This window comes from Streptomyces sp. NPDC127595 (assembly GCF_042671685.1).
Lineage (GTDB): Bacteria > Actinomycetota > Actinomycetes > Streptomycetales > Streptomycetaceae > Streptomyces.
The window spans coordinates 1-387997 of sequence record NZ_JBHXWK010000009.1 but is presented as its reverse complement, the minus strand read 5'-3'; the positions used below and the strand labels follow the sequence as shown (position 1 = coordinate 387997).

The 387997-nt window shown below is 70.2% G+C and carries 346 protein-coding genes, 8 tRNA genes, 1 rRNA gene and 3 pseudogenes; 227 read left to right on the top strand and 131 right to left on the bottom strand.

Going from position 1 to position 387997, the window contains the following annotated elements; translation table 11 throughout:
- Nucleotides 1-210: 210 nt before the first annotated feature.
- From rrf to ACFVKT_RS28490, 3 genes are all read left to right on the top strand, one after another.
- Nucleotides 211-327: ribosomal RNA gene (gene rrf / locus ACFVKT_RS28500) — 5S ribosomal RNA — on the top strand.
- A 346-nt stretch (nucleotides 328-673) separates the two neighbouring features.
- On the top strand, nucleotides 674-1978 hold the full coding sequence (locus ACFVKT_RS28495; protein WP_385736565.1) for a hypothetical protein: 1305 nt from the start codon (nucleotides 674-676) through the stop codon (nucleotides 1976-1978).
- Nucleotides 1978-2808: a hypothetical protein gene (locus ACFVKT_RS28490; RefSeq protein WP_385736562.1), complete on the top strand. Its 831-nt coding sequence runs from the start codon at nucleotides 1978-1980 to the stop codon at nucleotides 2806-2808. Before ACFVKT_RS28495 ends, ACFVKT_RS28490 begins: the two co-directional genes overlap by 1 nt.
- An 82-nt stretch (nucleotides 2809-2890) precedes the next feature.
- Here ACFVKT_RS28490 and ACFVKT_RS28485 read toward each other — a convergent pair whose 3' ends face one another.
- Nucleotides 2891-4198, bottom strand: coding sequence for a DUF1015 domain-containing protein (locus tag ACFVKT_RS28485; RefSeq protein WP_385736559.1), 1308 nt, complete (start codon nucleotides 4196-4198; stop codon nucleotides 2891-2893).
- Nucleotides 4199-4270: 72 nt separating this feature from the next.
- On the opposite strand from ACFVKT_RS28485, the gene ACFVKT_RS28480 reads away from it, so the two are divergent.
- The 4 genes from ACFVKT_RS28480 (at nucleotide 4271) to ACFVKT_RS28465 (ending at nucleotide 8822) form a co-directional block, all read left to right on the top strand.
- A complete protein-coding gene (locus ACFVKT_RS28480; RefSeq protein WP_385736556.1) occupies nucleotides 4271-5299 on the top strand; it encodes an HAD hydrolase-like protein in 1029 nt (342 codons plus the stop codon).
- A gap of 228 nt (nucleotides 5300-5527) precedes the next feature.
- Nucleotides 5528-6571, top strand: coding sequence for a FecCD family ABC transporter permease (locus ACFVKT_RS28475; protein WP_385736553.1), 1044 nt, complete (start codon nucleotides 5528-5530; stop codon nucleotides 6569-6571).
- A gap of 98 nt (nucleotides 6572-6669) precedes the next feature.
- Nucleotides 6670-7671 (top strand): FecCD family ABC transporter permease, encoded by a 1002-nt coding sequence (locus ACFVKT_RS28470; RefSeq protein ID WP_385736629.1) that lies wholly within the window; start codon nucleotides 6670-6672, stop codon nucleotides 7669-7671.
- A gap of 230 nt (nucleotides 7672-7901) precedes the next feature.
- A complete protein-coding gene (locus ACFVKT_RS28465; RefSeq protein WP_385736626.1) occupies nucleotides 7902-8822 on the top strand; it encodes an ABC transporter ATP-binding protein in 921 nt (306 codons plus the stop codon).
- Here the strand turns inward: ACFVKT_RS28465 and ACFVKT_RS28460 are convergent.
- Complete coding sequence (locus tag ACFVKT_RS28460) at nucleotides 8806-9153, bottom strand: SCP2 sterol-binding domain-containing protein (protein ID WP_385736551.1); 348 nt, start codon at nucleotides 9151-9153, stop codon at nucleotides 8806-8808. The two genes, ACFVKT_RS28465 and ACFVKT_RS28460, sit on opposite strands and share 17 nt — an antisense overlap.
- 42 nt (nucleotides 9154-9195) lie before the next feature.
- Between ACFVKT_RS28460 and ACFVKT_RS28455 the strand changes: the two genes are divergently transcribed.
- From ACFVKT_RS28455 to ACFVKT_RS28435, 5 genes are all read left to right on the top strand, one after another.
- The gene (locus ACFVKT_RS28455) at nucleotides 9196-9501 is read left to right on the top strand and encodes a hypothetical protein (protein ID WP_385736548.1); all 306 of its coding nucleotides are present in this window, start codon (nucleotides 9196-9198) and stop codon (nucleotides 9499-9501) included.
- 7 nt (nucleotides 9502-9508) lie between these two features.
- Complete coding sequence (locus ACFVKT_RS28450; protein ID WP_385736545.1) at nucleotides 9509-10324, top strand: TlyA family RNA methyltransferase; 816 nt, start codon at nucleotides 9509-9511, stop codon at nucleotides 10322-10324.
- Nucleotides 10321-11226 (top strand): NAD kinase, encoded by a 906-nt coding sequence (locus tag ACFVKT_RS28445; RefSeq protein ID WP_385736543.1) that lies wholly within the window; start codon nucleotides 10321-10323, stop codon nucleotides 11224-11226. The genes ACFVKT_RS28450 and ACFVKT_RS28445 overlap by 4 nt, the downstream gene beginning before the upstream one ends.
- A gap of 175 nt (nucleotides 11227-11401) precedes the next feature.
- Nucleotides 11402-13132 (top strand): DNA repair protein RecN, encoded by a 1731-nt coding sequence (gene recN, locus ACFVKT_RS28440; RefSeq protein ID WP_385736540.1) that lies wholly within the window; start codon nucleotides 11402-11404, stop codon nucleotides 13130-13132.
- 395 nt (nucleotides 13133-13527) lie between these two features.
- Entirely contained in the window at nucleotides 13528-14664 is a 1137-nt protein-coding gene (locus ACFVKT_RS28435) for a glycosyltransferase family 4 protein (protein ID WP_385736537.1), read from the top strand.
- Nucleotides 14665-14677: 13 nt separating this feature from the next.
- On the opposite strand, the gene ACFVKT_RS28430 is transcribed toward ACFVKT_RS28435, so the two are convergent.
- The 3 genes from ACFVKT_RS28430 to ACFVKT_RS28420 form a co-directional block, all read right to left on the bottom strand.
- Nucleotides 14678-16306 (bottom strand): PucR family transcriptional regulator, encoded by a 1629-nt coding sequence (locus tag ACFVKT_RS28430; protein WP_385736534.1) that lies wholly within the window; start codon nucleotides 16304-16306, stop codon nucleotides 14678-14680.
- A 73-nt stretch (nucleotides 16307-16379) separates the two neighbouring features.
- Nucleotides 16380-17768, bottom strand: coding sequence for an FAD-binding oxidoreductase (locus tag ACFVKT_RS28425; RefSeq protein WP_385736531.1), 1389 nt, complete (start codon nucleotides 17766-17768; stop codon nucleotides 16380-16382).
- A gap of 89 nt (nucleotides 17769-17857) precedes the next feature.
- On the bottom strand, nucleotides 17858-19660 hold the full coding sequence (locus ACFVKT_RS28420) for a glycoside hydrolase family 15 protein (RefSeq protein ID WP_385736623.1): 1803 nt from the start codon (nucleotides 19658-19660) through the stop codon (nucleotides 17858-17860).
- Between the two features lie 463 nt (nucleotides 19661-20123).
- On the opposite strand from ACFVKT_RS28420, the gene ACFVKT_RS28415 reads away from it, so the two are divergent.
- The 13 genes from ACFVKT_RS28415 to ACFVKT_RS28355 all read left to right on the top strand — a co-directional run bounded on the left by ACFVKT_RS28415 (nucleotide 20124) and on the right by ACFVKT_RS28355 (nucleotide 34865).
- Nucleotides 20124-21800, top strand: coding sequence for a CTP synthase (locus ACFVKT_RS28415; protein ID WP_385736528.1), 1677 nt, complete (start codon nucleotides 20124-20126; stop codon nucleotides 21798-21800).
- 125 nt (nucleotides 21801-21925) lie between these two features.
- A complete protein-coding gene (locus ACFVKT_RS28410; RefSeq protein ID WP_385736525.1) occupies nucleotides 21926-22552 on the top strand; it encodes an NUDIX domain-containing protein in 627 nt (208 codons plus the stop codon).
- Between the two features lie 217 nt (nucleotides 22553-22769).
- On the top strand, nucleotides 22770-24851 hold the full coding sequence (locus ACFVKT_RS28405; RefSeq protein ID WP_385736522.1) for a tetratricopeptide repeat protein: 2082 nt from the start codon (nucleotides 22770-22772) through the stop codon (nucleotides 24849-24851).
- 172 nt (nucleotides 24852-25023) lie between these two features.
- Nucleotides 25024-26139, top strand: a complete 1116-nt coding sequence (gene ald, locus ACFVKT_RS28400) for an alanine dehydrogenase (RefSeq protein ID WP_385736620.1) — start codon at nucleotides 25024-25026, stop codon at nucleotides 26137-26139.
- Between the two features lie 389 nt (nucleotides 26140-26528).
- Nucleotides 26529-27656 carry a ParA family protein gene (locus tag ACFVKT_RS28395; protein ID WP_383682862.1) on the top strand — a complete coding sequence of 376 codons (1128 nt, stop codon included), beginning with the start codon at nucleotides 26529-26531 and terminating at the stop codon, nucleotides 27654-27656.
- A complete protein-coding gene (locus ACFVKT_RS28390; protein WP_385736519.1) occupies nucleotides 27641-28201 on the top strand; it encodes a hypothetical protein in 561 nt (186 codons plus the stop codon). The genes ACFVKT_RS28395 and ACFVKT_RS28390 overlap by 16 nt, the downstream gene beginning before the upstream one ends.
- 19 nt (nucleotides 28202-28220) lie before the next feature.
- The gene (locus ACFVKT_RS28385; RefSeq protein ID WP_385736516.1) at nucleotides 28221-29288 is read left to right on the top strand and encodes a segregation/condensation protein A; all 1068 of its coding nucleotides are present in this window, start codon (nucleotides 28221-28223) and stop codon (nucleotides 29286-29288) included.
- Nucleotides 29285-29941, top strand: a complete 657-nt coding sequence (gene scpB, locus ACFVKT_RS28380) for an SMC-Scp complex subunit ScpB (protein ID WP_329548462.1) — start codon at nucleotides 29285-29287, stop codon at nucleotides 29939-29941. Before ACFVKT_RS28385 ends, scpB begins: the two co-directional genes overlap by 4 nt.
- Nucleotides 29941-31218, top strand: coding sequence for a pseudouridine synthase (locus ACFVKT_RS28375; RefSeq protein ID WP_385736512.1), 1278 nt, complete (start codon nucleotides 29941-29943; stop codon nucleotides 31216-31218). Before scpB ends, ACFVKT_RS28375 begins: the two co-directional genes overlap by 1 nt.
- A 300-nt stretch (nucleotides 31219-31518) precedes the next feature.
- The gene (locus ACFVKT_RS28370; RefSeq protein ID WP_385736509.1) at nucleotides 31519-32127 is read left to right on the top strand and encodes a TIGR03086 family metal-binding protein; all 609 of its coding nucleotides are present in this window, start codon (nucleotides 31519-31521) and stop codon (nucleotides 32125-32127) included.
- 186 nt (nucleotides 32128-32313) lie between these two features.
- Nucleotides 32314-33072, top strand: coding sequence for an NUDIX domain-containing protein (locus ACFVKT_RS28365; protein ID WP_385736506.1), 759 nt, complete (start codon nucleotides 32314-32316; stop codon nucleotides 33070-33072).
- Nucleotides 33069-34091: an ADP-ribosylglycohydrolase family protein gene (locus ACFVKT_RS28360; protein ID WP_385736504.1), complete on the top strand. Its 1023-nt coding sequence runs from the start codon at nucleotides 33069-33071 to the stop codon at nucleotides 34089-34091. The genes ACFVKT_RS28365 and ACFVKT_RS28360 overlap by 4 nt, the downstream gene beginning before the upstream one ends.
- Nucleotides 34092-34094: 3 nt before the next feature.
- Nucleotides 34095-34865, top strand: coding sequence for a DNA polymerase beta superfamily protein (locus tag ACFVKT_RS28355; protein WP_385736501.1), 771 nt, complete (start codon nucleotides 34095-34097; stop codon nucleotides 34863-34865).
- Here ACFVKT_RS28355 and ACFVKT_RS28350 read toward each other — a convergent pair.
- From ACFVKT_RS28350 to ACFVKT_RS28335, 4 genes are read right to left on the bottom strand one after another with little or no spacing between them, the layout of a single operon-like run.
- A complete protein-coding gene (locus tag ACFVKT_RS28350) occupies nucleotides 34770-35534 on the bottom strand; it encodes a DNA polymerase beta superfamily protein (protein ID WP_385736498.1) in 765 nt (254 codons plus the stop codon). The genes ACFVKT_RS28355 and ACFVKT_RS28350 overlap by 96 nt on opposite strands.
- 22 nt (nucleotides 35535-35556) lie before the next feature.
- Nucleotides 35557-35970: a Rieske (2Fe-2S) protein gene (locus ACFVKT_RS28345; protein WP_385736495.1), complete on the bottom strand. Its 414-nt coding sequence runs from the start codon at nucleotides 35968-35970 to the stop codon at nucleotides 35557-35559.
- Nucleotides 35967-36551: a DUF6529 family protein gene (locus ACFVKT_RS28340; RefSeq protein WP_385736492.1), complete on the bottom strand. Its 585-nt coding sequence runs from the start codon at nucleotides 36549-36551 to the stop codon at nucleotides 35967-35969. Before ACFVKT_RS28340 ends, ACFVKT_RS28345 begins: the two co-directional genes overlap by 4 nt.
- Before the next feature lie 45 nt (nucleotides 36552-36596).
- Complete coding sequence (locus ACFVKT_RS28335) at nucleotides 36597-37268, bottom strand: hypothetical protein (RefSeq protein WP_385736617.1); 672 nt, start codon at nucleotides 37266-37268, stop codon at nucleotides 36597-36599.
- Nucleotides 37269-37421: 153 nt separating this feature from the next.
- On the opposite strand from ACFVKT_RS28335, the gene ACFVKT_RS28330 reads away from it, so the two are divergent.
- The 6 genes from ACFVKT_RS28330 to der all read left to right on the top strand — a co-directional run bounded on the left by ACFVKT_RS28330 (nucleotide 37422) and on the right by der (nucleotide 42661).
- The gene (locus tag ACFVKT_RS28330) at nucleotides 37422-37886 is read left to right on the top strand and encodes a YidB family protein (protein WP_385736615.1); all 465 of its coding nucleotides are present in this window, start codon (nucleotides 37422-37424) and stop codon (nucleotides 37884-37886) included.
- Between the two features lie 118 nt (nucleotides 37887-38004).
- Nucleotides 38005-38367 carry a chorismate mutase gene (gene aroH / locus ACFVKT_RS28325; RefSeq protein WP_266825391.1) on the top strand — a complete coding sequence of 121 codons (363 nt, stop codon included), beginning with the start codon at nucleotides 38005-38007 and terminating at the stop codon, nucleotides 38365-38367.
- On the top strand, nucleotides 38364-39449 hold the full coding sequence (locus tag ACFVKT_RS28320; protein WP_385736489.1) for a prephenate dehydrogenase: 1086 nt from the start codon (nucleotides 38364-38366) through the stop codon (nucleotides 39447-39449). Before aroH ends, ACFVKT_RS28320 begins: the two co-directional genes overlap by 4 nt.
- A gap of 281 nt (nucleotides 39450-39730) precedes the next feature.
- Nucleotides 39731-40426 carry a (d)CMP kinase gene (gene cmk, locus ACFVKT_RS28315; protein WP_385736486.1) on the top strand — a complete coding sequence of 232 codons (696 nt, stop codon included), beginning with the start codon at nucleotides 39731-39733 and terminating at the stop codon, nucleotides 40424-40426.
- Nucleotides 40423-41100, top strand: coding sequence for a lysophospholipid acyltransferase family protein (locus tag ACFVKT_RS28310; protein ID WP_385736483.1), 678 nt, complete (start codon nucleotides 40423-40425; stop codon nucleotides 41098-41100). The genes cmk and ACFVKT_RS28310 overlap by 4 nt, the downstream gene beginning before the upstream one ends.
- Before the next feature lie 76 nt (nucleotides 41101-41176).
- Nucleotides 41177-42661 carry a ribosome biogenesis GTPase Der gene (gene der / locus ACFVKT_RS28305; protein ID WP_385736480.1) on the top strand — a complete coding sequence of 495 codons (1485 nt, stop codon included), beginning with the start codon at nucleotides 41177-41179 and terminating at the stop codon, nucleotides 42659-42661.
- 55 nt (nucleotides 42662-42716) lie between these two features.
- Here the strand turns inward: der and ACFVKT_RS28300 are convergent, their stop codons facing one another.
- Nucleotides 42717-43103, bottom strand: coding sequence for a hypothetical protein (locus ACFVKT_RS28300; protein WP_385736612.1), 387 nt, complete (start codon nucleotides 43101-43103; stop codon nucleotides 42717-42719).
- A gap of 170 nt (nucleotides 43104-43273) precedes the next feature.
- On the bottom strand, nucleotides 43274-44047 hold the full coding sequence (locus ACFVKT_RS28295; protein ID WP_385736477.1) for a hypothetical protein: 774 nt from the start codon (nucleotides 44045-44047) through the stop codon (nucleotides 43274-43276).
- Nucleotides 44048-44582: 535 nt separating this feature from the next.
- Between ACFVKT_RS28295 and ACFVKT_RS28290 the strand changes: the two genes are divergently transcribed.
- Nucleotides 44583-45248 (top strand): transglycosylase family protein, encoded by a 666-nt coding sequence (locus tag ACFVKT_RS28290; protein ID WP_385736474.1) that lies wholly within the window; start codon nucleotides 44583-44585, stop codon nucleotides 45246-45248.
- A 115-nt stretch (nucleotides 45249-45363) separates the two neighbouring features.
- Nucleotides 45364-45870, top strand: a pseudogene (locus ACFVKT_RS28285) (transglycosylase family protein); the annotation flags it as partial.
- 52 nt (nucleotides 45871-45922) lie between these two features.
- On the opposite strand, the gene ACFVKT_RS28280 reads toward ACFVKT_RS28285, so the two are convergent.
- From ACFVKT_RS28280 to ACFVKT_RS28270, 3 genes are read right to left on the bottom strand one after another with little or no spacing between them, the layout of a single operon-like run.
- Nucleotides 45923-46669 carry an ABC transporter ATP-binding protein gene (locus ACFVKT_RS28280; RefSeq protein ID WP_385736471.1) on the bottom strand — a complete coding sequence of 249 codons (747 nt, stop codon included), beginning with the start codon at nucleotides 46667-46669 and terminating at the stop codon, nucleotides 45923-45925.
- Nucleotides 46666-49713: an ATP-binding cassette domain-containing protein gene (locus ACFVKT_RS28275; protein ID WP_385736469.1), complete on the bottom strand. Its 3048-nt coding sequence runs from the start codon at nucleotides 49711-49713 to the stop codon at nucleotides 46666-46668. The genes ACFVKT_RS28280 and ACFVKT_RS28275 overlap by 4 nt, the downstream gene beginning before the upstream one ends.
- Nucleotides 49713-50195 (bottom strand): hypothetical protein, encoded by a 483-nt coding sequence (locus ACFVKT_RS28270; protein ID WP_385736466.1) that lies wholly within the window; start codon nucleotides 50193-50195, stop codon nucleotides 49713-49715. Before ACFVKT_RS28270 ends, ACFVKT_RS28275 begins: the two co-directional genes overlap by 1 nt.
- Nucleotides 50196-50331: 136 nt before the next feature.
- Between ACFVKT_RS28270 and ACFVKT_RS28265 the strand changes: the two genes are divergently transcribed.
- From ACFVKT_RS28265 to ACFVKT_RS28255, 3 genes are all read left to right on the top strand, one after another.
- Nucleotides 50332-50868 carry a hypothetical protein gene (locus tag ACFVKT_RS28265; protein WP_385736463.1) on the top strand — a complete coding sequence of 179 codons (537 nt, stop codon included), beginning with the start codon at nucleotides 50332-50334 and terminating at the stop codon, nucleotides 50866-50868.
- Complete coding sequence (locus ACFVKT_RS28260) at nucleotides 50843-52129, top strand: ABC transporter substrate-binding protein (protein WP_385736460.1); 1287 nt, start codon at nucleotides 50843-50845, stop codon at nucleotides 52127-52129. The genes ACFVKT_RS28265 and ACFVKT_RS28260 overlap by 26 nt, the downstream gene beginning before the upstream one ends.
- Before the next feature lie 238 nt (nucleotides 52130-52367).
- Nucleotides 52368-53420 carry a helix-turn-helix transcriptional regulator gene (locus tag ACFVKT_RS28255; RefSeq protein WP_385736457.1) on the top strand — a complete coding sequence of 351 codons (1053 nt, stop codon included), beginning with the start codon at nucleotides 52368-52370 and terminating at the stop codon, nucleotides 53418-53420.
- 43 nt (nucleotides 53421-53463) lie between these two features.
- Here ACFVKT_RS28255 and ctaD read toward each other — a convergent pair.
- Nucleotides 53464-54990, bottom strand: a pseudogene (ctaD, locus tag ACFVKT_RS28250) (cytochrome c oxidase subunit I); the annotation flags it as partial.
- A gap of 401 nt (nucleotides 54991-55391) precedes the next feature.
- On the opposite strand from ctaD, the gene ACFVKT_RS28245 reads away from it, so the two are divergent.
- Nucleotides 55392-55607, top strand: a complete 216-nt coding sequence (locus ACFVKT_RS28245; protein ID WP_365435138.1) for an I78 family peptidase inhibitor — start codon at nucleotides 55392-55394, stop codon at nucleotides 55605-55607.
- A 109-nt stretch (nucleotides 55608-55716) separates the two neighbouring features.
- On the opposite strand, the gene ACFVKT_RS28240 is transcribed toward ACFVKT_RS28245, so the two are convergent.
- Both ACFVKT_RS28240 and ACFVKT_RS28235 read right to left on the bottom strand, forming a co-directional pair.
- Nucleotides 55717-56754 (bottom strand): phosphatase PAP2 family protein, encoded by a 1038-nt coding sequence (locus ACFVKT_RS28240; RefSeq protein ID WP_385736454.1) that lies wholly within the window; start codon nucleotides 56752-56754, stop codon nucleotides 55717-55719.
- 80 nt (nucleotides 56755-56834) lie between these two features.
- Nucleotides 56835-57011 carry a hypothetical protein gene (locus ACFVKT_RS28235; RefSeq protein ID WP_385736451.1) on the bottom strand — a complete coding sequence of 59 codons (177 nt, stop codon included), beginning with the start codon at nucleotides 57009-57011 and terminating at the stop codon, nucleotides 56835-56837.
- Nucleotides 57012-57272: 261 nt separating this feature from the next.
- Here ACFVKT_RS28235 and ACFVKT_RS28230 point away from each other — a divergent pair, with 261 nt between their 5' ends.
- Both ACFVKT_RS28230 and ACFVKT_RS28225 read left to right on the top strand, forming a co-directional pair.
- Entirely contained in the window at nucleotides 57273-58871 is a 1599-nt protein-coding gene (locus ACFVKT_RS28230) for an MFS transporter (RefSeq protein ID WP_385736448.1), read from the top strand.
- A gap of 238 nt (nucleotides 58872-59109) precedes the next feature.
- Nucleotides 59110-60300 carry an acyl-CoA dehydrogenase family protein gene (locus ACFVKT_RS28225; protein ID WP_385736445.1) on the top strand — a complete coding sequence of 397 codons (1191 nt, stop codon included), beginning with the start codon at nucleotides 59110-59112 and terminating at the stop codon, nucleotides 60298-60300.
- A gap of 65 nt (nucleotides 60301-60365) precedes the next feature.
- Here ACFVKT_RS28225 and ACFVKT_RS28220 read toward each other — a convergent pair whose 3' ends face one another.
- Nucleotides 60366-60806: a cell division protein SepF gene (locus ACFVKT_RS28220; RefSeq protein WP_385736443.1), complete on the bottom strand. Its 441-nt coding sequence runs from the start codon at nucleotides 60804-60806 to the stop codon at nucleotides 60366-60368.
- A gap of 290 nt (nucleotides 60807-61096) precedes the next feature.
- On the opposite strand from ACFVKT_RS28220, the gene ACFVKT_RS28215 reads away from it, so the two are divergent.
- From ACFVKT_RS28215 to ACFVKT_RS28165, 11 genes are all read left to right on the top strand, one after another.
- On the top strand, nucleotides 61097-62278 hold the full coding sequence (locus ACFVKT_RS28215) for a DUF5685 family protein (protein WP_385736440.1): 1182 nt from the start codon (nucleotides 61097-61099) through the stop codon (nucleotides 62276-62278).
- Nucleotides 62279-63019: 741 nt separating this feature from the next.
- A complete protein-coding gene (locus tag ACFVKT_RS28210) occupies nucleotides 63020-64828 on the top strand; it encodes an FAD/NAD(P)-binding protein (protein WP_385736437.1) in 1809 nt (602 codons plus the stop codon).
- 87 nt (nucleotides 64829-64915) lie between these two features.
- Nucleotides 64916-65797, top strand: a complete 882-nt coding sequence (locus ACFVKT_RS28205) for an amino acid ABC transporter permease (RefSeq protein ID WP_385736434.1) — start codon at nucleotides 64916-64918, stop codon at nucleotides 65795-65797.
- Between the two features lie 65 nt (nucleotides 65798-65862).
- Nucleotides 65863-66615: an amino acid ABC transporter ATP-binding protein gene (locus ACFVKT_RS28200; protein ID WP_385736609.1), complete on the top strand. Its 753-nt coding sequence runs from the start codon at nucleotides 65863-65865 to the stop codon at nucleotides 66613-66615.
- Nucleotides 66616-66697: 82 nt separating this feature from the next.
- Complete coding sequence (locus ACFVKT_RS28195; RefSeq protein WP_385736431.1) at nucleotides 66698-67675, top strand: ABC transporter substrate-binding protein; 978 nt, start codon at nucleotides 66698-66700, stop codon at nucleotides 67673-67675.
- A 70-nt stretch (nucleotides 67676-67745) separates the two neighbouring features.
- On the top strand, nucleotides 67746-68825 hold the full coding sequence (locus ACFVKT_RS28190; protein WP_385736428.1) for an LLM class flavin-dependent oxidoreductase: 1080 nt from the start codon (nucleotides 67746-67748) through the stop codon (nucleotides 68823-68825).
- Nucleotides 68822-70120: an NtaA/DmoA family FMN-dependent monooxygenase gene (locus ACFVKT_RS28185; protein WP_385736425.1), complete on the top strand. Its 1299-nt coding sequence runs from the start codon at nucleotides 68822-68824 to the stop codon at nucleotides 70118-70120. The genes ACFVKT_RS28190 and ACFVKT_RS28185 overlap by 4 nt, the downstream gene beginning before the upstream one ends.
- A gap of 4 nt (nucleotides 70121-70124) precedes the next feature.
- Nucleotides 70125-70907, top strand: coding sequence for a DUF1684 domain-containing protein (locus ACFVKT_RS28180; protein WP_385736422.1), 783 nt, complete (start codon nucleotides 70125-70127; stop codon nucleotides 70905-70907).
- A gap of 438 nt (nucleotides 70908-71345) precedes the next feature.
- A complete protein-coding gene (locus ACFVKT_RS28175) occupies nucleotides 71346-72248 on the top strand; it encodes a S1 family peptidase (protein WP_385736420.1) in 903 nt (300 codons plus the stop codon).
- A gap of 163 nt (nucleotides 72249-72411) precedes the next feature.
- Nucleotides 72412-73290 carry a slipin family protein gene (locus ACFVKT_RS28170; protein ID WP_385736417.1) on the top strand — a complete coding sequence of 293 codons (879 nt, stop codon included), beginning with the start codon at nucleotides 72412-72414 and terminating at the stop codon, nucleotides 73288-73290.
- A 286-nt stretch (nucleotides 73291-73576) separates the two neighbouring features.
- The gene (locus tag ACFVKT_RS28165) at nucleotides 73577-74650 is read left to right on the top strand and encodes a S1 family peptidase (protein WP_385736414.1); all 1074 of its coding nucleotides are present in this window, start codon (nucleotides 73577-73579) and stop codon (nucleotides 74648-74650) included.
- Between the two features lie 224 nt (nucleotides 74651-74874).
- Here the strand turns inward: ACFVKT_RS28165 and ACFVKT_RS28160 are convergent, their stop codons facing one another.
- Nucleotides 74875-75045 carry a hypothetical protein gene (locus tag ACFVKT_RS28160; RefSeq protein ID WP_385736411.1) on the bottom strand — a complete coding sequence of 57 codons (171 nt, stop codon included), beginning with the start codon at nucleotides 75043-75045 and terminating at the stop codon, nucleotides 74875-74877.
- 426 nt (nucleotides 75046-75471) lie between these two features.
- Between ACFVKT_RS28160 and ACFVKT_RS28155 the strand changes: the two genes are divergently transcribed.
- On the top strand, nucleotides 75472-78939 hold the full coding sequence (locus ACFVKT_RS28155) for a DNA polymerase III subunit alpha (RefSeq protein ID WP_385736408.1): 3468 nt from the start codon (nucleotides 75472-75474) through the stop codon (nucleotides 78937-78939).
- Complete coding sequence (locus tag ACFVKT_RS28150) at nucleotides 78936-79925, top strand: ImpB/MucB/SamB family protein (RefSeq protein ID WP_385736405.1); 990 nt, start codon at nucleotides 78936-78938, stop codon at nucleotides 79923-79925. Before ACFVKT_RS28155 ends, ACFVKT_RS28150 begins: the two co-directional genes overlap by 4 nt.
- A 43-nt stretch (nucleotides 79926-79968) precedes the next feature.
- On the opposite strand, the gene ACFVKT_RS28145 is transcribed toward ACFVKT_RS28150, so the two are convergent.
- Together ACFVKT_RS28145 and ACFVKT_RS28140 are read right to left on the bottom strand one after the other, a co-directional pair.
- Entirely contained in the window at nucleotides 79969-80502 is a 534-nt protein-coding gene (locus ACFVKT_RS28145; protein ID WP_385736607.1) for a putative immunity protein, read from the bottom strand.
- 26 nt (nucleotides 80503-80528) lie between these two features.
- Nucleotides 80529-80903, bottom strand: a complete 375-nt coding sequence (locus tag ACFVKT_RS28140) for a cupin domain-containing protein (RefSeq protein ID WP_385736402.1) — start codon at nucleotides 80901-80903, stop codon at nucleotides 80529-80531.
- Between the two features lie 85 nt (nucleotides 80904-80988).
- Here ACFVKT_RS28140 and ACFVKT_RS28135 point away from each other — a divergent pair, with 85 nt between their 5' ends.
- Entirely contained in the window at nucleotides 80989-81435 is a 447-nt protein-coding gene (locus ACFVKT_RS28135) for a MarR family winged helix-turn-helix transcriptional regulator (RefSeq protein WP_385736400.1), read from the top strand.
- Between the two features lie 173 nt (nucleotides 81436-81608).
- Nucleotides 81609-82466, top strand: coding sequence for an esterase/lipase family protein (locus ACFVKT_RS28130; protein ID WP_385736397.1), 858 nt, complete (start codon nucleotides 81609-81611; stop codon nucleotides 82464-82466).
- 84 nt (nucleotides 82467-82550) lie between these two features.
- On the opposite strand, the gene ACFVKT_RS28125 is transcribed toward ACFVKT_RS28130, so the two are convergent.
- Together ACFVKT_RS28125 and ACFVKT_RS28120 are read right to left on the bottom strand one after the other, a co-directional pair.
- On the bottom strand, nucleotides 82551-83591 hold the full coding sequence (locus ACFVKT_RS28125; protein WP_385736604.1) for a lytic polysaccharide monooxygenase: 1041 nt from the start codon (nucleotides 83589-83591) through the stop codon (nucleotides 82551-82553).
- A gap of 259 nt (nucleotides 83592-83850) precedes the next feature.
- Complete coding sequence (locus ACFVKT_RS28120) at nucleotides 83851-83985, bottom strand: hypothetical protein (protein WP_385736394.1); 135 nt, start codon at nucleotides 83983-83985, stop codon at nucleotides 83851-83853.
- A gap of 137 nt (nucleotides 83986-84122) precedes the next feature.
- Here ACFVKT_RS28120 and ACFVKT_RS28115 point away from each other — a divergent pair, with 137 nt between their 5' ends.
- Nucleotides 84123-84746: a class I SAM-dependent methyltransferase gene (locus ACFVKT_RS28115; RefSeq protein WP_385736390.1), complete on the top strand. Its 624-nt coding sequence runs from the start codon at nucleotides 84123-84125 to the stop codon at nucleotides 84744-84746.
- On the opposite strand, the gene ACFVKT_RS28110 is transcribed toward ACFVKT_RS28115, so the two are convergent.
- Both ACFVKT_RS28110 and ACFVKT_RS28105 read right to left on the bottom strand, forming a co-directional pair.
- Nucleotides 84743-85243: a DUF402 domain-containing protein gene (locus tag ACFVKT_RS28110; protein WP_385736388.1), complete on the bottom strand. Its 501-nt coding sequence runs from the start codon at nucleotides 85241-85243 to the stop codon at nucleotides 84743-84745. The genes ACFVKT_RS28115 and ACFVKT_RS28110 overlap by 4 nt on opposite strands.
- Nucleotides 85224-86153: a GNAT family N-acetyltransferase gene (locus ACFVKT_RS28105; RefSeq protein WP_385736385.1), complete on the bottom strand. Its 930-nt coding sequence runs from the start codon at nucleotides 86151-86153 to the stop codon at nucleotides 85224-85226. Before ACFVKT_RS28105 ends, ACFVKT_RS28110 begins: the two co-directional genes overlap by 20 nt.
- A gap of 72 nt (nucleotides 86154-86225) precedes the next feature.
- Here ACFVKT_RS28105 and ACFVKT_RS28100 point away from each other — a divergent pair, with 72 nt between their 5' ends.
- Nucleotides 86226-86594 carry a GntR family transcriptional regulator gene (locus ACFVKT_RS28100; RefSeq protein ID WP_385736382.1) on the top strand — a complete coding sequence of 123 codons (369 nt, stop codon included), beginning with the start codon at nucleotides 86226-86228 and terminating at the stop codon, nucleotides 86592-86594.
- 365 nt (nucleotides 86595-86959) lie between these two features.
- Here ACFVKT_RS28100 and ACFVKT_RS28095 read toward each other — a convergent pair whose 3' ends face one another.
- Nucleotides 86960-88054, bottom strand: coding sequence for a DUF5925 domain-containing protein (locus tag ACFVKT_RS28095; protein ID WP_385736379.1), 1095 nt, complete (start codon nucleotides 88052-88054; stop codon nucleotides 86960-86962).
- Nucleotides 88055-88293: 239 nt separating this feature from the next.
- On the opposite strand from ACFVKT_RS28095, the gene ACFVKT_RS28090 reads away from it, so the two are divergent.
- Nucleotides 88294-89709, top strand: a complete 1416-nt coding sequence (locus ACFVKT_RS28090) for a xylan 1,4-beta-xylosidase (RefSeq protein WP_385736376.1) — start codon at nucleotides 88294-88296, stop codon at nucleotides 89707-89709.
- Nucleotides 89710-89775: 66 nt separating this feature from the next.
- Here the strand turns inward: ACFVKT_RS28090 and ACFVKT_RS28085 are convergent, their stop codons facing one another.
- The 7 genes from ACFVKT_RS28085 to ACFVKT_RS28055 all read right to left on the bottom strand — a co-directional run bounded on the left by ACFVKT_RS28085 (nucleotide 89776) and on the right by ACFVKT_RS28055 (nucleotide 99682).
- On the bottom strand, nucleotides 89776-93732 hold the full coding sequence (locus ACFVKT_RS28085; protein WP_385736373.1) for a lipopolysaccharide biosynthesis protein: 3957 nt from the start codon (nucleotides 93730-93732) through the stop codon (nucleotides 89776-89778).
- Nucleotides 93725-94522 carry a polysaccharide deacetylase family protein gene (locus ACFVKT_RS28080; protein WP_385736370.1) on the bottom strand — a complete coding sequence of 266 codons (798 nt, stop codon included), beginning with the start codon at nucleotides 94520-94522 and terminating at the stop codon, nucleotides 93725-93727. The genes ACFVKT_RS28085 and ACFVKT_RS28080 overlap by 8 nt, the downstream gene beginning before the upstream one ends.
- Complete coding sequence (locus ACFVKT_RS28075) at nucleotides 94519-95541, bottom strand: glycosyltransferase family 2 protein (protein ID WP_385736367.1); 1023 nt, start codon at nucleotides 95539-95541, stop codon at nucleotides 94519-94521. Before ACFVKT_RS28075 ends, ACFVKT_RS28080 begins: the two co-directional genes overlap by 4 nt.
- Nucleotides 95538-96356, bottom strand: a complete 819-nt coding sequence (locus ACFVKT_RS28070; protein WP_385736364.1) for a glycosyltransferase family 2 protein — start codon at nucleotides 96354-96356, stop codon at nucleotides 95538-95540. The genes ACFVKT_RS28075 and ACFVKT_RS28070 overlap by 4 nt, the downstream gene beginning before the upstream one ends.
- A gap of 371 nt (nucleotides 96357-96727) precedes the next feature.
- Nucleotides 96728-97822, bottom strand: a complete 1095-nt coding sequence (locus ACFVKT_RS28065) for a GNAT family N-acetyltransferase (RefSeq protein ID WP_385736361.1) — start codon at nucleotides 97820-97822, stop codon at nucleotides 96728-96730.
- A 1-nt stretch (nucleotide 97823) separates the two neighbouring features.
- The gene (locus tag ACFVKT_RS28060; protein ID WP_385736359.1) at nucleotides 97824-98252 is read right to left on the bottom strand and encodes a hypothetical protein; all 429 of its coding nucleotides are present in this window, start codon (nucleotides 98250-98252) and stop codon (nucleotides 97824-97826) included.
- Between the two features lie 221 nt (nucleotides 98253-98473).
- Nucleotides 98474-99682 carry a S8 family peptidase gene (locus ACFVKT_RS28055; RefSeq protein ID WP_385736356.1) on the bottom strand — a complete coding sequence of 403 codons (1209 nt, stop codon included), beginning with the start codon at nucleotides 99680-99682 and terminating at the stop codon, nucleotides 98474-98476.
- A gap of 310 nt (nucleotides 99683-99992) precedes the next feature.
- Here ACFVKT_RS28055 and ACFVKT_RS28050 point away from each other — a divergent pair, with 310 nt between their 5' ends.
- On the top strand, nucleotides 99993-100802 hold the full coding sequence (locus tag ACFVKT_RS28050; protein ID WP_385736353.1) for an SGNH/GDSL hydrolase family protein: 810 nt from the start codon (nucleotides 99993-99995) through the stop codon (nucleotides 100800-100802).
- A 41-nt stretch (nucleotides 100803-100843) separates the two neighbouring features.
- On the opposite strand, the gene ACFVKT_RS28045 is transcribed toward ACFVKT_RS28050, so the two are convergent.
- The 4 genes from ACFVKT_RS28045 to ACFVKT_RS28030 form a co-directional block, all read right to left on the bottom strand.
- On the bottom strand, nucleotides 100844-102460 hold the full coding sequence (locus ACFVKT_RS28045) for a protein kinase (RefSeq protein ID WP_385736345.1): 1617 nt from the start codon (nucleotides 102458-102460) through the stop codon (nucleotides 100844-100846).
- 57 nt (nucleotides 102461-102517) lie between these two features.
- Nucleotides 102518-104287, bottom strand: coding sequence for a nickel transporter (locus tag ACFVKT_RS28040; protein WP_385736342.1), 1770 nt, complete (start codon nucleotides 104285-104287; stop codon nucleotides 102518-102520).
- Nucleotides 104284-105828, bottom strand: a complete 1545-nt coding sequence (locus ACFVKT_RS28035; protein ID WP_385736339.1) for a tetratricopeptide repeat protein — start codon at nucleotides 105826-105828, stop codon at nucleotides 104284-104286. Before ACFVKT_RS28035 ends, ACFVKT_RS28040 begins: the two co-directional genes overlap by 4 nt.
- Nucleotides 105829-106018: 190 nt before the next feature.
- Complete coding sequence (locus tag ACFVKT_RS28030; RefSeq protein WP_385736336.1) at nucleotides 106019-107554, bottom strand: DUF4331 domain-containing protein; 1536 nt, start codon at nucleotides 107552-107554, stop codon at nucleotides 106019-106021.
- A 340-nt stretch (nucleotides 107555-107894) separates the two neighbouring features.
- On the opposite strand from ACFVKT_RS28030, the gene ACFVKT_RS28025 reads away from it, so the two are divergent.
- The 3 genes from ACFVKT_RS28025 (at nucleotide 107895) to ACFVKT_RS28015 (ending at nucleotide 109714) form a co-directional block, all read left to right on the top strand.
- The gene (locus ACFVKT_RS28025; RefSeq protein WP_385736602.1) at nucleotides 107895-108437 is read left to right on the top strand and encodes a sigma-70 family RNA polymerase sigma factor; all 543 of its coding nucleotides are present in this window, start codon (nucleotides 107895-107897) and stop codon (nucleotides 108435-108437) included.
- A gap of 91 nt (nucleotides 108438-108528) precedes the next feature.
- The gene (locus tag ACFVKT_RS28020; RefSeq protein WP_385736333.1) at nucleotides 108529-109329 is read left to right on the top strand and encodes an anti-sigma factor domain-containing protein; all 801 of its coding nucleotides are present in this window, start codon (nucleotides 108529-108531) and stop codon (nucleotides 109327-109329) included.
- 115 nt (nucleotides 109330-109444) lie between these two features.
- A complete protein-coding gene (locus ACFVKT_RS28015) occupies nucleotides 109445-109714 on the top strand; it encodes a hypothetical protein (RefSeq protein ID WP_384387264.1) in 270 nt (89 codons plus the stop codon).
- A 268-nt stretch (nucleotides 109715-109982) separates the two neighbouring features.
- On the opposite strand, the gene ACFVKT_RS28010 is transcribed toward ACFVKT_RS28015, so the two are convergent.
- Nucleotides 109983-111173 (bottom strand): CaiB/BaiF CoA transferase family protein, encoded by a 1191-nt coding sequence (locus ACFVKT_RS28010; RefSeq protein WP_385736330.1) that lies wholly within the window; start codon nucleotides 111171-111173, stop codon nucleotides 109983-109985.
- Between the two features lie 170 nt (nucleotides 111174-111343).
- Here ACFVKT_RS28010 and ACFVKT_RS28005 point away from each other — a divergent pair, with 170 nt between their 5' ends.
- On the top strand, nucleotides 111344-113077 hold the full coding sequence (locus ACFVKT_RS28005) for an amidohydrolase (protein WP_385736327.1): 1734 nt from the start codon (nucleotides 111344-111346) through the stop codon (nucleotides 113075-113077).
- Between the two features lie 22 nt (nucleotides 113078-113099).
- Here ACFVKT_RS28005 and ACFVKT_RS28000 read toward each other — a convergent pair whose 3' ends face one another.
- Together ACFVKT_RS28000 and ACFVKT_RS27995 are read right to left on the bottom strand one after the other, a co-directional pair.
- Nucleotides 113100-113882 carry an ABC transporter permease gene (locus tag ACFVKT_RS28000; RefSeq protein ID WP_385736324.1) on the bottom strand — a complete coding sequence of 261 codons (783 nt, stop codon included), beginning with the start codon at nucleotides 113880-113882 and terminating at the stop codon, nucleotides 113100-113102.
- Nucleotides 113879-114874 (bottom strand): ATP-binding cassette domain-containing protein, encoded by a 996-nt coding sequence (locus ACFVKT_RS27995; protein ID WP_385736321.1) that lies wholly within the window; start codon nucleotides 114872-114874, stop codon nucleotides 113879-113881. Before ACFVKT_RS27995 ends, ACFVKT_RS28000 begins: the two co-directional genes overlap by 4 nt.
- Nucleotides 114875-114937: 63 nt before the next feature.
- Here ACFVKT_RS27995 and ACFVKT_RS27990 point away from each other — a divergent pair, with 63 nt between their 5' ends.
- Nucleotides 114938-115654: a TetR/AcrR family transcriptional regulator C-terminal domain-containing protein gene (locus ACFVKT_RS27990; RefSeq protein WP_385736318.1), complete on the top strand. Its 717-nt coding sequence runs from the start codon at nucleotides 114938-114940 to the stop codon at nucleotides 115652-115654.
- Between the two features lie 7 nt (nucleotides 115655-115661).
- On the opposite strand, the gene ACFVKT_RS27985 is transcribed toward ACFVKT_RS27990, so the two are convergent.
- From ACFVKT_RS27985 to hmgA, 3 genes are all read right to left on the bottom strand, one after another.
- Nucleotides 115662-116846 carry a type ISP restriction/modification enzyme gene (locus ACFVKT_RS27985; RefSeq protein ID WP_385736316.1) on the bottom strand — a complete coding sequence of 395 codons (1185 nt, stop codon included), beginning with the start codon at nucleotides 116844-116846 and terminating at the stop codon, nucleotides 115662-115664.
- A gap of 65 nt (nucleotides 116847-116911) precedes the next feature.
- Complete coding sequence (locus ACFVKT_RS27980; RefSeq protein WP_385736314.1) at nucleotides 116912-117661, bottom strand: GntR family transcriptional regulator; 750 nt, start codon at nucleotides 117659-117661, stop codon at nucleotides 116912-116914.
- Nucleotides 117662-117798: 137 nt separating this feature from the next.
- Nucleotides 117799-119136, bottom strand: coding sequence for a homogentisate 1,2-dioxygenase (gene hmgA / locus ACFVKT_RS27975; RefSeq protein ID WP_385736311.1), 1338 nt, complete (start codon nucleotides 119134-119136; stop codon nucleotides 117799-117801).
- Between the two features lie 259 nt (nucleotides 119137-119395).
- On the opposite strand from hmgA, the gene ACFVKT_RS27970 reads away from it, so the two are divergent.
- The 5 genes from ACFVKT_RS27970 to ACFVKT_RS27950 all read left to right on the top strand — a co-directional run bounded on the left by ACFVKT_RS27970 (nucleotide 119396) and on the right by ACFVKT_RS27950 (nucleotide 126103).
- Complete coding sequence (locus ACFVKT_RS27970) at nucleotides 119396-120001, top strand: hypothetical protein (RefSeq protein ID WP_385736308.1); 606 nt, start codon at nucleotides 119396-119398, stop codon at nucleotides 119999-120001.
- Complete coding sequence (locus ACFVKT_RS27965; protein ID WP_385736305.1) at nucleotides 119998-120627, top strand: TetR family transcriptional regulator; 630 nt, start codon at nucleotides 119998-120000, stop codon at nucleotides 120625-120627. Before ACFVKT_RS27970 ends, ACFVKT_RS27965 begins: the two co-directional genes overlap by 4 nt.
- 328 nt (nucleotides 120628-120955) lie before the next feature.
- Complete coding sequence (locus ACFVKT_RS27960) at nucleotides 120956-123214, top strand: molybdopterin oxidoreductase family protein (RefSeq protein WP_385736302.1); 2259 nt, start codon at nucleotides 120956-120958, stop codon at nucleotides 123212-123214.
- Nucleotides 123215-123348: 134 nt separating this feature from the next.
- Nucleotides 123349-124782, top strand: coding sequence for a CitMHS family transporter (locus ACFVKT_RS27955; RefSeq protein WP_385736300.1), 1434 nt, complete (start codon nucleotides 123349-123351; stop codon nucleotides 124780-124782).
- Nucleotides 124783-124870: 88 nt separating this feature from the next.
- Nucleotides 124871-126103 (top strand): MFS transporter, encoded by a 1233-nt coding sequence (locus tag ACFVKT_RS27950; RefSeq protein WP_385736297.1) that lies wholly within the window; start codon nucleotides 124871-124873, stop codon nucleotides 126101-126103.
- 146 nt (nucleotides 126104-126249) lie between these two features.
- On the opposite strand, the gene ACFVKT_RS27945 is transcribed toward ACFVKT_RS27950, so the two are convergent.
- The 3 genes from ACFVKT_RS27945 to ACFVKT_RS27935 all read right to left on the bottom strand — a co-directional run bounded on the left by ACFVKT_RS27945 (nucleotide 126250) and on the right by ACFVKT_RS27935 (nucleotide 128911).
- Nucleotides 126250-127200, bottom strand: coding sequence for a DMT family transporter (locus tag ACFVKT_RS27945; RefSeq protein ID WP_385736294.1), 951 nt, complete (start codon nucleotides 127198-127200; stop codon nucleotides 126250-126252).
- A 98-nt stretch (nucleotides 127201-127298) separates the two neighbouring features.
- Nucleotides 127299-128024 carry an ArsR/SmtB family transcription factor gene (locus tag ACFVKT_RS27940; protein WP_385736291.1) on the bottom strand — a complete coding sequence of 242 codons (726 nt, stop codon included), beginning with the start codon at nucleotides 128022-128024 and terminating at the stop codon, nucleotides 127299-127301.
- Nucleotides 128025-128269: 245 nt separating this feature from the next.
- Entirely contained in the window at nucleotides 128270-128911 is a 642-nt protein-coding gene (locus ACFVKT_RS27935; RefSeq protein WP_385736288.1) for a TetR/AcrR family transcriptional regulator, read from the bottom strand.
- A 187-nt stretch (nucleotides 128912-129098) separates the two neighbouring features.
- Between ACFVKT_RS27935 and ACFVKT_RS27930 the strand changes: the two genes are divergently transcribed.
- Together ACFVKT_RS27930 and ACFVKT_RS27925 are read left to right on the top strand one after the other, a co-directional pair.
- Nucleotides 129099-129386 carry a YiaA/YiaB family inner membrane protein gene (locus ACFVKT_RS27930; RefSeq protein ID WP_385736285.1) on the top strand — a complete coding sequence of 96 codons (288 nt, stop codon included), beginning with the start codon at nucleotides 129099-129101 and terminating at the stop codon, nucleotides 129384-129386.
- A gap of 82 nt (nucleotides 129387-129468) precedes the next feature.
- Entirely contained in the window at nucleotides 129469-130095 is a 627-nt protein-coding gene (locus ACFVKT_RS27925) for a TetR/AcrR family transcriptional regulator (protein ID WP_385736282.1), read from the top strand.
- Nucleotides 130096-130127: 32 nt separating this feature from the next.
- Here the strand turns inward: ACFVKT_RS27925 and ACFVKT_RS27920 are convergent, their stop codons facing one another.
- Nucleotides 130128-130589 carry a MaoC family dehydratase gene (locus ACFVKT_RS27920; RefSeq protein WP_385736279.1) on the bottom strand — a complete coding sequence of 154 codons (462 nt, stop codon included), beginning with the start codon at nucleotides 130587-130589 and terminating at the stop codon, nucleotides 130128-130130.
- A 107-nt stretch (nucleotides 130590-130696) separates the two neighbouring features.
- Here ACFVKT_RS27920 and soxR point away from each other — a divergent pair, with 107 nt between their 5' ends.
- A complete protein-coding gene (gene soxR, locus ACFVKT_RS27915) occupies nucleotides 130697-131218 on the top strand; it encodes a redox-sensitive transcriptional activator SoxR (RefSeq protein ID WP_385736276.1) in 522 nt (173 codons plus the stop codon).
- A 43-nt stretch (nucleotides 131219-131261) separates the two neighbouring features.
- On the opposite strand, the gene ACFVKT_RS27910 is transcribed toward soxR, so the two are convergent.
- Together ACFVKT_RS27910 and ACFVKT_RS27905 are read right to left on the bottom strand one after the other, a co-directional pair.
- A complete protein-coding gene (locus ACFVKT_RS27910) occupies nucleotides 131262-131996 on the bottom strand; it encodes a 3-keto-5-aminohexanoate cleavage protein (RefSeq protein WP_385736274.1) in 735 nt (244 codons plus the stop codon).
- A 215-nt stretch (nucleotides 131997-132211) separates the two neighbouring features.
- Nucleotides 132212-132817 carry a hypothetical protein gene (locus ACFVKT_RS27905; RefSeq protein ID WP_385736271.1) on the bottom strand — a complete coding sequence of 202 codons (606 nt, stop codon included), beginning with the start codon at nucleotides 132815-132817 and terminating at the stop codon, nucleotides 132212-132214.
- Nucleotides 132818-133144: 327 nt separating this feature from the next.
- Here ACFVKT_RS27905 and ACFVKT_RS27900 point away from each other — a divergent pair, with 327 nt between their 5' ends.
- Nucleotides 133145-135940 carry a penicillin acylase family protein gene (locus tag ACFVKT_RS27900; protein WP_385736268.1) on the top strand — a complete coding sequence of 932 codons (2796 nt, stop codon included), beginning with the start codon at nucleotides 133145-133147 and terminating at the stop codon, nucleotides 135938-135940.
- A gap of 217 nt (nucleotides 135941-136157) precedes the next feature.
- Here the strand turns inward: ACFVKT_RS27900 and ACFVKT_RS27895 are convergent, their stop codons facing one another.
- Entirely contained in the window at nucleotides 136158-137390 is a 1233-nt protein-coding gene (locus ACFVKT_RS27895) for an exo-beta-N-acetylmuramidase NamZ domain-containing protein (protein ID WP_385736264.1), read from the bottom strand.
- Nucleotides 137391-137709: 319 nt separating this feature from the next.
- On the opposite strand from ACFVKT_RS27895, the gene ACFVKT_RS27890 reads away from it, so the two are divergent.
- Nucleotides 137710-138474: an SDR family oxidoreductase gene (locus tag ACFVKT_RS27890; protein WP_385736261.1), complete on the top strand. Its 765-nt coding sequence runs from the start codon at nucleotides 137710-137712 to the stop codon at nucleotides 138472-138474.
- Between the two features lie 182 nt (nucleotides 138475-138656).
- Nucleotides 138657-139250 (top strand): TetR/AcrR family transcriptional regulator, encoded by a 594-nt coding sequence (locus ACFVKT_RS27885; RefSeq protein ID WP_385736258.1) that lies wholly within the window; start codon nucleotides 138657-138659, stop codon nucleotides 139248-139250.
- A 157-nt stretch (nucleotides 139251-139407) separates the two neighbouring features.
- On the opposite strand, the gene ACFVKT_RS27880 is transcribed toward ACFVKT_RS27885, so the two are convergent.
- The 3 genes from ACFVKT_RS27880 to ACFVKT_RS27870 form a co-directional block, all read right to left on the bottom strand.
- Nucleotides 139408-140631 carry an acyl-CoA dehydrogenase family protein gene (locus ACFVKT_RS27880; protein ID WP_385736255.1) on the bottom strand — a complete coding sequence of 408 codons (1224 nt, stop codon included), beginning with the start codon at nucleotides 140629-140631 and terminating at the stop codon, nucleotides 139408-139410.
- A 6-nt stretch (nucleotides 140632-140637) separates the two neighbouring features.
- The gene (locus ACFVKT_RS27875; protein ID WP_385736252.1) at nucleotides 140638-141660 is read right to left on the bottom strand and encodes a phosphotransferase family protein; all 1023 of its coding nucleotides are present in this window, start codon (nucleotides 141658-141660) and stop codon (nucleotides 140638-140640) included.
- A gap of 191 nt (nucleotides 141661-141851) precedes the next feature.
- Nucleotides 141852-142148 (bottom strand): hypothetical protein, encoded by a 297-nt coding sequence (locus ACFVKT_RS27870; RefSeq protein ID WP_385736249.1) that lies wholly within the window; start codon nucleotides 142146-142148, stop codon nucleotides 141852-141854.
- Nucleotides 142149-142268: 120 nt separating this feature from the next.
- On the opposite strand from ACFVKT_RS27870, the gene ACFVKT_RS27865 reads away from it, so the two are divergent.
- Nucleotides 142269-143204 (top strand): NADP-dependent oxidoreductase, encoded by a 936-nt coding sequence (locus ACFVKT_RS27865; protein WP_385736246.1) that lies wholly within the window; start codon nucleotides 142269-142271, stop codon nucleotides 143202-143204.
- A gap of 171 nt (nucleotides 143205-143375) precedes the next feature.
- Here the strand turns inward: ACFVKT_RS27865 and ACFVKT_RS27860 are convergent, their stop codons facing one another.
- Both ACFVKT_RS27860 and ACFVKT_RS27855 read right to left on the bottom strand, forming a co-directional pair.
- A complete protein-coding gene (locus ACFVKT_RS27860) occupies nucleotides 143376-143717 on the bottom strand; it encodes a DUF202 domain-containing protein (protein ID WP_385736243.1) in 342 nt (113 codons plus the stop codon).
- Nucleotides 143714-144106 carry a YidH family protein gene (locus ACFVKT_RS27855; RefSeq protein ID WP_385736241.1) on the bottom strand — a complete coding sequence of 131 codons (393 nt, stop codon included), beginning with the start codon at nucleotides 144104-144106 and terminating at the stop codon, nucleotides 143714-143716. The genes ACFVKT_RS27860 and ACFVKT_RS27855 overlap by 4 nt, the downstream gene beginning before the upstream one ends.
- A 52-nt stretch (nucleotides 144107-144158) precedes the next feature.
- Between ACFVKT_RS27855 and ACFVKT_RS27850 the strand changes: the two genes are divergently transcribed.
- On the top strand, nucleotides 144159-144968 hold the full coding sequence (locus ACFVKT_RS27850; protein WP_385736238.1) for a hypothetical protein: 810 nt from the start codon (nucleotides 144159-144161) through the stop codon (nucleotides 144966-144968).
- On the opposite strand, the gene ACFVKT_RS27845 is transcribed toward ACFVKT_RS27850, so the two are convergent.
- Nucleotides 144947-145465 (bottom strand): NUDIX hydrolase, encoded by a 519-nt coding sequence (locus ACFVKT_RS27845; RefSeq protein ID WP_385736235.1) that lies wholly within the window; start codon nucleotides 145463-145465, stop codon nucleotides 144947-144949. The two genes, ACFVKT_RS27850 and ACFVKT_RS27845, sit on opposite strands and share 22 nt — an antisense overlap.
- A 113-nt stretch (nucleotides 145466-145578) precedes the next feature.
- Nucleotides 145579-146472 carry a DMT family transporter gene (locus ACFVKT_RS27840; protein ID WP_385736232.1) on the bottom strand — a complete coding sequence of 298 codons (894 nt, stop codon included), beginning with the start codon at nucleotides 146470-146472 and terminating at the stop codon, nucleotides 145579-145581.
- 316 nt (nucleotides 146473-146788) lie between these two features.
- Between ACFVKT_RS27840 and ACFVKT_RS27835 the strand changes: the two genes are divergently transcribed.
- The 3 genes from ACFVKT_RS27835 (at nucleotide 146789) to ACFVKT_RS27825 (ending at nucleotide 149984) form a co-directional block, all read left to right on the top strand.
- Nucleotides 146789-148444, top strand: coding sequence for an FAD-binding dehydrogenase (locus ACFVKT_RS27835; RefSeq protein WP_385736229.1), 1656 nt, complete (start codon nucleotides 146789-146791; stop codon nucleotides 148442-148444).
- Nucleotides 148445-148552: 108 nt separating this feature from the next.
- The gene (locus tag ACFVKT_RS27830; protein WP_385736226.1) at nucleotides 148553-149374 is read left to right on the top strand and encodes a molybdopterin-dependent oxidoreductase; all 822 of its coding nucleotides are present in this window, start codon (nucleotides 148553-148555) and stop codon (nucleotides 149372-149374) included.
- Nucleotides 149358-149984 (top strand): cytochrome b/b6 domain-containing protein, encoded by a 627-nt coding sequence (locus ACFVKT_RS27825; protein ID WP_385736223.1) that lies wholly within the window; start codon nucleotides 149358-149360, stop codon nucleotides 149982-149984. Before ACFVKT_RS27830 ends, ACFVKT_RS27825 begins: the two co-directional genes overlap by 17 nt.
- A 210-nt stretch (nucleotides 149985-150194) precedes the next feature.
- Here ACFVKT_RS27825 and ACFVKT_RS27820 read toward each other — a convergent pair whose 3' ends face one another.
- On the bottom strand, nucleotides 150195-151592 hold the full coding sequence (locus tag ACFVKT_RS27820; RefSeq protein ID WP_385736220.1) for a gluconate:H+ symporter: 1398 nt from the start codon (nucleotides 151590-151592) through the stop codon (nucleotides 150195-150197).
- Nucleotides 151593-151639: 47 nt separating this feature from the next.
- Nucleotides 151640-152167: a gluconokinase gene (locus ACFVKT_RS27815; protein WP_385736217.1), complete on the bottom strand. Its 528-nt coding sequence runs from the start codon at nucleotides 152165-152167 to the stop codon at nucleotides 151640-151642.
- A 148-nt stretch (nucleotides 152168-152315) separates the two neighbouring features.
- On the opposite strand from ACFVKT_RS27815, the gene ACFVKT_RS27810 reads away from it, so the two are divergent.
- Nucleotides 152316-153017, top strand: a complete 702-nt coding sequence (locus ACFVKT_RS27810) for a FadR/GntR family transcriptional regulator (RefSeq protein ID WP_385736214.1) — start codon at nucleotides 152316-152318, stop codon at nucleotides 153015-153017.
- A gap of 3 nt (nucleotides 153018-153020) precedes the next feature.
- Here the strand turns inward: ACFVKT_RS27810 and ACFVKT_RS27805 are convergent, their stop codons facing one another.
- From ACFVKT_RS27805 to ACFVKT_RS27795, 3 genes are all read right to left on the bottom strand, one after another.
- Entirely contained in the window at nucleotides 153021-153413 is a 393-nt protein-coding gene (locus ACFVKT_RS27805) for a YchJ family protein (RefSeq protein ID WP_385736211.1), read from the bottom strand.
- Between the two features lie 20 nt (nucleotides 153414-153433).
- Nucleotides 153434-154813, bottom strand: a complete 1380-nt coding sequence (locus ACFVKT_RS27800) for a M1 family metallopeptidase (protein WP_385736208.1) — start codon at nucleotides 154811-154813, stop codon at nucleotides 153434-153436.
- A 77-nt stretch (nucleotides 154814-154890) separates the two neighbouring features.
- The gene (locus tag ACFVKT_RS27795; protein WP_385736205.1) at nucleotides 154891-158820 is read right to left on the bottom strand and encodes a Pls/PosA family non-ribosomal peptide synthetase; all 3930 of its coding nucleotides are present in this window, start codon (nucleotides 158818-158820) and stop codon (nucleotides 154891-154893) included.
- Between the two features lie 576 nt (nucleotides 158821-159396).
- On the opposite strand from ACFVKT_RS27795, the gene ACFVKT_RS27790 reads away from it, so the two are divergent.
- Complete coding sequence (locus tag ACFVKT_RS27790) at nucleotides 159397-160602, top strand: N(5)-(carboxyethyl)ornithine synthase (RefSeq protein WP_385736202.1); 1206 nt, start codon at nucleotides 159397-159399, stop codon at nucleotides 160600-160602.
- Between the two features lie 84 nt (nucleotides 160603-160686).
- Here ACFVKT_RS27790 and ACFVKT_RS27785 read toward each other — a convergent pair.
- Nucleotides 160687-160771 (bottom strand) — tRNA-Leu (locus tag ACFVKT_RS27785).
- A 187-nt stretch (nucleotides 160772-160958) separates the two neighbouring features.
- Here ACFVKT_RS27785 and ACFVKT_RS27780 point away from each other — a divergent pair.
- The 3 genes from ACFVKT_RS27780 (at nucleotide 160959) to ACFVKT_RS27770 (ending at nucleotide 163697) form a co-directional block, all read left to right on the top strand.
- On the top strand, nucleotides 160959-162284 hold the full coding sequence (locus ACFVKT_RS27780; protein ID WP_385736199.1) for a M20/M25/M40 family metallo-hydrolase: 1326 nt from the start codon (nucleotides 160959-160961) through the stop codon (nucleotides 162282-162284).
- A 177-nt stretch (nucleotides 162285-162461) separates the two neighbouring features.
- The gene (gene chpH / locus ACFVKT_RS27775) at nucleotides 162462-162695 is read left to right on the top strand and encodes a chaplin ChpH (RefSeq protein ID WP_189699468.1); all 234 of its coding nucleotides are present in this window, start codon (nucleotides 162462-162464) and stop codon (nucleotides 162693-162695) included.
- A gap of 198 nt (nucleotides 162696-162893) precedes the next feature.
- The gene (locus ACFVKT_RS27770; protein WP_385736196.1) at nucleotides 162894-163697 is read left to right on the top strand and encodes a chaplin; all 804 of its coding nucleotides are present in this window, start codon (nucleotides 162894-162896) and stop codon (nucleotides 163695-163697) included.
- Between the two features lie 99 nt (nucleotides 163698-163796).
- Here the strand turns inward: ACFVKT_RS27770 and ACFVKT_RS27765 are convergent, their stop codons facing one another.
- Nucleotides 163797-163985: a DUF5703 family protein gene (locus ACFVKT_RS27765; RefSeq protein ID WP_005485166.1), complete on the bottom strand. Its 189-nt coding sequence runs from the start codon at nucleotides 163983-163985 to the stop codon at nucleotides 163797-163799.
- Between the two features lie 47 nt (nucleotides 163986-164032).
- On the opposite strand from ACFVKT_RS27765, the gene ACFVKT_RS27760 reads away from it, so the two are divergent.
- Nucleotides 164033-164722, top strand: coding sequence for a hypothetical protein (locus ACFVKT_RS27760; RefSeq protein WP_385736191.1), 690 nt, complete (start codon nucleotides 164033-164035; stop codon nucleotides 164720-164722).
- A 117-nt stretch (nucleotides 164723-164839) separates the two neighbouring features.
- On the opposite strand, the gene ACFVKT_RS27755 is transcribed toward ACFVKT_RS27760, so the two are convergent.
- Together ACFVKT_RS27755 and ACFVKT_RS27750 are read right to left on the bottom strand one after the other, a co-directional pair.
- The gene (locus ACFVKT_RS27755; protein ID WP_385736188.1) at nucleotides 164840-167056 is read right to left on the bottom strand and encodes a helix-hairpin-helix domain-containing protein; all 2217 of its coding nucleotides are present in this window, start codon (nucleotides 167054-167056) and stop codon (nucleotides 164840-164842) included.
- Entirely contained in the window at nucleotides 167053-168036 is a 984-nt protein-coding gene (locus ACFVKT_RS27750; protein WP_385736185.1) for an aldo/keto reductase, read from the bottom strand. The genes ACFVKT_RS27755 and ACFVKT_RS27750 overlap by 4 nt, the downstream gene beginning before the upstream one ends.
- Nucleotides 168037-168188: 152 nt before the next feature.
- Here ACFVKT_RS27750 and ACFVKT_RS27745 point away from each other — a divergent pair, with 152 nt between their 5' ends.
- Together ACFVKT_RS27745 and ACFVKT_RS27740 are read left to right on the top strand one after the other, a co-directional pair.
- Nucleotides 168189-169244 (top strand): LLM class F420-dependent oxidoreductase, encoded by a 1056-nt coding sequence (locus ACFVKT_RS27745; RefSeq protein WP_385736182.1) that lies wholly within the window; start codon nucleotides 168189-168191, stop codon nucleotides 169242-169244.
- 225 nt (nucleotides 169245-169469) lie between these two features.
- Complete coding sequence (locus tag ACFVKT_RS27740; RefSeq protein ID WP_385736179.1) at nucleotides 169470-170258, top strand: ferritin-like domain-containing protein; 789 nt, start codon at nucleotides 169470-169472, stop codon at nucleotides 170256-170258.
- Nucleotides 170259-170349: 91 nt separating this feature from the next.
- Here ACFVKT_RS27740 and corA read toward each other — a convergent pair whose 3' ends face one another.
- Nucleotides 170350-171348 (bottom strand): magnesium/cobalt transporter CorA, encoded by a 999-nt coding sequence (corA, locus tag ACFVKT_RS27735; protein ID WP_385736176.1) that lies wholly within the window; start codon nucleotides 171346-171348, stop codon nucleotides 170350-170352.
- A gap of 98 nt (nucleotides 171349-171446) precedes the next feature.
- Here corA and ACFVKT_RS27730 point away from each other — a divergent pair, with 98 nt between their 5' ends.
- The 4 genes from ACFVKT_RS27730 to mshC all read left to right on the top strand — a co-directional run bounded on the left by ACFVKT_RS27730 (nucleotide 171447) and on the right by mshC (nucleotide 175015).
- Nucleotides 171447-172133, top strand: a complete 687-nt coding sequence (locus tag ACFVKT_RS27730) for a histidine phosphatase family protein (RefSeq protein ID WP_385736173.1) — start codon at nucleotides 171447-171449, stop codon at nucleotides 172131-172133.
- Nucleotides 172134-172279: 146 nt separating this feature from the next.
- A complete protein-coding gene (locus ACFVKT_RS27725; RefSeq protein WP_385736171.1) occupies nucleotides 172280-172870 on the top strand; it encodes a DUF3090 domain-containing protein in 591 nt (196 codons plus the stop codon).
- Complete coding sequence (locus ACFVKT_RS27720) at nucleotides 172834-173652, top strand: SCO1664 family protein (protein WP_385736168.1); 819 nt, start codon at nucleotides 172834-172836, stop codon at nucleotides 173650-173652. Before ACFVKT_RS27725 ends, ACFVKT_RS27720 begins: the two co-directional genes overlap by 37 nt.
- A gap of 133 nt (nucleotides 173653-173785) precedes the next feature.
- A complete protein-coding gene (gene mshC, locus ACFVKT_RS27715) occupies nucleotides 173786-175015 on the top strand; it encodes a cysteine--1-D-myo-inosityl 2-amino-2-deoxy-alpha-D-glucopyranoside ligase (RefSeq protein WP_385736165.1) in 1230 nt (409 codons plus the stop codon).
- 72 nt (nucleotides 175016-175087) lie between these two features.
- Here the strand turns inward: mshC and ACFVKT_RS27710 are convergent, their stop codons facing one another.
- The 8 genes from ACFVKT_RS27710 to ACFVKT_RS27675 all read right to left on the bottom strand — a co-directional run bounded on the left by ACFVKT_RS27710 (nucleotide 175088) and on the right by ACFVKT_RS27675 (nucleotide 185311).
- Entirely contained in the window at nucleotides 175088-175738 is a 651-nt protein-coding gene (locus ACFVKT_RS27710; protein WP_385736162.1) for a hypothetical protein, read from the bottom strand.
- A 44-nt stretch (nucleotides 175739-175782) separates the two neighbouring features.
- Entirely contained in the window at nucleotides 175783-177531 is a 1749-nt protein-coding gene (locus ACFVKT_RS27705) for a S8 family peptidase (RefSeq protein ID WP_385736159.1), read from the bottom strand.
- Between the two features lie 370 nt (nucleotides 177532-177901).
- Nucleotides 177902-179035, bottom strand: coding sequence for a PAC2 family protein (locus ACFVKT_RS27700; protein WP_385736156.1), 1134 nt, complete (start codon nucleotides 179033-179035; stop codon nucleotides 177902-177904).
- Nucleotides 179036-179219: 184 nt separating this feature from the next.
- Nucleotides 179220-179891 (bottom strand): FadR/GntR family transcriptional regulator, encoded by a 672-nt coding sequence (locus tag ACFVKT_RS27695; protein ID WP_385736153.1) that lies wholly within the window; start codon nucleotides 179889-179891, stop codon nucleotides 179220-179222.
- Between the two features lie 208 nt (nucleotides 179892-180099).
- Nucleotides 180100-181734 (bottom strand): FAD-dependent oxidoreductase, encoded by a 1635-nt coding sequence (locus tag ACFVKT_RS27690; protein ID WP_385736150.1) that lies wholly within the window; start codon nucleotides 181732-181734, stop codon nucleotides 180100-180102.
- 8 nt (nucleotides 181735-181742) lie between these two features.
- The gene (gene glpK, locus ACFVKT_RS27685; protein WP_385736147.1) at nucleotides 181743-183311 is read right to left on the bottom strand and encodes a glycerol kinase GlpK; all 1569 of its coding nucleotides are present in this window, start codon (nucleotides 183309-183311) and stop codon (nucleotides 181743-181745) included.
- A gap of 125 nt (nucleotides 183312-183436) precedes the next feature.
- Complete coding sequence (locus ACFVKT_RS27680) at nucleotides 183437-184231, bottom strand: MIP/aquaporin family protein (protein WP_385736144.1); 795 nt, start codon at nucleotides 184229-184231, stop codon at nucleotides 183437-183439.
- A 315-nt stretch (nucleotides 184232-184546) separates the two neighbouring features.
- Nucleotides 184547-185311: an IclR family transcriptional regulator gene (locus ACFVKT_RS27675; protein WP_385736141.1), complete on the bottom strand. Its 765-nt coding sequence runs from the start codon at nucleotides 185309-185311 to the stop codon at nucleotides 184547-184549.
- 268 nt (nucleotides 185312-185579) lie between these two features.
- On the opposite strand from ACFVKT_RS27675, the gene metH reads away from it, so the two are divergent.
- The 4 genes from metH (at nucleotide 185580) to ACFVKT_RS27655 (ending at nucleotide 193628) form a co-directional block, all read left to right on the top strand.
- Complete coding sequence (gene metH, locus ACFVKT_RS27670) at nucleotides 185580-189110, top strand: methionine synthase (RefSeq protein ID WP_385736138.1); 3531 nt, start codon at nucleotides 185580-185582, stop codon at nucleotides 189108-189110.
- A gap of 98 nt (nucleotides 189111-189208) precedes the next feature.
- Nucleotides 189209-189910, top strand: a complete 702-nt coding sequence (locus ACFVKT_RS27665; protein ID WP_385736135.1) for an HAD family hydrolase — start codon at nucleotides 189209-189211, stop codon at nucleotides 189908-189910.
- 445 nt (nucleotides 189911-190355) lie between these two features.
- Nucleotides 190356-191960 (top strand): ABC transporter substrate-binding protein, encoded by a 1605-nt coding sequence (locus tag ACFVKT_RS27660; protein ID WP_385736132.1) that lies wholly within the window; start codon nucleotides 190356-190358, stop codon nucleotides 191958-191960.
- Between the two features lie 84 nt (nucleotides 191961-192044).
- Entirely contained in the window at nucleotides 192045-193628 is a 1584-nt protein-coding gene (locus ACFVKT_RS27655; protein ID WP_385736130.1) for an ABC transporter substrate-binding protein, read from the top strand.
- Nucleotides 193629-193708: 80 nt separating this feature from the next.
- Here the strand turns inward: ACFVKT_RS27655 and ACFVKT_RS27650 are convergent, their stop codons facing one another.
- Both ACFVKT_RS27650 and ACFVKT_RS27645 read right to left on the bottom strand, forming a co-directional pair.
- A complete protein-coding gene (locus ACFVKT_RS27650; RefSeq protein WP_266825069.1) occupies nucleotides 193709-194380 on the bottom strand; it encodes a response regulator transcription factor in 672 nt (223 codons plus the stop codon).
- Nucleotides 194381-194394: 14 nt separating this feature from the next.
- Nucleotides 194395-195321, bottom strand: a complete 927-nt coding sequence (locus tag ACFVKT_RS27645) for a RecB family exonuclease (protein WP_385736127.1) — start codon at nucleotides 195319-195321, stop codon at nucleotides 194395-194397.
- 360 nt (nucleotides 195322-195681) lie between these two features.
- On the opposite strand from ACFVKT_RS27645, the gene ACFVKT_RS27640 reads away from it, so the two are divergent.
- From ACFVKT_RS27640 to ACFVKT_RS27630, 3 genes are all read left to right on the top strand, one after another.
- Entirely contained in the window at nucleotides 195682-197565 is a 1884-nt protein-coding gene (locus tag ACFVKT_RS27640) for a site-2 protease family protein (RefSeq protein ID WP_385736601.1), read from the top strand.
- Between the two features lie 41 nt (nucleotides 197566-197606).
- Nucleotides 197607-198509: a tRNA (adenine-N1)-methyltransferase gene (locus tag ACFVKT_RS27635; RefSeq protein WP_266467034.1), complete on the top strand. Its 903-nt coding sequence runs from the start codon at nucleotides 197607-197609 to the stop codon at nucleotides 198507-198509.
- Between the two features lie 206 nt (nucleotides 198510-198715).
- Entirely contained in the window at nucleotides 198716-199291 is a 576-nt protein-coding gene (locus ACFVKT_RS27630) for a hypothetical protein (protein WP_385736124.1), read from the top strand.
- A gap of 92 nt (nucleotides 199292-199383) precedes the next feature.
- On the opposite strand, the gene ACFVKT_RS27625 is transcribed toward ACFVKT_RS27630, so the two are convergent.
- Nucleotides 199384-199683, bottom strand: coding sequence for a ferredoxin (locus tag ACFVKT_RS27625; protein WP_385736121.1), 300 nt, complete (start codon nucleotides 199681-199683; stop codon nucleotides 199384-199386).
- 259 nt (nucleotides 199684-199942) lie between these two features.
- Here ACFVKT_RS27625 and arc point away from each other — a divergent pair, with 259 nt between their 5' ends.
- From arc to prcA, 5 genes are all read left to right on the top strand, one after another.
- Complete coding sequence (gene arc, locus ACFVKT_RS27620; protein WP_385736118.1) at nucleotides 199943-201709, top strand: proteasome ATPase; 1767 nt, start codon at nucleotides 199943-199945, stop codon at nucleotides 201707-201709.
- A 234-nt stretch (nucleotides 201710-201943) separates the two neighbouring features.
- Nucleotides 201944-203455, top strand: coding sequence for a depupylase/deamidase Dop (gene dop / locus ACFVKT_RS27615; protein WP_385736115.1), 1512 nt, complete (start codon nucleotides 201944-201946; stop codon nucleotides 203453-203455).
- A gap of 177 nt (nucleotides 203456-203632) precedes the next feature.
- Nucleotides 203633-203851, top strand: a complete 219-nt coding sequence (locus ACFVKT_RS27610; RefSeq protein WP_385736112.1) for a ubiquitin-like protein Pup — start codon at nucleotides 203633-203635, stop codon at nucleotides 203849-203851.
- A 147-nt stretch (nucleotides 203852-203998) separates the two neighbouring features.
- Entirely contained in the window at nucleotides 203999-204844 is an 846-nt protein-coding gene (gene prcB, locus ACFVKT_RS27605; RefSeq protein ID WP_385736109.1) for a proteasome subunit beta, read from the top strand.
- Nucleotides 204845-204965: 121 nt separating this feature from the next.
- Nucleotides 204966-205712 (top strand): proteasome subunit alpha, encoded by a 747-nt coding sequence (prcA, locus tag ACFVKT_RS27600; protein WP_385736106.1) that lies wholly within the window; start codon nucleotides 204966-204968, stop codon nucleotides 205710-205712.
- A gap of 367 nt (nucleotides 205713-206079) precedes the next feature.
- On the opposite strand, the gene ACFVKT_RS27595 is transcribed toward prcA, so the two are convergent.
- Nucleotides 206080-207102, bottom strand: a complete 1023-nt coding sequence (locus ACFVKT_RS27595; RefSeq protein ID WP_385736103.1) for a LacI family DNA-binding transcriptional regulator — start codon at nucleotides 207100-207102, stop codon at nucleotides 206080-206082.
- 109 nt (nucleotides 207103-207211) lie between these two features.
- Here ACFVKT_RS27595 and ACFVKT_RS27590 point away from each other — a divergent pair, with 109 nt between their 5' ends.
- The 12 genes from ACFVKT_RS27590 (at nucleotide 207212) to ACFVKT_RS27535 (ending at nucleotide 219686) form a co-directional block, all read left to right on the top strand.
- Complete coding sequence (locus ACFVKT_RS27590; protein WP_385736101.1) at nucleotides 207212-208471, top strand: MFS transporter; 1260 nt, start codon at nucleotides 207212-207214, stop codon at nucleotides 208469-208471.
- Between the two features lie 9 nt (nucleotides 208472-208480).
- On the top strand, nucleotides 208481-209842 hold the full coding sequence (pafA, locus tag ACFVKT_RS27585) for a Pup--protein ligase (RefSeq protein WP_385736098.1): 1362 nt from the start codon (nucleotides 208481-208483) through the stop codon (nucleotides 209840-209842).
- Between the two features lie 213 nt (nucleotides 209843-210055).
- Nucleotides 210056-211060: an FKBP-type peptidyl-prolyl cis-trans isomerase gene (locus ACFVKT_RS27580; RefSeq protein WP_385736095.1), complete on the top strand. Its 1005-nt coding sequence runs from the start codon at nucleotides 210056-210058 to the stop codon at nucleotides 211058-211060.
- 69 nt (nucleotides 211061-211129) lie between these two features.
- Entirely contained in the window at nucleotides 211130-211501 is a 372-nt protein-coding gene (locus ACFVKT_RS27575) for an FKBP-type peptidyl-prolyl cis-trans isomerase (protein WP_385736092.1), read from the top strand.
- A 204-nt stretch (nucleotides 211502-211705) separates the two neighbouring features.
- Nucleotides 211706-212659 (top strand): helix-turn-helix transcriptional regulator, encoded by a 954-nt coding sequence (locus ACFVKT_RS27570; protein WP_385736089.1) that lies wholly within the window; start codon nucleotides 211706-211708, stop codon nucleotides 212657-212659.
- A gap of 16 nt (nucleotides 212660-212675) precedes the next feature.
- Nucleotides 212676-213704 carry a helix-turn-helix transcriptional regulator gene (locus ACFVKT_RS27565; RefSeq protein WP_385736086.1) on the top strand — a complete coding sequence of 343 codons (1029 nt, stop codon included), beginning with the start codon at nucleotides 212676-212678 and terminating at the stop codon, nucleotides 213702-213704.
- Between the two features lie 20 nt (nucleotides 213705-213724).
- The gene (locus ACFVKT_RS27560) at nucleotides 213725-214123 is read left to right on the top strand and encodes a hypothetical protein (protein ID WP_385736080.1); all 399 of its coding nucleotides are present in this window, start codon (nucleotides 213725-213727) and stop codon (nucleotides 214121-214123) included.
- 10 nt (nucleotides 214124-214133) lie between these two features.
- On the top strand, nucleotides 214134-214328 hold the full coding sequence (locus ACFVKT_RS27555; RefSeq protein WP_365434703.1) for a hypothetical protein: 195 nt from the start codon (nucleotides 214134-214136) through the stop codon (nucleotides 214326-214328).
- Between the two features lie 239 nt (nucleotides 214329-214567).
- Complete coding sequence (tatA, locus tag ACFVKT_RS27550) at nucleotides 214568-214861, top strand: Sec-independent protein translocase subunit TatA (protein WP_266467080.1); 294 nt, start codon at nucleotides 214568-214570, stop codon at nucleotides 214859-214861.
- Between the two features lie 47 nt (nucleotides 214862-214908).
- Nucleotides 214909-215859 carry a twin-arginine translocase subunit TatC gene (tatC, locus tag ACFVKT_RS27545; protein ID WP_385736076.1) on the top strand — a complete coding sequence of 317 codons (951 nt, stop codon included), beginning with the start codon at nucleotides 214909-214911 and terminating at the stop codon, nucleotides 215857-215859.
- Nucleotides 215860-215890: 31 nt separating this feature from the next.
- Nucleotides 215891-216781, top strand: a complete 891-nt coding sequence (locus ACFVKT_RS27540; RefSeq protein ID WP_385736074.1) for a diacylglycerol kinase — start codon at nucleotides 215891-215893, stop codon at nucleotides 216779-216781.
- A gap of 40 nt (nucleotides 216782-216821) precedes the next feature.
- A complete protein-coding gene (locus tag ACFVKT_RS27535) occupies nucleotides 216822-219686 on the top strand; it encodes a DEAD/DEAH box helicase (protein ID WP_385736598.1) in 2865 nt (954 codons plus the stop codon).
- A gap of 400 nt (nucleotides 219687-220086) precedes the next feature.
- Here the strand turns inward: ACFVKT_RS27535 and atzF are convergent, their stop codons facing one another.
- From atzF to ACFVKT_RS27515, 4 genes are all read right to left on the bottom strand, one after another.
- Nucleotides 220087-221748, bottom strand: a complete 1662-nt coding sequence (gene atzF, locus ACFVKT_RS27530) for an allophanate hydrolase (RefSeq protein ID WP_385736071.1) — start codon at nucleotides 221746-221748, stop codon at nucleotides 220087-220089.
- A gap of 139 nt (nucleotides 221749-221887) precedes the next feature.
- Nucleotides 221888-225400 (bottom strand): 5-oxoprolinase/urea amidolyase family protein, encoded by a 3513-nt coding sequence (locus ACFVKT_RS27525; RefSeq protein ID WP_385736068.1) that lies wholly within the window; start codon nucleotides 225398-225400, stop codon nucleotides 221888-221890.
- Nucleotides 225397-225996, bottom strand: coding sequence for an urea amidolyase associated protein UAAP2 (locus tag ACFVKT_RS27520; RefSeq protein ID WP_385736065.1), 600 nt, complete (start codon nucleotides 225994-225996; stop codon nucleotides 225397-225399). The genes ACFVKT_RS27525 and ACFVKT_RS27520 overlap by 4 nt, the downstream gene beginning before the upstream one ends.
- Nucleotides 225993-226817, bottom strand: a complete 825-nt coding sequence (locus ACFVKT_RS27515) for an urea amidolyase associated protein UAAP1 (protein ID WP_385736062.1) — start codon at nucleotides 226815-226817, stop codon at nucleotides 225993-225995. Before ACFVKT_RS27515 ends, ACFVKT_RS27520 begins: the two co-directional genes overlap by 4 nt.
- Before the next feature lie 179 nt (nucleotides 226818-226996).
- Here ACFVKT_RS27515 and ACFVKT_RS27510 point away from each other — a divergent pair, with 179 nt between their 5' ends.
- The 6 genes from ACFVKT_RS27510 to ACFVKT_RS27485 all read left to right on the top strand — a co-directional run bounded on the left by ACFVKT_RS27510 (nucleotide 226997) and on the right by ACFVKT_RS27485 (nucleotide 232553).
- Entirely contained in the window at nucleotides 226997-227623 is a 627-nt protein-coding gene (locus ACFVKT_RS27510; RefSeq protein WP_385736059.1) for a TetR/AcrR family transcriptional regulator, read from the top strand.
- A gap of 294 nt (nucleotides 227624-227917) precedes the next feature.
- Nucleotides 227918-229507, top strand: a complete 1590-nt coding sequence (locus ACFVKT_RS27505; protein WP_385736056.1) for a sensor histidine kinase — start codon at nucleotides 227918-227920, stop codon at nucleotides 229505-229507.
- A complete protein-coding gene (locus ACFVKT_RS27500) occupies nucleotides 229504-229911 on the top strand; it encodes a roadblock/LC7 domain-containing protein (protein WP_365434670.1) in 408 nt (135 codons plus the stop codon). Before ACFVKT_RS27505 ends, ACFVKT_RS27500 begins: the two co-directional genes overlap by 4 nt.
- Nucleotides 229908-230372: a DUF742 domain-containing protein gene (locus tag ACFVKT_RS27495; protein WP_385736053.1), complete on the top strand. Its 465-nt coding sequence runs from the start codon at nucleotides 229908-229910 to the stop codon at nucleotides 230370-230372. The genes ACFVKT_RS27500 and ACFVKT_RS27495 overlap by 4 nt, the downstream gene beginning before the upstream one ends.
- Nucleotides 230353-230973, top strand: a complete 621-nt coding sequence (locus ACFVKT_RS27490) for an ATP/GTP-binding protein (RefSeq protein ID WP_385736050.1) — start codon at nucleotides 230353-230355, stop codon at nucleotides 230971-230973. The genes ACFVKT_RS27495 and ACFVKT_RS27490 overlap by 20 nt, the downstream gene beginning before the upstream one ends.
- A 95-nt stretch (nucleotides 230974-231068) precedes the next feature.
- Nucleotides 231069-232553, top strand: a complete 1485-nt coding sequence (locus ACFVKT_RS27485; protein WP_385736047.1) for a cytochrome P450 — start codon at nucleotides 231069-231071, stop codon at nucleotides 232551-232553.
- Here the strand turns inward: ACFVKT_RS27485 and ACFVKT_RS27480 are convergent.
- Nucleotides 232547-233515 carry an RluA family pseudouridine synthase gene (locus ACFVKT_RS27480; RefSeq protein ID WP_385736044.1) on the bottom strand — a complete coding sequence of 323 codons (969 nt, stop codon included), beginning with the start codon at nucleotides 233513-233515 and terminating at the stop codon, nucleotides 232547-232549. The two genes, ACFVKT_RS27485 and ACFVKT_RS27480, sit on opposite strands and share 7 nt — an antisense overlap.
- A gap of 333 nt (nucleotides 233516-233848) precedes the next feature.
- Between ACFVKT_RS27480 and ACFVKT_RS27475 the strand changes: the two genes are divergently transcribed.
- Nucleotides 233849-234154, top strand: a complete 306-nt coding sequence (locus tag ACFVKT_RS27475) for a hypothetical protein (protein ID WP_385736042.1) — start codon at nucleotides 233849-233851, stop codon at nucleotides 234152-234154.
- A gap of 77 nt (nucleotides 234155-234231) precedes the next feature.
- On the opposite strand, the gene ACFVKT_RS27470 is transcribed toward ACFVKT_RS27475, so the two are convergent.
- From ACFVKT_RS27470 to ACFVKT_RS27460, 3 genes are all read right to left on the bottom strand, one after another.
- The gene (locus tag ACFVKT_RS27470; protein ID WP_385736039.1) at nucleotides 234232-235797 is read right to left on the bottom strand and encodes an amino acid permease; all 1566 of its coding nucleotides are present in this window, start codon (nucleotides 235795-235797) and stop codon (nucleotides 234232-234234) included.
- Nucleotides 235798-236269: 472 nt separating this feature from the next.
- Nucleotides 236270-237106, bottom strand: coding sequence for a siderophore-interacting protein (locus ACFVKT_RS27465; protein WP_385736036.1), 837 nt, complete (start codon nucleotides 237104-237106; stop codon nucleotides 236270-236272).
- A gap of 62 nt (nucleotides 237107-237168) precedes the next feature.
- The gene (locus ACFVKT_RS27460) at nucleotides 237169-238098 is read right to left on the bottom strand and encodes a 5'-3' exonuclease H3TH domain-containing protein (protein ID WP_385736595.1); all 930 of its coding nucleotides are present in this window, start codon (nucleotides 238096-238098) and stop codon (nucleotides 237169-237171) included.
- 199 nt (nucleotides 238099-238297) lie between these two features.
- On the opposite strand from ACFVKT_RS27460, the gene ACFVKT_RS27455 reads away from it, so the two are divergent.
- The 6 genes from ACFVKT_RS27455 (at nucleotide 238298) to ACFVKT_RS27430 (ending at nucleotide 245511) form a co-directional block, all read left to right on the top strand.
- Nucleotides 238298-239377, top strand: coding sequence for a glycine betaine/L-proline ABC transporter ATP-binding protein (locus ACFVKT_RS27455; RefSeq protein ID WP_385736033.1), 1080 nt, complete (start codon nucleotides 238298-238300; stop codon nucleotides 239375-239377).
- Nucleotides 239370-241979 (top strand): ABC transporter permease/substrate binding protein, encoded by a 2610-nt coding sequence (locus tag ACFVKT_RS27450; protein WP_385736030.1) that lies wholly within the window; start codon nucleotides 239370-239372, stop codon nucleotides 241977-241979. The genes ACFVKT_RS27455 and ACFVKT_RS27450 overlap by 8 nt, the downstream gene beginning before the upstream one ends.
- Before the next feature lie 153 nt (nucleotides 241980-242132).
- Nucleotides 242133-243104 carry a hypothetical protein gene (locus tag ACFVKT_RS27445; protein WP_385736028.1) on the top strand — a complete coding sequence of 324 codons (972 nt, stop codon included), beginning with the start codon at nucleotides 242133-242135 and terminating at the stop codon, nucleotides 243102-243104.
- 149 nt (nucleotides 243105-243253) lie between these two features.
- The gene (locus ACFVKT_RS27440; protein ID WP_385736025.1) at nucleotides 243254-243832 is read left to right on the top strand and encodes a helix-turn-helix domain-containing protein; all 579 of its coding nucleotides are present in this window, start codon (nucleotides 243254-243256) and stop codon (nucleotides 243830-243832) included.
- Between the two features lie 162 nt (nucleotides 243833-243994).
- A complete protein-coding gene (locus tag ACFVKT_RS27435) occupies nucleotides 243995-244792 on the top strand; it encodes a class I SAM-dependent methyltransferase (protein WP_385736022.1) in 798 nt (265 codons plus the stop codon).
- Nucleotides 244792-245511, top strand: coding sequence for a helical backbone metal receptor (locus ACFVKT_RS27430; RefSeq protein ID WP_385736019.1), 720 nt, complete (start codon nucleotides 244792-244794; stop codon nucleotides 245509-245511). The genes ACFVKT_RS27435 and ACFVKT_RS27430 overlap by 1 nt, the downstream gene beginning before the upstream one ends.
- Here the strand turns inward: ACFVKT_RS27430 and ACFVKT_RS27425 are convergent.
- A complete protein-coding gene (locus ACFVKT_RS27425; protein WP_385736016.1) occupies nucleotides 245480-246613 on the bottom strand; it encodes a TDT family transporter in 1134 nt (377 codons plus the stop codon). The genes ACFVKT_RS27430 and ACFVKT_RS27425 overlap by 32 nt on opposite strands.
- 238 nt (nucleotides 246614-246851) lie before the next feature.
- On the opposite strand from ACFVKT_RS27425, the gene ACFVKT_RS27420 reads away from it, so the two are divergent.
- Nucleotides 246852-247739, top strand: a complete 888-nt coding sequence (locus ACFVKT_RS27420) for a LysR family transcriptional regulator (RefSeq protein WP_385736592.1) — start codon at nucleotides 246852-246854, stop codon at nucleotides 247737-247739.
- A 243-nt stretch (nucleotides 247740-247982) separates the two neighbouring features.
- Nucleotides 247983-248945, top strand: a complete 963-nt coding sequence (locus ACFVKT_RS27415) for an aminoglycoside phosphotransferase family protein (protein WP_385736013.1) — start codon at nucleotides 247983-247985, stop codon at nucleotides 248943-248945.
- Here ACFVKT_RS27415 and ACFVKT_RS27410 read toward each other — a convergent pair.
- Both ACFVKT_RS27410 and ACFVKT_RS27405 read right to left on the bottom strand, forming a co-directional pair.
- The gene (locus ACFVKT_RS27410; protein WP_385736010.1) at nucleotides 248914-249597 is read right to left on the bottom strand and encodes a gamma-glutamyl-gamma-aminobutyrate hydrolase family protein; all 684 of its coding nucleotides are present in this window, start codon (nucleotides 249595-249597) and stop codon (nucleotides 248914-248916) included. The genes ACFVKT_RS27415 and ACFVKT_RS27410 overlap by 32 nt on opposite strands.
- Before the next feature lie 76 nt (nucleotides 249598-249673).
- Nucleotides 249674-250411, bottom strand: coding sequence for a FadR/GntR family transcriptional regulator (locus tag ACFVKT_RS27405; protein WP_385736006.1), 738 nt, complete (start codon nucleotides 250409-250411; stop codon nucleotides 249674-249676).
- A gap of 77 nt (nucleotides 250412-250488) precedes the next feature.
- Between ACFVKT_RS27405 and ACFVKT_RS27400 the strand changes: the two genes are divergently transcribed.
- From ACFVKT_RS27400 to ACFVKT_RS27385, 4 genes are all read left to right on the top strand, one after another.
- Nucleotides 250489-251859, top strand: coding sequence for a glutamine synthetase family protein (locus ACFVKT_RS27400; protein ID WP_385736003.1), 1371 nt, complete (start codon nucleotides 250489-250491; stop codon nucleotides 251857-251859).
- A gap of 8 nt (nucleotides 251860-251867) precedes the next feature.
- A complete protein-coding gene (locus tag ACFVKT_RS27395) occupies nucleotides 251868-253247 on the top strand; it encodes an aldehyde dehydrogenase family protein (protein ID WP_385736000.1) in 1380 nt (459 codons plus the stop codon).
- On the top strand, nucleotides 253244-254035 hold the full coding sequence (locus ACFVKT_RS27390) for a 3-oxoacyl-ACP reductase (protein ID WP_385735997.1): 792 nt from the start codon (nucleotides 253244-253246) through the stop codon (nucleotides 254033-254035). The genes ACFVKT_RS27395 and ACFVKT_RS27390 overlap by 4 nt, the downstream gene beginning before the upstream one ends.
- A 65-nt stretch (nucleotides 254036-254100) precedes the next feature.
- The gene (locus ACFVKT_RS27385; RefSeq protein WP_385736589.1) at nucleotides 254101-255018 is read left to right on the top strand and encodes a DUF2510 domain-containing protein; all 918 of its coding nucleotides are present in this window, start codon (nucleotides 254101-254103) and stop codon (nucleotides 255016-255018) included.
- Between the two features lie 19 nt (nucleotides 255019-255037).
- On the opposite strand, the gene ACFVKT_RS27380 is transcribed toward ACFVKT_RS27385, so the two are convergent.
- A complete protein-coding gene (locus ACFVKT_RS27380) occupies nucleotides 255038-256240 on the bottom strand; it encodes an amino acid deaminase/aldolase (protein WP_385735994.1) in 1203 nt (400 codons plus the stop codon).
- Nucleotides 256241-257973: 1733 nt separating this feature from the next.
- Between ACFVKT_RS27380 and ACFVKT_RS27375 the strand changes: the two genes are divergently transcribed.
- The gene (locus tag ACFVKT_RS27375) at nucleotides 257974-259449 is read left to right on the top strand and encodes a hypothetical protein (protein ID WP_385735991.1); all 1476 of its coding nucleotides are present in this window, start codon (nucleotides 257974-257976) and stop codon (nucleotides 259447-259449) included.
- On the top strand, nucleotides 259446-260687 hold the full coding sequence (gene mycP / locus ACFVKT_RS27370) for a type VII secretion-associated serine protease mycosin (protein WP_385735988.1): 1242 nt from the start codon (nucleotides 259446-259448) through the stop codon (nucleotides 260685-260687). The genes ACFVKT_RS27375 and mycP overlap by 4 nt, the downstream gene beginning before the upstream one ends.
- A gap of 63 nt (nucleotides 260688-260750) precedes the next feature.
- Here the strand turns inward: mycP and ACFVKT_RS27365 are convergent, their stop codons facing one another.
- Nucleotides 260751-261734, bottom strand: a complete 984-nt coding sequence (locus ACFVKT_RS27365; protein WP_385735984.1) for a serine hydrolase — start codon at nucleotides 261732-261734, stop codon at nucleotides 260751-260753.
- 149 nt (nucleotides 261735-261883) lie between these two features.
- On the opposite strand from ACFVKT_RS27365, the gene ACFVKT_RS27360 reads away from it, so the two are divergent.
- Nucleotides 261884-262618, top strand: coding sequence for an SseB family protein (locus tag ACFVKT_RS27360; protein WP_385735981.1), 735 nt, complete (start codon nucleotides 261884-261886; stop codon nucleotides 262616-262618).
- Nucleotides 262619-262647: 29 nt separating this feature from the next.
- Here ACFVKT_RS27360 and ACFVKT_RS27355 read toward each other — a convergent pair whose 3' ends face one another.
- On the bottom strand, nucleotides 262648-263004 hold the full coding sequence (locus tag ACFVKT_RS27355; protein ID WP_385735978.1) for a DUF1844 domain-containing protein: 357 nt from the start codon (nucleotides 263002-263004) through the stop codon (nucleotides 262648-262650).
- A gap of 370 nt (nucleotides 263005-263374) precedes the next feature.
- On the opposite strand from ACFVKT_RS27355, the gene infC reads away from it, so the two are divergent.
- The 10 genes from infC to ACFVKT_RS27305 all read left to right on the top strand — a co-directional run bounded on the left by infC (nucleotide 263375) and on the right by ACFVKT_RS27305 (nucleotide 274918).
- On the top strand, nucleotides 263375-264094 hold the full coding sequence (infC, locus tag ACFVKT_RS27350) for a translation initiation factor IF-3 (RefSeq protein ID WP_385736588.1): 720 nt from the start codon (nucleotides 263375-263377) through the stop codon (nucleotides 264092-264094).
- 153 nt (nucleotides 264095-264247) lie between these two features.
- A complete protein-coding gene (gene rpmI / locus ACFVKT_RS27345; RefSeq protein ID WP_385735975.1) occupies nucleotides 264248-264442 on the top strand; it encodes a 50S ribosomal protein L35 in 195 nt (64 codons plus the stop codon).
- 109 nt (nucleotides 264443-264551) lie between these two features.
- Nucleotides 264552-264935 carry a 50S ribosomal protein L20 gene (gene rplT / locus ACFVKT_RS27340; protein WP_019066261.1) on the top strand — a complete coding sequence of 128 codons (384 nt, stop codon included), beginning with the start codon at nucleotides 264552-264554 and terminating at the stop codon, nucleotides 264933-264935.
- Nucleotides 264936-265130: 195 nt separating this feature from the next.
- The gene (locus tag ACFVKT_RS27335; RefSeq protein ID WP_385735971.1) at nucleotides 265131-265988 is read left to right on the top strand and encodes a TrmH family RNA methyltransferase; all 858 of its coding nucleotides are present in this window, start codon (nucleotides 265131-265133) and stop codon (nucleotides 265986-265988) included.
- Nucleotides 265989-266038: 50 nt separating this feature from the next.
- Nucleotides 266039-267253 (top strand): ATP-binding protein, encoded by a 1215-nt coding sequence (locus ACFVKT_RS27330; protein WP_385735968.1) that lies wholly within the window; start codon nucleotides 266039-266041, stop codon nucleotides 267251-267253.
- A gap of 158 nt (nucleotides 267254-267411) precedes the next feature.
- A complete protein-coding gene (gene pheS / locus ACFVKT_RS27325; RefSeq protein ID WP_385735965.1) occupies nucleotides 267412-268539 on the top strand; it encodes a phenylalanine--tRNA ligase subunit alpha in 1128 nt (375 codons plus the stop codon).
- On the top strand, nucleotides 268539-271043 hold the full coding sequence (pheT, locus tag ACFVKT_RS27320; protein WP_385735962.1) for a phenylalanine--tRNA ligase subunit beta: 2505 nt from the start codon (nucleotides 268539-268541) through the stop codon (nucleotides 271041-271043). The genes pheS and pheT overlap by 1 nt, the downstream gene beginning before the upstream one ends.
- A 498-nt stretch (nucleotides 271044-271541) precedes the next feature.
- On the top strand, nucleotides 271542-272609 hold the full coding sequence (locus tag ACFVKT_RS27315) for a PP2C family protein-serine/threonine phosphatase (RefSeq protein ID WP_385736586.1): 1068 nt from the start codon (nucleotides 271542-271544) through the stop codon (nucleotides 272607-272609).
- A gap of 302 nt (nucleotides 272610-272911) precedes the next feature.
- Nucleotides 272912-274252 carry a transcriptional regulator gene (locus ACFVKT_RS27310; protein WP_385735959.1) on the top strand — a complete coding sequence of 447 codons (1341 nt, stop codon included), beginning with the start codon at nucleotides 272912-272914 and terminating at the stop codon, nucleotides 274250-274252.
- Nucleotides 274253-274372: 120 nt separating this feature from the next.
- Nucleotides 274373-274918, top strand: coding sequence for an NUDIX hydrolase (locus tag ACFVKT_RS27305; RefSeq protein WP_385735956.1), 546 nt, complete (start codon nucleotides 274373-274375; stop codon nucleotides 274916-274918).
- A gap of 54 nt (nucleotides 274919-274972) precedes the next feature.
- Here the strand turns inward: ACFVKT_RS27305 and ACFVKT_RS27300 are convergent, their stop codons facing one another.
- Both ACFVKT_RS27300 and ACFVKT_RS27295 read right to left on the bottom strand, forming a co-directional pair.
- The gene (locus ACFVKT_RS27300; RefSeq protein WP_385735953.1) at nucleotides 274973-275230 is read right to left on the bottom strand and encodes a hypothetical protein; all 258 of its coding nucleotides are present in this window, start codon (nucleotides 275228-275230) and stop codon (nucleotides 274973-274975) included.
- A gap of 189 nt (nucleotides 275231-275419) precedes the next feature.
- Entirely contained in the window at nucleotides 275420-276280 is an 861-nt protein-coding gene (locus ACFVKT_RS27295; protein WP_385735950.1) for a 3-hydroxybutyryl-CoA dehydrogenase, read from the bottom strand.
- 168 nt (nucleotides 276281-276448) lie between these two features.
- On the opposite strand from ACFVKT_RS27295, the gene ACFVKT_RS27290 reads away from it, so the two are divergent.
- Nucleotides 276449-277681 carry a glycoside hydrolase family 10 protein gene (locus ACFVKT_RS27290; protein WP_385735947.1) on the top strand — a complete coding sequence of 411 codons (1233 nt, stop codon included), beginning with the start codon at nucleotides 276449-276451 and terminating at the stop codon, nucleotides 277679-277681.
- Nucleotides 277682-277721: 40 nt separating this feature from the next.
- On the opposite strand, the gene ACFVKT_RS27285 is transcribed toward ACFVKT_RS27290, so the two are convergent.
- Nucleotides 277722-277922 (bottom strand): DUF1918 domain-containing protein, encoded by a 201-nt coding sequence (locus ACFVKT_RS27285; RefSeq protein ID WP_385735944.1) that lies wholly within the window; start codon nucleotides 277920-277922, stop codon nucleotides 277722-277724.
- A gap of 174 nt (nucleotides 277923-278096) precedes the next feature.
- On the opposite strand from ACFVKT_RS27285, the gene ACFVKT_RS27280 reads away from it, so the two are divergent.
- Both ACFVKT_RS27280 and ACFVKT_RS27275 read left to right on the top strand, forming a co-directional pair.
- A complete protein-coding gene (locus ACFVKT_RS27280) occupies nucleotides 278097-278534 on the top strand; it encodes a GNAT family N-acetyltransferase (RefSeq protein WP_385735941.1) in 438 nt (145 codons plus the stop codon).
- Nucleotides 278535-278596: 62 nt separating this feature from the next.
- Nucleotides 278597-279190: a histidine phosphatase family protein gene (locus ACFVKT_RS27275; protein WP_385735938.1), complete on the top strand. Its 594-nt coding sequence runs from the start codon at nucleotides 278597-278599 to the stop codon at nucleotides 279188-279190.
- Here the strand turns inward: ACFVKT_RS27275 and ACFVKT_RS27270 are convergent.
- Together ACFVKT_RS27270 and ACFVKT_RS27265 are read right to left on the bottom strand one after the other, a co-directional pair.
- Nucleotides 279172-279681 (bottom strand): DUF6314 family protein, encoded by a 510-nt coding sequence (locus ACFVKT_RS27270; RefSeq protein WP_385735936.1) that lies wholly within the window; start codon nucleotides 279679-279681, stop codon nucleotides 279172-279174. The two genes, ACFVKT_RS27275 and ACFVKT_RS27270, sit on opposite strands and share 19 nt — an antisense overlap.
- A 30-nt stretch (nucleotides 279682-279711) precedes the next feature.
- On the bottom strand, nucleotides 279712-280485 hold the full coding sequence (locus ACFVKT_RS27265; RefSeq protein ID WP_385735933.1) for a LysR substrate-binding domain-containing protein: 774 nt from the start codon (nucleotides 280483-280485) through the stop codon (nucleotides 279712-279714).
- Nucleotides 280486-280618: 133 nt separating this feature from the next.
- On the opposite strand from ACFVKT_RS27265, the gene ACFVKT_RS27260 reads away from it, so the two are divergent.
- The gene (locus ACFVKT_RS27260) at nucleotides 280619-281023 is read left to right on the top strand and encodes a DUF5997 family protein (RefSeq protein ID WP_385735930.1); all 405 of its coding nucleotides are present in this window, start codon (nucleotides 280619-280621) and stop codon (nucleotides 281021-281023) included.
- Nucleotides 281024-281045: 22 nt separating this feature from the next.
- Here the strand turns inward: ACFVKT_RS27260 and ACFVKT_RS27255 are convergent, their stop codons facing one another.
- From ACFVKT_RS27255 to ACFVKT_RS27245, 3 genes are all read right to left on the bottom strand, one after another.
- The gene (locus tag ACFVKT_RS27255; RefSeq protein WP_385735927.1) at nucleotides 281046-281849 is read right to left on the bottom strand and encodes an SAM-dependent methyltransferase; all 804 of its coding nucleotides are present in this window, start codon (nucleotides 281847-281849) and stop codon (nucleotides 281046-281048) included.
- Nucleotides 281850-281940: 91 nt separating this feature from the next.
- Entirely contained in the window at nucleotides 281941-282564 is a 624-nt protein-coding gene (locus ACFVKT_RS27250) for a TMEM175 family protein (protein WP_385735924.1), read from the bottom strand.
- Nucleotides 282565-282679: 115 nt separating this feature from the next.
- The gene (locus ACFVKT_RS27245; protein WP_385735921.1) at nucleotides 282680-283423 is read right to left on the bottom strand and encodes a VOC family protein; all 744 of its coding nucleotides are present in this window, start codon (nucleotides 283421-283423) and stop codon (nucleotides 282680-282682) included.
- Nucleotides 283424-283489: 66 nt separating this feature from the next.
- On the opposite strand from ACFVKT_RS27245, the gene ACFVKT_RS27240 reads away from it, so the two are divergent.
- The 6 genes from ACFVKT_RS27240 (at nucleotide 283490) to ACFVKT_RS27215 (ending at nucleotide 289332) form a co-directional block, all read left to right on the top strand.
- Nucleotides 283490-284230 carry a DUF6193 family natural product biosynthesis protein gene (locus tag ACFVKT_RS27240; protein WP_385735919.1) on the top strand — a complete coding sequence of 247 codons (741 nt, stop codon included), beginning with the start codon at nucleotides 283490-283492 and terminating at the stop codon, nucleotides 284228-284230.
- A gap of 176 nt (nucleotides 284231-284406) precedes the next feature.
- Entirely contained in the window at nucleotides 284407-285435 is a 1029-nt protein-coding gene (gene argC / locus ACFVKT_RS27235; RefSeq protein WP_385735916.1) for an N-acetyl-gamma-glutamyl-phosphate reductase, read from the top strand.
- Between the two features lie 88 nt (nucleotides 285436-285523).
- Nucleotides 285524-286675: a bifunctional glutamate N-acetyltransferase/amino-acid acetyltransferase ArgJ gene (gene argJ, locus ACFVKT_RS27230; RefSeq protein ID WP_385735913.1), complete on the top strand. Its 1152-nt coding sequence runs from the start codon at nucleotides 285524-285526 to the stop codon at nucleotides 286673-286675.
- The gene (argB, locus tag ACFVKT_RS27225) at nucleotides 286672-287583 is read left to right on the top strand and encodes an acetylglutamate kinase (protein ID WP_385735910.1); all 912 of its coding nucleotides are present in this window, start codon (nucleotides 286672-286674) and stop codon (nucleotides 287581-287583) included. The genes argJ and argB overlap by 4 nt, the downstream gene beginning before the upstream one ends.
- On the top strand, nucleotides 287580-288788 hold the full coding sequence (locus tag ACFVKT_RS27220; protein ID WP_385735907.1) for an acetylornithine transaminase: 1209 nt from the start codon (nucleotides 287580-287582) through the stop codon (nucleotides 288786-288788). The genes argB and ACFVKT_RS27220 overlap by 4 nt, the downstream gene beginning before the upstream one ends.
- A gap of 7 nt (nucleotides 288789-288795) precedes the next feature.
- The gene (locus ACFVKT_RS27215) at nucleotides 288796-289332 is read left to right on the top strand and encodes an arginine repressor (RefSeq protein ID WP_385735904.1); all 537 of its coding nucleotides are present in this window, start codon (nucleotides 288796-288798) and stop codon (nucleotides 289330-289332) included.
- Between the two features lie 74 nt (nucleotides 289333-289406).
- Here ACFVKT_RS27215 and ACFVKT_RS27210 read toward each other — a convergent pair whose 3' ends face one another.
- From ACFVKT_RS27210 to ACFVKT_RS27190, 5 genes are all read right to left on the bottom strand, one after another.
- Nucleotides 289407-290144: an FAD:protein FMN transferase gene (locus ACFVKT_RS27210; RefSeq protein WP_385736583.1), complete on the bottom strand. Its 738-nt coding sequence runs from the start codon at nucleotides 290142-290144 to the stop codon at nucleotides 289407-289409.
- A gap of 43 nt (nucleotides 290145-290187) precedes the next feature.
- Nucleotides 290188-291003 (bottom strand): FMN-binding protein, encoded by an 816-nt coding sequence (locus tag ACFVKT_RS27205; RefSeq protein ID WP_385735901.1) that lies wholly within the window; start codon nucleotides 291001-291003, stop codon nucleotides 290188-290190.
- Between the two features lie 19 nt (nucleotides 291004-291022).
- On the bottom strand, nucleotides 291023-292360 hold the full coding sequence (locus ACFVKT_RS27200; RefSeq protein ID WP_385736580.1) for a ferric reductase-like transmembrane domain-containing protein: 1338 nt from the start codon (nucleotides 292358-292360) through the stop codon (nucleotides 291023-291025).
- Between the two features lie 125 nt (nucleotides 292361-292485).
- On the bottom strand, nucleotides 292486-292944 hold the full coding sequence (locus ACFVKT_RS27195; protein WP_385735898.1) for an FMN-binding protein: 459 nt from the start codon (nucleotides 292942-292944) through the stop codon (nucleotides 292486-292488).
- Between the two features lie 79 nt (nucleotides 292945-293023).
- Nucleotides 293024-294376: a ferric reductase-like transmembrane domain-containing protein gene (locus ACFVKT_RS27190; RefSeq protein WP_385735895.1), complete on the bottom strand. Its 1353-nt coding sequence runs from the start codon at nucleotides 294374-294376 to the stop codon at nucleotides 293024-293026.
- Between the two features lie 212 nt (nucleotides 294377-294588).
- On the opposite strand from ACFVKT_RS27190, the gene ACFVKT_RS27185 reads away from it, so the two are divergent.
- Nucleotides 294589-295332, top strand: coding sequence for a response regulator transcription factor (locus tag ACFVKT_RS27185; RefSeq protein WP_385735893.1), 744 nt, complete (start codon nucleotides 294589-294591; stop codon nucleotides 295330-295332).
- A 92-nt stretch (nucleotides 295333-295424) separates the two neighbouring features.
- A complete protein-coding gene (locus ACFVKT_RS27180; protein WP_385736577.1) occupies nucleotides 295425-296900 on the top strand; it encodes an ATP-binding protein in 1476 nt (491 codons plus the stop codon).
- Between the two features lie 73 nt (nucleotides 296901-296973).
- Here ACFVKT_RS27180 and ACFVKT_RS27175 read toward each other — a convergent pair whose 3' ends face one another.
- From ACFVKT_RS27175 to ACFVKT_RS27160, 4 genes are all read right to left on the bottom strand, one after another.
- Complete coding sequence (locus ACFVKT_RS27175; RefSeq protein WP_385735890.1) at nucleotides 296974-297675, bottom strand: L,D-transpeptidase; 702 nt, start codon at nucleotides 297673-297675, stop codon at nucleotides 296974-296976.
- Nucleotides 297676-297809: 134 nt separating this feature from the next.
- A complete protein-coding gene (locus tag ACFVKT_RS27170) occupies nucleotides 297810-298202 on the bottom strand; it encodes a hypothetical protein (protein ID WP_385735887.1) in 393 nt (130 codons plus the stop codon).
- 81 nt (nucleotides 298203-298283) lie between these two features.
- Complete coding sequence (locus ACFVKT_RS27165; protein WP_385735884.1) at nucleotides 298284-298871, bottom strand: pyridoxamine 5'-phosphate oxidase family protein; 588 nt, start codon at nucleotides 298869-298871, stop codon at nucleotides 298284-298286.
- Between the two features lie 127 nt (nucleotides 298872-298998).
- Nucleotides 298999-299847 (bottom strand): hypothetical protein, encoded by an 849-nt coding sequence (locus tag ACFVKT_RS27160; protein ID WP_385735882.1) that lies wholly within the window; start codon nucleotides 299845-299847, stop codon nucleotides 298999-299001.
- A 267-nt stretch (nucleotides 299848-300114) separates the two neighbouring features.
- Here ACFVKT_RS27160 and ACFVKT_RS27155 point away from each other — a divergent pair, with 267 nt between their 5' ends.
- From ACFVKT_RS27155 to ACFVKT_RS27135, 5 genes are all read left to right on the top strand, one after another.
- Nucleotides 300115-301308: an argininosuccinate synthase gene (locus ACFVKT_RS27155; RefSeq protein WP_385735879.1), complete on the top strand. Its 1194-nt coding sequence runs from the start codon at nucleotides 300115-300117 to the stop codon at nucleotides 301306-301308.
- Nucleotides 301309-301405: 97 nt separating this feature from the next.
- Nucleotides 301406-302833 carry an argininosuccinate lyase gene (argH, locus tag ACFVKT_RS27150; protein ID WP_385735876.1) on the top strand — a complete coding sequence of 476 codons (1428 nt, stop codon included), beginning with the start codon at nucleotides 301406-301408 and terminating at the stop codon, nucleotides 302831-302833.
- A gap of 141 nt (nucleotides 302834-302974) precedes the next feature.
- Complete coding sequence (locus ACFVKT_RS27145) at nucleotides 302975-303946, top strand: aldo/keto reductase (RefSeq protein ID WP_385735873.1); 972 nt, start codon at nucleotides 302975-302977, stop codon at nucleotides 303944-303946.
- 80 nt (nucleotides 303947-304026) lie between these two features.
- Nucleotides 304027-304578, top strand: a complete 552-nt coding sequence (locus ACFVKT_RS27140) for a TetR/AcrR family transcriptional regulator (RefSeq protein ID WP_385735870.1) — start codon at nucleotides 304027-304029, stop codon at nucleotides 304576-304578.
- Nucleotides 304575-306107: an MFS transporter gene (locus ACFVKT_RS27135; RefSeq protein WP_385735867.1), complete on the top strand. Its 1533-nt coding sequence runs from the start codon at nucleotides 304575-304577 to the stop codon at nucleotides 306105-306107. The genes ACFVKT_RS27140 and ACFVKT_RS27135 overlap by 4 nt, the downstream gene beginning before the upstream one ends.
- A 300-nt stretch (nucleotides 306108-306407) precedes the next feature.
- Here ACFVKT_RS27135 and ACFVKT_RS27130 read toward each other — a convergent pair whose 3' ends face one another.
- Nucleotides 306408-307079 (bottom strand): lysophospholipid acyltransferase family protein, encoded by a 672-nt coding sequence (locus ACFVKT_RS27130; RefSeq protein ID WP_385735864.1) that lies wholly within the window; start codon nucleotides 307077-307079, stop codon nucleotides 306408-306410.
- A 454-nt stretch (nucleotides 307080-307533) separates the two neighbouring features.
- Here ACFVKT_RS27130 and ACFVKT_RS27125 point away from each other — a divergent pair, with 454 nt between their 5' ends.
- The 3 genes from ACFVKT_RS27125 to ACFVKT_RS27115 all read left to right on the top strand — a co-directional run bounded on the left by ACFVKT_RS27125 (nucleotide 307534) and on the right by ACFVKT_RS27115 (nucleotide 309846).
- Entirely contained in the window at nucleotides 307534-308697 is a 1164-nt protein-coding gene (locus ACFVKT_RS27125; protein ID WP_385735862.1) for a glycerophosphodiester phosphodiesterase, read from the top strand.
- Nucleotides 308698-308789: 92 nt separating this feature from the next.
- Nucleotides 308790-309296 carry an RNA polymerase sigma factor gene (locus ACFVKT_RS27120; RefSeq protein ID WP_385735860.1) on the top strand — a complete coding sequence of 169 codons (507 nt, stop codon included), beginning with the start codon at nucleotides 308790-308792 and terminating at the stop codon, nucleotides 309294-309296.
- Between the two features lie 46 nt (nucleotides 309297-309342).
- On the top strand, nucleotides 309343-309846 hold the full coding sequence (locus ACFVKT_RS27115) for a GNAT family N-acetyltransferase (RefSeq protein ID WP_385735857.1): 504 nt from the start codon (nucleotides 309343-309345) through the stop codon (nucleotides 309844-309846).
- Nucleotides 309847-309867: 21 nt separating this feature from the next.
- On the opposite strand, the gene ACFVKT_RS27110 is transcribed toward ACFVKT_RS27115, so the two are convergent.
- Nucleotides 309868-310311 carry a hypothetical protein gene (locus ACFVKT_RS27110; protein WP_385735853.1) on the bottom strand — a complete coding sequence of 148 codons (444 nt, stop codon included), beginning with the start codon at nucleotides 310309-310311 and terminating at the stop codon, nucleotides 309868-309870.
- A 1-nt stretch (nucleotide 310312) separates the two neighbouring features.
- Entirely contained in the window at nucleotides 310313-310672 is a 360-nt protein-coding gene (locus ACFVKT_RS27105; RefSeq protein ID WP_385735851.1) for a hypothetical protein, read from the bottom strand.
- Nucleotides 310673-310828: 156 nt separating this feature from the next.
- Here ACFVKT_RS27105 and ACFVKT_RS27100 point away from each other — a divergent pair.
- From ACFVKT_RS27100 to ACFVKT_RS27055, 10 genes and pseudogenes are all read left to right on the top strand, one after another.
- Nucleotides 310829-310972, top strand: a pseudogene (locus ACFVKT_RS27100) (HAD family hydrolase); the annotation flags it as partial.
- 314 nt (nucleotides 310973-311286) lie between these two features.
- Nucleotides 311287-312378, top strand: a complete 1092-nt coding sequence (locus ACFVKT_RS27095) for a methionine ABC transporter ATP-binding protein (protein ID WP_385735848.1) — start codon at nucleotides 311287-311289, stop codon at nucleotides 312376-312378.
- Nucleotides 312375-313112: a methionine ABC transporter permease gene (locus ACFVKT_RS27090; RefSeq protein ID WP_385735845.1), complete on the top strand. Its 738-nt coding sequence runs from the start codon at nucleotides 312375-312377 to the stop codon at nucleotides 313110-313112. The genes ACFVKT_RS27095 and ACFVKT_RS27090 overlap by 4 nt, the downstream gene beginning before the upstream one ends.
- Nucleotides 313113-313191: 79 nt before the next feature.
- Nucleotides 313192-314019 (top strand): MetQ/NlpA family ABC transporter substrate-binding protein, encoded by an 828-nt coding sequence (locus ACFVKT_RS27085; protein ID WP_385735842.1) that lies wholly within the window; start codon nucleotides 313192-313194, stop codon nucleotides 314017-314019.
- A gap of 31 nt (nucleotides 314020-314050) precedes the next feature.
- Nucleotides 314051-314878 (top strand): MetQ/NlpA family ABC transporter substrate-binding protein, encoded by an 828-nt coding sequence (locus ACFVKT_RS27080; RefSeq protein ID WP_385735839.1) that lies wholly within the window; start codon nucleotides 314051-314053, stop codon nucleotides 314876-314878.
- A gap of 146 nt (nucleotides 314879-315024) precedes the next feature.
- On the top strand, nucleotides 315025-315660 hold the full coding sequence (locus tag ACFVKT_RS27075) for a GNAT family N-acetyltransferase (protein WP_385735835.1): 636 nt from the start codon (nucleotides 315025-315027) through the stop codon (nucleotides 315658-315660).
- A gap of 200 nt (nucleotides 315661-315860) precedes the next feature.
- Nucleotides 315861-317081 (top strand): precorrin-6y C5,15-methyltransferase (decarboxylating) subunit CbiE, encoded by a 1221-nt coding sequence (gene cbiE, locus ACFVKT_RS27070; protein WP_385735832.1) that lies wholly within the window; start codon nucleotides 315861-315863, stop codon nucleotides 317079-317081.
- A 345-nt stretch (nucleotides 317082-317426) separates the two neighbouring features.
- Nucleotides 317427-321257 (top strand): nicotinate-nucleotide--dimethylbenzimidazole phosphoribosyltransferase, encoded by a 3831-nt coding sequence (gene cobT / locus ACFVKT_RS27065; protein ID WP_385735830.1) that lies wholly within the window; start codon nucleotides 317427-317429, stop codon nucleotides 321255-321257.
- Nucleotides 321258-321412: 155 nt separating this feature from the next.
- Nucleotides 321413-322657, top strand: a complete 1245-nt coding sequence (gene cobA, locus ACFVKT_RS27060) for a uroporphyrinogen-III C-methyltransferase (protein ID WP_385735828.1) — start codon at nucleotides 321413-321415, stop codon at nucleotides 322655-322657.
- 64 nt (nucleotides 322658-322721) lie between these two features.
- A complete protein-coding gene (locus tag ACFVKT_RS27055) occupies nucleotides 322722-323540 on the top strand; it encodes a TrmH family RNA methyltransferase (protein ID WP_385735826.1) in 819 nt (272 codons plus the stop codon).
- A 3-nt stretch (nucleotides 323541-323543) separates the two neighbouring features.
- On the opposite strand, the gene ACFVKT_RS27050 is transcribed toward ACFVKT_RS27055, so the two are convergent.
- Nucleotides 323544-324890 carry a serine/threonine-protein kinase gene (locus ACFVKT_RS27050; protein WP_385736574.1) on the bottom strand — a complete coding sequence of 449 codons (1347 nt, stop codon included), beginning with the start codon at nucleotides 324888-324890 and terminating at the stop codon, nucleotides 323544-323546.
- Nucleotides 324891-325086: 196 nt separating this feature from the next.
- On the opposite strand from ACFVKT_RS27050, the gene ACFVKT_RS27045 reads away from it, so the two are divergent.
- The 4 genes from ACFVKT_RS27045 (at nucleotide 325087) to ACFVKT_RS27030 (ending at nucleotide 327347) form a co-directional block, all read left to right on the top strand.
- On the top strand, nucleotides 325087-325326 hold the full coding sequence (locus ACFVKT_RS27045; protein ID WP_266824867.1) for a hypothetical protein: 240 nt from the start codon (nucleotides 325087-325089) through the stop codon (nucleotides 325324-325326).
- Nucleotides 325327-325570: 244 nt separating this feature from the next.
- Nucleotides 325571-325780: a hypothetical protein gene (locus tag ACFVKT_RS27040; RefSeq protein ID WP_384380227.1), complete on the top strand. Its 210-nt coding sequence runs from the start codon at nucleotides 325571-325573 to the stop codon at nucleotides 325778-325780.
- Nucleotides 325781-326044: 264 nt separating this feature from the next.
- Nucleotides 326045-326980 (top strand): phosphotransferase family protein, encoded by a 936-nt coding sequence (locus ACFVKT_RS27035; protein ID WP_385735823.1) that lies wholly within the window; start codon nucleotides 326045-326047, stop codon nucleotides 326978-326980.
- A 73-nt stretch (nucleotides 326981-327053) separates the two neighbouring features.
- Complete coding sequence (locus ACFVKT_RS27030) at nucleotides 327054-327347, top strand: zf-TFIIB domain-containing protein (RefSeq protein ID WP_385735821.1); 294 nt, start codon at nucleotides 327054-327056, stop codon at nucleotides 327345-327347.
- Nucleotides 327348-327422: 75 nt separating this feature from the next.
- Here the strand turns inward: ACFVKT_RS27030 and ACFVKT_RS27025 are convergent.
- The 5 genes from ACFVKT_RS27025 to ACFVKT_RS27005 all read right to left on the bottom strand — a co-directional run bounded on the left by ACFVKT_RS27025 (nucleotide 327423) and on the right by ACFVKT_RS27005 (nucleotide 327899).
- Nucleotides 327423-327494 (bottom strand) — tRNA-Val (locus tag ACFVKT_RS27025).
- 40 nt (nucleotides 327495-327534) lie between these two features.
- A tRNA-Val gene (locus tag ACFVKT_RS27020) sits at nucleotides 327535-327606 on the bottom strand.
- A 34-nt stretch (nucleotides 327607-327640) separates the two neighbouring features.
- Nucleotides 327641-327712: transfer RNA gene (locus ACFVKT_RS27015), tRNA-Val, on the bottom strand.
- Nucleotide 327713: 1 nt separating this feature from the next.
- A tRNA-Cys gene (locus ACFVKT_RS27010) sits at nucleotides 327714-327787 on the bottom strand.
- A 39-nt stretch (nucleotides 327788-327826) separates the two neighbouring features.
- Nucleotides 327827-327899 (bottom strand) — tRNA-Gly (locus ACFVKT_RS27005).
- A 157-nt stretch (nucleotides 327900-328056) separates the two neighbouring features.
- Here ACFVKT_RS27005 and ACFVKT_RS27000 point away from each other — a divergent pair.
- The 3 genes from ACFVKT_RS27000 (at nucleotide 328057) to ACFVKT_RS26990 (ending at nucleotide 330930) form a co-directional block, all read left to right on the top strand.
- Nucleotides 328057-329094 carry a chorismate-binding protein gene (locus ACFVKT_RS27000; RefSeq protein WP_385735819.1) on the top strand — a complete coding sequence of 346 codons (1038 nt, stop codon included), beginning with the start codon at nucleotides 328057-328059 and terminating at the stop codon, nucleotides 329092-329094.
- A gap of 115 nt (nucleotides 329095-329209) precedes the next feature.
- Nucleotides 329210-330031, top strand: coding sequence for an aminotransferase class IV (locus ACFVKT_RS26995; RefSeq protein WP_385735817.1), 822 nt, complete (start codon nucleotides 329210-329212; stop codon nucleotides 330029-330031).
- A gap of 71 nt (nucleotides 330032-330102) precedes the next feature.
- Nucleotides 330103-330930 carry a GNAT family N-acetyltransferase gene (locus tag ACFVKT_RS26990; protein WP_385735815.1) on the top strand — a complete coding sequence of 276 codons (828 nt, stop codon included), beginning with the start codon at nucleotides 330103-330105 and terminating at the stop codon, nucleotides 330928-330930.
- Nucleotides 330931-330960: 30 nt separating this feature from the next.
- Here the strand turns inward: ACFVKT_RS26990 and ACFVKT_RS26985 are convergent, their stop codons facing one another.
- Nucleotides 330961-331482, bottom strand: coding sequence for a DsbA family protein (locus ACFVKT_RS26985; protein WP_385735813.1), 522 nt, complete (start codon nucleotides 331480-331482; stop codon nucleotides 330961-330963).
- A 209-nt stretch (nucleotides 331483-331691) separates the two neighbouring features.
- On the opposite strand from ACFVKT_RS26985, the gene ACFVKT_RS26980 reads away from it, so the two are divergent.
- Nucleotides 331692-332135 (top strand): hypothetical protein, encoded by a 444-nt coding sequence (locus ACFVKT_RS26980; RefSeq protein WP_385735811.1) that lies wholly within the window; start codon nucleotides 331692-331694, stop codon nucleotides 332133-332135.
- A 155-nt stretch (nucleotides 332136-332290) separates the two neighbouring features.
- On the top strand, nucleotides 332291-332443 hold the full coding sequence (locus tag ACFVKT_RS26975; RefSeq protein WP_010988207.1) for a hypothetical protein: 153 nt from the start codon (nucleotides 332291-332293) through the stop codon (nucleotides 332441-332443).
- An 85-nt stretch (nucleotides 332444-332528) separates the two neighbouring features.
- On the opposite strand, the gene ACFVKT_RS26970 is transcribed toward ACFVKT_RS26975, so the two are convergent.
- Together ACFVKT_RS26970 and ACFVKT_RS26965 are read right to left on the bottom strand one after the other, a co-directional pair.
- Nucleotides 332529-333089, bottom strand: coding sequence for a CGNR zinc finger domain-containing protein (locus ACFVKT_RS26970; protein WP_385735809.1), 561 nt, complete (start codon nucleotides 333087-333089; stop codon nucleotides 332529-332531).
- A gap of 267 nt (nucleotides 333090-333356) precedes the next feature.
- Complete coding sequence (locus tag ACFVKT_RS26965) at nucleotides 333357-333770, bottom strand: SsgA family sporulation/cell division regulator (RefSeq protein WP_003959770.1); 414 nt, start codon at nucleotides 333768-333770, stop codon at nucleotides 333357-333359.
- A gap of 191 nt (nucleotides 333771-333961) precedes the next feature.
- Between ACFVKT_RS26965 and ACFVKT_RS26960 the strand changes: the two genes are divergently transcribed.
- Together ACFVKT_RS26960 and ACFVKT_RS26955 are read left to right on the top strand one after the other, a co-directional pair.
- Complete coding sequence (locus ACFVKT_RS26960; protein WP_385735807.1) at nucleotides 333962-334396, top strand: TIGR02611 family protein; 435 nt, start codon at nucleotides 333962-333964, stop codon at nucleotides 334394-334396.
- Nucleotides 334397-334477: 81 nt separating this feature from the next.
- Nucleotides 334478-334552 (top strand) — tRNA-Val (locus ACFVKT_RS26955).
- Nucleotides 334553-334973: 421 nt separating this feature from the next.
- On the opposite strand, the gene ACFVKT_RS26950 is transcribed toward ACFVKT_RS26955, so the two are convergent.
- The gene (locus ACFVKT_RS26950) at nucleotides 334974-337391 is read right to left on the bottom strand and encodes an SCO7613 C-terminal domain-containing membrane protein (RefSeq protein WP_385735805.1); all 2418 of its coding nucleotides are present in this window, start codon (nucleotides 337389-337391) and stop codon (nucleotides 334974-334976) included.
- 87 nt (nucleotides 337392-337478) lie between these two features.
- Between ACFVKT_RS26950 and ACFVKT_RS26945 the strand changes: the two genes are divergently transcribed.
- Together ACFVKT_RS26945 and ACFVKT_RS26940 are read left to right on the top strand one after the other, a co-directional pair.
- A complete protein-coding gene (locus ACFVKT_RS26945) occupies nucleotides 337479-337958 on the top strand; it encodes an SRPBCC family protein (RefSeq protein ID WP_385735803.1) in 480 nt (159 codons plus the stop codon).
- A 39-nt stretch (nucleotides 337959-337997) separates the two neighbouring features.
- Nucleotides 337998-338069 (top strand) — tRNA-Val (locus ACFVKT_RS26940).
- A 52-nt stretch (nucleotides 338070-338121) separates the two neighbouring features.
- On the opposite strand, the gene ACFVKT_RS26935 is transcribed toward ACFVKT_RS26940, so the two are convergent.
- On the bottom strand, nucleotides 338122-338847 hold the full coding sequence (locus ACFVKT_RS26935) for a 3'-5' exonuclease (RefSeq protein WP_385735802.1): 726 nt from the start codon (nucleotides 338845-338847) through the stop codon (nucleotides 338122-338124).
- Nucleotides 338848-339017: 170 nt separating this feature from the next.
- On the opposite strand from ACFVKT_RS26935, the gene ACFVKT_RS26930 reads away from it, so the two are divergent.
- From ACFVKT_RS26930 to thrS, 3 genes are all read left to right on the top strand, one after another.
- Nucleotides 339018-339584 carry a DUF4365 domain-containing protein gene (locus ACFVKT_RS26930; protein WP_385735800.1) on the top strand — a complete coding sequence of 189 codons (567 nt, stop codon included), beginning with the start codon at nucleotides 339018-339020 and terminating at the stop codon, nucleotides 339582-339584.
- A complete protein-coding gene (locus tag ACFVKT_RS26925) occupies nucleotides 339581-340807 on the top strand; it encodes a hypothetical protein (RefSeq protein WP_385735798.1) in 1227 nt (408 codons plus the stop codon). Before ACFVKT_RS26930 ends, ACFVKT_RS26925 begins: the two co-directional genes overlap by 4 nt.
- A 111-nt stretch (nucleotides 340808-340918) precedes the next feature.
- Nucleotides 340919-342895: a threonine--tRNA ligase gene (gene thrS / locus ACFVKT_RS26920; RefSeq protein WP_385735796.1), complete on the top strand. Its 1977-nt coding sequence runs from the start codon at nucleotides 340919-340921 to the stop codon at nucleotides 342893-342895.
- 32 nt (nucleotides 342896-342927) lie between these two features.
- Here thrS and ACFVKT_RS26915 read toward each other — a convergent pair whose 3' ends face one another.
- Nucleotides 342928-343584 (bottom strand): potassium channel family protein, encoded by a 657-nt coding sequence (locus ACFVKT_RS26915; RefSeq protein WP_385735794.1) that lies wholly within the window; start codon nucleotides 343582-343584, stop codon nucleotides 342928-342930.
- A gap of 67 nt (nucleotides 343585-343651) precedes the next feature.
- Here ACFVKT_RS26915 and ACFVKT_RS26910 point away from each other — a divergent pair, with 67 nt between their 5' ends.
- Entirely contained in the window at nucleotides 343652-344215 is a 564-nt protein-coding gene (locus ACFVKT_RS26910; protein WP_385735793.1) for an HIT family protein, read from the top strand.
- A 590-nt stretch (nucleotides 344216-344805) separates the two neighbouring features.
- Here the strand turns inward: ACFVKT_RS26910 and ACFVKT_RS26905 are convergent.
- Both ACFVKT_RS26905 and ACFVKT_RS26900 read right to left on the bottom strand, forming a co-directional pair.
- Complete coding sequence (locus tag ACFVKT_RS26905; protein WP_385735791.1) at nucleotides 344806-346461, bottom strand: hypothetical protein; 1656 nt, start codon at nucleotides 346459-346461, stop codon at nucleotides 344806-344808.
- A 190-nt stretch (nucleotides 346462-346651) separates the two neighbouring features.
- A complete protein-coding gene (locus ACFVKT_RS26900) occupies nucleotides 346652-348850 on the bottom strand; it encodes an elongation factor G-like protein EF-G2 (RefSeq protein ID WP_385735789.1) in 2199 nt (732 codons plus the stop codon).
- A 219-nt stretch (nucleotides 348851-349069) separates the two neighbouring features.
- On the opposite strand from ACFVKT_RS26900, the gene pgsA reads away from it, so the two are divergent.
- From pgsA to ACFVKT_RS26825, 15 genes are all read left to right on the top strand, one after another.
- On the top strand, nucleotides 349070-349798 hold the full coding sequence (pgsA, locus tag ACFVKT_RS26895; RefSeq protein ID WP_385736571.1) for a phosphatidylinositol phosphate synthase: 729 nt from the start codon (nucleotides 349070-349072) through the stop codon (nucleotides 349796-349798).
- Nucleotides 349795-350754, top strand: coding sequence for a phosphatidylinositol mannoside acyltransferase (locus ACFVKT_RS26890; RefSeq protein WP_385735787.1), 960 nt, complete (start codon nucleotides 349795-349797; stop codon nucleotides 350752-350754). Before pgsA ends, ACFVKT_RS26890 begins: the two co-directional genes overlap by 4 nt.
- Nucleotides 350751-351911: a glycosyltransferase family 4 protein gene (locus ACFVKT_RS26885; RefSeq protein ID WP_385735786.1), complete on the top strand. Its 1161-nt coding sequence runs from the start codon at nucleotides 350751-350753 to the stop codon at nucleotides 351909-351911. Before ACFVKT_RS26890 ends, ACFVKT_RS26885 begins: the two co-directional genes overlap by 4 nt.
- A gap of 122 nt (nucleotides 351912-352033) precedes the next feature.
- Nucleotides 352034-352579: a hypothetical protein gene (locus tag ACFVKT_RS26880; protein WP_385735784.1), complete on the top strand. Its 546-nt coding sequence runs from the start codon at nucleotides 352034-352036 to the stop codon at nucleotides 352577-352579.
- A 132-nt stretch (nucleotides 352580-352711) separates the two neighbouring features.
- Nucleotides 352712-353635: a pyridoxal 5'-phosphate synthase lyase subunit PdxS gene (gene pdxS / locus ACFVKT_RS26875; RefSeq protein ID WP_385735782.1), complete on the top strand. Its 924-nt coding sequence runs from the start codon at nucleotides 352712-352714 to the stop codon at nucleotides 353633-353635.
- A gap of 6 nt (nucleotides 353636-353641) precedes the next feature.
- Nucleotides 353642-354244, top strand: a complete 603-nt coding sequence (pdxT, locus tag ACFVKT_RS26870) for a pyridoxal 5'-phosphate synthase glutaminase subunit PdxT (RefSeq protein ID WP_385735780.1) — start codon at nucleotides 353642-353644, stop codon at nucleotides 354242-354244.
- Between the two features lie 51 nt (nucleotides 354245-354295).
- Nucleotides 354296-355048: a YebC/PmpR family DNA-binding transcriptional regulator gene (locus ACFVKT_RS26865; RefSeq protein WP_385735778.1), complete on the top strand. Its 753-nt coding sequence runs from the start codon at nucleotides 354296-354298 to the stop codon at nucleotides 355046-355048.
- A 107-nt stretch (nucleotides 355049-355155) separates the two neighbouring features.
- Nucleotides 355156-355761: a crossover junction endodeoxyribonuclease RuvC gene (gene ruvC, locus ACFVKT_RS26860; RefSeq protein WP_385735776.1), complete on the top strand. Its 606-nt coding sequence runs from the start codon at nucleotides 355156-355158 to the stop codon at nucleotides 355759-355761.
- Entirely contained in the window at nucleotides 355758-356366 is a 609-nt protein-coding gene (ruvA, locus tag ACFVKT_RS26855) for a Holliday junction branch migration protein RuvA (protein WP_385735774.1), read from the top strand. Before ruvC ends, ruvA begins: the two co-directional genes overlap by 4 nt.
- Before the next feature lie 85 nt (nucleotides 356367-356451).
- On the top strand, nucleotides 356452-357522 hold the full coding sequence (gene ruvB, locus ACFVKT_RS26850; protein WP_385735772.1) for a Holliday junction branch migration DNA helicase RuvB: 1071 nt from the start codon (nucleotides 356452-356454) through the stop codon (nucleotides 357520-357522).
- A gap of 164 nt (nucleotides 357523-357686) precedes the next feature.
- Entirely contained in the window at nucleotides 357687-358238 is a 552-nt protein-coding gene (gene yajC / locus ACFVKT_RS26845) for a preprotein translocase subunit YajC (protein ID WP_385735770.1), read from the top strand.
- A 141-nt stretch (nucleotides 358239-358379) separates the two neighbouring features.
- A complete protein-coding gene (gene secD / locus ACFVKT_RS26840; protein ID WP_385735768.1) occupies nucleotides 358380-360146 on the top strand; it encodes a protein translocase subunit SecD in 1767 nt (588 codons plus the stop codon).
- A 1-nt stretch (nucleotide 360147) separates the two neighbouring features.
- Nucleotides 360148-361263: a protein translocase subunit SecF gene (gene secF / locus ACFVKT_RS26835; protein ID WP_385735766.1), complete on the top strand. Its 1116-nt coding sequence runs from the start codon at nucleotides 360148-360150 to the stop codon at nucleotides 361261-361263.
- Nucleotides 361260-361799, top strand: a complete 540-nt coding sequence (locus ACFVKT_RS26830; RefSeq protein ID WP_385735765.1) for an adenine phosphoribosyltransferase — start codon at nucleotides 361260-361262, stop codon at nucleotides 361797-361799. The genes secF and ACFVKT_RS26830 overlap by 4 nt, the downstream gene beginning before the upstream one ends.
- Nucleotides 361800-362003: 204 nt before the next feature.
- On the top strand, nucleotides 362004-364547 hold the full coding sequence (locus ACFVKT_RS26825; RefSeq protein ID WP_385735764.1) for a RelA/SpoT family protein: 2544 nt from the start codon (nucleotides 362004-362006) through the stop codon (nucleotides 364545-364547).
- A gap of 76 nt (nucleotides 364548-364623) precedes the next feature.
- Here ACFVKT_RS26825 and ACFVKT_RS26820 read toward each other — a convergent pair whose 3' ends face one another.
- Nucleotides 364624-365853 carry a DUF349 domain-containing protein gene (locus ACFVKT_RS26820; protein WP_385735762.1) on the bottom strand — a complete coding sequence of 410 codons (1230 nt, stop codon included), beginning with the start codon at nucleotides 365851-365853 and terminating at the stop codon, nucleotides 364624-364626.
- Nucleotides 365854-365986: 133 nt separating this feature from the next.
- Entirely contained in the window at nucleotides 365987-366808 is an 822-nt protein-coding gene (locus ACFVKT_RS26815; protein WP_385735760.1) for a peptidylprolyl isomerase, read from the bottom strand.
- Between the two features lie 187 nt (nucleotides 366809-366995).
- Between ACFVKT_RS26815 and ACFVKT_RS26810 the strand changes: the two genes are divergently transcribed.
- The 5 genes from ACFVKT_RS26810 (at nucleotide 366996) to rpsD (ending at nucleotide 372253) form a co-directional block, all read left to right on the top strand.
- A complete protein-coding gene (locus ACFVKT_RS26810) occupies nucleotides 366996-367703 on the top strand; it encodes an MBL fold metallo-hydrolase (RefSeq protein ID WP_385735758.1) in 708 nt (235 codons plus the stop codon).
- 11 nt (nucleotides 367704-367714) lie between these two features.
- Nucleotides 367715-368977: a histidine--tRNA ligase gene (gene hisS / locus ACFVKT_RS26805; protein ID WP_385735756.1), complete on the top strand. Its 1263-nt coding sequence runs from the start codon at nucleotides 367715-367717 to the stop codon at nucleotides 368975-368977.
- A 296-nt stretch (nucleotides 368978-369273) separates the two neighbouring features.
- On the top strand, nucleotides 369274-369915 hold the full coding sequence (locus tag ACFVKT_RS26800) for a vitamin K epoxide reductase family protein (protein WP_385735754.1): 642 nt from the start codon (nucleotides 369274-369276) through the stop codon (nucleotides 369913-369915).
- A 56-nt stretch (nucleotides 369916-369971) separates the two neighbouring features.
- Nucleotides 369972-371327, top strand: coding sequence for a replication-associated recombination protein A (locus ACFVKT_RS26795; RefSeq protein WP_385735752.1), 1356 nt, complete (start codon nucleotides 369972-369974; stop codon nucleotides 371325-371327).
- 311 nt (nucleotides 371328-371638) lie between these two features.
- Nucleotides 371639-372253, top strand: a complete 615-nt coding sequence (gene rpsD, locus ACFVKT_RS26790) for a 30S ribosomal protein S4 (protein WP_043683972.1) — start codon at nucleotides 371639-371641, stop codon at nucleotides 372251-372253.
- A 33-nt stretch (nucleotides 372254-372286) separates the two neighbouring features.
- Here rpsD and ACFVKT_RS26785 read toward each other — a convergent pair whose 3' ends face one another.
- Nucleotides 372287-374446, bottom strand: a complete 2160-nt coding sequence (locus tag ACFVKT_RS26785) for an ATP-binding protein (RefSeq protein ID WP_385735749.1) — start codon at nucleotides 374444-374446, stop codon at nucleotides 372287-372289.
- A 151-nt stretch (nucleotides 374447-374597) separates the two neighbouring features.
- Here ACFVKT_RS26785 and ACFVKT_RS26780 point away from each other — a divergent pair, with 151 nt between their 5' ends.
- Genes ACFVKT_RS26780 through ruvX form a run of 4 tightly spaced genes read left to right on the top strand, consistent with a single transcriptional unit; the run spans nucleotide 374598 to nucleotide 378554 of the window.
- The gene (locus ACFVKT_RS26780) at nucleotides 374598-375041 is read left to right on the top strand and encodes a DUF948 domain-containing protein (RefSeq protein ID WP_385735747.1); all 444 of its coding nucleotides are present in this window, start codon (nucleotides 374598-374600) and stop codon (nucleotides 375039-375041) included.
- A gap of 7 nt (nucleotides 375042-375048) precedes the next feature.
- Nucleotides 375049-375405, top strand: a complete 357-nt coding sequence (locus ACFVKT_RS26775; RefSeq protein WP_385735745.1) for a DUF6167 family protein — start codon at nucleotides 375049-375051, stop codon at nucleotides 375403-375405.
- Nucleotides 375405-378077, top strand: coding sequence for an alanine--tRNA ligase (gene alaS / locus ACFVKT_RS26770; protein WP_385735743.1), 2673 nt, complete (start codon nucleotides 375405-375407; stop codon nucleotides 378075-378077). Before ACFVKT_RS26775 ends, alaS begins: the two co-directional genes overlap by 1 nt.
- Nucleotides 378078-378089: 12 nt before the next feature.
- Nucleotides 378090-378554, top strand: a complete 465-nt coding sequence (gene ruvX, locus ACFVKT_RS26765; protein ID WP_385735741.1) for a Holliday junction resolvase RuvX — start codon at nucleotides 378090-378092, stop codon at nucleotides 378552-378554.
- Nucleotides 378555-378676: 122 nt separating this feature from the next.
- On the opposite strand, the gene ACFVKT_RS26760 is transcribed toward ruvX, so the two are convergent.
- On the bottom strand, nucleotides 378677-378997 hold the full coding sequence (locus ACFVKT_RS26760; protein WP_385735739.1) for a hypothetical protein: 321 nt from the start codon (nucleotides 378995-378997) through the stop codon (nucleotides 378677-378679).
- Here ACFVKT_RS26760 and mltG point away from each other — a divergent pair.
- From mltG to nusB, 9 genes are all read left to right on the top strand, one after another.
- Nucleotides 378941-380491: an endolytic transglycosylase MltG gene (gene mltG, locus ACFVKT_RS26755; protein ID WP_385735737.1), complete on the top strand. Its 1551-nt coding sequence runs from the start codon at nucleotides 378941-378943 to the stop codon at nucleotides 380489-380491. The two genes, ACFVKT_RS26760 and mltG, sit on opposite strands and share 57 nt — an antisense overlap.
- On the top strand, nucleotides 380472-381311 hold the full coding sequence (locus ACFVKT_RS26750) for a shikimate dehydrogenase (RefSeq protein ID WP_385735735.1): 840 nt from the start codon (nucleotides 380472-380474) through the stop codon (nucleotides 381309-381311). The genes mltG and ACFVKT_RS26750 overlap by 20 nt, the downstream gene beginning before the upstream one ends.
- A 164-nt stretch (nucleotides 381312-381475) precedes the next feature.
- Nucleotides 381476-382660 (top strand): chorismate synthase, encoded by a 1185-nt coding sequence (gene aroC, locus ACFVKT_RS26745; RefSeq protein WP_385735733.1) that lies wholly within the window; start codon nucleotides 381476-381478, stop codon nucleotides 382658-382660.
- 29 nt (nucleotides 382661-382689) lie between these two features.
- Entirely contained in the window at nucleotides 382690-383172 is a 483-nt protein-coding gene (locus tag ACFVKT_RS26740) for a shikimate kinase (RefSeq protein ID WP_385736568.1), read from the top strand.
- Nucleotides 383169-384260, top strand: a complete 1092-nt coding sequence (gene aroB / locus ACFVKT_RS26735; protein WP_385735731.1) for a 3-dehydroquinate synthase — start codon at nucleotides 383169-383171, stop codon at nucleotides 384258-384260. Before ACFVKT_RS26740 ends, aroB begins: the two co-directional genes overlap by 4 nt.
- A gap of 357 nt (nucleotides 384261-384617) precedes the next feature.
- Entirely contained in the window at nucleotides 384618-385469 is an 852-nt protein-coding gene (locus ACFVKT_RS26730; protein ID WP_385735729.1) for a Pro-rich N-terminal domain-containing protein, read from the top strand.
- A gap of 204 nt (nucleotides 385470-385673) precedes the next feature.
- Complete coding sequence (locus ACFVKT_RS26725) at nucleotides 385674-386780, top strand: M24 family metallopeptidase (RefSeq protein WP_385735727.1); 1107 nt, start codon at nucleotides 385674-385676, stop codon at nucleotides 386778-386780.
- A gap of 59 nt (nucleotides 386781-386839) precedes the next feature.
- The gene (efp, locus tag ACFVKT_RS26720; RefSeq protein WP_385735725.1) at nucleotides 386840-387406 is read left to right on the top strand and encodes an elongation factor P; all 567 of its coding nucleotides are present in this window, start codon (nucleotides 386840-386842) and stop codon (nucleotides 387404-387406) included.
- A 2-nt stretch (nucleotides 387407-387408) separates the two neighbouring features.
- Nucleotides 387409-387843, top strand: a complete 435-nt coding sequence (gene nusB, locus ACFVKT_RS26715) for a transcription antitermination factor NusB (protein ID WP_384389259.1) — start codon at nucleotides 387409-387411, stop codon at nucleotides 387841-387843.
- The last annotated feature ends 154 nt before the right edge of the window (nucleotides 387844-387997 follow it).

Sequence of the window (387997 nt, the reverse complement as noted above, 5' to 3'; positions counted from 1 at the left end):
GGTTGATAGGCCGGATCTGGAAGGCGGGTAACCGCTGGAGGTGACCGGTACTAATAGGCCGAGGGCTTGTCCTCAGTTGCTCGCGTCCACTGTGTAGTTCCCAGACAACGAACGGTTGTGCTGGCTGAACAGTTTCACTAATCAATTGAATAGTGTGCTTGTTCGCTGCCCGTTCAAGACTCCGCTTTATTGTGGGGTGTCTGAAAGGGTTTCGGTGGTCATAGCATAAGGGAAACGCCCGGTTACATTCCGAACCCGGAAGCTAAGCCTTATAGCGCCGATGGTACTGCAGGGGGGACCCTGTGGGAGAGTAGGACGCCGCCGAACAAATCTTGAGGACCTCTGGTCCCAGCGACTCGCTGGGACCAGAGGTCCTTTTTTGTTTTTCCGAAGCGCGCCGGGTACCTGGCTGCGCGAGAATGACTTGCGGTACCGAAGACAGGAGTCACCATGTCCACCAACTCTCCCGATGAGCGACCGGAGCGCGACCAGCGAAGCCGGGACAGTGGTGACCGCGGCGGCTACCGCGGGGGCCCGCGCCGCGACAACGATCGACGTGACAGCGGCCCCAGCGCGGGTCAGGGCCGGCGCGACGACAGGGGCGGCGGTGACCGTGGCGGTTTCCGTCGGGACGACCGCCCCAACGCTCCGCGCAGTGATGACAATCGTCGTGATGACAACCGCGGCGGCGGCTTCCGCGGCCGTGACGACCGACGCGAAGGTGACCGCGGTGGTCGCCCGGCGTTCCGGCGTGACGAGCGTCCCAGCGGTGGCCCGCGTCGTGATGACCGTGGAGGTGGCAGCGCCGGCGGTGGTGGTCGTGACGGGGATCGTCCGGCGTTCCGGCGCGATGAGCGTCCTAGCGGTGGCCCGCGTCGCGATGACAACCGTGGTGGCAGCTTCCGCCGCGACGACAATCGTCGTGATGACAACCGTGGTGGCGGTTTCCGCCGTGATGACCGTCCGGCCAATGGGCCTCGGCGTGATGACCGTCCTGCCAGCGGTCCGCGTCGCGATGACGACCGTGGCGGCAGCGGTTTCCGTCGGGACGACCGGCGTGACAGCGGTGACCGTGGCGGCAGCAGCTTCCGCCGCGACGACCGGGGCGGCGATGCTCGTCGTGACGATCGCAGGGACGACCGTCCGGCCTTCCGGCGTGACGACAAGCGTGACGACAACCGAGGCGGGGGATTCCGGCGTGACGGGGATCGTCCGGCGTTCCGGCGCGATGAGCGTCCCAGCAGTGCACCGCGTCGCGATGACGACCGTGGTGGTGCCCGTCGTGACGACCGCAGGGACGACCGTCCGGCGTTCCGCCGTGACGAGCGCCCCAGCAGTGGTCCGCGCCGTGATGACAACCGTGGTGGCAGCAGCTTCCGTCGTGATGACAATCGTCGTGATGACAACCGTGGTGGCGGTTTCCGCCGTGATGACCGTCCGGCCAGTGGGCCCCGGCGTGATGACCGTCCTGCCAGCGGTCCGCGTCGCGATGACGACCGTGGCGGCAGCGGTTTCCGTCGGGACGACCGGCGCGACAGCGGTGACCGTGGCGGTAGCAGCTTCCGCCGCGACGACAATCGTCGCGATGACAACCGCGGTGGCGGCTTCCGCCGTGACGAGCGTCCCAGCAGTGCACCGCGTCGCGATGACGACCGTGGTGGTGCCCGTCGTGACGACCGCAGGGACGACCGTCCGGCGTTCCGCCGCGACGAGCGCCCCAGCAGTGGTCCGCGCCGTGATGACAACCGTGGTGGTGGATTCCGTGGGCGCGACGACCGGGGAGCCGGCCCGCGCCGTGACGACAGGGGCGGTCGCCCCGGTGGCTTCGCAGGTCGTGACGACCGGCGTGGCGACGACCGCCGCGGTGGTGGAAGCTTCCGTGACGACCGTGACCGGGACCGTGAGCCGATCAAGCGGCTGCCGATCCCCGAGGACGTCACTGGAGACGAGATCGACAAGGACGTACGGCAGGAACTGATGAGCCTCCCGAAGGGGCTTGCCGACGATGTCGCCAAGAACCTCGTGATGGTCGCCCGGCTCATCGACGAGGACCCCGAGGGGGCGTACGGCTACTCGAAGGTTGCCCTGCGTCTTGCGTCGCGTGTCGCCGCCGTACGCGAGGCGGCCGGTTTCGCCGCGTACGCGAGCCAGAAGTACAGCGAGGCGCTGGCCGAATTCCGGGCCGCTCGGCGTATGACCGGCGGCGTGGACCTCTGGCCTGTCATGGCGGACTGCGAGCGCGGCCTTGGCCGCCCCGAGAAGGCGCTGGACATGGCCGGTGCTCCTGAGGTTCAGAAGCTGGACAAGGCCGGCCAGGTCGAGATGCGCCTCGTGGCCGCCGGTGCGCGGCGGGACATCGGGCAGATCGATGCCGCCATCGTGACCCTCCAGGGCCCCGAGCTCGCCTCGAACTCCGTGCAGCCCTGGACCGCGCGACTGCGGTACGCCTATGCCGACGCGCTGCTTGCCGCCGGCCGGGAGGGTGAGGCGCGCGAGTGGTTCGCGAAGGCCATCGAGTCCGACAAGGACGGCAGCACGGACGCCTCCGACCGGCTCGCCGAGCTGGACGGCGTCGAGTTCCTCGACGCGCTCGTCGAGGACGAGGACGAGGACGAGACGGTAGCGGACACGGACACCGGCACGGCCACGGACACGGACACGGACACGGAGACCGACGCGGACGCGGAGGTCCCGGCGCCGGTTGCGGCCGAGATCGACACAGCGCCTCAGCTCGACGACGAAGTCGAGGTTCCGGAGGGCCGGCAGACGCCTGACGACGACGACTCCAAGGACGCGCCCCAAGGCTGACGTCATGCAGGAGACGTAGAACAGGCGACGTAGAAGCGGACGGGCGGGACTCCGGAAGGGGTTCCGCCCGTTCGTCTGTGCGCTAGCCCGCGAGTGCTCGTAGGACGAGGCCCGAAGCCGGTTTCGGGCCGAACGACGTCGACTTGCGGGGCATTGTGACGCCCTGGCGGGCCAGGTCGCGTACGACCTCCTCGCGGACCGGATGCATCAGGACGGCCGTGCCGCCGTCACGCTCCGCCTTGGCGACCGTGGCCGCCGTGTCGTGGATGTACGCGATGTGCTCGGGCGAGTCCTCCGGGATGCCCCACACGTGTTCGAGGAGTGTGGCGTGCAGGACGGTCGCGTCCAGGGTGCGCCAGGCCTCGGGGTGGTTGCTCGGGATCGTACGGGCGAGGAGGTTCAGGGACGGACGGTCGACCAGGTGGAAGGCGCCGTCGCCGGCCAGGAGGAATGCGTTTCCGCGCGCGGCCGCTGTGGCCAGGGCTTCCATGGCCTCGGGGAGGGCGACGTCGAGATGGCGTACGCGGAAGGAGCCCGAGAGGGCGGTCAGCGCTTCGGCTACCGGCAGGCGGTGCAGGAGGCGGTGGATCGCCCGGACGCGGAGTGGGTAGCGCGTGGTGTCGACCAGCAGGACCAGGCCGTAGTCCCAGGGGCTGGGGGAGGGGTGCTCCGCGCGTAGACGCAGATACGTCGCCCAGCGGTGGTGGCCGTCGGCGATGAGGGCCTGGTGGTTGCCGAGGTCTGTCTGGATCTCGGCCAGATCGGCGTGGTCGGTGACCGCCCACAGGCGGTGGCTGAAGCCGTCCTCCGTGGTGGTGGACAGGAGCGGCGAGTGCTGGGTGGTGCGTTCGATGACGGCGGCGGTGCCCACCCGGGAACCATTGCCGCGGTAGGTCAGCAGCAGGGGTTCGAGGTTGGCGGAGGTGGCACGCATCAGAGCCGCGCGGTCCGCGACGACGTGCGGCATCACGTCCTCGTGGGGGAGGACGACACCGTCCGCCGGCTCCGACAGGCGCAGGGCGCCGATGATGCCGCGTTGCAGCATGCCGCCGTCGTGCTGTTCGTGGCCGTCGCGCTGTTCATAGACGTACAGGCCCGGCTCGGTGTCGGTGGTGAGGACGCCCTCGGACAGCCAGCGGTGCAGGGTTTCGGCTGCCTGCTCGTTTCGCGCGGTGGGGGTGGTGTCCTGCGGGAGGATCAGCCGGACGATGTTGTGAGGGTCGGCTGATTCCAGGTGGAGCAGACCGTCCGGCCGTACGACGACGTCGTACGGCGGCGATGTCACGGCGGCCAGACTGCCGACCCGGTCGGGGTCGTAGCGCAGGCCCCGGAAGGGGTTCAGATCAAGGCCCATGCGTGCGGGTACGTGCGTGGGACCTGCATAGTTCATTCAGGCATCGTAAGTGTGTCAGTGGCATGCGCGATGATCGGGGCAAAGGGATCGAATGAGGAGCGATGCGGAATGAGCCAGACCGTCAGGACGCGGCCCGAGGGCAGTGCGCAGGCCCTGAGCGAGGCGTACGACACGGCTCTGCTCGACTTGGACGGAGTGGTGTACGCGGGCGGGAACGCGATCGCTTACGCCGTCGAGTCCCTCGGTACCGCCCACTCGGGCGGGATGCGTCTCGCGTACGTCACGAACAACGCGTTGCGTACGCCGGACGCGGTGGCCGAGCACCTCACTGAGCTGGGGATACCGACCGGAGCCTCCGACGTCATCACCTCGGCGCAGGCCGCGGCCCGGCTCATCAGCGAGCAGGTGCCCGCCGGCTCGCGCGTGCTGGTCATCGGCGGGGAGGGGCTGCGGGTCGCGCTGCGTGAGCGCGGGCTGGAACCGGTGGAGTCGGCGGACGACGATCCCGCGGCGGTCGTACAGGGCTTCGGCGGTCCGGATCTGCCCTGGGGGCGCTTCGCGGAGGCGTCCTACGCCATCGCGCGTGGGGTGCCGTGGTTCGCGTCCAACACCGATCTGACGATCCCCAGCGCGCGCGGGATCGCCCCGGGGAACGGCGCGGCGGTGGAGGTCGTACGGATCGCCACGGGCGCCGAGCCGCAGGTGGCGGGTAAGCCGTTGCCCCCGATGCACCGGGAGACGATTCTGCGGACCGGGGCGAAGAGGCCGCTGGTCGTCGGTGACCGGCTGGACACGGACATTGAGGGCGCGTTCAACGGGGAAGTGGACTCGCTGCTCGTGCTGACCGGTGTCACGGACGGCGCGCAGCTCCTCGCCGCCCCGCCGCAGCATCGGCCGACGTATGTCGACGCCGATCTGCGCGGGCTGCTCACCGGCCAGCCGGAGGTCAGCGAGGCGGACGGCGGCTTCCGCTGCGGCGGCTGGACGGCCACGGCTGGGAACGAGCGGCTGGAGCTGGAAGGTGACGGCGAGGCCCTCGACGGGCTGCGGGCGCTGTGCGCGGCGGCGTGGACGGCGGCCGGGGACGGGTCCTGCGAGCTGGACGGGGGGAAGGCGCTGGCGCGGCTGGGGCTCTGAGCGCAGCCAAGCGCACGGGGAGGGGCCATAGGGTGCGGCGCAGGACACCGGACAGGGCGCGGGGTACGAGGGGCGCACGCGCGGGGCGCGGGGCACGAGGGGCCAGGGCCCACATGCGGCGCGCGGGGCACAAGGGGCGCAGGGCGCACACGCAGGGCGCGGGGCGCAGGGCTCATCTGCCGTGACACGGGATCGAGCCAAGTTGAGAGGGTAGGCTAACCTAACCGGGTGTTGGTTGACAGTCCTCCTGAAGAGCGCGCGGAGTCCGCCCCCGCGCCCCCAACCCGCCGGGCGATACGTACCTTTGGGCTCCTCGCGTCCGTGGCGCTGCTGGCGCTCGTCGCGCTGGCAAGTATCGCGATCGGCGCGAAAGCGTTGCCGCTGGATCAGGTCTGGCACGGCCTGTTCCACGACTCGGGGACCTACGCGGATGTCGTGGTCAGTGACCGGCTCTCGCGTACGGTCCTCGGGCTGCTGGTCGGCGCCGCGCTGGGGCTGGCGGGCGCCGTTCTCCAGGCGCTCACCCGCAATCCGCTGGCCGACCCCGGACTGCTCGGCATCAACGCGGGCGCCTCCGCCGCGGTCGTCACCGCCATCACGTTCTTCGGCGTCACGAGTCTGAACGGCTACGTCTGGTTCGCCTTCTTCGGGGCGGCCGCGGTGGGTGCCCTGGTCTGGTTCCTCGGCGGTAGCCGGGGGGCGACCCCGGTGCGACTCGCGCTCGCGGGCACGGCGATCAGCGCCGCGCTCTACGGCTATCTGCAAGCCGTGATGATCATGGACGACGCCGCGCTCGGCAAGATGCGGTTCTGGACGGTCGGATCGCTGGCCTCGGCCACTGACACCACCATCAAGCAGGTGCTGCCGTTCCTGGCGGTCGGCACGATCCTGGCGCTGGCCCTCGCCCGCCCGCTGAACGCCGTGACCATGGGCGACGACACCGCCCGCGCGCTCGGCGCCAACCTGAACCGCACCCGCGCGCTGTCCATGGCCGCCGCGACGGTGCTGTGCGGCGCCGCGACCGCCGCCTGCGGGCCGATCGTGTTCGTCGGTCTGATGGTCCCGCACGTCGTCCGCTCCTTCACCGGGCCCGACCTGCGCTGGATCCTGCCGTACGCGACGGTGCTGTCGCCCGTGCTGCTGCTCGGCGCCGATGTCATCGGCCGGATGATCGTGCGGCCCGCTGAATTGCAGGTCGGCATCGTCACCGCGGTCCTCGGTGGCCCGGTCTTCATCTATCTCGTACGACGGCGGAGGACGGCGCAGCTGTGACGACCACCCGGAAGCCGGCCACGTTTGAACCGGCAGCACCTCCTCCAGCTCCGGCCCGCAGGGTCAGGGGCACCCGAGCCGTTCGGACGGGCCGTGGGCTGTCGGTCCGGTTCGACGTCAGGGCGTTCACCGTCGTCGTCCTGCTGCTGGCCGCCGCGCTCACCGCGAGCGTCGTGCTGATCGGCACCGGCGACTTCCCGATCTCCGCCCCGGACGTCCTCAAGACGCTGTTCGGCGACGGGACCACGATTCAGGAGTACATCGTCAGCGACCTGCGGCTGCCGCGGGTCATCGTCGGTCTGCTAGTGGGGGCCTCGCTCGGGCTCAGCGGGGCGATCTTCCAGTCCATCTCCCGCAATCCGCTGGGCAGTCCGGACGTACTCGGCCTCGGGCAGGGCGCCACGGCCGGCGCGCTCATCATGATCGTGCTGTTCTCCGGGAGCGCGAACGAGGTCGCCCTCGGGGCGCTCGTCGGCGGCCTCGTGACCGGGCTCGCCATCTATCTGCTCGCATGGAAACGAGGCGTGCACGGTTATCGACTGGTTCTGGTCGGTATCGGTGTCTCCGCGATCGTCACGGCGGTCAACGGCTATCTGCTGACCAAGGCCGACATCGTCGACGCGGCCCGCGCCGTGGTCTGGATGACCGGCTCGCTCAACGGCCGGGACTGGACCCAGGTGTGGCCGCTGCTGATCATGTGCGCCGTCCTCATTCCCCTGGCTCTCGGCAACGCGCGCGGGCTGCGCATGATGGAGATGGGCGACGACGTCTCGTACGCGCTCGGGGTGCGGGTCGAGCGGACGCGGCTGCTGCTGATGCTGGCCGCCGTACTGCTCACCGCCGGCGCCACCGCCGCCGCCGGCCCGGTCGGTTTCGTGGCGCTCACCTCGCCGCAGCTCGCGCGGCGGCTGACCCGTTCGCCGGGCCCGAACCTGGTGCCCTCCATGTGTATGGGCGCGACCCTGCTGATCGTCGCGGACTGGGCCTCGCAGCGGGCCTTCGGCGCCGATCAGCTGCCCGTGGGCGTGGTGACCGGAGTCCTCGGCGGCGTCTATCTGCTGTGGCTCCTGGTCACCGAGCGCAAGGCGGGCCGGATATGAGCGCCGCACGGAAGCCGGATATGAACGCCGAACGGAATACGGGGCGCCCGCGAAGGGACCCTGAGCGGAAGGCCGGTCGGCAGGAGATGGACGCCGACGGGCGGAAGGCCGGTCAGTCGGGAATGGACGCCGACGGGCGGAAGGCCGGTCAGTCGGGAATGGACGCCGACGGGCGGAAGGTCGGTCAGTCGGAAATGGACGCCGCCGAGCGGAAGGCCGGCCAGTCGGAAATGGGCGCCGCAGCGAACGAGAAGACCAAGAGGAGCACCAGCACCGTGAACCGCCTCTCCGCCGAGAACGTCACCCTCGCCTACGACCAGCGCGTCATCACCGAGAAGCTGTCGGTGGAGATACCCGACAACTCCTTCACCGTGATCGTCGGCCCGAACGCCTGCGGCAAGTCGACACTGCTGCGCGCCCTTTCGCGGATGCTCAAGCCCTCCGAGGGACGGGTACTGCTCGACGGACAGGTCATCCAGTCCATGCCCGCGAAGAAGGTGGCCAGGACGCTCGGGCTGCTGCCGCAGTCCTCGATCGCGCCGGACGGGATCACGGTCGGCGACCTGGTCGGCCGGGGCCGCTACCCGCACCAGGGGCTGCTGCGCCAATGGTCCACGGAGGACGAGCGGGTCGTTCAGGAGTCGATGGCCTCGACCGGCGTCGCCGAACTCGCCGATCGCTATGTCGACGAACTGTCGGGCGGCCAGCGACAGCGCGTGTGGATCGCGATGGCGCTCGCTCAGCAGACACCGCTGCTGCTCCTCGACGAGCCCACCACCTACCTCGACATCCAGCACCAGATCGACGTCCTCGACCTCTGCGCCGAACTGCACGAGGAACAGGGCCGCACCCTGGTCGCCGTACTCCACGACCTCAACCACGCGGCCCGGTACGCCACCCACCTCATCGCGCTGCGCGAGGGTTCGGTCATCGCCCAGGGGGCGCCCGGCGACATCGTCACCGCCGACCTGGTCGAGGAGGTCTTCGGGCTGCGCTGCCAGGTCATCGAGGACCCGGAGACGGGGACACCGCTGGTGGTGCCGGCGGCGCGCAAGGCCCGTACGGCCGCGTCGGACTCGGCCAAGGCGAAGGCGAAGGGGAAGGCGACGGTGTCGGCGTCGGCGTCGGCGTCGGTTACAGAAGGGTCCTGAGCCGGAACAGGTCCCGCAGGCCCGCCTCCAGTTTCACCCGGCCCGAGCCCCAGGCCTTCGCGAAGTTCAGCTCGCCGTTCACCATCGCGACCAGGTCGTCGCCGTTCATCGTGAGCCGGATCTGGGCCTTCTCGGCGGGCGGGCCCTGAAGTGTGTCGAGCACCTCGATCCGGCCGTCCTTGAGGCGGCCGACGAAGGTGATGCCCAGGTCGGTGATACGGCAGCTCAGCGAGCGGTCCAGGGCCGCAGCGGTGCGTACGTCCCCTTCGGCGCTCGCCATGTTGTCCGAGAGCTTTTCGAGTGCGGTGCGGCACTCCTCAATGGTCGCCATCGTGATCGACGGTACCGCAGCGCTTCGGGGTAGCGTCGGGGCATGAGCGACTCAGTGCCCCAGACCCCGTCGCCGCAGGACGAGGTCCCGGAGACAGAGGTTCCGGTCGATGCCGGGCCCGCGTTCGACCCTGCCGCCCCGGCCCCGCTGAACGTGCCCCGCACGCCCACCGGCAACGCGGACATCGACGCCCAGCTCGACCGGCTGGCCGACGCCGACCACCTCGCCACCGACGGACACATCGAGGTGTACGAGGATGTACACCGGGGGCTGCGCGACGCGCTCACCGCGCTCGACGCCCGCCCGGGACCTCCGGCGCCCCCGACGCCGTACGACCGCAGGAGCTGAACCGAACGTGGCAGGAGTGGCACGCCGCCGCCTCGACGCCGAACTGGTCCGCCGCAAGCTCGCCCGCTCGCGTGAGCACGCCGGACAGCTGATCGCCGCCGGCCGGGTCACCGTCGGCAAGACCCTCGCGGTCAAGCCCGCCACCCAGGTGGAGACCGCGGCCGCGATCGTGGTGACCCAGGACGACAGCGACCCCGACTACGTCTCACGCGGCGGACACAAGCTCGCCGGCGCGCTGGAAGCCTTCGTCCCGCAGGGGCTCAGGATCGAGGGCCGGCGGGCGCTGGACGCCGGAGCGTCCACCGGCGGCTTCACCGACGTACTGCTGCGCGCGGGAGCCGCCCATGTGGTCGCCGTCGACGTCGGCTACGGTCAACTTGCTTGGTCTCTGCAGAGCGATGAACGCGTCACCGTCAAGGACCGTACGAACGTACGCGAGTTGACGTTGGACGCGATCGATGGGGAGCCCGTGGATCTTGTTGTCGGGGATCTGTCCTTCATCCCGCTCGGCCTGGTGCTGCCCGCCCTCGCGCGGTGCACGGCGCCCGACGCCGATCTGGTGATGATGGTCAAACCACAGTTCGAAGTGGGGAAGGAACGGCTGGGCAGCGGCGGTGTCGTGCGCAGCCCGGAACTGAGGGCCGAGACAGTGCGCGGGGTGGCCGCGCGCGCCTGGGGGCTGGGGCTCGGAGTGCAGGGGGTCACGGCCAGCCCGTTGCCCGGACCTTCGGGCAATGTCGAGTACTTTCTGTGGCTGCGGGCCGGGGCACCCGAACTCGACCCGGCCGACGTTGACCGTGCAGTGGCGGAGGGGCCGCGTTGACACAGACCCGAGCTCGTACTGTTTTCCTGCTTGCCCACACCGGGCGGCCCGCTGCGATCCGCAGCGCCGAACTCGTCGTCCAGGGGCTGTTGCGTTCTGGGATCGGCGTACGTGTCCTTGAGGCGGAGGCCGCCGACCTGCCGCTGCCGGCGAGTGTGGAGCTGGTGAAGGAGGCCACACCGCAGTGCCTCGACGGGTGCGAGCTGCTGATCGTGCTCGGCGGTGACGGGACGCTGCTGCGCGGCGCCGAGTTCGCCAGGGCGTCCGGAGTACCGATGCTCGGCGTCAACCTCGGCCGCGTCGGCTTCCTCGCGGAGGCCGAGCGGGACGACCTCGACAAGGTCGTCGACCGGGTGGTGACCAAGGCGTACGAGGTCGAGGAGCGGATGACCGTCGATGTCGTCGTGCACCAGAACGGCGACATCGTGCACACCGACTGGGCGCTGAACGAGGCCGCCGTGCAGAAGGTGTCCGCCGAGAAGCTCCTTGAGGTCGTCCTCGAGATCGACGGGCGGCCCGTCACCGGCTTCGGCTGCGACGGCATCGTCTGCGCCACGCCGACCGGCTCCACGGCGTACGCGTTCTCCGCGGGCGGGCCCGTGGTGTGGCCGGAGGTCGAGGCGCTGCTGATGGTGCCGATCAGCGCGCACGCGCTGTTCGCGAAGCCGCTGGTGACCTCGCCGGACTCGGTGCTCGCGATCGAGGTGCTGCCACACATTCCGCCGGGGGTGCTGTGGTGTGACGGGCGCCGGTCGGTGGACCTGCCGCCGGGCGCGCGGGTGGAGGTCCGGCGGGGGGCCGTGCCGGTACGGCTGGCCCGGCTGCACCACGCCTCGTTCACGGACCGGCTGGTCGCGAAGTTCGCGCTGCCGGTCTCCGGGTGGCGCGGGGCGCCGCACTAGTCGTACGACTGTTTGTACGGACTGACGTGTACGGACTGACGTGTACGGCGTTTGTACGGTGGCCCACTCCGGCGGGTGACAACGGGCCCTTTGTGGGTCCTTGTCACCTGCGCCTTCGCACCAGGGGGGTGGGGGCCGTCGCACATCCGGTCCCTGACCTCGTAAGGTCGGGGGCGTGTTGGAGGAGATGCGGATACGGTCGCTCGGAGTCATCGACGACGCGGTGGTCGAGCTGTCGCCAGGCTTCACCGCCGTGACCGGTGAGACCGGTGCGGGCAAGACGATGGTGGTCACCAGCCTCGGGCTGCTGCTGGGTGGGCGTGCCGACCCGGCCCTCGTACGGATCGGCGCCAAGAACGCGGTCGTGGAGGGGCGGATCACCGTGCCCCCGGGCGGGACCGCGGTCCTGCGGGCCGAGGAGGCCGGGGCCGAACTCGACGACGGGGCGCTGCTGATCAGCCGTACCGTTTCCGCCGAGGGGCGCTCGCGGGCTCACCTGGGCGGGCGTTCCGTGCCCGTGGGGGTGCTCGCCGAACTCGCCGACGAGCTCGTCGCCGTGCACGGGCAGACCGACCAGCAGGGGCTGCTCAAGCTGTCCCGGCAGCGGCAGGCGCTCGACCGGTACGCGGGGGACGCGGTCGCCGTGCCCCTCGCCAAATACGCCGGTGCCTACCGGCGGCTCCGCGCGATCTCGGCCGAGCTGGACGAGATCACGACACGTGCGCGTGAGCGGGCCCAGGAAGCCGACCTGCTGCGCTTCGGACTCGACGAGATCGCCGGGGTCGAGCCGCGGGAGGGCGAGGACGTGGAGCTGGCTGCAGAGGCCGAGCGGCTCGGCCACGCGGAGGCGCTGGCATCGGCCGCCACGGTCGCGCACGCGGCGCTCGCGGGCAATCCCGAGGACCCGGAGGGCATCGACGCGGCGACACTCGTCGCGGGGGCGCACCGGGCGCTCGAAGCCGTACGTTCGCACGACTCCTCGCTCGGTGCGCTGTCCGGGCGGATCGGGGAGATCAACATCCTGCTGCGGGATGTGGCCGGGGAACTGGCCGGGTACGCCGACGATCTCGACGCCGATCCGCTGCGGCTCGCGGCGGTCGAGGAGCGCCGGGCCGCACTGACCCAGCTCACCCGGAAGTACGGCGAGGACATCAACTCCGTACTCGCCTGGGCCGAGCAGGGCGCCGCGCGGCTCCTCGAACTCGACGGCGACGACGAGCGGATCGACGGGCTGACCGCCGAGCGGGACGCGTTGCGTGCCGAACTGGGCGGACTTGCCCAGGGGTTGACGGAGGCCCGTACGGAGGCCGCCGCACGGTTCGCCGCCGCCGTGACCGCCGAGCTGGCCTCGCTCGCCATGCCGCACGCGCGCGTGTCGTTCGAGATCCGGCAGACCGACGACCCGGAGGGCGTCGAACTCGGCGGCCGTACGGTCGCGTACGGGCCCGCGGGCGTCGACGAGGTCGAGCTGCTGCTCGCCCCGCACCCGGGTGCGCCGCCCCGGCCCATCGCCAAGGGCGCCTCCGGCGGTGAGCTCTCGCGCGTGATGCTCGCCGTGGAGGTCGTCTTCGCGGGTACGGATCCGGTGCCGACGTATCTGTTCGACGAGGTCGACGCCGGTGTCGGCGGCAAGGCCGCGGTCGAGATCGGACGGCGGCTCGCCCGGCTCGCGAAGACCGCGCAGGTCGTGGTCGTCACGCACCTCCCGCAGGTCGCCGCGTTCGCCGACCGGCAGCTGCTGGTCGAGAAGACCAACGACGGGTCCGTGACCCGGTCCGGGGTCAAGATCCTGGAGGGCGAGGACCGAATCCGCGAGCTGTCCCGCATGCTGGCCGGACAGGAACACTCGGAGACGGCCCGAGCGCATGCGGAGGAGCTGTTGGCTACCGCCCGAGCGGACGGGTAGCCGCCGGCGGGCGGGGGCTCTCTCCGCCGCTCCGCGACGGTGCCTTTGCCCGCTCCGCGGTGTTGCCTTGTCCCGCTCCGCGGTGTTGCCTTGTCCCGCTCCGCGGCCTTGCCTTGAACCGCTCCGCGGTCCGAACTCCGCCGCTCCGCGGCGGTTTCCCCGCCCGCCCGACCTTTCGGCCGCTCCGCGGTCCCTGTATCCCGGCCGCTCCGCGGCCTCACTCGTGTGAGTGACTCAGGTGCTCGCGTTGGCCGGGGTGTCGTGATCCGGTTCCGGCCGTGGTGCCGGAACGGTCGGGCGGCCTGGCATCCTTGGCGTTGTGTGACGTTTCCGCGCACGCTTCTTCTGTACGTTTCTTCGTGACCGTTCGATGCCGAACCAGGAGCCCCGGCCACGTGAGCCACGTGAGCAGCCACTCACCGCACGGCCAGTCGCCGCTGCGCACCGTGCAGGTGCTCGGCGGTGGGAGCGCGCGCAGCAGTGCGCATGTGCGGTCGCTGGCCTCGGGTCTCGTCGCCCGGGGCGTGCGGGTCACCGTGTGCGCCCCTGCCGACGCCGATCACGCCTACGGGTTCACCGGTGTGGGCGCGCGGCACGTTCCCGTGCCGCGCAGCAACGACGCCGCCTCCTTGGCGGCGCTGCGGACCGCCTGCGCGGATGCCGACCTGGTGCACGCGCACGGGCTGCACGCCGCGCTGAGGGCGGCGTTGGCACTGAGTGGGCGGCGTGTCCCGCTCGTCGTCACCTGGCACACGCGCCCACAAGCCGAGGGTGCGCGGGCGCATCTGCTGCGCATGCTGGAGCGGCGGGTCGCCAGGGCGGCCGCCGTCGTTCTCGGCACGTCCTCCGATCTGGTGGATCGCGCCCGCAGCAGGGGCGCTCGGGACGCACGGCTGGCCGCTGTGGCGTCTCCGGCGCCGCGCAGCACCGTCGAGAACGGCGACTCCGACCGGCTGCGGCAGAAGGCGCGGGCCGAACTCGGCGCCACCGACCGCCCGTTGCTCATGGCGGTCGGCTCCCTCGACCGGCACCGGGGGTACGACATCCTGCTGGATGCCGCCCGCGCTTGGCGCGACCTCGATCCGCTGCCGCTGCTGGTGATCGCGGGGGAGGGGCCGCTCCGGACGGTGCTGCAGCGCCGTATCGAGGACGAAGGGCTGCCCGTCCGCCTGGTCGGGCGGCGCGACGACATCACCGAACTCCTCGCGGCGGCCGATCTCGCCCTGCTGCCGAGCAGTTGGGAATCCCGGTCCGTGCTCGCGCAGGAGGCCCTCCACGCGCGCGTCCCGCTCGTCGCGACCGCCGTCGGCGGCATCCCCGATCTGGTCGGCGACGCGGCCGAACTCGTCCCGTACGGGGACGCGGAGGCGTTGGCCGAGGCCGTCGTAAGCCTTCTTCGGGATCCCGGTCGTCGGGAGTTGCTGAAGGAGAGGGGCGTCCGGCAGGCGGCGACCTGGCCGACCGAGGACGAGACGGTCGCCCAGGTGCTCAGTGTCTACGACGAGTTGACCCAGCCAAGGCCGCTTGGCTGAGGCGCGTGCCCGGTCAGGACACGTGCCTGCGTGCCCGCAGCGCCAGGCTCAACGCCAGTACCGTCTGCGGGTCGTCCAGGTCGGTGCCCAGCAACTCCCCGATCCGGGCCAGGCGGTTGTAGAGCGTCTGGCGGTTGAGGTGCAGCTCGCGGGCCGTCTCCGCCTTGCGGCCCGCGTGGGCCAGATACGTCTCCAGGGTGGGGAGAAGCGGCGGTTTGGAGCGGTTGTCGTGGTCGCGGAGGGGGCCGATGGCGCGGTCCACGAAGGCCGCGAGGTCCGGGTGGTCGCGCAGGCGCCACAGGAGCAGGTCGATGTCCAGGCGGCGGGCGTCGTACCAGGGGCGGTCGGTCAGGCCCTGTGCGGCCGTCGCCGTCTCCGCCGCGTGCCGCAGACCCGCTGAGGCCGCCGCCCAGCCCCCGGCGACGCCGACGACCACCACCGGCGGCTGCGCGCCGGGCCGCTGCATGCCCGCGCGTTCCACGCCCGCCCGGAGCGCCGCCGCGACCCGGTCCGCGACTGCCGGGCGTTCGGACTCCGAGCGCAGGCCCAGCAGAAGCGGGACACGGCCCTCGACAGGTCGTACGCCGAGCAGGACGGGCACCCCGACCGAGGCGAGCTCCTCCGCGACCGCGCGGGCCAGGACCGCCCAGCCGCCGCCGGGGGAGAGGCCGTCGGTGAGCCGCATCACGACCGGCAGGAGCGGGCTGTTGCCGGGCTTGAAGCCGAGCACCCGGGCCTGCGCCGGGGCGTCCTCCGCCTCGATACGGCCCTCGGCGAGGTCGGTGAGGAAGTCGCCGCGTCCGCGCGCCGCGAGTTCCTCCTCCTGGCGGGCCTGCATCAGCACGACGGCCAGGATCCCGGCGGCCCGCTCCGCCGCGAGCCGGTGCACCGGGGCGACCGGGGCGCTGACGGGCAGCATGACCAGGCGGGCCCGTACCGAGCTCGTGCCGGGGCCGCCGCCGGGCACGTCCACGAGTGTCGTTCCGGCGGGCGGTTCCTCCTTGTGCTGGCCGCGCATGCCCTCCCATACCTGGAGCGGGTCGGCCCCCGCGCTGCCGGACCCGGCGGCGTACAGGAGCTGTCCCTCGGGCGTCTCCAGGAACACCGGATTGCCGCTGAAGTCGGCGAGGATCCGGAGCACCTGGGGCACGCCGCCCCCGCCGAGGAGTGCCTCCGTGCATCGTCGGTGCACCTCCTCGGCCTGCTGGAGGAGGGCGTAGTGGCCGTTGACGATCTCGGTGTGGATTTCCTCGGTGACGGCCACGAAGGCCACCTCGCGGTGCAGCTGGACGAGTGGGAGACCGGTGGACCGGGCGGTCTCCACGAGGGCCGCGGGCAGCCGTGTGAAGCGCGGGCCGAGCTCCACCACGAGGGCCGCGATTCCGCGTTCGGCCAGCGTGCGGACGAAGGCGCGCTGTTCGGCGGGGCGGGTGCCGAGGCCGTACCCGGTGGTCAGGAGCAGTTCGCCGCCCTTGAGGAGCGAGGCGATGTTCGGGACCTCGCCCGCGTGCACCCAGCGCACGGTGCGCTGCAGCCGGTCGGCTCCCGCGAGGATCTCCGGGAGCCCGCCGCGCAGCCCGGGCAGCTCCAGCGCCCGCTGCACGGTGATTCCGGCGCCCTGGGTGTCGTAACGGCTGTCCATGGTCCCGGACGCTACCCGCGGAGGCGGTCCGGAACATCTCCGGCCCCTGACGCGCGTCGCCTTCGAGGAGCGCTCAGCCGGGCACCGGCGCGATGTTGTGGTTGAAGCGGAAGACGTTGTCGGGGTCGTACTCCGCCTTCACCGCGGCCAGCCGGCGGGTGTTCTCGGCGCCGAGGCCGGCCACCACCCGGTCCCCGCCCTCGTCGCCGATGAAGTTGAGATAGACCGCTCCGGTGCTCCATGGCTGGACCGCGGCGCGGACGCTCTTGACCCAGCGGACGCAGTTCTCGTCGTCGGCCGGGTCCTCCCACATGCCGAAGGGGTGCACGGCCCACGGGGCGTCCCGGTAGGGCACCGGGAACTCGGAAGGGCCTGTGGCGATCGCGCCGCCCTGGGGGAACAGGACGTGCTGGGTGCCCGTGGGCACCGGCATGGTGTTCCCGAGGGCGCAGAAGACGTCCACGAGTTCGTCGGGCAGGCCCGTCAGGTACTCGGCGGACCAGTGGTTCCGCATGCCGGGCGGGTCGTCGAGCATGCACTGGAAGTCGGCGTAGGGGACGGCGGTGACGATCTCGGCCTCGTGCGGCAGGGCGAGGAGCGGCTGGGCGAGTTTGCGCAGGCCCTCCTCGCCGCCCGCGTACGTCAGGAGCGCGCCGCACAGTCGCTTGCCGACCAGATGCTCGGGGAGGAACTCCTCGGGCGGGCCGGTCATGTAGATGACGCCGCCGCTCGCCTCCGGCGGTCCCGTCGTGATGATCTCGCGATAGAGGCGGACCACCTCGGGGCCGTTCTCCGGCAGGTAGAACAGCATGGCGACGGAGAACTCGGGCAGCTCGTGCAGTCTCAGGGTCAGCGCGGTGGCGACACCGAAGTTCCCGCCGCCGCCGTGCAGGGCCCAGAACAGCTCAGGGTTCTCCTCGGCGGTGGCCCGGACCGTACTGCCGTCCGCGGTCACCAGCTCGGCGCCGAGCAGATTGTCGATGGCCAGGCCGAACCGCCGGTCCAGCCAGCCGCTGCCGCCGCCCAGCACGAAGCCGCCGACGCCGGTCGTCGAGACCCGGCCGCCGGTGGTCGCAAGGCCGTAGGGCTGGGTGGCGCGGTCGAGATGGCTCATGAGGGCGCCGCCCTGGATCCGTACCGACTGCGAACCGGGATGGACCGTCACGTCGTGCATCGGGCGCAGGTCGACGACCAGACCACCGTCGTTCAGAGCCATGCCGGACACGCTGTGACCACCGCCGCGCACCGCGATCGGCAGGTCCAGTTCGCGGCCGAACCGCACGGAACGGACGACATCGGCTTCGTTCGCGCACTGCGCGATCACCGCCGGACGCCGGTCGATCATCCCGTTATGCACCGACCGGGCCTCGTCGTAACCCGGGTCGTCCGGCGCGAGCACCTCACCGGCCAGATCCGCGCGGAGCGCGGCCAGAGCCGCGCCCGCCTTGGAGAGGGGAGCCATGGCAGCCGCCCCTTTCAACAGGGGAAACAGGACTGCTTCTCAGCCTAGGCGGGCACGACGGATCCAGCGCGTTCAGGAGAGTTGGCCGGTCAGCCGCCGTACGCGCCCGAAGCGGTCAGCCGTAGGGCCGTGTCGATGAGCGGAACGTGACTGAACGCCTGCGGGAAGTTGCCGACCTGGCGCTTGAGCCTCGGGTCCCACTCCTCGGCGAGGAGGCCCAGGTCGTTGCGGAGGGCGAGGAGCCGCTCGAAGAGCTTGCGGGCCTCGTCGACCCGCCCGATCATCGCGAGGTCGTCCGCCATCCAGAACGAGCAGGCGAGGAAGGCACCTTCGTCGCCCTCCAGACCGTCCACGCCCGCGTCCTCGCCGCTGGTCGGGTAGCGCAGGATGAAACCGTCCGAGGTCGACAGCTCGCGCTGGATGGCCTCGATGGTGCCGATCACACGCTTGTCGTCCGGCGGCAGGAAGCCCATCTGCGGGATGAGGAGCAGCGAGGCGTCCAGTTCCTTGGAGCCGTACGACTGCGTGAACGTGTTGCGCTCCTTGTCGTAGCCCTTCTCGCACACGTCCCGGTGGATGTCGTCGCGCAGTTCGCGCCACTTCTCCAGCGGGCCGTCCGCGTCACCGGACTCGATGAGCTTGATCGTGCGGTCGACCGCGACCCAGGCCATCACCTTGGAGTGCACGAAGTGGCGGCGCGGGCCGCGGACTTCCCAGATGCCCTCGTCCGGCTGGTCCCAGTGGTCCTCCAGGTAGCGGATCAGCTTGAGCTGGAGGAGCGAGGCATAGTCGTTGCGGGACAGGCCCGTCATGTGGGCGAGGTGCAGGGCTTCGGTGACCTCGCCGTAGACGTCGAGCTGGAGCTGGTGGGCGGCGCCGTTCCCGACGCGTACGGGGGTCGAACCCTCGTATCCGGGCAGCCAGTCGAGCTCCGCCTCGCCCAACTCCCGTTCGCCCGCGATGCCGTACATGATCTGCAGGTTCTCGGGGTCGCCGGCGACCGCGCGCAGCAGCCATTCGCGCCAGGCGCGGGCCTCTTCGCGGTAGCCGGTGCGCAGCAGTGAGGACAGCGTGATGGCCGCATCACGCAGCCAGGTATAGCGGTAGTCCCAGTTGCGTACGCCGCCGATCTCCTCCGGGAGCGAGGTCGTGGGCGCGGCGACGATGCCGCCCGTGGGCGCGTACGTCAGGGCCTTGAGCGTGATCAGGGAACGGACGACGGCCTCGCGGTAGGGGCCGTGGTACGTGCACTGGTCGACCCAGTCGCGCCAGAACTCCTCGGTGGCCTCCAGCGACTGCTCCGGCTCGGGCAGCGCCGGCGGCGCCTTGTGCGAGGGCTCCCACGAGATGGTGAACGCGATCCGGTCACCGGGCGCCACCGTGAAGTCGGCGTACGTCGTCAGCGCCTTGCCGTAGGTCTCGCAGGCGGTGTCGAACCACACCGAGTCGGGACCGGCGACGGCGACCGTCCGTCCCTCGTGCTTGTGCACCCAGGGCACGACACGGCCGTAGCTGAAACGCATCCGCAGCGCGGAGCGCATCGGGACCCGGCCCGTGACGCCCTCCACGATCCGGATCAGCTGCGGCGCGCCGTCGCGAGGGGGCATGAAATCGGTCACTCGGACCGTGCCGCGTGGGGTGTCCCACTCGGATTCCAGGATCAGCGAGTCGCCGCGGTAGGTGCGCCGCGCCGCTGTCGGCGGCGGGGCGTCGGCCGCGTGCGCCGGGCCGAGCCGCCAGAATCCGTGTTCCTCCGTGCCGAGCAGTCCTGCGAAGACGGCGTGGGAGTCGAAGCGGGGCAGGCACAGCCAGTCGACTGTGCCGTCCCTGCAGACCAGCGCGGCTGTCTGCATGTCTCCGATGAGTGCGTAGTCCTCGATGCGCCCGGCCACGTGCAACTCCAGTCGAACGGCTACCTCGCCCCCTGCGGGGCGGTCGCTCTTTGCGGTCAAGGGAACGTTGGTAATGCGTCGCTACGAAACGTCAATTAGTCGGTGCGATTGTCGTTGCGAAACGAACTGACGAGCTCACGTGTTCCGGGATACGGACGGGGATGGCGCCGTGTGTCGGCCGGGCTCGGCAGCGAGTGTCCGAGCAGGATACGACGCACCTGGAAGATCCGCGTGCCGCTCCAGGTAACCCGGCTCGGCCGATCGAGTGAGTGACGTGTGGGGCGCGTGGCGACGTGTGTGCGGAGCGTGGCCGGAAGCGGCCTCTCCGCGTCGCTGATACCCTGGTAGCCCGTGGACCGGTGGGAGAAAAACCCCCGAACCGCAGCGACGGCACCTCCGGAGATCTTCGGACACCACGCCGGTACGCACCCCAGACCGCGACCACGGGAGCCCCGTTTTGGCCATGACGCCCGCTGCTTTTCGAAACAACGCAGCCACGACGACAAAGCACATCTTCGTCACCGGGGGTGTCGCCTCCTCCCTCGGCAAGGGCCTCACGGCCTCCAGTCTGGGTATGTTGCTCAAGGCGCGGGGACTGCGGGTCACGATGCAGAAGCTCGACCCGTACCTGAACGTCGACCCGGGCACCATGAACCCGTTCCAGCACGGTGAGGTGTTCGTCACCAACGACGGCGCCGAGACCGACCTGGACATCGGCCACTACGAGCGCTTCCTCGACGTGGACCTGGACGGCTCGGCCAACGTCACCACCGGCCAGGTGTACTCGACCGTCATCGCCAAGGAGCGGCGCGGCGAGTACCTGGGCGACACCGTGCAGGTCATCCCGCACATCACCAACGAGATCAAGCACCGCATCCGCCGCATGGCCACCGACGACGTCGACGTGGTCATCACGGAGGTCGGCGGCACGGTCGGCGACATCGAGTCGCTGCCCTTCCTGGAGACGGTCCGTCAGGTCCGTCACGAGGTCGGCCGCGACAATGTGTTCGTCGTCCACATCTCGCTCCTCCCGTACATCGGCCCCTCCGGGGAGCTGAAGACGAAGCCGACCCAGCACTCGGTTGCGGCGCTGCGCAACATCGGTATCCAGCCGGACGCGATCGTGCTCCGCGCGGACCGCGAGGTGCCCACCGCCATCAAGCGCAAGATCTCGCTGATGTGCGATGTCGACGAGGCGGCCGTGGTCGCGTGCATCGACGCCAAGTCGATCTACGACATCCCGAAGGTCCTGCACACCGAGGGCCTGGACGCGTACGTCGTCCGCAAGCTGGACCTGGCCTTCCGTGACGTGGACTGGACGGCCTGGGACGACCTGCTGGACCGTGTCCACAGCCCGCTCCACGAGATCAAGCTGGCGCTGGTCGGCAAGTACATCGACCTGCCCGACGCCTACCTCTCGGTCACCGAGGCGCTGCGCGCCGGCGGTTTCGCGAACAAGGCCCGTGTGTCGATCAAGTGGGTCACCTCGGACGACTGCAAGACCCCGGCGGGCGCGGCCAAGCAGCTCGGCGACGTCGACGCGATCTGTATCCCCGGCGGCTTCGGCGACCGCGGTGTGTCCGGCAAGGTCGGCGCCATCCAGTACGCCCGTGAGAACAAGATCCCGCTGCTCGGCCTCTGTCTCGGCCTGCAGTGCATCGTGATCGAGGCCGCGCGCAACCTGGCCGACATCGCCGACGCCAACTCCACCGAGTTCGACTCAGGCACCGCCCACCCGGTCATCTCCACGATGGCCGAGCAGCTCGACATCGTGGCGGGCGACGGCGACATGGGCGGCACCATGCGGCTGGGCATGTACCCGGCCAAGCTCGCCGAGGGCTCCATCGCGCGCGAGGTGTACGACGGCAAGGAGTACGTCGAGGAGCGCCACCGGCACCGCTACGAGGTGAACAACGCCTACCGCGCCGAGCTGGAGAAGAAGGCCGGTCTGCAGTTCTCCGGAACCTCGCCGGACGGCAAGCTCGTCGAGTACGTCGAGTACCCGCGCGACATCCACCCGTACCTGGTCGCGACCCAGGCGCACCCCGAGCTGCGCTCCCGCCCGACCCGCCCGCACCCGCTCTTCGCGGGCCTGATCAAGGCCGCGGTGGGACGCAAGACAGGCAAGACAGCCAAGTAACACAAGGGTTGTACGGTGGCCGGGGTGTGTGCCTTTCGAGGGGTGCACCCCGTTTTCCGTTGCGGGTACCGGTAACGGTTCCTGTGCGGGGCCGGTCTCTTTTTGCACGTGTGGGAGGACAGGGCATGACCATCAAGGACACCGCCGAGGAGTGGGAGATCAGGGCGAGCGAGATCCCCTTCGTCGGCAACAAGACCTCGGTCCGTACGGACGACGTGGTCATGCCCGACGGATCGGTCGCCCGCCGCGACTACCAGGTCCATCCCGGCTCCGTGGCGATCCTCGCCCTCGACGACCAGGGCCGGGTCCTGGTGCTGCGCCAGTACCGCCACCCCGTTCGCCACAAGCTCTGGGAGATCCCGGCCGGACTGCTCGACATCCCCGGCGAGAACCCCCTGCACGCCGCCCAGCGCGAGCTCTACGAAGAAGCGCACATCAAGGCCGAGAACTGGCGCGTCCTCACCGACCTCTACCCCACGCCCGGCGGCTGCGACGAGGCCGTCCGCATCTTCCTGGCCCGGGACCTCTCCGAGGCCGAGGGAGACCGCTTCGAGGTCGAGGACGAGGAGGCCGACATGGAGCTGGCCCGGATCCCCGTCCAGGAGCTCGTACGAGGCGTGCTCGCCGGAGAACTGCACAACAACTGCCTCGCCACCGGCGTGCTTTCGCTGGTCGCCGCGCAGCACGGCGACGGCCTCGACGCACTGCGCCCGGCGGAGGCGCCGTGGCCGGCGCGCCCCTTCGAGGTCTGAGGTCATCTTCTCCGGGGTCCCTACGCCCGCCCGTCCGGCGTCATGACGTCCGCCTGACACCCGTCTGACGCAGACAGTCCTACGATCGCCTGATCCGATCGGGGGATGTACCCGCCGCGCTCCGCACGGATCGTCGCAGAGCGTGAACTAGGCTCTGAAAACGCCCCGTCCGGAGTCCCGGCGGGTTTGCGCGCGCAGTGGGACGGGAGCGTGGCCCGTGACGGATCAGGCGGTGGACAACGACGGCGCGAAGGTGTCGGCAGAGGGGCAGTGCCCGGCTGCCGAGTCCGCTCCCACGGAGAGTCAGTTCCTCGGTCGTACAAGAGAGTTGAAGGAACTCCGGGCCGACATCGAGCGTGCGGGACTCGACACCCTCTCGGGCCGCAAGGCGCCACGCGCGCGCGTGCTGCTCATCGCGGGCAAGCCCGGCTCGGGCCGCACCGCGCTCGCCGAGGAACTCGCGGAGCAGGTCGCCGAGAGTTACCCCGACGGCGTGCTGCGCGCCAGGCTCACCGAACCCGACGGCACTCCGGTGCCCACCGAGCGCACCGCACGGGAGCTGCTCACCGCCCTGGAGCGGCCCACGCCGCCAGGCGCGGACGCCGACGACCTCGCCGAGGCGCTGCGCGAGGCACTCGCCGTCCGCCGCGTCCTGCTCGTGCTCGACGACGCGGCCGACGCCGCACAGGTCGACGCGCTGCTGCCGGACACGCCGGACTGCCTGGTCGTCGCCGTGTCCGGCGGGCCGCTGACCGGCATCGCGGACGTCCGCCCCTGCACCCTGGGCGGCCTGGACACCACGTCCGCACTCGAACTGCTCGGCCGCTTCACCGGCGCCGTGCGCATCACCGTCGACCCGTTCTCCGCCGAGAACCTGGTCGAGCTGTGCGCCGGCCAGCCCGCCGCCCTGGTGCTCGCCGGCGGCTGGCTCGCGGCCCGCCCCCAGTCGGCCGTCGCCGACCTCGCCAAGCACCTGCGCGCCGAGGGCGAGGAGGGCTCGCCGCTGTCCCGCATGTTCCGGCTCACCTACGCCTCGCTGCCCAGCGCCGCCGCGCGGATACTGCGACTGCTCTCGCTCGCCCCTGCCGGTCTGGTCGACCCGCACACCGCGTCCGCGCTCGCCGGCTGCTCGGTGAACGCCGCCCGCACCACCCTGGACGACTTCACCCGCCTCGGCCTCCTGCGGTCCGTACGGTCGCCGCTGCCGCAGTACGAGGTGCCCGGCTGCCTGCAGCCCCTCCTGAGCGCCCTCACCGAGGCCCATGACCGCCCCGCCGAGCTCCAGCTGGCCCGCGCCCGGATGCTGGAGCGGACCGTACGGCTGCTCGTGTCCTGCCGCGCCATCACCGAGACCGACAGCTCGCCCGCCCGCGAGAAGCTCGCCGGGATGCCCCGCGCCCTGCGCTTCCCGAACCCCCGGGCCGCCGCCGACTGGCTGCGCATCCGGCAGCCCGCGCTGCTCGCCTCGGCCCGGCTGGCGGTCGCCGACGGCGAGCTGGACACGCTGGCCCGCCGCCTCATGGCCGCGCTGGTACGGGCGATGGTCGCGCACATCGGTACGCAGGCCGCCGCGCCCGAGCTGTACGGCATCCACCGGCTCGTCCTGGATGTCGCCGAGCGCCGGAAACTGCCCCGCGAGATGGCCGCGGCCCTGCTGAACCTCGCGGATCTGGACGCCCAGACCGGCCGTACGCCCGAGGCGCTGGCCCGCTACCGGGCCGCGCTCGACGCCGGACGCGAGGCGAACGACCTGTATGCGACCGGCCGCGCGATGGAATCCGTAGGCGGCGCCCACCAGGAGCTCGGGGACTACGACCGGGCCGCCGACTGGTACGGGCGGGCGCTCGCCGAGCGGCTCGCGCGCGACGAGCGCGTGGACGCCGCCCGGCTGTACGGCCGTATCGCCACCGCGCACACCTACGCGGGCCGTTACGGCGAGGCGCTGCGCAACTGGCGGGCAGCGGTCACCGGACACCGCAAGAACGGCGATGTGGCCGCCCAGGCAAGGGCGTTGAGCGAGCTGGCACGGGTCCAGGAGTACGCCGGGCGGCCCGAGGAGTCGCTGCGCACCTGCCAGGAGGCGTCCGAGTGGGCGCGCCGCGCGGACGACGTACGGCTGCAGGCCGCGCTGCAGCTCCGGCTGGCCGACACCCTGGACCGGCTCGGCGACCCGGCGGCGGCTCGGCTGCACCGGGGTGCGGCCGAGCGAATGCTGGGTGATGAGCTCCCGGAGAGCGCATCAACGAAGGAACAAGACGCTAACGCCTGCGAAATCCGTAGTACATCCGAAGAAGATTGATGTATTGAAAGGCTAGACAGAGGGAATCCCTTCATTAGACTGGCTCCGCCGCGTTCTTTCGTGGTGTCTCCCGGTGTGCTCCCATGCGTCGGGTATGACATGCAATGCCCGGGCTCGTATCGCCTCGGCATGCACAGCCCAAGAACCCTCTGAGCCAAGGACCGTGATCGACGTGTTGGTCGGCATCCCCCGCGAGGTCAAGAACAACGAGTTCCGGGTGGCCATCACCCCCGCCGGCGTGCACGAGCTGGTGCGCCACGGCCACCAGGTCGTCATCGAGCAGAACGCCGGTCTCGGCTCCTCGATCACGGACGACGAGTTCGTCGCCGCCGGTGCGCGGATCCTCGCCACCGCCGACGAGGTCTGGGCCACCGCCGACCTGCTGCTCAAGGTCAAGGAGCCCATCGCGGAGGAGTACCACCGCCTCCGCAAGGACCAGACGCTCTTCACGTACCTGCACCTGGCCGCTTCCAAGGCGTGCACGGACGCGCTCGTCGAGTCCGGTACCACGGCGATCGCCTACGAGACCGTCGAGCTGCCCGGTCGCGCCCTGCCGCTGCTCGCCCCGATGTCGGAGGTCGCGGGCCGGCTGGCCCCGCAGGTCGGCGCCTACCACCTGATGCGCTCGGTCGGCGGTCGCGGTGTGCTCCCCGGTGGCGTCCCCGGTACGCAGCCCGCGCGGGCCGTCGTCATCGGCGGCGGTGTCTCCGGCTGGAACGCCACACAGATCGCCGTCGGCATGGGCTTCCACGTCACGCTGCTCGACCGCGACATCAACAAGCTGCGCGAGGCGGACAAGGTCTTCGGCACCAAGGTCCGGGCGATCATGTCCAACTCGTTCGAGCTGGAGAAGGCCGTCCTGGACGCCGACCTCGTCATCGGTGCCGTGCTCATCCCGGGTGCCAAGGCGCCCAAGCTCGTCACCAACGAACTTGTTTCGCGGATGAAGCCGGGAAGTGTTCTTGTCGACATTGCGATCGACCAGGGTGGCTGCTTCGAGGACTCGCGTCCGACCACCCACGCCGAGCCGACCTTCCCGGTCCACAACTCGGTCTTCTACTGCGTGGCCAACATGCCCGGCGCCGTGCCGAACACGTCGACCTACGCGCTCACCAACGCCACGCTTCCGTACATCGTGGAGCTCGCGAACCGCGGCTGGGTCGAGGCGCTGCGCCGTGACGCGGCACTCGCCAAGGGGCTCAACACCCATGACGGCAAGGTGGTTTACCGCGAGGTCGCCGAGGCGCACGGCCTCGAGCACATCGAGCTGGAGTCCTTGCTCGGCTAAGTCATCAACGGGTAAAAAGGCGATACGTCAACATGGGTCGTCAACACCGCACAACCGGCCGGACCTTGCCCGAGAAGGTCCGGCCGGGTGTGTGTCGAGTCACTTTGTGACACTCGTTCAACTCGCCACGAAGGTAACTCTTTAGCCGATTCGTACACCGGTGAAACCTGCCGTGCGACGGCCTTACGCCCTTGACAGAGGGGTGTTCGGTTGCCGACACATCAGGTCGGGTCCGGCGGATTGTGTTGCTGCGGACCGGTGACACGCCATAGAGTCGCCAACCGTCGGCATGGTGCCACGCTGACCTATCGAGAAGTTTCCTGGTCACCAAGGAGGTAAGACGACTTGTGAATGAGTCGACATTTACTCCCGGGGGTGGTCAACCAGGAATGCCGACGCGGGGCCAGGGCCCCACGGGGCTCGAGGCTGTCGGCTCCGTCGCTGTCCGCACCTTCGCAGCCCAGAAGAGTCCCCGGATGACTCAGACAGCACACCCGAGCATGGATGGCCATCACGTGAACGCCATGGCCGGCAACGGAAGTGGCGAGAACCGCACCCACTTCGCCGACTACGACGAACTGCCCGAGGGGCACTTCTACGACCCCGACGCCGAGTACGAGCCGGATCCCGAGTACGCGGCCACGCTCGCGCCCGACGCGGCCCGTCAGCGCCGTGAGCGCGTGGGTCCGACCGGACGTCCGCTGCCGTACTTCCCGATCCCGGGCCCGCTGACCGACCACGGACCCGCGACGATCATCGCGATGTGCAACCAGAAGGGCGGCGTGGGCAAGACCACGTCGACCATCAACCTGGGTGCCGCACTCGCGGAGTACGGACGCCGGGTCCTGCTCGTCGACTTCGACCCGCAGGGCGCTCTCTCGGTCGGCCTCGGTGTCAACCCGATGGAGCTCGACCTCACGGTCTACAACCTGCTCATGGAGCGGGGCATGGCGGCCGACGAGGTGCTCCTGAAGACCGCGGTCCCGAACATGGACCTGCTGCCCAGCAACATCGACCTGTCCGCCGCCGAGGTGCAGCTGGTGAGCGAGGTCGCGCGGGAGTCCACGCTCCAGCGCGCCCTGAAGCCGCTGATGGCCGACTACGACTACATCGTGATCGACTGCCAGCCCTCGCTCGGACTGCTCACGGTCAACGCCCTGACGGCGGCCCACAAGGTGATCGTGCCCCTGGAGTGCGAGTTCTTCGCACTGCGCGGTGTCGCGCTGCTCACTGAGACCATCGAGAAGGTCCAGGAGCGGCTCAACCCCGAGCTGGAGCTCGACGGCATCCTCGCCACGATGTACGACTCCCGCACGGTGCACAGCCGTGAGGTGCTCGCGCGCGTGGTCGAGGCGTTCGACGATCACGTCTACCACACGGTCATCGGGCGCACGGTGCGCTTCCCGGAGACCACCGTCGCCGGCGAGCCGATCACCACGTACGCCTCCAACTCCGTCGGTGCCGCCGCTTATCGTCAGCTCGCCAGGGAGGTGCTCGCCCGGTGTCACGCCGAGTGAGTCTGCCGGGGGCCGACGAACTGTTCCGTACCACCGGGGGAATGGCGCTCCAGTCCTCCACGCCCTCACGCCGGACCAACGGCGAGGCCCGGGTACCGGGTCCCGCGGGTGAGAGCGACTCGGCGGCTGCCGGGGAGGACGCGCCACAGTCGGTGCCCGTCCAGGGCGGCGACGGCGAGGGCGACGAACACGTCGCCGCCGACTCCGGCGCGGGGGGCTCCCGCAGCCGGGGTGCCGCTCAGGAGCGCTCCGGAGCAGGTCAGGCGGCGCAGGAAGGTTCTGCCGCCGGGCAGTCCCGCAAGCGCCGGGGCCAGGGGCAGGGGCGCCGGCCCAGCGGGCGTGAGCGGCACGACGAAAAGATCACCGTGTACGTGTCGGCCGAGGAGCTCATCGACCTCGAGCACGCCCGCCTTGTGCTCCGCGGTGAGCACGGTCTCGCCGTCGACCGCGGGCGGATCGTCCGCGAGGCGGTCGCCGTCGTGCTCGCCGATCTCGAATCCCGTGGGGACGCGAGCATTCTCGTACGACGGCTTCGTGGGCGCTAGGAGGTAGCCTGCGAGCGCTATGCCCTCGTATGACGCTTCCGTTCCCGCCTCCGGCCTCGGCGCCGGTCGTCGGCGTGTTCTGGGGCGGGGGCCCGGGGCGGTTCCACCACCGGGCGAGGAGCCGGTGGAGTCTGCGGCGGAGGTCGAGCCCGAGGCTCCCGTAGAGGCCGCGGTACCCGAGGATCCCGCAGCTCCCGTAGTGCCCGCCGAGCCTGAGGCTCCCGTCGAACTTGCTGTCCCCGTCGAATCCGAGCCCGAGGCCGACGCCGAGCCCGACGACGGTGTTTTCAAGGTGCGGCTCGCGAACTTCGAGGGCCCCTTCGATCTGCTGCTTCAGCTGATCTCGAAGCACAAGATGGACGTCACCGAAGTGGCGCTGTCGCGGGTCACCGACGAGTTCATGGCGCACATCAGGGCGATGGGGCCGGACTGGGATCTCGACCAGACGACCGAGTTCCTCGTCGTCGCGGCCACCCTGCTCGATCTCAAGGCGGCGCGGCTGCTGCCGTCGGCCGAGGTCGAGGACGAGGCGGACCTGGCGCTCCTGGAAGCCCGGGACCTGCTCTTCGCCCGGCTCCTGCAGTACCGCGCGTACAAGCACATCGCGGACATCTTCCAGGCCCGCCTGGACGAAGAGGCGTGCCGCTACCCCCGTACCGTCGGGCTGGAGGACCATCACGCCGAGCTGTTGCCCGAGGTGGTCATCAGCATCGGGGCGGAGGGGTTCGCGAAGCTCGCCGTGAAGGCGATGCAGGCCAGGCCCAAGCCGCAGGTGTACGTCGACCACATCCACGCGCCGCTCGTCAGCGTGCAGGAGCAGGCGGGGATCATAGTGGCGCGGCTGAAGGAGCTGGGGGCGGCCAGTTTCCGTGACCTCGTCGACGACACCGACGACACCCTGACCGTCGTGGCCCGCTTCCTCGCCCTGCTGGAGCTGTACCGCGAGAAGGCCGTGTCGCTGGACCAGGACGAGGCCCTCGGGGAGCTGGTCGTGCACTGGACCGGCGGGGACAGTGACGAGCAGCCGAGGGTGACGGACGAGTTCGACCGGCCGCCCGAGGTGCCCAAGGAGGAGAAGAAGGCGTGAGCGAGGACACCACCGAGATCCCGGCGGGGCCGCGCACCGTCGCCGACCTCGATCTCAAGCCCGCCCTGGAGGCCGTACTCATGGTCGTGGACGAACCCGCGACCGTGGAGCACCTCTCGAAGATCCTGGAGCGGCCGAAGCGGCGGATCGCGGCCGCGCTGCGTGAGCTGGCAGACGAGTACACCATCCAGGGGCGAGGCTTTGAGCTGCGGCTCATCGCCGGGGGCTGGCGGTTCTACTCCCGGCCCGAGTACGCGATGGCCGTCGAACGCTTCGTCCTGGACGGGCAGCAGGCCCGGCTCACCCAGGCGGCGCTGGAGACCCTGGCGGTCGTCGCGTACCGCCAGCCGGTCAGCCGATCCAGGGTCTCCGCGGTCCGTGGAGTGAACTGCGACGGCGTGATGCGCACCCTCCTGCAGCGGGGTCTGGTCGAGGAGGCGGGCACGGAACCCGAAACAGGTGCGATCCTGTACAGGACGACGAACTACTTCCTGGAGCGAATGGGCCTGCGTGGCCTGGACGAGCTCCCGGAGCTCGCGCCCTTCCTCCCAGAGGCGGACGCGATCGAAGCAGAGACGCTGGAAGGGGTCCCGTCGTTCGATCCGGACGCACCGGATGCAGATGCAGACGACACGACGACGACGGAACTTTGATGCGAAGCAGTGGCAGCGGTAGTGGCAGGAACAGCGGGCGCGGCAACCCCCGCGGGACCGGTGGGAGCAGTAACTCCCGCGGGACCGGCGGAGGCGGCAGCTCTCGCGGGACCGGTGGGGGTGGCAGCTCTCGCGGAGCCAGCGGGGGTGGCAGCTCCCGCGGGGCGAGCGGAGGCGGCAGCTCTCGCGGGTCCGGCGCGGGTAACTCCCGCGGGACCGGTGGGAGCGGCAGCCCCCGCGGGACCGGTGGGAGCAGCTCCCAGCCGAGGAGCGCGGGAGGGCGCGACGAGCAGCCGAAGCGCCCCGGCAAGCCCCGTCCCGAGGAGCGCCGCTACGACGTGGGCCCCGCCGCGTCCCACGAGGGACCGAAGTCAGGGCGCGGCAACGCGGCCCGCGGCGGCGCCAAGGGCGGCCCCAGGCAGGGCCAGCAGCGCGGCGGCCGTACGGAGCCCGCGCGTTCCCGCGAGTTCGAGACGCGGGCCGAGGAGCGCAACCGCGACCGGTACGCGGGCAAGCCGGAGATCAAGACGCCCAAGACCCACCCCGGGGCCGAGGAGGAGGGCGAGCGCCTGCAGAAGGTGCTCGCGCGCGCCGGCTACGGCTCGCGGCGTGCCTGCGAGGAGCTGGTCGAGCAGTCCCGGGTCGAGGTCAACGGCGAGATCGTCCTGGAGCAGGGCATGCGCGTTGACCCGGAGAAGGACGAGATCAAGGTCGACGGGCTGACCGTGGCCACGCAGTCGTACCAGTTCTTCTCGCTGAACAAGCCCGCCGGTGTCGTCTCGACCATGGAGGACACCGAGGGCCGTCAGTGCCTCGGCGACTACGTGACGAACCGCGAGACGCGGCTCTTCCACGTCGGGCGGCTGGACACCGAGACCGAGGGCGTCATCCTGCTCACCAACCACGGTGAACTGGCGCACCGCCTGACCCACCCCAAGTACGGCGTGAAGAAGGTCTACCTCGCGCACATCGTGGGTCCGATCCCGCGCGACCTGGGCAAGCAGCTCAAGAACGGCATCCAGCTGGAGGACGGGTACGCGAAGGCGGACCACTTCCGTGTCGTCGAGCAGACCGGCAAGAACTACCTGGTCGAGGTGACCCTGCACGAGGGGCGCAAGCACATCGTGCGCCGCATGCTCGCGGAGGCCGGCTTCCCGGTCGACAAGCTGGTGCGCGTCTCCTTCGGCCCGATCACCCTCGGCGACCAGAAGTCCGGCTGGCTGCGCCGCCTCTCGAACACCGAGGTCGGCATGCTCATGCAGGAGGTCGACCTCTAGGAGTCCCCGCAGGGGCGCTCGTCGTTTCGGCCGGTTCCGGGATTGCCCCGGGACCGGCCGATGCGTTTTCCGCTCGCCGGCGGTCTGTACCGGTGAGGGAAGGGGGCGCGCGATGGGCGCCACGAGGGAGACATGGCCGTACGAGGGGTACGCCGGGTGGGGCTGCCTGCAGCCGAGCGCCACGCGTACGTGCCCGGCGGCCCTGGAGGGCCGTGTGCGCCGTCCGCCGCCCTTCGGGCCCGGCGGGCCGGGAAACGCGCCCGGGGAGCCTCTGAGGGCCTCTGGGGCGGGTGGGTCGACATGAACTCCGGGGAGTTGCTGGAACGTTCGCTCGCGTACGCGCTGGGCAGTGTCGCCGTCGTGGCGCCGGGGAGTCTGGGGCGGCCCACGCCGTGTGCCCGGTGGGACCTGGGGGAGTTGCTCGGGCACCTCGACGACTCGGTGGACGCGCTCTACGAAGGGGTCGCCGCGGGGCGGGTCGGCCTGAGTCCCTCGCCGTGGGCCGCCGATCCCGTGTGTGCCTTCCGGCGGCGGGCGTGCGCTCTGCTCGGCGCCTGGGCTGTGATGTCCGGCGAGGTGCGGTCGGCCGAGCCTTCGGCGGGCGTGGGGGACCGGTCGCTGGATCTCGGGCTCCTGGCGGCCGTCGGCGCCGTCGAGATCGCCGTACACGGATGGGACGTGGCCCAGGCGTGCGGGCGGTCGCGGCCGATTCCGCCGGCGCTCGCCACCGAACTGCTCCCCGTGGCGCGGTGCTTCGTCGCGGAAGAGGACCGGGGTGGGCGCTTCGCCGAGCCGGTGGGCGTGCCGGCGTCCTGGTCCCGGCCCGAGGACCGGCTGCTCGCCTTCCTGGGGCGGCGCCCGAGCCCGCCGCGATTCCTCTCCGGACCGGGGCTCGTCTGCCTCCCGTGACCTCGGGAAGCCCGTGATGTGGGGTGTCGCCAGGGGCCGTTGCGGCCGGAGCGGCGTTCTTGCCTTCCGGACGTGTCAACAAACGCGCGAATCAGCCCACTTGAAGGGTTGTGTGAGCCCGCTCACCTCACTTATAGTCGTGATGACTATTAGTCGTCCTGACTATAAAGCAGGGGGTGGACGGACGTGCTCGCACGGGAAGGCCGGGCGCCTGGTGGCAACGCACCCGAGGGCTACGACAAGTACGCGTTCGAGCCCTTCGCCGTCACCGTCGACCTGGCCGTGCTGACGGTCCGCGCGGGCGTGCTCCAGGTGCTGCTCGTCGAGCGCGGGCAGGAGCCCTATCTGGGCCGCTGGGCGCTGCCCGGCGGTTTCGTGCTGCCGCACGAGTCCGCGGAGACGGCGGCCCGGCGTGAACTCGCCGAGGAGACCGGCCTGTCGGACATCTCCGGGCTCCACCTCGAACAGCTTCGGACGTACAGCGAACCCCGCCGCGACCCCAGGATGCGCGTCGTCTCCGTCGCCTTCGCCGCGCTGCTCGCGGACCCTCCCGAGCCGCACGGCGGCGGTGACGCGGCGCAGGCCCAGTGGCTGCGGTACAACGCGCTCGATCCGCTCGCCTTCGACCACGACCGGATCCTCGCCGACGCCCACGAACGCGTCGGCGCCAAGCTCGAGTACAGCTGTCTCGCCACGTCCTTCTGCCCGCCCGAGTTCACCCTCGGAGAGCTGCAGCAGGTGTACGAGACCGTGTGGGGAACCGTGCTCGACCGGCCCAACTTCCGGCGCAAGGTGCTTGCCACCCCGGGCTTCGTCGACCAGGTCCCGGGTGCCGCGCGCCTCACCGGGGGCCGCGGCAAACCCGCCGCGCTCTACCGCGCGGGCGGCGCCACCACCCTGCACCCGCCCCTGCTGCGTCCCACCCAGGAAGGACGACCCACATGACCACCACGACGCTCGCGAAACGTGCCGCCACCGGATCCCTGCTCGGACTCGCCCTCGGCGACGCGATGGGGTTCCCGACCGAGTTCAACTCCGTGCCGGCGATTCTCGCCAAGTGCGGCCCCTGGCGCGAGATGGACCTGCCCAGGCCCGCGATCGTCACCGACGACACCCAGATGACGCTGGCCCTGGCGCGCGGCCTGCGGACGGCCATGGACCGCGGTCTGCTCGGCCCGCTGCGGATGGAGCGGCCGGTGCGCGAGGAGTTCGTGGACTGGTACCAGTCGCCCGAAAACAACCGCGCCCCCGGCCGCACCTGCCTCGTCGCCTGCAACCTTCTGAAGAACGAGAAGCGCCCCTGGCAGGAGGCCAGCCAGATCGGCTCCAAGGGGTGCGGCGCCAACATGCGGGTGGCGCCCGTCGGGCTGGTGCGCGGGCTGAGCGAGGAACAGCGGGCGGGCGCGGCGCAGTTGCAGGCCGCCCTCACCCACGGGCACCCCACGGCGCTCGCGGCCGCCGACCTCACCGCGCACGCGATCTGGCTCCTCGCCAACGGAACCGAGCCGATGGGCCTGGTCGGCCGGCTGCGCTCGTACGCGTACGAGAACCGCCACAACTACCACTCCCGCTGGCTCGGCGACCTGTGGACCCGTGGCCAGGACCCCACCGCGGAGCACTACATCGGGCGCGGCTGGGACGAGTGCCTGGAGATCCTGGACCACCTCCGGCACGCCCTGCGCACGGTCTCGCCGGAGGCCGATCCCTGCCTCGCCACGGGTGGCGGCTGGGTCGCCGAAGAGGCGCTCGCCACCGGCCTGTTGTGCTTCCTGATGTTCGTCGACGAACCAGTCACCGCTCTGCGCCGGGCCGCCTGCACATCCGGCGACTCCGACTCCATCGCCTGCCTGACCGGTGCCTTCGCGGGGGCGTACCACGGCTCGGACGCCTGGCCGACGTCGTGGGCCGACCGCATCGAGTACCAGGGCGACCTCATGTCTCTGGGAGCGCTCTGGGACGCTTGAGGGATGACCGATCTTCTCGACATCGACCTCAAGGCAGTGGTGTCCGAACAGCCCGACCCGCTGCTGTTCGCCACCGTCTCCGGAGCGCACCTCTACGGCTTCCCGTCGCGTGACTCGGACGTCGATCTGCGGGGCGTCCACCTCCTGCCGACGGCCGAACTGGTCGGGCTCCGCGAGCCGGAGGAGACCCGGTCCCGGATGTGGGATCAGGACGGGACCGAGATGGACCTCGTCACCCACGACCTCCGCAAGTTCGTACGGCTGATGCTGCGCCGCAACGGCTATGTGCTGGAGCAGCTCCTCTCGCCGCTTGTCGTGCACACCACCGACGCTCACCGGGAACTGGCCGCCCTCGCCCCCGGCGTCCTCACCAGCCACCACGCCCACCACTACCGGGGGTTCGCGACCACGCAGTGGCGGCTCTTCGAGAGGACCGGCGAACTCAAGCCGCTGCTCTACACGTTCCGAGTGCTGCTCACCGGTATCCATCTGATGCGCAGTGGTGAGGTGCAGGCCGATCTGCGCACGCTCGTCGGGGAGACCGAGGCCCCCGCCTATCTGCCGGACCTGATCGCCGCGAAGGCGGAGCGCGAGCACGGGACGGCGGACGTACGGCACGCGCGCGTGGAGGCCGATGTCGAGCGGCTGCAGGGACTGCTGGACGAGGCGCAGGGCGTGTCAGCGCTGCCGGACGCCCCGTCCGTGTACGACGCCCTGGACGCCTTCGTCGTCCGGGTCCGGCTGGAGGGCTCTCGGGGGCGTACGGAGGGCTGAGGCACCGCGGGTTCGGACCAGGAAGTCCTCGACGCGCGCCTGGTCCGGCTCGGCGGGGAGCGGGCTGCGGCCGGCCGCCTCGTCCGCCTCCGTCGCCAGCCGGGTCATCCAGGTCTCGATCCGGGGCCAGGTGACCTCGCCCCGCTTCACCGCGAGCAGCGGCTCGCGCTGATCGCCGACGTCGATCGTCAGCTCGCCGGTGCGCAGCAGGTCACGCGAGCTCATCAGCAGGCGGAGGAGGTGCATGGCGTGCTTCCAGCGCGGGGCGCCGTGCTGACGTACGTCGGCCTCCAGCTTCTTGCGCTGGCCGAGGGCATAGCGGGCGAACGTGTCGTGGGCCCGCCGGGACAGGAACGCCTCGCGCAGGGCGAGGAGTTCGCGGCCCGTGTCGTCGACGTACTCCACGACAGGGGAGTGCAGGCACTCCAGGATGTTCGGGTTCGCGCGCAGGGCCAGCTCGCAGAAGCGCTCCAGCTCCCAGCTGAACTGCTCCTCCGCAGGGCCCTCGACATGGGTCGGCGGCTTCTCGAAGCGCCAGAAGAGCGGGGTCGGGGCGAGGAAGACACCCCGACGGTCGGTGTCGCTCGTGTCCGTGGCCAGGCCGAAGGCGCGCGACCCCATCACGCAGGAGTAGATCGTGTGGTCGCGCACCAGGGCCTCGGAATCCATGTCCGGAGCGTACGTGCCGGCCTCACGCCAGGGTGATCGAATTTCCCTCGACCTTGATCTGCTTCTCCGGCAGCGGCTGTGTCGCCGGGGGATGGGCCACCGAGCCGTCCTTGATGCTGAACTTGCTGCCGTGGCAGGTGCAGTTGATGGTGCCGTCCGAGACGCTCGCCACCGGGCACTGCTGGTGGGTGCAGATGTTGGTGAAGGCCTTGAACTGGTCCTTCTCCGGCTGGGTCACCACGACCTGCGCGTCCTTGAAGATCTTGCCGCCGCCGACCGGGATGTCGGTCGTCTTGGCCAGCTCCTGTCCGGCGGAGGCGCCGGCGGACGACGAGTCGCCGCTGTCGTTGCTGCCGCCGTACTCGCTGCAGCCCGCGACGAGAGCCGCCGCGCCGCTCGCGAGGAGAATCGTGCGCCGCGTCGGGCGTTGGGTCATGTCGTCACTCCGAAGGTGCGGAAGAACCAGAGGGCGGACGTCAGCCAGATGACGGTGAGGACGGTGAACACGAGTCCGCCGACGATCGGCAGCAGCCAGCCGGGCAGTCGCTCCGAGCGGAGCAGCAGCATCTTGGCACTGAAGGCACCGAAGAAGAAGCAACCCAGGAGAGAGTGCCACAAAACGCGCGATTCGTACGTCTGGTAGCCGAGCGCGTACAGGCAGTGCACCGCGACCGGCACCGCCACCAGGAACGCGATCCGTCCCGACCAGCGGTGCAGTGCCGCGGACCAACTCGGCCCCGGCAGCTTCCCGTACACCATGAACGCCGAGACGACCTGGACGAGTGCGAAGCCGAACGCCACCGTCGCCAGCCAGGACTTCACGGCGCCCGTGCTGCTGAAGCCGGCGAGGTTGAAGGCGGTCCCCGCGGGGTCGTGGACCTTGCCGTACACCCCGAGGCCGACCGCCACAGCGGCGGCGACCAGGGCCGGGACGAGGTAGCGGGCCGGGTGCGGACGGCTGTGGGCGGGCGGGGGAGTCGGAAAGCCTCGGGTGGCGGCGTTCGGATCCACGGTCATGAACGGCTCCCTGCGCGAGAGGGCGTCGGATGAGGGAACGAGAGGTCAGGGGGTGACGGGCTCGGCGGTGAGCTGCTCGCCGTCGATCGTCACGGCGCCCGTCTCCGGGTCGATCTTGGGCGCGGGTGCGGGCTTGCCGTCGCGGTTGACGATCCCGACCTGATCGTCACCGTCTCCGGGCAGGACGACCCAGCCGCCGTCGACCAGGGCGCCGCGCACGGTGGCCGTCGCCCGGTAGAGCCCGGACGGCTTGACCGCCTTGTCGGCGGTGAAGCCGTAGCGCTGCCCGTCGAGGTCGACCGTGCCGCGGATCCGCTTGCCCTCCTGGAGCGTGCCTTTCAGCTCGGCGCCGTTCTTGCCGGTGAGCTTCATCGAGCCGTCGTCCTTGACGTCGCCCTTCAGCCAGGACTCCTTGTCGTGGCCGTCGCAGAAGTACGCGATCGCCCTGCCGTCGCGCAGGGAGACCGCGATCGCCGAGGAGTCGTCGTCGGTACGGCCCGCGTAGTCGGCGTCGGGCTGCGCGGTCTTCGACGGAGTCGGCGACGGAGACGGCTTGCCTTCGCCGGGTGTCGCGCTCTGCTTCGGGCTCGGCGAGGCGGGCGCCTCCTCCTGGTAGGACGACGCGCTCTTCGTCCCCGTCGTCGCGTTGAGCGACAGCAGGAACAGGCCGAGCACCAGTCCCGCGAGAAGGGTGACAACGGGTCCTGGACGCTTCATACGGGCCATACGGGCCTCCCCCGAGGCGAGTCTCCCGGCCATGAGAGCGGATCCGCGCCCCGGCGTCCAGAGGCGCACAGGCGTGTTCTCACCACAAGTGGCGGAACAGGGCAATTCGAGTGACATTGGCAGAGTCCGAGGCCGGGCGGTGACCTGCCGCCGGCCGCGCTCACGAAAGGCGTGACCATGGCGGGTAACGATCTCGGCAGCCTGCTCGGCGGTCTCCTCGGCGGCGGCAAGGGCGGGACGTCCGGTGGTGCCGGCGCGGGCATTCTGGGGGCGCTGCTCCAGTCCCTGGCGGGCGGTTCGGGCAGTGGCTCGGGTGGCGGCAGCAATCCGCTGGGCGGACTTCTGGAGATGCTCGCCAAATCCGGGCTCACCGCGCAGAAGGACTCCTGGGTCGGCACCGGCGCGAACCAGCCCGTGACCGGCGCGCAGATCCAGCAGGCGCTGCCCGACGAGACGCTCAGGCAGGTCGCCGACCAGGCCGGGGTCACCTCGGACCAGGCCGCGGACCAGATCGCCCAGACCCTGCCCCAGGCGGTCGACAAGCTGACCCCGAACGGCGTGCTGCCGGCCGCCTCCCTGGAGGACCTCATCAAGGCGCAGCAGGTCTGACACCTCGCGGTGCGTGCGCGGCCCCCGTCTCGTCAGCCGGGCGCCGCGCACCCGCGCGTTGCGGGCTGACTACGCTGGTGTGACAAGACGTGTAAGTACACCAGCGAGGAGCATCACCGTGGCGGTACGAGCGGTCCGGGGCGCCGTCCAACTGGAGCGGGACGAGGCCGGCCACATGGACGAGCAGGTCAGCGAGCTGCTCACCGCCGTCCTGGAGCGGAACGGCCTCACCACCGACGACCTGATCAGCATCTGGTTCACCGCGACGCCCGATCTGCACAGCGACTTCCCGGCGGCCGCCGCACGCAAGCTCGGCATCGTCGACGTGCCGCTGATCTGCGCGCAGGAACTGGAGATCGAGGGCGCGATGCCCCGAGTCGTACGACTCCTCGCGCACATCGAGTCCGACAAGCCCCGCGCCGACATCGCGCACGTCTACCTCGGCGCCGCGGGCGCACTCCGCAAGGACATCGCCCAGTGAGAACCGCCCTTGTCATCGGCACCGGCCTGATCGGTACGTCGGCCGCCCTGGCCCTCGCCGGTCGCGGCGTCGTGGTCCACCTCGCCGACCACGACCCGGAGCAGGCCCGTACGGCAGCCGCGCTCGGCGCCGGTACCGACGAGACGCCGGACGGCCGCGTCGACCTCGCGATCGTCGCCGCGCCGCCCGCACACGTGGCCGCGACCCTCGCGGACGCCATGCGGCGCGGGGTGGCCCGCGCCTACCTCGACGTGGCGAGCGTCAAGGGCGGCCCCCGCCGGGAGCTGGAGGCGCTCGGCCTCGACCTGTCGTCTTACATCGGCTCGCACCCCATGTCCGGCCGTGAGAAGTCCGGGCCGCTCGCCGCCACCGGAGACCTCTTCGAAGGGCGCCCGTGGGTTCTGACGCCCACCCGGGACACGGACACCGAGGTGCTCAACCTCGCCCTGGAACTCGTCTCGTACTGCCGCGCCGTACCCGTCGTCATGGACGCCGACGCACACGACCGTGCCGTCGCGCTCGTCTCGCACATGCCGCATCTGGTGTCCAGCATGGTCGCCGCGCGTCTGGAGCACGCCGAGGAGACAGCCGTACGCCTCTGTGGCCAGGGCATCCGTGACGTGACGCGGATCGCCGCCTCCGACCCGGCGATGTGGATCGACATCCTGTCCGCGAACCCGGGCCCGGTCGCCGACCTCCTCGCGGACGTCTCCGCCGACCTCGACGAGACGGTCCAGGCCCTGCGCGCCCTCCAGTCCTCCGACGAGGAAAAGCGGCGGGAGGGCGCCGACGGGATCGAGGACGTCCTGCGGCGCGGGAACGCCGGCCAGGTCCGCGTGCCCGGCAAGCACGGCTCCGCGCCGCGTGCCTACGAGGTCGTGGCCGTCCTCATCGACGACCAGCCCGGCCAGCTCGCCCGCATCTTCGCCGATGCCGGGATGGCGGGGGTCAACGTCGAGGACGTACGCATCGAGCACGCGACCGGGCAGCAGGCCGGTCTGGTGCAGCTCATGGTGGAACCCAAGGCGGCGCCGGTGCTGAGCGCCGCGCTGCGGGAGCGGGGCTGGGCGCTGCGGCAGTAGTCCCTCCTGGGAGGGCCCGCTCACTACGGCCCCCCAGTGCGGCCCTGCTCGCGGGACGGCTTTCTCGCGATGGTCCTCCCAGGCGGCCGGCCCGGAACGGCCTTCACCATGCGGGCCTGGCGGCCCTGTGGCGACAGCCCGCTCCGGGCAGCCCCCGGGTCCGGTAGGACGAGGCCTCCGCAAGGGCCAGTAATACGGGCTCCGCGGAGCCAGTAACCTTGTGCGGGGCGCGATCGCGTCCCGCACAAGCCTCCTCTCCGCACCAGGAAGGTGTTCCCACCGTGGAAAACGGCGCCGCCCGGACCGTACCGGCTGTGATTGTCGCGATTGACGGCCCCTCCGGCACGGGCAAGTCGAGCACCTCGAAGGCGGTGGCCTCGCAGCTCGGACTGAGCTACCTGGACACGGGTGCCCAGTACCGGGCGATCACCTGGTGGATGGTGAGCAACGGGATCGACATCACGGACCCGAGCGCGATCGCAGCCGCCGCGGGCAAGCCGGAGATCGTCTCGGGCACCGACCCGGCCGCACCGGCCATCACCGTCGACGGGACCGATGTCGCGGGCCCGATCCGTACGGACGAGGTCACCTCCAAGGTGAGCGCGGTCAGTGCGGTACCCGAGGTGCGCGCGCGGATCACCGAGCTGCAGCGTTCGATCGCCGCGGGCGCGGAGAACGGGATCGTCGTCGAGGGGCGTGACATCGGGACGACCGTGCTGCCCGACGCAGACCTGAAGGTCTTCCTCACCGCGTCCGCCGAGGCGCGTGCCGCCCGGCGCAACGGTGAGCTGAAGGGTGCCGACATCAACGCCACCAAGGAGGCCCTGGTCAAGCGGGACGCGGCCGACTCCAGCCGTAAGACGTCCCCGCTCGCCAAGGCCGGCGACGCGGTCGAGGTGGACACCTCCGAGCTCACGCTCGAGCAGGTCATCGAGTGCGTCGTCACCCTCGTCGAGGAGAAGCGGGCCGCGAAGTGACCGAAGCACCATCGGTACGGGGTGCCGAGGTCGGGCGCCGTATCGGCGTCGGACTGATGTACGGCCTGTGGAAGCCGCGCGTTCTCGGGGCCTGGAAGGTTCCCGCGAGCGGCCCGGCGATCCTGGCCGTGAACCACGCGCACAACATCGACGGACCGATGGTCATGGGCGTGGCGCCCCGGCCCACGCACTTCCTGATCAAGAAGGAAGCGTTCATCGGGCCGCTCGATCCCTTCCTGCTCTCCATCGGCCAGCTGAAGGTGGACCGCTCGGTCGCCGACCGCACGGCGATCACCAAGGCACTCGGCGTTCTGGACAACGGCGGGGTCCTCGGCATCTTCCCGGAGGGCAGCAGGGGCGAGGGAGACTTCGCCTCGCTGCGGGCCGGGCTCGCGTACTTCGCCGTACGCAGCGGGGCGCCCATCGTCCCGGTGGCGGTGCTGGGAAGTTCCGAGAAGAGCAGCCGCCTGACCAAGGGGCTGCCTCCGCTGCGCAGCAGGGTCGACGTCGTCTTCGGCGACCCCTTCGAAGCGGGCGACGGCAGCGGACGGCGTACGCGCAAGGCGCTCGACGAGGCGACCGTGCGCATCCAGAAGCAGCTCACCGCGCATCTGGAAAACGCCAGGCGCCTCACCGGGCGCCGGGAAAACGCCGGGCGCCCCATCGGGCACTAGGCGACACTTGAGTAGTGGATCTCCCGATATACGGGGGACCACCGATCACCACGATGAACTACGAGGTACGGACTTCATGAACGACCACATCCAGCCCGACGGCCCGGCAGGTTCTGCCGAGCACGAGCACGGGGCGCTTGGCGATGCCGAGTACGCGGAGTTCATGGAGCTCGCCGCGGAAGAGGGCTTCGACGTCGAGGACGTCGAGGGCGCGCTCGGGGAGGCGGGCCACGGTCCGCTGCCCGTGCTCGCCGTCGTCGGCCGCCCCAATGTCGGCAAGTCGACTCTGGTGAACCGGATCATCGGCCGTCGCGAGGCGGTCGTCGAGGACAAGCCCGGCGTCACCCGCGACCGTGTCACCTACGAGGCCGAGTGGGCGGGCCGCCGCTTCAAGCTCGTCGACACCGGCGGCTGGGAGCAGGACGTCCTCGGCATCGACGCCTCCGTGGCCGCGCAGGCCGAGTACGCGATCGACGCGGCCGACGCGGTCGTCTTCGTCGTCGACGCCAAGGTCGGCGCCACGGACACCGACGAGGCGGTCGTACGACTGCTGCGCAAGGCCGGCAAGCCCGTGGTCCTGTGCGCCAACAAGGTCGACGGACTGAGCGGCGAGGCCGACGCCTCGTACCTCTGGGCCCTGGGTCTCGGCGAGCCGCACCCCGTCTCCGCCCTGCACGGCCGTGGCACCGGCGACATGCTGGACGCCGTCCTGGAGGCGCTGCCGGAGGCTCCGGCACAGACCTTCGGCGTCGCGGTCGGCGGCCCCCGCCGGATCGCCCTCATCGGCCGCCCGAACGTCGGCAAGTCCTCGCTGCTGAACAAGGTTGCCAACGAGGACCGCGTGGTCGTCAACGAGGTCGCGGGCACCACCCGTGACCCGGTCGACGAGCTCATCGAACTCGGCGGCATCACCTGGAAGTTCATCGACACGGCGGGCATCCGCAAGCGTGTCCACCTCCAGCAGGGCGCGGACTACTACGCCTCGCTGCGCACGGCCGCCGCGGTGGAGAAGGCCGAAGTCGCCGTCATCCTGATCGACGCCTCCGAGACCATTTCCGTCCAGGACCAGCGCATCGTCACGATGGCCGTCGAGGCCGGGCGTGCGATCGTCCTCGCCTTCAACAAGTGGGACACCCTCGACGAGGAGCGCCGCTACTACCTGGAGCGCGAGATCGAGACCGAGCTCCTCCAGGTCGCGTGGGCGCCGCGGGTGAACGTCTCCGCGCGTACCGGGCGGCATATGGAGAAGCTCGTCCCGGCGATCGAAACGGCTCTGGAGGGCTGGGAGACCCGCGTTCCGACCGGTCGTCTGAACGCCTTCCTCGGCGAGCTGGTCGCCGCCCACCCGCACCCGGTCCGCGGCGGCAAGCAGCCCCGCATCCTCTTCGGCACGCAGGCGGGCACCAAGCCCCCGCGGTTCGTGCTCTTCGCCTCCGGCTTCATCGAGCACGGCTACCGGCGCTTCATCGAGCGCCGGCTGCGCGAGGAGTTCAGCTTCGAGGGGACGCCGATCCACATCTCGGTGCGGGTGCGCGAGAAGCGCGGTGCCAAGAAGAAGTAGTCATGGGAAAGGGGCGGCTCCTCACATGTGAGGAGCCGCCCCTTTCGCTGTGCCCTCAGATCCCCCTGCGCGGCGCGGGCGGCAGTGCGGCCGGGACGTGGTGCATTCCGGTGCTGTGCTGTTGCTGCCGTCCGCTCGTCTGCTGCCGCGCGGAGTACGCCCCCGCGCTGTACGAGCTGTAGGAGTTGTGCGGGCTGTAGGACCCGTACGAACTGAGCGAGCTGAAGGAGTTCGTGCTCTGCGGGAGGTTCCCGAAGGCCGCGAAGCCCAGCTCCTCCTCGCCGTGGCGGTCGCCGGGCAGGGCCCTGAAGGATCTGACCCACTCGGCGTAGAGCGCGTCGTAGATCGGCGTGGCCGATGGGCCGCCCGGGGGGTCCTGGGCCGGTCGCGCGACGGGGACCGGCTGGAAGGGCTGGCGGCGGGGGACGTCGTAGGTGTGCACGTACGTGCCAACGACCCCGGCCCCGCTACGGATGCGGCCAACGCGCTGCTTTCGCAGGCCGCCGAGAGCGCGCGTGCGCCCCGCCAGGGGCGCGGGGAACTGCGCGACCAGCCGCATACGGCCCGCGTCCGACAACGCACCGCAGTTCCCCGGCGAACCCGGCGGAGCGATCAGGTCCCGGCGAGCGGCAGCGCGCTGGCGACGAGCTTGCCGTTGGCGGCGGCCTTGTCCAGTGCGTCGCGCAGCAGGTCCTCGCGGGGCTGGCGGCCGATCGAGCCGACCGGGGCCGCGAACAGCAGCACCTGCTGGTGCTTGTTGGCGGCCGCGCGCCAGCTGTCGGCTACCTGGAGCGCCTGGTGCGCCTGCCACCAGGCGACGGGCGAGCCCCCGCCGGTGCCCGGCTGGAGCACGGCGTGCAACTGCCCGGCGGCGAGCAGCACGGACCAGCCGTGCAGCACGGGCGGCACCGAGTTGAGCGTGGTCACCGGCATGAAGCCCTGCTCGATGAGGAGAGGCAGGAAGTCGTCGCCGATGTCGGTCGAGCCGGGGCGGACGATGGGCCCGGTCGGTTCGACGACCAGCGCCGGGTGCAAGTCGCCGTTGATCAGGACGAGTCCGCTGGTGACACCGAGCACGGCCTGCTCGGGCCCGGCGCCCACCGGCCCGCCCTCGGCGCTGATCGAGCGGACGGCGCCCTGGAGTTGTTCCTCGGTGACCTGGACGACCTGCGAGGGCAGGCAGGTCGCGTGGGCGAAGGCAAGGACGGCGGTCTCGTCGCCGATGAACAGGACGGTGCTGGTGCGCTCCTGTTCCGAATCGCCCTGGGTGCGGCAGGAGGTGCAGTCGTAACTGCCCGGGGCGTTCTCTCCGGCGAGCAGCCGGTCGGCTTCTTCGTCGCCGATCTCGGCGCGTACGTCGTCGCTGACGTCGAGCATGCGCGGCACGCTGGCTCCTCGGGATGCGGTGCGTGGCGATGCCGGGTGGCCCCCGGCACCTGAATCCGGGGGTCCCCGGCTCATGAAGATGACAACGGGCGATCTGTGGCCGGAGTCACGCCCGGGAGCGAACGGAATCGAACCATCCGAAGCGCAGCGTGAGGTCACCCGCGGAATCCGTCACTCCGAGCCAACTTCTCGGGGTACTAGGGAAGTTGAGCCGGTGAGCTGGGTCACAGATCACCGGACCGACAGGTCGACATATCAGGAAATCACCCTATGAAGTGGGTGGCCGAATATAGCTGATACCCACGGTAACGGTGAACTGGCCTCGAATGACAAGGAGTTGGTTGATATCGCTCGGCAGGCTCCATAGATTCCACCGCCGTGTGCAACGAGCACCGCTCGGGTACGTCCGTCGGCCGAACCAGCCAGCTCTCAGCACAGCCTCCGGCGGACGGGGCGGAGCGCGGCAACCGGCGTCATACGCGCGGGGAATCGCGCCCTGTCCTGGGGGACCCCGGGTCCGTGGAGAGGGATATGTATGTCCGCATGTGCCGAGAACAACAGCACTCATAAGGGTCGTACGACACGTACGACGGCGGTCCTCGCCGGGGCGGCCCTGCTCGCCCCGCTCGGCCTGCTCGCCACGAGCGGCAATGCCGCGGCGGCCGACAGCGGAGTGTGGGACCGCATCGCCCAGTGCGAGAGCGGCGGAAACTGGCACATCAACACCGGCAACGGCTACTACGGAGGACTGCAGTTCTCCGCCGGTACCTGGCAGGCGTACGGCGGCGGTGCCTACGCGTCGACCGCCGACAAGGCGTCCAAGAGCGCCCAGATAGCCGTCGCGACCAAGGTCCAGCGTGCGCAGGGGTGGGGCGCGTGGCCCACCTGTTCGGCGCGGGCCGGAGCGTCCGGCAGCGCGCCCGCGGCCTCGGGTGCCGGGTCCTCCGGAGGATCGGCGACGACGAAGTCGGCTCCCAGGTCCGCACCCAAGGCGGCCCCGTCGAAGACGCCCGAGCGTCCGTCGGGCGACCACACGAACCGGAGTTCGTCCCGCGGCGACTACACCGTCCGCAGCGGTGACACATTGAGCGCCATCGCGGCGTCGCACGGGACCACCTGGCGGAAGATCTACGCCGCCAACAAGGCCGTCATCGGCGGCGATCCCGACCTGATCGTGCCCGGGCAGCGGCTCGACCTCTGAGCCCTGACCCGCCAGTGCGGGGTCCCGTCCGGCCGGTCCTCCGACCGGGTGGGGCCCCGACCCGGCCGGGCGCGGCTGGACGGGCGCCCCGGCCGGGCTGCCTAGCGTGGGCCGGATGCACCCCCAGTGGCTCTCATCGACCATGCCGGGCAAGTCCGTTCGCTACGCGGTCCTGGTCGCCGCCGCGCTGGCAGTCCTGGCACCCTCCAGGGCCGTCGCCGCCCCGCCGCCCCTGCTTCCCGGTCCCCAGGCGGCACGAGTGCCCTACGACTGCGCCAAGGACCAGTGGCCCTGGGGCTGTCTCGCCGAGTGCGAGAGCAGTGGCCGCTGGGACGCGAACACCGGGAACGGCTTCTACGGAGGGCTGCAGTTCTGGCCGTCGACCTGGGAGGAGTTCGGCGGTCTGAAGTACGCCTCGCGCGCCGACCTGGCCACGCGCGCGGAGCAGATCGCGGTCGCCGAGGGGGTGTTGGCCGCCCAGGGATGGGAGGCCTGGCCCGTCTGTTCCAAGAGGTACGCACTCCAGGGCCGTATGCATACGGTGAAGCGCGGCGACACGCTCTCGTCGATCGCCCGCAGGTATCAGGTCAAGGGCGGCTGGCAGGCGCTCTACAAGGCCAACAAGCAGATGATCGGGCTCTATCCGGACCGGCTGAACGTGGGCACCCTGCTCGTCATCCCGAAGGGTTCGGGCGACGGCGCCCGGACCTCGGACCGCGCCCTGTTCGGCCCGCCGTTGGCGGCCCCGTCTCCCTTTGCCTCTCTGGTTCCCGTCTCGCCTCAGCCGCCTCTCCGCTGAACGCGACCGCGCCGCGGCGCAGTTCATGGACGTACGTCGTCCGGCCCGGCCTCTCGCGCAGGCCGGGCGGCAGCCGCTGTTCCGCGACCACCACGCACGCGTCGAGGCCGCCCAGGAGTTCGTACGTGCGTGCCGCGACCGTCGGTGACATGCCCTGCGCGGGCTCGTCGACGAGCACCACGCGCACGCGTGTCAGCAGGGCGCGGGAGAGGGCGAGCATGCGCTGTTCGCCGCCGGAGAGGGTGCCGGCGCGGCGGGGGAGGAGCGGGAGAAGCTGGGGGTAGGCGTCGAGGGCGGGGGCGAAACCGGTCTTGGGGGCGGCCAGTTCGAGGTTCTCGCGGACCGTGAGCGAGCCGAAGACGGCCCGGCGCTCGGGGACGAAGCACAGCCCGCGGCGGGCGCGTTCGTAGGCGGGCAGCCGGGTGACGTCCGCGCCGTCCCAGACGACGGTCCCGCCGGACAGGGGTACGGCCCCCGCGAGGGCGCGCAGCACGGTCGTACGGCCGGAGCCGTTGCGGCCCAGCAGCACGGTGAGGCCGGGGCCGGGGGCGATGAGGGTCACGCCGTGCAGGGCCTCCAGGGGGCCGTAGCGCACGCGCGCGTGGCGCAGGGCGATACTCATCCGCCGGACCCCGTTTCGAGTACGCGGTCGGCCGGCCCGGTGGTGACGATCCGCCCCGCCGCCATGACATGGACCGTATGGGCCAGATCGGCGACCAGGTCGAGGTCGTGCTCCACGACGAGCAGGGCGATGCCGTCCGCGGCGAGGGCCCGCAGCACGCGCGCGAGGGCGGCCACTTCACCGCTGTCGAGTCCTGCGGCCGGCTCGTCGAGCAGCAGCACCCGCGGGCTGCCCGCGAGCGCCCGCGCCAGTTCGACGCGTCTGAGGGTGCCGGTCGGCAGCCCCGCCGCGGGCAGCGCCCGCACCGGCCCGTCGAGTCCGAACAGCCGCAACGCCCGCTCCACGGAACCCGGATCGGCGGTCCGTCCCTGCTCGGCGCCCACCCGAACGTTTTCGGCCACGGTCAAAGAGGGGAAAACTGCCAACTGTTGAAAGGTCCGCGCGATCCCGAGCCGGGTGCGGGCGTGCGCGGCCAGCCGGGTGATGTCACGCTCCCCGAGCAGTACCTGGCCGCCCGCGGGACGCAGCGTCCCGGCCAGACAATGGAACAGGGTGCTCTTCCCCGCGCCGTTGGGCCCCACGACCGCGGTGACCCGGCCGGGCCGGACATCGAGGTCGACTCCGTCGAGGGCGGTGAAACCCCCGTACGTGACGTGCAGTCGGCGGGCTCGGAGCGCCGGGTGGGCGCCGGACTCCAGCGGCAGGCGAGAACGTCGGGGAACGGCCGCGCCCGGCGAGGCCGATGCGGCGCCCCGCGGGTGCGCGGTGCTTCCCGGCCGCTCGGCGTCCGAGGTCGCCGCGCCGACGCGGGGCGGTCCGGCGGGAATGGCCGGCGCCGTACCGGCGGGCGCCGGCGTTGTGTCGGCCGGGCCATGTTGTGGTGGTTGGGCCGGGTCTCCCGTGTGTTCGGTGTCCGGTGCCTTCTCGTCGGCGCCGTGCCGTCCGGTGGTGTCGGGTGGCGTTGTCTCGGCGGGCGGCACGGCGCCAGGCCGTGGTGCGTGTTGTCCGGGGGGTTCCGGGAGTTGCCGGCCTGTGTGTCCCGGTCCGGTGGCAAGGGTGCGGCCGCTGCGGTGTTCGCCCACCGCGGGTACTGCCGGGCGCCGTCGGCCGGGCCGGGCCGGTGCAGTGCGCCCCGCGGACGTCCTCGCGGTGGCTCCTGCCGGTACCGGGGCCCTGGTCATCCTCGGCCGCACCGGCCGCAGTTGGCGTCGTACGTGGGTGCCCAAGGGCGTGAGGGTCGCCCGGCGGCGCAGGCGCAGCCGGGAGGCGGCGGTGCGCAGGGCCTCGTACGGGCCGCCGGGGAAGCGGCCGACGAGGACGGCCAGTACGCCGATCAGGGCCGCCGCCACGCCGCCGCGCGCCCCGGCGTCGAGTCCCACGAGCAGGGCCGCGGCGAGGAGGGCGCCGATCACGCTGTCGGCGCCGAGGACGACGACCGCCGCGAACCAGAGCAGGCCGCGGACGGGGTCGTACGCCGTGGCGTCGAAGGCGCGCAGCCCCATGCCGAGCATGCCGCCACCGAGGGCGGCCAGGGCGGCGCCCGCCACGAAGGCGGTCAGTTTCAGGGCCGGGACGCGGACTCCCGCCGCCGACGCGCCCGACTCGTGGTCGCGCATCGCGGCCAGGGCCCGGCCAGTGCGGCCACGGCGCAGCATGCCGGCCGCCAGCAACGCGCAGCCCAGCAGGGCCAGTTCGAGCAGGTAGTACGCGCGGTCGCCGTCGAAGCCCGCCGGGCGGCCGAGGGACAGGCCGGAGATGGCGTAGGGCTGGCTGAAGACGAAGCGGCTGACGCCGACGCCCACCGCGAAGGTGGCCAGGGCGAGGGCCAGGCCGTGGCGGCTGATGGCGGGCCAGCCCGTCAGGAGGCCGAGCGGGGCGACCAGGATCACGGCAACGGCCAGCGCGGCCAGTTCCGGCAGCCGGGGCAGGCCGGGGAAGCGGCCCGCAGCGAGCAGGGCGGTGAAGAGGGCGCCGAGACCGGCGTACGCCGCCTGTCCGAGCGAGATCTGGCCGCCGCGGCCGGTGACGACGACCAAGGACAGCAGCACCACGCCCAGCGCCGGCACCTGCACCGACGTATGCAGGTCCGAGCCCGCGAAGCCCAGGGGCAGGAGGAAGAGGACGACCGCGACTATCCAGGCCCCCGGCGGTGTCGCGACGCGGGCCGTCGCCGTGCGCGGGAGCGCGGCGCGGGTGTCGATGCCCGGGAGGACGAGGGCCGCGATCAGCAGCGCGACCACGAACAGGTTCGCGCCGACCGCCTGGAGCAGGGGTTCCCCCCGGCCGGACGGGTGCAGGCGGGTCAGCTGGCTCTGCGCGACGCCGATGCCCAGCGCCACCACGACCGCCACCGGAAGGCTGCGCATCCGGGCGACCACGGCGACCGCGAGCACCTCCATGACGAGCAGGGGCATGCCGTACGGGTCGAGGCGCACGTACGGGGCGAGGAGTACGCCGGTCAGGCCGGCCGTGAACGAGCCGAACGCCCAGCCCGCCGCGGCCACTCGGTCCGCGTCGATGCCGCCGAACTCGGCGAGGGAACGGTCGTCGACCACGGCGCGCAGCTCCGTGCCGATGCGCGTCCAGCGCGTGACGGCTCCGACGCCCACGGCCAGCGCGACCGCCACCGCCAGCTGCCCCCACGGATCCGCCGACACCAGCGTCGGCGCGTCCGCGCGCGCCCCCGTGCCCCACACCAGGGCCGCCCCGCCGACGAGCAGCACGAAGACGCCGATGGACGCGACGAGCGTCTGCGCCGGGTCGCCGCCGAGGACGGACAGCGGGCGGAAGACGAAGCGTTCCAGGGCCACGCCGATCGCCGGGGCCACCAGGAGCAGCGTCACCGTGGCGCCGAACCACAGCGGCCAGCCCCACTCGACCGTCAACTGGCGCAGCAGATACGCGCACACCATCGCGATCGCGCCGTGCGCGAAGTTGAGGACACCGGTCGCCCGGTGGGTGACGATCAGCCCGATTCCGGTGAGGGCGGCTGCGCTGCCGACCGAGAGACCGGCGAGGGTGAGGTCGTACGTCAGTGACGCCATCAGTCGTCCGGATCGGCGGCGGACGGCTCGCAGATCGGGCAGGGATCCAGTTCCCCGCTCGCCAGCAGCAGCGAGTCCACCGGCACGGCCTCCGTCTTCCCGGCGACCAGCGGGCAGTCGGCGCGGTGCCACAGTGTGCCGCCGGGCACCATCAGGAGCTCACCGCTGGTGGCGACGGGGGCGAGGGCCGGCTGCCCGGACTCGTCCACGTCTGCGGGCTCGGCGGCGACCAGGAGGCCGTACAGCTCCTCGACGCGGGCCGCCGCCAGCGCGTTCCTGCCGTGGGTGAGGAGCACCGCGCCCGCGATGATCAGCGCGGCGCCGGGCACCGTGCACGACGCCAGAAACGGCAGCTGCCGCTCCGCGTACCGCTCGCCCGAGATGCCGTACCAGCCGATCACGCACAACACCGCTCCCGCGGCGAGCGCGGCCCACCCCGCCCATAGCACGGGGTGCACAGTCCGCAGTCGAGCTGTCCGCATCCGGGGCTCCAACACGTCGTGTGTTTTGGTCCGTTGACTGTCCATGTCAGCCGATGGCTTGCACTATGCCTTCTGCAAGCTGACCCTGAAAGCACCGGGCGCACCTGGCCCGGTCCGACACCCGGTGGTGAGCCAGATGGTTCTCGGGAGCGACCTCAGGCGGGGGAACGGCCGGGGGGTGGCGGCAGCGGCGGTCCTGTTCCTCGCCGCGGCCCTCACGGCGTGCAGCGACGAAAGCGGCGGCGGTGACACCAACCCGCCCACCCCCTCCGTGGAACAGTCCACCAGCGCGGAGCCCAGCCCCACGGCTCCGGCCGATGCCGCGGCGGCCGAACAGGAGGTCAAGGAGAACTGGGTGAAGTTCTTCGACCCGGCCGTCGCCCAGAAGGACAAGACGGCCGTGCTGGAGAACGGCGACCAGATGACGCAGGTCCTGGAGGGCTTCAGCGGTGATCAGCGCGGCCAGCAGGTGGAGGCCGTCGTCGAGAAGGTCGAGTTCACCTCGCCGGCCGACGCGAACGTGACGTACTCCCTGCTCCTGGAAGGCGCGACCGCGCTGCCGGGCGCCTCCGGAACGGCGGTCGAGCAGGACGGCACCTGGAAGGTGTCCGTGAAGACGCTCTGCGCCCTGGTGCAACTGAGCGGCAATGCGTCGCCGGGCCCGGGCTGCTGAGGCACTCGCCGCGGGCCTGCTGCTCCTGCTGAGCGCGGCCTGCGGCAGCCGCCTCCCGGAGAGCGACTTCGAGGGCCGGTCCACGCCCGCCCCGCAAGGGGGCACCGCACCGATCCGCGTCGGCATCATCACCAGCGCCACCAGCCCCGTCGGCGGCTCCGCCTTCACCGGACCGCGCGACGGGGCGAAGGCCTACTTCGACCGGCTCAACGCGCGTGGCGGGATCGGCGGGCGGCAGGTGGAGGTGCGGCTGTGTGACGACGGCGGCAGCGGGGTCGGCAACAACGAGTGCGTGCACCGACTCGTCGACGAGGACAAGGTCGTCGCCCTCGTCGCCACCACCGCCCTCGACTACGCGGGTGCTCCTCGCGTGTCCCACGCGCGCGTGCCCGACATCGGCGGGCAGCCCATCGGGCCGGCCTACGACACCTATCCCTACCTCTACGGGATCTACGGCAGCCTCGCGCCCCGTGCCGGCACGCCCGGCTGGGGCGGTGAGCTGTACGGCGGGACCGAGGTCTACCGCTACTTCAAGCGGGAGCAGGGCGCCCGTACCGCCGCCGTCGTCTCCTACAACCAGTCCGCGTCGGCCTCCTACGCCGGGCTCGTCGCCGCGGGGCTGAAGGCCGAGGGCTACGAGGTCGTCACCGAACAGGTCGACTTCGCGCTCCCCAACTTCCGGGCCGCCGCGGCCGATCTGAAGGAACAGGGCGCCGATCTCGTCTTCGACGCCCTCGACACGCATGGCAACGCGCAGCTCTGCGAGGCGATGGACGCCGTCGGGGCCTCGGTCATCGCCAAGGTCACCAATGTGCAGAACTGGACGTCCGCCGTTGCCTCCGACTACGCGGACTCGCCGCGGTGCCGCAACGCCCTGTGGGCCACCGGGGCCAGCCGCAACTACGAGGACACCGGGAATGCCGCCGTGCGGGAATTTCGTGAGGCGACGAAGGGGCTGGAGACGCACTCCCAGTGGCAGTTGGAGGGGTGGGCGGCTGCGATGTGGTTCTCGGATGCGGCCGAGTCCTGTGTGTCTTCGGGGGTCACGCGGGCGTGCGTCGACCGGTTCATGAACCGGGGGGAGCCCTACAGCGCCGAGGGGTTGCTGGTTCCTGTCGTCTACGAGCGGCTGGCCGCGCCGCCCTCGACGCGGAGGACGTGTTTGTCGGTGGCCCGGTGGGAGGACGCGCGGGGGTGGGTCTCCCAGGGGGAGATGGACAGCAACTGTTTTGAGGTGCGGCAGCTGGCTTATCGGCCTTGAGGGGGGCGGGGCAGGGGGGGCGGGGTGGTCTTTTCGCCCCCTCCGCCCCTACCCGTCCCTTGTTCCGGGGGCTGTCGCCCCCAGACCCCCGCATCGCGCTGAACGCGCTCGTCCTCAAACGCCGGACGGGCTGAGAATCCTCAGCCCTCCGGCGTTTGAGGAGCGGGGTCTGGGGCGGAGGGGGCGAACAACCCCTTGCGGACCGAAGGTGTCCGCAACGGCTGCCAGACTCAACCCCATGTTGGAGACCTCCGCACGGCTGCTGCGTCTGCTCTCGCTGCTTCAGGCCCATCGGGAATGGTCCGGGGCGGACCTGGCGGACCGGCTCGGTGTCACGCCCAGGACCGTGCGCCGGGACGTGGACCGGCTGCGGGAGCTGGGCTATCCCGTCAACGCCAGCCCCGGCACGGGCGGCGGCTATCAGCTCGGCGCGGGGGCCGAGCTGCCGCCGCTGCTCCTTGATGACGAGGAGGCGGTGGCCGTGGCCGTCGGGCTGCGGACGGCCGCGGGGCAGGGCATCGAGGGCATCGGCGAGACCTCCGTACGCGCGCTCGCCAAGCTGGAACAGGTGCTGCCGCACAGGCTGCGCCGCCGGGTGAGCGCCCTGAACGCGTTCACCGTGCCGATGCTGCGCGGCTCGCAGCCGTCAGCCGTCGCCATCGATCCCGCCGTGCTCACGGAGCTGGCCAACCTTTGCCGGGACGCCGAGCGGCTGCGCTTCGAGTACCGCAGTCATGAGGGCGAGTCCAGTCGCCGTACGGTCGAACCGCACCGGCTGGTCTGCACCGAGCGCCGCTGGTATCTGGTCGCCTGGGACCTCGACCGCGACGACTGGCGTACCTTCCGGGTGGACCGCATCACGCCCACGCCACCGCACGGACCGCGCTTCACACCCCGCACGCCACCGGCCGAGGACCTGGCGGAGTACGTCTCCAGAGGCGTCTCCAGGCGGGTGTACGCCTCGCATGCCGTCGTCAGGCTGCTGGTGCCCATGGAGGAGGCCGTCGAGCGGATCTCGCCCACCGCCGGGATGCTGGAGGCCGAGGGGAAGGACAGCTGCATCCTGCGGACCGGGGCGGCGAGCCTCGATGTGATGGTGCTTCACGTGATGATGACCGGCTTCGAGTTCGAGGTGCTCGAACCCGCGGAGCTCACCGGGGCGATCAGGACGGCTCGGGACCGGCTGTCCCGGGCTCTGGAGCGGGCCGGGCAGCCGGCGACACCGCCGCGTAATCGGGATGGTGCAGGTCGAACGCCGGGGACTCGGAGCGGATCCGGGGCAGCGTCTTGAAGTTGTGCCTCGGGGGCGGACACGAGGTCGCCCACTCCAGGGAGCGGCCGAAGCCCCAGGGGTCGTCGACGTCGACCTTGGTGCCGTACTTGGCGGTCTTCCAGACGTTGTAGAGGAACGGCAGCGTGGAGATGCCCAGCAGGAAGGCGCCGATCGTCGAGAGGGTGTTCAGCGCCGTGAAGCCGTCGGCGGCGAGGTAGTCGGCGTACCGGCGTGGCATGCCCTCGGCGCCCAGCCAGTGCTGCACCAGGAACGTCGTGTGGAAGCCGACGAAGAGCGTCCAGAACTGGATCTTGCCGAGCCGTTCGTCGAGCATCTTGCCGGTGAACTTGGGCCACCAGAAGTAGAAGCCGCCGAAGGTCGCGAAGACGACGGTGCCGAACACGACGTAGTGGAAGTGGGCGACCACGAAGTACGAGTCGGTGACGTGGAAGTCGAGGGGCGGCGAGGCCAGGATCACCCCGGTCAGGCCGCCGAACAGGAACGACACCAGGAAGCCGACGGCCCACAGCATGGGGGTCTCGAAGGACAGTGACCCCTTGAGCATCGTGCCGGTCCAGTTGAAGAACTTCACTCCCGTGGGCACCGCGATCAGGAACGACATGAACGAGAAGAACGGCAGGAGCACCGCGCCGGTCGCGAACATGTGGTGCGCCCACACGACCACCGACAGACCGGTGATGGCCATCGTCGCGGCGACCAGGGTCAGATAGCCGAAGATCGGCTTCCTGCTGAAGACCGGCAGGATCTCCGTGATGATCCCGAAGAACGGCAACGCGATGATGTAGACCTCGGGATGCCCGAAGAACCAGAACAGGTGCTGCCACAGCAGCGCCCCGCCGTTCGCCGCGTCGAACACCTGCGAGCCGAACCGCCGGTCCGCCTCGAGGACCAGCAGCGCCGCCGCGAGCACCGGGAACGCGAAGAGGATGAGGATCGAGGTGAAGAGGGTGTTCCAGGTGAAGATCGGCAGCCGGAACATCGTCATGCCGGGCGCGCGCATCCCGATGATCGTCGTGATGAAGTTCACCGCGCCGAGGATCGTGCCGAAGCCGGCCAGCGCGAGCCCCATGATCCACATGTCGGCGCCGATGCCCGGCGAGCGCTCCAGGCTGTTCAGCGGCGCGTAGGCGAACCAGCCGAAGGCGGCGGGTCCGTCGGGCACCAGGAGTGAGCCGAGGACGATCAGGCCGCCGAAGAGGAACAGCCAGTACGACAGCATGTTCAGGCGGGGGAAGGCGACGTCCGGGGAGCCGATCTGCAACGGCATGATCTCGTTGGCGAACCCGGCGAAGGTCGGGGTCGCGAAGAGCAGCAGCATGATCGTGCCGTGCATGGTGAAGAGCTGGTTGAACTGGTTGTTGTCGATGAGCTGCAGGCCCGGCCGGGCGAGTTCGGCGCGCATCAGCAGCGCCATCAGGCCGCCGATGAGGAAGAACGTGAACGACGTGATCAGGTAGAGGTGCCCGATCTTCTTGTGGTCGGTGGTGGTCAGCCAGTCGACGATCACGCGCCCCGGCTGCTTGGTCCGTACGGGTCGCGCCGCCGCCTGCGCGGTGTCCGTCCCCATCGCTCGCCCCTTCGCGATCGCGTTCTGGGCCTGCTGAAGCTCACGCCATGATGCTCGCGCCGCCCCTCGGTCCGACAGAGGGCGCGCGGGGGTTGTGTGTTGGAACCGTGTATTTCCTATGCGGTGTCAGCTCCCGGAGCACGCCCCGGAATCGGAATGGAAAGGCGTAGACGGGTGGCCGGATCCATGCAATCCACCGGGCTATTCGGGGCACTGTCGGGGCAGTCCCGAATTACGTTCGAAGGTGTGCGAGACGCGTACCGAACCCTCGTAGGTGTGACGGAGTTCAGTCGAAACGCGTGTCGTGATCCTGTGACAGAAGTGTGACCGGAGAGGGATAAGCGGGGCATGGTGCGGGGTCGGGCTTCCCCGGTGACGGAGGGCCGCCTAACGTGGCGTTCATGGCACCCATTCCGACTCCTCCCGCAGAGCCCCAGGACAGCACGGAACCCTATGTCGGGCTGGAGGCGAGAAGCGCCGAGCGTCGTGCACGCGAGCACGGCTGGTCCACGGTGCGCTCGCTGCCGCCCGGCACGATCATCACCATGGAATACCGCGCGGGGCGGCTGAACTTCGAGGTCAGCGACGGCAGGGTGACCCGCTGCTGGAAGGGCTGACGGGCGACGCCGTCGACGGTGTGCGCGAAGGCCCCCGGCTCGTCAGGAGCCGGGGGCCTTCGCGTTGCGGGGAGAGGCTGTGCGTACCGGCCCCGCGGGTTCTGGGTGCTCAGGCCCCTGTCGCGGGGCGGGTCGAGGGATTCGTGGGTGTGCGGGGCACCCGGTCCGGCTGCGGCGGGCGGCGGCTGCCGACCGGGGTGACGGGGGTGCGCTCGGAGCGTGTCGTGGATGGTCCGGGAGCCAGGGTGACCGGCGTCCGCGGCGCGCGGGAAGCGGCCGTCTCGTGCGCCGGCATGTCCCCTTCCACGCCGGTGGGGTGCGTGACCATGACCGGCGCGCCCACCGGGGCGGGGGCGGGTGTACCTGCGGGAACGGGTGCGGTACGGGCGCGACGGGCACGCCAGCTGTCGCGCAGGGCGAAGATCCAGACCTCCGCGCGGGCGATCAGCGGCTCGAACCAGGGCAGCGCCAGCAGGATCAGCAGACCCGCCGCCCAGCCCAGGACCACGTCACTCAGCCAGTGCGTGCCCAGGTAGACGGTGGTCAGACCGACGCCCAGGGAGACCACGGCGGAGACCGCGGACAGCCATCTCCTGGCCCGTGGGGTCGAGGCCAGATAGGCCAGGATTCCCCAGGTCACGACGGCGTTCGCGGTATGACCCGACGGAAATATATCGCCGCCGAGACCCATCTCGTTCGAGCCGATCGTGGTCGCGTAGTGCGGACCGAGGCGGCCCATGCCGATCTTGGCGGCGCCGACCGTGATGTTCAGCAGCAGCAGTGAGGCCCCAAGCGTGAGCAGGGGGCGCAGGGTGTGCTGCCGCCAGGAGCGCCAGCCCAGCCAGGCGGTGACCATCACCGCGGTGGGGCCGCGCTGGCCGAGTACTACGTAGTAGTCGAGGAACGCATGGATCTCCGGCCATTGCTGATAAGGGCGGAAGAACATGACCTGCCAGTCGAGCCGGACCAGCCATGAGGTGATCACGACGGCCCACACGATGGCCACGTAGAAGGCCAGAGTCGCGGTGAAGAGCACGACCCTGTGCCGGTTCATGACCGGCACATCGATGTGGGCCGGTCGTTCCGGCTCACGGTCCAGCCGGGCGAACACCCGGTCAAGACGAGTCAGCAATCGTTTGGTACGCACTCAATCGACGTTACAGCGAGTGAGCTGTGTTCCAGGGCGAATCACTCGCTTTGTGATGACGATGTGATGTGGGATTCCTCTCAGGATGATGTCAATTTCCAATGAATCGCTAATCCGCCATGGCCAAACCCTTCAATTCCATTGATCAGGTGTGAGTTCGATTTACCGCACTTATAGTTCCGTTCACCTGAAGATTGGATGAAATTATCCGTCCGCTCACCCGGCGTCACCGGGTTGATCATGAAGATCGGCGCCACTGGGACCATCATTTGTCCTCTATGTGGAGCAATGTCACGAACGCGACGGCGTGCTTGGACGCGGGGCGGCGTGGCGTACGCCACACCCGGGTGGCAGAAACCTGAGAGGTCCGCCACGCGTCATCCGCGAGAACTCGCGTACGCTGACGGCTCACTCGCCTTTGTTGCGTGGGCCGGGATTCCGCTCTCCCAGGCCGCAACCGCAGGGAGTCCCCACCCCGCGGTCCCGCCGAACGCGAGGGAACATCTGGGAGGTAGTACATGTCCGGGACGACTACGGCCGCTGTGCGATGCCGTCGGGAGGCCGGGCCCGGTGCCAACCGCTGGGTCGTCCTGGTCGTCCTCTGCGTCAGCCTGCTCCTCGTCGCCCTCGACGCCACCGTGCTGCATGTCGCGGTGCCCGCCGTCACGGAGGACCTCAAGCCCGGCGGGATAGAGCTGCTCTGGATCGTCGACGTCTACCCGCTCGTCTGTGCCTCGCTCCTCATCCTCTTCGGCACGCTGGGTGACCGGGTCGGCCGCCGACGGATCCTCCTCCTCGGGTACGCGCTCTTCGGCGTCGCCTCCGGACTCGCGGCCCTCGCCGACAGTGCGCAGGTGCTCATCGGGGCGCGCGCCCTGCTCGGTGTCGGCGGCGCGATGATCATGCCCGCGACGCTGTCCATCCTGCGGCAGGTCTTTCCCGACCGGCGGGAGCGGGCGCTCGCGATCGGCATCTGGAGCGCCGTCGCCGCCGTCGGCGCCGCGGTCGGGCCGCTCCTCGGCGGATTTCTGCTGGAGCACTTCTGGTGGGGGTCCGTCTTCCTCGTCAACATTCCACTGATGCTGGTCAGCCTGCCCATCGGGCGACTGCTGCTGCCCGAGTCGAAGGGTGACGGCAAGGGACCCTGGGATGTCGTCGGCGCGCTCATGGGCGCCGCCGCGCTCTTCGGACTCGTCCTCGGTGTGAAGCGGCTCGGCGGAGGTGAGGCGCCGTTCAGCCCGTTCACCCTGGTACCGCTGCTGGCGGGTGGGGCGCTGATGGTCGCCTTCGTACGACGGCAGCGGCGGCGTGAGCATCCGCTGGTCGATCTGCGGATGTTCTCGCGGCCCGCGTTCACCACGTCCGTCTGCTGCATCGTGCTCGCCATGCTCGCCCTGGTCGGGCTCGAGCTGATCGCCGCCCAGTATCTGCAACTCGTGCTCGGCCTCTCGCCGCTGGAGACCGGGCTGCGGCTGCTGCCGCTCACCGTCGCCGCGATGGCGGCCGGGCTCGGCGGGGCGAAGATGCTACGGCGGTTCGGGCCGCGCACGATGGTCTGCTCCGGGTTCTGCGTCACCGCCGCCGCGGTCATCATGCTCACGCCGATGGGCGGGCACGACAATACGGGGCTGCTGCTCAGCGGCTTCATGCTGCTCGGCTTCGGGCTGGAGATGACGCTCTTCGGCGCGTACGAGTCGATGCTGAGCGAGGCTCCTCCGGCGCAGGCCGGCGGGGCCGCGGCGATCGGCGAGACCTCGTACCAACTGGGCGCGGGGATCGGGATCGCGCTCCTGGGGAGTGTGATGAACGCGGCGTACACGCCCCGGCTGTCCTCGGTTCCGGGGGTTCCGTCCGCCGATTCCAAGGCGGCGGGGCACTCTCTGGGAGAGGCGTACGAGGTTGCTGCGCGGCTTGGCGGGCATCCTGGTGCGGCCCTGCGCCATGCGGCTCGGGACTCCTTCGTGCACGGACTGCATGTGACCTTGCTGGTCAGCGCGGGGTTGCTGCTGCTCGGGGCCGCCATGGCGTTGCGGTTGCCGCGGGTCATGGAGTGCGAGACGCCTGCTGCGGAGATCCCCGCGCCCAGGCAGGTCGCGGAGTCCCGCGTCTCCGTGTAGCTCTCCCGCCCACGCACGGCCCGTGCGACTTGGTCGGGAGGTGCCCGTCTCCTGTGGGGGCGGACCGCCGTCGGCGGCCGGCCGTTCGCGGGTCACATGGACGCGGGTCACATGGAATCGGGTCACATGGACACGGGTCTCCGGACGTGGATCCCTGGACGTGCGGGACACTGCGTCGTAACGTCGGCGCCGTATTCGTGACTAGCGGCGCTAGTTTTAGAGTTCCGGAGGCTGTGCCATGTCCGCGTCCTCGAAGTTGCCCCCCTTCGACCCCGCCGATCCGCTGGGTGTCGACGACCTTCTGGACGCGGAGGACCTGGCGATCCGCGCCACCGTGCGGGCGTGGGCCGCGGACCGGGTGCTGCCATACGTCGCCGAGTGGTACGAGAAGGGTGAGCTGCCCGGGATCCGGGAACTGGCGCGGGAGTTGGGCGGGATCGGGGCGCTCGGGATGTCGCTCCAGGGGTACGGGTGCGCGGGGGCCAGCGCCGTGCAGTACGGGCTCGCCTGTCTGGAGCTGGAGGCCGCGGACTCCGGGATCCGGTCGCTCGTGTCGGTTCAGGGGTCGCTGGCGATGTACGCCATACATCGGTTCGGGTCCGAGGAGCAGAAGCAGCGGTGGCTGCCCTCCATGGCCTCCGGCGAGGTCATCGGCTGCTTCGGGCTCACCGAGCCCGACCACGGGTCGGACCCGGGCTCCATGCGGACGTACGCCAAGCGCGACGGCGGAGACTGGGTCCTCAATGGGCGCAAGATGTGGATCACCAACGGGTCCGTCGCCGGGGTCGCCGTGGTGTGGGCGCAGAGCGACGAAGGGATCCGCGGGTTCGTGGTGCCCACCGACGTGGCCGGGTTCTCCGCTCCCGAGATCAGGCACAAGTGGTCGTTGCGGGCCTCCGTCACCAGTGAGCTGATCCTGGACGACGTACGACTGCCCGCCGATGCCGTGCTGCCGGAGGTCACCGGGCTGAAGGGGCCGCTGGGCTGTCTGTCACACGCGCGGTACGGGATCGTGTGGGGGGCGATGGGCGCCGCGCGGGCCAGTTTCGAGGCGGCCGTCGAATACGCGAAGACGCGCGAGCAGTTCGGGCGGCCCATCGGCGGCTTCCAGCTCACCCAGGCCAAGCTCGCCGACATGGCGGTCGAACTGCACAAGGGGATTCTGCTCGCCCATCACCTGGGGCGGCGCATGGACGCGGGGCGACTGCGCCCGGAGCAGGTCAGCTTCGGCAAGCTCAACAACGTGCGGGAGGCGATCGAGATCTGCCGGACCGCCCGCACCATTCTCGGCGCCAACGGCATCTCGCTCGAATACCCCGTGATGCGGCATGCCACGAACCTGGAGTCGGTGCTCACCTATGAGGGCACCGTCGAAATGCATCAACTCGTGCTGGGCAAGGCGCTCACCGGACTCGATGCCTTCCGGTAAGAACTCGTAACCCCGGAAGAACCCGCAAGGACCCCGGCAAGGCAGGGCCGGTGAGCGGCCCTGCCTCAGCTCTGGTTGAAGAAACCGTCGGCAGGACGGCTCGCTGCCTCGCCGCTGACGATCTCCGTGTTGGCAGGGGTCAGCAGGAAGACACGGGTGGCGACCCGCTCGATGGTGCCGCGCAGGCCGAAGGTCAGGCCGGCCGCGAAGTCCACCACGCGCTTGGCGTCGGCGGGCTCCATGGACGTGAGGTTGATGATGACCGGGACGCCGTCCCGGAAGAGTTCGCCGATTCCGCGTGCGTCCCGGAAGCTGTCCGGGGTGACCGTGCCGATCCGGCGGCCCTTCTCCTCAGCCGTCTCGGACGCGACCTTCACGCGAGGGTCGGTGACCCAGGCATCGCCGGTCTCCTGGTTCTCGGCGTAGTTGTCATCGTCGTAGTAACGCTCGTCATCGTTGTCGTCGACGAGGCCAAGCCAGGCACTCGCCTTGCGCACCGATCCCATGGACGCCTCCTCTCACAGCGGTCTTTCTTGCTTTCCGCATCCCCATGGTCGTCCATGATGCGGATGTAGCGCCAAGGGGATAGACGCCGCGCGGGGGTTTCGTGACGGTACTGGTGCACAGCGAATACGTCGAGAGCCCGCGTATCCCAAGGGTCTTGCTGTGTACGGCTGCTGACTGAGAGTGAAATATGATTCTCGACGGCGTTTGGGTGACGGGTGGTGCGTACGGGTGAACGAGGTGGTCGATACGATGCCGCACCTCAACTTCGTACACATCACGGGGGAGTGTCGTGTTCGGGATAGTGAGGCCTTGCAGCCATCGCCTCGGTGAAGGACTCAAGGCCCAATGGATGGCGCATTTGTGCGGGCTGTGTCTCGCGCTGCGCAGGGATCACGGGCAGTTCGCGCGGGTGGTCACGAACTACGACGGGCTGCTGGTATCGGTTCTGACGGAGGCTCAGGCCGAGCGCGCCACGGGATGGCGGCGTACGGCGGGGCCCTGTCCCCTGCGCGGTATGCGGACGGCGTCCGTCGCGCAGGGCGAGGGCGCGCGGCTCGCGGCCGCCGTCTCGCTGGTGCTGGCGTCGGCCAAGGTGCGCGATCACGTGGCGGACGGGGACGGGCTGCTGGCGCGCAGGCCGGTGGCGCTCGCGGCGCGCCGGGTCGCCAGGAGCTGGGGGCGCGCGGGTGCGCGTACCGGCGCGGAGGTCGGGTTCGACACCGCTGTGCTGGTCGACGCCGTGGACCGGCAGTTCGGTGTCGAGGCGCTGGCCGGGCTCGGGACGCCGCTTCTGACGGTCACCGAGCCGACCGAGACCGCGACCGCCGCGGCCTTCGCGCACACCGCCGTCCTCGCCGGGCGCCCGGGCAACGCCGTGCCGCTCGCCGAGACCGGGCGGCTCTTCGGGCGGCTCGCACATCTCCTGGATGCCGTGGAGGACAGGGAAACTGACGCCGCGTCGGGCGCGTGGAACCCGCTGACGGCGACCGGTACCTCGCTCGCGGAGGCTCGACGGCTCGCCGATGACGCCCTGCACGGGATACGGCTGGCGCTGCGCGAGATCGAGTTCACGGACGGCAGGCTGGCGCACGTCCTGCTCGCGCACGAACTGCGGAACTCCGTGGACCGCGCCTTCGGCATGAGCTCCTGCGGACACCGGGTGGATGTATACGGCCCGCCGGCCGGACCGTACGCGCCGCCCGGCGGCCCGGGCGGCCCACCGCTTCCCCCGGAGCCGCCGCGCCGCGACCGGCGTGGGCTCATCGCGGGCTGTCTGGTGTGGGCGGGGCTGGCCTGTACGTGCCAGATGTGCTGCGGCGAGTACCAGGACCCGTGGAGCCGGGAACGCAAAGAAGGGTTCTGCAGTCAGTGCAACTGTGACTGCAGTGGGTGCGGCGACTGTTGCGAGTGCGGTGACTGCTGCGGCAACTGCTGTGACGGGTGCGACTGCGGGTGTGACTGCGGCTGCTGAGGGACGCCACCCCGCAGGCGTGTCGGGGCCGGTGGGCGACCTGCCACCGGCCCGCGCCGGTCGCGACGTTCTGGCCGCACAGCCTCGTCGACGACGCTGTCGGATCGACGGACGAGATGGCGGAAGCGGGCAGAGCTCTGGCCTGGGGCGGGCAGAAAGCAGGCGGATGGCGGTGACAAAAGAGAGCTGTGTGCGCGAGGGGGGCGCGGGATACGCGTGTGAAGGCGTGGGAAGCGGCGCTCGGACGGCGCCGGGAAAACGCAGAAAGCGCCGTCGGAAAGGGCGCAGCGGTCAGCTCAACAGGAAGAGGACCACACTCGACCGAAGTCGATGTGGGAGCGCGTGACCAGCCACTGCTGCGAATACATGGAGCAAGTGGAACAGGCATCCGTTTCCGCGTCAACTGACATGAGACGTATCGCTCACAGTGTGGACACCCTTGACAGTGGGGGGAAACGCCCCCGTACTCTCGACGGACGGCCATGCTGAGGGGCTCGGCCGTGGGGGCGTCCTCGTGACGCTCTGTGTGGTCTGTTCGGCCCCTGTGAGGCCGTGCGGCTCCGTGTGAAGGCACCACCGCGTTCGACTCGACGCATCACGGAGCCTTCGCATGCCGTCCGACACCCTTAGCAAGGCCGCCGCACCGGAAGATGCGGCGCCCTTCCGTATCCTTCCGCAGCGCCGCCTCGGCCGGTGGACCGCCGGCGGCGTTGTCCTGGCCCGCGGTTCGGAGCGCACCCGATGAGCGCGGGGCGGCCCGCCCTGGTGATCGTCGGCGCCGGGCCACGGGGGACCGGTGTCCTGGAGCGGATCGCCGCCAACCTGCCTGAGCTGTACGGGGATTCGGGCACGCAGAGTACCCAGGGCACGCAGGGTACGGCGGCCTCCGAGGGTTTCGACATCCATCTCGTCGATCCCTATCCGCCTGGCGGCGGACGCATCTGGCGCGAGGAACAGTCGCCGCTGCTGTGGATGAACTCGCAGGCTCAGGACGTCACGATGTTCACCGACGAGTCGGTGAACATGGACGGGCCGGTGTCCGAAGGCCCCACGCTGCACGAGTGGGCGGCCCTCGACGGGCGGGTCTTCGCGGACCGGCAGCGTCAGGGCACGTATCTGCGCTGGGTGTACGAACGGGCCGTCGCCGCTCTGCCGTCGGGCGTCAGGGTCCAGCACCACCCGCGCCGCGCCCTGCGTGTCGAGGGGCCTCGCGGGGGACGCCAGCAGGTATGGCTGGAGGGTCTGCCGCGGCCCCTCGACGCCGACCTGGTGGTCCTGGCGCTCGGTCACCTCGACGCCGAACTCGACGACGAACAGCGGGAATTGGCGGCGTACGCCGAGCGCCACGGGCTGGTGCACCTGCCGCCGGACTTCACCGCCGACAGCGACCTGTCCGCGCTGGAGGCGGGCGAAGCGGTGCTCGTGCGCGGCTTCGGGCTCGCCTTCGTCGACCTGATGGTGCTGCTGACGGAGGGACGTGGCGGACGCCACGAGGGAGAGACGTACATACCGTCGGGGCGCGAGCCGATCCTGTACGTCGGCTCCCGGCGCGGGGTTCCGTACCACTCCAAGATCGGTTACGACTGGGAGGGCGAACGGCCGCCGCTGCCACGCTTCTTGGGGCCCGGCGAGATCGACGGGCTGCTCGCGCGGCCGGACGGTTTTGACTTCCGGCGGGACGTTCAGCCGCTGATCGAGAAGGAACTGGGGTTCGCGCACTACCACCGGCTGTTCGCGGCCCACCCCGAGCGGACCCGGACGGCCTGGACGGACTTCGAGGAGAAGTACGCGGCTTCGGACGCCGCCGAGATCCAGGCGCTGGTGACATCCGCGGTGCCCGATCCGGCCGACCGGCTCGACCTCACCGCCCTCGACCATCCGCTCGACGGAGTGCGGCACGCGTCGTACGAGGAACTCCAGACGGGCCTGCGCGCCTACATCGAAGGGGACTTGACGCGGCGTCACGACCCGTCGAACAGCCCGGACCTGGCCGTCTTCCTCGGACTGCTCTCCGTGTACGGCCAGTTGGTCCGGCTCGGTGACATCGGTCCTTGGTGGCACGGCTTCTTCAGCTATCTCGCGTCGGGGCCGCCCGGACCCCGGCTGCGGCAGATGCTGGCGCTCTCGCGGGCCGGAATCCTGAAGTTCGTGGGCGCCGACATGACCGTCACCGCGGAGGACGGCGTCTTCCGGGCGGGCAGTGCCACCGTGCCCGGCGCGAGGGTCGAGGCCCGCGCGCTCGTCGAGGCACGGCTGCCGCACCCCACGGTCGAGCGCACCAGCGACCTGCTGCTGCGCGAGCTGTACGCCGACGGGGCCGCCGCGACCCCCGAGGGGCTGCTCGCCGTGCACCCCGCCGACGGCCGGGTCCTGGACCGCTCCGGCACCCCGCACCCCCGGCGTTTCGCGCTGGGCCCGCACACCGACGCGCGCGGTTCGGGGGCGTTCACCCGGCCGCGTACCGGAGGGCCTGCCTTCCGGCAGAACGACGCGGCGGCGCGCGCCGTGCTGGCGTTCCTGCGCGCGCTCTCCTGTAGGGCCGCGGCCTGAAGCTCCGGCCCTGACGCGTTTTTTGGACTCCGCCGCTCCACCCGCCCGGCGTTCCGCTCACCTACCATCACGCCCCGAGGAACCCTCATGTCCCTGACCAGTGATCCACCCCGCACGAAATCGGCCCCCGAGCCAGAGGATCTCGGCGCGCTCAAGGTCGTGCCCGTCCGCCACCCCTGGCGCTGGGCCGCCGTGGTCGCGACCGCTGTGCTGCTCGCGCAGTTCGCGCACGGACTCGCCACCAACGCCGGCTGGGAGTGGAATGTGTTCGCCGAGTACTTCGCGGCGGACGTGGTCCTCAAGGCGGTCTGGGTCACTCTCCAACTGACCTTCTACGGAACGGCGTTGGGCTTCGCGCTGGGTATCGTGCTCGCCTTCATGCGGCTGTCGGCCAGTCCGTTCCTGAAGGCCGTTGCGTTCGCCTACATCTGGGCGTTCCGCTCCATCCCGCTGATCGTGCAGCTGCTGTTCTGGTTCAACCTGGCCTATCTGTACCAGGAGTTGCAGTTCGGCATCCCGTTCGGGCCCGGCTTCTTCTCCTTCCCGACGATGGACCTGGTCGGGGCCATGAGCGCGGCCGTGCTCGGGCTCGCGCTGCACCAGGCGGCGTACGCGGCGGAGATCGTGCGCGGTGGCGTACTGGCCGTGGACAGCGGGCAGTTGGAGGCGGCCGCCGCCCTCGGTATCCCGAGGCTGCGGCAGATCCGGCGGATCGTGCTGCCGCAGGCGATGCGCTCGATCCTGCCGAACGCCGCCAACGAGGTGATCTCCCTCTTCAAGGGCACCTCGATCGTCTCCGTGATGGCGATCGGCGAGCTCTTCTACCAGGTCCAGGTGATCTACGGCCGCAACGGCCGGGTCGTCCCGCTCCTGATGGTCGCCACCGCCTGGTACATCCTCCTGACCACCGCGCTGTCGATCCTCCAGTACTACGTCGAACGACACTTCTCGAAGGGGGCCACGCGATGAGCGCCACGGTCACGAAGGACGAGGGCGGCGCGCAGGACGAGGGCACGCAGGACCGCACGGCTCCGATGGTGGACGTCAAGTCCGTCCACAAGAGCTTCGGTTCGCTGGAAGTGCTCAAGGGCGTCGACCTCGAAGTGCGGACCGGAGAGGTCACCGTCATCCTCGGCCCGTCCGGGTCCGGCAAGTCGACGCTGCTGCGCACCATCAACCACCTGGAGAAGGTCGACCAGGGCTGGATCAGCGTCGACGGCACCCTCGTCGGCTACCGGCGCTCCGGCGACAAGCTGTACGAGCTGCGCGAACGCGAGATCCTCAAGCAGCGCACCCAGATCGGCTTCGTCTTCCAGAACTTCAACCTCTTCCCGCACCTCACTGTGCTGGACAACATCGTCGAGGCGCCGGTGTCCGCGCTGAAGCGGCCCCGCAAGGACGCCGTGGAGACGGCGCGGAAACTGCTCGACCGGGTAGGGCTGGCCGACAAGGCCGACGCCTACCCGAAGCAGTTGTCCGGCGGTCAGCAGCAGCGGGTCGCCATCGCCCGCGCGCTGGCCCTGGAGCCGAAGCTGCTGCTCTTCGACGAGCCGACCTCCGCGCTCGACCCCGAGCTGGTCGGTGAGGTCCTCGACGTCATCAAGGACCTGGCCCACCAGGGCACGACGATGATCGTGGTCACGCACGAGATCGGCTTCGCCCGCGAGGTGGCCGACACCGTGGTCTTCATGGACGACGGCCGCGTCGTCGAGCAGGGCGCCCCCGGCGACGTACTCGACAAGCCACAGCACGAACGGACCCGGGCGTTTCTGTCCAAGGTCCTCTGAAGCCCCGTTTCTTACTGATCCCTTCTTTCTGATCCTTCTGAAACGGCTCGTCACATCCCTTAACCCTCATAGGAGTTCGCCCATGTTGTCCCGACGTACCTTCGCAGCCTCCATCGCCGCCCTTGTCGCCGCACCGTTGCTCAGCGCCTGCGGTGGTGACAGTGACGCGGCCACCGGGACGGGCGGCTCGGACACCAAGAAGGTCGGCAACATCAACATCGGCCCCGACCAGAACCGCATCCGCGGCAAGAAGGTCGACTCGATCGCCGCGCTCCTGCCGGCGGCCGTCCGCGAGCGCGGCACGCTCAAGCTCGGCCAGAGTGCCGACGCCTCGCCGCCACTCGGGTTCTACGCGACCGACGACAAGACCAGAATCGGCTCGGAGATCGACCTCGCGACGCTGGTCGCGGACACCCTCGGTCTCAAGCTCGACAACGAGGAGGTCTCCTGGGAGAACCTCTTCGTCGGGCTCGACAGCGCCAAGTTCGACGCCGTGTTCTCCAATGTCACCGTCACCGAGGAGCGCAAGGAGAAGTACGACTTCGCGACCTACCGCCTCGACAACATCTCCTTCGAGGCGAAGAAGGGCGTGGACTGGACGGTCAAGGAGCCCAAGGACGTCGCGGGCAAGACCATCGCCGTCTCCTCCGGCACCAACCAGGAGAAGATCCTCGTCGACTGGAGCAAGCAGAACGAGGCCGCCGGGCTCGAGCCCGTGGACATCAAGTACTTCCAGAAGGACACGGACTACTACCTGGCGCTCCAGTCGGGACGGATCGACGCGTATTTCGGCCCGAGTCCGTCCGCCGCCTACCACGTCGAGTCCGCCGGCCAGACCGTGATCGTCGGCACCCTCTCCGGCGCCGGTGACAAGCTCCAGGGCAAGATCGCCGCCACCACGAAGAAGGACAGCGGCCTGGTGGACGCCTACGCCGCCGCCATCAACCACGTGATCGAGAACGGCCAGTACGCCGAGGTGCTCAAGCGCTGGGGGCTGACGAGCGAGGCCGTCGAGAAGTCCGAGATCAACCCGCCGGGTCTGCCGAAGACCGAGTCGTAGTCCACCCCCGGGCGGCGGGATCCGCACAGATCCCGCCGCCCCCTTGCTCACCGCTGAAAGGTCCCACCCCATGACCGCACCGAACGGCCGGGGGCTTCTGCACCTGGCCGCCGCCCTCGACCAACAGGCGGCCTACGACGCCGCCTCCCATGTGGAGCTGGCGCAGCTCGCGGAGCGCGGTGCGCTCGACTTCGTGACGCTCGGCGACACCTTCGCCCGTCCAGGGCCCGACGCGCTCGCCGTCCTCGCGCGGGTGGCGCCCGTCACCCGCAGGGTCGGGCTGGTGCCGACGGTGACCACCACGCACACCGAGCCCTTCCACGTGCAGGCGGCCGTGGCGACCCTCGACTGGGTCAGCCGGGGCCGGGCCGGCTGGCGGATCGAGGTGTCGACGTCCGAGGGCGAGGCCCGGCTGTTCGGCCGGCGGCATACCGCGCCCGCCGACGCGCTGTGGCGGGAGGCCGGCGAAGTCGCCGACGTGGCCGCCCGGTTGTGGGACAGCTGGCAGGACGACGCCGAGATACGCGATGAGGCGACCGGCCGCTTCATCGACCGGGACAGACTGCACTACGTCGACTTCGAGGCCCCGACCTTCTCGGTGAAGGGACCCTCGATCGTGCCGCGCCCTCCGCAGGGACACCCCGTCCGCGTCGTCGACGCCACCGAGGGGCACGCCCGGCAGACCGCGGCCCGGTACGCCGACGTGGCGCTCGTACGGGTCGCGGGCCCGGCGCAGGCCCGTGCCTTACGGGCCGAACTGCGGGACGGGGCAGCGAGATTCGGGCGGAACCCGGACGACCTGCGGGTGCTCGCCGGGCTCACCGTCGACCTCGGTGACGGCGAGCGCGCGGCCGAGCCGGGCCACGGCGGCGGCGGACCCCGGCAGACCGCGCAGGGCCCGCTGTACCGGGGCGGTCCGGTCGACCTCGCCGACCTGATCACCTCCTGGCACGAGGCCGAGGCCGCCGACGGCTTCCACCTCACGCCCGTCGAACCCCTCCGTGACCTGGAGCGGCTCGTCAACGGCACGGTGGCGCTGCTCCAGCACCGCGGCCTGTTCCGCACCTTCTATCCGGGCAGCACGCTCCGGGAACACCTGGGGCTTGGGCGGCCCGCCAACCAGTACGCCGTGGCAGGGGGAACGTCATGACCGTACGCAAGCAGGTGCACCTCGCCGCGCACTTTCCCGGCGTCAACAGCACCACGGTCTGGGCCGATCCCCGGTCCCGGTCGCAGATCGACTTCTCCTCCTTCGAGCATCTCGCGCGCACCGCCGAGCGCGGTCTCTTCGACTTCTTCTTCCTCGCGGAGGGGCTGCGACTGCGCGAGCACCGGGGACGTATCCATGACCTGGACGTGGTGGGACGGCCCGAGTCGATCACCGTGCTCAACGCGCTCGCGGCCGTCACCGAGCGGCTCGGGCTCGCCGCCACGGTCAACGCGACCTTCAACGAGCCCTACGAACTCGCCCGCAGGTTCGCCACGTTGGACCACCTGAGCGGCGGCCGGGCCGCCTGGAACGTGGTGACCTCCTCGGACGCCTTCACTGGTGAGAACTTCCGGCGCGGCGGCTATCTCGACCGCGCGGACCGCTATACGCGAGCCGCCGAGTTCCTCGCCACCGCGCGGGAGTTGTGGGACTCCTGGACGCCGGACGGACTGCCCCGCCCCTTCGCACACCGGGGTGAACACTTCGACATCGCGGGCGAGTTCACGGTGCCGCGCTCTCCGCAGGGGCACCCGGTCGTCATCCAGGCCGGGGACTCGCCGGAGGGCCGCGAGTTCGCCGCGTCCGCCGCCGACGTGATCTTCACGCGGCACGGGACTCTGGAGGCGGGCCGGGAGTTCTACGCCGATGTGAAGGGGCGGCTCGCGAAGTACGGGCGGGCGCCCGAGGATCTGAAGATCATGCCCGGGGTCACCGTCGTACTCGGCGACACCGCCGCCGAGGCCCAGGAGCGGGCCGCCGAGATCCGCCGCCTTCAGGTCTCGCCGCAGAACGCGATCCTCGCGCTGGAGCAGATCTGGGGCGTCGACCTCTCCTCGTACGACCCCGACGGGCCACTCCCGGACATCGACCCGGAGCCCGGATCGACCCTGGTCCAGGGGCGGGTGAAAGTCGCCGACCCCTTCGCGATCGCCGAGAAATGGCGGGCCCTGTCAAGCGAGAAGGGGCTGTCCATCCGGCAGACCGTGATCGAGGCGAGCGGCCGGCAGTCCTTCATCGGCACTCCGGAGGCCGTCGCGGCCGAGCTCGACGAGTTCGTGACGAAGGACGCCGCCGACGGCTTCATTCTCGTACCGCATCTGACACCCGGCGGCCTGGACGGCTTCGTGGACCGGGTGGTGCCGCTGCTCCAGGAGCGCGGCGCGTTCCGCACGGAATACACGGGCACGACGCTGCGCTCACACCTCGGGTTGCCGGATCCGGTGTGGAAGGGTTGATCACATGACGACGGACGCATCCGAGGACTGGAAGCACTGGCACGAGCACCGCGGCGAGACGGTGTCCGCGCCCTACGGACCGCTCGCGCTGTCGGGCACCTACTGGATCGAGGACTACCCGGAGGGGGAGCTTCCGGGGATCCCGGGACGGTGGGCCGCCGCTGACGACGCGGTCGTACTGACGGCGACGGCCGAGGACGGTCTCACTCTCGGCGGGGAGCTCTTCACCGGCGAGGTCACGCTCGGCGCCGACCTCGGTCCGGCGGACGGGGCCCGCGTCGGGCACGGCGAGCGCCGGTTCGTCGTGCTCGTGCGGGAGGGGGTCTGGGGCGTACGCGACTTCGACCCCGGCTCACCCGCGCGGAGGGCCTTCAAGGGCATCGAGGCGACCGACTACGATCCGCGCTGGTCGGTGCCGGGGCAGTTCACGCCGTACGGCGAGAGTCGCACCGTACGCGTGGAGAACGCGGACGGGCGGGCGCGCGGTCTGGGGCTCGGCGGGGTGCTCGCCTTCACCCTCGACGGACAGGACCTCACGCTCCAGGTCTCGGTGGAGAGCGACGGCTCGCTGTGGGCCGTGTTCGCCGACTCCACGAGCGGGGAGAGCAGTTACCGCTTCCGGTTCCTGCGGCCCGCGGCGCCGGACGCCGAGGGGCGTACGACGGTGGACTTCAACCGGGCCGTGCTCCCGCCGTGCGCCTTCGCGGACCACTTCATCTGCCCGTTCCCGCCGCCCGGAAACACCCTCGGCACGGCGATCGCGGCGGGGGAGCGGAACCTGCTCTGAGTCGTCCGGTCCCGGTCCGCGCGCGCCGACGGTGGTCTTCGTCGGCGCGCGTTCGTGTGGCCGGACGTATCTCTCTGTGAGACGGCTGTGGGCGTGACAGGAACACGCCATTCTCGGCCAGGGTCCCGCTCGTCCGATGGCCGTGCCCGCCGAGGGCGGCGATCATCGGCGGCCACAGCGGTGACATGGTCAATGCCTGTCAACACGCGTAGTTCGGAGGCATGGCCGACGCAAGATCAACCCACTTGTGTCATTGGTCAGTTGAACGCTGCATGACCGAAAGGTGCCCTTGCGGACATTGGTCACGCGGTCGAATACTCCCCCACAGCGCTTCCCAGGAGCACGGCTTGTCCGGAATCCGGGCAGGGGTGTCCCTGGCTGCGCCTCACGGGCCCCGACCCCACGCGGGCCCCCGAAACCCCCCTCGGAGGGACGAACGTGAGGATCAAGCGCACCACCCCCCGCAGCGGCATAGCGAGACGGGTCCGGCTGATCGCCGTCACCACCGGACTCGTGGCCGCAGCTGCTGTCACCATCCCCACCTCCAGCGCGAGCGGCGCGGAGCCCTTCAGCGCGTCCGAGCTGAAGAGCGCCGGCGCCTCGGTGCTCAAGGCCGATGTTCCCGGCACCGCCTGGGCGGTCGACGCGAAGACCAACAAGGTCGTCGTCACCGTCGACAGCACCGTCTCCGCGGCGGAGATCTCGGAGATCAAGGCGACCGCGGGCGACAACGCCGGCGCCCTGCAGATCAAGCACGTCCCCGGCAAGTTCAACAAGCTGATCCAGGGCGGCGACGCCATCTACGCGACCAGCTGGCGCTGCTCCCTCGGCTTCAACGTCCGCAGCGGCACCACGTACTACTTCCTGACCGCCGGTCACTGCACCGACGGCGCGGGCACCTGGTGGTCCAACTCGACCCACACCACCACGCTCGGCACCACGGCGGGCTCCAGCTTCCCGACCAACGACTACGGCCTGGTGCGCTACACCAACACCACGGTCGCCAAGGCGGGCACCGCCGGCGGCGTCGACATCACCAGCGCGGGCACCCCGGCCGTCGGCGCCACGGTCTACCGCGACGGCTCGACCACCGGCACGCACAGCGGCCGGGTCACCGCCCTCAACGCGACCGTCAACTACGGCGGCGGCGATGTCGTCTACGGCATGATCCAGACCAACGTCTGCGCAGAGCCCGGTGACTCCGGCGGCTCGCTCTACTCCAGCTCCGGTGTCGCCTACGGTCTGACCTCGGGCGGCAGTGGCAACTGCACCTCCGGCGGCACGACGTTCTTCCAGCCGGTCACCGAGGCCCTGAGCGCCTACGGCGTCAGCGTCTTCTAGGCCGGCAGCCACCCCCCACCGGCTGTCGCACGACCTGACCTGCAGCCAGCAGAAGGCGAGCCCCCGCACGCAACTGACGTGCGGGGGCTCGCCCTTGCTCGGGTGACGGAGTTACCGTCGACGTACATGCCTGATGCGCCCACTTCGGACCCTGGGGGCCGTAATGGTGGAGGAGCTGGTGGCGGCGGGAGTCTCCGTCGCGTCCGTGGGGCTGGTCTATGTGATGGCCGGGGCCCGTGTCGTCAAACAGTACGAACGGGGCGTGGTGCTGCGGCTCGGCAGGCTGCGCTCGTCGGTGCGCGGCCCCGGGTTCACGATGATCGTGCCCTTCGTCGACAAGCTGCGTAAGGTCAACATGCAGATCGTGACGATGCCGGTGCCCGCGCAGGACGGCATCACGCGGGACAACGTCACGGTCAGGGTGGACGCCGTCATCTACTTCAAGGTGATCGACGCGGCCGATGCCGTCATCCAGGTGGAGGACTACCAGTTCGCGGTCTCGCAGATGGCGCAGACTTCGCTCCGTTCGATCATCGGCAAGAGTGATCTCGACGATCTGCTCTCCAACCGCGAAAAGCTCAACCAGGGCCTGGAGTTGATGATCGACAGCCCGGCGGTCGGCTGGGGTGTGCAGATCGACCGCGTCGAGATCAAGGACGTGTCCCTGCCGGAGACGATGAAGCGGTCGATGGCCCGGCAGGCGGAGGCCGACCGCGAGCGCCGCGCCCGGGTCATCAACGCCGACGCGGAACTTCAGGCGTCCAAGAAGCTGGCGGAGGCTGCCGGGGTGATGTCCGAGCAGCCCGCCGCGCTCCAACTGCGGCTGCTGCAGACGGTGGTGGCGGTCGCCGCCGAGAAGAACTCCACGCTCGTCCTGCCCTTCCCGGTGGAGCTGCTGCGGTTCCTGGAGCGGGCGCAGCAGGGTGCGCCGAGTGCGCCACCCGCGGCGGCAGTGCCGCAGCAATCGGTGCAGGAGCAACTCCCGCCCGGCGAGGACCCGATGGAATCGGACCCCGAGGGGTCGAAAACCGGACAGGACTAGACCTCACAGGCTGCGCAACGGGTACTCGCACGGAGTGTTTGCACAGCGAACCCAGGTGGAGTGACCACCCACAGTCAACACATAGAGGGCGTACGCCCCTTGGCGCACGCGAGTCCTGAAGTCGACCTTGTGTGCCCCCGGTGCGCCTCGGAATAGTGGGCATCGAACTAATCGAACTATTGGCATGGACGCGGCTTTTTGCTGTACCGCGGCTCCATGTCCGTACGCCTTCCGGCCGAAGAGGTCCCCACAACCTCCCGGCCGACCCCCCACAGGAGGACGTAAGTTGAAGCACCGACGCATATCCAGGCGGCGTGCCGCCATCGCGGGCGCCGGCATCACCGCGCTGATCGCCGCGGGAGTAACCTTCCAGACTGCGAACGCCAGCGAGACCCCGGCGCTGCGGACGTTCTCGGTCGAGGCGGCCGGAAAGCTCGCCTCGACCCTCGGCAAGGACCTCGGCGCGGACGCGGCGGGAACGTACTACGACGCGAAGACCAAGAGTCTCGTCGTCAACGTCCTCGACGAAAGCGCCGCGCAGACCGTCCAGGCGACCGGCGCCCAGGCGAGAGTCGTCGAGAACTCCCTCGCCGAGCTGACGAGCGCCCACACGACGCTCCAGAAGGACGCGACCATCCCCGGCACCTCATGGGCGACCGACCCGGAGACCAACAAGGTCGTCGTCACCGCGGACAGCACGGTCTCCAAGACCGAGCTGGCCAAGCTGACCGAGGTTGTCGACGGGCTCGGCTCCACGGCCGAACTCCAGCGTACGAAGGGGGAGTTCAAGCCCTTCATCGCGGGCGGCGACGCCATCACCGGCAGCGGCGGCCGCTGTTCGCTCGGCTTCAACGTGGTCAAGGGCGGCGCGCCGTACTTCATCACGGCCGGCCACTGCACCGAGGCGATCTCCACCTGGTCGGACTCGTCCGGCAACGTGATCGGCCAGAACGCGGGGTCCAGCTTCCCGGACAACGACTACGGTCTGGTCCAGTACACCTCCAGCGTCGCCCACCCGAGCGAGGTCGACCTGTACAACGGGTCCGCGCAGGCCATCACTCAGGCGGGCAACCCGACGGTCGGCCAGTCGGTGACCCGCAGCGGTTCGACGACCCAGGTGCACAGCGGCACGGTCACCGGCCTGAACGCCACCGTGAACTACGGCAACGGTGACATCGTCAACGGGCTCATCCAGACCAACGTCTGCGCCGAGCCCGGCGACAGCGGCGGCTCGCTCTTCTCGGGCTCCACCGCGATCGGACTCACCTCCGGCGGAAGCGGTGACTGCACCTCGGGCGGCACGACGTTCTTCCAGCCGGTCACCGAGGCGCTTTCGGCCTTCGGGGCGTCCATCGGCTGACGGCCGCGGCATGTGACGGAGCCCCGTTCCCGCTTCTGCGGGGGCGGGGCTTTCGCTTTCGCGGCCTACGAGAGGTGCGGCCCAGGGGAGTTGAGGGGCTGCGGCCCCGGCGTCCGCTTCCCTGCCGCCCGCTTTCCTGCCGTCTGCTTCGGTGTGGCGCTTCTTGCGGAACGAAGCCGCGAGGCGGTCACCGCGCTTCCCGCCACCGCCCACGCCGAGGGCACCTACAGCGGCCCGGTCACGACGTCATTGTCTTTGAAGTACGCGATCGCGCGGGCGACCCAGGTGTCCGCGCCCGGTTGCCCCTCGGTGACATGGCGTACGGCACCGACGGCCGCCCCGTCCGCAGGTTCCGCGTCGGTACACCCCACCTCGGCAAGCAGGGCACCCCGCACGTGTGGGAGTACGGCGTCAACCTCATCGGTTGCACCTGGCCGGTCGACGGGGCTCCACCGCGAGCCGTGTCTACGCCCTCGGTGAGCAGGGCGAGACCAGCCGGCTCGTCGCCGTGGCCGAGGACCGTGCGCGCCGACCTGGAACCCGTACTCGGCTCCGAAGCCGCATAGAGCCCGGATCCACCCTGACTTGTCACGCAAAGTAATTAGATTCCCGCGCTCCGTCACCCGTTCCCCAACTGCTCTGCCCTGCCAGGGAGATGGCGGGGCAGTCCTGTTTCGGTCGCCGCCCGCCTCGCCAATGAATCGCTGATGTGTTCGAATCGAGTCGCTGACCGGTACTGATGGGGTTAGAGTAATCGAACGAACGTACGACGAAGATATCGGGCGTATGGCTGAAAAGGGGCGGAGTGATGGAGGTGCGGCATGGCGGGCTTCGCCCATCTGCACGTCGCGTCCGGTTACTCCGCCCGCTACGGCGCCTCGCATCCCGAGCAGCTCGTCCGGCGGGCGGCCGATCACGGAATGGGGGCCCTCGCGCTCACCGACCGGGACACCGTCACCGGAGCCGTCCGGTTCGCTCAGGCGTGTGCGAAGGCCGGAGTCCGGCCCGTTTTCGGCATCGACCTCGCGGTCGATGCCCTGGCGCCCCCGCCGCCGGCCCAGCGCCGCCGCACCCCGGCACGCGGCGGCGCGCATGTCGTCGAGCCGCCGCTGCGGTTCGTTCTCCTCGCCCAGAACCGGGCGGGCTGGGCGCGGCTGTGCCGCATCAGCTCGGCCGCCCATGCCGGCGCCGTGTCCGGTACGGCGCCCGTGGTGCCGTGGGAGGCGCTGCGCGAGTACGGCGGCCCCGGTCTGACCGTCCTGCTCGGACCGCTCTCGGAGCCGGTGCGGGCGCTGTCGGTGGGCCGGGAGGACGTCGCGATGAAGCTGCTGGCGCCCTGGCGGGAGGTCTTCGGGGACGGGGTCCGGTTGGAGATCGCCGCGCAGAAACGTTCCAGCACGGGGCCGGGATCCCTTCGCCTGGCCGCCCGCACCCTGGCGCTGGCCGACCGCACCCGCACCACCGCGGTGCTCTCCAACGCCGTCCGCTACGCCGACCCCGACCAGCACAGGCTCGCCGATGTCCTGGACGCGGCCCGGCTGCTGCGGCCGATCGACCGGCGCCGCCTGGACAGCGGGCAGCGCTGGCTCAAGGACGAGCGAGGAATGGAGACCGTCGCGCGAATGATCGTCGAATGCGCCGGAGGGGACATCCGCCGGGCACGGCGTCTGATGGCGGACACCGCGAACACGGCGGCCGCCTGCGCCGTCGACCCTCGAACCGACCTCGGCCTCGGCACGCACCACCTCCCGGAACCGTCGCTCTTCGGCGTCGAGCCGGGAGCGGGCGGCGCGGCCCGGCTGCTGCGCCGGAGGTGTGAAGACGGCCTGGCCCGACGCGGCCTCGACCGCGACCGGGCGGCACTCGACCGGCTGGACGAGGAACTCGACGTGATCTCCCACTGGAACTACGACTCGTACTTCCTCACCGTCGGACAGGTCGTGGCCGACATCCGGGCCAAGGGCATCCGGGTCGCGGCCCGTGGTTCGGGCGCCGGCTCGCTGGTCTGTCACGCGCTGGACATCGCCACCGCCAACCCCCTCGACCACCACCTGTTGTTCGAACGCTTCCTGAGCAAGCGCCGCGAATCGCTGCCGGACATCGACATCGACGTGGAGTCCGCCCGCCGCCTGGAGTGCTACGACGTGATCTTCGACCGGTTCGGCAAGGAGCGGGTGGCGGTCACCGCGATGCCCGAGACCTACCGGGCCCGCCGGGCGCTGCGGGACACCGGACTCGCCCTCGGCATCGCACCCGCGGACGTGGACCGGATCGCCAAGAGCTTCCCGCACCTGCGGGCCTCCGACATCACCGGCGCCCTCGCCGAGTTGCCCGAGTTGCGCCAACTGGCGGCCGAGGCACACCGGTTCGGGCCGCTCTGGGAGCTCGCCGAAGGCCTCGACTCCCTGGTCCACGGCATGGCCATGCACCCCTGCGGCGTGGTCATCAGCGACGCGACACTCCTGGACCGGCTGCCGGTGCAGCCCACCCCGCAGGGCGACTACCCGATGGCGATGGCGGCGAAGGAGGAGATCGAGGCGCTGGGCAACATCAAACTCGACGTCCTGGGTGTACGGATGCAGTCCGCGATGGCTCACGCCGTCGCCGAGATCGAACGGACGACCGGCAACCGCATCGACCTGGACGATCCCGAACAGGTGCCGCTCGACGACGTCTTCGCGTTCAAGCTCATCCAGGAGAGCCAGACCCTGGGCCTGTTTCAGCTGGAGTCGCCCGGCCAGCAGGACCTTCTCTCCCGACTCCAGCCCCGCGATCCGCAGGACGTCATCGCCGACATCAGCCTCTTCCGCCCCGGGCCGGTCGCCGGCGGCATGCCCGAGCGGTACATCGCCGCCCGCCACGGCGGTACGCCGGACTACGCCCACCCGGACCTCGAACCCGTGCTCGCCGACACCTACGGCGTAACCATCTGGCACGAGCAGATCATCGATACGCTGCATGTGCTGACCGGCTGCGACCGGGCCTTCGCGGAGATCACCCGGCGGGCCCTCGGTGACAAGGACCAACTGCCCAGGATCAAGGACTGGTTCCACGAGCGGGCACGCGAGCGTGGCTACAGCGCGACCGTCCGGGACGAGGTCTGGAAGACCGTCGAAGCCTTCGGCGCGTACGGCTTCTGCCGGGCGCACGCGGTCGCCTTCGCCGTGCCGGCCCTGCAGAGCGCCTGGCTCAAGGCCCACCACCCGGCGTACCTGCTGGCGGGGTTGCTCGAACACGATCCCGGGATGTGGCCCAAGCGGGTCCTGGTCTCCGACGCCCGTCGGCGTGGCGTGCCGATCCTGCCCGTCGACATCAACCGCTCCAAGGTGAAGCACACGGTGGAGAGGACCGACGGGGAGCAGTGGGGCGCACGGCTGGCGCTGTCCGCGGTGCACGGCATCAGCGAGGAGGAGTGCGCGCGGATCGAGGAGGGCCAGCCATACGGATCGCTCTCCGACTTCTGGCAGCGGGCCCACCCCAGTCGGCCGGTCGCCGAGCGCCTCGCGGAGATAGGTGCGTTGAGCCCTCTCCATGACGGGCGTCTCACGCGGCGCGACCTGCTGCTTCAGATCGCCGAACTCCACCGGGCCTCCCGCGCAAGGTCCGCCGGCAAGGGTCAACTGCCCATCGACGCCGGCGCGGTGGGGGGAGCGGAGCCGAGCGGTCTGCCGGAGATGACCGGACGCGAGGCCCTGAGCGCCGAGTTGGGCACCCTCGGCATCGATGTCTCCAGGCATCTGATGGAGCATCACCACCGGTTGCTGCGCGAGATCGGCGCGACGGACGCGGCCCACCTGGCCGAACTACGCGCCGGTCAGCAGGTGTTGGTAGCCGGTGTACGGGCCTCGACCCAGACCCCGCCGATCGCCAGCGGCAAGCGGATCATCTTCGTCACCCTGGAGGACGGCTCAGGACTGGTCGACCTGGCGTTCTTCGAGGATTCCCACCCGGCCTGCGCGCACACGGTCTTCCACAGCGGGTTGTTGCTGGTCCGCGGCACGGTCCAGGTGCGGGGCACCCGCCGTACCGTCGTCGGCACCATGGCCTGGGACCTGGACGAGATCGCCACCGCCCGCCGCGACAACGGCCCCGAGGCCGCCCTCGCCCTGCTCGGCGCCGACCGCCCGCACCCGACCCCCGCCCAGCCGGCTCCGGGTCAGCCGCAGCGCACCCTGGCCAACGGCACCACCGGCGCCCGCCTGCACCCGTACGCCGACCTCCAGCCCGCCGGTACCCGCTCGGCCGATCTGAAGAAGTTCGGCCATCGCAGCCCCGGGAGCGCGGGATGACCACGCGGCAGCGGCATATCGCCCACCTTCATCTGCATACCGCGCCGACCGAGGCCCAGTACGCGGATATAATCGAACTGGTGTCCGGTATCACGCCTCATGTGCAGGCCGTCCCACCGGACGCCCTTCAGCTCGATCTGACGTCGGCACTCCGGTACTTCGATCTGTCTCCCTACGACGTCGTCCAGCTGGCGAAGATGAGGCTGAAGCTCTTCTACGACATCGACAGCAGCGCCGGGCTCGCGGGCAACCGCATGCTGGCCGCGATGGCGGCCGACGCGTCCGCGCCCGGCGGGACCACCTGGGTCCCTGCCGGCCGGGCCGCCGACTGGCTCCACCCCCGCCCGCTCACCGCACTGCCCGGGATCGGCCGTGCCACGGCGACCACCCTCACCCGGTACGGCCTGCACACCATCGGCCAGATCACCGACATACCCGCGGCGACCCTGCAACGCCTCCTCGGCGCCGGCCAGGCACGGCTCCTGGCCGAACGGGCCCGTGGCCACGACCTCCGCCCGGTCACCCGCACCGAACCGGCGACCCATCTGACCGCCGACCTCGTACTCGACCGGGACTGTCTCGACCCGGCGCAACACCACGGATCCGTCCTGGAACTCGCCGACGAGATCGGCCGACGCCTGCGCGGTGAACGCCAGGTCGCCGGCCGCCTCGCCCTCACCGTCCGATACGCCGACCGCAGCTCCACCGCACGCGTACGCACACTGCCGGAACCCACCAACCACACACCCGCCCTCGCCACCACCGCCCAGGGCCTGCTGGCCTCCCTAGGGCTGCAGCGGGCACGTGTCCGCGCCTACGTCCTCCGCGCCGACGACCTGAGGCCGGCCGAGGTCGCCCATCGCCAGCTCTCCATGGACCCTCGCGACGACCGGGCCCGCGCCGCCGAAGCCGCCGTCGACCGTGCCCGCAGGCGGTTCGGGCCGGAGGCCGTCGGCCGGCGCAAGCCGACCGTCCCGCAGCTCTGACCGGTCACCAAGCTGTCACGCCGGCCCACAGAAACAGGAAACGCTATCGGCGAAGGCCGGCGTCCAGCAGGCGGATCAACTCGCCAACGCGCCCGCCGCCACCCGGTGCCTCCGGAAAGCGGTTGAGTACGTCGGCAACGACTGGTGTCGCACGACGCACCACTTGCTCGACGTACTCGGCACCGACGGCCGGATCGTCACCGGCGACGAGTTCGGCCGCTCTGGCCGCGTAGGCGCCTGCTCCGAGGATGTGCTTGACCTGGGTGGCCTTGGCCAGCGGATGCAGATAGGCAGCGCCCGCCGCGGACATCGCTGCCGACGCTGCCTCGCGCGCAGACGCGGTGTCCGTGCTCTTGGCCGCCTTGAGCGCTGCCCAGGCCGTGTCGCGCAGAGATTTCCCGCGCTTTGCACCCCGGGCGAATTCCCACGCGGCACCAATCGCGTCCCGAGGCCGCGGGTCGTCCGGCTGATCGGCTTCAAAAAATTCGAGTGCCGCCTCCGCGCACGCCGCGGCAAACGCCGTGACCTCACGAAGATCCGTCTCACTCAGAACGATCTCGCTCGCTTCCCCTGCCATGGCTCCATCTTCGGCGAACGGCAGGGTCAGTTGGCCCACGGCGGAGTGAGGACCGAGCCGTCGGCCAGCTCTGCTGTGAGGCCGATGGATGTGGTGACCCAGGAGATCGCGGTCTCCCCGGTGGGGTTCTCGACGCCGAACCTCGCGCCCGGGTTGATGATCACCGTGTCGCCCGCGGTGATCCGCTCGGCGCGGCCGTCGAGTGTGATCAGCAGTTCGCCGGAGAGGAGATGGAAGATCTCCTCGCGGCTGACGGTGTGGACCGGGGCCTTCGTTCCCGCCGGGATCTCGCCCCGCCAGGCGCACAGCTCCTTGCTGCCGCTGAGGGGAGTGGCGTACGAGACGAAGCGGGCGCCGTGTATCTCGTGGACGACGGCCTGGGACGGGTGGATGACTGGCATGGTGCATCTCCCTCTAGATGGTCAAGCAGATTGACTATATGGTCAATCCGCTTGACCACTTCGTCAAGGGTGTTTCAATGCCTTCGTGCAGAACTCCGAGGCCATGGCCCTGTCCGCCGCGCTGCTCGCCGCCGCCGGTGAGCTGACGCAACGTATCAGCGAGGGTGTCGTCGCCCGGGGGTTCGAGGGGGTGCGGCCCGCGCACGGCTTCGCGTTCGCGCGGCTCGCGCCGGGCGGGGCGACGGTCACCGATCTCGCCGCGCACTTCGGGGTCACCAAGCAGGCCGCGAGTCAGCTCGTCGACGAGATGGTGCGCAAGGGGTACGTCGAGCGGCGGCCGCACCCCGATGACGCGCGCGCCCGGCTGCTCGTACTGACCGAACGCGGCTGGGCCTGCACGCGCGCCGCGGAAGAGGCGGCGGCGGAGGCAGTTCGACCGTGGGTCGAACTGCTCGGCGAGGGTGAAGTTCGCGCGTTGCGCGACCGTTTGGTGCGCATTGCGCCCTACGGTCCCATCAAGCCCGCCTGGTGACGGTTCGTCAGTCGCTCTATCACAGCTTCTGACTACCGCTGGAAGTTTTTACTGACGCGTAACTTCACACTTGGACTACTCACTCGTAACTTTACGAGTGAACAGCATCCTCGTGATCCGGATCACAGGGCGTACGTCGTCGCAACTCCCTTGAGCCGCAAGGAGATCACTCGATGCTGCCCTGGAAGCGCCTGCTCAGACCCCTGGTCGCAGTCCTGCTCACCGCCACGGTCGTCATCGTCCCCGCCGCCACCGCAGAGGCCGCCGCGCCGAGCAGTGGGTGGAACAACTACTCCTGCAAACCCTCCACCGCCCACCCCCGCCCCGTCGTCCTCGTCCACGGCACCTTCGGGAACTCCGTCGACAACTGGCTGGCACTCGCGCCCTACCTGGTGACCCGGGGCTACTGCGTCTACTCCCTCGACTACGGGCAACTGCCCGGCGTCCCGCTCTTCCACGGCCTCGGCCCGATCGACAAGTCGGCCGAGCAGCTCCAGGTCTTCGTCGACAAAGTGCTCGCCGCGACCGGCTCCGCCAAGGCCGACCTCGTCGGCCATTCGCAGGGCGGCATGATGCCCCGCTACTACCTCAAGTTCCTCGGCGGAGCCGCCAAGGTGAACGCCCTCGTCGGCATCGCGCCCGACAACCACGGCACCACCCTCAACGGCCTCGCCAACCTGCTGCCCTACTTCCCCGGTGCCCAGGACCTGCTGTCCAGCGCGACCCCGGGACTCGCCGACCAGGTCGCCGGATCCGCGTTCCTGGCCAAACTCAACGCCGGCGGCGACACCGTCGCGGGCGTCCACTACACGGTCATCGCCACCAGGTACGACGAGGTGGTCACGCCGTACCGCTCGCAGTTCCTCACCGGTTCCGACGTCAACAACGTCCTGGTGCAGAACCTCTGCGCCCTCGACCTCTCCGAGCATGTGGCGATCGGTCTGCTCGACCGCATCGCCTTCCACGAGGTGGCTAACGCGCTCGATCCGGCGCGCGCCACCCCGACCACCTGCGCGTCCGTGCTCGGCTGAGGCCGAGGCTGAAGCCGAGCACGCGCCCGGGGTCTGTCAGGCCTGAGCCGCCGGACAGACCCCGGAGTCCCCTCGGCCTATGTCCTAGCGGCCGTGGCGTCCGCCGCTCACCGCGCGGCGGCGGACCGAGGCGAACAGGGCCGCCGCGCCGAGCGCCAGGGTGGCGGCGCCACCGACCGCGAGGTACGGGGTGGTGCCGTCGCCGCCCGTCTCGGCGAGGTTCTCCGAGGTGCCGGCCGCCTGGACCTCGGCCTGGTTGGCCGCCGCGGTCGTCTCCGGGGCCTCGCTGCCCGGGCCGTCGGTTGTCGGGTCCGTGGTGGCCGTGGTCGGCTCCGCGGACGTACTGGCGTCGTTGTCGCCGTGGCCGTTGTGCTCGACGGTCGACTTGTCGGCACCGGCCTCGATCTGCTCCTCGGAGGGCGCGGAGGCGGTCGGGGCGGGAGCCGGGGAGGAGCTGGTGGCCGTACCGCTGCCGGTGGTGCCACTGGCGCCGCCGTACGTGATGTCCGAGCAGGAGTAGAAGGCCTCCGGGCTGTCCGAGCGCTGCCAGATCGCATACAGCACCTGCTTGCCCGAGCGCTGCGGGAGGGTGCCGGAGAAGGTGTAGAAGCCGCCCGACGCGGCCGGGTCGGTGGCCGAGGCGACCGGGTTCTGGAGGTCCAGATCGTCCCAGGCCAGCGGCTGTGAGGGGTCGTAACCGGCCTTGGTGACGTAGACCTTGAAGGTGCCCTTGTGCGGCGCGGTCACCCGGTACTTGAAGGTGTACGAACCGCTGCTCACGCTCGTGGCCGGCCAGTCCTCGCGGGCCAGGTCCAGGCCCTTGAACTCGTCGCTGTTCGCGCTGCACAGCTTGCCGTCCGGGATCAGCGTTTGGTGCTGCCCGTTCGCGTCACCGATGCGTATGCCGTTCCAGTCGTACAGCGCCTGGGTGCCGCCCGCCGCGACGACCGCCTTGCAGGCGGCCGACTTGGGACTCTCCGGACCCTCCGCATAGCACTGGGAGACCCGGCTGACCGGATCTCCCAGCGTGCCGTGCGCGGCAGCCGGTACGGCGGCGAGCGCGGTCAGGGCGAGCGGGGCGACACCGACGACGGCGATCGCGGCGGCCTTGCGGCGCGTGGGCAGGGCGGCGGTCATGGGGGAACTCCTCGAAACGGTCCCGGATGCTTGGCTGAACCCGTGGGGGCGATCAGCAAGCTAGCCCGAAGAAACCGCGAAATCGCCTGCTGGAGGCGGGAGAAGGAGATCCTTATGGCGCCGTTAAGGGAGCGCTGAGACTGCGATCAGGTAGGCAGCGCTTGCGTCGTGGCGGTGGCGTGCGAGGACCGGTTGTACGGCCGGATCCTCGCCCGGAAGTCCTCGTGCCGGGGCGGGCACGGGCCGCTCACCCGTCCGGCCACCACGTGCGGTGGATGTCCTTTCGGACCTCCGGACGCTCGGCCGGGCGCTCGTCGGCTTCGTCCCGCACACGGCGGGATTCCGACTTCCTCAGGGGCTTCTGCAGGGTTACGCGGCGCATGGCTGCCTCCTTGCGTCTACCTATGTCCATCGTGATACGGAGGTAGACCCTTTCGGGGAGAGTTCCTCATCGGTCGCGATCTGTCTGTGGTGCCAGTCACGATTCGACTGTCAGTGGTGACTGTCACCCTGGTGCGCATGGCAAGTAACAACGAGATGAATCCGGTGATTCCAGGGGCTGACGTCGACTGGGACGCCGAGTCCGTCACCTTCGACGAGGAGCCGGACCACGGGCTGCGAGATCCCGACGTACGGGAGGCCTGGGCCGCCCGGCTGCGGACATGGCTGCCGGAGCGGGCCGCGGACGTCCTCGACCTGGGCTGCGGCACCGGCAGCCTGTCACTCCTCGCGTCCGGGTGGGGGCACCGCGTCACCGGGGTTGATTCCTCGGCCCGTATGGTCGACCTCGCCCGCGCCAAGCTCGCCGGGCGTGACACGGTGTTCCTGGTCGGTGACGCGGCGACACCGCCCGTCGGTGAGCAGCTGTTCGACGCTCTGCTCTGTCGCCATGTGCTGTGGACGCTGCCCGACCCCGGGCGGGTCCTGCGGCACTGGTGCGGACTGCTCCGCCCCGGCGGGCGGCTCGTTCTCGTCGAGGGTGTGTGGGGGACCGTGAGCCCGGTCGGCATATCCGCCGACCGGCTCACCGCCCTCCTCGAACCCCTCGCGGCGGACGTCCGGGTGGAGCTGCTTTCCGACGACTCGCGGTTGTGGGGGAGGGAGGTCGAGGACGAGCGGTACGCCGTGGTGGCTCTCCTCTAGATGAGCAGATCCTCGAAGTCACCCGTCTGCGTGAGGAGTTCGAGTTCGTCCAGGGCGTTCTCGGCGGCGGCCGCGGCCACCGGATCCGTCGCCGCCAGGCCGCTCGCCGCGAACTCGTCCTCGTCCAGGCGGAGTACGGCCGTGCCGTCGGCGGAGCGCCACAGGTCCAGGTCGAGATCCTCGACGACCAGCTCGCTGCCGGCGACGACGACCGGGCGGGTGATGTCGCAGTACCAGCCCTTCAGGGTGCCCTCGGCGTCGCGGACCTCCTTCACCGCGTACCACCGGTCCCGCCAGTAGTACTCGGTGAAGACATCGCCCGGCTCGAAGCGTACGAAGCCGAAGTCGCGGACGCCGTCGCCCGCCCACGGTGCGCGGACGGTCACGCGGGTGCCGTCGTCGGCGAGCAGCTCGGCGGGGTAACGGATCTTCGTACGGCCCGCCTTGACGAGGACGATCTCCAACTGTTCCTTCGCGTCAGCCGAGTTCGCGGACATGGCGCACCTCCGTCGCGCAGATTTCGTAGCCGAACCACTTGTTGATCGCGATCATCGGTTCGTTGCCGGTGTCGTTTCCCGTGAAAGCCTCCGTGTATCCGGCGGCGCGGGCGCGGTGCAGGGAGTCGGTCTTGGCGAGCTTGGCGAGGCCGCGGCCGCGGTGGGCGCGGGCGGTGCCCGTCATCACGGTGCCGTAGCGGGTGCCGCCGTCCGTGCGGGCCGCGCTGAACGCGGCGGGGTGGCCGTCGACGACCGCGACCGAGGTCAGCTCCGCGCTGAAGAGGGGGTGGTTCCAGGTCTCCTGGAGCCAGGCCTCGTAGTCCGTGAACTCATAGTCGACGTCGCTGGGTTCGTCCGAACTCGCCTCCGCGTCCAGGTCGAACAGCGGGCGCGGATCGGCGGCGTAGTCGGAGCCTTTGCGGAGTTCGACGCCCGGGGGGAGGGCCTGCCGGGGTGGCAGGGTGCTGCCCGCCAGGTCCAGGCGGAGGAAGTGCGCGGAGCGGCTCGCGCGGTAGCCGTGCTTCTCGGCGAAGGCTCGGTTGGCGGGGGAGTCCAGGACCCAGGCGAAGAGCTTCCTGGCGCCCAGGGCCGTCAGGTGTTCCTCTGCGGCGCGCACCAGGAGCGAGCCCGCGCCCCGGCGGGTGCGGTCCGGGTCGACGTACACGTTGAGATAGCCCTGGCCCGGTTCCCGGCTGTCGTGCACCATGCCGACGTTGGCCGTACCGATCGGTTCGCCCTCCTGCTCGGCGAGCAAAGGCCGGTAGTGGGCGTCGGGGTGAGCGTGCGTGACGTCGTGGACGACGGAATCGGGGGAGTTCAGCACGAAGGGGAGGGCGCGGGTGCGGATCCGGGCGAAGCCCTCGGCGTCCCGCCGGTCGTCGGGGCGGACATCGCGAACGATCACTGTCATGGAGCCCGACGCTACGCGGGGGCTGTGTGCGGGTGCCTCTCATTTTTCCGCGGGGTACGGGACAATCGGCCCGTGATGCTGAAGATCCACATCGATGAGGGGGCCGCGCCCTACGAGCAGGTGCGCGCCCAGATCTCCGAACAGGCCCGGTCCGGGGCGCTGCCGGTCGGCTACCGGCTGCCCACCGTGCGGGGGCTGGCCGAGTCGCTCGGCCTCGCGCCCAACACGGTCGCCAAGGCGTACCGGGCCCTTGAGGCGGACGGGGTGATCGAGACGCGGGGCCGCAACGGAACGCTGGTGGCTGCCGCCGGTTCGGCCGCCGACCGCGAGGCCGCGGTCGCGGCGCAGGCCTACGCCGAGCGCGTACGCCGCCTCGGTCTCACAGAGTCCGCCGCGCTGGACGCGGCGCGCGATGCCCTGCGGGCGGCGTACGGGGAGTAGCGCGTCGGCCGCGCACGGAGGGAGTGCGCCCCTTCAGATACAACCCTGCGGGCGGCGTACGGGGAGTAGGGCGCATCGGAAGCGGGCCTGCGCCTGGTGTCTCTGTAGGTATAGCCCGGGGGGCGGGGTGTACCGGCGCATCGGAAGCGGGCCTGCGCCGGGTGCTTCTGTAGGTATAGCCCGGGGGTGCGGGGTGTACCGGCGTACCGGAAGCGGGCCTGCGCCGGGTGTCTCTGTAGGTACAGCCGGGGGTGTGGGGTGTACCGGCGTACCGGAAGCGGGCCTGCGCCGGGTGTCTCTGCAGGTACAGCCCGGGCGTACGGGGAGTACCGGCGTACCGCAAGCGAGCCCGCGCCCCGTGCCTCCTACAGGTACAGCCCCGCGTCCGCCCCCTCCCGCGGATCCGGTACCTGTGTCGGAGACGTCCCCCGGCGGAGCGCGTAGAGCTCTGCCAGGGTCGCGCCCTCGCGGGAGACGCCCTCCTCCGTGCCGAGCCAGTTCACGGCCTCGCGGCGGGTCAGGGGGCCGACCTCGATGCGGGCGAGGCAGCGGCCGGGGCGGACGACGGCGGGGTGCAGGCGCTCGAGGTCCTCGTTGGTGGTGACGCCGACCAGGACGTTGCGGCCCTGGCCGAGCAGGCCGTCGGTGAGGTTGAGCAGGCGCGAGAGGGCCTGACCCGCCGTGTGTTTGGCCTCGCCGCGGATCAGCTCGTCGCAGTCCTCCAGGAGGAGCAGCCGCCAGCGGCCCTTCCCCGTGCCGTCCTCCTCGCCGATCGCGATGTCCATCAGATATCCGACGTCGGAGAAGAGCCGCTCCGGGTCGAGGACGCAGTCCACCTGGCACCAGTCGCGCCAGGAACGGGCCAGGGTGCGCAGGGCCGAGGTCTTGCCCGTGCCCGGCGGGCCGTGCAGCAGGAGCAGCCGGCCGGCGATGTCCTCCGGCGTCGTCTTCATCAGGCTGTCCATCGCGTCCGCCACCGGAGTGGTGTAGTTCGGCCGCACCTCGTCCCAGGTGCCGGCCGAGATCTGGCGTGTGGTGCGGTACGGGCCGCGGCGCGGGGACACGTACCAGAACCCCATCGTCACGTTCTCCGGCTGGGGTTCGGGTTCGTCGGCCGCGCCGCTCGTCGCCTGGTCGAGGACCTTCTCGGCCAGCTCGGCGCTGGTCGCGGTGACCGTGACGTCGGCGCCGCGGTTCCAGCGGGAGACAAGGAGGGTCCAGCCCTCGCCCTCGGCGAGCGTCGCGCTGCGGTCGTCGTCGCGGGCGGAGCGCAGCACGCGGGCGCCCTTCGGGAGCAGCGTCGCCCCGGACCGTACGCGATCGATGTTGACCGCGTGCGAGTGAGGCTGCTCGCCCGTCGCGAAGCGGCCGAGGAACAGCGCGTCGATGACGTCCGACGGCGAGTCGCTGTCATCGACGTTGAGCCGGATCGGCAGAGCGTCGTGTGGGTTGGCAGACATGCCGCCATGATCCGTCACCGAGGAGACCTGTGCACGGGATTTCCGCTGCCCGGTCCGGGTGTCCTTCGTGCGGGGCCCCAGCTCAACAGGCTTTCGCCCGCGTGTCCGAGAGACCGCCGCGCGGTCGCCGGTGTCAGGGCCGCAGGCGGGACGAGCCGGGGCCGCAGGCGGGACGAGCCGGGCCCGCGGCCATCCGGAACCTGTTCCACCGGCTGTCTCCGCCGTTACTGTTGCCCTTGATGGGACGGCATGAGTGGAATTCGGTGACTCGGCGGTGGCGGCTCACCGCGGTGCTCGGCGTGGGAGCGGTCGCTCTGGCCCTGCTGGTGACCCTGCTCAACACCCTGCCCGGGGATGGCGCGGGCACCGAGGGCACGACCCCCGACGGGGACAAGGTGCACGGCACCCCCGCCGCCCCGGCGAAGGCGGCGGAGCCGGCGGTCGGCTGGGGCTTCACGCACACCCAGTTCAGCGCCGACGAGGGCAGTACGGCGGCCACCGAGCGCGTGGAGGGACTGCTCGCCAAGCAGCCCTTGCCGCAGATCCAGCACATCATGGGCTGGGGAGCCGGTAACCCCGAGCCGGTCAAGGGGCGTTACGACTTCGTCGAGATGGACCGCCGTATCGACTTCATGCGCGCCTCGGGCGGCACCCCGGTCGTCACCCTGTGCTGCTCCCCGGACTGGATGAAGGGCGGCGAGTCCGGCGACACCGACTGGAGCGAGGCCGCGCTGGAGACCGCCCCGGACCCCGCCCACTACGACGACTTCGCCGCGCTCGCCGCGACCGTCGCCAAGCGCTATCCGGACGTACGCCACTTCATCGTGTGGAACGAGTTCAAGGGCTTCTGGAACGACGAGAAGGCCCGCTGGGACTACGAGGGTTACACCGAGCTCTACAACCTGGTCTACCAGGCGTTGAAGAAGGTCAACCCGGACATCATGGTCGGCGGGCCCTATCTCGTCATGGACAGCCTCGACCCGCGCCAGACGCATGACGCCTCGCCGACGGTGAAGGGCACCTGGGGCACCATGGACCAGCGCGTCCTGGACGCCTTCGACTACTGGAACAAGAACAAGGCGGGCGCGGACTTCGTCGTCGTGGACGGCTCCAGCTACACCAAGGACGACGACCTGCTGCCGGACGAGTTCGCGGCCACCGACAAGTTCACGGCCGTCGGCGAATGGGTGCGGGAGCGGACGGGTGATCTGCCGCTGTGGTGGGCGGAGTACTACGTCGAACCGGCCGACGGCAACGACGAACGCAAGGGCTGGTCCGAGACCCGCCGCGTCGCCGTCCAGGCCGCCGGCCTGATCGCGATGGCCCGCGGCGGCGCCACCTCCGGCTTCTACTGGAACCCGGAGAAGGAGAAGGGGCCCGAGTGCGCGGGCTGCCTGTGGACGCCGACCGACAGGGGTGACGGGGGCGAGGCCATGGCGATGTACGGCCTTCTCTCCCGGTTCGGCGCGGAGTTCCCGCCGGGGACCGCGTACGAGACGGTGTCCGTCGCCGCCCCCGACGTGCCCCGGGTCCGCGTCCTCGCCAACGACACGGCGGTCCTCGTGGTCAACACACAGGACCGGTCGATCAGCGCGAGGATCGACGGGAAGCAGGTCGAGCTGGACGCGTACGAGGTGAAGTGGCTGGAACGCTGAGCCACTTCACCCTCGTACGCCTTACTAGGAACTACTTCACCCTCGTACCACCGTGTTGTCGTAGACCTACTTCATCGTCAGGAACCGCTGCACCAGCGAGGCCAGCAGTACTGCCAGCAGCGGCAGAGCGAACCAGAAGCTGCTCTGCAGCCACCGGAGTTGCCGCACGCTGGGCCGTACGGCGACCCGTACGACCTCCCGCGCGGTCAGCATCAGGATGAGCGCGACGGCCGCGAGACCGCCCACCACGGACCAAGGTGTCCACGTCACCTGAGGCCCGATCGGCCCCGGATCGGCCTTCGGGATCTCGCCCGCGGGCTGCTCGCGCAGTGCGTACACCGTCGCGTCGTCGTTGACGAAGACCTTCTTCAGTTCCGGCCGTTGGTCGAGGTTCTTGAGGAGCCGCGACTCCCAGGTCGGCGAGTAGCCGACGTCCAACTGGAGGTAGACCACCTGGCTGCGGTTGATCATCAGATACGAGTTGGGGCCCGCGTCCCTGAGCGCCTTGACCAGGCTCGACACCAGGACCGGGTCGACGGGCGCCAGCGTGGGCAGGTACTCCACCTTCTCCATGTCCCGCGAGCCCCACGGGATCGAGGGCGTCACGTTCTCGACCGTGTCGTTGCTCATCCACAGCAGGCGTGCGGTCGGATCGTCGTGCGCGTACACGTAGTTCATGGCGGCGACCTCGCCCGGCCTGACCCGCTCGAAGGACTCGTTGCCCCAACGGGCCACCAGGAAGCCGCCCATGAGGACCAGGCCCGCCATGAGAGCGGCGAGCGGTGCGAGGCTCACGCGGTCCCTGTCCCGTTCCTTCGCGGTGACGCCGGTGCGCGGGAACAGGGCGAGCGCGGCGAGCAGGGCCGCGCCGGGGAGCGCGAACATGAAGACGCGCAGCGCCATTTCGCCGCCGTACGACTGCATGCCGAAGCCCAGGAACGGCACGAAGGTGAGGACGAGCAGCGAGCGTTCGCGGTACTTGTTCTCTCGGCGGCGCCACCAGCCGTAGCAGGCGAAGGTCATCACGCCGCCGGCGAGCAGCACGCGCGCGTAGAGGACGAGTTTGTGGGTCGAACTGCCGCCCTCGATACGGCCGGAGACCGACGAGGACACATTGCCGCCGACTCCGCCGATCCCGCCGAACAGGTCCTCGAAGTGGCCCGACCAGTACGGCTCGGCCATGAACCCGACCCAGACGGCGACCAAAACGGCGAACAGGATGGGCAGGCCCCGTAGTTCGGAGCGGCCGACGAGGACGAGGACCGCGAGCACGCCCAGCATCACGAACGGGGTGAGCTGGTGCGCCGGGACGGTCACCGCGAACAGGGCGATCAACACCATCAGCAGGACGGCCTGTTGGCGGCGGTCCGTCGGCTCGACCTCCGCCTCGCCGGGCCGCCGCTTCGTCCAGAGCACCCGCGGTGCCCGGAACCAGACGAGGAGGATCGCCACGAAGACCAGGTACAGCAGATAGGTGAAGCCCTGCGGCGAGAAGTAGTCCTGGCCGACCCAGCCGCTGAGGACGAAGATCCAGATGCCGGTCCACTTGGCGCGCCAGCTCGCCCGCATCGAGCGGACGAGCAGGAACATCGGTGCCAGGTAGAGGAGTTGCATGGTGAGCGGCCACCAGCGGATCACCTCGGTGAGGTCGGTGACCCCGCAGGCCTTCGCGACGAACGCGGCCGCCGCGAAGAAGCCCGGCCAGCTCCAGCGGGCGTCCAGGTCGGGTACGGCGGATCCGGTGCGGTCGATGTAGTCCAGGAACCCGAGGTGCTGCCAGGCCGTCGCGAACCGTGGCTCGGTCTCGATCACCGCCGGAAGCGCGTGCAGGGAGACCACGGTGGCGAGCAGCGTGACGAGGAGCAGCCCCTTGTGCTCCCGGCCCATCCAGAGCAGCGAGGCGAACACGGTGACCAGGAGGGCGGCGCCGACGAGGGTCGGCAGGGGCAGCACGGAGATGAGCCCGAGCCCGCCCATCCGGTCCAGGGCGCCGTCGTTGAGAGTGAGTGCGGGGACCCAGTAGAGGAGCAGGGCGGAGATCAGCAGACAGCCGAGGACCACCCCCGGTCTGGTCGGGGGCGTCAACCGCTTGCGCGGGGACGGGGGTGGGGGATGAGCCGGCTCCTCCGCCGGGTCCGGGACCACCGTGGCCGGCCGCGCCCATCCGCCCAGGTCGTCGGGTGTCTGGCCCTGGGCCTCAGATGTGGCCGGCCGCGCCCATCCGCCCAGGTCGTCGGGTGTCTGGCCCTGGGCCTCAGATGTGGTCGGCCGCGCCCACCCGCCCGAGTCGCCGGGTGTCTCGCCCTGGGCATTCGAAGGGGTGCTCCGAGCCTCCTCCGCCGTCTCGAAGGGCGCGTCTGCCTCCGGAACCTCGGCCGGGCCCAGCGACGCCTCCGAACCCGGCTCCCGCGCCTCGACGGGCAGCCCGACCGACGGCCTGCCCAGCGCCCACGTCGGCCGGTGGTCCGGCCGTACCTTCGGTGTCCCCGTCGGAGGCGTTCCCGGCCCGGGCCGCACGTCCGGCCGGCGCTCCAGGTGGTCGAAGTCGACATGGAGGCCCAGGGCGAGGGTGTCCGGGTCCAGCGCCCACGCGGGCCCGCGCTTCGGCGTGGGCATCTCGCGCGCCCCCAGGTCGGCGAGGTCCCCGTCCGGTGCCGCGTCCGCGGGCACCTCGGCGGGTGCGGTCCGCAGGATCCTGTACAGCCGGGGTGCGGAGATCCCCACGATCACCGCGAGGCTGGCGACCTCCGCGACGCCCGCGCCGGTCAGGCCCATGCGGGGGAGGAGAACCACCGTCAGGCCGAGCACCAGGGCGCACAACAGGCCCTGGAGCCAGGCGAGTCCGGCGGTGCGGCTCTGCGCGCGCAGGACCGCGAAGTACGTCTCCATGACGACCCGCAGCAGTCCGCCGACGGCGAACCAGCGCAGCAGCGGTGTCGCCGCGTCCGCGTAGCCCTGGCCGAAGACGCTCAGGATGTACGGCGCGCCGAGGAACAGCAGCGCGCCCACCGGCAGCATGATCCGCGCCATGCGCCTGAGCGCGGCCCGGGTGTTCGCGGCGAGGCGTGCCGGGGCGTGCGAGCCCTCGACGGTGAGGGAGGCGCCCATGTTGATGGCGAGCAGGTTGACCGTGCCGCCTATGGTCGCGGTGATGTAGAAGTACGCGTTGTCGGCGGAGCTGACCTGCGAGGCCACGATGACGGGGACGAGGTAGACCACGGCGAGCGAGAACAGCGAGCCGGTGTAGTCGCCCGCGAGGAAGCGCCCGATCTCCTTCACCGAGGGCGGTTTCGTGTCCTCTTTGGTCGCCTTCACATGGCGGGGGACCAGACGCCGGAAGACCAGCCAGCCGAGCGGCACCGCGGACATGGCGATCGCCGCGACCCACGACACGAAGACCCCCGTCGCGGGGATCACGGAGGCCAGGACGACGAGCAGGACCAGCTTCACCGCGGAGAACACCGTGTTGCCCACCGGCACCCACAGCGCGCTGCGCAGGCCGGTCAGCACACCGTCCTGGAGCGTCAGCAGCGACCAGGCGACCACGGCGACGACGAAACCGAGGCCGGCCAGTGATCCGTGCAGGAAGCGGTACGAGGGTCCCCAGACGTTCAGGGTGAGCAGGAAGACACCGGCGGCCAGCGCGACGACCACCGAACTGCCCAGGTAGGTACGGAAGATGAGGCGTCCGGTGGCCCGGCCGGCGACCGGGATGAAGCGGGCCAGGGCGCCCGTCAGCGTCACCGCGGTGAGGCCCGCGAGGAGCTTCATCGCGGCGATCGCCGCGGAGCCCTGGCCGACCGCGGTGTCGGTGTAGTAGCGGGCGGCGATCAGCCAGTAGCCGAGCCCGAGCACCGCGGAGATACCGGTGTTGAGCATCAGGGCGTAGGCGTTGCGGAACAGCTGGTTTCCTCCGCTCCCGCCCCTGCCCCGGCCGGGCAGGCGGAGGCGGCGCCCCGTGCGCTGTGCGGGCGCCTCGGTCGTGGGCGATGAGGCCTGGGCGGCGGTGGTCGTGTCAGACACGGGAACTGATGGCCTTCCGGCGGACCTGATCTGCTCTTCGGACCATGGCGTACCCCTTGGTGAGGGCGCGGTCCCTGGCGAAGTTGCGGGCGATCGCGCGGCCTTCGACCAGCCGCTCGAACTCCTCGATACCGGTGCTCCGGCGCACGGTGACGCGCCGCAAGGCGTACGGCCCCTGGCGGCGGCGGGCGAGGGCGTTGCCGACGGCGAGCGACTGGGCGAAGCCCGCCTCGCGCACCGCCGCGCGCACCCGACGGCTGGAGTAGCCGTACGGGTACGCGAACGAGACGGGGAGGTTGCCCAGTTCCCCGGCGATGATCTCCCGGCAGCGCCGTACCTCGAACCGGAGCGCGTCCTCGGAGAGCTGGTCCATCTGCGGGTGGGTGTGACTGTGCCCGCCGATCTCCACCTGCTCCGCGGCGAGTTTGCGCACCTGGTCCCAGTCCAGCATCGTGTCGAGGCCGCCGCCGGTGTCGTACGCGCCCCTGATCCACCCCGTCGACACGAACAGCGTGGCCGCGAAGCCGTACTTGGCGAGCACGGGCAGGCCGTGCCGGTGCACGCCCTCGTAGCCGTCGTCGAAGGTGACCAGGACCGGCCGCTCGGGCAGTGGACCGCCGTCACGCCAACTCCCGCCCAAATGCGCCGTGTCGACCGGGGTGAACCCCTGTGCGTCGAGCAGCGCCATCTGCTGGGCGAAGTCGTCCGGGGTGACGGACAGTTCACGCGTCGCGTCGTTGGGCTCCTGTGCGATCGCGTGGTACATGAGGATCGGCACCGGCTCGTTCATGCCGCGGCCCCCTTGTCGTCGGCTGCCGGTGAGACCCCCTCGATCCCCACGACGGAGAAGGTCGCGCCGCCCCTGCGCGCCCGGATGCTCCCGAGTGCGTACCCGCCCGCCGCAGTCAGCACTCCAGTCACTATGGCGCCCGCGCGTCCGGCGCCGCCCGGGCGGGCCAGCACCGCGTCCCGCAGTCCGCGGACGACCCCGGCCGGCAGCACACGGGCGGCGTAGCGGCGCTCGGACTCAAGTCCCTTGTCCGCGCCGACACTTCGGGCGACGAGGGCTTTGGAGAGACCCTCGGCGTACGCGCGCGTGCGGAAGTACGCGAAGTGCTCGCGCACCTTCGGCACCCGGTGGTGGATGACCGCGCGGTCGTCGATCAGAAGGATCGCGTCCGGCCGGGCGCGGGTGAGACGGATGCACAGTTCCGTCTCCTCGCAGCCCAGCGGGCGTTTGTCGCCGTCGCGGCCGATGCCCGTCGCGAAGCCGCCCGCCGCGTCGAACGCCGTACGGCGGAACGAGGCGTTGCCGCCCAGGACGTTGCGGACCCGGACCCGGCCGGGGGGCAGCCCTTTGTATGTGCAGCCCACCACCCAGTCGAACTCCTCGGGGAACCACGCGGGCCTGCGGCCCGACGCCCAGATCGGCATCGTACGGCCGCCGACGGCCATCACTCGCGGATCCTCGTACCCCGACGCGAAGTGGAGCAGCCAGTCCCGCTCCGCCACGGCGTCGTCGTCGAGGAAGGCGATGATCTCGCCGCGCGCGACGGCGATCCCGGTGTTGCGGCCCGCGGACAGGCCGCGGGGGCCCGCGTTGGCGAGCACCCGCACCCCGTCGGTCTCCTTGAACTCCCTGGTCAGCCGGTCGAGGAGCGCGGCGTTGTGGTCCACGACAAGGAGTGTTTCCAGTGCGGGCAGGGACTGCGCCCGCACCGAGGAGACCGCCGCGAGGATGTCCTCCCAGCGGTCCTCGGTGTACACGCAGACGACCACCGAGATGCGCGCGATGTCCTGCTCGCTCAAGACACCTCTCCCCGGCCCGAGTTGAGCTGCGCGGCGTGCGGCCTGCGGCGCAGCGCACGCCGGTTGGAGCGCTCCTTGAGGATCACCTTGAGCACCCGGATCCCGTCCCGCACGGCGCGCAGATTGCTCGAACCGTGGATGCGGAGGTACTCGTGGCTCGGTATCTCCTGCACCTTGAGACCCGCCTTGACGACCCGGATGTTCATCAGGGTCTCCACCTCGAAGCCGGTGCAGTCGAGGTCGATCTTGTCGAGGCAGTGCCGCCAGAACGCGTTGTAGCCATAGCAGAGGTCGGTGTAGCGGGCCCCGAACTTGGCGTTGACGGCCGCGCACAGCACATGGTTGCCGAGCTTGCGGATCGGCGTCATGTCGGAGGTGCCGCCGCCGTTGGCGAACCGCGAGCCCTTGGCGAAGTCCGCCCCCGACACCAGCGCGGACACATACGACACGATCTCGTTGCCGTCGGCCGAACCGTCCGCGTCGACCATCACGATGATGTCGCCGCTGCACGCCTCGAAACCGGTGATCAGGGCATCCCCCTTGCCCTTTCCGTGCTGCTTCACGACCTTCACGTCCGGCCACAGGTCACGGGCCACTTCGACGGTGTTGTCGGTGGAATTGCCGTCGACGAGAACCACTTCGTGTATCCAGCTCGGAAGGGTCTTGAAGACGTACGGAAGATTCTCGGCCTCATTCATGGCCGGAATCACGACGCTCACCGGCGGCGCTATCGCCAGGTAAGAGGAGATCGGCCGGTACTTGCCGGCCGCGGTCTGATCTTCGCCCGAAACCGCTGGGCGCAGGACTGAACTCATGAGTCTGGTCCCTCTCGTCCGGTGGACCGCCCGCCCCTGGGCGGTCCGGCTCTTTGTCCGGTTCGAAAGGGGGGTTCTCACTTACGGCATGACGAAATAGATCTCCGTGCGTGCCGGGTGAGCTGGCAAAGCTGCCGGCTTTCGGGAAACGCGAAAGCCGGTCGCGCGGACGACTCGGCACAAGTGGTCACCGAGCACGGCACCCCCCTACCGCGCCCCGCCCCGGTCCATCGTCGCGATCTTGAGCCCTCCCCTAGATCACATATACGTTGATGAACCGATGCGGGTGAGATGTACGACGGTATTGATGAATGAGACCGTATGGCAAGACCTGGAACGAGGCCTCACGTTTTTGTTGGTTTGACCGTTACCTAACGCCTCGAACGGATCTTTCCCATCCGCTTGAGGATCCTGTCGGCCGACTCGAACAGCTCTGGCCTGGCCAACACCGCATTACGCAGCGCCCGGACCGGGGCGCGCCGCGCCCTGTGTCCGATGGCGACCGGATGACGTCGTGTCACCCACCCTTCGGAAACGGCGAGTTCCCGTGTCTTCAGGGAGTCCTTGTATTCCTTCTGGCCCCGACCGAGATCCAGATAGGCGATTCCGTCGGCGGCGGCCGCCTCGGCCATACGCAGATGCAGGATCAGCCCCGGCGAGTATTTCGAGAACGCCGGATCGTATGCAGGGAACCAGCAGGCCAGCACCCGCTCCGAGCGCAGTCCGAAGTGCGCGGCGACCGGTTTGCCGTCCGCGTACAGCACCGACAGGATCCCCGCGAACGGCTCGGAGCGGGTGTGGAAGAGCTGCTCCACCAGATGACTGATCCAGGGGTGCGCGAAGCGGTCGCTGCGCCCGGTCCTGCGGTACTGCGCGGACTTCCAGTCCATCAGCCTGCGCAGCGCCTCGGGGTCGCGCTCGTCGTGTACGTAGCGCATGCCGTCCGCGTCCCGGCCGAGCTTGCGCTCCTTGGCCAGCGTCGATTTGGTGAACTTCGGTGATCGCTCGCGCAGTTGGCGCAGATACGTCTCGTAGCCCTGGTCGATGTCGATGACCGGGGAGGGGAAGGTGCCGGAGGCCCCCGCCTCGAACGAGGCCTGCCCTTCCACCAGATGATCGAACTCCCACACGGAGAGCCCGCAGGCCCGCAGCAGCTCCTGGGCGTCCCAGGTGAAGCCCGGCCGGTGCACGGCGCCCTGGCAGTCGGAGACTCCGAGGCCGACGGCCCGGCCGATTCCGGTTCCGGTGCGCTGGAACGGGAAGTAGGCCGCGGGCTCGCCGTTCTCCCGTACGACCGCGATCCGCACGCCGCGTCGGCAGCGGCCCATCGCGAGCGTGAACTCGGGGGACAGGAAAGGGTTCGCAAGACCCGGTGAGCCGTTCAGATGGGCCTTCACCTGGAAAGCCGTCCACGCCGCCCGGTCGGCGGCGGTCAGCTCACCCGGGCGGTACACGCTGATGTCCACGTCAGGAGGCCCGCCTTCTCGCGGCACGGCCACGCAGGCGCCGTACCAGTACCAGCAGGAGCAGGAAGGTGCTGATCGCGGTCACGGCCACGACCCCACCGGGCACCGACCACTGGTGCAGGGCCAGCATGCCCTGGGCCACCAGCATGTTGACGGCGACTCCTCCGGCGACCGACACCAGCAGCCGGCCGAAGGGTTCCAGGCCGTGCAGTGCGGCCGCGACGGCGACCGACGGCGCGGCGAGCAGGAAGAACAGGGTGAACGGACCGCGCAGCGGCGAGTCCACGTCGGCGAGTGCGAGCACCGCGCCGACCAGTGCGACTACCGTCGCGGCACCGCCGAGCAGCGGCAGCAGGTCCCTCCCCGGATCCTGCCCCGTCCCCTCCGTGGTGCCTGATGAAGGTTCCTTGATGCGTCGTATGGTCTGCATTGGCGACTTTGCCCCCCGAAGCGCCGGATGCCGGGCTTCAATGTCGCGCAGCGTACGGCGGGTCGTCAAGATGCGGAAGCCGTTCGTGCGACCCGCCCTCGTTCGTGAATCGCCGTCCGTGCGGCCCACCCCGTTCGTGAACCGCCGCCCGCAAACGCCAGTTCCCCGGAGGCGCCGACTGCCTCCGGGGAACTGTGGCTCGGCTCAGCCGAGTTGACGCACTACGGGACGATCTTGAGGAGCTTGTTCGGCGAGCCGGTGCCCGGGCTGGTGACCACGTTGGACGTGGCACCGTTCACCAGGGCCGTGGAGACCTGCGCCGGGGTGGCGGAGGTGTGGCTCGCGAGGTAGATGGCGGCCGCGCCCGCGACGTGCGGCGTGGCCATCGACGTACCCGAGAGGGTGGCGGTGGCGGTGTCGCTGGTGTTGTAGCCGGCGACGATCGAGGAGCCGGGGGCGAAGATGTCCAGGACCGAGCCGTAGTTGGAGTAGCTGGCCCTGGCGTCCGTGCTGGTGGTGGCGCCGACCGTGATCGCCGTGGTGACCCGGGCGGGGGAGTACGAGGAGGCGTTGGCGTTGCTGTTGCCCGCCGCGATCGCGTAGGTCACGCCGCTCGCGATGGAGTTCGAGACGGCCGTGTCCAGCGTGGTGGAGGCGCCGCCGCCCAGCGAGAGGTTGGCGACCGAGGGGCCACTGTGGTTGTTGGTCACCCAGTCGATGCCGGCGACGACGCCCGCGGTGGTGCCGGAGCCGGCGTTGTCGAGGACGCGGACCGCCACGATCTTCGCCTTCTTGGCGACACCGTAGGTGGAGCCCGCGATGGTGGTGGCCACGTGGGTGCCGTGCCCGTTGCCGTCCTGGGCGACGCTGTCGTTCTCGACGGCGTCGTAGCCGTTCGTGGCGCGACCGGCGATCTGGGTGTGCGTGATGCGTACGCCGGTGTCGATGACGTACGCGGTCACGCCGGAGCCGGCCGTGTCCGGGTAGGTGTAGGTGGTGGAGAGCGGCAGCGACGTCTGGTCGATGCGGTCCAGGCCCCAGGGGGCGCTGCTCTGCGTGGTGTCGGTGATGTGGACCGTCTGGTTCTGCTCGACCGTGGCGACCGCCGGGTCGGCGGCGAGTCTCGCGGCCTCCTGGGCCGAGAGGGTGGCCGTGTAGCCGTTCAGCGCGGCGCCGAACGTCTTCTTCACCGTGCCGCCGTACTCGTTGATCAGACCCTTGCCCTCGCTCGAGGAGGCCTTGAAGCCGGCCGTCTTCTTGAGCGTGATGATGTAGCTGTCCTTGACGGCCGTGGGGGAGCCGGCGGCGAGCACCGTGCCCGTGGCCGGGGCGGCCTGGGCCGGGAGCGCGGTGAATCCGCCTACAAGGGCGGCGGTCGCCACGGAGGTTATCGCGGCGATCCTGATCTTCTTGCTACGGAGTTGTGCCATTACGAGGGAGTCCTCCTCGGGCGGCGGGCGCCTAGGTGGGGCGCGCGCGGTGTGGGGGTGCACGTGATCGGGCGCACGGCCCGGAGTGTCGCGTTCCACTCCGGGCTGAGGTAAAGACTCGGTGATCTCCCCGCGTGACTCAAGGGACTTGGCCCCTTGTCACGACGCTGTCATGAGCACGTAATCAAACTCATGGTGAACACACAGGATAGAGACCGGAAAGGGCCCTAAAGTCTTGGCATGGACACTTCCTGTCAACACGCGTAGCTGGTACGAAAGTTATGCAGAGATCCTGCTAAAGGGAGGTTCCATGAGACGTTCCCGAATTACGGCATACGTGACCTCACTCCTCCTCGCCCTCGGGGTCGCCCTCACCGGGGCAGCGACGGCTCAGGCGTCCCCCACCCTTGCGGCCACCGGCTACGTGGCCCTCGGCGACTCCTACTCCTCCGGTGTCGGCGCGGGCAGTTACCTCAGCTCCAGCGGCAACTGCAAGCGCAGCACGAAGGCGTACCCCTACCTCTGGGTAGCCGCCCATTCACCCTCGTCGTTCAACTTCACGGCTTGCTCCGGCGCTCGTACGGGTGATGTCGTCGCCAGCCAGTTGACCCCGCTCAACTCCTCCACCGGCCTCGTCTCGATCAGCGTCGGCGGCAACGACGCGGGCTTCGCCGACGTCATGACGACGTGTGTGCTCCAGTCGCAGAGTTCCTGCCTCGCACGGATCGCCACCGCGAAGGCGTACGTCGACTCGACACTCCCCGGCAAGCTCGACACCGTCTACTCGGCGATCAGCAGGAAGGCCCCGTCCGCCCAGGTGGTCGTCCTGGGCTACCCCCGTTTCTACAAGCTCAACGGAAGCTGCCTGACCGGCCTCACGGAGGCCGAGCGAGCCGCGATCAACGGCGCCGCCGACTACCTGGACACCGCGATCGCCAAGCGCGCCGCCAACCACGGCTTCACCTTCGGCGACGTCAGGGGCAGGTTCACCGGCCACGAGATCTGTTCCGGCAGCGCCTGGCTGCACAGCCTGAACCTGCTCAACATCGGTGAGTCGTACCACCCGACCGCGTCGGGACAGTCCGGCGGATACCTGCCGGTGCTCAACAGCGCGGCGTGACCTCCTGGGGCCTGTCCTGGGGAGACCACCTGGGACAGGCCCTAGGGAGACTCGGAAGCGGAGGCCTCGCCCGTCGGGGTCTCCGTCACGCAGGTCACCGAGAACGCCACCGAGTTGGACGTCGCGTTCACGGGACTGCGGATCTCCACGCCGATCGCGTTCTCGTAGGTCCCCGACTCGTCGTACGTCGTCACGATCACCGTCTTCTGCTGGGTCGTGCCACCGTTCGCCGGGAACGACAGGGTCTTCCAGCCCGGATCCGACACCTCGCCGGTCTCCGTCACCCAGCGGTACTCGACCTCGGCCGGGACCCGCCCGACCGTGAACGTCGCCGTGAACGTGGGTGCTTGGGCTTCGGGCGGCGGGCAGGCACCCGAGTACTCGGTGTGCGCACCCGCGACCGTCACCTGCACGGACTGGGCGGGCGGAGACGTGGTCGCCGGGCTCTCGGTCGCCGGCGCACTGGTGGAGGGGCTCCCGCCGCTCGCGCCCTGGTCGCTCCCGCTGTCATCGGTCTCCGGGGCCGAACTCGCGCCGCCCGTACCGCTGCTGACGGCGGCCCCGCCACCGTCCCCGTTGTCACGGTTCAGCAGGGCGTACGTCAGCCCGCCGAGCGCGAGGGCGAGTGCCACCATCCCCGCGATCAGGACGATCGCCGCCCGGCGATTGCGGTCGGGCTCCGCGGTGGAGCCGGGCGAGGCGACCGTGGCGTCGGCCGGCCTGTACGGCATCGGCGGTGTCGAACCGGGGGAGGTCTGGGGGGAACCCGCGAGCGTCGGCGCCTGCGGGACCGGGAGCGGCGGCCCGAAACCCGTGGTGGCGGCCAGGGTGCCGCCCGCCGCGACGATCCGCAGTTCGTGCTCGGCCTGCTCGGCGCCCAGCCGCTGGGCCGGGTCCTTGGCCAGCAGCCCCTGGATGACGGGGGTGAGCGGCCCCGCGCGCTGCGGCGGCGGCAGCGGCTCGTCGACGATCGCACGCAGGGTGCTCAGCGGGGTGTTCTGACGGAACGGCGAGTTGCCCTCGACCGCCGCGTACAGCAGCACCCCGAGCGACCACAGGTCCGACTCCGGCCCGGGGGTCTGGCCCAACGCCCGCTCCGGGGCGAGGAATTCGGGCGAGCCGATCACCTCGCCGGTCATGGTCAGCGCGGAGCTGCCCTCGACCATGGCGATGCCGAAGTCCGTCAGCACGATCCGTCCGTCGTTCGACATCAGGACGTTGCCCGGCTTCACATCGCGGTGCAGCACCCCGGCCTCGTGCGCGGCACGCAACGCGGTGAGCACCTCGGCGCCGATGTGCGCGGCGCGCGGCGGGTCGACCGGCCCCTCGGCGTCCAGGAGATCGGAAAGGGCGATGCCGCGGACCAGCTCCATCACGATCCAGGGACGGCCGTCGTCGGTGGCCACGTCGTACACCGTCACCACGTTGCGGTTCGAGATACGGGCCGCCGCCCACGCCTCGCGCTCCAGCCGCGCGTACATCCGCTCGGCGTCGTACGCCGGGATCCCGGCGGGCGCACGGACCTCCTTCACCGCGACCTCGCGCTGGAGCACCTCGTCACGGGCGCGCCACACCGTGCCCATACCGCCCTCGCCCAAGGGCGACAGCAGCCGGTAGCGCCCGGCGATCACACGTTCACTGCCCGGATCTTCGGACACGGGTGTCCCCCCATTGGTATCCGCTGCGCATCCGCGTGATTTCTCCCCAAAAGTAGCTCAGCCGAGGACGGATGCCGCCCCCCTGAACACCAAACCGGCCCCAAGCGCCACGACGACCAACGCCGATCCCAGCGGTGCGGTCCTGCGCAGCAGGGCCAGGGCCGGCCCGCCGGCCCACCGCGGGCGCCCGGCGAGTACCCGGTTCACCCCGTCGCCGAGCTTCACGACGGCGAACCCGGCCGCCGTGAGCGTCAACGCCAGCCCGACGCCGTACGCGAGGACGAGGAGCAACCCGAACCACGCCTGCCCCAGCGCCGCGGCGCCCACCAGGACGACCACGGCGGAAGGGCTGGGCACGAGCCCGCCGGCGAAACCGAGCAGGATCGTGCCGCGGACGGTGGGAGCGACGGGGTGGGTGTGGGTGAAGCCGCCGTGGGTGTGTTCGAGGGGGGCCCGCTTCTCATGGGGGGTGAGGGAGGGAGCGGGGGCGGATTGAGGGTGCGGGCGGGCTTCCGCGGACGCGTGGGCGTGGGCGTGCGCGAGGACCAGAGGGCGTTCGTGCTGCCTGGCGTGGGGGTGCTCGTGCGCACGCTCGTGGTCGTGGGCGTGGTCGTGTTCGGTGTGCGGGGGCTCCGAGTGCGCGTGGCTGTGGTCGTGATCGCCCTCGTGGTCGTGGTCGTCGCTGTGCGCGTGGCCGTGGTCGTGCGTGTCGCCGTCTCCATGCCCGTGCGTGTGCCCGCTCCCGTGCGTGTGCCCGCTCCCGTGGGAGTGTCCGTGCCCGTGTGCCCGGTTGCGCCAGGCCCGGCGTACGAGTGTCGCGCCGGCCAGCGTCACGAGGAGCCCGCTGGTGACGCCCAGCCAGGCGATCACGGAGGGCGCCGCGGCCGAACCGGCGGTGATCAGGAGGCCGAGGGCGACCACGCCCAGGGTGTGGGTGACCGTCACTGAGGCGGCGAGCGGCAGGACGTCGCGCAGGCCCGCCCGGCCGCCGCGGGCAGCCGCCGTCGCGGCCATCAGGGTCTTGCCGTGGCCGGGTGCGAGCGCGTGCAGGGCGCCGAGGCCCACCGCGATGAGCAGGGCGAGAGCGGCGAAACCGATCGTCAGTTCGTGGCTGGCTACCAGGGAGTCGAGCGCCTGGGTCCAGCGGTCGGCGCCGCGCGGGAGGACCGAGTCGGCGGGGGCTTCGCGGCCGTTCTCGACCAGCGCCGGGCCACCGGCCCGCACCCGCAGGGACGCGGACGCGGTGTCGGCCGGCGACGACAGCAGTTCCTGCGGGTACTCGGTGAGCTGTCGCGACACCGATTCCGTCGGTACGTCCGAGGAGGCGAGCGTCATCCGGTCGCCGCGCGCGGTGATCTCCCGCCAGCCCGGACCCTTGTCGGCGGCCCCCGCGCCTCGGAACTCGACGTCCACGGTGTCCTGTTCGGGGAGAGCGGCCGTCAACCGGCATTCCACGCGCAGGGTGTTGAGCCCCGCCTGCCCGGGCCGCACGCGCGCGACGCTCGTGCCGACCTTGAGCGGGACCTCGCTGCCGCCGACGGTGACAGCGCTGTCCCGCGCGGCCGTCTCGCACCGCTGACGGGCCCAGTCGGTCAGCCCGAGGTCTTCGATCCGCGGCTCGGCCTGCGTGGCCGGGATCTCCGCGAGGTCCTCGACGTGGTCGACCCGCAGTTGTCCGGGGGCGGCGACCAGGCCGTCGTACCGGTTGACGGTGAAGTTGCCGAGCGGGTGCGCGCTCGCCTGTCCGGAGGGGACGAGGACGAGCGCGCAGGCGGCCGCGAGGACGGTCGCCGCCGAGCTGAACGCGCGGCGGAGAGAAGGGGTCACTTGTCGGCCTCCAGCGCCTTGCGGGCCTCGGCGGCGCCCAGTGGTGAGAAGCCCGGGTTGAGGTCGAGGGCCGCCTTCAGCGAGGCGTCGGCCTCCTTCTCGTGGCCGGTGGCGCGCTCGATCATGCCGCGGTGGTAGAGGAAGGACGCGTTGCGATAGCCGGTGGCCGTCGCCTCGCGGGCGTACGGCAGGGCTTCCGTGTCACGGCCGTTGACGTGCAGCGCCCAGGCGAGGGCGTCCGCGGTGTGCACGGTGTGGCGGCGGTCCCACTCGGCCTGGGCCGCCTTGAGCGCGGCCTCTTTGTCGCCGTGGTCGGCGGCGGCGAGCGCGGTGTCGAGATCGGCGTTGACGCCGTTGGCGCGGGCCAGCGAGACCCATGCGTTCACCAGCGCGTACTGGTCACGGGCCTGCTGGGCGTCGCCCTCCTCGCCGCGCGCCTCGTACAACTCACCGAGTTCCACGAGCGGTTGGGGCAGCGGATACCGTTCCACGACCTGCTCCATGCCGCTGATCGCCGCCGCGCTGTCGCCCTGTGCGGCCTGTGTGCGGGCGCGGCCTTCGAGGGCGGGGAGATAGGTGTCGTCGGCGGCGAGCGCGCGGGCGTAGTAAGTGAGTGCCGTCTTGTACTCGCCTTGGTTCCAGGCGAGTTGGCCCAGCGCGGTGGCCACATACGTGACATCGCCGCGGGTCGTCGCCGAGTCGAGCGCCTGCTCCAGGACGCGGCGGGCGGTCCGCACATCGCCGCTCAGCTCGCTGACGTACGCGTACCGCGTGAAGACCGGGACGCCCGGGCGGCGCGAGTCGGCCGTGTCTGCGGCCTTCGACGCCTCCTCGTAGCGGCCGAGTTCGACCAGGGCGTCGATACGGGAGGCGAGGGCGCGCTCGCTGTACGGGTTCTGCTTGAGCGCCTGGTCCGCGTACTTGAGGGCGCCGGTGAAGTCGTGCCGCGCGGCGGCCAGGGCGGCGCGGCCCGCGAGCGCGGGGTCGTTGTCCGGGCGCAGATCGAGGGAACGGGCGAGCGCCTGCTGTGCCTGCGGGTACCGGGAGGGATCGCCCTTCGTGCGGGCCTGCTCGATGTAGGCGAGCCCGAGCGTCGACCAGCCGCCGAAGTCCTTGGGCTGGGCCCGGAGATGAGCCTGCAGCGAGGTGATGCTCGCGTCGAGATCCGCGCCGGCGAGCAACTGCGGCGAGACGCCGGCGGGCGCCGCCGCGACGGTGGCCGCTCCACCGTCGTCCTGGAGGGCCCCGGCCACTATGGCGCCGGCAGTGAGCGCGACGGCCAACGCCGATGCGCAGAAGGCGAGTTGAGCCGCACGCCAACGACGCCCGGACGCGGACAATCGCCGGACGGCGGCGACCCGCTCGTCGGGCACCTCATCGGTGACCTTGTCGGCCACGTCTCCGGCGGCCAGGCCCGGCGACTCGGCGTCGGCCGCCCCGGCACCCGCGGGACTCTCCTCGGGCATGGCCTCCGCGGCGCCGTCCGCGGGCTCGCTGCCGCGTTCGCTCGCCGGCGCGCTGTCGTTCGTACGCGGGGACATGCCCTCTCCTCGAAGTCCTTGGTGCCTTGGTTCCTTGGTGGAAACGCTCGTTGCGGGGGTTGGGCGGCGCGGCCCGCGCCGTGGGGGATGAGTACGAGCGGGCCGCGCCAGTCGGTGAGCCGGGCCGGCATGCCCGGGCGGCGGATCGTGCGGCCGGGTCAGTGGGCCGGCCGCGGATCCGTGAGCCGGGTCAGTAGGCCCGGTCGTGCATCCTTCGGCGCCACCACAGCAGGCCGCTGCCGATCAGCAGGAAGCCGGCCGCGCCCGCCGCCGCGGAGGCCGCGATCAGCATGGTGTCGGTCTCGCCGGAGGCACTCGTGGGCTGCAGCGCGTCACCGAGCTGGTTGCGCACGTCGGTCCCGCTGGTCGTGCCCTTGGCGAGCGTTCCGCGGGAACCCGCGGCCGGGTTGGCCAGGTAGGGGAAGGTGTGGCCGAACTTCTTGTCGTTCTTGTCGACCGCGTCGCCCAAGTCGTTCTTGGAGCCGACCAGTTCACCCTCGACGACCTGCAGCGCGATGTCGAGCACGTCATCGGTGAGCCGACGTCCGTTCGGGAAGCCCGCGGTGTCGCCGTCCAGCACACCGAGCCGCTTGGGCGAAGCCACCGGCTTGATCGAGGTGTTGAGCCGCAGCTCCTCCGCCGGGGTGACGTTGGGCGGCTGGTTCAGGCCCTCCACGCCCTTCAGGAACACATCGACGAGGTCGTTGCGCGGCTCCGTCGGCGCCGGGATCTTGTAGATCGCCTCGATGAGCTTGGGCAGCTCCGGGTTGGTCACGTTCTTCAGGAAGTCGCCGTCGTTCCAGGGCGAGGACGCGTTGAACTTGTCCTTGTCCTTGATGGGGTTGACCACCTCGTTCACCAGCGGCATGCCCAGCCGGGAGACCTGCGTCCAGTCACCGTGCGCGTCCTTGCGCTGGGTGGTGGACCAGATTCCGACGACGGGCTGCTCGGCCGACTCCTGGATCATGTGGCTCGGCACCTGGAGGGCTATCGAGTTGACGTTGTAGCCCCTGAGGGTGTCCCGCCCGACCTCGGTCAGGTTGCCGCCGTAGAGCAGGTCGAAGACCCGCAGATCCAGGAAGAACGGGTCGTCCGCCTGACCGGCGAACGTCGTGGAACCGCCCGCGAGTTCGTGGATCGCCTCGTTACGCAGCTTGCCGTAGTCCGGCATCGACGCCTTGCCGACGTTCGACGGCGCCACCGGAACGTCGTCCGCGACCTTCGTCTGCGACACCACCTTCTGGTCCTTCAGCTGCAGCAGATCGATGTCGTACGTCTGCGTGATGTTGAGGTCCGGGTCGTCGAGGCTGTCGACCGCACCCGTGTTGTAGAGGAAGGTGTCGCCGTTCTTGACGTGCGTCTTGAAGGTGTAGCGGTAGAGCAACTCGCCCTGCGCGTCACCGTTGTTGTCGATGTGGATGTCGTACTGGGCGTCCTCGGCGAACGTGAAGAAGTTCGGTCCGCCGGCCGGTTCCTCGAAGGGGATCCAGTTCGCCACGATGGTCGTCGTATCGGGCTTGTCCGGGCTCACGAACGCGTACACGTCCGTGTTGTCGTACTGCGGAGTCCCCGAGATCAACGGGGCCTCCCGGTGGCTGGAGGCGGAGGCCGCCCCCGGAACCAAAGCCGTCACGCCGGCGGCTGCGAGCCCCCCGGCGGCCAGCGCACCACAGACGAGGGTCGCGAGACTCCTGCGCCCCGCGCCACTCCTGAAGATAGGTGTCATGCCGTCCGTCCTCACGTCCCAATTGCCTGACGCACGCCATTCGGAGCGGTCGCCGGGGTGGATTGGTCAAATCCCAAACGTTCTTACGGCGGGTTTCACAGGTTGTCTCAGCGGCGGGCTCAGTTTCTGTGACCGGCCTGTACCGGAGGCGGGCCGGCCTCCGCGCCATCTCGCCTCCCCGGCAGGCCCGTTGGCCCCCGGCGGGCTGTCTCCGCGTCAGACGTGTTTCCCTGGCGGCGGACCCGCGTTTTCGGTTCGCTGATCCGTAACCCATCCGGGAGCGTGCTCGCTGCGAACACGTAAGTGACGGGACGGCCCTGTGGCCGGAGAGGGGGTACGGGTGGAGGCGGACGAACTCCTGGTGCTTGTGGCCGGAGGCAACCAGAAGGCATTCGAGGAGCTGTACGGACTGGTGTCCGGGCCGGTGTTCGGACTGGTGCGCCGCGTGGTGCGGGACCCCGCCCAGTCGGAGGAGGTGGCCCAGGAAGTGCTGCTCGAACTCTGGCGCTCCGCCGGGCGGTTCGACCCGCGGCGGGGCAGCGCCCTCTCCTGGGTACTCACCCTCGCCCACCGGCGGGCCGTCGACCGGGTCCGCAGCGCCCGCGCCGCCACCGAGCGCGAGCAGCGTGAGGGACAGCGCGCGCACCATCCCGCCTTCGACCAGGTCGCCGAGGAGGTCGAGGCCGGGCTGGAGCGCGAGTGGGTCCGCCGCTGCCTCGACCGGCTCACCGCCCTGCAACGCCAGTCCGTCACCCTCGCGTACTACGACGGCTACACCTACCGTGAAGTTGCCGAACGGCTCTCTCTGCCGCTCGGCACGGTCAAGACCCGTATGCGCGACGGACTCACGCGGCTGCGTGACTGCCTGGGAGGTGTCGCATGAGTGTTCCCGACCTCCGCCCTGCCGGGCTGCCCGGCCGTGATGCCCATGGACGACCGCACGGATGTCCGTGTGTACGAGAGGGAGGTGCCGGATGAGCCTCCTCGACCGGTTGCTGCGCCGCGATCTGCACTCCCTCGCCGCCCCCTACGCGCTGGACGCCCTCGAACCCGGCGAGCGCCGCCGCTTCGAACGCCATCTGCGCGACTGCCCGCTCTGCAACGACGAGGTCCGGGCGCTCACCGAGGACGCGGTGCGCCTCGCCTGGTCCACCGCGGCACCGGCGCCCGCCGCACTGCGCGACCGGGTGCTGACCGCCGTACGGACGACACCGCAGGAGCCGACGCCCCTGCACGTGCCGCGCGCGAGCGCCCCCCATCAGCCCGCGTATCAGACCGCACGCGGGCGTGCCCCCCGCTTCCGTCCGCTCCTCGCCCCGCTCGCCACCACCACGGCCGCCGCCGCCCTCGTCGTCGCCTCACTCTTCGCCGTGCAGGCGACGCGGGCCCAGGACCAACTGGACCAGGAGCGCGCCCAGGCACGTGAGATCGCCCACGTCCTCGCGGCCCCCGACGCCCGGGCGGCCGGCGACCGGGACGCCCAGGGGCGCGGTATCGGCGTGGTCGCCTCCGCGTCGGAGCGGAGCGCCGTCGTGACACTCAGCGGGTACGGCACCCCCACCGGAGGGCGCGTGCACCAGCTCTGGCTCATGCGCCCCGATGAGAATCCGCGCTCCCTGGGGCTCTTCGACGGCGACACGCCCCTGGTCGCCTACGGACTGAATACGACCGCGACGTCACTCGCTGTCACCGTCGAGCCCGAAGGTGGCTCAGCCCAGCCCACTTCTGCCCCAGTTGTCCAACTCGCCCTGGATTCGGTTGGATTCGGAGAGTAATCGTCAACACCCTTATGGGGAAGGTGAATCATGTGCCTGCGATACCCGAGTGCCACGAGGGGGCGATAGGGTTAGCCTGCCCGGGCCGGGTGGACTCGTACGGGTGGGGAGTGACATGGAACAGATAACAGTGCGCAGCAGGGCACGTGTCCCTGCGATCACGTGCGGGAGCAGCGCGACCAGTTCGCGCCTCGACCGCCATCTCGCGGTGCTGGGCGGCCCTCCGATCCCGCAGCGCGAGACAGCCGAGGCGACCTCGCTGATGCGGGAGCTCACCTCGCGTGACACCGCGCACGAGAGCAGCAGCAGGGTTGCGCGAGTGAGGCGGGTCTCGCTCTTCGCGCCGCTCAAGCGGCTGAGCCGTTCACTGTTCGGCGGTCGCTGAGCAGGGCCGCGGCACCGGCGTTCCCGACCCGCGCTCCGGCGGTCCCACCGACCCGGCGCAGCGCCGCTTTTCCGCGTCCGTCACCCCCACGGCAGGCGGCGACGCCCGGTGTATCACCGGGCGCGGGTCAGGTCATGCTCACACCGTTCGGCACCCGCCTGCCCGCCCGGCGGCCGGCAGGACGCGCACCCCCACCCGATGCGCTCTCCGGGCGCGGGTCCGGCCCAGCTCACCTGAGCCCGTCACCTCGCGGTAAGAGCCCACCCCCTTACCGAGCCACACCGTCCCGCAGCAGCTCCGCGACGTCCTCCTCCGTCAGCCCCAACCCCCGCAGCACCGCCCCGGTATGCTCCCCCAGCTCGGGCACCGCCCCCATACACGCCTCCGCCCCACCCGGCAGCGTGATCGGCGGCAGCAGTGCCCGCAACGGCCCCGCCGGTGAACCCACTTCCCGCCACCGGTCCCTGGCCGCAAGCTGCGGATGCTCCGCGAGCTCCCGTACGTCCCGAAGGCGGGCGCACGCGATACCCGCACCCTCCAGACGGGCCACCGCCTCATCGGCGCCGAGCGGGCCGAGCGCCTTCGCCACCAGCGCGTCCGTGCGCTCGCGGTTGGCGACCCGCGCCGCGTTCGTCGCGTACGCCGGATCGTCCGCCAACTCCGGCTGGCCAAGGACCTGTTGGGCGAGCCGCTGCCACTCGCGGTCGTTCTGCACCGACAGCAGTACCCGGCCGCCGTCCGTCGTCGGATACGCGTCGTACGGCGCGATGACGGCGTGCGCGAGACCCGTGCGCGCCGGGGGAGTTCCCCCGTGCATCACATGGTGCAGCGGATGCCCCATCCACTCCGCGAGCGCGTCCAGCATGGACACCTCGACCGGGCCCCCGCGCCCCGTCGTACCGCGCCGGACGAGCGCCGCGAGCACCCCGGAGAACGCGTACATGGCCGCCGCGATGTCGGCCGCCGGAATCCCCGCCTTGACGGGCTGCTCAGGCGTCCCCGTCACCGACACGAGCCCCGCCTCGCACTGCACGAGCATGTCGTACGCGCGTTTGGCGGCGTACGGCCCCGTCGCCCCGTACCCCGAGATGTCCACGGCGACCAGCCGTGGATGCGCGGCGCACAGCGTGGCCGCGTCCAGGCCGAGGCGGGCCGCCGCGCCCTGCGCGAGGTTCTGGACGAAGACGTCCGCGTCCGCGACGAGCCGGCGTACGACATCGAGGCCCCGCGGATCCTTGAGGTCGAGGGCGACGGACTCCTTGCCCCGGTTGCACCACACGAAGTGCGAGGCGAGGCCGGCCGCCGCGGTGTCGTAGTCGCGGGCGAAGTCCCCGCCGTCGACCCGCTCCACCTTGATCACGCGGGCGCCCAGGTCTGCCAGCTGACGGGTCGCGAAGGGCGCCGAGACGGCCTGCTCGACGGAGACGACGGTGATGCCCTCAAGGGGGAGTGGCTGCATGTGCTGGATCATGACTCCCGCGTAACACCTTTGTCATCCGTGGATGTTGACGGGGCAACGTCATGGGTCCAGGGTGGCTGATCGTTTACAGGATCCGTTTGGCCGATACACCCAGATTCGTTGGGCAGGCAGATCCGTTTGGCCGATACACCCGACCTCACCCCCGGAGGATGCGCGTGTGTGACCTGCACGATCAACACGAACACGAGTCGCTTACCGCGAACGGCCAGGTGCTGAGCCGCCGTCGCATCATGCAGCTGCTCGGCGCCGCCGGTGTCACCACGGCCGTGATGACGGCCGAGGCGGACCCCGCGATGGCCGCGTCGGCCGACTCGTCGGAAGCCGAGTACACGGCGCCGGAGGGCCTCGCCCAGGACAGCCCCGCCAAGACGGCGGCCCTGGACTGGATCACCTCCCACACCGACTCCATCACCGGTCTCAACTCCGAGATCTGGGACCACGCCGAACTCAGCCTGCGCGAGTGGAACTCCTCGCTCGCGGAGGCCGGCTTCCTCGAAAAGGCCGGATTCCAGGTGAAGTTCGGCACCGCCGGCTTCCCGACCGCGTTCACCGCCACGTACTCGTACGGCAGCGGCGGCCCGGTCCTCGGCTTCAGCGGCGAGTACGACGCCCTGCCCGGCCTCTCGCAGAACAAGGGCGTCGGCCATCACGACCCGCGCGAGTACATCCACGATCCGTTCGCCCCCAGCTACGGCCCGGGCCACGGCTGCGGACACAGCGCCTTGGGCACGGCGGCAGCGGCTGCCGCGGCGGCTGTCGCGCAGGCCGCCAAGAAGCACAAGCTGCCGGTCACCGTGAAGTTCTTCGGCTCCACCGCCGAGGAGACCCTGATCGGCAAGACGTACGCGGTCAGCCGGGGCGTGTACGACGGCCTCGACGCGTTCCTCGACTGGCACCCCTCGACCTCCAACGCCACCGGCTGGGGCTCCACCACCGCGATGACGGCCGTGACCTTCACCTTCCTCGGCGTCGCGGGCCACGGCGGCACCCCGCTCGGCAACAAGAGCGCGCTGGACGCCGCCGTGATGATGGCGACGATGTCGGAGTTCCTGCGCGAGGAGAACCTGGCGCCGAGCGGCCGGCTGCACTGGGTGATCAACAACGGCGGTGACATCCCGAACGTGACCCCGGAGATCGCCGAAATCAGCTACTACGTACGGGAAGGGAGTCCCGCCCGGGTCCAAATACTCCTCGACAAGGTGATCGCCGTCTCGGAGGCGGCGGCGAAGGCCTCGCAGACCTCGGTCCGGCACCGCATCACCTCAGCCTGCTGGAACCAGCTGCCCTCCAAGTCCTTCGCCGAACTGCTGCACGCGAACATGAAGCAGATCGGGCCGCCCGAGTTCGCCGACGAGGCCCATGTGCTGGCGAAGGAGCTGCAGGAGTCCCTCGGCCTGCCCCAGCAGGGCATGCACGCCGAGATCGCCGAACTCACCGCGCCCAACCCGGTGTTCCTGGGCGGCGGTTCCACGGATGTCGCCGACATCAGCTGGAACGTACCGACCGTGTCGATGGGCGCCGCGCTCGCCCCGATCGGCACCAAGATGCACACCTGGTCCACGGCGTCCTGCGCGGCAGCCGCCCCCGGCCAGGCCGCCGTCATCGCCGCCGCCCGGTACCTCGCGGCGACGGCCGTGGACCTGCTCACCCAGCCCGAGCGGCTCAAGGCCGTCAAGGACGAGTTCAAGGAGCGCACCAAGGACGTCGAGTGGAAGACGGCGCTCCCGGACGGCTATGAGCCGCCGATGTACGAGCCTCCGGCCTGGTTCCTGAAGAAGACCGGCCAGAAGTGGCCCCCGGAGAACATCACCTGGCCCCCGAAGCGCGTGGTGTCCCAGGAGAAGTTCTCTTCGCTGGGGCCCGAACTCGCGCCTCAGAAATAGGCGTTCGCCGGCCTGTGGCGGTTCACCGTCCGCCGTGCGTGTAGCGGCGGCCGGCGAGCGGCAGGAACACCGCGATGAGCAGGGCGCACCAGGCCAGCGACCCGGCGACGGGATGTGTCACAGGCCAGGCGCCGTCCGTCGGCACCGGCGCGTTCCCGAAGAGGTTCCGCATCGCCGTGGCCACCGCGCTGATCGGGTTCCATTCGGCGATCGTCCGCAGCCAGCCCGGCAGATTGTCCGTGGGAATGTAGGCGTTCGACAGCAGCGGCAGCATGAACGTCGCAGCGCCGAGCTGACCGGCGGCCTCCTCGCTCCGCGAGGCGAGCCCGAGCAGGATGCCGACCCAGGTCATCGCGAACCGGAACAGCAGCAACAGGCCTACGGCGCCGGTCGCTTCGAGCGCCGATCCGTCGATCCGCCAGCCCACCGCGAGCCCGACCAGCATCAGCGGAAGCATGCCGACGGTCGTGACGACCAGATCGGCGGCGGCCTGGCCCAGCGGCACCGCGGCCCGGCTCATCGGCAGCGTCCGGAAGCGGTCCATCACACCCCGGTGCGAGTCCTGGGCGGCCTGGAACATGCCGGTCATGATCCCGTTGGCGGCGGTCGCCACCAGGAGCCCCGGCACGAGGAAGGCGCGGTAGGCCTGTCCGGGCGTCGCGAGTGCGCTGCCGAAGACATAGCCGAAGAACAGCAGCATGTTGATCGGCATGGTCTGGGTGAGGATGAGGAGCCCGGGGCTGTGCCGCATCCGCTGCAGGTTCCGGCCCAGGATCGCGGTGCCGTCGTACGCCAACGCACTCATGTCACAAGCTCCTTGTAGTCGGTCATGCCGTCGGTCCTGTCTGTCCCGTCGTTCCCATCGGTCCTGTCGTGGGTCAGGCGCAGGAACACGTCGTCGAGCGTCGGCGGACGCAGGCTCGCGTCGAGCAACGGCACCCCGGCGGCGTCGAGTTCACGGACCAGCCGGGGAAGCGTCAGGGTCGTGTCGGTGGTGACCGCGCCGACCGCATGCCGCTCCTGGTCGAACGAGGGCGCGCTGCCGGTCAGTTGGTCGAGGACCGCCGCGGCTCCGGGCAACGCCTCCGGGTGCGCGACGACCACCTCCGCGTAACTGCCGATGAGCGCCTTGAGTTCGGCGGGCGAGCCGGTCTGGGCGACCCTGCCCCGGTCCACGAGCGCGATGTCGTCGGCCAGTTGGTCGGCCTCCTCCAGGTACTGCGTGGTCAGCAGCACGGTCGTGCCCTCGTCCTTGAGAGCGCGCACGGCCGCCCAGATCTGGTTGCGGCTCGCGGGGTCGAGCCCGGCGGTGGGCTCGTCCAGGAAGAGCACCTCGGGGCGCCGGATCAGGCTCGCCGCCAGGTCGAGGCGGCGGCGCATACCGCCCGAGTACGTGGAGGCCTGCCGGTCGGCGGCCTCGGTCAGTCCGAAGCGGTCGAGGAGTTCGGCAGCCCGCGCCGCCGTCCCCCGCACCCGGTGCAGCCGCGCGAACAGCCGCAGGTTCTCGCGCCCGGTGAGGTCACCGTCCACCGAGGCGTACTGCCCGGTGACCCCGATCGAGCGGCGCACGGCCCCCGGCTCCCGCACGAGATCGTGCCCGGCGACACGCGCGGACCCCGCGTCCGGTCGCAGCAGGGTGGTGAGCAGCCGTACGGCCGTGGTCTTGCCCGCGCCGTTCGGCCCCAGAATCCCGCAGACCGTGCCCTGGGCCACCGCGAGATCCAGCCCCCTGACGGCATGGACCTCCCCGAAACGCTTCTCCAGACCTTCACTAAGTACAGCGTACGTAGTTGTCATGGGTAGACCATAGCGCACTACGTACGGTGTACGTAACTACGATGGTTGCGAGGTGATCGACCAATGCCAGGGCGCAGTGCCGTACCCGAAGTGATCTGGGCTCGTCCCGAGCGTGCGGGCCGTGGTCCGCGGCCCGCGTACAGCCGCGCCGACGTCGCGGCCGCCGCGGTGCGGCTCGCGGACGCGGAGGGGCTCGACGGAGTCTCCATGCGGCACGTCGCGGCCGAACTGGGCTGCGGCACCATGTCGCTCTACAACTACGTCCCCCGCAAGGAGGATCTGTACGAGCTGATGGTCGACGTCATCAGTGGCGAGCACGAGCTCCGGGAACCCTCGGGCGACTGGCGCGCCGACATGCTCCGGATGGCCCATCAGGGCCGCGCCCTCATGCACCGACACCCCTGGCTGCCGCGCCTGATGTCCCCGGTCTACGGCTTCAGCCCCAACGCCCTGCGTTACCTGGAACACTGTCTCGCCTGCCTCGACCCCCTCGACGTGCCCTACGGCACGAAGTTCGAGCTGATCGCGATGCTCAACGGCGTCGTGACGACGTACGTCGGCAACGAACTGGCCACCGCCGAACGGACCCGCTCCCTGCCCTGGTCCGAGGAGCAGGAGAACGCGGTCCGCATCGGCTATCTGGGCGGCCGGATCGCGACGGGTGAGTATCCGCGGATGGCGGCGGCCTTCATGGAGGACTCCGGTCCGATCGACCTGGAGGCGGTGTTGGAGCGGGCGCTGGGGCGGGTCCTGGACGCATTCGAGCCGAAGGGCCGGTAGCGAAAGGCTAGATCAGCGCGAACTGGCCCTCCGGGCCTTCCTCGTGGTGGTCCAGCACCGACGCCGGCCGCCGTGCCCCGTCCGGCACCGGCAGTACGCCCGCCTTGCGCAGCTCGGCCGCCGTGATCGGGGCCTCCATCTTCAACTCGGCCTGCTGAGGCCGCAGTTCCGCCAGCAGCGCCAGCACCGTGACGATTTCGAGCAGCTCCGACGTCCAGGCCTGCGGCCAGGTGGCGGGGCGGATCGCCTCCAGGGTGCCCGGCTCGGGCGGCTGCGTCCGGGCCGCGAACCACTGCTCCAGTACGCGGACTCCGCCCACCTCGAAGTCCCAGGCCTCCGGCGGGACGGGGGAGATCCGGCCCTCGTCGAGCTGGAGGGCCTCCTCGTCGCGGTCGTACTGCACGTCGACCGGGAGAACCGGGAGCGGTGAGCGGACGTAGGGGCGACGGCCCCCGGGAAGCTTGGGCCGTTCACCGTCGCGTCGCATCAGCCACAGCATCCGGCGCCCCAACTCGACGCCGTGCGACCAGAGTCCGGGGTCGGCGGTGAGAGGGACGGCAAGCCCGCCGCGGCCCGCCCGGGTGACCGCCACCGTCCAGGCGAGGACGTCGACGGGATCGGGGGAGTGGCCGAGGCGGCTACGGAGGTGCTCCAACAGGCCCGGTGCCAGGTTCGGTTCCAGAGCGCCGGGGCGACGGTAGAGGGGACGGACACGGCCTCCGCGGCCGGCGCTCAGCGGCAGGACTGAGGCGACCAGCAACGCAGGCCCCGACGACTCCGGCACCACCGTCTGCTCGACCGCGAACAGCTGCCGCTCATCGGCGACCCGCCACAACTCGGGGCGCGCCGCGTCGATCAGCCGGTGGTCCGGGATCAGCCACTGCTCGTCGAAGGGACCGCCCAGCACCCGGACCGGCTCCGCGCAGGGCCCCGGCTCACGCGCCAGCCGCCCGGTCCCACTCGCCTGCCCCGGCAACTGCGCCACCGCCGAATGCGGACTGCGCGAGCGGGTGACGCCGAACAACGTCTCCCGCTCCGCCCCTTGCGCCTTCACCAGCGCGTCCCACCGAGCCTTCAGGGACGCGGCGTCGGGAGCCGTCGGCCACCTCCGGCCCAGCCTCGGCGGAGCGGCCGACCACGGCATGAGGTCCGCCAGCGGCGGGGCGTCGTCGTCCTGCGTCACGCTCGGCATCGTACGACGTGGTCCACGAGGTGGTCAGAGGGCGTCGGGATGGTCAGTGGGCTTCGAGATGGTGGTCAGTGGGCGTCGAGGGTGACCGTGAAGGAGAAACGGTCGCCGCGGTAGTGGATGCGGGCCACGTCCAGGGCGCGGCCGTCCTCCCCATGGATGACACCGGTGTAGTGCAGGATCGGGCTGAGCAAGGGGACCTGGAGCAGCCGCGCCGTCTCCGGGTCCGCGAGCGTGGCCTCCACGGTGTCGGTGATCCGGCTGATCCGGATGCCCACCACATCGCGCAGCACCTTTGTCATGGGCCAGCGCACCAGGTCCTCGGGATCGATCAGCGCCGCCAGTTCGGGACGTACGAAGTTGCGCGCGTGGTTCGTCGGCTCACCCGTCTTCTCGTCGCCGCGCAGCCGGTGGTACGAGCCGACCTCGGCCAGATCCGGGAAGTACTCGGCGAGTTCGGCGGACACGGGCACCGTGCCGTGGTCCAGCAGTTCCGTCGTCATCCCCGACTGCTGCGCCACGATCGTGTCGACCGAGCCGAGGAGCCGTACGGGCGCGCCTCGTTGGGCGCTCGGCTCGATGAACGTGCCGCGCCTGCGGTGCCGGGTGATCAGCCCCTCCTCCTCCAGCTCCTTGAGCGCCTGCCGCATGGTCAGCACGCTCACCCCGTAGTGCTCCGCCAACTGCTCCTCGGTGGGCAGGCGCAGCGGGTCCTGGGCGCTGCGGCCGAGTATCGAGGCGCGCAGGGACTGCGACACCTGATACCAGAGCGGCAGCTTGCGGTTCAGGACGATCGAGTCCGGGGCGAAGGAGGTCACGAGGGTTATCCGTACCGGTCGGGGGCGTTCAGTGCAACGTGCGACGGGGAGGGGCGTGACGGCGACGGCGGGCAGTGCGGCGGACGTCGGAGAGTGTGACGGGCGGCGGCGGCGATCGGAGGAACGGGCGAGGGCAGTCAGCCGGCCGGGTGGAAGTTCCGCTGAAGGCCCTGCCACACGTCGTCGTACGCCCGTTGCAGGTGCTCCGCCCGCGCGGCCTGTGCCGTCACGGTCACCGGCCAGCGGGTCTCGAACATGAAGGCCAGCCCGTCGTCGATCTTCTGCGGCTTGAGTTCGGCGGCGCTAGCCCGGTCGAAGGTGTCCCGGTCCGGCCCGTGCGCCGACATCATGTTGTGCAGCGAACCGCCTCCCGGCACGAAGCCCTCGGCTTTGGCGTCGTAAGCGCCCTCGATGAGTCCCATGTACTCGCTCATCACGTTCCGGTGGAAGTACGGCGGCCGGAAGGTGTCCTCGCCCACCAGCCAGCGCGGCGCGAACACCACGAAGTCCACACCGGCCAGTCCCGGGGTGTCGCTCGGCGAGGTCAGCACCGTGAAGATCGACGGGTCCGGGTGGTCGTAGCTGATGGTGCCGATCACATTGAAACGGCGCAGGTCATAGACGTAGGGCACATGGTTGCCATGCCAGGCGACGACGTCCAGCGGTGAGTGGTCGTACGTCGCCGTCCAGAGATTGCCGCAGAACTTGTTCACCACCTCGACCGGGCCCTCGACGTCCTCGTAGGCGGCGACGGGTGCGAGGAAGTCCCGGGCGTTGGCGAGTCCGTTGGCGCCGATCGGGCCCAGGTCGGGCAGTTGGAAGGGCGCTCCATAGTTCTCGCACACATAGCCGCGGGCGCTCTCGTCCAGCAATTCCACGCGGAACCGGACACCACGGGGGATGAGCGCCACATGGCCGGGTTCCACAGCGAGCAGCCCGAACTCGGTGCGCAGCAGCAGTCCGCCGCGCTCCGGCACGATCAGCAGCTCGCCGTCGGCGTCGCTGAACACCCGCTCCATCGAGGAGTTGGCGTAGTACAGGTGCACCGCCATGCCCGTGCGCTGGGTGGCGTCGCCGTTGCCGCCGAGAGTCCAGAGACCGGTCACGAAGTCGGTGCCGGGCGGGGGCTCGGGCAGTGGGTTCCAGCGCAGCCGGTTGGGGTCGGGCACCGTCTCCGTGAAGGGAGCCGTGCGCAGCGCGCCGTTGTCGGTGCGGGTGAACGGGGGGTGCGCGGCCGACGGGCGGATGCGGTAGAGCCACGAGCGCCGGTTGTGTGTTCTCGGCTCGGTGAACGCGGAACCGCTCAACTGCTCCGCGTACAGCCCGAGCGGCGCCCGCTGTGGCGTGTTGCGGCCGATCGGAAGGGCGCCGGGGACCGCCTCCGAGCTGTGTTCGTTGCCGAATCCGGAGAGGTGGGCAAGCCCCTCGGCCGTCTTCCTCGCGTCCTCACCCAGGATCGCCGCGTCCCCGCTCATGAGCACTCCCTCGGATTTGATTCCTATGCTTCACCATAGGAATGGATTGCGGTGTACGCAAGAGGCCGTAGGAATCAGGGGTGTGCGCCTCGGGAAGCCATCCGGCTCAGGGGCACTCGGGAAGCCGTCCGACTCAGGGTCATACGACTCGGGGAGCCGCATGTCTCGGCGGGCCGTACACCTCAGGGGTCGGTCCGCGGCTCAGGAACCCGACCCCAGGGGGATCCGAGTGTCAGTGCGATGTTCTACGCTCCCCGGCATGTCGTGGACGCGTGGACTGCTCGCCGCGCTCGCGGTCTGTGCCCTGCTCGGCGGAACGGCGAGCTGCGGCTCCGGCGACGCGCGCGAGCCGAAGGACGGGGTATCGGCCTCGCCCGTGGGCGAGCTGCTGGAGAAGACGGACGAGGCGGGACGGCGCTACCGTGAGATCGAGGAGAAGGGCGCACCCGAGGTCGCGATCGAGGTCCAGCCGGAATCCGACAACGGCTGGGACGTACGGCTGACCGTCGAGCGCTTCCGCTTCTCACCCGCCGGTACGCGCTCGGTGGCCGTCGCCGGAAGCGGGATCGCCATCCTCTACCTGGACGGCCGCAGTATCGCCACGCTCCGCACCTCCGAGTACCACATCCCCGGCGATCTCGTCCCGCGCGGCACACACCAGGTCACCGCCCGGCTCTACGCCGACGACCAAACCCTGTGGGCCGTCGACGAAGAGCCGGTCGAGAGCACCGCGGACATCACGGCGTCGCAGGCCAGGCAGACGTCGGACGCGACCGAGGCGCCGGAACCCTCGATGAGTACGAGCGGCACTGAGGCCCGTATTGAGACCGGAGGTTCACCGGACCCCGGCGGAAAGGCATCATGAAGCCCGTGCCCCATGCGACCTCGCTGCGCCGAGCGCCCGTGCAGCGCCGTAGCGCAGAACGACTGACCCGCATCCTCGACGCCTGCGCCGACCTTCTCGACGAGGTCGGCTACGACACCCTGAGCACCCGGGCCGTGGCCCAGCGCGCCGGCGTACCCATCGGCTCCGTCTACCGCTTCTTCGGCAACAAGCGCGCGATGGCCGACGCGCTCGCCCAGCGCAACCTGGAGCGCTACGCCGAGCGCGTCACCCTCCGGCTTCAGCAGACCGACGAGGAGGGGCGGGTCCCGAGCGGCTGGCGTGCGGCCGTGGACGCCGTGCTCGACGAGTACATAGGGATGAAGCGCACCGCGCCCGGCTTCTCCCTCGTCGACTTCGGCAACCAGATCCCGGTCGGCTCCCGCGCCGAGCCCAACACCCGAGTCGCCGACCGTCTCACCGAGCTCCTCGCCGGATACCTCGACCGCACCCCCGACGAGGACCTCCGCCGCGTCTTCCTGGTCGCGGTGGAGTCCGCCGACACCCTCGTCCACCTGGCCTTCCGGCTCGCCCCGGAGGGCGACGAACGGATCATCGAGGAGACGCGTGTGCTGCTGCGGGCCTATCTGGAGCGGGTCCTGGACTGAGGCTCCGGCGCTGAGCGGGTCCTGGACTGAGGCTCCGGCGCTGAGCGGGTCCTGGACTGAGGCTCCGGCGCTGAGCGGGTCCTGGACTGAGGCTCCGGCGCTGAGCGGGTCCTGGACTGAGGCTCCGGCGCCGCGCGAGTCCTGGACTGAGGCACTGGCGCTGAGCGAGTCCTCGGCCTGGGGCCCCGGAACCGGAAGCCGGCCGGCGGTGAACCGCTCGCGAATTTCCGACCTGACCCCCAGCGGGCCCTCCCCTCCATCCATACCGGTCGGTATGCTCGGCCCCAGTCCGTGTGCCAACGCTGCCACCGCCCTCCGGGAGGACCCCGTGTCCCGCACCACCGGCACCACCCCCGACTCCCGCACCGCCCTGCGGATCTGCCCGCTCTGTGAGGCCACCTGCGGGCTGACGCTCACCATCGAGGGCACCCGGGTGACCGGCGCCCGGGGCGACCGCGACGACGTGTTCAGCAAGGGGTTCATCTGCCCGAAGGGGGCCTCCTTCGGGGCGGCCGACGGGGACCCGGACCGGCTGCGCACCCCCCTCGTACGCAAGGACGGCGAGCTGCGCGAAGCGAGCTGGGAGGAAGCCTTCGACGCGGTGGCCGCCGGACTGCGGCCCGTCGTCGAGCAGTACGGGCCGCACGCGGTCGGCGTCGTCCTCGGCAACCCGAACGTGCACACCATGGCCGGTGGCCTCTACCCGACCGTCCTGCTCGCCGCCCTCGGCACCCGCGGCATCTTCACCGCCTCCACGGTCGACCAGATGCCCAAACACGTGTCGAGCGGCCTGCTGTACGGCGACGCCAACGCGATCCCGGTACCCGACCTGGACCACACCGACCACCTCCTGCTCATCGGCGCCAACCCCGTGGAATCCAACGGGAGTCTGTGCACCGCCCCCGACTTCCCCGGCAAACTCAAGGCGCTGCGGGCGCGCGGCGGCACGCTGACCGTCATCGACCCGCGACGGACCCGTACGGCCAAGCTCGCCGACCGGCACGTGGCGATCCGTCCCGGAACCGACGGGCTGCTGCTCGCCGCCGTGGCGAACGTCCTCTTCGAGGAGAACCTCGTCGAACTCGGCGACCTCACCCCGCACGTCCAGGACATCGACGAACTCGCCCACGCCGTACGGGACTTCACTGCCGAGGCGGCAAGCGAGGCCTGTGATGTCCCCGCGGACACGATCAGGGCGCTCGCCCGCGAGCTCGCCGCCGCACCAACCGCCGCCGTCTACGGCCGCATCGGCAGCTGCACCGTCCCGCACGGCACCCTGACCAGCTGGCTAGTCGACGTCGTCAACATCCTCACCGGCAACCTCGACCGGCCCGGCGGCGCCCTCTTCCCGCAGGCCGCCACCGACCGGACACCCCGCCCCGCAGGACCCGGCCGCGGCTTCGCCCTCGGACGCTGGCACTCGCGGGTGAGCCGGCACCCCGAAGCCAAGGGGGAGTTGCCGCTCGCCGCCCTCGCCGAAGAGATCGACACCGCCACCGAGCAGGGCGAACCGATCCGCGCGGTCATCGCCGTCGCCGCCAACCCCGTACTCTCCGCACCCGACGGCGACCGCCTCGACAAGGCCCTCGGCTCGCTGGACTTCATGGTCAGCGTCGATCCGTACCTGAACGAGACCTCACGCCACGCGCACGTCGTGCTCCCGCCGCCCCCGCCCGCGCAGAGCGCCCACCACGACTTCGCCTTCAACACCCTCGCCGTACGCAACCAGGTCCGCTACACCCGCGCCGCCGTCCCCCTGGAGCCCGGCCGCCTGGCCGAGACCGAGATCCTCGCGCGCCTCACCCTGGCCGCGACCGGCATGCACGGCGCCGACCCGTCCGACGTGGACGCGATGGTCATCGGCAGCACCCTCGGCAAGTCCGTCACCGAGGCACACTCCCCGGTGCACGGACGCGACCCGCAGGAACTCGCCGCACAGCTCACCGGCGTCAACGGCCCCGAGCGGCGGCTCGACATGATGCTGCGCCTGGGTCCCTACGGCGACGGTTTCGGCGTACGGCCCGACGGGCTGAGTCTGGAGAAGCTGCTCGCGCATCCGCACGGCATCGATCTCGGGCCCCTGCGATCGCGACTGCCGGGGCCGCTCAAGACCCGCAGCGGCAAGATCGAGCTGCTGCCCGGACCGATTGCCGACGATCTTCCCCGGCTGCGGGAAGCCCTGCGCGAGCGCCCCTCCGCCCTCGTACTCATCGGCCGCCGCCACCTGCGTTCCAACAACAGCTGGATGCACAACGTGCCCGCCCTCACCGGCGGCACCAACCGCTGCACCCTGCACATCCACCCCGAGGACGCCGAACTCCTCGGGATCGGCGACGGCTCGGCCGTCCGCGTCAAGGGCGCCGGAGGAGAGGTGACCGCCCCCGCCGAAGTCACCGACGCCGTACGGCGCGGGGTGGTGAGCCTGCCGCACGGGTGGGGACACGACCGCCCCGGCACCCGGATGAGCCACGCCGCGCTCGACCCCGGAGTCAACGTCAACCAGCTCCTCGACGGCAGCCTCCTCGACCCCCTGTCAGGGACCGCGGTCCTCAACGGCGTACCCGTGGAGCTGACCCCTGTGAGTTGAGCAAAGCTGTGACCTGGAGTTTTGCGCTTATTGCTCACGTGTCAACGTCTTGTTAAGAGTTGCGCACCCGACCTAACGTCACTCGCACCGCCGTCCCAGGTGGGAGTTCAAGGGCGAACGTTAGGTATCCACTCATGCTGACCATCCTCGGCTTCACCATGATCGCGACCTTCCTGGTCCTGATCATGCTGAAGAAGATGTCGCCGATCGCGGCGCTCGTGCTGATCCCGGCGCTCTTCTGCGTGTTCGTGGGGAAGGGCGCCGAGCTCGGTGACTACGTCATCGACGGCGTCACCAGCCTCGCCCCCACCGCGGCGATGCTCATGTTCGCGATCGTCTACTTCGGAGTGATGATCGACGTCGGGCTCTTCGACCCGATCGTGCGCGGCATCCTGAAGTTCTGCAAGGCCGATCCGCTGCGCATAGTGGTCGGCACGGCCGTGCTCGCCGCGATCGTCTCCCTCGACGGCGACGGTTCGACCACCTTCATGATCACGGTCTCGGCGATGTACCCGCTCTACAAGCGCCTCAAGATGAGCCTCGTCGTGATGACCGGCGTCGCCGCCATGGCCAACGGCGTGATGAACACCCTCCCTTGGGGCGGCCCGACCGCCCGCGCCGCCACCGCCCTCAAGGTCGACGCCAGCGACATCTTCGTACCGATGATCCCGGCCCTCGCCGTCGGCCTCCTGGGCGTCTTCGTGCTCTCGTACGTCCTCGGTCGCCGCGAGCGCACGCGGCTGGGCCGGCTGACGCTGGAGGAGGTCCTTGAGCCGCAGCAGGTACTGGAGCCGCAGGAGGCCGAGACGGTTCTGGTCGGTGCGGGCGCGGGTGGCTCGGTCGACCTTCACAAGAAGGCCGTGAGCACCGGCGGTTCGGGCTCCGGCACGGACGCGGACGCGCCTGAGGACGAGGACGACGACGGCTTCGCGGTCCTCGACCCCCACCGCGCCACCCTGCGCCCCAAGCTCTACTGGTTCAACGCGCTGCTCACGCTCACCCTGCTCACCGCCATGATCATGGAGCTGCTGCCGATCCCGGTGCTGTTCCTGCTCGGCGCCGCCCTCGCGCTCACCGTCAACTTCCCCCACATGCCCGACCAGAAGGCCCGCCTCGGCGCCCACGCCGAGAACGTCCTCAACGTCTCCGGCATGGTCTTCGCCGCCGCCGTCTTCACCGGCGTCCTCCAGGGCACCGGCATGGTCGACCACATGGCCGAGTGGCTCGTCTCCAACATCCCGGACGGCATGGGCCCCCACATGGCCTTCGTCACCGGCGTCCTGAGCATCCCGCTCACGTACTTCATGTCGAACGACGGTTTCTACTTCGGCATCGTCCCGGTCCTCGCCGAGGCGGGCCAGGCCCACGGTGTCTCCACACTGGAGATCGCCCGCGCCTCCCTCGTCGGCCAGCCGCTGCACATGTCGAGCCCGCTGGTCCCCGCCGTCTACGTCCTCGTCGGCATGGCGAAGGTCGAGTTCGGCGACCACACCAGGTTCGTCGTGAAGTGGGCGGCGCTCACTTCCCTGGTGGTGCTCGGGGCGGGAATCCTGTTCGGCATCATCTGACGCCGGCAGACGCAGGCGCAGGCGCACGGACGTCTGACCCACGCGCAGGCACGGACGCCCGTCGCTCGTCACCGGATGGAGGATCACTGTGGGGCCCGGTGGAAACCGCGGCTGGTTGCTGCGCCTGGTCATCGCTTTCAGCTTCGCGCAGGGAGCGGTGTCGATGGCGCGGCCGGCCGTCTCCTACCGGGCGCTCGCCCTCGGCGCCGACGAGCGGGCGATCGGCGTGATCGCGGGCGTGTACGCCCTGCTGCCACTCTTCGCGGCGGTACCGCTGGGCCGCCGCACCGACCACGGCCGCTGCGCACCCCTCCTGCCCATCGGCGTGGTGCTCATCGCGGGCGGCTGCGCGCTCAGCGGCAGGGCGGACTCGCTCACGGCGATGGCCGCGTGGAGCGGGGTGATGGGCCTGGGCCACCTCTGCTTCGTCATCGGCGCCCAGTCGATCGTCGCCCGCCAGTCCGCGCCGCACGAACAGGACCGCAACTTCGGCCACTTCACCATCGGCGCCTCCCTCGGCCAGCTCGTCGGCCCGATCGCCGCGGGCGCTCTCATCGGCGGTTCCGACATGGCGGGCACCAGCGCCCTGGCCCTGCTCGTCGCCGGCGGCCTCGCGGCGGTCTCGTTCACCTCGCTGTGGCGCATCGAACACCGTACGGCGCCCAAGTCCCGTGCGGCACAAGGCGACCGCGTCCCCGTGGGCCGCATCCTGCGCACCCGGGGTGTCCCCGCGGGCATCTTCAGCAGCCTTGCCGTGCTGTCGGCGACGGACATCCTCACCGCGTATCTGCCGGTCGTCGGTGAACACCGGGGTATCGCGCCGTCCGTGGTCGGCTTGTTGCTGAGTCTGCGCGCGGCGGCCACGATCGCCTGCCGGGTGGTGATGACGCCGATGCTGCGACTCCTGGGCCGGACAGCCCTGCTCAGTGTGACCTGTCTGGCGGCGGGGGTACTGTGCGCGGGCATCGCACTGCCGGTACCGGTCTGGGCACTGGCCGCGATGCTCCTGCTCCTCGGTTTCTGCCTCGGCGTCGGTCAGCCACTGTCGATGACCACGGTGGTCCAGGCCGCCCCCGACGGCGCCCGCTCCACGGCCCTCGCTCTCCGCCTCACCGGCAACCGCCTCGGCCAGGTAGCCGCACCCGCCGCGGCAGGTCTGGTCGCCGGAGCCGCGGGGGTGGCCGCGCCGTTCGTGATGCTGGGTGCGCTGCTGGTTGTGTCATCGGGGATCGCGTTGCGCTCACCCGCGCAGCCGGGGGCGGCTGGACGAGAGGAGCCCTTGCGACGCGGGGTGCCGGTGCGTCGCAGGAGCGACATCTGAGCGTCTCCCCACCCTGGCGAGGGGGCTTTCAGCCCGTCCGGCGTTTGAGGACGAGGCCGTTCAGGCCGATGCGGGGGTCTGGGGGCGGCAGCCCCCAGGAAGCAAGGGACGGGCAGGGGCGGAGGGGGCGAAAACCCGTCCAAGCCTCAGCCACGCTCCGGCACACGCTCCACCACCCCGCCCCTCGGCCGGGAGCGCGACACCGCCACCCCGGCCAGGCACAACCCCCCACCCGCGAGCGTCAACAGCCCCGGGACCTCCCCCAGGAACAGCCAGGACATCATCACCACGAGCGCGGGCACCGCATACGTCGTCGCCCCCATCCGACTCGCCGTCGTACGGGCCAGCGCATATGCCCATGTCGTGAACGCGAGCGCGGTGGGAAACACCCCCAGATAAAGCATGTTGAGCGTCGCGGACACCGGCGCGTCCGCCGCGTCATGGACGAGCTGCCCCGCGAACGGCAGACACGCCACCGCCCCGATCACGCAGCCGAACGTCGTGGCCTGGAGCGGACTCGCCACCCCGAGGACCGGCTTCTGAGCGACGACCCCGGCCGCGTAGGTGACGGCCGCGAGCAGACACAGCACGACCCCGAGGACCGAGGAGGAACCGCCCTCGCCCGACATCGACAGTCCCACGGCGACCGCCCCCGCGAACGACACCGCCATCCCGGCGAGCAGCCTCGGCGGCATGGCATCGCCGAGCAGCCGGGCCCCGAGCAGGGCGATGAGGATCGGGCCGATGTTCACGATCAGCGCCGCGGTACCCGCGTCCACCTGCTGCTCGCCCCAGTTGAGGGCGACCATGTAGACGCCGAACCAGAGCACCCCGGAAACGGCGATGCCCCGCCAGGCCGAACGAGGTGGCCAACCCGCCCTGCGTATCAGGCAGATGACGCCCAGCGTGACGGCTCCCGCCAGCAGCCTCCCGAGAGCGAGCGCGCCCGGTGAGTACGCCGCACCCGCGCTCCGGATCGAGACGAAGGCCGAGGCCCACAGCACGACGGTGACGGTTGCGGCGACCGCGGCGCGCAGGTCGGGCCGCCGGGCGCCGGCGGGGGATTGAGCGGGGGAGTGGGCCGGGGTGGTCATCATGCTCCTGAGGCTAAACGGGCTGCCGAGGCGAGGTCTCGCGGATTTCGGACGCCGCATTCCGGCTCTGACGTGGTGAGGCTCGTCCGGTTGGGTTGAGGTCAGTGCAGCGCCGTGGCCTCGACCCCGAGGAGATCGGCGAAGGCGCGTTCGCCCTCGGCGGTGACTTTGACCGCTCGCTCCGAGCCGATACGTACGCACCAGCGCGCGTCCAGCGCATGACGGCACAGGGCCGCGCCGGCGGTGCCCGCGAGGTGGGGGCGGCGCTCGGTCCAGTCGAGGCAGGCACGGGCGAGGGGGCGCCGGCCGGTGCGGTCGAGGCCGATGCCCGCCGTGTCGAACCAGCGGAGCCCGGCGTCCGTGAGAGCGAAGCCGGTGTCCTGGCGGATGAGCCCGCGGCTGGTCAGGGCATCGGTGAGAGCGATACCGAGGCGTCCGGCGAGGTGGTCGTAGCAGGTGCGGGCGCGGGCCATGGCGGATCCGGCGCCGGACTGGCGCAGGGTGCGGGGGCGGTGGGCGGCGGTGGGTGAGACCTGGGCGGCCAGGTCCTCGACGAGTTGTGCGACGCCGGCGTCGGCCAGCCGTACGTAGCGGTGCCGTCCCTGCCTCTCCTCGGTGAGCAGGCCGCCCGCGACGAGTTTGCCGAGGTGCTCGCTGGCGGTCGACGCGGCGACTCCGGCCTGCCGGGCCAGTTCCCCTGCGGTCCACGCCCGCCCGTCGAGCAACGCCAGCAGAAATCCGGCCCGCGTCTCATCGGCGATCAGCCCCGCCAACGCCGCAAGCCCCGGTCCCACCGGGTCCTTCGCCCTCGTCATGCCGTCCAGCATGCCCCGAGAACACTTCGGCGCCGGCCGAAGGGTGGTTGGGGGGTGTTTTTCGCCCCCTCCGCCCCTACCCGTCCCTTGTACCTGGGGCTCCGCCTCAGACCCCGCTCCTCAAACGCCGGAGGGCTAACCCCCCTTAGCCCGTCCGGCGTTTGAGGACGAGCGCGTTCAGCGCGATGCGGGGGCCTGGGGGCGGCAGCCCCCAGAAACGGGACGGGTAGGGGCGGAGGGGGCGAAAAACCCCCACCTCACTCCCCCCTCCCCACCCCCTCAAACCGCACCGCCAACCCATCCAACAACGCCCCCAAACCCGTCTCGAACGCCCGCTCGTCAACCTTCTCCTGCTGCTCCGCGAGGAGATGCGCCTGCCCGAGGTGGGGATAGTCCGCGGGATCGTACGCCCCCGCGTCGTCCACGAACCCGCCGGCGAAGGACCCGAGAGCGGACCCCATGATGAAGTACCGCATCAGCGCACCGATCGACGTGGCCTGGGACGGCGGCCACCCCGCCGTCACCATCGCACCGAAGACCGCGTCCGCGACCCGAAGCCCCGCAGGCCGCCGCCCAGGCCCCCGCGCCAGCACCGGCACGATGTTCGGGTGGTCGCGCAACGCCGCCCGGTAGGACAGCGCCCAGTCGTGCAGAGCCGTACGCCAGTCACGGCCGTCCTCGAACATCGACAGGTCGACCTGCGCGCTCACCGAGTCGGCGACCGCTTCGAGGATCTGGTCCTTGGTCGCGAAGTGGTTGTAAAGGGAGGGCCCGCTCACCCCCAGCTCGGCCCCGAGCCGCCGCGTCGAGACGGCCGCCAGACCCTCGGCGTCCACCAGCGCCCGCGCCGCGTCGACGATCCGGCCGGTGCTGAGGAGGGGTTTGCGCGGTCGGGCCATGGCGCACATAGTAGGGCTGGACCTAAAAGCTAGCAGTGCTAATTAAAATGCGATGGGGTGACTCGGTATAGACCTCGGTAGAGACCTGGAGCTCAGCGAGGAGCGGACCGAAGTCTCCGCCTTCTGAGTACGTGTCTGAGTATCCGGGCGGATACGTTCCCGCGGGCTACGGCCGACCCTGGACCCCATGAGTGAGACATCGGTCAAGCAGCAGTCCACCGCGGCCTTCTACGGTCAGGCGGTCGCCTCCTTCGGTATCGCGCTGGGGGCGACCGCGCTCGGCATCTTCAATCTCCGGACCGACGCCTGGGTGCGCGCCTTCCTCGGCATCGCCGTCCTCTATCTCGTGACCTCGGCCTTCACGCTGGCCAAGGTGATCCGGGACCGTCAGGAGGCCGGGCAGATCGTCAGCCGGGTCGACCAGGCGAGACTCGAGAAGCTGCTCGCCGAACACGACCCCTTCGAAAAGCTCTGATACGCCCTGAGCGGGCAGGCTAAGCGCTCGCTCAGGTTCGGAGGTATGGTGTCACCCTGCCAGTGGAAGGGGCGAACCAGCGATGAGTACGGCGGAGGAGACGGCGGGCGCCGAGGTGCAGCCGTGGGCCGAGGTGACCCCGGACGCGGCCCGGCGGCTGCTCGTCGCCGCCGTGGAGGCCTTCGCCGAGCGCGGGTACCACGCGACGACGACCCGGGACATCGCGGGCCGCGCCGGCATGAGCCCGGCCGCGCTGTACATCCACTACAAGACCAAGGAAGAGCTGCTCCACCGGATCAGCCGCATCGGGCACGACAGGGCGCTCGACATCCTGCGGACCGCGGCGGGGCGTGACGGCAGCGCCGCCGAGCGGCTCGCGGACGCCGTGCGGTCCTTCGTACGGTGGCATGCCGCGCAGCACACCACCGCGCGCGTCGTGCAGTACGAACTCGACGCGCTCGGTCCCGGGGCCCGCGCGGAGATCGTCGCCCTGCGCCGGCAGACCGACGCCGCAGTGCGCGGCATCATCGAGGACGGCGTCGCGGCGGGCGAGTTCGACGTGCCGGACGTGCCGGGCACCACGCTCGCCGTGCTCTCCCTCTGCATCGACGTGGCGCGCTGGTTCAACGTCAACGGCCCCAGGACCCCCGACGAGGTCGGCGCGCTCTACGCCGACCTCGTGCTGCGGATGGTGGGGGCGAAGCCGTAGCGGCGAGGGATCGGTTCGATCGGGGAACCGGTTCAGAAGTAGTAGCGCGACACCGACTCCGCCACGCATACCGGCTTGTCGCCACCTTCGCGCTCGACCGTCACCGCGGCCGTGACCTGGACGCCCCCGCCCGCCTCGGCGACCTCCGTGAGGACGGCGGTGGCGCGCAGCCGGGAGCCCACCGGGACGGGCGCGGGGAAACGGACCTTGTTGGTGCCGTAGTTGACGCCCATCTTCACGCCGTCGACGAGCATCACCTGCGGTACCAGTACGGGGAGCAGTGAGAGCGTCAGATAGCCGTGCGCGATGGTCGTGCCGAAGGGGCCCGCGGCGGCCTTCGAGGGGTCCACGTGGATCCACTGGTGGTCACCCGTGGCGTCCGCGAACAGATCGATCCGCTTCTGGTCGATCTCCAGCCAGTCGCTGTGGCCCAACTGCTCTCCCACCGCGGCCTTCAGCTCGTCGGCGGACTCGAAGATCCTCGGCTCTGCCATGTCCCTGGCCTCCTGCGTCTGAGTATCTAAGCGACTGCTTAGCATGGTCGCGTACGGTTCGGATGTCAACGGACCCCACGTGTGGCGAGGTGGGTAGGGTTGGAGGGGTGCCCCAGATCCCTGAGAAGATCCACGAGCTGACCGTCGGCCAGCTCTCGGCGCGCAGTGGCGCCGCCGTCTCCGCCCTGCACTTCTACGAGTCCAAGGGCCTCATCAACAGCCGCCGCACCACCGGCAACCAACGCCGCTATCACCGGGACGCGCTGCGCCGCGTCGCCTTCGTACGCGCCGCGCAACGCGTCGGCATCCCCCTCGCCACCATCCGCGAGGCGCTCGCCGAACTCCCCGAGGAGCGCACCCCGACGAGGGAGGACTGGGCCCGCCTCTCGGAGGCCTGGCGCTCCGAACTCGACGAGCGCCTCAAGCAGTTGAGCCGTCTGCGGGACCACCTGACGGACTGCATCAGCTGCGGCTGCCTGTCCCTGGAGACCTGCGTGCTCTCCAACCCGGACGATGTCTTCGGCGACCGGCTGACGGGCTCCCGCCTCATGGCGGAACGCGGCCGCCCGGCGGAGGTACCGGACGAGCGGGCCGACGCCCCCCGGAAGGCACCCGAGGACTGCCGCTGAGCCGCGCCCCGAGCCCCGTACGCCGGAGAAGCGGTTCCCGGCTCTACGACGTACGCCGCTCCCGCCCGTACTGGTACTGGACGAGTCCTTCCGCCACCAACTGGCCGTTGGACATGGCCCGTTCGCCGTCCGGCAGCAGCAAGGTGTCCTCCAGGCCGATCCGGGTGGCGAGGCCCAGCCTCCCCGCGAGCCGGAGCACCGGCCAGGTGCCGCCCTCCATGCCGTGCAGCAGGACCGGGCGGCCGTGGGCGGTGCTCAGGTCGGAGAGCAGGGCTTGGGCCGACTTCTCCGCTGTCTCGGCGGCGGTGTCCAGCACCTCGGCCAGTACACGCAGCACCTGTGGCCCCAGCGGTGACGCCGCGAACCGCTCGGCGCCGTCCGTGCCGGACCAGATGCCCGCCTCCACGCCGATTCCACGGTCGAGGAGCGCCGCCGCCACCGCCTCGGCGCCCGGCTCATGCCAGTTGACCGAGGCGTGATCGGGCAGCACCGTCCAGGAACGCACGCGCTCCACGCGGGCCGCGGGGTCGGGCTCGGCCCAGGCGCCGGTGGTCACGCCGACCGGTACGTCCACCCGTGCCCGTATCGCTTCGAGCGTCGGCGTAAGGGCTCTCGGTGACAAGGTGTCGTGCCCGCAGGGCGACTTGGGGTGGACATGGATGTCCGATGCCCCGGCCGCGACTGCTTCCGCCGCGGACGCGGCCATCGAGCCGGGCGACAGCGGCACGACGGCACCGTCACCGGCGCCCCGGGCTCCGTTCACACAGACCTGCACCATGCCTCGATAGTGCCAGCCGGCACCGACAACCCGGGTTCGTACGCCACCCGCGCCAGAAGCGCGACACCATACGGCCGGGCGCCCAGCCGCAGACACCTCACGGAGTTCCCGTAACCAGTCGCGCGCTCACGCCGATACGGTCGCGCGCTCACGCCGATACGGTCGCGCGCTCACGCCGATACGGTCGCGCGCTCACGCCGATTACGGTCGCGCGCTCACGCCGATATAAGAAGCCGCCGCCCGCGCCTGGCCTCCGCCAGCGCCTCCGGGGTGAGGACAGGTCGCGGCACCACGATTCCGCAGCGCGTGCAGACGGGACCGGACGACGGTTCGTGGGCCAGGTCGTACTTCCAGTCGAGGCGCTCGCCCATACACACCGGGCAGACCGCACCCGGCTCGCGCTCCAACGCGGCGATCAGCTTGCGCAGTACCTCGGCCAGTGGTTCATGAGGGTGGATCCGGGGATCGTCGCACCACGCGACGCCGAAGCCGCCCCAGGTCAGCCGGTGCCAGTCGTCGACGGTGCCCGGCCTGCGCAACCCGTCGTGCTTCTCCTTCTTGCGCCGCTCCGCGAACCCGACCTCGTAGGCGAGCCAGACCGAACGGGCTTCCTCCAGCTCGTCCAGTGCGGCCACGAGCCGCACCGGATCGGGGGAGCGGTCCTCGGGGCCGAACCCGGCCCGCGAGGACAGATGGTCCCAGGTCGCCCGATGTCCGTAAGGGGCGAACCTTTCAAGGCACTTGCGCAGTGAGTAGCGCCGCAGTGCCAGATCACTCCTCGGATCTCGCACCTGTCTCGCCAGACTCCGGAAACCGGCCATCGCCCTGCACCTCCGTCACACCTGCACCTGTACTTCGGTCACTTCGGCGTCGTCGCACGGACTTCGCCGAATAGACGTATCGACAAGCGATTCGGCTCCATCGGATTTCCGATGACCTTCAACAAGTCATCTGCCGAACCCCTCATGGCCTACCTCCGAACGCTGTGAGCTGCCTGTTGTCCGCCCGTCAGTTGCGCGGCGGGCACAGCGCCGGGGTGTGGGCGCTCCCTGGGGAGTACCCGATCCCAAAAAGTGACGCATGTTCATCTTCAAACACGGGGATACCGGCGGTAACGTCCGGCCCACCCCCCTTCGCGAGGAGCTGCCATGACACGGCGCACCCCACGCACCATCCTGGACAGACTGAGAACTCCCCGCAGATTGCCCAAGTTCCTGAAGGCGACATCCGTATGCCTTCTCATTGCCGGCCTTTTGTCTCCCCTTACCCAAGCGTCCGCCGCGGGTACGCCGGTCACGGCGGCCGCCGCCAACGACTACTGCGGCAGTCAGTGTTCCGACATCCTGCCGCCCGGTGAGAACGGCAACGCCACCCTCGCCCAGGTCCTGCTCAACCAGCTCTTCGGCGTCCAGCCGGCCCACGCCGAGGACCAGCTCGGCCCCTACGCGAACCTGGCCTCGGGCTACACCGCGCTCACCGACGCCAAGATCAACGACTTCTTCAACGACGCCTCGTTCGGTGTCGCCGCCGACCAGGTGGAGTCGACCCTCAGCCCGGCCGGGCGCACCGACGTCACGATCGTCCGGGACAAGAAGACCGGTGTCCCCCACATCACCGGCACCACCCGCTACGGCACGGAGTTCGGCGCCGGCTACGCCGCCGCCCAGGACCGGCTGTGGCTGATGGACGTCTTCCGGCACGTCGGACGCGGCACGCTGACCCCCTTCGCGGGCGGCGACCCCTCCAACCAGGCCCTTGAACAGCAGTTCTGGCGCACCGCGCCCTACACCGAGGCCGAACTGCAGGCCCAGATCGACAGCGTCACCACCAACAACGGCGCCCGTGGCCAGCAGGCGCTCGCCGACGTCACCGCCTACCTCGCCGGCGTCAACGCCTACATAGACGCCTCCGACAGTGGCCGCTACTTCCCCGGCGAGTACGTCCTGACCGGCCACAAAGACTCCATCACCAACGCCGGGACCATCGAGCACTTCAAGCTCACCGACCTGGTCGCGCTGGCCTCCGTCATCGGCTCCCTCTTCGGCTCCGGAGGCGGCGGCGAGGTCAACAACGCCATCTCCCTGCTCGCCGCCCAGTCCCAGTACGGCGTGGTGGAGGGCACCAAGGTCTGGGAGTCCTTCCGCGAGCGCAACGACCCCGAAGCCGCCCTCACCCTGCACGACGGCCAGAGCTTCCCGTACGCGGCAAAGCCCGCCGTCGCACAGGGTCAGGCACTGCCCGACTCCGGCACACTGACCGAGGAACCGCTGGTCTTCGACCGCACCGGCAGCGCGGCCACCGCGACCGCCAACAGCACCTCGGCCACGGCGGCCGCCGCAGCCCTCAGCTCGGCCAAGAAGGGCATGTCCAACGCCCTTGTGGTGAGCGGCGACCACACCGCGAGCGGACACCCGATCGCCGTCTTCGGCCCACAGACCGGCTACTTCGCGCCACAGCTCCTGATGCTCCAGGAGATCCAGGGCCCGGGCCTCAGCGCCCGTGGTGCCTCGTTCGCGGGTCTGAGCTTCTATGTCGAACTCGGCCGTGGTCAGGACTACTCCTGGAGCGCCACGACCTCCGGCCAGGACATCATCGACACGTACGCCGTCGAGCTGTGCCAGGACGACTACCACTACCTCTACCACGGCACCTGCACGGCCATGGACAAGGTCGAGCACACCAACGCCTGGGTGCCGACCACGGCCGACCCCACCGCCGCGGGCTCATACCGCATGCAGGTCTACCGCACCAAGTACGGCCCGGTGACGCATCGGGCCACGGTCGGCGGCAAGAAGGTCGCGTACACCACCCTGCGCTCCTCCTATATGCATGAGGCCGACTCGATCATCGGCTTCCAGATGTTCAACGACCCGGACTACGTCAAGAGCCCGGAGACCTTCCAGGCCGCGGCGCAGCACATCAACTACACCTTCAACTGGTTCTACGCCGACTCGACCCACACCGCGTACTACAACAGCGGGAACAACCCGGTGCGCGCCGCCGGCGTGGACCCCGAGTTCCCGGTGTGGGCGCAGGCCGCGTACGACTGGCAGGGCTGGAACGGGGCGACGAACACCGCCACCTACACTCCGGCGTCCGCGCATCCCAACGACATCGACCAGGACTACTACATCTCCTGGAACAACAAGGTGGCCGAGAACTACGCGACGGCCCCCTGGGGCAACGGCTCCGTCCATCGCGGCAACCTCATCGACGACCGCGTGAAGAAGCTCGTGACCGCGGGAGGCGTGACCAGATCCGCGCTCGTGAAGGCGATGGCGGACGCCGCGCTCGCCGATCTACGGGCGGAGGACGTGCTCCCGGACCTGCTGAAGGTCATCAAGAGCCAGCCGGTCACCGACACCGCGGCCGCGGCGGCGGTGAACACGCTGACCACCTGGGTGACGGCGGGGTCGAAGCGCACGGAGACCGCGCTCAACTCGAAGACCTACGCCAATGCCGACGCCATCCGCATCCTGGACGCGTGGTGGCCACTCCTGGTGGAGGCCGAGTTCAAACCGGGCCTCGGCACCGGCCTGTACACCGCCATCACCAACAACCTCCCCATCGACGAGGCGCCCTCGGCCGGCCACGGCCCGACCGGCTCGCACGCGGGAAGCTCCTTCCAGTACGGATGGTGGAGCTATGTCGACAAGGACATCCGGGCGGTGCTCGGTGAGTCCGTGCAGGGCCCGCTGGCGCAGAAGTACTGCGGCGGCGGCACCCTCACAGGCTGCCGGGACATCCTGATCAGCACGCTCAAGACGGCGGCTGCCAAGACCGCGGCCCAGGTCTACCCCGGCGACGCCAGTTGCGCCGCCGGCAACCAGTGGTGCGCCGACTCGGTCATCCACCGTCCGCTCGGCGGCATCAAGCACTACAGCATCAGCTGGCAGAACCGTCCGACCTTCCAGCAGGTGGTGGAGTACACGTCGCACCGGTGACGGTGCGATAGCAGTACCGGTGCCGGCTCGGTCCGGTCCGGTCAGGTCCGGTCAGGTCAGGTCCGGTGCCTACGGTTGTTGGCCAACGAGTGTTTCCCCCCCCACGCTCGTTGGCCAACGGCCATAGGCCAACGGTCGTAGGCCAACGGTCGTAGGCCAACCGTCATTGGCCAGCAATCGTTGACCGGCAGTCGTTGGCCGACAAGCGCTCCTCACCTCACCGATACACGAGGTACTCCTTGCGCACGCGCCGGAATGCCGACAGTTCGTCCTGCCAGGCGGCCACTACCTCGTCGGCCGTCGCCCCCGCGTCGATCATCGTGCGGACGCCCGTGGACCCGGTCAGCTTGTCGATCCAGTTGTCGGCACGCCAAGTGAAGCCGCTCCAGACCTTCTTGGCGGTCACCAGAAGCGCGATCCCGGTACGCACGGGGTCGTACGCGACCCGGTCGTGCACATGGACCTGCACCCCGCCGATGGTCCTGCCCTGGAACTTGGAGAAGGTGGGAGCGAAGTACGCCTCCCTGAAGTGCACGCCGGGCAGCCCGAGTTGCCCGACCGCCTCGGCCCAGCTCCGGTCGATGCCCTCCGCGCCGAGCAGCTCGAACGGGCGGGTCGTGCCCCGCCCCTCCGACAGGTTCGTCCCCTCGAAGAGGCAGGTCCCCGAGTACACCAGTGCGGTGTCGGCCGTCGGCATGTTCGGGCTCGGCGGCACCCACGGGAGACCGGAGGCGTCGTAGAACTCCGAACGCCGCCAGCCCGACATCAGTACGGTCTCCAGCGGCACCGGCGTCGCCAGGAACTCCTCGTTGAACAGCCGCGCCAGCTCCGCGACCGTCATCCCGTGCGCCTGCGCGATGGGCTCCCGTCCGACGAAGGTCGCGAACTCCCTGTGCAGGACGGGACCTTGGGCCGCCCGGCCGGTCACCGGGTTCGGCCGGTCAAGGACCACGAAGCGCTTGCCCGCCAGCCGGGCCGCGTCCATGCAGTCGTACAGCGTCCAGATGTACGTGTAGAAGCGCGCGCCCACGTCCTGGATGTCGAAGACGACGGTGTCCACGCCGGAGGCGGTGAAGATGTCGGCGAGCGGCTGACCGCTCTTCAGATACGTGTCGTAGACGGGAAGTCCGGTCGCCGGGTCGTCGTAGCGGCCCTCCGAGCCGCCCGCCTGCGCGGTGCCGCGGAAGCCGTGCTCGGGGCCGAAGACGGCGATGAGGTTCACACGGTCGTCGGCGTGCATGACGTCGACGATGTGGCGCACATCGCGGGTGATGCCGGTGGGGTTGGTGACGACGCCGACGCGCTGTCCGTCCAGGGGGGTGTAGCCACTCGCGGCCAGGCGTTCGAAGCCGGTGCGCAACGGTCTCCCTCCCGCTGCTGCGGCGGGAGTCGCGGTCAGGCCTACCGCGCCCGTGGTGGCGGCGAGCAGGGTTCGTCGGGACAGGCGCATGGGGGGACCTCCGTGATCGCGGAAGGCTGGCATAGGCACGCTAGGGGCTCCCGCCGGAAGTTCGTAGCCTGTGGGCAGTCCGTGGCTTGTCGCACCCACGTGGCGGAGCCGCGAATGTCACAGCCCCGCCCGCCTCGCAGGCGGCGAATGTCACAGCCCCGCGCGCCTCACAGCCAGCGAATGTCACAGCCCCGCCCGCCTCGCAGCCAGCAAATGCCACAGCCCGCGCCACGCAAAGGCGCCCCTTCCCTCTCTACATACCGACTGGTTAGTCTGGCGCTGGGAACTGAGCCGATTGTCGTCGCCTCGAAGGAGACCGATGGTGGAAGCCGTGCAGGATGCCGGAGTGATCGTCACCGGAGCGGGGGGCGGTATCGGAGCCGCGCTGGCCCGCCGTTTCGCCGCCGAAGGAGCCCGGGTCGTCGTCAACGACCTGGACGCGGTCAAGGCGAAGACCGTGGCCGAGGAGATCGGCGGCATCGCGGTCCCGGGCGACGCGTCCACGATCGTGGCGGAGGCCAGGGACGCCCTGGGCGGCACGGTCGACGTGTACTGCGCCAACGCGGGCGTCGGTTCGGGCGGGACGGAGGCGGCCCCGGAGGACGTCTGGGCGCTCGCCTGGGACGTCAATGTCATGGCACACGTACGCGCGGCCCATGAGCTGATCCCCGCCTGGCTGGAGCGCGGCAGCGGCCGTTTCGTCTCCACGGTCTCGGCAGCCGGACTGCTCACCATGATCGGCGCCGCGCCGTACGCCGTCACCAAGCACGGTGCGTACGCCTTCGCCGAGTGGCTGTCCCTGACGTACCGCCACCGTGGTCTGAAGGTCCACGCGATCTGTCCGCAGGGTGTGCGCACGGACATGCTCGCCGCCACCGGCAGCGCGGGAGACCTGGTGCTCCAGCCCACCGCCATCGAGCCCGATGACGTCGCCGACGCCCTCTTCGCCGGGATGGCGGAGGACCGCTTCCTGATCCTGCCGCACCCCGAGGTGGCCGAGTACTACCAGGTGCGGGCAGCGAACCCCGACCGCTGGCTGACCAATATGAACCACATCCAGCAGAAATGGGAGGCCGCTCAGTGACCGAAGCCCGGCTCCACGTGGTTGACCACAAGTAGGGGCGCTCACAAATATTCGTCGCGGGTGGAGATCCTGCCCGACCTGCCGAGGGCCGCGAGTGGCAAGATCCTGACTCGGGAACCGTGTTCCCGATCGCACAAGAGCCCATAGGACAGCCAGTACATCGAGGAAGGCAGGTGGCGGCAGTGCCCAGAACGACGGACGGCGACAGTACGCCCGTGCCGCAGCGGCTCCTGGCCGCCGCCACCCGGCTCTTCGCCGAGCAGGGCTACGACCGGACCTCCGTGCAGGAGATCGTCGAGGCGGCGGGCGTCACCAAGGGGGCGCTTTACCACTATTTCGGCTCCAAGGACGACCTCCTGCACGAGGTCTACGCGCGCGTGCTGCGCCTTCAGCAGGAGCGGCTGGACGCCTTCGCGGGCGCCGACGCGCCCGTCGAGGAGCGGCTGCGGGGCGCCGCGGCCGACGTGGTCGTCACGACCATCGACAACCTCGACGACGCGTCGATCTTCTTCCGCTCCATGCACCACCTCAGCCCGGAGAAGCACAAGCAGGTACGCGCCGAGCGCCGCCGGTACCACGAGCGCTTCCGCGCGCTCGTCGAGGAGGGCCAGCAGAAGGGCGTCTTCTCCACGGCCACCCCTGCCGACCTGGTCGTCGACTACCACTTCGGCTCCGTGCACCACCTGTCGACGTGGTACCGCCCCGACGGCCCGCTCACCCCGCAGCAGGTCGCCGACCAGCTGGCCGACCTGCTGCTGCGCGCGCTGCGGCCCTGAGGCACTGAGGCCCCGCGGGGTCACGGATCCAAGGCCGGCCCGAGTCCATCGTCAAGGGCCCGTGCCGCCGCCTCCGTACGGTCCGCCACGCCCGGCTTCGCGAGCACGGCGGACAGGTGGGTGCCGGCGCCGTTTTTCACGCGCCCTCACCCGCGCCTCACTGGTGCTTCTTGATCTCCTGCCGCGCCAGCGACCGCTGATGCACCTCGTCGGGACCGTCGGCGAGCTGCAACGTCCGCGCGCTGGCCCACAGTTCGGCCAGCGGGAAGTCCTGGCTCACACCGCCCGCGCCGTGCAGCTGGACCGCCTTGTCGAGAATGTCGACGACCGTACGGGGAGTGGCGATCTTGATCGCCTGGATCTCGGTGTGAGCCCCCTTGTTGCCGACCGTGTCCATCATCCAGGCGGTCTTGAGGACCAGCAGACGCAGTTGCTCGACGGCCACCCGGGCATCGGCGATCCAGTTCTGGACCACGCCCTGCTGGGCCAGCGGCTTGCCGAACGCCGTACGGGACACGGCCCGGCGGCACATCAGCTCGATCGCCCGCTCGGCCATCCCGATCAGCCGCATGCAGTGGTGGATCCGGCCGGGGCCGAGCCGCGCCTGCGCGATGGCGAAGCCGCTTCCCTCCTCGCCGACCAAGTTGCCCACAGGGACCCGGACTTGATGGAAGGAGACCTCCGCGTGCCCGCCGTGGGAGTGGTCCTCGTAGCCGTACACCTGCATGGCGCGCCGGATTTCGACACCCGGGGTGTCGCGCGGCACGAGCACCATGGACTGCTGACGGCGGAGGTCGGACCCCTCCGGGTCCGTCTTGCCCATCACGATGAAGATCTTGCAGTCCGGGTTCATGGCGCCGGAGATGTACCACTTGCGGCCGGTGATGACGTACTCGGCGGATCCGTCGGAGGACCGCTCGATGCGCGTGGTGATGTTCGTGGCGTCGGACGAGGCCACCTCGGGCTCGGTCATCGCGAACGCCGAGCGGATCTCACCGGCGAGCAGCGGCTCCAGCCACTGCTTCCGCTGCTGCTCGTCGCCGAACTGCGCGAGCACCTCCATGTTGCCCGTGTCGGGTGCGGCGCAGTTCAGTGCGGTGGGCGCCAAGTGCGGGCTGCGGCCGGTGATTTCGGCGAGCGGCGCGTACTGGAGGTTGGTGAGCCCGGCGCCGTACCGGGAGTCCGGCAGGAAGAGGTTCCACAGCCCCTGGCTGCGTGCCTCGGCCTTCAACTCCTCGACCACGGCCGGGGTGTCCCACGGCGACGCGAGCTGAGCGCGCTGCTCCTCCGCGACGCTCTCCGCCGGATAGACATACTCGTCCATGAAGACGAGCAGCTGATGGCGCAGCTCTTCGGTGCGCGCGTCGAATGCGAAGTCCATGGCGGGTCAGCCTTCCTGAAGGGTGGTCAGGCCGTGCTCGATGAAGACGGGGGTCAGTTCGCCCATGCGGTCGAATCCCGCGCCGACCGTCTGGCCCTGCGTGTAGCGGTAGTGGATGCCCTCCAGGATCACGGCGAGCTTGAACCACGCGAACGCCGTGTACCAGGAGATGGCGGACACGTCGCGCCCCGAGCGCGCGGCGTACCGCTCGACGAGCTCGGCCGGATCCGGGTGCCCGGCGGCGGAAGCGGTCGTGCTGATGGGGGACTCGGTCGTTTTGAGCGGGATGCTGTACATGACCAGCAGCCCCAGATCCGTCAGTGGATCGCCGAGCGTGGACATCTCCCAGTCCAGGATCGCGTTGATCCGGTCGTCGGTGCCGATCAGCACGTTGTCGAGCCGGTAGTCGCCGTGTACGACGGTCGGTGCCGGGGAGTCGGGGAGCGCGCGCCCCAGGGTCGCGTGGAGCTCGTCGATCCCGGCCAGCTCGCGGTTCCGGGAAGCCTCCAACTGCTTGCCCCAGCGGCGCAGTTGGCGGTCGAGGAAGCCCTCCGGACGCCCGAAGTCGGTGAGTCCGACCTCGGTGGGAACCACCGCGTGCAGCTCGACCAGCGTGTCCACAAGACCGAGCACGGCGTCGCGGGTGCGCTCCGGGCCGAGCGGGGCGAGCTGCTCCGCCGTGCGGTACGGCGTGCCCTCGACGAACTCCATGACGTAGAACGGCGATCCCAGCACCGACTCGTCCTCGCACAGCAGCACCGGGCGGGGTACCGGCACCGCCGTCGGGTGCAGCGCACTGATCACCCGGTGCTCACGCTTCATGTCATGCGCGGTGGCCAGCACATGCCCGAGCGGAGGCCGCCGTACGACCCACTTCGCGCCGCCGTCCGTGACCGTGTACGTCAGGTTCGACCGTCCGCCTTCGATCAGCCGGCCGGTCAGCGGGCCGTTCACCAGCCCGGGCCGCTCGCGGTCGAGCAGGCCGCGCAGCCGGTCCAGATCGAGACCTGGCGGATGGTCTGGGGACATCGTCGCTCCTACGCGCCGGGAAACAGGACATGACCATGATGCCGACCAGTCGGTATGTCGTCCAGCGCGGGAACGAAACGTGATCGGCGTCTCCCCCGGACCCGAAGAAGACCCCTGAACTCAAGGGGCCCAAGGCCCTCGAAGGTGAAGGTAGCCAAGGATCGGGGGAGACGCCCAGTGGCCGGACCGTGTCAGTGGTCGTCCCAGTGCCCCTGGTGCTCGGCGTGCCGGTGTCCGTCGTGCGCGTAGTCGACGTGGTCGCCGTGCTTGACCGCGGGGTGCCCGCAGCCCTCGCCGTGCTGGTGGGCGTGCTCGGCGTGCGCGGTGTGGCCGCTCGGCTCGCACTCGTCCCAGTGTCCGGAGTGCTCGCGGTGCAGATGCCCGTCGTGCGCGTAGTCGACGTGATCGCCGTGCGGCACCGCGGGGTGACCGCAGGTGGGGCCGTGGGCGTGCTCGTGGGCGGAGTGCTCCGCGTGGAGGGTGGTCATGGGGCTCGCCTTCACAGGTTGGGGGGTTGGGGAAGGACGGCTCAGGCTAGCGGCAAAAAGCCTCTCAAATCATCCCATTCCGTCTTGCGTGCCGCCTCCGTACCACGGAGGGTCGATGGCATGAAGGCGATCAGCTACAGCCGGTACGGCGGGCCGGACGTCCTGGAGTACGGGGAGGTGCGCGACCCTAAGGTCGGGCCCGACACGGTCCTGGTGAAGGTGCGCGCGGCGTCGGTGAACCCCGTCGACGGGAAGTGCCGCGAGGGCCACCTCGACGGGATCCTGGACGCGGTCTTCCCGGTGATCCCCGGCTGGGACGTCGCCGGTGTGGTGGTCCAGCCCGGCGCCTCCGTCACGGAGTTCGAGGTCGGCGACGAGGTCATCGGGTACGCCCGCGAGGACTTCCTCTCCCGCGGCACCTTCGCCGAGTACGTGGCGGCCCCCGTGCGCACCCTCGCCCGCAAACCGCTGAACCTCTCCTTCGAGGAGGCGGCGGGTCTGCCCCTGGTGGGGCTCACCGCGTACCAGGTGATGATCAAGGTCCTCGATGTGAAAGCCGGCGAGACCGTCCTCGTCCACGCGGCGGCGGGCGGCGTCGGCTCGATCGCGGTCCAGCTCGCCCGGCATCTCGGCGCCCGTGTGATCGGCACGGCGAGCGAGTCCAACCACGATTTCGTACGGTCCCTGGGCGGGGAGCCGGTCACCTACGGCGAGGGTCTCGCCGATCGCGTACGGGCCCTCGCACCGGAGGGTGCCGACGCGGCCCTCGACACGATCGGCGGCGACACGATGAAGCTCTCGGCGGACCTGCTCGCTCCGGAGGGCCGCCTGGTGTCCATCGCCGACCCGGATGTCGTCAGTTTCGGCGGCCGCTACTACTTCGTCCGCCCGGACGCGGACGACCTCCAGCACCTGTCGGAGCTGGCCGACCAGGACATCGTCTCGGTCCACGTCTTCCAGACGTTCCCGCTGGACCGGGCGGCCGAAGCCCATCGGCTGAGCGCGGAGGGCCGTACGCGGGGGAAGATCGTGGTGACCGTCGACTGGACGGACTGAGCCCCCCGGACGCGGCGGATCGAGACCTCTCGGACTCGGAACGCAAGTGCCGCTTGAGACCTATCGGACTCGGAGCACAGGTGCCGCTTGAGACCTCCCGGACCCGGAACGCAAGTGCCGCTTGAGACCTCCCGGACCCGGAACGCAAGTGCCGCTTGAGACCTCTCGAAGTCACAACACCAGCGCCGCGGCGCACACCGCCAGTGCCGCCGCGCACAGCGTCGCGGCCGCCGCCTGCCGGGGTGCCAGCGGGGGCGGCCGGTCCGCGCCGGACAGTGCCGCGAGCACCCGGATGCGGCGGTGGGCGATGGCCAGGAGACCGAGCCAGAGCGCGCAGCACAGCGCGCACACCACGACCCCGGTCAGCGACCCGCCGCCGTGCAGGGCCGTCTTCACGGCCAGCACGGTGGCCACCGTGCCCGACAGGGTCGTACGCCGCCACGCGAGGCGCGTGCGCTCCGGTTGCAGGCCCGGGTCCCGCACCCCTTCCCCCTCCCGGGCGGGCGGGGTCATCCTTCCCGGCCGAGGAGTACGACGACGACCATGGCCACGGCGACGATCGCGACCACGATGCTCAGCACGGCCGGGAACCGTGACACAGGCAGGTCTTCGCCTTTCCGCATCGCCCTCTCGCACCGCACCCAGTGGTTGACGGCCCGCAGCGAGCAGAGCACGCCCGCAGCCAGCAGGGCCAGCGCGAGGCCGACTCGCCAGCCCGACCCCAGGTCCGGCAGGAACTGATCGACCGCGAACCCGCCGCCGATCAGCGCCAGCGCGGTGCGCAGCCAGGCGAGAAAGGTCCGCTCGTTCGCCAGGGAGAAGCGGTAGTCGGGCGTGCTGCCCTCCGCCCCGGCGTCCGGGGGCGCGAACCACAGCCGGACGTTCCGTACGATTTGGATCACGCCCTGGACCCTACCGGGAGCGTTGTCGGTGCGGCTCGCTACCGTTCGACGCATGGACGTTCCCCTGTCACTGGCCCGGTATGCCGCGCCCGGCCACGGCATCGCGCCGGCCGAGGAGCTGCTCGGGCTGGCCGGATTCTGGCCCGCGTACTTCCTCCCGGCCTGGGACGAGTTCATGGAGGAGCCCGAGCTCTTCGGTGCCGACGAGGCGGACGTCGACGCCGCGACCGAGGCGCTGTACAGCGCGCGCGAGGTCTGGCCGGCCTACCGAATACCGCTGACCGGTGGGCACCTGCTGTGGATCGTCCACCGAAACTTCCCGGACGACCCCGGCACCGACTACCTGATCACGCACCCGGACTGGGACCGGGACGCACCGCTGGCCTCACTGGAGGGTCACTTCAGCGGCCCGGGGCTGTCCTGGCCCGAGCTGGTGGCCGTCGCCGACTCGGCCCCGGCGCGGTCCGCGGGCGTACGCGACCCCGCGCTGCGGCTGCTCCTTCTGCTGCCCGCGTTCGGCGACGCGGACGTGCCGGTGGCGGAGGCGGTGTCCCGGATATCCGGCGCGCTCACCGCCGTGGGGGTGGCGGCGGGCGCGGCACCCGGCGTGGCCGAGCGGCTCCTCGACCATCCGTTCTGGGACGGCCCGACGTGGACGACGCAGGGCGAGAGCCCGCTGAGCGGTGGCGCGGTCGCGCCGAGCCCACTCAGGGTGTGCGACGGGCACTACAGCCCGCGCACCCTGCCCCTCGACCTGTGCGGCACCCCGGCCCACGCGCGGGCGCTGGCCGACGCGCTCGCGGGGGGCGGGTCGACAAGTGCTCCCGGTGCCGGTGTGGTTCAGGCTGCCGACGAGCGGTAGTCCTTGAGCAGCTCGTACGCCGCCAGGCCGTCCGGGACCCAGGTCCAGTCGGCGAGGTGGCGCTCCACCTCGTCCTCGGGGAGGAACTCGTGCCAGGCGACCTCCTCGGCCTGCGGGTCGACCGGCAGCTCGCAGCGGACCTCGTAGACGGAGGACCACCAGGTCTGGCCGGCGCCGTTGTCGTACAGGAACTTGAAAAGGGGCACGGGACGGGGGAGCCCGGAAACGCCGAGTTCCTCCTCGGCCTCCCGCAGGGCCGCGTCGTCGTAGGTCTCGCCCGCGCCGACGACTCCGCCGACGAACATGTCGTACAGGGAGGGGAACACGAGCTTGGTGGGTGTCCGGCGATGGACGAAGATCCGGCCCCCGGCGTCCCGGGCCTGGATGAACACGCACCGGTGGCGCAGCCCGAGCGCGTACGCCTCCCCGCGCGGGGACTGCCCGATGACCTGGTCGTTCTCGTCCACGATGTCGAGGATCTCGTCAGCGGCATTCATGTCCTCATCCAAGCAGGACCGGGCAACACCGCCAGGCCGGCCCGAGCTTGCCCGTCGCTGTCCAAGCAGGACCGGGCAACACCGCCAGCCCGGCCCGAGCTTGTCCGTCGCTGTCAGCGCGCCTGAAGATCCAGCGTCGGCTTCGCCTTGGACGTCCCGCGCGGCATCGCCGGATGCAGCCCGAGCAGCACGATCCCCGCCACGACGGCCGCGAGCCCCGCCGCCTCCCAGGCGAGTGCCCCGGCGTCCGTGCGCAGTTGGTCCCCCAGGAACCCGACCCCGCAGACGATGCCGGCCAGCGGCTGGGCCGCGGTCAGGGCCGGCAGTGACATCCGCAGCGGCGCGGTCTCGAAGGCGCTCTGCACCAGGACGAGGCCCGTCACGCCGAGGACGAGAACCCCGTACGGCTGCCAGCCGGTGATCAGTTCGGACCAGCCGCCCTCGCCGAAGCGCTCCCCGCTGATCCGGGTGAGCGCGTCCTGGACGCCGTACAGCAGGCCCGCGGCCAGGGAGAGCAGCACGGGCGTGGAGGTGCGCAGGGTCCGCTTCGCGTAGGTGGTGAGGAGGAGCGCGAGACCCGCCATGATCCCGATGATCAGCCAGTGCCGTACGGGATCGCTGACGGCGTTTCCGCCCTCCGGCTGCCCGGCCACGATGAACGCGCTGACCCCGCCCGCGAGCAGCAGGAGCCCGGCCCAGCCCTGCCGGCCCAGCGGCTGCTTGGTCTGATGGCGGGAGAGGGCGAGCGCGAAGAGCAGGTTCGTCGCGAGGAGGGGCTCCACCAGGGAGATCTCGCCCTTGCCCAGGGCGACCGCGCCGAGGATCATGCCGCACGCCATGAGCCCGATGCCGCCCAGCCACCGGGGCACCCGGATGAGGTCGAGCAGCAGGCGGGGGGAGAGGAAGTCGCTCAGGGGGGCGTGCGAGGCGGCGTTCTGCTGGAGCACGAACCCGAAGCCCAGACAACAGGCCGCGCTCACAGAGAGGATCAGAACGAGAACCGACACGCTGTGTACCTCGATACATCGGGAGTCAGTGCGGGCCACGGGTGCGTATCGCGCCGACTTCAGTGCCACGGGCCGGGGCCTGCCCCGACAGTACCCGGATCCGGGCGGTTGACTCGGTCACTCTTCTTGCCGAAGGATCTGACCCGTCAGTAACAACGAGTGGTCGAGCACCATCGGCGACCACCGCCTTCCGTACTACCAATGTCTCATCAACCAGCGACGAAGCCGATCGGTTCGTGACGAACTTCATGACAGCCTCATGGGGAGCTCATGCCGCCACCGATCCGGCCCGTCGGAATGCCGAGAGGACGGGCCCATGGCCTACGACGCAGATGTGATCGTGATCGGAGCGGGCCTCGCGGGCCTCGCCGCGACCGCGGAGCTCGTCGACGCAGGCCGCAAGGTGATCCTCCTCGACCAGGAGCCCGAACAGTCGATAGGCGGCCAGGCGCACTGGTCCTTCGGCGGGCTCTTCTTCGTGAACTCGCCCGAGCAGCGCCGTCTGCGGATCAAGGACAGCCACGCGCTGGCCCTCCAGGACTGGATGGGAACGGCCGGTTTCGACCGTACGGAGGACCACTGGCCGCGTCAGTGGGCCGAGGCGTACGTCGACTTCGCGGCCGGCGAGAAGCGTTCCTGGCTGCACGGGCAGGGTGTCCGTTTCTTCCCGGTGGTCGGCTGGGCCGAGCGCGGCGGCTATGACGCCAACGGGCACGGGAACTCGGTGCCCCGCTTCCACATCACCTGGGGGACAGGACCCGGCGTGGTCGCGCCCTTCGAGCGGCGCGTACGGGCAGGCGTCGCCCGCGGTCTCGTCCAGCTGAAGTTCCGCCACCGGGTCACCGGTCTGTCCCGCAGCGCGGGCGCCGTCGACACCGTCACCGGCGAGATCCTGGAACCGTCCGGCATCGAGCGCGGCCAGGCGAGCAGCCGCACGGTGAGCGGCGCCTTCGAGCTCAAGGCCCAGGCGGTGATCGTCACCTCCGGTGGCATCGGCGGCAACCACGACCTCGTACGCGCGCAGTGGCCGGAGCGGCTGGGCAGGCCGCCGGAGCGGATGGTCGCCGGCGTGCCCGCGCACGTGGACGGCAAGATGCTCGCCATCGCCGAGGAGACCGGTGCCCACCTCATCAACCGCGACCGTATGTGGCACTACACCGAGGGCATCCAGAACTGGAACCCGATCTGGGAGAACCACGGCATCCGCATCCTGCCCGGCCCCTCCTCGCTCTGGCTCGACGCCCGCGGCAAACGGCTGCCGGTCCCGCTCTTCCCCGGCTTCGACACCCTCGGCACCCTCGAACACATCATGAGGACCGGGTACGACTACACCTGGTTCGTGCTCGACCAGAAGATCATCGGCAAGGAGTTCGCGCTCTCGGGGTCGGAACAGAATCCCGACCTCACCGGCAAGTCCATCAAGGACGTCATCGGACGGGCCCGCGCTGATGTGCCCGGTCCGGTAAAGGCGTTCATGGACCACGGCGTGGACTTCGTCGTCGAGAAGGACCTGGGCGCGCTGGTACGCGGCATGAACGCGCTGACCAAGGAGCCCCTGATCGACGAGGCCGCGCTGCGCCACGAGATCGTCGCGCGCGACCGGGAGATCGCGAACCCCTTCACCAAGGACCTCCAGGTGATGTCGATCCGCGGTGCCCGCAACTACCTCGGCGACAAGCTGATCCGTACGGCGACCCCGCACCGCATCCTCGACCCCAAGGCCGGCCCGCTGATCGCCGTCCGCCTCAACATCCTCACCCGCAAGAGCCTCGGCGGACTGGAGACCGACCTCTCCTCGCGCGTGCTCACCGAGGGCGGGGCCCCGCTGGAGGGCGTGTACGCGGCGGGTGAGGCCGCCGGGTTCGGCGGCGGCGGAGTCCACGGCTACCGCTCCCTCGAAGGCACGTTCCTCGGCGGCTGCCTGTTCTCCGGGCGTACGGCGGGCCGGGCGGCGGCCAAGGCGGTCAACTGACCTGGAGCCGGTTCACTTCCTCAACAGTGCGTAATAAGTGGTTACGGAATTCTGACGGGCACCCGCTTCCCCTGGCCCTTTGGGGGTCGCGGGTGCTCGAATCGATAGGTGAACTCTGAACATCCCGAAGCGCGGGAGCCGGAAGGACCGCGGGCGCGGGAACCGGAACATCCTGAGGCGCGGGAGCCGGAACGACCGCGGGCGCGGGAACCGGAACGCCCCGAAGAGCGCGGCGTGCCGGTGGGCCGCCGGCTGTTCCTCGGCACGCTCGGACTCGGCGCTGTGGGCGTGCTCGCCGCACCCACACTCCAGCGCGGCCTCGAATCCTTCCTCGCCGGCGCGTCCGCCAAGGACCCCACCGGCCTGACGGGTCTCCTCCCCAACGGCGGCGGCTTCCGCTACTACTCGGTGGCGTCGTCCGTCCCGAACAAGGACGCCACCGACTACCGCCTCACCGTCGACGGCCTGGTCGACCACCCGACCTCGTACACCCTCGCCGAACTGAAGGCGCTGCCCCAGACCCGGCTCGTGCACGACGTCCAGTGCGTCACCGGCTGGCGGGTGCCGGGCACTCCCTTCGAAGGGGTCCGCCTCTCCGCCCTCCTGGACGCCGCCGGAGTGCGCTCCACGGCCGGCGCGATCCGCTTCAGCTGCTTCGACGGCATGTACACGGAGAGCCTCACCCTGGAACAGGCCCGGCGCCCCGACGTCCTGGTCGCCCACCGCATGCAGGACAAGGCCCTCGGCCACAGCCACGGCGGCCCGGTCCGCCTCTACGTCGCCCCCATGTACTTCTACAAGTCCGCCAAGTGGCTCTCCGGCATCACGGTCACCGAGGACGTCCGTCCCGGGTACTGGGAGGAACGGGGCTACGACGTGGACGCCTGGGTCGGCCGCTCGAACGGACGCGACGATGAACCTACGAGTTGACGACACCCCTGCCCTGGCCTCCCGCGTACGGCGCTTCAGCCGCGCGGAGCGCTGGGTGCACCGGGTGACGGCCCTGCTCATGGGCGTGTGCGTGGCGACGGCGGCGTGCCTGTACGTGCCTCAGCTCGCCGAGCTGGTCGGCCGCCGCGAGCTGATCGTCCGTATCCACGAGTGGGCGGGTCTGCTGCTCCCGGTGCCGGTCCTGGCGGGCCTGGCCTCCCGCGCCTTCCGGGCGGACCTGGGCCGCCTCAACCGGTGGGGCCCGCACGACCGTACGTGGCTCCGCGCGGTTCTACGCCGTGACGCGCGCCCCTCCTCCCGTCCCGCCGCCAAGTTCAACGCCGGCCAGAAGACCTACGCCGCCTGGATCGCCGGCGCGACCCTCGTCATGCTCGGCACGGGGCTGCTGATGTGGTTCACCCACCTCACCCCGCTGATGTGGCGCACCAGCGCGACCTTCGTCCATGACTGGCTCGCCCTCACGATCGGCATCGTCCTGGCCGGCCACATCGGCATGGCCCTCGGCGACCCCGAAGCCCGCCGCGGCCTCCGCACGGGCTCCGTAAGCCGCGAGTGGGCGGAGCGGGAACACCGCCTCTGGCGGCCCTAGCGGCGGGGGCGGCGCGGATGCTTTTTCGCCCCCGCCGCCCCTGCCCATTCCCGTCAGTTGGGGGCTCCGCCCCCAAGCCCCCGCTCCTACGACGAGCCGAACGACCGCCGTATGCCGCGCTGAACGACCGCCCTAGGCCGCGCCCTGTGCCGTGCCCCCCTCTATGCCCCGCCCTATGTCGCGCCGTACGCCGACGCCCCGTACGACCCGCTAGATGACCAGCGACAGCAGCAGGACCAGCCCGCCCGCGACCACCGAGATGATCGTCTCCATGACCGACCACGTCTTGATGGTCTGCCCGACGTTCAGCCCGAAGTACTCCTTGACCAGCCAGAATCCCGCGTCGTTGACATGGCTGAAGAAGAGCGAGCCTGCGCCGATCGCCAGCACCAGGAGGGAGACGTGAGCGGTGGACATGTCTGCCGCGAGGGGCGCGACGAGACCGGCCGCCGAGATGGTGGCGACCGTCGCCGAACCGGTCGCGAGCCGGATCGCCACCGCGATCAGCCAGGCAAGGAGCAGCGCGGGGATCGACCAGTCCTTGGAGATGTCCAGGATCATCTGGCCGACGCCGGAGTCGATCAGCGTCTGCTTGAAGCCGCCGCCCGCGCCGACGATCAGCAGGATGCCCGCGATCGGGGCGAGCGACTTCTCGACGGTCGTCGACAGCCGGTCCTTGGTGAAGCCGGCCGCGCGGCCCAGCGTGAACATGCCGACGATCACGGCCGCGAGCAGTGCGATCAGCGGCGAGCCGATGACGTCGAAGACCCGCTGCACCATGTGGGTGGGGTCGTCCACGACGATGTCCACCAGAGCCTTGGCCAGCATCAGCACGACCGGGAGCAGCATGGTGGCGATGGTGGCGCCGAAGCCGGGCCGTTTCTCCAGGTCCTCGGAGGCGCGGGCCGGGATCATCCGGTCGGGGGCCGGGACGTCCACCCAGCGGGCGGCGTACTTCGAGAAGACCGGGCCCGCGATGATCACCGTGGGGATGGCGACCAGGAGGCCGAGCGCCAGGGTGAGGCCGAGATTGGCGCCCACCGCGTCGATCGCGACCAGCGGGCCGGGGTGCGGCGGGATCAGTCCGTGCATCACGGACAGGCCCGCGAGAGCCGGGATCCCGATGCGCATCAGGGAGTAGTTGCCGCGCTTGGCGACCATCAGCACGACCGGGATCAGCAGCACGATGCCGACCTCGAAGAACAGCGGCAGGCCGATCACCGAGGCGATCAGGACCATCGCCCACGGCATGGCGCGCCCGCCCGCCTTGGCGAGGATCGTGTCGACGATCTGGTCGGCGCCGCCCGAGTCGGCGAGCAGCTTGCCGAGGATGGCGCCCAGGGCGATCAGGACGCCCACGCCGGCGACGGTGGTGCCGAGTCCGGTCGTGAAGCTGACGATGGCCTTGTCGAGCGGTGCCCCGGCGAACGCGCCGAGCGCGAGCGAGCCGATGGTCAGGGCCAGGAAGGCGTGCAGCTTGAACTGGGTGATGAGCAGGACGATGACGGCGATTCCCGCCAGCACGGCGATGCCCAGCTGAGCATGGCCGGCCGAGGTGATCGGCTCGACGGCGTCCGCTGCCAGCGACTCGACGCTGAGTCTGGTCACGGTGGTTCCCTTACGTGAGAAAGCAGAAAAGGCAGAAAAAAGAGGGGTCAGAGGGAGGGCTGAGGCAGTTCGCGGAGCGCGGTCACGGCCCGTTCCGTGATCTCCCCGGGGCCGCCCGAGACGTCCACGGCGACGCCGACCTCGTCCGCCTGGAGCGGCTGGAGGGTGGCGAACTGGGAGTCGAGGAGCGCCGCCGGCATGAAGTGGCCCTGGCGCTGCGACATCCGGTCCTCGATGAGCGCGCGGTCTCCGGTGAGGTGCACGAACACGACCCCGGGGGCGGCCGCCCGCAGCCGGTCCCGGTAGGCGCGCTTCAGCGCCGAGCTGCTGACCACCCCGCCGAGTCCCGCCCGCTCGTGCGCCCAGCGCCCGATGGCGTCGAGCCACGGCCACCGGTCCTCGTCCGCCAGCGGGGTCCCGGCCGTCATCTTGGCGACGTTGGCCGGGGGGTGGAAGTCGTCGCCCTCGGCGTACGGAACGCCGAGCCGGGCCGCAAGCAGGGGACCGATGGTGGTCTTCCCGGTGCCTGCCACGCCCATGACCACGACGACATGGGGGGTACGCGTCAGCTCCATCGTGCTCTCGCTGTCCTCATCGTCTTGGTGGATACCTGAGACATCTGATGCCGACGACACTGAAACCCATTAGGTACGACAAATTCAAGAGTGTGTGACGTATAAGTCTGACTTTTTGTTCCGAGTGTCGGACTCGTACGCTGGCCCCATGAGCACACGGGGCCGGGGCCTGCACGAACACGTACTGGGGACCCTCGGGCCGGCGATCACCGCGGGCGAGTACCCGCCCGGGAGCGTTCTGCGCACGGACGAGCTCGCGCAGCGCTTCGAGGTCTCGCGCTCCGTGATGCGCGAGGCGGTGCGCGTCCTGGAGTCCATGCACCTGGTCGAGTCCCGCCGCCGGGTCGGCGTGACGGTCCTGCCCAAGGTCGAGTGGAACGTGTACGACCCTCAGGTCATCCGCTGGCGGCTGGCCGGCGCCGACCGCCCCCACCAGCTGCGTTCGCTCACCGTCCTGCGCTCCGCCGTCGAACCGATCGCCGCGGGCCTCGCCGCCAGGCACGCCACCGCCGCGCAGTGCGCCGAACTCACCGAGTGCGCCCTGGGCATGGTCGCCAACTCACGCGGCCACCGGCTGGAGGGCTATCTCGTCCACGACGTCGCCTTCCACCGGGTGATCCTCAACGCCTCGGGCAACGAGATGTTCGCCCGGCTCGGCGACGTCGTCGCCGAGGTCCTGGCGGGCCGTACCCATCACGAGGTCATGTTCGAGGACCCCGATCCCGCGGCCGTCACCCTGCACGTCCGGGTCGCCGAGGCCGTCCGAGAGGGCGACGCCGCCCGCGCCGAGGCGCTCACCCGCGAGATCACGGTCGGCGCGCTCCAGGAGCTGGACGTACTGGCGCCGTAGCGGCTACTCGACGAAGTCGCCGTCCACGTACACCCACGCGCCCTCGACCCGCTCGAAGCGGCTGCGCTCATGCAGCGAGCCGCCCCGGTAGGAGGCCCGGAAGGTCACCGTCCCCGCCGAGTGGAACGCGGACCCGTCACTGGTCTCCAGGATCTCCAGACCGGTCCACCGCATCCCGGGACCGAAGTCGACGGACGAGGGCCGGGTGCGCGGGTGCCAGGTCCGCAGCAGGTACTTCTCGTCCTGCCGTACGAAGGCGGCGTACCGCGACCGCATCAGCGCCTCGGCGCTCGGCGCGGCCGCGGCCCCGGAGTGATAGCGCCCGCAGCACCGCTCGTACTCCTGGGGCAGCCCGCACGGGCAGGCGCGACCGGTCGTGGCTGTCGTGGCTCTCATGGCTGCGGAACTCATCGCGTCTACGCCGAGTCGGCGTTGGTCGGCGGATACGTGGGGCGCGCCGGAAGCCGGGTCGCAGGTGAGGGCAGCGGAGGGAGCGCTGTCTTGTACAGCCACTTCGCGAACAGGTCGTCCAGGGGTTCGGCCGCGAAGCGGGTCACATGCGCGGTGAAGACCGCCGTCGTGACGGCGCCGCCCCGGTACTGGGTGGCCCAGCCGCGCAGCATCCGGAAGAAGGACTCGTCGCCCATCGCGCAGCGCAGCGCGTGCAGGACGAGCCCGCCGCGCTCGTAGAGCCGGTCGTCGAACATCAGCTTGCGCCCCGGATCGGCCAGACACAGATCCTGCGGCAGCGAGGACAGCTTCCGGTGCGCGGCGGCGGCGAGTTGATGCGCTCCGCGCCCTCCGGAACGTTCCGACCACAGCCACTCCGCGTACTTCGCGAACCCCTCGTTCAGCCAGATGTGCCGCCAGTCCGCGATGGACACGCTGTTGCCGAACCACTGGTGCGCCAGCTCGTGCGCGACCAGCCGCTCCGAACCCCGCGCCCCGTCCACGTGGTTGGCGCCGAACAGCGACAACCCCTGTGCCTCGACGGGGACATCGAGCTCCTCCTCCGTCACCACCACCGCGTACTCGCCGAACGGATACGGCCCGAAGAGGGTCTCGAACAGCTCCATCATCGCGGGCTGCCGCGCGAAGTCCCGGGAGAACTCGGAGAGCAGGTCCGCGGGCAGATGACCGGTCTGCGGCACGCCGCCGAGGCCGGGGTCGCCGAGCAGCACCGTCTGGTACTTCCCGATCGACATACCGACCAGATAGCTCGACGTCGGCGCCGACTGCTCATAGACCCAGGTCGTCGTCGAGGCCCTCGTCGTACGGGTCAGCAGCCGGCCGCCGGCCACCACGGAGTACGAGGACGGCGTGGTGACCGAGATCTGGTACGCGGCCTTGTCGGCCGGGCGGTCGTTGCACGGGTACCAGGAGGGTGAGCCGATGGGCTGGCTCGCCACCAGCGCCCCGTCCTCCAGCTCCTCCCAACCGATGCCGCCCCAGGGGCTGTTCACCGGCTTGGGATTGCCGGCCCAGTGCACCTCGACGGTGAAGGCGGCGCCGGCCCGGATCGGCTTCGGGGGACGGACGCGCAGCCTGCCGCCGCGATGCGTGTAGTGCGTCGCCTTGCCGTCGACCCGGACCCGGCCGATCCGGAAGTCGGCGAGGTTGAGCTGGAATTCGGTGAGCGGGGACCGGCCCGCTATGGCGTTGAGCCGCGCGGTGCCGGAGAGCCGGTTCGGGCCGGGGCGGTAGTCCAGCGCGAGTTCGTACCGGTGCACCCGGTAGCGGGGATCACCGTTGGCCGGGAAGTACGGGTCCGATCCCACTGTCTGCTGAACGCTCACTGCTGCGTCTGCTCCCTGCCCTGTGCTCGTACGACATGCCGGTACACCGCCCTTCGTATCCGATCCGGCCATCTCTTCTATGAACGCCATGACTCAATCGGGTTGCCCAGCCAGCGGGTGTCGTCGGGTACGGACTCCGCCGCCATCACCAGCGACGCGGGACCCAGTGTGGAACGGGCCCCGACAGTGCTGCCGGGCAGGACGATTCCGCCGGGGCCCAGGGTGGCGCCCTCACGGAGGACAACAGTATCCGTCCGCAAGATCCGGTCGTGGAAGAGGTGAGTCTGCAGGACGCAGCCCCGATTAACGGTGGAGGCGTCGCCGAGCGTCACCAGGTCCGTCTCGGGCAGCCAGTAGCTCTCCACCCAGGAGCCCTTGCCGATCCGGGCACCGAGCCCGCGCAGCCACGCCGTCATCAGCGGCGTACCCGGCACGGAACCGGCCAGCCACGGCACGGCCACCACCTCCACGAAGGTGTCCGCCAGCTCATTGCGCCACACGAAGCTGCTCCACAGCGGGTGCTCACCCGCCCGGTGCCGGCCCACCAGCACCCACTTCGCCACGACGGACAGCAGGCACGCGAGCACACCCACACCGAGCAGGACCAGTCCGGCGAGCGCCCAGGCCCAGGCACCCAGCGCGCTCAGCGCGGCCACGGTCAGCACGGCGAGGGCCGCCGAGCAGAAGACCGGCACGATCCGGCACAGCTCCACCAGACCGCGCGCCCACAGCAGATGCGCGGGCGGGTCGTACGTACGGCTCTGATCGCCGCCCTGAGTGGCACGCGGCAGCTTCATCGGCGGCAGCCCCAGATAGGAACTGCCCTTCTTCGCCTTCTTCGGCGTCGCCGACAGCACCCCGACCAGACCGCCGTCCGGCACGCTGCGGCCCGGCGCGGTCATCCCGGAGTTGCCGAGGAACGCCCGGCGCCCGATCTCGGCGCGCCCGATCTTCACCCAGCCACCACCGAGCTCGTACGGCGCGGTCAGCGTGTCGTCGGCGAGGAACGCGCCCTCACCGACAGTGGTGAGACTCGGCAGCGCCAGCACGGTCGACACCTCGGCGCCCCGCCCGATCTTCATGCCGAGCAGCCGCAGCCACACCGGCGTGATCAGTCCGGCGTACAGCGGGAACAGCGTGTCCCGCGAGCGGTCCATCAGCTGCGTGACCGTCCAGGCCTGCCAGCCGATCCGGCTGTGCGTCGGATACGTGCCCGCCCGCAGCCCGAGGCTGAGCAGCCGTACGGCGATCAGGAGCAGCAGCGCGTACGCGAGCCCGAAGGAGAGCGTCGCCGGCACCAGGGCCACCGCGGCACCGCGCAGCGCCTCGCCGAGCCCGGCGTCCGCGCTCACGAACTCATGGGCCACGAGGAGCGCGGCAAGTCCCGCGACCAGCGGCAGCGCGGAGAGCGCGAAGCCGGTCACGCCGTACATCACGCGCCAGTACGTGCCACGCGCGGGCCGCTCCTTGGGCCAGGCCCGCTTCGCCTTGCCGAGCTTGACGGCGGGCGCCCCGGCCCAGCGCTGCCCGGTCGTCACATGCCCGGCCACGGCGGAACCGGGGGCCACCTCGGCCCGCTTGCCCACCCGCGCACCGGGGAAGAGGAGGCTGCGCGTGCCGACCACGGCGTGCGCGCCCACCTTCACCGGACCGATCTCCAGCCGGTCACCGTCCAGCCAGTGCCCCGACAGGTCCACCTCGGACTCGATGGCGGCGCCCCGGCCCAGCTTGAGCATGCCGGTCACCGGGGGAAGCGAGTGCAGGTCCACGTCGGGGCCGATCTTGGCGCCCAGGGCACGCGCGTACCGCTCCAGCCAGGACCCGGTCAGCGAGGTCGCGCCACTGAACTCGACCAGCCGCTCGGCCGTCCACAGCCGCAGATGCACACTCCCGCCGCGCGGGTGACGCCCGGCCTTCACACCGCGCAGCAGCAGCCGCGCACCGCCCGCGGCGATCGCGAGCCGCCCCGGCGGGCTGAAGAGGACGAGGGCCCCGGCGCCGACGAGCCACCACGAGGCGGTCGGCGCCCACGGGTAGGGCCCGAACCAGTGCAGTACGTTCCCGAGGGCGGCCAGCGCCACCGTCCAGCGCAGGCCCATCAGGGTGAACAGCGGGATCAGCAGCAGGAGTTGGGTCGCCTTGGTGCGCAGCGGCACGGGCGCGATGACCCGCTCGGCGCCGTCGTCCTGCGCGGACTCCTCCAGGTGCCGGGCGAGCTTGCGCAGCGTGGGCTGCTGGTAGATGTCGAGGACGGCGGCGCTGGCGTAGCGGGTGCGCAGCCGCGTGGTGAGCTGGGCGGCGGCCAGGCTGCCGCCGCCGATCGCGAAGAAGTCGTCGGACGCGGTGGCGACAGGGATGCCGAGGACCTCGCTCCACTGCTCCGCGAGCCAGGCCTCGGTGCCGTAGAGCTGCTCCTTCGCGCCGCCGGTCTCCAGGTTCTCCAGGGGCCAGGGCAGCGCGTTGCGGTCGACCTTGCCGGACGTCCGGGTCGGCAGGTCGTCCACGGGGGCGAGCAACGGGACGAGGGCGGCGGGCAGTTCGGCGCGCAGCTTCTCGACGGCCGCGGCCTGGTCCCAGCCGTCCTGGGTGACGACATAGCCGACGAGCAGCTGGTTGCCGCTGCGCGCGGTCCGTACGGCGGCCGCGGCGCCCGCGACACCGGGCAGCGCCTGCAGAGCGGCGTCCACTTCACCGAGCTCGATCCGGCGCCCGCCGAGCTTGATCTGCTCGTCGGCCCGGCCGAGGAAGATCAGCCCCTCTGGCTCCGCCTTGACCAGGTCACCACTGCGATACGCCCGCTCCCAGCCGAGCGACTCCAGCGGCGCGTACTTCTCGGCGTCCTTCTCCGGGTCGAGGTAGCGGGCGAGCCCCGCTCCGCCGATGACGAGCTGCCCGCTGTCGCCCATGGCGACGGGCTCCCCGGCCTCGTCGACGACGGCCAGCTCCCAGCCGTTCAGCGGCAGCCCGATCCGGATCGGCTCGTCGCCGGTCATCAGGGAGGCGCAGGCCACGACGGTCGCCTCGGTGGGCCCGTAGGTGTTCCACACCTCGCGCCCCTCGGTGACGAGACGCTGGACCAGCTCGGGCGGGCAGGCCTCGCCGCCGAAGATCAGCAGCCGGACCTCGTTGAGCGCTTCCGGCTCCCAGAGCGAGGCCAGCGTCGGGACCGTCGAGACGACGGTGATCTCCTGCTCGACCAGCCAGGGCCCCAGGTCGGCGCCGCTGCGCACCTGGGAACGCGGCACGGGCACCAGGCAGGCTCCGTACCGCCAGGCCAGCCACATCTCCTCGCAGGAGGCGTCGAAGGCGACGGAGAGGCCCGCCATCACCCGGTCGCCGGGCCCGATCGGGTCCTCGGTGAGGAAAAGATCTGCCTCGGCGTCGACGAAGGCGGCGGCACTGCGGTGGCTGACGGCGACGCCCTTGGGCTTGCCGGTGGAGCCGGAGGTGAAGATGATCCAGGCGTCGTGCTCGGTGCCGGGCCGCGTGGCGGAGGCACTCGGGGGCGGGGCGGCGGGGGCGTCCAGGGTTCCGGGAGGAGTGGTGACCGTGTCCCGCGCCCCGGTGACGGTCAGTTCGTGCCCGGCCCCGACGACCGCCCGCACCTCCGCCTCCCCGAAGACCAGCTCGGCCCGATCGTCCGGGTCCTCGGCGTCCACCGGCACATAGGCGGCGCCGGCGGCCAGTACGGCGAGGATGGCGACGTACAGGTCGTTGGTACCGGAGGGAACCCGGACGCCGACCCGGTCGCCCCGCCCGACGCCCGCGTCCGCGAGGGCGCGCCGGAGGATTTCCACCTCGACGGCGAGCGCGCGGTAGGTGAGGGAGCGCACGCCGTCGTCCAGGGCGGGCTCGTCGGGGTACGCCCTGACAGAGGCGTCGAGAATGTCCACAAGGGTGCGCGGAGAGGCGGCGGAGGAGGCGGAGAAACGCGCCTGCTCACCGAACTCCGCGCGCACCTCCTCGTCGGACAGAGCGAGCGCAGGGCCTTGCTCTAGGGCTGCCATCGGGTCCTCACGTGGTGTTCCCGGAGCGTCCGGGGCGCTGGTGGGCCCGCAGGTACGCCTGGGGATATTCCGGTCCAGCTCCAAACAAGCGTGGAATTTTAGTACGACGCTAGTCGCGTTGTCGCACGTCAGCCACGTGAGGAGCCGTCCGGAGCGCCCCGGAACCGCTGATTCCGGGTTGCGGGCGGTGCTTTGACGTGGGGGTATGTCATCCTGACGAGATCTGCCCCACATCTTGCCGTAACAGGTCGTACGGCAAGGGAATGGGCGCGGCTCCGCTCGGAGTTGGGGACGTCCACTCCTCAGGCTTCCGCACGTCAACGGGGTTCGAGGGGCCTCGCGGGGGAGTACGGTTGAGGTACCGAGCGCATCCCGCACGCCGTCATCCGTCACAGCGTCGCCCTCGGGGAACGGCAAGGCCGGAGGATGTCACGCCCCGGCGGAAATGGGCCGCCCCATGACTGCTCGCTCGCACTGCCGTGCTGAGTTCCGCATCCCGTCCCGCGCCCCGAGTTAGCGGACTTCCTGGTTCCCAAGGTGCTCCGAACGACAACAACTCAATGACGAGGAACCCGCATGAGCCGCACGAGCCTGATGAGTCTGGGCGTACTCGCCTCGTCCCGCAAGGAGAACGAGTTCCGACTGCCGTTGCACCCGGGCCACCTCGGCCGGATCCCCCCGGACGTACGCGAGAACATCTTCCTTGAACAGGGCTACGGCGAGCGGTTCGGCGTCGGTGACGACGCCCTGCGACCGCTCGTCGCGGGCCTGCGCACCCGAGAACAGCTCATCGCCGAGTGCGATGTGGTGGTGCTGCCCAAGCCGACGCACGAAGACGTCGCCGAGCTGCGCCAGGGCCAGGTGCTGTGGGGCTGGCCGCACTGTGTGCAGGACGACACGATGACCCAGCTCGCCATCGACCGGCAGCTCACCCTCATCGCGTGGGAGGCCATGAACCACTGGACCTCCACGGGCGCCTTCAGCGTCCATGTGTTCCACAAGAACAACGAGCTCGCGGGCTACTGCTCGGTGCTGCATGCCCTGCAGCTCGGCGGGCTGACCGGCAGCTACGGTCGCCGCCTGCGCGCGGTGGTCATCAGCTTCGGCGCCACGGCGCGCGGAGCTGTGACGGGCCTGGGTGCCATGGGCGTCTCCGACGTCACGGTGCTCACCCAGCGCGCCGCGGCGGCGGTGGCCTCGCCGATGCCGTCGGTCGTGATGGGGCACTTCGCGGAGCAGGAGGACGATCCGTCGAAACTGCGGGCCATCACCGCGGCCGGACCCGTGCCGCTGGCCGAGTACCTGGCCGGGTTCGACATCATCGTCAACTGTGTCCTCCAGGACACCGACGCGCCGCTGATGTTCGTCACCGACGAGGAACTCGCCCTGTTCCGGCCGGGCACCTTCTTCATCGACGTCGCCTGCGACGACGCCATGGGCTTCGCATGGGCCCGCCCGACCACCTTCGTCGAGCCCATGCCCACGGTCGGACGGGGCTGCCACTACTACGGGGTGGATCACACCCCGTCCCACCTGTGGAACTCGGCCACCTGGGAGATCAGCGAGGCGCTCCTGCCGTACCTGCGCAAGGTCATGAGCGGCCCGGCGGCATGGGAGGCGGACACCACGGTCAGGAAGGCCATCGAGATCCGCGACGGAGTCGTCCGGAACCCGAAGATCCTCTCCTTCCAGCACCGGACGGCCGCCTACCCGCACGCCCGCGAGATCCCGGCCCCGGCTCCGGGGCCGGCTACAGCCCCGGCTCCCGCGCTTTCCAGCTGACGCCCGCGGGGAGTTGACGTACGACGACGAAACGCGAAGGGTGCCGACCAGAACTGGTCGGCACCCTTCGCGTGGAACAACTTGTGTCCGAGGGGGGACTTGAACCCCCACGCCCGATAAAGGGCACTAGCACCTCAAGCTAGCGCGTCTGCCATTCCGCCACCCGGACAAGGTGTCTGTCGCACGGGGTTGCCCCCGCGGCGACAGAGAAAACATTACCAGGCCTCCGAGGGTGTCCGATCACGTCCCGTTCCCGCGTGAACGGCGTGTGACGGGCCGGGTCCGGCCTTGGTCGCGGCCGGGGTGGGAGGGAGGATGGAGGGGGACCACCAGCAGTGACAGTGGGAGGAAGCAGCGTGAGCGAGTCGAACACGGCCAGGGGCGTCTCTGGCGAGGACGAGGTCGTGGACCTCTGTCGCGAGCTGATCCGGATCGACACCAGCAACTACGGGGACCACTCCGGGCCGGGTGAGCGCAAGGCCGCCGAGTACGTCGCCGAGAAGCTCGCCGAGGTGGGACTCGAACCGCAGATCTTCGAGTCGCACCAGGGGCGCGCCTCCACCGTCGCCCGGATCGAGGGCGAGGACCCGTCGCGACCCGCGCTGCTCATCCACGGCCACACCGATGTCGTACCGGCCAATGCCCAGGACTGGACCCACCACCCCTTCTCCGGCGAGATCGCGGACGGCTGTGTGTGGGGCCGGGGCGCCGTCGACATGAAGGACATGGACGCCATGACGCTGGCGGTCGTACGGGACCGGCTGCGCAGCGGGCGCAAGCCGCCCCGAGACATCGTCCTGGCCTTCCTCGCGGACGAGGAGGCGGGCGGTACCTGGGGTGCGCGGCACCTGGTCGACAAGCACCCGGACCTCTTCGAGGGCGTCACGGAGGCGATCGGCGAGGTCGGCGGGTTCTCCTTCACGGTCAACGAGAACCTGCGGCTGTATCTCATCGAGACCGCCCAGAAGGGCATGCACTGGATGAAGCTGACCGTGGACGGCACCGCCGGGCACGGTTCGATGATCCACCGCGACAACGCCATCACCGAGCTGTCCGAGGCCGTCGGGCGGCTCGGGCGGCACAAGTTCCCGGTGCGCGTGACCAAGACGCTGCGGCACTTCCTGGACGAACTCGGCGACGCGCTCGGCACCGAGCTCGACCCGGAGAACATGGACGCCACGCTCGCCAAGCTCGGCGGTATCGCCAAGCTCATCGGCGCCTCCCTGCAGAACACCGCCAATCCGACCCAGCTCGGCGCGGGTTACAAGGTCAACGTGATTCCGGGGCAGGCGACCGCGCACGTCGACGCGCGTTATCTGCCGGGCTACGAGGAGGAATTCCTCGCCGACCTCGACCGGATTCTCGGCCCGAAGGTGAAGCGCGAGGACGTGCACGCCGACAAGGCGCTGGAGACCACCTTCGACGGCGCTCTCGTCGACGCCATGCAGACCGCGCTGTCCGCCGAGGACCCGATCGCGCGGGCCGTCCCGTACATGCTGTCGGCCGGCACCGACGCCAAGTCCTTCGCCGACCTCGGCGTCCGCTGCTTCGGCTTCGCGCCCCTGAAGCTGCCGCCGGAGCTGGACTTCGCGGGCATGTTCCACGGCGTCGACGAGCGGGTGCCGGTCGATGCGCTGAAGTTCGGCGTCCGCGTACTTGACCGCTTCATCGACGCCTCCTGAACGGGCTCGATGATGTGGTGAATTGGCCCACTGAAACGAAACTTCACTATTCGCCAGCGTGTACGGAATTGACTGAGAAGGGTGAATGAGACGATAAGCTCGTAGCCCCATTACTTCCGCCTCGTTACAGGTGATGCGATCCGAAGCTGGGATCGCATTTGCCAACAAGGAGGAATAATGATCAAGAAGATCGTCGCCGCTGCGGCTGCCACCGGTGGTCTCGTTCTCGCCGGTGCGGGCCTGGCCGTCGCCGACTCGGGTGCCCAGGGTGCCGCTGTGGGCTCCCCCGGCGTCGTCTCCGGCAACGTCATCCAGGTGCCGGTTCACGTCCCGGTGAACGTCTGCGGCAACACGATCTCGGTGATCGGGCTGCTGAACCCCGCCTTCGGCAACACCTGCATCAACAAGTGACGTTGTGCATCGTCCCATGAGGACCTGTCCCCACCGGGGGCTGTGCTCGTGAGGAACTGACTCCATGAGGGTCTGAGTCCGTCGGCCCCGGAGCGCGCGCCATGCGCTCCGGGGCCGACCGGCTTTCCGCGCACGCGTCGGTCGGGTGCGTGCGCGTTCCGGATGGTCCAAGCCAAGGGCGAAGGCAGGGATATAGCAATGCGACAGGTCACCCGCAAGGGCCTGATGACCGTGGCGGCGGCGAGTGGCGTACTCGCCGTCACCGGCGGCCACGCACATGCCGACTCGGGTGCGAACGGCGCCAGTTCGGACTCGCCCGGCGTGCTGTCGGGCAACACGGTGCAGGCGCCGGTGCACGCGCCGGTCAACGCCTGCGGCAACACCGTGAGCGTCGTCGGGCTGCTCAACCCGGCGATGGGCAACAAGTGCGCCAACCAGGGCGGTGGCCGCGGTTCGTCCGGGGGCGGCTACGGGGACGACGGCTCGCACTCCGGCGGTGGCTCGGGGGCCGGCGGGCACGCGAGTGACTCACCGGGGGTCGGCTCGGGCAACCACGTACAGGTTCCGATCGAGGTTCCGGTCAACGTCTGCGGCAACAGCGTGAACGTGATCGGCATCGGCAACGCCGTGACGGGCAACGAGTGCGGGAACGGAACAGGCGGCGGTCAGTCCACCACCCCGCCCGGCGGCGGACCCGAGGCGCCGACCCCGGGCAAGCCGTGGCAGCCGGGGCACCCGGGCGAACCCGGCACTCCGGGTACCCCGGGCACTCCCGGGCACCCGGGCTCCCCGGCGAAGCCGGCCGACTGGAGCGACCAGAACCTGGGCGGCTCCGCGGCACACGCGGACCACGTGGGCGCGCGGTCCGTCACCCAGCCCCAGGGGTTCGGGCAGCTCGCCCGGACCGGCGGTGACCTGCCGCTGGGCGTGATCGTCCCGGCGGGCGTCGGCGCACTGCTCGGTGGCGCCGTGCTCTACCGCAGGGCGCGCTCGGCGGCGTAACGGCACAGGTGTGAACACAACGCCATGAACCTCGCCGTGATGAGCGGTACGGAGCGGGCTCCGCGTGGGCGGGGCCCGCTCCGTTTCAGCCTCTTTCGCTCACCATGTCGCGCGCACCTGACGGATGATCCGCCGACGCAGCCGCACTCTGCGGCTGCCGTCGCGCAGCAGGCTCAGACGGTCCAACTCCCAGTGTCCGTACTCCGCGTGGTCTGTCAGCAGGCGTGTGGCGTCCTTGCGGGAAACCCCGCGCGGTACGTACACGTCGACAAATTCGTATTCCGGCATCGCATCTATTGTGCGGGCAGAGGCCCTGTACGGATAGCGTCTGCACTATGTCTGATGCTGTGCAGCCCACCGCTGCCGAGGTACGCGCCGCCGCCGAGGCGATCAAGACCGCGCTCGACCGTCACCTGGCCGCGGTCGAGCGCAGGACGGGCGATGACGATCCGGCCGTCTACGAGGCGTTCAACGAGCTGGCTTCCGCGGCCGAGGAGTACGACGAGCTCCTCTACGAACGCTATGACGAGGTCACCCCCTTCGAGATCCCCGGTTCCGAGGACACACTGCCGCCCTACACGGGCCCGGAGGAGCCGAACGCGCTGAGCGTCCTGATCCGCCGGGACTACGCAGTGGTGGAGCCACAGCGTCTGCTGGCGCAGGCCCAGCGGGTGGAGGCCGTGGAGGAGGACGGGCCCAGTGTCAGCGCGGCCTTCGACGCGGCGGCCGGCACGGTGCACGGGGCGCTCGGCGTCCTGTTCGGCGAGTTCGAGCCGGACGAGATCGCCTCCCGGCACAAGGAGTTCGGTCTGGAGGAGGGCGACTCCACACTCTGGGTGACAGCCGCGGACGAGGCCGCCGAACCCGGTGAATGGCTCGAGGCACCCTTCGAGTCGATCGACCCGCAGCGCGTCGTCTGCCGTTTCGACGTCAGCGCCGTCTTCGACGACGACTCGGACGACGAGGACCTCGAGGACGACCTCGGCGCCGACGGGGATCTGGAGCCGCTGGACGCGGATCGCTGAGCCTGCCTGTCGTACTAGGTGGCGGTCACCGGGGTCCGGTGACCGCCACCTTTGTGTGTGCGGGGCTGGCCTGCTGTCGGCACCGCCACCTCTGTGCGTCCGGTGCGTGTGCGGGGCTCAGCCCGCCGTCGGCACCGGAACCGGCACCTGCGCCGTGAGCAGGGCGGTCAGGCGGGTCGTGCGCGGCTTCTGCGGGACCTCCGCCACCGCGTGCGCCAGCGCCTGGTCCACTCCGTGGACCACGGACAGGTGCCGCTCCGCGCGGCCGAAGGCCGTGTAGATCCACGGCCTGGTCAGGGACTGTGCCGCATCACCGGGGAGCACCACGACCGCGGCGGCCAGGCGCAGGCCCACCGCCTGGTGTGCCGTGAGCGCCCAGCCGAGCCGCACGGACTGCTCCACCCGCTCCTTGGGTACGACCACGGGTGCGCCCGCGCACTCCAGGTGCAGCCCCTCCGCGTCGGCCTTCACCACGTGCCCCGGCACCGTACGGCCCGGCGCGGGGGAGTACGCGATCCGGTCGCCCGGGTCGAAGCCGCCGAAGCGGCCGGGGCCGGGGTTGAGCCGCTCCTTGAGCGCGCTGTTCAGCGCGCGGGTGCCGGCCGCTCCACCGTGCCCCGGAGTGATCACCTGCGTCTGCTCGGCCGGGATGCCGATCGCGCGGGGCACCGAGTCGGCGACCAGCTGCACCGTGCGGTGCACCGCCTCACCGGCGTCCCGCACCGGGACGATCACGACCTCCTTGCCGGGCGCCTCGACCTGGTTCAGCTCGCCGATCCCGATGCCGGACACCAGCTCGCCGATGGGCCCGGGGTCCGGTGTCCGCGAGGCCACCTGCGGGCAGACGCGGGCCGCGAGAAGGTCCGCGAAGACCCGCCCGGGGCCCGCCGACCACAGCACCCCGGGGTCCCCGCTCAGCACCAGCCGTGCCCCGTCCGGGAGCGACTCGGCCAGCATGGCCGCCGTCTCGATGTCGAGTTGCGGCGCGTCCAGGACGACGAGCAGGTCGAGGCTGAACGTGCCCTCCGCGTCCCTGCCAGGTCCTTCGGCACCGGCGAGCAGACCGGCGACGGTGACGACTGCCGGGTCCTGGGCCTCGGGGTGCGCGTCGCCCTGTGGCTCCGCTCCCGAGAGCAGCGCGGCGAACCGGCGGCGGCCGTCCGGTGTGTGTGCGGCGGCGTACGCCCGCAGGCCGAGACCCCGCGCCGCGGCGACCAGGGCCGCCGGCTCCGCGCGGGAGGCCTCGCCGCCGGTGTGCAGGACGACGCCGTGACCGGCGACCGCGCCGATCAGCTCGGCGGTGGAACCGGACGCCGAACCGGCGGCGGAGGCCCAGTCGGTCGCGTCCTCCTTCGGCAGTGCGTTGACCACGCGGGCGAGGCCGTCGGCGAGGCTCTCCTCGGCCAGCGCGTACCGCTCCACGCCGACCAGGACGCGGACCGGGCGCTCCGCGGTCTCCTCGTCCTCCTCCGCCACGGCCGCGGCGGTGTCGAGCGCGTCCTGGAAGACCAGCGCCTCGCCCTCCGCCAGGGTGCTCTGCACGGCCGCGTCCGGGTCCGGCACCGAGCGCTGGGTGAGCGCGGCGGTGAGCGCCGCGGCGTCGAGGACGGTGTGTCCGGCAAGGGCCGCCTGCTCCAGGAGCCAGACGGTGAGCGCCCGGCCCCGCCGCTCGTCGTCCGGGCCGCACTCCGCGCCGAGCAGCGCCCGGGCGAATCCGTCGGCCTGCTCGGGCCGCACCCCGGGGACCCGCAACAACTGCCAGGGATCCTCGCGCAGTTGCTCGTCCGCACCCTCGCCCAGGGCGGTCACGACCTGCGCTGCGAGCGCGTCCGGCGCGCCGCCCTCGGTGAGGACCGCGCGTACGGTCTCGACGGCCTCCGGCGCGAGGGCCGAGGACGCGACGACCGTGGCCGTGGCGGTCGGAGTCGCCCGCACGGGCTCCGGTGCGGCTGCTCGGGGTGTCGGCGACGGCTCGCGGAACGCCCTGGCCACGGGCTTCTCCCCGCTCTCCACGGCCCGTACGGCGGCCAGCAGATCGGCGGCCGTACCGCTGAGCTTGCGACCGGCCTCGACGGGACCCTGCTTCTCGGCCTTCCGCCGTGCGATCCGCTCGCGCTCCAGACGCTGGGCGGCCAACTCGGCAGCGGCCTCGGACAGCTGCTTGGCGGCGGCTTCCGCACCCTCGGCGGTCGCGGCCGAACCCTCGTCCGTGCCGGCGCCCTCGTCCAAGCCCGTGCCGGCGCCCGCGTCCCCGCCCGTGTCGTCGCCCTGAGGGGCGTCCGCACCAGGCGCCCCCGGCTCCGCGTCCTCCGTGGTCTCGGGCTCCGTGCTCACAGCGTGCTCCAGTCGTGATCGGGATAGTGGTGCACCGGTGCCGACACGTCGTCGAGCGCCCGGCAGATCTCGTCAGGAAGACTAAGGGTCTCCACTGACAACGCGGCCGTGAGCTGCTGCGCGTTGCGCGCGCCGATGATCGGGGCGGCGACGCCCGGCCGGTCCCGTACCCAGGCGAGAGCAACCTGGAGCGGGGTCACCGCGAGTCCGTCCGCCGCGGTCGTCACGGCGTCCACGATGCTGCTCGCCGCCTCGTCCAGGTACGGCGCGACGAAGGGCGCGAGGTGTTCGGAGCCGCCCCGGGAGTCGGCAGGCGTCCCGTTGCGGTACTTGCCCGTGAGCACGCCTCGCCCGAGCGGTGAGGAGGGGAGCAGGCCGACGCCCAGGTCGAGGGCGGCCGGCAGCACCTCCCGCTCGACGCCGCGCTGGAGCAGGGAGTACTCCATCTGCGTACTGGCCAGCCGGGTCCGCACCCCGGGCGCCGCGAGCTGCCAGGTCGCCGCCTTGGCGAGCTGCCAGCCGCAGAAGTTGGACACGCCCGCGTACCGCGCGCGCCCGCTGCTGACGGCCAGGTCGAGCGCCTGGAGGGTCTCGTCCAGTGGTGTGCCGGGGTCGAAGGCGTGGACGTGCCACAGGTCCACGTAGTCGGTGCCGAGGCGGGCGAGTGAGGCGTCGAGGGCCGACAGCAGATGCCCGCGCGAGCCGTCGAAGCGGCGGTCCGGGTCGGGTACGCTCCCTGCCTTCGTCGAGATGACCAGGTCCCGGCGCGGCACGAGCCCTTCTATGAGCTGTCCGAGCAGATACTCGGCCTCCCCGTCCCCGTACACGTCCGCGGTGTCGACGAGGGTCCCGCCCGCCTCCCAGAACGCCTTCAACAGGTGCGCGGCGTCATGCTCGTCGGTGTCCCGGCCCCATGTCAGGGTGCCGAGTCCGATCCGGGACACACGCAGGCCTGTACGGCCGAGATGCCTCTGCTCCATGGACGCCGAGATTACTGGCCATGGCTCCCCGCGTGGGGGCCCTGTGGACAACCACAATCAGGTGAGGTCGATCCCGTCCCTGCCACGGCGCCCACCAGCGCGCTAATGTCTCGGACACAAGGGACGTTACTGATCGGTAAGGGGAATCGGCCATGCAGCTCGGGATCAACCTCGGCTACTGGGGCGCCGGAATGGACGCGGACAATCTCGCCGTCGCCCAGGAGGCCGACCGGCTCGGATACGCGGTCTGCTGGGCCGCCGAGGCCTACGGCTCGGACGCGGCCACCGTGCTCAGCTGGGTCGCCGCCAAGACCGAGCGCATCGACGTCGGCTCGGCCATCTTCCAGATCCCGGCCCGCCAGCCCACGATGACCGCGATGACGGCCGCCACCCTGGACTCGCTCTCGGGCGGCCGCTTCCGCCTCGGCCTCGGTGTCTCAGGACCGCAGGTCTCCGAGGGCTGGTACGGCGTCAAGTTCGACAAGCCGCTGGCCCGCACCCGGGAGTACGTCGAGATCGTACGGAAGGCCATGACGCGCGAGCGGCTCTCGTACGAGGGCACGCACTGGACGCTGCCCCTGCCGGGCGGCCCCGGCAAGCCGCTCAAGCTGACCGTGCACCCGGAGCGCGAGCACATCCCGCTCTACATCGCCGCGATCGGCCCCAAGAACCTGGAGCAGACCGGCGAGATCGCCGACGGCGCGCTGCTGATCTTCCCCTCGGCCGAGCACCTTGAGGACACCGCGCTCAAGCACCTGCGCGCGGGCCGGGAGAAGGCGGGCAAGACGATGGAGGGCTTCGACGTCTGTCCGACGCTGCCGCTCGCGCTCGGCGACGACAAGGACGTGACCGCGCTCGCCGACATGTTCCGCCCGTACACCGCGCTGTACGTCGGCGGCATGGGCAGCCCCAAGCAGAACTTCTACAACCAGCTCGCCCAGCGCATGGGGTACGAGAAGGAAGCCGCCGAGATCCAGGGCAAGTACCTGTCCGGCGACAAGACGGGCGCGGCCGCCGCCATTCCGCACACCCTGATCGACCAGACCACGCTGCTCGGCTCCGTAGACCGCATCGCCGACCGGATGAATGAGTACGCCGCGGCCGGGGTCACCACGCTCTCACTGGCCCCCGCGGGCTTCTCTCTGGAGGACCGGCTCGCCTCGCTCCGGGCCGGTACCGACGCCCTGGAGCGCGCCGGTCTGGCGTAACGCGGCGAAAGCCCCTGAATTGGTTTCTGCGGCCGTGGTGGGGGCTCGGGGGTCTCCCCGCCACGGCCGTCACCGGGAACAACGCGCCAGGGCCCCCTCTGGTTACGCCCCCGAGCGTCCCTCTCCGTCCTTCGTTTGGCGGAGTTGTCCGACATATCGGTTGCCGCGCTCCTGCCAACCCATTTGACTCGGTTTCTGCGGAAACCCTGTATGGAGGTGGCAGTGATGCTTTCGGCCAAGAGTCTGTTCCAGGAGATCCTCGACAACGACGAGTCGTTCCGGCTCTTCTGCTCCATCGCCGCCAGCGGGGAGTCGCAGGGTGGCTGGGAGAACGCGCGGATCGCCGTGCTCGTCCCGCAGAGCGAACGGGAACTCGCCCCCAAGATCACCCGGCACGGCGCCGACGAGGACAAGCACGGGCGGATCTTCAACGCCCTCATGAAGAAGCGCGGCCTGACGCCCGTCGAGGTCCCGTCCGACACCGACTACACCATGCTCCTGGAGCGGCACGGGATCGGCCTCGCGCACGACAAGCTCAAGAGCGACGAGCCACTGAGCGTGCAGGACATCGTCACGTATCTCGCCCACAGCAGGGTCACCGAACAGCGCGCCTCCGAGGAGATGGAGCTGCTGCGCAAGCACTTCGGTGACCACCCCGACCTCGGCCGCGCGGTGAGGATGATCTCGAACGACGAGGACAACCACCTCGCCTACTGCCACGAGGAACTGCTGCGCTTCGCGAGCGCCGGACACGGGCGCGCCATCCAGCGGACGCTGCGCGAGTGCGCGCACGCCGAGATCCGCGTCTACCGGGACGTCAGCCTCGCCGTGATGGCCCACATGGGCCGCATTCTCGGCTGGTCCAGGGCCAGGGCCGCGACGCTCGCCGCGGTCATCCACGCCGTCTACGCCTACGAGCGGGCCCTGGGCTGGCGCCGGATGGTCTCTCTCCGCATGCCCGAGCGGCGCGACGCGCTGGGCGGGCCCGCTGCCGCGGCTCCCGAGTTCGCGTAGCCCACCGCCACGCGCGCGTGGAGCCCGGTTTTCACCAATCCCGTCCCTGAGGGGCCCGGGTCTCCGGCAGTCCCGTACCTGAAGGGCCCGACTACAGCCACCCCCGCCGCTTGAAGAGCCGGTACAGGACGATCTCCAGGACCACCATCAGCAGGATCACCGCCGGATACGACCAGAGCCAGTGCAGCTCGGGCATGTGGTCGAAGTTCATGCCGTAGATGCCCGCGATCATCGTGGGCACCGCGGCCATGGCGGCGAAGGCGGAGATCTTCCGCATGTCGTCGTTCTGGCGCACGCTCATCTGCGCCAGATGGGCGGAGAGGATGTCCGAGACCAGCCGGTCCAGGCTCTCCACGGACTCGTTCACGCGCATCAGATGGTCGTTGACGTCACGGAAGAAGGGCTGTGCCTTCTCGTGCACGAAGGGCACGGCCGTCCCGTAGGGGCCCGTGCCCGCGAGCCTGGTCAGCGGGACCGACAGCGGGACCGTGGCCCTGCGGAACTCCAGGATCTGCCGCTTGAAGGTGTAGATCCGCGAGGCGGTCGTCCGTGAGCCGCCGACGTTCGGCGAGAAGACCTCCGCCTCCAGCTCCTCCAGGTCGGTCCCCAGCTCGGTCGCCACCTCCAGATAGTGATCGACGGTGGCGTCGGCGATCGAATAGAGCACCGTCGTGGGCCCGAGCCGGAGCCGTTCGGGGTCGGCCTCCAGGTGGTGCCGTACCGCCGCGAGGGGCGATTCCTCGCCGTGCCGGACGGTCACCACGAAGCAGTCGCCGATGAAGACCATGACCTCGCCGGTGGTGACGGTGTCGCTGTCCGGCTCGTAGACGACCGGCTTGAGGACCATGAACAGCGAATCGTCGTACACCTCCAGCTTGGGCCGCTGGTGCGCCTTGAGGGCGTCCTCGACCGCCAGCGGGTGCAGCCCGAACTCCTCGGTGACGAGGTCGAACTCCCGCTCCGTCGGATCGTGCAGCCCGATCCAGAGGAACGCGTTACCCGCCGCACGGGCCTCGGCCAGCGCGTCGGAGAGGTCGTCGGGCCCCTCCGTGCGGTGCCCGTCGCGGTAGATGGCGCTGTCGACGATCACGGAGCGTATTCTTCCGCCGAAGGGGTCGGGCCGCACTCCGGCCACCTCCTCCCGGGGACCGGACCTGCTCCCCGTATCGCCCGTTTACGCTGGGCCGCATGCCCACCCTGATCCTTGTCCGGCACGGACGTTCCACCGCCAACACCTCCGGACTGCTCGCCGGCTGGACTCCCGGCGTCGCCCTGGACGAGCGCGGCGCCCAGCAGGCCGCGGCGCTCCCCGGGCGGCTCGCCGCGCTGCCGATCTCCGAGGTCGTCACGAGCCCCCTGCAACGCTGTCAGGAGACCCTCCAGCCGCTCCTCGACGCCAGGCCGGAGCTGCGGGCGCACACCGAGGAGCGCATCGGGGAGGCCCACTACGGCGACTGGACCGGCCGCAAGCTCGCCGAGCTGATGGACGAGCCGCTGATGGAGGTCGTCCAGACACATCCGTCGGCGGTGGCGTTCCCCGGCGGTGAGTCGATGCGGGCCATGCAGACACGGGCCGCCGAGGCGGTGCGCGAGTGGAACGCGCGCGTGGAGCGCGATCACGGCGCTGACGCCGTGTACCTCATGTGCTCGCACGGCGACATCATCAAATCCCTTGTGGCGGAAGCACTCGGACTTCATCTGGACCTCTTCCAGCGGATCTCTGTCGAACCGTGTTCCATCACTGCGATCCGCTACACACGAATGCGGCCTTTTCTCGTGCGCCTCGGGGACACCGGTGATTTCGCGTCGCTGGCGCCGCGCGAGGAACCCCCGAGCGGTGACGCCACGGTCGGGGGCGGTGCGGGCGCACCGTGATCGTCGGCCGCAGTAGGGTGAAGCGGTCGAAGCAGCGCAGTAGTTGTCATCCGTCATTGCATCCGTAGTTGTCAGCAGACTTGTCAGCAGCCGATGCGGGCCGACGCCGCCAGCCGGTCCTCATGCCGAATCAATGGAGACAGGACGTGTCCCGTCAGGTGTTCCTCTACGACCCCCCGGACCGTTTCGTCGCCGGTACGGTCGGGTTGCCCGGGCGCCGTACCTTCTTCCTTCAGGCCACCTCCGGCCCCCGGGTGACCAGCGTGGCCCTGGAGAAGACCCAGGTGGCCGCACTCGCCGAACGCATGGACGAACTCCTCGACGAGGTCGTACGGCGTACGGGAGGCAGCGCGCCCGTGCCGGCCGTGGCCCCCTCGGAGGTGTCCGACACCGCCCCGCTCGACGCTCCCGTCGAGGAGGAGTTCCGGGTCGGCACCATGGCGCTGGCCTGGGACAGTGACGAGCAGCGCATGATCGTCGAGGCACAGGCGCTCGTGGAGCTCGACGCCGAGTCCGACGAGGACCTCGCCGAGGCCGAGGAGCGGCTGCTCCAGGACGAGGAGAACGGTCCGCCGATGCTCCGGGTCCGGCTCACCGGCGTACAGGCCCGTGCCTTCGCCAAACGCGCCCTCGACGTCGTCAACGCCGGCCGGCCGCCCTGCCCCCTGTGCAGCCTCCCGCTCGACCCGGAAGGACACGTATGTCCGCGCCAGAACGGATACCGCCGCGGAGCGTGACCACGGCCGAGTTGCTCACCAAAGGTGAGCTGAAGGTACGCGGACGCATCCGCGAGGCATCGAACGCGGTGCTGTACTGCTCCGTCTCCTACGAGGGCCGGGACGCGTTCTGCGTCTACAAGCCGATCGCCGGGGAGCGCCCCCTGTGGGACTTCCCCGACGGGAACCTGGCGCAGCGCGAGGTCGCCGCGTACGAGGTGTCCGAAGCGACCGGCTGGGGGCTCGTACCGACCACCGTGCTGCGGGACGGGCCGTACGGCGAGGGCATGTGCCAGCTCTGGATCGAGGCGGCGCCCGAAGCGGAGCTCCTGGCGCTGGTGGACGGCGAGGAGCCGTCCGAGGGCTGGAAGGCGATCGGGTTCGCCGAGGTCGCCGAGGGCAGGACGGCACTGCTCGTGCACGCCGACGACGCGCGGCTGCGCAGGCTGGCCGTGCTCGACGCCGTGATCAACAACGCGGACCGCAAGGGCGGCCATCTGCTGCCCGGCGGTGAGGGACGGCTGTACGGCATCGACCACGGGGTCACCTTCAACGCCGAGAACAAGCTGCGGACCTTGCTGTGGGGGTGGGCGGGGGAGCCGCTGCCCACCGAGGCGGTCTCGGTGCTCTCCGCCCTGCGGGACGGACTGGCGCCCGGCGCCCCGCTCGCCACCCGGCTGGCCGAACTCGTCACCGACGTGGAAGTGGACGCCACACGCGCGCGTGTCGAGGCGATGCTGGCGTCGGGGAAGCATCCCGAGCCGAGCGGGGAGTGGCCGGCGATTCCCTGGCCGCCGGTCTGACGTCGCCCACGAGGCCGCGGCGGTGCGGGAACCGAGCCGGAACATACGGCAGCGCTTCGCGCAAGACCGCCTTCTCGGCCATCAGAGCTGGTCCGGTTCGTATACGTAACTTCCGGCCGGTTACGCTCATTGCATGTATGCCTGGCCCGCTTCCGACGTCCCCGCCCTGCCCGGTGAGGGCCGCGACCTCCGGATCCACGACACCGCGACCGGTGGGCTCGTCCGTCTTGACCCCGGTCCCGTCGCCCGTATGTACGTGTGCGGCATCACGCCGTACGACGCGACCCATCTGGGGCACGCGGCGACCTACAACGCGTTCGACCTCGTTCAGCGCGTGTGGCTCGACACCAAGCGGCAGGTTCACTACGTCCAGAACGTGACCGATGTCGACGATCCGCTGCTGCAGCGCGCGGAGCGGGACGGCGTCGACTGGGTGGCGCTCGCCGAAAAGGAGACCGCCCTCTTCCGCGAGGACATGACCGCCCTGCGGATGCTGCCCCCGAAGCACTACATCGGCGCCGTCGAGGCGATACCGGGGATCGTTCCGCTCGTCGAGCGGCTGCGGGACGCGGGAGCGGCGTACGAGCTCGAAGGGGATGTCTACTTCTCCGTCGAGTCGGATCCGAACTTCGGCAAGGTGTCGCACCTGGACGCCGCCGCCATGCGCCTGCTGTCCGCCGAGCGCGGTGGCGACCCGGACCGTCCGGGCAAGAAGAACCCGCTCGACCCGATGCTCTGGATGGCCGCGCGCGAGGGCGAACCGAGCTGGGACGGCGGCTCGCTCGGGCTCGGCCGCCCCGGCTGGCACATCGAGTGCGTCGCCATCGCCCTCGACCACCTGGGAATGGGCTTCGACGTCCAGGGCGGCGGCTCCGACCTCGCCTTCCCGCACCACGAGATGGGAGCCTCGCACGCCCAGGTGCTGACCGGCGAGTTCCCCATGGCCAAGGCGTACGTCCACGCCGGCATGGTCGCGCTGCACGGCGAGAAGATGTCGAAGTCCAAGGGCAACCTCGTCTTCGTGTCCACGCTGCGACGCGACGGGGTCGACCCGGCCGGCATCCGGCTCGCGCTCCTCGCCCACCACTACCGGGCCGACTGGGAGTGGACGGACTCGGTTCTCGACGAGGCCCTCGCGCGGCTGGAGAGCTGGCGGGCCGCGGTGTCGCGCCCGGACGGGCCGTCCGCCGACGCGCTCGTCGAGGAGATCCGCGAGGCCCTCGCCAATGACCTGGACGCGCCGACGGCGCTCGCCGCCGTCGACCGCTGGGCCGCGCTCCAGCACGAGCAGGGCGGTACGGACGAGGGCGCCCCCGGCGTCGTGTCACGCGCCGTGGACGCCCTCCTCGGAGTGGCTCTCTAGCAACAGACGGGCGCCGGGCGGGATTTCACCCGCCCGGCGCCGCTGTCGTGCGAGAGCCGTCCGTGCTGGTGCTTACTTGTTCACGATGACGGCCTGGATGGCGTTGCTGTTCGACTCGTAGATCCCGATGACCTGCTGCCCGAAGGCGAAGGCCTCCTGGACCTCGTCATGGGTCACCTGGTTCGGGTTCACCAGGGGGCGCCACGCCTGGTTGATGTACAGGTACAGAATCGCCGGCTGGCCGGGCAGCGGGGTCACGACGTCCCAGAAGTGCTCGGCCACACCGCTCACCAGCGCCTGCGTCTCGACGGCGCTGCGCACGACCAGCGGCTGAGCCTGCTGCTGCGCGCCGCCGAACTGCTGTCCGCCGAGCTGCTGAAGCAGCTGCTGGAACGGCTGCTGCTGCCCGAGCTGCTGCAACTGCTGCTGCAGATGCTGCGGGATCTGCTGCTGTTGCTGGCCGATGCCGCCCTGCTGACCGATGCCCTGCTGGCCGAAGGGCAGTTGACCGATGCCCTGCTGCCCGTACGGCTGCTGCATCTGCTGTCCGAAAGGTTGCTGTTGCTGCTGTCCGTACGGCTGCTGCTGGCCGAAACCCTGCTGCTGCCCGTACGCCTGCGGGGGCGCCGTGCTCGGGCCCTGCTGGCCCTGGCCCTGCTGACCTTGCTGGCCCTGCTGTCCTTGCTGCTGTCCCAGCTGGCTCATCTGCGGGGTGGTGCTCATGCGGGTGCCACCTTCCCTCATTGGTTGAGCATGGATGGGTCTCGTCAGCCCGTGACGACCAGGCCGACGATCTCGTCGTCCGAGAACCAGACACGTACGTCCGGCCGTCCTTCTGCGAAGGCGGAGTGCACCGCCTGGCGGATCTCGGGGGACGGGTTGTTGAGGTTGCGCCAGTCGCCGGCCACGAACAGCCGGAGCCTGGGCGGGAGTTCACGCGGGTACGGCAACAGCTCGTCCCAGTACCGCTCGGCCTGGCCCGAGCCGACCGCGTCCGGCAGCAGATGGGTGACCGCCGCCTTGATGTCCGGCCGGTTGCCGATCCGTTGGGAGGCCGGCCGGCCCGGCGCGTCCTGCTGCGGGGACCCCGTGGCCCGCAACAACGCGCGGGCCCGGTCGGGGGAGATCGGCTCCTGTGCGGCCGCCCTGAGCATGCCCTGGAGCGCGGCCAGGGCGCCGACCACCACCGGGGAGGCGGACGAGGTCCCGGAGAACGTGTCCGTGTACCAGCCGATCTCCTCGGCCCCGCCCTGCAGATCACCGGGCCGGTCCCAGGTGCCGCCGGTGGTCGTGACCTCGCGTCCCCAGCCCTGCGCGTCCACGCGTGCGCCGTAGTTGGAGAACGCGAGCCGCGAGCGGTCCGGGCCGTGATCGCGGCCGTGTGTGCCGGGCGGTGGTGCGCCCGCGCCGACCAGGATCGCGCCGGAGGACTGGTTGGAGGGGTTGAACGGGTTGCGCCACCACTCAGGGAACTCGGCGGGGCGGCGCTCGTACACGCCGTCGTCGAGCGACTCGGCGCCGTTGCCCGCCGCCGCCACGACGATCACGCCCTTGGCGGTCGCGTACCGGACGGCCGCGAAGTTGTCCGGCCACCACTCGATCGGAATGTAACCCTGCTGGTCGTCGCGCGGCTCGAAGTCGAACCGTGGTCCAGGGGCGTGCAGTTCGATCAGGATGATGTCGCCGGGGGAGAGCCGGTCGGCCGCCGCGTGGATCGCGGCCGCCGTGCCGATGTCCTGGAAGGACGCGGCCGCGGTCAGGGTGTCCGGAACGATGCCGGTGATCCCGTACTCGTTGCGGTCGCCGCCGATCACGCCGATGACGGCCGTGCCGTGGTTGCGCCAGGCGAGGTCGGTCAGCGGGGTGCCGACGACGACGCCCGCGAGCTTCGCGGCCAGGTCCTGGTGGCCGAGCTGCCAGGCCCCCTCCACATCGATCACCGTCACGCCCTGGCCCGAACCGCCCGGCCGCTGCCAGGCCCAGTACGCGTCGATCCCCTCGGGCGCCGGGCGCAGATATCCCTGACGGCTGGTGAAGTCCGGGGTGACGGGCGCCCCTTCCTTCACCCTCCGGCTGTCGTCGGCGCTCTCCGCCGCCCGCCCCACGGATCCCACGGAGGCCGGTACGGCGCCGGGCTTCACGTACGCCGTGTCGATCTCCGGCAGTGCCGCGATCCGTGAGCGCAGTTCCTGGGCGCGGCTCTCGACGCCTCGCACCCGGTAGAAGAGCGCGAGGTCGGGGCCGCTCTCGGTGGCGGCCGCCGTGGACTGCCGCAGACGTTCCTCGCTGCCGAACAGCGGCTCCAGGGAGAGCTGTTCGTCGCTGAGGAACATGTTGAGGGCCGACACATCGGCGCCCGCCGCCGAACGTACGCCCTCGGACCTGGCACGAAGCCTGGCCTCAGGACGTGCGACGACGATCAGCTCCTGCTCGGCTCCTCGGTAGGTGAATCCCGCTCCGTCGGGCCCCGGCCCGGACGTTCCCGGGCCCTGCGCCGGCTGTACCTGGTCGGTCATCGCGTACCGCTCCCTTCGGTCCATGCGGGTGCTCTTGGCTCGGTCCTTACGGGTGCTCTGTCGCGGGATGACGCGGTGCCATGTCCCGTCCCCGGGCCGCGCCTTCGGGGGACACCCTGCTACGCGGACGGCGACTCGTCCACCCCCGATCGCATCAACTTGGTTTAGAAACAAGTTGAATTGGGCAACCTGTGCAATCCGTCCTGAAGCAGCTGTCACGAGGCAATCCGGCCAAATGCTGAGGAGGCGGATGTCATGTGCTGGGGCGACAGGGCCTGTTGACGGCTCGGACGGACTCCTGTGTACGGGGGCACGACGGGTGAGGGGCGGTACGCGTCCGCGTACCGCCCCTCACCCGTCAAACCGTCGTTCAGTCCTCCGAGGAATCAGAGGGATCCGAGGACTCCTTGGAATCCGAGGATTCTTCGGGGTCCGGGGATTCTCTGCGATCCGGGGATTCTTTGGAATCCGCGGCCGTGTCGCCGTGCCCCTCGTCGTTCGCCCCGGTCTCGTCCGCCCCGGTCTCGTCCGTCCCGGTTCCGGCCTCCGTACCGGGCAGCTGCGGCTTCGACGGCCATGGGCGGCCGCCGGGGCCGTCCCGGAGGAACGAGGCCGCGTCGCCGCTCTCGGTCGCGTGGCCCCCGGCCTGCGCGGCCGGGCCGCCGCCGTCCCGTCTGCGCAGGTAGCGCTCGAACTCACGGGCGATCGCCTCGCCGGACGCCTCCGGCAGATCGGCGGTGTCCCGGGCCTCCTCCAGCGACTGCACGTACTCGGCGACCTCGCTGTCCTCGGCGGCCAGCTGGTCGACGCCCAGCTGCCAGGCCCGCGCGTCCTCGGGCAGCTCGCCCAGCGGAATGCGCAGGTCGATCAGGTCCTCCAGGCGGTTGAGGAGGGCCAGCGTGGCCTTCGGGTTCGGCGGCTGCGACACATAGTGCGGTACGGCCGCCCACAGCGACACGGCCGGCACGCCCGCGTGCGTGCACGCCTCCTGGAGGATGCCGACGATGCCTGTGGGCCCCTCGTACTTGGTCTCCTCCAGGTCCATGGTGCGGGCCAGGTCCGCGTCGGACGTCACCCCGCTGACCGGTACCGGACGTGTGTGCGGGGTGTCGCCGAGCAGTGCGCCCAGGATCACCACCAGCTCCACGCCGAGCTCGTGCGCGAAGCCGAGCAGCTCGTTGCAGAACGAGCGCCATCGCATCGACGGCTCGATACCCCTGACCAGCACCAGGTCACGCGGCTTCTCGCCGCCGACCCGGACTACCGACAACCTTGTCGTCGGCCATGTGATCTTGCGGACACCGCCGTCCAGCCACACGGTGGGGCGGTTCACCTGGAAGTCGTAGTAGTCCTCGGCGTCCAGCGCCGCGAACACCTCGCCCTTCCATTCCTTGTCCAGATGCGCGACCGCGGTGGAGGCTGCGTCGCCGGCGTCGTTCCAGCCTTCGAACGCGGCCACCATGACCGGGTCGATCAGCTCGGGAACCCCCTCGAGCTCGATCACCCAGTGCCTCCTTCCGACGTGCCCTCACGTACGCCCCAACCTTACGGCGTACGAAGGGCGCCTCCGCAGCCCCCTTGCACGGGGGAGTGAACGGATCACTGCCCCACCCGGGGGCCGGAAACACGCGACACCGCCACCCGGCCTCCTCCGGCCCCCACGGGACCCGGTGGATGCCCGGGGCGCTTCACAGGGTCGAGCGCAGCCACTGCTCCACGCTCGCGATGTGCACCGTCGCCCATGAGCGGGCCGCCTCCGCGTCGCGGTCGCGCAGGGCCGTGAGGATCGCGCGGTGCTCGTGCAGGGTGCGGCTGACGGCGTCCTCCTGGGTGAGTCCCCGCCAGATGCGGGCCCTGGTCGTGGGCCCGGAGAGGCCGTCGAGGAGGGAGCAGAGCACCGAGTTCCCGGAGCTCTGCACGATGCCGCGGTGGAACTCCAGGTCGCTGGCGACGAGTTCCTCCACCGAGGGTGCGTCGCCGAGCGCGTCCAACTGTGCGGTCAGCGCCTTCAGTTGCTGTTCGCTGATGCGTGAGGCGGCCATCGCCGTGGCGGCCGGCTCCAGAATGCGGCGGACCGCGAGGAATTCGAGCACCGTGTCGTCGCGGTGGAAGTCGACGACGAAGCTCACTGCCTCCAGCAGGAGTTGGGGGTCCAGACTGGTGACGTAGGTGCCGTCGCCCTGTCGGACGTCCAGGATGCGGATGAGGGAGAGGGCGCGCACCGCCTCGCGCAAGGAGTTGCGGGACAGCCCGAGTTCGGCGGCGAGTTCGCTCTCCTTGGGGAGACGGTCGCCGGGGCGGAGCGAGCCGGAGACGATCATTTCCTTGATCTTCTCGATCGCCTCGTCGGTGACTGCCATGGCGGGCCTCCCTGTCGTTCAGCATGCCGTTCGGGATGTCGCCAAGGCATCCGCTCAGACATCCGATGTCTCAGCTCATTATGCGGGCCGACGGGCTGACCAGGACACGGAATGCGACGTCGGCCCGGGTGAGGGCCCCTTGTTACTACAGCAAGCGAGTGTGAGGGGCGGCTCCCGTCGGATCCGCCCCTCACACCCGCCGCAAGGTCTACTTCTTGTCGAGCAGGTCCTGCACCTTGCCCCGCACCTCGTCCGTGGCCAGCCCGCGGATCGTCAGCGTCGTACGGCGGCGCAGCACGTCGTCCGCCGTCTCGGCCCACTCGTTGTCCCGGGCGTAGACGACCTGCGCCCAGATCTCCGGGGCGTCGGGGTGGACGCGCTCGGCGAGTTCGGTGCTGTCGTCGGCGAGGCGCGCGATGTCGAAGGCCAGCGAACCGTAGTGGGTGGCAAGGTGCTTGGCGGTGTCGGCCGCCATGCGCGGGCCCTGGGCCGGGCCGTCAGCGAGCAGCCGGTGCGCGACCGCGCGCGGGTTGGCGACACCGGGCAGCGGCATCTTCTTCGGCAGCGAGGAGATCGGCTCGAAGTCGTCGCCCAGCGGGTGCCCGGGGAGCGACTCCAGCTTCTTCATGACGGTGCGGCCGATGTGCCGGAAGGTGGTCCACTTGCCGCCCGCGACGGACAGCATTCCGCCGCGGCCCTCCGTGACGACCGTCTCGCGCTTGGCCTTCGAGGTGTCGCCGGGCCCGCCGGGCAGCACGCGCAGCCCCGCGAAGGAGTACGTGATCAGGTCACGGGAGAGCTGCTGGTCGCGGATGGAGAACGCGGCCTCGTCCAGGATCTGGGATATGTCCTTCTCGTTGACCGAGACATCCGCCGGGTCGCCCTCGTACTCCTCGTCGGTGGTGCCGAGCAGCAGCATGTCCTCCCAGGGGAGGGCGAAGGTGATGCGGTACTTGTCGATGGGGGTGGCGAGCGCGGCCTTCCAGGGGGCGGTGCGCTTGAGGACCAGGTGCGCGCCCTTCGAAAGGCGGATGGAGGGAGCCGCGTCGGGGTCCTCCAGCTTGCGCAGGTGGTCGACCCAGGGGCCGGTGGCGTTCAGCACCAGGCGCGCCGACACCCCGAACTCGTCATCGGAGAGCCGGTCCCTGAGCTCCGCGCCGGTCACCCGGCCCTTGGTGAAGCGCAGCCCGGTGACCTCGGCGTGGTTGAGGACGACGGCACCGGACTCGACGGCCGCGCGGACCGTCATCAGGGCCATCCGGGAGTCGTTCATCTGGTCGTCGCCGTACACGGCCACGGCCTTGAGGTTGTCGGTGCGCAGCTCGGGCACGTCCTGCGCGGCCTTGGAGGGGCCCAGCAGGTGCCCGACGCCGTCGCCGAAGGCGGACAGCGCCGAGTACGCGAACACACCGGCGCCGAGCTTCGCGGCGCCGTGCGGGCCGCCCTTGTACACCGGGAGGTAGAAGGTCAGCGGGTTCGCCAGATGGGGGGCCACCTGACGGGAGACCGCACGGCGCTCGAAGTGGTTCTCCGCCACCAGCTTCACCGCGCCGGTCTGCAGGTAGCGCAGACCGCCGTGGAGAAGCTTGGAGGAGGCGGAGGAGGTGGCACCGGCGAAGTCGCCGGCGTCCACCAGAGCCACCCGCAGCCCGGACTGCGCCGCATGCCAGGCGGTGGAGATGCCCAGGATGCCGCCGCCGATGACGAGAAGGTCGTACGACGCCTTGGAGAGCTGTTCCCGGGTTTCGGCGCGACTCACCGCTTTGAAGTCGGAGACTGCGGAGCCGGGGGCCGGGTGCGTACCGAGGGCAGGTACGGACTGCAGGGTGGACTGAGTGGTCATGCGCGTTCTTACTCCTCGACAGAGTCGTCGTCGAGCCAGCCCATGGACCGCTCGACGGCCTTGAGCCAGCTCTTGTACTCACGGTCGCGGGTCTCCGCGGCCATGTTGGGGGTCCATTCCGCGGCCCGGCGCCAGTTGGCGCGCAGGTCCTCGGTGTTGGTCCAGAAGCCGACGGCGAGACCGGCGGCGTAGGCGGCGCCGAGGCAGGTGGTCTCGGCGACCATCGGGCGCACCACGGGGGCGTCCAGGACGTCGGCCAGGGTCTGCATCAGCAGGTTGTTGGAGGTCATGCCGCCGTCGACCTTGAGGGCCGTGAGCTCGACGCCCGAGTCCTTGGTCATGGCGTCGCTGACGTCACGGGTCTGCCAGGCGGTGGCCTCCAGGACGGCGCGCGCGATGTGCGCCTTGGTGACATAGCGGGTCAGACCGGTGATCACGCCGCGGGCGTCCGGACGCCAGTACGGGGCGAACAGGCCGGAGAAGGCCGGCACGAAGTAGGCGCCTCCGTTGTCCTCGACCGAGGACGCGAGCGTCTCGATCTCGGCGGCGGACTTGATCAGGCCCATCTGGTCGCGCATCCACTGCACCAGCGAACCGGTGACGGCGATGGAGCCCTCAAGGGCGTAGACCGGCTTCTGGTCGCCGATCTGGTAGCCCACGGTGGTCAGCAGCCCGCTGTAGGAGTTGATGACCTTGTGACCGGTGTTCATCAGCATGAAGGTGCCGGTGCCGTACGTGGACTTGGCCTCGCCCTCGGAGAAACAGGTCTGGCCGAACAGGGCCGCCTGCTGGTCGCCGAGCGCGGAGGCGACGGGGATGCCGCCGAGCAGCTCGCCGAGCCTTCCGCCGGTGATCTCGCCGTACACCTCGGCGGAGGACCGGATCTCGGGCAGCATCGTCAGCGGAACCCCGATCGACTCTGCGATCTTCGGGTCCCACTGCATGGTGTGCAGGTTCATCAGCATGGTGCGGGAGGCGTTGGTGACGTCGGTGACGTGCCGGCCGCCGTTGACACCGCCCGTCAGGTTCCAGATGACCCAGCTGTCCATGGTGCCGAAGAGGATGTCGCCGGCCTCGGCGCGCTCGCGCAGGCCCTCGACGTTGTCCAGCAGCCAGCGGGCCTTGGGCCCCGCGAAGTACGAGGCGAGCGGCAGGCCCGTCTCGCGGCGGAAGCGGTCCTGGCCGACGTTGCGGCCGAGCTCCTTGCAGAGCGCGTCGGTGCGGGTGTCCTGCCAGACGAGCGCGTTGTGGACGGGCTCACCGGTGTTCTTGTCCCAGAGCAGCGTGGTCTCACGCTGGTTGGTGATGCCGATGGCCTTGATGTCGTCGCGGGTGATGCCGGCCTTCTCGATGGCCGAGGCGACGACCTCCTGGACGTTGGTCCAGATCTCGGTGGCGTCGTGCTCGACCCAGCCCGGCTTCGGGAAGATCTGCTCGTGCTCCTTCTGGTCGACGGAGACGATGCGGCCGTCCCGGTCGAAGACGATGCAACGGCTGGACGTGGTGCCCTGGTCGATCGCGGCGATGAACGGCCCGGTGCCGTGGGAGGAAGTGCCTGTGGTCTGTGCGTCGGTCACGGTGTGCTCCTGAAGTCCATGTGTAGGGGCTGTATCCACATCTACGGCGCTGTGCTGTGCGGCGGTGCTGTGTGAAGCGGTGCAGTGAAGCGTGCGGCTCTCAGGCGGTGCTCACAAGCGGTGCTCTAAGCAAATGCGACGTTGTAGATACCCGCAGCGATCGCGCCGCCGATCAGTGGACCGATCACCGGGATCCAGGCGTAGCTCCAGTCGGAACCACCCTTGTTGGGCAGGGGGAGCAGGGCGTGCACGATGCGTGGGCCGAGGTCACGGGCCGGGTTGATCGCGTAGCCGGTCGGGCCACCGAGGGAGAGGCCGATGCTCACCACGACGAGCGCGGTGATCAGGGCGCCCAGGGTGCCGAGACCGTCGCCGTTGCCGTTCAGGCCCTGGGTGAGGATCGCCAGGATGAGCACGAAGGTGCCGATGATCTCGGTGGCGAGGTTCTGCCACACCTTCCGGATCTCCGGGCCGGTGGAGAAGATGCCGAGCACGGGGCCCGCACCCTTCTCCTCGGCCTCGACGGCCTTGGTCTTGACGACCTTCTCGCCCGGCTCGCCGACGACCTCGGGGTCGGTGAGGTGCGCGTGGAACTGGCCGTAGTACGCGACCCAGACCAGTGCGGCACCGATCATGGCGCCGAGCAGCTGACCGGCCCAGTAGATGGGGAGGTTGTCCCATCCGCCGTCCTTGATCGTGAGCGCGAGGGTCACGGCCGGGTTCAGGTGAGCGCCGGAAAGGGGCGCCGAGATGTAGACCGCGGTCAGTACCGCGAAGCCCCACCCGAAGGCGATGGCCAGCCATCCGGCGCCACGCGCCTTGGAGGCCTTCAGCGTGACGGCGGCGCACACGCCACCGCCCAGCAGGATGAGAACGGCGGTACCGATGGTCTCGCCGATGAAGATGTCGGAGCTGGACACCCGCGACTCCTTTGTCCTTCGTCCAGGGGAAGCCGAACCCCGGGTCCCTCCGGTGGTTCGTGCTCTCAGGGAGAGAGAGCGATGCGGCCCTTGGCGTTGTCTCACTCTAGCGCGTATTGCCGTCATGTGTTCGACAATGCCGACCGATGGACGGGAGTCTTGCTCTCGTGTCACCGGCCCGTCAAGAGCTCCGTTATCGAAAACACGATCGTTATTGATTGCTGTGAGCTATCGATCTTGCGAGCGAACGGCGGAGGCCGGGACGCCCTTGGCATCCCGGCCTCCGCCTGTACGAACGTAAGAAATCTGTGGGTTTCAGAACCGCCCGGCGCCCAGGTCGCGCGACACGGCGCGGGCGCAGTCCCGTACCGCCGCGATCAGCTCGGGGCGCAGCTCCCCGTCCTTGCAGACGCGCTCCACGGCCCCCGTGATGCCCACCGCGCCGACCGGCATCCGACGTCGGTTGTGGATGGGGGCGGCGACCGAGGCGACGCCCGTCCAGGTCTCCTCGACATCGTCCGCGTACCCGCGCGCGCGGGTCAGGTCCAGCACGCCCTCGAACTGGTCCAGCTCGCTCACGGTGCGCGCCGTGAAGGCCTTGCGCTCGGCCTCCAGGACCTCGCTGTGCGCCACCGGGTCGTAGGCGGACAGGACCTTGCCCAGCGCTGTGGAGTGCAGTGGCTGCATGGCCCCGACCTCCAGGACCTGACGGCTGTCGTCCGGCCGGAACACGTGGTGCACGATCAGCACGCCCTGCTGGTGCAGCACGCCCAGATAGACGCTCTCACCGCTGGAGCGGGCCAGGTCGTCCGTCCAGACCAGGGCGCGCGCCCGCAGCTCGTGCACGTCGAGATAGGTGGTGCCGAGCCGCAGCAGCTCGGCGCCCAGCTGATAGCGACCGGAGACGCCGTCCTGCTCGACGAAGCCCTCCTGCTGAAGGGTGCGCAGGATGCCGTGGGCCGTACCCTTGGCCAGACCGAGCGAGGAGGCGATGTCGGACAGGCCGAGCTGCCGCTCGCCGCCCGCGAGGAGCCGCAGCATCGCTGCCGCCCGTTCGAGCGACTGGATGTTCCGTGCCATCGCCGTGCTGCCTCCGTCCCCTTCGGCCTACGGCGGTCGATTCACTGCCGCCGTTCGGCAATGTCGAACACTACCGTTCGTTGCCGACCTCCCGCTAATGGATGGTCGCCACATTTTCCGTCCGTCCGGGCACCGCCGTCGCATGCGCCACGCCCGTCCGGCCCCTGGACGCCCCGACCTTATGGCCGCGCTCCGGGCTACCCTGACCGGGTGCGCGTTCCATGGGAAGCGCAAAGCCGACAGCCGTCGCACTCCAGGGAGCATCTTCATGGCCTCGTTGCCGAACCCGTCCCTTTCGTCCGAGCTTGCCGAGAGCCGGGCGCGTGCCGAAGCACTCCGCCTGGCCCTCGCCACCCGCGTCGTGGTGGCCGACGGCGCGATGGGCACGATGCTCCAGGCTCAGGACCCGACGCTGGAGGACTTCCAGCAGCTCGAGGGCTGCAACGAAATCCTGAACCTCACCCGCCCCGACATCGTCCGGTCCGTCCACGAGGAGTACTTCTCCGTGGGCGTCGACTGCGTGGAGACCAACACCTTCGGCGCCAACCACTCGGCGGCGACCGAGTACGAGATCGCCGACCGCATCTTCGAACTGTCCGAGTCGGGCGCCCGGATCGCCCGCGAGGTCGCCGACGAGTTCGGCGCCAAGGACGGCCGCCAGCGCTGGGTCCTCGGCTCGATCGGTCCGGGCACCAAGCTGCCCTCGCTTGGCCATATCGCGTACGACGTCCTGCGCGACGGCTACCAGCAGAACGCCGAGGGCCTGCTCGCCGGCGGCGCCGACGCCCTGATCGTGGAGACCACGCAGGACCTGCTCCAGACCAAGTCCAGCCTGGTCGGCGCGCGCCGCGCGATGGACGCCCTCGGCCTGGAAGTGCCGCTGATCTGTTCGCTCGCCTTCGAGACCACGGGCGTGATGCTGCTCGGCTCGGAGATCGGCGCTGCGCTCACCGCGCTGGAGCCGCTCGGCATCGACCTGATCGGGCTGAACTGCTCCACGGGCCCGGCCGAGATGAGCGAGCACCTGCGCTATCTGGCCCGCCACTCGCGTACGCCGCTGATGTGCATGCCGAACGCCGGTCTGCCCGTACTGACCAAGGACGGCGCCTACTTCCCGCTGACCGCGCCCGAGATGGCCGACGCACAGGAGACCTTCGTACGTGACTACGGCCTCCAACTGGTCGGCGGCTGCTGCGGTTCGACGCCCGAGCACCTGCGCCAGGTCGTGGAGCGCGTGCGCGACATGACGCCGGGGGCCCGCGACCCGCGCCCGGAACCGGGTGCCGCCTCCCTCTACCAGACGGTGCCGTTCCGTCAGGACACCGCCTACATGGCGATCGGCGAGCGGACGAACGCCAACGGGTCGAAGAAGTTCCGTGAGGCGATGCTGGAGGCCCGCTGGGACGACTGCGTGGAGATGGCCCGCGACCAGATCCGCGAGGGCGCGCACATGCTCGACCTCTGCGTCGACTACGTAGGGCGTGACGGTGTCGCCGACATGAAGGAGCTGGCCGGCCGCTTCGCCACCGCCTCCACGCTGCCGATCGTGCTGGACTCCACCGAGGTCGACGTGCTCCGCGCGGGCCTGGAGAAGCTGGGCGGCCGTGCGGTCATCAACTCGGTCAACTACGAGGACGGCGACGGCCCGGAGTCCCGCTTCGCGAAGGTCACCCAGCTGGCCCGCGAGCACGGCGCCGCGCTGATCGCGCTGACCATCGACGAGGAGGGCCAGGCCCGTACCGTCGAGCACAAGGTCGCCATCGCCCAGCGGCTGATCGAGGACCTGACGACGAACTGGGGCGTCCACGAGTCGGACATCCTCATCGACACCCTGACCTTCACCATCTGCACTGGCCAGGAGGAGTCCCGCAAGGACGGCATCGCCACCATCGAGGCCATCCGCGAACTCAAGCGCCGCCACCCGGACGTACAGACAACCCTCGGCCTGTCCAACATCTCCTTCGGCCTCAACCCGGCCGCCCGCGTCCTGCTCAACTCGGTCTTCCTCGACGAGTGCGTCAAGGCGGGCCTGGACTCGGCGATCGTCCACGCCTCGAAGATCCTGCCGATCGCGCGCTTCGACGACGAGCAGGTCCAGACAGCCATGGACCTGATCTACGACCGTCGCGCCGAGGGCTATGACCCGCTGCAGAAGCTGATGGCGCTGTTCGAGGGCGCCACCACCAAGTCGCTGAAGGCGGGCAGGGCCGAGGAACTGGCCGCGCTCCCGCTGAACGAGCGGCTCAAGCGGCGCATCATCGACGGCGAGAAGAACGGCCTCGAACAGGACCTGGCCGACGCCCTGGAACTCCGCCCCGCCCTCGACATCGTCAACGAGACGCTCCTGGACGGCATGAAGGTGGTCGGCGAGCTCTTCGGCTCCGGCCAGATGCAGCTTCCCTTCGTGCTCCAGTCCGCCGAGGTCATGAAGACCGCGGTGGCCTACCTGGAACCGCACATGGAGAAGTCGGACGCGGAGGGCAAGGGCACCATCGTGCTGGCCACGGTCCGCGGCGACGTCCACGACATCGGCAAGAACCTCGTCGACATCATCCTGTCCAACAACGGCTACAACGTCGTCAACCTGGGCATCAAGCAGCCGGTCTCGGCGATCCTGGACGCCGCCCAGGAGCACCGGGCCGACGTCATCGGCATGTCAGGACTGCTGGTCAAGTCCACGGTGATCATGAAGGAGAACCTCCAGGAGCTCAACCAGCGCGGAATGTCCGCCGACTACCCGGTGATCCTCGGCGGCGCGGCGCTGACCAGGGCGTACGTCGAGCAGGACCTTTACGAGATCTACCAGGGCGAGGTCCGCTACGCCCGCGACGCCTTCGAGGGCCTGCGCCTGATGGACGCGCTGATCGGGGTGAAGCGCGGGGTCCCCGGAGCGGTGCTGCCCGAGCTCAAGCAGCGCCGGGTGCGGCCCGCGGCCGCCGTCACCGAGGTCGAGGAGCGCCCCGAGGAGGGGCATGTGCGCTCCGACGTCGCCGTCGACAACCCGGTGCCCACCCCGCCCTTCGCCGGCACCCGCGTCATCAAGGGCATCCCGCTCAAGGAGTACGCCTCCTGGCTCGACGAGGGCGCGCTGTTCAAGGGTCAGTGGGGCCTGAAGCAGGCTCGCGCGGGCGACGGGCCGACGTACGAGGAACTGGTCGAGACCGAGGGCAGGCCCCGGCTGCGCGGCCTGCTGGACAAGCTGCAGACCGACAACCTCCTGGAAGCAGCGGTCGTGTACGGCTACTTCCCGTGCGTCTCCAAGGACGACGACCTGATCATCCTGGACGAGCAGGGCAACGAGCGCACTCGCTTCACCTTCCCGCGCCAGCGCCGTGGCCGCCGGCTGTGCCTGGCGGACTTCTTCCGTCCGGAGGAGTCCGACGAGACCGACGTCGTCGGCCTCCAGGTCGTCACCATGGGCTCGCGGATCGGCGAGGAGACCGCCAAGCTCTTCGAGTCCAACTCCTACCGGGACTACCTCGAACTGCACGGCCTGTCCGTCCAGTTGGCCGAGGCCCTCGCCGAGTACTGGCACGCCCGGGTGCGCTCCGAACTCGGTTTCTCCGGCGAGGACCCGGACGCGATGGAGGACATGTTCGCCCTGAAGTACCGGGGCGCCCGCTTCTCCCTCGGCTACGGGGCCTGCCCCAACCTGGAGGACCGCGCCAAGATCGCCCAGCTCCTTGAGCCGGAGCGTATCGGCGTCGTGCTCTCCGAGGAGTTCCAGCTCCACCCGGAGCAGTCCACGGACGCGATCATGATCCACCACCCGGAGGCGAAGTACTTTAACGCGCGCTGATCGGACACGACGTAGACTGGTCGGTCCACCGCAGGCCGGTTGCCCCCTTGGCAAAGAGGGGCGACCGGCCTGGTTGTCCCTCAAGGAGGTGCGCCAGGATGACCAGTACGGTCCCCGCGCTCGGTACCCGTACGGCCGAAGGCTCTGCCCTGGAGGCCGTGCTCCTCGACATGGACGGCACTCTGGTGGACACCGAGGGCTTCTGGTGGGACGTCGAGGCAGAGGTCTTCGCGTCCCTCGGCCATGTGCTCGACGACTCCTGGCGGCATGTGGTGATCGGCGGTCCGATGACCCGCAGCGCCGGTTTCCTCATCGAGGCCACCGGAGCCGACATCACCCTCGCCGAGCTGACGGTGCTGCTGAACGACGGGTTCGAGGCCCGGATCGGCAACTCGCTGCCGCTGATGCCGGGGGCGGCCAGACTGCTCGCCGAACTGGCGGCGCACGAGATCCCCACGGCCCTGGTCTCCGCCTCGCACCGGCGGATCATCGACCGCATCCTGACCTCCATCGGCCCCCAGTACTTCGCGCTCACCGTGGCGGGCGACGAGGTGGAGCGGACCAAGCCGTTCCCCGACCCGTATCTGCTGGCGGCCGCGGGACTCGGCGCGACACCGGCCCGGTGCGCTGTCATCGAGGACACCGCGACGGGCGTCGCCGCCGCCGAGGCGGCCGGCTGCCGGGTGGTCGCGGTTCCCTCGCTCGCGCCCATCGCGCCGGCCGCCCGACGCACGGTCGTAGGCTCTCTGGAAGAGGTCGACCTGCCTTTTCTCCGCGGCCTGATGACGGCAATGCGCTAGGCGTTCACCCAGCGTGCGGAACTGAATACACGATTGCGGCCCCGAGTCTCCCTCGGTGGATCCGCGGCGAATCCTCGTGAAGGAATTGAACAGCAGTCGGATGGCTGAATTCCGGTGCTTCTTGGTCGAGTTGCAGGTGTGACTTTCGCCACTTGACCAGGGGTCGACATCGGGTCTGGCATATGCCGCCAACTCCCTTTAAGGGGCGGGTGACGTGCCCTTGTGTCCCGATTGGTGAATCACTGCACGAATCCTTCCGCTGTCGGGTTACCAGTGTGTCCACGCCCGGTATCACAGCGTGATGGGAACTCAACTCCAGTCCCTGGGGGCCGCGGTGGCGGTGCGGACTAATGTCGTCGCGAGAACATCGCCGTATCCCCGTGACCCGCAGCACCACCCCTGCATGCCGGGCTCGCGGAATCTACAGCTCTGGAGAAACTCGAGCATGAACCGCAAGACTTTGGTGCTGCCGGCCGTGATCGGCCTGCTCGCCCCGGTGCTCGCCGCGTGTGGGGGGTCCGACGGCGGGAGCGACAGTGGCGACCCGATCGTTGTCGGCACCACCGACCGGTTCATCGCATCGAAGGATGCCCCCGCTCCCCTCGACCCGGCGTACGCGTACGACGTCGGCAGCTGGAATATTCTCCGCCAGACCGTGCAGACCCTGATGATCATCCCGCGCGGTGACGGCGAACCCCAGCCCGAGGCCGCCGAGGAGTGCGGCTTCACCGACACGGGCAACGAGCGCTACGCCTGCACGCTGCGCAAGGACCTGAAATTCGCGAACGGCGACCCCGTCACCGCGAAGGACGTCCAGTTCTCCATCGACCGAGCCCTGTCGATCCAGGCCGACAGTGGTGTGTTCGCGCTGCTGTCCACCATCGACACCATCGAGACCCAGGGCGACCGTGAGGTGATCTTCCACCTCAAGACCGCGGACGCCACCTTCCCCTTCAAGCTGTCGACCCCGGTCGCCGGCATCGTCAACCCGGACGACTACGACAAGGGCAAGCTGCGCGACGGCTTCAGTATCGACGGCTCCGGCCCGTACACGTTCAAGGCCGAGGTGAAGGACGACGAGCTCGTCAACGCCGTCTTCACCAAGAACCCCAACTACAAGGGTGTTCTGACGATCAAGAACAGCCAGGTCGAGATGCGTTCCTTCGCGGACGCCGACACGATGGGCGACTCGCTCAACAGCGGCGACATCGACCTGATGACCCGGTCGATGACGCCGGAGCAGATCAAGAAGCTCGGCAGCACCACGGACAGCAACATCGACCTGATCGAGATGCCCGGCCTGGAGATTCGCTACCTGGCCTTCAACACCGACGACCCGTCGGTGAAGTCCGCGGCGGTCCGTCAGGCCATGGCCCAGGTCATCAACCGCGGCGAGCTCGTCTCCAAGGTCTACGGCACCTCGGCCGACCCGCTCTACTCGCTGGTCCCGGCCACCATCACCGGCCACTCCAACTCCTTCTTCAACAAGTACGGCGAGCCCAGCGTGAGCAAGGCCAAGACGCTGTTGGAGGAGGCCGACATCACCACGCCGGTCAAGCTCACCCTGAACTACACGACCGACCACTACGGCTCGGTCACCGCGGACGAGTTCGAGCAGCTCAAGCAGCAGCTCAACGCCAGCGGCCTGTTCGACGTCGACATCAAGGGCTCGCCCTGGGAGACCTTCGTCCCGGCCGAGCGCGACGGCCAGTACGAGGTCTTCGGCATGGGATGGTTCCCCGACTTCCCCGACGCCGACAGCTTCCTGGCGCCGTTCCTCGACAAGGACAACTTCCTCAAGTCGCCCTACTCGAACAGCACGATCATCAACACCCTGATCCCGGAGTCCCGCCGCGAGGCCGACCGCCTCACCGCCTCGAAGAGCCTCACCGAGATCCAGGACATCGTGGCCGACGACGTACCCGTGCTGCCGCTGTGGCAGGGCAAGCAGTACATCGCCGCGCGGGACGACATCACCGGCGCCGAATGGGCGCTCAACTCCTCCTCGACCCTGCAGCTCTGGGAGCTCGGTCGCGGAGTGAGCGGCTGACGGACCTGCCCTCGCCGGGCCCGAGCTCGGGCCCGGCACCGGCTGGATCCGGCCACTCCCGAGAACCAACGACAAGGCACAGCAGTGAATCTCCGCAACCAGTGGCCAGTCCTGTCCGTCACGACAGGGCTGGCCGTCGGCCTCCTCACCGGCTGCGGTTCGCAGTCCGGCGGCTCGGGGGGCACGGGCTCCTCCATCGTGATGGGGATGTCCGACGACGTCCTCGCCACCGACCCGGCGTCCGGCTACGACCCGGGCTCCTGGCTGTTGTTCAACAACGTCTTCCAGTCGTTGCTGAGCTTCCCCAAGGGCGGTACGGAGCCGGAGCCGGAGGCCGCCAAGGAGTGCTCGTTCACGGACGCCACGACGATGGTTTACTCGTGTACGTTGCAGAGCGGGCTGAAGTTCAGCAACGGTGACGCGCTCACCTCCGAGGACGTCAAGTTCTCCTTCGACCGCATGCTGAAGATCAACGACGACGCCGGTCCCGCGATCATGTTCCCCATGCTCGACAAGGTGGAGACACCGGACGCCAAGACCGTCGTCTTCAAGCTCAAGTACGCCGACGCCACCTTCCCGAGCAAGATCGCCTCCGGCGCCGGCTCGATCGTGGACCACAAGCACTACGCCGACAACGGACTGCGCACCGACAACAAGGCGGTCGGCTCGGGCCCGTACAAGCTGGACTCCTTCAGCAAGGACAAGGCCGTCTTCTCCGTCAACAAGAGCTACCGGGGCACCGCCAAGGTCAAGAACTCCGGTGTGACACTGAGGTTCTTCCACGGCGACCGGACCGCGCTGAAGAAGGCCCTGGAGAACAACGAGATCGACATCGCCTACCGAGGTCTCGCCGCCGACGACATCGCGGACATCGAGAACGACACCTCCACCGGCACAGGCGTCAACGTCGTCGAGGGCACCAGCGCGGAAGTCCAGCACCTGGTCTTCAACATGAACGACCCGGTGGCGGGCAAGCTCTCGGTGCGCAAGGCCATCGCCTATCTGCTCGACCGGCAGGCCCTGGTCGACGAGGTCTACCAGGACACGGCGACGCCGCTGTACTCGATCATCCCGGCCGGCATCGTGGGCCACAACACGGCCTTCTTCGACACCTACGGCGCCAGCCCCTCCAAGTCCAAGGCCGAGGCCGAGCTGCGCGCCGACGGCATCACCGACAAGGTGAAGCTGACCCTCTGGTCGACGCCGTCGCGCTACGGACCCTCCACCGACGAGGAGTTCAGGGCGATCGCCGAGCAGCTCAACGCCAGCGGCCTCTTCGACGCGACCGTCAAGTCCGTCGCCTTCGGCCAGTACGAGAAGGACATCGCCAAGGGCAAGTACGGCGTGTACGTGAAGGGCTGGGTGCCCGACTACCCGGACCCGGACAACTTCACGGCCCCCTTCTTCGGCGAGGGCAACGTGCTCGGCAACAACTACACCAACAGTACGATCACCGGACAGCTCATCCCGGAGACGGCCGCACAGAGCAGCCGCGGCGCCACCGAAGCCGACTACGGCAAGCTCCAGGACATCGTGGCCGACGAACTGCCGCTCATCCCGCTCTGGCAGGCCAAGCAGTACGCGGTCATCCGAGACAACGTCTATGGCCTGGAGTACTGCCTCGACGCCTCGACCGTCTTCCGCTTCTGGGAGATCAGCAAGGACTGACCCCGGCCCGGCGTACACAGAGGGCGGCCCCTTCCTCCCGGAGGAAGGGGCCGCCCTCTGTGCTTGGTGCGTGCCGTCTACTACTGCGCGCCGGGGCGCACCAGCCCGCTCTCGTACGCGTACACCGCGGCCTGCACCCGGTCGCGCAGCCCCAGCTTGGTCAGGACGTGGCCCACATGGGTCTTGACCGTGGTCTCGCTGACGAACAGGTCGGCCGCGATCTCGGCGTTGGACAGCCCGCGGGCCACCAGCTTCAGCACCTCGACCTCGCGGTCGGTCAGTGTGTGCAGGGTGTCCGGCACCGGGTCGTCGCCGGACGGCAGATGGCTCGCGTACTTGTCGAGCAGGCGGCGCGTGATGCTCGGCGCGAGCATCGCCTCGCCCGAGGCGACCACCCGGATCGCCTGCACCAGTTCGTTGGCCGGCGCGTCCTTGAGCAGAAAGCCACTGGCGCCCGCGCGCAGCGCCTCCACCACGTACTCGTCGAGGTCGAAGGTCGTCAGCACCAGCACCTTCGCCGGACCGTCCCGGCCGGGGCCGGTGATCTGCCGGGTCGCCTCGACACCGTCCATCCTGGGCATACGGATGTCCATCAGAACCACATCGGGCTGCAGCGCACGGACTTGGTCGAGTGCCTGGAGACCGTCACCGGCCTCGCCGACGACCGCCAGGTCCTGCTCCGCTTCCAGGATCATCCGGAAGCCGGTGCGCAGCAGCGGCTGGTCGTCGACCAGTAGGACGCGGATGGCCACGTGAGTCTCCTTCGCTAGTCCGGCCCCATTCTGCCCTGCTGGGCGTCACCGGACTCCGGCGCCCTGACCGGCAGCGGATACGGCGGGGGAGTACCGCCGAATTCCGGACACACCGACTGGTGGTCGCACCAGCCGCAGAGCTTGGTGGGCCGGGGCCGCCAGTCACCCGACTCGGTGGCCTCCCGGATCGCCTCCCACAGCGCGTGCAGCTTGCGCTCGACGCGCTCCAGGTCCTCGATCGCCGGGTCGTACGTCAGTACGTCGCCGCTGCCGAGATAGACGAGCTGGAGCCGGCGCGGGACCACCTGCTTCAGCCGCCACACCACCAGGGCGTAGAACTTCATCTGGAACAGGGCACCCTCGGCGTACTCCGGTCTCGGGGCCTTGCCCGTCTTGTAGTCGACGATCCGCACCTCACCCGTCGGCGCCACGTCGACGCGGTCGATGATGCCGCGCAGCTTGAGCCCGGAGTCGAGCTGGGCTTCCACGAACAGCTCCCGCTCGGCGGGCTCCAGCCGGGTCGGGTCCTCTAGGGTGAACCAGCGCTCCACCAACTGCTCGGCCTCGGTGAGCCAGCGCGCCAGCCGCTCGCCCTCCGGGTCGTCGGCGAACAGCTCCACGACCTCCGGCCGGGTCTCGCGCAGCCGGTCCCACTGGCCGGGGATCAAGGACTTCGCGCGCGGCGCCGTGCGCTCCGTCGCCGGTGCGTCGAAGAGCCGCTCCAGCACCGCGTGCACCAGCGTGCCGCGGGTGGCCGCCTCGCTCGGCTTCTCGGGGAGCTTGTCGATCACCCGGAACCGGTAGAGCAGCGGACACTGCATGAAGTCGCCGGCGCGCGACGGCGACAGGGACGTGGGCGGCAGGGCCGCCACCGGCGCCACGACTTCGGCGGGTGGGTCCGCGGCGCCGGGCTCGGCCACGCCCTCGGTGCTGGTTTCCATGACGACAGACCTTACGGCTCGCCACTGACAGTGATACGGCCGCGGCTCCTGCAACGCCCTGGAAAACAGAGGGGGTGCCGGGGCGGAACGTGCCGCGACGGCCGCATACCATCGACCCAGACCCTGCTCCGCATGATCGGGAGCGGAGGACGCTTCGAACGAGGGGACATCGTGGACGAGAGCGGCGGGAGCGGGAAGCCGCGCTCCGGTACCGACGAAGCGACCGAGCGCCACGAGGGGCCCCAGGCCTCCGGGGGCGGCCCGGGCGCGGACGCCACGCGCCCGGAACGGGAAGGGGAAAGCCCGGAGGACACCACCGGGCAGGCCCCCACGGAGCCCGGCGGTGACACCGAGCCCCCCGTGCCCACGCCCGGAACCGAGCCCGCCCCCGACACCTCGGCCGAGTCTCCGGCGCCCCTCCGTCCTTCGGCCGTTCTCCGTCCGTCGGACGAGTCCTCTTCTGCCTCGCGTCCTTCGGACGGGTCCCCGGCCACCCCGGGTCCTTCGGACGGGTCCCCGGCCACCCTGGGTCCTTCGGACGAGTCCCCGGCGCCTCTCCGTCCTTCGGCCGCTCCCCGTCCGCCGGACGAGCCCACCTCCGACTCACGTCCTTCGGTCGACTCTCCGGCCGCCCCCGGTCCTTCGGCCGAGTCCCCAGCCACGCTTCCTCCTTCGGCCGAGTCTCCGGCCGCTCCCCGTGCCTCGGATGAGCCCCCGGCGGACCCCGGTTCATCGGATGGGTCCCCGGCCGCCTTTGGTCCTTCGGCCGAGTCTCCGGCCGCTCCCCGTGCCTCGGATGAGCCCCCGGCGGACCCCGGTTCATCGGACGGGTCCCCGGCCGCCCTCCGTCCCTCGTACGAGTCCCCGGCCGCCGCCAGTCCGTCGCATGGGACCCCGGTCACGCCCCGTCCCTCCGGCGAGTCCCCGGCCACCCCTCGCCTCGCCAAGGAGGAGCCCCAAGCCGACCAAGGACCCACCGACGAGGCCCGTCCGCACACTGGTGCGGCGGGTGAACCCGGCGCCGAGGACGCCGCAAGGACGCGCGCCACGTCCGGACCGGGCAAGGGAGGACGGCCGCCGCGCCGCGAGAAGGGACCGGGCGGCGGGCTGCTGATGGGCCGCCCCTTCGGCGTACCCGTGTATGTCGCCCCGAGCTGGTTCCTCGTCGCCGCCCTGATCACCTGGGTGTTCGGCGGCCAGCTCGACCGCGTGCTGCCTGAACTCGGCGCCCTGCGCTACCTGGTCTCCCTCTTCTTCGCGGTCGCCTTCTACGCCTCCGTACTCGTCCACGAACTGGCCCACACCGTCGCCGCCCTGCGCTTCGGGCTGCCGGTGCGCCGGATCCAGCTCCAGTTCTTCGGCGGGGTCTCGGAGATCGAGAAGGAGTCCGAGACCCCGGGCCGGGAGTTCGTGCTGGCCTTCGTCGGGCCGCTGCTCTCCCTCGTTCTCTCCGGCGTTTTCTTTCTCGCCATGCAGACGGTCGAACCGGGCACCGTGCCGGGTGTCCTGCTGGGCGGCCTGATGATCTCCAACCTCATCGTGGCCGCCTTCAACCTGCTGCCCGGGCTGCCCCTCGACGGCGGCCGGATGCTCCGGGCCGTCGTCTGGAAGATCACCGGCAGGCCGATGAGCGGCACGATCGCCGCCGCCTGGGTGGGGCGCGCCCTCGCCGTCGCCGTACTGATCGGGCTGCCCCTGCTCACCCAGTCCGGCGCGCTCGGCGAGTCCCCGGACGACATCGGGGGCATGGACACCGTCACGGATGCCCTGCTCGCCGCCATCCTCGCCGCGATCATCTGGACCGGCGCCGGCAACAGCCTCCGGATGGCCCGCCTGCGCGAGCACCTCCCGGAACTGCGCGCCCGCGCGCTCACCCGGCGCGCGGTCCCGGTCGAGACCAGCACCCCGCTCTCGGAGGCGCTGCGCCGCGCCAACGACGCCGGCGCCCGTGCCCTGGTCGTGGTCGACGCCGACGGCCAGCCGCTCTCCCTGGTCCGCGAGGCCGCCATCGTCGGCGTACCCGAGCACCGCCGCCCCTGGGTCGCGGTCAGCGGCCTCGCCCAGGACCTCACCGACGGCATGCGCGTCTCCGCCGAACTCGCCGGCGAGGACCTCCTCGACACCCTGCGCGCCAACCCCGCCACCGAGTACCTGGTCGTCGAGGACTCCGGCGAGATCTACGGCGTCCTGTCCGCCGCCGACGTGGAGCGCGCCTTCGTGAAGGCCATGGCCCGGCCCGCCTAGCGGTGGTCGGGCGCTCCTTGCAGGACCGGTAGGCTGGTCACATGTCCGAACCGACCGGTGCCGCCCGCAGGCGCGGGCCCTTCAAGGTCGGGGACCAGGTTCAGCTGACCGACCCCAAGGGCCGCCACTACACGTTCACGCTCGAAGCCGGAAAGAACTTCCACACCCACAAGGGTTCCTTCCCGCACGACGAGCTGATCGGTGCTCCCGAGGGCAGCGTTGTCCGCACCACGGGGAACGTCGCCTATCTCGCGCTGCGCCCCCTGCTCCCCGACTACGTCCTGTCCATGCCCCGCGGCGCCGCCGTGGTCTACCCCAAGGACGCGGGGCAGATCCTGGCCTTCGCCGACATCTTCCCCGGCGCCCGCGTCGTGGAGGCGGGCGTCGGCTCCGGCTCACTCAGTGCCTTCCTGCTGCGCGCCATCGGCGACCAGGGAATGCTGCACTCCTACGAGCGCCGCGAGGACTTCGCCGAGATCGCCCAGCAGAACGTGGAGCGCTACTTCGGCGACAAGCACCCCGCCTGGCAGCTCACCGTCGGCGACCTCCAGGACAACCTGTCGGACACTGACGTCGACCGCGTCATCCTCGACATGCTGGCCCCCTGGGAGTGCCTGGAGGCCGTCTCCAAGGCGCTCGTCCCCGGCGGCATCCTCTGCTGCTACGTCGCCACCACCACCCAGCTCGCGCGGACCGTCGAGTCCATCCGCGAGATCGGCTCCTTCAACGAGCCGACCGCCTGGGAGTCGATGGTCCGCAACTGGCACGTCGAGGGCCTGGCCGTCCGTCCGGACCACCGGATGATCGGCCACACCGGCTTCCTGCTCACCGCCCGCCGCCTCGCGGACGGTGTCGAGCCGCCGATGCGCCGCCGCCGCCCCTCCAAGGGCGCCTACGGCGACGACTACACCGGTCCGAACGCCGACGGCGGCATGGGCCGCTGACGTAAGCAACGCACCACAACTGTGGCCGAGTTCCCGGGACAGCCGGGGAACTCGGCCACAGTGCTCTCCTGTTGACGCGTCGCTCTCCTGTTGACGCGCCGCCAAAAGTCCGTCGGAAGTCCGGACCCCGCCGTTCCACCGCACTGTGACGTGTGGCACCATGCGGGACACCCCCACCGGCACAGCCCTCACGGGAGACACTCCTAGTGCAGCAATCCGCCGTCCCGGAACTGGCACACACGCACACCAGCCCCATCCAGTGGGTCGCCACGGCCACCGCCGTCGCCGGAGTCGTCGCGCTCTCCTCCCTACTGCAGTCCGACCCGGCCACAGCGGCCCAGTCCGGCTCCGACGCGAAGCCGGCCCAGGCCGCCGTCACGGCTCCTGACCCGTCCGCAGTCGACTTCCCGATCGAGTGCGGGCCCGCGAAAGTCCTCGTCCTGAAGAAGGCTTCCGGAGACCTCGACGGCGACGGACGCCCCGAGACCGTGGCCGTGGTCCGCTGCGACGCGGGCTCGGGCACCCCGCCCAGCGGTGTCTACGTCCTCACCCAGGCCAAGGACGAGTCCGAGCCGCGCGTCGTGGCCACCCTGGTCGACCCCAAGGACCGACTGAGCGTCACCGACTTCGCGGTGAGTGACGGCGCCGTCACCGCCACCCTGCTCGGGTACTCCTCATCCGAGGTGCCGAGTTGCTGTCCGGACGTGAAGGATCTGGCCAAGTGGCAGTGGAAGAACGGTGCGTTCGTCCGCTCGACACCCTCCGGAGCCCAGAGCGTATGAACGCCCTGCGCGGCTCCGGGCATATGAGAACACCCTCCGCGCCGCGGAGGGTGTGAGCAAGCAGACACCAGTGACGCTGAGTGCGACTTCGGTCACTCCGCGTCGGGACCGTAAACCTCGACCCTGTCCGAAACCCGACGTACGTGAATACAGTCGCCCGGGCACTCCTTCGCGGAGTCCGTCACATCGCGCAGAAGCGGCAGTGGTACGGGCGTTGTGGCGCCCGGGGCCTGCAGCAGTTCGTCGCCGGAGCCCTTCACGTACGCCAGGCCGTCGATGTCCAGCTCAAAGACCTCGGGCGCGTACTGGGCACAGATCCCGTCTCCGGTACAGAGATCCTGGTCGATCCAGACCTCTAGCGCCTCGCCGTCGACTCCGGCCTCCTGCTGCACGGTCTTTCTCCTGCCGTTTTCTGCGCCGAGTGCCCCGATATCCCCGCAAGTCGGGCCAGCTCTGACGGGTGTTGAACACTTCGACCCTACCTCCGTCCGCTTCCCAATCATGTTGGGTGGGTATTCCACTGGCGTGAGGGAGAGCGCAAGGGTGAAGATCGGACACACCCCGACAGTCTTTGTGATCTAGGGGTTTCAATCGACACCCACCCAGGTAGGGTCTGGAAGCGTCCAGCTCCCCTTGGAGGAGGTGAGGACCGTGGCAGCCCACGACGACGACATGAACCGCGGCATCCGCCCGGGAAGAGGGTCCGATGACCCCGCCGGGCAGATTGCCTACCTTGAGCAGGAGATCGCCGTCCTGCGACGCAAGCTCGCCGACTCTCCGCGACACACGAGGATTCTCGAAGAGCGGATCGTCGAGTTGCAGACGAATCTGGCCGGCGTGTCCGCACAGAACGAGCGGCTCGCCAACACGCTCCGTGAGGCCCGCGACCAGATCGTGGCCCTCAAGGAAGAGGTCGACCGGCTCGCACAGCCGCCGGCAGGCTTCGGTGTCTTCCTCGTGGCCAACGAGGACGGCACGGCGGACATCTTCACCGGGGGCCGCAAGCTCCGGGTGAATGTCAGCCCCAGCGTGGAGCTCGAAGAGCTCAGGCGCGGCCAGGAAGTGATGCTGAACGAAGCTCTCAACGTGGTCGAGGCCATGGAGTACGAGAGCGTCGGCGAGATCGTCACCCTCAAGGAGATCCTTGAGGACGGCGAACGTGCCCTCGTGCAGGGGCACACCGACGAGGAACGGGTGGTACGGCTCGCCGAGCCGCTCCTGGACGTCGTCATCCGCCCTGGCGACGCCCTGCTTCTCGAACCCCGTTCCGGCTATGTCTACGAAGTCGTTCCGAAGAGTGAGGTCGAGGAGCTCGTCCTCGAAGAGGTCCCGGACATCGGCTACGAGCAGATCGGCGGCCTGGGCAACCAGATCGAACTGATCCGCGACGCGGTCGAGCTTCCGTACCTCCACCCCGATCTCTTCAAGGAGCACGAACTGCGGCCGCCCAAGGGCGTCCTGCTGTACGGGCCTCCTGGATGCGGCAAGACGCTCATTGCCAAGGCTGTCGCCAATTCGCTGGCCAAGAAGGTCGCCGAGGTGACCGGACAGGCCACGGGCAAGAGCTTCTTCCTCAACATCAAGGGCCCCGAGCTCCTGAACAAGTACGTCGGCGAGACCGAGCGGCAGATCCGCCTGGTCTTCCAGCGTGCACGTGAGAAGGCCAGCGAGGGCACCCCCGTCATCGTCTTCTTCGACGAGATGGAGTCCCTGTTCCGCACCCGTGGATCAGGCGTCAGCTCGGACGTGGAGAACACCATCGTCCCCCAGCTGCTCGCCGAGATCGACGGCGTCGAGGGCCTGGAGAACGTGGTCGTGATCGGCGCCTCGAACCGCGAGGACATGATCGACCCCGCGATCCTGCGCCCCGGACGACTCGATGTGAAGATCAAGATCGAGCGCCCGGACGCCGAAGCGGCCAAGGACATCTTCGCGAAGTACCTCACAGAGCGGCTTCCGCTGCACTCCGACGACCTCGGTGAGCACGGCGGCGACCGGGCGGCGACGGTCAACAACATGATCCAGACCGCCGTGGAGCACATGTACGACGAGTCCGAGGAGAACCGCTTCCTCGAGGTCACCTACGCCAACGGTGACAAGGAAGTCCTGTACTTCAAGGACTTCAACTCCGGCGCCATGATCGAGAACATCGTCGGCCGCGCCAAGAAGGCGGCCATCAAGGCCTTCCTCGATCAGAACCAGAAGGGCATTCGGGTCTCCCACCTCCTCCAGGCTTGCGTGGACGAGTTCAAGGAGAACGAAGACCTGCCGAACACCACCAACCCGGACGACTGGGCCCGAATCTCCGGCAAGAAGGGCGAACGGATCGTCTACATCCGTACGCTGGTCACCGGAAAGCAGGGCGCGGACACCGGACGCTCCATCGACACGGTGGCCAACACCGGTCAGTACCTGTAAAAGACAGGGCGGCTGCGGGTGCCCTCCGTGGGTACCCGCAGCCGACTGTTTTCCGGGTCACGGCTGGAGCGAGGCAATGACGCAAATGATCTCCCCACCAGTGCAAAGGCGTTCTAGGCTCTTTCGTACCGCCGAGTCGCGCAGTGCGGGGACGGGCACCGCACACGCGCCGGAGCACCAGCGGTACTTGAGCAGCGCCCCCGACCGAGGGCACTGCCGGGCAAGGAGGGCCGCATGACCGTACGGCGAGTAATGGGCATCGAGACGGAGTACGGGATCTCCGTCCCCGGCCACCCGAACGCCAATGCCATGCTCACCTCGTCCCAGATCGTCAACGCGTACGCGGCGGCGATGCACCGGGCGCGCCGCGCCCGCTGGGACTTCGAGGAGGAGAATCCGCTGCGGGACGCACGGGGCTTCGACCTCGCCCGCGAGGCCGCCGACTCCAGCCAGCTCACCGACGAGGACATCGGCCTGGCCAATGTCATCCTCACCAACGGCGCGCGGCTGTACGTGGACCACGCACACCCGGAGTACAGCTCGCCGGAGGTCACCAACCCGTTGGACGCCGTCCTGTGGGACAAGGCCGGCGAGCGCATCATGGCGGAGGCCGCGGAGCGCGCGGCCCAGCTGCCGGGCGCCCAGCCGATCCACCTCTACAAGAACAACACCGACAACAAGGGCGCCTCGTACGGCACGCACGAGAACTACCTGATGAAGCGGGAGACCCCCTTCTCGGACATCGTGCGCCACCTCACGCCGTTCTTCGTCTCACGTCAGGTCGTCACCGGAGCGGGCCGCGTCGGTATCGGTCAGGACGGGCACGAGCACGGCTTCCAGCTCAGCCAGCGCTCCGACTACTTCGAGGTCGAGGTGGGCCTGGAGACCACCCTGAAGCGCCCGATCATCAACACGCGCGACGAGCCGCACGCGGATGCCGAGAAGTACCGCAGGCTGCACGTGATCATCGGCGACGCGAACCTCTCCGAGATCTCGACCTATCTGAAACTGGGCACGACGGCCCTGGTCCTCTCGATGATCGAGGACGGCTTCATCGCCGTGGACCTGGCGGTCGACCAGCCCGTACGCACCCTCCACCAGGTCTCCCACGACCCCACACTCAAGCGCCTGGTCACGCTCCGCAGCGGCCGGACACTCACCGCTGTCCAGCTCCAGATGGAGTACTTCGAGCTGGCCCGCAAGTACGTGGAGGAACGGTTCGGGGCCGATGCCGACGACCAGACCGTGGATGTCCTGCTCCGCTGGGAGGACACCCTGAACCGTCTGGAGAACGACCCGATGAGCCTCTCCGGAGAGCTCGACTGGGTCGCCAAGCGGGAGGTCATGGAGGGCTACCAGCGCCGTGACGGCCTCGACTGGGACGCCGCCCGGCTGCACCTGGTCGACCTCCAGTACGCCGACGTACGGGCCGAGAAGGGCATCTACAACCGTCTGGCGGCGCGCGGCAAGATGAAGCGCCTCCTGGACGAGCAGGACGTCGAGCGGGCCCGTACGAAGCCGCCGGAGGACACGCGCGCGTACTTCCGCGGGCGCTGCCTGGAGCAGTACGCGGACGACGTCGCGGCGGCCTCCTGGGACTCGGTGATCTTCGATCTGCCGGGCCGGGACTCGCTCCAGCGCGTCCCAACCCTGGAGCCGCTTCGCGGAACGCGTAATCACGTCAAGGAGCTCCTGGACCGCTGCCGTACGGCTGAAGACCTGGTCAAGGTCCTGTCGGGCGGCTGAGCGGCCACGCCGGGGCCCGCACGGCCGACAGGGCCGGAGCGGCGGATCGGGGTGGAAAGAAGCCGCGTCCGGGAATCATCGAGGTGGCTCCCGGACGTTGTAGCAACTGCGGGGCCGATGTCGGACCCTGCTTGTAGGGTCTGATCAAGAACGTCGAACCGAGCGGGGTGAGGGTTTATGGCGACCAAGGACACCGACGGCGGACAGCAGAAGGCCACGCGTTCCACGGAAGAGGTCGAGGAGCAGGCGCAGGACGCGCAGGGTTCCGAGGACCTCAAGGAGCGCCAGGAGAAGCTGAGCGACGACGTGGACTCCGTCCTCGACGAAATCGATGATGTGCTCGAAGAGAACGCTGAGGACTTCGTGAGGTCCTTCGTTCAAAAGGGCGGAGAGTAACGCCAGTTGTCCGCCCCGGAGTCGGCCTGATCCAGCGGGTCGGCGCCGGGACGGATGATCGGCGTTCGCGCGGGTATGGTCCGTGCACAGATTTGATGATCGGCTCGGCCGTCCACGGCGGGCCGCAGCCTACGTGGAAGGAATCGCGTGGAAGCCAACCCTCGTAGCACCGGGCGTCTGCCGGCTGCCTTCCTGACGCCCGGGTCGTCGTCCTTCATGGACTTCCTCTCCGACCACCAGCCCGACATGCTCCCCGGCAGGCGGCAGCTGCCGCCCACCCAGGGCGTGCTCGAGGCCCCGCACGGCACGACCATCGTGGCCGTCACGTTCCCCGGCGGCGTGGTTCTCGCCGGTGATCGGCGGGCCACTATGGGGAATGTCATCGCGCAGCGTGACATCGAGAAGGTCTTTCCGGCCGATGAGTACTCGGCGGTGGGCATCGCCGGTACGGCGGGTCTGGCCGTCGAGATGGTCAAGCTGTTCCAGCTGGAGCTGGAGCACTTCGAGAAGGTGGAAGGCGCCACGCTCTCCCTGGAGGGCAAGGCCAACCGCCTGTCCACGATGATCCGTTCGAACCTCGGCATGGCCATGCAGGGCCTCGCCGTGGTTCCCCTCTTCGCGGGCTACGACGTGGACCGTGAGCGGGGCCGGATCTTCTCCTACGACGTCACCGGTGGGCGCTCCGAGGAGCACGGCTTCGCAGCCACCGGCTCCGGCTCGGTCTTCGCGCGCGGGGCCATGAAGAAGCTCTACCGCAAGGACCTGGCCGAGGCGGAGGCCACGACTCTCGTCGTCCAGGCCCTGTACGACGCGGCGGACGACGACTCGGCGACCGGTGGTCCCGATGTCGCCCGCCGGATCTACCCGATCGTCACCGTGATCACCGAGGACGGATTCCGCCGTCTGGGCGACGAGGAGTCCTCCGAGATCGCCCGCTCGATCCTTGAGCGGCGTCTTGAGCAGCCCGACGGTCCGCGGGCGGCGCTGCTCTGACGGGGCTGCCCTGTGGCGGCTGCTTGGCAGCCGCTGCCGGCAGCGGCTGCCTGGTAGTCGCTCTGGCAGCGACTTCTTGGAAGGTGATCCAGTGACTTCGACAGAAAGGGACGGATAGCCGGTGTCGACGCCGTTCTATGTCTCACCCCAGCAGGCGATGGCCGACCGGGCGGAATACGCCCGCAAGGGCATTGCCCGTGGCCGCAGCCTCGTTGTGCTGCAGTATGCCGACGGCATCGTGTTCGTCGGCGAGAACCCGTCCCGTGCGCTGCACAAGTTCAGCGAGATCTATGACCGGATCGGCTTCGCCGCCGCCGGCAAATACAACGAGTACGAGAATCTGCGGATCGGCGGTGTGCGTTATGCCGATCTGCGGGGTTACACCTACGACCGTGACGATGTGACCGCGCGCGGTCTTGCCAACGTTTATGCCCAGACGCTGGGCACGATCTTCTCCAGCGCGGCCGAGAAGCCGTACGAGGTGGAGCTCGTGGTCGCCGAGGTGGGGGACACCCCCGAGGGCGACCAGATCTACCGGCTGCCGCACGACGGGTCGATCGTGGACGAGCACGGATCGGTCGCCGTGGGTGGTAATGCCGAGCAGATCAGTACGTATCTGGATCAGCGGCATGAAGATGGCATGTCGCTTGCCGAGGCGTTGAAGCTGGCCGTGCAGTCCCTGTCCCGTGAGGCGAACGGGGGGGAGCGGGAGATTCCGGCGGAGCGGCTCGAGGTGGCGATTCTGGATCGGACGCGGCCGCAGCAGCGGAAGTTCAAGCGGATTGTCGGGCGGCAGTTGGCTCGGCTGCTTGAGGCGGACGGGGCGTCTACGGCTACCGAGGCGGAGGATCCCGAGGACGAGGAGTGATCTCGTCTTTGACCTTGCTCGTCCCGTGCCCCGGCCGTAGCGGTCGGGGCACGCGGCGTTTGGGGCACGCGGTGTTTGGGGCGCCTGCAGTTCGGTGGGGGGTCGGGGCCGGGGGCCGGTACATCCGCCCGTCGCCGATGGGCACTTTGGTTTGTTGTAGGGCCAGGCCCCGGTGTGACCACGTTGGCGACGGGCATTTGATGTACCGGCCCCCGGCCCCTTCCGCCGGTGGGCGGCTGACCGGTCTCTTGGCTCCCGGCTCCCGGTTCTTTCCGCCGGTGGGCGGCTGACCGGTCTCTTGGCTCCCGGCTCCCGGTTCTTTCCGCCGGTGGGCGGCTGACCGGTCTCTGCGAGTGTGGGCCTGGATTTAGGGCTCTGGGGGGCGTGGTGGGGCTGTGGAGCCCCGTACGACCAGTTGTACTGGGATGTCTCCTTGGAGGGGCGTGTGGCCCTCCAGGACGGCCAGGAGGGCCTGCATGCCGCGTTCGCCGAATAGTTCGGCGTTCAGGTGGACGGTGGTCAGTTCGGGGTCTATGGCTCTGGAGAGGGCGAGGTCGTCCAGGCCGGTGATGGAGAGGTCGTCGGGGATGTGGAGGCCGAGGCGGCGGGCCGCTTTGTAGGCGCCTGCGGCCAGGTTGTCGTCGTCGCAGACGAGGGCGGTGGGGCGGGGGCCGGGGGCCCGGAGGGCGGTCTCTGCGGCTTCCAGGGCGGCCTCGATGGAGAGCGGGGCGCGGACGGTGCGGAGGTGGGTGCCGGGGACCTCGGCGAGGCGTGTGGTGAGTTCCTGGGCTCGTACCTCGAAGGTCCAGGAGGGGATGTCGGCTGCCAGGTGCAGGAAGTGGCGGTGGCCGAGGGTGAGGAGGTGTTCGGCGACCTGGCGTACGCCGTCCCTGATGTCGAGGTTGACGGTTGCCGCGCCCAGGCTGCCCTCGGGGTTGCTGTCGAGCATGACCAGGGGGAGCTGGTCGCCGCGGATCGCGGTGAGGGCGTCGGCGGCCATGGAAGAGGCGATCACGCCGTCCAGGGCGGCGCGTGCCGAGCCGAAGGGGTCGCGGGCGGGGCCGATGCCCTCGGGGGAGGGGTAGAGGACGACGCCGAAGCCGTGTTCGGCGGCCACCCGGGCGGCGCCCGTGTAGACGCCGGCGAAGAACTCGGTGGTCAGGGCGGGGACCACCAGGAGGACGGTACGGGTGCGGCCGAGGCGCAGGTTGCGGGCGGCCAGGTTCGGGCGGTAGCCGAGCTCCTGGGCGGCCTCCCGGACCCGTTCGGCCGTCACCTCGGAGACCCGGCCGCGCCATTTGTCGCCGAGCACCAGCGAAACGGCGGCCTGGGAGACCCCGGCGGCCTGGGCGACGTCCCGGCTCGTGGGGCGCGTGCTACCTCGTGCCACCGTCGACCTGCTCCCTCGTGTGGACTCACGGACTGCGCACATGGTACGTATGGGAGACGGAGTTATACGTAAAACTTCAGACGCCACGGGATTACGAGAAGGGCTCCTCATGGCCGCGGGATATGCGGAGATCCTCCGGGCGCGGCATGCGGCCCGGCTGCTCACAGGGACGCTCATAGGGCGGCTGCCGAACGCGACCGCCGCCATCGCCGTCGTGCTCTTCATCCGCGCGGAGGGTGGCACGTACAGCCTGGCGGGTGCGCTGGCCGCCGTGTACGGGGTGGCCAACGCGGTGGGGCAGCCGCTGCTGGGGCGGCTCGTGGACCTGTACGGGCAGCCGCGTGTCCAGTTGCCCGCCGCGCTCGTCTCGGCGCTCGGGATGGCACTCTTCGCGTTCTCGGGCACCGACCCGCTGCCTCTCGCGTATGTCGCCATGGTGGTCGCCGGGCTCTTCACGCCGCCTCTGGAGGGCGGTCTGCGGGCGCTGTGGCCCTCGGTCCTCCGCAAGGAGGAGCAGGTGCACACCGCGTACGCGATGGACGCCGTGGCGCAGGAAATCATGTTCACCGTCGGGCCGTTGCTGGTGACGCTGTGCGTGGCGCTCTGGTCCGCCCAGGCCGCGCTGCTCGTGCTGAACGTCATCGGCGTCCTGGGCGCCCTCTCCGTTGTCGTGTCGCCCCCCTCGCGCGCGTGGCGCTCGGCTCCGCGCGAGGCGCACTGGCTCGGCGCGCTCCGTTCGGCCGGTCTTGTGGCCCTGCTCGGCGCCTTCCTGTTCGTCGGGATGGCCCTCGGCTCGATCACGGTCGCCGCCGTCTCGTACGCGGACGAGCATGGCGGGGACGCGGTGTACGGGTGGCTGATGGCGGGGATCGGTTTTGGCGCGCTCGTCGGCGGCACCGCGTACGGCGCGCGGCAGTGGACCGGTGCGCCCGAGCGGCGGCTGCGGCTGCTCGTGGCCCTCCTGGCGGTGTGTTATGTGCCACTGCTGCTGGTGCCGGGTCCCGTCGCCATGACGGCCCTCACCACGCTTGCCGGGGTGTTCCTCGCGCCCTGTATCGCCTGTGCGTTCGTCCTCGTCGACCGGCATGCCCCCAAGGGCACCGTCACCGAGGCGTTCTCCTGGCTTGTGACCACGTTCACCGTGGGAGCGTCCGTGGGAACGGGCCTGGCGGGCCCGGTCGTCGAGTGGGGCGGGGCGGTGTGGGGTTACGCCGTACCGGGGGCCGCCGGCGTCGCGGCGCTGGTGGTTCTGCTGGCCACGGGACGGGTCCTCGCAGCTACCGGGAACACGGGGGTGGTTGCGGTCTCATCGGAAAATGATCCAAACCGTGCCGTCGAACCCCGTTTGCGGTCAGGGGATCGGGCGTAATGTTCAGTCATGGACCGCCGCATTTTCGGGCTGGAGAACGAGTACGGCGTCACGTGTACGTTCAGGGGACAGCGCCGCCTGTCTCCCGACGAGGTGGCGCGGTACCTCTTCCGCCGTGTCGTGTCATGGGGCCGCAGCAGCAATGTCTTTCTGCGGAACGGTGCCCGCCTGTATCTCGACGTGGGATCACATCCGGAATACGCGACACCCGAATGTGACAACCTGATTGAACTGGTCACCCACGACAAGGCCGGCGAGCGCATTCTCGAAGGACTCCTGGTAGACGCCGAACGACGCCTGCACGAGGAAGGAATCGCGGGCGACGTCTACCTGTTCAAGAACAACACCGACTCGGCAGGAAACTCCTACGGGTGCCACGAGAACTATCTGGTGGCCCGGCACGGGGAGTTCTCCCGGCTCGCGGACATTCTCATTCCGTTCCTCGTCACGAGGCAGCTCCTCTGCGGCGCAGGCAAGGTGCTGCAGACTCCGCGAGGCGCCGTGTACTGCGTCAGTCAGCGCGCCGAGCACATCTGGGAGGGCGTCAGCTCCGCGACGACCCGCTCCCGGCCGATCATCAACACACGCGACGAACCGCACGCGGACGCCGAGCGCTACCGCAGGCTGCACGTCATCGTCGGCGACTCGAACATGTCCGAGACGACCATGCTCCTCAAGGTCGGCGCCACCGACCTGGTGCTGCGCATGATCGAGGCGGGCACGGTGATGCGCGACCTGACCCTGGAGAACCCGATCCGGGCGATCCGCGAGGTCAGCCACGACATCACGGGCCGGCGCAAGGTGCGTCTGGCCAGCGGCCGGGAGGCCTCCGCCCTCGATGTGCAGCGCGAGTACTACGAGAAGGCCGTGGACTTCGTGGAGCGCCGCGGCATCCGCACCGGAGTGGTCGAGCAGGTCCTCGAACTGTGGGGCCGCACGCTCGACTCGATCGAGTCCGAGGACCTCGACCGGATCGGCACCGAGATCGACTGGGTCATGAAGTACCAGCTCATCGAGCGGTACCGGGCGAAGCACAACATGACCATGTCCAACCCGCGCGTCGCGCAGATAGACCTCGCCTACCACGACATCCACCGTCGGCGAGGTCTTTACTACCTCCTGGAGAGGAAGGGACAAGCCGCCCGTATCTGCAACGACTTGAAGATCTTCGAGGGCAAGTCCGTGCCCCCGCAGACCACTAGGGCGCGGTTGCGCGGCGACTTCATCCGGCGCGCTCAGGAACAGCGCCGGGACTTCACGGTCGACTGGGTACATCTCAAGCTCAACGACCAGGCGCAGCGCACCGTGTTGTGCAAGGACCCGTTCCGCAGTGTCGACGACCGGGTGGAGAAGTTGATCGCGGGAATGTGAGCGGAGAGTTCCGGGCTTGATCCCGGAACGCAACGCGGGGCGTCGTACGTTTTCCGTACGGCGCCCTTCTCGCGTTGACAGTGCTGTTCAGGGGCACAAACCCCCGGCCCCCGGCCGGAATCAGGGGCGGGCCGGAACCCCGGACGGCGCCCAAACGTCAGTAAGGTAGCGCGCACGCCATCAACCAAGATCGACCGAACGAGGGCCCCCACCGTGCGCCGACGCTCACTTCTTCTAGCCGTACCCGCTGGACTTGTCACACTCGCCGGTTGCGGTGACGACGGCAAGTCGGACACGGCTGAGTCCAGCAGCAGCCCGTCGGCTTCGGCCTCCGCCTCGGCAGCCCCGCCGCCGCCGAAGATCGTCGACGGTCCGCTCCCGGCCATCACGGCCGGTGCGAAGTTCGGTGAGAAGCCGACCGTCGCCAAGGGCAGCGGCGACCCGTCGAAGGACCTGGCCGTCAAGACGGTCATCGCGGGCAGCGGCAAGACGGTCGCGGAGAACGACTACATCGAGGCCCACTACCTCGGCCAGGTCTGGGCGACGGCGAAGGTCTTCGACAACTCCTACGACCGCAAGACGCCGCTGCTCATCCAGCTCGCGCAGGGCAGCATCATCGACGGCTGGCGCTATGGCCTGGTGGGCAAGAAGGTCGGCAGCCGCGTCGAGATGTCCGTGCCGCCGACCTGGGGCTACGGCACGGAGGGGAACACGCAGGCGGGCATCAAGGGCACGGACACCCTGGTGTTCGTCGTCGACGTGCAGAACACGTTCAACTCCAAGAGCTCCGCCCAGGGCAAGACGGTCGCGCAGGACAACATCGACCTCCCGAAGGTCGGCACCAACACCGACGGCAAGGCCCCCTCCATCGACGTACCGAAGTCGGACGCCCCGACGAACCTCGTGGCGAACTACGTCATCGAGGGCGACGGCGCGGAGGTCGCGGCCGACAGCACCGTCCTGGTGCAGTACAAGGGCGTGCTCTGGGCCGACGGCAAGGAGTTCGACTCGACGTACAGCAGGGACTCGCTGACGTCGTTCTCGCTCACGCAGGTCGTCAAGGGCTGGGCCCAGGGTCTGACCGGCAAGAAGGTCGGCAGCCGCGTCCTGATCGTCGTTCCGCCGAGCCTTGGCTACGGCGACAGCCCGCCGGAGGGAAGCGGCATCAGCAAGGACTCCACACTGGTGTTCTCGGTCGACATCCTGGCGAAGATGTAACGCCTGCGGGGATGTGAGACTGTCGGAGTTGCTTAAAGGCCTTTACGCGAACAAGCAGGAGCTAGAGACGTGAGCATCGACAAGCCCGAGATCGACTTCCCGGGCGGCGAGCCCCCGGCGGACCTCGAGATCAAGGACATCTGGGAGGGCGACGGGGCGGTGGCCAAGGCCGGCGACTTCGTCAAGGTCCACTACGTGGGCGTTGCCTTCTCCACCGGTGAGGAGTTCGACGCCTCCTGGAACCGCGGCACCCCGCTCGAGTTCCAGCTCGGCGTCGGCCAGGTCATCAGCGGCTGGGACAAGGGCGTGCAGGGCATGAAGGTCGGCGGCCGCCGCCAGCTGGTCATCCCGGCGCACCTCGCGTACGGCGACCGCGGCGCCGGTGGCCGGATCGGTCCCGGCGAGACGCTGATCTTCGTCTGCGACCTCGTCGCGGTCTGAGTCGCGGTCCGTCCGACAGAGTCGCGGATCGAGAGACCTGCGGATCGACAGAGTCGCGGTCGGATCGTCGTACATCATCTGGCGAGGTCTGACCGGACTTGATCATCTGGGGCCCATGCCTGTCCGGGCATGGGCCCTCGGCTTTTGCCACGACACTCCGGAGCGGTACGGTCATCGGTCGGAAGCACCATAGGAAGGGCGTCGATGGCCATTGCCAAGGCCGAGCGGCTGATGAACCTGGCGCTGTGTCTGCTCGGGACACGGCGGCCGCTCAGCAAGCGCGAACTTCGCGAGTCCATCGAGGCCTATCTGGAGGCGAGTTCGGACGACTCCTTCAACAGGATGTTCGAACGAGACAAGGACGATCTGCGCGAACTCGGCCTGGTCATCGAGACGGTGGAGAACCTCGACGGTGAGGTCGGCTATCTCGCACGCCGTGACAGCAACCGGCTGCCGGCCATCACGCTCGACGCCGAGGAGGCCGCCGCCCTCGGCCTCGCCGCCAAGGTCTGGCAGCAGGCCCGCCTCGCGGGTGCCGCCAGCGGTGCCCTGCAGAAGCTGCGCGCCGCGGGTCTGCCCGAGGACGTCGACCCGTACGAGCCCCATGGCGCCCTGGAACCGTACATCCCCGTGCACGAGGCCGCCTTCGAGCCTTTGATGCTCGCCTGCCGCGACCGCCGCCCGGTCGCCTTCGACTATCGCAAGGCCACCGCTGTGCGCCCCGAGCCCCGCCATGTCGAACCGTGGGCCCTCGAATGCTGGCGCGGGCACTGGTACCTGGCGGGCTGGGACCGCGACCGGGGAGCCGAGCGCGTCTTCCGGCTCTCCCGGATCACCGGCAAGGTGCGCACCCGGGCAGGCCGGTACACCGCCGATGTGCCCGACGTCGTCACCGTGCGCGAGACCGTCGCGAGCTGGGCCGGCGAGATCGCCGACCGCTCCGCGCTGATCCGGCTGCGCACCGGCGCCGGCTACCCGCTGCGGGCCAAGGCCGTCTCCGTACGGGAACTCGGAGGCGGGTGGGACGAGTTGGAGATTCCGTACGGGCACGGTCTGGACGCCTGGCTGGTCGAGTTCGGGCCCGATGTGGTGGTCCTGGAGCCGGCCGAGCTGCGGGCGGATGTCGTGGACCGGCTGCGCGCCGTGGCCAAGGGCTGAGGGGAAAGTCAAGAAAGTGGCAGGAAAACCGGCCAGGCCCACGAACGCGATCGACCAGACCCGGCGGATGCTCTCGCTGGTGACCTATCTGCGTGAGCGCCCCGGCGCGCGCGTCAGCGACGTCGCCCGGGCCTTCGGGATCACCGAGGACGAGCTGATCTCCGACCTCGACGTGCTGCCGCTGTGCGGGACCAGCTTCCGCGGCGGCGACCTGCTCGACATCGACACCGACGGCGACCGGATCTGGTGGCGCAACCCGGGTGCCCTCGGGGCGGACGCGGCCGAGCCGCTGCGGATCGCCGCCGACGAGGCGACCGCGCTCCTGGTGGCCGCCCGCGCGGTGTCCACCCTTCCCGGACTGCGCGAGGGCGACCGGCAGGCGCTGCTGCGCGCCACCGCCAAGGTGGAGGCCGCTTCGGGCGAGGCGGCCGGGGCCAGCTCCCGGCTCTCGGTCACCTTCGAGTCCGAGGGCGGGGTCTTCGCGGACGTCGACCGGGCCATCTCGGAGCGGCGCCGGCTGTGGATCCGCTACTACTCGCCCTCGCGCGACGAGCTCTCCGAGCGGGAGATCGACCCGATCCGCCTGGTCAGCGTGGGCCACACCTATGTCGAGGCATGGTGCCGCCGCTCCGAGGCGCGCCGTACCTTCCGCCTGGACCGGGTCGCCGAGATCCGCATCATGGACGAGCCGTCCGCGCCGCCCGAGATCGAGATGCGTGACCTCTCCGAAGGGCTGGTGCAGCCGGCGGCAGAGGACCCCGAGGTGGTCGTGGAGGTCGGCCCCGGCGGGCGCTGGGTCGCCGAGTACTACCCGCACGACAGTGCGGATGAGCTGCCGGACGGCGGACTGCGTATCACCTTGCGGACCCCCGATCCCACATCGCTGCGGAGGCTGGCGCTGCGCCTGGGCCGCGACGGCCGGATCGTCTCACCGAGGGATCTCGCGGACAGTGCCCAGCAGGCGGCCCGCGAGGCACTCGCGGCCTACGACGGGCCTCAGGGAGTTCAGGACGGGCCGTACGACAGGCAGGAGCAAGGGCTTTGAGCACGTCGACGATGTCTGGTGTGTCGGAGAAGACCGGTGCGGCCGGGAACGCCGGTCCTTCGGACCGGGCGGCCGGTGCCTCGGCGGGCGGCGGCCCGGAGGTGTCCGTCGTCACGGCCTTCGCCGGGATGAGAAGGGTGGTCGAGACGGTCTTCCGGGCCGGCTGCCCCGACTGCCGGGCCGCTTTCGAGCTCAGGGCGGGCGCCCTGATGCTGGCCATCGGTGCGTCGAGCCGCACCACCTTCTACTCCTTCACCTGCCCGGAGTGCGGCGCCGCCGTCCGTAAGCCGGCCGGTGAACGCATCGTCGAGCTCCTCACCGGGGGCGGGGTGCGGACACTGCGCCTGCACTCGACCGGCCAGGGACCTGCCCCAGGGGATGGCCGAGGGCGGTCCCCGGCTCGGCCCGGGGTCGTCTAGGGTCGTCGTCATGTTCTGGCCGATGTTTGCGATCGCTGTGGGTTTCCTGGGAATCGCCGTTCTCGGTGTGCTGGCTGTCCGTGTCTTCCTCGAAGCCGAACGCCTGGGCAGACAGGTTTCCGATTCCGCACAGCGCATCAACAGGGCCGCCGAGGATCTGGAGCGCGCGGCCGTGACCACGGCGCGTTCCGTGGACGCGTTGTAAGTCACGGGTTCGCCGCGCTTTGAGTGGCTTTCGCCCTGTCACCATTGCCGGAACGGCAGGTACGCTGCTGGTCGCGGCCCCGATAAACGAGGCGCGGGTCGCGAACTGGGAGTACGCACAGGGATTGCCCCGCGTTTACCCCTGAGCGTTACGATCGCTGTCAGCGCGACGGTCGGACACATGTCCTACCGATCGGACAGCCCCCAATCCATGCCGCCTCGGTGAGAAGGTAAAGACTTATGTTCGGAAGGCTCGGCGCTCCCGAGATCATTCTCATCCTCGTCGTCATCATCCTGCTGTTCGGCGCGAAGAAGCTTCCGGACATGGCGCGCTCGCTCGGCAAGTCCGCTCGCATCCTGAAGAGCGAGGCCAAGGCCATGAAGACGGAGGGCCAGGACACGGCCGCCGCCCCGGCAGCCCCGCCGGCCACCGACGAGCAGCCCCCGGCTCAGCGCACCATCCAGGCCGCGCCCGGCGACGTGACCAGCTCCCGCCCGGTCACCGAGCCGACGGACTCGACGACCAAGCGCTGACGCAGGGCCGGTGACCTCCGGCCCGCCGCACGAGATGGGAACGTGGGTTGCTGAAGCCTGCCCGCCAGAAGGAGAAGGATCCCGAGGGGCGGATGCCCCTTGCGGAACACCTTCGTGAGCTCCGCAACCGGCTTGCGAAGGCGATGCTGGCCATCGTCGCCATCACGGTCGTCGCCGCCTTCTTCTACAACGACATCATCAATCTCATCACCAGGCCGATCCTCGACTCGGTCGGTTGCGAGCAGAGCTTCGAGCAGTTGTCGAAGTCCTCCTCCACCGAGCCGTGCGCGCAGATCACCATCAACGGTCTGCTCACCCCCTTCACGCTGGCGCTGAAGGTGTCGCTGACGGCCGGTGTCGTGCTCGCCTCGCCGGTCTGGCTCTACCAGCTGTGGGGCTTCGTCGCCCCCGGTCTGCACCGGCACGAGCGGAAGTACGCCTACGCATTCGTCGGCACGGGCGCCCCGCTCTTCCTGGGCGGCGCCTACTTCGCGTACACCGTGCTGCCCACCACGGCGAAGGTGCTGCTCGAATTCACACCTGAGAGCACGTCCAACCTCCTGCCGCTGGACGACCTGCTCGACCTCGTCACACGCATGGTGCTCGTCTTCGGCCTCTCCTTCGAGCTGCCCCTGCTGCTGGTCTTCCTCAACCTCACCGGGGCGATCACCGGCAAGCGGATGCTCGGCTGGTGGCGCGCCATGATCATGGGCATCACGGTCTTCGCGGCCGTGGCCACGCCCAGCACCGACCCGCTGACCATGCTGGCGCTCGCCGGGCCGATCTGGGTCCTGTACTTCGGCGCGGTCGCCTTCTCGCTGCTGAACGACCGGCGCAGGCGCCGGCGCGACGCCTCGGGACCGGCCGACGACGAAGCCTCCGAACTGGACCTCACTCCCGAAGCCATCGGCGAGGTCGAGACGGTGTCGGCCAGCCGGGCGGCACTGCCCGAGCAGACGAGTTCGGAGCGCGTCAACGGTTATGACGACGTGACCTGACACAGCGCGGAGAGATCGTAGGGTCAGGCTCGTGACCAGCGAGATCACCCTCTTCGTCAACCCCACCGCGGGACGCGGCCGGGGCGCCCACGCGGCGCAGCCGGCCGCTTCTGCTTTGCGGGCGGCGGGATTCTCCGTCCGTACGGTGCTCGGGGAGAACGCCGAGGACGCCCTCACGCGTGCGCGTGGCGCCGTCGCGGAGGGAACGGGCGCGCTGATCGCCGTGGGCGGGGACGGCATGGCCAACCTGGCACTGCAGGCCGTCGCCGGGACGCGCACCCCGCTCGGTCTGGTCGCCGCGGGCACCGGGAACGACTTCGCGCGGGCTCTGGGCCTTCCCGTACGCGATCCGGCGGCCGCGGGGCGGGTGATCGCCGAGGCACTCAAGAGCGGACGGCTCCGTGACGTCGACCTGGGCAGGGTCGGCGGCACCTGGTTCGGCACCGTCCTCGCCTCCGGCTTCGACTCACGGGTCAACGACCGCGGAAACCGCATGCGATGGCCCACCGGCCGCTTCAAGTACGACCTCGCGATGCTCGCCGAACTGGCCGCCTTCAAGCCCGTCCCCTACCGGATCACGCTGGACGACGGCGAGGCCCGGGAGATCGAGGCGACGCTCGTGGCGGTCGGCAACGGACCGTCGTACGGCGGGGGCATGAAGATCTGCGCGGACGCGGACCTGGGTGACGGACTCTTCGACGTGACGGTGGTCGGGTACTGCAGCCGTCGGACACTGCTCAAGGTGTTCCCAAGGGTCTACCGGGGCACGCATCTCGATCATCCAGAGGTCAGCGTGTACCGGGCGGCCAGGGTCGGGCTGGTCGCCGACGGGGTCACCGGGTACGCGGACGGGGAGCCGCTGGGGCCGCTGCCGCTCACGGCGGAGTGCGTGCGCGGTGCGGTACGGGTGGCGATTGCCTGAGCTGCGGGGATCTCGGGTTTCACAGGTGTGGATCCGGATATTGATCGTCCTGTTGTCAGTGGCTCCCGGTAGTCTCGAAAGCACGATGACAGAGGACCTCTCTCCGGCCGAGCGGTACGCGGCAGCACGGAAGCGCGCTGTCGAGCAGGCCACCGCTCTCGCCGGCTTCCGCGAGATGTACGACTTCGGCCTCGACCCCTTCCAGATCGAGGCCTGCCAGGCTCTCGAAGCGGGCAAGGGTGTGCTCGTGGCCGCGCCCACCGGCTCAGGCAAGACGATCGTCGGCGAGTTCGCCGTCCACCTCGCCCTCCAGCAGGGCAAGAAGTGCTTCTACACGACGCCGATCAAGGCACTTTCCAACCAGAAGTACGCCGATCTCTGCCGCCGTTACGGCGCGGACAAGGTCGGCCTGCTCACCGGCGACAACAGCGTCAACTCCGAGGCTCCGGTGGTCGTGATGACCACCGAGGTGCTGCGCAACATGCTGTACGCGGGCTCGCAGACCCTCCTCGGACTCGGCTATGTCGTGATGGACGAGGTGCACTACCTCTCCGACCGGTTCCGCGGGGCCGTCTGGGAAGAAGTGATCATTCACCTCCCCGAGTCGGTGACTCTGGTGTCGCTCTCGGCCACGGTGTCGAACGCGGAGGAGTTCGGCGACTGGCTGGACACGGTGCGCGGCGACACCCAGGTGATCGTCTCCGAGCACCGGCCCGTGCCGCTGTTCCAGCATGTGCTGGCCGGACGGCGGATGTACGACCTCTTCGAGGAGGGGGAGGGCCACAAGAAGGCGGTCAACCCCGACCTCACGCGCCTGGCGCGGATGGAGGCGAGCCGCCCGTCGTACCAGGACCGCAGACGGGGCCGCGCCATGCGCGACGCCGACCGGGAGCGCGAGCGCAGACAGCGCTCGCGGGTGTGGACGCCGAGCAGACCCGAGGTCATCGAACGGCTGGACGCCGAAGGGCTGCTGCCCGCCATCACGTTCATCTTCAGCCGCGCCGCCTGCGAGGCCGCCGTCCAGCAGTGCCTGTACGCGGGCCTGCGGCTGAACGACGACGACGCACGCCTCAGGGTGCGCGAACTCGTCGAGGAGCGCACGGCGTCCATCCCCACCGAGGACCTGCACGTCCTCGGCTACTACGAGTTCCTGGAGGGCCTGGAGCGCGGCATCGCGGCCCACCACGCGGGCATGCTGCCGACCTTCAAGGAGGTCGTCGAGGAACTGTTCGTACGCGGCCTGGTGAAGGCGGTGTTCGCGACCGAGACCCTCGCGCTGGGCATCAACATGCCTGCCCGTTCGGTGGTGTTGGAGAAGCTCGTCAAGTGGAACGGCGAGCAGCACGCCGACATCACACCCGGTGAGTACACCCAGCTCACCGGCCGCGCGGGACGCCGCGGCATCGATGTCGAGGGCCACGCGGTGGTGTTGTGGCAGCGCGGCATCAGCCCCGATCACCTGGCGGGACTCGCGGGCACCCGCACGTACCCGCTGCGCTCCAGCTTCAAGCCGTCGTACAACATGGCCGTCAACCTGGTCGAGCAGTTCGGGCGGCACCGCTCGCGCGAGCTACTTGAGACGTCCTTCGCGCAGTTCCAGGCAGACAAGTCGGTCGTCGGGATCTCCCGGCAGGTGCAGCGCAACGAGGAAGGTCTCGACGGCTACAAGGAGTCGATGACCTGCCACCTCGGGGACTTCGAGGAGTACATGCGGCTGCGCCGCGAGCTCAAGGACCGTGAGACCGAGCTGGCCAAGCAGGGCGCGGCGCAGCGGCGCGCGGAGGCGGCCGTCGCGCTGGAGAAGCTCAAGCCCGGCGATGTCATCCACGTCCCCACCGGCAAGTACGCCGGTCTCGCACTGGTGTTGGACCCCGGGCTGCCTGCCGGGCGGTCCAACGGCCACCGGGGCTTCGAGCAGCACGACGGACCGCGCCCGCTGGTGCTCACCGCCGAGCGTCAGGTGAAGCGGCTGGCCTCGATGGACTTTCCGGTGCCGGTCGAGGCGCTGGAGCGGATGCGGATCCCGAAGAGCTTCAACGCGCGCTCACCGCAGTCGCGCCGCGATCTGGCGTCCGCGCTGCGCACCAAGGCCGGGCACATCGTCGCCGACCGGCACCGCAAGAAGCGGGCCGAGGCCGCCGACGACCGCGAGATCGCCCAGCTGCGTACGGCGATTCGGGCGCACCCCTGCCACGGGTGCAACGACCGCGAGGACCATGCCCGTTGGGCCGAGCGCTATCACCGGCTGCTGAGGGACACCTCGCAGCTTGAGCGGCGTATCGAGGGCCGGACGAACACCATCGCCCGCACCTTCGACCGGATCGTCGCGCTCCTCACCGAGCTCGACTATCTGCGGGGCAACGAAGTCACCGAGCACGGTAAGCGGCTCGCGCGGCTGTACGGCGAGCTCGACCTGCTCGCCAGTGAGTGCCTGCGGGCCGGGGTCTGGGAGGGGCTCAGTCCGCCCGAACTCGCCGCCTGTATCTCGGCGTTGGTGTACGAGTCCCGGGTCGCGGATGACGCGATGGCGCCGAAGGTGCCGTCCGGTAAGGCGAAGGCCGCGCTCGGTGAGATGGTGCGGATCTGGGGGCGTCTTGACGCCCTGGAGGAGGACTTCGGGATCACCCAGACCGAGGGGGTCGGGCAGCGCGAGCCGGATCTGGGGTTCGCGTGGGCCGCTTATGAGTGGGCCTCCGGCAAGGGGCTTGATGAGGTGCTGCGTGAGGCGGAGATGCCTGCGGGGGACTTTGTGCGGTGGTGCAAGCAGGTGATCGATGTGCTGGGGCAGATTTCGGCTGCGGCGCCTGTTTCCGGGGCGGCGGCGGGGTCTACGGTCGCTAAGAACGCGCGTAAGGCGGTGGATGGGCTGCTGCGGGGGGTGGTGGCTTACTCGTCGGTGGGGTGACCGGTTGTGGGGTCACCGTTGGTGGGGCGGGGTGGGCGTTGGTGGGGGTCGGGGGCGGGGGGTTCTGGGGGTGCGGGTGGGTGGGGGTGGGGAGTTTTTCGCCCCCTCCGCCCCTGCCCTTCCCGTTCCTCTGGGGCTCCGCCCCAGGCCCCGGCAGGGGGGCTCTGCCCCCTGGACCCCCGCCAGGGGCTGCGCCCCTTGGATCCCTGCCTGGAGGGGTGCCCCTTGGATTCTTGCCTGGGGGTGCGCCTCTTGGATCCTTGCTGGGGGTGCGCGCCCTGGATTCCTGCCTGGGGGTGCGCCCCTTGGATCCTTGCCAGGGGCTGCGCCCCTTGGACCCTCGCCAGGGAACTGCGTCCCTTGGATCCCCGCTGCTCAAGCGCCGGAGGGGCTGAATATCTCAGGCGTGGGCCCGGAGATACGGGCGCCAGCCTCCGTACCTCGTGATGTCCTCCGCTCCTTCGAGGGCGGACGGTTCGCAGAGGAAGCCGGGGATGTGGCCGCCGTCGGCCAGTTCGACTCGGCCCAGGGTCATCGGGCGGGGGAGTTCGGCGAGTAGGCGGCCCAGGCCCTCGGCGGGGAGCCGCCAGACTTCGGCCTCGATGGCGGCGCCGCCTTCGCCGATGTGGACCAGGCCGGGCTTGGGCGGTGTGGTGGACAGCGCGTGCAGGCGGTAGGCAGGTGCTGTGGTTGTCGTACGTTCCAACTCGGCGCCCAGGGAGAGGAGTTGGCCGTTGAGGGGCTGGCCCGACAGGTGGGCGCCCACCACGGCGATGCGGAGTTGCGGCTGGAGGAGGCGGGCGATCCGGGCGAGGCGCTCGTCGGTGAACGCCGGGCCGATCAGCATCACGCCGAACGGCAGTCCGTTCACGGTGCCGGCGGGTACGGCGACCGCCGCCAGGTCGAAGAGGTTCGTGGAGTTGGTGAATCGGCCGAGGCGGGCGTTGGCGCCCAGCGGGTCGGCGGCGACCTCGGCGAGGGTGGGGTGGCCAGGGGCTGTCGGCAGCAACAGGGCATCCGTGTCGCCGAGTTGGGCGAGGGCGCGGGTGCGGAGGATCGCCAGACGGTCCTGGTCGGCGTACAGCTGGTGGGCCGGGATGTCACGGGCGCGGGTGATGATCCCGGCGACTGTTGGATCGAGGCCTGCACCCCCCTCACCGATCAACTTGTCGACAAAGCTCCCTACGGCGGTGTAGCGCTCGGCGACGAACGCGCCCTCGTAGAGCATCGCGGCGGCCTCGGTGAATGGGCTGAGGTCGATCGTGCGCAACTCGGCACCGGTTGACCTGAGTTGTTCGACCGCTGCTTCGTACGCCTCCGCCCAGCCCTCGTCCAGCTCGCCGAGCTGTGCCCGGCCGGCGACGGCGATGCGCCATGGGCCGGGCGTCCGCTGGGGGAGTGCGGGGAGGTCGCGGCCCGGCGGAGAGACCATGTGTGCGAGGGCCTGCTCGGCCTCCGGGAGGGTACGGGCGAAGACGGTCACGCAGTCCAAGGAGGCGCAGGCGGGGACGACGCCGGTCGTGGGGACCAGGCCGCGGGTCGGCTTGAGGCCGACGATGCCGTTGAAGGCGGCGGGGACGCGGCCTGAACCCGCCGTGTCCGTGCCGAGGGCGAAGTCCACGATTCCCAGGGCTACGGCGACGGCCGACCCCGAGCTGGAGCCGCCGCTGATCCTGGCCGGGTCGAGGGCGTTCCGTACGGCGCCGTGGGGGGAGCGGGTGCCGACCAGGCCGGTGGCGAACTGGTCGAGGTTCGTGGTGCCGAGGACGATCGCGCCGGCCGCGCGGAGGCGGGCGACCACTGGCGCGTCGGCCTCCGGGGTATAGGCGTACGCCGGGCAGCCGGCGGTCGTCGGGAGGCCTGCCACGTCGATGTTGCCCTTCGCGGCGAAGAGTTTGCCTGCGAGGGGGAGGTGGTGCCCTGCGGTGACTCGTTCGTCCATGACGCGCGCCTCTTGCTCTACCTCCGCCTGGGGGCGCAGGTTGATCCAGACCTCGGGGCGGTCGGCCTCTTCGATGCGGGCGTAGGCCCTGTGGACTCGGGTGAGGGCGGGGGACGACATCCGTGCTCCTTGGCTGGGGTCTCGTGCTCGACTGCGGGCCGGTGGGTGGTCTGTGCCCACCCGTTCCGCCGTGCGGAACGCCTGCCCACAGACCACGGGGCGGGATTCGTAGTGCTGCCCACGGCCCACCGGGCGGGTTTCATGGCGAGGGCGCCAGCACCATCAGTGCTGTTCCCGCCTCCACCTGGTCCCCCGGCATTGCCAGGATTTCTGCGACCACGCCGTTCATCGGGGCGGGGACTCTGGACTCCATCTTCATGGCCTCCAGGGCGAGGAGGGGCTGGCCGAGGGTCACCTCGTCGCCGGGACGGACGTTCAACTGCCAGACGGAGGCGGCGAATTCGGCCTCTATCAGGCGGCCACCCGCGGGGACCGTCACCTCGGTGGCCGGAGCTGTCGGGGTCGACACGGTCTCCGCCCGAGTGAATTCGCCGGCCGCCTCCCAGGCGTCCCGCTCCGCGGCGAACGCGTCGCCCTGCCGGGCCCGGAACTCCCCGATGGAGTCGGCGTTCTCGGCGAGGAAGGACTCGTATGCGGCGAGGGAGAACTCGCCCTCCTCGATGCGTGGGACGAAGCGGCCGGAGATGATGTCGGCGCGCAGGTCGAGCAGTTCGCCGGGTTCGACGGGGTACCACTTGACGCGGTCGAAGAAGCGCAGCAGCCAGGGCGAGCCCTTATCGAACGCCCCGCGCTGCTGCCAGGGCGACCACACCTGGGTCGTACGGCCGACGAACTGGTAGCCGCCTGGACCTTCCATGCCGTAGATGCACAGATATGCGCCGCCGATGCCGACCGAGTTCTCGGCGGTCCACGTGCGCGCAGGGTTGTACTTGGTGGTGACGAGACGGTGGCGCGGGTCCAGCGGCGTCGCCACCGGGGCGCCCAAGTACACGTCGCCCAGGCCCAGTACGAGGTATTCGGCGTCGAAGACCGTGCGGTACACGTCGTCCACCGAGTCGAGGCCGTTCACGCGGCGGATGAACTCGATGTTCCACGGGCACCAGGGTGCGTCGTCGCGGACGCCCGCCATGTAGCGGGCGATCGCCTCACGGGTGGCCGGGTCGTCCCAGGAGAGGGGGAGATGAACGGTGCGGGAGGGGACCACCAGCTGGTCGCTCGGCGGGAGCGCCGCCACGATCTGCCGTACAGCGGTGAGGAGTTCGCGCTGCGGCAGGCGCTGTGGATCGAACTGGATCTGTAGGGAACGGATGCCTGGGGTGAGGTCGGTGACGGCGTCCAGGGCGGTTCCGGCCACCGCCTCCATCAGGGCGTGCACTCGCATGCGCTGGGCCAAGTCGAGTTGCATGGGGCCGAATTCGACCAGCAGGTTGTCGTCGCCGCTGCGCCGGTACGTCACGTCGCCGTCCCGCGCGAGGACGCCGCCGTCGACGATCGCGGCCCGCGTCGAGCCGTCATCGGCGACCGGCGCGAACCGTACCGTGTCACCCGGGCGAAGCTGCCCCAGCTTCCAGCGGTCCGAGCCGGCGACCGTCGCCGGGCAGACGAAGCCGCCGAGCGAGGGGCCGTCCGGGCCGAGCAGCACCGGCATGTCGCCCGTGTAGTCGACGGCGCCCACCGCGTAGGGCGTGTCGTGGATGTTGGAGGGATGCAGGCCCGCCTCGCCGCCGTCCTTGCGCGCCCAGCGGGGTTTCGGACCGACCAGCCGTACGCCCGTGCGCGCCGAGTTGAAGTGGACCTTCCAGTCGGCGGCGTAGAAGTCGTGGATGTCCTCCTCGGTGAAGAACTCCGGTGCGGCATGCGGGCCTTCGAGCGCACCGACGTGCCAGCTCGACTTGAAGACCGGCCGGTCGGCGGTCGGCACCGGAGTCCCCGGGACCACCGAGCCGCCGTGCAGCACATCCCCCGTCCGCAGCGCCCGCCCTCCATGCCCGCCGAACCGGCCCAGCGTGAAGGTGGACGCGCTGCCCAGGAAGGCGGGCACGTCGAGGCCGCCGCCCGCGAGGAGAACGTACGTCCGCAGTCCGTGTTCGGCGGGTGCGCCGATCTCCAGTACGGCGCCCGCAGGGACCCTGACCGGCTCCCACTGTGCAACTGCCGTACCGTCGACGGTGACCTGTGCCGGAGCGCCCGTCACGCACACGGTCGTGGCGTGTGTGAAGCGCAGGGCCGGGCCCTGGAGCGTGCACTCCAGACCGGGTGCGCCCTCGTGGTTGCCGAGGGCCCGGTTGCCGAGGCGGAAGGACAGGTCGTCCATCGGGCCGCACGGCGGCACCCCGACCTGCCAGTAGCCGGTGCGGCCCGGCCAGTCCTGGACGGTGGTGAGTGTTCCGCCCGAGACGACCTCGATGCGCGGGGTCGGATCGGTGACCTCGGCGAGCGTCGCCGTCGAATGCGTGGCGAGCCGGAAGGAGTCGTCCGCCAGCGCCGCGCGCACCAGCCCGAGGTTCGTCTCGATACCGTCGACCCGGGTCCTGGCCAGCGCCTCGTCGAGCCGCGCCAGTGCGTGCGCCCGGTCCGAGCCGTAGGCGATGACCTTCGCGAGCATCGGGTCGTACGAGGTCGTGACCTCCGTCCCCGTCTCCACCCAGCCGTCCACGCGGACGCCTCCTGGGAACTCGACCCGGGTCAACAGGCCCGCGCTGGGCCGGTGTTCGCGGGTCGGGTCCTCGGCGTACACCCGGGCCTCGACGGCATGTCCGCGCGGCGCCCCCGGGTCCCGTACGACCTCGGACTCCCCGCGTGCCAGGCGCAGCATCCAGGCGACGAGGTCGACGCCGTAGATCTCCTCGGTGACCGGATGCTCCACCTGGAGACGGGTGTTGACCTCCAGGAAGTAGGCCTCCTCGCGGGCGGCGTCGTACACGAACTCGACCGTGCCGGCCGAGCGGTAGTCCACCGACGTACACAAGTCGCGTGCCGCTGTGGCGAGTTGCTCGCGCACGGTGGGCGGGAGGCCGGGTGCGGGGGCCTCCTCCAGCACCTTCTGGTTGCGGCGCTGGAGCGAGCAGTCGCGGTCACCGAAGGTGACGACGCGGCCCCGGCCGTCGCCGAAGACCTGCACCTCGACATGGCGGGCGTGCTCCACCAACCGCTCCAGGAACACCCCCGCCGAGGAGAAGGAGGCCGCGGCGACGCGCTGCACGCTCTCCCAGGCGTCGGTCAGCTCATCGGCCGAGCGACAGGCCGACATGCCGATGCCGCCGCCACCGCCGGTGGCCTTGAGCATCACGGGATAGCCGATGCGTCCGGCTTCGCGCAGGGCCTCCGCCAGGTCGGAGAGCAGACCCGTGCCGGGCGCCAGGGGCACTCCGGCCGCGTGCGCCGCCGCCCGCGCCGTGTGCTTGGCCCCGAACAGCTCCAGTTGCTCCGGCGTCGGACCCACGAAGACGATCCCCGCCTCCTCGCAGCGCCGCGCGAAGGCAGCGTCCTCGGAGAGGAAGCCGTAGCCGGGGTGGATCGCCCCGGCGCCGGTGTCCTTCGCCGCCTTGAGGACGAGTTCGGCGTCGAGGTAGGACTCCTTGGCGGGTGCGGGGCCGAGCCGTACCGCCTCGTCCGCCAGCCGCACGTGGGGTGCCGAGCGGTCGGGGTCGGAGTACACCGCCACTGTGCGCAGGCCGAGTTCGCGGGCGGACCGGATGATCCGGACCGCGATCTCGCCCCGGTTGGCGATCAGCAGCGTGTCGAAGGTCATTCCGGAGCCCCAAGGGTCATCTGGACCGCGGTCGGCTCGAAGCCGTTGCAAGGGTTGTTGATCTGGGGGCAGTTGGAGACCAGCACGAGCACATCGCGCTCGGCGCGCAGGGTCAGCTTCAGCCCGGGGGCGGAGATGCCGTCGACGATGCCGAGCGTGCCGTCCTTCTCCACCGGCACGTTCATGTACCAGTTGATGTTCGAGACGAGATCCCGCTTGCCCAGGCCGTACTTGGCGCCCTCCGCGAGGAAGTTGTCCACGCACGCGTGCTGCGACCAGGTGTGATGCCCGTACCGGAGGGTGTTCGACTCCTTGGAGCAGGCACCGCCGACCGTGTCGTGCCGGCCGACCTCGTCCTCGACGACGGTCATCAGCGGGGTGTGCTCGTTGGACATGAGCACACTGCCGGTGGTGAGGAAGAGGTTGCCCTGCGCGTGGATCGTGTCGGGCGCGCTGTAGCGGACGGCGGTGTCGTGGGCGTCGTACACCAGGAAGTCGACGGCCTGGTTGCCGTGCAGATCGGTGATGGTGAGGGTCTCCCCGGTACGGACGACGGCCGACCACGCGGCGCGTGCGGAAACGGTGACCGTGCTCATGCGAGCCCCCTCGCGGCAAGGAATTCGGCGGTGTTCAGGAAGGCGCGGCGGCCCTCGGGTGTGGCCTCCCACAGCGGATCGCCCGGCCTGGTCGCCTCCGAGCGCCAGGCGAGCACCTCCAGCGGCGAACTGACGTACTCCGCACGGGGATCGGCCGGATGCGGCACGTTCGCCAGCAGCACGGTGACGTCCTGTTCGGCCCGCAGGGTCACGCTGCCGCCCGCACCGGCCGAGCCGGTGAAGTCGAGGGAGCCGTCGTCGCGTACCGCCACGCCCTGGAAGAAGGAGAGCGAGGGCGGCAGATCGCGCGGTTCGAGTCCGTTCTTGGCCGCGGCCAGCTTGAAGAGCTCGCGGCCGGCCGGGGACGCGGACTGCGGCGCCCCGTCCCCGTACCGCTCGGTGTTCCGTACGAGGGTGGAGGTGCCGCACAGCGCGTCGTGCCGCTCGGAGGTGTCGGCGATCAGCGAGGCCAGCACGCGGCCCTGGTCGGACAGCAGGAGCTGCCCCTCGCCCAGGTAGGCGTTCCACTGGACCTTGACCGTGTCCGCCACGTTCAGGCGCTCCCAGGGGCGGTCGGCGGCGTACAGGAGCAGATGCGCGCACGCGTCGCCGGTCAGGTCGGTGAGGCGCAGCTCGGTGCCGCGGGCCAGCACCCGGTGCGTGTAGTTGCCGCCCGCCACCGTCTCCGCCCACACCAGATGGCCCGCCTCGCAGGGTGGCGCGGGCCAGTCGCTCGCCGGGACGACGGGCATGGCCTCGGTGCGCGTCCCGTCCTGGGAGCGGGCGTGGGCGCGTGCGCCGTGTGGGGTTGCTGTCGCCATCGCGGAACCTCCGGCCTCCGGTGTTTCTGCCGAGCGAGGTCACCTCCGCCGCTCGGAATTTCTGTCGCTCGACAGAAATTAGGAGGCGAGAGGGTCGGCGCCGTGTCTCGTGCGTTGCCGTCCGGTTACCGATCCCTCACGGTGATCGCCGCGTGACCCGGTGTGCGAGGATCGAACACATGGGAACCGGTGGTGGACGACGGGTCGGCCGGCCGCGGGCGGATCAGCGGCCGGACAGCGGTCTGTCGCCGCGCGACGAACTGCTGGACGCAGCCGCCGAGTTGTTCACGACCCGGGGATACGCCGCCACGACCACCCGCGCCGTCGCCGAACGGGCGGGCATGCGCCAGGCGTCGATGTACCACTACGTCTCCGGCAAGGAGGAGCTGCTCGCCGAGCTCCTGGAGTCCACGGTCACGCCCTCGCTCGCCCTCGCCCGCGAACTCCTCGCCGACGACGCGACCCCGGCCGAGGGCCGGCTCTGGGAGCTGTGCCGCACGGACGTCGAGCTGCTCTGCGGCGGCCCGCACAATCTGGGCGGCCTCTACCTGCTGCCCGAGGTGCGCACCGAACGCTTCGCAGGATTCCATGCCGTACGGGCCGAACTCAAGGACACCTACCGGCAGTTGCTCGCGGCGACGGCTGCCGGGGGTGCGCTCGCCAAGGGTGAGCTGGACCTTCGGACGGACCTGGTGTTCGGCCTCATCGAGGGCGTGATCCTCGTGCACCGCTCCGATCCGGAACGGCCGGTGTCCGCGTTCGCCGAGGCCACCGCGGACGCGGCGCTCCGCATCGCCGGAATCTGACAACTCGGCGCGCTCGGGCGCGGGTTCGCATGCCCGTACGTCGTCACGCGCCGTGTTCGAATGAAGCCACAGCGTGTAAATGGAGCTGAGAGTACTCCTGTCACGTGGGCGATTTCAGGTGCTTGCTGAATATGACACGGCGATGATCCGGTCGGACTAAGCTCGCCCGTAGCGCACCGAGTTGAGATGTATTCGTGCGCTTGTTCCCAAAAGTTACGAAGATTCGGTTTGACCCATGCCGTTTCCCCGGCAAACCTCCCCGATCCCCCAGCCGATTTGTCTCAGAGGGCATACATGGTGAGTGTTCAATCGCCTCCCGGTGGCCGCGAACTTCCCTACGCGCGCGTGCTGTTGCTGCCGGCCATAGTGATGGCCGCGGCGACCGGAGCCGCCGTCGCCGTGGTGACGGATCCCGCTCGTGCCGCCGTCGGCTGGTGCGGAGCCATCGCGACGCTCCTGGTCATCGCGATCGGCGCCGAAGCCGTCCGGCGCGGCCGCGTCGCCCGCGACCTGCGCGCGGAGCTGGCCCGCCGCACCGCATACCTGGAACAGCGCATCGCTGCCCATGACCAGGAGATCCTGTTCTTCACCCACGAGGTGCTGCCCGTCGGACTCGCCCGACTGCACGCCGGAGTGTCTCCGGCGGAGGTGATCCGCACCCTCCCCGAGACCGATCCGGACCTCGGTGAACTCTCCGGGCCGCTGCGCGAGTTGCTGAAGACCGTGCTCAAGTTCATCGACCGTGAGGAGGCGATGCGCGACTCCGCGCAGCGCGCCTTCGTCAACATCGCCCGGCGCGTCCAGGCCATCGTCCACCAGCAGAACAAGGAACTCCGCGAGATGGAGGAGGACCACGGCCGCAACCCCGAGGTCTTCGACGACCTCCTGCGCATCGACCACGGCACCGCGCTGATCGGCCGCCTCGCCGACTCCATCGCGGTGCTCGGCGGCGGCCGTCCCGGACGTCAATGGCCCGAGCCCGTACCGCTGTTCAGCGTGTTGCGGGGCGCGATGTCACGCATCCTGGAGTACCGCCGCATCGAGCTGCACAACGTCGTCGAGGTCGCCGTCAACGGCGTGTCCGTCGAACCGATCATCCACGCCGTCGCCGAACTCCTCGACAACGCCACCCGCTACTCGCCGCCGCACACCAAGGTGCACGTCACCGCCCTGGAGGTGCAGACCGGCATCGCCATCGAGATCGAGGACGGCGGCGTCAGCCTCAGCGACGAGGCCCGCGGGAAGGCCGAGGAGATGCTCCGGCAGGCCGCCCTCGGCGTCGACATGGACTCCCTCGGCGCGACCCCACGGCTGGGCATGGCCGTCGTCGGCCGCCTCTCGAAGATGTACAACCTCCAGGTCTCGCTCAGGCAGTCCGCGTACGGCGGTGTCCGCGCCGTCCTCGTCGCGCCGCGCGCCATGCTGACCACCGACGACGCCCCCGGCCTCGCGCACGGCATCGGCATCGCCTCCGTCCCGACCATGGACACCGACGGTGTCGAGGGCCCCAACCGCAAGCCCAAGAAGCGGCGCCCGACCACCGGCCCCCGGGTCCCCACCCCACTCGGCGCCATGGAGGACGACGTCCCCCAGGTCACCGAGTGGACGGCCAACGGCCTGCCGCAGCGCCGCAGTCGGGTCAAGGTCACCTTCCATCAGCGGATGGCCGAGGCCAGGGCGGACGCCGAGGCGGCGGAAGCGGCCGCCGCCGCGGCGCCCGCGTGGGCCGCCGCACCCGTCCCGGAGGAGAAGGAGCCCGAACCCGGCCTGTGGGTCGAGGCGTTCATGGAAGGGCTCAAGGGCGACCCGGACCCGGCCGCCGCATCCGGCACGAACACCAAGCCGGCCCCTGTGGAGGCCGACGACGAAGGGGACCTCAAGTGATCCAGCAGCGCGCCAACTTCGACTGGATGCTGAAGGAACTCGCCGACGGCGTACCGGGTGTCCAGCAGATCGTGGTGCTCTCCGCCGACGGACTGCGCATCGCCCGGTACGGCGGCGACCCGGACGCCGCCGACCGCGTCGCCGCCGCCTGCGCGGGCCTGCAGAGCCTGGCCGGAGCCGTCGCGGGCGAGATCCCCAACAGCGACGGCCGGATGCGCATGGTCATCATCGAGATCAACGGCGGCTACTTCTATCTGATGTCGGCCGGGCCCAACGCCTATCTCGCGGTCCTCGCCAATCAGACCGCCGAGCCCGGACTGATGAGCAACCGCATGCGCGACCTCGTCGTCCGGATCGGAGCCCATCTGACGAGTCCGCCCAGGCGCAACGGGCAGACCGTATGACTCCTCCGCAACGCCGACGGCGCTACCCCAAGGAAGAACCCGCGGGACCCCCCGACGAGGGACTCCTCCCCGAGGATCCATCCCAGGGGGGACCCCCGAACGAGGGATCTCCCAAGGACGGCCAGGACCCGAAGAACCCCGAGCGTCTGTACCTGCTCACGGGCGGGGCCGAGGGCGGCGACCGGGCAGCCCTCGACCTGGTCACGTTGATCGTGGCGCGCGCCGAGGCGCCGCCGCCCAACGCCCAGCCGGAGAAGTCGGCGCTGGTCCGGCTCTGTACGGCCCCACTGTCCGTGGCCGAGATCTCGGCCTATCTCAACCTGCCGGTCAGCGTGGTGACCGTGCTGCTCACCGAGTTGCTGGCGGCCGAACTGGTACAGGCGCGCGCCCCGATCGTCCGCTCGGCGCTCCCCGACCGTTCCCTCCTCGAAGCGGTGATGCATGGACTTCAAAAGCTCTGACACCATCACGGGCCCTCGCGCCGAGGACCATCTGCCGCACACCACCCAGGCAGCCGTGAAGATCGTCATCGTCGGCGGCTTCGGAGTGGGCAAGACGACCATGGTGGGCTCCGTCAGCGAGATCAAGCCGCTGACCACGGAGGAGACCATGACGCAGGCCGGTATCGGAGTCGACGACAACTACGGCTCCGATACCAAGACGGCCACCACCGTCGCCATGGACTTCGGCCGCATCTCGATCACCGAACAGCTCGTGCTCTACCTGTTCGGAACGCCGGGCCAGGAGCGCTTCTGGTTCCTGTGGAACGGCCTCTTCGAGGGAGCGCTCGGCGCGGTCGTGCTGATCGACACCCGCCGCCTGGAGGTCAGCTTCGACGTCATCGGCCGCCTGGAGGAACGCGGTGTGCCGTTCGTCGTCGCCATAAACACCTTCCCGGACGCCCCCGACTACCCGATCGAGGATCTGCGGTCCGCGCTCGACCTGGCCGAGGAGATCCCCATCGTGCAGTGCGACGCGCGCCGCCGGGCCTCCAGCAGAGACGTCCTGATGACACTGATGCGCTTCCTGCACTCGCTGGCGATGGCCTCGTCGAGCGCCTGACCCACGTACGGAACCGACAAGACGCGGCCCCGCACCGGCACGTACACCACCAACTCCCAAGACACCGGATCCACTTCAGCTTCGGAGCGATCACCGTGACGCCTGAATCCCACTCCCCGACCGGTACGTCCTCGACCGGCACGGACGACTTCACGCTCGACCCGCCGCCCGGCTGCCCCGCCCACGGCCTCGGTCCCGGCGGACTGCGCCGGCTGTACGGACCCGAGGCGGAGGACATGGGAGCCCTGTACGAGAAACTCCGCGCCGAACACGGCACCGTCGCCCCCGTGCTGCTCCACAACGACGTGCCGATCTGGGTGGTGCTCGGCCACGGCGAGAACCTGCACATGGTGAGCACCCCCTCGCACTTCGCGCGCGACAGCCGCCTGTGGACCGCGGTCAAGGACGGCACGGCGGGCCCCGACCACCCGCTCGCGCCGCACATCGCCTGGCAGCCCATCTGCTCCCACGCCGAGGGCGACGAGCATCTGCGGCTGCGCGGAGCGGTCACCGGCGCCATGTCGACCATCGACCACCGCAGTCTGCGGCGCCACATCAACCGCGCCACCCAGCGCCTCGTCAACGAGTTCTGCGAGCAGGGCAGGGCCGACCTGGTCGGCCAGTTCGCCGAGCACCTGCCGATGGCCGTGATGTGCGAGGTCCTCGGCATGCCCGAGGAGTACAACGACCGCATCGTGCAGGCCACCCGCGACCTGCTCAAGGGCACCGAGACGGCGATCGCCAGCAATGAGTACGTCCAGGGCGTCCTGGCACGGCAGACGGCCCGCCGCCGCGCCCAGCCCGAGGAGGACTTCACCAGCCACCTCATCAACCACCCGGCGCGCCTCACCGACGACGAGGTCACCCAGCACCTGTGGCTCGTGCTGCTCGCCGCCTACGAGGCCACCGCCAACCTGATCGCCAACGTGCTGCGCATGGTCCTCACCGACCCGCGCTTCCGCGCCCAGTTGAACGGCGGGCAGATGACGGTGCCCGAGGCGGTCGAGCAGTCCCTCTGGGACGAACCGCCGTTCAGCGCCGTACTCGGCTACTTCGCCAAGCAGGACACGGAGTTGGGCGGCAAGCGCATCCGCAAGGGCGACGGACTGCTCTTCGGGATCGCACCGGGCAACGTCGACCCGAAGGTACGCCCCGACCTCGCCGCCAACATGCAGGGCAACCGGTCCCACCTCGCCTTCGGCGGCGGCCCCCACGAGTGCCCGGGCCAGGACATCGGCCGTGCCATCGCCGACGTCGGTGTCGACGCGTTGCTGATGCGCGTACCGGACGTGCAACTCGACTGTGAGGAACACGAGTTGCGCTGGCGGTCGTCGATGTCCTCGCGTCACCTGGTGGAGCTGCCGGTGCGCTTCCAGCCGAAACCCCCGCAGGACGTCACGCAGTTGCCCGCCCTCCACGCGATGCCGCGCCAGCGGCCGAGCTGGCAGGTCACGACGGAGGACACGGTGTCGCCCGCGCCCGCACCGCAGCCGGCGGCCCCGCAGCCCACGCCGGCGCCGGAGCCCGCATACCGACTCGGCGCCTGGCAGCGGTTCCTGCGCTGGTGGCGCGGTTACTGAGCCGACTCCTCCAAGGGGCCCGGGGACGCCCAGTCGTCGTAGGAGGACCAGGCTTCCAGCACCCGCCCGCTGACGAACCGGTGCCCGTGCCCCGTGACCGGATCGGTGAACTCCAGCCTCCGCGCCAGCAGTTGGAGCGGACGCCGGAAATCGCCGGACGGCACGGGGCCGGTCACCACCGGGTAGAGGGGATCGCCGAGGATCGGCACGCCCAACGCGTTCATATGGACCCGGAGTTGATGGGTCTGCCCGGTGCTGGGCGTCAGCCGGTAGCGCCCGATGCCGTCACGATGCTCGCGCAGTTCGACCCGGGTGACGGCGTTCGGCTCGCCCTCGACCTCCTGGGCGGCCATCACGCCGCGCTCCTTGAGGATCCGGCTGCGGACGGTGCACGGCAGAGCGAGGCCGGGGGAGTACGGCGCGAGGGCCTCGTACTCCTTCCTGACCAGCTTCTCGCTGAACAGCGTCTGGTACGCGCCGCGCTCCTCGGGCCGCACTGTGAACAGCAGGAGCCCGGCCGTCAGCCGGTCCAGGCGGTGCGCGGCGCCGAGCGCCGGGATACCGAGGTCCACTCGCAGCCGGGCGAGGGCGGTCTCCCTGACATGACTGCCGCGCGGATTGGTGGCGAGGAAGTGCGGCTTGTCGGCCACCACGATGTGCTCGTCGCGGTACACGACGTCGAGTGCGAACGGCACCCGCTCCTCGTCGGGCGGCTCACGGTGGAACCACACGAACATCCCCGGCACATACGCCGTGTCGCCCGCCACCGGCCGCCCGTCCGCCGCGACGATCTGCCCGTCCCCGATCATCCGGTCGATCACCTCGGCCGGCGGCGCGAGCCGCTCCACCAGATGCTCCCGCACGGTGACCCACCCCCCGTCCTCCGGCAGCCTGATCCGCACGGGGTCGACCCCGTCACGCTGCGGCAGGGGGGAGGGCGGGGTCCGGGATTTACGTCTCACCTGGTCAAGCGTACGAGGGCGGAACCGTGTCCTGCGCCTCGGTGACCGCCGTACACGGCTCGGGGTGATGGTCGTAGAAGCCGAGGCGTCGGCAAGAAGGCCCTCGTTGCGCTGACGTCGGCGTAGTGGGCTTGTTCGCGAAGGTTGGGCCGGAGCTTCTCGAGGCGTGACCGCGCAACTACCTGAGGGTCATGCCTGATGCATATGGGGCTGTTGCCGCGCCCGGCCTGTGGCCCCGCTCACACACTCGCCGGTAGCCCTTGCCGCCCCCTCCCCGGCCCCCCGAACCTTCGCTCAACTGCCGCTGAATCTCGGGGGGTTGGCATGCAATGCATGAAGTGTCAGTCGGGGAACATAGAGAAGCTCGCCCACTACTGGCAGAGCCTGCCGGCCGAGTCGCCGCTGCGGATCAACTACGCGCCGCCGTCGGAGCCTGACGCCAAGGTGTGGATGGCGCTGCTGGCTGTGCTGGCGGGCATCGCGTTCATGGCGTCGGGCGAGGTCCTCCTCGGCCTGCTGGTCGCGGTCGGCGGGCTGGTGTGGGGTGCGGTCATACAGGCCGCGGTGACCCGGTACCGGATGGCCTTCGCCGAGTGGAGTGCGGCCCGCATCTGCCTGACCTGCACAAACAAGTTCTAGGCGGAGTGGAGAAGGCCCCGGCCGACTGGCCGGGGCCCGCCCTGCGCCGCCGCGTTCAGCTTGCCGGTGAGGGTCCGCTACTGAGTCGGTGTCGGGAGGGATTCCGCAGGGGGAGGTCCCGACACCGTGCGCTCTCGTTGGGCCTCCACGGCCCTCCACAGGAAGCCGAGCCCTACGGTGACCAGGAGAAACAGCACGGTGAACCACTGGAAGTACCAGTGCCCGCCCGCCGGGTCGTACACCGCGGCGCGGGGCCACGCGAGGTTGACGGTCATGAAAAGGCCGTAGACGAGGGCGATCGCGTTGACCGGGACGCCCCAGCGGCCGAGGGAGAACAGGGGGCGGCCCTCCTCGTCGACGCCGTCCGGGCCGGGGAACTGGCCGCGCAGCCGTCGCACAAGGAGTGGTCCGGTGACCATCGCGTAGGCCAGGTACAGCATCACGATGCAGGTGGTGCCGATGGCCAGGAAGGCTTCCGGGGAGGCGAAGTTGAGGAGCAGTACGGCGGCTGCGAGGACGCCGACGACCAGGGCCGGGGCGTTCGGCATACCGGTGCGCGGGTTGACCTTGGCGAGGCGGGTGGCGAAGGGCAGCCGGCCGTCGCGGGCCATGGAGAAGAGCATGCGGGAGGCGGCCGTCTGGATCGCCAGCGTCGCCACCGCGATGGCCACCACCACGTCGGCGAGGAGCGCGCGGCCGACTCCGTCGCCGAGGGTGCTGGTCAGGACGTAGCTCAGGCCTTCCACCCCGAGGCGGCCGTCCGTGAGGCTGGGGGCGGCGAGCAGTCCGCCGAGGACGATCAGGCCGCCGAGCAGACCCGCCGCGCCGAGCGCGGTGAGGATCGTACGCGGCGCGGTACGGCGTGGATCGCGGGTCTCCTCGCTCATCTCGCCCGCGCTGTCGAAGCCGATCATCACGTACGCCGCCATGAAGGAGCCCACCATCAGCGCGCCGAACAGGCCGGTGCTGCCCTCGGCGGTGTGGAAGGTGATGCCGGGGGAGCGCTCGGAGTGGGTCAGCAGCAGCACGATGATCAGGACCGCGCCGATGATCTCAGCGGTCACGCCGACCCGGTTGACCACGGACATCACCCGGTTGTCGAGCAGGTTCACCAGCGTGGTCAGGACCAGCAGGATCACCCCGAAGACCGCCGCGTTGGCCGCGCCGTCGGCACTGGTGGGTGTCGGATCGCTGCCCACGAGCTGGAAGCCGGACCAGATCGCGGGCAGCACCATCTGCAGCGCGAGCGCCGCCGCAGCGACCACCACGATCTGCCCGATCACCATGATCCAGCCGGCGAACCAGCCGAAGGAGAGGTTCGAGAGCCGCGAGGACCACTGGTAGATCGAGCCCGAGATCGGATAGCGCGCGGCCAGCTCCGCGAAGCACGCGGCCACCAGCAGCTGACCCACCAGAACGGCCGGCCAGGTCCAGAAGAAGACGGGGCCGCCGAACGCGTACCCGAAGGCGAAGAACTGGAAGACGGTCGTCAGTACGGAGATGAAGGAGAACCCGGCGGCGAACGAGGCGTACCGGCCGAGGCTGCGGTGCAGTTCCTGGCGGTAGCCGAACTCGGCGAGGGACTGGTCGCCGGGGGAATCCGGTGGGTCCGGGCGTACGTCGGAGGGGGCGGTGGTGGTCACGGTGGCACCTGCCTTCGGCGCGGAAGGGTGGGCGGTGGTCCGGCGGTATTCCTGTCGGGTGACAGAAATTAGGGATTGCCTGTTTCGCTCGCGTGTCGCGGCCGTGTCCGCGGCGGGCCTAAGTCCTCACGCCCTTGTGGGCGGGGTCGCCGTTACTTCGAGGCGGAGGCCGGAGCGGGTGTCAGGCGGAGGCCGTAGAGCGCGGTGGAAGCGTGTCCTCGGGAGTGGGCTGAGGCGGGGAGGGTGCGACCCGTCCGCACCCTCTTTCAGCCTCTCGTGGACCAGCTCAAGATCGAGGGAGCGGTCTGAAACGGCATCAATCTGCCCCGCAATTGGCCGAGTTGGCAGACGATCCGGACGCGCACATGGGTGACCTCGGAAACGTCAGAGGCGGCCTCGCGTGACGCGTGGCCGCCTTCCGTCGTGCATGGCTTCCTGAGATCAGGCGGACCACTCCTGCTCCGCCCTGCGATCAGGCCGATGTCTCCTGCTCCGCCTCCACCTGCGCGTTCCACTCCCGCTTCGACGCCTGCCAGCCGTCCTCGTTGTGCCCGAGCCGCCAGTAGCCGGAGATCGACAGGTCCTCGCGCGGGAACTCGTGCTCGACCCGCAGCAGCCGGCGCAGCTCCTTCACGAAGCCCGCCTCGCCGTGCACGAACGCGTGCACCCGGCCCTCGGGGAACTCCAGGGCTCGTACGGCCTCCACCAGCGCCTCGCCGACGGGCCGCTCTCCCCGGTGCAGCCAGACGACGTCCACATCGGAATCGATCTTCTGCTCCTCGGCGGGGTCCGAGATCTCCACGAAGGCGTGCGCCACGGCCCCCGCGGGCAGCGACTCCAGAGCGGCCGCGATCGCGGGCAGGGCGCTCTCGTCACCGGCGAGCAGGTGCCAGTCGGCGCTCGCGTCGGGGGCGTACGCACCGCCGGGGCCGTTGAACCGTACGAGCTCGCCCGGTTGCACGTTCGCCGCCCAGGGCCCGGCGAGGCCCTCGTCGCCGTGGACCACGAAGTCGAGGGTCAGCTCGCGGTGTTCGGGGTTCCAGTGGCGCACCGTGTATGTGCGGGTCACGGGCCACTGGTCGCGCGGGAACTCCTCGCGGATGACCTTCATGTCGAACGGCTCGGGGTAGGTGACGCCCTCCACACCGAACAGCAGCTTCACATAGTGGTCGGTGCACGAACCCGCGGTGAATTCGGCGAGGCCCTCGCCGCCGAGGACGACCCGCTGCATGTGCGGGGTCAGCCGCTCGGTCCGCACGACCCGCGCGGTGTGCGGCTTCGGAGTCCTGCGTTCCGGACGCTCTGCCATGACGGCCTCCCATTCAGCGAGCTAAGGCTTACCTAAGCTAGCACCTCTCTCCAGTTAACACCTCAAACCTGAAGAGTCGAGAGCAACCTGTGCAACGAACCGCCCAAACCCCACCGTACGGCCAACGCGTCCAGCGCGGCCGGGTCGCGCGGCCGGTGCGGCAGCGCGGTGTTGACGTCCGGCAGAGGGACGTCACCGGCGACCTTGACGACCGTGGGCGCCACGGCGACGTACGGCCGTGACTCATCGAGGCGCTTGCGCTGCGAGGGGGTCAGCTTGGCCTTCGGGTCGTCCACCGCCGCCATGATTCCGGCGAGGTCACCGAACTCGGCGAGCAGCTTGGCCGCCGTCTTCTCCCCGATTCCGGGGACGCCGGGCAGCCCGTCGCTGGGGTCGCCGCGGAGCAGCGCCAGATCCGCGTACCCCGGGCCGTCGACGCCGTACTTCTCGCGCAGCCAGGCCTCGTCGGTGAGTTGGAGCAGGCCGACGCCCTTGAGGGGATAGAGGACGCGGATCTCCCGCTTGTCGTCGACCAGTTGGTACAGGTCGCGGTCGCCGGTGACGATGTCGACCGGGCCGGTGGCGCGTCCGGCGAATGTGCCGATCACGTCGTCCGCCTCGTACCCGGACACTCCCACGCGCGCGATGCCCAGTGCGTCGAGGACGTCCTCGATGACGGGCACCTGCGGGGACAGGGTGTCGGGCACCTCCTCCTCGTCCGGGCCGGTCTCGGTCTCCACGGCGACGCGGTGCGCCTTGTAGGAGGGGATGAGGTCGACCCGCCACTGCGGGCGCCAGTCCGCGTCCATGCAGGCCACCAGGTCGTCCGGACGGTGGTCCTTGACCAGGCGGTCGATGAACTCCAGCAGCCCGCGCACGGCGTTTACCGGCGTGCCGTCCGGAGCCTTCACCGAATCGGGAACCCCGAAATAGGCCCGGAAGTAAAGGGAGGCGGTGTCGAGGAGCATCAGGCGTCTGGTCACGCTTCGCATCATGCCGTACGGCACTGACAGGACCGCCGCCGACAGTGACGTGAACCACTCTTGTGTTTGCTCCACCTAAGCGGGGGCAGGCGCCGCCTCTGAACAGAGCCGGTTGCGTCTTCAACCGTCGTTCAAGCGACGTACAGAGGGCCAATCGTTCAAGCGCTCCAGCGTCGAAGCGCTCAGACCTTCCGGACGAGAGGCACACGTGTCATCCAGGCTAGAAGCCGAGCACCTGTACAAGGTGTTCGGCAGACGACCCGAAGAGGCGATGGAGCGGCTCCGTCAGGGAGCGGACCGTGAGGAACTCCGAGCCGACGGCACCACCGCCGCGGTGATCGACGTCTCCTTCACGGTGGAGCCCGGCCAGACCTTCGTCGTCATGGGCCTGTCCGGTTCCGGCAAATCGACCTTGCTGCGCATGCTCAACGGACTGCTGGAGCCGACCGGCGGCCATGTGCGCTTCGACGGTCAGGACCTCACACAGCTCAGCGCCCGCGAACTGCGCGAGGTCAGGGCGAGGAAGATCAGCATGGTCTTCCAGCACTTCGCGCTCTTTCCGCACCGCAGCGTCCGTGAGAACGCGGCGTACGGCCTCGAAGTACAAGGCGTGCCGCGCGCCGAGCGCGAGGAACGCGCCACCAAGGCTCTGGAGCTTGCCGGGCTCGCGGGCTGGGAGAGGTCCTGGCCCGACGAACTGTCCGGCGGTATGCAGCAGCGCGTGGGCCTGGCCCGCGCGCTCGCCACGGACGCCGACCTGCTGCTGATGGACGAGTCGTTCAGCGCACTCGACCCGCTGATCCGCCGCGACATGCAGGACCAGCTGATCGAACTCCAGAAGAAGCTCAAGAAGACCATCGTCTTCATCACGCACGACCTCAACGAGGCCATGCGGCTCGGCGACCGGATCGCCGTCATGCGCGACGGACGTATCGTCCAGATCGGCACCGCCGAGGACATCCTGGTGCGCCCCGCGGACGACTACGTCGCCTCCTTCACCCAGGACGTCGACCGCTCCCGCGTGCTGACGGCGGAGTCCGTGATGGACACCAACCTGAGCGGCGACGAGGCGGACTGCGCCTGCGAGACCGCCACGACCGACACGCCGTTCAACGAACTCTGCGCGATCAGCGCCCGTGTCTCGCACCCCGTAGCGGTGCTCGACAAGAGACAGAAGCTGGTGGGTGTGGTCCCGAGACAGCGGCTCGTCGGCTACCTGGGAGACGAGCAGGGGACCCCCGTCCGCTGTGCCACGCCGCGCGAGAAGGCGGTGAAGGCCGGTGCCTAGGATTCCGTTCGGTGACTGGGTCAACGACACCGTCGACTGGCTCCTCAACCACATGGCGTGGTTCTTCGACTTCCTCAAGACCGTGTTCGATGGTGCCTACGACGGTGTCAACGCCGTGCTCCAGGCCCCCGAACCGCTCCTCCTCGCGGCGATCTTCGCCGTGATCGCGTTCTGGCTGCGCGGCACCTCCGCCGGTGTCCTCACCTTCCTGGGATTCGCCTTCATCGACTCCCTCGAACTGTGGGAGGACGCGATGGTGACCCTCTCGCTCGTCCTTGTGGCGACCGTCATCGCGCTCGTCATATCCGTGCCCGTGGGAATCTGGGCGGCGCGCTCCGACCGGGTCAGCAGCGTCGTCCGACCCGTCCTCGACTTCATGCAGACGCTGCCCGCGATGATCTACCTCATCCCGGCCATCCTGTTCTTCGGTACCGGCGCCCCCGCGGGCATGGTCGCCACCCTGATCTTCGCGCTGGCACCCGGCGTCCGGATGACCGAACTGGGCATCCGCCAGGTCGACAAGGACCTGGTCGAGGCGGCCGACGCGTTCGGCACCACCCCGCGCGACACCCTGCTGCGCATCCAGCTCCCGCTGGCCCTGCCGACTGTCATGGCGGGCGTCAACCAGGTCATCATGCTGGGCCTGTCCATGGCCGCCATCGCCGGAATGGTCGGCACCGGCGGCCTCGGCGGCGACGTGAACCAGGCCATCGGCCAGCTGAACGTCGGCCTCGGCTCCGAGGCGGGCGTCGCCATCGTCATCCTGGCGATCTACCTCGACCGGATGACCAGCGCCCTGGGCACCCAGGTCTCGCCGCTCGGCCGCCGCACCGCCGCCAGGCTGCGGGCCGCGCAGGGCCTGAAGCTCTGGTCCTACCGCCCCCGCCCGGTCGTGGCCATGGTCGGAGTCGTCGTGCTCGCGCTGGTCGCGGGCGGCATGGGGATCTTCGGTGGCAGTGCCACCACTTCCACCGCCGCCGACGGCAAGGACGTGGGCCAGGGCAAGAAGATCAGCATCGGCTACATCCCGTGGGACGAGGGCGTCGCCTCCACCTTCCTGTGGCAGGAGATCCTGGAGGAGCGCGGCTACGAGGTCGAGACGAAGCAGCTCGACGCCGGCCCCCTCTACACCTCGCTCGCCCAGGGCGACATCGACTTCGAGACGGACTCCTGGCTGCCGACCACCCACGAGCAGTACTGGAAGAAGTACGGCAAGGACCTCGACGACCTGGGCTCCTGGTACGGCCCGACGTCGCTGGAGCTGAGCGTCCCCTCGTACATGAAGGACATCAACAGCCTGGAAGACCTCAAGGGCAAGGCCGACGAGTTCGGCGGCAAGATCACCGGCATCGAGTCCAGCGCCGGAATGATGAGCCTGCTCAAGACCAAGGTCCTCAAGGAGTACGGGCTCGACAAGGAGTACAAGGTCGTCGACAGCTCCACGCCCGCCATGCTGGCCGAGCTGAAGCGCGCGTACGCCAAGAAGGAGCCCGTCGTCGTCACCCTGTGGTCGCCGCACTGGGCGTACAGCGACTACGACCTGAAGAAGCTCAAGGACCCGAAGGGCGCCTGGGGCTCGGGCGACGGTGTGCACACGCTCTCCCGCAAGGGCTTCGCCCAGGAGAACCCGGTCGTCGGCGAGTGGCTCAAGAACTTCAAGATGACCGAACAGCAGCTCACCAGCCTCGAGTCGGAGATCAACAAGGCCGGCCAGGGCAAGCAGCAGGACGCCGTGCGCGCCTGGCTGAAGAAGAACCCCGGCGTCGTCGACAAGCTGGCCCCGGTCAAGACCGCCGCCGCCAGTGCCGAGACGAAGCGCCCGCTGGACGTTGCCTGGTTCCCCTGGGACGAGGACGTCGCCGTCACCTACCTGTGGAAGAACGTCCTGGCCCGGCGCGGCTACACGATGAACATGAAGCAGATGGACGTCGGCCCCGTCTACACGGGACTGGCCTCCGGTGACCTCGATCTCAACTTCGACGCCTGGCTGCCGTACGCCCAGTCCAACTACTGGGATCAGCACAAGAACGATCTGAGAGACCTCGGCACCTGGTACGAACCGACCTCGCTGGAGATCGCCGTCCCGTCGTACGTGAAGGACGTCAAGTCCCTCGCGGATCTCAAGGGCAAGGGCAGCACCTTCGGCGGGAAGATCATCGGTATCGAACCGGGCACCGGCGAGATGAACCTGCTCAAGACGAAGGTGCTGCCCGGCTACGGCCTGGACAAGGAGTACAAGGTCGTCGACGGCTCCACGCCCGCGATGCTGGCCGAGCTGAAGCGCGCGTACGCCAAGAAGGAGCCCGTCGCCGTCGTCCTCTGGTCGCCGCACTGGGCGTACAGCGAGTACGACCTCACCAAACTCGCGGACGACAAGAAGCTGTTCGGCGAGGGCAACACGATCCGGACGATCTCCAGCAAGAACTTCCCGGAGCAGTACCCCCAGCTCACCGAGTGGATCAAGAATTTCAAGATGAGCGAGGGCGAACTCGGCAGCCTGGAGGCCGAGATCAAGGATCAGGGCCAGGGGCATGAGGAGGACGCCGTGGCCGCGTGGCTGAAGGAGCACCCGGACATGGTGGAGCGGATGACTCCTCAGTAGTCCTCAGCTGGTTCGGCGAGGGGTGGACCTTCGCCGCACGGGTCACGTGTCCGGTGTCCCGTGTGGCGAAGGCCACCCCTCGCGGAGTTCCCGGAGCCCGCGACTCCTCCGTACGCTCGGCTCCTCTCCTCCCTGCGTTCCTGTGAGACCCCCGTGCGATCCCTGCTCCGCCCCGGCCGCCTCGTCGGCCTCCTCGTGGTACTGCTGACGGCCGTGTCGCCGGGCGCGCACGCGGAACCCACGTCCGCCGTCATGGCGCGGCTGGAGTCGCTGGCGGGGGACGTGCGCGACGCCGACGGTTACGTCTACGACCTGCGGGACGACTCCGGCCACACCATGGACACCGCGGAGATCAGCCAGGCGCCGGACGGCACTTATCTTGCCGTCTACCACTCGACCCTCGCCGACGGCCGCTTCCACTCGGCCGTCGCCACCTCCACGGATCTGCGGACCTGGACCCGCCGCCACGACTTCGGCGCGGGCACCAGCCAGCCCACCCTCGCCGCCGACGGCGCCGGTGGCTACGTACTGGCGTACGAGAAGGATCCGGACAACCACATCGCGGTACGCGGCTACGCCGATCTCGACGCCCTGCTGGCCGGGGACGCCGACCATGCCTACGACGCGCCGCGCACCCTCTCGCGCTGTGCCGAGGGCACGCCGGACATCACAGCCGTGCATGACGGCACTGTCGAACTCACCGGGCACTATCAGGCGCAGTGCGACACCGACCGCCAACTCCGGGCCACCCTCACGGACTTCACGACCTGGCAGGCCGAGCCCGACCAGCACCTGGACCGTGCGCTGAAGGCCTGGGGGACCGGCGGAAACATAGGCGACCGCTCAGCCCTCGAACTCGGCGGCGGCGAGCTGGTGTTGATAGAGGGCCAGCGGCGGCGCGAGGACTTCGGGAGCTGGCGGACGTACGCCTACGATTACTCGACCGGACGGGCCGAACGGCTGACCGTGCGCACCCACGGAGGCAGCCTGGCCTTCGCCAACCCGTCGGCGGCCCTACTCGCCGACCCGCAGGGGCATCCGGCCCTGCTGGTCAGCCTTTTCATCCCGAGCGAGGGCGCGGCGCCCGGTGAAGCGGGCCAGCTCCTCTATTGGCGCGAACTGTAACCCTTACCCTCCTTCTGCGTGTCAGCGATGTGACGGGTGCGTGAAACGGTTTGCCGAACATGCGTAGGGTGCAAACAACTCTTCAGAAGTAGTGGGCCGAAGCACTGGCTGCAGCAGGGACCGACGACGCAAGGGAGGGAGCCGAAGCGATGGGCGACCACAAAGAACAACCCCTTCGGGTGGGTGCGGCAGTACGGCGTCGCCGCCGTGCCCTGGACCTCACCCTCGCCGTCGTGGCCGAGCGCAGCGGCCTGTCGGTGCCCTTTCTCAGCCAGGTCGAGAACGAACGTGCCCGGCCCAGCAAGAGTTCCCTGGAGAGAGTCGCCGACGCACTCGGCACCACGGCCGTCGAGCTGCTCGCCGCGGCCGACCCGGCGTGCAGCGTGGACGTCGTGCGCGCGGAATCCGCCGAGTACGCCCCCGATGCACGCGTGCGCCCCCTGGTGCGCGGTCACCACCAGCTGCACGCCACCGAATTCACCGGCGACCACGACGAGGGGCGTGAACTCCAGCTCCGCAACGACAAGTTGATGTACGTCGTCGAGGGCGCCGTCGAGGTCGAGGCGGAGGGCCGGGCGCATCGCCTCGGGCGCGGCGACACCATGTATCTGACGGGCGGCGTCCGGCACCGGTGGCGGGCGACCGTGCCGGACACCCGGGTGATCGTGGTCGAGGTCGCCGACCACATCGACGCGGTGGAGGACCGCCACAACTCCGGGAAGCGCTGACGCCGGGAGGAAGCCGGTGCGCACTTGGGCGGTGCCGTCCCCTCCTTCGACGACCGACGACCGACGACCGACGACCGACGACCGGCGACCGGCACGCTTTTGGGCGGGGCCGATCCGTCCGTGACCGATCCCCGTTCCGGGTACCGCTGCGATACTGACTGCATGTCCGGTACCTCCGGTTACGCCTTCGACAACACCTCCGAGCACGCCGGCGGGCGCTTCGACGCCCTGGAGACCTGCTACGACCCGGTGACCTTCGCGCGCCTCACCGAGCTGGGCGTCGGTCCGGGGATGCGCTGCCTGGAAGTGGGCGGAGGCGGCGGCTCCGTCGCCGGCTGGCTCGCCGACCGGGTCGGCCCGACCGGCTCGGTCCTCGTCACCGACATCGAACCGCGCTGGATGGACGGCCTGCCCGAGCGTGGCAACCTGCACGTCCTGCGGCACGACATCAGCACGGACGAGCTGCCGGAGGAGGAGTTCGACCTCATCCACGCCCGGCTCGTCCTGCTGCACGTGCCCGAGCGTATGGCGGCCCTCGACCGGCTGGTGCGGGCGTTGCGGCCCGGAGGGTCACTGGTCCTCGACGAGTTCGACTTCGGATACGTCCCCGTGCTGGCGTCACCCTGGCCGGGGGCGGCCGAACTGTTCGAGAAGATGCACGACGCGGTCATGGGCGTCGTCACGCGGGCGGGCGCCGACATTCACTGGGGGCTGCACGCGTACGCCGCACTGCGCGGGGCGGGGCTCGTCGGCGTGGCCTCGTCCACGTACGCCGAGTCCTGGCGCGGCGGCTCACCCGGCAGCCGGCTGCACCAGGTCAACATGCGCCAGCTGGAGAGCCGGCTGGTCGAGGAGGGTCTGACCGAGGAGCAGTTGGACCGCTGTCTGCGCCTCCTGGACGACCCCGCCTTCGCGGTCAACTCCTATCCGCTGATCACGACGTGGGGGAGGCACCCCTGATGCGCGTCGTGTCGCTCGTACCGTCGCTGACGGAGGCCGTGGCCGTCTCCCTGCCCGGCGTCCTGGCCGGCGCGACCGACTGGTGCAGCCATCCGGCGGACCTCGACGTCATACGGATCGGCGGCACCAAGAACCCCAAGGTCGACAGGATCGTCGAGCTCTCCCCCGACCTGGTCCTCGCCAACGAGGAGGAGAACCGCGAGCCCGACCTGACGGCCTTGCGCGCGGCGGGAGTCGAGGTCCTGGTCACCGAGGTACGGGACGTGCCGGGGGCCATCCGAGAGTTGGGACGGGTGGTGGACGCGTGCGGCGCGAAGGCCCGGCCGCGCTGGCTCGACGAGGCGGAGAGCGCCTGGCAGGACCCACCGGTTCCGGATCGTCGTACGACCGCGATCGTGCCCGTCTGGCGGCGCCCCTGGATGGTCCTCGGCCGCGACACCTTCGCGGGAGACGTGCTGGCGCGCCTGGGTGTGGACAACCTGTACGCGACGCACCCGGAACGCTATCCGCGGATCGCCATCGAGGAGCTCAGGGCCGCCGCTGCGGAACTCGTCGTCCTGCGCGACGAGCCGTACCGCTTCACACCCGACGACGGACCGGAGGCGTTCGAGGGCGTGCCCTGCGCGCTCGTCGACGGTCGCCGTCTCACCTGGTACGGGCCTTCCTTGGCGACAGCCCCGCGGGTGCTCAGTGCGGTGCTGCGAGCAGCCTGCCGTTGACCAGGCCGCGGGCCGTGCGGACCGCGGCCACGGCCCAGGCGGCCACGAGGAGCACGTACAGGGCGACCGCAAGCCAGTCGAACACGGCGAGCCCGGTGTGCTTGGCCAGGCTTTCGGCTCCGGTCACACAGGTTCCCACCGGGAAGGTGAAGGCCCACCAGGTCATGGAGAAGCCCATGCCCCGGCGGCGGGCGCGCACCACCATCGCGGCCGCCAGTGCGAGCCAGAACAGCGCGAAACCCATCACGGGCACGCCGTACAGCACGGCGAGCATGCCGAAGCCCTGGTCGAAGGGGGCGGGCACCACGCCGGGTGCGAAGTCCGCGAACTTGCCGACGGCGGTCGTGGACTGACCGAGCGGGCCGAGAACCAGGAAGAGGAGCGGGGTCGACGCCAGCGGCAGCGGGCCCGAGACGAGGAGCCGGGCGAAGACCGACGGCAGCATCACCAGAACGGCCAGCAGGCTGAGCCCGAACATCGCGACGCAGGCGAGGAGGAGGGTCTCCTGAGCCTGGCCCGGCGGGAGATGGGGAACGAGGAGGGGACCCAGCGCCGCGGAGACCATGGGGGCCACTATGGGGAGCAGCCATACGGGACTGGCCTGGCCGGGCTCGATGCGGGCACGGACGATGATGAGGTACGGGACGGCCACCGCGAAGACGAGACCGGTCACCGTTCCTGCCGTGAACAGGACCGCGTCCAGGGCGACCGCCGCCGCCGTACCGATCCAGTCCTGGCCGATGACCAGGGTGGCGCCGCCGACGGCGAGCAGGGCCATCGCGAGGCAGCCGTAGAAGGAGGCGACGGCCGGGTCGAGGAGGTCGGCGCGGGCCTTGTCGCCGTGGTACGTCCAGTGCAGGGTCCGGGCGACGAGCAGGACCACCAGCATGGCCAGTGAGAGCGCCCATACGGTGGCGAACGCGGTCCGCAGGTCCGGAATGTTCCAGGGGAGGCCCGCTCCCGCCGTGGCGACGATCGCTGTGCCCATCACCGAGGCGTACCAGTTCGGACCGAGATGCCGGACGGCGACGGCGCGGCGGGTCCCTGTCGTGCGGGGAGTCGCCGCTTTGTGAAGCCTGAGGGGCTGCGCTGCGGTAACCATGACTCCACCGTCCCGCCGTCCTGGGTTCCTCACCAGGGAGTGCTGCCCTATGAGGGCATAAGCTGGATTTATGAGCATGCCTGAGAAGCCGATCGGGAGCAGGGCTGAGGAACCGGCTGGGCCCGGGGGCGGGGGGATGGCTGCGGGCAGGTCGGAGGTGCCGGCTGCGGGCAGGCCGGAGGTGCCGGCCGCAGACAAGCCCGAGGGGCCGGCCGGGGTCACGCACCATTCCGTCGGGATCGCGCGCCGAGTGCCGGATCTGGGTGCGCTGGAGTTGTTGCTGGCCGTGGCGCGGCTGGGGAGTCTGGGGCTGGCGGCGCGGGAACTGGGGATCACGCAGCCGGCCGCGAGCAGCCGCATCCGCTCGATGGAACGCCAGCTCGGGGTCGCGCTCGTCGACCGCTCACCGCGGGGTTCGCGCCTCACGGACGCGGGGGTACTGGTCACGGACTGGGCGAGGCGCGTCGTGGAGGCGGCCGAGGCGTTCGACGCGGGTGCGCAGGCACTGCGCGACAGACGTGACTCCAGGCTTCGGGTGGCGGCGAGCATGACGATCGCCGAGTACCTGCTGCCGGGCTGGCTGATCGCGCTCCGCGGGCAGCGCCCGGACACGGCGGTGTCGCTCCTCGCCGGCAACTCCGCGTCCGTTGCCCAACGCCTTCTCGCGGACGAGGCGGACCTGGGTTTCGTGGAGGGCCTCGCGGTGCCGACGGGCCTGGATTCGGCGGTCATCGCACACGACCGCCTGATCGTGGTGACGGCGCCGGAACACCCCTGGGCCCACCGCCGCAAGCCCCTCGGCGCGGCGGAGCTCGCGTCGACGCCGCTGATCCTGCGTGAGGAGGGGTCGGGCACCCGTCAGGTCCTGGAGGCGGCGCTCGGTGGCCTGGCCCGGCCGCTCCTGGAGCTCAACTCGACGACGGCGGTCAAGGCCTCGGCGGTCAGCGGGGCGGGCCCTGCGGTCCTGAGCGAGCTGGCCCTCGGCGAGGAACTCTCGGCCCACCGTCTGGTGAGCGTTCCGTTGGCCGACGTGCGACTGGGGCGGTCCCTGCGGGCGGTGTGGCCCACGGGGCATCGGCCTACGGGGCCGGCGCGGGATCTGTTGTCGTTGACGCGGGGGGTTTGAGGGGGTGGGTTTTTCGCCCCCTCCGCCCCTGCCCGTCCCTTGTTCCTGGGGCTCCGCCCCAGACCCCGCTCCTCAAACGCCGGAGGGCTGAAGATTCTTAGCCCGTCCGGCGTTTGAGGACGAGCGCGTTCAGCGCGACAGCGGGGGTCTGGGGGCGGCAGCCCCCAGGTACGGGACGGGCAGGGGCGGAGGGGGCGAAAAACCGATGGCGGGACCCAAGTCGCCACCCGCACCATGCGGGACATGACCCCGACCGCCCCGCCCGCCGCAGGCGTCCGCACCCCTTGGGAAGACCTGCCCCAGCCGGTCCGCGACGCGGTCGCCCAGGTGCTCGGCGCCCCCGTGACCGGGGCGGTCACACAACCCGGCGGCTTCTCACCCGGCGTAGCCGCCCGCGTCACCACGGCGAACGGACACCGCGCGTTCGTGAAGGCGGTCAGCGCCGACACGAACCCCCAGAGCCCCGCTCTCCACCGCAGGGAGGCGAGCAACGCCGCCGCACTGCCGCCCGACACCCCCGCACCCCGCCTCCTCGGCACCTACGACGACGGCACCTGGGTCGCCCTCGTCTTCGAGGACGTCGAGGGCCGCCAGCCCCATGTCCCGTGGCGCGCGGACGAGTTGAAGCTCGTCCTCGACGCCATGGTCGAGCTGAGCCGCACGCTCACCCCGTCACCGGTGGACGCGCCACCGGTGACGAGAGCCATGGCGCACTCCTTCCGCGGCTGGCAGCACATGGCCGACGCGGGCGACACCGGCGAGGGCCTCGACCCGTGGACCGCGGGCCGTCTGCGCGAGCTGGCCGAACTCTCCGCCCCCTGGGGCGACTTCGCCGCAGGAGAGACCCTCGCGCACGGCGATCTCCGCGCGGACAACCTTCTCCTCACCCAGGACCGCCGCGTCGTCTTCGTCGACTGGCCGCACGCCGTGAGGGCGGCGCCCTGGTTCGACCTGCTGGTGATGCTGCCGTGTGTCCGCGCCCAGGGCGGCCCGGACCCGGAAGAGGTGTTCGCCGCCCACCCGGTGGGCAGAGGCGCCGGCCATGAAGGCGTCACCGCCACCCTGGCGGCCCTGGCCGGCTATTTCATCCAGCAGTCACGGCAGCCACCGCCCCCGGGCTTGCCGACCCTGCGCGCCTTCCAGCGCGCGCAGGGCGACGCCGCACTCGAATGGCTCAGGAAGCGGCTTGGACCAACCCGCGCATGACCCGGGGATCCTCACCCATCTCCGGATGCCACTGCACCCCCAACACCCAACCGGGGCCGGGAAGTTCGATGGCCTCCACCGTCCCGTCCACCGCGTGGGCCGAGGGCAGCAGGCCCTCGCCGAGACGGTCCACCGCCTGGTGGTGATAGGTCGGCACGGCGGTCGGCTCCGGCGCGAGACCGGCGTACAGGCTCCCCGGCACGGGAGTCACGTCGTGGCGCCCGAACACCCCGACGTCCTTCACATGACCGTCGAGGTGCTGGACGAGCGTCCCGCCGAGGGCGACGTTGAGGAGCTGCATGCCGCGGCAGATGCCGAGGAGCGGGGTGCCGGAGGCCAACGCGGCGTCGATCAGGGCGAGTTCCCACGCGTCGCGCTCCGGATTGGGCGGCCCGGTGCGCGGGGAGCGCTCGGCGTCGTAGCGGGCTGGGTCGACGTCCGGCCCACCGGCGACGACGAGCCCGTCGAGGCGGGCGACGGTCTCCGCCGCATACGCCGGATCGTCCGGCGGCAGCATCACGGCAAGCCCGCCGGCCCGCTGCACGAGCCGCGGATAGCCGACCGGCAGCAACGCCGCCTCCAGCTCCCACACGCCCCAGCGCGCCTTGGACTCCAGATACGTACTCACACCGATCAGCGGCCTGCCGCCCACGCTGCCTCCTCCGCACTCAATGGAACGCGTCCGTACCTTTGCCGGACGGTCGCATGGAAATCAAGCCCCTACGGGCTCACGTCAGGAACCCCCGAAGCAGCGCCGCCGTCCCCCCGCAGTGCTCCCGCATCATCTCCCGCGCCCCGTCCGCGTCCCCGTCGAGGACCGCCTCGACCAGCGCGCTGTGCTGCTGCTGGGAGTGCTCCAGGTTGCGTACGAGGAGCGGGATGCAGTCGAGAAGGTCGTTCACGGAGGCGCGTACGGCGGCGTACCGGGCGGCGAGCGAAGGGGAGCCGCACAGTTCGGCGAGGGTGAGGTGCAGCATGGTGTCCAGGCGGCGGTAGTCGGCCAGCGGAGCGTCCTGTGTGCGGGCGAGGGCCTCCCGCAGCCGGCCGGTCTGCTCCTCGTCGAGGCCGTGCGCCGCGCACAGGCCCGCCGCGCCCACCTCGAGGACCTCGCGGAAGCGCAGTACGTCCTCGATGTCGACCTCGGCGACCCGGCGCCGCAGCTCGTGCTCGCCAGGCGCGTCGGCCCTCGGCAGGACGAACGTGCCGCCGTACCGGCCGCGGCGCGCCTCGACGAGTCCCTGGTCCTGGAGCACCTTCAGCACCTCGCGCAGGGTCACCCGGCTGATCCCGAGCCGCTCCGCCAACTCACGCTCGGCGGGCAGCCGTTCACCGCCCGGCACCAGACCGAGCCGGACGATCTGGAGGATCTGCTCCAGCGCCTCCTCGAAACCGTTGCCCGCCCGGACCGGCCGCAGCACCGGCGTCAGCCGGTCGTCCGCTCCGCCGTCGGTTTCCGCCCAGGTCATCTGGTCGTGCCCCCTTCCCAAGCAATGGTTCTCAGCAATACCTTATGACTCTCGGCTGACCCAAGGAGGCTTTTCCGGTGGCAGACCGCACACCCCCGCTCACCGTCGAGGACTTGCGCGGCCTGGTGGAGGGCGGTGAGATCGACACGGTCGTCCTGGCCTTCCCCGACATGCAGGGCCGGCTCCAGGGCAAGCGGTTCGCCGCGCGCTTCTTCCTCGACGACGTCCTCGAACACGGCACGGAGGGCTGCAACTACCTCCTCGCCGTCGACACCGAGATGAACACGGTCGACGGCTACGAGATGTCCTCCTGGGAGCGGGGATACGGCGACTTCGCCATGCACCCCGACCTGAGCACGCTGCGCCGGGTGCCCTGGAACGAGGGCACGGCCCTGCTCATCGCCGACCTCGCCTGGAACGACGGCTCCCCGGTGGTGGCCGCGCCCCGCCAGATCCTGCGCCGCCAGCTCGACCGCCTCGCCGAGCTCGGCCTCACCGCCCAGGTCGGCACGGAACTCGAGTTCATCGTCTTCAAGGACACCTACGAGCAGGCCTGGGACGCGCGCTACCGCGACCTCACCCCGGCGAACCAGTACAACATCGACTACTCGGTGCTGGGCACGGGCCGGATCGAGCCGCTGCTGCGCCGCATCCGCAACGAGATGCAGGCGGCGGGCCTGATCGTCGAGTCCGCCAAGGGCGAGTGCAACCCTGGCCAGCACGAGATCGCCTTCAAGTACGACGAGGCCCTCGTCACCTGTGACCAGCACGCCGTCTACAAGACCGGCGCCAAGGAGATCGCCTCCCAGGAAGGCGTCTCACTCACCTTCATGGCGAAGTACAACGAGCGCGAGGGCAACTCCTGCCACATCCACCTCTCGCTCGCGGACAAGGACGGCACCAATGTGATGGCCGGCTCCTCCGACGACCCGGGCGGCATGTCGGAGATCATGCGGTACTTCCTCGCCGGGCAGCTCGCCGCGCTCCGCGACTTCTCGCTCCTCTACGCCCCGAACATCAACTCCTACAAGCGGTTCCAGCCGGGATCCTTCGCCCCGACGGCCGTCGCCTGGGGCTACGACAACCGCACCTGCTCCCTCCGCGTCGTCGGCCACGGCCGCTCGATGCGCTTCGAGAACCGGCTCCCTGGTGGCGACGTCAACCCGCACCTGGCCGTCGCCGGACTCGTCGCGGCCGGCCTGTACGGCATCGAGCACAAGCTGGAGTTGCCGGACGTGTGCGCGGGCAACGCGTACGCCGCCGACTACGAGCACGTTCCCACCACCCTTCGCGAGGCCGCTGAGCTCTGGGAGAACAGCCCCATCGCCCGGGCCGCCTTCGGCGACGAGGTGGTCGCGCACTACCGCAACATGGCGCGCGTCGAGCTGAACGCCTTCGACGCCGCGGTGACCGACTGGGAGCTGCGCCGCTCCTTCGAACGTCTGTGAGGCCGACCTTGTCGCAGCTGCACGAACTCGATGTCCTCAACCCGGCGACCGAGGAGGTCATCGCCACCGTCCCGGGTGCCACTCCGCAGGACGTCGACGCCGCCGTCGTACGGGCGGGAAAGGCACAGACCCGGTGGGCTGCCCTGGCTCCGGGCGAGCGCGCCCGGCTGCTGCGCCGCTTCGCCGTCGTCGTCGACGAACACCTCGAAGAACTGGCCCGGTTGGAGGTCAGAGAGGCCGGTCACGTCATCGGCAACGCCCGCTGGGAGGTGGGCAACGTCCGTGATCTGCTCGACTACGCGGCCGGGGGAGTGGAGCGGCTGACCGGCCGCCAGATCCCGGTCGCCGGCGGCCTGGACATCACCATCCTCGAACCGCTCGGCGTCGTCGGGGTCATCGCCCCCTGGAACTTCCCCCTGCCGATCGCCGCGTGGGGCACCGCACCGGCACTCGCGGCGGGCAACGCGGTCATCCTCAAGCCCGCCGAGACGACGCCTCTGACGGCTCTGAGGCTGGCCGAACTGGGCCTGGAGGCCGGTCTTCCCGAACATCTCTTCCAGGTGCTCCCGGGCTCGGGTCCCGTCGCGGGCAACGCGCTGGTCGAGCACCCCGGCGTCGCGAAGATCGTCTTCACGGGGTCAACCGCCGTAGGCAAACGGGTGTTGGCAAAGGGTTCGGCGCTCCTCAAGCGCGTCACCCTCGAACTCGGCGGCAAGAGCCCGAACATCGTCTTCGCCGACGCCGACATCGAGGCCGCCGCGGCCACCACCCCGATGTCCTTCCTCGACAACTCCGGCCAGGACTGCTGCGCCCGCACCCGCATCCTCGTCCAGCGCTCCGCGTACGACCGCTTCCTCGAACTCCTCGCCCCGGCCCTCGCGTCCGTCGTCGTCGGCGACCCGTCCGACGAGCGGACCCAGATGGGCCCACTGATCTCCAAGGTGCAGCTGGAACGCGTACGTTCGTACGTCGCCGCCGACGCGCCCGGCATCCACGGCAAGGCGCCCGAGGGCCCGGGCTTCTGGTTCCCGCCCACGGTCCTCACCGACGTCGAGCCGCACGCGCGTGTGGCCGTCGAGGAGGTCTTCGGCCCGGTCGCGGTCGTCCTCCCCTTCGAGGACGAGGCGGACGCGATCCGGCTCGCCAACGCCACCGAGTACGGCCTGTCCGGCTCCATCTGGACGCGTGACGTCGGCCGCGCCCTGCGCGTCTCGGGAGCCGTCCGCGCCGGCAACCTGTCCGTCAACTCCCACTCCAGCGTCCGCTACTGGACCCCGTTCGGCGGCTTCAAGCAGTCCGGGATCGGCCGCGAACTCGGCCCGGACGCCCTCACCGCCTTCACCGAAACCAAGAACGTCTTCATCAGCACGGAGGGCCCCGCACAGTGACCGCTGACACCCCTGACATCATCTGCCGCCGGCTGGTCGGCCGTACCGCCGTCATCACCGGCGCGGGCAGCGGCATCGGCCTCGCCACCGCGCGCCGGCTCGCCTCCGAGGGCGCCCATGTCGTCTGCGGCGACGTCGACGAGACGAGCGGCAAGGCGGCCGCCGAGGAGGTCGGCGGGATCTTCGTGAAGGTCGACGTCACCGACCCCGAGGAGGTCGAGGCGCTGTTCAAGACGGCGTACGACACCTACGGTTCCGTCGACATCGCCTTCAACAACGCGGGCATCTCACCGCCCGACGACGACTCCATCCTGGAGACGGGCCTTGAGGCCTGGAAGCGGGTCCAGGAGGTCAACCTCACCTCCGTCTACCTGTGTTGCAAGGCCGCGATCCCGTACATGCGGCGCCAGGGCAAGGGCTCCATCATCAACACGGCGTCCTTCGTGGCCCGGATGGGCGCGGCGACCTCGCAGATCTCCTACACCGCCTCCAAGGGCGGTGTGCTGGCCATGTCCCGTGAACTGGGCGTGCAGTTCGCGAGGGAGGGCATCCGGGTCAACGCCCTGTGCCCCGGACCGGTCAACACCCCTCTTCTCCAGGAGCTGTTCGCCAAGGACCCCGAGCGGGCCGCACGCCGGCTCGTGCACATCCCGGTCGGCCGGTTCGCGGAGGCCGACGAGATCGCCGCGGCGGTCGCGTTCCTCGCCAGCGACGACTCCTCCTTCGTGAACGCCAGCGACTTCCTGGTGGACGGCGGAATCTCGGGCGCGTACGTCACACCGCTGTAGAAGAGACCGCGGGCCGGACACCGTGTACTGATCTTCGATGTACGTCCTAGAGTGCCGGGATGAGCATGACGCCTCCGCCCGGCTGGTACCGCGACCCGTCGTACCCGCTCGTCGAGCGCTGGTGGGACGGGACCGCGTGGACCGACCACCGGCGTCAGCCCGATGTTCTCCAACAGCCGTTGGCGCGGCCGGAGTTCCCCGAAGGGAGCTCCGGCCGCGCCAAGGCCGTCGCCCTCGTCGTCGCCGGAGCCGTGCTGGTGGCCTCGATCGTCACCGGCGCCGTACTCCTCGGCCGGAACGACGACACCGCCGACGCGGCGACCAACACCACGCCGACCACTGAGCCGGCCACCCCATCCGCATCCGAGCCCCCGGCCGAGGATCCGGCGGTCGAGGATCCGGCGGTCGGCGATCCGGCGGTCGTCGTGGACGAACTCAACGGCATCACCTTGCCGTTGCTCGACGGCTGGGCGAGGCCGGAGAACGTCGTCGAGGACGATGTGGTGATGACCACTCCGGGGACGTACGACTGCCCCGGCCACCCCGGTCTCTGCCGCCACGGGTGGGTCATCTCACGCACGGTCACCGGGAACGACGAGAAGTCCCCGGAAGTCCTTGCGCGAAAGGACATCGGGGACGCGGCGGACAGCGCGTACGACCGTGACCTCGTCGACCGGCGACCCTTCCACGGCATCGACTCGCACAAGCAGGTGAAGGCGGGACCGGTCGCCGTCGCCGGGCGTGCCGGGTACTTCGTGCGCTGGCAGGTCAAGACCGCTGCCGGGCCCGGGGGTTACGTCCAGTCGCTGGCGTTTCCGTCCAGCGTGGGTTCTCAGTCGCTGGTCATCGTCCGGTTCGCCTTCGACGCGGGTGGGGACGGGCCGCCGCTGTCCGACATGGACCGCATCACCAAGGGGATCCGGCCGGCGGACGACGCGGACACCGGTGGGGGCGTGGGCAGCAGTATCGGCCCGTCCCGGTAGACGCCGCTGGCGTCAGAGGTCAGAGGAAGGTGTGGCCTTCCCCGCGATACGTCGGGACGGCCGCCGTCACCGAGTCGCCCTCCACCAGATGGAGCGTGTCGAACCGCTCGCACAGCTCCCCGGCCTTGGCGTGCCGGAACCACACCTTGTCGCCGATGAGCAGGTCGTCCGCGGGGGCGCCGATCAGCGGAGTCTGCACCTCGCCCGGACCCTCCTGGGGGTCGTACTTCAGACCTTCCGGGAGGTAGGGCACGGGCAGCCGGTCGGGACCGGCGGCGCCCGAGGCCGGGTAGCCGCCGCCCAGGACGGTCACGATTCCGACGCCCGGCCGGCGGACCACGGGCTGGGCGAAGAGCGCGGCCGGACGCCCGCTGAACGAGGTGTAGTTGTCGAAGAGCCGCGGTACGTACAGTCCCGACCCGGCCGCGATCTCCGTGACCGCGTCCTCGGCCGCCGTGTGCTGCACGCTGCCGGTGCCGCCGCCGTTGACGAACTCCAGGTCGGGCTCCACGGCCCGTACGGCGCTGACGACGTCGGCGCGCCGCTGGATGAGTTCCTTGCGGGCTGTGGCCTGCATCAAGCGGACGGCACGTGAACGGAAGGGCCGCCCCTCGACCGCGTCGCCGACACCGGCGATGTGACCCTCGTACGCCATGATCCCCACGAGCTTGAACCCGGGCCGCCGGGTCACGGTACGGGCCATCTCGGCGAGCTGGGCGGGGGAGCGCAGGGGCGAACGGAGGGCGCCGACGCGGACCCGCCCGCCGAGCAGCTGGAGGGAGGTGTCCAACTCCAGGCAGACGCGCACGACTTCGGTGCCGCCCTGGCGTGCCTCGTCGATGAGGTGGAGCTGGGCCGGGTCGTCGACCATGACGGTCACGGCGGCCGCGAGCTTGGGGTCGGAGGCCAGCTCCGCGAAGGCCTTGGTGTCGGCGGACGGGTAGGCGAGCAGGATGTCCTCGAAGCCGGAGCGGGCCAGCCAGATCGACTCGGCGAGGGTGAAGGACATGATTCCGGCGAAGCCGTCCCGGGCGAGGACGCGTTCGAGCAGGGCGCGGCAGCGGACGGATTTGCTGGCGACGCGGACCGGTTTGCCACCGGCCCTGCGGACGAGATCGTCCGCGTTCGCGTCGAAGGCCTCCAGGTCCACGATCGCGAGAGGGGCGTCGAGGTGAGCGGTGGCCCGGTCGTAGCGGGCCCGGTCTGCGGCGCGGGCAGTCATGACCGAAGCCTGCCAGACGGGATTACCGCTGGGTAGGGGGACGTTCCGGGCAGATCCCCCGGGCCCGCGGACTGGTTCACTTCGGCCCCACGTCAACCCGTAGAGTGACGCGCACGCAGGGAGGAACGACCTTGCCCGGGCGGGGTACGCCCGGGGTGACGGCCCCCCGGTGCGGGTATGCGTGCCCGTGGCGGGCGACCCGGACGGACGCCCTTCCCGCAATGAGCTACGACGGCCCGGAAGAGCTCCGAGGCGAGCCGATGGCCCGGGTACGAGGGAACGGGGGGTGCATGAGCACGGAAGCGCGCCGCGCCTCAATTCCCCCACGCCCATCGGCCCCACCTCACCCGGCCACTCCTCCCCACCCGGACCAGCCCCCGACTGCGGACAATCCGCAATCCCCGGACCGGCGCCCGGCGTCGGACAATCCGCAATCCCCGGGCCAGCCCCCGGAGTCGGAAAACCCGCAAACCCCGGACCAGCCTCCGAGGCCGGACCACGCACCCTCACCGAACCAGCCACCGACGGCCGGTGCTCCGACGCCCGGTCAGCCGTGGAGGCGGGACGAGCCTCCGACATCCGGCCAGCCGCCGAGGTCGGGGCTTTTGCCTGAGCAGGGTCAGTCACCGACGTCGGGTCAGTCACCGCGGCCGAACGAGCCGTCGAGGCCGGACCGCCCGTGGGCTCCCGACCAGCATCCGAGGCCCGGTCATTCACCGGGGCCCGGTCATTCACAGAGGCCGGACCCGTCACCGACGTCGGGCCAGCGGCCGACGTTCGGTCAGTCAGCTGGGTCGGGCCAGCCGTCCGGGTCGAGCCAGCCGTCCGGGTCGGACGGGCTGCGGGCTTCCGGTCAGCCTCCGAGGCCGGGTTATTCGCCGACGTCGGGTCAGCCGCTGGTGTCCGGTCAGCAAGCGAGGTCGAACGAGTCGTCCGGGTCGGACCCGTCGCGGGCCTCCGACCAGCGTCCGAGCCGGGACCAGTCACCGACGTCGGGTCAGCGGCCGACGTTCGGTCAGCCGCCGAGGCCGGACCAGCGGCCGACGTCCGGTCAGCCGTCCGGGTCGGACCCGTCGCGCGCTTCCGACCAGCGTCCGAGCCGGGACCAGTCACCGACGTCGGGTCAGCGACCGACGTTCGGTCAGCCGCCGAGGCCGGACCAGCGGCCGACGTCCGGTCAGCCGTCCGGGTCGGACCCGTCGCGGGCTTCCGACCAGCGTCCGAGCCGGGACCAGTCACCGACGTCCGGTCAGCGACCCACGTTCGGTCAGCCGCCGAGGCCGAACCAGTGGCCGACGTCCGGTGAGTCGTCGCCCGGCCACGCCTCGACGGTCGGTCAGTCGTCGAGGCCGGATCAGGCGGCCACGGCGACCGGTCGGTTCCCGACGTCCGATCAGCCGTCGGCTTTGGACGGGTCGCGGACTTCGGGCCGGCCCTCGACGTCGCCAGGGCGGCAAGCCGTGCCGGGACGCACCCCTGCGCAGGGGTCGGATCCGGCATCAGGAGGCTCGCCGTCCAGGGCGGACGCCCCGCAGCAGCCGCGCACCCAGAGCCCGCCGTGGGGACGCCCCCCGACGGCCGGGCGCCGTCCGATGCCCTCGCAGCCCGGCGATGCCTCGTCGCGCCCGCCCCGCCCGCAGGCGCCTCCGGTGGGCCCGACTTCGGCCGGGAACGGGATCGGCTCGGCCCCCGCGCAGCCGGGACCGCAGCCCCTCCGCCCGCAGGCGCCTCCGGTGGGCTCGACTTCGGCCGGGAACGGGATCGGCTCGGCCCCCGCGCAGCCGGGCTCGCAGCCCCTCCGCCCGCAGGCGTCTCCGGTGGGCCCGACTTCGGCCGGGAACGGGATCGGCTCGGCCCCCGCGCAGCCGGGCTCGCAGCCCCTCCGCCCGCAGGCGCCTCCGGTGGGCCCGACTTCGGCCGGGAACGGGATCGGCTCGGCCCCCGCGCAGCCGGGCTCGCAGCCCCGGGAGGGCGACGGCGGTCCCCGGTCGTCCGGGGCGGAAGCGGGCGCGGGGCGTGGTTCTCGCGTACCGTCGCCGCCCAAGTCGTTCGACTTCTTCGACTTCTCCGCCGACGCGGAGGTGCCGACTCCGGATGCCGCAGGTACTCCGGAGAAGGCGACGGCGCCCGGCGACGCTCCCCGCCGCGAGGAGGGGACCCGGCGATTCCCGGGTCTGCGCCCGCCCCGGCAGCCGTCCCCGCCCCCGCCGGCGGCCTCCGCACGGTTCCCCGACGCGCCCCCGGCGCCCGGAGAGGCGCGGCGGACCACCATGCCCGAGGAGAGCGCCACGGAGACCACCAGGCGGCTCCGGCCCATCCCGGCCGAGACGCCCGCACAGCCCCCGGTCCCCGCGCCCCCGCCGGAAACCCCGGCCGTGGAGCGCCCGTTCGTGACGTTCGGACAGCCGGAGACGTTCGACGACACCGTGCGCGTACGCCCCCACGGCGGCCGCACCCGCCGTCCCAGGGCGCTGGCCGCCGCGGCCTGCGTCGTGCTGGGCCTCGGCCTCATCGGCGGCGCGGTGACGGGGAGTTGGCTGACGGGGGAGAGCTCGGCCGGTTCCGACGCGCGGACCGAGTTCGTGGCGGCCGGCGAGCTCTGGTACAGCGTGCCGGTGGACCAGCTCTTCCCGCCCACCGTGCAGGGCGAGGGCGCCGGACCCGGCGGCGCCGACCGCACCTGGACGCGGGTCGCCGTCGCCCCGGACACCGACTGCGCGAACGCCTTCGACCCCCTCCTGCGCAAGGCCCTCGCACCGGTCGGCTGCCTGCGGCTGCTGCGCGCCACGTACACGGACGCGACCCGGAGCCTCGTCACCACCGTCGGCCTGCTGTTCACCAAGGCGGACGCGACGGCCATGACCTCCCTGAAGACCCGCTTCCAGCAGGACGGCCTGGACCGCCGCACCGACCTGATGCCCCGCCCTTACGCCGTCGAGGGCACCGTCGCGGACGGCTTCGGCGACGACCAGCGGGCCTCCTGGACGGTGTCGGTCCTCACCGACGCCCCCGTCGTCGTCTACGCCGTCTCCGGCTTCGCCGACGGCCGCACCGTCACCGACCCGCAGGCCGCCGAGGACGCCATGAAGTCCGGCGAGACCACGGCCCCGGCCCAGGCCGGCCTCGGCCACGAGGCACAGGGCCTCGCCGACCGCGTCGAGCGAGACCTCCGCAAGACCGTCACCTCGGCCACGGAGAAGCCGTCATGACCCGCGCCGCGGACCACGTACGTGCCCGCAGGGCCGACTGGGCCGGTGCCCGAAGGACCGGCGGCCTCGGCACCCGCAGAGCCGGACTCCTCAGCGTCGTACTGGCCGCGTCCCTCGCCCTCGTTCCCGCCACCACCGCCCACGCCGACGGCATACGCGCCCAGCAGTGGGCCCTCGACGCGATGCACACCCAGGAGGCCTGGCAGACCACCAAGGGCCAGGGAATCACCGTCGCCGTCCTCGACACCGGCGTCGACGACCAGCACCCGGACCTGGAGGGCAACGTCCTCGCAGGCAAGGACATGGTCGGCTTCGGAGCGGCCCGCGGCGACCGGGCCTGGGCCAGGCACGGCACCGCCATGGCGGGGATCATCGCCGGCCACGGACACGGACTCGACGACGCTGACGGAGTGATGGGCATCGCCCCCGAGGCCAAGATCCTCCCCGTCCGCGTCATCCTCGAAGACGGCGACTCCTCCCGTACGAAGGCCCGCAACACCCGAGGCAACGCCCTCGCCGACGGCATCCGCTGGGCCGCCGACCACGGCGCCGACGTCATCAACCTCTCCCTGGGCGACGACTCCGCCTCCGCCCACCCCGAACCCGCCGAGGACGAGGCCGTCCAGTACGCCCTGAAGAAAGGCGCCGTCGTCGTCGCCTCGGCCGGCAACGGCGGGGAGAAGGGCGACCACATCTCCTACCCCGCGGCCTACCCGGGCGTCATCGCCGCGACCGCCGTCGACAGCAACGGCGTCCGCGCCTCCTTCTCCACCCGCCGCTGGTACGCCACCGTCAGCGCCCCCGGCGTCGACGTCGTCATCGCCGACCCGGACGAGAAGTACTACGAGGGCTGGGGCACGAGCGCGGCCTCCGCGTTCGTCTCCGGCGCGGTCGCGCTCGTCAAGGCGGCCCATCCGGGCCTCTCCCCGGCCCAGATCAAGCAGCTCCTGGAGGACACGGCCCGCAACGCCCCCGCAGGCGGCCGTGACGACTCCCGCGGCTACGGCTTCATCGACCCCGCGGCCGCCATCAAGGAGGCCGGCCGGCTCAAGCCCGAGGGGCTGCAGGCGGCGTACGGCCAGGAGTACTTCGGACCGGGCCCGGCCGACCCCGAGGACGACACGGATCCCGCCGGCTGGGTCGGCCCGCTCGCGGGCGGCCTCGGCGCGGTGCTGCTCGCCGCGGCCGTCGTCCTGTGGCGGGGCCGCAGGGGACCGCGTGAGTACGACGGCTTCTGACGGACGGGACGGTCGTCGTCCGGACAGGACGGCTCTCGCCCGCCAGGGCCGCCTCAGTGCGAACTAGTCGGTGGCCGTGGCCGAAACGCCGGGATCGGCCGTCGTGTCCTGGAACACCGACACCGCCGCCTTCGCCACCGACTCGACCAGCGCGATCCCCTTCGTCTGTGTCGTGGTGCCGTTCGACAGCACCGCGACCAGATAGTCGTGGCCGTCGGCGGTGACCCGCCCGATGCTGTTGATGTCCCACAGTCCGGTCGCGCTGCGCGCCAGCCACCCGTTCTTCAGCGCCCAGTCGGAACCGTCGGCCGCGGCCGACACTCCCCAGTGCTGATCGACGGCTATGTCACTCATCAGCCCCTGCATGTACGTCCGCGAGGTCTCGCTGAGTTTCGAGTCGTCGCCGAACACCTGCTGCAGCAAGGTGAGCTGATCGGCCGCCGTGGTCTGTGTGAGACCCCACAGCGCACCGTCCCCACCCGCCGTCTCCGTCAGCCCGAAGCTCTTGTTCGCGGTGTTGAGGCCGTCCGCCTTGCCGATCTCGTCCCACAGGGTGGTCGCGGCCGTGTTGTCGCTGTTCTCGATCATCAGGGTGGCGTTTGCCTTCTCCGTCGCCGTCAGCGTCCGGTCCGCGTCCTGCGCCTGGAGCAGCAGCGTGGCGAGGATGTCGACCTTGACGATGCTGGCGGTGTCGAAGGCCGCGTCGCCGTACGCGGCACTCTCGCCGGAGTCGACGTCGAGGACGGACACCGACGCCTCGGCGCCGCTGGGTACGGTCACGGACTTCATCGCCGAGGTGAGCAACGCGTCCCGGTCCACCTCGGGCGTCGTCACGGGTTCCACCGATGCCTCCTCGCTGGCGCCCGGCGAAGCCGGAGACGGAGAGGACGACGATACGAGGTCCTGGCCGTCGTGCGCCTGGGCCTTCATATATACGGCCCCGGCTGCCGTACCGCCCACGAGGATCACGGAGGCGACCGCGGCAAAGACAAAGGGCCTGCGCCCGGAGGGACGGGCGCGGCGTCGGCTGGCTCTGTGACGGTCCATCCCGCGATGCTGGGCGCCGGGTCTGTGCCCGTGGTTAGACGCATGTGAAATCTGCGTCAGGGATGGATGAGAATCCCATGAGACCCGTCAAGTCCACGTTTCAGGGGCCGCACAAGCCCAACTGCATCCCACCGATAGGGTCGGGGACCGTGGCGAACAAGAACATTCCCGACTCCGGCTACTCCGACGACGACGGCTCCGCCGATCCCCGGCTGAGCGCGGCGCTCACCGCCTGGGCCGCGGACCGCACCGCCGTGGGGCCTGTCCTGGAGGCGCTCAAGGGCGCCCGGCTGCTCGTGCCCGTCGTGGCCGTCCTCGGTGAGGTCGAGGAGGACGAGAAGGGGCTGCGCCACGAGAAGACCAGCGACATGGCCGTGCCGACCCTGAAGGCCGGGAACCGTACCGCACTGCCCGCCTTCACCTCCACCGAGTCGCTGGCCCGCTGGGATCCCGAGGCCCGCCCCGTCGCCGTACCCCTGCACCAGGCCCTGCAGGCCGCCGCGCACGAGAAGGCCGACACCGTCGTGCTCGACCTGGCGGGCCCGGTGCCGTACGAGCTGACCGGCCCCGCGCTGCTCGCGCTCGCCGAGGGGCGTACGAGCACGGATCCCCTCGCCGACCCGGCCGTCACCGAGGCCGTACGCGCGGCCGTCGCCGCCGAGCCGGCCGTGCTCCGCGCGCATCTCGGCCCGGGGCAGGCGGACGGCACGCTGGCCCTCGTACTGGGCCGGTCCGCGTCTCCCGCCGAGACGGCCCGAGCGATCGCCGAACGGCTGGCGGCCGACGAGACACTGAGGGCCCGCCTGGTGCGCGGCCTCGACCTGGCGCTCCTGCCGGCCGGGGCGACGCCGCCGGGCGAGCCCTTGTACGTACGAGAGGTATGAGATGTGTGAGTCGGTCGGGGAGCGACGAGTCAGCCGTAGACGGGGCCGGTGTACTTCTCGCCCGGGCCCTGGCCCGGCTCGTCCGGGACGATCGACGCCTCGCGGAAGGCGAGCTGGAGCGACTTGAGGCCGTCGCGCAGCGGTGCCGCGTGGAAGGAGCTGATCTCGGTGGTGCTCGCGTCGAGCAGCCCGGCCAGCGCGTGCACCAGCTTGCGCGCCTCGTCCAGGTCCTTGTGCTCGTCGCCCTCCTCCGTCAGGCCGAGCTTCACTGCGGCGGCGCTCATCAGGTTGACGGCGACCGTGACGATCACCTCGACCGCGGGGACCTCGGCGATGTCGCGGGTCATGGTGTCGTAGTCGGGCGTCTGGGGAGGGGTGTCACTCATGACCCCCACGATAGGTCCCGGTCGGGGACAGGCCCCATTTGGCCTCGGTTAGCCGTTCTCAGTCCGAGCTGCTAACCTTGTGTTACGACCGGTCGGGCGCGCCAAGAAGTATGTCAGCGTGTCCGGCCCACAAGTGGAGGCTCCGATCTCCCACCTGACTGTCCTCCGGGACGGCGGGTCACCCGGTCAGGCGGTCACCATCGTTCCGTACGGACGATGGAGTCGCCCGAAGTGCGCCCCGCGGATCACCGCGGCGGTGCTCCGGTAATCCTTGGAGCCCCGCCTGTGTTCTGTCCGGGGCATTTTTCATGTCCCGCGGTGGTTGGTCCAACTGTCATCAGAGACATACGCGGCTGTCCGCCAGACCGCCGTGTGGTGCTACCGAGGAGGATCCATCAGCACCGAGCCCCGCATCAACGACCGGATTCGCGTTCCCGAGGTGCGACTTGTCGGTCCCAGCGGCGAGCAGGTCGGGATTGTTCCGCTTGCCAAGGCCCTGGAGCTTGCGCAGGAGTACGACCTCGACCTGGTCGAGGTGGCGGCGAGCGCTCGTCCGCCCGTCTGCAAGCTCATGGACTACGGGAAGTTCAAGTACGAGTCGGCCATGAAGGCCCGTGAGGCGCGCAAGAACCAGGCGCACACGGTCATCAAGGAAATGAAGCTCCGGCCGAAGATCGACCCGCACGACTACGACACCAAAAAGGGTCACGTCGTCCGGTTCCTCAAGCAGGGCGACAAGGTCAAGATCACGATCATGTTCCGTGGTCGCGAGCAGTCCCGGCCGGAGCTCGGCTACCGACTGCTGCAGCGTCTCGCAACGGACGTCGAGGACCTCGGGTTCATCGAGTCGAACCCGAAGCAGGACGGCCGGAACATGATCATGGTTCTCGGTCCGCACAAGAAGAAGACCGAGGCGATGGCCGAGGCCCGCGAGGCCCAGGCGGCTCGCAAGGCCGAAGCGAAGGCCAACCCGGGCAAGTCGCAGAACCACGCGGGCGACGACATCCCCGACGCGGAGGATGTCGACACCCAGGACATCGAGGACGCCGAGGACGCCGAGGCTCCGGCTCAGGCTTCCGCCGAGGTCTAAACCCCAGGGCGAACGCTCCGGGAGCCCCCGGGACGAGAGTCCGGGGAGTCCCGGGACAACCGTCCAGGGATGCCAGCAATAGATATGACGTTCCACCGTGCCCGGTTTCACGACCGGGCACCGGAACGCCACTGACGAGGAGAGAACGGCGCTATGCCGAAGAACAAGTCGCACAGCGGTGCCAGCAAGCGCTTCAAGATCACCGGCTCCGGCAAGGTGCTCCGTGAGCGCGCCGGCAAGCGCCACCTGCTCGAGCACAAGTCGTCCCGCCTGACGCGCCGCCTCACCGGCACCGCCGAGATGGCCCCGGGCGACGCCAAGAAGATCAAGAAGCTTCTCGGCAAGTGACGTACCGGCGCTGATCGTTCGATCGCAGCGCGCCGTACGTCAGGACCGGGACCCCATCGATTTCGGGCTGTGTGAGTCCAACCACGGCCCCGCTGCAAGGAGTTAACAAGTGGCACGCGTCAAGCGGGCAGTCAACGCCCACAAGAAGCGCCGGGCGATCCTCGAAGCCGCCAGCGGCTACCGCGGTCAGCGTTCGCGCCTGTACCGCAAGGCCAAGGAGCAGGTCACCCACTCCCTGGTCTACAACTACAACGACCGCAAGAAGCGCAAGGGCGACTTCCGTCGGCTGTGGATCCAGCGCATCAACGCCGCTGCCCGCGCCAACGGCATCACCTACAACCGCTTCATCCAGGGTCTGAACGCGGCCAACATCGAGGTCGACCGCAAGATCCTCGCGGAGCTGGCCGTCAACGACGCCGGCGCGTTCGCCGCGCTCGTCGAGGTCGCGCAGAAGGCGCTGCCGTCGGACGTCAACGCGCCGAAGGCCGCGTGACGCCGGCGCTGGCCTGAGCGGCTCCCACAGTCGGCCTGAGCTGTGTGCTCAAGTCCTCTTCTGAGCTGGTCAATCGGACCCATGGGGCTTTCGGCCCATGGGTCCGATTGCGTTTGTTCTTCGTCCGTCGGCAGGTGGTGGGTTGCTCGCGCAGTTCCCCGCCCTCCTGAGGTTTCTTCCCTGAAGGTGAGTTGTTTGGCCGCCGCTTCTGAACTGATCTCTTCCAAGTCGCCCCGTGTCTCCGCCGCGCGGCGGCTCGGGCGGCGGAACTTCCGGGGGAAGGAGCGGCTGTTCCTCGCCGAGGGGCCGCAGGCCGTGCGGGAGGCGGCGGCGCACCGCCGCGACGGGAGCGCGACCCTCGTAGAGCTGTTCGCGACGGTCGAGGCGGCGGAGCGCTACGCCGACATCGTCGCGGACGCGCGGAACGCCGGCGCGCGGGTGCACCTCGCCGCCGAGGAGGTCATCGCCGACATCTCGACGACCGTCACCCCGCAGGGTGTCGTCGGGATCTGCCGCTTCCTGGACACGCCCTTCGAGGAGATCCTCAAGGATCGGCCCAAGCTCGTCGCCGTACTCGCGCACGTCCGCGACCCCGGGAACGCCGGCACCGTGCTGCGGTGCGCGGACGCCGCCGGCGCCGAGGCCGTCGTACTCACCGATGCGTCCGTGGATCTCTACAACCCCAAGGCCGTACGGGCCTCGGTGGGGTCCTTGTTCCATCTGCCCGTCGCCGTGGGCGTGCCCGTCGAGCAGGCCGTACAGGGGCTCAAGGACGCCGGTGTGCGGATCCTCGCGGCCGACGGCGTCGGGGCGGACGACCTCGACGACGAGCTGGACAAGGGCACCATGGGCGGCCCGACCGCCTGGGTGTTCGGGAACGAGGCGTGGGGGCTTCCGGAGGAGACACGTGCGCTGGCCGATGCCGTCGTGCGCGTCCCCATCCACGGGAAGGCCGAGAGCCTGAACCTCGCCACCGCCGCGGCCGTATGTCTCTACGCGTCCGCCCGTGCACAGCGCGGCTCCGGAGGGTGCCGTTCCGTCACCGAGAGCTAGTAGGGTGACCTGCTCGGGGCCCACTGCCGGACGAGAGGTGGGAGACGGGGATGAGTGTCGGCACGAGCGGTGCGCACAAGGCGCCGCGAGCACGGGACGTGCGCGGTACACCCGCGTCCCGGCGCGGTGACGCCGCCGAGCTCGGAGCCGAGCAGGAAGCCGCTGAGGGAGCCGGGCTCCGCGCCGGCCTCGGAGACGGTCTCGGCATCGACCCCGACGACCTCCCCGACGGACTCGTCGTCGCCGACGAGCGCGGCCGGGTGATCTGCTTCAACGCCGCCGCCGCCCGTATCGCGGCCGTGTCCGCCGCCGACGCGCTCGGACACCCGCTCGAATGGGCGCTGCCCTTAGAGGACCTCGAAGGGCGCCGATGGTGGCAGGTGACCGATCCGTACGGCGGTCTAGCCATCCGGGTCGGACAGCCCGAGCGGAATCTGCTGCTCCCCGGCGGCCGGGAAGTGCTCGTCTCCGCGCGGTATGTGCGCACGCTTCCCACCGGCCCGGTCCAGCGCGTCGTCGTCTCCCTGCGCGACACCGAGGCCCGCCGCCGCACCGAGCGCAGCCACGCCGAGCTCATCGCCACCGTCGCCCATGAACTGCGCTCGCCGCTCACCTCCGTCAAGGGCTTCACGGCCACGCTGCTGGCCAAGTGGGAGCGGTTCACGGACGACCAGAAGAAGCTCATGCTGGAGACCGTCGACGCCGACGCCAACAGGGTCACCCGGCTCATCGCCGAGCTGCTCGACATCTCACGCATCGACTCCGGCCGGCTCGAAGTGCGCCGCCAGCCCGTCGACATGGGCGCCGCCGTGGGCCGGCACATCCAGGCCTACGTCGCCTCCGGCCAGGCTGCCGACCGTTTCCTGGTGCGCATCGAGCATCCGCTGCCCGCCCTCTGGGCCGACCCCGACAAGGTCGACCAGGTGCTCAGCAACCTGATCGAAAATGCGGTGCGCCACGGCGAGGGAACCGTCACCATTGACGTCACGCCCTCGGCTTCCCCTCGAGAAGGGGAGGACGGCAAGAACGCGGCCACCTCGGTCACGGTGAGCGACGAGGGCACCGGCATCCCGGAGGAGTCCATGAACCGCGTCTTCACCCGCTTCTGGCGGGGCAGCAAGCGCGGCGGTACGGGCCTCGGGCTGTACATCGTCAAGGGCATCGTCGAGGCCCACGGTGGCACCATCACGGTCGGCCGCGCCCCCGGCGGCGGCGCCGAATTCCGATTTACGTTGCCCGTGGGCACCCCGGCGTATCTGCTGTAACGCCGAGCGAGGACCCACGGGCGCATTCCTACACTTCACCCCCCGTTAGACTCGGCCTCTGGCACCTTTGCGTCTCCATTTCAGAGACGAAGCGTCTCCGGGCCGTAGAACGCCGTAGAACGGGGACCCCAGCCAGCCAACCGGAAGCACGGGAAGAGATGTCGGCACCGAATAAGTCGTACGACCCTGTAGAGGTCGAGGCCTTGAAACCGGAAGAAATCGAGCGCATGCGGGACGAGGCGCTCGCCGCCTTCGCGGCCGCAGGTGACCTCGACGCGCTCCAGGAGGCCAAGGTCGCCCACACCGGCGGCACCTCCCCGCTGGCCCTCGCCAACCGCGAGATCGGCGCCCTGCCCCCGCACGCCAAGGCCGCCGCAGGCAAGCTCGTCGGCCAGGCCCGAGGCGCGGTGAACAAGGCGCTCGCCACCCGTCAGGCAGAGCTGGAGGCCGACCGCGACGCCCGTGTACTGGTCGAGGAGGCGGTGGACGTCACACTGCCGTACGACCGCGTACCGCCCGGCGCCCGGCACCCGCTGACCACCATGATGGAGCGGGTCGCGGACGTCTTCGTGTCCATGGGATACGAGATCGCCGAGGGCCCCGAGGTCGAGGCGGAGTGGTTCAACTTCGACGCCCTCAACTTCACGCCCGACCACCCGGCCCGGCAGATGCAGGACACCTTCTTCGTGCAGGGCCCCAAGGGCACCGAAGGCGACGAGTCCGGTGTCGTGCTGCGGACGCACACCTCGCCCGTCCAGGCCCGCGCCATGCTCGACCGCGAGCCGCCGGTCTACATCGTGTGCCCCGGCCGCGTGTACCGCACCGACGAGCTGGACGCCACGCACACCCCGGTCTTCCACCAGATCGAGCTCCTCGCCATCGACGAGGGCCTGACCATGGCCGACCTCAAGGGCACCCTGGACCACATGGTCCAGTCGCTCTTCGGCGCCGACATGAAGACCCGGCTGCGCCCGAACTACTTCCCCTTCACCGAGCCGTCCGCCGAGATGGACATGCTCTGCTACGTCTGCAAGGGCGAGTCCGTCGGCAACCCCGACCGCCCCTGCCGGACCTGCTCCTCCGAGGGCTGGATCGAGCTGGGCGGCTGCGGCATGGTCAACCCGCGGGTGCTGGTCGCCTGCGGCGTCGACCCCGAGAAGTACAGCGGATTCGCCTTCGGGTTCGGCATCGAGCGGATGCTGATGTTCCGCCACAACGTCGAAGACATGCGAGACATGGTCGAGGGTGACGTCCGGTTCACCCGGCCGTTCGGGATGGAGATCTGATGCGGGTCCCGCTTTCTTGGCTGCGGGAGTACGTCGACCTGCCGGCGACGGAGACCGGGCGCGACGTCCAGGCCAAGCTCATTTCAGCCGGTCTCGAGGTCGAGACCGTCGAACAGCTCGGCGCCGACCTCAAGGGCCCCCTGGTCGTCGGCCAGGTGCAGTCCATCGAGGAGCTGGAGGGCTTCAAGAAGCCCATCCGCTTCTGTCTGGTCGACGTCGGCACCGCCAACGGCACCGGTGAGCTCCAGGAGATCGTCTGCGGCGCCCGCAACTTCGCCGTCGGCGACAAGGTCGTCGTGGTCCTGCCCGGCGCCGTGCTGCCCGGCAACTTCGCGATCGCCGCGCGCAAGACGTACGGCAAGACCTCGCACGGCATGATCTGCTCCGGCGACGAACTGGGCATGGGCGACGACGGCAGCGGCGGCATCATCGTCCTGCCGCCTGAGGTCGAGGTCGGCACCGACGCCATCGAGCTGCTCCAGCTCGTCGACGAGGTCCTCGACATCGCCGTCACACCGGACCGCGGTTACGCGCTCTCGCTGCGCGGGGTGGCCCGCGAGGCCGCCATCGCGTACGGGCTGCCGCTGAGCGACCCGGCGCTGCTCGACGTACCGGCCCCGAACGCGTTCGGCTACCCGGTGCAGGTCTCCGACCCCTTCGGCTGCGACCGCTTCACCGCGCGCACGGTGACGGGGCTCGACCCCGAGGCCCGCTCGCCGATCTGGCTGAAGCGCCGCCTCCAGAAGGCGGGCATGCGCCCGATCTCGCTCGCCGTCGACATCACCAACTACGTGATGCTGGAGCTCGGTCAGCCCCTGCACGCCTACGACCGCACCCGCGTCCAGGGCGCGATCGGTGTGCGCCGGGCCGAGCAGGGCGAGAAGCTCACCACCCTCGACGGCGTCAAGCGCACGCTGGACGCCGAGGACCTGGTGATCACCGACGACCGCGGCCCGATCGGCCTCGCGGGCGTCATGGGCGGCGCGAACACCGAGATCGACGACACGGAGGGCACCACCACCGAGGTCGTCATCGAGGCCGCGCACTTCGACGCGCTGTCCATCGCCCGCACCGCCCGCCGGCACAAGCTGGCCTCGGAGGCGTCCAAGCGCTTCGAGCGCGGCGTCGACCCGCAGGCCGCGTCCGCCGCGGCCCAGCGGACCGTCGACCTGTTGGTGATCCTCGCGGGCGGCTCCGCCGACGCAGGTGTCACCGAGGTCATCGCACCCTCCGCGCCGCACACCATCACCATCCCGGCGGACCACCCGGACAAGGTGGCCGGTGTCGACTACGGCCGCGAGACCGTCGTACGCCGTCTCCAGCAGGTCGGCTGCGACGTGTACGGGCAGGACGAGCTGATCGTCACCGTGCCGTCCTGGCGGCCCGACCTGACGGACCCGAACGACCTGGCGGAGGAGGTCATCCGCCTCGAGGGCTACGAGAACCTGCCCTCCACGCTGCCGAAGCCCCCGGCGGGCCTCGGCCTGACCGACAGGCAGCGGCTGCACCGCCGCGTCGGCCGCGTGCTCGCCGGTGCCGGATACGTCGAGGCGCCGAACTACCCCTTCATCGGTGAGCACATCTTCGACCAGCTCTCGCTGGCCGCCGACGACCCGAAGCGCAAGGTCGTCAAGCTGGTCAACCCGCTCTCCGACGAGGAGCCCGCGCTCCGTACGACGCTGCTGCCGGGCCTGCTCGGCGCGCTGCGCCGCAACGACGGACGCGGCAGCCACGACCTCGCGCTGTTCGAGACCGGCCTGGTCTTCCACCCGCGCGAGCAACTGCGCGTCGCCGGGCGGCTGCCCGTGGACCGCCGTCCCACCGACGAGGAGATCGCGTCGCTCACCGCCGCGCTCCCCGCCCAGCCCCGGCACGCCGCCGTCGTCCTCACGGGCGCCCGCGAGCAGGCCGGCTGGTGGGGCAAGGGCCGCCCGGCCGACTGGGCCGACGCGATCGAGGCCGCGCGCTCGCTGGCCCGCGAGGCGGGGACCCAACTCCTCGTCCGCGGCGGGCAGTACGGGCCGTGGCACCCGGGGCGCTGCGCCGAGCTGGTCGTCGTCATCGACGGTGCGGAGAAGGTCATCGGGTACGCCGGTGAGCTGCACCCCGGTGTCCTGAAGACGCTGGGTCTGCCCGCGCGCACCAGCGCGATGGAGCTGGACCTGGACTTGCTGGAGCAGGCGAGTTCGGGCGTTCCGAAGGGTCCGAAGATCTCCACCTTCCCGGTGGCGACCCAGGACGTCGCACTGGTCGTCGAGCGGTCCGTCCCACATGTGGACGTCGAGGCGGCGCTGCGCGAGGGAGCGGGCGAACTGCTGGAGTCCATCCGGCTGTTCGATGTCTACGAGAACGCCGAGCAGCTCGGCGAGGGCAAGAAGTCGCTGGCCTACGCGCTGCGGTTCCGCTCCGCCGATCGCACCCTGACCGTCGACGAGGCCTCGCAGGCTCGCGACGCGGCGGTGGCCCTCGCGGGCGAGCGGACCGGGGCGGTGTTGCGGAGCTAGCTCCGCCGGGCGTACCGGTACCGGGGGACTGCGCGCCATCTGTCGGCCGCGGCACGTACGTGGCTGATCGCGCAGTCCCCCGCGCACCTCACGGGGCGCGTTTCCCCCCGCTCGCCTGCATAAATGCAGGAACCCGAAGGCACCTCACTCATTCGGGTGACAAGGCCGGGCGATCTGGCCCGATCGGTCCATGCGGTCGACAGAATCGGACCGGCCTCGCGGAGGCCCTCTGCGCTGTCAGGGCCTATTGGGGGGCCAATCGGCATGATCCGTATCAAGGCTGGTGGGGCTCCCTGCAGGGCGACGCCCCGTACGCATGCGCGGGTGCTGGCCCGGGCGGTCCTCCCCGTGGTCGCCCGGGGAAACGGCCTGCGGGCCGGGCTCTTCCGGGCGGTTCGCGCAAGGAGACCCCGGCCGGTCAGAAGGCGTGGCCTTCGGGTGGGCCTCGGCCGGGCGGTGCGCAGGGCCGACCGGCGGCCGCTGCGGCGGGCACTTGGCATGGGGCTGCCCACCGTCTGGGGCGCGATGGCGATCACGTACAAGATGGCCTGCCCGCTCGCTCAGCAGAACGGGCTCTGTGCCCGCGTCGTCACCTGCGCCGTCTTCTTCGCGGTCGGCACGGGACTGATACTCCACGTCAGAACGGCGCTGCTGCGGGAGATCCGGCAGATCCGCAAGGTCGCGGGCGCCGCCCAGAGCGTGCTGCTGCGGCCGCTGCCCCCGCGGATCGACGGGCTGAACGTCGCCGCGGCGCAGGTCTCCGCGGATCGCGGTGCGAGCGTCGGCGGTGATCTGTACGAGGTGATCGCCACCGAGCACGGCGTGCGGGTCATCATGGGGGACGTCCGCGGGCACGGCCTCGGGGCCATCGGAACCGTCGCCGCCGTCCTCGGCAGCTTCCGCGAGGCCGTGTACGACGAGCCCGGACTCGACCGCGTACTGAGAAGACTTGAGCGGGCGCTGGCCCGGCATCTGCGGGAGCGGGCCCGCGCCGAGCACCCCTCCTCCGGCCTCGACACCGACAGCCCGGTCGCCGAGGAGTTCGTCACCCTGCTGCTCCTGGAGATCCGCTGCGACGGCTCGGTGTACGCCGTCAACTGCGGTCATCCGTGGCCCTATCTGCTGCGCGGGCACGCCGAGCCGACCGGGGTACGCGGCCGTGTCGAGCGGCTGTCCTGCGCCGAACCGCTGCCCCCGCTCGGGCCGTTCCCGCTCCCGGCCGAGCTGCCCGTCCTGCGCTACGGCCAAATGCTGCCCGGCGAGGGGCTCTTCCTGCACACCGACGGAGTCGAGGACGCGCGCGACGCCCAGGGCAGGTTCTTCCCCCTGCGGGCGGCGCTCACCGAGGCCGTCCGCGTCCAGCCGCTCGCCCCGCAGGCCGTGCTGAGCGCGGTGTTCGGCCAAGTCCTGAGCCACACGGGCGGAATGCCCGCGGACGACATAGCTGTGCTGGTGCTGCGCAACGACCGTAGGCGTGTCCCCGCGCAACAGCATCCACCAAGTGACGTGAGCACAGAGCTTCTAGGGGTGCGGGGAACTGCGCGACAAGCCCCCACGCACCCGTAGCCGACAAAGCACCCGCAGCGCTCCGGCGAAACCGACGGAGTGCCGCCGTCCGCCCCGCCACGGAGTGTCGGGCAGGCAGCTGGGCGGACGGCGCGGGATCGGGCCGCCGCACTGTACGAGGGGGAGCCGGCGGCCCGGCCGGCCTCTTACGAGGCAACTCAGTCAACCGGCCGGGAACGCTCTGCGACAGCGCGTGTACTGCCCGGATCCGAGCACTCTGTTCACACCCCGTGTGAAACAGGACCCACTACTCTGACGGTGCGGTCGACACGGTCGGCACCGAGCCACCCGGGGGGCCTCCCATGCAGCCCAACACTCTGCTCGACGCGATTCTCGACGAGGCGGGCATCTCGCACGCGGGACTCGCCGCTCACGTCAACCAGGCAGGGAGAGCGCGCGGTCTGGCGCTCAGGTACGAACACACCGCCGTCGCACGGTGGTTGAAGGGGCAGCGGCCGCGCGGCCAGGTGCCCGACCTGATCTGCGAAGTGCTCGCCGGCAGACTCCACCGGCCCGTGACGCTCGACGACATCGGACTCGGCCTGCCGGGCGAGCCGTCCGCCCCGCACGGCACCACGCTCTCCGGTTTCGTCGAGCGCGCCACCGCCCTGTGGCGCTCCGACGAACAGCAGCGCCCGCACATCCTCGGCGCACCGGCCGTCACCGGCACGCCCGCCGTGATGCCGGTCTGGGAGTGGGAGAACCCGCCCGAGGACGTGGACGTCTCGCGCGGCGGACGCCACCAGGTGAGCATGGCCGACATCGAGATGCTCCGCGCGGCCCGCGCGCACTATGAGCAGATGTACCGCAAGGCGGGCGGCATCGCGACCCGCACCCGGATCGTCGGCTTCCTCAACTCCGAGACCGCTCCGCTGCTGCGCGGCAGCTACACCGACGCCACCGGACGCCAACTGCACCGCGCGACGGGCGGGTTGGTGGCCATCGCGGGCATCTGCGCCTACGACTCGGACGCGCACGGCCTCGCCCAGCGCTACTTCCACCAGGCGCTGCGCCTGGCAAAGGCCAGCGGGGACAGGGGACTTGGTGCGTACGTCATAGCCCTTCTCGTCAACCAGTCGCTCTTCATGCGCGAGCACCGCCAGGCCGTCGCCTTCGCCGAGGCCGCGCTGCGCGCCGCGGGGCGGCAGATCACCCCGGCGCTCGCCTCTGACCTGTACGCGATGCAGGCGAAGGCGTACGCACACCTCGGCGACGGCAGCAGCGCACTGTCCTGCATCCGGCGTGCCGAGCAGGCCGCCGACCGCATCCGACGCGGTTACGAGCCCGACGAGACCGGCTATGTCCAGCCGGGCCTGGTCAACGTACAAGTGGCGGAGGCGCTGCTCAGCCTCGGCGACCTGATGGCGGCGGACGAGCATGCCGTGGCCGCCGTCGACAACCCCGCCCACGACCGGGGGCGGGTGCACCGGCTCGCCGTGCTCAGCCAGATCGAACTGCGCCAGGGCAATGCCGACAAGGCGGTCGCCACCGCACTCCAAATGGCCGAACAGGCCCGGGGGATGGAGTCCCAGCGGCTGCGCGACAGACTGCGCGCGGTGCGCGAGCACCTGGTGGCCAGTGGATGCGCGGGCACCTCCGAGGCCGCGGAACTCATCGACGGGGCACTGCGCGTACCGCTGTAGACCACCGACCGAACACCGACCCGCAGCCCACCCGCTGCCGAACCGTGCGCCGCTGTGCGCCTGCTGTCAGAACGTTCCTGCTGCCATATTGCCATCTACTCGGCGGAAGGTGGCAGAACCGTGCAGTGGACGAAACAGAACGAACAAACTGTGTATGAAAACCGCTGGTTCAGCGTCAATCTCGCAGACGTTGAGCTGCCGGACGGCCGGCACCTCGATCACTTCCTGATACGGCTGCGCCCCGTGGCCGTGGCGACCGTGGTGAACGCGGCCAACGAGGTGCTGCTCCTGTGGCGGCACCGCTTCATCACCGACAGCTGGGGATGGGAGCTCGCGGCGGGCGTCGTCGAGGACGGCGAGGACATCGTCGTCGCGGCGGCCCGCGAACTGGAGGAGGAGACCGGCTGGCGACCAGGACCTCTGCGCCATCTGATGAGCGTCGAGCCCTCCAACGGGCTCACCGACGCCCGGCACCACATCTTCTGGGCCGACGAAGGCGCGTACATCGGCCACCCCGTGGACGACTTCGAGTCCGACCGTCGGGAATGGGTTCCCCTCAAGCTCGTCCCCGACATGGTCGCCCGCGGCGAGGTCCCGGCCGCCAACATGGCTGCCGCACTGCTCCTTCTGCACCATCTCAGGCTCGGGCAGGACGCGTTGCCCTGATCCATCCCCCCCCGCGGCGTCCGGGGATCCAGGGCCTGTCCGGCGGATCAGGCCCTAGTGGCCCAGAGCCTGCCAGACCGCAACGGCCAGTGCGCCCACGGCCGCGACGACCGCGACGGTGGGCAGTGGCCAGCGGGTGTGTTCCAGGGCGACGATCCGTGCGCTCAGGTCGTCGAGATCCTTGGCGGTCTGGTCGTCGCGCTGAGTGAGCAGCGCCAGGCCGCCCTCGATGCGGGTGAGTCCCACTTCGATGGACTGGCGTAACTCGGCGAGTTCCCTCGGTGCCACGGGATGCTCGGGGTTGGCGGTCACGAGTCGGCTCCTTTCCGTAGTCGTCACAGCCTTTACTTGCGCACGGAAAGTCAACTCGCCTGGTGGATGCGTGGGGAGCGTGTGCGAGCGGCATATGCGGGCCCGGCGCGCACACGGCGTGTGAATGCCGCGGGCCCGGCACCGAAAGGGGTGCCGGGCCCGCGTGAGCCTGAGTCTGACTGTCTGTAATCAGGAATAGGTGTAGAAGCCCGAGCCCGACTTCCGGCCCAGCCGGCCCGCGTCCACCATCCGTTGCAGCAGCGGGGGAGCGGCGTACAGCGGTTCCTTGTACTCCTCATACATCGAGAACGCGACCGAGGCCACCGTGTCGAGGCCGATCAGGTCGGACAGCTTGAGCGGGCCCATCGGGTGGGCGCAGCCCAGCTCCATGCCGTTGTCGATGTCCTCGCGGCTCGCGATGCCCGACTCGAACATACGGATCGCGGACAGGAGATAGGGGATCAGCAGTGCGTTGACCACGAAGCCCGAGCGGTCCTGGGCGCGGATCGCGTGCTTGCCGAGGATCTTCTCGACGAGCGCCTGCGCCCGGCTGAGGGTGCCCTCGGACGTGGTGAGCGCCGGGATCAGCTCGACGAGCTTCTGCACCGGGGCCGGGTTGAAGAAGTGGATACCGATGACCTGGTCGGGACGCGAGGTGGCGACAGCGAGCCGGACCAGCGGAATCGAGGAGGTGTTGGAGGCGAGGATCGCGTCCTGCCGGGTCACGACCTGGTCGAGCACCTGGAAGATCTCCGTCTTCACCTGCTCGTTCTCGACGACGGCCTCGATCACCAGGTCGCGGTCGGCGAACTCGCCGAGGTCCGTGGTGAAGCTGAGCCGCGCCAGTGTCGCGTCCCGCTCCTCCTCGGAGATCTTCCCGCGCTCGGCCGCCTTGGAGAGGGAGTTGAAGAGCCGGGTACGGCCGATCTCCAGAGCTTCACCGGTGGTCTCGGCCACCTTGACGTCAAGACCGGCGCGGGCGCACACCTCGGCAATGCCCGCTCCCATCTGGCCGCAGCCCACCACTCCGACGCGTTCGATGTCGGTCACATCGTCCCTTTCCGCTGATCATCGGCCTTGGCAGGGCGCCCTTCGTGAGGGGCCTGCTCCGATCGTGCACGTTACTCCCAAGTATCGATGATCGATCGTGCGGGTCGGGCATGCTGTGCGGGGAGACGATCCGTGACGAGGCGGATCCGCTGGGTAGGGGGTGCGGGGATGGGGCGACTGTCACGCCGGGCGTTCACACTGGCCGCGGCGGCGACGCTGTCGGGGTTCGTGACGGGGGGAGATGCCGCGGCCGCTCCTCACAGGCCCCGCGCGGCGGGGGAGATGCGCGGGATGTGGCTGGCGACGGTCGCCAACCGCGACTGGCCCTCGCGCACCGGACTGACCGCCGCCCAGCAGCGCGCCGAACTCCTCGCCCATCTCGACACCGCCGTACGCCGCCACCTCAACGCCGTGATGTTCCAGGTGCGCCCCACGGCCGACGCGATGTGGCCCTCGCCGTACGAGCCGTGGTCCCAGTACCTCACCGGCGTCCAGGGCAGGAACCCCGGCTGGGACCCCCTCGGCACCGCGGTCACGGAGGCCCACGCGCGCGGCCTCGAACTGCACGCCTGGTTCAACCCGTACCGGGTCGCGAACCACACCGACCCGACACGGCTCGTGGCGAGCCACCCGGCCCGCCAACACCCCGACTGGGTCGTCCCGTACGGCGAAAAGCTCTACTACAACCCCGGGCTGCCCCAGGTCCGCGCCTTCGTCCAGGACGCCATGCTCGACGCGGTGAGCCGGTACGAGATCGACGCCGTGCACTGGGACGACTACTTCTACCCCTACCCGGTCGCCGGGCAGGTCTTCAACGACGACGCGGCCTATGCGGCGCACGGCGCGGGCTTCCCGAACCGGGCGGCCTGGCGGCGCGACAACATCGACCGGCTGGTGCGGGAGACGGCGGCCGGCATCAAGCGGATCCGGCCCGCGGCCCGCTTCGGCGTCAGCCCCTTCGGGGTGTGGCGCAACGCGAGCACCGACCCGCTCGGCTCGGCGACCCGGGCCGGCGTGCAGACGTACGACGATCTGTACGCCGACACCCGCAAGTGGGTCCGCGAGGGCTGGATCGACTACATCGTTCCTCAGCTGTACTGGAACATCGGTCTGGCCGCCGCCGACTACGCGAAGCTGGTGCCCTGGTGGGCCGAGGTCGCCGCGGGCAGCGGCGTGCAGCTGTACGTCGGGGAGGCCCTGTACAAGGCCGGCGATCCGGCGCAGCCCGCCGCCTGGCAGGACCCGGCCGAGCTGTCCCGGCATCTCACCCTCGCCGGGGACTACCCGCAGGTGGGCGGGCATGTCTTCTTCTCGGCCAAGGAGGTCGGGGCCGACCGGATCGGTGCGATGGCACGCCTCGTCGCCGACCACTACGAGCGGTCGGCACGGTTCGCGCGCTGAGCTACTGGCCCTGACCGGTGTCCTTGTGCCGGATCTCGGGCTACTGGCCCTGAGCGGTGTTCTTGTGCCGGATCTCGGAGTCCGGGCCCGGCGAGCACACCGCCTCGTGCCCGTCCTGGAAGCGCACGCGGTACGGGGGAGTGCCCTCCGTACCCAGCACTTCGAGGATCTCGGAGATCTTGTCCTGCTGCCCGACGACCCGGCCGTGCTGCACCAACTGGTCGCCCTTGACTGCGTGCATCTGAACGGCCTCCTCGTTCTGTACGGGAGTAGCGGTCCGTCTGTACGTGAGTAGCGGTCCGTGGTCTCAAGTCTACGGCCGGTGGCGCCGGTTGGCCCGGCCCGTGCCCGGTACGGGAAGGGTGGGGCGGAAAACCGCTCGACCCCCGGCAGGGCGAGCTGCGACTGTCCCCGTATGACCGACACACAGAGCCTGCCCGAGGGCTACGAGATCTCCGCCGACTCCACTCGCATCGACGTCGACCGCGTACACCGCTGGCTCTCCACCGACGCGTACTGGGCCCTCGGGCGTTCGCGTGAGACGCAGGAGCGCGCGATCGCGGGATCGCTGAACTTCGGGGTGTACGACGTGACGTCCGGGGAGCAGGTCGCGTACGCACGCGTGGTGAGCGACGAGGCGACCTTCGCGTGGCTCTGTGACGTCTACGTCGACCCGGCGGCCCGGGGCAAGGGGCTGGGCACCGCCCTGGTCGCGGGCGTGCGCGGGTACCTCGAACCACTCGGTGTACGACGGGTGCTGCTCGCCACGCAGGACGCGCACGGTGTCTACGAGAAGCTCGGCTTCAAGGCGCTGGACCGGCCCGACCAGTGGATGGCGCTCATCCTGCGGTGATTTCACGTGTACCCTGCGTTACCCCTCTTGACCTGCGGAGTTCCGCGTTCCACGATCTCGGCATGCATGTTCGGGTCACGTTCGTCGCCGCTGCACGCAGTTCCACGTTGCTTGCGGAACGCTTCGAGGACGACCGGCCGCTGGATCAGGCGGGCTGGGCGGAGGTGCAGCGTGCCGCCCACGAGCTGGTGCCGCTGGCCGTGGCCGAGCTGCGCTACTGCGCACCGACGCCACGCAGCCGGGCCACCGGGGACGCGCTCGGCTATGCGCCCCTCGTCCAGCTCGCCCTGCGCGACTGCGACATGGGCCGGTGGCGGGGTCTCACGCTCGGCGAGGCGATGGCCCGTGAGCCCGAGGCCGTCGACGGCTGGCTCGCCGACCCGCGTTCCACGCCCCACGGCGGCGAGTCGCTGCTGGCCTTCATCGCGCGGGTCGGCAACTGGCTCGACACCCGGCCCGCCGACGACGGCGGCCGTATCGTCGCCGTGGCAGAGCCTGCCGTGGTCCGCGCCGCCGTCGTCTACGCCCTGAAGGCGCCGCCCTCGACGTACTGGAACGTGGACGTCCGTCCGTTGTCGACGATCACCGTGACGGGCAGCGCGGGGCGTTGGCACCTGCGCTTCGAAGGGGCGTTCACTCAGTCTTCGCGCCTGTAGTCGGTGCCTTCGTTCCTGTGGTCCGTGTCCTCGGGCGTGTGGTGGCCCGTGTTCTCGCGGGTGTAGTCCGTGGTGAGTACGAGGTCCTTCGCGGGGCCTGCCACGCGCCACACGGTCCGCCAGTGGTGCACGTCGAGGACGGTGAACTCGCCTCGGTAGAGATCTTCCGAGCAGGGGTGGTCGGCGACGTACCGACCGGAGGTCAGGTCCAGGTCGTGGAAGGGGCGGCCGTCGGAGAACCGTACGTCCGCGGTGCCCAGGCGTTGCCCCGGCAGGAACCACAGCGTCCGCTCGGCCGGCCGGGGCGTGCCCTGCCATACGAACGTGCCGGACTCTTGGTGCAGGAGACCGGTGTCCTCTCGCGGCCGGAAAACCGTCGTCCCCGTGAAGTGGCCCTCGGCGCCGCTCGCCAGATCTCGCACGGCTCGCTCCACCTGCCAGCCTCCGGCCAGGTATGCCAGCGTGTCGCCAACTGGCCAGAACTCGCCCATTCCGTCCCGCTTTCCGTCACTTTCCAGGCGCTAGGAACGGCCGCGGGGCTTGCCGCCCTTGGTGCCTCCACTGCGGGGGCTCTTGCCCGTCGCCTTGCCGGTGGCGGGCTTGCGCCGGGCGCCTCCGCCCGTTTCGGGCCGCTTGGGGCTGCTCTTGGCCTTGGCCTTTGGATCGGCCGGGGCGGATGCGGGGGTACGTCCGCGGGTGCTGTTGACCGTGCGGCCGCGGACGATCCCGATGAAGTCCTCGACCAGGTCGGTGGTCCTGTCCTCCGGCCAGGACAGGGCGACGCGTGACTCGGGGGCGTCCGTGACGGTGCGGTAGGTGAGGTCCTTGCGGTGGTGCAGACGGGCCAGTGACTGGGGGACGACGAGGACTCCGATGCCGGCCGCCACCAGTTCGACGCCGTCCTCCGTCGTGGCGGGACGCTCGATCGCGGGCTGCCCCGGCAGGCGCTCCCAGCCGAGGGTGTCGTCGAGGGGGTGCAGCACGATGTCGTCGGCGAGATCGTCCGTGGACACCTCGTCCACCGCTGCCACGACATGATCCTGGGGGACCACGACCACCGTGGTCTCGGTGTAGAGCGGGATCGCGCTGAGGTCCGTACGGTCGACCGGCAACCGTACGAAACCGGCGTCGGCGCCGCCGCTCCGCAGGACGTCGAACGCCTCCGCGGCGGACACCGCGACGAGGGTCAGGGGGACGTCGGGCAGTCGCTCGTGCCAGATCCGCACCCATTTCGCGGGCGTCACCCCCGGGACGTACGCGAGCCTGAACGACGGGGATGCTTCGGATCCGGTCACTCCGCCAGGCTACCGGCCGTGGCCCGGCGGCAGGGCACTGCGGTGGGCCGATGGCTGGGCGGCACCGCTCGCAAGGGGGTGCTCGCAGCCGTGCTGGTCGGAGCCGGTCCGTACGCTCGTTACCCTTGAGACCATGACGCCGCACCAGAACACCCAGACGATGAAGCCCGCGACCGCGGCGAAGAAGCTGGGTGTGTACCTCGAGGCCACCCCCGCCGAGTTCCAGGAGGGTGTCGTCTCGCGTGCCGAGCTGGCTGCGCTGCAGAGCGAACCGCCCCAGTGGCTGCTGGAACTGCGGGACAACGGCCCGCACCCGCGGCCGGTCGTCGCCGCCAAGCTGGGCGTCTCCATCGCCGGACTCGCGCGCGGCGGGGTCACCGAGGCCCTCACCACGGAGCAGATCGAGGCGCTGAAGTCGGAGGGCCCCGAGTGGCTGCTGCGTGAGCGTGCCACCCAGGCCGAGGTCCGCAAGGAAGCGGCGCGCATCAAGGAGAAGAAGGCCGACGACGCGGCTCAGGCCCGGGGCGCGCGTTCCTGATCTCCCGTGGAGACCGGCTGGTTCAGCCGGACTTGCGGGCCACGCCGCCGTAGAAGCCGATTTCGGCGGAGCGGGCCGGCGGCTCGGTGTCCGGGCGCCAGAAGGGGACCTGGGCCAGGCCTGGCTCGAGGAGCTCGAAGCCGTCGAAGAAGCGCTCGACCTCGGCGCGGGAGCGCAGGTTCAGGGTGGCGGTGGCCTTGTTGTAGACGGCCCGGGCCGCGGCGCGGTCGGCGAAGTCACCCGTGGCGTGCGAGAGCACCAGGAAACTGCCGGCGGGCAGCGCGTCGCGCAGGGTGGCGACGACCTCGCCGGGCTTCTCCGCGTCGGTGAGGAAGTGGAGTACGGCGACGAGGACCAGGGCGACCGGCTCGTCGAAGTCGATGACCCGGCGGACATCGGGGTGGTCCACGATGGCCAGCGGGTCGCGCAGGTCGCTGAGTACGACGCCGGTGCCTTCGGAGCGGTCGAGCAGGGCGTCGGCGTGCACCTTCACTATCGGGTCGTTGTCGACGTACGCGACGCGCACGTCCGGGGCCACTTCCTGGGCCGTCTCGTGCACGTTCGGCGGTGTGGGCAGCCCGGTGCCGATGTCGAGGATCTGACGGACACCGCTGTTCACGACGAAACGGACCGCGCGCTGCAGGAAGGCGCGGTTGGCCCGTACGCCGATCCGGGCCTCGGGTGCGGCGGCGACCAGTTCGTCGGCGGCCCGCTGGTCCACCTCGTAGTTGTCCTTGCCGCCCAGCAGATAGTCGTAGATCCGCGCGGGATGCGGCCTGCTGGTGTCTATCTTGATCTGCTCGGCACGGTAGCCGTCCTGCCTCACGCGACGCTCCTCTCGAAGGCCGCCACGCTCCCCTTGCCCGCGAGCGGCCGGCGACAGCTTCCCATATCAAGTGGCGTGCCCATGGTTGCAGTTACCGACGCCGGCGGCCGAGGACGTAGTGGGCGGGGATGAGCGTGAGCCAGAACCACATGGCTGCTTCGGTGTTGACGAAGGCCAGTGGAATGGAGAGGCCGAAGATCAGGACGTTGGAACCGAGTTGGGCGGTGAAGCGGCGGCGGGCCGCGGCGTCGGACGCCGCGGCCGAAGGGAGCAACTGGCGTTGCGTGAGCAGCAGCAGGGTTGCGTGCACGGCGTGGATCGCGGCCATGGCGCCCGCGTAGAGGGCGACGGCTTCGGGCTGGGAGGCGTACGCGGCCAGGAGTCCGGTGGGGAAGGGCAGCAGCGCGACCAGGCCGAGGCCGAGGAGGATCAGGCGGGTGACCACGACCGTTTCGGCGGGCAGCGCGGTGAGGATACGGCGGTGGTCCCGCCAGAACCCGGCGATGAGGGTGAAACTGAGGGCGAAGGCGCCGAGGCTGGGGAGCGCGTCGCTCAGGGCCTTGTGGAATGCGGCGTCCGCCAGATGCGTCGGGATCGTCACGTTGATGACGAGCAGCGTCATCGCGATGGCATAGATGCCGTCGGACAGAACGATCAGGCGTGCCGCGCCCGGGTCGTTCTCGTGTGGGTGCGTCTGCGTCACCGGCTCCGTCATGCCGACGACACTAGGGCGTTGTGCCCTGGCTGGAACGCATCGCCGACCCTTGCCGAAAGCCACTCCCGGCACCCCTGGGTGGGCCCGAGTGCCGGAGTGTCGTAACGGTTCCGCGTCAGGACCGGGCGAGGACGCAGAACTCGTGGTCCTCCGGGTCGCTCAGGCACGTCCACGGGACGTCGCCCTGGCCGACGTCGAGGTCGGTGGCGCCGAGGGCCCGTAGCCGGGCCACCTCCGCCGCTTTGTCGTCACCGGCGTCCGGCACGAGGTCGAGATGGACGCGGTCCGGCGCCGTCTTCACGCCGGGCGTGCGGAGGAATTCGAGATACGGGCCGACACCCGAGGCGGAGCGGAACACCGCATGATCGTCCGTCGCGTCGTGCAGGGTCCAGTCGATCGCCTCGTCCCAGAACCGTGCCATGGCCCGCGGATCCGCACAGTCGATCACCACCGTGGCGATCGGCCCGGTGTCCCGGTAGACCTCCCGAGGCTCCAGCACACAGAACTCGTTGCCCTCCGGGTCGGCGAGGACCGTCCAGGGCACATCGTCGCTCTGGCCCACGTCGGCGGGCGTCGCGCCGATCGCCCGGAGGCGCGCGACCAGCTCCGCCTGACGGGCCGCGGAGGTGGAGGCGAGATCGATGTGCAGCCGGTTCTTCGCCGCCGTCTTGAATTCCGGTACGGCGATGACGTCGATGCAGAGGCCGGCCGGGTCCAGCCAGTCGAACCCGGCGGGCTTGACGCCGGTCACGCCCGGTTCCGAACTGGAAACCCCCCAGCCGAGCGCCTCCGCCCAGAACCGGCCGACCGCCGAGTCGTCCACAGCCTTGATGTTCACCTGAACAGGTCGCAGCGCCATGCCGGCGATCCTATGTGTGACCGGGAATTTCAGGTGGCGGATCATGAGCGGCCACAATCAGGAGCTGTGTCCACCCCACCCGATCCCTCCGTCCTGTACCCCGACATCGCGGCCTGCGGCAGTCTCGCCGCGGTGCTCCGGGCTGCGGCGGACGGCTGCCTGGGTGCCCTTCCCGTCACGTCCCCTGACTTCGCTCCGCTGCGCCACGCGGCCGTCGCAAGTACCCTGCCGCACCGCGAGCCGCTGGCGATCAGCGCCTGGTCGCACGAACGGCGGTGGTCGATCAGGGGCGAGGAGCCGTTCCAGAGCTTGGCCCTCATCGACGGTAGGACGGACGACCTGGCGGAGGTCGCCAGGGCTGCCCGGGCGTGGCACGACGGGGCGCCCCTGGAGGACATCCGGCAGGCGGCACCCTTCGTGCACCTGACCGGCCGGTTCGAGGTGCCCGACAATGATCCCGCGCGCTTGACGGAATCCGAATGGCAGGGCATGCGTCAGGAGGCGGCCGAACTGGAATACGCCTGGCGGGAGACGTACCACAACCTGATCGAGGCGGCGCACGCCGAGGTCGCGCTGCGTGCCCGCTATCCATTCACGAGCCACTGGGCACTGCGCTTCTCGACCACCACCCGCCCGGACCTGACCGTCGTCGGACCATGCCTGAGCGCGAACAGCGACGGCACGTACGGAGTGGGTAGGGGCATCATCAGCCAGGACCTTGGCCAATTCGCCACAGCGCAGGAGGCCGTGGCGGTGGCAGTACGCCAGATGCCGTCCGGCCTGGGCCCCACCATGCTCGGTGGATGATCCCGCCCGGCAAACGATTCGTCGACAGCGCGGCAACGGACTGCGCACCCCTGGCGAACGGTGCCACCTCAGCTGCTCCGTCACACGATGCGTGCGCTCCGCGACAAGATCCGCATGACCGCATTGCATAAACGTGCAGCGAAACGTATAGTCATGCCATCGAGGAGGAGGGTTCCATGGTGGTACGTGCGGCGGTGGCGGGAGCGAGTGGGTACGCGGGCGGGGAACTGCTGCGGCTGCTTCTGGTGCACCCCGAGGTCGAGATCGGCGCTCTGACCGGCAACTCCAACGCGGGCCAGCGGCTGGGCGCGCTGCAGCCGCATCTGCTGCCGCTCGCCGGTCGTGTCCTTGAGGAGACGACCACCGAAGTGCTCGCCGGTCACGACATCGTCTTTCTCGCGCTGCCGCATGGGCAGTCCGCCGCCGTCGCCGAGCGGCTCGGCCCGGAGGTCCTCGTCGTCGACATGGGCGCCGACTTCCGGCTGAAGGACCCGGCCGACTGGGAGCGGTTCTACGGCTCCGCGCACGCCGGGACCTGGCCGTACGGCCTGCCCGAGCTGCCGGGTGCCCGCGCCGCGCTGGAGGGGTCCAAGCGCATCGCGGTGCCCGGTTGCTATCCGACGGCCGCCTCCCTGGCGCTCTTCCCGGCGTACACCGCGGGCCTCGCGGAGAACGAGGCCGTGATCGTCGCCGCCTCCGGGACCTCGGGCGCCGGGAAATCGCCCAAGGCGCACCTCCTGGGCAGCGAGGTGATGGGCTCCATGTCGCCGTACGGCGTCGGCGGCGGCCACCGGCACACCCCCGAGATCATCCAGAACCTGGGCGCCGCAGCGGGCGAGGCCGTCACCGTCTCCTTCACGCCGACCCTCGCCCCGATGCCCCGCGGCATCCTCGCGACGTGCAGCGCCAAGGCGAAGGCCGGCGTGACCGCGGAGTCCGTACGGGCGGTATACGAGAAGGCGTGCGCGGACGAGCCGTTCGTGCACCTGCTGCCGGAGGGGCAGTGGCCCGCGACGGCGTCTGTCTACGGTTCCAACGCCGTTCAGGTACAGGTCGCCTTCGACGCCGCCGCGCACCGCATCATCGCGATCAGCGCCATCGACAACCTGACCAAGGGCACCGCGGGCGGTGCCGTCCAGAGCATGAACATCGCCCTCGGGCTTCCCGAGGAGCTGGGTCTTTCCACGATCGGAGTCGCCCCGTGAGCGACGCGCGTGCAGCCACCGGGCCGCAGACAACGACGAATCCCGCACCTCTGCGCTGCACGGGCGGAGAAGCGAACGAGGAGATGCAGTGAGTGTCACGGCAGCAAAGGGATTCACGGCGGCCGGGATCGCCGCCGGGATCAAGGAGAACGGCAACCCCGACCTGGCCCTCGTGGTCAACAACGGGCCCCGTCCGGCCGCCGCAGGCGTCTTCACCTCCAACCGTGTGAAGGCCGCGCCGGTGCTCTGGTCCGAGCAGGTCCTCAAGGGGGGCCGGGTGACCGCGGTGGTTCTCAACTCCGGTGGTGCCAACGCCTGTACGGGACACAAGGGCTTCCAGGACACTCATGCCACCGCCGAGAAGGTGGCCGACACCCTCGGGCTCAACGCGGCCGAGGTCGCCGTCGCATCCACCGGCCTCATCGGCCTGCGGCTCCCGATGGACAAGCTGCTCAAGGGAGTTGAGACGGCGGCCACGTCCCTGAGCGAGCACGGCGGCGAAAAGGCCGCCATCGCCATCAAGACCACCGACAGCGTCCACAAGACCTCCGTGGTCACCGGCGACGGCTGGACCGTCGGCGGTATGGCCAAGGGCGCCGGCATGCTCGCCCCCGGCCTCGCCACCATGCTGGTGGTCCTGACGACGGACGCCGACGTCGAGAGCGACGTACTGGACAAGGCGCTGCGGGCGGCCACGAAGGTCACCTTCGACCGCGTCGACTCCGACGGCTGCATGTCGACCAACGACACCGTGCTGCTGCTTGCCTCCGGAGCGTCCGAAGTCACCCCGGAACAGGGCGAGTTCGCGGAGGCCGTACGGAAGGTCTGCGACGACCTCGGGCAGCAGCTCATCCGGGACGCCGAGGGCGCGAGCAAGGACATCAAGGTCGAGGTCGTGAACGCCGCGAGCGAGGACGACGCTGTCGAGGTGGGCCGCTCCATCGCCCGCAACAACCTCCTCAAGTGCGCGATCCACGGCGAAGACCCCAACTGGGGACGGGTGTTGTCCGCGATCGGCACGACCAAAGCCGCCTTCGAACCCGACCGGCTCAACGTCGCCATCAACGGCGTCTGGGTCTGCAAGAACGGCGGGGTCGGCGAGGACCGTGACCTCGTCGACATGCGCTACCGCGAGGTCCACATCGTCGCCGACCTCGCCGCCGGCGAGGAGACCGCCACGATCTGGACCAACGACCTCACCGCGGACTACGTCCACGAGAACAGCGCCTACAGCTCATGAGCAACATGACGCGGAAGCACACCGCACTCCCCAAGGCCCAGATCCTCATCGAGGCGCTGCCCTGGCTGACCAGGCACCGCGGCAAGACCGTCGTCGTCAAGTTCGGCGGCAACGCCATGATCGACGAGGACCTGAAGGCCGCTTTCGCGCAGGACATCGTCTTCCTGCACCACGCGGGCCTCAAGCCCGTCGTCGTGCACGGCGGCGGACCGCAGATCAGCGCCGCTCTCGACCGGCACGGCATCGTCAGCGAGTTCAAGGCGGGCCTGCGGGTCACCACCGAGGACGCCATGGACGTCGTACGCATGGTGCTCGCCGGACAGGTGCAGCGTGAGCTGGTCGGGCTGCTCAACCAGCACGGGCCGCTCGCCGTCGGTATGACCGGCGAGGACGCGCACACCATCACCGCCACCAAGCATCTGCCCGAGATCGACGGCGAGTTGGTCGACATCGGCCGGGTCGGCGAGATCACCGCAATCGACACGGGTGCCATCGAGGCACTGCTCTCCGACGGCCGTATCCCGGTCGTCTCCTCGATCGCCCGCTCCCAGGACGACGGACATGTCTACAACGTCAATGCTGATACGGCGGCTGCGGCACTCGCTGCGGCGCTGGGTGCCGAAACCCTGATGGTCCTCACCGACGTCGAGGGCCTCTACGAGGACTGGCCCGACAGCGACGAGGTGATCAGCCGCCTCACCGCCACCCAACTGGAGAAGCTGCTGCCCGAGCTGGCCAGCGGCATGGTGCCGAAGATGGAGGGCTGTCTGCACGCCGTACGCAACGGCGTCACCACCGCCCGGGTCATCGACGGCCGGGTCCAGCACTCGATCCTGCTGGAGATCTTCACCGACGAGGGGATCGGCACGATGGTCGTGCCGGACGAGACGCCCGAGGGGGACGCATGACCGGGACCGCGACCAACGCAGAGCTCACCCAGCGCTGGCAGGGCTCGCTGATGGACAACTATGGCACCCCGCGGCTGCCCCTCGTACGCGGCAAGGGCACCCGGCTGTGGGACGCCGACGGCAAGGAGTACCTCGACTTCGTCGGCGGTATCGCGGTCAACGCGCTCGGGCACGCCCACCCGGCGATCGTCGAGGCGGTCAGCAAGCAGATCGGCTCGCTCGGCCATGTCTCCAACCTGTTCGTCGCCGAGCCGCCCGTCGCGCTCGCCGAACGGCTGCTCCAGCTCTTCGGGCGGGAGGGCCGGGTGTACTTCTGCAACTCGGGTGCCGAGGCCGTCGAGGGCGCCTTCAAGATCGGACGGCTGACCGGCCGCAAGCACATGGTGGCCACCCACGGCGGCTTCCACGGCCGGACCATGGGAGCCCTCGCACTCACCGGCCAGTCCGGCAAGCGGGACCCGTTCCTGCCGCTGCCCGGTGACATCACCCATGTCCCGTACGGCGACCCGCAGGCCCTCGCCGCAGCGGTCACCGAGGACACCGCACTGGTGATCATCGAGCCGGTGCAGGGCGAGAACGGCGTGGTCGTGCCCCCGGCCGGCTATCTGAAGGCCGCCCGCGCGATCACCGCCGCGACCGGCGCCCTCCTCGTCCTGGACGAGGTACAGACCGGAATCGGCCGGACCGGACACTGGTTCGAGTACCAGGCGCACGAGGGTGTCCTGCCCGACGTCGTCACCCTGGCGAAGGGGCTCGGCGGCGGCCTGCCGCTCGGCGCCACGGTCGCCTTCGGCCGGGCCGCCGAGCTGCTGAAGCCGGGCCACCACGGCACGACCTTCGGCGGCAACCCGGTCGTCTGCGCCGCCGGACTCGCCGTACTCGACACGATCGCGTCCGAGGGACTCCTCGACAATGTGAAGCGCACGGGCGAAAAACTGCGCGACGGAATCGAGTCACTCGCACATCCGTTGATCGACCATGTCCGGGGTGCGGGCCTGCTCCTGGGTATCGTGCTCACCGAGCCGCTCGCACCGCAGGTGCAACAGGCGGCTCAGGATGCCGGTCTCCTGGTCAACGCGCCCGCCCCCGATGTCGTACGGCTGATGCCGCCGCTGAACCTCGGCGATGACGAAGTGGACGCGTTTCTCCGGGCTTTGCCCGGTGTCCTCGACGCGGTCGACGGGGAAGGACGAACCGGGGAATGAGACGACGATGAGTCAGGCGCAGGACCACGAGCACGCAGGGCCTGCCGTACCGCAGACCCGCACCGCACGCCACCGCCGGATCGTGGACATCCTCAACCGGCAACCGGTGCGTTCGCAGAGCCAGTTGGCGAAGCTGCTCGCCGACGACGGGCTGCACGTCACCCAGGCGACGCTCTCCCGGGATCTGGACGAGCTGAACGCGGTGAAGATCCGCAACAACGACGGCGACCTCATCTACGCGGTACCGAGCGAGGGCGGCTTCCGTACGCCGCGCGCGCCGCTGGGGGAGTCGGCGAAGGAGGAGCGGATGCGGCGGCTGTCCGCGGAGTTGCTGATCTCCGCGGAGGCCTCCGCGAACCTCGTGGTGCTGCGTACCCCTCCGGGGGCGGCACAGTTTCTCGCCTCGGCGATCGACCAGGCCGAGCTGCAGGACATTCTCGGCACCATCGCCGGGGACGACACCTTGCTGCTGATCAGCCGGGAGCCTGCCGGGGGGCAGGCCTTGGCCGATCATCTTCTGCGGTTGGCTCAGAACACCCATTGAGGTGTACGGAAATGGAGGCGCGGCCCGGGTTTCGGGGCCGCGCCTGATCGTGTTTCCCCTCGCCCTGTCGGGGCTCACCCAAGTCGTCGAGCGAGCCCGCCCGTACACCTGACCTCGTCTCCCGCCGTGATGAGCAGGGCCTCGACGTCCGGGAGGGACTCCAGCCAGTCCAGGGCCTGTCGGGAGCCCATCGCGAAGGCCGCTGTCGCCCAGGCGTCCGCCCAGGTCAGGCGGGGGCCGACCACGGTCACGGCGACCAGGTCGGTGACCGCGGACTTGCCGGTGCGCGGGTCGACGATGTGCGCTCCGCGCTCGGCGGTGCCGGAGGTGGCGACGGCCAGTTCGTCAGCGCCCGCGGCGGAGACCACGGCCGCGAGGGAACCCGGGCGGAGCGGATCCGCCACGCCGACGCGCCACGGCCGCTGCGGTCCGGGCACGCCGCAGAGCTGGACGTCGCCGCCGCCGTTCACGCTGACCCCGCTCGCCCCGGCCGCGGCGAGGAGCCGGGCCACCCGCTCGGTCGACCAGCCCTTCACCAGACCGGTCGGGTCGAGCTGTCCCTCGTACGTGGTGCTGAACCAGCCCTCGCTGAGCCGCTCCGCCTCCGCGCACAGGTCGAGTACCTCCGCGACCTCCGGATCGCACTCGGCGACCGTCAGCTCACCGCGCACGAGACGCGAGATCTGGCTGTCCTGGCGGTAGGTGCTGAACACCTCGTCCACCCGGTGGAGTTGGGCGACCGCCTCCGCCAATGCGGCCTGGACGGCCGCTGGTTCACCGCCGCGCACGTCGAACGAGAAGACGGTGCCCATGACTTCCTCGACGTGGCGCAGCGCGGGCGGGGCCTCCGCCGGGTCAGGCACCGGCCTTGTCCAGTGCGGACTGGAGGGATTTTTTGTATCCGGCGCTGGTGTAGGTGGCTCCGGAGACTGAGTCGATGTCGGCGCTTTGGGTGGCTGCGGCCGCTTGGTTGAGCTTCGGTACGGCATTGCTGGTCACCTCCGTGCTCTGTCCCCCGCTGGGTGCCTGGATGGCCTCGGCCTTGGAGATCGATGTGCCGTTCAGGGTCAGGCGGACCTGGACGGGCCCGTACTGGGTCTGGACGACGTCGCCGTCGACGGTCTGGCCGTCGACGGCGGGTGCCGCGGCCGCCGCGGACGACGCGGCAGCCTTGGACGGCGATGCCGCCGGCTCGGCCGGTGCGCTCTTGGCCGCCTGGTCGAGGGCCGACTGAAGCGACTCCTTGTATCCGGCGCTCGTGTAGGTGGCACCGGAGACGGCGTCGATGTCGGCGGTACCCGCGGCGACGGCCGCCTGGTTGAGTTTCGGTACGGCGTCCTCGGTGACCGTGGTGCTCTGGCCGCCGCTGGGCGCCTGGACCGCCTCGGCCTTGGTGATCTTGTCGCCGCTGAGGGTGAGACGGACCTGGACGGGCCCGTACTGGGTGTCGGCGACGCTTCCGGTGACCGTACGGGCCCCGGAGGACGACTGGTCCGAGCTGCCGCCCTGCGGCGACTCCTGCCCGGCCGCCGTCGCCTGGGCAGCCGCTCCGCCCTGCGCCGAAGCGGAGGCCGGGTCGGCCCCGGGCTTCAGAGACAGCAGCAGGACGATCCCGGACACGGTGGCGGCGGTGGCGAGCACGACACGCCTGAGGGGGTGGCTCTTCTTCATCGCTCCTGACTCCCGTCGCTCACATCTCGAACGACTCGTGATGGATACGGCGGGCGGGGACTCCCGCGCCGCGCAGTGCTTCGTACACCTGCTGCGCGAAGCCGGGCGGCCCGCACATGAAGACGTCGTGGCTCTCGATGTCCGGCAGCTTGCGGCGCAGGCTGTCCGCCGAGATGTCCGGGCGCTCCCCGTCGGGGCTGTTCACCGCGTACATCAGGCGGGCCCCGCGCTCCTGGGAGATGGACGCCAGCTCGTCCCACAGGGCCAGATCCTGGGTGCTGTTGGCCCGGTAGAGCAGCGTCAGGTCACCGGAGGAGCCCGGGAGTGTCTCGAACAGCGCCCGCATCGGCGTGATGCCGACGCCGCCGGCCACCAGCAGAACCTTTCCGCGGCTGCGCTTGGCCGCCGTCAGCGCGCCGTACGGGCCCTCGGCCCAGACCCGGGTGCCGGGCTCCAGCTCGCGCAGCGCGGCACTGTGGTCGCCGATCGCCTTCACGGTGATGCGCAGCATGTTGGGGCGGGGCGCCGCCGACAGCGAGTACGGGTGGGAGCTGAGCCGCATCCCCGGTGCCATGAAGCGCCAGCGGAAGAACTGCCCGGCCTCGGCACCCATCCGGTGCAGCTTCCGCCCGCTGATCAGCACCGACACGATCCCCGGCGCCTCCTCGATCACGGCCTCGACCCGCATCCGGTGCCGCATGTTCAGCCGGACCGGCACGATCACCCGGTACCAGATCATCAGCGCGGTCACCGTCCCGTACAGCGCGTACCAGGCCGTCGTCGCGGCGGGCTGGACGGCGAAGTCGTTGCCGGTGGAGAGCTGGTGCCAGAACGACAGGTACACGGCCGCGTAGGTGAGCAGATGGATGTGGTACCAGGTGTCGTACGGCATCCTGCGGCGCACGGGGCCCATGGAGAGCAGGCCGATGAGGAACAACAGGCCGGTGCCGATGGCGGCCTTGCCCATGTCGGGAAGCTGGTTGACCGAGTCGATGGTCTGCTGAACTATGTCGCCGAAGGTCCGGCCGGACTGGAGTGCGTAGCCGTACATCGTCAGGACGAGATGGGCGAGGACCAGACTGATCGTGTAGCGGCCGCTCATCGCGTGCCAGCGGGCCACCCGGTCGGAGCCCACCCGGCGCTCAAGTGCGGGTACCCGCGCCATCTGCAACACCACGAGGGCCATGAAGTACCCGGCCAACAGGCCGGTGATCCGGCCCGCGTTGATCATCCGGCTGGTGTGGTCCGCGATGGACGGCGTGTTGCTCCACCACAGCCAGATGACCCCGGCCGCACCCGCCCAGACAGCGAGCAGCAGGGGGACGGCGGGGGAGCGGCGAGGGCGGATACGGCGCATGGTCTGGCGCCGCGCGGCGCGGCCACCGGCGATCGTGGACACGGTTCCTCCGTGGTCGTCCGTGGGGACGGGGAAAGGGGAGTGGCCCCCTTGGCCCAGAGGTACGTGGCGAGAGCGCGGTGTGTTCAACCGGTCGCCGAGTCCAGTGCGGACTGGAGGGACTGGCGGTAACCGTCGCTCGTGTAAGTGGCGCCGGACACCGTGTCGATGTTGGCACTCTGTGCGGCGATCACCTCCCTTTTGAGCTGAGGTATCGCATAGCTGTTGATCTCCTGATCCCTCGGGTTGTCCTGGGGATAGGTGACGGCCGTGACGTCGGTGATCTTGCCGCTCTTCAGGGTGACGCGGACCTGCACGGGTCCGTAGCGGGTCTGCACGGTGGTGCCGGTGAGCGTCCCGGTGGTGGTGCCGGTGCCACTGCCGGGGCTGCTGCTTCCGGTCGAGCTGGTGCCGCTGCTGGAGGGCAGGGCGACGGTCGGCGTGCTGTGCGGCTTCAGCGACAGCAGCAGTACGACGCTCGATACGGTGGCGGCGGTCGCCAGCACGACTCGGCGCAGCGGGCGGTTCCGGTTCAGGGCGTGCACGGGGTCCTCACAACTCTCCTGCGTTTCAGGGGACTTACGGTGCTCACAGCACTCATGCGGTGCACGGGATTCGCGGTGCTCACAGCTCGAACGACTCGTGGTGGATGCGGCGGTCGGGGACCCCGGCCGCGCGCAATGCCACGTACACGTCCCGTGCGAAGGCGTCGGGCCCGCACACATACACGTCGTGGCCGCCGACATCGGAGACGGCAGCACGCAGCGTCTGGGCCGTGAAGCGCGGCCGGGAGCCGTCCGCGCCGTTGAGCGCGTACACCACACGTGCCCCGCGCCACCGCGCGATGGCCTCCAACTCGGCGCCCAGCGCGAGGTCTTCGGCCGTCCGCGCCCGGTAGAGCAGCGTGACCTGACCCGGCAGCGTCTCGAACAGGGCCCGCAGCGGTGTGATGCCGACCCCGGCCGCGATCAGGAGCACTTTGTGTGAACTGCGCCGGTCCTCGGTCAGTGAGCCGTACGGGCCCTCCGCCCAGACCCGTGTTCCGGGACGCAGGAGCGCGACGGACGCGCTGTGGCCGCCGAGTGCCTTGACCGTGATGCGCAGCAGGTCGGGTCGGGGAGGCGCCGACAGCGAGTACGGCGAGGAGGTCCAGCGCATTCCGTCCGTGAGGAACCGCCAGCGGAAGAACTGCCCCGGCCGCGCCTGGAGTTCGTCGATGTGCCGCCCGCGTACGACGACGGAGAACACGTCCGGCGTCTCAGGGTGCACCGACTCCACCCGCAGTTGGTGGCGCAGATTGAGCCGGACCGGGGTGAGGATCCGGAACCAGAGCACCAGCGCCGCGGCGCCCAGGTACAGCGCGTACCAGGCGGCCTGCGCAAGGGAGTTGCCGGTGAAGTCGGCGCCCAGCGCGAGCTGATGGCCGAAGGCGAGGAAGAGAGCGGCGTACGTGAGCAGATGCACGTAGTACCAGAACTCGTGGCTCACCCGGCGCCGTACCGCACGCGCGGACAGGATCCCGACGGCGACCAGGATCAGCGTGCCGGCCGTGGCCTTGAGCATCTCCGGGTAGGTGAGGACGACGGTCGTCGCCTCGTGCAGGATCCCGCTGCCGTCCTGGGCGGCGTACCCGAACAGGATCAGCGTGACGTGCGCGACCAGCAGACAGATCGTGTACCGCCCCGCCATGGCGTGCCAGCGGGCCACCCGGTCCGAACCGATCCGCCGCTCAAGGAGCGGGACCCGGGCCATCAGACCGACGAGCACCGCACAGCCGTAGCCGCACAGCAGCCCGGCGATCCGCCCGGCGTCGGTCAGCCAGCCCGCCGCTCCGACCACCGAGCGGGTGTCCGCCCACCACAATGCGACCACGGCGAGCGCACCGGCCCAGAGCAGGGCCAACAGCGGTCCGGCCGGGGACCGGCGTGCCTCCAGCGGCACGGCGGGCGCCGCACGCTGTTCGTACACGGTGGTCATGTGCTCATCCTTTCGGCTGTCCGGGACGCAACTGTGCGGTCCGAACCTCTGAGCGGGCTCTGAGCGGGCGGCGTACGAGGGGTGCGTACACCCGGGTGACCCGCCGCGGGCACCTGGGTGACCCGCCGTGGGTCTTGTCGGTGCACTCAGAGGAAACTCAGAGGTTGACCGGGCGGCCCCGTGGCCGACTACGCGCGATGCTGTGAGAAGCCATGAACACAATCCGCTCCGGCCGCCCCGAGCTCACCCGCCCCGACGGCACCCCCGTCCGCGTCCTCGTCGTCGACGACGACCCGGACCTGGCCGAGGTCCTCTCCGGCGCCCTGCGCTACGAGGGCTGGGAGGTACGGACGGCGGGCGACGGGGCCACGGCCGTCACCGAGGCGCGCGGCCTGCTGCCCGACGCCGTCATCCTCGACGTCATGCTCCCGGACACCGACGGCTTCGCCGTACTGCGTGATCTGCACGCCGTGAAGCCCGACGTCTGCGTCCTCTTCCTCACCGCGCGGGACGCCGTCGAGGACCGCATCACGGGCATCACGGCGGGCGGCGACGACTATGTGACCAAGCCGTTCAGCCTCGAGGAGGTCGTGGCCCGGCTGCGCGGCCTGCTGCGCCGTGCGGGCATGGCCCGCCAGCTGGACGGGGGACCACGGCTGATCGTCGGAGACCTCGTGATGGACGAGGAGGCCCGCGAGGTGGCCCGCGCCGGCGAGCTGATCGAGCTGTCGCCGACCGAGTTCGAACTGCTGCGCTATCTCATGCGCAACCCGCGCAGGGTGCTCAGCAAGGCACAGATCCTCGACCGTGTCTGGTCGTACGACTTCGGTGGCCAGGCCCATGTCGTGGAGCTCTACATCTCCTATCTGCGCAAGAAGGTGGACTCGGGCCGCGAGCCCATGATCCATACGGTGCGGGGCGCGGGGTACGTGCTCAAGCCGGTCGTGGGCCGGTGAGGGCGCGGTGGGCGGGGGTGCGGTGGCCGTGGGCCCGGCTGCGGGTACTTCGGCTGCGCGCCGGCCGGCTCCGCGGCCGTGGGCCGAGAGGGCTGCGGCTGCCGCGCGCGCACACGCTCCGGGCCCGGCTCACCGCGGGGCTCGTGGTGCTGCTCGCCGTCAGCTGCGCCGCCGTCGGGGTGGCCGCCGTGCTCGAACTGGACGGGTTCCTCACGGGCCGCCTGGACCAGCAGCTGCAGGAAGCGGGCGCCAGCTTCCCCGCGAGTCTGGAGCACGCCGGCAGCGTCAAGCCCTCCGACCACGACGGCGACGAGCACGGTGACACCCGCCGCCAGGCCACCGGTACTTTCGGCGCCCGGCTGCTCGACGGGACCGTCACCAACCAAGCCGTCGTCCGCGCCGGCACCGACCCCACCGACCTGAACGTGGCGCTGACCGCCGACGACCGGAAGGCCCTCGCCGCGGTGCCGGTCGACAGCGCCGGACACAGCGTGAACCTCTCCGCGCTCGGCTCCTACCGGCTGACGGCGTGGCACGGGCAGGACGGCGACGTACTGATCACCGGGCTCCCCCTGGAACCGGTGGAGGCCGCCGTGCACCGCCTCGAACTGGTCGCCGCCTGCGTCTTCGGCGCCGCCCTCGCGGTCACGGGAGTAGCCGGTGCTTTGTGGGTGCGCTGGTCGCTGCGACCGCTGAGCCGGGTCGCCGCGACCGCGACACGGGTCAGCGAACTCCCCCTCGCCAGCGGTGAGGTGGCGCTGCCGCCACGCGCGCCCGAGTCAGACCCGCGCAGCGAGGTGGGCCAGGTCGCCGGCGCCTTCAACCGCATGCTCGGCCATGTCGAGGACGCGCTGACCAAGCGGCACGCGAGCGAGGAACGGCTGCGCAGCTTCGCCGCCGACGCCAGCCATGAGCTGCGCACGCCGGTCGCCTCGGTCCGGGGGCACGCCGAACTCGCCCTGCTGCACCCTGGACCCGTGCCGCCGGAGGTGACCCGCGCCCTGGAGCGGATCGCCGCCGAGTCGGCGCGGATGGGCGAGATGGTGGACGATCTGCTGCTTCTCGCCCGCCTCGACGCGGGCCGCCCGCTGGAACGGCGCTCCGTCGACCTCACCCACCTCGTCCTCGACTCGGTCACGGACGCACGGGCCGCCGGCCCTGACCACCGCTGGATCCTGGAGCTGGCGGAGGAGCCGGTGACGGTGACCGGCGACGCGCACCGGCTCCAACAGGTGTTGGCCAACCTGTTGGCCAACGCTCGTTTGCACACACCTGTTGGCACCAGTGTCACGGTGTCACTGGCAGCGGACGCCACCAAGGCCGAGGCCGTCCTGACGGTGCGCGACGACGGCCCCGGAGTACCGGAGGACGTCCAGCCCGGTGTCTTCGAGCGCTTCACCCGCGCGGACCGGCGCCGCACCGACGGCGAGGGCGGCGGAGCGGGACTCGGCCTGTCGATCGTGGCGGCGGTGGTCGCGGCCCACGGCGGCACAGTGACGCTGGAGAGCCGCCCGGGGGCGACGACGTTCACGGTCCGGCTGCCGGCCGACGCCAGGAGCGTCCCATAGGGCGAGCGCGGGGACCCGCGCGAGCAGCCATCAACGACCCTTGGTTATTCAGCTGTCCTGACCCCGACTGCACTCAATACCGAGTGATCGCGGTCGCCCCGCCCGCCGTGCCGATCGCGATGTGCGGTCTGCGCGCCGGGTCGGCCCACTTCACGATCTGCCGCATCGCGTCGCCGGACACCGACACACAACCTGCCGTCGCTGCCCGCCCGTTGACATGCAAGAAGATGCCGGCGCCGCGCCCCCGTACCGGCCGCTCGTAGTTGAACCCGATGACGAGGGCGTGCGCGTACTGCTTGGCGTACGAGATCAGGTGCTCGGACTCGGCGGCGCGGCAGTCGGCCGGGCGGGGCTCGGTCCACCGGTTGTAGGCGCGGGAGTTGTTGTCCTGGCACCACCAGGAGTTCTGGTGGACCTGCCGGTAGGGGGTCTTGGTCCCGCCGGGCGCGGCCTTGATCCCGAACGCGTACGGAAGGTCGTACAGCCCGGTCGGTGTGGTGTTCGTCCCCTGTCTCCGCGCGCCGCCTGCGACCAGCCCCTTGGCGCCGAAGCGCGCGGCCGCCGAACCGGCCTTCACCCAGCGCCCGTCGCGACGGTCCCACCAGGTGACGGTCCCCTTCGTCGAGGACGTACGCGCGGCCTGCGCGGTGATGAGCTGCGTGCCGCCGCCGGTGTCCGCCATCCGCCCGGGCAGCGGAGGCGGACCGCTCGGGGCCAGGCCCAAGGCGAAGAGGGACACGGACGCGAGGAGGACGGCGGCACCTGGACGACGCATGGAGCGGACGCTACGGGGAGGCAGCGGTCGGGGCAGCCCGGGTGGGCCGACCGGGCGTCGTCCAGCGGTGGTTCCGCGGATTCCGGGCGGTCCTCCCGGGCGCCCGGAATCCACGGTGTCCACCGAGTCGGTGCTTACGGACCCAGGGGGTTGAGGAGAGTCGCCCTGCCCTCGAAGGCGTACAGCAGCAGGTCGGTCATCTCGAAGAGGCCCTGGCTCTTCCTTTCCGGGTCGGGGGTGAGGAAGGGCCGCCAGAACGGATCGCGGACGATGGAGTACCGGCTGCCTTCGATGGCCCGGTGGAACACCTCGGCGACGATGCGCCCGCCGACGCCGGTCAGCCGCCCGCCACCGTTCACCTCGGCCTCACGGAGGATGTAGAACCACAGCGGGCAGTTGTCGACGAGCTTCTCCTTGAGCGCGTCGGAGATCTGGACTCCGCCGGGGCGGTTGTCGAAGTCGGACGGGAGCAGAGGCTTCACGCCGAGTTGCTCGGCCATCTGCTGGCCCGTCGCGAGATTGAGCATGTTGGCCCGGGTGAGGTTCCGGACTGTCCGTACTCCGACATCGCTGGACAGAGTGACGCGAGATTCCCGGGAGGCGCAGGCTCAGACCGGGGTGGGAGGCAGTGGCAGGGGCAGCCCGGGCAGGCCGTCGATGCTCGTCGCGATGTGCTCCTTCTTCCCGAAGTACGCGTCGAGCGAGGCGTCGTCCTCACGCGCGAAGCGCTTGGCGTGCAGGTCGCGGTCCTCGTCGTACGACATGAACGGCACCGCGTACCCGCAGGTGTCGCGGATGAGATCGGCCGTCACGACGATGATCGCGCGCAGGCCGTGCGGGGCCGGGTCGATGTCCGGGAAGCGGGCGAGCAGTTCAGCGAATCGCGCGTCGTCACGGAAGACGGGCTCGCCGCGGCCGTGCACGCGGACGATGTTCGGCCGTCCCTGGAAGGCGCACCACATGAGGGTGATCCGGCCGTTCTCCCGCAGGTGGGCAATGGTCTCGGCGTTGCTTCCCGCGAAGTCCAGGTATGCCACGGTCAGTTCGTCCAGCACCACGAAGGAGCCGGTCAGTCCCTTGGGGGAGAGGTTGATCGTGCCGTCCCCCGACAGGGGCGCGGTCGCGGTGAAGAAGAGGGGCTGCGCCTCGATGAACGTACGCAGTCTGCCGTCAATGCGCTCGTAAGTCTTTCCCATGTCTAACGATTATTGGGCAAGTTCCTTACTTTGTCTAAGGAATTGCGGAGCCCGTGGCCGCCCCGGCCGCCATTACGGGACGGCCACGGAGTCTGTCATCCGGCGTTCGTCACACCGCGACCGTCCGTCACTTGTTGAGGACGCAGGCCGCCAGCGAACCCAGCCCCTGGGGCTTGGCCGCCGTGCGGCCGATGGCGATGGCGATCCGGTCGATGGTGGACGTCCGCTTGTCGGCCAGCGGACCGAGGATCGCGTTCTGTACGAAGTTGGGGCCGCCCTGGCCCGCGGTGTTCACCAGTCGTGTGTTGGCCTCGGAGATCTGCGTGTTCAGCAGCGTCAGATTCCGGTCGACCTCGGCCCTCGCGGAGGCGGGGATCGCGGGCAGGCGGGAGGCGACATCCGGGCAGCTGATCGTACCGACGGCACCGGCACCGGCACCGGCACCGGCACCGGCCGCGGGTGCAGGTGTCGCCGCGGTCGCGGGTGCGCTCGCCGGAGTGCTCGGCGTCGCCGCCGCGCCGCGCCCGGCCGTGTTCAGCGCGCACGGCGCGAGCGAGTCCAGGCCCACCGGCTTGGCCGCGGTGCGCCCGATCGCCGTCGCGATGCGGTTGATGGTGGCGACCCGCTTGTCCTTCAGGGGGCCGAGGATCGCGTTCTGGATGAAGTTGGGCCCGCCCTGGCCGACCGTGTCGACCAGTCTCTTGTCGGCCTCGGAGATCTGCGTGCTCAGCAGTGCGAGGTTGCGGTCGACCTCGGCCTTCGCCGAGGCGGGGATCGCGGGCAGGCTGGGTGCGACGGCCGGGCAGTTCACCGTGCCCGGGGACGCGGCCTTCGTCGTGGCGCCCTGGCCGCTGCTCCTGGAGGTCTCCCCGGCCAAGGCCGAGCCGGCGATGATCGCTCCGGACAACACCACCGCGCAGGCGCCGCCGATCAGGACAATGCGGCGCTTGTTGTACTTCGGAAGAGCCCTGGACATGCGAAAGCCTCACTCGGGTCGGGGTCGGGGAGCCGTCCGGCGGTCGGCCGGGCGGAGTGTCTCTCGGTGCACGAACGCGGCGCCTGCGCTCGGGGAGAGGTACGGGAAAGCGATTTCCCTCGTTCAAAGGGCATTCAAAGAAACCCTGAATTTGTCTGAGATCACGTCTTGTGTTCGACATCTCGACCGCAAGGCGTCGAGATTGACGAATCATGCAGAACTCTGCATACTCATGCATGTCAGCGAATGCACTGTGAGGAGAACCCCGTGGCCGAGCGCGTCGTACTCGCCTACTCAGGCGGTCTGGACACCTCAGTCGCCATCGGCTGGATCGCCGAGGAGACGGGCGCCGAGGTCATCGCCGTCGCCGTGGACGTCGGCCAGGGCGGCGAGGACCTGGACGTCATCCGCAAGCGCGCGCTCGCCTGCGGTGCGGTCGAGGCCGAGGTCGCGGACGCCAAGGACGAGTTCGCCGAGGAATACTGCCTCCCGGCGATCAAGGCCAACGCCCTCTACATGGACCGCTACCCGCTGGTCTCCGCGCTCTCCCGGCCGACGATCGTCAAACATCTCGTCGCCGCCGCCCAGAAGCACGGCGCCACCACGGTCGCGCACGGCTGCACCGGCAAGGGCAACGACCAGGTCCGCTTCGAGGCCGGCATCGTCGCCCTCGCCCCCGGCCTCAAGTGCATCGCCCCGGTCCGCGACTACGCGATGACCCGCGACAAGGCGATCGCCTTCTGCGAGGAGAAGCAGCTCCCGATCGCCACCTCCAAGAAGTCCCCGTACTCCATCGACCAGAACGTCTTCGGGCGGGCCGTCGAGACGGGCTTCCTGGAGGACATCTGGAACGCGCCGATCGAGGACATCTATGAGTACACCTCGAACCCGGCCGAGCCCCGCGAGGCCGACGAGGTCGTCATCTCCTTCAAGGCGGGCGTCCCCGTCGCGATCGACGGCAGGCCCGTTTCCGTCCTCCAGGCCATCCAGCAGCTGAACGAGCGCGCCGGCGCCCAGGGCATCGGCCGGATCGACATGGTCGAGGACCGCCTTGTCGGCATCAAGTCCCGTGAGGTGTACGAGGCTCCGGGCGCGATCGCCCTGATCACCGCCCACCAGGAGCTGGAGAACGTCACCGTCGAGCGCGAACTCGCCCGCTACAAGCGGCAGGTGGAGCAGCGCTGGGGCGAACTCGTCTACGACGGCCAGTGGTTCTCCCCGCTCAAGCGCGCCCTGGACGGCTTCATCGACGAAGCCAACCAGCACGTCAACGGCGACATCCGGATGACGCTGCACGGCGGCCGCGCCGTCGTCACCGGCCGGCGCTCCGACACCTCGCTGTACGACTTCAACCTCGCGACGTACGACACGGGCGACACCTTCGACCAGGCCGCGGCCAAGGGCTTCATCGACATCTACAGCCTGTCATCGAAGATCGCCGCCAAGCGGGACCAGGCCTAACCGGCCTAACCGGCCTAAGCGATACCGTGATGACCGCCTCCTCCCTCGGGCGAGTGGGGAGGCGGTGGCACATCAACATCCTTGAGGAGCAACGCAAGTGAGCAGCAACAGCGGTGACGTACGGCTCTGGGGCGGCCGTTTCGCCGACGGTCCCGCCGAGGCCCTGGCCAAGCTGTCCGCGTCCGTCCACTTCGACTGGCGGCTCGCGCCGTACGACATCGCCGGATCGCGTGCCCACGCGCGCGTGCTGCACAAGGCGGGCCTGCTCACGGAGGACGAGCTGGCGCGCATGCTCGCGGGCCTCGACCAGCTCGCGGCGGACGTCGCCGACGGCTCCCTCGTCGGCACGATCGCCGACGAGGACGTCCATACGGCCCTGGAGCGCGGCCTGTTGGAGATCCTCGGCCCCGACCTCGGCGGCAAGCTCCGCGCCGGCCGCTCCCGCAACGACCAGGTCGCCACCCTCTTCCGGATGTACCTGCGCGACCACGCCCGGATCATCGGCGGTCTGATCGCCGACCTCCAGGACGCGCTGATCGGCCTCGCGGAGGCCCACCCGGACGTCGCGATGCCTGGCCGCACGCACCTCCAGCACGCCCAGCCGGTGCTGTTCGCGCACCATGTCCTGGCCCACGTACAGCCGCTGTCCCGGGACGCGGAGCGGCTGCGCCAGTGGGACGAGCGCACGGCGGTGTCGCCGTACGGCTCAGGTGCGCTGGCCGGTTCGTCGCTCGGCCTGGACCCGGAGTCGGTCGCCAAGGACCTCGGCTTCGAGCACGGCAGCGTGGCCAACTCCATCGACGGCACGGCCTCCCGTGACTTCGTCGCCGAGTTCGCCTTCATCACCGCGATGATCGGCGTGAACCTCTCCCGGATCGCCGAGGAGATCATCATCTGGAACACGAAGGAGTTCTCCTTCGTCACTCTCCACGACGCGTTCTCCACGGGCTCGTCGATCATGCCGCAGAAGAAGAACCCGGACATCGCGGAGCTGGCGCGCGGCAAGAGCGGCCGACTCATCGGCAACCTGACCGGCCTGATGGCGACTCTCAAGGCCCTCCCGCTCGCGTACAACCGCGACCTCCAGGAGGACAAGGAGCCTGTCTTCGACTCCTGCGACCAGCTGGAGATCCTGCTCCCCGCCTTCACCGGCATGATGGCGACCCTGACCGTCAACCGCGAGCGCATGGAGGAGCTGGCCCCGGCCGGCTTCTCGCTCGCCACCGACATCGCCGAGTGGCTGGTCAAGCAGGGCGTGCCGTTCCGTGTCGCCCACGAGGTCGCGGGCGAGTGCGTGAAGGTCGCCGAGGCCGACGGCATCGAACTGGACGGCCTGACCGACGATCAGTTCGCGAAGATCTCCGCGCACCTGACTCCCGAGGTCCGCTCCGTCCTCAACGTCCACGGCGCCCTCGCGTCCCGTGACGGCCGCGGCGGTACGGCGCCGAGCGCGGTGGCAGTCCAACTGGCCGAGGTGAAGACGGACGTGGCGGCCCAGCACGAATGGGCAACGGCGAAGAGCTGAGCGCCTTTGGGGCGCGGGGAACTGCGCGACCTGCCACGACGCACGCGCAGCCGCCACAGCACCGCACGAACCGAGCTCTGAGGCGGAAGCCGAAGGTCATCGCGGGTTACGTTGGTCGGAGCCGACCGAACGGAGCCCGCGATGCCCTTCGCCCGACTGGCCACAGCAACGACCCCGACCTGCCACATCGGACTCGGCCTCGCCGCGGTGGGCCGCCCCGGCTATATCAACCTCGGCCGGGAGCACGACCTCGGAGAGAACCGCAGCGTCGACACGCTGCGCGCCCGCACCCACGAACTCCTCGACGCCGCATACTTCCAGGGCGTCCGCTACTTCGACGCGGCCCGCTCCTACGGCCGCTCGGAGGAGTTCCTCGCCGACTGGCTGAACGCTCGCCCCGACATCGACGACATCGTCGTAGGCAGCAAGTGGGGCTACACCTATACCGCGGGCTGGACCATCGATGCCGAGAAACACGAGGTCAAGGACCACAGCGTCCAGGCCTACGACCGCCAGCGCAGCGAAACCGCCGCGCTGCTCGGCGACCGCCTCGACCTCTACCAGATCCACTCGGTGACCCCGGACAGCCCGGCCCTCACCGACAAGGAACTCCACGCCGAGCTGGCCGAGGCGGCCGCCCAGGGTCTCTCGATCGGGTTCTCCACCAGCGGGCCGGCCCAGGCCGACGCGATCCGCGCCGCGCTCGCCGTGACGGTGGACGGTGAGCCGCTCTTCCGTACCGTCCAGGCCACGTACAACGCCCTTGAGACCTCGGCCGCGCCCGCCCTCGCCGAGGCCCACGACGCCGGGCTCACCGTGATCGTCAAGGAGGCCGTGGCCAACGGACGTCTCGCGGCCGAGTACGCGCCGGACGTTCTGCGGGACATCGCGGGGGAGGCCGGGCTCGGCGCCGACGCGGTCGCCCTCGCTCTCGTCCTGCGGCAGCCCTGGGCCGGAGTCGTCCTCTCCGGCGCGGCCACCGTCAACCAGCTCGCCTCGAACCTGCACGCGGCGGTCGTCGACCTGGGTGACGACCAGCTGGCCCGGCTCGACGCGCTGGCGGAGGAACCGGCCGCCTACTGGGAGCGGCGCGGGCAGCTGCCCTGGCACTGAGCACCAGAATGAGTCGAGAGTGGTGAGACTCTTACGCTGCTGGTGAGACATTTATGTCTCATGTGGGTTATGGTTGTCTCATGACTGTCGACCGTGAACATGTGCTGCGCAGCGCAGCCGCCCTGCTCACCCGGAAATCCACCGCAACGATGGACGAGGTCGCCAAGGCGGCCGGGATCAGCCGGGCCACGCTGCACCGCCAGTTCGCGGGGCGGGACGCGCTGGTCCGGGCGCTCGAAGAGCTCGGCATCCGGGAGTGCGAAGCCGCCCTCGACACGGCCCGGCTCGACGAGGGCGGTGCGAGCGAGGCCGTACGGCGGCTGGTGGCGGAGATCGAGCCCATCGCGGCCCTGCTCGCCTTCCTCTACACGGAGAACCAGCTCTTCGAGGGCGACGCACAGCACGAGGGCTGGGCCCGTCTCGACCAGCGCATCGGTGACCTGTTCCGGCGCGGCCAGGAGCACGGCGAGTTCCGTATCGACCTCAGCCCGGCCTGGCTCACCGAGGCGCTCTACGGGCTGATGGCCTCCGGCGCCTGGGCCGTGATGGACGGCCGCGTGGCCGCCAAGGACTTTCACTTCATGACCGTCGAGCTGTTGCTCGGCGGTGCTCTAAGGAGAGAGGAATCATGACCAGCACCCTGCAGCCGGTATCCGTGGCGGAGGTGGAGAAGCGCCCGGGCCGCTGGCTGGCGCTCTGCGTCCTCGTCCTTGCCGTGCTGCTGGTGGCCGTCGACGCGACCGTCCTCGGCCTCGCCACCCCGTACATCAGCGAGGACCTGAAGCCGTCCGGGACGCAGCTCCTGTGGATCGGTGACGTCTACTCCTTCGTGATCGCGGGCCTGCTCGTCTCCATGGGCAGCCTCGGTGACCGCATCGGCCGCAAGAAGCTGCTGCTGATCGGCGCCACGGCGTTCGGCGCGATATCCGTGCTCAACGCCTATGCGACGACACCTGAACTGATGATCTTGGCAAGGGCGTTGCTCGGTGTCGCGGGCGCGACCCTGATGCCCGCCACGCTCGCCCTGATCCGCAACCTCTTCCACGACCCGCGCGAGCGCAGCCTCGCCATCGGCATCTGGGGCGCGACCGCCTCCGCCGGTACGGCGGTCGGCCCCGTGGTGGGCGGCTTCCTGCTCGAACACTTCTGGTGGGGCTCGGTCTTCCTGATCAACCTGCCCGTGATGGCCGTCCTCGTCCTCGTCGGCATCAAGCTGCTTCCCGAGTCGCGCACCCCGAACCCCGGCCCGTGGGACCTGACCAGCGTCGGCCTCTCCCTCGTCGGCATGATCGGCATCGTGTACGCGGTGAAGGAGGCCGCGACGCACGGCTTCGAGTGGCAGCCGGTGACCGTCGGCCTGCTCGGCGCAGGCGCCCTCTACTGGTTCGTACGCCGCCAACTCACGCTGCCCTCGCCGCTGTTGGACATGCGCCTCTTCCGTCACCGGGGCTTCTCCGGGGCTGTGCTCGCCGACCTGTTCACCATCCTCGGTCTGTCCGGGCTGGTCTTCTTCCTCTCCCAGTACCTGCAACTCGTGCAGGGCAGGGGCCCGTTGGAGGCCGGACTCGCCGAACTGCCCGCCGCGATCGGCGCGGTGGCGGCCGGTCTGATCGCGGGTACGGTCGCGCGGCGGTTCTCGGTGCGCGCTGTGGTCGCCGGTGGCCTCGTGGCGGTGGGCCTGGCGCTCGCCGCGCTCACCCTGCTGAGCCAGTCCACCGGCTATCCCCTGCTCGGCGCCGCGCTGCTGGTCGTCGGCATCGGCGCGGGATTCTCCTTCACCGTCACGGCCGACGTGATCCTCTCCAGCGTGCCCAAGGAGCAGGCGGGCGCCGCGTCCGCGGTCTCCGAGACGGCGTACGAACTCGGCGCCGCCCTCGGTATCGCTGTCCTCGGCTCGATCGTGACCAGCGTCTACGCGGGCTTCACCGGACCCGCCGGCACACCGGCCGAGGCCCACGAGTCCCTCGGCGGTGCCGCCCAGTCGGCGGCCGGGCTGCCCGCGGACACCGCGGCCGCCCTGATGGACTCGGCCCGCACCGCGTTCGTCGACGGGCTCACGCTCGCCGCGGGCATCGGCGCGGTGGTGCTGCTCGGCACGGCGATTGCGGCGTGGTTCCTGCTGCGGGGCCAGAAGCTGGAGGAGAGCACCGAACATCCGTAAGCGGAGCGGGCTTTAAGCTCGTTTTCGCCCTCTGATGGTCTTGGCTCCGTATCCGACGTCGTCCCACACGGCCGAAGGAGCCACCGACCATGACACGTTCGTCCCTGCTCTCACATCTGCCCCGTCGTACCCGTAGGACCGTTGTCGCCACAAGCAGGCGGCGGTCCGCCCGAGGACCAGCCCCCTGAACTCAGCTGAACCGCGGCGCCCCGTCAGGGGCGCGGGCAACGGCGCGACCAGCCGCAACGCACCCGCAGGTCAAGGACGGACCTGTAGTCCCCTCGGTATCCAGCGGAGCGCCTACGCGGCCTTCGCCTTCGTGGCGTACATGTCCACGTACTCCTGCCCCGACAGCCGCATGACCTCGGTCATCACGGAGTCGGTCACGGCCCGCAGGACGTAACGATCCCGGTCCATCCCCTCGTACCGCGAGAACTCCATCGCCTCACCGAAACGGACCGTGACCCGGCCGGGGCGCGGGAATCCGGCCCCACCGGGCTGGATCTTGTCCGTGCCGATGATGGCGAACGGAACGATCGGCGCGCCGGTCATCATCGCCAGCCGGGCGATCCCCGTACGGCCCCGGTAGAGCCGGCCGTCGGGGGAACGGGTGCCCTCCGGGTAGATGCTGAAGACCTTGCCGTCCTCCAGCACCCGCCGGCCGGTCATCAGCGCCGCGACACCGCCGCGCCCGCCGTCCCTGTCGACCGGGATCATGCCGCAGCCGGTGAAGAACCAGGCCATCAGACGGCCCTTGATGCCCTTGCCGGTGACGTACTCGTCCTTGCCGAGGAAGAAGACCTGACGGTCGCAGAACAGCGGCATGATGATCGAGTCGATGAACGTGAGGTGGTTGCCGGCCAGGATCACCGGACCTTCGCCCGGGATGTTCTCCGCACCCTCCACCCGTGGGCGGAACATCAGGCGCATGATCGGTCCGAGCACTGCCTTGATGAGCGCGAAGCGGGACAACGGGCCCTCCGGTGTCAAGGGATTCGGTATGAGTATGTGCAGGTGAGGACGATACTCGCGGCTCCAGGGGTATTGCACATCGGGTTCACCGAGTGGATACGCACTGTTGACGTACGTTTACCTGCGGTGGCGCACCGGTGAGCGGCTGCCACACGGCCGTGACGATGTGACACATCTCGCGCCGGGACCCCGCACACCCGCCGCGCCGCACCCGACGATCGTCCGCGACCGCTCACCGGGTAATTCCCGACGACCGTCCGCGACGGTTCACCCGGCCACTGCGCTGCGCGTACCCCGCACAGCGGATTCAAAGCCGACGCGCCGTCACCATGCTTGTTCCGTACGACGTCCAGGGGCACCCGCGTGTTACCCCACAGGTCTCCCTCCCGTCACATAAGAGAACTTACGATCGAACCGCTTTGTCAGGTGCGGGGGCAATACAGCAGGAGTGGTCATGGGAGCGCAGGAGTCGAACGGACAAGAGCGGGGCGCCGCACGGCGGACGCTGCTCGGAGCCGCAGTGCTGGGGGCGGGCGGCGCGGTCCTCGGGCTGCCCGGTGTGGCCCGGGCGGACGCGCAGAAGTCGGGCGGCGGCTACCAGAGCCTGCCGAAGCCGACGATCATCGGACACCGCGGGGCCAGCGGTTACCGCCCGGAGCACACCTTCGGGTCCTACCAGCTCGCCCTCGACCTCGGCGCGGACGTCGTCGAGGCGGGCGACCTGGTGCCCACCAAGGACGGTCACCTCGTATGCCGTCACGAGCCGGAGATCGGCGGCACCACGAACGTCGCCGACCACCCCGAGTTCGCCGGCCGCAAGACCACGAAGAGCCTTGACGGGGTCGCCACCACCGGCTGGTTCACCGAGGACTTCACGCTCGCCGAGCTGAAGACCCTGCGGGCGATCGAGCGCATCCCCGCCAACCGTCCGCACAACACCCTCTACAACGGGCGCTGGGAGATCCCCACGTTCGCCGAGGTGCTCAAGTGGCAGGATGAGCAGACCCGCAAGCGCGGCAAGCAGGTCTGGATCTACCCGGAGATCAAGCACCCCACGTACTTCCGGGCGCTCGGCCTGAACACCGAGCAGATGCTTGCCAAGGCGCTGCGACAGGCGGGCAAGGACAAGAAGAACTCGCCCGTCATCATCCAGTCCTTCGAGCCGACCAGCCTCCAGCGGATGAGCAAGCTCGTCGGCAACCCGCTCGCGGTACTTCTCTCCGCCGCGAACACCCAGCCCTTCGACTTCGTCGCGACCGGTGACCCGCGCACGGTCGCCGACCTCATCACGCCCAAGGGCCTCAAGGAGATCGCCACCTACGCCCAGGGCATCGGCCCGACCGTCGACCTGATCATCCCGAAGGACGCGAGCGGCAACTTCACCACGCCGAGCACGCTGGTCAAGGACGCGCACGCACAGGGCCTGATCCTGCACCCTTACACCATGCGCAACGAGAACCCCTTCCTGCCGCCGGCCTTCCGCAAGGGCACCGACGTGGATGCCTACGGCGACGTCTTCAGCGTCTTCAAGGCCTACTTCGCGACGGGCATCGACGGCGTCTTCTCCGACAACGCGGACACCGCGGTGCTCGCCCGCGCGGACTTCGTCAACGGATGACCCCGTCACCCCGGTTGGGGTGACAGACGGCCGCCGCGGCAACCACCAGCCGGGGCGGCCGCGTCGTTGCGCATATGACAGTCGTTGCGCATATGACACAGGACATGGTTGCCACCCTGCGCCCGCTGCTCGCCGCCGAAGCATCGGCCGAGGCATATGCGTCCGGCGCCGAACAGGGCGACCTGGAACAGGCCGTCTGGCTGCGCCTCCTGGAGCGCCTCGGCACGGACGGCCCACCGGTCGACCCGCAGGGCTGGCTGCGCCGAGCCGTCCGCTCCGAGGCCCGCCGCAGCCGCCGTACGGCCCGCATCGAGCAGTCCTACAGCGCCGATCCCGCGGACGACCGCGGCCCCGGCCCCGAACAGCAGGCGATGACCGCCGCCCGCCATCGCGCGCTGCATGACGCGGTACGACGTCTGCCCGGCCGTTGCCCGAGGCTGTTGGCGGCGCTGCTCTCGCCGAAGGACCTCACCTACCGGGAGATCGCGGGGGAGTTGGGTATCTCACAGGGCAGTCTGGGCCCGGAACGTTCCCGATGTCTTGGATGTCTGCGTCGTTTGCTGACGCCGGAGGTTGCGGCCGGGGAACCGCGGGGATAGGAGTGGGGGACGACCGGTGGAACAGGTGAGCGGGAGGCGTGCACACATGGGCATGAGCGTGACCATCTCGGCGGCGACCACGAAGGACGCCGAGCAGATCCTCAAGCTGCAGTACCTCTGCTACCAGAGCGAGGCCGAGCTGTACGGCGACTACGGCATCGAGCCGCTCACCCAGCCGCTGGACTCCCTCAGGGCCGAACTCGCCGAAGGCACGGTCCTGGTGGCCCGGCTCGGCGACGAGGTGGTGGCCTCGGTCCGCGGCGTCGTGGACGCCGAGGGCATCGCCCGTATCAACAAGCTCATCGTCCACCCGCGTATGCAGCGCCACGGGCTGGGCGGACGGCTGCTCGCCGCGATCGAGGCCAGGCTCGGCGCCGACGGCGCGGCCAGGTCCTTCGAGCTCTTCACCGGCCACCGCAGCGACCACAACCTGCGGCTGTACCGCAAGCACGGCTACGCGCAGGTATCCACGGAGCGCGTCGACGAGCGGCTCACCCTGGTGACCCTGGCGAAGGGCGTCCACGCGGGCGCGTTCGTGGCCAGCGCGTAGCGGTTGCCGGGTGGCCGGCGGTCACTGAGTGGTCGTACGAGCGGCCTTGCGAAGCCAGTACATCGCCGACACCGGCAGCAGCACCGGGATGAACAGATAGCCCATCCCGTAGTCCGACCACACCGTGGCGTCGGGGAAGGCGGACGGCTCCACCAGCGTCCAGGTCCCGACGATCAGCACGCCCGCGAGCTCGGCGGCGCAGCACACCAGCGCCGCCCTGCGGGCCGTCTCGCCGCCCCGGACGAGTGAGTACGTGATGAAGCCGTAGACGAGCCCCGCGACCGCGGAGAGCGAGTAGGCGAGCGGGGCCTTGTCGAACTCCGTCGAGATCTGCACGGCGCTGCGCGAGACGGCGCCGACGACCATCACGCCGTACAGCCAGACCAGCAGCATGCCGGGACCGCTGATGAGCCGCGTCCGCTTCTTCTCCTGAGGCACGGTCCCGTTTTCCTGCGCGGCCGTCATCTCAGCCTCCCCAGATGTCATAGAGCCGGACCTCGAGAACGGCGAGGACGAAGCCGCCGGCGGCCACGGTGATCGATCCCCAGCGGGTGCGCTCGGTCAGCGACATGAAACCCGCGGCCGGGATGCAGGCGAAGGCGCCGACCAGATACGCCACGAAGATCGTCGTGCCCTGTTCCGGCTTCTCGCCGCGCGCCAGCTGGACGATGCCGATCACCAGCTGGACCACGGCGAGCAGTGACACCACGGCCATACCGATGAAGTGCCAGTCCTTGGTGGGCTGATCGCGGTAGGCGGCCCACCCGCACCAGGCGGCGAGCGCGAGCGCGGCGACGGCGGTCGCGACCGTCAGGGCATCAAGCATGTGCCGACCCTATTACGGGCCAAAAGACCTACTGCGCCTGCCCCCGGGGTGTGCCCTGTGGACACCCCGGGTGTCCAGGCCGCCACCCGGCGGCGGCCGAGGCGCGGTCGGTATCCGTCCCAAGATGCTGATCGCCGCCGCCGACGTCCTGTAGGCGGCCGTGCCGCCGGAATGACCACCGTGGCGTTGGCCACAGCCCACCGGTCCCACGAGCTGGACGCCGACCTCGTGGTCGAGGACCTCTCCGCGCTGTCGGCGCTGGTCACGGCGCACGGAGTGGCGCACTCCGCCCCGGGCTGAAAGCTGTCCACCACTGTCCGGTATACGGACAGCGATGGTGGGCCCCACCTTTGTGTCTGCTTTACTTGATCCCATGACCACGACGAGCAGCCGCACCCTTGCGACCGAGGCGACCATGACGCCCGGTGCTCGTTGTATGTGTCGAATGTGCGCCTTCTAGAGGGCCCTCGCACCACCCCGAGTCTCGCGCCCCGAAGCGAGCCGGCGCGCCCTGTCCGTCCCCGGACGTGACGGTCGCTGCCCCGCGCACACGATTCTTCTTCACACCCCGGCTGCCATCGCCACCGCGAGAACCGTGCCGCGTTCAAGACCGAATGCACCCGTGCAAGGCGCACATCCACGCCCCGCACTCAACAGTGACGGAAACCCCAGTGATCACGACCACAGACCTGACCAAGGTCTACCGCTCGCGCGGCCGTGAGGTCACCGCCCTCGACGGCGTCGACCTGCACGTCCGCGAAGGCGAGGTGTACGGCGTCATCGGCCAGTCCGGCGCCGGCAAGTCCTCGCTCATCCGCTGCGTCAACCTCCTGGAGCGCCCCACGTCCGGCACGGTCACCGTCGCCGGACAGGACCTCACCGCGCTGGCCGGCCGCGGCCCCCGCGCGGGCAGCGAGCTCCGCAAGGCGCGCAGCCACATCGGGATGGTCTTCCAGCACTTCAACCTGCTGTCCTCGCGCACGGTCCAGGACAACGTCGAGCTGCCGCTCGAAATCCTCGGCGTGTCGGGGAAGGAACGTTCCCGCAAGGCTCTCGACCTGCTGGACCTGGTCGGCCTCTCCGACAAGGCCAAGTCCTACCCGGCCCAGCTCTCCGGCGGACAGAAGCAGCGCGTCGGCATCGCCCGCGCCCTGGCCGGCGACCCGAAGGTGCTGCTCTCCGACGAGGCCACCAGCGCCCTCGACCCGGAGACCACCCGCTCCATCCTCCAGCTGCTGCGCGACCTGAACCGGCAGCTGGGCCTGACCGTCCTGCTCATCACGCACGAGATGGACGTCGTCAAGACCATCTGCGACTCGGCCGCCCTCATGGAGAACGGCAGGATCGTCGAGTCCGGCACCGTCAGCGAACTGCTCGCGACGCCCGGCTCCGAACTGGCCGCCGCGCTCTTCCCGGTGAGCGGCGACCCGAGCGACGACGACCGCACGGTCATCGACGTCACCTTCCACGGCGAGGCCGCCACCCAGCCCGTCATCTCGCGGCTCTCCCGCACCTACAACATCGACATCTCGATCCTCGGCGCCGCGGTGGACACCGTCGCGGGCAAGCAGGTCGGCCGGATGCGCATCGAACTGCCCGGCCGCTACGAGGAGAACGTCGTGCCGATCGGGTTCCTGCGTGAACAGGGGTTGCAGATCGACGTCCAGGGCCAGGCGCCCGTACTGCTGAAGGATGGTGCCAAGTGACCTGGTCGGAGATGCAGCCGCTGCTGTCCCAGGCGTGTTGGGACACGTTCTACATGGTCGGCTGGTCCACGCTCATCGCCGTCGCCGGCGGGCTGCCGCTCGGCATCCTGCTCGTCCTCACCGACCGCGGCGGGCTGCTCCAGAACGTGTTGGCGAACAGGGTCATCGGGCAGATCGTGAACATCGCCCGCTCCATGCCGTTCATCATCCTGATGGTCGCGCTGATGGGCTTCACGCGCTGGCTCACCGGGTCGACGATCGGCCGTGAGGCCGCCATCGTGCCGCTCGCGATCGGAGCGATCCCCTTCTTCGCGCGCCTTGTCGAGACGGCTGTCCGCGAAGTGGACGGCGGGCTCGTCGAGGCCGTGCAGTCGATGGGCGGCAACACCTGGACCGTCGTCCGCAAAGTCCTCGTGCCGGAGTCCCTGCCGTCACTGATCTCCTCGGCGACCACCACGATCGTCGCCCTCATCGGCTACTCGGCGATGGCCGGCACCGTCGGCGCCGGGGGCCTCGGCGACATCGCGATCCGCTACGGCTATCAGCGCTTCGAGACCGAGCTGATGTGGATCACCGTCGGCATCCTCGCCGTGGTCATCTCGGTCATCCAGTTCGCCGGCGACTACGCGGCGCGCGGGCTGCACCGGCGCGGTGGCCAGTCCGGGGCCGGGCCGCGGCTGAGGCTCCTGAAGGCCAAGGAGCCCGCGGCCGCGGACGTCGGCAAGGTCGCCTGAGTACTTCCTCACCCACCCGCAGATTTCCCCGTATCACCCAGCACGGGGACAGTCACACCCACATGGAAAGGCACTTTTCGTGCGTAACGCCACAAAGCTCAGCACCGCCGTCCTCGCAGCCGGAGCCCTCACCCTCGGCCTCACCGCCTGCGGTTCGGACAAGGACTCCGCCTCCGACACCAGCGGTCCGCTGATCGTCGCCGCCAGCCCGGTCCCGCACGCGGAGATCCTCGACTACGTCAAGGACAACCTGGCGAAGAAGGCGGGCCTCGACCTGGAGGTCAGAGAGTTCACCGACTACGTCACGCCGAACACGGCGACCGAGGACGGGTCCGTGGGCGCCAACTACTTCCAGAACCAGCCGTACCTCGACGACTTCAACAAGAAGAACGGCACCCACATCGTGCCCGTCGTCACGGTGCACCTGGAGCCGCTCGGCCTCTACTCCAGCAAGGTCAAGAGCGCCGACGAGCTGAAGAGCGGCGCGACGATCGCCGTCCCGAACGACAGCGTCAACGAGGCACGCGCGCTGAAGCTGCTCGCCGCCAACGGGATCATCACGCTCAAGGACGGCGTGGGCAACGAAGCGACCCCCTCGGACATCACCAAGAACCCGAAGGACCTCAAGTTCAAGGAGCTGGAGGCGGCCCAGACGCCCCGCTCCCTGGAGGACGTCGACGCCGCGGTGATCAACGGCAACTACGCCATCGAGGCCGACCTCTCGCCCGCCAAGGACGCCCTCGTCCTGGAGTCCGCGAAGGACAACCCCTACGGCAACTTCCTGGCTGTGAAGGAGGGCAACGAGGACGACCCCCGGGTCAAGAAGCTCGCGGAGCTCCTCACCTCGCCCGAGGTCAAGAAGTTCATCGAGGACAAGTACGAGGGTTCCGTCATCCCGTCGTTCTGACGGGACGACCGGTTTCAGAGGGGTCAACGCCATGCGTAAGCACGTCATTTCCGCGGTGTCCGCCGCGATCGCCCTCGGCCTCGGACTGGCCGCCTGCGGTTCGGGCTCGGACTCCGGCAGCGGTGACGACGACGCCCTGGTCGTCGGCGCCACCGCCGTACCGGCCGGCGAGGTCCTGTCGTACATACAGAAGGATCTCGCCAAGAAGGCCGGACTCGATCTGAAGATCACGGAGTTCACGGACTACGTCCTGCCGAACACCGCGCTCCAGGAGGGCTCGCTCGACGCGAACCTCTACCAGAACCAGCCCTACCTGGACGACTTCAACAAGTCCAAGGGCACGGACCTGGTGTCGGTCGTCAAGGCCTATCTGCCTCCCATGGGCGTGTACTCGAAGAAGGTCAAGGACGTCACCGAGCTCGCCGACGGGGCCACCGTCGCGGTGCCCAACGACGTCACCAACGAGGGACGCGCCCTCAAGCTCCTTGCCTCCAAGGGCGTCATCACGCTCAAGGAGGGTGCCGGTACGACCGCGTCCCCCGAGGACATCACGGCCAACCCGAAGCACCTGACGTTCAAGGAGCTGGAGCCCGCCCAGCTGCCGCGCTCGCTCGACGACGTGGCCGCAGCGGTGATCAACAACAACTACGCCCAGGACGCGGGTCTCAGCCCGGCCACCGACGCGATCCTCCTGGAGTCCGCGAAGGACAACCCCTACGCGAACCTCCTGGCGGTCAAGAAGGGCAACGAGGACGATCCGCGGGTCAAGAAGCTCGCCGAGCTCCTGACCTCGCCGGAGGTCAGGAAGTTCATCGAGGACAAGTACAAGGGCTCGGTCCTGCCGGTCACTTCCGGCTGACAGCCTTCGTCACCGCAGGGGGTCCTCTCCATCACTTGGAGTGGACCCCGTGGTGCGTCCCGGTGGTTTCATGCTGCATGCTGGGCAGTTCAGCGGGCCCGGCGGTTCCCTGGGGCCCGAGGTTCCCGAAGGTTACGGAGCGGCGCATGACGAGCACCTTCCCCGACATCTCCATCAGCACGGAGCGGTTGGTACTGCGTGCGCTCGAGGACGACGACGTCGCCGCCCTGACCGAGATGATGAACGACGAGATGGTCGCGGCCTGGACAGCGGTGCCCCAGCCCTTCACCGAGGACGGCGCCCGCTCCTGGATCACCGACTACGCGCCCACCGAACGCGAAGCGGGCCGTGGACTCGACCTCGCCGTCACCGAGTTCCTCACCCAGCGCCTGGTCGGCATCATCCAGCTGGCCAAGACGAACTGGCATGTGCGGTCCACCGAGCTGTCGTACATCATCGCCCCCTGGGCCCGGGGCGAGGGTTATGCCTCTGAAGCCGCGCTCGCCACCGCCCAATGGCTCTTCCGTGAGCAGAAGTTCGAGCGCATCGAACTGCGTACGGCTGCCGACAACACCGCCTCGCAGCAGGTCGCCCAGAAGATCGGCTGCATCAGCGAGGGTGTCCTGCGGGGCGCCTGCATAGCGCGCACCCGTACCGAGGACGGCGACTGGACCGACGTACGCACCGACTACATCGTGTGGAGCCTCCTGCCGGAGGACCTCGACGGCGTGGGCGAACAGTTCGCCGACAGCGGTTTCACGTCGTTCTCCGACTGGAACTGACTCCGGGGAGTCCGCGAGGGGAGACCGGGAAGCCCTCGGAGGCGGACCTGGACTCCATCGGCCCCCGGCGCGGAATCCGCGGGACCGCTCCCCCCCCGGAGCCCGTCAGGACGCCGCGCAGCCGTACCAGGTACTCTCACGGAGCCCGCCCACGGGCCCGCCCTGACGACCTGCGAAAACCTTTCTGGAGACTGACGACGATGGCCGACCGGGTCACGGTGATCGGCTGGGACGGCTCGCCGCTGACCGCCGCGGCGCGCTCAGCTCTCGGCGGCGCCACACTGGTGGCCGGCACGGCCCATCACCTCGCACTTCCCGAAGTGCCCCCGACCGCCGAACGCATACGCCTCGGCAGCGTCGCCCTCGCCGCTCGCCGGATCGCCAACCACCGGGGCAGTGCCGTCGTCCTCGCCGACGGGGACCCGGGCTTCTTCGGCGTCGTCCGCACCCTGCGGGGCCCCGAGTTCGGCCTGGAGGTCGAAGTCGTCCCCGCCGTCTCCTCGGTGGCCACCGCGTTCGCCCGCGCCGGAATGCCCTGGGACGACGCACACGTGGTCGTCGCACATGCCCGCACCCTGAGACGCGCAGTGAACGTATGCCGCGCACACACCAAGGTCGCCGTCCTCACCTCGCCCGGCGCGGGTCCCGCCGAACTCGGCCTCCTCATGGACGGAGTGCACCGCACCTTCGTCATCTGCGAGGAACTCGGCACCGCCAACGAACAGGTCACGATCCTCACCTCCGACAAGGCGGCCGACCACACCTGGCGCGATCCCAACGTTGTCATCGTCATCGGCGGCTTCGTGGCCGCGGCGGAGGGCGGCAGCTGGATCGCGGGACCCGAGCCGGCCTCCGGACCGCGCGGCTGGGCGCTCCCCGCGAAGGCGTACGGCGGCGCACTCGGCGAAGGTGAGTCGGATCTGCTGCGCGCCGCCCAACTCGCCCGCCTGGGGCCGCGCGTCGGAGACCTCGTCTGGGACATCGGATCCGGCAGCGGCGCCTTCGCCACGGAGGCGGCGCGCACCGGCGCCGCCGTCATCGCGGTCGACCGGAACCCCGGATCCTGCGCCCGCACCGAGGACTCCGCGCGCCGGTTCGGCGTCCAGATGCAGATCGTGCACGGCGCCGCGCCACACATCCTGGAAGACCTGCCCGAACCCGATGTCGTACGGGTCGGGGGCGGCGGAGTCGCGGTGGTCTCCGCGGTCGCCGACCGCCGGCCGCAGTGCATCGTCACGCACGCCTCGACCCGCGACGCCGCCGAACTCATCGGCAGGCACCTGACGGAGCGCGGATACCAGGTGGAGTGCTCCCTCATCCAGTCCGTCGAACTCGACATCAGGGCCTGGACGGAGACGGAACGGAGCGTCGCGTTCCTGCTCACAGGCCGTCTGCCCGATCGCACCGAACGCGCCCTGTGATCCTGTTGTCGTACTGCGCGCGGTAGGCTGGCCGATCGTTGTACCGCTCTCGGGGGATCAGCCTTTCGTAGGCCAATGTCCGGAAAACACGCCCGTTTTGAGGTGTGTGTGGTACGGCGGGACCGGAGGACGCGCAACGTGGCGCAGTCCACAGCGGGCCCTCGCGGATCAAGCTGTCGCCAGGGCGGAACGACCGGGATAATGCCAGTTAATGGCTTTGTCGTCTTTCTTGGACGGTCGTTCGTGCCGCTGGGCATGCGCGCTCGTTCTTCACCATGGGGCGGTCGGTGCGCCGTTCCGGGCGAGCTGGACTTGGAAGCACTAACCGATGGGCGAGGGGTACGCATGACTGACACCGGCCAGGTCCCGGGCGAGGGACTGCCGGAGAACGCAGGCATGGTGGATCAGCCGGGCGTCCTCGCGCCGGGTGCCTACACCTTCCTCGACCCCTCCGAGACCCCCGCCGATGACGACGACCTGCTCCTGATGCCGGGCGCCCCGGGGGCACAGGGCGCGTGGGGCAACGAGGTGCCGCCGCCGGCCCCGATGCCGTTCGTCCACGAGCCGGGACCGAATGAGCCGGGACCGAATGAGCAGGGCCTGCACGAGCAGGGCCTGCACGAGCCGGGTCCGCAGGAGCCCGGTCCGCACGAGACGGCCGGACGGGACAGCGGCTCGGTCGACCTCAGCGCTGTCCGCGCGCCGGAACCCGTACGGGAGCCCGTGCCGGCCCCGCAGCCGACGCCGGTCCGCCGCCCGCTGCACCTCGGCCCGCCGACCCCGGACGGCTCCGCGAGCCCGGTCCGCTCGCTCGCCGACCGCGGTCCTGCGGGGGCGCCGGTGAGCCCCGCTGCCGGAGCCGCGTTCAGCACCCCCGTGACTCCCGTACGCCACCCCGGGCCGCCGACCGTCGGCCCCGAGTACCTGGATGTGCAACAGCTCTCCGAGACCCCGCCGCAGGGCGCGATGCCGTGGGGCGCCCCGCCGTCGGGTCCGGACCAGCCCGCTGCAGAAACGGTCGTCCCGGAGGCGGCACAGGGTGCGGAGTCCGCCCAGGCCGCGCCGGCTTTCGAACATGCTCCTCATGACCCGGCGCAGGATGTTGCGGAGGACCGGGCGCTCGCGGCGGCCTCTCAGGAATCGGGGGCCCATGAGGTCCCGGAGGCCGCGCGGGCTTCCCAGGACCTGGGCCCGGCTGAGCCCGAGGCGCTCGCCGAGGTCCCTCAGGAACCGGAAACCGGTCAGGTCCAGGGGTCGGCGCAGATTCCCGGAGCCCAGGACGTCGCTGAGGTTCCGGCCCCCTCGCCCGTCCCCGAGTCCCCACAGCCAGAGGCCTTCGCCCCCCAGGCTCCCGAAGCCGTGCCCTCCCCGGACGGATCACTGGGCTCGCATCTCCCGCAGGACCTGGACGAGACGCCCTTCCCGGGGGTGGCGCACGCCCCGGAGCCGATGGACGCCACCGCCTACGCCGCGCCCGCGCACCTCGCCGCGCAGGCGCCGGCCCCCTCCGACGGCGAGTTGCTCGCACCCGAGCCGAACCTCACGCCCGAGCCGAAACCGCGCAGAGTACTCGCGACTCCCTCTGAACTCACGGACCCGGCGGTCGTGCATCCGGTCGGCCACCCCGTCGACCGGGAAGAGCAGCCGGTTGACACGACGGCGGCTCCGGAGCCCCGGTTCGCGGTTCAGGCAGGCCAGTTCGCCGCCTCCGCCGGCCGCCTCCCGGACCCCGCCGCTCAGTTCGCGGACACGGGATCCGCTGTGGAGGTCCAGCACACTCCCGACCATGCTCTGGCGCAGCCATTGCCGCAGGCCCAGGCACCGGAGCAAGCGCTCCCCGTGGAGGCGCCCCCGGCGTTCGCCGAGGTGGCGGCGGCCGAGCCCCGGCACGGGGTACCGGCAGGAGTGGGCGCGCACGCGCAGGCGCCGCACGCGGCTGTGGCCCATGCCCATGGCGAACATCTCCCGGCCCCCGGCGACGGAGCAGTCCCGTCCGGTCTCCAGTCCGCCCCTCTTGACCCCCACGCGGCTCAGCCCCACCCCGACCGGTCCCTCGGCCAGTTCGTGCCGGTGGAGGGCACGGTGCCGACGACCCCGCACCTCGCCCCGACCCCGCCGCATGCCATGACGGTGCCGCCCTTCCCCACGGAGGAGCAGCCCCCGGCCGACGAGCCCGCCGAGGTGCCCGCCGTAGAGACCTCGGCGCCCTCCGCCCCCGAAACGGAACTCGTCGCTCCCGTACCCGCGCCCCGCGACGCAGCGGGAGACGGAGAGGGAACGGAGGAGGCCGAGGCAGCGGCAGAGGTCCAGGTACCCCCCGTACCGCAGCCGCTCCCGGCGCCCCCGGAAACCGTGGTCGCACAGCAAGCGGACGACCTGGCCACCCAGGGCGCCGACCAGGAAGAGAGCACGGCCGCAGTGGCAGACGTACGAGAGTCCACCGGCCCGGCGGCACCCGGCTACGACGACGCGGAGCGCGAGGCCGTCCTGCGGGTGATGCGTGAGCGCCGCGACATCCGCAACGGCTTCCGCAGCGACCCGATCCCGCACGACGTCCTGCTCCGTGTCCTGGAGGCGGCCCACACGGCACCGTCCGTAGGCCACTCCCAGCCTTGGGACTTCGTCGTCATCCGTTCCGCCGACACCCGGCGTTCGATGCACGAACTCGCGGCCCGCCAGCGCGAGGCGTACGCGAAGTCGCTGCCCAAGGGCCGCGCGAAGCAGTTCAAGGAACTCAAGATCGAGGCCATCCTCGACACCCCGGTGAACATCGTCGTCACCGCCGACCCGACCCGCGGCGGCCGCCACACGCTGGGCCGCCACACGCAGCCGCAGATGGCCCCGTACTCCTCCGCGCTCGCCGTCGAGAACCTCTGGCTCGCGGCCCGCGCCGAGGGCCTCGGCGTCGGCTGGGTCAGCTTCTTCGACGAGCGGGAGATGGTCCGCGCCCTGGGCCTCCCCGAGCACCTGGAGGTCGTCGCGTACCTCTGCGTCGGTTACGTCGACGAGTTCCCGGAAGAGCCCGAGCTGATGCAGTCGGGCTGGTCCAAGCGCCGCCCGCTGTCCTGGGTCGTCCACGAGGAGACGTACGGCCGTCGCGCGCTGCCCGGTGAGGAGCCGCACGACCTGCTCGCCGAGACGGTCTCCAACATCCGTCCGCTGGACGCCAAGGCGCTCGGCGAGGCCTGGGAACGCCAGAAGCGGATGACCAAGCCCGCCGGCGCCCTCGGCATGCTGGAGATCATCTCCGCACAGCTCTCGGGCCTGTCCCGGATGTGCCCGCCGCCGATCCCGGAGCCCGCGGCGGTCGCGATCTTCGCCGGTGACCACGGTGTGCACGCCCAGGGCGTCACCCACTGGCCGCAGGAGGTGACCGCGCAGATGGTCGCCAACTTCCTCGGCGGCGGCGCGGTCTGCAACGCCTTCGCCAACCAGGTCGGCGCCGAGGTCTGCGTCATCGACGTGGGCGTCGCCTCCGACCTCCCGGCCACACCGGGCCTGCTGCCGCGCAAGGTCCGCGCGGGAACCGCCGACATGACGACCGGTCCCGCGATGACCCGCGAGGAGGTCATCGCCGCCATCGAGGTGGGCATCGAGACGGCCCGCGACCTCGTGGCGGCAGGCAACAAAGCCCTGCTGACCGGTGAGATGGGCATCGCCAACACCACCCCGTCGGCGGCCCTCATCTCGGTCTTCACGGGCACCGACCCGGCAGAGGTGACGGGCCGGGGCACCGGCATCAACGACGAGACGCTCGCCCGCAAGACCGAGGTCGTACGCCGCGCCATCGAACTCCACCAGCCGGACCCGGCCGACCCCATCGGCGTCCTCGCGGCCATCGGCGGCCTTGAACACGCGGCCATGGTCGGCCTCCTCCTCGGCGGCGCCTCCCTCCGCACCCCGGTGATCCTGGACGGCGTCAGCGCCGGCGCCGCAGCCCTCGTGGCACGTGCCATCGCCCCCGAGGTGCTTGCCGCCTGCATCGCCGGCCACCGCAGCGCCGAGCCGGGCCACGTGGCCGCCCTGAACAAGCTGGGCCTGCGCCCGCTGGTCGACCTCGACCTCCGCCTCGGCGAAGGCACCGGCGCGCTGCTGGCGCTGCCGGTGGTGCAGAGCGCGGCGCGGGCGATGCACGAGGTGGCGACGTTCGACTCGGCCGGGGTAACCGAGAAATAGCCCCAGGGGCACAGCCGTCGGTTCCGGGAAGGGGCGGACCGCGGGAGGGAACCCGGCCCGCCCACCCCCGCCGTATCGTGGACCCGCACCCAGAAACAGCACGTCAAGGCCGCTCCAGCCGAGCGCAGCGGCCCCGCCCGAGGAGCCGCACCGCCATGGCCGAACACCCCGCCTACCCCGTAGGCCTCCGCCTCACCGGCCGCCGCGTAGTGGTCCTCGGCGGCGGCCAGGTCGCCCAACGCCGTCTCCCGGCGCTCATCGCGGCGGGCGCGGACATCCACCTCGTATCCCCGGAGGCCACTCCCTCCGTGGAAGCGATGGCGGACGCGGGCGAGATCACCTGGACGAAGCGTCCGTACGAGGACGGCGACCTGGCGGACACCTGGTACGCCCTGATCGCCACCCGCGACCGGAAGGCGAACGCCGAAGCCTCCGCCGAAGCAGAACGCCACCGCGTCTGGTGCGTCCGCTCGGACGACGCCGACGCGGCGACGGCATGGACCCCGGCCACCGGCCACAGCGAGGGCGTCACCGTGGCGGTCCTCACGACGGACGCCCGCGGCCGCGACCCCCGCCGCACCGCCGCGATCCGCGACGCGGTGGTCGAAGGCCTGCGCGACGGCACCCTGGTCGCCCCCCACCACCGCACCCGCGCCCCCGGCGTCGCTCTCGTCGGCGGCGGCCCCGGCGACCCGGACCTGATCACGGTCCGCGGCCGGCGCCTCCTCGCCGAGGCGGACGTGGTCATCGCCGACCGCCTCGGCCCGCGCGACCTGCTCGCCGAACTCCCGCCCCATGTCGAGGTGATCGACGCGGCGAAGATCCCGTACGGCCGTTTCATGGCCCAGGAGGCCATCAACAACGCGCTGATCGAGCACGCCAAGCAGGGCAAGTCGGTCGTACGGCTGAAGGGCGGCGACCCCTTCGTCTTCGGCCGCGGTATGGAGGAGGCCCAGGCCCTCGCCGAAGCGGGCATCGCCTGCACGGTGGTCCCCGGTATCTCCAGCTCGATCTCGGTTCCGGGCGCCGCGGGCATTCCGGTCACCCACCGCGGGGTCGCCCACGAGTTCACCGTGGTCAGCGGCCATGTGGCCCCCGACGACGAACGCTCCCTGGTCGACTGGCAGTCCCTCGCCAAACTGCGCGGCACGCTCGTCGTGCTCATGGGCGTCGACAAGATCGGCGCCATCGCCCGCACGCTCATGGCCAACGGCAAGGCGGCCGACACCCCCGTCGCCCTGGTCCAGGAGGGCACGATGTCGGCGCAGCGCCGCGTCGACGCGACGCTGGAGACGGTCGCGGAAACCGTCCGCACGCAGGATGTGAAGCCCCCCGCGGTCATCGTCATCGGCGAGGTCGTGAACGTGGGCACGCACAGTCCGCCGAAGGACTCCCAGTAACCCCCGGTAACACAACACCTTCCCAGCCGTTGGCACCGCACCCAGGACAAGGCAGTATCACCCTGTGGCCGATCTCATCACCGTCGAGGACCCCGCCGACCCCCGTCTGAGCGACTACACGGGCCTGACCGACGTGGAACTGCGCCGCAAGCGCGAACCCGCCGAGGGCCTGTTCATCGCCGAGGGCGAGAAGGTCATCCGACGTGCCAAGGACGCCGGGTACGAGATGCGCTCGATGCTGCTCTCCGCCAAGTGGGTCGATGTCATGCGCGACGTCATCGACGAGCTCCCGGCCCCGGTGTACGCGGTCAGCCCGGAACTCGCCGAACAGGTCACCGGCTACCACGTACACCGCGGCGCACTCGCCTCCATGCAGCGCAAACCGCTGCCGACCGCGGACGAACTCCTGCAGACCACGCGCCGCGTGGTCGTCATGGAGTCGGTCAACGACCACACCAACATCGGCGCGATCTTCCGTTCCGCCGCCGCCCTCGGCATGGACGCGGTCCTGCTCTCCCCGGACTGCGCGGACCCGCTGTACCGCCGCAGCGTGAAGGTCTCCATGGGCGCCGTCTTCGCGGTCCCCTACGCCCGCCTCGACTCCTGGCCCAAGGGCCTGGAATCAGTCCGCGACGCCGGCTTCAGTCTCCTCGCCCTCACCCCCGACGAGAAGGCGATGTCCCTCGACGAGGCCACCCCGCACCGTATGGACCGGGTCGCGCTGATGCTCGGCGCGGAGGGCGACGGCCTCTCCACGAAGGCCCTGATGGCGGCGGACGAGTGGGTCCGCATCCCGATGGCCCACGGCGTCGACTCGCTCAACGTGGGAGCGGCCGCCGCCGTCGCCTTCTACGCGGTGGCGACCGGCCGCCCGCAACTCTAGGCGCTACGCGCCGGACAGGCCCTGGCCGTCCCGCTGCGGCTCACTCGGGTACTGCTGCTGCATCAGATCCCCTGCGGGCGGCGGCTCCAACGACTGCTCCTGCCGTACGAGGTCCCGTACGCCACCGTCGTCATCGAGGCTGCGCGCCGGACCCTGACACCCCTGCGCCGCCGCGATCCCCAGCGCCACCAGCAACGTCACCACGACGAACACGAAGAGCCGCTGACGCAACAGGCGCGGGTTGGCGGGCCGCCGGCCCGTACCGGTGGTTCTGGGTCCCGGACGCCCGGTACCGCTGCGGGGCGCGGGCCTGCTGCCCGAGCGACCGGTGTTCCGTGGGGGAGCTGGACGCGCCCCCGTCCCCGATCGTGTAGCGCCGCCGCCGTTCGTTCCGCCCGTCCGCGGCGGGGGAGTGCCCTGCGGACGCCGCTGGGTGCGCTGCTCGGCGTACTGCTCGGCGAGCCGCCCCGTCGGCCGGTCGGGATCGGTGCGCGGCGCGGGCGGGCGGACATCGGCCATCCCCTGAGCTTCGCGGGCGGCGATCTCCTTGAGCCGCAAAGACAGTTGGAGCGTGCTGGGCCGCTCCTCCGGGTCCTTCGCCAGACACGCCCGTACGAGGGGGGCCAGCGCGTCCGGAACGCCGTGCAGTTGGGGTTCCTCGTGCACGACCCTGTAGAGCATCACTTCGGAACTGCCTTGCCCGAAGGGAGAGTCCTGGGTCGCCGCGTAGGCGAGCGTGGCGCCCAGCGCGAAGACGTCCGTCGCCGGAGTGACGGCGGCCCCGCGCACCTGCTCGGGCGCGAGGAAGCCCGGCGATCCGACAGCCGTACCGACATGCGTGAGGGTGCTCGCCCCCGTGGCCCAGGCGATCCCGAAGTCGATGATCCGCGGCCCCTTCGGGGACAGCAGGATGTTGGACGGCTTGAGATCGCGGTGTACGACCCCGGCCTCGTGCACCGCGACGAGCCCCTCGGAGAGAGCGGCACCCACGGAGGCCACATCGACGGCGGCCATCGGCCCGTCGTCGGCGACCTTGTCGTGCAGGGAGGGCCCGGGAACGTACTGCGTGGCGAACCACGGCCGGTCCGCCTCCAGATCCGCCGCCACGAGCCGCGCCGTGCACCCGCCGCGAATCCGCCGCGCGGCAGAGACCTCCCGCGCGAACCGCGACCGGAACTCCTGATCCTCCGCCAGATCCGGCCGGATCACCTTGAGCGCGACCCGCTGCCCGCGCCGGTCGGAGCCCAGGTAGACCACACCCATACCACCCGCGCCGAGCCGCCTGTGAAGCCTGAACGAGCCGACGACACGCGGGTCCTCGCGCCTCAGGCGCATCATCGCCATGTCCATCCCCGCTGCCCGGTCCGTTTGACGAGCCACAGCTTACGTTTACGCGGCCGGTGGCGCGCAGAGGCCGCGCCCTCTCGGCCCGATCGATTGTCAGTGCCGGGTGGGAAACTTGAAAGGTGGTCAGGGAGCGTGTGAACAGTACGGCTTTGGGCTGGCTGTGATCCCAACCATCCGTCGCAGAAGGGGGATTGAGCCCGTGAAGGGTGACCGAGTGGAGATAGTCGTGGACGCCGGGGACACGACGCGTACGTACGAGGTGGTGGCAAGCAGGGCAGGCCGCAGGGTGGAGACCGCGGTCCGCCGAGGTGTCGTGGAAGTGAGCGAAGTCACCCGAAGCGGATCAGTGGTGCGTACCGCCCGCTTCATGGCGACCCGGGTGCTGGCGCTGGTGGAGCAGCCGGTCCCCCGGGAGGACAGCTCGGAACAGTCCGGATAGCCGGGGACGGACCGGACACCCCCTCCGGGAAGACCCTGAGGCCCAGGACCTGGTCTCCACCCTGGGGAGTACTCCCCAGGTCATCGGTCATCCTCCGGGAGGCCCGCCAATCGGTACGAGGGCATGACGACCCAACGGCGCCGCACGCCTAGATTTGTTGTCAAGCGGCGGGTGCAGCACTCGTCCCCCGAGGTCAGACACCCGCCGCTGCCAGCCACAACAGAAGCTCGGTCAGGAGAGGACCATGGCCCACACGGCATCGCGGACAGTGATCCGCACGCAGGGACGCAAGGCATACGCCGCCGCGTTCGGCACCCGCCGCCAGGGCCGCCGTCACCCATTGGTGGCGACAGCGATGGTCCTCCCCCTGGCGGCCCTGCTCGTAGTCGTCTTCGGCGGCTGGGAAGCAGTGGTCACACAAGCGTCGTCCGTGGGCGTGATGCTGGGGCGCTGAGCGGCGCCCCAGGCCCGGAAGAGCGGTCCGGGCGGGGACATCCGGCCATGAAACCCCGTGGGGACGGGGGTGCGGCGGACGGCAAAAAATGCCCGCGCAGCTGGGGAGCTGCGCGGGCGTTTTTGTGCCGTCCTTGCGCCTAAACCGGCGCCGCTTTCGCGGACGTGGTTGCTCGCCGTGGGGGTTGCTCAATTGGTGGTTGCGGTTCAGGGCTTTCGGGGCCTGCGTAGGCTCACAGGGAGCCGTCGTACTTCAGGGGGAGTCGTGACCGTAGACCTGCTGCCGGGGCTGGTTGCGAAGGCGCGGGGCGCGGCCCACGCGGAGCGTGCCTGTGCTCATGCCGACACCGTGCTCGCCGACCGGCAGGACGGGACCGTCGTCCGGCACGGCGACACCGTCGCCAAGGCGCACGCACCCGGCACGGACCCGGCGGAACTCGCCGGCCGCCTGGCGGTTGCCGCTGACCCCGCCCTCGCGGGGATCCTCCTCGCCCCACTCCGCCCAGCGCCCGTCGACCTCCACGGCCGGCTGGTGAGCTTCTGGCCGTACGGCACCCCCGTCGACCCGGAGAATCCCGAGGCCGCGCCCTGGGAGGACGCCGCCACGCTGCTGGCCCGCCTGCACCAGGCGCCCGCGCCGGACGGACTGCCGCCCATGCGTGGCCCCGCGAAGGCGGCCCGTGCGATCGCCCGGCTCGGGGCGGTGGGTCCGCACCCGGCGGCCACCCCGGTCCTGCGTGCCTGGGCCGCCCTCCCGCCCTGGGCCCGCGCGGAAGCGGCCATGCCGGCTACGTCGACCCTCTGCCACGGCGACCTCCACCTCGGCCAGCTCGTACGTCACCCCGCGGCGGCCGGGCCATGGCAGCTCATCGACGTGGACGACCTCGGCGTGGGCGTCCCGGCCTGGGACCTCGCCCGCCCGGCCGCCTGGTACGCCTGCGGCCTGCTCCCGCCCGACGACTGGACCCGCTTCCTCACGGCCTACCGGCACGCGGGCGGCCCGGCCGTCCCCGCCCACGGCGACCCGTGGCCCGCCCTGGACGTCGCGGCCCGCGCCCTCACCGTGCAGACGGCGGCGCTGGCGATCGTCAAGTCCGCTGTGGAGGAGCGGCCGTTGGACGAGGTGGAGCAGGCCGTTCTCGACGCCTGTGACCGAATGAGCGGCGCCCCGCCCGAGTTGGTGCACGATTTCGCGAAGTAGGGTGCAACCGACCGAAGCCGGGCAGTGTCTGTCCTGGCGGAAGCAGTACCGACGGCGAGGAGTTGAGCCGAGCATGCAGTGTCCGAAGTGCCATGCGCCGATGCACACGTACAACCGCAATGGCGTCCAGATCGAGCAGTGCAGCGGGTGCCGCGGGATATTTCTCGACTACGGCGAGCTGGAGTCGCTGACCCGCATGGAGTCCCAGTGGCAGCAGCCCGCGCCGCCGCCCCAGGCAGGCCCGTACCAGGGTGCGCCCGCGCCGGCCTGGGGTGCCCCGCAGCACGGCGGTCACGGAGGCCACGGCGGTCACTACGGCGGCCACCACCGTCAGAAGAGTTTCGGCCGCATGCTCTTCTCGTCCTGAGGCTCCCGGGGCCCCATGAGGGTCCCGGAACGACGAAGTCCCCAGCCGTACAAGACGGCTGGGGACTTCGGGCGGTGCGCGATACTGGGATTGAACCAGTGACCTCTTCCGTGTCAGGGAAGCGCTCTCCCGCTGAGCTAATCGCGCAGGTCACGCGGCCTGAGCCACGCCTACTGCTGGTGCTGCGTGCGCGATACTGGGATTGAACCAGTGACCTCTTCCGTGTCAGGGAAGCGCTCTCCCGCTGAGCTAATCGCGCGGGGATCCTTACGGACCGAGTCCTTGCGGACCAGTGGACGATACTGGGATTGAACCAGTGACCTCTTCCGTGTCAGGGAAGCGCTCTCCCGCTGAGCTAATCGTCCTTGGAGGTGGAGACGGGATTTGAACCCGTGTAGACGGCTTTGCAGGCCGTTGCCTCGCCTCTCGGCCACTCCACCAGGAGTGCGGGGGATCAGGAAGAGCCCCCACGTCCTGCGAGCGGACGACCAGGTTCGAACTGGCGACCTCAACCTTGGCAAGGTTGCGCTCTACCAACTGAGCTACGTCCGCTTGTCGTTTCCGTTCGGCTTGCGCGTCGCGGCGACGTGTTGAACTCTAGCGGATTCCCGGGCCAGCACAAAAACGCGTTTGTGCAGCGTGCTGCGGTACGTCCACTCCACGGACACGGCCGGGGCACCCGCAGGTCACCCACCCTAGACTCGACTGCGTGCTCGACCTCCCTCCCCTCGCTCGCTTCGGCGGCCGCATCGCGACCGGCCTCGTCGATGTGACCAGCGACGCATCGGCTCTGGACTCCACCGGCTTCTGGGCCGTGTCCGCCGACTTCGAGGGACGGCTTGTGTGCGCCCGCTTCCGGGACATACGGGACGAACCCGTACCGGCACCGGTGCCCGGGCAGTGGCGGGGCCCCGCGACCGGTGACTGGAAGTCGTCCCTCGACCGCGCCGCGTACATCGAGGGTGTACGCCGTATCCGCGCGCACATAGCAGCCGGCGAGGTCTATCAGGCGAACCTCTGCCGCGTCCTGTCCGCACCCGTCGCCCCCGACGCCGACGTGGACGCGCTCACCGCCCTGCTCGCGCGCGGCAACCCGGCGCCGTACGCAGGAACGATCCGGCTGCCCGGCCACGGCGTCGAGATAGCGACCGCGTCCCCGGAACTCTTCCTGCGCCGAGAGGGCCGGATCGTCGAATCGGGCCCGATCAAGGGCACCGGACGCACCGAGGCAGACCTCCTGGAGAAGGACTTCGCCGAGAACGTGATGATCGTGGACCTGGTCCGCAACGACATCGGCAAGGTCTGTGCCACCGGCAGCGTCACCGTCCCCGACCTGTGCGTCGTCGAGAAACACCCGGGTCTGGTCCACCTCGTCTCCACCGTCCACGGCGAGCTGCACGAGGACGCGGGCTGGCCGGAGCTCCTCTCCGCCGCCTTCCCGCCCGGCTCCGTGACCGGCGCCCCCAAGTCCAGCGCCCTGCGGATCATCGAGGCCCTGGAAACCGCGCCGCGCGGCCCCTACTGCGGAGGCATCGGCTGGGTCGACGCCGACCGTGGCACCGCGGAGCTCGCGGTCGGCATCCGTACCTTCTGGATCGACCGGGACGAAGGGGTTCTGCGGTTCGGCACGGGAGCCGGGATCACCTGGGGCTCCGACCCGGAGGGGGAGTGGCGGGAGACCGAGCTGAAGGCTGCCCGGCTTCTCGCGGTAGCGTCGGGGGAGTACGAGGCAGGTGGGGGACCCTGACGTGCTGTGTCCCGGGGACGCCGCACCGGACAGCGGCTCCGCCGCGCGCCGGACCCCCGGGCCGGACCATCACGTCGAACGACGGACCCGGCACTTTCCAGCGAGGTGGAATTCAGTGAAGCTCTGGCTCGACGGCGGGCTGCAGGACATCGAGGCTGCCCGCGTCTCCGTTTTCGACCACGGACTGACCGTGGGGGACGGCATCTTCGAGACCGTGAAGGCGGTCGGCGGGCGGCCGTTCGCGCTGACCCGCCACCTCGACCGGCTCGCCCGTTCGGCACGCGGCCTCGGGCTGCCCGCGCCCGACCTGGACGAGGTGCGCCACGCCTGCGCCGCCGTCCTGGACGCCAATCCGATGCCCCTCGGCCGGCTGCGGATCACGTACACCGGCGGCCACGGCCCGCTCGGCTCCGACCGCGGTGAGCACGGCCCGACCCTGGTCGTCGCCCTCGGTGAATCCGACCGGCGACCCGACTCCACAGCCGTGATCACCGTCCCCTGGACCCGCAACGAGCGCGGCGCCCTGACAGGACTCAAGACCACCTCGTACGCCGAGAACGTCGTCGCTCTGGCCCGCGCGCGCGAACAGGGCGCGTCCGAGGCGCTGTTCGCCAACACGGTCGGCCAGTTGTGCGAGGGCACGGGGTCGAACGTCTTCGTCGTCCTCGACGGCGAGATCCACACCCCGCCCCTCGCCTCCGGCTGCCTCGCCGGCATCACGCGCGCGCTCGCCGTCGAGTGGACGGGCGCCAAGGAGACCGATCTGCCGCTGGACGTCCTGGAGTCCGCCGAGGAGATCTTCCTGACCTCCACACTCCGCGATGTGCAGGCCGTGCACCGAGTCGACACCCGCGAACTCCCGGGCGCGCCGGGCCCGGTGACCGCGAAGGCGATGCGGATCTTCGACGAGCGGGCCGGGAACGATCTCGACCCGTAGGACACCGGTAGGGGACCCATGTCGCGGAAACCAGGATGACGGCAGGCCGCAGGGCGGGTACAACACCTCTGATGACCACCACCCTGCGGCCGACCGAGCCGCTCCAGCACGCCGTCGACGGGACGCGTTCGCGGCACTACCAAGTGTGTGTGAACAGCCGTCCGGTGGGCGCCGTCCACCTCGCGACCCACGCCGTCTTCGGGCCGGGCGTCGCCCAGATCCGCGAACTCCGCATCGAGGAGCCGGACCGTCGACGCGGTCGCGGCACGGTGGCCGCGCTCGCCGCGGAGGAGGTGGCGCGCGGCTGGGGCTGCGAGCGGATCGAGACGTCGGTCCCCTCCGGCGCCGGGGCCGGACTCCGGCTCACCGAGGCGCTCGGGTACGTCACCCGCAACCGCTGGATGGAGAAGGAGCTCGGCGAGGGGCCCCCGCCCGAACTGTCCGCCGGCAGTCGCGGTCGCCCCATGACGCAGGCCGAGTACGAGCCCTGGGACCGGGAGGGCAGGGAGGGCTTCGCGCAGGACTGGATCAGCCGCGGCGTGCCGGAGGCGGAGGCGTACGCCAGGTCGAACGAGAGCCACGATCAGCTGCTGCCGCAGGGGCTCGCCACCGAGAACATGCTGTTCAGCGTCCTGGAACACGAGGACAAGCTGGTCGGTGACCTGTGGCTGGGCGAGCGTGACGGAGGCGCCTTCGTCTACAACGTCGAGGTCCGAGAGGCGCATCGCGGCAAGGGACACGGCCGTACTCTCATGCTGCTGGCCGAGGCGCAGGCGGTCGCCGCCGGGAGGAGCCGCATCGCCCTCAACGTCTTCGCGGGCAACACCCCGGCCGAGCGGCTCTACGAGTCACTCGGCTACGAGACGACGATGTACCACCTCTACAAGAGCCTGCTGTAGGACCGGTCAGCAGGCGCCCGCCGTCCGAAGTTACGCCTCCTGCTCGGCCAGCAGGCGGTCCGCGATCTCCTCGATGCGCTCCCGCAGGCCTTCCTGGCTCTTGCCGCCGTCGAGGCGTTCGCCGCCGATGACGTACGTCGGGGTGCCGGTCACGCCGATGGCCTTGCCCTCGGCCTGGTCGGCGTCGACGATCAGGATGTGCCGGCCGTCGATCAGGGCGGTGTCGAACTCCTCGGCGTCCAGGCCGAGTTCGCGGGCGACCTCGATCAGGAAGGGTTCGCCCTGACGGTTCAGTTCCTCGACGCGGCCGAGCACCGCCTCGATGTACGGCCACGCCTGCCCCTGCTCCGTGGCCTCCTCGGCGGCCTGCGCCGCGGCGAACGCGTGCTTGTGCTTCTCCAGCGGGAAATGCCGCAGCCGCAGCTCCAGGCGGTCGCCGTAGCGGGCGCGCAGTGCGCGCAGGTCGTCGAGGGCGCTGCGGCAGTCAGGGCACTGCAGTTCGCACCAGACGTCCAGAACGGCGGCCGGACGTGCGGATGAGGAGTCGTTCATGGACACCAGTCTTCCAGCCCCGGCGCGAGCACCCCAACCGGGACCGACGAGGAGCCCGGCCTGCGCACTCGGACCGGGACCTGGGGAGGACGGCTACCCCGAGATCTCCCTGAGGTCCGCCCCGGGCATGGCATACCGGGCGCCGGGCGGTGCAGGATGGATGGGGACGAACCGACTTCGCCCGACCGAGCCCCTGCCTGGAGGACCGGATGATTGCCGAGACCGTCTGTTCCGCCGTCTCCGCGGCCGGCCTGGGTATTGCCGCGGTCACCGCCTACCGCAAGCGCTTCCTCGCGGCGACGCGCATCGCCGCCTACTCGCTGGTGCCGGTCGGCCTGGTGATGACCGGCGTCGTCGGCTGGCTGGCCGACACGGCGTTCAGTCCGACCGCGTGGGCGGGCTTCGTCGTGCTCGGCGGTGCCTGGCTGCTGTTCATGACCTCACGCGCAGTGGAGCGACGCGGCGGCGGTACCCGAAAGGAACGCAAGGCGGCCCGGGCTGCCCAGCGCGAGGCGGTGGCTCCCGCGGCCTCGGCGCCCTCACTCGGCCAGGCCGCCCGCCCTGCTGCCCGACCGGCGGCGACCCCTCGTGCCACCGGCTCCGGGGACGACTTCAGCGACATCGAGGCCATCCTGAAGAAGCACGGCATATGACGGGGCCATGACCGACTGAAACGACACAGACGTCTCACACAGCGCGCGTAACCGATCACGTTCGAGCGCCGTCATCACGTGATCCGGCGAACTCCCGTGTTTTCCGGGCGTGTTGATCGACAGCGGGAGTTCGCTGCGTCATCATCGCCCGCGAGATGCTGGACACAACACAGAGCGACACCGCCGCCCCGCCCGAGGAGCGGCGTGGTTGTCTCTTCGCGCTCTCCCAGCCACCGCTGATGATCTTTCTAGCGGTGATCGGCTGTCTCCTGCTCATGGCTTCGCTGCACGACCTGCTGCTGCTCTGAGCCGTACACGGAGCCCCTGGCGCCACCCGCCGAGGGCTCCGTCAACCCGCCGTAGTTCCGGGCCGAGCCTGGAGGGATACGTCCGTCAGCCCGCCGCTTCCTTGCGGCGTGCGCGGTACGCGGCCACGTGGAGGCGGTTTCCGCAGGTGCGGCTGTCGCAGTAGCGGCGGGAGCGGTTGCGGGACAGGTCGACGAAGGCGCGCCGGCAGTCGGGGGCCTCGCAGCGGCGGAGCCTCTCCTGCTCCCCCGCCACCACGAAGAAGGCCAGCGCCATCCCGCAGTCGGCCGCGAGGTGGTCGGCGATCGAGGCGCCCGGCGCGAAATAGTGGACGTGCCAGTCGTAGCCGTCGTGGTCGGTGAGCCGGGGCGTGGTGCCCGCGGCTGCGATCAGCTCGTTGATGAGACCGGCGGCGAACCGCGGATCGGCGGAGGCGAAGATCCCGGCGAACCGGTCCCGAACACTGTGCACGGCCGCGAGATCGTGCTCCGACAGCACGCCGACATCGCTGATCTCGTGCTTTCGTACGAAATCGGCGAGCGCCGCGACATTCGCGAGGCTGTCGTCCGTCGTGTGGTCCTCCGGCGCGGTGTTCACCAGATCCACCACGGCGTCGAGGGCACACCGGGTGTCGTGGGTGATCAGCACGTTTCGCTCCCTGGCCTGGGGGTCGGGCCGGCGCCCGCCCGATGCTGGCCGATGGTAGTGGCTCGGGGGCGCGGGGGAGGGGTGCCAGTTCGGCCGGGGCGCGGCCGGGGGCAGTCACGCGGCACCCGGCGTTCTGCCGGGCACGCGCACCGGCGCCGCCCCCGCGGAGATCCGCGGCGACGGCGCCGGTGTGTTCCTTATTCGGTTGTCCAAGCCCGAGCCGTCTCCCCGAGTGGACGGCGCCGGGCGGCTCTGAGGTATCTCGTCTCAGCTCTCGGCCAGGATGTGTGAGAGCTCCGTGTCGAGATCGAAGTGCCGATGTTCCGTGCCGGGGGGCACGGCGGCGTCCGTTCGCTTCAGGAACGACTCCAGGGCCCGCGCAGGGGCCTCGAGCAGGGCTTCGCCCTCTGGGGAGCTCAGGGCGATGCATACGACGCCCTGGCCATGGCTCCGGGACGGCCAGACTCGGACGTCGCCGGTACCGGTGGGCCTGTGCAGGCCCTCGGCGAGGAGGTCGCGGGCGAACACCCACTCGACGGTTTCCTCGGCTCCGGTGTGGAAGGTGGCGTGCACGGCGTAGGGATCGGCCGTGTCATACCGCAGTCCTGCGGGAACAGGCAGTGAGGACTCGCTCGACACAACGAGGCGCAGGTGCAGCTCGCAGCTGACCGTGGTGTTCATAAGCGCCAGGGCCTTTCGCTCAGTGTGCGCTCGGGGATTCGCACGTCGGCGAAATCGACATGCCACCTACGGTGCCGTTGTAAACCCCTCTGAGTGTTTTGCGTGCCTTTACGTAACTCATCCGGCCGAGAGCACGTTCGCCGGATAGGACCATTCCGGTGACTGGTTTCTCTCGGGTAGGGTTTGGCCGTATGAATACGGGGAGTGACGAGCCGGGTGAGATCGCCATGGCCGATGACGAGACGAAGGCCGAGCGACCGCTCGGTTCACGGGCGCCGCATTTCATCAAGGCGCGTCGCACGCTGCACCTGAGCTGGCAGGTGGGCGTTTTCATCGTGGGGCTCGCGGTGGTCGGCGCGGGCGTGATCATGCTTCCGCTGCCGGGTCCCGGCTGGCTGGTGATCTTCGGTGGCATGGCGATCTGGGCGACCGAGTTCGTCTGGGCGCAGCTCGTGCTCCGCTGGACGAAACGCAAAGTGACCGAGGCGACGCAGCGCGCGCTCGACCCCGAGGTGCGGCGCCGCAACATCATCCTCACGACGATCGGGCTCGTGATCATCGTGGCCCTCGTCGCCGTCTACGTCTGGAAGTTCGGCTTCGAGATGCCCTGGAACATCAAGGAGTGACGCCCCGCGTGCGGGGCCTCCGATGACCCCTCGGCCGGTCGAAGCCACCCTCTGACATGGGGTAATGTTCTCCGTGCGCCCGGGCGATTAGCTCAGCGGGAGAGCGCTTCGTTCACACCGAAGAGGTCACTGGTTCGATCCCAGTATCGCCCACCACCGCGTCAGGCGGCCCATCTCCACGTACGACGTGGACCGGGCCGCCTTCGTCGTTTCTGCCGGGGAGAGTCCTGCGCCGACGCCCACCCCGAGCTCTCCGCACCCAGTGTCGGCGACCGCCTGTCTAAAACGATTCATGCGGCGAGCGCGCCGATGCCGCATCGATGTCGGGTGGAGGGATGGAAATCCGCCGAACATATTCCAGAACGCCGTGAGATTTCTTCGGAAGTACGACAAAGAGAAGTGTGCTACTCCACTTCCAGCCTCAAAGGGAAACATCTCCGAGTACCCGTCAGATCCGACACCATGTCACTTGTCGTCGATGAGAAGGTATTTGAGGAATCCGGCATCAAGCCCGAACAGGACCGGACCCGGGGCGGCTATTTCGCCACCCTCGGTGCCTCCGTCAGAACAGGCCCTGTCAGCGCATCCCTCCCAGCACATCCCGCATTCGCCGCGCGTCCCGGATCCGCCGCTCGTACGTCGCACCCAGGGTGAGCAGCAGCAGACCGGCCAGTGCGGGAGGCGCCCAGCGGGGGAGTGCGCCGGCCACCTGTGCGATGTACGGGGCGAGTTCGTGCAGCGCGTCAAGGGTGAGCACCGTGCCGCCCAGCACGAGCGGCGCCTGGAGACGGTGCCGGGCGCCCACGAGGGTGACGGCGAGCGCCGCGACACCGAGCAGCAGTGGGCGCGTCCAGTGCGCGTCGCCCCACGCCGCGAAGAGGCTCGGGACAAGGGTGACGGCGATGCCCGGTCCGTACACCGTCCACGACGAGACGAGGGTGTCCTTGCGGCGCCGGATCACCCCGACGATCAGCGCCGGGACGGTCACCGGAAGGGTGTACGCCTCCGGGGAACCGACGTCCCAGGACGCCAGGCGCACCCAGGCGGCCAGCACGAACAGGGCGGTGGCCGCGTAGCCGACAGGGCGCCGGTCCTCTCGTACGGCCGTCCCCGCGGCGATCACTCCGCAGAGGGCCAGGACCAGGGCCAGCATCGGCGGATCGGTGACCGTGAGCCCGACGGCGAGCAGGGCGGCGACGGCCCCGGTGATCTCCATGGACAGGGTCGTCGGGGAGGCACCGAGGCGCGCAGCGAGCAGCACGGCGGCGACGGGCACCACGAGGACGAGCAGCGCGGTCTGCTGCGGCTGCCAGCCGAGGGACGCGCCGACGGCGCAGACGAGGGCGGTGGCGTAGCCGAGCGAAGCCGCTACGGCGACCGGGCCGAGGCGCGGTTGCCGGGCGGCGGCCGCGTACAGGACCGTCAGCGTGGCCAGGATGGTCAGAGTCGCCGGCCTGGAGGTCAGGGCGAGGAGGGCGAGGCTGAGAGAGGTGAGGAGGGAGAGACAGAGGGCTACGACAGGTACGGGCGCGGGAAGCGTCGGGAGCCGCGAAGGCTGAAGTGCGAACGCCGTGAGAGCCGCAGTCACCAGGAGCTGAGCCAACAGACCTGCCGCATAGGGGAGTTCAAAGGCCGCGGGGATGATGAGCGCCGTTGCCCAGGCCAGCGTCAGTGCGCCGGTCAGGGCCTGCGGTCGCGAGGAGGCCGTGCTGCCGCGGGCCGCCACCGCCAGGACGACGGCGACGAGCGCGAGTACGAGCGGCGCCGTGGCCGTGTACGGAGGCCAGGGCAGTTCGGTGGTCACCGCGTCGCGGGCGCTCGCCGGGGACCCGGACCACGCCCTTTGGACCCAGTCGGCCGGGCCCAGGAGGGCGACCGCGACCGTGGACAGTGCCCACAGCACCGCGACGGCCTGCACACAGGCCGAAGCAAGGCCGAGACCGCGCCGTACCGGGTCGGGAAAGCGGGTGCGCAGGACCGTCAACAGGGCGACACCGCACACCAGATAGCCGGGAACCGTCCAGGTCGTGGGCAGCGACGAGTGCAGGACGCCACCGGCACCGGCGACCGAGACCAGACCGCCGGTCAGCGCGAGGCCGGTGCCGACGCGCGGCTTCGGAACATGCCACGCCGCCGTCAGGGCGATCGCCGCGGCGAAGAGGAGGAGCGCCGCCGCACGGGCGACGGCGCTCGTGCCGGAGGCCGTCCAGGACAGCCAGCCGGCGGCAAAGGTGCCCCAGCCGCCCATGACGTACGCGCCCATGACGCCGACGACGCGTACGGACTTCACGGGTGACCGGAGCGCGAGGGCCGTGTCGAACGCGGCCGTCACCAGCAGGGCGGCCGTCACGGTGTGGGCGCCCGCGTCGGCCGCGCCCGCCCAGAGGAGCAACGGGAGCTGCGCCGTCGCCGTCGCGAGAGGCAAGGGCAGGTGCAGCCGGCCCACCTCCGGCGACGAATGCGGCGCGCCGAGCGTCAGCCCGTACGCCGCCCACACCACGGCAAGTACCGCCGACGCCACCGCCGCGTACCCGAGGCCGTCCGTGTCCGGGAGTGCCACTTCGTACAGCGCGTAGGCGTCAAGGACCGTCAGTGCGAGGCCCAGCCCCGCCACCGACTCCGCGGTCGAGCGCAGCCCCCGCTTGAGGAGCGGCGCGGGCGCGCCGAGCGCGGCCAGTGTCACCGTGCCCAGTGCCAGGGCCCGTCCGGCGATCCCCAGGTGACCCCAGCTGACCAGGGTGAAGGCGATCGCGGCGATGGTCAGGAGGACGCCGCCGAGGATCAGGAGCACGTTCTGCACGCTGGGCGCTGTGGTCTCGGGCCGGCGTGCGCCGGCGGGCCGGGGTGCAGCGGTGGGCCGGGGTGCGGGCACCGGGTACAGCGCGTGGATCAGCCACGCGCGCCGGGCCAGCAACTGGGCCCGGCGGGCGTCGAGTTGCCGCAGCTCGGTGTCGAGGAACCGCAACTCCTCGGCCGGGGGCGGGATATGGGTCATGTCGAGGAGTGTGGTCCCGGTCACCTTCCCCGGCATGAGTGCGGATACTCAGGCGGTACTCATCTCCCGGGCGGGCACACTCCGTACATGGACTGGAGCCGTTACCGTTTCCGCAGCCTGTGGGACCTGCCCGCGCCGCCGGCCGACGTGTACAGCGCGCTGGAGCAGGCCGAGGAGTATCCGCGCTGGTGGCCGCAGGTGCGTGAGGTGACCCGCATCGACGGGCACAGCGGTGTCATCCGGATCCGCTCGGCCCTGCCGTACGACATGACGTTCACCGGGCGTGAGGTGTGTCGCGACCCGGAGGGCGGTGTCCTGGAGATCTCGATGTCCGGGGACATCGAGGGCTGGGCGCGCTGGACGCTCACCGCCGACGGGACCGGTACCCGGGCCCAGTACGACCAGGAGGCCGAGGTGAACAAGCCACTGCTGCGGCGGTTCGCCGTGCCCGGGAGACCCGTCTTCCGCGCCAATCACGCGCTGATGATGCGCGCGGGGCGCCGCGGACTGAGGACATATCTGGCGGCTCGGGGCGCGCCTGGAAGCGGTTTGGACGAAGCGGTTTGAACGACACCCGCCGAGACCTGTATTGTTCGGTGCGTTCCCGGGCGATTAGCTCAGTGGGAGAGCGCTTCGTTCACACCGAAGAGGTCACTGGTTCGAACCCAGTATCGCCCACCCGGAAAGAACCGGTCCGTCACAGACGGACCGGTTTTTCGTTGTCCGTGGCCTACGCCGCCGCCTGCAGATCCGGGCGCAGCGGCCACGCCGGATCCACCGCCTCCTCCGAGCCGCTGCGCGCGAACCACGCCTGGAGGCCGCGCGCCTGCGCCGCGTGCCACACGGCCTGCAGGGTGTGCAGTTCGGCCGGGGAGAGCCGCTCCAGGCGGGCCGGGAAACGGCGCCCGACCGCCCGCACGACATCCATCGAGGCCAGTGCGTCGGCCGCCGCGTCGTGCGCGCCCTCCAACTCCACGCCGTAGTGCGCGCAGAGGTCGGTGAGCGTGCGCCGGCCCTTGCGATAGCGGTCCAGATGCTTGTCGAGGACCCGGGGGTCGAGCACGCGCAGCGGCTTCGCCTCGAACCACTGGTCGAGGGTCGAAGCGCGATGGCGGCGCAACTCCCGGTCCAGCAGGGTCAGATCGAAGGGAGCGTTCATCACCACGAGCGGGCGGCCCGCCGCGGCCTGTTCGGCCAGCTCCCTGGCTATCTCGTCCACCACAGGCGACGGCCAGCGGCCGTTGCGCTGCAGATGCTCATCCGTCAGCCCGTGCACCGCCGTCGCCCCCGCGGGCACCGGCACTCCCGGGTTCACCAGCCACCGGGTCACCCGGGGGCGGGTGCCCGGAGCATCCTGGACGACGACGGCGGCCGACACGATCCGGTCGGTCTCGACGTCCACGCCCGTGGTCTCCGTGTCGAACGCGGCCAAGGGGCCCTCGTACCAGCACGTCATACGAACACAACTCCTCGTTCACCCAAGGCAGCTGACGCGCCGTCTTCTGCCAGTTTGGTGATACCCGGGCTGTTTGCGCCGTACGCCGGGAGGAGACAACAGAGATACGGGTCATCGCAGTTCAGCGGCCCGTCGCGGGGATACACCTGGTTTGGAAGGCTGTTGGACTCATGGCACTCGCGCAGCCCGAACGGGGCGGGCTGCTGCCCCAGCGCACAGCACCCCCCAGAGGCTCACTCGCTACCACCGCCTGCATGGAGACACTGCAGGTGGGCTACCTGCACGCCGTCGCGGCGGCCGCAGGCTGCTCACTGTCCCAGCCGTTTCCTGACAACGGCATCGACTGGCACGTCAGCCACAGCGCCCCCGGGCACACGGTCGACGACGAAGTCACCATCAAGGTGCAGCTCAAGTGCACGTACCAGATACCGCCGAACCCGCCGGGCCCGGCCTTCTCCTTCACGCTCGACAACGCCCACCTGGAGAAGCTGGCCCGCACCCCGGTCTCGGTGCACAAAATACTGGTCGTGATGCTGGTGCCCAGATCGCAGGACGAGTGGCTGCGTGCCAGCCACGACCGCCTCGACCTGCGGCACTGCTGCTACTGGATCAACCTCGCCGGCCACGCCGTCACCGGCCGGCGCAGGACCACCGTCCGCATACCGACCGCGCGCATCTTCGACGACAGAGCGCTCTGCGAGATGATGACGCGGATCGGGACGGGAGGAAAACCGTGACGCACCGCCCGATCGACGAAGTACTGCGGCCGGTGAGGCCGCATCCGGTCGAAGCCCACTGGAGCGAACCACCCGAGCCCGGCACGGTCGACCCCGCGGTGCTGAGCGCGCTGCTGCACCGGCACGGCTGGCAGCGGCGCGGCGGTGCACCGGGACGGTACGGCCGCTGGACCCCACCCGGGCCCGGCGGCGGCGGTACGAGCCTGCTCGTACCGGAAAGCCGGGCCTTCCCCGACAGCGACGACCTGCTCGGCGAGGCACTCGTCGCACTCTCCTGCAGCGCCTCGCCCTCCGCCCGTGACGTCCTCATCGCGCTCGCCGTGCCCAGCGACGAGATCCGCTGGTGGCGTGACGTCCCGACCGGCCCCGTGGGCGCCACGCCCTGGACCGTCGAGGAACAACTGCGCGCCGCCGCCCGCCAGATGCTGCTGGCCGGAGCACTGGCCACACGCGCGCGTGCGGGCTACTACGGCGCCCGCCACCGCAGGCCCGCCGTCGCCTCCCTGGAGAGCGTCCTCGTCGGCGCCGAGCCCGGCGGACGCCAGCTCACCGCCTTCGTGCCCGTCGCCACCGGGCGCCCCTTCGCCGTACGCCTGCACCAGGCGTTGTACGCCGCCCGCGAGGCCATCGACTACCAGCGGGCCACCGGCGGCATGGACGCCTTCGACGCGGCCGTCGAGGCAGGCGTCAGCCGCGAGCTCACGGAAGCCCTGGTGGCCCTCGTACGCGGTACGGAGGGCGCACGGATCGCCGTGGAGTGGGCGCCCGCGGCCGGTGTCCCCGAGGGCTGCGCCGCCCCCACCGAACCCGTCGAGTTCTCGCCCGGCGACCTGCCGGTGCTGCGCGAGGCCGGCGCCCGCTTCCTGCGCGAGGAGCCTTCCGTGCCGGTGCGCATCACCGGCGCCGTCGTCCGGATGCGCAGGTCCGGGCCGCGCGGCGAGGGCACCGTACGACTGAAGGTCATCGCCGGAGCGGAGGTCCCGCACGTCCGGATGACGCTCGACGAGGAGGCGTACCGGATAGCGGGCCACGCCCATCTGGTCGGGCTGCCGGTGCGGGTGCACGGGCGGCTGGAGAGCCGGGGCGGTTTCCGCCGGCTCACGGACGCCTCCGGGGTCGTACCGGTACAGGTCGACGAGGCCGAGCGGGACCGCCTGATGAAGTCGCTCCAGGAGACCGCCGAGATCACGGCCTTCTTCGAGGAGGCGTGCAGCGAGGACTGAGGGGGCCGGCGCTTAACCGTTTAGCGAACGGGACCCGAGGCTCGGTACGATCGCTCTCGTATTACGTACGCAATAGAAGATGCGCGCGTGCCCTTCAGTCAGGAGAGACCGGTGTCAGACGTCCGTGTGATCATCCAACGCGATTCCGAGCGGGAAGAGCGAGTGGTGACGACGGGCACTACGGCCGCCGACCTCTTCGACGGGCAGCGCACCATCGTCGCGGCCCGCGTCGGCGGCGAGCTGAAGGACCTGGCGTACGCCGTGCGGGACGGCGAGGAGATCGAGCCCGTCGAGATCTCCTCCGAGGACGGTCTCAGCATCCTGCGCCACTCCACCGCGCACGTCATGGCGCAGGCCGTGCAGGAGCTCTTCCCCGAGGCCAAGCTGGGCATCGGCCCGCCGGTCAAGGACGGCTTCTACTACGACTTCGACGTCGAGAGGCCCTTCCACCCCGATGACCTCAAGGCCATCGAGAAGAAGATGCAGGAGATCCAGAAGCGCGGCCAGCGCTTCTCCCGCCGTGTGGTCACCGACGAGGCGGCTCGCGAGGAGCTGGCGTCGGAGCCGTACAAGGTGGAGCTCATCGGCATCAAGGGCGCCGCGTCCACGGACGACGGGGCGGACGTCGAGGTGGGCGGCGGCGAGCTGACCATCTACGACAACCTCGACGCCAAGACCGGCGAGCTGTGCTGGAAGGACCTCTGCCGCGGCCCCCACCTGCCCACCACCCGCTATATCCCGGCGTTCAAGCTGATGCGCAACGCCGCCGCGTACTGGCGCGGCAGCGAGAAGAACCCCATGCTCCAGCGCATCTACGGCACCGCGTGGCCGTCCAAGGACGAGCTGAAGGCGCACCTCGACTTCCTCGCCGAGGCCGAGAAGCGCGACCACCGCAAGCTGGGCAGTGAGCTGGACCTGTTCTCCATCCCCGAGCAGATCGGCTCCGGCCTCGCCGTCTTCCACCCCAAGGGCGGCGTCATCCGCAGGGTCATGGAGGACTACTCGCGCCGCCGGCACGAGGAGGAGGGCTACGAGTTCGTCTACACCCCGCACGCCACCAAGGGGAAGCTCTTCGAGACCTCGGGCCACCTGGACTGGTACGCCGACGGCATGTACCCGCCCATGCAGCTCGACGAGGGCGTGGACTACTACCTCAAGCCCATGAACTGCCCGATGCACAACCTGATCTTCGACGCACGCGGCCGCTCGTACCGTGAACTGCCGCTGCGCCTCTTCGAGTTCGGGACGGTGTACCGGTACGAGAAGTCGGGCGTCGTGCACGGCCTCACCCGTGCACGCGGCTTCACCCAGGACGACGCGCACATCTACTGCACCAAGGAGCAGATGGCGGACGAGCTAGACAAGACGCTCACCTTCGTCCTGAACCTGCTGCGCGACTACGGCCTGACCGACTTCTACCTGGAGCTGTCGACCAAGGACCCCGAGAAGTTCGTCGGGTCGGACGAGGTCTGGGAGGAGGCCACGGAGACGCTCCGCGCGGTCGCCGAGAAGCAGGGCCTGCCGCTCGTCCCCGACCCGGGCGGCGCCGCGTTCTACGGCCCGAAGATCTCCGTCCAGACCAAGGACGCCATCGGCCGCACCTGGCAGATGTCGACCGTGCAGCTCGACTTCAACCTGCCGGAGCGCTTCGACCTGGAGTACACCGGCCCGGACGGCTCCAAGCAGCGTCCGGTGATGATCCACCGCGCCCTGTTCGGCTCGATCGAGCGCTTCTTCGCGGTGCTCCTGGAGCACTACGCGGGCGCGTTCCCGGCCTGGCTGGCGCCCGTGCAGGCGATCGGCATCCCGATCGGTGACGCGCACGTCGAGTACCTGGAGAAGTTCGCCGCCGAGGCGAAGCGGAAGGGCCTGCGCGTCGAGGTCGACTCCTCCTCCGACCGCATGCAGAAGAAGATCCGCAACGCGCAGAAGCAGAAGGTGCCCTTCATGGTCATCGCGGGCGACGAGGACATGACGGCCGGCGCCGTCTCCTTCCGCTACCGCGACGGCTCGCAGGAGAACGGCATCCCCCTTGACGAGGCGATCGCCAAGATCGCGAAGGTCGTGGAGGACCGGGCACAGGTCTGACCCCGCCCTCAGGGCCCCCGGAGAGCTGTTCTTCAGCTCTCCGGGGGCTTTTCGTCGCCCTCACTCGAGAACACCTGCAACAGCCACGACGAGAACGACCCCGTCACCGCACCGAGAAGCGCGAGACCGCAGGCCATCAGCCCAACCGCGATAGTCCGCCCCAAGGGCGTCACCGGCGCCACATCCCCGTACCCGACGGTCGCGAGGGTCGCGCAGGTCCACCACACCGCGTCACCGAAGGTACGTATCGTCGCGCCCGGCGCCGCATGCTCCTGCTGGTAGACGGCGAGGGCACCGGCGAACCCGAGCAGCGCGACGGACAGGCCCGCATACACGATCACCCGCGAGTACAGAGCGAGCCGGGGTTCCCCACGCCGCCGCTGTACGGCCTCGTAGACCTTGACGACGCGCAGCGGGCGCAGCAACGGCAGAAAAACGACCAGGGTGTCCAGCCAGTGCGTCCGTACGAATCGAGCCCGCTGCCCGCTGAGCCGCCAGCGCACCACGTAGTCGACGACGAACACCGCCCAGGCGGCGAACAGAACAACGAGACAGAGGTCCCGCCAGCCGCCGGGCAGACCGTGCGCCAGTACGCGGACCGCGTACGCGGCGAAGTACAGCACCGAGGCCAGACCGAGCGGGAGCTCGGTGAGCCGCTCCCAGCGGGTTTTCCGGTCGTCGTCATCCATCGCCCCAGCTTGGCCGTGGACCCTTTTGTTCGGCACCCGCCGACACGCCGCGAACGGGCGAAGCAATATGCTGCATCTCATGACGAGTGAGCCGGAGCAGCAGATCGGAGTGGGTACCCAGGACGCGTTCCAGCGCCTGTGGACACCCCATCGGATGGCTTACATCCAGGGTGAGAACAAGCCCACCGGCCCCGGGGCCGACGACGGCTGCCCGTTCTGCTCGATCCCCGCCAAGTCCGACGAGGACGGGCTCATCATCAGGCGCGGCGAGCAGGTCTACGCGGTGCTCAACCTCTACCCGTACAACGGCGGCCACCTCATGGTCGTGCCCTACCGCCACGTCGCGGACTACACCGACCTGACCGACCCGGAGACCGCCGAACTCGGCGAGCTGACCAAGCAGGCGATGACCGCCCTCCGCACGGCCTCAGGCGCACACGGCTTCAACATCGGCATGAACCAGGGCACCGTCGCAGGCGCCGGCATCGCCGCCCACCTCCACCAGCACATCGTCCCCCGCTGGGGCGGCGACACGAACTTCATGCCGGTGGTCGGCCACACCAAGGTCCTGCCCCAACTCCTGGCAGACACCCGCAAGATGCTGGCGGACGCCTGGCCGACAACGGCCTGAACCAACACGACGGCAAAGCGGACCACGGGCCATGGTCCTGGAGGGCCGCCGCCGGCGGAAGGGGCCGTGTCGAAACGTCCGACAGCGGCTTGACCGACACGACGGCAAAGTGGACCACGGGCCGTGGTCCTGGAGGGCTGCCGCCGGCGGAAGGGGCCGTGTCGGAACGTCCGACAACGGCTTGACCGACACGACGGCAAAGCAGACCACGGGCCGTGGTCCTGGAGGGCTGCCGCCGGCGGAAGGGTCCGTGTCGGAACGTCCGACAACGGCTTGACCGACACGACGGCAAAGCAGACCACGGGCCGTGGTCCTGGAGGGCCGCCGCCGGCGGAAGGGGCCGTGTCGAAACGTCCGACAGCGGCTTGAACGACACGACGGCAGAGCGGACCACGGGCCGTGGTCCTGGTGTGCCGCCCACTCGCGGAAGGGGACGTGCCGGAACGTCCGCCCGCAGCGGCTGGCGCGTCAACGCCGGTTCCTAGATGGGCAACCGATTCCGCGCCAGACCGAGGACGGATGCTCCGGCACGGCCCCGACCCACGACAAACCGCAGGCGCCCCCAGGCACCCACCGCCGGCCACCAGCAGCTACGCGTCGTACACGTCAGCCTTCCGAGGCATCGGATCCTGCACAGCAGTGCTCAGGAACGAAGACCGGTTCCCGAACTGCTCCGTGTCGACGCCGTTCTCCTCGAGCACCTTGATCGAGGCGGAGTGCACCACACGCAGCACCGGCGCCGCGGCCCGCAGGGCGTCGTCGGCCATGAACCGGTGCCGCCACGGCTGATCGGCCCAGGCGTGCCGCAGCCCGAACGGCTCGGGAAGCACCAGCGTGCCACCGAGCCAGTTGAGCAGCGGCGGATACCAGGTGAAGGGAGCACGGGCAGCCAGCCGCACAACCTCGTCGGTGGTGACCAGCGGCAGATTCACCTTGCGGGTCTCCCAGAACTTGACCGCCTTCGCCACCTCCTTAGTAGGGGCCTCGGGCTTGCTGGTGAACAGGGAGTTCACCGGTCCCAGCGCATGCCCGGTGACCTCGATGCGCAGCGTCTGGTGCAGCACGGTCACGGTGATCAGCATGGTGATGACCAACTGGCCGTCCCACAGCGTCCACTGGACCCCGAGATAGTGCCGGTCACCACTGCCGAACTGCTGCTTGTTGCAGATGTCCTGTATGGCGTGGGTCTTGATCGTGTACGCGTCCACGTCCGTACCGCCCGGCCGCGACACCGCCTTGGCGTTCTCGCCGATCGGCGTCACGATCCAGTGCTTGATCGTCGGCTTGGTGAAGCCACCGGTGTTGAGCGGACCGCGCTCCAGCATGCGGAGCTGGTCGTGGATGGACCGGATGACGTCCCAACTGCGGAACGGGTGGATCTCCTTGTTCGCGTCGCGCGCCACCAGCTCCTCGGCGAGCTGCCAGCTCCCCCACCGGGTGCCCATGCCGAGTATCCCCTTGGGCCCGGCGTAGAAGACGGAGTTGGACTGCTGCTCGGCGCTGAGCCGGGCCAGCTCCTGACGCAGCCGCTCCGCCGCGGACTCGCCGGGGCTGCCGGGCACCGCCTCGGGGATCTTCGCGCCGATGGCACCGCCGGACAGCAGACTGCCCCAACGCCCGCGCAGATCCTTCGCGGTGCGCTCGCAGATCTGCTTGGCCCAGAGCCAGCCGACGACCGGCAGGATGATCGACGCGCGCGCGTACAAGCCCCAGAAGCCCGTGAACGGCATCTTGACCAGGAAGAGCACCGCGAGGGCGCCGAAGGCGACCAGAAGCGTGGTGGCGAGGGCGGAGGCGCGCTTGTCCTCAGTCCTGGCGATGGTGGACCGGATCTGGAAGACCAGCAGCCATATCAGCAGCCCGGGCAGGAACAGCACACCGCACAGCACCATCACGGCCGACAGCCAGTTGTCCCGCTCCCTGCGGATGCGGTTCGCCGCGAGGCAGTGCTCCACCACGACCTGCGGCTCGGTACCGAAGGACTGGATGAGCGGCTTGCGTCCGGCACCCAGCATCCGGTCCTGCACCGCCCGCGCGAAGGCCTCGCCCAGGTTCGGCGCAAAGAGCTTGATCCTCGGGGGCTTGACGGTCGACTTGTGCCATTCGTTGTCGGCCTTGAGGATCTCCTCGACCCCGCTGTCCCGGTACGACGCCGAGGCGAGGGCATAGGTCGCGGCCGTCTGTCCCTCGGAGCCCGAGAGCGGCACCTGCGCCCCAGGAGTGAAATCGAATCCGTCGAACGCCACTTCCGCCCCCCATTGCCGCTGTTCCGCTGCTGCGGCCTTTGCCGACTTCCGTGCCTCGCACACCTGTTGATCAGGTCATCGTCTTGATCAGGTTCTCAGAGTATCCGCCGGAACCGACATTCGTCGGCGGACGACAGAAGCCGTCCGCCGACGCGAAGGAGAAACCGGACCACTCGCGGCGCGGGCCGAACTACGAAGCATCCCGAGCCTGTTCACGAATCCTCTCGGCGATCTGAGGCGGCATAGGCTCGTGCCGCGCGTAACTCCGGCTGAAGCGCGCGGTCCCGTGCGAGAGGGAGCGCAGATCGACGGCGTACCGCCCGATCTCGATCTCCGGCACCTCGGCCCGTACGAGGGTGCGCCCGCCGCCCGCCTGCTCGGTCCCGACGACCCGGCCGCGCCGCCCCGACAGGTCGCTCATCACGGCGCCCACGTAGTCGTCGCCGACCATGACGGTCACCTCGGCCACCGGCTCAAGGAGATGGATCCTGGCGTCGGCCGCGGCCTCGCGCAGGGCGAGCGCGCCCGCGGTCTGGAACGCGGCGTCGGAGGAGTCCACGGAGTGCGCCTTGCCGTCGCGCAGGGTGATCCGGATGTCGATGAGCGGATGGCCGGCGGCCACGCCCCTGGCCGCCTGGGCGCGTACGCCCTTCTCGACGGACGGGATGAACTGCCGCGGCACCGCGCCGCCGACGACCTTGTCCACGAATTCGATGCCGGAGCCGTTCGGCAGCGGCTCGACCTCGATCTCGCAGATCGCGTACTGGCCGTGCCCGCCGGACTGCTTCACATGGCGCCCGCGTCCGGCGGCCCGGTCCGCGAACGTCTCACGGAGGGAGACCTTGTACGGGATCACGTCGACCTGCACGCCGTAGCGGTTGCGCAGCCGCTCCAGGGCGACGTCCGCGTGGGCCTCGCCCAGGCACCACAGGACGACCTGGTGGGTGTTCTGGTTCTGTTCCAGGCGCATCGTGGGGTCTTCGGCGACCAGTCGCCCCAGGCCCTGCGAGAGCTTGTCCTCGTCGGCCTTGCTGTGGGCCTGGATGGCGAGCGGCAGCAGCGGGTCCGGCATCTGCCAGGGCTCCATCAGCAGCGGGTTGTCCTTGGCCGAGAGGGTGTCGCCGGTCTCGGCCCGGTTCAGCTTCGCCACGCACGCCAGGTCGCCCGCGATGCAGTGCGTGAGGGCGCGCTGCTGCTTGCCGAAGGGCGCGGACAGGGCCCCGACGCGTTCGTCGACGTCGTGATCCTCGTGGCCCCGGTCGGTCAGACCGTGCCCCGAGACGTGCACCGTGTCATCGGGTCGGAGGGTGCCCGAGAAGACCCGTACGAGCGAGACTCGGCCCACGTAGGGGTCGGACGCGGTCTTCACGACCTCCGCGACCAGCGGTCCGTCCGGGTCGCAGGCGCTGACCTCGCGCGCCCGGCCGTCCGGCGTGGTGACCGTGGGCGCCTCGCGCTCCAGCGGGGTCGGGAAACCGCCCGTGACGAGTTCGAGGAGTTCGACCGTGCCGAGGCCCTGGCGGGCGCCGTCGGCGGCGGGCGCGGCGGCCAGCACCGGGAAGAAGACTCCGCGCGCCACGGCCCGCTCAAGGTCCTGAATCAGCGTCTTGAGGTCGATCTCCTCGCCGCCGAGATAGCGGTCCATGAGGGTCTCGTCCTCGCTCTCGGCGATGATCCCCTCGATCAGCCGGTCCCGCGCCTCCTCGATGAGCGGCAACTGATCGGGGCCGGGCTCGGCCTCCTTGCGCTCGCCGGAGGAGTAGTCGAACAGGCGCTGGGACAGCAGCCCGATCAGCCCGGTCACGGGTGCGTGCCCGTCCGGCCCCGGTGCGCCGTGGAGGGGCAGATACAGGGGCAGTACGGCGTCGGGGTCGTCCGCGCCGAACGCCTCCGCGCATCTCCGCGTCATCTCGTCGAAGTCCGACCGGGCGGATTCGAGGTGCGTGATCACGATGGCCCTCGGCATCCCGACGGCCGAGCACTCCTCCCACACCATCCGGGTCGAGCCGTCCACCCCGTCCGAGGCCGAGACGACGAAAAGGGCCGCGTCCGCCGCTCGCAGACCGGCCCTCAGCTCCCCGACGAAATCGGCGTATCCGGGGGTGTCCAGAATATTGATCTTGTATCCGTCCCAGTCGACGGGTACCAGGGAGAGCTGCACCGAACGCTGCTGCCGGTGCTCGATCTCGTCGTAGTCGGAGACGGTGCCGCCGTCCTCCACACGGCCCGCCCGGTTCACCGCTCCCGCGGTCAGCGCGAGAGCCTCCACCAAAGTCGTCTTGCCGGATCCGCTGTGGCCGACCAGCACCACATTCCGTACGGACGCGGGGTGGTCGGCCGCCGTAGCCCTGCCGGCGGCTCCGGGGTGTGCGTTCGCCTTGTCGCCCATGGCCTTGCCTCCCGTACACGGTGAGGTCACTGTGGGCGCGGACATGCCGAGGCCGCGTGCGGTGGCGGCTCCGGTGACGCCCGCGGTGTCTTCGAGCTTTCCACTCGTGTCACGGTGCGTCCATACAGCGGACGTGATCGCGCCACGAGACCGGTGTGATCACGTCGGGACACGGTGGCGCGGGTGCCCGACCGTCGCACAAGCGCGCGCGTGGCTACGATGGGCCAGCCGGTGGCCAGCAGGGGCCGCGCGGCGACACCGACCCTCGGGAAGGCCATGCTGAACAAGTACGCGCGTGCATTCTTCACGCGTGTCCTCACGCCGTTCGCCGCGTTTCTCATCCGCCGGGGGGTAAGCCCCGACACGGTCACCCTCCTGGGTACGGCCGGAGTGGTGGCGGGCGCGCTGGTCTTCTTCCCCCGCGGAGAGTTCTTCTGGGGCACGATCGTGATCACGCTCTTCGTGTTCTCGGACCTCGTCGACGGGAACATGGCGCGCCAGCTCGGCCGCACCAGCCGCTGGGGTGCCTTCCTGGACTCGACGCTCGACCGGGTCGCCGACAGTGCCGTCTTCGGCGGCTTCGCGCTCTGGTACGCGGGCAGCGGCGACAACGACGTCCTGTGCGCCGTCTCGATCTTCTGCCTGGCCAGCGGCCAGGTGGTCTCGTACACCAAGGCCCGTGGCGAGTCGATCGGGCTGCCGGTCGCGGTCAACGGACTGATCGAGCGCGCCGAGCGGCTCGTGATCTCGCTGGTCGCGGCGGGCCTCGCGGGCTTCCACAAGTTCGGTGTGCCCGGCATCGACATACTGCTGCCCATCGCCCTGTGGATCGTCGCCGTCGGCAGCCTGGTCACGCTGATCCAGCGCGTGGTGACGGTGCGCAGGGAGTCCGCGGAGGCGGACGCCGCGGCCGCGGCCGAGGCCCGGAGCAGCGGGACCCCGTCGTGAGCGGTCTCCAGGACCGGCTGACGGACGGGGCGTACGCGCTCGGCTGGAGCACCGTCAAGAAGCTCCCCGAGCCGGTCGCCGTGCGGCTCGGCCGGACGATCGCCGACATCGCCTGGAAGAAGCGCGGCAAGGGCGTACAGCGGCTGGAGAGCAACTACGCGCGCGTGGTGCCCGACGCGACCCCGGAGCGGCTCGCCGAGCTCTCCAGGGCGGGCATGCGCTCGTATCTGCGCTACTGGATGGAGTCCTTCCGGCTGCCGGCCTGGAGCGAGGAGCGCGTGAAGACGGGCTTCGAGGCGAAGGACGTGCACCACCTCACCGACGGGATCGCCTCCGGCAAGGGCGTGATCCTGGCCCTGCCGCACATGGGCAACTGGGATCTCGCGGGCGCCTGGGTCACCACCAAGCTCGAGACCCCGTTCACCACGGTCGCCGAGCGGCTCAAGCCCGAGTCGCTGTACGACCGTTTCGTCGCCTACCGCGAGGGCCTCGGCATGGAGGTCCTGCCACACAGCGGCGGCACCGCGTTCGGCACGCTGGCCCGGCGGCTGCGCGACGGCGGCCTGGTCTGTCTGGTCGCCGAGCGCGATCTGTCCGCGTCCGGTGTCGAGGTCGAGTTCTTCGGCGAGGCGACGCGGATGCCGGCCGGGCCGGCGCTGCTGGCCCAGCAGACCGGCGCCCTGCTCCTGCCCGTGACGCTCTGGTACGACGACTCGCCCGTGATGCAGGGCCGTGTGCATCCCCCCGTCGAGGTTCCCGAGACAGGCACCCGGGCCGAGAGGACGTCTGCCATGACACAGGCGCTGGCCGACGCCTTCGCCACCGGGATCGCCGACCATCCGGAGGACTGGCACATGCTCCAGCGCTTGTGGCTCAAGGACCTCGATCCTGAGAGGGATCCCCACAAGGGCCCTGACCAGGGTCCCGAGCAGTATCCACAGAAGGGGACCCCGTGAGGATCGGCATCGTCTGCCCGTACTCCTGGGATGTACCGGGCGGCGTCCAGTTCCACATCCGTGATCTGGCCGAGCACCTCATCCGCCTCGGACACGAGGTGTCCGTCCTCGCTCCGGCGGACGACGAAACCCCGCTCCCGCCGTACGTCGTCTCGGCGGGCCGAGCGGTTCCCGTGCCGTACAACGGCTCGGTGGCACGCCTGAACTTCGGCTTCCTGTCGGCGGCCCGGGTCCGGCGCTGGCTGCACGACGGCACCTTCGACGTGATCCACATCCACGAACCGGCCTCGCCGTCGCTGGGTCTGCTGGCGTGCTGGGCCGCACAGGGCCCGATCGTCGCCACCTTCCACACCTCCAACCCGCGCTCCCGGGCGATGATCGCCGCGTACCCGATCCTGCAGCCCGCCCTGGAGAAGATCCGTGCGCGGATCGCGGTGAGCGAGTACGCGCGCCGCACCCTGGTCGAGCACCTGGGCGGCGACGCGGTCGTCATCCCGAACGGCGTCGATGTCGACTTCTTCGCCCGCGCCAAGCCCAAGGCCGAGTGGCAGGGCGAGACCCTTGGGTTCATCGGCCGGATCGACGAGCCCCGCAAGGGCCTGCCCGTCCTCATGAAGGCCCTGCCGAAGATCCTGGCGGAGCGCCCGAAGACCCGGCTCCTGGTCGCAGGGCGCGGCGACGAGAAAGAGGCCGTCGAGGACCTGCCGGAGGAGATGCGTTCGCGGGTCGAGTTCCTCGGCATGGTCAGCGACGAGGACAAGGCGCGCTTCCTGCGCAGTGTCGACGTGTACGTGGCGCCCAACACCGGCGGCGAGAGCTTCGGGATCATCCTGGTGGAGGCCCTGTCGGCGGGGGCGCCGGTGCTGGCCTCCGACCTCGACGCGTTCGCGCAGGTGCTGGACCAGGGCGCGGCCGGCGAGCTGTTCACCAACGAGGACGCGGACGCGCTGGCCGCCTCCGCCGTACGGCTCCTCGGTGATCCGGCGCGGCGCGCGGAACTGCGCGAGCGGGGGAGCGCGCATGTACGGCGGTTCGACTGGTCGACCGTCGGGGCGGACATCCTGTCCGTATACGAGACGGTGACCGACGGGGCGGCGGCGGTGGCCACCGATGAACGGACGGGGCTGCGGGCGCGGTTCGGGCTGGCTCGGGACTGAGGGGGATGGGCTGAGAGGTGTGGATACGTCCGCCCCTCTGTGGAAGTGCACAGTTCGCTTTTCCAACTACCCGTGTCCGGGGCCTCGAAGAGCTCAGCCCGTGCACAGGTAGCCTTCCGCCCGTGACCCCAACCCTCATCTGGATCCTCGTCGGCCTTGTCGCGATCGGCCTCTACCTGAGCTGGACCGCGGGGCGGCTAGACCGGCTGCACGCCCGGATCGACGCGGCCCGCGCCGCCCTCGACGCGCAACTGCTGCGCCGGGCCTCGGTCGCCCAGGAGCTGGCCACGTCCGGGGTGCTCGACCCGGCCGCGTCGATCGTGCTGTACGAGGCGGCGCACGCGGCCCGGCAGGCCGAGGAGGAGCAGCGCGAGGTGGCCGAGAGCGACCTGAGCCAGGCGCTGCGGGCCGTCTTCGGAGAGGTGCAGCAGGTCGAGGCCGTGCGGGCCGCGCCCGGCGGCGAGGAGGCCGCCGGGGAGCTGGCCCAGGCGGTGCGGCGGGTGCCGATGGCCCGGCGTTTCCACAACGACGCCGTACGGGCCGCCCGGGCGCTCCGCGAGCACCGTGCGGTCCGCTGGTTCCATCTGGCCGGGCACGCACCCTTTCCGCTGGCCTTCGAGATGGACGACGAGCCCCCGGTGGCCCTGGCGGACCGTCCGACGAGCTGAGCGTGGAGGTTCTTCGCCTCTGTGGGCGAAGAAAAATGAGCCACCGCCTCCCCATTGGCCCTTGCTGTGGCCTGCTTCACTCGCGTTTCCTCGGTAGAGCAGAAACCCTCTTTCACCGAGTGAGGTCAACCCGTGTCCAGCACGCTCTCCAACTCCGCACAGCCCACTGAAACCACTGCGACCGGCACCGCGCGCGTGAAGCGCGGTATGGCCGAGCAGCTCAAGGGGGGTGTGATCATGGATGTGGTCAACGCCGAGCAGGCGAAGATCGCCGAGGACTCGGGCGCCGTCGCCGTCATGGCCCTGGAGCGCGTCCCGGCCGACATCCGCAAGGACGGCGGCGTGGCCCGCATGTCGGACCCGACGATGATCGAGGAGATCATCGACGCGGTCTCGATCCCGGTCATGGCCAAGTCCCGCATCGGCCACTTCGTCGAGGCCCAGGTGCTCCAGTCCCTCGGCGTCGACTACATCGACGAGTCCGAGGTCCTCACCCCGGCCGACGAGGTCAACCACTCCGACAAGTGGGCGTTCACGACCCCCTTCGTGTGTGGTGCCACCAACCTGGGCGAGGCCCTGCGCCGGATCGCCGAGGGCGCCGCCATGATCCGCTCCAAGGGCGAGGCCGGCACCGGGAACGTCGTCGAGGCGGTCCGTCACCTGCGCCAGATCAAGAACGAGATCGCCAGGCTGCGCGGCTACGACAACAACGAGCTGTACGCCGCCGCCAAGGAGCTGCGCGCCCCGTACGAGATCGTGCGCGAGGTCGCCGAGCTCGGCAAGCTGCCGGTCGTGCTGTTCTCCGCCGGTGGTGTCGCGACCCCCGCCGACGCCGCGCTGATGCGCCAGCTCGGCGCCGAGGGCGTCTTCGTCGGCTCCGGCATCTTCAAGTCCGGCGACCCGGCCAAGCGCGCCGCCGCCATCGTGAAGGCCACCACCTTCTACGACGACCCGAAGATCATCGCGGATGCGTCCCGCAACCTGGGCGAGGCCATGGTCGGCATCAACTGCGACACCCTCCCCGAGGCCGAGCGCTACGCGAACCGTGGCTGGTAGTCACCCATGAGCACTCCTGTCATAGGCGTCCTGGCTCTCCAGGGTGACGTACGGGAGCACCTGATCGCCCTGGCCGCGGCTGACGCCGTGGCCAGGCCGGTGCGGCGCCCCGAGGAACTCGCCGAGGTCGACGGTCTTGTCATCCCCGGCGGCGAGTCCACCACCATCTCCAAGCTGGCCGTCCTGTTCGGCCTGATGGAGCCCCTCCGCGCGCGCGTGCGGGACGGTATGCCGGTCTACGGCACCTGCGCGGGCATGATCATGCTCGCCGACAAGATCCTCGACCCGCGCTCGGGCCAGGAGACCGTCGGCGGCATCGACATGATCGTGCGCCGCAACGCCTTCGGACGTCAGAACGAGTCCTTCGAGGCGTCGGTCGACGTCACGGGCGTCGAGGGCGACCCCGTGGAGGGCGTCTTCATCCGTGCCCCCTGGGTCGAGTCCGTGGGCGCCGAGACCGAGGTGCTTGCCGAGCACGAAGGCCACATCGTCGCCGTCCGGCAGGGCAGCGCGCTCGCCACCTCGTTCCACCCCGAACTGACCGGGGACCACCGCGTGCACGCCCTGTTCGTCGACATGGTGCGCGCGAACCGGATGCCAGGGTCCTAGTAGGATCTCTGGCGTTCGTAAAGAGTTGGGTTACGCGAAGGAGACAGGCAGATGTCCGGCCACTCTAAATGGGCTACGACGAAGCACAAGAAGGCCGTGATCGACGCCAAACGCGGCAAGCTCTTCGCGAAGATGATCAAGAACATCGAGGTCGCGGCCCGTACGGGCGGCGCCGACGTGTCCGGCAACCCGACGCTCTTCGACGCCATCCAGAAGGCCAAGAAGAGCTCGGTTCCGAACAAGAACATCGACTCCGCGGTCAAGCGCGGCGCCGGTCTCGAAGCCGGTGGCGCCGACTACGAGACGATCATGTACGAGGGCTACGGCCCCAATGGTGTCGCGGTGCTCATCGAGTGCCTCACCGACAACCGCAACCGAGCCGCCTCGGACGTCCGCGTCGCCATGACGCGCAACGGCGGCAACATGGCCGACCCGGGCTCCGTGTCGTACCTCTTCCACCGCAAGGGCGTCGTGATCGTCCCCAAGGGCGAACTGAGCGAGGACGACGTCCTGGGAGCCGTGCTCGACGCGGGCGCCGAGGAGGTCAACGACCTCGGTGACTCCTACGAGGTCATCTCCGAGGCCACCGACCTGGTCGCGGTGCGCACCGCGCTCCAGGAGGCCGACGTCGACTACGACTCCGCCGAGGCGAACTTCGTCCCGACCATGCAGGTCGAGCTCGACGAAGAAGGCGCCCGGAAGATCTTCAAGCTGATCGACGCCCTCGAGGACAGCGACGACGTGCAGAACGTCTTCGCCAACTTCGACGTGAGCGACGAGGTCATGGCGAAGGTCGACGCCTGAGCCGCTGACAGCACAACGGGCCGACGGGACACACCCCGTCGGCCCGTCGCTTTGTCGGTGGCACCCGATAGCCTGCACAAACAGGCGATCGAAAGAGGGGGGCTTGGGTGCTGGTACTGGGTGTTGACCCCGGGCTCACGCGATGCGGTGTCGGTGTGGTCGAAGGTGTCGCGGGCCGGCCCCTCACCATGCGCGGCGTCGGCGTCGTACGCACCCCGGCGGACGCCGAGTTGGGACTGCGGCTCGTCGCCATCGAGCAAGGCATCGAGCAGTGGCTCGACGAGTACAAGCCCGAATTCGTCGCCGTGGAGCGGGTGTTCAGCCAGCACAACGTCCGTACGGTGATGGGCACGGCCCAGGCCAGCGCGGTAGCCATGCTCTGCGCGGCCCGGCGTGGCATTCCGGTCGCCCTGCACACCCCGAGCGAGGTCAAGGCGGCCGTCACCGGCCAGGGCCGGGCGGACAAGGCCCAGGTCGGGGCGATGGTGACCCGCCTCCTTCGCCTGGACGCGCCCCCCAAACCCGCCGACGCCGCGGACGCCCTCGCCCTCGCCATCTGCCACATCTGGCGCGGGCCCGCCCAGAACCGCCTCCAGCAGGCCGTCGTACAGAACCGGCTCCAGCAGGCCCACGCCCTGCACGCATCGAAACAGGCAGCGCGAGCAGCATCCCAGCCCGTGTCGCCACCCGCATCGAAAGGCCGTACCGCATGATCGCCTTCGTCAGCGGCCCGGTCGCCGCCCTCGCCCCCGACTCGGCGGTCGTGGAGGTCGGCGGCATCGGCATCGCCGTCCAGTGCACGCCCAACACGCTCTCCGGTCTCCGCATGGGGCAACCCGCGAAGCTCGCCACCTCCCTAGTCGTACGCGAGGACTCACTGACGCTGTACGGCTTCGTGGACGACGACGAGCGGGGGACCTTCGAGCTGCTGCAGACCGCGAGCGGCGTCGGCCCCCGGCTCGCCCAGGCGATGCTCGCCGTGCACACGCCTGACGCGCTGCGCCGCGCGGTGTCCACCGGCGACGAGAAGGCGCTCATGGCCGTCCCCGGCATCGGCAAGAAGGGGGCGCAGAAGCTCCTCCTGGAGTTCAAGGACCGGCTCGGCGCGCCCGTCGGCACCGGCACCGGAATCGGCGCCCCGGTCAGCACCGGCTGGCGCGACCAGCTGCACGCCGCGCTGATCGGCCTCGGGTACGCGACGCGGGAGGCCGACGAGGCGGTCTCCGCGGTCGCTCCTCAGGCCGAGGCCACCGCGGGCACACCGGAGGTCGGCCGGCTGCTGAAGGCCGCCCTGCAGACCCTGAACCGCGCCCGCTGACCCGGCTGCCCCGAGCGGCCACGCCACGGGCCGGACCCCGGAAGCGGAACCCGGCCCACCTACGATCACCCGCGAGGCACACGCAATGAACTGGGACGACCCGACCGACGAAGCCGCCGACGAGCGGCTCGTCGGAGCGTCCGCCGACCGCGAGGACCAGGCTGTCGAGGCCGCGCTGCGCCCCAAGGACCTGGACGAGTTCATCGGCCAGGAGAAGGTCCGCGAGCAGCTCGACCTCGTGCTGCGTGCCGCACGCGCGCGCGGCGCCACCGCCGACCACGTGCTCCTCTCGGGCGCTCCCGGACTCGGCAAGACCACTCTCTCGATGATCATCGCGGCCGAGATGGAAGCCCCCATCCGCATCACCAGCGGCCCCGCCATCCAGCACGCCGGAGATCTCGCCGCGATCCTCTCCTCGCTCCAGGAGGGCGAGGTGCTGTTCCTTGACGAGATCCACCGCATGTCCCGGCCCGCCGAAGAGATGCTCTACATGGCGATGGAGGACTTCCGCGTCGACGTCATCGTCGGCAAGGGCCCCGGCGCCACCGCCATCCCGCTCGAACTGCCGCCCTTCACCCTGGTCGGCGCCACCACCCGCGCGGGCCTGCTGCCACCGCCGCTGCGCGACCGCTTCGGCTTCACCGCGCACATGGAGTTCTACGAGCCCGCCGAGCTGGAGCGGGTCATCCACCGCTCGGCGAACCTGCTCGACGTCGAGATCGACACCGTTGGGGCCGCCGAGATCGCGGGCCGCTCCAGGGGCACCCCCCGTATCGCCAACCGCCTGCTGCGTCGCGTACGTGACTACGCGCAGGTCAAGGCCGACGGCTTCATCACGAAGGACATCGCCTCGGCGGCTCTCGCCGTGTACGAAGTGGACGCGCGCGGCCTCGATCGCCTCGACCGCGGAGTGCTCGAAGCCCTGCTCAAGCTCTTCGGCGGCGGTCCGGTCGGCCTGTCCACGCTCGCGCTCGCGGTGGGGGAGGAGCGTGAGACCGTGGAGGAGGTCGCCGAGCCCTTCCTCGTACGGGAGGGACTGCTCGCCCGTACTCCCCGTGGCCGGGTGGCGACACCGGCCGCATGGGCACATCTCGGGCTCACCCCGCCCCGCCAGTCAACCGGCGGAAACGGACAACAGGACCTGTTCAGGGCGTGACGGCGCTGGTCGTGCGCGGGGAAGGAACCCGGGTGCGATGCTGAGCGTTGTTCCATCAGTGCGGACTCGCTTAGACTCCGCCGATGCCGCCCTTGTCGGCGGTGCACACACCCCCATCCAACAGGCCGCTCACCATCGCGGTCGACTGAAGGAAGTTCCGACCCGTGAGTCTCGTGACCCTCCTCCCGTTCATCGTGCTCATCGGGGCGATGTTCCTGATGACCCGCTCGGCCAAGCGCAAGCAGTCGGCGGCCGCGCAGATGCGCAATGAGATGCAGCCCGGCACCGGCGTCCGCACGATCGGCGGCTTGTACGCGACGGTGAAGGAGGTCAACGAGGAGACGGTTCTTCTTGACGCGGCCCCCGGTGTAGACCTTGTCTTCGCCAAGAACTCCATCGGCGCCGTCCTGTCCGACGACGAGTACAACCGCATCGTCCACGGCGTCGAGCACGACCTGAAGTCCGATGGCACCGTCGTCCCGGACGACGCGTCCTCCCTCACCGAGACCGACGAGCCCGCCGCCGACGCCTCTTCCGACGCTTCCGACGACAAGCCCATCGACCTCGGCAAGAAGGACGCCGTGGACGAGCCGGCCGCCGAGCCCGCCGACGCGAAGGCCGAAGAGCCCGCGGAGGCCAAGGCCGACGAGCCCGCGGAGGCCAAGGCCGACGAAGCAGAGCCGAAGAAGACCGACGGCGAGTCCGGCGCGAAGTAGGCGCACCCCCAGGCCGCGGCGCGATCCGCTCGCGCCCCGCCGCCCAGGGGATGTGCGGTCCTCGCACGGAATCGCGACACCATGTCATGGCCGCCCGCGCGCTCACCCGGCGTGAGGCGGCCCGAGAGGGAGTACGAGAAGGTGGCAGCACCGAAGAAGGGCCGGAGCGCGAGCGCCCAGAGCAGGCCGGGGCGCTCGCTGGCCCTCATCCTGATCGCCATCGTGGCGCTCACCGGGGGGATGTTCCTCTCCGGGCACACCACTCCGCGTCTCGGTATCGACCTCGCCGGCGGCACGAGCATCACGCTCACGGCGAAGAACGAACCGGGCCAGCCCAACGCGATCAACAAGACCAACATGGACACCGCGGTCGACATCATGAACCGTCGTGTCAACGGTCTTGGCGTCTCCGAGGCAGAGGTCCAGACCCAGGGCGACAAGAACATCATCGTCAACATCCCCAAGGGCACGAACTCCGAGCAGGCCCGGGAGCAGGTCGGCACCACCGCCAAGCTTTACTTCCGTCCCGTCCTGGCCACCGAGGTCTCCGGGACCGACGCGTCGGCCAGCCCGTCCCCGAGCGCGTCCGGCAGCGCTTCGAGCAGCCCGTCCCCGAGCGCGTCCGAGTCGGCCGGAGACAAGGCGACCTCCGCCACGCCGACGGCCACCGCCACCTCTCAGGGCCGCGCCGTCACCGACGCTCTGAAGGCCGACACCACGCCGTCGGCGACCAGCTCGGCCAGCACCACGCCCGAAGCCAGCGCAACGCCGTCGGCGACCGAAAGTGTGGACGCGGCTACCGCCAAGCTCCAGGCCGAGTACACCGCTCTCGACTGCACCGACAAGGCGGCCCGCGCCACGGCCGGCGACGGTGCAAAGCCCACCGACTCCACGGTGGCCTGCGGTCAGAACTCCTCGGGCCAGTGGCAGAAGTACGTCCTCGGCCCGGCCGCGGTGTCGGGCACGGACATCAAGTCGGCCGACGCGGTCTTCGACACCCAGGGTGCCGCGGGCTGGAAGGTCACCATGGACTTCACGTCCGGTGGCTCCAAGAAGTTCGCCGACATCACCGGCCAGCTCGCGCAGAACACGACCCCGCAGAACCAGTTCGCCATCGTCCTGGACGGTGAGGTCGTCTCCGACCCGTACGTCAGCCAGGCGCTGACCGGCGGCAGTGCGGAGATCTCCGGCACCTTCGACCAGACCGAGGCGCAGGACCTGGCGAACATGCTGAAGTACGGCGCCCTGCCGCTCAGCTTCTCGGAGTCCAGCGTCACCACGGTGACCGCGGCGCTCGGTGGCGAGCAGCTGCACGCCGGTCTGATCGCGGGCGGCATCGGCCTGGCCCTGGTCGTCATCTACCTGGTGGTCTACTACCGGGGCCTGTCGATCATCGCCATCGCCTCGCTGCTGGTCTCCGCAGTCCTCACGTACGTGATCATGTCGCTGCTCGGTCCGGCCATCGGGTTCGCGCTGAACCTGCCGGCGGTCTGTGGTGCGATCGTCGCCATCGGAATCACGGCGGACTCGTTCATCGTGTTCTTCGAGAGAATCCGGGACGAGATCCGTGAAGGGCGCTCGCTGCGCCCGGCCGTCGAGCGTGCCTGGCCGCGCGCCCGGCGCACCATCCTGGTCTCCGACTTCGTGTCGTTCCTCGCCGCCGCGGTGCTTTTCATCGTCACCGTCGGCAAGGTCCAGGGCTTCGCGTTCACGCTCGGCCTGACCACACTGCTCGACGTGGTCGTCGTCTTCTTCTTCACCAAGCCGCTGATGACGATCCTCGCCCGCAAGCAGTTCTTCGCGAGCGGCCACTCCTGGTCCGGCCTCGACCCGAAGCGACTGGGCGCCAAGCCGCCACTGCGCCGCACCCGTCGTCCCTCCGCCCCCGTCGACACGAAGGAGGCGTGAGATGTCGAAGCTCGGCACCCTCGGCGCCCGGCTCCACCGCGGTGAGATCGGCTACGACTTCGTCGGCAAGCGCAAGATCTGGTACGGCCTCTCGATCCTGATCACCATCACGGCCATCCTCGGCCTGACGGTCGGCGGCCTGAACATGGGCATCGAGTTCCGGGGCGGAGCCGTCTTCACCACCGAGAAGACCAGCATCTCGGTCAGCCAGGCCGAGACGTACGCCGAAGAGGCCTCCGGTCATGACGCGGTCGTCCAGAAGCTCGGCAACGGCGGTCTGCGCATCCAGATCGCCGGCATCGACACCGGCAAGTCCGACGAGATCAAGAACGTCCTCGCCAAGGACCTGAACGTCAACCCGGAGAAGATCGCCGCCGATCTGGTCGGCCCGAGCTGGGGTGAGGACATCGCCAACAAGGCCTGGCAGGGCCTGGTGATCTTCATGATCCTCGTCGTGATCTACCTGGCGATCGCCTTCGAGTGGCGCATGGCTCTGGCCGCGCTCGTCGCCCTGATCCACGACATCACCATCACGGTCGGCATCTACGCGCTGGTCGGCTTCGAGGTCACCTCGGGCACGGTGATCGGTCTGCTCACGATCCTCGGCTACTCGCTGTACGACACGGTCGTCGTCTTCGACAGCCTCAAGGAGCAGACGAAGGACATCACCAAGCAGACCCGCTGGACGTACAGCGATGTCGCCGACCGTTCGATCAACGGCACGCTGGTCCGCTCCATCAACACCACGGTGGTGGCGCTGCTGCCCGTCGGGGCCCTGCTGTTCATCGGTGGCGGAGTCCTCGGCGCGGGCATGCTCAACGACATCTCGCTGTCGCTGTTCGTCGGCCTCGCGGCCGGCGCGTACTCCTCGATCTTCATCGCCACGCCGCTCGTCGCCGACCTCAAGGAGCGCGAGCCGGAGATGAAGGCCCTCAGGAAGCGCGTACTCGCCAAGCGGGCCCAGGCCGCGGCGAAGGGCGAGTCCGTGGAGGAGCCGGTCGTCGAGGAGGAGTTCGACGACGAGGACGAGGACGCCACCCCGGCGGTCGTCGGCCCGCGCAACCAGCCCGCTTCCCGCAACCGGGGCCGTGGCCGGCCTTCGGGGAAGCGTCGATGACCGGTATCGAGGAGCTGCTGCTCAGCCGCATCCGCGACGTCGCCGACTACCCGAAGCCGGGCGTGGTGTTCAAGGACATCACCCCGCTTCTGGCAGACCCGGGCGCCTTCACGGCGCTCACCGACGCCCTCGCGGAGCTCAGCCTGCGGCACGGTGCCACGAAGATCGTCGGCCTGGAGGCCCGCGGCTTCATCCTCGGCGCCCCCGTCGCCGTCCGCGCCGGGCTCGGCTTCATCCCCGTACGCAAGGCGGGCAAGCTCCCCGGAGCGACCCTGAGCCAGGCGTACGAGCTGGAGTACGGCACCGCCGAGATCGAGGTGCACGCCGAGGACCTGGCCGCGGGCGACCGCGTCATGGTCGTCGACGACGTTCTCGCCACCGGTGGCACCGCCGAGGCCTCGCTCCAGCTCGTCCGCCGGGCGGGCGCCGAGGTCGCGGGCGTCGCCGTACTGATGGAGCTCGGCTTCCTGGGTGGCCGCGCCCGCCTGGAGCCGGCCCTCGCGGGCGCTCCGCTGGAGGCGCTGCTCCAGCTCTGAGGCCACCGCGAGGAAGGCCTCAGGAAAGCCCTGGGACACCCGTAGGACACCGCGGAGGCGGGCCCGGAGGAATCCGGTGCCCGCCTCTGGTGTTTCTCCTGTACGAAGAGTCTCACCGGGCGAAAGAGAGCCCGAAGCCCAGGATCGCTACCATGGGGGTCCGGAGCCTGACCGGGGGACCCGGAACGCGCACGAGGAGCCCTCTTGCCAGACGAGGCCCAGCCACTCACTGCCGCCAAGCCCGAAGCCACCTCGGGTCCCGTGGCCACGCCCGCGAAGGACGTCAGCCGCGGGCCGGTCGAGCACGCCCAGTCCGCACCGGACGACAAGGCGGCCGAGCAGCCACGGCCCAAGCCGGCTCCTCCCGAGCTCGACAGCCCCGCGAGCGCCCCCGTGAGTACCCCGGCGGTGCGTCCGGCGGCCGCGGGCCAGCCCGCCCGCACCGGCGGCGGCTCCTCCAACCGCGTGCGCGCCCGCCTCGCGCGGCTCGGCGTACAGCGCTCCAACCCGTACAACCCGGTCCTGGAGCCCTTGCTGCGGATAGTGCGCGGCAACGACCCGAAGATCGAGACGGCGACGCTCCGCCAGGTCGAGAAGGCGTACCAGGTCGCCGAGCGCTGGCACCGCGGCCAGAAGCGCAAGAGCGGTGACCCGTACATCACGCACCCGCTCGCCGTGACCACGATCCTCGCCGAGCTCGGCATGGACCCGGCGACGCTGATGGCGGGCCTGCTGCACGACACCGTCGAGGACACCGAGTACGGCCTGGACACCCTCAAGCGCGACTTCGGCGACCAGGTCGCCCTCCTCGTCGACGGCGTCACCAAGCTCGACAAGGTCAAGTTCGGCGAGGCCGCGCAGGCCGAGACCGTACGCAAGATGGTCGTCGCCATGGCCAAGGACCCCCGCGTCCTGGTCATCAAGCTCGCCGACCGGCTGCACAACATGCGCACCATGCGGTATCTCAAGCGCGAGAAGCAGGAGAAGAAGGCGCGCGAGACCCTCGAGATCTACGCGCCGCTCGCCCACCGGCTGGGCATGAACACCATCAAGTGGGAGCTGGAGGACCTCGCCTTCGCGATCCTCTACCCCAAGATGTACGACGAGATCGTGCGCCTGGTCGCCGAGCGCGCCCCCAAGCGCGACGAGTACCTCGCCATAGTGACCGACGAGGTTCAGTCCGACCTGCGCGCGGCCCGCATCAAGGCGACGGTCACCGGCCGCCCGAAGCACTACTACAGCGTCTACCAGAAGATGATCGTCCGCGGCCGTGACTTCGCGGAGATCTACGACCTGGTGGGCATCCGCGTCCTGGTCGACACGGTTCGCGACTGCTACGCGGCGCTCGGCACGGTGCACGCGCGATGGAACCCGGTCCCCGGCCGGTTCAAGGACTACATCGCGATGCCCAAGTTCAACATGTACCAGTCGCTGCACACGACGGTGATCGGCCCCAACGGCAAGCCGGTCGAGCTGCAGATCCGTACGTTCGACATGCACCGCCGTGCCGAGTACGGCATCGCCGCGCACTGGAAGTACAAGCAGGAGCCGTCCGCCGGCGCCTCCAAGGTGCGCACCGACGCGCCCAAGGCCCTGGGCAGGGACAAGGACGGCGTCAACGACATGGCGTGGCTGCGCCAGTTGCTCGACTGGCAGAAGGAGACGGAGGACCCCAGCGAGTTCCTGGAGTCCCTGCGCTTCGACCTGTCCCGCAACGAGGTCTTCGTCTTCACGCCCAAGGGCGACGTGATAGCGCTTCCGGCGGGCTCGACCTCGGTGGACTTCGCGTACGCGGTCCACACGGAGGTCGGTCACCGCACGATAGGCGCACGGGTCAACGGACGCCTGGTGCCGCTCGAATCCACCCTGGACAACGGCGACTTGGTGGAGGTCTTCACCTCCAAGGCGGCCGGCGCGGGCCCCTCCCGCGACTGGCTGGGCTTCGTGAAGTCCCCGCGCGCCCGCAACAAGATCAGAGCGTGGTTCTCCAAGGAGCGCCGCGACGAGGCGATCGAGCAGGGCAAGGACGCCATCGCCCGCGCGATGCGCAAGCAGAACCTGCCGATCCAGCGCATCCTCACCGGGGACTCGCTGGTCACGCTGGCCCATGAGATGCGCTACCCCGACATCTCGTCCCTGTACGCGGCGATCGGCGAGGGCCATGTCGCCGCGCAGAGCGTCGTGCAGAAACTGGTGCAGGCACTCGGCGGCGAGGAGGCGGCCACCGAGGAGATCGACGAGAGCGTCCCGTCCCCGAGCGGTCGCGGCCGCAAACGCCGCTCCAACGCCGACCCTGGTGTGGTCGTCAAGGGCGTCGACGACGTCTGGGTCAAGCTCGCCCGCTGTTGTACACCGGTACCGGGCGACCCCATCATCGGCTTCGTCACCCGTGGCAGCGGCGTCTCCGTGCACCGCAACGACTGCGTCAACATCGAGTCGCTGTCCCGCGAACCGGAGCGCATCCTCGAGGTCGAGTGGGCGCCCACCCAGTCCTCGGTCTTCCTGGTCGCCATCCAGGTCGAGGCTCTGGACCGCTCCCGGCTCCTCTCGGACGTCACACGCGTCCTGTCGGACCAGCACGTCAACATCCTGTCGGCGGCCGTCCAGACGTCCCGTGACCGGGTCGCCACGTCCCGCTTCACCTTCGAGATGGGCGACCCCAAGCACCTGGGGCACGTCCTGAAGGCCGTCCGGGGCGTCGAGGGCGTCTACGACGTGTACCGCGTCACCTCGGCCCGCAGGCCGTAACCGGGCACTACGCAGAGGGGCTCCCGTACGTTGCGTACGGGAGCCCCTCTACGTAGAAGCGGATGACTGACCGCGTTCAGCCGCCGAACTCCTGCAGGCCCTTCAGCGCCTGGTCGAGCAGCGCCTGGCGGCCGTCGAGCTCCTTCTGGAGCTTGTCGGCCTTCGCGGTGTTGCCCGCGGAGCGCGCGGTCTCGATCTGGCCCTGGAGCTTGTCCACGGCGGCCTGGAGCTGACCGGTGAGACCCTCGGCACGCGCGCGTGCCTCCGGGTTCGTCCGGCGCCACTCGGTCTCCTCGGACTCCTGGAGCGCCCGCTCCACCGCGTGCATCCGGCCCTCGACCTTCGGGCGGGCGTCGCGCGGCACGTGGCCGATGGCCTCCCAGCGCTCGTTCAGGGAACGGAAGGCGGCACGGGCCGTCTTCAGGTCCTGCACCGGGACGAGCTTCTCGGCCTCCTCGGCCAGCTCCTCCTTGAGCTTCAGGTTCTCCGTCTGCTCGGCGTCACGCTCGGCGAAGACCGAACTGCGGGCAGCGAAGAAGACGTCCTGGGCGCCGCGGAAGCGGTTCCACAGATCGTCCTCGTGCTCGCGCTGCGCGCGGCCCGCGGCCTTCCAGTCCGTCATCAGCTCGCGGTAACGCGCCGCCGTCGGACCCCAGTCCGTCGAGGCCGACAGCCCCTCGGCCTCCGCGACCAGCTTCTCCTTGGCCTTGCGGGCGTCCTCGCGCTGCGCGTCCAGCGACGCGAAGTGCGCCTTGCGGCGCTTGGAGAACGCCGAGCGCGCATGCGAGAAGCGGTGCCACAGCTCGTCGTCCGACTTCCGGTCGAGCCTCGGCAGCCCCTTCCAGGTGTCCACCAGGGCCCGCAACCGCTCACCGGCCGCCCGCCACTGGTCGCTCTGGGCCAGCTCCTCGGCCTCGACGACCAGCGCCTCCTTGGAGTGCCGCGCCTCGTCGGACTGCTTGGCCCGCTGCGCCTTGCGCTCCTCACGGCGCGCGTCGACCGTCTCGACGAGCTTGTCCAGCCGCTCTCGCAGCGCGGCCAGGTCGCCGACCGCGTGGTGCGCGTCCACCTGCTCGCGCAGGTGGGCTACGGCGGTCTGAGCGTCCTTCGACGACAGGTCGGTGGTCTTCACTCGCTTTTCGAGGAGGCCGATCTCGACAACCAGGCCTTCGTACTTGCGCTCGAAGTAGGCCAGCGCCTCATCAGGCGAGCCGGCCTGCCAGGAACCGACGACCTGCTCGCCGTCGGCCGTACGCACGTACACGGTCCCCGTCTCATCGACGCGGCCCCACGGGTCGCTGCTCACAGCGCCTCCTCCACATGATGCCTGCGAGAGGTCAGCGCCCCCGGGCATCGTCCACAGTTTCGTAACGGCCAACATAGGCGACCGGCAGGGCGGCTGTCCGCATCCCGCGCGACCGAAATTTCGCAGCTGGCGGTCAGGATTTCGTCACGGTCATCTTGTTGATCACGACGGTCGCGTTGGGCGCTCCGTCACCCGCGCCGGTGCTCTCACCGGCCGCTGCGATCTTCTCGAGGACCGCCATTCCGTCCTTGGAAATAGTTCCGAACGGTGTGTAGCTGGCCGGTAGCTGACTGTCCTGGTACACGAGGAAGAACTGGCTGCCGCCGGTGTGCGCCTGGCCGGTGTTGGCCATGGCGATGGTGCCCGCCGGATACACCCCGCCGGTAAGGGATTTGTCCTTCAGGTTCTCGTCCGGGATCGTGTAGCCGGGGCCGCCGGAGCCGGCGCCCGTCGGGTCACCGCACTGCAGCACGTAGATGCCGTTCGTGGTGAGCCGGTGGCACTTCGTGTGGTCGAAGTAGCCCTTGGCCGCGAGGAAGCTGAACGAGTTCACGGTGTGCGGTGCCGCAGCCGTCTTCAGTGCGACGTCTATCTCGCCGCAGGTCGTGGCCATCTTCATCGTGTAGTCCGCGGACTTGTCGATGGTGATCGCCGGTTCCTTCTTCCAGGTCTCCGTCTTCACCTCGCCCGCGGCGGCCTTCTCGCACGGATCCGGCGCCGCGCTGGGCGCCGAGGCGCTCGGGGTCGCCTCCGCGGCCGCGTTGGACGCCTTGTCGTCGTTCTTGAAGACCCCGGTCGCGTACGACACGACGCTGCCTATCACGATGACGCCGAGGACCGAGGCGATGATCGCGTTGCGTGCGTGTGTCTTGCGCCGTGCGGCAGTTCGCCGCTGCTGCTGTCGCAAGAACTTCTCCCGGGCGAGCTGACGCCGCCGCTGCTCCTGGGTGACCACCGGGTTTTCTCCTCATGCGTCTCGTACGTCAAGTGGGACGCGTGCGTCTTGTGAGCCGACCGCCTGCGTGTGCCCCGTACCGTATATGGGTTCGCTGAGGATTCGGCAGCGCCGGTAGGCTCTGATCCACAGCCGCCCGCCCCGTACGACGCCGTATGACCTCGTACGCCACAAACGAAGGACGATCGTGCTCATTGCCGGGTTCCCCGCAGGGGCCTGGGGGACCAACTGTTATCTGGTCGCCCCCGGCGCGGGTGAGGAGTGCGTGATCATCGACCCGGGCCATCAGGCCACCCAGGGAGTCGAGGACGCGCTCAGGAAGCATCGGCTCAAGCCCGTCGCGGTCATCCTCACGCATGGCCACATCGACCATGTCGCCTCGGTCGTCCCGGTGTGCGGAGCGCATGACGTACCGGCCTGGATCCACCCCGAGGACCGGTACATGATGAGTGACCCGGAGAAGGCGCTCGGCCGTTCCATCGGGATGCCGCTGATGGGCGAACTGACCGTGGGGGAGCCGGACGACGTCCGCGAACTGGCCGACGGCGCACGGCTGGAACTGGCCGGCCTGGAGCTGTCCGTCGCGCACGCGCCCGGCCATACGAAGGGGTCGGTGACCTTCCAGATGCCCGAGAACACGGAGATTCCCTCCGTTTTCTTCTCCGGGGATCTGCTCTTCGCCGGCTCCATCGGACGCACCGACCTGCCCGGAGGCTCCCACGCCGAGATCCTCGACTCGCTGGCCCGCGTGTGCCTGCCGCTCGACGACTCGACCGTGGTGCTGTCCGGCCACGGCCCCCAGACCACCATCGGCCAGGAGCGCGTCACCAACCCGTATCTGCGGGAAGTGGCCGCCGGCCTCGGGAGCACGGACGCTCCCCGACGAGGATTGTGACGAGAGACTTCGTGAGCACCTTCAGGGCCCCCAAGGGCACGTACGACCTGGTTCCGCCGGAAAGCGCCAAGTACCTCGCGGTCCGCGAGGCGATCGCCGCCCCGCTCCGGAACTCCGGCTACGGCTACATCGAGACGCCCGGTTTCGAGAACGTCGAGCTGTTCGCGCGCGGGGTCGGCGAGTCCACCGACATCGTGACCAAAGAGATGTACGCCTTCGAGACCAAGGGCGGCGACAGGCTGGCGCTGCGCCCCGAAGGCACCGCGTCCGTGCTGCGCGCGGCGCTGGAGGCCAACCTGCACAAGGCGGGCAATCTCCCCGTCAAGCTCTGGTACTCGGGCTCCTACTACCGCTACGAGCGCCCCCAGAAGGGCCGCTACAGGCACTTCTCGCAGGTCGGCGCCGAGGCCATCGGCGCCGAGGACCCGGCGCTCGACGCCGAGTTGATCATCCTGGCCGACCAGGCGTACCGCTCGCTGGGCCTGCGCGACTTCCGCATCCTGCTGAACTCCCTCGGCGACAAGGAGTGCCGCCCCGTCTACCGGGCCGCCCTCCAGGACTTCCTGCGCGGGCTGAGCCTGGACGAGGAGACGCTCCGCCGCGCCGAGATCAACCCGCTGCGGGTCCTCGACGACAAACGCGACGACGTCCAGAAGCAGTTGGCCGGCGCACCGCTGCTGCGTGACTACCTGTGCGACGCGTGCAAGGCGTACCACGAGGAGGTGCGCGAGCTGATCACGGCCGCGGGTGTCTCCTTCGAGGACGACCCGAGGCTCGTGCGCGGGCTCGACTACTACACCCGGACCACCTTCGAGTTCGTCCACGACGGGCTGGGCTCCCAGTCCGCGGTCGGCGGCGGCGGTCGTTACGACGGGCTCTCCGAGATGATCGGCGGACCCGCGCTGCCGTCCGTCGGCTGGGCGCTGGGCGTCGACCGTACGGTCCTCGCCCTGGAGGCCGAGGGCGTCACCCTCGAACTCCCGTCGTCCACCAGCGTGTTCGCGGTACCGCTGGGCGAGGAGGCCCGCCGGGTGCTCTTCGGCGTGGTCACCGAACTCCGCAAGGCGGGGGTCGCGGCGGACTTCTCCTACGGGGCGAAGGGGCTCAAGGGCGCGATGAAGAACGCGAACCGGTCGGGCGCCCGGTACACGATCGTCGCCGGTGAGCGGGATCTCGCCGAGGGCGTGGTGCAGATCAAGGACATGGAGTCGGGCGAGCAGAGCGCGGTGGCGGTCGAGGGGATCGTGGCGGAGCTGGGGTCGAGGCTGGGGTAAGGCGGGTTTTCGCCCCCTCCGCCCCGTACTCCGCTCCTCGAACGCCGGACGGGCTATCTCCAGCCCGTCCGGCGTTTGAGGACGAGCGCGTTCAGCGCGAAGCGGGGGTCTGGGGGCGGCAGCCCCCAGGTACGGGACGGGTAGGGGCGGAGGGGGCGAAAACCCTCGTGGCGGGTCCCGCCCGTCAACTCGCCGCCGTCAAGAGCTTCCTTATGCCCATCGAACGGTGGGCACACGTGCGCGTGCGGCACAATATCCGTGCCCGCAGGCCCCTTCGAAGCTACGGAAACGGCGTGATGAGCAAGACGACAGTCAAGGACGCCTCCACCGACCACGACGACCGCACCGCCGCCGCTCCGCGGACGGTCGGCGGCAGCCGTGCGCTCGCCCTGCTGCTGGTGATCACGGGGGCCGCCGGTCTGCTGGCCTCCTGGGTCATCACGATCGACAAGTTCAAGCTGCTCGAGAACCCGGACTTCGTGCCCGGGTGCAGCCTGAACCCGGTCGTGTCCTGCGGCAACATCATGAAGAGCGACCAGGCCGAGGCCTTCGGATTCCCCAACCCGATGCTCGGCCTGGTGACGTACGCCATCGTGATCGGCGTGGGCATGAGCCTGCTGGCCCGCACCACCTTCCCGCGCTGGTACTGGCTGACCTTCAACTTCGGCACGCTCTTCGGCGTCGGATTCTGCACCTGGCTGCAGTTCCAGTCCCTGTACCGCATCAACTCGCTGTGCCTCTGGTGCTGCCTCGCGTGGGCCGCGACGATCATCATGTTCTGGTACGTGACCTCGTCCAACATCCGCAACGGCTTCCTGCCCGCGCCGAACTGGCTGAAGAGCTTCTTCGGCGAGTTCACCTGGGTCCTGCCGGTGCTGCACATCGGGATCATCGGGATGCTGATCCTGACGCGCTGGTGGGACTTCTGGACCAGCTGACAGCCCTGATGACAGCCCCGAGGGCAATGTCAGTGGCGTGACATAGGGTTTTGTCCGTGGAGCCCGACCTATTCACCGCCGCGGCGGAAGAACGCCAGGAGAAGGACCCGTCCAGCAGTCCCCTGGCGGTCCGGATGCGCCCGCGCGTCCTCGACGAAGTCGTGGGACAGCAGCATCTGCTGAAGCCGGGCTCACCCCTGCGCAGGCTGGTCGGTGAGAGCGACGGAGGTCCGGCCGGACCCTCCTCGGTGATCCTCTGGGGCCCGCCGGGCACCGGGAAGACAACCTTGGCGTACGTGGTCTCCAAGGCCACGAACAAGCGCTTCGTCGAGCTCTCCGCGATCACCGCCGGAGTCAAGGAAGTCCGTGCGGTCATCGAGAGCGCACGCCGTGCCACCGGCGGTTTCGGCAAGGAGACGGTCCTCTTCCTCGACGAGATCCACCGCTTCAGCAAGGCCCAGCAGGACTCCCTGCTCCCGGCCGTCGAGAACCGCTGGGTGACGCTGATCGCCGCGACCACCGAGAACCCGTACTTCTCGATCATCTCGCCCCTGCTCTCCCGCTCCCTCCTCCTCACCCTCGAACCGCTCAGCGACGACGACCTGCGCGGCCTCCTCAAGCGCGCGCTTTCCGACGAGCGCGGCCTCAAGGACGCTGTCGCCCTGCCGGAGGACGCCGAGGAACACCTGCTGCGGATCGCCGGCGGCGACGCCCGCCGCGCGCTCACCGCCCTGGAGGCCGCCGCCGGGGCCGCGCTCGACAAGGGCGAGCCGGAGATCACCCTCCAGACCCTGGAGGAGACCGTCGACCGGGCCGCCGTGAAGTACGACCGCGACGGCGACCAGCACTACGACGTGGCGAGCGCCCTCATCAAGTCCATCCGCGGCTCGGACGTGGACGCCGCCCTGCACTACCTGGCCCGGATGATCGAGGCCGGTGAGGACCCCCGCTTCATCGCCCGCCGCCTGATGATCTCCGCCAGCGAAGACATCGGCCTGGCCGATCCGAACGCGCTGCCGATAGCCGTCGCGGCCGCCCAGGCCGTCGCCATGATCGGCTTCCCCGAGGCCGCGCTCACCCTCAGCCACGCCACCATCGCCCTCGCCCTGGCGCCCAAGTCGAACGCCGCGACGACGGCGATCGGCGCCGCCATGGAGGACGTACGCAAGGGGCACGCGGGCCCCGTACCGACGCATCTGCGCGACGGGCACTACAAGGGCGCCGCCAAGCTCGGGCACGCACAGGGATACGTGTATCCGCACGACCTGCCCGAGGGCATCGCCCCCCAGGAGTACGCCCCGGAGGAGCTGAAGGACCGGGAGTACTACACCCCGACCCGCCACGGCGCCGAGGCACGCTACGCGGACGCGGTGGAATGGACCAGGAAGCACCTCGGTCGAGGGCGGTCCTGACCACCCTGTAGGATTCTTGAAGCGCTGCGTCCCGTGTCCGGCTCCGGTCGGCACCACCAGAACGGGACATCCAGCCGGAGCCCCGCCTCCAAGGGGGATTCCAGGAGCGTCGCGCACCGTCGAAGGTGTCGCGGGCAGCCCACCACCCTCCCGGTATCGGGAAACGGTCGGTGGGCCACTCGCGTGCTGCACGTATGTGCCCAGTCCAGGGAGCGGCTGCCCAGCAGGTCCACACGGGCCCGCGGGGTTTCCCAGGCTGCGGATGCGACCTCCCTTAACTCTGGTGAGCCGAAACCCAGGAAAGAGAAGAAGTGGCGAATCAGTCCCGCCCCAAGGTCAAGAAGTCGCGTGCCCTCGGCATCGCGCTGACCCCGAAGGCCGTCAAGTACTTCGAGGCCCGCCCCTACCCGCCGGGCGAGCACGGCCGTGGCCGTAAGCAGAACTCGGACTACAAGGTCCGTCTGCTCGAGAAGCAGCGTCTGCGCGCGCAGTACGACGTGTCCGAGCGCCAGCTCGTCCGCGCCTACGAGCGTGCCTCCAAGGTGCAGGGCAAGACCGGTGAGGCCCTGATCATCGAGCTCGAGCGCCGTCTCGACGCGCTGGTCCTGCGTTCGGGCATCGCCCGCACGATCTACCAGGCCCGCCAGATGGTCGTCCACGGCCACATCGAGGTCAACGGTGGCAAGGTCGACAAGCCGTCCTTCCGCGTCAAGCCCGACGACGTCGTGATGGTCCGCGAGCGCAGCCGCAGCAAGACGCTGTTCGAGGTCTCCCGCGCGGGCGGCTTCGCCCCCGACGGCGAGACCCCGCGCTACCTCCAGGTGAACCTCGGCGCCCTGGCGTTCCGCCTGGACCGCGAGCCGAACCGCAAGGAGATCCCGGTGATCTGCGACGAGCAGCTCGTCGTCGAGTACTACGCCCGCTGATCTTTCCTCAGCGGACGTAGCACCACCTGCGCGTCAGCCCGTCGTCTCCCCGCCCTTCGAGGTGGGCGAGACGGCGGGCTTCCGCATGTCCGGACGCAGCGCGCGCGGCGCCGGCACCGCACCGAGCGGCCGGACGTCGGCTCGCCGCAGCGCCCGCGACACCGCCGCCTTCTGCCCGAGCAGCGCCCCTTCCCGTACGCACTCCTCGTACCGCCCGTCACCCAGCCGCTGCCGGGCACTCGCCTCGCACCGCTCGTGCGGCGCGTTGTAGTACGCCGAGCCGAACAGCGGCAGGCCCACCGACGGCCACATGCGGGAAGCGGCCCCCTGCAGCAGGGCGGCCTCCGCCGGATCGCCCTCCTCCGCGGTGACCAGCGCGAGCAGTTCGATCGCGAGGACCGTGCCGAGCAGGTCGTTGAAGGCATGGCCGATGCCGATGCTCTCCTCCAGGAGACGCCGGGCCCGTGCCTGATCGCCCTCGGCCAGGGCCCCGTACGCCAGGACGTACAACGCGTATGCCAGTGCCCAGCGCTCCCCGTGGTCCTCGCACACCTGGCGGACGTCCTCGCACAGATTCAGTGCATCGGGCAGATCTCCCTGGAACGCCAGGGCCATCGCCAGCTCGACCTGGCCCATCAGCACATTGCTGTTGAGCTCGCCGATCGCGTGGTAGCGGTCGAGCGCCGAGCGCAGCAGGGTCTCGGCGCTCGGCATGTCGTCCGAGAGCAGGGCCAGGCAGCCGGTGCGGTGCTCGGCGTACGCGAGAGCGGTGGAGTTGCCGGTACGGTCCGCCTCCGCACGGCACTCCTGCAGCGCGGTCAGAGCGGGGATCATGTCGCCCTGCAGCACCGCCACATAGCCCAGCACCCACAGCGCCTTGAGCCGCGACTGGTCACGGTCGCTGTCGAGTTCCACGCCGCGCTGCAGCCAGTGCCGCCCCTCCGACAGCCGGCCGCAGCCGACCCAGTAGAACCAGAGGGTGCCCGCGAGGTACTGGCCCAGATGTGCCTCACCCGGCTCGGTCAGACAGTGCTCCAACGCGCGGCGCAGATTCGGCAGCTCCGTCTCGACGCGTGTGGCCACCTCGCCCTGCCGCGGCGAGAACCAGTCCAGCTCGCACCAGGTGGCCAGTCCCATGAACCAGTCGCGGTGGCGGCGGCGCAGCCGTGGGGCGTCGCCCGTCGCCTCCAGCCAGTGCGCGCCGTACGCGCCGACCGTGTCCAGCATTCGGTAGCGCACGCCCGCCGCCGTCTCCTCGCGGGACAGCACGGACTGCGCGAGCAACTCGCCCAGGACATCGAGGACATCGTCGCTGTTCAGGCCGTCGCCGCTGCACACGTACTCGGCGGCGTCCAGGTCGAACTGCCCCGCGAACACCGACAGGCGCGACCAGAGCAGCCGCTCCTCGGGCGTGCACAGTTCATGGCTCCAGCCGATCGCCGTACGCAGGGTCTGATGCCGCGGGAGTGCGTCTCGCCCGCCACCTGTCAGCAGGCGGAAACGATCCTCCAGGCGGGACAGCAGCTGCGCGGGGGAGAGGGCGCTCAACCGCCCCGCCGCCAGTTCGACGGCGAGCGGGATCCCGTCGAGGCGCCGGCACAGCTCCCGTACGTCGGACCGGTTGCCGTCGTCCAGCGCGAACCCGGGCACCCGGGCCGCCGCCCGGTCCTCGAACAGCTCCGCCGCCTCCGGCTCGGCCAGCGGCGCCAGCGGGAACAGCCGCTCGCCCTCCAGGTCCAGGGGCCGACGCCCCACGGCGAGCACCCGCAGCCCCGGCGCACCCCGCAGCAGCTCGCCCACCAGCGAGGCACACACGTCCACCAGATGCTCGAACCCGTCGAGAACCAGCAGGAGTTGGCGCCCGGCGAGATCATCGAGCAGGACCTGGCGCGGCGGCCTCGACGTGTGATCCGTCAGGTTGAGAGCCTCGACGACCGTGTGCTCGACGAGGTCCGGCTCGCGCACCGCGGACAGATCCACACGCCAAGCCCCGTCGCGTACGTCCGTCCGCGCCGCGAACCGCGCCGCGAACCGTGACTTGCCGACACCCCCCATGCCCGTCACCGTCACCAGGCGGGACGCCTCCAGCGCCTTGGCGAGGTGGGCGAGTTCGGCCGAGCGGCCCACGAAGGTGTTGAGTTCCAGGGGCAGATTGCCGAGCGGCGAACGGTCGGAGCGCTGAGAACCTCGCATGGGACACGGAGCGTACTGATCCGTGCGCGGTCCGTACAATCGCCTCCCGTGAGTCTGGTGCCGTGGACGGTAATGCGGTACAGAGCGACGGCCCCGGCGCGATAGGCTCGGTCAACGACTTTTCGATGTTCAGGCACGTATCAGGGAGCGGGTGCAGACAGTGTCCGGTGGAGAGGTGGCCGGGATCCTGGTGGCCGTCTTCTGGGCGATCCTGGTCTCCTTTCTCGCCGTCGCGCTGGCGAGGCTGGCCCAGACGCTCAAGGCGACCACCAAGCTCGTGGCGGACGTGACCGACCAGGCCGTCCCGCTGCTTGCCGACGCCTCATCGGCGGTGCGCTCCGCGCAGACCCAGATCGACCGCGTCGACGCCATCGCCTCCGACGTCCAGGAGGTCACGTCGAACGCGTCGGCGCTGTCCACCACCGTCGCCTCCACCTTCGGCGGCCCCCTGGTCAAGGTCGCGGCGTTCGGCTACGGAGTGCGCCGGGCCATCGGAGGCCGTCGCGAGAACGAGCCCCCCAAGGCGTCCCGCCGTACCGTGATCGTGGGCCGCACCGTCCCGTCGGCGCGACGGGGAAAGCGGAAGAAGGACTGACGCAGCGATGTTCCGCCGTACGTTCTGGTTCACCGCGGGCGCAGCCGCTGGCGTGTGGGCCACCACCAAAGTCAACCGCAAGCTCAAGCAGCTGACCCCCGAAAGTCTCGCGGCGAAGGCCGCGAACAAGGCGATCGACGCGGGTCACCGGCTCAAGGACTTCGCGCTCGACGTCCGCGACGGTATGGCCCAGCGGGAGGCCGAACTCGACGAGGTGCTCGGCCTGAACGCATCCGTCGACCACGAACTGCCGGGCCCCCGCCGCCGCGCCGCGATCGAGAACCGCAACAACCTGGACTACAGCAAGAACCCGACGTACGTCGAGAGGTCGACGTACACGTACAACCGGAATGAGGACCACTGATGGAGTCGGCCGAGATTCGCCGCCGCTGGTTGAGCTTCTACGAGGAGCGCGGTCACACCGTCGTCCCCTCGGCGTCGCTCATCGCGGACGACCCGACTCTGCTCCTGGTCCCCGCGGGCATGGTCCCCTTCAAGCCGTACTTCCTGGGTGAGGTCAAGCCGCCGTGGCCGCGCGCCACCAGCGTGCAGAAGTGCGTGCGCACGCCCGACATCGAAGAGGTCGGCAAGACCACCCGGCACGGCACCTTCTTCCAGATGTGCGGCAACTTCTCCTTCGGCGACTACTTCAAGGAAGGCGCCATCACCTACGCCTGGGAGCTGCTCACCTCGCCCCAGGACAAGGGTGGTTACGGGCTCGACCCGGAGCGCCTGTGGATCACGGTCTACCTCGACGACGACGAGGCCGAGAAGATCTGGCGCGAGAAGATCGGCGTCCCCGCCGAGCGCATCCAGCGCCTGGGCAAGAAGGACAACTACTGGTCCATGGGCGTCCCCGGCCCCTGCGGCCCGTGTTCCGAGATCAACTACGACCGTGGCCCGGAGTTCGGCGTCGAGGGCGGCCCTGCCGTCAACGACGAGCGGTACGTGGAGATCTGGAACCTGGTCTTCATGCAGTACGAGCGCGGCGAGGGCACATCGAAGGAGGACTTCGAGATCCTCGGCGAGCTGCCCAGCAAGAACATCGACACCGGCCTCGGCCTCGAGCGACTCGCCATGATTCTGCAGGACGTGCAGAACCTGTACGAGATCGACACCTCCATGGCCGTCATCAGGAAGGCCACCGAGCTGACGGGCGTCGAGTACGGCGCCGGTCAGGACTCCGACGTCTCCCTGCGCGTGGTCACCGATCACATGCGTACGTCCGTGATGCTCATCGGCGACGGCGTCTCGCCCGGCAACGAGGGCCGTGGCTATGTGCTGCGCCGCATCATGCGCCGTGCCATCCGCAACATGCGGCTTCTCGGAGCCACCGGCCCGGTCGTGCAGGACCTCGTCGACGTCGTGATCGAGATGATGGGCCAGCAGTACCCGGAGCTCGTTTCCGACCGCAGGCGCATCGAGACCGTGGCCCTCGCCGAGGAGGCCGCCTTCGTCAAGACGCTGAGGGCCGGCACGAACATCCTCGACACCGCCGTCTCGGAGACCAAGGCTGCCGGCGGCAAGGTTCTCGCCGGCGACAAGGCCTTCCTGCTCCACGACACCTGGGGCTTCCCGATCGACCTCACCCTCGAAATGGCCGCCGAACAGGGCCTTTCGGTGGACGAGGACGGCTTCCGCCGTCTGATGAAGGAGCAGCGGGACAAGGCCAAGGCCGATGCCCGGTCCAAGAAGACCGGCCACGCCGATCTCGGCGCCTACCGCCAGATCGCCGACGCCGCCGGTGAGACCGACTTCATCGGATACGACCGCACCGAGGGCGAGTCGACGATCGTCGGCATCCTGGTCGACGGCGCTTCGTCCCCCGCCGCCACCGAGGGCGACGAGGTCGAGATCGTCCTCGACCGCACCCCGTTCTACGCCGAGGGCGGCGGCCAGATCGGCGACACCGGGCGCATCAGGCTCGACACCGGTGCCGTCGTCGAGGTCCGTGACTGCCAGAAGCCGGTTCCGGGCGTGTATGTCCACAAGGGCGTCGTCCAGGTCGGCGAGGTCACCGTCGGCGCCAAGGCCCAGGCCTCCATCGACGTCCGCCGCCGCAAGGCCATCGCCCGCGCCCACTCGGCCACGCACCTCACGCACCAGGCCCTGCGCGACGCCCTCGGCCCGACGGCCGCCCAGGCCGGTTCCGAGAACCAGCCCGGCCGTTTCCGCTTCGACTTCGGCTCCCCGGCCGCCGTACCGCACACGGTGATGGCCGATGTCGAGCAGCAGATCAACGAGGTGCTCGCCCGCGACCTGGACGTGCACGCCGAGGTCCTGAGCCTCGACGAGGCCAAGAAGCAGGGCGCCATCGCCGAGTTCGGCGAGAAGTACGGCGAGCGCGTCCGCGTCGTCACCATCGGCGACTTCTCCAAGGAGCTGTGCGGCGGCACGCACGTCCACAACACCGCCCAGCTCGGCCTGGTCAAGCTGCTGGGCGAGTCGTCCATCGGTTCCGGCGTACGCCGCATCGAGGCCCTGGTCGGCGTGGACGCGTACAACTTCCTCGCCCGCGAGCACACCGTGGTGGCCCAGCTCCAGGAGCTGGTCAAGGGCCGTCCCGAGGAGCTCCCGGAGAAGGTCTCCGCCATGCTCGGCAAGCTGAAGGACGCCGAGAAGGAGATCGAGAAGTTCCGCGCGGAGAAGGTCCTCCAGGCCGCCGGCGGTCTCGTCGACTCCGCCAAGGACGTACGCGGTGTCGCCCTCGTCACCGGCCAGGTCCCGGACGGCACGAGCGCCGACGACCTGCGCAAGCTGGTCCTCGACGTGCGCGGCCGTATCCAGGGCGGACGGGCCGCCGTGGTCGCCCTGTTCACCACCGCCAACGGCAAGCCGCTCACGGTCATCGCCACCAACGAAGCCGCCCGCGAGCGCGGTCTCAAGGCCGGCGAGCTGGTCCGTACCGCCGCCAAGACCCTCGGTGGCGGCGGTGGCGGCAAGCCGGACGTCGCCCAGGGCGGCGGCCAGAACCCGGCCGCCGTCGGTGACGCCATCGACGCGGTCGAGCGGCTCGTCGCCGAGACGGCCAAGTAGGGGCTTCCGGATATGCGCAGAGGACGCCGTCTCGCGATCGACGTCGGGGATGCCCGCATCGGGGTCGCCTCGTGCGACCCCGACGGGATCCTCGCGACTCCGGTCGAGACGGTCCCGGGGCGCGACGTCCCCGCCGCGCACCGCCGGTTGAAGCAGCTCGTCGAGGAGTACGAACCGATTGAAGTGATCGTCGGCCTCCCTCGCTCCCTCAAGGGCGGCGAGGGCCCGGCCGCGGTCAAGGTGCGTGCCTTCGTCCAGGACCTCGCACGGGCCATCGCTCCCGTTCCGGTCCGGCTCGTGGACGAACGCATGACCACGGTGACGGCCAGTCAGGGCCTGCGCGCCTCGGGCGTGAAGTCCAAGAAGGGCAGATCCGTCATCGACCAGGCGGCCGCTGTGATCATCCTTCAGCAGGCTTTGGAGTCCGAACGGGTGTCGGGTAAATCTCCGGGCGAGGGCGTCGAAGTGGTTGTCTGATCGCGATACGGTAACGTTCCGCGCGATGCGGCTCTGTTCGAACAGCCGCCGCACAGCAGAAGAGACGGAACGGAGGCGGTGCCGCAAGCACCGCGTGCCCGCCGCCTCGCGGCTCTAGGGGATCAATGACTGAGTATGGCCGGGGCCCTGGCTCCGAACCGTGGCATCCGGAGGACCCGTTGTTCGGGGACAACGGATGGGGAGGACAGGCTGACGACGGCCAGTCCCCCTACGGCGGCCAGCCGCAGCAGTATCCGCAGCAGCCGCAACAGCAGCAGCAGTACGGCGAGTGGGCCGCTGGTCAGCAGGGTGGGTACGGCCAGGAGCAGCAGCAGTATCAGGGCCAGGGTCACCAGCAGTTCCCTGCCCAGAGCCAGCAGCCCTACATGGACCAGGGCCAGCACCAGTATGTCGACCCGGGTCAGCAGCAGTACGGCGGTCAAGGGCAGCAGCCTTACGCGGGCCAGGGTCAGCAACAGCAGTACGCGAATCAGGGGCAGCCACAGCAGTACGGCGGCCAGGGCCAGCAGCAGTACGACAACAGCGGCTGGGGCAGCGGGGCGCACCAGCAGGTCCCCTACGCCGCCGACCCGGCCGACCCCTACGGGGGCCAGCCCGTCGCGTACGGCGGTGAGCAGCCCGACCAGTACGGCACCCCCGACGCCTACCCGCCGCCCGAGCCGCCGGCCCGCCGTCGCGCCGAACCCGAGCCGAAGACCGACTGGGACCCCGGACCCGACCAGGGTGAGCACGCCTTCTTCGCCGGCGGCGACGATGACGACGATGCGGACGACGACGATCCGAAGGGCCGCGGCGGACGCGGCGACAAGAAGGGCCGAGGCGGCGGCAAGGGCAAGAAACGCCGCAGCGGGTGTGCCTGTCTGGTGGTCGTACTCGTCTTCGGAGGCGGGATCGGCGGAGTCGGGTATTTCGGGTACCAGTTCTACCAAAATCGTTTCGGTGCGGCGCCCGACTATGCCGGGGACGGCACGAGCGAAAGCGTCAACGTCACCATTCCCAAGGGTTCCGGCGGTTATGCGATCGGGCAGGCGCTGAAGGACGCCGGCGTGGTCAAGAGCGTCGATGCCTTTGTGGCCGCGCAGTCGCAGAATCCCAAGGGCAATTCCATTCAGGCGGGCGTCTACACGCTCAAGAAGGAAATGTCCGGGGAAAGCGTGGTGGCGCTCATGCTCAGCCCTGACAGTCGCAACAACCTGATCATTGCCGAGGGCACGCGCAATGCCGCCATCTACGAGAAGATCGATGCCCGTCTCGAGGTGAAGAAGGGCACGACCAAGGGCGTCGCGGACAAGGAATGGGAGAGTCTCGGTCTCCCCGAGTGGGCGAACTCCGACAAGGACATCAAGGACCCGCTGGAAGGATTCCTCTACCCCTCCAGCTATCCCGTTTCCAAGGGTATGGAGCCCAAGGAAGTCCTGAAGCAGATGGTCGACCTGGCCAAGGAGAAGTACGCCGACTACGGCCTCGAGTCCAAGGCCGAGGGCCTGAAGCTGAAGAACCCGCTGGAGCTCCTCACCGTGGCGAGTCTCGTCCAGGCCGAGGGGAAGACCCATGACGACTTCCGCAAGATGTCCGAGGTCATCTACAACCGCCTGAAGCCCACCAATACGGAGACCAACCAGCTGCTGCAGTTCGACTCGACCTTCAACTATTTGAAGGGTCAGAGTAAGATCAACATCAGCGAGTCCGAAATCAACAGCAACCAGGACCCGTACAACACGTATACGCAGAAGGGCCTCCCGCCCGGGCCTATTGACAACCCTGGTGACGACGCGCTGAAGGCGGCTCTGAATCCCACGAAGGACGGCTGGATCTACTTCGTGGCGACCGACGGCCAGAACAAGACGGAGTTCGCCAAGACATACGCGGAATTCCAGGACCTCAAGGACAAGTTCAATGACAGCTCGGGCAGCTGACGGCCGCCGGGCCGCGGTACTCGGTTCGCCGATCGCCCACTCCCTCTCCCCGGTGCTGCACCGAGCCGCCTACGCGGAACTCGGCCTCGGTGACTGGTCGTACGACCGTTTCGAGGTCGACGAGGAGGCGCTGCCGGAGTTCTTCGGGAAACTCGGGCCGGAGTGGGCGGGGCTGTCACTGACCATGCCGCTCAAGCGGGCCGTCATCCCGCTGCTCGACGAGATCAGCGAGACGGCGGGCTCGGTCGAGGCGGTCAACACGGTCGTGTTGACCGAGGACGGCCGTCGGATCGGCGACAACACCGACATCCCCGGGATGGTCGCCGCCCTGCGCGAGCGGGGCATCGAGCAGGTCGGCTCCGCCGCGATCCTCGGCGCCGGTGCCACCGCCTCGTCGGCGCTCGCCGCGCTGGCACGGATCTGCACGGGCGAGGTCGTCGCCTACGTCCGCAGCGCCGATCGTGCCGCCGAGATGCGGCGGTGGGGCGGCCGCCTGGACGTCGACGTACGCATCGCGGACTGGGCCGAGGCAGACCGGGCGCTGCGCGCGCCACTGGTGATCGCCACCACCCCCGCGGGCGCCACGGATGCGCTGGCAGCCGCCGTCCCCGAGCAGCCGACCGCCCTCTTCGACGTGCTGTACGACCCGTGGCCGACCCAGCTCGCGGCGCGCTGGTCGGCGTACGGCGGTGCCGTGGTCAGCGGGCTCGATCTGCTGGTGCACCAGGCGGTGCTCCAGGTCGAGCAGATGACCGGGCGTTCGCCCGCGCCGCTCCACGCCATGCGCAAGGCCGGCGAGCACGCCCTCGCCGGGCGCTGACCCGCCGGAGTCCGTCCGTCTGATGGACCTGTGACCGGTTCTGATACGTGGACGTGGGAGGATCGGGGTGGCGGGCCTGGGCCGCGCACCCGGTCGCGCCGTCGCGGTACGCGAGGACGCGCGTACGCAGCAGCAGTACCAGGGCGCGAGCATGAGGAGCACCGTTGAGCAGGTTGCGCTGGCTGACCGCGGGGGAATCCCACGGTCCCGCACTTGTCGCGACGCTGGAGGGACTTCCCGCCGGCGTGCCGATCACCACGGACATGGTGGCGGACCATCTGGCCCGGCGGCGGCTCGGCTACGGGCGCGGTGCCCGGATGAAGTTCGAGCGCGACGAGGTCACCTTCCTGGGCGGTGTACGTCATGGGCTCACTCTCGGTTCGCCGGTGGCCGTCATGGTCGGCAACACCGAGTGGCCCAAGTGGGAGCAGGTCATGGCGGCCGACCCCATCGATCCGGAGGTCCTCGCGGAGGTGGCCCGCAACGCCCCGCTGACCCGGCCCCGGCCCGGTCACGCCGACCTCGCGGGCATGCAGAAGTACGGGTTCGACGAGGCCAGGCCGATCCTGGAGCGGGCGAGCGCGCGGGAGACCGCGGCGCGGGTGGCGCTCGGTGCGGTGGCCCGTTCGTACCTGAAGGAGACGGCGGGGATCGAGATCGTCTCGCACGTCGTCGAACTGGCGGCGGCGAAGGCCCCGTACGGCGTCTACCCCCAGCCCTCGGATGTGGAGCGGCTCGACGCCGATCCGGTGCGCTGCCTGGACGGTGACGCCTCGAAGGCGATGGTCGCGGAGATCGACCAGGCGCACAAGGACGGCGACACGCTCGGTGGCGTGGTCGAGGTGCTGGCGTACGGGGTGCCGGTGGGTCTGGGCTCGCATGTGCACTGGGACCGGCGGCTGGATGCCCGGCTGGCGGCCGCGCTGATGGGGATCCAGGCGATCAAGGGTGTCGAGGTCGGTGACGGTTTCGAGCTGGCCCGGGTGCCGGGCTCGCGGGCGCACGACGAGATCGTCCGCACCGGGGACGGCATCCGGCGCACGTCGGGGCGCTCCGGCGGCACCGAGGGTGGTCTGACCACGGGTGAGCTGCTGCGTGTCCGGGCGGCGATGAAGCCGATCGCGACGGTGCCGCGTGCGCTGGCGACCATCGATGTGGCGACCGGCGAGGCGGCCAGGGCGCACCACCAGCGCTCGGACGTGTGTGCGGTTCCGGCTGCCGGGATCGTCGCGGAGGCGATGGTGGCGCTGGTGGTGGCGGACGCGGTGGCGGAGAAGTTCGGCGGGGACAGCGTCCCCGAGACGCGCCGCAATGTGCGGTCCTACCTCGAGAACCTGGTCGTGCGGTGACGGGTCCGCGGATCGTCCTCGTCGGCCCGATGGGCGTGGGCAAGTCCACGGTCGGTGCGCTGGTCGCCGAGCGGCTCGGCTGTGTCTACCGGGACACCGACGACGACATCGTGAGCGAGCAGCGCCGCACCATCGCCGACATCTTCGTCGACGAGGGTGAGCCGGTCTTCCGCGCGATCGAGAAGCAGGCCGTGAAGCGGGCGCTGGCCGAGCACGACGGTGTGCTGGCGCTCGGCGGCGGCGCGATCCTGGACGAGGAGACACGCGCGCTGCTCGCCGGGCACCAGGTCGTCTACCTGTCGATGGACGTCGAGGAGGCGGTCAGGCGCACCGGCCTCAACACGGCGAGGCCGCTGCTGGCCGTCAACCCGCGCCGGCAGTGGCGCGAGCTGATGGACGCGCGCCAAGACCTGTACACCGAGGTCGCCCGTGCGGTCGTGGCAACCGATGACCGTACCCCCGAAGAGGTCACCCAAGCGGTCCTCGACGCAGTGGAGTTGAAGGAAGCATGAGCGAGGCAGTGACCCGTATCCAGGTCGGCGGAACCGCGGGCACCGAGCCCTACGAGGTGCTGGTGGGCCGTCAACTCCTCGGTGAGCTCGGTGGGTTGATCGGAGACAGGGCCCGGCGGGTCGCGGTCATCCATCCCGAGTCGCTCGCCGGCACCGGTGAGGCCCTGCGTGCCGATCTGGCCGAGCAGGGCTACGAGGCCGTCGCCATCCAGGTGCCCAACGCCGAGGAGGCCAAGACCGCCGAGGTCGCCGCGTACTGCTGGAAGGCGCTGGGGCAGTCCGGCTTCACCCGCAGTGACGTCATCGTGGGTGTCGGCGGCGGCGCCACCACCGACCTGGCCGGGTTCGTGGCGGCGAGCTGGCTGCGCGGGGTGCGCTGGATCGTGGTCCCGACCACGGTGCTGGCCATGGTGGACGCGGCGGTCGGTGGCAAGACCGGCATCAACACCGCCGAGGGCAAGAACCTCGTCGGCGCCTTCCATCCGCCGGCCGGTGTGCTGTGCGACCTGGCCGCGCTGGACTCGCTGCCGGTCAACGACTTCGTGTCCGGGCTCGCGGAGGTCATCAAGGCCGGTTTCATCGCCGACCCGGTGATCCTGGAGCTCATCGAGGAGGATCCCGAGGCGGCCCGCACGCCGGCCGGCCCGCACACGGCCGAGCTGATCGAGCGGTCCATCCGGGTCAAGGCGGAGGTCGTCTCCGGTGACCTGAAGGAGTCCGGGCTGCGCGAGATCCTCAACTACGGGCACACCCTGGCGCACGCGATCGAGAAGAACGAGCGCTACAAGTGGCGGCACGGCGCGGCTGTTTCCGTGGGGATGCACTTCGCCGCCGAACTGGGCCGTCTCGCGGGCCGGCTGGATGATGCGACCGCCGACCGGCATCGCACGATCCTTCAGTCCGTCGGTCTCCCGCTGAGCTACCGCTACGACCAGTGGCCCAAGCTCCTGGAGAACATGAAGGTCGACAAGAAGTCCCGCGGCAACCTGCTCCGCTTCATCGTCCTGGACGGCCTCGCCAAACCGACCGTCCTGGAGGGACCCGACCCGGCCGTCCTCCTCGCCGCGTACGGCGAAGTGGGGCAGTAGACGCGGAACGACGGCACGGGGCGACGTGACCCAAGAGGGCTCACGGCGACGTGACTTAGGAACTTAACGTCCAACGGGCCCGTACTTGGCCCGATTTGCCCCGGGCGGACGGGCACTTCGTACCCTCCCCGGCCGTTCACACAACGGCGGCCGGGGAAGGTACCGTTCGGTAGCGAGCGGGCCTCAGACCTCGCTCGCCGGCGCCAATGCCTGCCGCGAGGGAGCCGCAGGGACGCGTCGGTGTCGAGAGCACGAGCGCGCGGAGGTCCGAAGGGCTGAGCGCGGCCGGACTCGGGACACCGACTGAGGCGTCCCGGAGGCGAACGAGCCAGAGAACACGAGACGGAGTGGCACCGGATGCAGCACGCAGTGGGGGGTCCGCTGCCGCCGCCCCACCAGCCGGGGCAGGGACCGGCCGCCGGCTGGTCACCGGCCGGACCGCAGCCCGGACACCCGGGTCCCGTCCCCCCGCCCCCGTCGGCCCCCGGTTTCACCGGGCCGCCACCGGGACACATGGCGCCCCACCCGCACGTGCCGCAGCACGCCCCCGTGCCGCCCAAGCCGGACACCACCGGCCATGTGCAGCTCCCGCCGGGCGGACCCGTCGCCATGCCGAGCGCACCGCCCGCCGCCGGCCAGGCCGACCCGACGTCCACCACGCTCGCGGTGCTGCTCATCGGCCCCGCGGGCGCCGGGAAGACCAGCGTCGCCAAGTACTGGGCGGATCACCGCCGGGTCCCCACCGCCCACATCAGCCTCGACGACGTACGCGAATGGGTGCGCTCGGGCTTCGCCGACCCGCAGTCGGGGTGGAACGACCAATCGGAGGCGCAGTACCGCCTGGCCCGCCGCACCTGTGGATTCGCCGCACGGAACTTCCTGGCGAACGGCATCTCCTGCATCCTCGACGACGCCGTCTTCCCGGACCGCCCGGTCGTCGGCCTCGGCGGCTGGAAGCGGCACGTGGGGCCGGGCCTGCTGCCCGTCGTCCTGCTGCCGGGCCTGGAGATAGTCCTGGAGCGCAACGCCGAGCGCTCCGGAAACCGCCGTCTCACCGACGAGGAAGTCGCCCGCATCCACGGCCGGATGGCCGGCTGGTACGGCTCAGGGCTCCCCATCATCGACAACTCGCAGCTCGACGTACCGACCACGGCCCGCGTCCTGGACGACGTCCTCGCACGGTCGATCGCCAGCCCGCCCCAGTGGTAGTCCAGGCTGGCTCGTGGTCGGTCGCCGGCCTGTCTCAGTGGTAGTCGGGGCGGGTTCGTGCTTGGTCGCCGGCCCGCCTCAGTGGTAGTCCGGGCGGGCTCGTGGTCGTTCGCCAGCCCGCCCCAGTGGTAGTCCCGGCGGGCCCGCCGCCCGTCCAGCCCCGTTGAACCGGCGCCATCCGGCCACCGCTCGTACGCTCGTTTTATGTCAGAGGTGTACGCGGCACGCCGAGAGCGGCTCCGGGAGCGCTGTACGGCGGGCGGCAGTGCTACGGCGCTCGTCACCCGCCCGGCCAATGTGAGGTATCTCGCCGGCGCTGCCCCGCGCGGCGCCGTCCTGCTGCTCGGCAGGGGTGAGGATGTGCTGCTCCACGGCGGCCCGTCGAGCGGCGAGGCCGAGGAGGGCCGTCCCGACCAGGCGCTGCGGGTGCAGGTGCTGCCGGGCCCCGGCGGTGACCCGGCCGTCGCCGCGGCCGATGTCGCCCTCGCCCAGGGCGCCGAGTCCCTCGCGGTGGAGGAGCACCACCTGACGGTGACCCGGCACCGTGCCCTTGGCTCGGTGGCGCCGCGGCTGCGCCTCGCCGACCTGGGCGGCGCGGTGGAACAACTGCGGGTGATCAAGGACGAGGAGGAGATCTCCTGTCTCCGGATCGGCGCCGAGATCGCCGACCAGGCACTGGGGGAGCTCCTCGAATCGATCCTCGTCGGCCGGACCGAACGTCATCTCGCGCTTGAGCTGGAGCGACGCCTCGTCGACCACGGCGCCGACGGCCCGGCCTTCGCGACCTCGGTCGGTACAGGGCCGAACTCCGGGCGCCGTGGCCACCGGCCCTCCGACCGGCGGGTGGAGGAGGGAGATTTCCTCTCCGTCTGCCTCGGCGCGAGCTACCGCGGCTACCGCTGCGAGATCGGCCGTACGTTCGTGATCGGGACCTCGCCCGCCGACTGGCAGATCGACCTGTACGACCTCGTCTTCGCCGCCCAGCGCGCCGGACGCGAGGCGCTGGCACCCGGCGCCGCCTACCGTGACGTGGACCGCGCGGCCCGCCAGGTACTCGACTCCGCGGGGTACACGGAAGGCCTTCCTCCGCTGACCGGGCACGGTGTGGGGCTCGAAATCGACGAGGACCCGCAGCTGGCCCCCGCCGCCATGGGTAAACTGGACGCTTGCGTGCCGGTCACCGTCGAACCGGGGGTACACATCCCGGGCCGGGGCGGTGTCCGGATCGATGACACGCTCGTCGTACGCCCCGAGGCGGACGGCGGACCCGAGCTACTCACCATTACGACCAAGGAACTCCTCGCGCTCTAGCCTTCGGGCTGCGCGCGGGCCCCGGGGTCGTCCACGTCAGTCCAGGAGATTCCGCAACCGTGGCTTCCACGAACGACCTCAAGAACGGCCTGGTGCTCAAGCTCGACGGAGGCCAGCTCTGGTCCGTCGTCGAGTTCCAGCACGTCAAGCCCGGCAAGGGCCCGGCCTTCGTGCGCACCAAGCTGAAGAACGTGCTCTCCGGCAAGGTCGTCGACAAGACGTTCAACGCCGGCGTCAAGGTCGAGACGGCCACGATCGACAAGCGTGACATGCAGTTCTCGTACATGGACGGCGAGTACTACGTCTTCATGGACATGGACACGTACGACCAGCTGATGGTCGACCGCAAGTCCGTCGGCGACGCCGCCAACTTCCTGATCGAGGGCTTCACCGCCACCGTCGCGCAGCACGAGGGCTCGGTGCTCTTCGTCGAGCTGCCGGCCGCCGTCGAGCTCGTCATCCAGGAGACCGAGCCCGGCGTCCAGGGCGACCGCTCCACCGGCGGCACCAAGCCCGCCACCCTGGAGACCGGCCACCAGATCAACGTCCCGCTCTTCATCACCACCGGTGAGAAGATCAAGGTCGACACCCGCACGAGCGACTACCTCGGCCGGGTGAACAGCTAACCGTGGCTGCCCGCAACACGGCCCGCAAGCGCGCCTTCCAGATCCTCTTCGAGGGCGACCAGCGCGACGCGGACGTTCAGACGGTCCTCGCGGACTGGATCCGGCACTCCCGGACCGACACCCGGCAGCCGCCGGTGAGCGAGTACACGATGCAGCTCGTCGAGGGCTACGCCACCAAGGCGAGGCGGATCGACGACCTCATCGCGCAGTACTCCGTCGGCTGGACGCTCGACAGGATGCCGGTCGTCGACCGCAACATCCTGCGTCTCGGTGCCTACGAGCTGATCTGGGTCGACGAGACCCCGGACGCCGTGGTGCTCGACGAGGCGGTACAGCTGGCGAAGGAGTTCTCCACGGACGATTCACCCGCGTTCGTGAACGGCCTCCTCGGCCGGCTCAAGGACCTGAAGCCGTCACTCCGCCGGGACGAGTCCTGAGGCGAACCTCAGAACGTGACGGAACGGCGCGCGAAAGTCACAAATACGCCGGAGGGCCCGCAGCACGTCCGCTGCGGGCCCTCCGGCGTATCCCTGCCCGGGAGGTCTCCGAGGCCCGCAGAAAGCCGCCGGGGTGGCCGGAACGATGTGTTCC

Excerpts from the sequence above, each read along its gene's own strand:
- ACFVKT_RS28495 (WP_385736565.1), top strand. The coding sequence starts at position 674 with ATGACAACCGCGGCGGCGGCTTCCGCGGCCGTGACGACCGACGCGAAG.
- ACFVKT_RS28490 (WP_385736562.1), top strand. The coding sequence starts at position 1,978 with ATGAGCCTCCCGAAGGGGCTTGCCGACGATGTCGCCAAGAACCTCGTG.
- ACFVKT_RS28485 (WP_385736559.1), bottom strand. The coding sequence starts at position 4,198 with ATGAACTATGCAGGTCCCACGCACGTACCCGCACGCATGGGCCTTGAT.
- ACFVKT_RS28480 (WP_385736556.1), top strand. The coding sequence starts at position 4,271 with ATGAGCCAGACCGTCAGGACGCGGCCCGAGGGCAGTGCGCAGGCCCTG.
- ACFVKT_RS28465 (WP_385736626.1), top strand. The coding sequence starts at position 7,902 with ATGGGCGCCGCAGCGAACGAGAAGACCAAGAGGAGCACCAGCACCGTG.
- ACFVKT_RS28460 (WP_385736551.1), bottom strand. The coding sequence starts at position 9,153 with ATGGCGACCATTGAGGAGTGCCGCACCGCACTCGAAAAGCTCTCGGAC.
- ACFVKT_RS28455 (WP_385736548.1), top strand. The coding sequence starts at position 9,196 with ATGAGCGACTCAGTGCCCCAGACCCCGTCGCCGCAGGACGAGGTCCCG.
- ACFVKT_RS28430 (WP_385736534.1), bottom strand. The coding sequence starts at position 16,306 with ATGGACAGCCGTTACGACACCCAGGGCGCCGGAATCACCGTGCAGCGG.
- ACFVKT_RS28425 (WP_385736531.1), bottom strand. The coding sequence starts at position 17,768 with ATGGCTCCCCTCTCCAAGGCGGGCGCGGCTCTGGCCGCGCTCCGCGCG.
- ACFVKT_RS28415 (WP_385736528.1), top strand. The coding sequence starts at position 20,124 with ATGACGCCCGCTGCTTTTCGAAACAACGCAGCCACGACGACAAAGCAC.
- ACFVKT_RS28410 (WP_385736525.1), top strand. The coding sequence starts at position 21,926 with ATGACCATCAAGGACACCGCCGAGGAGTGGGAGATCAGGGCGAGCGAG.
- ACFVKT_RS28395 (WP_383682862.1), top strand. The coding sequence starts at position 26,529 with ATGCCGACGCGGGGCCAGGGCCCCACGGGGCTCGAGGCTGTCGGCTCC.
- ACFVKT_RS28385 (WP_385736516.1), top strand. The coding sequence starts at position 28,221 with ATGCCCTCGTATGACGCTTCCGTTCCCGCCTCCGGCCTCGGCGCCGGT.
- ACFVKT_RS28375 (WP_385736512.1), top strand. The coding sequence starts at position 29,941 with ATGCGAAGCAGTGGCAGCGGTAGTGGCAGGAACAGCGGGCGCGGCAAC.
- ACFVKT_RS28370 (WP_385736509.1), top strand. The coding sequence starts at position 31,519 with ATGAACTCCGGGGAGTTGCTGGAACGTTCGCTCGCGTACGCGCTGGGC.
- ACFVKT_RS28360 (WP_385736504.1), top strand. The coding sequence starts at position 33,069 with ATGACCACCACGACGCTCGCGAAACGTGCCGCCACCGGATCCCTGCTC.
- ACFVKT_RS28355 (WP_385736501.1), top strand. The coding sequence starts at position 34,095 with ATGACCGATCTTCTCGACATCGACCTCAAGGCAGTGGTGTCCGAACAG.
- ACFVKT_RS28350 (WP_385736498.1), bottom strand. The coding sequence starts at position 35,534 with ATGGATTCCGAGGCCCTGGTGCGCGACCACACGATCTACTCCTGCGTG.
- ACFVKT_RS28345 (WP_385736495.1), bottom strand. The coding sequence starts at position 35,970 with ATGACCCAACGCCCGACGCGGCGCACGATTCTCCTCGCGAGCGGCGCG.
- ACFVKT_RS28340 (WP_385736492.1), bottom strand. The coding sequence starts at position 36,551 with ATGACCGTGGATCCGAACGCCGCCACCCGAGGCTTTCCGACTCCCCCG.
- ACFVKT_RS28335 (WP_385736617.1), bottom strand. The coding sequence starts at position 37,268 with ATGAAGCGTCCAGGACCCGTTGTCACCCTTCTCGCGGGACTGGTGCTC.
- der (WP_385736480.1), top strand. The coding sequence starts at position 41,177 with ATGAACGACCACATCCAGCCCGACGGCCCGGCAGGTTCTGCCGAGCAC.
- ACFVKT_RS28290 (WP_385736474.1), top strand. The coding sequence starts at position 44,583 with ATGTCCGCATGTGCCGAGAACAACAGCACTCATAAGGGTCGTACGACA.
- ACFVKT_RS28280 (WP_385736471.1), bottom strand. The coding sequence starts at position 46,669 with ATGAGTATCGCCCTGCGCCACGCGCGCGTGCGCTACGGCCCCCTGGAG.
- ACFVKT_RS28275 (WP_385736469.1), bottom strand. The coding sequence starts at position 49,713 with ATGGCGTCACTGACGTACGACCTCACCCTCGCCGGTCTCTCGGTCGGC.
- ACFVKT_RS28270 (WP_385736466.1), bottom strand. The coding sequence starts at position 50,195 with ATGCGGACAGCTCGACTGCGGACTGTGCACCCCGTGCTATGGGCGGGG.
- ACFVKT_RS28265 (WP_385736463.1), top strand. The coding sequence starts at position 50,332 with ATGGTTCTCGGGAGCGACCTCAGGCGGGGGAACGGCCGGGGGGTGGCG.
- ACFVKT_RS28260 (WP_385736460.1), top strand. The coding sequence starts at position 50,843 with ATGCGTCGCCGGGCCCGGGCTGCTGAGGCACTCGCCGCGGGCCTGCTG.
- ACFVKT_RS28255 (WP_385736457.1), top strand. The coding sequence starts at position 52,368 with ATGTTGGAGACCTCCGCACGGCTGCTGCGTCTGCTCTCGCTGCTTCAG.
- ACFVKT_RS28245 (WP_365435138.1), top strand. The coding sequence starts at position 55,392 with ATGGCACCCATTCCGACTCCTCCCGCAGAGCCCCAGGACAGCACGGAA.
- ACFVKT_RS28230 (WP_385736448.1), top strand. The coding sequence starts at position 57,273 with ATGTCCGGGACGACTACGGCCGCTGTGCGATGCCGTCGGGAGGCCGGG.
- ACFVKT_RS28225 (WP_385736445.1), top strand. The coding sequence starts at position 59,110 with ATGTCCGCGTCCTCGAAGTTGCCCCCCTTCGACCCCGCCGATCCGCTG.
- ACFVKT_RS28220 (WP_385736443.1), bottom strand. The coding sequence starts at position 60,806 with ATGGGATCGGTGCGCAAGGCGAGTGCCTGGCTTGGCCTCGTCGACGAC.
- ACFVKT_RS28210 (WP_385736437.1), top strand. The coding sequence starts at position 63,020 with ATGAGCGCGGGGCGGCCCGCCCTGGTGATCGTCGGCGCCGGGCCACGG.
- ACFVKT_RS28205 (WP_385736434.1), top strand. The coding sequence starts at position 64,916 with ATGTCCCTGACCAGTGATCCACCCCGCACGAAATCGGCCCCCGAGCCA.
- ACFVKT_RS28200 (WP_385736609.1), top strand. The coding sequence starts at position 65,863 with ATGGTGGACGTCAAGTCCGTCCACAAGAGCTTCGGTTCGCTGGAAGTG.
- ACFVKT_RS28195 (WP_385736431.1), top strand. The coding sequence starts at position 66,698 with ATGTTGTCCCGACGTACCTTCGCAGCCTCCATCGCCGCCCTTGTCGCC.
- ACFVKT_RS28190 (WP_385736428.1), top strand. The coding sequence starts at position 67,746 with ATGACCGCACCGAACGGCCGGGGGCTTCTGCACCTGGCCGCCGCCCTC.
- ACFVKT_RS28185 (WP_385736425.1), top strand. The coding sequence starts at position 68,822 with ATGACCGTACGCAAGCAGGTGCACCTCGCCGCGCACTTTCCCGGCGTC.
- ACFVKT_RS28180 (WP_385736422.1), top strand. The coding sequence starts at position 70,125 with ATGACGACGGACGCATCCGAGGACTGGAAGCACTGGCACGAGCACCGC.
- ACFVKT_RS28170 (WP_385736417.1), top strand. The coding sequence starts at position 72,412 with ATGGTGGAGGAGCTGGTGGCGGCGGGAGTCTCCGTCGCGTCCGTGGGG.
- ACFVKT_RS28155 (WP_385736408.1), top strand. The coding sequence starts at position 75,472 with ATGGCGGGCTTCGCCCATCTGCACGTCGCGTCCGGTTACTCCGCCCGC.
- ACFVKT_RS28150 (WP_385736405.1), top strand. The coding sequence starts at position 78,936 with ATGACCACGCGGCAGCGGCATATCGCCCACCTTCATCTGCATACCGCG.
- ACFVKT_RS28145 (WP_385736607.1), bottom strand. The coding sequence starts at position 80,502 with ATGGCAGGGGAAGCGAGCGAGATCGTTCTGAGTGAGACGGATCTTCGT.
- ACFVKT_RS28140 (WP_385736402.1), bottom strand. The coding sequence starts at position 80,903 with ATGCCAGTCATCCACCCGTCCCAGGCCGTCGTCCACGAGATACACGGC.
- ACFVKT_RS28130 (WP_385736397.1), top strand. The coding sequence starts at position 81,609 with ATGCTGCCCTGGAAGCGCCTGCTCAGACCCCTGGTCGCAGTCCTGCTC.
- ACFVKT_RS28120 (WP_385736394.1), bottom strand. The coding sequence starts at position 83,985 with ATGCGCCGCGTAACCCTGCAGAAGCCCCTGAGGAAGTCGGAATCCCGC.
- ACFVKT_RS28115 (WP_385736390.1), top strand. The coding sequence starts at position 84,123 with ATGGCAAGTAACAACGAGATGAATCCGGTGATTCCAGGGGCTGACGTC.
- ACFVKT_RS28110 (WP_385736388.1), bottom strand. The coding sequence starts at position 85,243 with ATGTCCGCGAACTCGGCTGACGCGAAGGAACAGTTGGAGATCGTCCTC.
- ACFVKT_RS28105 (WP_385736385.1), bottom strand. The coding sequence starts at position 86,153 with ATGACAGTGATCGTTCGCGATGTCCGCCCCGACGACCGGCGGGACGCC.
- ACFVKT_RS28095 (WP_385736379.1), bottom strand. The coding sequence starts at position 88,054 with ATGTCTGCCAACCCACACGACGCTCTGCCGATCCGGCTCAACGTCGAT.
- ACFVKT_RS28090 (WP_385736376.1), top strand. The coding sequence starts at position 88,294 with ATGGGACGGCATGAGTGGAATTCGGTGACTCGGCGGTGGCGGCTCACC.
- ACFVKT_RS28080 (WP_385736370.1), bottom strand. The coding sequence starts at position 94,522 with ATGAACGAGCCGGTGCCGATCCTCATGTACCACGCGATCGCACAGGAG.
- ACFVKT_RS28070 (WP_385736364.1), bottom strand. The coding sequence starts at position 96,356 with ATGAGTTCAGTCCTGCGCCCAGCGGTTTCGGGCGAAGATCAGACCGCG.
- ACFVKT_RS28060 (WP_385736359.1), bottom strand. The coding sequence starts at position 98,252 with ATGCAGACCATACGACGCATCAAGGAACCTTCATCAGGCACCACGGAG.
- ACFVKT_RS28055 (WP_385736356.1), bottom strand. The coding sequence starts at position 99,682 with ATGGCACAACTCCGTAGCAAGAAGATCAGGATCGCCGCGATAACCTCC.
- ACFVKT_RS28050 (WP_385736353.1), top strand. The coding sequence starts at position 99,993 with ATGAGACGTTCCCGAATTACGGCATACGTGACCTCACTCCTCCTCGCC.
- ACFVKT_RS28035 (WP_385736339.1), bottom strand. The coding sequence starts at position 105,828 with ATGTCCCCGCGTACGAACGACAGCGCGCCGGCGAGCGAACGCGGCAGC.
- ACFVKT_RS28030 (WP_385736336.1), bottom strand. The coding sequence starts at position 107,554 with ATGACACCTATCTTCAGGAGTGGCGCGGGGCGCAGGAGTCTCGCGACC.
- ACFVKT_RS28020 (WP_385736333.1), top strand. The coding sequence starts at position 108,529 with ATGAGCCTCCTCGACCGGTTGCTGCGCCGCGATCTGCACTCCCTCGCC.
- ACFVKT_RS28015 (WP_384387264.1), top strand. The coding sequence starts at position 109,445 with ATGGAACAGATAACAGTGCGCAGCAGGGCACGTGTCCCTGCGATCACG.
- ACFVKT_RS28010 (WP_385736330.1), bottom strand. The coding sequence starts at position 111,173 with ATGCAGCCACTCCCCCTTGAGGGCATCACCGTCGTCTCCGTCGAGCAG.
- ACFVKT_RS28005 (WP_385736327.1), top strand. The coding sequence starts at position 111,344 with ATGCGCGTGTGTGACCTGCACGATCAACACGAACACGAGTCGCTTACC.
- ACFVKT_RS28000 (WP_385736324.1), bottom strand. The coding sequence starts at position 113,882 with ATGAGTGCGTTGGCGTACGACGGCACCGCGATCCTGGGCCGGAACCTG.
- ACFVKT_RS27995 (WP_385736321.1), bottom strand. The coding sequence starts at position 114,874 with ATGACAACTACGTACGCTGTACTTAGTGAAGGTCTGGAGAAGCGTTTC.
- ACFVKT_RS27990 (WP_385736318.1), top strand. The coding sequence starts at position 114,938 with ATGCCAGGGCGCAGTGCCGTACCCGAAGTGATCTGGGCTCGTCCCGAG.
- ACFVKT_RS27985 (WP_385736316.1), bottom strand. The coding sequence starts at position 116,846 with ATGCCGAGCGTGACGCAGGACGACGACGCCCCGCCGCTGGCGGACCTC.
- hmgA (WP_385736311.1), bottom strand. The coding sequence starts at position 119,136 with ATGAGCGGGGACGCGGCGATCCTGGGTGAGGACGCGAGGAAGACGGCC.
- ACFVKT_RS27970 (WP_385736308.1), top strand. The coding sequence starts at position 119,396 with ATGTCGTGGACGCGTGGACTGCTCGCCGCGCTCGCGGTCTGTGCCCTG.
- ACFVKT_RS27965 (WP_385736305.1), top strand. The coding sequence starts at position 119,998 with ATGAAGCCCGTGCCCCATGCGACCTCGCTGCGCCGAGCGCCCGTGCAG.
- ACFVKT_RS27955 (WP_385736300.1), top strand. The coding sequence starts at position 123,349 with ATGCTGACCATCCTCGGCTTCACCATGATCGCGACCTTCCTGGTCCTG.
- ACFVKT_RS27945 (WP_385736294.1), bottom strand. The coding sequence starts at position 127,200 with ATGATGACCACCCCGGCCCACTCCCCCGCTCAATCCCCCGCCGGCGCC.
- ACFVKT_RS27940 (WP_385736291.1), bottom strand. The coding sequence starts at position 128,024 with ATGCTGGACGGCATGACGAGGGCGAAGGACCCGGTGGGACCGGGGCTT.
- ACFVKT_RS27935 (WP_385736288.1), bottom strand. The coding sequence starts at position 128,911 with ATGGCCCGACCGCGCAAACCCCTCCTCAGCACCGGCCGGATCGTCGAC.
- ACFVKT_RS27930 (WP_385736285.1), top strand. The coding sequence starts at position 129,099 with ATGAGTGAGACATCGGTCAAGCAGCAGTCCACCGCGGCCTTCTACGGT.
- ACFVKT_RS27925 (WP_385736282.1), top strand. The coding sequence starts at position 129,469 with ATGAGTACGGCGGAGGAGACGGCGGGCGCCGAGGTGCAGCCGTGGGCC.
- ACFVKT_RS27920 (WP_385736279.1), bottom strand. The coding sequence starts at position 130,589 with ATGGCAGAGCCGAGGATCTTCGAGTCCGCCGACGAGCTGAAGGCCGCG.
- ACFVKT_RS27910 (WP_385736274.1), bottom strand. The coding sequence starts at position 131,996 with ATGGTGCAGGTCTGTGTGAACGGAGCCCGGGGCGCCGGTGACGGTGCC.
- ACFVKT_RS27905 (WP_385736271.1), bottom strand. The coding sequence starts at position 132,817 with ATGGCCGGTTTCCGGAGTCTGGCGAGACAGGTGCGAGATCCGAGGAGT.
- ACFVKT_RS27900 (WP_385736268.1), top strand. The coding sequence starts at position 133,145 with ATGACACGGCGCACCCCACGCACCATCCTGGACAGACTGAGAACTCCC.
- ACFVKT_RS27895 (WP_385736264.1), bottom strand. The coding sequence starts at position 137,390 with ATGCGCCTGTCCCGACGAACCCTGCTCGCCGCCACCACGGGCGCGGTA.
- ACFVKT_RS27890 (WP_385736261.1), top strand. The coding sequence starts at position 137,710 with ATGGTGGAAGCCGTGCAGGATGCCGGAGTGATCGTCACCGGAGCGGGG.
- ACFVKT_RS27880 (WP_385736255.1), bottom strand. The coding sequence starts at position 140,631 with ATGGACTTCGCATTCGACGCGCGCACCGAAGAGCTGCGCCATCAGCTG.
- ACFVKT_RS27875 (WP_385736252.1), bottom strand. The coding sequence starts at position 141,660 with ATGTCCCCAGACCATCCGCCAGGTCTCGATCTGGACCGGCTGCGCGGC.
- ACFVKT_RS27870 (WP_385736249.1), bottom strand. The coding sequence starts at position 142,148 with ATGACCACCCTCCACGCGGAGCACTCCGCCCACGAGCACGCCCACGGC.
- ACFVKT_RS27865 (WP_385736246.1), top strand. The coding sequence starts at position 142,269 with ATGAAGGCGATCAGCTACAGCCGGTACGGCGGGCCGGACGTCCTGGAG.
- ACFVKT_RS27860 (WP_385736243.1), bottom strand. The coding sequence starts at position 143,717 with ATGACCCCGCCCGCCCGGGAGGGGGAAGGGGTGCGGGACCCGGGCCTG.
- ACFVKT_RS27850 (WP_385736238.1), top strand. The coding sequence starts at position 144,159 with ATGGACGTTCCCCTGTCACTGGCCCGGTATGCCGCGCCCGGCCACGGC.
- ACFVKT_RS27845 (WP_385736235.1), bottom strand. The coding sequence starts at position 145,465 with ATGAATGCCGCTGACGAGATCCTCGACATCGTGGACGAGAACGACCAG.
- ACFVKT_RS27835 (WP_385736229.1), top strand. The coding sequence starts at position 146,789 with ATGGCCTACGACGCAGATGTGATCGTGATCGGAGCGGGCCTCGCGGGC.
- ACFVKT_RS27825 (WP_385736223.1), top strand. The coding sequence starts at position 149,358 with ATGAACCTACGAGTTGACGACACCCCTGCCCTGGCCTCCCGCGTACGG.
- ACFVKT_RS27815 (WP_385736217.1), bottom strand. The coding sequence starts at position 152,167 with ATGGAGCTGACGCGTACCCCCCATGTCGTCGTGGTCATGGGCGTGGCA.
- ACFVKT_RS27810 (WP_385736214.1), top strand. The coding sequence starts at position 152,316 with ATGAGCACACGGGGCCGGGGCCTGCACGAACACGTACTGGGGACCCTC.
- ACFVKT_RS27805 (WP_385736211.1), bottom strand. The coding sequence starts at position 153,413 with ATGAGAGCCACGACAGCCACGACCGGTCGCGCCTGCCCGTGCGGGCTG.
- ACFVKT_RS27795 (WP_385736205.1), bottom strand. The coding sequence starts at position 158,820 with ATGGCAGCCCTAGAGCAAGGCCCTGCGCTCGCTCTGTCCGACGAGGAG.
- ACFVKT_RS27790 (WP_385736202.1), top strand. The coding sequence starts at position 159,397 with ATGAGCCGCACGAGCCTGATGAGTCTGGGCGTACTCGCCTCGTCCCGC.
- chpH (WP_189699468.1), top strand. The coding sequence starts at position 162,462 with ATGATCAAGAAGATCGTCGCCGCTGCGGCTGCCACCGGTGGTCTCGTT.
- ACFVKT_RS27770 (WP_385736196.1), top strand. The coding sequence starts at position 162,894 with ATGCGACAGGTCACCCGCAAGGGCCTGATGACCGTGGCGGCGGCGAGT.
- ACFVKT_RS27765 (WP_005485166.1), bottom strand. The coding sequence starts at position 163,985 with ATGCCGGAATACGAATTTGTCGACGTGTACGTACCGCGCGGGGTTTCC.
- ACFVKT_RS27760 (WP_385736191.1), top strand. The coding sequence starts at position 164,033 with ATGTCTGATGCTGTGCAGCCCACCGCTGCCGAGGTACGCGCCGCCGCC.
- ACFVKT_RS27750 (WP_385736185.1), bottom strand. The coding sequence starts at position 168,036 with ATGGAGCAGAGGCATCTCGGCCGTACAGGCCTGCGTGTGTCCCGGATC.
- ACFVKT_RS27745 (WP_385736182.1), top strand. The coding sequence starts at position 168,189 with ATGCAGCTCGGGATCAACCTCGGCTACTGGGGCGCCGGAATGGACGCG.
- ACFVKT_RS27740 (WP_385736179.1), top strand. The coding sequence starts at position 169,470 with ATGCTTTCGGCCAAGAGTCTGTTCCAGGAGATCCTCGACAACGACGAG.
- ACFVKT_RS27730 (WP_385736173.1), top strand. The coding sequence starts at position 171,447 with ATGCCCACCCTGATCCTTGTCCGGCACGGACGTTCCACCGCCAACACC.
- ACFVKT_RS27720 (WP_385736168.1), top strand. The coding sequence starts at position 172,834 with ATGTCCGCGCCAGAACGGATACCGCCGCGGAGCGTGACCACGGCCGAG.
- mshC (WP_385736165.1), top strand. The coding sequence starts at position 173,786 with ATGTATGCCTGGCCCGCTTCCGACGTCCCCGCCCTGCCCGGTGAGGGC.
- ACFVKT_RS27710 (WP_385736162.1), bottom strand. The coding sequence starts at position 175,738 with ATGAGCACCACCCCGCAGATGAGCCAGCTGGGACAGCAGCAAGGACAG.
- ACFVKT_RS27705 (WP_385736159.1), bottom strand. The coding sequence starts at position 177,531 with ATGACCGACCAGGTACAGCCGGCGCAGGGCCCGGGAACGTCCGGGCCG.
- ACFVKT_RS27695 (WP_385736153.1), bottom strand. The coding sequence starts at position 179,891 with ATGGCAGTCACCGACGAGGCGATCGAGAAGATCAAGGAAATGATCGTC.
- ACFVKT_RS27690 (WP_385736150.1), bottom strand. The coding sequence starts at position 181,734 with ATGACCACTCAGTCCACCCTGCAGTCCGTACCTGCCCTCGGTACGCAC.
- ACFVKT_RS27675 (WP_385736141.1), bottom strand. The coding sequence starts at position 185,311 with ATGGCACGGAACATCCAGTCGCTCGAACGGGCGGCAGCGATGCTGCGG.
- metH (WP_385736138.1), top strand. The coding sequence starts at position 185,580 with ATGGCCTCGTTGCCGAACCCGTCCCTTTCGTCCGAGCTTGCCGAGAGC.
- ACFVKT_RS27665 (WP_385736135.1), top strand. The coding sequence starts at position 189,209 with ATGACCAGTACGGTCCCCGCGCTCGGTACCCGTACGGCCGAAGGCTCT.
- ACFVKT_RS27660 (WP_385736132.1), top strand. The coding sequence starts at position 190,356 with ATGAACCGCAAGACTTTGGTGCTGCCGGCCGTGATCGGCCTGCTCGCC.
- ACFVKT_RS27645 (WP_385736127.1), bottom strand. The coding sequence starts at position 195,321 with ATGGAAACCAGCACCGAGGGCGTGGCCGAGCCCGGCGCCGCGGACCCA.
- ACFVKT_RS27635 (WP_266467034.1), top strand. The coding sequence starts at position 197,607 with ATGTCCGAACCGACCGGTGCCGCCCGCAGGCGCGGGCCCTTCAAGGTC.
- dop (WP_385736115.1), top strand. The coding sequence starts at position 201,944 with ATGACCGTACGGCGAGTAATGGGCATCGAGACGGAGTACGGGATCTCC.
- ACFVKT_RS27610 (WP_385736112.1), top strand. The coding sequence starts at position 203,633 with ATGGCGACCAAGGACACCGACGGCGGACAGCAGAAGGCCACGCGTTCC.
- ACFVKT_RS27590 (WP_385736101.1), top strand. The coding sequence starts at position 207,212 with ATGGCCGCGGGATATGCGGAGATCCTCCGGGCGCGGCATGCGGCCCGG.
- pafA (WP_385736098.1), top strand. The coding sequence starts at position 208,481 with ATGGACCGCCGCATTTTCGGGCTGGAGAACGAGTACGGCGTCACGTGT.
- ACFVKT_RS27570 (WP_385736089.1), top strand. The coding sequence starts at position 211,706 with ATGGCCATTGCCAAGGCCGAGCGGCTGATGAACCTGGCGCTGTGTCTG.
- ACFVKT_RS27555 (WP_365434703.1), top strand. The coding sequence starts at position 214,134 with ATGTTCTGGCCGATGTTTGCGATCGCTGTGGGTTTCCTGGGAATCGCC.
- tatA (WP_266467080.1), top strand. The coding sequence starts at position 214,568 with ATGTTCGGAAGGCTCGGCGCTCCCGAGATCATTCTCATCCTCGTCGTC.
- atzF (WP_385736071.1), bottom strand. The coding sequence starts at position 221,748 with ATGTCGTCCCCCGCCCTCACCCGAGTCCACAGGGCCTACGCCCGCATC.
- ACFVKT_RS27525 (WP_385736068.1), bottom strand. The coding sequence starts at position 225,400 with ATGACCTTCGACACGCTGCTGATCGCCAACCGGGGCGAGATCGCGGTC.
- ACFVKT_RS27520 (WP_385736065.1), bottom strand. The coding sequence starts at position 225,996 with ATGAGCACGGTCACCGTTTCCGCACGCGCCGCGTGGTCGGCCGTCGTC.
- ACFVKT_RS27515 (WP_385736062.1), bottom strand. The coding sequence starts at position 226,817 with ATGGCGACAGCAACCCCACACGGCGCACGCGCCCACGCCCGCTCCCAG.
- ACFVKT_RS27510 (WP_385736059.1), top strand. The coding sequence starts at position 226,997 with ATGGGAACCGGTGGTGGACGACGGGTCGGCCGGCCGCGGGCGGATCAG.
- ACFVKT_RS27505 (WP_385736056.1), top strand. The coding sequence starts at position 227,918 with ATGGTGAGTGTTCAATCGCCTCCCGGTGGCCGCGAACTTCCCTACGCG.
- ACFVKT_RS27495 (WP_385736053.1), top strand. The coding sequence starts at position 229,908 with ATGACTCCTCCGCAACGCCGACGGCGCTACCCCAAGGAAGAACCCGCG.
- ACFVKT_RS27490 (WP_385736050.1), top strand. The coding sequence starts at position 230,353 with ATGGACTTCAAAAGCTCTGACACCATCACGGGCCCTCGCGCCGAGGAC.
- ACFVKT_RS27475 (WP_385736042.1), top strand. The coding sequence starts at position 233,849 with ATGAAGTGTCAGTCGGGGAACATAGAGAAGCTCGCCCACTACTGGCAG.
- ACFVKT_RS27465 (WP_385736036.1), bottom strand. The coding sequence starts at position 237,106 with ATGGCAGAGCGTCCGGAACGCAGGACTCCGAAGCCGCACACCGCGCGG.
- ACFVKT_RS27460 (WP_385736595.1), bottom strand. The coding sequence starts at position 238,098 with ATGCGAAGCGTGACCAGACGCCTGATGCTCCTCGACACCGCCTCCCTT.
- ACFVKT_RS27440 (WP_385736025.1), top strand. The coding sequence starts at position 243,254 with ATGGGCGACCACAAAGAACAACCCCTTCGGGTGGGTGCGGCAGTACGG.
- ACFVKT_RS27435 (WP_385736022.1), top strand. The coding sequence starts at position 243,995 with ATGTCCGGTACCTCCGGTTACGCCTTCGACAACACCTCCGAGCACGCC.
- ACFVKT_RS27430 (WP_385736019.1), top strand. The coding sequence starts at position 244,792 with ATGCGCGTCGTGTCGCTCGTACCGTCGCTGACGGAGGCCGTGGCCGTC.
- ACFVKT_RS27425 (WP_385736016.1), bottom strand. The coding sequence starts at position 246,613 with ATGGTTACCGCAGCGCAGCCCCTCAGGCTTCACAAAGCGGCGACTCCC.
- ACFVKT_RS27415 (WP_385736013.1), top strand. The coding sequence starts at position 247,983 with ATGACCCCGACCGCCCCGCCCGCCGCAGGCGTCCGCACCCCTTGGGAA.
- ACFVKT_RS27405 (WP_385736006.1), bottom strand. The coding sequence starts at position 250,411 with ATGACCTGGGCGGAAACCGACGGCGGAGCGGACGACCGGCTGACGCCG.
- ACFVKT_RS27385 (WP_385736589.1), top strand. The coding sequence starts at position 254,101 with ATGACGCCTCCGCCCGGCTGGTACCGCGACCCGTCGTACCCGCTCGTC.
- ACFVKT_RS27380 (WP_385735994.1), bottom strand. The coding sequence starts at position 256,240 with ATGACTGCCCGCGCCGCAGACCGGGCCCGCTACGACCGGGCCACCGCT.
- mycP (WP_385735988.1), top strand. The coding sequence starts at position 259,446 with ATGACCCGCGCCGCGGACCACGTACGTGCCCGCAGGGCCGACTGGGCC.
- ACFVKT_RS27365 (WP_385735984.1), bottom strand. The coding sequence starts at position 261,734 with ATGGACCGTCACAGAGCCAGCCGACGCCGCGCCCGTCCCTCCGGGCGC.
- ACFVKT_RS27355 (WP_385735978.1), bottom strand. The coding sequence starts at position 263,004 with ATGAGTGACACCCCTCCCCAGACGCCCGACTACGACACCATGACCCGC.
- rpmI (WP_385735975.1), top strand. The coding sequence starts at position 264,248 with ATGCCGAAGAACAAGTCGCACAGCGGTGCCAGCAAGCGCTTCAAGATC.
- ACFVKT_RS27330 (WP_385735968.1), top strand. The coding sequence starts at position 266,039 with ATGAGTGTCGGCACGAGCGGTGCGCACAAGGCGCCGCGAGCACGGGAC.
- pheS (WP_385735965.1), top strand. The coding sequence starts at position 267,412 with ATGTCGGCACCGAATAAGTCGTACGACCCTGTAGAGGTCGAGGCCTTG.
- pheT (WP_385735962.1), top strand. The coding sequence starts at position 268,539 with ATGCGGGTCCCGCTTTCTTGGCTGCGGGAGTACGTCGACCTGCCGGCG.
- ACFVKT_RS27315 (WP_385736586.1), top strand. The coding sequence starts at position 271,542 with ATGGGGCTGCCCACCGTCTGGGGCGCGATGGCGATCACGTACAAGATG.
- ACFVKT_RS27310 (WP_385735959.1), top strand. The coding sequence starts at position 272,912 with ATGCAGCCCAACACTCTGCTCGACGCGATTCTCGACGAGGCGGGCATC.
- ACFVKT_RS27290 (WP_385735947.1), top strand. The coding sequence starts at position 276,449 with ATGGGGCGACTGTCACGCCGGGCGTTCACACTGGCCGCGGCGGCGACG.
- ACFVKT_RS27285 (WP_385735944.1), bottom strand. The coding sequence starts at position 277,922 with ATGCACGCAGTCAAGGGCGACCAGTTGGTGCAGCACGGCCGGGTCGTC.
- ACFVKT_RS27280 (WP_385735941.1), top strand. The coding sequence starts at position 278,097 with ATGACCGACACACAGAGCCTGCCCGAGGGCTACGAGATCTCCGCCGAC.
- ACFVKT_RS27275 (WP_385735938.1), top strand. The coding sequence starts at position 278,597 with ATGCATGTTCGGGTCACGTTCGTCGCCGCTGCACGCAGTTCCACGTTG.
- ACFVKT_RS27270 (WP_385735936.1), bottom strand. The coding sequence starts at position 279,681 with ATGGGCGAGTTCTGGCCAGTTGGCGACACGCTGGCATACCTGGCCGGA.
- ACFVKT_RS27260 (WP_385735930.1), top strand. The coding sequence starts at position 280,619 with ATGACGCCGCACCAGAACACCCAGACGATGAAGCCCGCGACCGCGGCG.
- ACFVKT_RS27250 (WP_385735924.1), bottom strand. The coding sequence starts at position 282,564 with ATGACGGAGCCGGTGACGCAGACGCACCCACACGAGAACGACCCGGGC.
- ACFVKT_RS27245 (WP_385735921.1), bottom strand. The coding sequence starts at position 283,423 with ATGGCGCTGCGACCTGTTCAGGTGAACATCAAGGCTGTGGACGACTCG.
- argC (WP_385735916.1), top strand. The coding sequence starts at position 284,407 with ATGGTGGTACGTGCGGCGGTGGCGGGAGCGAGTGGGTACGCGGGCGGG.
- argB (WP_385735910.1), top strand. The coding sequence starts at position 286,672 with ATGAGCAACATGACGCGGAAGCACACCGCACTCCCCAAGGCCCAGATC.
- ACFVKT_RS27220 (WP_385735907.1), top strand. The coding sequence starts at position 287,580 with ATGACCGGGACCGCGACCAACGCAGAGCTCACCCAGCGCTGGCAGGGC.
- ACFVKT_RS27215 (WP_385735904.1), top strand. The coding sequence starts at position 288,796 with ATGAGTCAGGCGCAGGACCACGAGCACGCAGGGCCTGCCGTACCGCAG.
- ACFVKT_RS27210 (WP_385736583.1), bottom strand. The coding sequence starts at position 290,144 with ATGGGCACCGTCTTCTCGTTCGACGTGCGCGGCGGTGAACCAGCGGCC.
- ACFVKT_RS27205 (WP_385735901.1), bottom strand. The coding sequence starts at position 291,003 with ATGAAGAAGAGCCACCCCCTCAGGCGTGTCGTGCTCGCCACCGCCGCC.
- ACFVKT_RS27200 (WP_385736580.1), bottom strand. The coding sequence starts at position 292,360 with ATGCGCCGTATCCGCCCTCGCCGCTCCCCCGCCGTCCCCCTGCTGCTC.
- ACFVKT_RS27190 (WP_385735895.1), bottom strand. The coding sequence starts at position 294,376 with ATGACCACCGTGTACGAACAGCGTGCGGCGCCCGCCGTGCCGCTGGAG.
- ACFVKT_RS27185 (WP_385735893.1), top strand. The coding sequence starts at position 294,589 with ATGAACACAATCCGCTCCGGCCGCCCCGAGCTCACCCGCCCCGACGGC.
- ACFVKT_RS27175 (WP_385735890.1), bottom strand. The coding sequence starts at position 297,675 with ATGCGTCGTCCAGGTGCCGCCGTCCTCCTCGCGTCCGTGTCCCTCTTC.
- ACFVKT_RS27170 (WP_385735887.1), bottom strand. The coding sequence starts at position 298,202 with ATGCTCAATCTCGCGACGGGCCAGCAGATGGCCGAGCAACTCGGCGTG.
- ACFVKT_RS27165 (WP_385735884.1), bottom strand. The coding sequence starts at position 298,871 with ATGGGAAAGACTTACGAGCGCATTGACGGCAGACTGCGTACGTTCATC.
- ACFVKT_RS27160 (WP_385735882.1), bottom strand. The coding sequence starts at position 299,847 with ATGTCCAGGGCTCTTCCGAAGTACAACAAGCGCCGCATTGTCCTGATC.
- ACFVKT_RS27145 (WP_385735873.1), top strand. The coding sequence starts at position 302,975 with ATGCCCTTCGCCCGACTGGCCACAGCAACGACCCCGACCTGCCACATC.
- ACFVKT_RS27140 (WP_385735870.1), top strand. The coding sequence starts at position 304,027 with ATGACTGTCGACCGTGAACATGTGCTGCGCAGCGCAGCCGCCCTGCTC.
- ACFVKT_RS27135 (WP_385735867.1), top strand. The coding sequence starts at position 304,575 with ATGACCAGCACCCTGCAGCCGGTATCCGTGGCGGAGGTGGAGAAGCGC.
- ACFVKT_RS27125 (WP_385735862.1), top strand. The coding sequence starts at position 307,534 with ATGGGAGCGCAGGAGTCGAACGGACAAGAGCGGGGCGCCGCACGGCGG.
- ACFVKT_RS27120 (WP_385735860.1), top strand. The coding sequence starts at position 308,790 with ATGACACAGGACATGGTTGCCACCCTGCGCCCGCTGCTCGCCGCCGAA.
- ACFVKT_RS27115 (WP_385735857.1), top strand. The coding sequence starts at position 309,343 with ATGGGCATGAGCGTGACCATCTCGGCGGCGACCACGAAGGACGCCGAG.
- ACFVKT_RS27110 (WP_385735853.1), bottom strand. The coding sequence starts at position 310,311 with ATGACGGCCGCGCAGGAAAACGGGACCGTGCCTCAGGAGAAGAAGCGG.
- ACFVKT_RS27105 (WP_385735851.1), bottom strand. The coding sequence starts at position 310,672 with ATGCTTGATGCCCTGACGGTCGCGACCGCCGTCGCCGCGCTCGCGCTC.
- ACFVKT_RS27095 (WP_385735848.1), top strand. The coding sequence starts at position 311,287 with ATGCACCCGTGCAAGGCGCACATCCACGCCCCGCACTCAACAGTGACG.
- ACFVKT_RS27080 (WP_385735839.1), top strand. The coding sequence starts at position 314,051 with ATGCGTAAGCACGTCATTTCCGCGGTGTCCGCCGCGATCGCCCTCGGC.
- ACFVKT_RS27075 (WP_385735835.1), top strand. The coding sequence starts at position 315,025 with ATGACGAGCACCTTCCCCGACATCTCCATCAGCACGGAGCGGTTGGTA.
- cbiE (WP_385735832.1), top strand. The coding sequence starts at position 315,861 with ATGGCCGACCGGGTCACGGTGATCGGCTGGGACGGCTCGCCGCTGACC.
- cobT (WP_385735830.1), top strand. The coding sequence starts at position 317,427 with ATGACTGACACCGGCCAGGTCCCGGGCGAGGGACTGCCGGAGAACGCA.
- cobA (WP_385735828.1), top strand. The coding sequence starts at position 321,413 with ATGGCCGAACACCCCGCCTACCCCGTAGGCCTCCGCCTCACCGGCCGC.
- ACFVKT_RS27050 (WP_385736574.1), bottom strand. The coding sequence starts at position 324,890 with ATGGACATGGCGATGATGCGCCTGAGGCGCGAGGACCCGCGTGTCGTC.
- ACFVKT_RS27040 (WP_384380227.1), top strand. The coding sequence starts at position 325,571 with ATGGCCCACACGGCATCGCGGACAGTGATCCGCACGCAGGGACGCAAG.
- ACFVKT_RS27030 (WP_385735821.1), top strand. The coding sequence starts at position 327,054 with ATGCAGTGTCCGAAGTGCCATGCGCCGATGCACACGTACAACCGCAAT.
- ACFVKT_RS26990 (WP_385735815.1), top strand. The coding sequence starts at position 330,103 with ATGACCACCACCCTGCGGCCGACCGAGCCGCTCCAGCACGCCGTCGAC.
- ACFVKT_RS26985 (WP_385735813.1), bottom strand. The coding sequence starts at position 331,482 with ATGAACGACTCCTCATCCGCACGTCCGGCCGCCGTTCTGGACGTCTGG.
- ACFVKT_RS26980 (WP_385735811.1), top strand. The coding sequence starts at position 331,692 with ATGATTGCCGAGACCGTCTGTTCCGCCGTCTCCGCGGCCGGCCTGGGT.
- ACFVKT_RS26975 (WP_010988207.1), top strand. The coding sequence starts at position 332,291 with ATGCTGGACACAACACAGAGCGACACCGCCGCCCCGCCCGAGGAGCGG.
- ACFVKT_RS26965 (WP_003959770.1), bottom strand. The coding sequence starts at position 333,770 with ATGAACACCACGGTCAGCTGCGAGCTGCACCTGCGCCTCGTTGTGTCG.
- ACFVKT_RS26960 (WP_385735807.1), top strand. The coding sequence starts at position 333,962 with ATGAATACGGGGAGTGACGAGCCGGGTGAGATCGCCATGGCCGATGAC.
- ACFVKT_RS26950 (WP_385735805.1), bottom strand. The coding sequence starts at position 337,391 with ATGACCCATATCCCGCCCCCGGCCGAGGAGTTGCGGTTCCTCGACACC.
- ACFVKT_RS26945 (WP_385735803.1), top strand. The coding sequence starts at position 337,479 with ATGGACTGGAGCCGTTACCGTTTCCGCAGCCTGTGGGACCTGCCCGCG.
- ACFVKT_RS26935 (WP_385735802.1), bottom strand. The coding sequence starts at position 338,847 with ATGACGTGCTGGTACGAGGGCCCCTTGGCCGCGTTCGACACGGAGACC.
- ACFVKT_RS26930 (WP_385735800.1), top strand. The coding sequence starts at position 339,018 with ATGGCACTCGCGCAGCCCGAACGGGGCGGGCTGCTGCCCCAGCGCACA.
- ACFVKT_RS26915 (WP_385735794.1), bottom strand. The coding sequence starts at position 343,584 with ATGGATGACGACGACCGGAAAACCCGCTGGGAGCGGCTCACCGAGCTC.
- ACFVKT_RS26910 (WP_385735793.1), top strand. The coding sequence starts at position 343,652 with ATGCTGCATCTCATGACGAGTGAGCCGGAGCAGCAGATCGGAGTGGGT.
- ACFVKT_RS26900 (WP_385735789.1), bottom strand. The coding sequence starts at position 348,850 with ATGGGCGACAAGGCGAACGCACACCCCGGAGCCGCCGGCAGGGCTACG.
- pgsA (WP_385736571.1), top strand. The coding sequence starts at position 349,070 with ATGGGCCAGCCGGTGGCCAGCAGGGGCCGCGCGGCGACACCGACCCTC.
- pdxT (WP_385735780.1), top strand. The coding sequence starts at position 353,642 with ATGAGCACTCCTGTCATAGGCGTCCTGGCTCTCCAGGGTGACGTACGG.
- ACFVKT_RS26865 (WP_385735778.1), top strand. The coding sequence starts at position 354,296 with ATGTCCGGCCACTCTAAATGGGCTACGACGAAGCACAAGAAGGCCGTG.
- ruvA (WP_385735774.1), top strand. The coding sequence starts at position 355,758 with ATGATCGCCTTCGTCAGCGGCCCGGTCGCCGCCCTCGCCCCCGACTCG.
- ruvB (WP_385735772.1), top strand. The coding sequence starts at position 356,452 with ATGAACTGGGACGACCCGACCGACGAAGCCGCCGACGAGCGGCTCGTC.
- secF (WP_385735766.1), top strand. The coding sequence starts at position 360,148 with ATGTCGAAGCTCGGCACCCTCGGCGCCCGGCTCCACCGCGGTGAGATC.
- ACFVKT_RS26830 (WP_385735765.1), top strand. The coding sequence starts at position 361,260 with ATGACCGGTATCGAGGAGCTGCTGCTCAGCCGCATCCGCGACGTCGCC.
- ACFVKT_RS26800 (WP_385735754.1), top strand. The coding sequence starts at position 369,274 with ATGAGCAAGACGACAGTCAAGGACGCCTCCACCGACCACGACGACCGC.
- ACFVKT_RS26785 (WP_385735749.1), bottom strand. The coding sequence starts at position 374,446 with ATGCGAGGTTCTCAGCGCTCCGACCGTTCGCCGCTCGGCAATCTGCCC.
- ACFVKT_RS26775 (WP_385735745.1), top strand. The coding sequence starts at position 375,049 with ATGTTCCGCCGTACGTTCTGGTTCACCGCGGGCGCAGCCGCTGGCGTG.
- alaS (WP_385735743.1), top strand. The coding sequence starts at position 375,405 with ATGGAGTCGGCCGAGATTCGCCGCCGCTGGTTGAGCTTCTACGAGGAG.
- ruvX (WP_385735741.1), top strand. The coding sequence starts at position 378,090 with ATGCGCAGAGGACGCCGTCTCGCGATCGACGTCGGGGATGCCCGCATC.
- mltG (WP_385735737.1), top strand. The coding sequence starts at position 378,941 with ATGGACCAGGGCCAGCACCAGTATGTCGACCCGGGTCAGCAGCAGTAC.
- ACFVKT_RS26750 (WP_385735735.1), top strand. The coding sequence starts at position 380,472 with ATGACAGCTCGGGCAGCTGACGGCCGCCGGGCCGCGGTACTCGGTTCG.
- ACFVKT_RS26740 (WP_385736568.1), top strand. The coding sequence starts at position 382,690 with ATGGGCGTGGGCAAGTCCACGGTCGGTGCGCTGGTCGCCGAGCGGCTC.
- aroB (WP_385735731.1), top strand. The coding sequence starts at position 383,169 with ATGAGCGAGGCAGTGACCCGTATCCAGGTCGGCGGAACCGCGGGCACC.
- ACFVKT_RS26730 (WP_385735729.1), top strand. The coding sequence starts at position 384,618 with ATGCAGCACGCAGTGGGGGGTCCGCTGCCGCCGCCCCACCAGCCGGGG.
- ACFVKT_RS26725 (WP_385735727.1), top strand. The coding sequence starts at position 385,674 with ATGTCAGAGGTGTACGCGGCACGCCGAGAGCGGCTCCGGGAGCGCTGT.